The sequence below is a fragment of the Brevundimonas diminuta genome (assembly GCF_050310045.1).
Classification (GTDB): domain Bacteria; phylum Pseudomonadota; class Alphaproteobacteria; order Caulobacterales; family Caulobacteraceae; genus Brevundimonas; species Brevundimonas diminuta_F.
Genome location: NZ_CP190005.1, coordinates 57,369 through 505,872, shown reverse-complemented (window position 1 = coordinate 505,872; position 448,504 = coordinate 57,369). Strand labels below are relative to the sequence as shown.

432 protein-coding genes, 2 tRNA genes, 1 other RNA gene and 1 riboswitch (1 of these 436 running past the window's edge) are annotated in these 448,504 nt (G+C 66.8%); of the genes, 193 read left to right on the top strand and 242 right to left on the bottom strand.

Annotated elements, in window-relative coordinates:
* The first annotated feature begins 182 nt into the window (after window positions 1-182).
* Together ACORJG_RS02420 and ACORJG_RS02415 are read left to right on the top strand one after the other, a co-directional pair.
* Window positions 183-2,276 carry a TonB-dependent receptor domain-containing protein gene (locus tag ACORJG_RS02420; protein ID WP_427791307.1) on the top strand — a complete coding sequence of 698 codons (2,094 nt, stop codon included), beginning with the start codon at window positions 183-185 and terminating at the stop codon, window positions 2,274-2,276.
* Window positions 2,277-2,294: 18 nt separating this feature from the next.
* Window positions 2,295-3,716 (top strand): YncE family protein, encoded by a 1,422-nt coding sequence (locus tag ACORJG_RS02415; RefSeq protein WP_427791305.1) that lies wholly within the window; start codon window positions 2,295-2,297, stop codon window positions 3,714-3,716.
* 50 nt (window positions 3,717-3,766) lie between these two features.
* Here ACORJG_RS02415 and ACORJG_RS02410 read toward each other — a convergent pair whose 3' ends face one another.
* Window positions 3,767-4,690, bottom strand: a complete 924-nt coding sequence (locus ACORJG_RS02410) for a rhodanese-related sulfurtransferase (RefSeq protein ID WP_427792942.1) — start codon at window positions 4,688-4,690, stop codon at window positions 3,767-3,769.
* Between the two features lie 188 nt (window positions 4,691-4,878).
* Between ACORJG_RS02410 and ACORJG_RS02405 the strand changes: the two genes are divergently transcribed.
* Both ACORJG_RS02405 and ACORJG_RS02400 read left to right on the top strand, forming a co-directional pair.
* Complete coding sequence (locus tag ACORJG_RS02405; RefSeq protein WP_427791303.1) at window positions 4,879-6,576, top strand: MFS transporter; 1,698 nt, start codon at window positions 4,879-4,881, stop codon at window positions 6,574-6,576.
* Between the two features lie 151 nt (window positions 6,577-6,727).
* A complete protein-coding gene (locus ACORJG_RS02400; protein ID WP_427792940.1) occupies window positions 6,728-8,008 on the top strand; it encodes a D-amino acid dehydrogenase in 1,281 nt (426 codons plus the stop codon).
* A gap of 24 nt (window positions 8,009-8,032) precedes the next feature.
* Here the strand turns inward: ACORJG_RS02400 and ACORJG_RS02395 are convergent, their stop codons facing one another.
* The 3 genes from ACORJG_RS02395 to ACORJG_RS02385 form a co-directional block, all read right to left on the bottom strand.
* Window positions 8,033-11,407, bottom strand: coding sequence for a hybrid sensor histidine kinase/response regulator (locus tag ACORJG_RS02395; protein ID WP_427791301.1), 3,375 nt, complete (start codon window positions 11,405-11,407; stop codon window positions 8,033-8,035).
* Window positions 11,408-11,695: 288 nt separating this feature from the next.
* Entirely contained in the window at window positions 11,696-13,366 is a 1,671-nt protein-coding gene (locus tag ACORJG_RS02390; protein ID WP_427791299.1) for an MFS transporter, read from the bottom strand.
* 175 nt (window positions 13,367-13,541) lie between these two features.
* The gene (locus tag ACORJG_RS02385; RefSeq protein WP_427791297.1) at window positions 13,542-14,987 is read right to left on the bottom strand and encodes an NAD-dependent succinate-semialdehyde dehydrogenase; all 1,446 of its coding nucleotides are present in this window, start codon (window positions 14,985-14,987) and stop codon (window positions 13,542-13,544) included.
* Window positions 14,988-15,561: 574 nt separating this feature from the next.
* Here ACORJG_RS02385 and ACORJG_RS02380 point away from each other — a divergent pair.
* The 12 genes from ACORJG_RS02380 to ACORJG_RS02325 are packed head-to-tail and all read left to right on the top strand — an operon-like array spanning window position 15,562 to window position 25,287.
* Window positions 15,562-17,571 (top strand): methyl-accepting chemotaxis protein, encoded by a 2,010-nt coding sequence (locus ACORJG_RS02380; RefSeq protein WP_427791295.1) that lies wholly within the window; start codon window positions 15,562-15,564, stop codon window positions 17,569-17,571.
* On the top strand, window positions 17,571-17,852 hold the full coding sequence (locus tag ACORJG_RS02375) for an STAS domain-containing protein (RefSeq protein ID WP_427791293.1): 282 nt from the start codon (window positions 17,571-17,573) through the stop codon (window positions 17,850-17,852). Before ACORJG_RS02380 ends, ACORJG_RS02375 begins: the two co-directional genes overlap by 1 nt.
* Window positions 17,849-18,214, top strand: a complete 366-nt coding sequence (locus ACORJG_RS02370) for a response regulator (RefSeq protein WP_346528800.1) — start codon at window positions 17,849-17,851, stop codon at window positions 18,212-18,214. Before ACORJG_RS02375 ends, ACORJG_RS02370 begins: the two co-directional genes overlap by 4 nt.
* A gap of 24 nt (window positions 18,215-18,238) precedes the next feature.
* On the top strand, window positions 18,239-20,551 hold the full coding sequence (locus ACORJG_RS02365; protein ID WP_427791291.1) for a chemotaxis protein CheA: 2,313 nt from the start codon (window positions 18,239-18,241) through the stop codon (window positions 20,549-20,551).
* Between the two features lie 4 nt (window positions 20,552-20,555).
* Window positions 20,556-21,038 (top strand): chemotaxis protein CheW, encoded by a 483-nt coding sequence (locus tag ACORJG_RS02360; protein WP_427791289.1) that lies wholly within the window; start codon window positions 20,556-20,558, stop codon window positions 21,036-21,038.
* The gene (locus tag ACORJG_RS02355; protein ID WP_427791287.1) at window positions 21,035-21,901 is read left to right on the top strand and encodes a CheR family methyltransferase; all 867 of its coding nucleotides are present in this window, start codon (window positions 21,035-21,037) and stop codon (window positions 21,899-21,901) included. Before ACORJG_RS02360 ends, ACORJG_RS02355 begins: the two co-directional genes overlap by 4 nt.
* Complete coding sequence (locus ACORJG_RS02350) at window positions 21,898-22,935, top strand: protein-glutamate methylesterase/protein-glutamine glutaminase (RefSeq protein WP_427791285.1); 1,038 nt, start codon at window positions 21,898-21,900, stop codon at window positions 22,933-22,935. The genes ACORJG_RS02355 and ACORJG_RS02350 overlap by 4 nt, the downstream gene beginning before the upstream one ends.
* A gap of 8 nt (window positions 22,936-22,943) precedes the next feature.
* Window positions 22,944-23,333, top strand: coding sequence for a response regulator (locus tag ACORJG_RS02345; RefSeq protein WP_427791284.1), 390 nt, complete (start codon window positions 22,944-22,946; stop codon window positions 23,331-23,333).
* Window positions 23,330-23,878: a chemotaxis protein CheD gene (locus ACORJG_RS02340; RefSeq protein ID WP_427791282.1), complete on the top strand. Its 549-nt coding sequence runs from the start codon at window positions 23,330-23,332 to the stop codon at window positions 23,876-23,878. The genes ACORJG_RS02345 and ACORJG_RS02340 overlap by 4 nt, the downstream gene beginning before the upstream one ends.
* Window position 23,879: 1 nt before the next feature.
* Window positions 23,880-24,245, top strand: a complete 366-nt coding sequence (locus tag ACORJG_RS02335; RefSeq protein ID WP_427791280.1) for a hypothetical protein — start codon at window positions 23,880-23,882, stop codon at window positions 24,243-24,245.
* A 2-nt stretch (window positions 24,246-24,247) separates the two neighbouring features.
* Window positions 24,248-24,835 carry a response regulator gene (locus ACORJG_RS02330; protein WP_427791278.1) on the top strand — a complete coding sequence of 196 codons (588 nt, stop codon included), beginning with the start codon at window positions 24,248-24,250 and terminating at the stop codon, window positions 24,833-24,835.
* Window positions 24,832-25,287, top strand: a complete 456-nt coding sequence (locus ACORJG_RS02325; RefSeq protein WP_427791276.1) for a chemotaxis protein CheE — start codon at window positions 24,832-24,834, stop codon at window positions 25,285-25,287. The genes ACORJG_RS02330 and ACORJG_RS02325 overlap by 4 nt, the downstream gene beginning before the upstream one ends.
* Window positions 25,288-25,315: 28 nt before the next feature.
* On the opposite strand, the gene ACORJG_RS02320 is transcribed toward ACORJG_RS02325, so the two are convergent.
* Complete coding sequence (locus ACORJG_RS02320; protein ID WP_427791274.1) at window positions 25,316-25,930, bottom strand: response regulator; 615 nt, start codon at window positions 25,928-25,930, stop codon at window positions 25,316-25,318.
* Window positions 25,931-26,111: 181 nt separating this feature from the next.
* Between ACORJG_RS02320 and ACORJG_RS02315 the strand changes: the two genes are divergently transcribed.
* From ACORJG_RS02315 to ACORJG_RS02305, 3 genes are all read left to right on the top strand, one after another.
* Window positions 26,112-27,482 carry a DcaP family trimeric outer membrane transporter gene (locus ACORJG_RS02315; protein WP_427791273.1) on the top strand — a complete coding sequence of 457 codons (1,371 nt, stop codon included), beginning with the start codon at window positions 26,112-26,114 and terminating at the stop codon, window positions 27,480-27,482.
* A gap of 35 nt (window positions 27,483-27,517) precedes the next feature.
* Window positions 27,518-29,455, top strand: coding sequence for an acetate--CoA ligase (gene acs / locus ACORJG_RS02310; RefSeq protein ID WP_427791271.1), 1,938 nt, complete (start codon window positions 27,518-27,520; stop codon window positions 29,453-29,455).
* 264 nt (window positions 29,456-29,719) lie between these two features.
* Window positions 29,720-30,778 carry a CaiB/BaiF CoA transferase family protein gene (locus tag ACORJG_RS02305; RefSeq protein ID WP_427791269.1) on the top strand — a complete coding sequence of 353 codons (1,059 nt, stop codon included), beginning with the start codon at window positions 29,720-29,722 and terminating at the stop codon, window positions 30,776-30,778.
* Between the two features lie 140 nt (window positions 30,779-30,918).
* Here the strand turns inward: ACORJG_RS02305 and ACORJG_RS02300 are convergent, their stop codons facing one another.
* Entirely contained in the window at window positions 30,919-32,490 is a 1,572-nt protein-coding gene (locus ACORJG_RS02300) for a GNAT family N-acetyltransferase (protein ID WP_427791267.1), read from the bottom strand.
* 192 nt (window positions 32,491-32,682) lie between these two features.
* Between ACORJG_RS02300 and ACORJG_RS02295 the strand changes: the two genes are divergently transcribed.
* The 6 genes from ACORJG_RS02295 (at window position 32,683) to alaS (ending at window position 40,692) form a co-directional block, all read left to right on the top strand.
* On the top strand, window positions 32,683-34,659 hold the full coding sequence (locus ACORJG_RS02295) for an oleate hydratase (RefSeq protein WP_427791265.1): 1,977 nt from the start codon (window positions 32,683-32,685) through the stop codon (window positions 34,657-34,659).
* Between the two features lie 10 nt (window positions 34,660-34,669).
* Window positions 34,670-35,299, top strand: a complete 630-nt coding sequence (locus tag ACORJG_RS02290) for a TetR/AcrR family transcriptional regulator (RefSeq protein WP_427791263.1) — start codon at window positions 34,670-34,672, stop codon at window positions 35,297-35,299.
* A 183-nt stretch (window positions 35,300-35,482) separates the two neighbouring features.
* Entirely contained in the window at window positions 35,483-36,562 is a 1,080-nt protein-coding gene (recA, locus tag ACORJG_RS02285; protein ID WP_427791261.1) for a recombinase RecA, read from the top strand.
* 206 nt (window positions 36,563-36,768) lie between these two features.
* On the top strand, window positions 36,769-37,251 hold the full coding sequence (gene rraA, locus ACORJG_RS02280; protein WP_427791260.1) for a ribonuclease E activity regulator RraA: 483 nt from the start codon (window positions 36,769-36,771) through the stop codon (window positions 37,249-37,251).
* 31 nt (window positions 37,252-37,282) lie between these two features.
* Window positions 37,283-37,951 carry a hypothetical protein gene (locus ACORJG_RS02275; protein WP_427791258.1) on the top strand — a complete coding sequence of 223 codons (669 nt, stop codon included), beginning with the start codon at window positions 37,283-37,285 and terminating at the stop codon, window positions 37,949-37,951.
* A gap of 95 nt (window positions 37,952-38,046) precedes the next feature.
* Window positions 38,047-40,692 (top strand): alanine--tRNA ligase, encoded by a 2,646-nt coding sequence (gene alaS, locus ACORJG_RS02270; protein ID WP_427791256.1) that lies wholly within the window; start codon window positions 38,047-38,049, stop codon window positions 40,690-40,692.
* Between the two features lie 199 nt (window positions 40,693-40,891).
* Here alaS and ACORJG_RS02265 read toward each other — a convergent pair whose 3' ends face one another.
* A complete protein-coding gene (locus ACORJG_RS02265; protein WP_427791254.1) occupies window positions 40,892-41,443 on the bottom strand; it encodes a DUF2939 domain-containing protein in 552 nt (183 codons plus the stop codon).
* 179 nt (window positions 41,444-41,622) lie between these two features.
* Entirely contained in the window at window positions 41,623-42,843 is a 1,221-nt protein-coding gene (locus ACORJG_RS02260; RefSeq protein ID WP_003167160.1) for an NADP-dependent isocitrate dehydrogenase, read from the bottom strand.
* A gap of 188 nt (window positions 42,844-43,031) precedes the next feature.
* Here ACORJG_RS02260 and ACORJG_RS02255 point away from each other — a divergent pair, with 188 nt between their 5' ends.
* Window positions 43,032-44,147: a DUF1176 domain-containing protein gene (locus ACORJG_RS02255; RefSeq protein ID WP_427791252.1), complete on the top strand. Its 1,116-nt coding sequence runs from the start codon at window positions 43,032-43,034 to the stop codon at window positions 44,145-44,147.
* A gap of 78 nt (window positions 44,148-44,225) precedes the next feature.
* Here the strand turns inward: ACORJG_RS02255 and ACORJG_RS02250 are convergent, their stop codons facing one another.
* The 9 genes from ACORJG_RS02250 to ACORJG_RS02210 form a co-directional block, all read right to left on the bottom strand.
* Window positions 44,226-46,022: a DUF885 domain-containing protein gene (locus tag ACORJG_RS02250; protein WP_427791250.1), complete on the bottom strand. Its 1,797-nt coding sequence runs from the start codon at window positions 46,020-46,022 to the stop codon at window positions 44,226-44,228.
* Between the two features lie 92 nt (window positions 46,023-46,114).
* Complete coding sequence (locus ACORJG_RS02245) at window positions 46,115-47,962, bottom strand: DUF885 domain-containing protein (protein ID WP_427791248.1); 1,848 nt, start codon at window positions 47,960-47,962, stop codon at window positions 46,115-46,117.
* A 93-nt stretch (window positions 47,963-48,055) separates the two neighbouring features.
* Entirely contained in the window at window positions 48,056-48,283 is a 228-nt protein-coding gene (locus ACORJG_RS02240) for a hypothetical protein (RefSeq protein ID WP_024354558.1), read from the bottom strand.
* A gap of 5 nt (window positions 48,284-48,288) precedes the next feature.
* Window positions 48,289-49,122, bottom strand: a complete 834-nt coding sequence (gene fghA, locus ACORJG_RS02235) for an S-formylglutathione hydrolase (protein ID WP_427791246.1) — start codon at window positions 49,120-49,122, stop codon at window positions 48,289-48,291.
* An 18-nt stretch (window positions 49,123-49,140) separates the two neighbouring features.
* Window positions 49,141-49,692 (bottom strand): hypothetical protein, encoded by a 552-nt coding sequence (locus ACORJG_RS02230; RefSeq protein WP_427791244.1) that lies wholly within the window; start codon window positions 49,690-49,692, stop codon window positions 49,141-49,143.
* Window positions 49,693-49,703: 11 nt separating this feature from the next.
* Window positions 49,704-50,090 (bottom strand): VOC family protein, encoded by a 387-nt coding sequence (locus tag ACORJG_RS02225; protein ID WP_427791242.1) that lies wholly within the window; start codon window positions 50,088-50,090, stop codon window positions 49,704-49,706.
* Between the two features lie 103 nt (window positions 50,091-50,193).
* Window positions 50,194-50,658 carry a GFA family protein gene (locus ACORJG_RS02220; protein ID WP_427791241.1) on the bottom strand — a complete coding sequence of 155 codons (465 nt, stop codon included), beginning with the start codon at window positions 50,656-50,658 and terminating at the stop codon, window positions 50,194-50,196.
* A gap of 43 nt (window positions 50,659-50,701) precedes the next feature.
* Window positions 50,702-51,070: a hypothetical protein gene (locus ACORJG_RS02215; RefSeq protein WP_427791239.1), complete on the bottom strand. Its 369-nt coding sequence runs from the start codon at window positions 51,068-51,070 to the stop codon at window positions 50,702-50,704.
* 49 nt (window positions 51,071-51,119) lie between these two features.
* Entirely contained in the window at window positions 51,120-52,226 is a 1,107-nt protein-coding gene (locus ACORJG_RS02210) for an S-(hydroxymethyl)glutathione dehydrogenase/class III alcohol dehydrogenase (protein ID WP_427791237.1), read from the bottom strand.
* Between the two features lie 175 nt (window positions 52,227-52,401).
* On the opposite strand from ACORJG_RS02210, the gene ACORJG_RS02205 reads away from it, so the two are divergent.
* Both ACORJG_RS02205 and ACORJG_RS02200 read left to right on the top strand, forming a co-directional pair.
* Window positions 52,402-53,289: a LysR family transcriptional regulator gene (locus ACORJG_RS02205; protein WP_427791235.1), complete on the top strand. Its 888-nt coding sequence runs from the start codon at window positions 52,402-52,404 to the stop codon at window positions 53,287-53,289.
* Complete coding sequence (locus tag ACORJG_RS02200; RefSeq protein WP_427791233.1) at window positions 53,286-54,017, top strand: NAD-dependent deacylase; 732 nt, start codon at window positions 53,286-53,288, stop codon at window positions 54,015-54,017. The genes ACORJG_RS02205 and ACORJG_RS02200 overlap by 4 nt, the downstream gene beginning before the upstream one ends.
* A 97-nt stretch (window positions 54,018-54,114) precedes the next feature.
* Here ACORJG_RS02200 and ACORJG_RS02195 read toward each other — a convergent pair whose 3' ends face one another.
* The 3 genes from ACORJG_RS02195 to ACORJG_RS02185 form a co-directional block, all read right to left on the bottom strand.
* Window positions 54,115-54,438, bottom strand: coding sequence for a YnfA family protein (locus tag ACORJG_RS02195; protein ID WP_427791231.1), 324 nt, complete (start codon window positions 54,436-54,438; stop codon window positions 54,115-54,117).
* A gap of 164 nt (window positions 54,439-54,602) precedes the next feature.
* Window positions 54,603-55,388: an RNA methyltransferase gene (locus ACORJG_RS02190; RefSeq protein WP_427791230.1), complete on the bottom strand. Its 786-nt coding sequence runs from the start codon at window positions 55,386-55,388 to the stop codon at window positions 54,603-54,605.
* Window positions 55,389-55,427: 39 nt separating this feature from the next.
* Entirely contained in the window at window positions 55,428-56,459 is a 1,032-nt protein-coding gene (locus tag ACORJG_RS02185; protein ID WP_427791228.1) for a S1/P1 Nuclease, read from the bottom strand.
* A gap of 394 nt (window positions 56,460-56,853) precedes the next feature.
* Between ACORJG_RS02185 and ACORJG_RS02180 the strand changes: the two genes are divergently transcribed.
* Complete coding sequence (locus ACORJG_RS02180) at window positions 56,854-57,417, top strand: 3D domain-containing protein (RefSeq protein ID WP_427791227.1); 564 nt, start codon at window positions 56,854-56,856, stop codon at window positions 57,415-57,417.
* A 243-nt stretch (window positions 57,418-57,660) separates the two neighbouring features.
* On the opposite strand, the gene ACORJG_RS02175 is transcribed toward ACORJG_RS02180, so the two are convergent.
* Both ACORJG_RS02175 and ACORJG_RS02170 read right to left on the bottom strand, forming a co-directional pair.
* Window positions 57,661-57,981, bottom strand: a complete 321-nt coding sequence (locus ACORJG_RS02175) for an Mpo1-like protein (RefSeq protein WP_427791226.1) — start codon at window positions 57,979-57,981, stop codon at window positions 57,661-57,663.
* A 64-nt stretch (window positions 57,982-58,045) separates the two neighbouring features.
* Complete coding sequence (locus ACORJG_RS02170) at window positions 58,046-60,052, bottom strand: DEAD/DEAH box helicase (protein WP_427791225.1); 2,007 nt, start codon at window positions 60,050-60,052, stop codon at window positions 58,046-58,048.
* Between the two features lie 398 nt (window positions 60,053-60,450).
* Between ACORJG_RS02170 and ACORJG_RS02165 the strand changes: the two genes are divergently transcribed.
* Window positions 60,451-60,804: a DUF1428 domain-containing protein gene (locus ACORJG_RS02165; protein ID WP_427791224.1), complete on the top strand. Its 354-nt coding sequence runs from the start codon at window positions 60,451-60,453 to the stop codon at window positions 60,802-60,804.
* A gap of 65 nt (window positions 60,805-60,869) precedes the next feature.
* On the opposite strand, the gene rpoD is transcribed toward ACORJG_RS02165, so the two are convergent.
* Together rpoD and dnaG are read right to left on the bottom strand one after the other, a co-directional pair.
* Window positions 60,870-62,792 (bottom strand): RNA polymerase sigma factor RpoD, encoded by a 1,923-nt coding sequence (gene rpoD, locus ACORJG_RS02160; protein ID WP_427791222.1) that lies wholly within the window; start codon window positions 62,790-62,792, stop codon window positions 60,870-60,872.
* 75 nt (window positions 62,793-62,867) lie between these two features.
* Window positions 62,868-64,748 (bottom strand): DNA primase, encoded by a 1,881-nt coding sequence (gene dnaG / locus ACORJG_RS02155; protein ID WP_427791220.1) that lies wholly within the window; start codon window positions 64,746-64,748, stop codon window positions 62,868-62,870.
* A gap of 172 nt (window positions 64,749-64,920) precedes the next feature.
* On the opposite strand from dnaG, the gene ACORJG_RS02150 reads away from it, so the two are divergent.
* Complete coding sequence (locus ACORJG_RS02150) at window positions 64,921-66,120, top strand: patatin-like phospholipase family protein (protein WP_427791219.1); 1,200 nt, start codon at window positions 64,921-64,923, stop codon at window positions 66,118-66,120.
* A gap of 198 nt (window positions 66,121-66,318) precedes the next feature.
* Complete coding sequence (locus ACORJG_RS02145) at window positions 66,319-66,582, top strand: hypothetical protein (protein ID WP_427791217.1); 264 nt, start codon at window positions 66,319-66,321, stop codon at window positions 66,580-66,582.
* Window positions 66,583-66,589: 7 nt separating this feature from the next.
* Here the strand turns inward: ACORJG_RS02145 and ACORJG_RS02140 are convergent, their stop codons facing one another.
* The 3 genes from ACORJG_RS02140 to ACORJG_RS02130 form a co-directional block, all read right to left on the bottom strand.
* Window positions 66,590-67,558: a hypothetical protein gene (locus ACORJG_RS02140; RefSeq protein ID WP_427791215.1), complete on the bottom strand. Its 969-nt coding sequence runs from the start codon at window positions 67,556-67,558 to the stop codon at window positions 66,590-66,592.
* Window positions 67,559-68,719, bottom strand: a complete 1,161-nt coding sequence (carA, locus tag ACORJG_RS02135) for a glutamine-hydrolyzing carbamoyl-phosphate synthase small subunit (RefSeq protein WP_427791213.1) — start codon at window positions 68,717-68,719, stop codon at window positions 67,559-67,561. It abuts the gene before it with no gap.
* A 99-nt stretch (window positions 68,720-68,818) separates the two neighbouring features.
* Window positions 68,819-70,126 (bottom strand): amino acid permease, encoded by a 1,308-nt coding sequence (locus tag ACORJG_RS02130; RefSeq protein WP_427791211.1) that lies wholly within the window; start codon window positions 70,124-70,126, stop codon window positions 68,819-68,821.
* 119 nt (window positions 70,127-70,245) lie between these two features.
* On the opposite strand from ACORJG_RS02130, the gene ACORJG_RS02125 reads away from it, so the two are divergent.
* The 8 genes from ACORJG_RS02125 to ACORJG_RS02090 all read left to right on the top strand — a co-directional run bounded on the left by ACORJG_RS02125 (window position 70,246) and on the right by ACORJG_RS02090 (window position 78,573).
* On the top strand, window positions 70,246-70,947 hold the full coding sequence (locus ACORJG_RS02125) for an HAD family hydrolase (protein ID WP_427792938.1): 702 nt from the start codon (window positions 70,246-70,248) through the stop codon (window positions 70,945-70,947).
* A 145-nt stretch (window positions 70,948-71,092) separates the two neighbouring features.
* A complete protein-coding gene (locus ACORJG_RS02120; RefSeq protein WP_003166071.1) occupies window positions 71,093-71,413 on the top strand; it encodes a ribonuclease E inhibitor RraB in 321 nt (106 codons plus the stop codon).
* Between the two features lie 11 nt (window positions 71,414-71,424).
* On the top strand, window positions 71,425-74,724 hold the full coding sequence (gene carB, locus ACORJG_RS02115; protein ID WP_427791209.1) for a carbamoyl-phosphate synthase large subunit: 3,300 nt from the start codon (window positions 71,425-71,427) through the stop codon (window positions 74,722-74,724).
* Window positions 74,725-75,010: 286 nt separating this feature from the next.
* A complete protein-coding gene (locus ACORJG_RS02110; protein WP_427791207.1) occupies window positions 75,011-76,339 on the top strand; it encodes an amidohydrolase in 1,329 nt (442 codons plus the stop codon).
* A 69-nt stretch (window positions 76,340-76,408) separates the two neighbouring features.
* Window positions 76,409-76,615: a cysteine protease gene (locus tag ACORJG_RS02105; protein WP_427791204.1), complete on the top strand. Its 207-nt coding sequence runs from the start codon at window positions 76,409-76,411 to the stop codon at window positions 76,613-76,615.
* A gap of 67 nt (window positions 76,616-76,682) precedes the next feature.
* Window positions 76,683-76,901, top strand: a complete 219-nt coding sequence (locus ACORJG_RS02100) for a hypothetical protein (RefSeq protein WP_427791202.1) — start codon at window positions 76,683-76,685, stop codon at window positions 76,899-76,901.
* 179 nt (window positions 76,902-77,080) lie between these two features.
* On the top strand, window positions 77,081-77,554 hold the full coding sequence (gene greA / locus ACORJG_RS02095) for a transcription elongation factor GreA (protein WP_313416173.1): 474 nt from the start codon (window positions 77,081-77,083) through the stop codon (window positions 77,552-77,554).
* Window positions 77,545-78,573, top strand: coding sequence for a mitochondrial fission ELM1 family protein (locus tag ACORJG_RS02090; RefSeq protein WP_427791200.1), 1,029 nt, complete (start codon window positions 77,545-77,547; stop codon window positions 78,571-78,573). The genes greA and ACORJG_RS02090 overlap by 10 nt, the downstream gene beginning before the upstream one ends.
* A 7-nt stretch (window positions 78,574-78,580) precedes the next feature.
* Here the strand turns inward: ACORJG_RS02090 and ACORJG_RS02085 are convergent, their stop codons facing one another.
* Window positions 78,581-78,787, bottom strand: a complete 207-nt coding sequence (locus ACORJG_RS02085; protein ID WP_427791198.1) for a hypothetical protein — start codon at window positions 78,785-78,787, stop codon at window positions 78,581-78,583.
* A 71-nt stretch (window positions 78,788-78,858) separates the two neighbouring features.
* On the opposite strand from ACORJG_RS02085, the gene trxB reads away from it, so the two are divergent.
* Window positions 78,859-79,878 (top strand): thioredoxin-disulfide reductase, encoded by a 1,020-nt coding sequence (trxB, locus tag ACORJG_RS02080; RefSeq protein WP_427791196.1) that lies wholly within the window; start codon window positions 78,859-78,861, stop codon window positions 79,876-79,878.
* Window positions 79,879-80,021: 143 nt separating this feature from the next.
* Here trxB and ACORJG_RS02075 read toward each other — a convergent pair whose 3' ends face one another.
* From ACORJG_RS02075 to ACORJG_RS02055, 5 genes are all read right to left on the bottom strand, one after another.
* Window positions 80,022-80,807 (bottom strand): polysaccharide pyruvyl transferase family protein, encoded by a 786-nt coding sequence (locus ACORJG_RS02075; RefSeq protein WP_427791194.1) that lies wholly within the window; start codon window positions 80,805-80,807, stop codon window positions 80,022-80,024.
* A gap of 154 nt (window positions 80,808-80,961) precedes the next feature.
* Window positions 80,962-82,167: a cell wall hydrolase gene (locus ACORJG_RS02070; protein ID WP_427791192.1), complete on the bottom strand. Its 1,206-nt coding sequence runs from the start codon at window positions 82,165-82,167 to the stop codon at window positions 80,962-80,964.
* A 116-nt stretch (window positions 82,168-82,283) separates the two neighbouring features.
* Window positions 82,284-82,760 (bottom strand): Dps family protein, encoded by a 477-nt coding sequence (locus tag ACORJG_RS02065; protein WP_427791191.1) that lies wholly within the window; start codon window positions 82,758-82,760, stop codon window positions 82,284-82,286.
* Between the two features lie 229 nt (window positions 82,761-82,989).
* Window positions 82,990-83,352: a DUF6481 family protein gene (locus ACORJG_RS02060; protein WP_138140825.1), complete on the bottom strand. Its 363-nt coding sequence runs from the start codon at window positions 83,350-83,352 to the stop codon at window positions 82,990-82,992.
* A 246-nt stretch (window positions 83,353-83,598) separates the two neighbouring features.
* Window positions 83,599-83,796, bottom strand: coding sequence for a hypothetical protein (locus ACORJG_RS02055; protein ID WP_427791190.1), 198 nt, complete (start codon window positions 83,794-83,796; stop codon window positions 83,599-83,601).
* 425 nt (window positions 83,797-84,221) lie between these two features.
* On the opposite strand from ACORJG_RS02055, the gene ACORJG_RS02050 reads away from it, so the two are divergent.
* Window positions 84,222-85,382 carry a cell wall hydrolase gene (locus tag ACORJG_RS02050; RefSeq protein WP_427791188.1) on the top strand — a complete coding sequence of 387 codons (1,161 nt, stop codon included), beginning with the start codon at window positions 84,222-84,224 and terminating at the stop codon, window positions 85,380-85,382.
* A gap of 7 nt (window positions 85,383-85,389) precedes the next feature.
* Here ACORJG_RS02050 and nadC read toward each other — a convergent pair whose 3' ends face one another.
* The 7 genes from nadC to ACORJG_RS02015 all read right to left on the bottom strand — a co-directional run bounded on the left by nadC (window position 85,390) and on the right by ACORJG_RS02015 (window position 91,329).
* The gene (gene nadC, locus ACORJG_RS02045; RefSeq protein WP_427791186.1) at window positions 85,390-86,262 is read right to left on the bottom strand and encodes a carboxylating nicotinate-nucleotide diphosphorylase; all 873 of its coding nucleotides are present in this window, start codon (window positions 86,260-86,262) and stop codon (window positions 85,390-85,392) included.
* Window positions 86,263-87,831 (bottom strand): L-aspartate oxidase, encoded by a 1,569-nt coding sequence (locus tag ACORJG_RS02040; protein WP_427791184.1) that lies wholly within the window; start codon window positions 87,829-87,831, stop codon window positions 86,263-86,265.
* 4 nt (window positions 87,832-87,835) lie between these two features.
* Window positions 87,836-88,690: a metalloprotease gene (locus ACORJG_RS02035; RefSeq protein WP_427791182.1), complete on the bottom strand. Its 855-nt coding sequence runs from the start codon at window positions 88,688-88,690 to the stop codon at window positions 87,836-87,838.
* A gap of 160 nt (window positions 88,691-88,850) precedes the next feature.
* On the bottom strand, window positions 88,851-89,930 hold the full coding sequence (gene nadA / locus ACORJG_RS02030; RefSeq protein WP_427791180.1) for a quinolinate synthase NadA: 1,080 nt from the start codon (window positions 89,928-89,930) through the stop codon (window positions 88,851-88,853).
* A 107-nt stretch (window positions 89,931-90,037) separates the two neighbouring features.
* Entirely contained in the window at window positions 90,038-90,247 is a 210-nt protein-coding gene (locus ACORJG_RS02025) for a helix-turn-helix transcriptional regulator (RefSeq protein ID WP_427791178.1), read from the bottom strand.
* Window positions 90,240-90,932: a hypothetical protein gene (locus tag ACORJG_RS02020; RefSeq protein ID WP_427791176.1), complete on the bottom strand. Its 693-nt coding sequence runs from the start codon at window positions 90,930-90,932 to the stop codon at window positions 90,240-90,242. The genes ACORJG_RS02025 and ACORJG_RS02020 overlap by 8 nt, the downstream gene beginning before the upstream one ends.
* Before the next feature lie 61 nt (window positions 90,933-90,993).
* Window positions 90,994-91,329 carry a GIY-YIG nuclease family protein gene (locus ACORJG_RS02015; protein ID WP_427791174.1) on the bottom strand — a complete coding sequence of 112 codons (336 nt, stop codon included), beginning with the start codon at window positions 91,327-91,329 and terminating at the stop codon, window positions 90,994-90,996.
* A gap of 174 nt (window positions 91,330-91,503) precedes the next feature.
* On the opposite strand from ACORJG_RS02015, the gene ilvA reads away from it, so the two are divergent.
* The gene (gene ilvA, locus ACORJG_RS02010; RefSeq protein WP_427791172.1) at window positions 91,504-93,021 is read left to right on the top strand and encodes a threonine ammonia-lyase, biosynthetic; all 1,518 of its coding nucleotides are present in this window, start codon (window positions 91,504-91,506) and stop codon (window positions 93,019-93,021) included.
* Here the strand turns inward: ilvA and ACORJG_RS02005 are convergent.
* From ACORJG_RS02005 to ACORJG_RS01985, 5 genes are all read right to left on the bottom strand, one after another.
* A complete protein-coding gene (locus ACORJG_RS02005; RefSeq protein WP_427791171.1) occupies window positions 93,018-93,506 on the bottom strand; it encodes a hypothetical protein in 489 nt (162 codons plus the stop codon). The genes ilvA and ACORJG_RS02005 overlap by 4 nt on opposite strands.
* Window positions 93,507-93,552: 46 nt before the next feature.
* Window positions 93,553-93,801, bottom strand: coding sequence for a hypothetical protein (locus ACORJG_RS02000; protein ID WP_427791170.1), 249 nt, complete (start codon window positions 93,799-93,801; stop codon window positions 93,553-93,555).
* A gap of 98 nt (window positions 93,802-93,899) precedes the next feature.
* A complete protein-coding gene (locus ACORJG_RS01995; RefSeq protein WP_427791169.1) occupies window positions 93,900-94,136 on the bottom strand; it encodes a helix-turn-helix domain-containing protein in 237 nt (78 codons plus the stop codon).
* A gap of 259 nt (window positions 94,137-94,395) precedes the next feature.
* Window positions 94,396-94,959, bottom strand: coding sequence for a methylated-DNA--[protein]-cysteine S-methyltransferase (locus ACORJG_RS01990; RefSeq protein ID WP_427791168.1), 564 nt, complete (start codon window positions 94,957-94,959; stop codon window positions 94,396-94,398).
* Window positions 94,940-96,061 carry a bifunctional transcriptional activator/DNA repair enzyme AdaA gene (locus ACORJG_RS01985; RefSeq protein WP_427791167.1) on the bottom strand — a complete coding sequence of 374 codons (1,122 nt, stop codon included), beginning with the start codon at window positions 96,059-96,061 and terminating at the stop codon, window positions 94,940-94,942. The genes ACORJG_RS01990 and ACORJG_RS01985 overlap by 20 nt, the downstream gene beginning before the upstream one ends.
* Window positions 96,062-96,207: 146 nt before the next feature.
* On the opposite strand from ACORJG_RS01985, the gene ACORJG_RS01980 reads away from it, so the two are divergent.
* The 3 genes from ACORJG_RS01980 to ACORJG_RS01970 all read left to right on the top strand — a co-directional run bounded on the left by ACORJG_RS01980 (window position 96,208) and on the right by ACORJG_RS01970 (window position 99,918).
* Complete coding sequence (locus ACORJG_RS01980; RefSeq protein WP_427791166.1) at window positions 96,208-98,847, top strand: M14 metallopeptidase family protein; 2,640 nt, start codon at window positions 96,208-96,210, stop codon at window positions 98,845-98,847.
* A 187-nt stretch (window positions 98,848-99,034) separates the two neighbouring features.
* A complete protein-coding gene (locus tag ACORJG_RS01975) occupies window positions 99,035-99,244 on the top strand; it encodes a hypothetical protein (RefSeq protein WP_427791164.1) in 210 nt (69 codons plus the stop codon).
* Window positions 99,241-99,918, top strand: coding sequence for a hypothetical protein (locus ACORJG_RS01970; RefSeq protein WP_427791162.1), 678 nt, complete (start codon window positions 99,241-99,243; stop codon window positions 99,916-99,918). Before ACORJG_RS01975 ends, ACORJG_RS01970 begins: the two co-directional genes overlap by 4 nt.
* Here the strand turns inward: ACORJG_RS01970 and ACORJG_RS01965 are convergent.
* The 5 genes from ACORJG_RS01965 to ACORJG_RS01945 all read right to left on the bottom strand — a co-directional run bounded on the left by ACORJG_RS01965 (window position 99,858) and on the right by ACORJG_RS01945 (window position 107,113).
* Entirely contained in the window at window positions 99,858-101,153 is a 1,296-nt protein-coding gene (locus ACORJG_RS01965; RefSeq protein WP_427792936.1) for a dicarboxylate/amino acid:cation symporter, read from the bottom strand. The genes ACORJG_RS01970 and ACORJG_RS01965 overlap by 61 nt on opposite strands.
* Window positions 101,154-101,214: 61 nt before the next feature.
* Window positions 101,215-102,144 (bottom strand): DUF6999 family protein, encoded by a 930-nt coding sequence (locus ACORJG_RS01960; protein ID WP_346531714.1) that lies wholly within the window; start codon window positions 102,142-102,144, stop codon window positions 101,215-101,217.
* Entirely contained in the window at window positions 102,141-102,881 is a 741-nt protein-coding gene (locus ACORJG_RS01955) for an iron-containing redox enzyme family protein (RefSeq protein WP_427791160.1), read from the bottom strand. Before ACORJG_RS01955 ends, ACORJG_RS01960 begins: the two co-directional genes overlap by 4 nt.
* Window positions 102,821-103,957, bottom strand: coding sequence for a beta-ketoacyl-ACP synthase III (locus ACORJG_RS01950; protein ID WP_427791158.1), 1,137 nt, complete (start codon window positions 103,955-103,957; stop codon window positions 102,821-102,823). Before ACORJG_RS01950 ends, ACORJG_RS01955 begins: the two co-directional genes overlap by 61 nt.
* Window positions 103,958-104,077: 120 nt before the next feature.
* Window positions 104,078-107,113 carry a TonB-dependent receptor plug domain-containing protein gene (locus ACORJG_RS01945; protein ID WP_427791157.1) on the bottom strand — a complete coding sequence of 1,012 codons (3,036 nt, stop codon included), beginning with the start codon at window positions 107,111-107,113 and terminating at the stop codon, window positions 104,078-104,080.
* Between the two features lie 385 nt (window positions 107,114-107,498).
* On the opposite strand from ACORJG_RS01945, the gene uvrB reads away from it, so the two are divergent.
* The gene (uvrB, locus tag ACORJG_RS01940) at window positions 107,499-109,820 is read left to right on the top strand and encodes an excinuclease ABC subunit UvrB (RefSeq protein WP_427791156.1); all 2,322 of its coding nucleotides are present in this window, start codon (window positions 107,499-107,501) and stop codon (window positions 109,818-109,820) included.
* Between the two features lie 123 nt (window positions 109,821-109,943).
* A complete protein-coding gene (locus tag ACORJG_RS01935; RefSeq protein ID WP_427791154.1) occupies window positions 109,944-110,270 on the top strand; it encodes a hypothetical protein in 327 nt (108 codons plus the stop codon).
* A 90-nt stretch (window positions 110,271-110,360) separates the two neighbouring features.
* On the opposite strand, the gene ACORJG_RS01930 is transcribed toward ACORJG_RS01935, so the two are convergent.
* The 8 genes from ACORJG_RS01930 to ACORJG_RS01895 all read right to left on the bottom strand — a co-directional run bounded on the left by ACORJG_RS01930 (window position 110,361) and on the right by ACORJG_RS01895 (window position 114,158).
* Window positions 110,361-110,651 carry a GNAT family N-acetyltransferase gene (locus ACORJG_RS01930; RefSeq protein ID WP_427791152.1) on the bottom strand — a complete coding sequence of 97 codons (291 nt, stop codon included), beginning with the start codon at window positions 110,649-110,651 and terminating at the stop codon, window positions 110,361-110,363.
* Window positions 110,652-110,665: 14 nt separating this feature from the next.
* Complete coding sequence (locus ACORJG_RS01925) at window positions 110,666-111,040, bottom strand: serine/threonine protein kinase (protein WP_427791150.1); 375 nt, start codon at window positions 111,038-111,040, stop codon at window positions 110,666-110,668.
* A 58-nt stretch (window positions 111,041-111,098) separates the two neighbouring features.
* Window positions 111,099-111,488, bottom strand: a complete 390-nt coding sequence (gene folB / locus ACORJG_RS01920) for a dihydroneopterin aldolase (RefSeq protein WP_427791149.1) — start codon at window positions 111,486-111,488, stop codon at window positions 111,099-111,101.
* Window positions 111,485-112,021: a 6-pyruvoyl trahydropterin synthase family protein gene (locus ACORJG_RS01915; protein ID WP_427791147.1), complete on the bottom strand. Its 537-nt coding sequence runs from the start codon at window positions 112,019-112,021 to the stop codon at window positions 111,485-111,487. Before ACORJG_RS01915 ends, folB begins: the two co-directional genes overlap by 4 nt.
* A 112-nt stretch (window positions 112,022-112,133) precedes the next feature.
* A complete protein-coding gene (locus ACORJG_RS01910) occupies window positions 112,134-112,913 on the bottom strand; it encodes an SDR family oxidoreductase (RefSeq protein ID WP_427791146.1) in 780 nt (259 codons plus the stop codon).
* Window positions 112,914-113,315, bottom strand: coding sequence for a dihydroneopterin aldolase (locus tag ACORJG_RS01905; RefSeq protein WP_427791144.1), 402 nt, complete (start codon window positions 113,313-113,315; stop codon window positions 112,914-112,916).
* Window positions 113,308-113,439, bottom strand: coding sequence for a hypothetical protein (locus ACORJG_RS01900; RefSeq protein ID WP_427791142.1), 132 nt, complete (start codon window positions 113,437-113,439; stop codon window positions 113,308-113,310). The genes ACORJG_RS01905 and ACORJG_RS01900 overlap by 8 nt, the downstream gene beginning before the upstream one ends.
* A gap of 8 nt (window positions 113,440-113,447) precedes the next feature.
* Window positions 113,448-114,158 (bottom strand): DUF6624 domain-containing protein, encoded by a 711-nt coding sequence (locus ACORJG_RS01895; protein WP_427791141.1) that lies wholly within the window; start codon window positions 114,156-114,158, stop codon window positions 113,448-113,450.
* An 86-nt stretch (window positions 114,159-114,244) separates the two neighbouring features.
* Between ACORJG_RS01895 and ACORJG_RS01890 the strand changes: the two genes are divergently transcribed.
* The 5 genes from ACORJG_RS01890 to pgsA all read left to right on the top strand — a co-directional run bounded on the left by ACORJG_RS01890 (window position 114,245) and on the right by pgsA (window position 118,463).
* Window positions 114,245-114,718 (top strand): NUDIX domain-containing protein, encoded by a 474-nt coding sequence (locus ACORJG_RS01890; RefSeq protein WP_427791139.1) that lies wholly within the window; start codon window positions 114,245-114,247, stop codon window positions 114,716-114,718.
* Window positions 114,719-114,726: 8 nt separating this feature from the next.
* Window positions 114,727-115,173 (top strand): DMT family transporter, encoded by a 447-nt coding sequence (locus tag ACORJG_RS01885; RefSeq protein WP_427791137.1) that lies wholly within the window; start codon window positions 114,727-114,729, stop codon window positions 115,171-115,173.
* Window positions 115,174-115,189: 16 nt separating this feature from the next.
* Window positions 115,190-117,088, top strand: coding sequence for an excinuclease ABC subunit UvrC (gene uvrC, locus ACORJG_RS01880; protein ID WP_427791135.1), 1,899 nt, complete (start codon window positions 115,190-115,192; stop codon window positions 117,086-117,088).
* 54 nt (window positions 117,089-117,142) lie between these two features.
* Window positions 117,143-117,757 carry a carbonic anhydrase gene (locus ACORJG_RS01875; RefSeq protein WP_427791133.1) on the top strand — a complete coding sequence of 205 codons (615 nt, stop codon included), beginning with the start codon at window positions 117,143-117,145 and terminating at the stop codon, window positions 117,755-117,757.
* Window positions 117,758-117,836: 79 nt separating this feature from the next.
* Entirely contained in the window at window positions 117,837-118,463 is a 627-nt protein-coding gene (gene pgsA / locus ACORJG_RS01870; RefSeq protein WP_427791132.1) for a CDP-diacylglycerol--glycerol-3-phosphate 3-phosphatidyltransferase, read from the top strand.
* 32 nt (window positions 118,464-118,495) lie between these two features.
* Here the strand turns inward: pgsA and ACORJG_RS01865 are convergent, their stop codons facing one another.
* The 3 genes from ACORJG_RS01865 to ACORJG_RS01855 form a co-directional block, all read right to left on the bottom strand.
* The gene (locus ACORJG_RS01865; RefSeq protein WP_427791130.1) at window positions 118,496-119,230 is read right to left on the bottom strand and encodes a prephenate dehydrogenase/arogenate dehydrogenase family protein; all 735 of its coding nucleotides are present in this window, start codon (window positions 119,228-119,230) and stop codon (window positions 118,496-118,498) included.
* The gene (locus tag ACORJG_RS01860) at window positions 119,227-120,564 is read right to left on the bottom strand and encodes a dihydroorotase (protein WP_427791129.1); all 1,338 of its coding nucleotides are present in this window, start codon (window positions 120,562-120,564) and stop codon (window positions 119,227-119,229) included. Before ACORJG_RS01860 ends, ACORJG_RS01865 begins: the two co-directional genes overlap by 4 nt.
* 68 nt (window positions 120,565-120,632) lie before the next feature.
* The gene (locus ACORJG_RS01855; RefSeq protein WP_427791127.1) at window positions 120,633-121,589 is read right to left on the bottom strand and encodes a glycosyltransferase family 9 protein; all 957 of its coding nucleotides are present in this window, start codon (window positions 121,587-121,589) and stop codon (window positions 120,633-120,635) included.
* A gap of 525 nt (window positions 121,590-122,114) precedes the next feature.
* On the opposite strand from ACORJG_RS01855, the gene ACORJG_RS01850 reads away from it, so the two are divergent.
* Together ACORJG_RS01850 and ACORJG_RS01845 are read left to right on the top strand one after the other, a co-directional pair.
* The gene (locus ACORJG_RS01850; protein ID WP_427791125.1) at window positions 122,115-123,491 is read left to right on the top strand and encodes an NAD(P)-binding domain-containing protein; all 1,377 of its coding nucleotides are present in this window, start codon (window positions 122,115-122,117) and stop codon (window positions 123,489-123,491) included.
* Window positions 123,492-123,598: 107 nt separating this feature from the next.
* Complete coding sequence (locus ACORJG_RS01845; RefSeq protein WP_427791124.1) at window positions 123,599-124,144, top strand: hypothetical protein; 546 nt, start codon at window positions 123,599-123,601, stop codon at window positions 124,142-124,144.
* Here ACORJG_RS01845 and ACORJG_RS01840 read toward each other — a convergent pair.
* The 3 genes from ACORJG_RS01840 to ACORJG_RS01830 are packed head-to-tail and all read right to left on the bottom strand — an operon-like array spanning window position 124,129 to window position 126,043.
* Window positions 124,129-124,713, bottom strand: coding sequence for a nucleotidyltransferase family protein (locus tag ACORJG_RS01840; RefSeq protein WP_427791123.1), 585 nt, complete (start codon window positions 124,711-124,713; stop codon window positions 124,129-124,131). The two genes, ACORJG_RS01845 and ACORJG_RS01840, sit on opposite strands and share 16 nt — an antisense overlap.
* Before the next feature lie 41 nt (window positions 124,714-124,754).
* Entirely contained in the window at window positions 124,755-125,702 is a 948-nt protein-coding gene (gene thiD, locus ACORJG_RS01835) for a bifunctional hydroxymethylpyrimidine kinase/phosphomethylpyrimidine kinase (RefSeq protein WP_427791121.1), read from the bottom strand.
* Window positions 125,699-126,043: a DMT family transporter gene (locus tag ACORJG_RS01830; RefSeq protein WP_427791119.1), complete on the bottom strand. Its 345-nt coding sequence runs from the start codon at window positions 126,041-126,043 to the stop codon at window positions 125,699-125,701. The genes thiD and ACORJG_RS01830 overlap by 4 nt, the downstream gene beginning before the upstream one ends.
* Window positions 126,044-126,296: 253 nt before the next feature.
* Between ACORJG_RS01830 and ACORJG_RS01825 the strand changes: the two genes are divergently transcribed.
* The gene (locus ACORJG_RS01825; protein WP_427791117.1) at window positions 126,297-126,764 is read left to right on the top strand and encodes an SRPBCC domain-containing protein; all 468 of its coding nucleotides are present in this window, start codon (window positions 126,297-126,299) and stop codon (window positions 126,762-126,764) included.
* On the opposite strand, the gene folP is transcribed toward ACORJG_RS01825, so the two are convergent.
* Window positions 126,761-127,594 carry a dihydropteroate synthase gene (gene folP / locus ACORJG_RS01820; RefSeq protein ID WP_427791116.1) on the bottom strand — a complete coding sequence of 278 codons (834 nt, stop codon included), beginning with the start codon at window positions 127,592-127,594 and terminating at the stop codon, window positions 126,761-126,763. The genes ACORJG_RS01825 and folP overlap by 4 nt on opposite strands.
* Before the next feature lie 258 nt (window positions 127,595-127,852).
* Between folP and ACORJG_RS01815 the strand changes: the two genes are divergently transcribed.
* Window positions 127,853-128,008, top strand: a complete 156-nt coding sequence (locus ACORJG_RS01815) for a hypothetical protein (RefSeq protein ID WP_346528533.1) — start codon at window positions 127,853-127,855, stop codon at window positions 128,006-128,008.
* Between the two features lie 31 nt (window positions 128,009-128,039).
* Window positions 128,040-128,450: a GreA/GreB family elongation factor gene (locus ACORJG_RS01810; RefSeq protein WP_427791114.1), complete on the top strand. Its 411-nt coding sequence runs from the start codon at window positions 128,040-128,042 to the stop codon at window positions 128,448-128,450.
* A 78-nt stretch (window positions 128,451-128,528) separates the two neighbouring features.
* Here ACORJG_RS01810 and ftsH read toward each other — a convergent pair whose 3' ends face one another.
* The 16 genes from ftsH to ACORJG_RS01730 form a co-directional block, all read right to left on the bottom strand.
* Window positions 128,529-130,484: an ATP-dependent zinc metalloprotease FtsH gene (gene ftsH, locus ACORJG_RS01805; protein ID WP_427791113.1), complete on the bottom strand. Its 1,956-nt coding sequence runs from the start codon at window positions 130,482-130,484 to the stop codon at window positions 128,529-128,531.
* 42 nt (window positions 130,485-130,526) lie between these two features.
* Window positions 130,527-131,930 carry a tRNA lysidine(34) synthetase TilS gene (tilS, locus tag ACORJG_RS01800; protein WP_427791111.1) on the bottom strand — a complete coding sequence of 468 codons (1,404 nt, stop codon included), beginning with the start codon at window positions 131,928-131,930 and terminating at the stop codon, window positions 130,527-130,529.
* Window positions 131,930-132,778 (bottom strand): tol-pal system protein, encoded by an 849-nt coding sequence (locus ACORJG_RS01795; protein ID WP_427791109.1) that lies wholly within the window; start codon window positions 132,776-132,778, stop codon window positions 131,930-131,932. The genes tilS and ACORJG_RS01795 overlap by 1 nt, the downstream gene beginning before the upstream one ends.
* Before the next feature lie 157 nt (window positions 132,779-132,935).
* Complete coding sequence (gene pal, locus ACORJG_RS01790) at window positions 132,936-133,493, bottom strand: peptidoglycan-associated lipoprotein Pal (protein WP_427791108.1); 558 nt, start codon at window positions 133,491-133,493, stop codon at window positions 132,936-132,938.
* 152 nt (window positions 133,494-133,645) lie between these two features.
* Window positions 133,646-135,028 carry a Tol-Pal system beta propeller repeat protein TolB gene (gene tolB, locus ACORJG_RS01785; RefSeq protein ID WP_427791106.1) on the bottom strand — a complete coding sequence of 461 codons (1,383 nt, stop codon included), beginning with the start codon at window positions 135,026-135,028 and terminating at the stop codon, window positions 133,646-133,648.
* 124 nt (window positions 135,029-135,152) lie between these two features.
* Window positions 135,153-136,013 (bottom strand): hypothetical protein, encoded by an 861-nt coding sequence (locus tag ACORJG_RS01780; RefSeq protein ID WP_427791105.1) that lies wholly within the window; start codon window positions 136,011-136,013, stop codon window positions 135,153-135,155.
* 6 nt (window positions 136,014-136,019) lie between these two features.
* Window positions 136,020-136,481 carry an ExbD/TolR family protein gene (locus tag ACORJG_RS01775; protein ID WP_427791104.1) on the bottom strand — a complete coding sequence of 154 codons (462 nt, stop codon included), beginning with the start codon at window positions 136,479-136,481 and terminating at the stop codon, window positions 136,020-136,022.
* A 3-nt stretch (window positions 136,482-136,484) separates the two neighbouring features.
* Window positions 136,485-137,237 carry a protein TolQ gene (gene tolQ / locus ACORJG_RS01770; RefSeq protein ID WP_427791102.1) on the bottom strand — a complete coding sequence of 251 codons (753 nt, stop codon included), beginning with the start codon at window positions 137,235-137,237 and terminating at the stop codon, window positions 136,485-136,487.
* 303 nt (window positions 137,238-137,540) lie between these two features.
* Window positions 137,541-137,990, bottom strand: coding sequence for a tol-pal system-associated acyl-CoA thioesterase (gene ybgC / locus ACORJG_RS01765; protein WP_346532970.1), 450 nt, complete (start codon window positions 137,988-137,990; stop codon window positions 137,541-137,543).
* A 2-nt stretch (window positions 137,991-137,992) separates the two neighbouring features.
* Window positions 137,993-138,349: a hypothetical protein gene (locus ACORJG_RS01760; RefSeq protein ID WP_427791100.1), complete on the bottom strand. Its 357-nt coding sequence runs from the start codon at window positions 138,347-138,349 to the stop codon at window positions 137,993-137,995.
* Between the two features lie 268 nt (window positions 138,350-138,617).
* Entirely contained in the window at window positions 138,618-139,649 is a 1,032-nt protein-coding gene (ruvB, locus tag ACORJG_RS01755; protein WP_427791098.1) for a Holliday junction branch migration DNA helicase RuvB, read from the bottom strand.
* Window positions 139,650-139,662: 13 nt separating this feature from the next.
* The gene (gene ruvA / locus ACORJG_RS01750) at window positions 139,663-140,283 is read right to left on the bottom strand and encodes a Holliday junction branch migration protein RuvA (protein ID WP_427791097.1); all 621 of its coding nucleotides are present in this window, start codon (window positions 140,281-140,283) and stop codon (window positions 139,663-139,665) included.
* Window positions 140,280-140,792: a crossover junction endodeoxyribonuclease RuvC gene (gene ruvC / locus ACORJG_RS01745; RefSeq protein ID WP_427791096.1), complete on the bottom strand. Its 513-nt coding sequence runs from the start codon at window positions 140,790-140,792 to the stop codon at window positions 140,280-140,282. The genes ruvA and ruvC overlap by 4 nt, the downstream gene beginning before the upstream one ends.
* Window positions 140,793-140,862: 70 nt before the next feature.
* A complete protein-coding gene (locus tag ACORJG_RS01740; protein ID WP_427791095.1) occupies window positions 140,863-141,585 on the bottom strand; it encodes an MgtC/SapB family protein in 723 nt (240 codons plus the stop codon).
* A gap of 84 nt (window positions 141,586-141,669) precedes the next feature.
* On the bottom strand, window positions 141,670-142,188 hold the full coding sequence (locus ACORJG_RS01735) for a hemerythrin domain-containing protein (protein WP_427791093.1): 519 nt from the start codon (window positions 142,186-142,188) through the stop codon (window positions 141,670-141,672).
* A gap of 119 nt (window positions 142,189-142,307) precedes the next feature.
* The gene (locus ACORJG_RS01730) at window positions 142,308-143,081 is read right to left on the bottom strand and encodes a YebC/PmpR family DNA-binding transcriptional regulator (protein ID WP_427791092.1); all 774 of its coding nucleotides are present in this window, start codon (window positions 143,079-143,081) and stop codon (window positions 142,308-142,310) included.
* A 126-nt stretch (window positions 143,082-143,207) separates the two neighbouring features.
* Between ACORJG_RS01730 and ACORJG_RS01725 the strand changes: the two genes are divergently transcribed.
* Window positions 143,208-143,417: a hypothetical protein gene (locus ACORJG_RS01725; protein ID WP_427791090.1), complete on the top strand. Its 210-nt coding sequence runs from the start codon at window positions 143,208-143,210 to the stop codon at window positions 143,415-143,417.
* A 3-nt stretch (window positions 143,418-143,420) separates the two neighbouring features.
* Here the strand turns inward: ACORJG_RS01725 and ACORJG_RS01720 are convergent, their stop codons facing one another.
* Together ACORJG_RS01720 and ACORJG_RS01715 are read right to left on the bottom strand one after the other, a co-directional pair.
* Window positions 143,421-144,275, bottom strand: coding sequence for a ribokinase (locus tag ACORJG_RS01720; protein ID WP_427791089.1), 855 nt, complete (start codon window positions 144,273-144,275; stop codon window positions 143,421-143,423).
* Window positions 144,272-145,222, bottom strand: coding sequence for a nucleoside hydrolase (locus ACORJG_RS01715; protein WP_427791088.1), 951 nt, complete (start codon window positions 145,220-145,222; stop codon window positions 144,272-144,274). The genes ACORJG_RS01720 and ACORJG_RS01715 overlap by 4 nt, the downstream gene beginning before the upstream one ends.
* 113 nt (window positions 145,223-145,335) lie before the next feature.
* Here ACORJG_RS01715 and ACORJG_RS01710 point away from each other — a divergent pair, with 113 nt between their 5' ends.
* A complete protein-coding gene (locus ACORJG_RS01710; protein ID WP_427791087.1) occupies window positions 145,336-146,007 on the top strand; it encodes a DsbA family oxidoreductase in 672 nt (223 codons plus the stop codon).
* On the opposite strand, the gene ACORJG_RS01705 is transcribed toward ACORJG_RS01710, so the two are convergent.
* On the bottom strand, window positions 146,004-146,828 hold the full coding sequence (locus tag ACORJG_RS01705) for a hypothetical protein (RefSeq protein ID WP_427791086.1): 825 nt from the start codon (window positions 146,826-146,828) through the stop codon (window positions 146,004-146,006). The genes ACORJG_RS01710 and ACORJG_RS01705 overlap by 4 nt on opposite strands.
* Window positions 146,829-147,176: 348 nt before the next feature.
* Between ACORJG_RS01705 and ACORJG_RS01700 the strand changes: the two genes are divergently transcribed.
* Window positions 147,177-148,382, top strand: coding sequence for a reverse transcriptase domain-containing protein (locus ACORJG_RS01700; protein ID WP_427791084.1), 1,206 nt, complete (start codon window positions 147,177-147,179; stop codon window positions 148,380-148,382).
* A 131-nt stretch (window positions 148,383-148,513) separates the two neighbouring features.
* Here ACORJG_RS01700 and thiC read toward each other — a convergent pair whose 3' ends face one another.
* From thiC to ACORJG_RS01670, 6 genes are all read right to left on the bottom strand, one after another.
* The gene (thiC, locus tag ACORJG_RS01695) at window positions 148,514-150,421 is read right to left on the bottom strand and encodes a phosphomethylpyrimidine synthase ThiC (protein ID WP_427791083.1); all 1,908 of its coding nucleotides are present in this window, start codon (window positions 150,419-150,421) and stop codon (window positions 148,514-148,516) included.
* Window positions 150,422-150,491: 70 nt separating this feature from the next.
* A riboswitch (TPP riboswitch) is annotated at window positions 150,492-150,601 on the bottom strand.
* 354 nt (window positions 150,602-150,955) lie between these two features.
* Window positions 150,956-151,675 carry a hypothetical protein gene (locus ACORJG_RS01690; protein ID WP_427791081.1) on the bottom strand — a complete coding sequence of 240 codons (720 nt, stop codon included), beginning with the start codon at window positions 151,673-151,675 and terminating at the stop codon, window positions 150,956-150,958.
* A 177-nt stretch (window positions 151,676-151,852) separates the two neighbouring features.
* Window positions 151,853-155,167, bottom strand: coding sequence for a CHAT domain-containing protein (locus tag ACORJG_RS01685; protein ID WP_427791079.1), 3,315 nt, complete (start codon window positions 155,165-155,167; stop codon window positions 151,853-151,855).
* Entirely contained in the window at window positions 155,080-155,700 is a 621-nt protein-coding gene (locus tag ACORJG_RS01680; protein WP_427791077.1) for a hypothetical protein, read from the bottom strand. Before ACORJG_RS01680 ends, ACORJG_RS01685 begins: the two co-directional genes overlap by 88 nt.
* Before the next feature lie 158 nt (window positions 155,701-155,858).
* Window positions 155,859-157,316 (bottom strand): cytochrome P450, encoded by a 1,458-nt coding sequence (locus tag ACORJG_RS01675; protein WP_427791075.1) that lies wholly within the window; start codon window positions 157,314-157,316, stop codon window positions 155,859-155,861.
* Window positions 157,280-158,314, bottom strand: coding sequence for a hypothetical protein (locus ACORJG_RS01670; protein ID WP_427791073.1), 1,035 nt, complete (start codon window positions 158,312-158,314; stop codon window positions 157,280-157,282). Before ACORJG_RS01670 ends, ACORJG_RS01675 begins: the two co-directional genes overlap by 37 nt.
* Window positions 158,315-158,349: 35 nt before the next feature.
* On the opposite strand from ACORJG_RS01670, the gene ACORJG_RS01665 reads away from it, so the two are divergent.
* From ACORJG_RS01665 to ACORJG_RS01635, 7 genes are all read left to right on the top strand, one after another.
* Window positions 158,350-159,078: a hypothetical protein gene (locus ACORJG_RS01665; protein WP_427791071.1), complete on the top strand. Its 729-nt coding sequence runs from the start codon at window positions 158,350-158,352 to the stop codon at window positions 159,076-159,078.
* Between the two features lie 25 nt (window positions 159,079-159,103).
* Window positions 159,104-160,009, top strand: coding sequence for a hypothetical protein (locus ACORJG_RS01660; RefSeq protein WP_427791069.1), 906 nt, complete (start codon window positions 159,104-159,106; stop codon window positions 160,007-160,009).
* Complete coding sequence (locus tag ACORJG_RS01655) at window positions 160,006-161,163, top strand: hypothetical protein (protein WP_427791068.1); 1,158 nt, start codon at window positions 160,006-160,008, stop codon at window positions 161,161-161,163. The genes ACORJG_RS01660 and ACORJG_RS01655 overlap by 4 nt, the downstream gene beginning before the upstream one ends.
* Window positions 161,160-161,687, top strand: coding sequence for a hypothetical protein (locus ACORJG_RS01650; RefSeq protein ID WP_427791066.1), 528 nt, complete (start codon window positions 161,160-161,162; stop codon window positions 161,685-161,687). The genes ACORJG_RS01655 and ACORJG_RS01650 overlap by 4 nt, the downstream gene beginning before the upstream one ends.
* Window positions 161,688-161,730: 43 nt before the next feature.
* Entirely contained in the window at window positions 161,731-164,178 is a 2,448-nt protein-coding gene (locus ACORJG_RS01645) for an efflux RND transporter permease subunit (protein WP_427791064.1), read from the top strand.
* 76 nt (window positions 164,179-164,254) lie between these two features.
* On the top strand, window positions 164,255-164,950 hold the full coding sequence (locus ACORJG_RS01640) for a response regulator transcription factor (protein ID WP_427791062.1): 696 nt from the start codon (window positions 164,255-164,257) through the stop codon (window positions 164,948-164,950).
* Window positions 164,937-166,322: a sensor histidine kinase gene (locus tag ACORJG_RS01635; protein ID WP_427791060.1), complete on the top strand. Its 1,386-nt coding sequence runs from the start codon at window positions 164,937-164,939 to the stop codon at window positions 166,320-166,322. Before ACORJG_RS01640 ends, ACORJG_RS01635 begins: the two co-directional genes overlap by 14 nt.
* A gap of 165 nt (window positions 166,323-166,487) precedes the next feature.
* On the opposite strand, the gene ACORJG_RS01630 is transcribed toward ACORJG_RS01635, so the two are convergent.
* The 8 genes from ACORJG_RS01630 to ACORJG_RS01595 all read right to left on the bottom strand — a co-directional run bounded on the left by ACORJG_RS01630 (window position 166,488) and on the right by ACORJG_RS01595 (window position 177,886).
* A complete protein-coding gene (locus tag ACORJG_RS01630) occupies window positions 166,488-167,372 on the bottom strand; it encodes a hypothetical protein (RefSeq protein WP_427791058.1) in 885 nt (294 codons plus the stop codon).
* 189 nt (window positions 167,373-167,561) lie between these two features.
* Complete coding sequence (locus tag ACORJG_RS01625) at window positions 167,562-169,205, bottom strand: N-acyl-D-amino-acid deacylase family protein (RefSeq protein ID WP_427791057.1); 1,644 nt, start codon at window positions 169,203-169,205, stop codon at window positions 167,562-167,564.
* Between the two features lie 83 nt (window positions 169,206-169,288).
* Window positions 169,289-170,335, bottom strand: a complete 1,047-nt coding sequence (locus ACORJG_RS01620; protein WP_427791055.1) for a DUF1611 domain-containing protein — start codon at window positions 170,333-170,335, stop codon at window positions 169,289-169,291.
* Between the two features lie 121 nt (window positions 170,336-170,456).
* On the bottom strand, window positions 170,457-172,400 hold the full coding sequence (locus tag ACORJG_RS01615; protein ID WP_427791053.1) for a serine hydrolase domain-containing protein: 1,944 nt from the start codon (window positions 172,398-172,400) through the stop codon (window positions 170,457-170,459).
* A gap of 101 nt (window positions 172,401-172,501) precedes the next feature.
* The gene (locus ACORJG_RS01610; protein ID WP_427791051.1) at window positions 172,502-173,620 is read right to left on the bottom strand and encodes a YkvI family membrane protein; all 1,119 of its coding nucleotides are present in this window, start codon (window positions 173,618-173,620) and stop codon (window positions 172,502-172,504) included.
* Window positions 173,621-173,720: 100 nt separating this feature from the next.
* On the bottom strand, window positions 173,721-174,875 hold the full coding sequence (locus ACORJG_RS01605; RefSeq protein ID WP_427791049.1) for a dipeptidase: 1,155 nt from the start codon (window positions 174,873-174,875) through the stop codon (window positions 173,721-173,723).
* Window positions 174,865-175,887: a dipeptide epimerase gene (locus ACORJG_RS01600; protein ID WP_427791048.1), complete on the bottom strand. Its 1,023-nt coding sequence runs from the start codon at window positions 175,885-175,887 to the stop codon at window positions 174,865-174,867. Before ACORJG_RS01600 ends, ACORJG_RS01605 begins: the two co-directional genes overlap by 11 nt.
* A 22-nt stretch (window positions 175,888-175,909) precedes the next feature.
* Window positions 175,910-177,886 carry a serine hydrolase domain-containing protein gene (locus tag ACORJG_RS01595; protein WP_427791046.1) on the bottom strand — a complete coding sequence of 659 codons (1,977 nt, stop codon included), beginning with the start codon at window positions 177,884-177,886 and terminating at the stop codon, window positions 175,910-175,912.
* A gap of 114 nt (window positions 177,887-178,000) precedes the next feature.
* Here ACORJG_RS01595 and ACORJG_RS01590 point away from each other — a divergent pair, with 114 nt between their 5' ends.
* From ACORJG_RS01590 to ACORJG_RS01570, 5 genes are all read left to right on the top strand, one after another.
* Complete coding sequence (locus ACORJG_RS01590; protein WP_427791044.1) at window positions 178,001-178,702, top strand: helix-turn-helix domain-containing protein; 702 nt, start codon at window positions 178,001-178,003, stop codon at window positions 178,700-178,702.
* A gap of 206 nt (window positions 178,703-178,908) precedes the next feature.
* Window positions 178,909-181,632 (top strand): TonB-dependent receptor domain-containing protein, encoded by a 2,724-nt coding sequence (locus ACORJG_RS01585; RefSeq protein ID WP_427791042.1) that lies wholly within the window; start codon window positions 178,909-178,911, stop codon window positions 181,630-181,632.
* Between the two features lie 260 nt (window positions 181,633-181,892).
* Window positions 181,893-182,435: an exosortase H gene (gene xrtH / locus ACORJG_RS01580; RefSeq protein WP_427791040.1), complete on the top strand. Its 543-nt coding sequence runs from the start codon at window positions 181,893-181,895 to the stop codon at window positions 182,433-182,435.
* Window positions 182,432-182,866 (top strand): hypothetical protein, encoded by a 435-nt coding sequence (locus ACORJG_RS01575; protein ID WP_427791038.1) that lies wholly within the window; start codon window positions 182,432-182,434, stop codon window positions 182,864-182,866. Before xrtH ends, ACORJG_RS01575 begins: the two co-directional genes overlap by 4 nt.
* The gene (locus ACORJG_RS01570) at window positions 182,796-183,044 is read left to right on the top strand and encodes a hypothetical protein (RefSeq protein ID WP_427791036.1); all 249 of its coding nucleotides are present in this window, start codon (window positions 182,796-182,798) and stop codon (window positions 183,042-183,044) included. Before ACORJG_RS01575 ends, ACORJG_RS01570 begins: the two co-directional genes overlap by 71 nt.
* On the opposite strand, the gene rfbB is transcribed toward ACORJG_RS01570, so the two are convergent.
* The 3 genes from rfbB to ACORJG_RS01555 are packed head-to-tail and all read right to left on the bottom strand — an operon-like array spanning window position 183,036 to window position 185,771.
* On the bottom strand, window positions 183,036-184,121 hold the full coding sequence (rfbB, locus tag ACORJG_RS01565; protein ID WP_427791034.1) for a dTDP-glucose 4,6-dehydratase: 1,086 nt from the start codon (window positions 184,119-184,121) through the stop codon (window positions 183,036-183,038). The genes ACORJG_RS01570 and rfbB overlap by 9 nt on opposite strands.
* 52 nt (window positions 184,122-184,173) lie before the next feature.
* Window positions 184,174-184,740, bottom strand: a complete 567-nt coding sequence (gene rfbC, locus ACORJG_RS01560; protein WP_427791032.1) for a dTDP-4-dehydrorhamnose 3,5-epimerase — start codon at window positions 184,738-184,740, stop codon at window positions 184,174-184,176.
* A 17-nt stretch (window positions 184,741-184,757) separates the two neighbouring features.
* A complete protein-coding gene (locus ACORJG_RS01555) occupies window positions 184,758-185,771 on the bottom strand; it encodes a cell wall hydrolase (RefSeq protein ID WP_427791030.1) in 1,014 nt (337 codons plus the stop codon).
* 113 nt (window positions 185,772-185,884) lie between these two features.
* Here ACORJG_RS01555 and ACORJG_RS01550 point away from each other — a divergent pair, with 113 nt between their 5' ends.
* From ACORJG_RS01550 to ACORJG_RS01540, 3 genes are read left to right on the top strand one after another with little or no spacing between them, the layout of a single operon-like run.
* Window positions 185,885-186,502 carry a type II secretion system protein gene (locus tag ACORJG_RS01550; RefSeq protein WP_427791028.1) on the top strand — a complete coding sequence of 206 codons (618 nt, stop codon included), beginning with the start codon at window positions 185,885-185,887 and terminating at the stop codon, window positions 186,500-186,502.
* On the top strand, window positions 186,489-187,532 hold the full coding sequence (locus ACORJG_RS01545) for a hypothetical protein (RefSeq protein WP_427791027.1): 1,044 nt from the start codon (window positions 186,489-186,491) through the stop codon (window positions 187,530-187,532). Before ACORJG_RS01550 ends, ACORJG_RS01545 begins: the two co-directional genes overlap by 14 nt.
* Entirely contained in the window at window positions 187,501-188,583 is a 1,083-nt protein-coding gene (locus ACORJG_RS01540; RefSeq protein ID WP_427791025.1) for a hypothetical protein, read from the top strand. The genes ACORJG_RS01545 and ACORJG_RS01540 overlap by 32 nt, the downstream gene beginning before the upstream one ends.
* Here the strand turns inward: ACORJG_RS01540 and ACORJG_RS01535 are convergent.
* Entirely contained in the window at window positions 188,580-189,071 is a 492-nt protein-coding gene (locus ACORJG_RS01535) for a pilus assembly FimT family protein (RefSeq protein ID WP_427791023.1), read from the bottom strand. The two genes, ACORJG_RS01540 and ACORJG_RS01535, sit on opposite strands and share 4 nt — an antisense overlap.
* Complete coding sequence (gspG, locus tag ACORJG_RS01530) at window positions 189,046-189,570, bottom strand: type II secretion system major pseudopilin GspG (RefSeq protein WP_427791021.1); 525 nt, start codon at window positions 189,568-189,570, stop codon at window positions 189,046-189,048. The genes ACORJG_RS01535 and gspG overlap by 26 nt, the downstream gene beginning before the upstream one ends.
* 122 nt (window positions 189,571-189,692) lie before the next feature.
* Here gspG and ACORJG_RS01525 point away from each other — a divergent pair, with 122 nt between their 5' ends.
* From ACORJG_RS01525 to ACORJG_RS01515, 3 genes are read left to right on the top strand one after another with little or no spacing between them, the layout of a single operon-like run.
* Window positions 189,693-190,349, top strand: coding sequence for a hypothetical protein (locus ACORJG_RS01525; protein WP_427791019.1), 657 nt, complete (start codon window positions 189,693-189,695; stop codon window positions 190,347-190,349).
* Window positions 190,346-190,813, top strand: coding sequence for a hypothetical protein (locus ACORJG_RS01520; protein ID WP_427791018.1), 468 nt, complete (start codon window positions 190,346-190,348; stop codon window positions 190,811-190,813). The genes ACORJG_RS01525 and ACORJG_RS01520 overlap by 4 nt, the downstream gene beginning before the upstream one ends.
* Window positions 190,814-190,830: 17 nt before the next feature.
* Entirely contained in the window at window positions 190,831-193,191 is a 2,361-nt protein-coding gene (locus ACORJG_RS01515; RefSeq protein ID WP_427791017.1) for a secretin N-terminal domain-containing protein, read from the top strand.
* Window positions 193,192-193,195: 4 nt separating this feature from the next.
* Here ACORJG_RS01515 and ACORJG_RS01510 read toward each other — a convergent pair whose 3' ends face one another.
* The 6 genes from ACORJG_RS01510 to ACORJG_RS01485 all read right to left on the bottom strand — a co-directional run bounded on the left by ACORJG_RS01510 (window position 193,196) and on the right by ACORJG_RS01485 (window position 199,836).
* Window positions 193,196-193,621 (bottom strand): PulJ/GspJ family protein, encoded by a 426-nt coding sequence (locus tag ACORJG_RS01510; protein WP_427791016.1) that lies wholly within the window; start codon window positions 193,619-193,621, stop codon window positions 193,196-193,198.
* Window positions 193,621-194,829, bottom strand: a complete 1,209-nt coding sequence (locus tag ACORJG_RS01505; RefSeq protein WP_427791014.1) for a type II secretion system F family protein — start codon at window positions 194,827-194,829, stop codon at window positions 193,621-193,623. Before ACORJG_RS01505 ends, ACORJG_RS01510 begins: the two co-directional genes overlap by 1 nt.
* On the bottom strand, window positions 194,826-195,740 hold the full coding sequence (locus ACORJG_RS01500) for a glycosyltransferase family 2 protein (RefSeq protein WP_427791012.1): 915 nt from the start codon (window positions 195,738-195,740) through the stop codon (window positions 194,826-194,828). The genes ACORJG_RS01505 and ACORJG_RS01500 overlap by 4 nt, the downstream gene beginning before the upstream one ends.
* Window positions 195,737-196,417, bottom strand: a complete 681-nt coding sequence (locus ACORJG_RS01495) for a hypothetical protein (protein WP_427791010.1) — start codon at window positions 196,415-196,417, stop codon at window positions 195,737-195,739. Before ACORJG_RS01495 ends, ACORJG_RS01500 begins: the two co-directional genes overlap by 4 nt.
* Window positions 196,414-198,198: a GspE/PulE family protein gene (locus ACORJG_RS01490; RefSeq protein WP_427791008.1), complete on the bottom strand. Its 1,785-nt coding sequence runs from the start codon at window positions 198,196-198,198 to the stop codon at window positions 196,414-196,416. Before ACORJG_RS01490 ends, ACORJG_RS01495 begins: the two co-directional genes overlap by 4 nt.
* 168 nt (window positions 198,199-198,366) lie before the next feature.
* On the bottom strand, window positions 198,367-199,836 hold the full coding sequence (locus tag ACORJG_RS01485; RefSeq protein ID WP_427791006.1) for a hypothetical protein: 1,470 nt from the start codon (window positions 199,834-199,836) through the stop codon (window positions 198,367-198,369).
* Window positions 199,837-200,269: 433 nt separating this feature from the next.
* Here ACORJG_RS01485 and ACORJG_RS01480 point away from each other — a divergent pair, with 433 nt between their 5' ends.
* Window positions 200,270-201,004, top strand: coding sequence for a sulfotransferase domain-containing protein (locus ACORJG_RS01480; protein ID WP_427791005.1), 735 nt, complete (start codon window positions 200,270-200,272; stop codon window positions 201,002-201,004).
* 25 nt (window positions 201,005-201,029) lie between these two features.
* Here the strand turns inward: ACORJG_RS01480 and rfbA are convergent, their stop codons facing one another.
* From rfbA to ACORJG_RS01465, 3 genes are read right to left on the bottom strand one after another with little or no spacing between them, the layout of a single operon-like run.
* Window positions 201,030-201,908: a glucose-1-phosphate thymidylyltransferase RfbA gene (gene rfbA / locus ACORJG_RS01475; protein WP_427791003.1), complete on the bottom strand. Its 879-nt coding sequence runs from the start codon at window positions 201,906-201,908 to the stop codon at window positions 201,030-201,032.
* Entirely contained in the window at window positions 201,908-202,792 is an 885-nt protein-coding gene (gene rfbD / locus ACORJG_RS01470) for a dTDP-4-dehydrorhamnose reductase (RefSeq protein ID WP_427791002.1), read from the bottom strand. Before rfbD ends, rfbA begins: the two co-directional genes overlap by 1 nt.
* A complete protein-coding gene (locus tag ACORJG_RS01465; RefSeq protein ID WP_427791000.1) occupies window positions 202,792-204,969 on the bottom strand; it encodes a glycosyltransferase in 2,178 nt (725 codons plus the stop codon). Before ACORJG_RS01465 ends, rfbD begins: the two co-directional genes overlap by 1 nt.
* Window positions 204,970-205,521: 552 nt before the next feature.
* On the opposite strand from ACORJG_RS01465, the gene ACORJG_RS01460 reads away from it, so the two are divergent.
* From ACORJG_RS01460 to ACORJG_RS01450, 3 genes are read left to right on the top strand one after another with little or no spacing between them, the layout of a single operon-like run.
* Window positions 205,522-207,324 (top strand): glycosyltransferase, encoded by a 1,803-nt coding sequence (locus ACORJG_RS01460; RefSeq protein ID WP_427790998.1) that lies wholly within the window; start codon window positions 205,522-205,524, stop codon window positions 207,322-207,324.
* Entirely contained in the window at window positions 207,321-208,442 is a 1,122-nt protein-coding gene (locus ACORJG_RS01455) for a glycosyltransferase family 4 protein (protein WP_427790996.1), read from the top strand. Before ACORJG_RS01460 ends, ACORJG_RS01455 begins: the two co-directional genes overlap by 4 nt.
* Window positions 208,442-209,107 (top strand): hypothetical protein, encoded by a 666-nt coding sequence (locus tag ACORJG_RS01450; protein ID WP_427790994.1) that lies wholly within the window; start codon window positions 208,442-208,444, stop codon window positions 209,105-209,107. Before ACORJG_RS01455 ends, ACORJG_RS01450 begins: the two co-directional genes overlap by 1 nt.
* A gap of 94 nt (window positions 209,108-209,201) precedes the next feature.
* On the opposite strand, the gene ACORJG_RS01445 is transcribed toward ACORJG_RS01450, so the two are convergent.
* The gene (locus ACORJG_RS01445) at window positions 209,202-211,388 is read right to left on the bottom strand and encodes an AGE family epimerase/isomerase (protein WP_427790992.1); all 2,187 of its coding nucleotides are present in this window, start codon (window positions 211,386-211,388) and stop codon (window positions 209,202-209,204) included.
* A 151-nt stretch (window positions 211,389-211,539) separates the two neighbouring features.
* Here ACORJG_RS01445 and ACORJG_RS01440 point away from each other — a divergent pair, with 151 nt between their 5' ends.
* The 4 genes from ACORJG_RS01440 to dapD are packed head-to-tail and all read left to right on the top strand — an operon-like array spanning window position 211,540 to window position 214,877.
* On the top strand, window positions 211,540-212,331 hold the full coding sequence (locus ACORJG_RS01440; RefSeq protein ID WP_427790990.1) for a sulfotransferase family protein: 792 nt from the start codon (window positions 211,540-211,542) through the stop codon (window positions 212,329-212,331).
* 58 nt (window positions 212,332-212,389) lie between these two features.
* Window positions 212,390-213,319: an acetylglutamate kinase gene (argB, locus tag ACORJG_RS01435; protein ID WP_427790988.1), complete on the top strand. Its 930-nt coding sequence runs from the start codon at window positions 212,390-212,392 to the stop codon at window positions 213,317-213,319.
* The gene (locus ACORJG_RS01430) at window positions 213,316-214,008 is read left to right on the top strand and encodes a pyrimidine 5'-nucleotidase (protein WP_427790986.1); all 693 of its coding nucleotides are present in this window, start codon (window positions 213,316-213,318) and stop codon (window positions 214,006-214,008) included. The genes argB and ACORJG_RS01430 overlap by 4 nt, the downstream gene beginning before the upstream one ends.
* Complete coding sequence (gene dapD, locus ACORJG_RS01425; protein ID WP_427790985.1) at window positions 214,005-214,877, top strand: 2,3,4,5-tetrahydropyridine-2,6-dicarboxylate N-succinyltransferase; 873 nt, start codon at window positions 214,005-214,007, stop codon at window positions 214,875-214,877. Before ACORJG_RS01430 ends, dapD begins: the two co-directional genes overlap by 4 nt.
* 76 nt (window positions 214,878-214,953) lie before the next feature.
* On the opposite strand, the gene ACORJG_RS01420 is transcribed toward dapD, so the two are convergent.
* Complete coding sequence (locus tag ACORJG_RS01420) at window positions 214,954-216,126, bottom strand: acetyl-CoA C-acetyltransferase (RefSeq protein WP_427790983.1); 1,173 nt, start codon at window positions 216,124-216,126, stop codon at window positions 214,954-214,956.
* 173 nt (window positions 216,127-216,299) lie between these two features.
* Here ACORJG_RS01420 and trhA point away from each other — a divergent pair, with 173 nt between their 5' ends.
* The 3 genes from trhA to ACORJG_RS01405 all read left to right on the top strand — a co-directional run bounded on the left by trhA (window position 216,300) and on the right by ACORJG_RS01405 (window position 218,087).
* Window positions 216,300-216,995 (top strand): PAQR family membrane homeostasis protein TrhA, encoded by a 696-nt coding sequence (trhA, locus tag ACORJG_RS01415; protein WP_427790981.1) that lies wholly within the window; start codon window positions 216,300-216,302, stop codon window positions 216,993-216,995.
* Window positions 216,996-217,132: 137 nt separating this feature from the next.
* Entirely contained in the window at window positions 217,133-217,714 is a 582-nt protein-coding gene (phaR, locus tag ACORJG_RS01410; RefSeq protein ID WP_427792934.1) for a polyhydroxyalkanoate synthesis repressor PhaR, read from the top strand.
* A 7-nt stretch (window positions 217,715-217,721) separates the two neighbouring features.
* Complete coding sequence (locus ACORJG_RS01405; protein WP_427790979.1) at window positions 217,722-218,087, top strand: hypothetical protein; 366 nt, start codon at window positions 217,722-217,724, stop codon at window positions 218,085-218,087.
* 208 nt (window positions 218,088-218,295) lie between these two features.
* Here ACORJG_RS01405 and ACORJG_RS01400 read toward each other — a convergent pair whose 3' ends face one another.
* On the bottom strand, window positions 218,296-219,033 hold the full coding sequence (locus tag ACORJG_RS01400) for a glycosyltransferase family 2 protein (RefSeq protein ID WP_427790977.1): 738 nt from the start codon (window positions 219,031-219,033) through the stop codon (window positions 218,296-218,298).
* A 104-nt stretch (window positions 219,034-219,137) separates the two neighbouring features.
* Between ACORJG_RS01400 and ACORJG_RS01395 the strand changes: the two genes are divergently transcribed.
* Together ACORJG_RS01395 and ACORJG_RS01390 are read left to right on the top strand one after the other, a co-directional pair.
* Window positions 219,138-220,829 (top strand): ArnT family glycosyltransferase, encoded by a 1,692-nt coding sequence (locus ACORJG_RS01395; RefSeq protein WP_427790975.1) that lies wholly within the window; start codon window positions 219,138-219,140, stop codon window positions 220,827-220,829.
* Window positions 220,826-221,749: a hydroxymethylglutaryl-CoA lyase gene (locus ACORJG_RS01390; protein WP_427790974.1), complete on the top strand. Its 924-nt coding sequence runs from the start codon at window positions 220,826-220,828 to the stop codon at window positions 221,747-221,749. The genes ACORJG_RS01395 and ACORJG_RS01390 overlap by 4 nt, the downstream gene beginning before the upstream one ends.
* A 44-nt stretch (window positions 221,750-221,793) precedes the next feature.
* Here the strand turns inward: ACORJG_RS01390 and ACORJG_RS01385 are convergent, their stop codons facing one another.
* The 3 genes from ACORJG_RS01385 to putA all read right to left on the bottom strand — a co-directional run bounded on the left by ACORJG_RS01385 (window position 221,794) and on the right by putA (window position 227,428).
* A complete protein-coding gene (locus ACORJG_RS01385) occupies window positions 221,794-223,020 on the bottom strand; it encodes a hypothetical protein (protein ID WP_427790972.1) in 1,227 nt (408 codons plus the stop codon).
* A 106-nt stretch (window positions 223,021-223,126) separates the two neighbouring features.
* Window positions 223,127-224,131, bottom strand: a complete 1,005-nt coding sequence (locus ACORJG_RS01380; protein WP_427790970.1) for a hypothetical protein — start codon at window positions 224,129-224,131, stop codon at window positions 223,127-223,129.
* A gap of 186 nt (window positions 224,132-224,317) precedes the next feature.
* Window positions 224,318-227,428 (bottom strand): bifunctional proline dehydrogenase/L-glutamate gamma-semialdehyde dehydrogenase PutA, encoded by a 3,111-nt coding sequence (putA, locus tag ACORJG_RS01375; protein WP_427790969.1) that lies wholly within the window; start codon window positions 227,426-227,428, stop codon window positions 224,318-224,320.
* Between the two features lie 265 nt (window positions 227,429-227,693).
* Between putA and ACORJG_RS01370 the strand changes: the two genes are divergently transcribed.
* Window positions 227,694-228,779 (top strand): glycosyltransferase family 4 protein, encoded by a 1,086-nt coding sequence (locus ACORJG_RS01370; RefSeq protein WP_427790967.1) that lies wholly within the window; start codon window positions 227,694-227,696, stop codon window positions 228,777-228,779.
* A gap of 94 nt (window positions 228,780-228,873) precedes the next feature.
* Here the strand turns inward: ACORJG_RS01370 and ACORJG_RS01365 are convergent, their stop codons facing one another.
* From ACORJG_RS01365 to ACORJG_RS01345, 5 genes are all read right to left on the bottom strand, one after another.
* On the bottom strand, window positions 228,874-229,947 hold the full coding sequence (locus ACORJG_RS01365) for a substrate-binding domain-containing protein (RefSeq protein WP_427790965.1): 1,074 nt from the start codon (window positions 229,945-229,947) through the stop codon (window positions 228,874-228,876).
* A gap of 116 nt (window positions 229,948-230,063) precedes the next feature.
* Window positions 230,064-230,876 (bottom strand): phosphonate ABC transporter, permease protein PhnE, encoded by an 813-nt coding sequence (phnE, locus tag ACORJG_RS01360; RefSeq protein WP_427790963.1) that lies wholly within the window; start codon window positions 230,874-230,876, stop codon window positions 230,064-230,066.
* Entirely contained in the window at window positions 230,873-231,892 is a 1,020-nt protein-coding gene (gene phnD / locus ACORJG_RS01355; RefSeq protein ID WP_427790961.1) for a phosphate/phosphite/phosphonate ABC transporter substrate-binding protein, read from the bottom strand. The genes phnE and phnD overlap by 4 nt, the downstream gene beginning before the upstream one ends.
* Window positions 231,889-232,683 carry a phosphonate ABC transporter ATP-binding protein gene (gene phnC, locus ACORJG_RS01350; RefSeq protein WP_427790959.1) on the bottom strand — a complete coding sequence of 265 codons (795 nt, stop codon included), beginning with the start codon at window positions 232,681-232,683 and terminating at the stop codon, window positions 231,889-231,891. Before phnC ends, phnD begins: the two co-directional genes overlap by 4 nt.
* Before the next feature lie 109 nt (window positions 232,684-232,792).
* Entirely contained in the window at window positions 232,793-234,025 is a 1,233-nt protein-coding gene (locus tag ACORJG_RS01345; protein ID WP_427790957.1) for a DUF2254 domain-containing protein, read from the bottom strand.
* Window positions 234,026-234,244: 219 nt separating this feature from the next.
* Between ACORJG_RS01345 and ACORJG_RS01340 the strand changes: the two genes are divergently transcribed.
* The 6 genes from ACORJG_RS01340 (at window position 234,245) to ACORJG_RS01315 (ending at window position 239,530) form a co-directional block, all read left to right on the top strand.
* On the top strand, window positions 234,245-235,507 hold the full coding sequence (locus ACORJG_RS01340) for a type III PLP-dependent enzyme (RefSeq protein WP_427790956.1): 1,263 nt from the start codon (window positions 234,245-234,247) through the stop codon (window positions 235,505-235,507).
* 126 nt (window positions 235,508-235,633) lie between these two features.
* Window positions 235,634-236,686 (top strand): 1,9-bis(guanidino)-5-aza-nonane synthase, encoded by a 1,053-nt coding sequence (locus ACORJG_RS01335; RefSeq protein ID WP_346531912.1) that lies wholly within the window; start codon window positions 235,634-235,636, stop codon window positions 236,684-236,686.
* Window positions 236,687-236,833: 147 nt separating this feature from the next.
* Window positions 236,834-237,154 carry a ribonuclease gene (locus ACORJG_RS01330; RefSeq protein WP_427790954.1) on the top strand — a complete coding sequence of 107 codons (321 nt, stop codon included), beginning with the start codon at window positions 236,834-236,836 and terminating at the stop codon, window positions 237,152-237,154.
* Between the two features lie 71 nt (window positions 237,155-237,225).
* Window positions 237,226-237,732: a hypothetical protein gene (locus tag ACORJG_RS01325; RefSeq protein WP_427790953.1), complete on the top strand. Its 507-nt coding sequence runs from the start codon at window positions 237,226-237,228 to the stop codon at window positions 237,730-237,732.
* A complete protein-coding gene (locus ACORJG_RS01320; protein WP_427790951.1) occupies window positions 237,729-238,559 on the top strand; it encodes a PA-phosphatase in 831 nt (276 codons plus the stop codon). The genes ACORJG_RS01325 and ACORJG_RS01320 overlap by 4 nt, the downstream gene beginning before the upstream one ends.
* Window positions 238,559-239,530: a right-handed parallel beta-helix repeat-containing protein gene (locus ACORJG_RS01315; protein WP_427790950.1), complete on the top strand. Its 972-nt coding sequence runs from the start codon at window positions 238,559-238,561 to the stop codon at window positions 239,528-239,530. Before ACORJG_RS01320 ends, ACORJG_RS01315 begins: the two co-directional genes overlap by 1 nt.
* Here the strand turns inward: ACORJG_RS01315 and ACORJG_RS01310 are convergent.
* Window positions 239,508-239,795: a hypothetical protein gene (locus tag ACORJG_RS01310; protein ID WP_427790948.1), complete on the bottom strand. Its 288-nt coding sequence runs from the start codon at window positions 239,793-239,795 to the stop codon at window positions 239,508-239,510. The genes ACORJG_RS01315 and ACORJG_RS01310 overlap by 23 nt on opposite strands.
* Here ACORJG_RS01310 and ACORJG_RS01305 point away from each other — a divergent pair.
* Together ACORJG_RS01305 and ACORJG_RS01300 are read left to right on the top strand one after the other, a co-directional pair.
* On the top strand, window positions 239,776-242,694 hold the full coding sequence (locus ACORJG_RS01305) for a TonB-dependent receptor domain-containing protein (RefSeq protein WP_427790946.1): 2,919 nt from the start codon (window positions 239,776-239,778) through the stop codon (window positions 242,692-242,694). The genes ACORJG_RS01310 and ACORJG_RS01305 overlap by 20 nt on opposite strands.
* 459 nt (window positions 242,695-243,153) lie before the next feature.
* Entirely contained in the window at window positions 243,154-246,015 is a 2,862-nt protein-coding gene (locus tag ACORJG_RS01300; RefSeq protein ID WP_427790944.1) for a TonB-dependent receptor domain-containing protein, read from the top strand.
* An 88-nt stretch (window positions 246,016-246,103) separates the two neighbouring features.
* Here the strand turns inward: ACORJG_RS01300 and aguB are convergent, their stop codons facing one another.
* The 5 genes from aguB to ACORJG_RS01275 all read right to left on the bottom strand — a co-directional run bounded on the left by aguB (window position 246,104) and on the right by ACORJG_RS01275 (window position 253,377).
* Window positions 246,104-246,970 carry an N-carbamoylputrescine amidase gene (aguB, locus tag ACORJG_RS01295; protein WP_427790942.1) on the bottom strand — a complete coding sequence of 289 codons (867 nt, stop codon included), beginning with the start codon at window positions 246,968-246,970 and terminating at the stop codon, window positions 246,104-246,106.
* Complete coding sequence (locus tag ACORJG_RS01290) at window positions 246,970-247,971, bottom strand: agmatine deiminase family protein (protein WP_427790940.1); 1,002 nt, start codon at window positions 247,969-247,971, stop codon at window positions 246,970-246,972. Before ACORJG_RS01290 ends, aguB begins: the two co-directional genes overlap by 1 nt.
* A 184-nt stretch (window positions 247,972-248,155) precedes the next feature.
* Window positions 248,156-250,612: a TonB-dependent receptor gene (locus ACORJG_RS01285; protein WP_427790938.1), complete on the bottom strand. Its 2,457-nt coding sequence runs from the start codon at window positions 250,610-250,612 to the stop codon at window positions 248,156-248,158.
* Window positions 250,613-250,801: 189 nt separating this feature from the next.
* Window positions 250,802-252,043, bottom strand: coding sequence for a capsule biosynthesis protein (locus ACORJG_RS01280; protein WP_427790937.1), 1,242 nt, complete (start codon window positions 252,041-252,043; stop codon window positions 250,802-250,804).
* 185 nt (window positions 252,044-252,228) lie between these two features.
* The gene (locus ACORJG_RS01275; RefSeq protein ID WP_427790935.1) at window positions 252,229-253,377 is read right to left on the bottom strand and encodes an OmpA family protein; all 1,149 of its coding nucleotides are present in this window, start codon (window positions 253,375-253,377) and stop codon (window positions 252,229-252,231) included.
* Window positions 253,378-253,728: 351 nt separating this feature from the next.
* Between ACORJG_RS01275 and ACORJG_RS01270 the strand changes: the two genes are divergently transcribed.
* Entirely contained in the window at window positions 253,729-254,031 is a 303-nt protein-coding gene (locus ACORJG_RS01270) for a hypothetical protein (protein WP_427790933.1), read from the top strand.
* A gap of 47 nt (window positions 254,032-254,078) precedes the next feature.
* Here the strand turns inward: ACORJG_RS01270 and ACORJG_RS01265 are convergent, their stop codons facing one another.
* Entirely contained in the window at window positions 254,079-254,687 is a 609-nt protein-coding gene (locus ACORJG_RS01265; RefSeq protein WP_427790931.1) for a TlpA family protein disulfide reductase, read from the bottom strand.
* Window positions 254,688-254,715: 28 nt separating this feature from the next.
* On the opposite strand from ACORJG_RS01265, the gene argH reads away from it, so the two are divergent.
* From argH to ACORJG_RS01245, 4 genes are all read left to right on the top strand, one after another.
* A complete protein-coding gene (gene argH, locus ACORJG_RS01260; protein ID WP_427790929.1) occupies window positions 254,716-256,146 on the top strand; it encodes an argininosuccinate lyase in 1,431 nt (476 codons plus the stop codon).
* Window positions 256,143-256,394, top strand: a complete 252-nt coding sequence (gene lptM / locus ACORJG_RS01255; RefSeq protein WP_427790927.1) for an LPS translocon maturation chaperone LptM — start codon at window positions 256,143-256,145, stop codon at window positions 256,392-256,394. The genes argH and lptM overlap by 4 nt, the downstream gene beginning before the upstream one ends.
* Window positions 256,395-256,432: 38 nt before the next feature.
* Entirely contained in the window at window positions 256,433-257,734 is a 1,302-nt protein-coding gene (lysA, locus tag ACORJG_RS01250) for a diaminopimelate decarboxylase (RefSeq protein WP_427790925.1), read from the top strand.
* A 179-nt stretch (window positions 257,735-257,913) separates the two neighbouring features.
* On the top strand, window positions 257,914-258,807 hold the full coding sequence (locus tag ACORJG_RS01245; protein ID WP_427790923.1) for a bifunctional helix-turn-helix transcriptional regulator/GNAT family N-acetyltransferase: 894 nt from the start codon (window positions 257,914-257,916) through the stop codon (window positions 258,805-258,807).
* A 19-nt stretch (window positions 258,808-258,826) separates the two neighbouring features.
* Here the strand turns inward: ACORJG_RS01245 and ACORJG_RS01240 are convergent, their stop codons facing one another.
* Window positions 258,827-259,366 carry a phosphoribosyltransferase gene (locus tag ACORJG_RS01240; RefSeq protein WP_427790921.1) on the bottom strand — a complete coding sequence of 180 codons (540 nt, stop codon included), beginning with the start codon at window positions 259,364-259,366 and terminating at the stop codon, window positions 258,827-258,829.
* Window positions 259,359-260,228 carry a DUF3426 domain-containing protein gene (locus ACORJG_RS01235; RefSeq protein ID WP_427790919.1) on the bottom strand — a complete coding sequence of 290 codons (870 nt, stop codon included), beginning with the start codon at window positions 260,226-260,228 and terminating at the stop codon, window positions 259,359-259,361. Before ACORJG_RS01235 ends, ACORJG_RS01240 begins: the two co-directional genes overlap by 8 nt.
* Window positions 260,229-260,297: 69 nt before the next feature.
* Between ACORJG_RS01235 and ACORJG_RS01230 the strand changes: the two genes are divergently transcribed.
* The 5 genes from ACORJG_RS01230 to ACORJG_RS01210 are packed head-to-tail and all read left to right on the top strand — an operon-like array spanning window position 260,298 to window position 264,161.
* Window positions 260,298-261,041, top strand: a complete 744-nt coding sequence (locus ACORJG_RS01230) for a cell division ATP-binding protein FtsE (RefSeq protein ID WP_427790917.1) — start codon at window positions 260,298-260,300, stop codon at window positions 261,039-261,041.
* Window positions 261,038-261,919, top strand: coding sequence for a cell division protein FtsX (locus tag ACORJG_RS01225; protein WP_427790915.1), 882 nt, complete (start codon window positions 261,038-261,040; stop codon window positions 261,917-261,919). The genes ACORJG_RS01230 and ACORJG_RS01225 overlap by 4 nt, the downstream gene beginning before the upstream one ends.
* Window positions 261,920-261,929: 10 nt before the next feature.
* On the top strand, window positions 261,930-262,607 hold the full coding sequence (locus ACORJG_RS01220; RefSeq protein ID WP_427790913.1) for a YdcF family protein: 678 nt from the start codon (window positions 261,930-261,932) through the stop codon (window positions 262,605-262,607).
* Window positions 262,604-263,317, top strand: coding sequence for a lysophospholipid acyltransferase family protein (locus ACORJG_RS01215; RefSeq protein ID WP_427790911.1), 714 nt, complete (start codon window positions 262,604-262,606; stop codon window positions 263,315-263,317). Before ACORJG_RS01220 ends, ACORJG_RS01215 begins: the two co-directional genes overlap by 4 nt.
* A 52-nt stretch (window positions 263,318-263,369) precedes the next feature.
* The gene (locus ACORJG_RS01210) at window positions 263,370-264,161 is read left to right on the top strand and encodes a MipA/OmpV family protein (RefSeq protein ID WP_427790909.1); all 792 of its coding nucleotides are present in this window, start codon (window positions 263,370-263,372) and stop codon (window positions 264,159-264,161) included.
* 4 nt (window positions 264,162-264,165) lie between these two features.
* On the opposite strand, the gene hisC is transcribed toward ACORJG_RS01210, so the two are convergent.
* The 8 genes from hisC to ACORJG_RS01170 all read right to left on the bottom strand — a co-directional run bounded on the left by hisC (window position 264,166) and on the right by ACORJG_RS01170 (window position 273,095).
* Window positions 264,166-265,281 carry a histidinol-phosphate transaminase gene (gene hisC, locus ACORJG_RS01205; protein WP_427790908.1) on the bottom strand — a complete coding sequence of 372 codons (1,116 nt, stop codon included), beginning with the start codon at window positions 265,279-265,281 and terminating at the stop codon, window positions 264,166-264,168.
* A 32-nt stretch (window positions 265,282-265,313) separates the two neighbouring features.
* Entirely contained in the window at window positions 265,314-266,006 is a 693-nt protein-coding gene (locus tag ACORJG_RS01200; protein ID WP_427790907.1) for a hypothetical protein, read from the bottom strand.
* A 13-nt stretch (window positions 266,007-266,019) separates the two neighbouring features.
* Complete coding sequence (locus ACORJG_RS01195; protein WP_427790906.1) at window positions 266,020-267,078, bottom strand: DUF2125 domain-containing protein; 1,059 nt, start codon at window positions 267,076-267,078, stop codon at window positions 266,020-266,022.
* A 135-nt stretch (window positions 267,079-267,213) separates the two neighbouring features.
* The gene (gene lpdA, locus ACORJG_RS01190; RefSeq protein WP_427790904.1) at window positions 267,214-268,614 is read right to left on the bottom strand and encodes a dihydrolipoyl dehydrogenase; all 1,401 of its coding nucleotides are present in this window, start codon (window positions 268,612-268,614) and stop codon (window positions 267,214-267,216) included.
* Window positions 268,611-269,090 (bottom strand): hypothetical protein, encoded by a 480-nt coding sequence (locus ACORJG_RS01185; protein ID WP_427790902.1) that lies wholly within the window; start codon window positions 269,088-269,090, stop codon window positions 268,611-268,613. Before ACORJG_RS01185 ends, lpdA begins: the two co-directional genes overlap by 4 nt.
* On the bottom strand, window positions 269,090-270,742 hold the full coding sequence (locus ACORJG_RS01180; RefSeq protein WP_427790901.1) for a 2-oxo acid dehydrogenase subunit E2: 1,653 nt from the start codon (window positions 270,740-270,742) through the stop codon (window positions 269,090-269,092). Before ACORJG_RS01180 ends, ACORJG_RS01185 begins: the two co-directional genes overlap by 1 nt.
* Before the next feature lies 1 nt (window position 270,743).
* Window positions 270,744-271,862 (bottom strand): alpha-ketoacid dehydrogenase subunit beta, encoded by a 1,119-nt coding sequence (locus tag ACORJG_RS01175; protein WP_427790899.1) that lies wholly within the window; start codon window positions 271,860-271,862, stop codon window positions 270,744-270,746.
* A 3-nt stretch (window positions 271,863-271,865) separates the two neighbouring features.
* A complete protein-coding gene (locus tag ACORJG_RS01170) occupies window positions 271,866-273,095 on the bottom strand; it encodes a 3-methyl-2-oxobutanoate dehydrogenase (2-methylpropanoyl-transferring) subunit alpha (protein WP_427790897.1) in 1,230 nt (409 codons plus the stop codon).
* 148 nt (window positions 273,096-273,243) lie between these two features.
* Between ACORJG_RS01170 and ACORJG_RS01165 the strand changes: the two genes are divergently transcribed.
* The 4 genes from ACORJG_RS01165 to ybaK all read left to right on the top strand — a co-directional run bounded on the left by ACORJG_RS01165 (window position 273,244) and on the right by ybaK (window position 277,553).
* A complete protein-coding gene (locus ACORJG_RS01165; protein ID WP_427790895.1) occupies window positions 273,244-273,741 on the top strand; it encodes an Lrp/AsnC family transcriptional regulator in 498 nt (165 codons plus the stop codon).
* Window positions 273,742-273,873: 132 nt separating this feature from the next.
* A complete protein-coding gene (locus ACORJG_RS01160; RefSeq protein WP_346532267.1) occupies window positions 273,874-274,047 on the top strand; it encodes a DUF1328 domain-containing protein in 174 nt (57 codons plus the stop codon).
* A gap of 180 nt (window positions 274,048-274,227) precedes the next feature.
* Window positions 274,228-277,077, top strand: a complete 2,850-nt coding sequence (locus ACORJG_RS01155; protein ID WP_427790893.1) for an ATP-dependent DNA helicase — start codon at window positions 274,228-274,230, stop codon at window positions 277,075-277,077.
* A 2-nt stretch (window positions 277,078-277,079) separates the two neighbouring features.
* Window positions 277,080-277,553, top strand: coding sequence for a Cys-tRNA(Pro) deacylase (gene ybaK / locus ACORJG_RS01150; protein WP_427790892.1), 474 nt, complete (start codon window positions 277,080-277,082; stop codon window positions 277,551-277,553).
* A gap of 35 nt (window positions 277,554-277,588) precedes the next feature.
* Here the strand turns inward: ybaK and ACORJG_RS01145 are convergent, their stop codons facing one another.
* The 7 genes from ACORJG_RS01145 to prmC all read right to left on the bottom strand — a co-directional run bounded on the left by ACORJG_RS01145 (window position 277,589) and on the right by prmC (window position 285,586).
* Window positions 277,589-278,557 carry an esterase-like activity of phytase family protein gene (locus ACORJG_RS01145; protein WP_427790890.1) on the bottom strand — a complete coding sequence of 323 codons (969 nt, stop codon included), beginning with the start codon at window positions 278,555-278,557 and terminating at the stop codon, window positions 277,589-277,591.
* Window positions 278,554-280,437 (bottom strand): cobaltochelatase subunit CobT, encoded by a 1,884-nt coding sequence (cobT, locus tag ACORJG_RS01140; RefSeq protein WP_427790888.1) that lies wholly within the window; start codon window positions 280,435-280,437, stop codon window positions 278,554-278,556. Before cobT ends, ACORJG_RS01145 begins: the two co-directional genes overlap by 4 nt.
* A gap of 233 nt (window positions 280,438-280,670) precedes the next feature.
* Window positions 280,671-281,075: a hypothetical protein gene (locus ACORJG_RS01135; protein ID WP_427790886.1), complete on the bottom strand. Its 405-nt coding sequence runs from the start codon at window positions 281,073-281,075 to the stop codon at window positions 280,671-280,673.
* Between the two features lie 71 nt (window positions 281,076-281,146).
* Complete coding sequence (locus tag ACORJG_RS01130) at window positions 281,147-281,896, bottom strand: DUF4893 domain-containing protein (RefSeq protein WP_427790884.1); 750 nt, start codon at window positions 281,894-281,896, stop codon at window positions 281,147-281,149.
* A 102-nt stretch (window positions 281,897-281,998) separates the two neighbouring features.
* Window positions 281,999-283,369, bottom strand: coding sequence for a hybrid sensor histidine kinase/response regulator (locus tag ACORJG_RS01125; RefSeq protein WP_427790882.1), 1,371 nt, complete (start codon window positions 283,367-283,369; stop codon window positions 281,999-282,001).
* A gap of 80 nt (window positions 283,370-283,449) precedes the next feature.
* Entirely contained in the window at window positions 283,450-284,388 is a 939-nt protein-coding gene (locus ACORJG_RS01120) for a DUF4167 domain-containing protein (RefSeq protein ID WP_427790880.1), read from the bottom strand.
* 289 nt (window positions 284,389-284,677) lie between these two features.
* Window positions 284,678-285,586 carry a peptide chain release factor N(5)-glutamine methyltransferase gene (gene prmC, locus ACORJG_RS01115; RefSeq protein ID WP_427790878.1) on the bottom strand — a complete coding sequence of 303 codons (909 nt, stop codon included), beginning with the start codon at window positions 285,584-285,586 and terminating at the stop codon, window positions 284,678-284,680.
* Window positions 285,587-285,667: 81 nt separating this feature from the next.
* Between prmC and ACORJG_RS01110 the strand changes: the two genes are divergently transcribed.
* Window positions 285,668-286,924: a YihY/virulence factor BrkB family protein gene (locus ACORJG_RS01110; protein ID WP_427790876.1), complete on the top strand. Its 1,257-nt coding sequence runs from the start codon at window positions 285,668-285,670 to the stop codon at window positions 286,922-286,924.
* Window positions 286,925-286,940: 16 nt separating this feature from the next.
* On the opposite strand, the gene recR is transcribed toward ACORJG_RS01110, so the two are convergent.
* Window positions 286,941-287,558, bottom strand: a complete 618-nt coding sequence (gene recR / locus ACORJG_RS01105) for a recombination mediator RecR (protein ID WP_427790874.1) — start codon at window positions 287,556-287,558, stop codon at window positions 286,941-286,943.
* A complete protein-coding gene (locus ACORJG_RS01100) occupies window positions 287,558-287,887 on the bottom strand; it encodes a YbaB/EbfC family nucleoid-associated protein (RefSeq protein ID WP_024355094.1) in 330 nt (109 codons plus the stop codon). The genes recR and ACORJG_RS01100 overlap by 1 nt, the downstream gene beginning before the upstream one ends.
* 203 nt (window positions 287,888-288,090) lie before the next feature.
* Here ACORJG_RS01100 and ACORJG_RS01095 point away from each other — a divergent pair, with 203 nt between their 5' ends.
* On the top strand, window positions 288,091-288,675 hold the full coding sequence (locus tag ACORJG_RS01095) for a malonic semialdehyde reductase (RefSeq protein ID WP_427792932.1): 585 nt from the start codon (window positions 288,091-288,093) through the stop codon (window positions 288,673-288,675).
* Between the two features lie 31 nt (window positions 288,676-288,706).
* Here the strand turns inward: ACORJG_RS01095 and nudC are convergent, their stop codons facing one another.
* The gene (gene nudC, locus ACORJG_RS01090; protein WP_427790872.1) at window positions 288,707-289,630 is read right to left on the bottom strand and encodes an NAD(+) diphosphatase; all 924 of its coding nucleotides are present in this window, start codon (window positions 289,628-289,630) and stop codon (window positions 288,707-288,709) included.
* 71 nt (window positions 289,631-289,701) lie between these two features.
* On the opposite strand from nudC, the gene ffs reads away from it, so the two are divergent.
* From ffs to ACORJG_RS01075, 3 genes are all read left to right on the top strand, one after another.
* Window positions 289,702-289,795: signal recognition particle sRNA small type (gene ffs / locus ACORJG_RS01085), an RNA gene on the top strand.
* 206 nt (window positions 289,796-290,001) lie between these two features.
* Window positions 290,002-290,391, top strand: coding sequence for a DUF3597 domain-containing protein (locus tag ACORJG_RS01080; protein WP_427790870.1), 390 nt, complete (start codon window positions 290,002-290,004; stop codon window positions 290,389-290,391).
* Window positions 290,392-290,448: 57 nt separating this feature from the next.
* Window positions 290,449-292,314: a DNA polymerase III subunit gamma/tau gene (locus ACORJG_RS01075; RefSeq protein ID WP_427790868.1), complete on the top strand. Its 1,866-nt coding sequence runs from the start codon at window positions 290,449-290,451 to the stop codon at window positions 292,312-292,314.
* On the opposite strand, the gene ACORJG_RS01070 is transcribed toward ACORJG_RS01075, so the two are convergent.
* Window positions 292,315-293,037 (bottom strand): 3-deoxy-manno-octulosonate cytidylyltransferase, encoded by a 723-nt coding sequence (locus ACORJG_RS01070; RefSeq protein WP_427790866.1) that lies wholly within the window; start codon window positions 293,035-293,037, stop codon window positions 292,315-292,317. It abuts the gene before it with no gap.
* 148 nt (window positions 293,038-293,185) lie between these two features.
* On the opposite strand from ACORJG_RS01070, the gene ACORJG_RS01065 reads away from it, so the two are divergent.
* On the top strand, window positions 293,186-293,854 hold the full coding sequence (locus ACORJG_RS01065; protein WP_427790864.1) for a c-type cytochrome: 669 nt from the start codon (window positions 293,186-293,188) through the stop codon (window positions 293,852-293,854).
* A gap of 165 nt (window positions 293,855-294,019) precedes the next feature.
* On the opposite strand, the gene ACORJG_RS01060 is transcribed toward ACORJG_RS01065, so the two are convergent.
* The gene (locus ACORJG_RS01060; RefSeq protein WP_427790862.1) at window positions 294,020-294,823 is read right to left on the bottom strand and encodes a C40 family peptidase; all 804 of its coding nucleotides are present in this window, start codon (window positions 294,821-294,823) and stop codon (window positions 294,020-294,022) included.
* 80 nt (window positions 294,824-294,903) lie between these two features.
* Window positions 294,904-296,286, bottom strand: a complete 1,383-nt coding sequence (locus ACORJG_RS01055) for a leucyl aminopeptidase family protein (protein WP_427790860.1) — start codon at window positions 296,284-296,286, stop codon at window positions 294,904-294,906.
* A 90-nt stretch (window positions 296,287-296,376) separates the two neighbouring features.
* Here ACORJG_RS01055 and ACORJG_RS01050 point away from each other — a divergent pair, with 90 nt between their 5' ends.
* From ACORJG_RS01050 to arfB, 6 genes are all read left to right on the top strand, one after another.
* Window positions 296,377-297,195, top strand: a complete 819-nt coding sequence (locus ACORJG_RS01050; RefSeq protein ID WP_427790858.1) for a tetratricopeptide repeat protein — start codon at window positions 296,377-296,379, stop codon at window positions 297,193-297,195.
* Window positions 297,196-297,429: 234 nt separating this feature from the next.
* On the top strand, window positions 297,430-297,915 hold the full coding sequence (locus ACORJG_RS01045) for an iron-sulfur cluster assembly scaffold protein (protein ID WP_427790856.1): 486 nt from the start codon (window positions 297,430-297,432) through the stop codon (window positions 297,913-297,915).
* An 80-nt stretch (window positions 297,916-297,995) separates the two neighbouring features.
* A complete protein-coding gene (yidD, locus tag ACORJG_RS01040; protein ID WP_427790854.1) occupies window positions 297,996-298,244 on the top strand; it encodes a membrane protein insertion efficiency factor YidD in 249 nt (82 codons plus the stop codon).
* Window positions 298,241-300,181 (top strand): threonine--tRNA ligase, encoded by a 1,941-nt coding sequence (gene thrS / locus ACORJG_RS01035; protein WP_427790852.1) that lies wholly within the window; start codon window positions 298,241-298,243, stop codon window positions 300,179-300,181. Before yidD ends, thrS begins: the two co-directional genes overlap by 4 nt.
* Window positions 300,182-300,408: 227 nt before the next feature.
* Entirely contained in the window at window positions 300,409-300,867 is a 459-nt protein-coding gene (locus ACORJG_RS01030) for a YaiI/YqxD family protein (protein ID WP_427790850.1), read from the top strand.
* On the top strand, window positions 300,864-301,265 hold the full coding sequence (arfB, locus tag ACORJG_RS01025; RefSeq protein ID WP_427790848.1) for an alternative ribosome rescue aminoacyl-tRNA hydrolase ArfB: 402 nt from the start codon (window positions 300,864-300,866) through the stop codon (window positions 301,263-301,265). The genes ACORJG_RS01030 and arfB overlap by 4 nt, the downstream gene beginning before the upstream one ends.
* 139 nt (window positions 301,266-301,404) lie before the next feature.
* Here arfB and ACORJG_RS01020 read toward each other — a convergent pair whose 3' ends face one another.
* From ACORJG_RS01020 to ACORJG_RS01010, 3 genes are read right to left on the bottom strand one after another with little or no spacing between them, the layout of a single operon-like run.
* Window positions 301,405-301,866: a hypothetical protein gene (locus tag ACORJG_RS01020; RefSeq protein ID WP_427790846.1), complete on the bottom strand. Its 462-nt coding sequence runs from the start codon at window positions 301,864-301,866 to the stop codon at window positions 301,405-301,407.
* A gap of 20 nt (window positions 301,867-301,886) precedes the next feature.
* Window positions 301,887-303,470 carry a 2-polyprenylphenol 6-hydroxylase gene (ubiB, locus tag ACORJG_RS01015; protein WP_427790844.1) on the bottom strand — a complete coding sequence of 528 codons (1,584 nt, stop codon included), beginning with the start codon at window positions 303,468-303,470 and terminating at the stop codon, window positions 301,887-301,889.
* Window positions 303,458-304,243, bottom strand: a complete 786-nt coding sequence (locus ACORJG_RS01010) for a class I SAM-dependent methyltransferase (RefSeq protein ID WP_427790842.1) — start codon at window positions 304,241-304,243, stop codon at window positions 303,458-303,460. Before ACORJG_RS01010 ends, ubiB begins: the two co-directional genes overlap by 13 nt.
* A gap of 124 nt (window positions 304,244-304,367) precedes the next feature.
* On the opposite strand from ACORJG_RS01010, the gene ACORJG_RS01005 reads away from it, so the two are divergent.
* On the top strand, window positions 304,368-304,664 hold the full coding sequence (locus ACORJG_RS01005) for a 4a-hydroxytetrahydrobiopterin dehydratase (protein WP_427790840.1): 297 nt from the start codon (window positions 304,368-304,370) through the stop codon (window positions 304,662-304,664).
* Window positions 304,661-305,455, top strand: coding sequence for an SDR family oxidoreductase (locus ACORJG_RS01000; RefSeq protein WP_427790838.1), 795 nt, complete (start codon window positions 304,661-304,663; stop codon window positions 305,453-305,455). Before ACORJG_RS01005 ends, ACORJG_RS01000 begins: the two co-directional genes overlap by 4 nt.
* A 117-nt stretch (window positions 305,456-305,572) precedes the next feature.
* Here the strand turns inward: ACORJG_RS01000 and ACORJG_RS00995 are convergent, their stop codons facing one another.
* The 5 genes from ACORJG_RS00995 to ACORJG_RS00975 all read right to left on the bottom strand — a co-directional run bounded on the left by ACORJG_RS00995 (window position 305,573) and on the right by ACORJG_RS00975 (window position 310,645).
* Window positions 305,573-306,916 (bottom strand): amidohydrolase family protein, encoded by a 1,344-nt coding sequence (locus ACORJG_RS00995; RefSeq protein ID WP_427790836.1) that lies wholly within the window; start codon window positions 306,914-306,916, stop codon window positions 305,573-305,575.
* A 3-nt stretch (window positions 306,917-306,919) separates the two neighbouring features.
* The gene (locus ACORJG_RS00990) at window positions 306,920-308,416 is read right to left on the bottom strand and encodes an amidohydrolase (RefSeq protein WP_427790834.1); all 1,497 of its coding nucleotides are present in this window, start codon (window positions 308,414-308,416) and stop codon (window positions 306,920-306,922) included.
* A 116-nt stretch (window positions 308,417-308,532) separates the two neighbouring features.
* Window positions 308,533-308,814, bottom strand: coding sequence for a DUF167 domain-containing protein (locus ACORJG_RS00985; RefSeq protein WP_427793088.1), 282 nt, complete (start codon window positions 308,812-308,814; stop codon window positions 308,533-308,535).
* Between the two features lie 137 nt (window positions 308,815-308,951).
* Window positions 308,952-309,881, bottom strand: a complete 930-nt coding sequence (locus ACORJG_RS00980) for an electron transfer flavoprotein subunit alpha/FixB family protein (RefSeq protein WP_427790832.1) — start codon at window positions 309,879-309,881, stop codon at window positions 308,952-308,954.
* Window positions 309,881-310,645 carry an electron transfer flavoprotein subunit beta/FixA family protein gene (locus ACORJG_RS00975; RefSeq protein WP_427790830.1) on the bottom strand — a complete coding sequence of 255 codons (765 nt, stop codon included), beginning with the start codon at window positions 310,643-310,645 and terminating at the stop codon, window positions 309,881-309,883. Before ACORJG_RS00975 ends, ACORJG_RS00980 begins: the two co-directional genes overlap by 1 nt.
* Before the next feature lie 126 nt (window positions 310,646-310,771).
* Between ACORJG_RS00975 and ACORJG_RS00970 the strand changes: the two genes are divergently transcribed.
* A complete protein-coding gene (locus ACORJG_RS00970) occupies window positions 310,772-311,113 on the top strand; it encodes a hypothetical protein (protein WP_427790828.1) in 342 nt (113 codons plus the stop codon).
* A 10-nt stretch (window positions 311,114-311,123) separates the two neighbouring features.
* On the opposite strand, the gene ACORJG_RS00965 is transcribed toward ACORJG_RS00970, so the two are convergent.
* Window positions 311,124-311,696: a cob(I)yrinic acid a,c-diamide adenosyltransferase gene (locus tag ACORJG_RS00965; protein ID WP_427790826.1), complete on the bottom strand. Its 573-nt coding sequence runs from the start codon at window positions 311,694-311,696 to the stop codon at window positions 311,124-311,126.
* Window positions 311,697-311,731: 35 nt separating this feature from the next.
* Window positions 311,732-311,935, bottom strand: a complete 204-nt coding sequence (locus tag ACORJG_RS00960; RefSeq protein ID WP_346530581.1) for a twin transmembrane helix small protein — start codon at window positions 311,933-311,935, stop codon at window positions 311,732-311,734.
* 147 nt (window positions 311,936-312,082) lie between these two features.
* Here ACORJG_RS00960 and ACORJG_RS00955 point away from each other — a divergent pair, with 147 nt between their 5' ends.
* Together ACORJG_RS00955 and ACORJG_RS00950 are read left to right on the top strand one after the other, a co-directional pair.
* Window positions 312,083-314,464 carry a TonB-dependent receptor domain-containing protein gene (locus ACORJG_RS00955; protein WP_427790823.1) on the top strand — a complete coding sequence of 794 codons (2,382 nt, stop codon included), beginning with the start codon at window positions 312,083-312,085 and terminating at the stop codon, window positions 314,462-314,464.
* Between the two features lie 114 nt (window positions 314,465-314,578).
* Entirely contained in the window at window positions 314,579-315,703 is a 1,125-nt protein-coding gene (locus ACORJG_RS00950; protein ID WP_427790821.1) for a hypothetical protein, read from the top strand.
* A gap of 92 nt (window positions 315,704-315,795) precedes the next feature.
* Here the strand turns inward: ACORJG_RS00950 and ahcY are convergent, their stop codons facing one another.
* On the bottom strand, window positions 315,796-317,187 hold the full coding sequence (ahcY, locus tag ACORJG_RS00945) for an adenosylhomocysteinase (RefSeq protein WP_427790819.1): 1,392 nt from the start codon (window positions 317,185-317,187) through the stop codon (window positions 315,796-315,798).
* A gap of 218 nt (window positions 317,188-317,405) precedes the next feature.
* On the opposite strand from ahcY, the gene ACORJG_RS00940 reads away from it, so the two are divergent.
* The 3 genes from ACORJG_RS00940 to ACORJG_RS00930 all read left to right on the top strand — a co-directional run bounded on the left by ACORJG_RS00940 (window position 317,406) and on the right by ACORJG_RS00930 (window position 320,494).
* Window positions 317,406-318,899 carry a methyl-accepting chemotaxis protein gene (locus ACORJG_RS00940; RefSeq protein ID WP_427790817.1) on the top strand — a complete coding sequence of 498 codons (1,494 nt, stop codon included), beginning with the start codon at window positions 317,406-317,408 and terminating at the stop codon, window positions 318,897-318,899.
* A gap of 72 nt (window positions 318,900-318,971) precedes the next feature.
* Window positions 318,972-319,988 (top strand): biotin synthase BioB, encoded by a 1,017-nt coding sequence (gene bioB, locus ACORJG_RS00935; protein WP_427790815.1) that lies wholly within the window; start codon window positions 318,972-318,974, stop codon window positions 319,986-319,988.
* Entirely contained in the window at window positions 319,985-320,494 is a 510-nt protein-coding gene (locus ACORJG_RS00930; RefSeq protein WP_427790813.1) for a GNAT family N-acetyltransferase, read from the top strand. Before bioB ends, ACORJG_RS00930 begins: the two co-directional genes overlap by 4 nt.
* Before the next feature lie 3 nt (window positions 320,495-320,497).
* Here ACORJG_RS00930 and ACORJG_RS00925 read toward each other — a convergent pair whose 3' ends face one another.
* The 11 genes from ACORJG_RS00925 to ACORJG_RS00875 all read right to left on the bottom strand — a co-directional run bounded on the left by ACORJG_RS00925 (window position 320,498) and on the right by ACORJG_RS00875 (window position 328,293).
* Entirely contained in the window at window positions 320,498-320,695 is a 198-nt protein-coding gene (locus tag ACORJG_RS00925) for a hypothetical protein (protein WP_427790811.1), read from the bottom strand.
* 49 nt (window positions 320,696-320,744) lie between these two features.
* Window positions 320,745-321,986 (bottom strand): divergent polysaccharide deacetylase family protein, encoded by a 1,242-nt coding sequence (locus tag ACORJG_RS00920; RefSeq protein WP_427790809.1) that lies wholly within the window; start codon window positions 321,984-321,986, stop codon window positions 320,745-320,747.
* 91 nt (window positions 321,987-322,077) lie between these two features.
* Entirely contained in the window at window positions 322,078-323,499 is a 1,422-nt protein-coding gene (locus ACORJG_RS00915) for a S41 family peptidase (protein ID WP_427790807.1), read from the bottom strand.
* 172 nt (window positions 323,500-323,671) lie between these two features.
* Window positions 323,672-324,742, bottom strand: coding sequence for a murein hydrolase activator EnvC family protein (locus tag ACORJG_RS00910; protein WP_427790805.1), 1,071 nt, complete (start codon window positions 324,740-324,742; stop codon window positions 323,672-323,674).
* Window positions 324,743-324,765: 23 nt separating this feature from the next.
* The gene (rlmH, locus tag ACORJG_RS00905) at window positions 324,766-325,230 is read right to left on the bottom strand and encodes a 23S rRNA (pseudouridine(1915)-N(3))-methyltransferase RlmH (protein ID WP_427790803.1); all 465 of its coding nucleotides are present in this window, start codon (window positions 325,228-325,230) and stop codon (window positions 324,766-324,768) included.
* 4 nt (window positions 325,231-325,234) lie between these two features.
* Window positions 325,235-325,669 (bottom strand): ribosome silencing factor, encoded by a 435-nt coding sequence (gene rsfS, locus ACORJG_RS00900; RefSeq protein ID WP_427790800.1) that lies wholly within the window; start codon window positions 325,667-325,669, stop codon window positions 325,235-325,237.
* 114 nt (window positions 325,670-325,783) lie between these two features.
* Complete coding sequence (locus ACORJG_RS00895) at window positions 325,784-326,470, bottom strand: nicotinate-nucleotide adenylyltransferase (protein WP_427790798.1); 687 nt, start codon at window positions 326,468-326,470, stop codon at window positions 325,784-325,786.
* A 162-nt stretch (window positions 326,471-326,632) separates the two neighbouring features.
* On the bottom strand, window positions 326,633-327,259 hold the full coding sequence (locus ACORJG_RS00890; protein ID WP_427790796.1) for a DUF6655 family protein: 627 nt from the start codon (window positions 327,257-327,259) through the stop codon (window positions 326,633-326,635).
* Complete coding sequence (locus tag ACORJG_RS00885; protein WP_427790794.1) at window positions 327,253-327,693, bottom strand: VOC family protein; 441 nt, start codon at window positions 327,691-327,693, stop codon at window positions 327,253-327,255. Before ACORJG_RS00885 ends, ACORJG_RS00890 begins: the two co-directional genes overlap by 7 nt.
* 13 nt (window positions 327,694-327,706) lie before the next feature.
* A complete protein-coding gene (locus tag ACORJG_RS00880) occupies window positions 327,707-327,946 on the bottom strand; it encodes a zinc-finger domain-containing protein (RefSeq protein WP_427790792.1) in 240 nt (79 codons plus the stop codon).
* Between the two features lie 56 nt (window positions 327,947-328,002).
* Window positions 328,003-328,293, bottom strand: a complete 291-nt coding sequence (locus ACORJG_RS00875; protein WP_427790790.1) for a hypothetical protein — start codon at window positions 328,291-328,293, stop codon at window positions 328,003-328,005.
* Between the two features lie 188 nt (window positions 328,294-328,481).
* Between ACORJG_RS00875 and ACORJG_RS00870 the strand changes: the two genes are divergently transcribed.
* Window positions 328,482-329,456, top strand: a complete 975-nt coding sequence (locus tag ACORJG_RS00870) for an ABC transporter ATP-binding protein (protein ID WP_427790788.1) — start codon at window positions 328,482-328,484, stop codon at window positions 329,454-329,456.
* Between the two features lie 34 nt (window positions 329,457-329,490).
* Here ACORJG_RS00870 and ACORJG_RS00865 read toward each other — a convergent pair whose 3' ends face one another.
* Complete coding sequence (locus tag ACORJG_RS00865; protein ID WP_427790787.1) at window positions 329,491-329,916, bottom strand: Tat pathway signal protein; 426 nt, start codon at window positions 329,914-329,916, stop codon at window positions 329,491-329,493.
* Window positions 329,917-329,994: 78 nt separating this feature from the next.
* On the opposite strand from ACORJG_RS00865, the gene ACORJG_RS00860 reads away from it, so the two are divergent.
* Window positions 329,995-330,471 carry an RNA pyrophosphohydrolase gene (locus ACORJG_RS00860; RefSeq protein WP_427790786.1) on the top strand — a complete coding sequence of 159 codons (477 nt, stop codon included), beginning with the start codon at window positions 329,995-329,997 and terminating at the stop codon, window positions 330,469-330,471.
* A 19-nt stretch (window positions 330,472-330,490) separates the two neighbouring features.
* On the opposite strand, the gene ACORJG_RS00855 is transcribed toward ACORJG_RS00860, so the two are convergent.
* Together ACORJG_RS00855 and hppD are read right to left on the bottom strand one after the other, a co-directional pair.
* Window positions 330,491-330,676, bottom strand: a complete 186-nt coding sequence (locus ACORJG_RS00855; RefSeq protein ID WP_427790784.1) for a hypothetical protein — start codon at window positions 330,674-330,676, stop codon at window positions 330,491-330,493.
* Complete coding sequence (gene hppD, locus ACORJG_RS00850; RefSeq protein ID WP_427790782.1) at window positions 330,677-331,762, bottom strand: 4-hydroxyphenylpyruvate dioxygenase; 1,086 nt, start codon at window positions 331,760-331,762, stop codon at window positions 330,677-330,679.
* Between the two features lie 224 nt (window positions 331,763-331,986).
* Between hppD and ACORJG_RS00845 the strand changes: the two genes are divergently transcribed.
* Genes ACORJG_RS00845 through ACORJG_RS00835 form a run of 3 tightly spaced genes read left to right on the top strand, consistent with a single transcriptional unit; the run spans window position 331,987 to window position 333,766 of the window.
* The gene (locus tag ACORJG_RS00845) at window positions 331,987-332,568 is read left to right on the top strand and encodes a YqaA family protein (RefSeq protein ID WP_427790780.1); all 582 of its coding nucleotides are present in this window, start codon (window positions 331,987-331,989) and stop codon (window positions 332,566-332,568) included.
* Between the two features lie 55 nt (window positions 332,569-332,623).
* Window positions 332,624-333,163: a disulfide bond formation protein B gene (locus tag ACORJG_RS00840; protein WP_427790779.1), complete on the top strand. Its 540-nt coding sequence runs from the start codon at window positions 332,624-332,626 to the stop codon at window positions 333,161-333,163.
* 12 nt (window positions 333,164-333,175) lie between these two features.
* Window positions 333,176-333,766 (top strand): demethoxyubiquinone hydroxylase family protein, encoded by a 591-nt coding sequence (locus ACORJG_RS00835; protein WP_427790777.1) that lies wholly within the window; start codon window positions 333,176-333,178, stop codon window positions 333,764-333,766.
* Between the two features lie 301 nt (window positions 333,767-334,067).
* Here ACORJG_RS00835 and clpB read toward each other — a convergent pair whose 3' ends face one another.
* On the bottom strand, window positions 334,068-336,656 hold the full coding sequence (clpB, locus tag ACORJG_RS00830) for an ATP-dependent chaperone ClpB (protein ID WP_427790775.1): 2,589 nt from the start codon (window positions 336,654-336,656) through the stop codon (window positions 334,068-334,070).
* 154 nt (window positions 336,657-336,810) lie between these two features.
* Between clpB and ACORJG_RS00825 the strand changes: the two genes are divergently transcribed.
* On the top strand, window positions 336,811-338,721 hold the full coding sequence (locus ACORJG_RS00825; protein WP_427790773.1) for a BCCT family transporter: 1,911 nt from the start codon (window positions 336,811-336,813) through the stop codon (window positions 338,719-338,721).
* Window positions 338,722-338,784: 63 nt separating this feature from the next.
* Window positions 338,785-340,437, top strand: coding sequence for a serine hydrolase (locus tag ACORJG_RS00820; RefSeq protein WP_427790771.1), 1,653 nt, complete (start codon window positions 338,785-338,787; stop codon window positions 340,435-340,437).
* 177 nt (window positions 340,438-340,614) lie between these two features.
* Here ACORJG_RS00820 and qatD read toward each other — a convergent pair whose 3' ends face one another.
* On the bottom strand, window positions 340,615-341,196 hold the full coding sequence (qatD, locus tag ACORJG_RS00815) for a Qat anti-phage system TatD family nuclease QatD (protein ID WP_427793086.1): 582 nt from the start codon (window positions 341,194-341,196) through the stop codon (window positions 340,615-340,617).
* Window positions 341,197-341,203: 7 nt separating this feature from the next.
* On the opposite strand from qatD, the gene ACORJG_RS00810 reads away from it, so the two are divergent.
* Entirely contained in the window at window positions 341,204-341,884 is a 681-nt protein-coding gene (locus ACORJG_RS00810; protein ID WP_427790769.1) for a hypothetical protein, read from the top strand.
* 89 nt (window positions 341,885-341,973) lie between these two features.
* On the top strand, window positions 341,974-342,270 hold the full coding sequence (locus ACORJG_RS00805; protein WP_427790768.1) for a DUF3732 domain-containing protein: 297 nt from the start codon (window positions 341,974-341,976) through the stop codon (window positions 342,268-342,270).
* A 273-nt stretch (window positions 342,271-342,543) separates the two neighbouring features.
* Here the strand turns inward: ACORJG_RS00805 and ACORJG_RS00800 are convergent.
* A tRNA-Arg gene (locus tag ACORJG_RS00800) sits at window positions 342,544-342,620 on the bottom strand.
* Between the two features lie 273 nt (window positions 342,621-342,893).
* Here ACORJG_RS00800 and ACORJG_RS00795 point away from each other — a divergent pair.
* The 5 genes from ACORJG_RS00795 to ACORJG_RS00775 all read left to right on the top strand — a co-directional run bounded on the left by ACORJG_RS00795 (window position 342,894) and on the right by ACORJG_RS00775 (window position 348,599).
* On the top strand, window positions 342,894-345,458 hold the full coding sequence (locus tag ACORJG_RS00795; protein WP_427790767.1) for a helicase-related protein: 2,565 nt from the start codon (window positions 342,894-342,896) through the stop codon (window positions 345,456-345,458).
* On the top strand, window positions 345,455-345,760 hold the full coding sequence (locus tag ACORJG_RS00790) for an RNA-binding S4 domain-containing protein (RefSeq protein WP_427790765.1): 306 nt from the start codon (window positions 345,455-345,457) through the stop codon (window positions 345,758-345,760). Before ACORJG_RS00795 ends, ACORJG_RS00790 begins: the two co-directional genes overlap by 4 nt.
* A 130-nt stretch (window positions 345,761-345,890) precedes the next feature.
* The gene (gene fdxA / locus ACORJG_RS00785; RefSeq protein WP_003166185.1) at window positions 345,891-346,232 is read left to right on the top strand and encodes a ferredoxin FdxA; all 342 of its coding nucleotides are present in this window, start codon (window positions 345,891-345,893) and stop codon (window positions 346,230-346,232) included.
* A gap of 306 nt (window positions 346,233-346,538) precedes the next feature.
* Window positions 346,539-347,078, top strand: coding sequence for a CarD family transcriptional regulator (locus ACORJG_RS00780; RefSeq protein WP_343831795.1), 540 nt, complete (start codon window positions 346,539-346,541; stop codon window positions 347,076-347,078).
* A gap of 279 nt (window positions 347,079-347,357) precedes the next feature.
* Window positions 347,358-348,599 carry a benzoate/H(+) symporter BenE family transporter gene (locus tag ACORJG_RS00775; protein WP_427790763.1) on the top strand — a complete coding sequence of 414 codons (1,242 nt, stop codon included), beginning with the start codon at window positions 347,358-347,360 and terminating at the stop codon, window positions 348,597-348,599.
* A gap of 51 nt (window positions 348,600-348,650) precedes the next feature.
* Here the strand turns inward: ACORJG_RS00775 and ACORJG_RS00770 are convergent, their stop codons facing one another.
* The gene (locus tag ACORJG_RS00770) at window positions 348,651-349,136 is read right to left on the bottom strand and encodes a DUF3617 domain-containing protein (RefSeq protein ID WP_427790762.1); all 486 of its coding nucleotides are present in this window, start codon (window positions 349,134-349,136) and stop codon (window positions 348,651-348,653) included.
* A 248-nt stretch (window positions 349,137-349,384) separates the two neighbouring features.
* On the opposite strand from ACORJG_RS00770, the gene rpmB reads away from it, so the two are divergent.
* Window positions 349,385-349,681 (top strand): 50S ribosomal protein L28, encoded by a 297-nt coding sequence (gene rpmB, locus ACORJG_RS00765; RefSeq protein WP_427790761.1) that lies wholly within the window; start codon window positions 349,385-349,387, stop codon window positions 349,679-349,681.
* 294 nt (window positions 349,682-349,975) lie between these two features.
* Entirely contained in the window at window positions 349,976-351,682 is a 1,707-nt protein-coding gene (locus ACORJG_RS00760) for a M1 family metallopeptidase (RefSeq protein ID WP_427790760.1), read from the top strand.
* A 3-nt stretch (window positions 351,683-351,685) separates the two neighbouring features.
* Here ACORJG_RS00760 and hemA read toward each other — a convergent pair whose 3' ends face one another.
* The gene (hemA, locus tag ACORJG_RS00755; protein ID WP_427790759.1) at window positions 351,686-352,933 is read right to left on the bottom strand and encodes a 5-aminolevulinate synthase; all 1,248 of its coding nucleotides are present in this window, start codon (window positions 352,931-352,933) and stop codon (window positions 351,686-351,688) included.
* Between the two features lie 115 nt (window positions 352,934-353,048).
* On the opposite strand from hemA, the gene ACORJG_RS00750 reads away from it, so the two are divergent.
* From ACORJG_RS00750 to ACORJG_RS00735, 4 genes are all read left to right on the top strand, one after another.
* On the top strand, window positions 353,049-354,539 hold the full coding sequence (locus ACORJG_RS00750; protein WP_427790757.1) for a PLP-dependent aminotransferase family protein: 1,491 nt from the start codon (window positions 353,049-353,051) through the stop codon (window positions 354,537-354,539).
* Window positions 354,540-354,655: 116 nt separating this feature from the next.
* Window positions 354,656-355,792, top strand: a complete 1,137-nt coding sequence (gene alr / locus ACORJG_RS00745; protein ID WP_427790755.1) for an alanine racemase — start codon at window positions 354,656-354,658, stop codon at window positions 355,790-355,792.
* Window positions 355,789-356,550 carry a YggS family pyridoxal phosphate-dependent enzyme gene (locus tag ACORJG_RS00740; RefSeq protein ID WP_427790754.1) on the top strand — a complete coding sequence of 254 codons (762 nt, stop codon included), beginning with the start codon at window positions 355,789-355,791 and terminating at the stop codon, window positions 356,548-356,550. The genes alr and ACORJG_RS00740 overlap by 4 nt, the downstream gene beginning before the upstream one ends.
* A 48-nt stretch (window positions 356,551-356,598) precedes the next feature.
* Window positions 356,599-357,756 (top strand): DegT/DnrJ/EryC1/StrS family aminotransferase, encoded by a 1,158-nt coding sequence (locus ACORJG_RS00735; RefSeq protein WP_427790752.1) that lies wholly within the window; start codon window positions 356,599-356,601, stop codon window positions 357,754-357,756.
* A 6-nt stretch (window positions 357,757-357,762) separates the two neighbouring features.
* Here ACORJG_RS00735 and pdxY read toward each other — a convergent pair whose 3' ends face one another.
* The 3 genes from pdxY to ACORJG_RS00720 form a co-directional block, all read right to left on the bottom strand.
* Complete coding sequence (pdxY, locus tag ACORJG_RS00730) at window positions 357,763-358,563, bottom strand: pyridoxal kinase (RefSeq protein ID WP_427790750.1); 801 nt, start codon at window positions 358,561-358,563, stop codon at window positions 357,763-357,765.
* Window positions 358,564-358,580: 17 nt separating this feature from the next.
* The gene (gene glyA / locus ACORJG_RS00725) at window positions 358,581-359,849 is read right to left on the bottom strand and encodes a serine hydroxymethyltransferase (protein ID WP_427790748.1); all 1,269 of its coding nucleotides are present in this window, start codon (window positions 359,847-359,849) and stop codon (window positions 358,581-358,583) included.
* A gap of 121 nt (window positions 359,850-359,970) precedes the next feature.
* Entirely contained in the window at window positions 359,971-360,207 is a 237-nt protein-coding gene (locus ACORJG_RS00720) for a thioredoxin family protein (protein ID WP_427790746.1), read from the bottom strand.
* Window positions 360,208-360,323: 116 nt separating this feature from the next.
* Here ACORJG_RS00720 and ACORJG_RS00715 point away from each other — a divergent pair, with 116 nt between their 5' ends.
* From ACORJG_RS00715 to truA, 7 genes are all read left to right on the top strand, one after another.
* A complete protein-coding gene (locus ACORJG_RS00715) occupies window positions 360,324-361,790 on the top strand; it encodes a PLP-dependent aminotransferase family protein (protein WP_427790744.1) in 1,467 nt (488 codons plus the stop codon).
* Between the two features lie 96 nt (window positions 361,791-361,886).
* Window positions 361,887-362,066: a hypothetical protein gene (locus ACORJG_RS00710; RefSeq protein WP_427790742.1), complete on the top strand. Its 180-nt coding sequence runs from the start codon at window positions 361,887-361,889 to the stop codon at window positions 362,064-362,066.
* A gap of 78 nt (window positions 362,067-362,144) precedes the next feature.
* Complete coding sequence (locus ACORJG_RS00705) at window positions 362,145-362,552, top strand: acyl-CoA thioesterase (protein ID WP_427790741.1); 408 nt, start codon at window positions 362,145-362,147, stop codon at window positions 362,550-362,552.
* 73 nt (window positions 362,553-362,625) lie between these two features.
* A complete protein-coding gene (def, locus tag ACORJG_RS00700; RefSeq protein ID WP_427790739.1) occupies window positions 362,626-363,198 on the top strand; it encodes a peptide deformylase in 573 nt (190 codons plus the stop codon).
* Window positions 363,198-363,428 carry a hypothetical protein gene (locus tag ACORJG_RS00695; protein ID WP_427790737.1) on the top strand — a complete coding sequence of 77 codons (231 nt, stop codon included), beginning with the start codon at window positions 363,198-363,200 and terminating at the stop codon, window positions 363,426-363,428. The genes def and ACORJG_RS00695 overlap by 1 nt, the downstream gene beginning before the upstream one ends.
* Window positions 363,429-363,455: 27 nt before the next feature.
* A complete protein-coding gene (gene fmt / locus ACORJG_RS00690) occupies window positions 363,456-364,430 on the top strand; it encodes a methionyl-tRNA formyltransferase (RefSeq protein ID WP_427790735.1) in 975 nt (324 codons plus the stop codon).
* Window positions 364,430-365,179, top strand: coding sequence for a tRNA pseudouridine(38-40) synthase TruA (gene truA / locus ACORJG_RS00685; protein WP_427790733.1), 750 nt, complete (start codon window positions 364,430-364,432; stop codon window positions 365,177-365,179). Before fmt ends, truA begins: the two co-directional genes overlap by 1 nt.
* Window positions 365,180-365,379: 200 nt before the next feature.
* On the opposite strand, the gene ACORJG_RS00680 is transcribed toward truA, so the two are convergent.
* Window positions 365,380-365,949, bottom strand: a complete 570-nt coding sequence (locus ACORJG_RS00680; RefSeq protein ID WP_427790729.1) for a YidB family protein — start codon at window positions 365,947-365,949, stop codon at window positions 365,380-365,382.
* Entirely contained in the window at window positions 365,891-366,028 is a 138-nt protein-coding gene (locus ACORJG_RS00675) for an entericidin A/B family lipoprotein (protein WP_346532316.1), read from the bottom strand. Before ACORJG_RS00675 ends, ACORJG_RS00680 begins: the two co-directional genes overlap by 59 nt.
* Window positions 366,029-366,124: 96 nt before the next feature.
* Between ACORJG_RS00675 and ACORJG_RS00670 the strand changes: the two genes are divergently transcribed.
* From ACORJG_RS00670 to rplS, 4 genes are all read left to right on the top strand, one after another.
* The gene (locus tag ACORJG_RS00670) at window positions 366,125-367,789 is read left to right on the top strand and encodes a thiamine pyrophosphate-binding protein (protein ID WP_427790727.1); all 1,665 of its coding nucleotides are present in this window, start codon (window positions 366,125-366,127) and stop codon (window positions 367,787-367,789) included.
* A gap of 87 nt (window positions 367,790-367,876) precedes the next feature.
* Entirely contained in the window at window positions 367,877-369,718 is a 1,842-nt protein-coding gene (locus ACORJG_RS00665) for a DUF885 domain-containing protein (protein WP_427790725.1), read from the top strand.
* A 47-nt stretch (window positions 369,719-369,765) separates the two neighbouring features.
* Entirely contained in the window at window positions 369,766-370,476 is a 711-nt protein-coding gene (trmD, locus tag ACORJG_RS00660; protein WP_427790723.1) for a tRNA (guanosine(37)-N1)-methyltransferase TrmD, read from the top strand.
* 16 nt (window positions 370,477-370,492) lie between these two features.
* Window positions 370,493-370,909 carry a 50S ribosomal protein L19 gene (gene rplS, locus ACORJG_RS00655; protein ID WP_427790721.1) on the top strand — a complete coding sequence of 139 codons (417 nt, stop codon included), beginning with the start codon at window positions 370,493-370,495 and terminating at the stop codon, window positions 370,907-370,909.
* Between the two features lie 315 nt (window positions 370,910-371,224).
* On the opposite strand, the gene ACORJG_RS00650 is transcribed toward rplS, so the two are convergent.
* From ACORJG_RS00650 to ACORJG_RS00630, 5 genes are all read right to left on the bottom strand, one after another.
* Window positions 371,225-371,665, bottom strand: coding sequence for a PA2169 family four-helix-bundle protein (locus ACORJG_RS00650; RefSeq protein WP_427790719.1), 441 nt, complete (start codon window positions 371,663-371,665; stop codon window positions 371,225-371,227).
* Window positions 371,666-371,735: 70 nt separating this feature from the next.
* On the bottom strand, window positions 371,736-372,578 hold the full coding sequence (locus ACORJG_RS00645; RefSeq protein WP_427790717.1) for a tryptophan 2,3-dioxygenase: 843 nt from the start codon (window positions 372,576-372,578) through the stop codon (window positions 371,736-371,738).
* 57 nt (window positions 372,579-372,635) lie between these two features.
* Entirely contained in the window at window positions 372,636-373,166 is a 531-nt protein-coding gene (locus ACORJG_RS00640) for a CHAP domain-containing protein (protein ID WP_346532329.1), read from the bottom strand.
* A gap of 32 nt (window positions 373,167-373,198) precedes the next feature.
* Window positions 373,199-374,332 (bottom strand): acyltransferase family protein, encoded by a 1,134-nt coding sequence (locus ACORJG_RS00635; RefSeq protein ID WP_427790716.1) that lies wholly within the window; start codon window positions 374,330-374,332, stop codon window positions 373,199-373,201.
* 81 nt (window positions 374,333-374,413) lie between these two features.
* A complete protein-coding gene (locus ACORJG_RS00630; protein ID WP_427790714.1) occupies window positions 374,414-374,878 on the bottom strand; it encodes a COG3650 family protein in 465 nt (154 codons plus the stop codon).
* A gap of 96 nt (window positions 374,879-374,974) precedes the next feature.
* On the opposite strand from ACORJG_RS00630, the gene ACORJG_RS00625 reads away from it, so the two are divergent.
* Window positions 374,975-376,135 (top strand): DNA cytosine methyltransferase, encoded by a 1,161-nt coding sequence (locus ACORJG_RS00625; protein ID WP_427790713.1) that lies wholly within the window; start codon window positions 374,975-374,977, stop codon window positions 376,133-376,135.
* 4 nt (window positions 376,136-376,139) lie between these two features.
* On the opposite strand, the gene ACORJG_RS00620 is transcribed toward ACORJG_RS00625, so the two are convergent.
* The 4 genes from ACORJG_RS00620 to ACORJG_RS00605 form a co-directional block, all read right to left on the bottom strand.
* Entirely contained in the window at window positions 376,140-376,448 is a 309-nt protein-coding gene (locus tag ACORJG_RS00620) for a hypothetical protein (RefSeq protein ID WP_427790711.1), read from the bottom strand.
* Window positions 376,449-376,456: 8 nt separating this feature from the next.
* A complete protein-coding gene (locus tag ACORJG_RS00615) occupies window positions 376,457-376,816 on the bottom strand; it encodes a YdbL family protein (protein WP_427790709.1) in 360 nt (119 codons plus the stop codon).
* 20 nt (window positions 376,817-376,836) lie between these two features.
* Window positions 376,837-377,052 (bottom strand): YnbE family lipoprotein, encoded by a 216-nt coding sequence (locus ACORJG_RS00610; RefSeq protein WP_427790708.1) that lies wholly within the window; start codon window positions 377,050-377,052, stop codon window positions 376,837-376,839.
* 90 nt (window positions 377,053-377,142) lie between these two features.
* The gene (locus ACORJG_RS00605; RefSeq protein WP_427790706.1) at window positions 377,143-380,373 is read right to left on the bottom strand and encodes an intermembrane phospholipid transport protein YdbH family protein; all 3,231 of its coding nucleotides are present in this window, start codon (window positions 380,371-380,373) and stop codon (window positions 377,143-377,145) included.
* A gap of 331 nt (window positions 380,374-380,704) precedes the next feature.
* On the opposite strand from ACORJG_RS00605, the gene ACORJG_RS00600 reads away from it, so the two are divergent.
* The gene (locus ACORJG_RS00600) at window positions 380,705-382,060 is read left to right on the top strand and encodes a peptidoglycan DD-metalloendopeptidase family protein (protein WP_427790704.1); all 1,356 of its coding nucleotides are present in this window, start codon (window positions 380,705-380,707) and stop codon (window positions 382,058-382,060) included.
* Between the two features lie 22 nt (window positions 382,061-382,082).
* On the opposite strand, the gene ACORJG_RS00595 is transcribed toward ACORJG_RS00600, so the two are convergent.
* The 7 genes from ACORJG_RS00595 to otsB all read right to left on the bottom strand — a co-directional run bounded on the left by ACORJG_RS00595 (window position 382,083) and on the right by otsB (window position 390,209).
* Window positions 382,083-383,741, bottom strand: coding sequence for a TadG family pilus assembly protein (locus tag ACORJG_RS00595; protein ID WP_427790702.1), 1,659 nt, complete (start codon window positions 383,739-383,741; stop codon window positions 382,083-382,085).
* A 1-nt stretch (window position 383,742) separates the two neighbouring features.
* The gene (locus tag ACORJG_RS00590; RefSeq protein WP_427790700.1) at window positions 383,743-384,162 is read right to left on the bottom strand and encodes a TadE/TadG family type IV pilus assembly protein; all 420 of its coding nucleotides are present in this window, start codon (window positions 384,160-384,162) and stop codon (window positions 383,743-383,745) included.
* A gap of 199 nt (window positions 384,163-384,361) precedes the next feature.
* Window positions 384,362-385,654, bottom strand: coding sequence for a hypothetical protein (locus ACORJG_RS00585; RefSeq protein ID WP_427790698.1), 1,293 nt, complete (start codon window positions 385,652-385,654; stop codon window positions 384,362-384,364).
* A complete protein-coding gene (locus ACORJG_RS00580; RefSeq protein WP_427790696.1) occupies window positions 385,651-386,079 on the bottom strand; it encodes an adenylyltransferase/cytidyltransferase family protein in 429 nt (142 codons plus the stop codon). Before ACORJG_RS00580 ends, ACORJG_RS00585 begins: the two co-directional genes overlap by 4 nt.
* Before the next feature lie 181 nt (window positions 386,080-386,260).
* On the bottom strand, window positions 386,261-387,634 hold the full coding sequence (locus ACORJG_RS00575) for an alpha,alpha-trehalose-phosphate synthase (UDP-forming) (protein ID WP_427790694.1): 1,374 nt from the start codon (window positions 387,632-387,634) through the stop codon (window positions 386,261-386,263).
* A complete protein-coding gene (locus ACORJG_RS00570) occupies window positions 387,631-389,415 on the bottom strand; it encodes a glycoside hydrolase family 15 protein (protein ID WP_427790693.1) in 1,785 nt (594 codons plus the stop codon). The genes ACORJG_RS00575 and ACORJG_RS00570 overlap by 4 nt, the downstream gene beginning before the upstream one ends.
* Window positions 389,412-390,209, bottom strand: a complete 798-nt coding sequence (gene otsB / locus ACORJG_RS00565; protein WP_427790691.1) for a trehalose-phosphatase — start codon at window positions 390,207-390,209, stop codon at window positions 389,412-389,414. The genes ACORJG_RS00570 and otsB overlap by 4 nt, the downstream gene beginning before the upstream one ends.
* Before the next feature lie 176 nt (window positions 390,210-390,385).
* On the opposite strand from otsB, the gene ACORJG_RS00560 reads away from it, so the two are divergent.
* From ACORJG_RS00560 to ACORJG_RS00545, 4 genes are read left to right on the top strand one after another with little or no spacing between them, the layout of a single operon-like run.
* A complete protein-coding gene (locus ACORJG_RS00560; RefSeq protein WP_427790689.1) occupies window positions 390,386-391,381 on the top strand; it encodes a KpsF/GutQ family sugar-phosphate isomerase in 996 nt (331 codons plus the stop codon).
* Entirely contained in the window at window positions 391,381-392,661 is a 1,281-nt protein-coding gene (locus ACORJG_RS00555) for a glycosyltransferase family 4 protein (protein ID WP_427790687.1), read from the top strand. The genes ACORJG_RS00560 and ACORJG_RS00555 overlap by 1 nt, the downstream gene beginning before the upstream one ends.
* Before the next feature lie 22 nt (window positions 392,662-392,683).
* Window positions 392,684-393,826, top strand: coding sequence for a polysaccharide biosynthesis/export family protein (locus tag ACORJG_RS00550; protein ID WP_427790685.1), 1,143 nt, complete (start codon window positions 392,684-392,686; stop codon window positions 393,824-393,826).
* Window positions 393,827-393,830: 4 nt separating this feature from the next.
* A complete protein-coding gene (locus ACORJG_RS00545) occupies window positions 393,831-394,337 on the top strand; it encodes a hypothetical protein (protein ID WP_427790683.1) in 507 nt (168 codons plus the stop codon).
* On the opposite strand, the gene ACORJG_RS00540 is transcribed toward ACORJG_RS00545, so the two are convergent.
* The 6 genes from ACORJG_RS00540 to rpmH form a co-directional block, all read right to left on the bottom strand.
* Window positions 394,334-395,329: an LLM class flavin-dependent oxidoreductase gene (locus ACORJG_RS00540; RefSeq protein ID WP_427790681.1), complete on the bottom strand. Its 996-nt coding sequence runs from the start codon at window positions 395,327-395,329 to the stop codon at window positions 394,334-394,336. The two genes, ACORJG_RS00545 and ACORJG_RS00540, sit on opposite strands and share 4 nt — an antisense overlap.
* Window positions 395,330-395,389: 60 nt before the next feature.
* Entirely contained in the window at window positions 395,390-395,887 is a 498-nt protein-coding gene (locus ACORJG_RS00535) for a DUF3617 domain-containing protein (RefSeq protein ID WP_427790679.1), read from the bottom strand.
* An 88-nt stretch (window positions 395,888-395,975) separates the two neighbouring features.
* Window positions 395,976-396,644: a ribosome biogenesis GTP-binding protein YihA/YsxC gene (yihA, locus tag ACORJG_RS00530; RefSeq protein ID WP_427790677.1), complete on the bottom strand. Its 669-nt coding sequence runs from the start codon at window positions 396,642-396,644 to the stop codon at window positions 395,976-395,978.
* Between the two features lie 4 nt (window positions 396,645-396,648).
* Window positions 396,649-398,451: a membrane protein insertase YidC gene (yidC, locus tag ACORJG_RS00525; protein ID WP_427790675.1), complete on the bottom strand. Its 1,803-nt coding sequence runs from the start codon at window positions 398,449-398,451 to the stop codon at window positions 396,649-396,651.
* A 5-nt stretch (window positions 398,452-398,456) separates the two neighbouring features.
* Window positions 398,457-398,885, bottom strand: a complete 429-nt coding sequence (gene rnpA / locus ACORJG_RS00520; RefSeq protein ID WP_427790673.1) for a ribonuclease P protein component — start codon at window positions 398,883-398,885, stop codon at window positions 398,457-398,459.
* 34 nt (window positions 398,886-398,919) lie between these two features.
* On the bottom strand, window positions 398,920-399,054 hold the full coding sequence (rpmH, locus tag ACORJG_RS00515) for a 50S ribosomal protein L34 (RefSeq protein WP_003164000.1): 135 nt from the start codon (window positions 399,052-399,054) through the stop codon (window positions 398,920-398,922).
* A gap of 179 nt (window positions 399,055-399,233) precedes the next feature.
* Between rpmH and ACORJG_RS00510 the strand changes: the two genes are divergently transcribed.
* The 3 genes from ACORJG_RS00510 to ACORJG_RS00500 all read left to right on the top strand — a co-directional run bounded on the left by ACORJG_RS00510 (window position 399,234) and on the right by ACORJG_RS00500 (window position 402,107).
* Window positions 399,234-399,962: a TVP38/TMEM64 family protein gene (locus ACORJG_RS00510; protein WP_427790671.1), complete on the top strand. Its 729-nt coding sequence runs from the start codon at window positions 399,234-399,236 to the stop codon at window positions 399,960-399,962.
* On the top strand, window positions 399,959-401,506 hold the full coding sequence (locus tag ACORJG_RS00505) for a sensor histidine kinase (RefSeq protein ID WP_427790669.1): 1,548 nt from the start codon (window positions 399,959-399,961) through the stop codon (window positions 401,504-401,506). The genes ACORJG_RS00510 and ACORJG_RS00505 overlap by 4 nt, the downstream gene beginning before the upstream one ends.
* Window positions 401,507-401,609: 103 nt before the next feature.
* On the top strand, window positions 401,610-402,107 hold the full coding sequence (locus tag ACORJG_RS00500) for a cell wall hydrolase (RefSeq protein WP_427790667.1): 498 nt from the start codon (window positions 401,610-401,612) through the stop codon (window positions 402,105-402,107).
* A 244-nt stretch (window positions 402,108-402,351) separates the two neighbouring features.
* Here the strand turns inward: ACORJG_RS00500 and ACORJG_RS00495 are convergent, their stop codons facing one another.
* The 3 genes from ACORJG_RS00495 to ACORJG_RS00485 form a co-directional block, all read right to left on the bottom strand.
* On the bottom strand, window positions 402,352-403,365 hold the full coding sequence (locus ACORJG_RS00495; protein WP_427793085.1) for a ribonucleotide-diphosphate reductase subunit beta: 1,014 nt from the start codon (window positions 403,363-403,365) through the stop codon (window positions 402,352-402,354).
* Window positions 403,366-403,567: 202 nt separating this feature from the next.
* Window positions 403,568-404,887 carry an acetyl-CoA hydrolase/transferase family protein gene (locus tag ACORJG_RS00490; RefSeq protein WP_427790665.1) on the bottom strand — a complete coding sequence of 440 codons (1,320 nt, stop codon included), beginning with the start codon at window positions 404,885-404,887 and terminating at the stop codon, window positions 403,568-403,570.
* A 135-nt stretch (window positions 404,888-405,022) separates the two neighbouring features.
* A complete protein-coding gene (locus ACORJG_RS00485; protein ID WP_427790663.1) occupies window positions 405,023-405,760 on the bottom strand; it encodes a phosphatase PAP2 family protein in 738 nt (245 codons plus the stop codon).
* A 274-nt stretch (window positions 405,761-406,034) separates the two neighbouring features.
* Here ACORJG_RS00485 and ACORJG_RS00480 point away from each other — a divergent pair, with 274 nt between their 5' ends.
* Both ACORJG_RS00480 and ACORJG_RS00475 read left to right on the top strand, forming a co-directional pair.
* Window positions 406,035-407,924 carry a ribonucleoside-diphosphate reductase subunit alpha gene (locus ACORJG_RS00480; protein WP_427790661.1) on the top strand — a complete coding sequence of 630 codons (1,890 nt, stop codon included), beginning with the start codon at window positions 406,035-406,037 and terminating at the stop codon, window positions 407,922-407,924.
* A gap of 169 nt (window positions 407,925-408,093) precedes the next feature.
* Window positions 408,094-408,942: a lipid A-modifier LpxR family protein gene (locus ACORJG_RS00475; protein WP_427790660.1), complete on the top strand. Its 849-nt coding sequence runs from the start codon at window positions 408,094-408,096 to the stop codon at window positions 408,940-408,942.
* A gap of 63 nt (window positions 408,943-409,005) precedes the next feature.
* Here the strand turns inward: ACORJG_RS00475 and ACORJG_RS00470 are convergent.
* From ACORJG_RS00470 to prfA, 6 genes are all read right to left on the bottom strand, one after another.
* Window positions 409,006-409,080 (bottom strand) — tRNA-Gly (locus tag ACORJG_RS00470).
* Between the two features lie 95 nt (window positions 409,081-409,175).
* Entirely contained in the window at window positions 409,176-410,123 is a 948-nt protein-coding gene (locus tag ACORJG_RS00465) for a TraB/GumN family protein (RefSeq protein ID WP_427790658.1), read from the bottom strand.
* 37 nt (window positions 410,124-410,160) lie between these two features.
* A complete protein-coding gene (locus ACORJG_RS00460; protein WP_427790656.1) occupies window positions 410,161-410,358 on the bottom strand; it encodes a helix-turn-helix transcriptional regulator in 198 nt (65 codons plus the stop codon).
* Between the two features lie 12 nt (window positions 410,359-410,370).
* Window positions 410,371-410,829, bottom strand: coding sequence for a hypothetical protein (locus tag ACORJG_RS00455; RefSeq protein WP_427790655.1), 459 nt, complete (start codon window positions 410,827-410,829; stop codon window positions 410,371-410,373).
* A gap of 77 nt (window positions 410,830-410,906) precedes the next feature.
* Window positions 410,907-412,127 carry a DNA recombination protein RmuC gene (gene rmuC / locus ACORJG_RS00450; RefSeq protein ID WP_427790654.1) on the bottom strand — a complete coding sequence of 407 codons (1,221 nt, stop codon included), beginning with the start codon at window positions 412,125-412,127 and terminating at the stop codon, window positions 410,907-410,909.
* A 72-nt stretch (window positions 412,128-412,199) separates the two neighbouring features.
* On the bottom strand, window positions 412,200-413,267 hold the full coding sequence (gene prfA, locus ACORJG_RS00445) for a peptide chain release factor 1 (RefSeq protein ID WP_346532486.1): 1,068 nt from the start codon (window positions 413,265-413,267) through the stop codon (window positions 412,200-412,202).
* A gap of 198 nt (window positions 413,268-413,465) precedes the next feature.
* Between prfA and ACORJG_RS00440 the strand changes: the two genes are divergently transcribed.
* Together ACORJG_RS00440 and ACORJG_RS00435 are read left to right on the top strand one after the other, a co-directional pair.
* A complete protein-coding gene (locus ACORJG_RS00440; protein ID WP_427790652.1) occupies window positions 413,466-414,110 on the top strand; it encodes a response regulator in 645 nt (214 codons plus the stop codon).
* An 84-nt stretch (window positions 414,111-414,194) separates the two neighbouring features.
* Entirely contained in the window at window positions 414,195-414,965 is a 771-nt protein-coding gene (locus ACORJG_RS00435) for a sulfite exporter TauE/SafE family protein (RefSeq protein ID WP_346532489.1), read from the top strand.
* A gap of 21 nt (window positions 414,966-414,986) precedes the next feature.
* On the opposite strand, the gene ACORJG_RS00430 is transcribed toward ACORJG_RS00435, so the two are convergent.
* The 6 genes from ACORJG_RS00430 to ACORJG_RS00405 form a co-directional block, all read right to left on the bottom strand.
* Complete coding sequence (locus ACORJG_RS00430) at window positions 414,987-415,583, bottom strand: glutathione S-transferase N-terminal domain-containing protein (RefSeq protein WP_427790650.1); 597 nt, start codon at window positions 415,581-415,583, stop codon at window positions 414,987-414,989.
* A gap of 3 nt (window positions 415,584-415,586) precedes the next feature.
* The gene (locus tag ACORJG_RS00425) at window positions 415,587-415,865 is read right to left on the bottom strand and encodes a putative hemolysin (RefSeq protein ID WP_427790648.1); all 279 of its coding nucleotides are present in this window, start codon (window positions 415,863-415,865) and stop codon (window positions 415,587-415,589) included.
* 21 nt (window positions 415,866-415,886) lie between these two features.
* Window positions 415,887-417,023: a flavodoxin-dependent (E)-4-hydroxy-3-methylbut-2-enyl-diphosphate synthase gene (ispG, locus tag ACORJG_RS00420; protein ID WP_427790647.1), complete on the bottom strand. Its 1,137-nt coding sequence runs from the start codon at window positions 417,021-417,023 to the stop codon at window positions 415,887-415,889.
* A gap of 76 nt (window positions 417,024-417,099) precedes the next feature.
* Complete coding sequence (locus tag ACORJG_RS00415; protein ID WP_427790646.1) at window positions 417,100-418,248, bottom strand: helix-turn-helix domain-containing protein; 1,149 nt, start codon at window positions 418,246-418,248, stop codon at window positions 417,100-417,102.
* Window positions 418,249-418,348: 100 nt separating this feature from the next.
* Window positions 418,349-420,628 (bottom strand): phosphoenolpyruvate--protein phosphotransferase, encoded by a 2,280-nt coding sequence (gene ptsP, locus ACORJG_RS00410; protein WP_427790645.1) that lies wholly within the window; start codon window positions 420,626-420,628, stop codon window positions 418,349-418,351.
* Window positions 420,629-420,690: 62 nt separating this feature from the next.
* Window positions 420,691-421,980, bottom strand: a complete 1,290-nt coding sequence (locus ACORJG_RS00405) for an aspartate kinase (protein WP_427790643.1) — start codon at window positions 421,978-421,980, stop codon at window positions 420,691-420,693.
* 45 nt (window positions 421,981-422,025) lie between these two features.
* Here ACORJG_RS00405 and ubiG point away from each other — a divergent pair, with 45 nt between their 5' ends.
* On the top strand, window positions 422,026-422,871 hold the full coding sequence (gene ubiG, locus ACORJG_RS00400; protein ID WP_427790642.1) for a bifunctional 2-polyprenyl-6-hydroxyphenol methylase/3-demethylubiquinol 3-O-methyltransferase UbiG: 846 nt from the start codon (window positions 422,026-422,028) through the stop codon (window positions 422,869-422,871).
* Window positions 422,868-423,413, top strand: a complete 546-nt coding sequence (locus ACORJG_RS00395) for an AAA family ATPase (RefSeq protein ID WP_427790640.1) — start codon at window positions 422,868-422,870, stop codon at window positions 423,411-423,413. The genes ubiG and ACORJG_RS00395 overlap by 4 nt, the downstream gene beginning before the upstream one ends.
* Here ACORJG_RS00395 and ACORJG_RS00390 read toward each other — a convergent pair.
* The 7 genes from ACORJG_RS00390 to ACORJG_RS00360 are packed head-to-tail and all read right to left on the bottom strand — an operon-like array spanning window position 423,400 to window position 427,582.
* On the bottom strand, window positions 423,400-423,933 hold the full coding sequence (locus tag ACORJG_RS00390) for a GNAT family N-acetyltransferase (RefSeq protein WP_427790638.1): 534 nt from the start codon (window positions 423,931-423,933) through the stop codon (window positions 423,400-423,402). The two genes, ACORJG_RS00395 and ACORJG_RS00390, sit on opposite strands and share 14 nt — an antisense overlap.
* Window positions 423,888-424,355 (bottom strand): DUF6265 family protein, encoded by a 468-nt coding sequence (locus tag ACORJG_RS00385; RefSeq protein ID WP_427790636.1) that lies wholly within the window; start codon window positions 424,353-424,355, stop codon window positions 423,888-423,890. The genes ACORJG_RS00390 and ACORJG_RS00385 overlap by 46 nt, the downstream gene beginning before the upstream one ends.
* 43 nt (window positions 424,356-424,398) lie before the next feature.
* Complete coding sequence (locus ACORJG_RS00380) at window positions 424,399-425,208, bottom strand: AraC family transcriptional regulator (RefSeq protein WP_427790634.1); 810 nt, start codon at window positions 425,206-425,208, stop codon at window positions 424,399-424,401.
* 3 nt (window positions 425,209-425,211) lie between these two features.
* Complete coding sequence (locus tag ACORJG_RS00375; protein ID WP_427790632.1) at window positions 425,212-425,646, bottom strand: DUF1178 family protein; 435 nt, start codon at window positions 425,644-425,646, stop codon at window positions 425,212-425,214.
* Window positions 425,643-426,482: a carbon-nitrogen hydrolase family protein gene (locus ACORJG_RS00370; RefSeq protein ID WP_427790630.1), complete on the bottom strand. Its 840-nt coding sequence runs from the start codon at window positions 426,480-426,482 to the stop codon at window positions 425,643-425,645. The genes ACORJG_RS00375 and ACORJG_RS00370 overlap by 4 nt, the downstream gene beginning before the upstream one ends.
* Window positions 426,483-426,740, bottom strand: a complete 258-nt coding sequence (grxC, locus tag ACORJG_RS00365) for a glutaredoxin 3 (protein ID WP_427790628.1) — start codon at window positions 426,738-426,740, stop codon at window positions 426,483-426,485.
* 35 nt (window positions 426,741-426,775) lie between these two features.
* Window positions 426,776-427,582: a ComF family protein gene (locus ACORJG_RS00360; protein ID WP_427790627.1), complete on the bottom strand. Its 807-nt coding sequence runs from the start codon at window positions 427,580-427,582 to the stop codon at window positions 426,776-426,778.
* On the opposite strand from ACORJG_RS00360, the gene ACORJG_RS00355 reads away from it, so the two are divergent.
* On the top strand, window positions 427,581-428,477 hold the full coding sequence (locus ACORJG_RS00355) for a methyltransferase domain-containing protein (protein WP_427790625.1): 897 nt from the start codon (window positions 427,581-427,583) through the stop codon (window positions 428,475-428,477). The two genes, ACORJG_RS00360 and ACORJG_RS00355, sit on opposite strands and share 2 nt — an antisense overlap.
* A gap of 2 nt (window positions 428,478-428,479) precedes the next feature.
* Here ACORJG_RS00355 and ACORJG_RS00350 read toward each other — a convergent pair whose 3' ends face one another.
* From ACORJG_RS00350 to ACORJG_RS00335, 4 genes are read right to left on the bottom strand one after another with little or no spacing between them, the layout of a single operon-like run.
* The gene (locus ACORJG_RS00350) at window positions 428,480-428,662 is read right to left on the bottom strand and encodes a Flp family type IVb pilin (RefSeq protein WP_427790624.1); all 183 of its coding nucleotides are present in this window, start codon (window positions 428,660-428,662) and stop codon (window positions 428,480-428,482) included.
* A 27-nt stretch (window positions 428,663-428,689) separates the two neighbouring features.
* Window positions 428,690-429,106: a (deoxy)nucleoside triphosphate pyrophosphohydrolase gene (locus tag ACORJG_RS00345; RefSeq protein ID WP_346532520.1), complete on the bottom strand. Its 417-nt coding sequence runs from the start codon at window positions 429,104-429,106 to the stop codon at window positions 428,690-428,692.
* Window positions 429,103-430,491, bottom strand: coding sequence for a bifunctional glutamate N-acetyltransferase/amino-acid acetyltransferase ArgJ (gene argJ, locus ACORJG_RS00340; RefSeq protein WP_427790622.1), 1,389 nt, complete (start codon window positions 430,489-430,491; stop codon window positions 429,103-429,105). Before argJ ends, ACORJG_RS00345 begins: the two co-directional genes overlap by 4 nt.
* A complete protein-coding gene (locus ACORJG_RS00335; protein ID WP_427790621.1) occupies window positions 430,488-431,417 on the bottom strand; it encodes a peptidylprolyl isomerase in 930 nt (309 codons plus the stop codon). The genes argJ and ACORJG_RS00335 overlap by 4 nt, the downstream gene beginning before the upstream one ends.
* Before the next feature lie 279 nt (window positions 431,418-431,696).
* Here ACORJG_RS00335 and secA point away from each other — a divergent pair, with 279 nt between their 5' ends.
* On the top strand, window positions 431,697-434,549 hold the full coding sequence (secA, locus tag ACORJG_RS00330; RefSeq protein WP_427790619.1) for a preprotein translocase subunit SecA: 2,853 nt from the start codon (window positions 431,697-431,699) through the stop codon (window positions 434,547-434,549).
* Window positions 434,550-434,697: 148 nt separating this feature from the next.
* Window positions 434,698-435,864 carry a class V aminotransferase gene (locus ACORJG_RS00325; RefSeq protein WP_427790617.1) on the top strand — a complete coding sequence of 389 codons (1,167 nt, stop codon included), beginning with the start codon at window positions 434,698-434,700 and terminating at the stop codon, window positions 435,862-435,864.
* Window positions 435,865-435,868: 4 nt separating this feature from the next.
* Here ACORJG_RS00325 and ACORJG_RS00320 read toward each other — a convergent pair whose 3' ends face one another.
* The 3 genes from ACORJG_RS00320 to ACORJG_RS00310 are packed head-to-tail and all read right to left on the bottom strand — an operon-like array spanning window position 435,869 to window position 438,102.
* Entirely contained in the window at window positions 435,869-436,663 is a 795-nt protein-coding gene (locus tag ACORJG_RS00320; protein WP_427790616.1) for a hypothetical protein, read from the bottom strand.
* Window positions 436,664-436,711: 48 nt separating this feature from the next.
* Window positions 436,712-437,599, bottom strand: coding sequence for an alpha/beta fold hydrolase (locus ACORJG_RS00315; RefSeq protein ID WP_427790615.1), 888 nt, complete (start codon window positions 437,597-437,599; stop codon window positions 436,712-436,714).
* 5 nt (window positions 437,600-437,604) lie between these two features.
* On the bottom strand, window positions 437,605-438,102 hold the full coding sequence (locus ACORJG_RS00310; RefSeq protein WP_427790613.1) for a Fur family transcriptional regulator: 498 nt from the start codon (window positions 438,100-438,102) through the stop codon (window positions 437,605-437,607).
* A gap of 164 nt (window positions 438,103-438,266) precedes the next feature.
* Between ACORJG_RS00310 and ACORJG_RS00305 the strand changes: the two genes are divergently transcribed.
* Window positions 438,267-439,058, top strand: coding sequence for a SapC family protein (locus tag ACORJG_RS00305; RefSeq protein WP_427790611.1), 792 nt, complete (start codon window positions 438,267-438,269; stop codon window positions 439,056-439,058).
* Between the two features lie 138 nt (window positions 439,059-439,196).
* Here ACORJG_RS00305 and ACORJG_RS00300 read toward each other — a convergent pair whose 3' ends face one another.
* Together ACORJG_RS00300 and ACORJG_RS00295 are read right to left on the bottom strand one after the other, a co-directional pair.
* On the bottom strand, window positions 439,197-439,604 hold the full coding sequence (locus ACORJG_RS00300; RefSeq protein ID WP_427790609.1) for an acyl dehydratase: 408 nt from the start codon (window positions 439,602-439,604) through the stop codon (window positions 439,197-439,199).
* A 17-nt stretch (window positions 439,605-439,621) separates the two neighbouring features.
* Complete coding sequence (locus tag ACORJG_RS00295; RefSeq protein WP_427790607.1) at window positions 439,622-440,644, bottom strand: NADP-dependent oxidoreductase; 1,023 nt, start codon at window positions 440,642-440,644, stop codon at window positions 439,622-439,624.
* A 338-nt stretch (window positions 440,645-440,982) separates the two neighbouring features.
* On the opposite strand from ACORJG_RS00295, the gene ACORJG_RS00290 reads away from it, so the two are divergent.
* Entirely contained in the window at window positions 440,983-441,282 is a 300-nt protein-coding gene (locus ACORJG_RS00290; protein WP_427790605.1) for a hypothetical protein, read from the top strand.
* 54 nt (window positions 441,283-441,336) lie between these two features.
* Here ACORJG_RS00290 and ACORJG_RS00285 read toward each other — a convergent pair whose 3' ends face one another.
* Window positions 441,337-442,125: a response regulator gene (locus tag ACORJG_RS00285; RefSeq protein ID WP_427790604.1), complete on the bottom strand. Its 789-nt coding sequence runs from the start codon at window positions 442,123-442,125 to the stop codon at window positions 441,337-441,339.
* A 197-nt stretch (window positions 442,126-442,322) separates the two neighbouring features.
* On the opposite strand from ACORJG_RS00285, the gene ACORJG_RS00280 reads away from it, so the two are divergent.
* The 7 genes from ACORJG_RS00280 to polA form a co-directional block, all read left to right on the top strand.
* Window positions 442,323-442,529 carry a NepR family anti-sigma factor gene (locus ACORJG_RS00280; protein ID WP_427790602.1) on the top strand — a complete coding sequence of 69 codons (207 nt, stop codon included), beginning with the start codon at window positions 442,323-442,325 and terminating at the stop codon, window positions 442,527-442,529.
* Between the two features lie 5 nt (window positions 442,530-442,534).
* A complete protein-coding gene (locus tag ACORJG_RS00275) occupies window positions 442,535-443,134 on the top strand; it encodes a sigma-70 family RNA polymerase sigma factor (protein WP_427790600.1) in 600 nt (199 codons plus the stop codon).
* Between the two features lie 119 nt (window positions 443,135-443,253).
* Complete coding sequence (locus ACORJG_RS00270) at window positions 443,254-444,933, top strand: sensor histidine kinase (RefSeq protein ID WP_427790598.1); 1,680 nt, start codon at window positions 443,254-443,256, stop codon at window positions 444,931-444,933.
* A 60-nt stretch (window positions 444,934-444,993) separates the two neighbouring features.
* Complete coding sequence (locus ACORJG_RS00265) at window positions 444,994-445,131, top strand: entericidin A/B family lipoprotein (protein WP_427790597.1); 138 nt, start codon at window positions 444,994-444,996, stop codon at window positions 445,129-445,131.
* A gap of 142 nt (window positions 445,132-445,273) precedes the next feature.
* A complete protein-coding gene (gene ald, locus ACORJG_RS00260; RefSeq protein ID WP_427790595.1) occupies window positions 445,274-446,392 on the top strand; it encodes an alanine dehydrogenase in 1,119 nt (372 codons plus the stop codon).
* A 69-nt stretch (window positions 446,393-446,461) separates the two neighbouring features.
* Window positions 446,462-447,517, top strand: a complete 1,056-nt coding sequence (gene obgE / locus ACORJG_RS00255) for a GTPase ObgE (RefSeq protein WP_427790593.1) — start codon at window positions 446,462-446,464, stop codon at window positions 447,515-447,517.
* A 186-nt stretch (window positions 447,518-447,703) separates the two neighbouring features.
* Window positions 447,704-448,504 carry the beginning of a DNA polymerase I gene (gene polA, locus ACORJG_RS00250; RefSeq protein WP_427790591.1) on the top strand. Its footprint extends 2,100 nt past the window's final position, so the window shows 801 of its 2,901 coding nt (coding positions 1-801); its start codon is at window positions 447,704-447,706; its stop codon lies beyond the right edge, outside the window.

The window sequence follows — 448,504 nt, the reverse complement described above, 5'->3', positions numbered from 1 at the left end:
GCGCGGGGCATGGAGCGACGGCCCGTCAACCTCATACCCAAATGCGAATGCGCCTCATGTCGTAATCGGCATTGAGACAGAAATGCGAATGATTATTAGGAGCGGCGTCGCTCGCACGGTCGAGCTTTCCTCCCCACCCGGGCGCCCGTCGCCCGCCTAACCGTACGCCTTTGGGGGCGCAGATGCACATATCGAAACGCAGCATCGGGCTGGGCCTGATGACATCCACCCTCCTCGCCACCTCGCCGGTTCTGGCCGAGACGGTCATGCCCGACGCATCAAACATTGACCCGCAGGCGACGACCGTCAGCGACGTCGTCGTCACCGCATCCGCCACGGGCGTCGATGTGCGTGACGCGCCCGCCTCGGTCAGCGTCATCACCCGCGACGAGATCGAGCGCCAGCCGGTCCAGAGCCTGGGCGAACTGCTGGGCCGCCTGCCCGGCGTCAGCGGCGGCATCAGCCCCACCGGCGCCATGTCGAAGATCAACATCCGCGGCCTGCCGGACAACTACACCCTGATCCTGGTCGACGGCCGCCGCATCGGCAACGCCCGCGACATCAGCTATCGTCCTGACCTGGGCCGCCAGGACCTGAACTGGATCTCGCCCGACATGATCGAGCGTATCGAAGTGGTGCGTGGCCCGATGTCGTCGCTCTACGGTTCCGACGCCATGGGCGGCGTCATCAACATCATCACCCGCAAGATCGCCCCGACGTGGCGCGGTTCGGCCAACACCAGCTATACGTGGGACGAGAACTCCAATCGCGGCGACGCCTATCAGTTCGGCGTCAATGCGGCTGGACCGATCACCGACACCCTGGGTCTGCGCCTGGGCGCCACCTATGCCCGCTCCAACCCTGACGAAGTCGTCATCGGCAGCAACAACGGCACGGCCGGCGTCACCTCCAAAAATCTGAACGGCGTGCTGACCTGGGCGCCCGTCGCCGACCACAGCTTCTCTCTGGAAGGCAGCTACGGTCTCGAAGACCCCATCGCGCCCAGCGCCAAGACCGCCACCGGCGGCGATCAATCCAGCTGGGGCTCCAAGACGGAACGCACCTCTTATCGTCTGGGACATGAAGGCAAATGGTCGTTCGGTGAATCCCGTATCGATATCTATCAGAACGCCTTCACCAACAAGGATCAGGCCTCGGGCGGCGGTACGGCCGAATTCGAGGAACTGATCATCGACGGCCTGTTGAAGTTCGAAAAAAACTTTATCTGGGATCATAAGTTCGCCGTCGGCGCGCAGTATCGCGAAGAAGAACTGACCAACACTGACACGATCGGCACCATTCCGGTCGATTATGAAGGTCATGTAGTCGATGGCGCGACGCTGAAGGGCGACACCGCCGCCCTGTTCGCAGAAGACCAGATCACCCTGCGCGAAAACCTGCTGCTGACCCTGGGCGGCCGTCTCGACAGCCACCACAAATACGGCGAACACTTCAGCCCCCGCGCCTATCTGGTATGGCACCCGGCCGAAACCTGGACGATCCGCGGCGGCATTTCGCAGGGATTCCGCGCACCTTCGCTGAAGGAAAACAGCGCCGGCGCGGCCACCAACTCGCGCGGGAATGGCTGTAACGGTCTTAAAGGTCTGATCGCCAAGGACAAGGACGGCAAAGTCATCCTGGACGCCGACGGCCTGCCCATGACCTACAAGACCGGCGGATGCTGGATGGCGGGCAACCCTGATCTGAGCCCGGAAGAAAGCAACAGCTACGAAATCGGCTTCTCGTACGACACCGACAACTATCGCTTCGGGGCGACCTATTTCTACACGGACTTCAAGAACAAGATCCAATACGCGCCGCTCGGCTACTATGAAGGCCGCTGGTGGACCAAGAACGAAAACGTCGAAAAGGCCCGCACCCAAGGTCTGGAAATCACCGGTCTGGCCAAGCTTCCCTACGACCTGACCCTGCGCGGAAACGCCACGTGGATGATCGAGGCCAAGAACCTCGATACTGGCGCCACCCTGATCACCACGCCTGAATGGTCGGCCTACGCCTCGCTGGACTGGCGTGCGACCGAGCGTCTGGGCATCATGCTCTCGGGCCAGTACACCGGTGAACAACTGGGCGGAGGATCGACGATCACCAACGATCACACTGAGTTCGATCTGACCGCTGCGTTCGACGCGTCGGAATCGGTGACGCTGCGGGCCGGCATCACCAACCTGTTCTCTGAAACCATCACCGGCGCCAACGGCGATGGCTACTACGCTCCCGGCCGCCGCTTCTTCGTTGGCCTGACCACCCGCTTCTGATCCGGAGAAACTGCGATCATGACCATCTTGAGCAAATCCCTTCGCGGCGCCGCCTTCGGTGCCCTTCTGGCGGCCTCGGCTGCTGCGGTTCCGGCGGTCGCTTCGGCCCAGGCCCTGTTCTCGGCGCCTGAGCGCACCCAGGAGGGCCAGGTCAGCTTCGCCGGCGCCGAGCGCGGCAAGCCTGTCGTTCCGGGCAGCGACGTCGTCGCCACCGGCCGCGGCTTCCGTCCGGGCCAGAGCGTCGTCCTGATGTACGGCCAGACCGTCCTGCCGACCGGCGCGATCACGGCCAACGCCGAGGGCGGCTTTGAAACCCGCCTGACGATTCCGGCCGACGCCCAGCCGGGCAACCACCCGATCGTGGCCGTGTCCCAGTCGCCCTACAACGCCGTCCTGGCCAATCTGAAGGTCTCGCCGGACGTGCCGCTGTCGAACCAGTCGGCCTATCGGATCACCAGCGTCCAGCCGACGCGCGGCCTGTATCAGACCGCCTACAGCGCCAAGCGCAACGCCGTCTTCGCCGCCGCCGCCGTCGGCCGTCCGCCGGTGCGTCAGTCGGAACTGCTGCGCCTGAACGCCGACACCCTGGCGGTCGAAGCCCGCATCACCCCCGCCGCCGCGCCGGGCCGCCCGGGCCGTGACGGCCAGATGCAGGACGGCGGCGTCTTCGCCGTCTACGGCGTCGGCGTCGATGACGCCAACGACACCGTCTGGGTGACGAACAGCCGCCAGAACACCGTCGCCGTCTATCGCCAGTCGGACCTGTCGCTGGTGCGTCAGTTCGAGCCGGGCACCGTCAACCACGCCCGCGACGTCGTCATCGATCAGGAACACGGCAAGGCCTACGTCAGCGCCACTTTCCAGCCGGAAGTCGTGGTGTTCGACACCGCCGCCCTGAGCGTCGCCAAGCGTATCAAGATCGACTCGACCGTTCGCGGCGGGACCTTCTCGGCCGCCAGCGTCTCCTATGATCCGGCGGCGCGCCGTCTGTATGTGGCTTCGAACTCGACCAATGAGGTCGCGGTCATCGACGCCGCCAACGACACCGTGCTGAACGTCTTCCCCGTGCCGGGCGCGCGCGCCGTGATCGGCGTTTCGCACGACCCGCAGACCGACCGCATCTTCGCCGTCGGCCAGGGCACCGACAACCTGGTGGTGCTGAACGGTTCGGATGGTTCGGTCGTGGCCGACACGCCGGTCGGCGCCGGCGCCCTGAACGTGGTGTTCGAGCCGAAGTCGCGCCGCGTCTTCATCAGCACCTTCGGCGCAGGCACGGTGCCGGTCACCGACGTCGACGGCCGCATCGTGGCCAACCTGCCGGCCTCGCCGGTCGCCAACCACGTCTCGACCGATGGTCGCGGCAACGTCTATGTCGCGGTCAAGTCCGGCTGGACCACCGACGGCAACGACTCGGTCATGCGCATCCGCCCCGCGCGGTAAGCCAGCCCCCAATGACCGGGAAAGCCCCCGCGCGATGCGCGGGGGCTTTTTTATTGTTTGCTTCCCACGTGCGCCACGCCTCTGGCGCGGGCGATCTCCATCTGCTTCTGCCGTTCGGCGTAGCCTTCCCGCTGAGCCGCGTCGCGTTCGCTCCAGCAGCGGTCGCAGGACACGCCCTCGACATAGTGCGCCGAACGACGGCCCTCGGGGCTGACCGGCATCCGGCAGGCCCGGCACAGGCTGTGGTCGCCCTCGACCAGCCCATGCCCCACGGACACCCGCTCATCGAAGACGAAGCATTCGCCGCGCCACAGGCTTTCCGGCTCGGGCACCGTCTCCAGATATTTCAGGATGCCGCCTTCCAGGTGATGCACGTCGCGCACGCCCTCGGCCTTCAGGAAGGCGGTGGCCTTTTCGCAGCGGATGCCGCCGGTGCAGTACATGGCCACCTTGGGCGGGATCGGACGGTCCAGCAGGGCGCGGCCCTCGGTGCGGAACCAGTCGGCGAACTCGCGGAAGGTGCGGGTGTTGGGCTGGATGGCCCCCTCGAAGGCGCCGATCTCGCCCTCATAGTCGTTACGGGTGTCAATGATGACCGTGTCCGGGTCGGCGATCAGGGCATTCCAGTCCTGAGCCGAGACATAGGTTCCGACGCCCTCGACCGGATCGATGTCGGGCTGGCCCATGGTGACGATCTCGGCCTTCACCCGCACCTTCATGCGGTGGAAAGGCATGGCCGAGGCGGTCGAATATTTCAGCTCCAGCCGGTCGAAGCCCGGCAGGGCCCGCACGCCGTCGATGACGCGGGCGATGTCGGCCTGCGGCCCGGCGATAGTGCCGTTGATCCCCTCATGCGCCACCAGAAGCGTGCCACGCACCTCGGTCCCGCACAGGTCCAGCAGGTGCAGGCGCAGCGCCGCCGGATCGGCCACGGGAGCGAAACGATACAGGGCGGCGACGGTGAAAGGCGTCATGGCGGGAACATCGGATGGGGTCACGGCCTTCCTATAGCCCCCGGCGCCGTCTCCTGCGACGCCAATAATATGGAACCGAGAGTGACCGTGTCATCGCTTGCGTCCGGCGTCGAAGCCGTGTGGATTGGCCAGATGGTCGTTGTCGGTTCCCGTTCGCTCCGTATCGTCCGTGCGAGGACGCGTCCCGCATGAGTTCGACCGACGCCCCTGCATCTACGCCCCTATCTACGCCACCACCCCCGCCCGCACGGGTGTCCGCCCTGGCGCCGTTGCGGCACCCGATCTTCCGGGCGGTCTGGATCACCAGCCTGGTTACCAACTTCGGCGGTCTGATCCAGTCGGTCGGCGCGGCCTGGATGATGACCTCCATCGCCTCGGCGCAGATGGTCGCCCTGGTGCAGGCGTCCGTCACCCTGCCGATCATGCTGCTGTCGCTGGCGGCCGGGGCGCTGGCCGACACGGTGGACCGGCGCAGGATCATGCTGGCGGCCCAGACCTTCATGCTGCTGGTCTCGGCGGGTCTGGCGGCCATGACGTGGATGGGCTGGATCACCCCGTGGGTGCTGCTGACCTTCACCTTCCTGATCGGCTGCGGCACGGCCTTCAACGGCCCGGCGTGGCAGGCGTCGGTCGGCGACATGGTCCCGCGTGAGGATCTGGCCGGGGCCGTGACCCTGAACTCCATGGGCTTCAACATGGCCCGCAGCGTCGGCCCTGCGCTGGGCGGCATGATCGTGGCGGCGGCGGGCGCGGCGGCGGCCTTCGCCGTCAACGCCTTCAGCTATCTGGGCCTGCTGATCGTCCTGTTCCGATGGAAGCCCGAGCGGCCCAAACAGACCCTGCCGCGTGAGCGTCTGTTGCCGGCGATGGCGGGCGGCGTGCGCTATGCCTTTCTGTCGCCGCGCGTGACGGCGGTGCTTCTGCGCGCCGTGGTGTTCGGCGTCGGCGCCAGCGCCATTCAGGCCCTGATGCCCGTGGTCGCGCGTGAGAGCGGCGGCGGCCCGCTGGTGTTCGGCCTGTTGCTGGGATCGTTCGGCGTCGGCGCCGTGGGCGGCGCCCTGTTCGTCGGTCAGCTGCGCGCGAAATATGAGACGGAGACCATCGTCCGCGTCGCCGCACTGGCCTTTGCGGCGGCGGCGCTGGGGCTGGGCTATGCGCCGTGGCTAGTGGTGACGCTTCCGGCCCTGATGATCGCCGGGGCGGGCTGGGTGCTGGTGCTGTCCAGCTTCAACGTCACGGTGCAGATGTCGGTGCCGCGCTGGGTCGTGGCGCGGGCGCTGGCGCTGTATCAGATGGCGGCCTTCGGCGGCATGGCGGGCGGCAGCTGGCTGTGGGGCGGCCTGGCCCAGACCTATGGCGTCGAGACGGCGCTGGCCGTTTCGGCGGGCGTGCTGACGCTGTGCGTGCTGATCGGGCTGAAGGTGCCCCTGCCCTCGACCGCCAATCTGAACATGGACCTGCTGCGTCGCTGGACCGAGCCGCAGACGACACTGGCCATCGAGCCCCGCAGCGGGCCCGTGATCGTCTCCATCGCCTATCGCATCCGCGAAGAGGACATCGACGCCTTCCTGGCCCTGATGGACGAGCGGCGCCGCATCCGCCGCCGCGACGGCGCGCGTCAATGGCGCCTGATGCGCGATCTGGCCGAGCCTGACGTCTGGGTTGAAAAATACCAGACGCCGACGTGGCTGGACTACATCCGGCACAACCAGCGGATCACCCACGCCGACGCCGCCGTCAACGAAGGCATCCGCGCCCTGCACCAGGGGCCGGACAAGCCCGTGGTCCACCGCATGATCGAGCGCACCACCGCGCCTCTGGCCGCCAATCTGCACGGCGACCGTCACTATGGAGAGCCTCTGACCGACCCCACACGGTCTTCATAGGCGGGTTGTCGCGCCTGCCTGATATCATGAGCAAATAATCGACCGCGACCGGCCAGTCACAGAGCGTCCATGCTTGACCGGCGTATACTGCGGCGCACACAAACTGCGACTTGCACAAGGTGCGCAAAATCTGTTCTAGGGAGCCACGCGTCTGGTTCGCGTAAGGTCAAGTCCTATGAAGATCGCAATCCTCGGCGCCGGCGTCATCGGCGTGACCACCGCCCACTACCTGGCCCGTCAGGGGCACGAGGTCACGGTCATCGACCGTCAGAGCGGCCCGGCGCTGGAGACCAGCTTCGCCAATGCGGGCGAGATTTCGCCCGGCTATTCCTCGCCCTGGGCTGCGCCCGGCATTCCCGCCAAGGCTGTAAAGTGGCTGTTCATGCGCCACGCCCCGCTGATCCTGCACCCCCAGATCAACGCCCCGACCGTACGCTGGCTGTTGGCCCTGCTGCGCAACTGCACCTCGGGCCGCTATGCGCTGAACAAGGCGCGCATGGTGCGTCTGGCCGAATACAGCCAGGTGGTTCAGACGGCGCTGAACGAAGAACTCGGCCTTCAGTACGACCACCGCACCCAGGGCACGTTGCAACTGTTCCGCACGCAGAAACAGCTGGACGGCATCTACAAGGACACCGAAGTCCTGCGCGAAGGCGGCGTCCCGTTCGAGGTGCTGGATCAGGACGGCTGCATCCGCGCCGAGCCGGGCCTGAAGGCGACCCGCGACCTGTTCGTCGGCGGTCTGCGCCTGCCGCGCGACGAGACGGGCGACTGCTTCAAATTCACCAACACCCTGGCCGACCATGCCGCCGCCGAACAGGGCGTGACCTTCCAGTACGGCACGACCATTCAGGCCCTGATCGCCGAGGGCGGCCGCATCACCGGGGTCAAGACCGACAAGGGCGTGGTCACGGCCGACGCCTATGTGCTGGCGCTGGGCTCCTACTCGCCGATGATGGTCAAGCCGCTGGGCATGACCCTGCCGGTCTATCCGGTGAAGGGCTATTCGATCACCGCCCCGATCATCGATGAGGCCGCCGCCCCCGTCTCGACCATCATGGACGAGAGCTACAAGGTGGCCATCACCCGTCTGGGCGACCGCATACGCGTCGGCGGCATGGCCGAGATCGCCGGCTTCTCCGACGCCCTGCCCGAGCGCCGCCGCAATACACTGGAGCATTCGGTCGGTTCGCTGTTCCCCGGCTCGGGCGACCTGAAGGCGGCGACCTTCTGGTCCGGCCTGCGCCCCATGACGCCGGACGGTACGCCGGTCATCGGCAGGACAAAGCTGGACAATCTGTTCCTGAACACCGGCCACGGCACGCTGGGCTGGACGATGGCCTGCGGCTCAGCCCGCGTCATCGCCGACATCATCGACGGCCGCACGCCGGACATCGAATCCGCCGACCTGAGCATCGCCCGCTATCGCTGATCCTTCTCCTCTTTCGGGAGGAGGCTAGCTGTGCAGAAAAGCCTTCAGCGCCGCTGGCTTGACCGGTTTCGCCAGCAGGATCGCGCCCGCGGCACCCGCCTTCTCCTTCAGGCCGTCGCGGGTGTCGGCGGTGACCAGCGCGATGCGCCTGACCCCCTGCGCGCGCATCCCGTCGATGGCGGCCAGTCCGTCCGGCTCGTCGTCGCCAAGATGCAGGTCGACCAGCGCCGCGTCGAATGGTCCCGTCGCCGCGCGTGCTTCGGCCACCGAGCGCGCCGTCACGGCCTGTGCGCCCCAGCGGTCAAGCAAGGCGGTCAGGGCGTCGAGGATGGCGGGTTCATTGTCCACGCACAGCACCCGCAGGCCCGCCAGCGGCAGGCGGCGATCATCGACCGCGACCTCCGGCTCAGGCCGGGCCTCCGCGCGGGGAACGACGACGCGGAAGGTCGTGCCGCGCCCGACGTGCGAGGCCAGCGACAGCGGGTGGCCCAGCAGGTCTGACAGCTTCTGGACAATGGCCAGACCAAGGCCTGCGCCCGGCTCGTCCACCGGGGCGCCGGGCAGGCGCACGAACTCGCCGAAGACGGCCTGGCGGTCGGCCTCAGCGATGCCGCGTCCGGTGTCGCTGACTAAAATCTGCACCTGCTCGCCGTCGCGCCGGGCGCCGATCAGAACGCGGCCTTGGTCGGTATAGCGGATGGCGTTGGCGATCAGGTTCTGCAGCATGGAGCGCAGCAGGTCGCGGTCCGAGGCGATCCAAAGGCTGGAAGGCGTCGCCGTCAGCGTCAGCCCTTTGGCGTGGGCCAGAGGGGCGAACTCGCGCGCCAGTTCATCGAACAGGCCGCCCAGCGACAGCGGCGCCACGGCGGGCTGGACCCCGCCCGCCTCCAGCTTGGACAGGTTCAGAAGGGCCGTCAGCAGGCGGTGGGCGCTGTCGATGGCGCGGTCGGCGTTGGTCGCCAGACCGCGCGCGGGCGATCCGGCCAGATCGGCGTCCTCTCTCAGGGCGGCGATGAACAGGCGCGCGGCGTGCAGCGGCTGCAGCAGGTCATGGCTGGCGGCGGCCAGAAAACGGGTCTTGGAGGCGGTGGCGTCCTCGGCCGTGCGGCGGGCCTCCTCCAGCCGTTCGGTGCGGTCGGCGACGCGGGCTTCCAGCCGCTCGTTGGCCTCTTCCAGCTCGCGCGCGGCGCGGCGCAGGGCGGTGATGTCGGTGTAGCTGGTGGCGTAGCCGCCGCCGGGAATGGGCGCCCCGGAGGAACGCAGGATGCGGCCGTCGGGCTGTTCGCGTTCGTGGTCGTGGGGGATGCGGCGGGCCAACGCCTCCAGCCTGCGCTCGACCCAGAAGTCGATCTCATGATCCGGCACGCCCGCCTCGCCGCGCTCGGCGTTCAGGCGATAGACAGCGGCGACGGGCAGGCCGACGTGGACGAAGCCCGTGGGCAGGTCGAACATCTCGACATAGCGGCGGTTCCAGGCGGTCAGGCGCAGGTCTTCGTCGACGACGCTGACGCCCTGATCGATGTTGTCCAGCGTGGTCTGCAGCAGGTCGCGGTTGAACTGGACGGCCTGAGACGCCTCGTCGAGCATCCGCACCACGTCCTCGGGCGCGCGGCCTCCGGCAGCCAGGGCGGCAGCCAGAACGCGGCGGGCGGCGGCGGCGCCGACGGCCCCCGCCAGCATTCGCTCGGCCGCGCGGGCCAGCGTCGCGTCGGCGGGGTCGGCGTCCTTCAGTCTGACATCCGTCTCTCGCGCCCAGGCGGCGAAGGCGCGCTCGGCCCGCTCGTCGCCGATGAAGCGGGCGACCAGAGCGCGCAGGTCGCCGACCGAGGCCCCGGCCGAGCCGCCGCGCCCCTCCATCCAGTCGGGGCCCAGCCGGTCGACGAAGGCGCGGGCTTGCACCCGATCGATCAGGCGCGGCGGCCGCGCGCGCGACACCAGAACGAAGACGCTGAGGTTCAACGACAGGCTGAGGAAGACCCCGGCCGCGAACGGGTCTTCCAGCCCCAGCATGGCGGGGACGTTCAGGCCGAAGTCCGGCGCGAACTGCGGCCCTGCCAGCATGACGGCCCATACCGCCATGCCCGCCGCCAGCCCGGCCAGCGCGCCGCTGGCCCGCCCGCCGCGCCACAGCACCGCTCCGAACAGCGACGGCGCCAGCTGGGCCATGGCGGCGAAGGACACCAGACCGATGGCCGCCAGTCCGCTGGTCCGGTCCATCGCCAGATAATAGAGCCACGCCAATAGCAGCAGGGCGACGATGGCCAGACGGCGAATGTTCAGCAGGGTCCGGGCCATGTCCGGCGGGACGGCGCCGCGCCGTCGTCCTGCACCCATCAGCGGCAGGATCAGGTTGTTGGACACCATGGCTGACAGCGCCACCGCCTCAACGATGACCATGGCGGTGGCGGCCGAAAAGCCGCCGACGAAGACGACGGAGGTCAGCAGGCTGTGGCCCGCGCCGAACGGCAGGGCCAGCACCAACAGATCGGGATTGGCGTGCGGCGTGAACAGTCCGCCCGCCGCCACCAGCGGCAGGACGGCCAGCGTGGTCAGGATCAGATACAGCGGGAAGATCCAGCGCGCGCGGCGCACCTGGGCCGGATCTCCGCCTTCGACGAAGGCGACGTGGAACTGACGCGGCAGGCAGAAGATGGCCAGGGTCGCCACAAGGGTGATGGCCATGAACCGCGCGTCGATATGCGGCCAGCGGCCCAACTGCCCCAGACTGTCGGTTACGGCCTGCCGCGATGGCGAGGCGGCCAGCAGGAAAACCGCGAAGACGGCGACGGCCAGCAGGGCGGCCAGCTTGACGATGGACTCGATGCCGATGGCCTGGATCAGGCCGCGGTTATGCTCGGTCAGGTCGGGCCTTCGCGCGCCGAACAGGATGGCGAACCCGGCCAGCACCGCCGCCATAACCAGAACGGTCAGGCTCTCGGACCCGGCGACGGGGGTGCCCGCCGTGATCATCTCGCCCGCCATCGACAGCGACTTGAGCTGAAGCGCGATGTAGGGGACCGAGCCGAGGATGGCGACGCCCGCCACCGCTGCGCCCAGCGCCGGGCTCTTGCCGTAGCGCGACGAGATGAAGTCGGCCATCGAGCCGACATTCTCGCGCCGGGCGGCCGAGGCGATGCGCCGCCACAGCGGCAGCAGCAGGGTCAGACCCAGGATCGGCCCGGCGTAGATGGGCAGATACTCCCACCCGTCGCGCGCCGCCGTGCCGACAGCGCCGTAATAGGTCCACGACGTGCAGTAGATGGCCAGCGACAGCGCATAGAGCGACGGCCCCAGCATCCCGCGCCGCGCCTTGATCTGCGGCCGCTCGTACCACCAGGCGACGCCGAACAGGGCGGCCATGTAGAAGGCTGTCAGGGCCAGTGTGGCGAGGCTGAACATGGACGTCATCTGGGCCGGGCGCGATCACGCGGGCAAGTGAAAAAGAGGGCGGCCAGGCCGAAGCCGGACCGCCCGCAGGTTGGCGAAATATTAGCGCGTCCGTGCCCCTTCTCCCCTTGTGGGAGAAGGTGGGCGCCGAAGGCGCTCGGATGAGGGGTGGCGGCGCGGCCTCTGAAACGCATCGAAGACAGAACCGCGCCGAACTGGACGCCGAAGCGCAGACACCCCTCATCCGTCTCGCTCCGCGAGCCACCTTCTCCCACAAGGGGAGAAGGAAGCCGTCGCGCCTTAGTCGTGGATGTTCACGTCCTTGCCTTCCTTCACGAAGAGGACGCCGACGATCAGGGTCAGCACCGCGATGGCGATGGGGTACCAGAGGCCGTAGTAGATGTTGCCCGTGGCCGCGACCATGGCGAAGGCCGTGGTCGGCAGGAAGCCGCCGAACCAGCCGTTGCCGATGTGATAGGGCAGAGACATGGAGGTGTAGCGCACCTTGGTCGGGAACATCTCGACCAGGGCGGCGGCGATCGGGCCGTAGACCATGGTCACATACAGCACCAGCAGGAACAGGATGCCGATCACCAGCGGCTTGTTGACCAGGGCGCTGTCGGCCTTGGCCGGGTAGCCGGCTTCGGTCAGGGCGGCGGTCAGGCCGGCGTCCCAGGTCTTTTTCTGGGCGTCGAAGTCGGCCTTGGGCATGGTCTTGCCGTTGAAGCTTTCGACCACGCGGTCGCCGATGCGGACCTGGGTCACGGTTCCGGCGGGGGCGGCTTCATTGACGTAGGTGACGCCCGCCTTGGCCAGATGGGTCTTGGCGATGTCGCAAGAGCTGTTGAAGACGGTCTTGCCGACGGGATCGAACTGGAAGTGGCAGTCGGCCGGATCGGCGATCACCGTCACCGGCGACTCGGCCACGGCGGCGGCCAGACGCGGGTTGGCCGCGCCTGTCAGGGCGTTGAACAGCGGAAAGTAGGTCAGGGCGGCCAGCAGACAGCCCAGCAGGATGATCGGCTTGCGCCCCACCTTGTCCGACAGCCAGCCGAAGAAGACGAAGAAGGGCGTCGCCAGCGCCAGAGCCGCCGCGATCAGGATGTTGGCCAGTGACGGATCGACCTTCAGCGTCTTCTCAAGGAAGAACAGGGCGTAGAACTGGCCCGTGTACCAGACCACGGCCTGACCGGCCGCCAGACCGAACAGGGCGATCAGCACCAGCTTCAGGTTCGGCCACTTCAGGAAGCTGTCCTTCAGAGGCTTGGTCGAACCCTTGCCCTCGGCCTTCATGCGCTTGAACGCCGGGCTTTCCGACAGCTTCAGGCGGATCCACAGGGACACGCCCAGCAGCAGGATCGAGACCAGGAAGGGAATGCGCCAGCCCCATTCGACGAAGGCTTCCTCGCCCACGAAGAAGCGCACGCCCAGGATCACCATCAGGCTGAGCAACAGGCCCACGGTGGCGGTGATCTGGATGAAGGAGGTGTAGAAGCCGCGCTTGCCGTGCGGGGCATGCTCGGCGACGTAGGTGGCGGCGCCGCCGTATTCGCCGCCCAGCGCCAGACCCTGGATCAGGCGCATCAGCACCAGGATGATCGGGGCGGCGATGCCGATGGCGGCGTAGGGCGGAAGCAGGCCGACCACGAAGGTCGAGATGCCCATCAGCAGCATGGTCACCAGGAAGGTGTTCTTGCGCCCCCACAGGTCGCCCATGCGGCCGAAGACGATGGCCCCGAACGGGCGCACCGCAAAACCGGCGGCAAAGGCCATCAGGGCGAAGATGAAGCCGGTGGTCTCGTTCACGCCCGAGAAGAACTGGGCGGAGATGATCGCGGCCAGCGAGCCGTAAAGATAGAAGTCGTACCATTCGATGACGGTGCCGACGGAGGAGGCGAGAATCACCAGCCGGTCGTTCTTGTCGACCGTGTGCTCGCCGCCGTCCGCCGCACCCATGGTGCGGTCGGTCATGGGCAGTTCCCTTCCTGTGCGGCCGCGATGCGCGGCGCGTTTCCCTCGCGCCCGGCGTGCTTTGCGCCGAGCGTCGGAAGGGAGAGTGACAGCAGGAATGAGGATTTGCGGAGAGCGACCTTGGTCGAATGATCCCTTGCGCAGAACGGCCACCCTCTCCCGGCGGGAGAGGGAGTCAGAGGCCCATGCAGAGGTATTTGATCTCCAGATAATCCTCGATGCCGTGGCTGGAGCCTTCGCGGCCCAGACCCGACTGCTTGATGCCGCCGAAGGGCGCGACCTCGGTGGAGATCAGGCCGGTGTTGATGCCGATCATGCCGGTTTCCATCGCTTCGGCCACGCGCCAGACGCGGCTCAGGTCGCGGGCGTAGAAATAGCCCGCCAGCCCGAAGATGGTGTCGTTGGCCAGCGCAACGCCTTCCTCTTCCGTCTCAAAGCGGACGACGCCGGAGACGGGGCCGAAGGTCTCTTCGCGGCACATCTGCATGTCCTGGGTCACGCCTGACAGGACGGTCGGCTGGAAGAAGGTCATGCCGAGATCGTGGCGAACGCCGCCGGTCAGCAGGGTCGCGCCCTTGGCGAGGGCGTCGGCGACGTGTTCCTCGACCTTCTTCACCGCCTTCTCGTCGATCAGGGGACCGATCTGGACGCCGTCGTCCAGGCCGTTTCCGACCTTCAGCGCCTGCGTGGCCTTGGTCAGCTTGGCGACGAATTCGTCATGGACGGCGGCCTGCACATAGAAGCGGTTGGTGCAGACGCAGGTCTGGCCCGCGTTGCGGTATTTGGAGGCGACGGCGCCCGCCACGGCGGCGTCTACATCGGCGTCGTCGAAGACGATGAAGGGCGCGTTGCCGCCCAACTCCAGACTCATCTTCTTGATGGTCTGCGACGACTGCTCCATCAGCAGGCGGCCGATCTCGGTCGAGCCGGTGAAGCTGATCTTGCGCACCGCCTCATTGGACGTCAGTTCGCCGCCGATGGCCGAGGCCGAGCCGGTGACGACGTTGAACAGGCCGGGCGGCAGGCCCGCTTCTTCCGCCAGCACGGCCAACGCCAGTGCCGACAACGGCGTCTGGCTGGCGGGTTTCAGCACCACGGCGCAGCCGGCGGCCAGCGCCGGGCCGACCTTGCGGGTGATCATCGCGGCGGGGAAGTTCCACGGCGTGATGGCTCCCACCACCCCGACCGGCTGGCGCAGGGTCATCAGCCGTTTGGAGGCGTCATGGCTGGGGATGACCTCGCCATAGGTGCGCTTTCCCTCTTCGGCGAACCATTCGATGAAGCTGGCGGCATAGGCGATCTCGCCCTTGGCTTCGGTCAGGCTCTTGCCCTGTTCGCGGGTCAGCAGACGGCCCAGCGCGTCCTGTTCGCTCATCATGAGGTCGAACCAGCGGCGAAGGATACGGGCGCGCTCGCCCGCCGTCTTCGCGGCCCACGGTTTCATCGCGGCCTCGGCGGCGGCGATGGCGCGACGGGTCTCAAGGGCGCCCATGTCGGGAACCGTCGCCAGCACCTCGCCCGTGGCCGGGTTGGTCACGTCGATCGTCCCGCCGCCGTCGCCGTCGATCCAGCGGCCGTCGACAAAGGCCTGATGGCGCAACAGGCGGGCGGGATCGGACATGGCGGCTCCTTCAGAGGATGGGGTCTGCACGCCGCTATAACGCGCGGCGTCGTCCGGGGCTGCGTGGGATCGATTGTTTTCAAACCGCATACGGCCGAGGCGTTTACGTCTCCGGCAATTTACAATTGTTAATGGAGTCAGGTGCAGAAAGGGTGTTCAGAAAAGAGGTTAGAATGCCTTGGTATCCTATCGCCCGGCGCCAGAAAGGCGCTGATGCGCTCCAGCTGCAATTCCGGGACGGCCCTGTCGCTGTCCCGCTCCTGACGTGGTCAGGAAGACGCGGGCGGACGAGGGGCGCGTATTTGGACAGGCGATACGGGTCGGCGCACCGAAACGCCTGCCGTTTTACGGCGCGGCGCCTGAACCTTGACCAGAGCCCCGCAGGCGTTTGCTGGGCGCTGCATCCACCGATTTTGACAACTTAAGATTGAATTTACAGGTCTGAAAGATGCGTTCTGCCGCGTCCGCGACCGTCCCTGGCAATGACCGTCCAGTGCAAATGCTCAGGCCTCTCGGCTTGAGAACTACATTGTTTCTCAAGAAAATCTTCACAGTGCGGAGTTATGTGAAAGTCATGCTGAGCGATCTCAAGATTGAGAAGAAGCTTATGGCGGCCTTCGCGGTCGTGATCTTGGCCATCGCCGCTATGGGCGCGACAGTCTTTCTGCAGATCAATGCTCTGGACGCCGCGCGGCTGGATCGGTCGCGAGCGGGCGAGGTTCAGCGTGAGGCCGAGAATGCGCAATTCTATCTGGCGCGTCAGGAAGCCAGCTATCGCGGTTTCCTGGTGTCGCGCGACCCCTATTACCTCCAGCGCCTGAAAGAGCATCGCCAGAGCTTCGACAAGAGCCTGGATCAGGTCGCCCGGCTGGACCGGGACAGCGCCGCGACGGTGAGCGCTGTCCGCGCCGCCGCCGATCAATGGAACACGCAGGTGGTTCAGCAGGGACAGGCCCTCGTTGCGGATCAGGCCGGCTGGATGAAGGCCATCGCCATGGTCGGCCGTGATGGCGACTCGGATCGCTTCATCGATCCGGCGGAACAGGCCCTTGAGGGGCTGGTCGAGAAGAAGGTTCAGGAAAGCCGTGGCTACGCCGACACCCAGATAGCAGTCGCACGCACCGCACGCATGGTGCTGATCGGCGGCATGATCCTGGCTCTGGCGATGGCCGCCGCCATGGCGATGATGCTGAGCCGCACCCTGGCGCGGCCGCTGACGGCGATGACGGCGGCGATGAAGCGTCTGGCCTCGGGCGACAGCACAACTGCGGTGCCCGCGATCGGCCGCAAGGATGAGATCGGCCAGATGGCCGCCGCCGTGCAGACCTTCAAGGAAGCCGCCCTCGCCAAGGGCGCGCTGGAGGCCGAGGCCGCAGCCCAGCGTCAGGCCGCCGAGGCCGAACGCGCCCGCGCCGAGGCTGAAAAGGTCAAGGCCGCCGAAGAAGATCGCATCGCCATCACGGCCCTGGCCCAGGGACTGGACGCTATGGCGCATGGCGACCTGACCTATCGCATCGATGTCGATTTCGCACCGAAGGCGGCGCAGCTGAAGGCTGACTTCAACGAAGCCATCATCCGGTTGGAGAAGGCGATCGGCGCGGTCACGACCAATGTCGCGGCGATCCGGTCGGGCTCGGGAGAGATCAGTCAGGCGTCCGACGACCTGTCGCGCCGCACGGAACAACAGGCGGCCAGTCTGGAAGAGACGGCGGCGGCTCTGGACCAGATCACCACGACGGTGAACCGCACCGCCGACGGCGCGCGTCAGGCCGCCGATGTGGTGCAGCGGGCGCGCGGCGAGGCCGAGGCGTCCGGCCTGGTGGTGGGCGAGGCCGTGGCCGCCATGACCGCCATCGAACAGTCGTCGAACCAGATCGGCGCCATCATCGGCGTGATCGACGAGATCGCCTTCCAGACCAATCTGCTGGCTCTGAACGCCGGGGTCGAGGCGGCGCGTGCGGGCGACGCCGGGCGCGGTTTCGCCGTCGTGGCGTCGGAAGTCCGGGCGCTGGCCCAGCGTTCGGCCTCGGCGGCCAAGGAGATCAAGGCCCTGATCTCGGCGTCCAGCCGTCAGGTCGAACAGGGCGTCAGCCTGGTCGGTCGTGCAGGCGAGGCCCTGAGCCGCATTGTGGCCGAAGTGGCCGAGATCAATGATCTGGTCTCGGAAATCTCGGCCTCGGCGCAGGAGCAGGCGACCGGCCTGCAACAGGTCAACACCGCCGTGAACCAGATGGATCAGGTCACCCAGCAGAACGCGGCGATGGTCGAGCAATCGACAGCGGCCAGTCATTCCCTGACACAGGAAGCCGATGTGCTGGCGGCGTCGGTGGCGCACTTCAAGACGACCAATGCGGCGACGCCTGTCCGTGCAGCGGTGAAGAAGACGGCGGGCAAGACTGCGGCGCCGGCTCTGGCGCCTGCGGCGACGCAGAAGACGGCGGAGCCCGATATGGCGAACGACCCGGCGCCGATGGTCCGCACGCCGCGTCCCGTCGCCGAGACGGTGGCGGCGCTGCGCACCATGGGACGCGGCGGCGCGGCCCTGAAACCTGAAATCATCGAAGACGGCTGGGAGGAGTTCTGATGACGCAGACGGTCGTTCTGGAGTCTGTTCTGGACCTGCGCGCGGCGGGACCGCTGAAGGCGGATCTGCTGGCGGCGCGCGGAGGCGATGTCGTGCTGGACGGTTCGGCGGTCGAGCGCCTGGGCGGCCTGTGCCTCCAGGTGCTGCTGTCGGCGCTGCGCACATGGCGCGCTGACGGTCATGTTTTGACGTTCGTCAATGTTTCCGAAGCTTTGGCAGGCCAATGGAGCGCATTCGGCGCTTCACCTTCCGACCTTTCCGCACAGGACGCTGCACAATGATCAAGACTGTTCTGACCGTCGACGATTCACGCACCATGCGCGACATGCTGATGCTGGCGCTGAAGGATGCGGGCTATCGTGTCGTTCAGGCCGAGGACGGCGTCCACGGTCTGGAGGTGCTTCAGGCCGAGAATCCCGACATCGTCATCACCGACATCAACATGCCGCGCATGGACGGCTTCGGCTTCATCGAGGGGATGCGGGCCGACCCGGCCTTCAGCGCCGTGCCCGTGCTGGTCCTGACGACGGAGAGCGACGCCGCCAAGAAGCAGCGCGCCCGTGAGGCCGGGGCTACCGGCTGGATCGTCAAACCGTTTGATCCCGTGCGTCTGGTCGACGCTGTGCGCCGCGTGGCGGCTTAAAGGAAAAAGGGGGCGCGTTCGGCTATGAGCGACGATCCGTTCGAGGCGATCAAGGCGACGTTCTTTCAGGAGTGCGAGGAACTGCTCGCCGATCTGGAAAGCAATCTGCTGACGCTTGAGTCCGGCTCGACGGACATTGAGGTCATCAACGCCGTTTTCCGGGCTGTTCATTCGGTCAAGGGCGGCGCCGGGGCCTTCGGGCTGGAAGACCTTGTGCGGTTCGCCCACGTCTTCGAGACGCTGATGGATGAACTGCGCTCGGGCCGCAAACCGTGCGACGAGCCGACGGTGAAGACCCTTCTGCGCGCCGCCGACGTACTGGCCGACCACGTCGCCGCCGCGCGCGGCGCCGGCCCGGCTGTCGACCCGGCTCGCTCGGCCGGTCTGGTGGCCGAACTGGAGATGCTGACCCACGGCGGCGCCGCTCCGGTCGCGACCGCTGAATTGGAAGAAGACGACTTCGGCTTCACCCCGGTGGCCATGGACCTGGGGGCGTTCGAGGCCCCGGCCGGGCTGCCGGACCTGCCTGATCTGCCGCCCTTGCCTGATCTGGCCGCGCTGGCGCCGCTGTCTGATCTGTCGGCGCCGAGCGCATCGCAGGGGTGGAGGGTCGTCTTCCGCCCCCACCCGCGCCTCTACGCCAGCGCCAATGAAACCGGCCTTCTGCTGCGCGAACTGGGCCGACTGGGTCCGACGCGCGTGCAATTGGACGACAGCGGCGTGCCGTTGCTGGACGCGCTGGAGCCGACCGACAGCCATCTGATCTGGACGATCGAACTGGACGGCGACGCCAGCGAGGCCGCGGTGCGCGAGGTCTTCGACTTCGTGGAGATGGACTGCGACCTGAGCGTCACGCCGCTGGGTGATGCGGCGCCGGTCGAGGCCGCGCTCGCCGCCGTGGCGGGCGAGGATGACAGCGACGCTTCGGCCCTAGCCCGCGCGGCGTCGTCGGAACTGGATATCGCCGCCCTGCTGGCCTCGGTCGGCGCCGCGTCGACGGAAGCGCCTGCCCCTGTCGCCGCAGCGCCTGTAAGCGCCCCTGCGCCTGAATCTGCCGCGCCGCCGCAGCCGGTCAAGCCTGGGCCTGCGCCGACCGCTGCGGCGCCTGCCGCTTCGTCGCCCCCAGCCGCCGCGCCCGTGACCATCCGCGTCGATCTGGAGCGCGTGGACCGCCTGATCAATGCGGTCGGCGAACTGGTCATTCAGCAAGCCATGCTGGCCCAGCGCGTGACCGAAAGCGGCTTGGCCCGTTCGTCCGACATCGGCCTGGGTCTGGAAGATCTCGAACTGCTGACGCGCGAGATTCAGGACAGCGTCATGGCCATCCGCGCCCAGCCGGTGAAATCGGTGTTCCAGCGGATGCCGCGCCTGGTGCGCGAGGCGGCCGAGGCCACCGGCAAGAAGGTCAAACTGGTCACCTCGGGCGAGGACACCGAGGTCGACAAGACTGTGATCGAACGCCTGTCCGATCCCATCACCCACATGCTGCGCAACGCCATCGATCACGGACTGGAAAGCCCGGAAGACCGTCTGGCGGCGGGCAAGCCGGCCGAGGGCACGGTGCGCCTGGCGGCCCTGCACCGTTCGGGCCGGATCGTTATCGAGATTTCCGACGACGGCAAGGGCATCAACCGTCCGCGCGTGAAGGGCATCGCCGTCGAGCGCGGCCTGATCGCCGAGGATGCGGTGCTGTCAGACGACGAGATCGACAACCTGATCTTCCTGCCCGGCTTCTCGACCGCGACCGAGGTGTCGGACCTGTCGGGGCGCGGCGTCGGCATGGACGTCGTGCGTCGCTCGATCCAGTCGCTGGGCGGGCGTATCTCCATCAGCTCGATTCCGGGCAAGGGCTCGACCTTCACCCTCAGCCTGCCGCTGACGCTGGCGGTGCTGGACGGCATGGTGGTGGGCACCGCCGAACAGACGCTGGTCGCGCCGCTGGCCGCCATCGTCGAGAGCCTGACGCCGAACGAGGCCGACATCCATTACGTCGGCGGCGTCGACCCCGTGCTGCGCTTCCGCGAAGCCTTCGTGCCGCTGGTGGATGTGGCGCAGGTCATGGGCTTCCGCGACGCCCCGACGCCGCTGAAGGGCGGGGTGGTGATGATCGTGGAGACGGAAAGCCGCCAGCGCGCCGCCCTGTTGGTCGACGCCATTCACGGCCAGCGTCAGGTCGTCATCAAGAGCCTGGAATCCAACTACCGCCACGTCGAGGGCGTAGCCGCAGCCACCATTCTGGGCGACGGCCGCGTGGCCCTGATCCTCGATATCGACGCCCTTGTTACGGCAAAACGCACCCTATCCCCGTCACGTTCCGACCTGCAGATGGCGAGCTGAAACCATGACAACCATTGAGCAAACACTGACCCCAAACGTTACCGGAACCGATCGCGAACTGATCGCCTTCCGCATCGGCGAACAGGAATTCTGCGTCGACATCATGAGCGTGCGCGAGATCCGCGGCTGGACCCCGGCCACGCCGCTGCCGCGCTCGCCCGCCTATATGAAGGGCGTCATCAACCTGCGCGGCGTGGTGCTGCCGATCATTGATCTCGGCGCGCGCTTTGGTCTGGCCACGAACGAGCCGACCGAGCGACACGTCATCATGGTGGCTCATGTCGGCTCGCGCCTTGTCGGCCTGCTGGTCGATGCGGTGTCCGACATCGTGCAACTGTCGGACGCCGCCATCCAGCCGACGCCGGACGTGGCCAGCGAACAGGTGAAGTCCTTCGTCAAGGGCATCTTCGCCGTCGAGGGCGGCCGCATGATCAGCCTGATCGATCTGGATCACGTTCTGCCGGAAAGCGAGGCCGAAGCCGCATGACGACCGTCGCCGGGCGAGAAGCTCTGGTCGAAGGCGAGTTCGTCTTCACGGCCGAGGATTTCCGCCACATCGCCCAGACCCTGCACGCCCACGCAGGCATCGCCCTCAGCGAAGGCAAGGCGGCGCTGGTCTATTCGCGCCTGGCCAAGCGCCTGCGCCTGCTGGGCCTGCGCAGCTTCCGCGACTACTGCGCCCTGATCGACGGGGCGGAGGGCGTGGACGAGCGTCAGGCGATGATGGCGGCCCTGACCACCAACGTCACCCGCTTCTATCGCGAGCCGCACCACTTCGATCACCTGCGCGACAAGGTCATGCCGGAACTGGCCGCGCGGGCGCGGGCGGGTGGACGCGTGCGCCTGTGGTCGGCGGCCTGCTCGAACGGGCAGGAGCCGTATTCAATGGCCCTGACGGTGCTGGACGTCCTGCCTGAGGCGGCGGAACTGGATGTGCGCATCCTGGCCACCGACATCGACCCCAATATGGTCGCTGAGGGCGCGGCTGGCGTTTATTCCGAAGACCTGCTCGCCCCGGTCCCGGCGGCGTCGCGCAGGCATTTCGAGCCGGTTGCGGGCGCACCCGGCCGGTTCAGCGCCGATGCGGCGCTGCGCCGTCTGGTGACGTTCAAGGAGTTGAACCTGATCGGCGACTGGCCGATGCGCGGGCGATTCGACGTCATCTTCTGCCGCAACGTGGTCATCTATTTCGACGACGCCACCCAGGAACGGGTATGGAGCCGCTTCGCCCCGATCATGACGCCCGGCGGCGTTCTCTACATCGGTCATTCCGAGCGGGTGACGGGACCGGCGGCGAAGGTGCTGCAGCCTGCGGGCCTGACCACCTACGTCAAGGAGGGCGGGGCATGAGCGCCGTCTCCGTCCTGGTGGTGGACGACAGCGCCACCATGCGCAGCCTGATCAGCGCCGTCCTGCGCCGCGATCCTGAGATCAATGTGGTCGGCACGGCCGCCGATCCGCTGGAGGCGCGCGCCAAGATCAAGGAACTGAACCCCGACGTCATCACGCTGGATGTCGAGATGCCCAATATGAACGGGCTGGAGTTCCTCGAGAAGATCATGCGGCTGCGGCCCATGCCGGTGGTCATGGTCTCGACCCTGACGCAGGCGGGGACCGACGTGACCCTGACGGCGCTGGAGGTCGGGGCCGTCGACGCCGTGGCCAAGCCCGCGCCGGGCGTGCCCGCCGCCGAGGCCTTCGCCGATCTGGCCGAAAAGGTGAAGGTGGCGGCACGCTCGCGCGTGCGCCCGCTGGAAACACGCACGGTCAAGGGGCATGAGGGCGCCTATCACGCTAATCCCGATCATGTGCTGGCGATCGGGTCGTCGACCGGCGGGGTCGAGGCCCTGCTGACCATTCTGTCGGCCTTCCCTGCCGACTGCCCGGCGACGGTCATCACCCAGCACATGCCCGCCAGCTTCACCCGCAGTTTCGCCGCCCGTCTGAACAAGGCGTCGGCCGCTACGGTCACCGAGGCCGAGGATGGCGCGCCGCTGAAGCCGGGACATATCTATCTGGCGCCGGGCGGCGAGACGCATCTGGCGGTTTCGGGCGCGCGCTGCCGTCTGATCGCCGCCGCCCCGGTCAACGGGCATCGGCCGTCGGTCGATGTGCTGTTCGGTTCGGTCGCCCAACTGGGCCGCCCGATGACGGGCGTCATCCTGACCGGCATGGGCAAGGACGGAGCCAAGGGGCTGCTGGCCATGCGTCAGGCGGGCGCCCGCACCCTGGGCCAGGACGAGGCGTCCTGCGTCGTCTACGGCATGCCGCGCGCCGCCTTTGAACTGGGCGCTGTCGAGCGCCAGCTGCCCCTGTCCCGTATGGCCCCGGCCATTCTTGAAAGCTGCGCCACGCGCGCGGCCGCCTCTTCCTCTGTCGCGTAAGGACGTCCATGCCCGCCGCTTCCGCCATCCGCACCCTTGTCGTCGATGACCAGCTGACGATGCGCTCACTGATCCGCGCCAGTCTGCAACAGATCGGCGTGCGCGAGATCGAAGAGGCGCCCGACGGCGAGGCAGCCCTGCGGTCGCTGCTGGTCCAGCCGGTGCATCTGGTGATTTCGGACTTCAACATGCCGAACCTGGACGGTCTCAGCCTGCTGCGCGCCATCCGGGCGCACCCGCCGATCTCAAAGACCGCCTTCATCATGCTGACCGGCCGGGCCGACCGCGAATTGGTCCAGCGCGCCGTGCAGTTCGGCGTGAACAACTATCTGGTCAAACCCTTCACCACCGCCCAGCTGAAAGAGAAGCTGGAAGCGGTCTTCGGCCCGCTGACGTGACCGGCGCGGCCGCTCAGCAGCCGGTCGAGCGGCGCGTGCACGTGGGGCAGGGCGATCACTATGTGTCGTCCGATCCCGACGTCGTGCTGACGACTGTGCTGGGCAGCTGCGTGGCCCTGTGCCTGCGGGATCCGGCGGCGGGGGTTGGCGGGATGAACCACTTCCTGCTGCCCGAAGGCGCGGGGGCGGACGCTGGGGCCAGCCGCCGGTATGGGGCCTATCTGATGGAAGTGCTCATCAACGACGTGTTGAAGGCGGGCGGTCGGCGCGAGCGGCTGGAGGCCAAGCTGTTCGGCGGGGGGCGTATGTTCGACGCCCTGACCGACATCGGCGCGGCCAACGCCGCCTTCGCCGAGCGTTTCATGGCCGATGAGGGCATCCCCGTCGTCGGCGGCAGTCTGAGAGGCGCCGGAGGGCGTCGACTTCATTATTGGCCGGTAAGCGGCCGGGCGCGGCAACGCGCGGTGACCGATCAGGCGGCCCTGCCGTCCTCGACGCCGCGCACGCCGCCTCTGGCCAGCGCCGGGGATCTGGAGCTGTTCTGATATGGCCGAGACAGACCATCGCGACCTGCTGACCGCCATGGCGGCGGAACTGGCGGACATCCGCGCCGAGATCGAGGCGACGGGCGGGCTGGTGTCCGAAGTCCTGCGCCAACTGCCGCCCGCGACGCGGCTGGGCTATCTGACGCGCAGCCAGACGTTCGACGTCCTGACCCAACGAGTCGAGGCGCTGTCGGGTCTGGCGCGAGCCGTGGCAGAGGATCAGCCGATGGATACCGCCCTGGCCGCCCTGCCGCTGGCTGAGATGGCCGAGCGGATGCAGGAAACGGCTCATCGCGCCCGACGCCCCGCTGTGGATGCGGACGACGACGAACCCGCCCGGGCGGCGGGTGAACTGCACCTGTTCTGACCATGACCGAAGACCGCATCAATCTGGAGCAGTCGACAGTCCTGCTGGTGGACGACACGCCGCAGGCGCTCGACATGCTGGGTTCGATCTTTCAGGGCTTCGGCGTGCGCGAGCAGATCAAATGCCCCTCGGCCGTCGAGGCGGTGAAGGTGCTGCAACAGCGTCCGGTCGACCTGATCGTCATCGACTGCGCCGACCCCGAGATGGACGGCTACGCCTTCACCCGCTGGCTGCGTCGCGAGACGCCCGCGCCCATGCGCCACACGCCGGTGATCCTGCTGACGGGCCATGCCTCTCAGGCCAAGGTGCAGGAGGGGCGCAACTGCGGCGTCAGCTTCGTCATCACCAAGCCCCTGACGCCTGCGGTGCTGCTGAAGCGCATCCTGTGGCTGGGCGCGGATGAGCGTGAGTTCGTCGAGTGTGAAACCTATGTCGGCCCTGATCGGCGGGTGCGCAATTTCGGTCCGCCGGTGGGCATGCCCGGGCGCCGCAAGGGCGACCTGTCGGCCCATGTCGGCCACGCCGTCGAAGAGAATATGGATCAGTCGGACATCGACATGCTGTTGAAGCCGCAGAGGGTGTCGCTGTGACCGAAGGGCCGAAGATCGAAAAGATCACGACGGCTCTGGCCCGGCAGATGGCTCAGCCCGGCGGCCGGACGCTGGTCGATGTCGAGCGCCGCGCGAAGGAGCGGCTGGTCCGTCACAAGGGCGAGGTGATGGCCGAGATCGAGACCGCCATCGCCGCACTGGAAGGGCTGTGCGCGGCGCGGCCGGGTGGTGCGTCTGCCGAGGTCTATCGACTGGCGTCGCGGGTGCTGGATCTGGCGGGGTTCTTCGACACCGGGCCGCTGTTCGACGCGGGCTACAGTCTGGCGGACGTCGCCGACCGCATGGCCGTCGCCGACGCCTGGGACTGGCCGTCGGTCGAGGTTCACGTTCAGGCGCTGCGGCTGATCCTGAACGGCGGCTGCGAGCGCAACCCGGCGACGGACCGGATGCTGGCGGGTCTGAAAGCCGTGGCCGTCAAGAGCCGAAGCTAGCGTCCTTCTCTCCTTGTGAAAGAAGGATTCAGAGGTCCAGCGACTGCGCCAGGATCACCGCCTGGGTCCGGTTCTGGACGCCCAGCTTGCGGAAGACGCTGGTCAGGTGCGCCTTGATGGTGGCCTCGGTGACGCCCAGGTCGAAGGCGATCTGCTTGTTCAGACGCCCGACCTTCAGCCCCTCCAGAATCCGCAGTTGCGACGGCGTCAGGCTGGCGATGCGGGCCTGAAGATCGGCCTCTTCCTCGCCCGCCGCCTCGACCTCCGGCGCCCATGTCTCTCCGTCCAGGATGGCCCGTATGGCCTCGACCATTTCAGGCAGGGCGGCCGATTTGGGGATGAAGCCCGCCGCCCCCAGCGACAGCACGCGGCGGATGGTCGGCGCCTCTTCACTGGCGGAAACGACAGCGACCGGCACCGCTGGATGATCGGCGCGGATCAGGGTCAGGCCCGTCATACCGTCCACGTCCGACAGCTTCAGGTCCAGAAGCAGCAGATCGACCGCACCCTCGGACAGGGCGACCTGCGCCTCGGCCAGACTGGCGCATTCGACGATCTGCGCGCCTTCGGACGCCTTTTCGACGGCCGACTTCAACGCCGCGCGAAACAGGGGGTGGTCGTCGGCGACGACGATGCGATCCATGAGGGTCCTTCCCACGCGCGGTTCTTGTTCGTCGGCCGCGTCGCGACGACACCATGCCGCGCCTCGACTTTGGTCGAAACTAGACGAATGGCTAATGGCCGCAAACCCTGACCAAGCGGAATGCTGGCGTCCTGAAGCCTGCGACAGACAGGCTCGGAACAACGGTCTGGGAGGACCACGCATGGGAAGCTGCCGTTTGTTCGGCGGCGTGGCTGCGGCCGCGTTGCTGCTTGTCCCCGGCGCTGCACTGGCTCAGGACGCCAGCGCCGCGCTGGAAGCCCGTATCGCCCAGCTCGAAGCCGAGCTGAACAGCCTGAAGTCCGAAGTCGCCGCCGCCCGAACGCAGCAGGCCTCGCAAAATCAGGTAATGGCGCAGGACATCGTCCGCCTCGAAGCCCGCCCCGCGCCCCTCCCGGCGCTGGCGCCAACGCCCGTTTCCGACGCCCCACGTGAAGAAGGCTTCCGCATCGGCGACCACACGGTGAAGTTCGGCGGCTTCATCAAGACCGACTTCATGGCGTCGAAATATTCCGGCGGCGACCCGGCCAACGGCGACCCCTTGCGCGACTATCACCTGCCCGGCGCCATCCCTGTCGGCGGCGACAGCGAGGATGTCGCGACCGACTTCAACGCCCGCCAGACCCGCTTCTGGCTGACCACCGACGGCGTGGTCAGCGGCCACAAGATCGGCACGCGGCTGGAGATGGACTTCCAGACCCTGCCCGGATCGGGCGACCAGCGCACGACCAGCGGCTCCAACCCCGCCCTGCGCCGCGCCTTCGTCACCATCGACAACTGGCTGATCGGTCAGGAGTGGACCAACTTCCAGAACACCGCCGTCCTGCCGGAATCGGCGGACTTCGTCGGCGCGGCCGAGGGCACGGTCTTCGCCCGTCAGGCCCAGGTCCGCTATACGCGCGGTCCCTTCTCCATCGCGCTGGAGAACCCTGAGACCACCGTCACCCCCTTCGGCGGCGGCGCCCGCATCATCGCCGACGACAACAGCCTGCCCGACCTGACCGCCCGCTATGGGATCAGCCGTCCGTGGGGCGCGGTGCAACTGTCCGGCCTGCTGCGCCAGCTGAAGTATCAGGACCCGGCGACCAACGTGGATTCCACCGCCACCGGCTGGGGCCTGTCGGCCTCGGCGCTGTTCAAGGTGGGGGCGCAGGACGACATCCGCCTGATGTTGACCGGCGGCGAAGGCATCGGTCGCTATGTCGGGCTGAACTTCTCCAATGACGCTGTGCTGGACGCCTCGGGCGAGCTGGAGGCCATCGGCGTGATCGCAGGCTTCGCCGCCTATCGCCACGTCTGGGCGCCGGGCTGGCGCTCCAGCCTGATCTGGTCCACGCAGAAGGTCGACAACGATGTCGCCCTGACCGGCGCGGCCGCCAACCGCTCGGCCCAGAGCCTTCACGCCAATCTGATCTGGTCGCCGGTTGCGGCCTTTGATGTCGGCGCCGAGGTGATGTTCGCTGATCGCAAACTCGAGTCAGGACTGGACGGCGACATGACCCGTCTGATCCTGTTCGTGAAATACGGCTTCTAAGGCCGAACAAATAAAAGACCCTGGAGGAAAATCGCGTGTCTGATCCGGAAATCTATCCCGTCCCCGCCGAACTGGCCGCCCGCGCCCACATGGACCGCGACGGCTATGAAGCGGCCCGGATTCAGGCGCGTGAGACCCCGGACGCCTTCTGGGCCGAACAGGCCCGGCGTCTCGACTGGATGACCTTCCCGACCAAGATCAAGGACGTCTCCTTCAACAAGGCCGACTTCCGCATCCGCTGGTTCGAGGACGGGGTGCTGAACGTCTCGGTCAACTGCATCGACCGCCACCTGCCCGCCCGCAAGGATGAGGTCGCCATCCTGTGGGAAGGCGACGAACCGACCGACAGCGAAGCCGTTACCTTCGGCCAGCTTCATGAACGCGTCTGCCGCCTGGCGAACGTACTGAAGGCGAACGGCGTCCAGAAGGGCGACCGCGTCACCATCTATCTGCCGATGATCCCCGAAGCGGCCTACGCCATGCTGGCCTGCGCCCGCATCGGCGCGGTGCATTCGGTCATCTTCGGCGGCTTCTCGCCCGACAGCATCGCCGGGCGGATCGAGGACTGCGAATCCACCTTCGTCATCACCGCCGACGAGGGCTGCCGGGCGGGCAAACGCGTCCCGCTAAAGGCCAATGTCGACAAGGCGCTGGAAAAGGTCGCGGGCGTGAAGACCGTCGTCGTCCTGCGCCACACCGGCGCCGACGTGCCCTTCGTCGAGGGCCGCGATCTGGACTGGGAAGTCGAGACGGCCAAGGCCTCGCCCGACTGCGCGCCCGAGCCGATGAAGGCCGAAGACCCGCTGTTCATCCTCTACACCTCCGGCTCGACCGGAAAGCCCAAGGGCGTGCTGCACACCACCGGCGGCTATCTGTTCTGGGCCAGCTATACGCATGAGCTGGTGTTCGATTACCGTCCCGGCGAGGTCTTCTGGTGCACCGCCGACGTGGGCTGGGTCACGGGCCACACCTATGTCGTCTACGGCGCCCTGGCCAATGCGGCGACCAGCCTGATGTTCGAGGGCGTGCCCAACTATCCGACCGTCAGCCGCTTCTGGGAAGTCATAGACAAGCATCAGGTTGAGATCTTCTACACCGCCCCCACGGCCCTGCGCGCCCTGATGCGCGAAGGCGACGCCCCGGTGAAGGCCTCCAGCCGCAAGTCCCTGCGCCTGCTGGGCACCGTCGGCGAGCCGATCAACCCCGAGGCCTGGCGCTGGTATCACGAGGTCGTCGGCGAAGGTCGCCTGCCCATCGTCGACACCTGGTGGCAGACCGAGACGGGCGGCGCCCTGATCTCGCCCCTGCCCGGCGCCACGGACCTGAAGCCGGGCTCGGCGACGAAGCCCCTGCCCGGCGTCGAGCTTGAAATCGTGGATGCCGAGGGCGGCGTGCTGAACGGCGCGACCGAGGGCAATCTGTGCATCACCGACAGCTGGCCGGGCCAGATGCGCACCGTCTATGGCGACGACCAGCGCTTCTTCGAGACCTATTTCTCGACCTATCCGGGCAAGTATTTCACCGGCGACGGCTGCCGCCGCGACGAGGACGGCTACTACTGGATCACCGGGCGGGTCGATGACGTCATCAACGTCTCGGGCCACCGCATGGGCACGGCCGAGGTCGAGAGCGCCCTGGTCCTGCACGATGACGTGGCCGAGGCCGCCGTCGTCGGCTTCCCTCACGACATCAAAGGTCAGGGCATCTACGCCTATGTCACCCTGAACAAGGGGGTCGAGGCCACAGAAGACCTGCGCAAGGCCTTGGTCGCCCAGGTCCGCGAGGAGATCGGCCCCATCGCCGCGCCCGACGTGATCCAGTGGGCGCCGGGCCTGCCCAAGACCCGCTCGGGCAAGATCATGCGGCGCATCCTGCGCAAGATCGCCGAGAACGAACTGGGCGCGCTGGGCGACACTTCGACGCTGGCCGATCCGTCGGTCGTGGATGATCTGGTGAAGAACCGGGCGGCGTAAGTCCCTTCCCGCTCCGCTTCTTCTCTCCGTCATTCTCGGGCTTGTCCCGAGAATCCATAAACGGGCCCTTATGAGAGCGAGGCTCAACGCCATGTCCGGCTGACGTCGAGGTTATGGGTCCCCGGCACAAGGCCGGGGATGACGGAAGAGAGAGTTCCTGCCCGCTTCCACCTCGAAAACAGCTTCCGACAAACTCCCCCCGAAGAGGCGGTCCCGGACAGCGTAAGCTGGACGGGGCCGCCCGCCTCGGCTTCAGTGGCGGACATGAGCGGAACTCTCGACGGCCTGACCATCATCGAAATCGGCGGCATCGGCCCTGCCCCCTTCTGCGGCATGATGCTGGCCGATCATGGGGCTGAGGTGGTGCTGGTCCACCGCCCGGGCGCAGCGCCCGACCTGCGCGATCCCCTGAACCGCAGCCGCGCCTGTCTGGTCGAAGCCGACCTGAAGACGCCGGAGGGCGCCGCGCTGATCCGCGACCTCGCGCTCACCGCCGACGGCCTGATCGAAGGCTTCCGCCCCGGCGTGATGGAGCGTCTCGGCCTCGGCCCCGACACGCTGCTGGCCGACAATCCGCGCCTGGTCTACGGCCGCATGACCGGCTGGGGCCAGGACGGGCCGCTGGCCCCTGCGCCCGGCCACGACATCGACTACATCGCCGTCTCGGGCGCCCTGCACGCCTTCGGCCGGGCGGGCGAGAAGCCGACCCCGCCGATCAACATGGTCGGCGACTTCGGCGGCGGCGGCATGCTGCTGGCCTTCGGCATGGTCGCGGGCCTGCTGAAGGCCCAGCGCACCGGGCGCGGCGACGTCATCGACTGCGCCATGACCGACGGCTCCTCCCTGCTGATGAGCATGATCTGGGGCTTCCGCCAGAACCTGCCCGCGCCCCTGCCGCCCAGTCTGGCGTGGCGCGACGAGCGCGGAGTCAACCTGCTCGACACCGGCGCACCGTTTTACGAGGTCTATGAGACGCAGGACGGCAAATACGTCGCCGTCGGCGCCATCGAACCGGCCTTCTACATCGCGCTGATGCGGCTGACGGGACTGGGGAACGATCCCGACTTCGCCATGCCTTTCGACCCAGACCAATGGCCGAGGCTGAAGGACAAACTGGCCGCCGTCTTCCGCACCCGCACCCGCGACGACTGGTGCAGTGATCCCGACGCCCAAGCCGCCTGCGTGGCCCCCGTCCTGTCCATGACCGAGGCCCCCGACCACCCGCACAACCGGGCGCGCGAGGCCTTCGTCACCGCGCAGGGCGTGGTGCAGCCCGCGCCGGCGCCCCGGTTTCGCGACAGCCCGGCGAAGCGGCCGAAGTAGAAGGCAGGTCACAAATCCCGCTCACCCCGGCGGACGCCGGGGCCCAGTGCTTTGGCCCCAAACGCGCGGCATGAACAACAAGGCCTCGTGCGCGCGCTCTGACTGGATTCCGGCGTCCGCCGGGATGAGCGGAGGTAAGGTCACCCCCCGTCCGTCCACACCGTCTTGTAGAGATCGAACCGGCGGTCGCGCAGGTTCCGCACCGTCCCCTGCGCCTTGGCCCAGGCCAGGTCGGACAGGTCCAGGTCCGCCACCGTCACCGTCTCGACATTCTCGCTGGCCTCGGCCGCCACCCCGTCGCGCGCGAAGGGGAAGTCGCACGGCGTCAGGATGCACGACTGCGCATACTGGATGTCCATGTTCTCGACGTTGGGCAGGTTGCCGACATTGCCCGACAGGACGACGTAGCACTGGTTCTCGATGGCCCGCGCCTGCGAGCAATAGCGCACCCGCAGATACCCCTGCCGGTTGTCGGTGCAGAAGGGCGTGAACAGGATGCGCGCGCCCTCGTCCGCCAGACGCCGCGCCAGTTCGGGGAACTCGGAATCGTAGCAGATCATCACCCCGATCGGCCCGCAGTCGGTCGGGATGGCGTGGACGCGGTCGCCGCCCTTGATGTTCCACCAGTGGCGCTCGTTCGGCGTCGGGTGGATCTTCTCCTGCTCATGCACCGAACCGTCGCGCAGGAAGACATAGGCGACATTCTGGATCTCGCCGTCCTCGGTCCGCGTCGGGTGGGAGCCGCCGATGATGTTGACGTTGTAGCCGACCGCCAGTTCCCGCATCGCCTCGACGAAGCGCGGCGTATAGCGGGTCAGCGCCTCGATCGATTCCGCCGGGGTCAGCTTCTTCGTCTCCAGCGACAGGAGCTGAAGCGTGAACAGCTCAGGGAAGACCACGAAGTCGGCGCGATAGTCCGACACCACGTCGACGAAATATTCGACGTTGTCCATGAACTCGCCGAAGCTCTCGACCTTGCGCATCTGCAACTGGACGGTGGCGACACGCACCGTCTCCTTGACCGCAAAGGCCGCCCCTTTACCCGTCGCCTCGACATAGTAGGGGTTGCGCCAGACCCAGCGCGCCGCATGGCCCAGCGACGCCTTGTCCGATGGCAGATAGTTCAGCAGCACCCCCGCCGGCTCGAACCCCGAACGCTGGTGAAAGGCCATGATCGGGTCCTTCACCTTGCGGTCGCGCACCGCCTCGACATAGGCGTTCGGGTCAGAATAGGCTGAGCGCCTGCGCGCCAGCCCCGGCATCCGTCCGCCGAACACCACGCCCTTCAGGTTCTGCGCCTCGCACAGGTCGCGGCGCGCGTCGTACAGGCGCTGGCCGATGCGCAGGCGCCGCCGCGTCGGGTCGACGCAGACCTCCATCCCATATAGCCAGTCGCCCGCCGGGTCGTGCCGCGCCGCATAGCCGCCGCCGGTGATCTGGTCCCAGCTGTGCGGCCCCATGGCCGACTTTTCGTCGATGCGGAAGCTGGCGGCGTAACCGACGATCTCGCCTTCGAACTCGACCACGAACTGGCCGTCGGGATAGGCGGCGATCTGCCCGCGCAGCATCCCCGGCGTATAGGGCGGCATATCCTTGTAGACCCGCGCCACCAGGGCGTTGATCTCCGTCACATCGTCCATGCGGGCGTTGCGGATGGTCAGGACGGCAGGCTTGGCCGGTTCGGCGGGCGGGGCGGTCTGAAAATCAGTCATGACTCCCTAACGCGCGAGCTTGGCCGTTGGATCACTTAGAGCGGATTCATTGACCTCGCCGTCTTCTGGAAGCGGTGCTGCGGCATAATGAAATATCATATGATATTTGGATGTCGCTTGACATCTCACGTTCGCCGCACCTAGAGTGAACATCGTTCCACATGAGGCCATTCAGGCAGGAAAGGAATCGCCGTGAGTAAAGCCCCCTTCGCCGACAACATCGTGACGCTGGAGCCGCAGCCGGACGCCGCCCGCGAGTACTGGAGCAATACGACGGACAACACCGTCCCTCCGCCCGACATGGTCGGCGCCTATGTGCGCAACAAACCTCTGGCGACCGACGGGATCGAAGAGCGCAAGGCCTATGTGATCGGCAGCGGCATCGCCGGGCTGGCGGCGGCCTTCTATCTGATCCGCGACGGTCGGATGCCGGCCGAAAACATCACGATCATCGAGAGCCTGGACATCGAGGGCGGCTCGCTGGACGGCGCCGGAAACGCGCAGGACGGCTACATCGTCCGCGGCGGCCGCGAGATGAACTGGAACTACGACAACTTCTGGGACATGTTCCAGGACGTGCCCGCGCTGGAACTGCCCGAGGGCTACAGCGTGCTGGACGAATATCGTCTGGTGAACGACGCCGATCCCAACTATTCCAAGGCCCGCCTGATGCACAGGCAGGGCCAGATCAGGGACTTCTCCACCCTCGGCCTGACCAAGCCCCAGCAGTGGGAAACCTTCAAGCTGCTGATGATGCGCAAGGAAGATCTCGATGACGTAACCATCGAGGACTACTTCAGCGAAGGCTTCCTGCAGAGCAATTTCTGGTTCTTCTGGCGCTCCATGTTCGCCTTCGAGAACTGGCACAGCGCGCTGGAAATGAAGCTGTACATGCACCGCTTCCTCGACGCCCTGGACGGTCTGAACGACATGTCCGCCCTGGTCTTCCCGAAATACAACCAGTTCGACAGCTTCGTTAAGCCGCTGATCCGCATGTTGCGCGAACAGGGCGTGAAGGTGCGGTTCAACACCCGCGTCCACGACCTGGACATGACCGAGGAAGACGGCAAGCGCACCGTCGCCGCCATCCGTTGCAGGACGGACGGCAAGGAGGACGTCATACCGGTCGACCCGCGCGACCTCGTCTTCGCCCTGACCGGGTCGATGACCGAAGGCACGGTCTACGGCGACATGGACACGGTTCCAGAACTGGACCGCAGCACGCTGACCCCCGGCGAGGACAGCGACTGGGCCCTGTGGCGCAATCTGGCGAAGAAGTCGCCCATCTTCGGCAAGCCCGAGAAATTCTATGGCGATGTCGACAGGTCGATCTGGGAATCCGCGACCCTGACGTGCAAGGCCTCGCCCCTGGTCGAGAAGCTGAATGAACTGTCCGTCAACGACCCCTATTCCGGCCGCACCGTGACCGGCGGGGTGATCACCTTCACCGACTCCAGCTGGGTGCTGAGCTTCACCGCCAACCGCCAGCCGCACTTCCCCGACCAGCCCAAGGACGTGCTGGTGCTGTGGGTCTACGCCCTGCTGATGGACAAGGACGGCGACTATGTGAAGAAGCCGATGCCCGCCTGCACCGGACGCGAGATCCTGGCCGAGCTCTGCTATCATCTCGGCATCGTCGATCAGCTGGACGAGGTCGTCGCCAACACCAAGGTGCGCACGGCGCTGATGCCCTACATCACCGCCCAGTTCATGCCGCGCGCCGCCGGGGACCGGCCGGAGGTCGTACCCGAGGGCTGCACCAACCTGGCGCTGGTGGGTCAGTTCGTGGAAACGCGCAACGACGTGGTCTTCACGATGGAAAGCTCGGTCCGCACCGCCCGGGTCGCCGTCTACACCCTGCTGGGCCTTCCCAAGCAGGTTCCGGACATCGCGCCGACGCAATACGACCTGCGCACCATGCTGAAGGCGGCCCGCGCCCTCAGCAACAACGAGCCCTTCCCCGGCGAGCGCCTGTTGCATCGCCTGCTGGACAAGACCTATTTCGCCCATATCCTGCCGCCGATCCCCGAGCAGGAAGCCACGCTGAAGGCGAGGTTCGATGACGAACTGACCGGTCTGTTCGGCAAGGGCGCCCAGGCCCTGAAGACGGCGCAGGACTGGTATGACGACCTGAAGGGCAGCCTGCGCGCCAAGCGCGCCAAGGAATAGACGGATAGCCATGACGACCGGGCCGGGAGAGCACAAACGGCGTTCACGCCGCGAAATGCAACAGGACACCCGCGCCCGGTTGCTGGAGGCCGCCTTTCACATCGTCGCCGAAGGCGGCGTGGCGGCGGCCTCGATCCGCGGCGTCTGCGAACGCGCCGGTTTCTCTCAAGGCGCCTTCTATTCCAACTTCGCCTCCAAGGACGAGCTTCTGCTGGCCCTGATGGAGGGATATATGGCCGAGATCATCGCTGTGCTGGACGGCGTCGTCGATCAGCACAGCGACCGTTCGCTGGAGGACAGCCTGCGCGCGATCGCCGGGCGTCTGGCCGAACTGGCCCAGCGGCCTGTCCTGTCGCTTCTGGCCATCGAACTGCACCTGCACGCCCGCCGCGACCCCGGCTTCGCCGAACACTTCGACCGGGTGAAAACCAACTATCACAAGCAGTTCGCCCAGGTAATCGCCAAGCTGATCGACCACCACGGTCTGAAGCCGATCATATCGCCGCTGCAGATGTCCATCGCCATGCACGCCCTGTGGTCCGGCTCCATCGTCCAGGCCACCGTCGAGGACGCCCTGCCGGTGGACGAAGCCATCATCCTGATGTTCCGCACCGCCACCGGATGCAGCAACGCCGCCTGAGGCTGTCCCAGCGCCAGACACACGTCACATCCGGTCGCACCAAAACAAATGTTCTCGTTCAGTTCACGAGAACATCTTGCGAACAGGAACAAACCGTGTCCATAGTCCGTCTCAACAGGGAGCGGGTCCGTGGCGGGTCTCTCCCGAAGTCAGATGGGAATCATGGCAAGGGAGAGAAAACCAATGTCACAGGCGGCACTGAAGCTCGTGGGTAAAGAAGACGGCGAAAAGCAACGCGCTCTGGAAGCGGCGATCGCGCAGATCGATCGCGCCTTCGGCAAGGGCTCGGTCATGAAACTGGGCAAGGCCGGACAGGTGGCCGAGATCGAGAGCGTCTCGACCGGCTCCCTGGGCCTCGACATGGCGCTCGGCATCGGCGGCCTGCCGGTCGGGCGGGTGATCGAGGTGTTCGGTCCCGAATCCTCGGGCAAGACCACCCTGGCCCTGCACACCGTGGCCGAAGTCCAGAAGAAGGGCGGCGTGGCCGCCTTCGTCGACGCCGAACACGCGCTGGACCCCGTCTATGCGCAAAAGCTGGGCGTGAACCTGGACGACCTGCTGGTGTCGCAGCCCGACACGGGCGAACAGGCGCTGGAAATCGTCGACACCCTGGTGCGCTCGGGCGCCGTGGACATCGTGGTGGTCGACTCGGTCGCTGCGCTGACCCCGCGCGCCGAGATCGAGGGTGAGATGGGCGACAGCCTGCCCGGCCTTCAGGCCCGCCTGATGTCGCAGGCCCTGCGCAAGCTGACGGCCTCCATCTCCAAGTCGAAGTGCATCGTCCTGTTCATCAATCAGATCCGTCACAAGATCGGCGTCATGTACGGCTCGCCGGAAACGACGACGGGCGGCAATGCGCTGAAGTTCTACGCCTCGGTGCGTCTGGACATCCGCCGCACCGGCGCGATCAAGAACCGCGACGAGGTGGTCGGCAACACCACCCGCGTCAAGGTGGTCAAGAACAAGGTCGCCCCGCCGTTCCGCGAGGTCATCTTCGACATCATGTACGGCGAAGGCATCTCCAAGATCGGCGAGATCATCGACCTGGGCGTCAAGGCGGGCATCGTCGAGAAATCCGGCTCCTGGTTCTCCTACGACTCGACCCGCATCGGTCAGGGCCGCGAGAACGCCAAGGAGTTCCTCAAGAACAACCCCGACATGGCCGCCTCGATCGAAAAGGCCGTGCGCCAGTCAACCGCCAAGATCGCCGACGACATGCTGGGCGCCCCCGAACCCGACGAGGGTCAGGACCTGGAGGGCTGATCCAGACCTCCGCTCGAGCTTCTCCGTTCGCTGCTGCGCGACCCGCCTACCGACCCCGCGTGGCCGGTCGGACGGAGATCGGCCCGCCCGACCTGCTTCGGGCGGGCCTCTTTTTTTATGCCGGGCTTCCTTCCACTCATTCCGACGGATGTTGAGGCGCACCTCACGAGCAGGCAGAGTTCGGCGCAAAGAAACGGAGCCTCCCCATGACCTTCGCCACCGCCGACCTGTGCGACGCCCACCCTGACACGGTGAAGGTCTGCCAGACCGCCTTCCGCAGCTTCGGCAAGATCGCAGCCTTCCACGGCCCTGTCCGCACACTCAGCGTGCTGGATGACAACGCCCTTGTCCGTCAGACGCTGGAGCGGCCCGGCCACGGCGCGGTTCTGGTGGTCAATGGCGGCGGCTCGCTGAAGCGGGCTCTGGTCGGCGACAATCTGGCCAGGCTGGCCATCGACAACGGGTGGGCCGGGATCGTCGTCCATGGCGCCATCCGGGACAGCGGCGTCATCAACACCATGAACGTCGGCGTCAAAGCCGTGGGAACCATCCCCCTGCGCGCCGACCGCGAGGCCATCGGCGAGATCGACATCCCCACCAGCTTCGGCGGCGTCATCTTCACCCCCGGCGAATGGCTCTATGCGGACGAAGACGGTCTGATCGTCTCGCCGCGTCCTCTACACGACTAAAGCGCAAATCCCTCTCCGGAGCACACCGCTCATGGACGCCGCAGCAACGCTTCTTCATGGCGCCCGAATGAGGTCACGCGCCTTCTCCATATCTCTGGCGGTCTTGCTGACGGCTCTGCCGCTTTCCGGATGCCTGACGCTCGCCGCTGTCCACCAACTCCATGAGCAGCGTGAGTTCGAACGCCGCAACGCCTTCGACGCTAGGGCGCACGATTGGGCCCTAGCGTCCGGCGCGACTGTTATTGGACGACTAGCAGTAACCACCAATTACCAACGCAGAAATGGAGTTATTGAAAATATTCCCACCCAAACACTTCATTGCGCCAATCTCTTAGTCAGATTGATTCCTGACACAACACACATGAGAGACTTGATGGCACGAGAGTACAGCCTCCTAATAAAGACCCAAGGAGATTATCACGACAACTACATAGACACCGCGACAAGATGGTCTTGGCCTGAGCCAGAATCAGCCAATTACATACGTGAGACAACCTGTGGACCAGAGGGAGAGTTCACCTTTCCCGCAACGCCTTCAGGACACTACCTTCTGTTCGCACAAGTTCATCCCACAGCCGATCGAGCGGCTGAAGTTTCATTCGATACAGTTCTAAAGCCTGTGTTCATCGAATCTGGCCACCCCCTTGATGTTCGTATCCTCACTGGGGTCTGGCGCGATGGGATTATTCAGCCGCAGTGAGGCCGCCGCCGGGTGATGCGTTCGGCGCAAAATCCCTATATGACGCCGGTTCCGATATTTCCTCCCGCGCGCCCGAGTTCCAGAGCGATACGCCCATGACCAGCCTGAAGCAGATCCGTTCCACCTTCCTCGACTACTTCGCCGCCGACGGCCACGAGAAGGTGCAGTCGGCTCCGCTCGTGCCGCAGAACGACCCGACCCTGCTGTTCGTCAACGCGGGCATGGTGCCGTTCAAGGACTATTTCACCGGCGCGGCGACCGCGCCCTACAACCGCGCCACCAGCTCGCAGAAATGCGTTCGCGCCGGGGGCAAGCACAACGACCTGGACAACGTCGGCTATACCGCGCGTCACCACACCTTCTTTGAAATGCTCGGCAATTTCTCGTTCGGCGACTATTTCAAGGACCACGCGATCGAGCGCGCCTGGACCCTGCTGACCAAGGAATTCGGCCTCGACCCTGCCCGCCTGCTGGTCACCGTCTATCATACCGACGATCAGGCCTTCGACATCTGGAAAAAGGTGACGGGCTTCGCGGACGAGAAGATCATCCGCATCCCCACCGCCGACAACTTCTGGGCCATGGGCGACAGCGGCCCGTGCGGTCCCTGCACCGAGATCTTCTACGACCACGGCGACCACATCTTCGGCGGCCCTCCCGGTTCGCCGGACGAGGACGGCGACCGCTTCGTCGAGATCTGGAACAATGTCTTCATGCAGTTCGAGAAGGAGAACGACGAGATCGTTCGCGAACTGCCCAAGAAGTCGGTCGACACCGGCATGGGTCTGGAGCGCATCGCCGCCGTGCTGCAGGGTGTCCACTCCAACTATGAAGTCGACCTGTTCCGCAATCTGATCGCGGCCTCCGAAGAGCTGACCCACACCAAGGCCGAGGGCGAGCGCGCCCCGTCGCACCGGGTCATCGCCGACCACCTGCGCTCGACCGCCTTCCTGATCGCCGACGGCGTGACCCCCTCGAACGAGGGTCGGGGCTATGTCCTGCGCCGCATCATGCGCCGCGCCATGCGCCACGCCCACCTGCTGGGCGCCCAGGACCCGCTGATGCACCGTCTGGTGCCGACCCTGGTCGAGGAAATGGGCGAGGCCTATCCCGAACTCGGCCGCGCCCAGGCCTTCATCGAGGACACTCTGAAGCAGGAAGAGATCCGCTTCCGCACCACGCTGGGCCGCGGCATGAACCTGTTCGATCAGGCGACGGCCGACTTCAAGGCGGGCGACATGCTGGACGGCCAGACGGCCTTCACCCTGTACGACACCTACGGCTTCCCGCTTGACCTGACGCAGGACGAGGCCCGCCGTCGCGGCTACAGCGTCAACGTCGACGGCTTCGAATCCGCCATGGCCGAACAGCGCGACCGCTCGCGCGAGCACTGGAAGGGCTCGGGCCAGACGGCCTCGGCCGGCGCCTGGCTGTCCCTGCGCGACCAGCACGGCGGCACGGAATTCACCGGCTATGAGTCCGAGACCGGCGAAGGCAAGGTCATCGCCATCGTCAAGGACGGCGCCGAGGCTGCGTCCGCCGCGACCGGCGAGACGGTCGAGGTGCTGCTGGACAAGACCCCTTTCTACGGCGAAGGCGGCGGCCAGGCGGGCGACAAGGGCGCCTTCGTCTGGAGCGGCGGCGAAGGCCGCGTCCTGGACACCAAGAAGCACGGCGGCGACCTGCACGTTCACACCCTCGAAGTGACCAAGGGCGCGCTGGCCACCGGCGCGATCGTGACCGCCACGGTCGAGGAAGGCTCGCGCCCGACCACCCGCGCCAACCACTCGGCCGCCCACCTGTTCCACGCCGCCGTCAAGAACGTGCTGGGCGCCCACGTCGCCCAGAAGGGCCAGATGGTCGACGCCGAGCGGATGCGCTTCGACTTCAGCCACAACGCCCCGATGACGGACGAGGAAATCGCCCGCGTCGAGGACGAGGTGAACGCGGTCATCCGCCAGAACGTCCCGGTCACGACCGAACTGATGACGCCCGACGCCGCCATCGCGGCGGGCGCCGTGGCCCTGTTCGGCGAGAAGTACGGCGACGAGGTCCGCGTCCTGACCATCGGCCGCGCCCTGTCGGGTCCGGGCGCCTATTCGGTCGAGCTGTGCGGCGGCACCCACGTCTTCCACACCGGCGACATCGCCCTGTTCAAGATCGTGTCCGAAGGCGGCGTGGCCGCCGGCGTGCGCCGCGTCGAGGCCCTGACCGGCGAGGCGGCCCGCCGCTTCCTGCTGGATCAGGCCAATGTCGCCCGCCACCTGGCGCAGGGCTTCAAGATCCAGCCCGCCGAGGTTCCGGCCCGCGTCGAGGGCCTGCAGGCCTCGGTCAAGACGCTGGAGAAGCAGGTCGCCGACCTGAAGAAGCAGCTGGCGCTGGGTGGCGGCGCAGGCGCCAACGCCGCGCCTGAAGAGATCGGAGGGATCAAGCTGATCGCCCGTGTTCTGGACGGCGTCGACGGCAAGGGCCTGCGCGGCGTGGCCGAGGACTTCAAGAAGCAGCTCGGCTCGGGCGTCGTCGCCCTTGTCGGCGTCACCGACGGCAAGGCGGCCATCACCGTCGCCGCGACGCCGGACATGGCGGGTAAGGTCAACGCGGCCGACCTGGCCCGCGACGCCGTCATCGCCATGGGCGGCAAGGGCGCCGGCGGCAAGCCCGACTTCGCCCAGGGCGGCGCCCCTGACGGCTCCAAGGCCGAGGACGGCCTGAACGCCATCCGCAACGCGCTGAAGGGCTGATCGCCCTCCCAGGCGGAAACGATGAAGGGCGGCGCCTCCGATGCGCCGCCCTTTTTCTTTCCTCCCCATGAAATGGGGAGGGGGACCGCGAAGCGGTGGAGGGGCCAAGGCGGGGATCAAGGACGACGGAACCAAGCAGCCCCTCCGTCTCGGCGGCTAGGCCGCCGATCCACCTCCCCATTGCATGGGGAGGAGAAGCCTACTCCGGCGTTCCCAGATCAATCCCCGCCAGCTTCCAGCCGACCAGGTTGCGGCGCTTCATCAGCAGGGAGACCTGCTCGCCGGGCTGGTCGTCGCGGGTCAAGGTGACCGCGAAGGTGTCCAGGTCGCGATAGCCCCAGGACTGGCGCACGCGCTTGTCGTCGGACTTCGGCTCCTGAGGCTCCCGGCGCGTGATCTCGGGTTTGGGCGCCCGGCCCTCCTGCACCATCAGGGCGATCGCCTGCGGGGTGACGAAGGCGTCGACCGCCCCGCCGACGAGAGCGGGCGCCAACAGCATCCCCAGCCCCGACAGGCCGCTGTCGCCGAGGCGCTTGTCCTTGCGCATCTCGACCATCATCCGGGCGTTCAGCTCGTCCTTCAGGCTGGCGCGGAACGCGGGGAAGTCGACCTGGCGCTCCAGCCCCTGCGCGTCCCCGGCCTTGGCCGCCTGCACCAGAGACCGCGCCGCCAGCAGGGGCGAAGCGCCGTAGGCGACCACGAAGACGGCCGCCGCCGCCAGCCCCAGACGAATAATCAGTTTGCGGTTCATCGGCCCTCCCCTGCCTTACGAACGCGACGCGATAACGACGAAACGGCGCCAAAATCCCCAGGCGGATTAGGGACATGGATCGCAGGCGGGTTCAATGCGTGTTTTCACCGGCTCGACCCGCACAACAAAAAAGCCCGCCGGATCGCTCCGGCGGGCCTTGATGTCATTCTGAGCTAAGCTCAGCCGATACCCGGCAGAGCCTTCTTCAGGTTCTCGGACACCTTGTCCAGGAAGCCTTCGGTGGTCAGCCAGGACTGCTGATCGCCGACCAGCAGGGCCAGGTCCTTGGTCATGAAGCCCGACTCGACGGTCTCGACGACCACGCGCTCCAGCGTGTCGGCGAACTCGGCCAGCTGGGCGTTGTCGTCCAGCTTGGCGCGGTGCTTGAAGCCGCGGGTCCAGGCGAAGATCGAGGCGATCGAGTTGGTCGAGGTGGCCTCGCCCTTCTGATGCTGGCGGTAGTGACGGGTCACGGTGCCGTGGGCGGCTTCCGTTTCCATGACCTTGCCGTCCGGCGTCATCAACACCGAGGTCATCAGGCCCAGCGAGCCGAAGCCCTGCGCCACGATGTCCGACTGCACGTCGCCGTCGTAGTTCTTGCACGCCCAGACGAAGCCGCCCGACCACTTGATCGCGGCTGCGACCATGTCGTCGATCAGGCGGTGCTCATAGGTCAGGCCGCGCTTCTTGAATTCCTCGGCGTATTCGGCGTCGAAGACTTCCTGGAAGATGTCCTTGAAGCGGCCGTCATAGGCTTTCAGGATGGTGTTCTTGGTCGACAGATAGACCGGGTAGTTGCGCTGTAGGCCATAGGCGAACGAGGCGTGTGCGAACTCGCGGATCGAGGCGTCCAGGTTGTACATGCCCATGGCGACGCCGGCGCCCGGCGACTTGTAGACTTCGTGCTCGATCACCTGGCCGTCGTCGCCGACGAACTTGATCGACAGGGTGCCGGCGCCCGGCATCAGGAAGTCGGTGGCCTTGTACTGGTCGCCGAAGGCGTGACGGCCGACGACGATCGGCTGGGTCCAGCCCGGCACCAGACGCGGCACGTTCGAGCAGATGATCGGCTCGCGGAAGACCACGCCGCCCAGGATGTTGCGGATGGTGCCGTTCGGCGATTTCCACATCTTCTTCAGGCCGAATTCGGCGACGCGCGCCTCGTCCGGGGTGATGGTGGCGCACTTCACGCCGACGCCGTGCTTCTGGATGGCGTGGGCCGCGTCGATCGTGATCTGATCGTCGGTGGCGTCACGGCTTTCCATGCCGAGGTCGTAGTAGTCGAGTTCGAGATCCAGATACGGGAAGACCAGCTTGTCCTTGATCATCTGCCAGATGATGCGGGTCATTTCGTCGCCGTCGATGTCCACGATGGGATTGGCGACCTTGATCTTGGCCATGCTTACGCCTCTGTCTCTCAATCAGGGAAGGAATTCGTGAAGGGGATATAGCGACCCCCGCGCGCGGGCGCAAAGGGGACGAAAGCCGCACGGCATGAACGTCTTCGTCGGAACGAAACAGGCGTTCGCCCGCTTGGCTTTCACGGCTACGCTTGGCGTCGCCGATCGTACAATGCATGGAACGCCTGATGACGCCTCGCCGCCTGCGGTTCGCCGCCACCGTCGCCCTTCTTCCGCTCGCCCTGATCGCCTGCAAGGGCGGCGATGACGCCACGGCGAAAGAGGCCCCGGCCGCATCAGCTCCTGCGGAAGCCGCCGCGCCTGTCGTCAAGGTCGCCGCCAATCCCGCCAGCGTGACGCGCGAGTTCCGCGACTGGACCGCCACCTGCGACAACACCAACCACTGCGCCGCCTTCGGCCCCGGCGCCAACCAGATGGGCTTCGTCATGGTGTCCCTGGCGCCCGGCCCGGACGCGCGCCCGGTCGTTCACATGGGCGGCTGGGGTCTGGAGGACGGCGAAGGCTCCGTCTACGCCGAGATCGACGGCCATCGTTATGCAGGCGAGAACACCAAGATGGACGAAGAGGGCGACGTCATCGCCTTCGCCCGCCCCTCGGCTCAGTTGATCCATGATCTGGGCAATGGCGCCGCCATGTCGATCCGGCGCGGCGACAAGCAGATGAAGGTCAGCCTGGGCGGGGCCGCCGCCGCCTTCCTGTGGATCGACGAGCGTCAGGGACGGCTGAACACGCCCACCGCCCTGATCCGCCGCGGCGACCGTCCGGCCGCCAGCGTACCTGCGGCGCCCGCTGCGCCGCGCGTGAACATCGCCGCCGCCGTGTCTCAGGACGGCTTGAGGCAGGACGACCTGTCGCCGTCCCTGCTGGCCCACCCCAGGGTGATGGAATGCCTGGCCACATCCCGCAAGGGCGAAAGGTTTGAGCCGAATGTGGTGGTGTCCCGCCTGGCCTCCGACAAGCTGTTGTGGAGCGTGCCGTGCGGCGAGGGCGCCTATAACTTCAACCAGGTCTATTTCATCACCCCGGCGGACGGCACGGCGCCCCAGCCGGTCAACTTTCCCATGGCCACGGGCAGCAACGACGAACTGGTCAACAGCCGCTATGAGCCCAAGACCCGCACCCTGTTCGCCTTCGGGCGCGGGCGCGGCATCGGTGACTGCGGCCGCATGGGAACCTGGGCCTGGACCGGCGAGCGCTTCGCCCTGCTGGACGAAAAATCCATGCCCAGCTGCACCGCTGTTCCGCAGGAGCTGTGGCCGACCACCTGGCGCGCGGCCAGCTAAGCCCTCGGACCTGAACATGAAAACGGCCCGGACGCGCAAACGTCCGGGCCGTCTTTCGTTTCAGGCTTCCGCCGCGCGTCAGGCGCGCATGCGCCCTTCCAGCACCGCCAGCGGTAGGGAGCCGCTGCCCAGCACCTTGTCGTGGAAGGCGCGCAGGTCGAAGCCCGGCTTGGCCTCGGCTTCCTTGCGCAGGCGGGCGATGACCGTGTGGCCGACCTTGTAGGAACAGGCCTGACCCGGCCAGACGCAATAGCGGTTGATCTCGCTGTTAGAGGCGTCCAACGGCTTGGCGCCCGAAGCCGCCATATACTCCACCGCCCGTTCACGGCTCCAGCGCTCGGAGTGCAGGCCGGTGTCGACCACCAGACGCACCGCGCGGAACAGATAGGACATCAGGAAGCCGACACGGCCCAGCGGATCAGTCGCATAGGCGTCCAGATCGTCCGCCGCGACGGCCTCGGCATACAGCGCCCAGCCTTCGTTATAGGCCGAGAAGCCGCCCGCACGGCGCCATTGCGGCAGCTCGCCCGACTCGCGCTGCAGCGCCACCTGCAGGTGGTGGCCCGGCGAGGCCTCGTGATAGGTCAGGGTCGGCAGGGCGAACTTCGGCCAGTTCCCGCTGTCGCGCAGGTTAATGTAATAGGCGCCCGGACGCGAGCCATCCAGCGGCGGCCCCTGATAGTAGCCGCCCGGCGCGCCCGACTGGATCGACACCGGCACGCGACGGATTTCCACGTGGGTCTTGGGCAGGCGGCCGAAGACGGTCGGCAGTTTGGGCTCCAGCGCGGCGACCTGTTCGTTCAGCCACTTCAGCAGCTCTTCCTTGCCCGCGTCGGTGTTGGGGAACAGCTGGGCCGGGTCCTTGTTCAGGGCCTGAACCCGCTCGCCGACCGTGCCCTGGGTCATGCCCTGCGACTTCAGGATGCCGTCGATCTCGGCGGTGATCTCCGCCACCTGCTCGACGCCCATGGCGTGGATTTCCTTGGCCGAAAGCGTGGTCGTCGTGTTCGACTTCAGCCCGGCGGCGTAGAAGGCCTCGCCTTCCGGCAGGCGCCACACGCCCGCGTCATGAACCGCCTTCGGACGGATCGCTTCCAGCGCCTCGATCTGACGGGCCAGCGCCGGCTTGATCTTCTCGTCCACCAGGGCGGCGGCGCGTGCATCATAGCCCGATAGGTTCAGTGCGCCCGCCTTGCGGACCAGCGACTTGATCATGGCCATGTCGGCGGCCGGGGTGTCGCGCAGGGTGCGGATCTGCGGCAGCATCCGGTCGATGATGAAGTCCGGCGCGATGACGCCCTGACCGGCGTCTTCCTTGACCTTGGCCGTCTCGCCGTCCAGCACGCCCGCAAAGGCCTCCAGACGCGACAGGAAGGCGTCGGCGCCCGCCGCATCCTCAATGCGGTGCTGGTTGTCCATGAAATCGGGCATGGAGAAATAGGAACCCGACAGCTGGGTCACGACATAGGGCGACGGGCGGCCCGGACCCGAGCCATAGTCGAAGCGCGCCGTTTCCGCCGAGGTCTCGCGCCCGAAGGCGGCGATGGCGTAGTTCAGCGCCCCGGCCTCGGACAGGCCCTTCTGGTTGAACGCCTTCAGTTCGTCCCAGCGCTTGACCGCCTTTTCGCGATCCTTGCGGATGGCGTCCGGTCCGGCCTCGCTCAGCTTGGCCGACAGGCCCGCGCGGGCGTCCTTGTCCAGACCCAGATTGGTGGCGCGCTCGGGCGACTCATCAATGTCGGCCTCGAACCAGCCGTCCAGCAGGGCGTTCAGGCGCGCATCGGCGTCGCCCCCCGGCGCAGCGCACTGCGCCAGCGCAGGCGCGACCGCAGCGGTGGCCGCGGCGCTCAGCAGAAGATTGCGGCGATTGATCATTGGATACTCCCCCAACAGAGCCGCGCCGCGCCGGGCGTTGCTCTCATCACACTCAATGAAGGACCGGCGCGTCCGGTAAACTCAGCCCGTCGTCAGACCGGCGTCCAGGCGTTCATGGTCCGCTCCAGAACCGTCAGCGGCACGCCGCCCAGGTTCAGGCCCGTGTCATGGAAGCCCTTGATGTCGAAGCGCGGGCCCAGGCGACGCTTGGCGTCTTCACGCAGCCGCGCCCAGGTGGTGTGGCCGACCTTGTAGCTGGACGCCTGCCCCGGCCAGACGCAGTAGCGTTCGATCTCGGTGGCGATGGTGCTTTCCTTGTCGCCCAGCACATCGACCATGTAGCGAATGCCCTGCTCGCGGCTCCAGCGCTTGTGGTGCAGGCCGGAGTCCGCCACCAGACGCGCGGCGCGGAACATCAGCGACTGCAGATAGCCCACCTGTCCGAAGGGGTCGTTCTCATAGACCCCCATCTCATCGGCCAGCTGCTCGGCATACAGGCCCCAGCCTTCCGAATAGGCCGAGAAACCCATGACCTTCATCAGCAGCGGCGTGTCCGACTTTTCCTGCTGCAGGGCGATCTGGTGGTGATGGCCCGGCGTCGCCTCATGATAGGTCAGCGTCGGCAGCATCCATTTCGGCCATTCCGCCGTGTCGCGCAGATTGATGTAATAGGCGCCCGGCCGCGACCCATCCAGGGCCGGCGACTGGTAATAGCCGCCCGGCGCGCCGGCCTCGATGGCCTTGGGCACGCGGCGGATTTCAACCGGCGACTTGGGCAGGCGGCCGAAATAATCGGGCAGACGCGCCTGCATGGCGACCATCTGCACATTCAGCTCCTGCAGCAGTTCTTCCTTGGCCTCATCCGTGTTCGGATAGACGAAGCGCTGATCCTGGCCGATGGCGGCGATGCGCTCCCCCACCGTGCCCTGCGTCATGCCCTGCGCCTTCAACAGGGCGTCGGCGCGGGCCGAGATTTCGGCCACCTGCTCCAGTCCCATCTCATGCACCTCGTCCGGGGTCATGCCCGAGGTGGTGTAGAACTTCAGGCCATAACGGTAATAGGCCTCGCCGTCCGGCAGACGCCAGGCGCCGCCGTCATGGGTCGCGCCGGGCCGCACGGCCTTGAATGCCTCAGCCTGACGCTGGACCGCCGGATAGACTTCACGGGTCAGGATGGCCGCCGCCCGATCGGCCCAGTCGCCCGCAATGCCCTTTTCCGCCGCGCGCCGCGCGATCGAACGGGTCATCACCGAATCCGCGACAGGCGTTCCGGTCAGGGCGTCCATCTGCGTCAGGGTGCGGTCGATGACGAAGTCCGGCGGCACGGCCCCGGCGGCGAACTCGGCCTGCATCCGCGCCCGCTCGTCGTCCAGCCCTCTGGCGAAGTCCGACAGGCGCGACAGATAGGCCTCGGCGTCCTCGGCCGTCTCGATCCGGTGCTGGCTGTCGAGGAAGTCAGGCACCTGCTGATAGGCGCCGCCCAGCTGACTGACGGTATAGGGCGACGGGAAGAAGCCGCCGCCATAGGGGAAACGATACCCCTCCTGCACCGTGTCGCCGAAGAAGGTCAGGGTGTCGTGATAGATCTGATCGGCGGCGCCCAGTTGCGCGCGGTCGATGGCCTTCACCGCCTTCATGCCGTCGTTGAACCGCACCTTGTCCGCGTCGATCTTGGCCTGAGAACGGTCGCTGAGCTTGAAGCGAGCGTTCGCCTTCGGCCCCCGGTCCATGCCCAGCATGGTCAGCATTTCCGGGTCCGACAGCAGCATCTCGTCAGCGATGCGGTCCATCAGGGCGTGGAACTGCGTCGTGGCGGCGTTAGGGGCCGAAGCCTGAGCTCCTCCCTGCGCCCCAACCTGAGCCGTAGCGCGCATCGGGCCGACGGCGGCCAGCGCCCCTCCGGCGGCGACCGACATCAGCAGGCGACGGCGATCCATCATGAGCCTTCCTCCCAAAAAGCATTGATCGGGGATGCTAACGGCACAGTCGCCGCCTGCAAGGCTTGATCGCCTCTCGGAGGAATTTCCGTCGATTTAACGCTTAACGTGCGCCTTGATGCAGTCGCGTACGGCGCGCTTCAGGTCGCCGGGCGCGTTCGGCTCGTCCACGCCCTCAGCGGCGAAGACAGCGCGCATGGCGGCGTCCAGCCCCTTGGGCAGGGCGGCGATCACCTTCTTCTGCCCCTTTTCATGCAGGCAGAAGCCGACCTGATTGCACAGGTCCGCGAACATGGAATCGAAATCGGGGGCGGCGTCGGTCATCACACTCAGGCTTTCAGCCGCTTGGCGTGGAAGGCCACATGGTCGTCCACGAAGCTGGCCATGAAGAAGTAGGAATGGTCATAGCCCGGCTGCATGCGCAGGGTCAGCCCCTGTCCGGCCTTTTGCGCCGCCGTCTTCAACAGTTCCGGCTTCAGCTGATCGGTCAGGAAGGAATCGGCGTCGCCCTGATCCACCAGAATGTCGTCGAATACACCCTTGGCCGCCCCGCCCTCGATCAGCAGCGCCGCGTCATGCTTGACCCACTCCGCCCGGTCCTCGCCCAGATAGGCGCTGAAGGCCTTCTCGCCCCACTGACAGCGCGTCGGCGAGCAGATCGGCGCAAAGGCCGACACCGACCGGAACAGTTCGGGATGACGCAGCGCCAGCGTCAGCGCCCCATGCCCGCCCATCGAATGGCCGAAGATCGAGCGCGTCTTCGTCGTCGGGAACGCCGCGTCGATCAGATCGATCAGTTCGCCCGTGACATAGCTCTCCATACGGAAATGCGGCGCCCACGGCGCCTGCGTCGCATCGACATAGAAGCCTGCGCCCTGCCCCAGATCATAGGCGTCGTCATTGGCGACGCCCTCCCCCCGCGGCGAGGTGTCGGGCGCGACGATGATGGCGCCATGCGCGGCGGCGGCCTTATAGGCCCCGGCCTTGGTGGTGAAGTTGTCCTCGGTGCAGGTCAGACCCGACAGCCAGATCAGGACGGGGAACGGCCCCTCCCCCTCCGGAACAAAGACCGACAGGGTCATGGGCGTGCCCGTCGTCGCGCTGTCGTGTTTCAGATAGCGCAGCGTGCCGCCGTGAACGACGTGGCTCTTGACCGTTTCCATCAGACTAAAAACTCCAGATCAGTCCGGCCAGACCCTGGCCATCAGGGCGTCATCGAGGACGCCGCCGTCTTCAGAGAAATGCGCGTACCAGTCGCGCGGGATCGGGGCGACCGCGCCTTCGGGCTGGGCGCCGCCGCCCCAGGCCTCGAACTGCAGGCCCACCAGAATCGGCGCCTGCCGCACCGACGGCGCCGGAACCGTCCCGGCGGCGTTGGTCAGCGCCTCGACGACCTCCGGCTTCATCGCCGGTTCGCCGGTGACGATCCAGGCTCTGGAGCGCTCGCCCGGCTTGACCATCAGCAGCATCATGCCGGATGCGCCGCCTTGCGTCGGCTGGGCCCTGGCGGCGGCGGCGACCGCCTCATCCACCGCTGTCAGATAGGGCGACAGGTCGGCGATCTCGATCCGCTCCTTCATCACCCGGTCCGGCAGATACAGCACCACCTTCTTGCGGTCCCACGCCTGCGCCCTCTGCTCGGCAGGCGCAGGCGCTTCGCCCGGACTACAGGCGGCGAGCGCCGTAACGGCCAGAACGGCCATGATCGACGCCGTCGCCGCCTTCATCTTCATCGTCTCAATCCTCAGCCCGGCCGGTGAACGGCGCAGATCTTGTTACCCGACGGATCACGCAGATAGGCCAGGTGCATGGGTCCGAAAGGCGTGTTGCGCGGCCCGGCCGGATCCTCGATCGCCGTGCCGCCCGCCGCAACCCCGGCCTCGGCGAAGGCGACGACCGCCTCGGGGCTGCTGGCGAAGAAGCCGATGGTGCCGCCGTTGGCGTGGCAGGCCGCCTCGCCATTGCGCGGCCGGACCACGCCCAGCATTCCGCGCGGCGTCATATACCAGACGCCCGGCATCGGCGCCTCGCTGGGCGTGCCCGGCTGATGGCCCAGCGCGCCCAGAACGGCGTCATAGAATTTGTGCGAGGCCTCGAGGTCATTGGCCCCGACGGTGACGTGCGTAAACATGTTGATCCTCCCAGATCCACCCGGTCATCACGCCGGGCGCGGCAAGCTAAACCGAGTAAGTTTCGTTTGGCAACGAACTTTGCTGCATCTGCTCAGTGCAGCTTCATTCTGGACGCGCGCCCTCGCGGACGTAAGCCCCCATCAATTCGCCGTAAGCCTCGGGCGGTGGGAATTCAGGATAGCCGACCTTGGCCCCCGACTGCACGCCCGGCAGGCGCTCCGCCGTCCAGGTATCGGCATAGGGAACGACCCACGCCCCATCATCAAGCAGGCTGGGCCGCAGGTTGACGAACTGACCCCCGGCGATGCCGCGCGTGAACAGCCAGGTCTTGCACGACGGACAGAAGTGATGCTCCGGCACAGGATTGTGCAGGCCGCCGATCTCCGTCTCGCCCTCGACCGTCAGCCCTTCGCTGGGCAGCATCAGGCTCAGGGAATAGGCGCCGCCCGTCAGCTTCTGACAGGCGCGACAATGGCAGGCCGCCGCAAACACCGGCGCCTGGGCGACCTGAACTTTCACCCGCCCGCAGAGGCAGGCCCCCGTCCACGGCAGTTTCCAGTCACTCATAGGCCAGTCCCTCCCTGTTCTCTTCGACAGTCAGCGCGCACGCTCAGATATCTGGTCGCCAGACAGAGCCGTCGCCACTGACATTATAGAACCCCACGCCGTGCCGCTTGGCGAGGGTGAGCGCCAATTCCTGCGCCACCTCAGCGCGGCTCCAGGCAAAACCCGCATAGATCGCGCTGGGCGCACAGGCGATATCCGCAGAATCGGAAGGCCTGAGCCACGGCCCTGTTCGCGAGGCGTGCGGGCCGTTAAACGCCCAGAATCGCCGCCGCATACCCGCTTCCCAGCGTTGCAGAGCAGGCGAACAGACGGCGGGATCATTGTAGTCCCACGCGCCGTCCCAACGCATGAAGGCTTCGTACCAAGCCTGAAACGCGTCGCGCTCGACCGGAACGGCGGCAGGCTCGAACACCAGAAGATCATAACTCATCGTCGCCCCGCCGCCTCATTTCACCCGTCTCTTAGAAGACGATCACCGAACGAATGCTCTTGCCTTCATGCATCAGGTCGAAGGCCTCGTTGATGCGTTCCAGCGGCAGGGTGTGGGTGATCATCGGATCGATCTCGATCTTGCCGTCCATGTACCAGTCGACGATCTTGGGCGTATCGGTGCGGCCGCGCGCGCCGCCGAAGGCCGAGCCCTTCCAGACGCGGCCGGTGACCAGCTGGAACGGACGGGTGGCGATCTCCTTGCCCGCCTCGGCCACGCCGATGATGACGCTCTCGCCCCAGCCGCGGTGGCAGGCTTCCAGCGCCTGACGCATGACCACGGTGTTGCCGGTGCAGTCGAAGGTGTAGTCGGCGCCGCCCCCGGTCAGCTCGACCAGATGGGCCACCACGTCCGACACGTCCTTGGGATTGACGAAGTGGGTCATGCCGAAGCGACGGCCCCAATCCTCCTTGTCGCCGTTGATGTCGACGCCGATGATCATGTCGGCCCCGACCATCTTCAGCCCCTGAATGACGTTCAGGCCGATGCCGCCCAGACCGAAGACCACGGCGTTGGCGCCCGGCTCGACCTTGGCCGTGTTGACCACCGCGCCCACGCCCGTCGTGACGCCGCAGCCGACGTAGCAGGCCTTGTCGAAGGGCGCGTCCTTGCGGATCTTGGCCACCGCGATCTCGGGCAGGACCGTGTAGTTCGAGAAGGTCGAACAGCCCATATAGTGGTGAAGGGTCTGGCCCTTGTAGGAAAAGCGCGAGGTGCCGTCCGGCATCAGCCCCTTGCCCTGCGTGCCCCGGATCGAGGTGCACAGATTGGTCTTGCGGCTCAGGCACGACTTACACTGGCGGCATTCCGGCGTGTACAGCGGGATGACATGATCGCCGACCTCAAGGCTGGTCACGCCCGGTCCGACCTCGACCACCACGCCCGCGCCCTCATGGCCCAGGATCGAGGGGAAGAGACCCTCGCTGTCCAAACCGTCCAGCGTATAGGCGTCGGTGTGGCACACGCCCGTCGCCTTGATCTCGATCAGCACCTCGCCCGCGCGGGGACCTTCCAGATCGACCTCGACGATCTCGAGCGGACGTTTGGCTTCGAATGCGACGGCGGCGCGGGTTTTCATGATGTTGGTCCTTCGGACGTCCCTATCGCTCGCGACGCGGTCGCTCGCTGCTTCAGGGACTAAGGCGGGAGATTTGACGATTGGCGACCTTACTACGCCCGATGCGGCCGGGTCGAAACGGCGACAACCGCAAAACATTATTGCCGTTTAGCAACAATCCTGATCCAACGTCCCCATGAGCCGCTGGGACGGGATCGACGAATTCACCGCTGTCGCCGAACAGGCCAGCTTCTCGGCCGCCGCCCAGCGCCTGGGCCTGTCGACCTCTGCCGTCAGCCGCGAAATCGCCCGGCTGGAAGACCGGCTGCAAACGCGCCTCCTTCACCGCACCACCCGCCGGGTCGAGCTGACCGACGCGGGCCGCGACTTCCTTTCCCGCTGCCGTCGCCTGATCGACGAACGCGACGAGGCCCTGGCCGCCGTCCAGCCCGACGATCAGGCCCCGCGCGGCCTGCTGCGCATGACCTGTTCGGTCTCCTATGGCGAACGCTTCATCGCCCCCGCCGTCAACGCCTTCGCGAAGTTGAACCCCGAACTGCGCATCGAACTCGACCTCGACAACCGGCTGCGCGATCTGGTCGGCGACGGTTATGATCTGGCGGTGCGGTTCGGCCATCTGACCGACTCCCGGCTGATGGCGCGGCGGCTGGCGTCTCGGCGGCTGATCCTGTGCGCCAGCCCCGACTATCTGGCCCGCCGCGGCGCCCCGCGCGACCTGTCCGAGATCGCCAGCCACGACGGCCTGGTCGGCTCGGCCGAGCAGTGGCGCTTCACCGAGGCGGGGCGCGAAGTGACGCTTCGCCCCACCGGCCGCTGGCGCTGTAACTCCGGCGCGGCCGTGCTGGACGCGGCCCTTCAGGGGCTGGGCCTGTGCCAACTGCCCGACTTCTACGTGGCCGAAGCGCTGGCGTCGGGCGCCCTTGTATCCCTGCTGGACGAAGCCCGCCCGCCCGACGAAGGCGTCTGGGCCGTCCACCCCCACCCTCGCCACGTTCCGCCCAAGGTCCGCGCCATGATCGACTGGCTGCACGACCGCCTGTCCGCACCAAGGAGCCCCGCATGAACCTCGTCATGCTGACCGGCGCCGGCGTCTCGGCCGAAAGCGGCGTGCCGACCTTCCGCGCCTCTGACGGCCTGTGGGAAGGGCATCGCGTCGAGGCCGTCGCCACGCCCGAAGGCTTCGCCGCCGACCCGGCTCTGGTGCAGGATTTCTACAACCAGCGACGCCGCCAGCTGGCGGGCGTCCACCCCAACGCCGCGCACCGGGCGCTGGCCGAACTGGCGGCGCGGTGGACGGGCGACTTCCTGCTGGTGACGCAGAACGTCGACGACCTGCACGACCGGGCGCACGCGGAGACCTCGCCCGCGCCGGGCTTCGAGTTGATCCATATGCACGGCGAGTTGAAGAAGGCGCGCTGCACCGCCTCAGGCACCGTCTGCGACTGGTATGATGATCTGGAGGTCCTGCACGCCTCGCCCCATCACCCGCACGGAACCTTGCGTCCGCACATCGTCTGGTTCGGCGAAATCCCGCTGGAGATGGAGCGGATCGAAGCCGCGCTAGCCCGGTGCGACCTGTTCGTCTCCATCGGCACCTCCGGCGCGGTCTATCCGGCGGCGGGCTTCGTCCAACTGGCGCGCATGGCCGGGGCGCGGACGGTGGAGATCAATCTGGAGCCGACGCAGGGCGCAAGCCTGTTCGACGAGGGCGTCTACGGCCCGGCGACTGAGGCGGTGCCGGGGTTTTTCGGGCGTTGTAAGCCTCTCACTCGCCGTCATTCTCGGGCTTGACCCGAGGATCGAGCGCACCGCGCGCTCACCCTCGCCGACCTCACAAACGGACGACCCGATCCTCGGGTCAAGCCCGAGGATGACGAAGGCGTATGGCCTACTCCCTCGGCCCGAACAGGATGATCGCCGCGCCAATCAGACACACCACGCCGCCGATGACGTCCCAACGGTCCGGCGTCGTCTTCTCGATCAGCGCCATCCACGCCAGCGACGCCACGATATAGACCCCGCCATAGGCCGCGAACGCCCGCCCCGCCGTCTCGGCCGGAACCAGCGTCAGCAGCCTCGCAAAGGCGACCAGACACAGCACGCCCGGCGCCAGCCACCACGGCGAGCGATCCAGCTTCAGCCAGGCCCAGAAGGCGAAGCAGCCGCCGATCTCGGCCAGCGCCGCGAGGGGATAGACGAGGGCGAGTTTCATGCGGCTCCTTCAGAAACGGGCTGCGCGCTCTATCCCCGCTCATCCCGGCGGACGCCGGGACCCAGTGAGAGCACCAGTCTCAAGCATTACCCTTAGCCGCTGCGCTTTGAAGCCAAAGCACTGGATCCCGGCGTCCGCCGGGATGAGCGGATTGAGAAGTAAGCCTACTCCCCCTTCTTCGCCGCCTCGGCCCGCTCGGCCGCCAGCTTGGCCAGCACCCGACCTCGCCCCTTGGCCAGGGCATGGATGGCGCCGCGCATGGTGGCGACCTCCTGTTCAGTGAAGGCGGCGCGGCCCAGCATGACGCGCAGGTTCTGGCTCATCGAGCGCTTCTTCTCAGGCGGGTAGAAGAAGCCGCCGTTGTCCAGTTCCGCCTCCAGATGCTCATACATCCCCAGCAGCAGGTCGTTCGACGCGGGCGGCTCGCCCTCACGGAAGCGCGGAGGCGGGGCGTCCAGGATCAGGGCGCGCCACTCATAGGCGTTGATCGCCACCGCCTGCGCCAGGTTCAGCGAATGGTGCTTCGGGTCGATCGGAATGGTGGTGATCCCGGCGCACAGGGCGATGTCGCCCGTTTCCAGCCCCGCGCGCTCGCCGCCGAACAGCAGCCCCGCCCTCAGCCCCGACGCAGTGTCGTCATACAGGATGCGGGCGCTCTCACGCGGGGTGCGGACCGGCTGGCGCGTCTCGCGCGGGCGGGCGGTGGTGGCGAAGACGGTATGCAGGTCGGCGATGGCCTCGGCCACGCTGTAGAACACCTTCACCCCGTCCAGCACCCAGTCGGCGCCGGACGCCGTGGTCCAGGCGCGTTCCTGAGGCCAGCCGTCGCGCGGGCTGACCAACCGCAGTTCCGACAGGCCGAAATTGGCCATGACGCGAGCGACCGCGCCGATGTTGTCGGCCATCTGGGACTTGTCGAGGATGACGACGGGAGGGGTGAGTTCAGTCATCCGCCTCCCCTACCCCCGCACGCCGCCCGGCGAAAGGCGTCAGTCGTCGCCGACCATCGCGGTCCACGGATCGACGCGGCCCGCCTCCACCTCGGCGACCTTGACGGCGGGCCAGCCGATGCTGCTGTTGGCCGACACGCGCCAGGCGGCCGACACGAAGTCGCGCAGCTCCGACGCCCCGGCCGCCAGACGTTCGTTGACGAAGACCGCGCCGCGCGGGTCCGTGTCCTTGAACGCGCCCGCCTTCTCCATCCGATAGAAGGGGATGACCGTCGCCAGCGTCGCATTCAGGTGCGAGGCCGTGCGGGCGCGCAGGTCGAAGCCCTCGACATTCGGCGGGGCCATCGTCGCCTCAACCGCTTCCAGACTTAGGGTCCGACTGGTGAACGCGCCCTCGAAATCGCCGTGTGTGCGACGCGACCGGGTGAAGCCCTCGGGGTTCGTCTCCCCCGCCCAGCCGTTGAAGTGGATGGTCGTGTGGTGCGGCTGGGCCGCGTCGCCGACGAAGTGGCTCAACACGCCGATGTCGCGCAGGATCAGCTGTTCACGGCGTTCGCGGTCGGCGCGGTACCAGGCCTGTTTGGCCAGATCCGGCTCGCGCGCCTCAGCGGCGCTCAGCACGCGCCAATAGGCGAAGTCGCGCTCCAGGTTCTGCCAGGCGTCCATGATGGCGTAGGGCAGATAACCTGCCTTATCCACATCCAGACCGGCGCGGGTCAGGGCGGCGTCGTATTCCGACTTCAGGCGCGGCAGGTCGGCCATCGTCATGCCGCGCGCGTCCATCACCCGGCCCTGATCGTCCATGTCGACGAAGTGGGCGGTGTCGCGCTCGCGGTCGTGCGGCTGGCCCGCGCCTTTCCAGCGGTCGGGCTCGCGCGAATATTCGCCCACGTCGGCGGCGGCCCCCGCCGTGCGCAGGAAGGACGGCAGATCGCCCGGCAGGTGGCGCATCGCCGCCACGCCGATCACCCGGTGACCCGAGCTGCCCCAGGCCTCGACCTGAACGGCGGGCGCAGCGACCAGCATCAGGGCGGCGGCGGAAATCATCAGGCGTTTGACTTGTCGGTTCATGAGACGGCGCCGTGCGAAATTTCAGAAGGGGAAACGAAGGCTTATCCCATTCCCGCGCCCGCCTCCACCCAGCGATCACGTCAGCCATAACAGCGATCACGCCGCCGTTATCTTTGCGTCATCGCCAGCTTTTCTTGCCAATAAAGTGTTAGCGGGCTCGATCAAGACGTTAACGACGCAGACAGCCCCTCAATTATAGAACTCAAATTCGATCAATACTGATCTCATATAGTCAGGATAGTCTCGACTCAACCTGAGATAGACTGGCCTCATTTGCGCCTTATCCACCGCCGATACCGCACCTGATCTCATTCGCCGCAATTGCGCCGCAATTGATCGTCAGAAACCGCCGGGCCGGAGCGTGTCGGGACCGGTGCTGCATGAAGTTTGATCGATGTTGAGCACGGCCGCCGCGCTTGCCATGTTGTGGACCATGGCCTTCTCCGGTTCCGGAGAGCCTGTCCCTTACGAAACGGCCGTCGCGCGCGACGCCGCCATCGTAGAAACCGCCGCGACGGCCCCTGGTTCCATCGATTCCGCCGAAACGGCGGACCTGTCGGCCGAACAGCTTGAGCTGATGGCCGGCGATCCAGACTGGCGCGCCTCGGCCCGCCTCTATCACGCCGGCGGCGGCGGAGCGACCGGCAACGATTCTCTGGGTTGTCGCCCGATTCCGATGCGCACGGTCGCGGTCGACCCCCGCGTCATCCCGCGCCGCACCAAGCTGTTCATCCGCGAGACGGTCGGCCTGCGCCTCGACAACGGCGAAGTCCACGACGGCTACTGGTACGCCTCTGACACCGGCGGCGCGATCAAGGGCGCCAAGATCGACCTCTACACCGGCCACGGCCGCGCCTCGATGCGCCCCGCCATGAACCTGAACATGAAGACCCTGACCATCGCCGACGCGGGCGATTTCGACGGCTGCCCCCCCGCGTGGGAAACGGCCTCGAACTGAGGCTTTTCAGCCTGACGACAAAAAGGGCGGCCGGATCGAACCGGCCGCCCTTTTTCGTTGCCCACGTCGATCCGGCGCACTCTCACCTGCCGTCATCCTCGGGCTTGACCCGAGGATCGAGCGCCGGGCGCGCTCCACCCTGCCCCAGTCGCACAGGCGGACCACCCGATCCTCGGGTCAAGCCCGAGGATGACGGCGAATTAATAGGAAACGTCTGCGTGAAATCCGAAGCTGCTGACGGCCTCAGAACTTCCGCTTGCCGCTGACCGTCTCGAAGAACAGGCGGAAGTCGCCCATCAGGCTCCACAGCGGATATTTGAAGGTCGCAGGCCGGTTCTTCTCGAAGAAGAAATGCCCCACCCAGGCGAAGCCGTAGCCGACCAGCGGCATGGCCAGCAGCCACGAGGGATTCCACGTCGCCACAAAGGCCACGAAGGCCGCGATCACCAGCCCGGTGCCGACCACATGGATGCGGCGGCACGTCCGGTTGGAGTGCTCATGGATGTAATAGGGGTAGAAGGCCTCGAACGAGGCATACCGCCCTTGGGGTTGCTCGATGCTCATAGCCGCAGCCTGCCCCCGGATCGCGCCGGGGGCAAGTCACGGATCATCGATCAGGGATCAGCGATCAGTCGAAGCGTTTCCCGGCCTTCTTCGGCCCCTTGGCGAAAGGCTTGGCCCCCGCCTTGAAGTCGGGCTTGCCCTTAAAGCCCGCCTTGGGCGTGAAGGGCTTCTTGTCGCCCCTGTCCTTGAAGCCCGGCTTCTTGCTGAAGCCGCCTTCGCCCGGCGCCGCATCAGCGCGGGGCGCATAGGGCTTCTTCTTGAAGGGACGCTCGCCATCGGCGCTGCGGCCCGCATCGCCCTCGGGGCTCCACGGCTTCTTCTTGAACGGCGGGCGGCCCTGGCCGTCCTCGTCGCGACGGAAAGGCTTCTTGGCGAACGGGCGGGCGTCGCCGTCGCGTTCGAAATTACGGTTGCGGGCGCCCTTCATCGAACCCGGCGTCGGCGCCTCGGACGGGGTGATCTTCGCCTCTTCACGGCTCTGGGCGGCGGCGGCGCGGAAGGCGTCGGCGTGGGTCAGGGCGACCTCGAAGCGCGTCTCTTCGGGGAAGGTGCGGATCGAGCCGATCTGCTGCTTGGTTATGCCCCCGATACGGCAGATCAGCGGGATCAGCCATTTGGGATCGGCGTTGCGATTGCGGCCGATGTCCAGACGGAACCAGCTGACCTCGTCCGGCTGCAGGCGGTCGCCCGGCCACGGCGCAGGCGCGTAGTCGTCGCCGCCCGCGGCATCGCGATCGCGGCGCTGCTTGCGTTGCGGGCCTTCGCCCGGATCGGTCAGGTCTTCCGGCGCGGGCAGGTTCTTGCGCAGCAGCACCAGCAGGGCGCGCGCCAGATCGTCCGGCGTGCGCTCCTTGACCAGCTTTTCGACCAGACCGGCGTCCTCGTCGGCGCCTTCCTCGGCGAAGACGGGGGCGGCCAGCAGGCGCTGTTCGTCCTGAGCGCGGATTTCATCGGCGGTCGGCGCGCCGGACCAGACGGCCTCGACCCCGGCCGAACCCAGCAGCATCTCGGCCTTGCGGCGGCGGCTGTGCGGGACCAGCAGGACCGAAATCCCCTTCTTGCCCGCGCGCCCGGTGCGGCCCGAGCGGTGCAGCATGGTCGCCTTGTTGATCGGCAGTTCGGCGTGGATCACCAGCCCCAGATCGGGCAGGTCCAGACCGCGCGCGGCCACGTCGGTGGCGACGCAGACGCGGGCGCGGCGGTCGCGCAGCGCCTGCAGCGCCTCATTGCGCTCGCGCTGGCCCATCTCGCCCGACAGCGACACCGAGGCGAAGCCGCGCTCGACCAGCGCCGCCTGAAGGTGACGCACCGAATCCCGCGTCGAGCAGAAGACCAGCACGCCCGGCGCCTCGAAATAGCGCAGGACGTTGACCACGGCGCGTTCGATCTCGTTCGGCGCGATCCGCATGGCGCGGTATTCGATGTCGTTGTGCGGCTGGCTGCGGTCGACGGTGTCGATGCGCACCGCGTCCTTCTGATAGCGCTTAGCCATGATCGCGATGTCGCGGGCGATGGTGGCCGAGAACAGCAGGGTGCGGCGCTCTTCCGGCGCCTGATCGAGGATGTATTCCAGATCCTCGCGGAAGCCCATGTCCAGCATTTCGTCGGCTTCATCCAGCACGACGACGCGAGCGGCCGACAGGTCCAGCGCCCCGCGGTCGATGTGGTCCTTAAGGCGGCCCGGCGTGCCGACCACGACGTGAGCGCCGTGGTTCAGGGCGCGGGCTTCCTTGCGCGCGTCCATGCCGCCGACACAGGTGACGATCTTGGCGCCCGCCTCGGCGTACAGCCATTCCAGCTCGGCCGCGACCTGCAGCGCCAGTTCGCGCGTCGGGGCGATGGCCAGCATCAGCGGCGTATCCGCCTGGCCGAAACGCTCGTCCTCGCCCAGCAGGGTCGGCGCCGCCGCCAGACCGAAGGCCACCGTCTTGCCCGAACCGGTCTGGGCCGAGACCAGCAGGTCGCCTTCGCCATGGCCTTCCAGCACTGCGGCCTGAACCGGCGTGGGCTCGGCATAGCCCTTGTTCAGCAGGGCGCGGTCAAGCGCGGGATGGATCGCGGGAAAGGGCATGAAGGGCCTGGAAATTCAGATGAGGCGACCGTTAAACGGCCGCGCCCGGCGAGGCGTCGCAGCCTGCCGGGCGTCGGGAAAGGCGCTCCCTATACACGAATAAGGGCCGGGGTGGGGCGAAATCGGCCATTGTTACGCGGAATCGCCGCAAGGCTCTGTCCTGACGGCGCTCTTTCAGCAGATTTCTGAACTCCGCATCGACACTCGCCCCACGCATGACCGGCGACAGCTCAGACGACGAAGGGCGCCTTGGCGGACCTTATCGCCCCGAAAGACGTTGCTGACAGAATTGGGCAGCAGGTCATGCTCAAAAGACAGGCCTTTCGACACCCGCCGCCTCAAGCCGCGCTGAACGGCGCGGGGGACGACAGGAACCAACCTTCTGGAGGAGAACCAAGATGAGCTACATCACCGGCTTCCTGACCCCCGTTAAGACCGAGAACAAGCAGCGCTATATCGAGTCCGCCCGCGTCGCATGGCCGCTGTTCAAAAGCTACGGCGCGCTGGCCCACGTCGAGAACTGGGGCATGGACGTGCCCGACGGCAAGGTCACCAGCTTCCCGATGGCTGTAAAGCTGGAAGAAGGCGAGGTCGTCGTCTTCTCCTGGCTGATCTGGCCCGACAAGACAACCGCCGACGACGCCTGGGCCAGGATGCAGGACGACCCCGCCATGGCGAACATGGACATGCCCTTCGACGGACAGCGCATGATGTGGGGCGGCTTCGAAACCATCTTCAACGAGAAGCAGTAGGCAGCGCCCAAAAGAAAAGGGCGGCTTCTGTCGAAGGAGCCGCCCTTTGATCTTCATCGCCCGGATCAGCTGTCCAGGAAGCTCCGCAACTTCCGCGACCGCGAGGGGTGCTTCAGCTTGCGCAGGGCCTTGGCCTCGATCTGACGGATACGTTCGCGCGTGACCGAGAACTGTTGGCCGACCTCTTCGAGAGTGTGGTCGGTGTTCATGCCGATGCCGAAACGCATCCGCAGGACGCGCTCTTCGCGCGGGGTCAGCGAGGCCAGCACGCGGGTCGTCGTCTCGCGCAGGTTCGACTGGATCGCGGCGTCGATCGGCAGGACGGCGTTCTTGTCCTCGATGAAGTCGCCCAGATGGCTGTCTTCCTCGTCGCCGATGGGGGTCTCCAGGCTGATCGGCTCCTTGGCGATCTTCAGCACCTTGCGGACCTTTTCCAGCGGCATGGCCAGACGCTCGGCCAGCTCTTCCGGGGTCGCTTCACGGCCGATCTCGTGCAGCATCTGACGCTGGGTGCGGACGATCTTGTTGATCGTCTCGATCATGTGCACCGGGATGCGGATGGTGCGGGCCTGATCGGCGATCGAGCGGGTGATCGCCTGACGGATCCACCAGGTGGCGTAGGTCGAGAACTTGTAGCCGCGGCGGTACTCGAACTTGTCGACCGCCTTCATCAGACCGATGTTGCCTTCCTGGATCAGGTCCAGGAACTGCAGGCCGCGGTTGGTGTATTTCTTGGCGATGGAGATGACCAGGCGCAGGTTGGCCTCGACCATTTCCTTCTTGGCCTGACGGGCCTCGCGCTCGCCCTTCTGAACCATCTGGACGATGCGGCGATAGTCGTCGATCGGCACGCCCGCCTCGGTGGCGACAGCGGCGATCTGGGTGCGGATCGTGTTGATCTGGGCGGTTTCGTTCTCGCTGAACTTGGTCCAGCGGACGCCCATTTCCTTGATGCGCTCTGCCCAGGTCGGGTCCATTTCAGACCCGAAATAGGCCTTCAGGAACTCAGGGCGCGAAATGCCGTAGCCGTCGGCCAGACGCAACAGGCGGCCTTCCTGACCGATCAGACGCTTGTTGATGGCGTACAACTGGTCGACCAGCGCCTCGATCCGGGCGTTGTTCAGCTTCATCGTCTTCAGGCGATCCGAGATCGCCTTCGACAGGGCCTCATAGGTCTTCTGATCCTTGGCGGTCAGGACTTCGCCCTTCAGGCGCGCCTCGACCAGCTTGTCCTGCAATTTGCGGAACTCGCCGAAGTCCGAGGCGATGGCGTCCAGCACCTCCATGACGCCGTCGCGCAGCTCCGCTTCCAGCGCCGAGATCGACATGGCGCCGCCGTCGTCGAAGTCCTCGTCGTCGTCTTCTTCGCCGTCGCCGTCCGGTTCGCCGGTCGGCTGGGCCGGAGCGGGCTGGTTATGCGGCAGGGAGGCCGGGTTCAGGATGCCGTAGGTGGCGTCCAGGTCGATCACTTCACGCAGCAGAATGCGGTTGTTGGCCAGTTCGTCGCGCCACACCATGATGGCCTCGAACGTCAGGGCGCTTTCGCACAGGCCCGAGATCATGGCGTCACGGCCCGCCTCGATGCGCTTGGCGATGGCGATTTCGCCCTCGCGGCTCAGCAGCTCAACCGTGCCCATTTCGCGCAGATACATCCGCACAGGGTCGTCGGTGCGGTCATAGGCGGCCTTGGCGGGCGCTTCGGCGACTGCGGTCGATTCGGCGGCGGCCACGTCGGTGCCGGTCGCCTCGGCGGCGTCCTCTTCGGCTTCGACGACGTTGACGCCCATCTCCGACAGCATGGCCAGGATGTCTTCGATCTGGTCCGGCGTGACTTCTTCGGACGGCAGGACCTTGTTCAGCTCCTCCATCGTCACATAGCCGCGCGTCTTCGCCTGGCGGATGAATTTCTTCACCCCGGCGTCGGTGAGATCGAGCAGGGGCCCGTCAGCGTTGGTTTCGGCGTCCTGCGTCTCGGTCTGCGCGCTCATTCAGTCTGTCTCCACGGCCGGCGGGGGGTGATCAGTCCCCTGCGGCGAAAATACAACGCCCGACAACTTCGTTCACTACGAAGAAGCCGAGTCTTCCCAAATCGTTCCGGTCTTGATGGCCCGTCGCAACGCATCGCGCTCGGCCTTCACCAGAGCGAAAGCCGAGGTGTCGAAAGCCTTGTGGGCCTCCGACTTTGCTGAAGCGAGCGCCTCGTCCAACGCCGCTGCGCGGGTCAGAGCGTCGAACGCCTGCGACCACCGGATCCTCGCCTCGCCGAGGGGCTTGTCTGTAGCCAGGAATGGCGCGCCGGACTTCGCCGCCGCCTTCTCGACCTCGCGCAACATGGCGTCATGACCCGATTGGGCCAGATGGCGGCGCAGGGCGGCGGAGTCAAGGGTTCGGCCTGAGAAACGCAGCCGCACCATCTCCTGCGCCAGCCCATCCAGCGCCGGATCGCCGAAGCCGTAACGCGCCACCGCTTCCATGTGATCGTCCAGTCGTTCCGGGTCGTCCAGCGCCCCGTGGGCCAGAGCCGCGGCGATCGGCTCGACCGATCGGAACAGGGCCTTCATGGCCTGTGCGCCCTCCACCGTCTGCCCCTGCAACGGCGGCGGACCGCGCCAGCGCCCGCCCGGCCCCTGCCGTCCGCCCTGCTGGGGCGGCCGCTGTTGTTGCTGACGCGGGAACAGGGCGTCGAAGCGATCGAACAGGTCGCGACGATACTGTTCGGCCAGATCCTTGTCCTGCACGGCGTTGGCCGCCTGACGCAGCCGTCCCTTCAGCCCCGCCTTGCGCTCGGGCGTATCCAGCGGCTCGGCCTCGACCTCGCGGCGGAACAGCACCTCGGCGAAGGGCCGCGTCGTCGCCATCGCCTGACGCAGCGCCGGCGCCCCGCGATCGCGCAGGATGTCGTCCGGGTCCTGCCCGCCCTCCAGCAGAGCAAACCGGAACGACTTGCCCGGCTTCAGCAGCGGCAGCGCCCGTTCGATCGACCGATAGGCGGCGCGCAGGCCCGCCGCGTCCCCGTCGAAACTCAGCACCGGTTCGGACGAGACGCGCCACAGCCGCTCCATCTGTTCTTCGGTCAGGGCCGTGCCCATCGGCGCGACCGCAGGCAGGCCCGCCCGATGGCAGGCGATGACGTCCATATAGCCTTCGACGACGATGATCCCCTGCTCGCCCCGGCTCTCGGCTCCCAGAATGCGGCGCGCCTCGGGCAGTCCGTAGAGAGTCGCCCCCTTGTGAAACAGCGCCGTCTCCGGCCCGTTCAGATATTTGGCCCGGTCGTCCGGGTTCATCGCCCGGCCGCCGAAGCTGACGATGCGCCCGCGCGCATCCAGGATCGGGAACATCAGCCGGTCGCGGAAGCGGTCATAGGGTTGCCCCCCGCCCTCCGGCGCGATCAGCAGCCCGGCCTCGACAAGATCGCCCGGCCGCGCCCCGCGCTGGACCAGCGCCTGCTTCAGTCCCTCGCGGTCGTTGGGCGCATAGCCGAGGCCGAAGCGCTCCCACTGGTCCTCGGGCAGGCCGCGCTTTTCCAGGTATTCGCGCGCCGCCTTGCCGACGCTGCGGCGCAGATTGGCGGCGAACCACTTCTGGGCCAGGTCCATCCAGTCGGCCAGACCCTGACGCTTCTGCTCACGCTCGGCCGCCTGAGGGTCTTCGGCGGGCAATTGCATCCCCGCCTCGCCCGCCAGTCGGCTGACGGCCTCGACGAAGCTGAGCCGCTCTGTCTCCTGCAGGAAGCTGATGACGTCGCCATGCTTGCCCGAACTGAAGTCGTGGAAGAAGCCTTTGTCGTCATTGACGAAGAAGCTGGGCGACTTCTCCTTTGAAAAGGGGCTCAGACCGACGAACTCACGTCCCTGACGCTTGAGCTTCACCGTCCGCCCGATGATGTCGGACGGCCGAAGGCGGGCCTTCAGCTCCTCGATGAACCGTTCGTCAAATCGCACATCCGACCTATGCCGTCCGATAGCGGGCAAAGGCCAGCCCTGCGCTCGCCGCCTTCGGGACGGCGCCCGTCCAAATGCGCTGCTGGGGATAAGTCCGTGGACAACCGCTGACTTCCTTCTGTCGCACGTCTGGGCTTTAAGTCGGATCAGCCTAGCCGGAGCCGTTGAGACCATGCGCCATCTTCGCCTGCTGATCCTGATGCTGCTGCCCGCTGTCTTCCTGACGCTGGGCGCCTGCCAGACCATTCCGCGCCCGGCTTTTGACGCCGCCGATCTGGCCGCCGCCAGCCCGCCGTGGCGCTATGACTTCCGCACCGAAAACGAGCGCACCCGTTTCGTGCGCGAGACGATCAACGCCCAGAACGCCGCCCGCGACGGTCATTTCGATATCCTGGCCCTGTCCGGCGGCGGCGCGAACGGCGCCTATGGGGCGGGCGTCATGGTCGGCTGGAGCCAGGCCGGAACCCGGCCCGACTTCGAGGTCGTCACCGGCGTGTCGACCGGCGCCCTGATCGCGCCCTTCGTCTTTGCGGGCCAGCGCTTCGATCCGGCGCTGGAGCACGCCTATACCGGCGGCCAGACCGATGAACTGCTGAAGACGCGCGGCCTCTACGCCCTGATGCTGCCCGGCGTGTTCAAGCCCGAGCCGTTGACCAATCTGGTGCTGAACAACATCTCGCCCGAACTGCTGGCGGCCATCGCCGAAGAGCACCGCAAGGGTCGCCGCCTCTATGTCTCGACCACCAGTCTGGACACCCAGACCCAGGTCGTCTGGGACATGGGCGCCATCGCCCAGCGCAACGACGACGCCTCGCGCCTGCTGTTCGTCAATGTGCTGATCGCCTCGGCCAGCATCCCCGGCGCCTTCCCGCCCGTCCTGCTGGACGTCGAGCATCAGGGCCGCCGCATTCAGGAATTGCACGTCGATGGCGGCACGGTATCCAGCTTCCTGGTCGTGCCACAGGCCCTGCTGCTCGACACGCCGGAAAACCGCCCGCTGGGCAACGCCCGCGTCTGGATCGTCGTCAACGGCAAGTGGGATCCCCGCTTCGAGGTCGCCCGCATCTCGGCCGTCAGCATCGCCACGCGCAGTTTCGACACCATGATGAAGGCCCTGCAGCGCGCCGACCTGACCGCCATCACCCAGTTCGCGCACCGCCACAACATGAGCCTGTCGGTCGCCGCCATCCCCGACGACGCCGAGGCCAATACCCTGGACTTCACCCAGGCCCACATGACCGAACTGTTCCAGACCGGCGAGAACGAAGCCAGGGCCGGACGCGCCTTCGACCAGCGCGTCGAGCCGTCTCAGGGCCGCTCCAACCGCCGCCGCCCGGCCGAACCCACGTCCTCCGACGCGCCCAAAAGTTAATCCGCCATTAACCATATTGGCGACAATGCGACGATAACCATCTGATTGAGAACAATATTTTCGCGTAACAGCGGAACTGTCCACAAGACTTGTGGATTGATTCAAGGCCTCTGAAGCAGGGGTTGTGTTCCTGACGGCGTCGCCGCGGACTGCGTGCGGCGCCGGTCGCAGACGGGCGTCGCCCGGATTGGTTTTGTCATGTTCATCGCCATCGCCCGCCCGGCGGTGGAGCCCAAAGGCCTCGACGCCGTCGCCGTCCCCGGCTCTCCCGCTATTCCCCTGTCACAGCCGCGCGCGCTGCACGCCCGCCTGCTGAACAACGCCGCCCTGCGTCGCCGACGCGGCCTGTTGCGGCGTCAGGAGAACCGCAGCGAAGACGCCGACTACTGGCTGCACGCCGCCTTCGCCGCCATCGGCAAGGCCGCAGAGCTGCGCCGCACGCAGGCCGTCCCGCTTCCCTGACGCCGCCTCAGCGCAACTCGGGCAGACGCCGCGCCAGCGAGTCCTTCAACTTGCGCCCGCGCTCGGACAGGCTCTTGCCGCGACAACGCTCGCGCGTCTCAAGGTCGGGCGCCCAGCGGTCGTGCATGGCGGCCATCAGGGCCGGATGGCGATCGTACTGATGCACGATGGCGCTGATCCCGCCGTCTGGATTGACGACCTTTCCGTCCTTCAAAGACAGGCTGTCGCCGGGCGTCATGCCGATGGTGGCGATCCGGCCGTAGTTGGCCTTGGCCTCGCCCTCGACCAGTCCCAGATGCAGGGCGATGTTGCACGCGGCCTGATCGGCGCCGAACGCGCCGCCGATCTCTGAACGCGGAATAGCCGCCAGCATCAGCAGGGTGCGGCAGAAGCGGATCATGCACTCGCGCGGCCCCATGACGGTGCCGACACAGACGCACGGCTTGTCCGCCAGGGCGCGGGCCACGTCCTCGCCGCCGACGCCGCGCAGATATTTCATATTGAAGGCGTGGCCCTTCAACCCGCCATCGTATTCGATGAAATACTCAGGCCCCTGCGGCGGCGGATCGAAAGGCTGCGCCTGAAACACCACATCGCGCACATCTGTCATCAGCACATGGCGCGCCCAGGGGCGCTGGCTCATCAGCACATCGAAGGCGGCGAAGCGCTGCATCACCGGATGCGGTCGCCAGGCACCGGCGCAGGCGATCGCCGGGGGGACGCTGTCCACCCCATGCTCGGCCAGGAAGGCCAGAAGTTCCGGCTGCTGATCCGTCACCAGCACGACCGGCCCGGCGTAAACCGCCCGCAGCGACCGGACGAAGATCGCCACGTCCGCCGCCTCATAGCCGGTGGCGTATCCCAGAATCAGGTCCTGCTCGACCGCCGCCGCAAGGGTCGGAGGGGCCTCCCTCTCGCCCGCGATCGCGGCGGCGACCCAACCCAGATAGGCCGATTTCGCCGCCGGTGAAGCCATTTACGCCCTCATGGAATCCACGAAACGCTGGAACAGATAGAGGCTGTCGGTCGGACCCGACGAGGCTTCCGGGTGATGCTGCACGCTGAACACGGGCTTGTCCTTCAGCGCGATGCCGCAGTTGGTGCCGTCGAACAGCGACACATGTGTTTCAACCACGCCTTCGGGCAGGCTGTCTCGGTCGACGGCGAACTCGTGGTTCATCGAGACGATCTCGACCTTGTCCGTGGTCAGGTCCTTGACCGGGTGGTTGGCGCCGTGGTGCCCCTGTTCCATCTTCAGCGTCCTGGCGCCCAGGGCGATGGCCAGCATCTGGTGACCCAGGCAGATGCCCATCAGGGGCTTGCCGCTGTCCAGCAGCTTTTTGATCTCAGGCACGGCGTATTGGCCGGTCGCGGCCGGATCGCCCGGACCGTTCGACAGGACGACGCCGTCCGGATTGCGCGCCAGAATCTCTTCCGCCGTGGTCGAGGCGGGCACCACCGTGATCTTCACCCCGGTCGAGGCCAGGGCGCGCAGGATGTTGCGCTTGACGCCATAGTCGACGACCACGACCGAACGGTCGCCGCTTTCTGCCTGAACATAGCCGTTGGGCCAGTCCCAGGCGCCCTCGGTCCACTCAAAGGCCTGGGTGGTCGAGGCGTCCTTGGCCAGGTCCAGACCGACCAGACCCTTCCAGTCGCGCGCCTGGGCCGTCAGGGCCTCCAGGTCGAACCGGCCCTCAGGGTCGTGGGCGATGACGGCGTGCGGGGCGCCTTTCTCACGGATCAGCTGGGTCAGGGCGCGGGTATCCACCCCCGCCAGACCGATGACGCCGCGCGACTTCATCCAGCCGTCCAGATCGCCGGTGGCGCGCCAGTTGGCCGGTTCGGTCGGCCCATCGCGCAGGATGACGCCGCGGGCGGCGCGCTCAGGCGCCTCGCCGATCTGTTCGACGTCTTCCAGGTTCACGCCGACGTTGCCGATGTGCGGGAAGGTGAAGGCCAGGATCTGGCTCATGTACGAAGGGTCGGTCAGGATTTCCTGATAGCCCGACATGGCGGTGTTGAAGACCACCTCGCCGACGGCCGAGCCGGTCGCCCCGACGCCGATCCCCGACATGACCGTTCCATCTGCGAGCACGAGGACGCCGGTGGCGCCGGACAGAATGTGAGTCGTCATGGCGCAGGGCTCCTAACAGTGAATACGGGCGGACAAACGGCGGGGTCGCTAAAGAGATGCAGGGGCCATGTCAACACGGCCTTGGGACTATGCCGTTCGCTAGACGCTCTGAACACGGGGCTGTCGCCTGCGAACCCACAGCCAGGCCAGGCTGGTGACGGCGAAGAAACCGACGCTGGGCCAGATATAGCCCCCCGCCGCCGCCGCCACGGCGAAGGCCGAGAACATCGCCCCGCCGCACGCCAGCATCCGCCAGCCCAGCTTGCGCGTCAGCTTCCACAGCGTCACCGAACACAGGGCGTACAGGCACAGCGTCAGCACCGAGGTCACGCCGATCAGCACGCCGAACTGCTGGCCCAGCGTCGGCTGGACGCTGGCGATCACCATGGCGCTCATGATGACGCCGTTGATCAGGGGATTGGACAGGGGCGTCCTGCCCTTCTGCGCCCCGCCGAACCAGCGCGGCAGCCACCCGGCCTCGGCCGAAGCGCGCGCCGTCTCGCCGCCCATCATGGTCCAGCCCGCGATAGTGCCGGTCGCCTTGATGACGGCGCAGGCCGCCACGAGGCCCGCTACCGAAGCCCCCATTACCCGCGCCACCAGATCGGCGTAGGGGCTGGTCGAATGGGCCAGGACATCGGCCGGGATGACCCCGAACACCGCCACGCTGGCCGCCACATAGACGACGAAGGCCAGCAGCACTCCGCCCAGCGAGGCGCGGCCCACGTCGGTCGCCGGGTTCTTGACCTGACTGGAAAGGGCGGCGGCGCTCTCAACACCAAGGAAGGCCCAGAAGATGACGGCCAGCGACGCCGGAACCGTCTTCGTCAGCGGCTCGCCCGCCGGGCTCCACGAGGCGGCGAAGGTCTCGCCGCTGAAGGCGATGACGCCGGCGATGATGGCCAGGCCGATCGGGATCAGCCCCAGCACCAGGGTGATCGCCCCGAACCGCGCCGCCGTCTTCGACCCCGCCGCATAGGCCGCCGTCGTCAGCCAGATCAGCGCCAGATTGCTGAGCGCCCCCCACATCGGCTCCTTCAGCGCCGGGAAGAAGAAGGCCAGATAGCCGGTCCCCGCCACCGCCACGGCGACGTTGCCGGTCAGGCAGGCGGCCCAATAGGCCAGCCCCGTCTGATAGCCCAGAAACCGCCCCAGACCGCGCCGGGCGAAGTCCGACAGACCGTCGGCCTCCGGCTGCATCCGCCCCAGACCGCCAAACACCAGCGCCAGGGTCACGGCGCCGACGCCGCAGACGATCCAGCCGATGATGCTGCTGCTGCCGGTCGGCGCCAGGGTGGCGGGCAGCAGATAGACGCCCGATCCGATCATGTTCCCGGCCACCACCAGGGCGGCCAGGCCCCAACCGATGCGGTGCGAGGGTTCAGGCAGGATGTCGACTTGGCTCATGCCCGCCGCATAGACCGAAATGTCGCAGCCGTCGCCCTCAAGATTCATCGTGCGGCTGCGCCGGGATGAGCGGGCGGATGAACCATGCTAAGGCCCGCCGGAAGTTCTGGAGTTCGCCCATGCCCGTCACCACGGTCGGCCTCGATGCCGACGACACCCTCTGGCACAATGAGACCATCTTCCGCCTCAGCCAGAAGCGCTTCTCCGAACTTCTGGCCGACCATGCCGAAGAACCGGTGATGATGGATCGTCTGGCGCAGGTCGAGCGCCGCAACCTGCGCCTCTACGGCTATGGGGTGAAGGGCTTCACCCTGTCGATGCTGGAGACGGCGATGGAGCTGTGCGACGGCTCGGCCCCGCCCCACATCGTGCGCGAGATCCTGGCCGCCGGGCGCGAGATGCTGACCCACCCGGTCGAGACCCTGCCCGGCGTCGACGAAACGCTGGCCGAACTGGCCGAGAACTACCGGCTGGTTCTCGTCACCAAGGGCGACCTGATGGACCAGGAGCGCAAGCTGGCGGCCTCGGGGCTGGGCGAACTGTTCGCCGCCGTCGAGATCGTGTCGGAAAAGGACCGCTCGACCTATGACCGCGTCTTCGCCCGCCACGGCTCGGGCGCGGCCGAGGCGGTGATGGCCGGCAATTCCATGAAGTCCGACGTCCTGCCCGCCATCGAGGCCGGTGCCTGGGCGGCGCACATTCCCTATCACATCACCTGGGCGCACGAACTGGCCGACGCCCCCGAAGGCGAGCCCCGCTACGTCAGCCTCAGCCGCATCGGCGAACTGCCCGACTGGATCGCCGCGATCGACGATCAATAAGTGACGGCGGGGCGGGCTCCCCAAGAAATCGCGCCCGCCCCATTCTGGCCCTTGCTCACCGGCCCCTCCCTCTCTAAACGGGCCGCTTAACCGACAACCCGAACGGATCGGCCGCGAGCGCGCTCGCGCCCGTCCGTCTGCGCGCGTGGAGACCGCCGCCCTGACCAGCCACGAAGAAAAGGACGCCATGGTGCGCGCCGCGCTCGCAGAGCAGGGCGACAGCGGGATCACCCCGCGCCATACGCTGTTCTACTTCTACGGCGAGGAAGAGGCGCACGGCGACCTGTGCGAGGTGGCCCGCCGTGCGGGCTTCCTGACGCGGGGCCAGGGCGACATGACCGTCCTGGAGACCACCATGCCGGTCGACGAGGCGTCGTTTTCGCCTGTGTCGGCCATGATGCAAACCTGGGCCGCGGCCTTCCAGCTCGACTACGACGGCTGGGAGTGCGCGGTCGTGACGAACTGAGACGAACGCCGATGCCCAAGCGCACAGACATCAAGTCCATCCTGATCATCGGCGCCGGTCCGATCGTCATCGGCCAGGCGTGTGAGTTCGACTATTCCGGCGTTCAGGCCTGCAAGGCGCTGAAGGCCGAGGGCTACCGGGTCATCCTGGTCAACTCGAACCCCGCCACCATCATGACCGACCCGGAGGTGGCCGACGCCACCTATATCGAGCCGATCACGCCCGAGATGGTCGAGAAGATCATCGCCAAGGAGAAGCCGGACGCCCTGCTGCCCACCATGGGCGGCCAGACGGCGTTGAACACGGCGCTGGCCCTGAACGCTTCGGGCGCCCTGGCCCGTCACGGCGTCGAGATGATCGGCGCCAAGGCCGAGGTCATCGACAAGGCCGAGGACCGTCAGAAGTTCCGCGACGCGATGGACAAACTGGGTCTGGAATCGCCCCGCTCGCGCGCCATCCACCACATTGAAGAAGCCGACGACGCCCTGGCCTTCGTCGGCCTGCCCGCCATCATCCGCCCGTCGTTCACGCTCGCGGGCACCGGCGGCGGCATCGCCTACAACGTCGAGGAATTCCACGAGATCGTGGAGCGCGGTCTGGACCTGTCGCCGACCACTGAAGTGCTGATCGAAGAGTCGGTGCTGGGCTGGAAGGAATATGAGATGGAGGTCGTCCGCGATCATGCGGACAACTGCATCATCATCTGCTCGATCGAGAACATCGACCCGATGGGCGTCCACACCGGCGACAGCATCACCGTCGCCCCGGCCATGACCCTGACGGACAAGGAATATCAGATGATGCGCGCGGCCTCGATCGCCGTGCTGCGCGAGATCGGCGTCGAGACGGGCGGCTCGAACGTCCAGTTCGCGGTCAACCCCAAGGACGGCCGTCTGGTCGTCATCGAGATGAACCCGCGCGTGTCGCGCTCCTCGGCGCTGGCGTCCAAGGCCACCGGCTTCCCGATCGCCAAGATCGCCGCCAAGCTGGCCGTCGGCTATACGCTGGACGAGCTGAAGAACGACATCACCATGGTGACCCCGGCCAGCTTCGAACCGGCCATCGACTATGTCGTCACCAAGATCCCGCGCTTCGCCTTCGAGAAATATCCGGGCTCCGAGCCGTCGCTGACCACGGCGATGAAGTCGGTCGGCGAGGTCATGGCCATCGGCCGCACCTTCCAGGAATCCATGCAGAAGGCCCTGCGCGGGCTGGAAACGGGCCTGAACGGCTTCGACGACATCGAGATCGACGGCGTGGCCGGGGCCGAAGACGACGCCGCGATCAAGGCCGCCGTCATCCGCGCGCTGGGCCTGCCGACACCGGACCGCATCCGCGTCATCGCCCAGGCCTTCCGCCACGGCCTGACGGTCGAGGAAGTGCAGGCCGCCTGCGCCTATGAGCCGTGGTTCCTGCGCCAGATCGCCGACCTGATCCGCACCGAAGGCCACGTCCGCGTTCAGGGCCTGCCCACGGACGCCACCGACTTCCGCAAGCTGAAGGCCAAGGGCTTCTCGGACGCCCGTCTGGGCGCCCTGACCGGCAAGACCGAGGGCGAGGTCCGCAAGGCCCGCCGCGCGCTTGACGTGCGCCCGGTGTTCAAGCGCATCGACACCTGCGCCGCCGAGTTCGCCTCGGCCACCGCCTATATGTATTCGACCTATGAGACCGGCGCGCTCGGCCAGGTCCCGGCCTGCGAGGCCGAGGTGTCGGACCGCAGGAAGGCCGTCATCCTGGGCGGCGGTCCGAACCGCATCGGTCAGGGCATCGAGTTCGACTACTGCTGCTGCCACGCGGCCTTCGCCTTCGACGACATCGACGTCGAGAGCATCATGGTCAACTGCAACCCCGAGACGGTCTCGACCGACTACGACACCTCCGACCGCCTGTATTTCGAGCCGCTGACGGCCGAGGACGTGCTGGAGCTGATCGACGTCGAACGCTCCAAGGGCGAGCTGCTGGGCGTCGTCGTCCAGTTCGGCGGCCAGACTCCTCTGAAGCTGGCCCATGCGCTTCAGGAAGACGGCGTGCCGATCCTGGGCACCAGCGTCGACAGCATCGATCTGGCCGAGGACCGCGAACGCTTCCAGCAGATGCTTCAGGCCATCGGCCTGCAACAGCCGCCCAACGCCCTGGCCCGCTCGGCCGAGGAAGCCGCGATCAAGGCCGAGGAGGTCGGCTATCCGGTCGTCCTGCGCCCCTCCTATGTGCTGGGCGGCCGCGGCATGATGATCGTCCACGACCGCGAAGGTCTGGACCGCTACGTCGGCGAGGCCATGCGCGTTTCGGGCGACGATCCCGTCCTGATCGACCACTATCTGAACCGCGCCACCGAGGTGGACGTCGACGCCCTGTGCGACGACGAGACCGTCTTCGTCGCCGGCGTGCTGGAGCACATCGAGGAAGCCGGCGTCCACTCGGGCGACAGCGCCTGCTCCATGCCGCCCTTCTCCTTGCGCCCGGAAACGGTGGCCGAGTTGAAGCGCCAGACCACCGCCATGGCCAAGGCCCTGAAGGTGCGCGGCCTGATGAACGTGCAGTTCGCCATCGAAGAGCCGCACAGCGAAAACCCGCGCATCTTCGTGCTGGAAGTGAACCCGCGCGCCAGCCGCACGGCGCCCTTCGTCGCCAAGACCATCGGCCAGCCCGTCGCCGCCATCGCCGCCAAGGTCATGGCCGGGGTTCCGCTGTCGTCCTTCGGTCTGGTCGACAAGGAACTGGACCACATCGCGGTCAAGGAAGCCGTCTTCCCGTTCGCCCGCTTCGCCGGGGTCGACACCATCCTGGGCCCGGAAATGCGCTCGACCGGCGAGGTCATGGGCCTTGACTGGAAACGTGAGGGCGAGGCCGATCTGGCCCCCGCCTTCGCCCGCGCCTTCGCCAAGTCCCAGACCGGCGGCGGCACCATCCTGCCGACCGAAGGCACGGCCTTCGTCTCGGTGCGCGACGCCGACAAGCCCTTCATCGTCGAGGCGGTGAAGACCCTGCTGGCGCAGGGCTTCGCCGTCATCGCCACCGGCGGCACCCACGCCTATCTGACCGAACAGGGCCTTGAGGTCGGTCTGGTCAAGAAGGTGCTGGAAGGCCGTCCGAACATCGTCGACGCCATGAAGAACGGCGAGGTCCAGTTGGTCTTCAACACCACGGACGGCAAGCAGGCCCTGGCCGACAGCTTCTCGATCCGCCGCACGGCGCTGATGATGAAGATCCCCTACTACACCACGGCGTCCGGCTCGCTCGCCGCCGCGCAAGGCATCGCCGCCGTCCGCCACGGCGAACTGGATGTCCGCCCGATCCAGTCCTACAACTGAGATCAGGCTCCGACCTGAAGAAAAGCCCCCGACGATCGCTCGTCGGGGGCTTTTTTCTTTTCCTCCCCATTTCATGGGGAGGGGGACCGCGAAGCGGTGGAGGGGTCGCTTCACACGCTTCGCCCTGCCGCCCCTCCGTCTGCCGCCCTCTGCCTTCCGCCGTCACCCTCGGGCTTGACCCGAGGATGACGGCATAGAGCGCATGCGCAGAGCAATGGGCCCTTCCCCGGTTGCCCCCTCCCAGCCAGCGGCTAAGGTCGCGCCTGACACAGGAGGGGACATCACCATGAAGAAGACCACGCTCACCGCCATTCTGGCCGCGGTTCTGGCCGCCGGTTCCGCGCCCGCCATCGCCCAGAACGCCAACGACGCCGCTGCGCTGAAGGCTGCGGTCAAGGCGGACTACGACGCCAACCTCGGCGCCTTGTTCGACCATTTCCACCGCAATCCCGAACTGTCGGGTCTCGAAGTCCAGACCTCGGCCCGCATGGCGCAGGAGCTGCGCGCCCTGGGCTATGACGTCACCACCGGCGTCGGCGGCACCGGCGTGGTCGCCGTCCTGCGCAACGGCGCCGGGCCGACGGTCATGATCCGCGCCGACATGGACGGCCTGCCGGTCGAGGAGCAGTCGGGTCTGGCCAACGCCTCCACCGCCCGTCAGGTCGACAGCGACGGCGTTGAAAAGCCCGTCATGCACGCCTGCGGCCACGATGTGCACATCACCGCCCTGATCGGCACGGCGCGTCAGATGCAGGCGCGCAAGGCCAACTGGTCCGGCACGCTGGTCCTCGTCGCCCAGCCGGCTGAGGAGCGTATCTTCGGCGCCCGCGCCATGGTGCAGGACGGCCTCTATTCGCGCTTCCCCAAGCCGGATTACGCCCTGGCCTTCCACGTCTCGTCCGACACGCCGACGGGCCGCATCGGCGTGCCGCTGGGCATCACCTCGTCCAGCGCGGACAGCGTGGACATCGCCGTCCACGGCGTCGCCACCCACGGCGCCTCGCCGCACATGGGGGTCGACCCTATCTTCGTCGCCTCGCACATCGTGGTGGCGCTGCAGTCCCTGCGCAGCCGCGAGATCAGCCCGCTGGAAGGCGCCGTGGTCACGGTCGGCGCCATCAAGGGCGGCATCAAGCACAACATCATCTCGGACCGCGTGGACATGCAGTTGACCGTCCGGGCCGACAGCCCCGAGGCGCGCGCCAAGCTGCTGGACGGCATCGACCGCATCTCGGCCAACACCGCCCGCGCCCTGGGCGTGCCCGAGGACAAGCTGCCGACCGTGGTGCGCTCGCCGCTGGAGAACACCCCGCCCACCATCAACGACGCCGAGACGGCCGCCCGCGTCCGCGAGGCCCTGACCGCCGGCCTGGGCGAGGGCGTGCTGATCGACAGCCCGCGCACCGGCATGGGCGCCGAGGACTTCGCCGAGTTCGTCACGCCTGAGCTTGGCGTGAAGGGCGTCTACTTCCGCGTCGGCGGCACTCCGGCCGATCAGGTCAAGGACGCGCCGGGCCACCACTCGGGCCTGTTCCGCATCACGCCCGAGCCTGCCGTGACCCTGGGCGTTGAAGGTTCTGTGCTGGCCGCGGAGGCCCTGATGCCGAAACGATAACCGCCGTTGAACCGGGCGGCGTCCTGCCCGTTCAGGAGAGGACATCCCCTTCCTACGGAGACGCCGCCCATGTTTCTGCCCAGCCTGCCTGCCCTTGTCGGCAGCTTCCTGTTGTCCCGCAAGGGCCGCACCGTCATCGGCCGCCACGCGGGCAAGATCGCCCTGGCCGCCCTTGCGTGGCAGCTGTGGAAGAACCGCCCCGGCGCCGGTGAAGACGCGCCTGCGGTCAAGGCCGCCCCCTCCTCGCGCCGTCGTTCACGCAGACCGGCCCGCTGAATTCGCCGAGGCCCACGCCGCCGCTTCCATCAGGAAACCCGGCGGAGGCTGAGGCGTTAACGTTTTCATGCGCCTGTCCGTTGTCCAAGTGATTGCGGCCCTGTTTGCGGCCGTGTGTTTCGTCATCGCCTTCATCGCAGCAGGGGCTGCGGTGATATCAGGGCTGTTCATGCTGATGGCGCTGGCCTGCCTGGGCTTTATCGCCTTCAGCGCCCTGCGGCGGGCCTTCGGACGGGATCGTCTGCGCAGGAGCCAGCCCTCCTCCGCTCCACCGCCGATTCCCTGAACGACAGCCATCCGGCCGACTGCGCGCTTGGGCTGCGCCACGTGACATTGTTTCGCTGTCTTGAGTTTGGGCGGCGGGCGCCCTACCTTCCTTGGCCGGTCACGCAACGCCCCCGTGGCCGCAGCGGTACCGGAACGTCTCTCACCTGTCTTCGGGCGTAGCAAGAAACTCACGACACAATGGAAAAAGTGCCGATGACGGCCGAGGGATATCGCTCCCTCGACGATCAACTCAAGCAATTGAAATCGGTGGAACGACCCAGCGTGATCGCCGCCATCGCGGAAGCCCGCGAACATGGCGATCTGTCTGAAAACGCCGAATACCACGCCGCCAAGGAGCGACAGGGCTGGATCGAAGGCTCGATCGCCGAGATCGAGGACAAGCTGTCCCGCGCCCAGGTGATCGACGTGTCCAAACTGTCCGGCGATCAGGTCAAGTTCGGGGCCACCGTCACCTTCGTCGACGAGGACACCGAGGAAGAAGGCGTCTATCAGATAGTCGGCGAACACGAAGCCGACGTGAAGCAGGGCAAGATCTCCATCGCCTCGCCGATCGCCCGCGCCCTGATCTCGAAGGAGGTCGGCGACGTGGTCGAGGTCAACACGCCCGGCGGCGTGAAGGCCTATGAGATCCTCAAGGTCGAGTGGAAGTAACCGCTTCCGACATCGAGGCTGAAGGCAGGGCGCGCGGCACAGCCGCGCGCCCTCTTTCCATCTGGGTCGTGTCCGACGGCCGCACCGGCATCCAGAATCAGGCTTTGGGTCTGGCCGAGGCCGTCGCCCGCCTGACCCCCGCCGACATCGCCATAAAGACGGTCCGCTGGCGCCCCGCCTTCGACCGCTGGCCCTCAGGCCTGAAGACCCCCGCCATGCTGGCGCCGGGGTCGTTCGATCCTCGCACGGTCGCCGAATGGCCCGACCTGTGGATCGCCACCGGCCGCGCCAGCCTGCCCCTGTCGGCGCGCGTGCGTGACTGGAGCGGCGGCAGGACCTTCGTGGTCCAGACCCAGGACCCGCGCTGGCGCAACGGCCGCTACGACCTGATCGTCGCCCCCGCCCATGACGACCTCAGCGGCCCCAACGTCCTGTCGATCACCGGCAGCCCCCATCGCATCACCCGCCAGAAACTGGCCGAGGCCGCGCCCGCCTTCGCAGCGCGCATCGCCACCCTGCCCCATCCGCGCGTGGCGGTGATGGTGGGTGGAGCCTCCGCCGCCTTCGACCTGCCGCCCGCCCACGCGGCGGATCTGGCCGAGCGGATCGCCGAGGCCGTCGCCGCCGCGAACGGCGCCCTGCTGCTGACCTTCTCGCGCCGCACACCGCAGGCGGCCAGGGCGGTGATGACCGAACGCCTGTCGGCCCTGCCCGGCTGGATCTGGGACGGTGCGGGCGACAACCCCCTGTTCGCCATGCTGGACGGCGCCGACCACATCCTCGTCACCGAGGACAGCGCCAACATGGCCGCCGAAGCCGCCTCGACCGGCAAGCCCGTCCACATCCTGCCGATGGTCGCGAAAAAGGCGCCGGGCAAGTTCGCCCGCCTGCACGCCGACCTTCAGGCCCGCGGCGCCGCCCGCCCCTTCGACGGCGCCCTGACGCCTTGGACCTATGAGCCGCTGAACGAGACGGAACGCGCCGCCCGCGCCGTTCTGACAGCGATATCGAAGCGCTGAGGACCGCTCAAACCTTCGGCGCCTCGCCGTCATCATCCTTGCCGTCACGCCTGGCGCCGCTCAGGCCCATCAGGCCCACGCCCAGACCCGAGCCGATGGCCACGCCCAGCGCCAGCCACATCGCCAGATTATCGGTGGCCGCGCCGATCCCGGCGCCGATCGCCAGTCCAGCGCCCATGCCGACCGGCATCCACGCCACCTTGTTTCCGTTCATTATTCTCTCCGCTTGCGGTAATGACGCGATCCTAACATCGCGCTTTGCGGAATCAGCGCCTAAATAGGCCCATGACCCAAGCCAACGCCCAAGCTCGCACCGTCCGCGTCGCCATCATCGGTTCCGGCCCCGCCGGCTGGACCGCCGCCATCTACGCCGCCCGCGCCTCGCTGAACCCGGTGATCATCGCCGGCCTGCAACCCGGCGGCCAGCTGACCATCACCACGGACGTCGAGAACTATCCCGGCTTCGCCGAGACCATTCAGGGCCCCTGGCTGATGCAGCAGATGCAGGCCCAGGCCGAGCATGTCGGCACAGAGGTCATCCACGACATCGTCACCAAGGCCGACCTGTCCCAGCGCCCCTTCCGCCTGACGCTGGACTCAGGGACTGAGCTGCTGGCCGAAACCGTCATCATCTCGACCGGCGCCCAGGCCAAATGGCTGGGACTGGACTCCGAGGCCGCCTATCAGGGCTTCGGCGTCTCGGCCTGCGCCACCTGCGACGGCTTCTTCTATCGCGGCAAGCAGGTCATCGTGGTCGGCGGCGGCAACACCGCCGTCGAGGAAGCCCTGTTCCTGACCAACTTCGCCGAGACCGTCACCGTGGTTCACCGCCGCGACGAGTTCCGCGCCGAGAAGATCCTTCAGGACCGCCTGTTCGCCCATCCCAAGGTCCGCGTGATCTGGGACTCGGCGGTCAAGGAGATCGTCGGCGTCGTCGACGGCGTGGCCCGCAACGTCACGGGCGTGCGCCTGAAGAACGTCAAGTCCGGCGACATCAGTGAAATCCCCGCCGACGGCGTCTTCATCGCCATCGGCCACGCCCCCTCGTCCGAACTGTTCGCCGGTCAGCTCGAGATCAAGTCCGGCGGCTATCTGGTCGTCAAACCCGGCACGGCCGCCACCGCCATCGAAGGCGTCTGGGCCGCCGGCGACGTCACCGACGACGTCTACCGCCAGGCCGTCACGGCGGCGGGCATGGGCTGCATGGCCGCCCTGGAAGCCGCCCGCTTTCTCGCCGAAGAAGACCACAAGGCCGCCCACCGCCCCATCAGCCACCAGGAAGCCGAGAAAATCGGCGCCTGGTAAAGCCCGGGAGGCGCCTCAGAGCGCCTCCCCCTTGGCCCTTTCGGAACTGGCGTCACACTATGCTTCAGAGCATCGGATCATTGCTAAATGAAACGTCCTGACCTGCACGAAACAGATCAGGACATCGTCAAACAGGATACCGCTTAAATGGTCACAGGCCCCCAGCCGAACGGACATGCCCCCTTCAGCGCATCCAGATCATACTTCAACTGACGATCATCGAACTTGAAGTCACGCATCAGCGTCTTTGCCGTCAGGCCCGGCCGGGCCATATCATAAACCTGTGGCGGCCTGTTCTTGTCGACACTGGCAAAATAATCCCAGTACTTGAACTCTCGACCATTAGGCGTGCCCGAGGCGAGCCAGGCGCTGGGAATGCCATAGGCGTCAGCAATAATCAGTCCATGCAGAGAAGAAGTAATGATCTTCTTACACGAAAGAATCTCATCAAGAGTTTCTTCTATAGCGCCAGTCTTCAGGTATATTTTCTTGATACCCTCGCCATCAAGCGCCTTGTTCCACTTATCCTCGGACCAGCGGAGGACGACCCCGACCTCATGCGTCTGCTTGACTTCCGGCCGGTAGAACTCAGGAGTCAGTAGCGCCGGATCGCCATAAATTCTCGGACACCGAATGCCCGCATTGTCCAGCTTGCTCCGTGTCAAAGGGCCGCGCACCGCAAGATAGGTCGCGCTATCGCAAATCGGCTCATCCGGATCAAAACCGAACGACCCCGTTCCCCACACAACCGAAAGGGGCTTCGCCATACCTATCACAGAGCCGATGGCGACATAGTTCGGCTGTGATCCGCCGACCTCAACAACCTCGTGCCCCGATATGTTTCGCACAAGCCATGGCGACAACAAGTCACCGAAATTCGGAGCATTGTTCCACCATTGCAGTGGAACTTTTCCATTGAGCAAAAACATACAAACTTTCTCACGAAGAACCAGCAGTCTGCACCTCAGGCAAGTCTGCTAAACAATATTTTGAGCGAATCAGATCTTTTAGAGTGCGCCGTCGCGCTTGACCATACGCTGGACAGTTCGTCTTCTCAGCAACACGCCAAAGCAGCACCGCCCTTTATGGCTTGCCGACCTCTTCGACGGCCATCGGGGTAACGCCTGAAAGCGGCCGGGCCGTCACGGTGACATTGGGGGCGGCGCCGGTTTCGAAGGCTTTCAGGCGGGCGTTGATGGCAGCGATCTCGTCCTTGCCCGCCTGACGGCGGCCGCCCAGGCTGGCGATGCCGACGACGCGGGTCTGGCCGTCAATCTCGACCGTGCGCAGCGTGTTCGGCGTCGCACCGGCAAGGGCCGCTTCAACGCTGTCGGTTTCCAGCGCCGGAAGGTCTGTGGGCTCCATGATGCGGGCGCGGGCGAAGCGCGCCTCGTCTATGCCCGGCTCGCGACCCGCATATGTCTGGGCGAAGGCCGCCGTTTCTCCGGCCGCGCCCTTCCAGCGATAGAAGATATGCGCCCCGACCTGGGTGATCTTGGTCAGGGTCGGCGCCCACCACGGGTGGACGTAATCGGCGTGATAATGGGTAGCCGTGCCCACGCGCGTCGCCACATGGCCGTTCAGGGCGCGCGCCGCGACGCGCTCCGCCCGGTCCCAGGCCCAGCGCACCGGCGCCCGTCCCAGCGAGCCGTCGCAGGTGAAGCTGAACTGGCAGCCCGTGGTCCGCTCGGCGCCCTGATAGACGACGCCGCAGACGCTGGCCGGATAGTTGGGATCGCGCACCCGGTTCAGCACGACCTGGGCCACGCCCTCCTGCCCCTCTGTCGGCTCCAGCGCCGCCTCATAATAGACGGCCTGCGTCAGGCAACGCAGGGCGCGCTGGCGCGAGGCGTCGTCCGCCGGGCGGAACAGGAAGGGTTGCGCAGGCCGCAGGACGCCCGGCGCATCGGGCATGGCCGCATTCAACTGTTGCGCCGCCAGACCGACCGCGCCCTGATCCAGACTGGGTTTGCCGCCCAGGGTCAGGCTCTCCCAGCCCGGCGTCAGACCGTAAAGTTCAGGCAGGCCCAGCGCCGGATCATGGCGTCGCGCAATCGCCAACTGGCCCGCGTCCAGCCGCGCCATCACCGCCGCCATGCCCTGTGCGCCCAGATCGCCGCCCGTCGCGCGGGCCAGGGCCTCGGCCGTGCGGTCGACATCGGGGCGCGGGCTGGAGCTGGCGGACATCGCCACCCCCATCGCCGCCAGAGTCAGGGCCATGGCGGCGGGCGCTGCGCCCATGGCCCGGCGTCCCGTCGTCTTCAGCAGTGTCAGGCGGCTGGCGTTCATTCCGCGTCCGTATAGCGGCGCGCGGCGGCGCCGGAAATCACTGATCTTGATGACCGCTCAATCCGGCGCTTTTCAGACGCGAAGATTACCGTTCCGTGAGGCGGAACCGGCAGCGCCTATCGCTCGCCCAGACTGGAGCGCAGCATCCAGGCGGCCTTTTCGTGCGCCGTCAGGCGTTCGGTCATCAGATCGACCGTGGCCTCGTCGCCCGCCTCGTCAGCAGCGTCCAGCGCGGCGCGCGCGGTCGCCAGCACGACGCCGTTGTCCTTGATCAGTTCCTTGAGCATTTCAGACGAATCCTTCTCGGGATCGCCATCCTTGATCGAGGTCAGATTGGCGAAGGCCGAGGCGCTCTGCGGCGCCAGTTCGCCCAGGGCGCGGATGCGTTCGGCGATGTCGTCCAGCGCGGCCCAGACCTCGCGATACTGCTCTTCCAGCAGATTATGCAGGCTGAAGAACTCCGGCCCGCGCACGTTCCAGTGGTAGCCGTGCGTCTTCAGATAAAGGGCATAGCTGTCGGCCAGAACCTTGGACAGTTCGCGTGCAACCGCTTCGCGTTCCTTGGATTTGAGGCCGGTGTCGATGGCGTTCATGACGGCTCCTGTTTGCAGTGCTGTTGTGGTCAGCCTTGCACTTAGGTCGCCGGACGCTCGTTCCAAGGGGCAGGCGGCGACCCGTCGCATGACTGTTCGCCTCAGTAACGCTGTAGCCGCCCTAGTGTTGCGATACGGCGGCGATGCAAACAAAAAGGCCGCACAGCCATCTCCGTGCAGCCCTTCGTCTGAACCTGACTGAGGCTCCCTGACAGGAGCAGGCCAGTGCTTAACGCTGGCGCGCCTTGCGCGCGGCGTAGCGGGCGTCGCGGGCCGCCTTCTGCTCTTCCTTGGTCAGTTGCTTGCGCTCCTTGCGGGCGGCGCGCTTGGCGGCGTCGACCTCTTCCTGAGCGGCCATTTCGGCAGCCAGACGGGCGGCGTCCTTCTCGGCCTTCTCGCGGCGGATCTCGGCCTTGGCCAGTTCGTGCTGCTGGCGGATCGCCTCCTTCTCGGCGGCGCGCTTTTCGGCGAGTTTCTCGAACTCGGGATCCTGAACCGTCGGCTTCGGCTTGAACCGGGCCAGCAGGGCTTGTTTGGCGTCTTTCTGGGCGGACAGGCGGTCGTTGAAGCCGGTGTTCTTGAGGTCGCGCATGCTGAGAGGCGGGTGTCCTTGATAGGGAATGAAAATAACGAAAAGGGCCGATCGCCAGAGCGACGGCCGCAAACCGGAGCGCAGGACGCGTTCCAACACGCTCGGCCCGGCGGGAGGGCAAAGCCGAATTTCGCGCCGAAATCAAGCTCCACAGCCTGATTTCATGGGTTTTGACGCCGTTCAGCGTCGTTTCGTCCCGGATCAGCCCATACAGGACAGGCTGGACCGGGACGCCGCGAGTCTGGATCAGTCCGGTTTCTGCGCGTGGCCGACCGCCGCGCCGGCCGCGCCGCCGACGGCTGCGCCCACCGGCCCGCCGACCACGGCCCCGGCCACGGCGCCGGTGGCGGCCTTCTGCTCAACGGTATGGCCGCAGCCCGTCAGGGCCATGGCTCCAGCCCCGGCCAACGCCATGCAGGCCAGACGGAAAGGAATGCGGGTCATCGGGTCAACTCCTTGAAATAGCAGAGCTTGCAACGCGGGAATCATCAGCCGGTTCCCATCTATGGCATGACTCTGGCCGCCAAGATGTCACACCCCCTCAAATAGCTTATTCGCGTCAAGGCCGCCGCGAGCGTAATCTTCGATCAGCATACGAATACAGTTACTACAAGAACATCTATGGCGTATTTTCGTTACGATCGAACGACACTTAAACAACGACTAAACGCGCTTTTCCATATGCTCTAAAAATTATGTTTCTGGCGAATCAGTCACAATGAGGCCATAAACAGATGGATAAAGGCCCGCCTTCGAGGGCCGGCGTCAGTCGGCGTTCACCCGAACCCGCTCAAGCGCGACGCGTCCTTGTCGCCGGGGTTCGGATCTACGGGGGCGGCATCCTCGCCCTGTTGTACAGGACTACGCCTTTGTCTTTCTCCTCGCAGACGCGTGCGCTGATGCACGCCGCCCGCTCATTCCGCCTGCGCCCCACGACGGCAGCGGCGGCGTTCGGCGGCGTCGTCGGTCTCGCAGTCGGAGGGGCCTATCTGGGCGGCCTGGCCGCCCAGGCCTCGACCGTGCGCAATCAGGCCGAGCGCCTGCAGGGCGCAGGCGCGGGGGGTTATACTCAGGAAGCGCTGGCCGATGCGGCCGGCGGCCTGGACGCCAGCGCCCTGGCCATCGCCCACCGCCATGATCCCTATTCCGTCGCCGGTTCGGCCCAGCGTGATCGCCAGGCAGAGCTGCTGACCGCCCGTCTGGAACAGCTTCAGGGCAAGGACGGCCTGCGCCGCGAGGGCGCCGCAGCGACCCGCGTCTCCGCCGCCCGCCCCTTCCGTCTCGACGGCGCGCTGGACCAGTCACGCGACCTGGAATGCCTGACTCAGGCCGTCTATTATGAAGCGCGCGGCGAAGGTCGCGACGGCATGAAGGCCGTGGCCCAGGTGGTGCTGAACCGCGCCCGCCACCCCGCCTTCCCCAAGACCGTCTGCAGCGTCGTCTATCAGGGCGCCAACCGCGGCTCTGGCTGCCAGTTCAGCTTCACCTGCAACGGCGCCATGCGCGGCGCCGTCAACCGCGCCGCCTGGAACCGCGCCCGCGAAGTGGCGACCAAGGCCCTGTCCGGTCAGGTGTTCGGCGCCGTCGGCAACGCCACCCACTTCCACACCACGTCCGTTTCACCGTCGTGGCGCAACAATCTGGTGCGCGTGAACCAGGTCGGCGACCACCTCTTCTACCGCTTCGGCGGCCGCACCGGCGCCAGCCAGGCCTTCGCCTATAATCCGCGTCCGTCAGGCCCGGCCGAAACCGCGCCGCGTCTTGTGCAGGCCAGCCTTGATCCGTCGGAGGCCGCCCGCAACCTTACCGGCGCCGTGGCCTATAGCGCCGTGCTGGCGCGCGAAGCTGCTTCCGCCAGCGACAAGACCACAACGACGCCTCAAGACGCTGCAACGACGCCGGCTGCCGCCCGCGCCGCACAGGCCGCGCCTGTCGCCGCCACGCAGCGCACCACCGCCACGCAGCCCGCGACAGTCAAGACCGCCGCTGCGGCTCCGGCCGCTTCGATCATCGTCGCCGCCGAGGCCTGACCCCGCGTCAGGCCTCGTCCAGCCCGATATCGAGCTGCGGAACCGAGTGGGTCAGGGCGCCCACTGAAATGACGTCGACGCCCGTGGCGGCGATGCCTGCGACCGTGTTCAGATTCACGCCCCCTGACGCCTCCAGCACCACCGGCACAGCGGCCGCGCGCACGCGCCGCACCGCCTCGGCCATGTCGGCGAGGCTGAAGTTGTCCAGCATGATGACGTCAGGCCGCTCGACCAGCACCTCGTCCAGCTGATCCAGACCGTCGACCTCGACCTCGACCTTCATCAGGTGGGGCGCGAAAGCCTTGGCGCGTCGCACCGCCTCGCCCGCCCCGCCGCAGACGGCGACGTGGTTGTCCTTGATCAGGATGGCGTCATCCAGCCCGAAGCGATGGTTCAGCCCGCCGCCGCAGGCGACCGCATGCTTCTCCAGCGCCCGTAGCCCCGGCGTGGTCTTGCGGGTGTCGGCGATGCGCGCATGGGTCCCCGCGACCGCCTGCACATAGGTGCGCGTCAGGGTGGCGATGCCGCACATCCGGCCCAGCAGGTTCAGCGCCATCCGCTCGGCCGCCAGCAGGGCGCGGGCGTTGGCCTCGACCGCCACCAGCACGGTTCCGGCCTCGAACGTCTCGCCGTCAGCAACCTTAATCGTCACCGTCGCCTGCGGATCCAGCGCGTGGACCGCGATCCGCACCACCGCCCCGCCCGCCATCACCCCGGCCTGACGCGCGCAGAAGACAGCGCTGAAGCGGGCGTCCTCGGGGATGCAGGCCTGCGCCGTCACATCGCCCGTACGGCCCAGATCCTCGGCCAGCGCCATGCGCACCACGGGCTCGATCAGCAGGTCCGGCAGGGTTCGTGTCACGGATACGTCCTTCGTCATTCAGATCACGGCCGCCAGAACGGCGAGCGTCGCCGCCTCGGCCTCTTCGTCGCGTACAGGCGCCGTTGCTGCGCGCATCCGCGTGTGCTCGGCCCTCGGCAGGCTGTCGGGGAAGTCGCGGCGATAGTGGCCGCCCCGGCTCTCGCGCCGGTTCAGCGCCCCCTCGGCGACCAGCCGCGCCGCCGTCAGACACGCCGCCGTCGGATGCGCCTTCGCCAGGTCGTCGATCAGGGCCAGCAGCGCCGTCAGCCCCGCCTCGTCCCGCACCACGCCCGCATGGCGCGTCATGGCCGCGCGCAAGGTCGCCAGCGCCTCGGGCGGCAGATCCGTCATCGCCTGCACAGCCGCCAGCGGCCGTCGCTCGGGCTGGACCTCGCCCGCCGCCGCCCGACCCGCGCGCCGCCCGAAGGCGCCCGCTTCCAGCAGGGAGTTGGACGCCAGCCGGTTGGCCCCATGCACCCCCGTCGCCGCGCACTCGCCGATGGCGAACAGGCCGGGGACCGAGGTGCGCCCCTCATCATCCGCGACGATCCCGCCCATGTGATAGTGGGCCGCCGCCGCCACCTGAATCGGGCTGACGCGCGGGTCCAACCCGGCCCTCATGCAGGCGGCGAAGACCGCCGGAAACTCATGCGGAAAGGCTTCGCCCACCGCCTTCGTCGCATCGAGGAAGGCGCCGCGCCCCTCGTTGCGCGCCGCGTGCACCGCCCGCGCCACGATGTCCCTCGGCGCCAGATCGGCGTCGGGATGATCGCCCAGCAGGAAGACGCCATCTCCATCGACCAGCCGCGCCCCCTCGCCACGCAGGGCCTCGGTCGCCAGCGGCGCCGGGTCCAGCCCCACATCGATCGCCGTCGGGTGGAACTGCACGAACTCGGGGTCCAGAATCTCAGCCCCCGCATGATACGCCAACGCCAGCCCCTCGCCGCGCAAGGCCGATGGATTGGTCGTCGCCTCGAACAGGCCGCCGATCCCCCCGGTGGCCAGCACCACGGCAGGCGCGAACACTTCGTCCAACCGGCCGCCGCGCCGCTCGATCACGGCGCCGCGCACCCGGCCGTCCACGTCGTGGATCAGGCCGCGCAGCCGCCCGTCTTCCCAGATTTCAATGACCTTCGTCGCCCGCGCGGCGGCGACCACGGCCGACAGTATGGCCCGCCCCGCGCCGTCGCCGCCCACCCGCGCCACGCGCGGCAGGCTGTGCGCCGCCTCCAGACTGACGGAAAATCCGCCGTCGTCATCGCGGTCGAAGGGCGCGCCCAGCGCCGCCAGCCACTCGACCGTCTCACGCCCGCGCGTCGTCAGGGCGCGCGCCGCTTCAGCCTCGACCAGACCGGCGCCTGCGCCTTCAGTGTCCTTGGCGTGCAGGGCCGCGCTGTCCTGCGGCGACAGGGCCGCCGCCATCCCGCCCTGCGCCCACGCCGAAGAGCAGGCGCTCAACAGCGGCTCAGGCGTCACCACCAGCACCTTGCTCTCCGGGCCGAGCGCCCCGGCCGCCTCCAGCGCCGCCGACAGGCCCGCCAGCCCGCCGCCGATGATCACAGGCCCTTCATGCCGGATGCGCGCCATTCGCCTAGCGGCCTCCCACACCGAAGAAGCGCAGACCCATCTCGAACGCTGGCTCGACCGCCCCGCCCGTCAGCGGCAGCAGGGCGCCGATCGCCGCCGCCGCGCAGACCACGGCCGTCAACAGGTAGAGGGCCAGGCTGCGTCTCGTCTCAGGCCAGCTCAGCTGTCCCCACGCCGCGCGCCAGACGCCGCGCTTCAGATGGCCGAACACCGCCAGTCCCAGAAAGATCGCGAGGATCAACCGTCCCGTCGACAGTCCCCACCACACGGCCAGACCGCCGACGACCAGCAGTGCGACCTGCTCCAGCCGCGGATGCACCCGCGTCAGCACCGGCCCCAGCGCCTTGGACCCGTCCAGCGGCGGCGCAGGCAGCAGGTTCAGCAGATTGATCATGGCGATGAAGAAGGCGCCCATCAGCCATTCCTGCGACTTCATCGCCAGACCCACCGCCACGAAGGGGATCATGGCCAGCAGGCCGAACGCCGGTCCCGCCAGCGACACCAGCACCCCGTGCCACTCGCTCTTCGGCGCGCGCTGGCCCTTCGCCAGCCCGCCCAGGAAGGGGATGATGTAGATGCGCGCCGGGCCCATGCCGACGCGGTTCATCGCCAGCACATGGCCGTACTCATGCACGAACAGGCCGAACAGAACGGCGCCCGCCACGACCCAGCTGCCGGTCAGGAACCACAGAAACCCCGCCATCAGCAGGGTCGAGACCACCGCCCAGACCGGGTGCTGCCCCTTGTCCTCGCGCGGCGTTTCATGGCGGGCGCTGTAGCGCGGCGTCTCGCGCGCAGGCGTTTGCACAGGCGCAGGCGTCGAACCGTCGCGCGCGCCCCACGGCCCCTCGGCGCTCATCCTTCTCCCCTCGGGGGAGAAGGTGGACGGCGGAGCCGGACGGATGAGGGGGACGCCAGCCCCACCCTCGACGTCTCACCCGGATCCGACAGCCCCCTCATCCGAGGCGCTGCGCGCCCCACCTTCTCCCCCGAGGGGAGAAGGATTGCGGACAGGGCCATCAGATCAGCTCCACATCGACATGATGCCGCGCCTTGACCAGATCATAGCGTGCAGGCTTCGACGGCGGCGGCAGGTCGATCATCCGCTGCACCGCCAGGGCCGCCCTCTCCAGCATCTCTTCCGACACCGTCACCTCGAACTGCATGTGCAGCAGGCAGTCGCGGATGTTCTCCAGCGTGATGCGCTTCATGTGCGGGCACAGGTTGCACGGGCCGACGAACTCCACCTCGGGCACGTCGCCCTTGATGTTCGAGGCCATCGAGCATTCGGTGATCAGCACCACCCGCTTCGGCCGACGCTGCTCGACATATTCGGTCATGGCGGCGGTCGAACCGGCGAAGTCGGCGGCGCGCAGGATCTCTTCAGGGCATTCAGGGTGGGCCAGCACCTCGGCGTCCGGCCAGGCGTCGCGCATGTCGGCGATGTCCTGCGTGGTGAAGCGCTTGTGCACCTCGCAGTGGCCCGCCCAGGCGATGATGCCCACCGTCGTCTGGGCCGCGACGTTGCGCGCCAGATATTCGTCGGGGATCAGGATGACCTTGTCGACGCCCCATTCCTTGGCCGCCCATTCGACGACCTGAACGGCGTTGGCGCTGGTGCAGCAGATATCGGTTTCGGCCTTCACATCTGCCGTGGTGTTCACATAGGTGACGACCGGCAGGCCCGGATGCCGCTCCTTGATCAGTCGCACGTCCGCCCCCGTGATCGAGGACGCCAGCGAACAGCCCGCGCGCAGGTCGGGGATCAGCACCGTCTTGTCCGGCGACAGGATCTTGGACGTCTCGGCCATGAAGTGAACGCCCGCCTGAACGATCACCTTGGCCTTGGAATTGGCGGCCTCCTTGGCCAGCCCCAGGCTGTCGCCGACATAGTCGCCCACGCCGTGGAAAATCTCGGGCGTCATATAGTTGTGGGCCAGGATGACCGCGTCGCGCTCGCGCTTCAGCCGGTTGATCTCGCTGATCAGCCGGGCCTGTTCGGGCCATTCCAGCGGCGTGACGTGGTCCTTGACCTTGTCCCACACCGGGGCGGTTTCTTCCGCCAATTCCTGCGACAGACCGAAAGCGCCGTCCGCCATCATCCCTACTCCCTCAACGACCGTCTGCGCGGTCCCGACTTATGCTCAAAGTTAGCATAAGCAGGCGCAATGTAGGCTGTTCCGCACACGGCGCAAGGGAAATCGGCTCAGTCTTCCAGGGTGAACAGGGCGTCCAGCGACACGCCCAGCGCCTGCGCCAGCGTCAGAGCCACCAGCACCGACGGGGTGAAGACCTCATTCTCCACCGTATTCACCGTCTTGCGTGACAGTCCGGCGCGGTCGGCCAGTTCCTGCTGCGTCAAGCCCGCCGCCGTGCGCACGGCCTTCAGCTTCACGACCAGACGCGGATCAGCCACCGGCAGCCCGCCGATCCAGCTGCCAGTAACGCAGCCCCGCCGCCGAGGCGGTGACGAACATCAGCCCCGGCAGGGCAGCCACCGCCGCCTGCGGCTTCCAAAGGCCGAGGGCGAAGACGACCAACATCCCCGCCAGCGCCACGCCTAGGGCTGCGTTCAGCGCCGAGCGACGGAAGGACAGGGTCAGTTCGTCCTCCAGCAGCCGCTTCATCTTCTTGTCGCCACGAATATCGAAACCCGTGACCATCGACAGCAATACGCCGGAAACCATTGGCGACAGTGCAGCCATTTTCCAATCGCCCCAATCCCCCTGCCCTCCGGCGATGGCCCAGGCGGACTTCGTGCCCAGATAAACAACAATGAGCGACGTCAACGGCATGATCGCCATCGACACGGCGCGCTTTTTCTGAACGCTATCGCGATAGCCCCCTTTGGCGCGCTCCACCCGGATGGTGTCGGAATCCGGTCCATTGTGCATTCCGAGCACCATGGAAGCGACGACCGCACAAAGTCCGAGCAAGGCCAGGATAGCCCCGGCGTTCACTGCGTGCCCCTCACCACGATTGGCCAGCACAACGCCGCACACAGCCGCCGTCAGACCCATACCCCCCAGCGCCGCGATCATTCGCAGCCGCCTTACCCGCCGCCGCTCGTTCGCCTTCGCCCGCTTCAGGTCGTCGTCCATCGGCGCCTCCCGTGATACCTAGAGGTTACATATCACCTACAGGTTACATCGCAAGCGCGATCTACAGCGCCTCCGCCCCCAGCCGGGCCGTCCACAGCGCCGCACGCTTCTTCAGCTCGTCCTTGCGGGCCATGTCCGACAGGTCCGGCGACAGGCGGTCCAGTTGTTCGAAGCGAAAGCTGTCGGGGCCGTGCGCCTTCCATTCCGCCTGCAGGGAGGCGAACGGACTGCCGCCGGTCTTCAGCGAGAACCACAGGCTGTTCTGCTGGGTGTCGATGTGGCGACTCTGGCCCACCCAGCTGCGGCCGGTGGCGGAACAGATGACGGCGAACACCCCGGCGATGACGGGGCGCTCCTTATAGGCGGCGACCAGCGCCTTTCGTTCGGTTGGATGCATGAGAGGAACTCCATATTTACCCGGATGATATAAGCGTTTATTTTATCCGGGTAAATACATTCACTCCACGGCGTCATGATGCACCGCAACAGGCAATCTGTTGCTCTTCACGCGAGATATGACCTAGACGGGAGGTCATTCGACCCCACGCTTCCGCCGCTTATCGAGATAATCGTGCAAGACACCGTCCGCCGCATCCTGACCGCGCGCGTCTATGACGTGGCTGAGGAGACTCCGCTCGACCCGCTGAAGCGGCTGTCGGCGCGGATCGGGCGGCCTGCCCTGCTAAAGCGTGAGGACCTGCAGCCGGTCTTTTCGTTCAAGATCAGGGGCGCCTACAACAGGATCGCGGCCCTCAGTCAGGCCGAACTGGCGCGCGGCGTCATCTGCGCCTCGGCGGGTAATCACGCGCAGGGGGTGGCGCTGGCTGCGGCGAAGCGCGGGGCGGCCGCGACCATCGTCATGCCGACCACCACGCCCGGCATCAAGGTGGCGGCGGTTCGGGGGCTGGGCGGCCAGGTCGTGCTGCACGGCGAAAGCTTCGACGACGCCTACGCCCACGCACGCACGCTGGAGAAGGAAACCGGCGCCACCTTCGTTCACCCCTTCGACGACCCAGACGTCATCGCCGGGCAGGGCACGGTCGGGCTGGAGATCCTGCGCCAGCACCCCGATCCGATCGACGCCGTCTTCATCCCCATCGGCGGCGGCGGGCTGGCGGCGGGGGTGGCGGCCATCATCCGCTTCCTGCGGCCCGAGACGCGGCTGATCGGCGTCGAGCCCGCCGAGGCGCCGACGATGAAGAGCGCCATCGACGCCGGGCGCGTGGTCGATCTGGATCAGGTCGGCCTGTTCGCCGACGGGGTGGCGGTGCGCCGTGCGGGCGACGAGACCTTCCGCCTGTGCCGCGACCTGCTGGACGAGATCGTGCTGGTGGACACCGACGCCGTCTGCGCCGCGGTGAAGGACATCTTCGACGACGTGCGCGCCGTGGCCGAGCCGTCGGGCGCTGTGGCGCTGGCGGGACTCAAGGCGTGGACCGCGCGCAATCCGGGATCAGGCGCGCTGGTCGCCATCAACTCGGGCGCCAACGTCAACTTCGACCGTCTGCGCCACGTCGCCGAGCGGGCCGAGATCGGCGAGGGCGCCGAAGCCCTGTTCGCCGTCTCCATGCCGGATCGACGTGACGACTATCATCGATTCCTGCAAAGCCTCGACGGCCGGTCGATCACGGAATTCAACTACCGCTGGTCCGGCGACGGCGCGGCCCAGATCTTCGTCGGCGTGGCCCTGCGCGACGGCGCCGCCGAGCGCGAAAGCCTCATCAGCCGCCTGACCGCCGACGGCTATCGTGTCGTCGACATGAGCGACAATGAGACGGCCAAGCTGCACGTCCGCCACATGGTCGGCGGGCGCACCATCGGCCTGCCGCACGAGCGGCTGCTGCGCTTTGAGTTCCCCGAGCGGCCGGGCGCCTTCCTGCGCTTCCTCAACAGCCTTCAGCCTGCCTGGGCGCTGACCCTGTTCCATTATCGCAATCACGGCGACGATGCGGGCCGGGTGCTGGCGGGCGTCAGCGTCCCGCCAGATCAACAGGCGGCGCTGACCTCAGCGCTGGACGCGCTGGGCTATCCTTACGTCGACGAGACGAACAACCCGGCCTGCCGCCTGTTCCTGGACGGCGCCGCCTAGCCTCCCGGCCGAGCGAAACAGCGCCAGACGAACAGGACTGCGATCACCACAAGGGTCGCGAACGCCACCGCCCCGTGCGACATCTCCAGAAACCCGGTCTGCCACGGGTGCTCGGCGCGCGTGGCGGCGTCGAACGTCCACCATGTATCCGGGCCCCTGACGCTGGCGCCTCGGCGGATCATCTCGCCGCCGAGGCGCTCCGCCATGAACGGCCTCACGACAGCGTTCAGCCCGACCGCGATCGCCAGCGGGATCACATACCAGAGGGAATCAATCAGGGCCTTGCCCCGCGGCGTCGTCATGGCCGGAAGCAGAGAAGCCCCGCTGGCCGATGTCAACGCCGCCACGCGGGTCTTACGCCCGGCTGATTGTCTCCGGGACATCTTCATCAACGCGGCGGCCGAATCCGTGCCGGTCTTACCCGCCAGCCATTCCGACAGGCTTATACTGGTCATCGCCACCTGCGGCGTCGACGACGGCCCCATGCAGCCGTTTCATCATCCAGCCAAGGTCCACCACCAGAAGGCATAGTCAGTTAGGTTCTGACGACAGGTAAGAGCGCACTGTTCGCACGGCCTCAACATCAAGGCCATCGCACCGCCCGCCGATCTCAATGTTCGCAAGCGCAAGATCGAGCAGTAATGCCGCCTCACGATTCGTGGCGGGCGTATGCTGAAGAAGTTTTTCTTCCAATACATCCCGCGCGTCTTCGATCTGATTCTCAACCAGCGGCCTGGAGAGTTCTTGAAAGCCACTCTCAAAATCTGTTTCGGGCGTCATATCTCCCCCCTTCGAGGCGACAGTCGCAGACGATATGCTGCGAAAGCTGTCGTCACAGGGAGGCTCTACCGAAAAGCGAGTCCTGTCCAGTACCGTTGTTACACTTTAGGCGACTGACCAAACTCGGTAAAGAACACGCAAACAGACACCCCCATCGCCCGCGCCATCAGCCACAGCATCTCGGCCGTAGCGCGATGCGTCCCTGCCTCTATGCGCTCAATCTGATCAGTGCTTGTGTCGAGTAGCGCGGCAAGTTGAGCCACATCAAGGCCAGCACCCTTACGCGCCAATTTTACATTTTGACCGATTTGGACGTTAATCGATAGCGAATCCAAAGTGATGCTCCCCCATATCTCGAATTTCGCTAGTTATCCCCCATAAGGCGGAGGCGCTACTTTTAATAAATCGAGAATTGGGGGCGCTTTAGATCAGAAACAATGACCTTCATCAATTCAGATTTTGGAGTCGAATTATTAATTATCGACATTGACGCGTTTCAATTAGTTCAAAGGGCATTTTTAGAGTGCGAGGCCAACGAAACAGCATGATCCGGCTCCAGACTCCCTAAATGAGCGCCCGAATGAATATCCGACATTAGTCCAGCGCGAACGCCCCCTGCCGGGGTCTATCCTCAGGACCGTTCCGTGACGCTTCGTGCGCTAGCAGCCAGCGCTTGCGCTCCAGCCCGCCCGCATAGCCGGTCAGGGTTCCATTGGCGCCGACGACCCGGTGACAGGGCACGATGACGCCGATCGGATTGGCCCCGTTGGCCAGCCCCACGGCGCGCACGGCGGCGGGCTTGCCGATGGCCTGCGCCAGTTGGCCATAGCTCCACGTCCGCCCCGCCGGAATGGTCCGCAGCGCCGCCCAGACCGCGCGCTGGAAATCCGTGCCGCCGGTCTTCACCGCGACGTTGTCCAGCGCTGTCAGGTCACCATCGAAATAGGCGGAGATGGCATTCCGCACCGCTTCGGGCGCCCGCCCCGGCGCCAGCCGCACCTCGCCATAGTGGCGGGCCAGCAGCTTCATCATCCGCGCCTCATAGTCGGTGAAGTCGAAGGCGCGCACGGCGCCGTCGGCGTCCGTCACCAGCAGCACCTCCCCCACCGGCGTGGCGATACGATCCAGCGTAAAGGCTTCAGGCTGCGTCTTTTTCATTGTCGCTCTCCATGATTTGCGCGCCGTCGATCCCCGCTTCGCGCAGGTGCAGCACGCCATAGGCCCGCCAGGGCCGCCATTGCTCGGCCCGCCCCGCCAGCCGCTCGTCCTCAAGCCGGTCGCTGGCCATGTCTTCCGCCTCATCCAGCCAGTCGCCCGGCAGACGCAGACCCGGCCGCGCCTTCACCAGCGGCGCCAGCAAGGAATCTGCCGACAGGTCGCGCCGGATCGCCTCGGGATCAGCCGACAGATCGAACAGCCGCCGCACCCGCGCCAGCACCCCCGGCAGGGCCTTCAGATCATCCAGCGCCGCCGTGACCGCCAGCCGGTCGTCCGTCTCGAACCAGGCCGAGACCTCGCCCGTCGTCCCATCCGTCGCCGGGGCCAGAACGCGGCGCCAGACGACGCCGTCGACCGTCTCGCCGCTCGCCTTCAGTGCGGCCAGCATGGCCTCGACCTCATAGGGCGGGCGATAGGGCAGGCTCAGCCTGACCCCGCCATCCCACGGCCGTTCGGCACGCGCCCGCAGCGCCGACGGCGGCCGTCCATACAGGGCCTGAAACGTCTCATTGAAACGGCGCACGCTGCCGAAGCCGGACGCCATCGCCACCTCGGCCATCGGCAGGTCGGTCTGGTGGATCAGGGCCTTGGCCAGCAGGACGCGGCGCGTCTGGGCCACGCTGACCGGGGCGGCGCCCAGATGCTGGCGGAACAGACGGCGCAGATGCCGCTCGCCCACCCCCAGCCGCGCTGCCAGGGCGTCGACGTCGCCCCCATGCTCAGAGTGGCTATCGAGCGCGCCCGCCTCGATCAGATTCAGCGCCCGACTGACGGTGTTGGAGGTGCCGCGCCATGCGCCCATATCAGGCGCCGTCTCGGGCCGACAGCGCAGGCAGGCGCGAAAGCCCGCCTCTTCGGCCGCCGCCGCGCTGGCGACGAACCGCATATTCTCGCGCCTGGGCGTCCGCGCCGGACAGACCGGGCGGCAGTAGATCCCGGTGGACTTCACGCAGGTGAAGAAGCGCCCGTCGAAGCGCGGGTCGCGCGTCAGAACCGCCCGATAACAGGCCTCCTGATCCAGCATGTCGCGGGCGTTTTCCATCCCCGCACCCTGCGCCCTCGACGCCACCTTGTCTCGCGGTTTTCGGACATGACGGCGCCGCACGATGATCCTGCGGTTTTGCCGTCGCCGCTTCCTTCGAGTCGCCTGCACGGCTAAGGTCTTCGGTCTGTAGGGGGAGTAATCTTATGTCATATCGTCGTCGCGCCGCCTGTTCCCTGCTGGCGCTCAGCCTGGCCATGGCCGCCGCTGCGCCCGCACTGGCGCAACAGAACCCGCCCGAGCTTCTGGCCGTCGTCGGCCACGAGAATGGCGAGCGCATCACTCGCTCGGCCGATGTACGCCGCTATTTCGAGGCGCTGCGGACCGCCAATCCCGACCGCATGGTCATGGGCGACTACGCCCAGACGTGGGAAAGCCGCCCCCTGTTCTGGGCCGCCGTCGGCTCGCCGCGCAACATCGCCCGGCTGGACGCCATCAAGGCCGCGACCAACGCCCTGGCCGATCCGCGCCGGACCAGCCCCGAGCAGGCCCGCGCCCTGATCAACGACACGCCCGCCATCGTCTGGATGGCCTATTCGGTCCACGGCAATGAGATCAGCCCCGCCGACGCCGCCATCATGGCCGCACGCCGCCTGACCGACGGCCTCGACGCCGAGGCTCAGGGCTGGCTGGAAAATGTCGTGGTCGTCTTCGTCCCGACCCAGAACCCCGACGGGCGCGAGCGCTTCATCAACAGCTTCGAGGCGGGTCTGGGCGCCCAGCCCAACGGCGACCCCCTGTCGGCCGAGCGGGCCGAGCCGTGGCCGTCGGGCCGCTACAACCACAATCTGTTCGACCTGAACCGCGACTGGTTCATCCAGTCCCAGCCGGAGACTCAAGGCCACTCGGCCCTGATCCGCGAATGGCGGCCGCAGGTGGTGGTCGATTCCCACGAGATGGGCACCGATTCCAGCTTCTTCTTCCCGCCCGAAGCCCAGCCGCTGAACCCGTGGATCTATCCGGCCATTCTGGAGGCGCGCGAGCGGTTCGGCCGCAACAACGCCGCCCGTTTCGATCAGGCCGGGCTGGACTATTTCACGCGTGAGACCTTCGACGCCTTCTATCCCGGCTATGGCGACGGCTGGCCCGCCTATTTCGGCGCCGTATCCATGACCTATGAGCAGGGGTCGTCGCGCGGTCTGCTGGCGCGCCGGTCGTCGGGCGAGATGCTGACCTACGCCGACACGGTCAAGGGCCACCTGACCGCTACCCTGTCGACCATCGAGACCGCCGCCCGCGACCGCGAAAAGCTGCTCAGCGACTTCTACGCCTTCCACCGCGACGGGATTTCGGGCGGACGCGGCGCCTATGTCCTGTCGCGTTCCGCCGCCGCCGACCCGGCTGCGGCCGATAAGCTGGCGGGCCTGCTGGTCCGCTCGGGGCTGGAAGTCGGACGCGCGACCGCCTCCTTCTCCGCCTGCGGCCAGAACTATCAGGCGGGCGATTACATCGTGAACCTGTCCCAGCCCCAGCGCCGCATGGCCGAGACCCTGCTGGCCAAGGACGTGCCGCTGGACCCGAAATTCCTCGCCGAGCAGGAAGCCCGCCGCGCGCGCGGTCTGGGCGATGAGATCTATGATCTGACCGGCTGGTCCCTGCCCCTGCTGTTCAATGTGCCCAGCCAGCGCTGCACCGGCGCCCCCTCGGTCCAGACGGCCGCCGTCGGGCCCGAGCTGATCCGCCCGGCCGCCGTGGCTCAGGGCGATGCGACCTATGGCTACGCCATCCATCCGGGCACGGCGGGGATGCGCTTCCTGACCGCCGCCCTGACGGACAAGCTGCCGGTCCGCTCGATCGAGGCGCCCTTCACCCTGGACGGCAACGCCTATCCCGCGGGCTCCTTCATCGTGCCGCGCGCCGGTTCGCCGGAAGATCTGGACGAGCGGGTCCGCCGTCTGGCCGCCGGCAGCGGCGCGCGCGTCACCCCTCTGGCCACCTCATGGGTCTCCAGCGGGCCCAGCATCGGCTCGGACCGCGCCTCCGTCATCACTGGTCCGCGCGTCGCCATGGCCTGGGACGATCCGACCGAACCGGAATCGGCAGGCTCGATCCGTCATGTGCTGGAGCGTGAATACGGCTGGCCGGTCACGGCCGTCCGCACCCGTCGTCTGGCCAGCGCCGACCTGTCCCGCTACCAGGTGCTGATCCTGCCGTCGGGCCGCGACTATGAACAGGCGCTGGGCGCGCGCGGCGTCGCCAACCTGCGCGCCTGGGTCCAGTCGGGCGGCGTCCTGATCGGCGTCGGCGGCGCCAGCCGTCTGCTGACCGACCCCGACGCGGGCCTGCTGGACAGCCGCCGCGAAGGCGCCGTCTCCGCCGACGGCGACGACAAGAAGGACAAGAAGGGCGGCGGCAGCGAGATCGCCACCGACGCCGAATACCTGGCCATGACCGGCCACCACGGCGGAGCCCCCGACCCCGTCGCGGGCGTTCTGGCCAGCGCCGTGGTCGACAATGAACACTGGCTGGGCGCGGGCGTCGCTCCGACCCTCAGCGTCATGGTGCGCGGCTCGGACATCTATGCGCCGCTGGCCCGCGATCAGGGGACCAACGTGGTGCGTCTGGCCGGACCGGATCAGGTGCTGGCGTCCGGCCAGCTGTGGGCCGAGAACCGTCGCCAGCTGGCCTACAAGCCCGTCGCCATGGCGTCCGAAGTCGGGCGCGGACAGGTCGTCGCCTTCACCCAGGACGTGACCATGCGCGCCTTCCTGGAAGGGCTGAAGCCGCTGTTCCTCAACGCCGTCTTCCGCGGCCCGGCCCACACCTCGGGCGCGAAGGGGAACTGACCGACCTCGTCCCGCCCTGCTGGACGATCGACTGAATAAGGGGTTGCGGGCCGCCGGGTCCACAGCCCCTTTTTCACATACTCTGCTGAGGCCATGACCCCTGCGGCAAAAGAATTCAGGGCGAAATTTTGACAGCCGCCGCCGCACAGGCTTTGCTGCGCCCGAACCGCAGGGGAGCTGACCACGGATGACCGTCGAACCGCCGCGCCCGCCCGCTGATGACGGCGAGTGGACCCTGCTTCAAAGCCGGATCGACCGCAGCTTCTGGCAATGGGACCGACGGCCTGAAAAGGGCGCTCCGATCCTGAGCCGTTTCGTCATCCTGCGTCCGCCCGAACGTCTCGACTACGATACCTTCGACGAGGCGGAATCCATGTTCGAGGCCATGGAAGAGTGAGCCCCATCCGACCTTCATCCGCCCGCGCGATCGCCTCTGTACTTGGCGCCCCTGTTCTGAGCGCCCTTCTGCTGGGCGCCTGCGTCTCGAACACCGGCGGCCTGCCGTCGCAGTGGCGCGCGCCGGGTCCGCCCATAATCACCGCCCCGCCGGGCGAATGCCCGAATCTTGCCGGCGTCTGGCGCGCGGAAGGCCATGACGCGACGAGCGAGGCCCGCCCCGCCGACCTGCAACAGGTGCTGGGCCTGCAACTGGGCCTGACCGAACTCCTCGGCTCAGATGGCGGACAGGGCGGCGATGTGACCTTCGCGCGCGACGGCGACGGCTGGCGGATCAACAGCCCCCACGGCGAAGCGCGGGTCGCCATCGAAGGTCAGCCCGTCTTGCTGGACCGCAACTGGTCTTCGCACGGATCACGCATCGCCGGATGCGCCGACGGCCGCCTGTGGATCGGTTTCAGCAGCGTGCGCCCCCAGTATGAAAGCATGACGCAGACCCGCGCTCTGGGCGTCTTCTCTACCGCGCCGGACGGCGGCCTTCAGATCGAGATCCGCACCGAGCGCCGCCACTATGGCCTGCTGCCCTCGCCCTCGGTCCAGCGCCTGACCGCCCGCTACAGCTTCGCCACGGCGGCGTCCGACGCCTCGCCGGCATCATCCGCTTCGCCGCCCTGAACGATGCGGACCACGGCCAGATTGGCCGTGACATTGCCCAGGGTGCGGAAGATGTCGGGCACGACCTCGACCGCCAGCAACAGCGGCAGCAGCTCCAGCGGCACCCCCATGGCGATGCAGATCGGGGCGATGGAGGCGAAGAAGCTGGCCTGACCCGGCAGGCCCACCGTGCCGATCGAGATCAACACCGCCGTCAGCATGGCCGCCAGCAGCTGTCCTGCCGAAGGCTGCAGCCCGAACAAATGTGCGCAGTAGATGGCCACCCCCAGATTGGCGACCGGACTGGTGATGCGGAACACCGCCACCGCCAGCGGTAGGACCAGGCCCGCCGTGGCCCGCCTGACGCCCAGTTCATCGACCGCCCGCTCGACCATGACCGGCAGGCTGGCCAGCGACGACTGGGTGGAAAAGGCCACCACCTGCGCCGGGGCCGCCGCCCGCGCGAACCGGCCCAGGCTCACCCGACCGAAGATGACGGCCAGCGGATAGAAGATCAGGCCGATGCCGATACAGGCGATGGAGATCAGCGCCACATAGTGCAGCAGCACCCCCGCCGCGCTGGCCCCCGCCGTCAGCCCCACGCCGATCGACAGGGCGAAGACGCCCAGCGGCGCCGCCTTCAGCACCCAGCGGACGATGACGATCATCGTCTCGCCGACCGCCTCGAAGAAGGTGATCAGCGGAACACGCAGCCGCTCGGGCAGGCCCGAGGCCGCAAAGCCGAAGAAGACCGCGAACACCACCATGCCCAGAATGGCGTCCTCGGCCGCCGCGCGGATCGGGTTGGCGGGCGCGATGGTCTTGACGAACTCGCTGAACGGCGCGCCCGCGCCGACGCCCTCGGCGCCCTCCGGCTTGATGGCCAGCAGCAGGCGCGCGCCCTCCGGGTCGATGGGCCACAGGGCGTGCAGGCCATAGGCCGCCGCCACCGCATAAATCGTCGCAAAGACGATCAGCCCTCCGAACCACGACACCGCCTTCAGCGCCAGCCGCCCGGTCCGCGCCGCATCGGCGATGGAGGCGATGCCCGTCACCAGCAGGCTGAACACAAGCGGGATGATCGTCATCCGCAGCGCATTCAGCCACAGCTGGCCCAGCGCCTGAATGAAGTCCGCCGTGACATGGCCGCCCGGCAGCCCCCACGCCTGCGCCGCCGCCCCGGCCAGCAGACCCAGCACAAGCGACAGCAGCACCATCGTGCTGAGGGAGGTCAGAAAGGAGCGCGCCGATTTCATACCGGCCACGCTAGCAGCCGCCGCGCCGCGCGCCAGCGGAAATCAGCGCACGCTTCACGCCCTACTTCGGCGCGCCCGAGTTGGCCGGGTCCAGCGGCAGGCCCGCCGCCTGACGCGCCTTCATCACCCGCAGCCAGCCGTGCATGGCCTCTGAATCCAGCCCGTGCATCATCAGCCGATAGCCCGCCTGAAGCGTCGACAGCGCCACCAGCGGATGGCCGTTCTTGACGAAGGCCATGTGGTAGCTCGTGCCCAGAATGCGGGCGATATAGATGGCCATCACCTCATCCAGCTGCAGCGAACTGGACGCCCGCACGAAGTCGTCTCTCGGCAGCATCAGGGCGTAGATCGGGGTGTAGAACTCCACCGCCGTCTGCACGTCGACGAAGTTGTGCCACTTGCGCGGAAACTCTTCAAACGGAGGGAATTCGTCCGAGATCATGGAGAAGTCGATCCGCTCGGGCGGCATCAGCTCGCGCCCCTCGGCGCGCAGGGCGGCGTTCATCTCGATGACGAAGTTGAAGATGTTCAGGTCGTGCTGAAGGAACAGATCCGGCTCGATGTCCTTCAGCCGCGTCGGCGTCAGAGGCCACTTCGTCACCTTGTCGCCCACGCCCGCATTCTCGCGCACGAAGGCGGTCAGCTCTGAGCCGACGTGGAAGTGGCGCAGGATCACCCGATTGCCCTCGGGCGTCACAAAGGTCCGCAGGCCCCAGTGGATGGTCTTGTGCAGCAGGCCGTTCAGGTTCGGGTATTTCGGCGAAATGACCCGCAGCACCTTCACCAGACAGAAGAACAGGAACACCAGCGGCCGCGCCACCGGAAACAGCCAGCGCCGCGACCGCGACCGCGCGCCCAGCAACAGGTCGCGCTTGGCTCCGTCGTCGATCGGCAGGCTGTGGTCCAGATACAGCGCCATCCACGGATCGGGATCCTTGGGATCGAACCGCGCGGGGTCGAACGGATCCTCCCCCGGCTTGTAGTATCTCACGCCGCGATCTCCTCGATCTGCAGGGCGTAGAGGCGGGCCGTGACTTTGGCGGTCGTGACGATGCGTTCGGCGATGAAGGGATCGGGCAGGACCATGCCCAGCATCTCCTCGAACTCCTTCATGTGCTCGGCGTCGTTGTCGCCGTGATACAGCAGGAAGCGCACCGCCTCGTCGGGCAGTTCCAGCCGCTCCTGCACCTTCAGACCCCACGGCCGCGCCTTGATCGAGCCCAGCCCCTCGATGATGAACATGGCGCCCAGCAGGCCGAAGGGATCGGGCTTGGACGCCTCATGGAACATCCAGGCCGACAGGGCCTCGGACCCCACGTTCTTCGGCGCCGACTGAATGTCTTCCAGCGCCCCGCCCGAGGCTGTGAAGTCGGCCTCCAGCAGGCGGAAGTCCCGATGCTCCGTCACCGCATGGCGCATCAGGGTCGAGCGCAGCTCCAGATGGTCCTCGCCGATGTTCGACGCCGCCCGGCTCATCCACAGCGCCCCGTCCTTCACCTGCTGGCGCAGGTTGATCAGGAAGGCGTGGTAGTCGGCGACCTCGAACCGCCCCCGCGTCAGCTTGCGGATCAGCGGGGTCGCCTCCAGACGCTGCTCGAAATCGGCGAAGACCACTGCCAGCTTCCGCAGGCAATCGGCCACCGCCGCCTCGGCCAGTTGTTCCGCCATCACACAATCTCCAGCATCATGAAGCCGATCATCGCCCGCCCGCTCTCGGGCACGATGCACAGCACCCTGTCTCCGCGCTTTCCGCGCCCCGACTTCAGGAAGGCGTCCAGCATGACCCAGATCGAGGCCGAGCCGACATTGCCGCTGTCCGGCAGCGTCGTGAACCACTTCTCTTCCGGGATCATCGCGGCGGTGCTTTTCAGCAGGCCGACGATCTCCTGACGCAGCGACCGCGCGGAGTAATGGCACAGCAGATGGTCGACCTGATCCGGCACGATCCGCCCGGCGTCCACCTTCTCCAGCCAGACACCGATCCAGGCGCGAATGACGATCTTCAGCAGCTCGAAGTCCTGCAACAGGGCCACCGCCCCCGCCGCATGGGCCGCCGCTGGTCCGGCGTGGCTCCAGGCGCTGGTCATGTCGGCGCGCGCCTCGGGCGTCGATCCGGCCCACATGCAGGGATCGAAACGCCCGGCCAGGGAGGTCATGTCGATCCATTCGACCTTCAGGCTCAGGCCCTCGGGTTTCGGCCTCGGCTCCATCACCACGGCGCCCGCCCCGTCCGACAGGGTGAAGCGCAGGAAGTCCGCCTCGATCCGCGCCCGGCCCTTCTCGTCCACCAGCGCCGTGCCCTCATAGAAATGAGGGCGGAACCAGCGCGAGGAGAACTCGCCCGCACAGGCAGCGGCCACGTTCGCCTCGCCCGCACGCACGCTCAGCCACGCCCCCTTGGCCGCCATCAGGGCGCTGGCGCAGACCGACTGATAGCTGAAGGCCTCCAGCGGCCCCGCGCCCAGTTCGGCCTGAACCGCGCTGGCGTGGCCGGGCACCAGATAGTCGCCCTGCGTCGCCGCCGCGCCCAGATGCTGCAGATCGCCGAGACTCAACCCCGCCCCATCCAGCGCCGTCCGCACCGCCTCGGCGCACATGGAGGCGTTGGAATGCAGCGGCTGCCCCTCCGGCGTCAGGGCGTAATGCCGCCCCTCGATCCCGTTCCAGCACAGGGCGCGTCGCCCGACGGCGGACGGCCGCCCGCCGATGCGGCCGATGAAGTCCTCCATCCGGTCATTGCCGATCCGCTCTCCGGGCAGGACAGCGCCGGTTCCGGTGATGAAGACGTCACGAAGCATACTCATATCGCCGAACCTTGGCGGCGGCGAGCGGCGCGCACAAGCCGGAAACGTCGGCCCTGAACGCAGAAAAGGCGGCGAACCGAAGCCCGCCGCCCTCTCCTCAACCTGAAATCAGGTCAGACCTTAGAAGGACTTCGTGAGGTTCACGAAGGCCGTCCGGCCCAAGTAGTCGTAACCCGAGTACAGCGGAGCGTTGCCGACCCGGTTGTAGTAGCCCGACGAGATCGTGGGCGGATCTTCGTTGAACAGGTTGCGGATACCCGCCGTCACCGTCCAGCCGTCAGTGGAGTATTGCACCGACGCATTGTGAAGCCAGTAGTCCGGCACATCGAAGTCATACATCGACAGGCCCGGTTCAGGGTCCGACGGACTCACGCCCAGATAGGCATAGCTGTCCATGCCCTGGATCCACTCGACGCCGTAACGAACGCGCCACTTGTCCCACGCGTAGGAGATGTCAGCCGTCCCGGTGAACTCCGGATTGTTGATCTGACCCTTGTAGTCTTCCAGCGGATCTTCAGCGAACAGCTTGTTCGAGATTTCCGTGTACTGGGTGACCGCCAGATTGAACAACAGCGAGCCGGGTCCGACGTCGTTACGGTAACGCAGGGTGTAATCCAGACCCTTCACGATATCCGTGGCCAGGTTCACATAGCCGTCCTGAACGGTCAGCTTGCCCGTCGCCAGATCGCGATCGACCAGCGAGCAGAAGCCGACGTTGGCCGCGAAGTCTTCCGGACGCGAGTCATAGCAGCGCGTCAGGATGTTGCGGCCGCCATACTGGGCGACGCCGTTTTCGACCTCGATCTCATAATAGTCGACGGCGAAGGCCAGATCGCCCCAGCCTTGCGGCAGGGTCGGTTGCAACACGGCGCCGATGGTCATGTTGGTCGAGGTTTCGGCCTTCAGACCAGCTTCGGAACCGCCCAGGGTGACGACTTCCACGCTCTGCAGATTGTAGTGCGTATCCGGCAGCCCCTCAGAGGCGCAGTTGGCCACACGGTTCGGGTTCACGTTCGGCTTGCCGTAATCGTTACAGCTATCGATCGTGTTGGACAGGTAACCGGTCGTCGCGCCCACGAACTGCTCGAACAGGGCCGGGGCCCGGTAGGAAGTGCCGTAGGTGCCGCGCAGCGTCAGCATCTCGATCGGACGATAGACCAGGCCGACCTTATAGGTCGTGTCGTCGCCATAGGAATCATAGTCCGTGTAACGGAACGAGGCGCTCAGCGTCAGTTCCTTGGCGAACGGCTGATCACGCAGCAACGGGGCTTCGATTTCGCCGAAGACTTCCCACACCGAGTCCGTGCCCCGCGTGATGGCGGCGCTGGAATAGTTGTAGGTGTTGTTGTTCTGCGAATCGAGGCCCGGCGTGTCGTCGATTTCCGACTTGCGCCACTCGGCCCCGAAGAAGCCCATCACCTTGCCGGCCGGCAGGTCGAACAGCGGGCCGTCGATGCCCAGGCTGACGATCTTCTCTTCAAACTCGGTGATGCCCTTGACCGGGCGGAAGACGTAGTCGACCCATTCCTTGGGCAGTTGACCGCCGATGACCTGGCTGCTCAGCGCCGGAGCCGCGACGCAGCCCGGGTTGGAGGCCAGTTCACGGCACTGGAAGCCGCCAGCGCCATTCGGAACGACATCCAGGCTTTCGCGCAGACGGTCCGTCAGAAACTGCTCGCTGATATAGGCCGAACGCGACTTCGAATAGCTGGCCGACAGGTCGTACCGCCATTCAGGGATCAAGAAGTCGCCCTTGATGCCGATGACGTTGCGGTTGAACGTCTGCTCCTGCGAAGAGCGATCATTGCCGAAACCGATGAAGGCGCGAACGCCGACGTCGGCGCCCTTGGTCAATCCTTGGGCGCCCTGGTCGGGCAGGACCGTGCTGAAGTCGAGGCTTGACGGCAGCAGCGGGCTGCCCTTGGTGTAATCGAGCGCCAGTTGACGATAGCCGGTCTGCGAGGATTCACGCTTGTTGATCAGGACTTCGCCGTACAGTTCGGCATTGCCGAGTGCGTTCAGCTGATAACCGCCTTCACCATAGATGGTGGTGATTTCGACCGGCGAAATCAGCGACTCGTTCAACATGCGATCATCAAAGGTGTCGCGGACGTTCAGATCATTGTCGCCGCCGCCGACGCCTTCAAAGCCGATGACGCCGCTGTTGACGCCCGCGTTAGGGCGCCAGCGATCAAAGGTGTCGCCGACCGAACCGGCCGCGCCGACGCCCTTGACGCCGACGAAGGTGCGACGGCCGTATTTGTCCCTGTCTCCTTCCACACCGATCGCGACGGTATTGATCGAAGACCCGTTCGAACCGGTGTCCGTGATCGGATAGCATTTGGACTTGCCCGTCAGGGGGTCGATGTAATCCAGAGTGCCTCCCGTCGCGCGATCGATATAGCCGTCGGTCTGACAACGCGTGAACTCACGGTCGCGCAGGGTCAGTTCCTTACGCTCATAACGCTCGATCGAGCCCGACGCCCGCCAGCGGTCGCCACGGGCGCCCGCCGTCAGAGAGAAGCGGGTGGAGCCCCCGTTGCCGTTGGCTTCCAGCGGCTCGTTGCGCTGCGCCTCAAAGGTCAACCCCTCGAAATTCTTGCGGGTCTGGATGTTGACCACGCCCGCCACAGCATCCGAGCCATACACCGACGAAGCGCCGTCGCGTAGCACTTCCACCCGGTCGATCATGGCGGTCGGCAGGACGTTCAGGTCAGCCGAACCGACCGAGCCGCGCGAACCGGCCGGCGAAACGCGGCGACCGTTCAGCAGCACCAGAGTCCGGCTCGGCCCCATGCCGCGCAGGCCGATGGTGTTGGCGCCCGGACCGCCGTCCGTGACGTAGCCGCCGAAGGAGTTATTCACCTGCTCCGAACCGCCGGTGATGGCCGTGCTCTGCAGCGCTTCCGTGGTCGAGGCGAAGCCCTGCAGGGTCGCTTCCTGACGCGTTACAACCTGAGTGGGAGACGGGGCGTTGTAATTGTCGCGACGAATGCGCGAACCGACGACGACGATTTCGTCAACCTGCGTCGCCTGTTGGTCTGTATTCGATCCGCTTTGGGCGAACGCTGCGCCCGGAACAAGCATGGACAACGACACAGCAGCAATTCCCGCCACCATGGTCGTGCCAAGCAGGTAGTCTTTACGAGTGCTCACAATGCACCTCCGTACCTGAACAATTATTACTGAACATCACGCCATTCTCTTAGAGAGACGCGAATACCAATGTTCGACTTACGATTCTTGGTTGGTTCATGGCTATGGCCGCGATTTCATAGCATCAATCAATTTCTTTCAAAAAATCATTGTTATGGCAATTTGTGAGGCAATTTTGACGCAAAAACGCCGACTTCCTCCCGATATTTTATTCTTTTCGGGTAAAATCTGATAATTTATGGCTAAATAGTGTTTGAGGAAGCTCGCAAATGAAGATCCTTCATTTTGTGCCCAGCGCCCCTCGCAACCTCAAGTAGACATGCCGTCCCTGCCGCCTTCGCATCCCGCCCCGCTCTGGCGCGAGACGCGGCGGCGCATTACCTTGATGTTCATGGCTCGTTCCCCCTCGAAGTCGGCTAAGCCCGTCCACACGCCCAACCCCGGCCTCAGCGAGGCGCCCGTCGCCTTCGACCACGGTCGGGCCCCCGCCTTTGCGCCGGTGAACGGCCCGCGCCTGACGCCGGAGGAGGCGCCCGCCGCCCCCGCCGACTGGGTCCCCCACCGTCCTGATCGGCCGACCAATAAAAAGCGCGTCCCCTTCCGGCTGGAGACCCGCTACCAGCCCGCCGGGGACCAGCCCGCCGCCATCACCGAACTGGTGGCCCAGGCGGCCGAGGGTGATCGCGAACAGGTGCTGCTGGGCGTAACCGGCTCGGGCAAGACCTTCACCATGGCCAAGGTGATCGAACAGACCCAGCGCCCGGCCCTGATCCTGGCCCACAACAAGACGCTGGCGGCCCAGCTCTATTCCGAGTTCAAGGCCTTCTTCCCCGACAATGCGGTCGAATATTTCGTCAGCTACTACGACTACTATCAGCCCGAGGCCTACGTCCCGCGCACCGACACCTACATCGAGAAGGACTCGTCGATTAACGAGCAGATCGACCGGATGCGCCACGCCGCCACCCGCGCGATTCTGGAGCGGGACGACGTCATCGTCGTCGCCTCGGTCAGCTGCATCTACGGCATCGGCTCGGTCGAGACCTACACCGCCATGACCTTCAACCTGAAGGTCGGCGACCAGATCGACGAGGCCAAGCTGCGCGCCGACCTCATCGCCCTGCAGTACAAGCGCAACGACGTCCATTTCGAGCGCGGCATGTTCCGCAAGCGCGGCGACACGCTGGAGATCTTCCCCGTCCACCTCGAGGACCGCGCCTGGCGCATCAGCCTGTTCGGCGACGAGATCGAGGCCATCGACGAGTTCGATCCCCTGACCGGCAAGAAGACCAATGCGCTGGACGAAGTCACCGTCTACGCCGCCAGCCACTACGTCACCCCGCGCCCGACGCTCAATCAGGCCGTCAACGGCATCAAGGCCGAGCTGAAGGAGACGCTCGACTGGATGATCGAGAACGGCAAGCTGCTGGAGGCTCAGCGGCTGGAACAGCGCACCCGCTTCGATCTGGAGATGATGGAGGCCACCGGCTCCTGCGCCGGCATCGAGAACTACAGCCGCTGGCTGACCGGCCGCGCGCCGGGCGAGCCGCCGCCGACCTTCTTCGAATACATCCCCGACAACGCCCTGCTGTTCGTGGACGAGAGCCACGTCACCGTGGGCCAGATCGGCGCCATGTTCCGCGGCGACTACCGCCGCAAGTCGACCCTGGCCGAGTACGGCTTCCGCCTGCCGTCGGCCATCGACAACCGCCCGCTGAAGTTCGAGGAATGGGACGCCATGCGGCCCCAGACCGTCTTCGTCTCGGCCACCCCCGGCGCCTGGGAGCTGGACAAGACCGGCGGCGTCTTCACCGAACAGGTCATCCGCCCCACCGGCCTGATCGATCCCCCGGTCGAGATCCGCCCCGTCTCCGGCGCGACCCGCAACCAGGTCGACGACGTCATCGACGAGGTGAAGGCCACCGCCCGCGCGGGCTACCGCTCTCTGGTCACCACCCTGACCAAGAAGATGGCCGAGGACCTGACCGAATACATGCACGAGCAAGGGGTGCGCGTCCGCTACATGCACTCCGACGTCGACACCCTGGAGCGCATCGAAATCCTGCGCGACCTGCGCCTCGGCTCATTCGACGTTCTGATCGGCATCAACCTGCTGCGCGAAGGCCTCGACATCCCCGAGTGCGGCCTGGTCGCCATCCTCGACGCGGACAAGGAGGGCTTCCTGCGCTCGGAAACCTCCCTGATCCAGACCATCGGCCGCGCCGCCCGCAACGTGGACGGCCGCGTCATCCTCTACGCCGACCGCATGACCGGCTCGATGGAGCGCGCCATCGCCGAGACCGACCGCCGTCGCGAGAAGCAGCAGGCCTACAACCTCGAACACGGCATCACGCCCGAGACGGTCAAACGCGACATCAAGGAGATTCTCGACAGCCCCTATGAGTCCCGCGACCTGGACCGCCTGACCCGCCCCGGCGTCGCCGAGGAGGCCAGGCCCTTCGTCGGCTCCAACTTCCAGGCCGCTCTGAAGGATCTGGAAGGCCGCATGCGCGAGGCCGCCGCCAACCTCGAGTTCGAGGAAGCCGCCCGCCTGCGTGACGAGATCAAGAAGATGAAGCTTCTCGACCTCGAATTCGCCAACGAAGCGCTGACGGGCGCAGGCGAGGAGGTCGACAAGTCAGCCCCCAAACGCTGGCGCAAGGAGGCAGCGGCCGAAAAGGCGGAGGCGTTCAGGAAGGGCCGGTAGGACACCTGGACGCTCATTCCATGAGGCTTGCAGGCAACATGGGCGCGTACGCAAAAGCTTGACTGCAAAAAGGGATGCGACCTTGCGGCGAAAATGCGGCATGGTGGATTCAGGAGAGACTCGATGACCAAGTCCAGCAACGATACCGACGCCCGCGCCGCCCTGCGCCTTGTCTCCTCGCCGGAAGCCGAGGTCTATGACCTGATGCGCGCGCCTGAAACCACGGCCGAACGCGTCAAGCGCCTGCAGGCCGAAGCCCGCGCCCTGGCCATCGAACAGGTCGAGGCGCTTGAGGTCGCCCTGTGCAAGGCCGCCGACATGGCCCGCGAAATCGCCGACGGCGGCGACGCCTATCCGGTCGGCGCCCGCGAACTGGCCGCCCGCCTCGTCGCCGACCTGCCCTCCAAGGCCGAGACGATGAAGGCCATCGTGGCCAAGAGTCACGCTTGATTTAAGGACGCTATCGCTCGCCGCGCGGCGGCTCGCTGCCTTAGCGCGCGCGAAGCAGCCATAAGGGCGGAGCCTTCTGACCGCGGCCTGCTAGGAACCGAGTACGTCTTCGTACTCGGGATGCCGCTTCAGCCACGCCACGGCATAGCTGCAATGCGGGATCAGCGTCAGCTTTTCAGCCCGCGCATATTCGGCCAGAGCCTGCATGAAACGCCCGGCGGCGCCCGTGCCGCGCAGGGCCGGGTGCGCCTCGACGTGCAGGATGACGCGGGACTGGCCGCGCACCGCATATTCGGCCCAGACGGGGTGCTCTGCGCCGTCTTCTGCTGCGAACATCTGTTGAAAACGTCGGTCGGCGGCGAGGTCCTTGAACTCCGTCATGTCCGTCTCTCCGTTCAGTAAAACAGCCGGCGCGGATCGGTGATGGCCCGACCTTCCAGCAGGGCCTTCAGCCCCAGCGCCCCGCGCACGATGGTCCAGATCACCATGACGAACAGGACGAAGACGCCCACATTCACCACAACCAGAAGGGCGCCGATGATGATGGCCAGCAGCGCCCCGATCAGCGTGCGCTTCTGAAACTCGAAGTGGCTGCGCAACAGCGGATCAACCGGGGCCGCACGCCCCAACACGCGCAACAGGCCGATCAGGGCCGCCGCGCCGAACGTCGGCGCCGCCAGAAGAATCAGGGCGTATCCGGCGTAAAGGCCGGTCAGGTCGGCCGAAGCCGCCTCGGCGCCGGTTCTGCTGTAATCGCCGGATTGAGCCATCGGAACCTCTTGTCAGAACGAAGATGATGGCGGCAGGCAGGCCTGCGCGCAACCGGCCTCAGCGCGAATAGGCGACTTCGCAGGCGGCGGCCGCCGCATCAGGAATGGCGCCGGGTTTTTCGACCCGCACCACGACGCTAAGCACGCGCGGGTCGCTCAGACAGGCGACGGCGGTGCGCTCGGCGAAGGTCTCGATCAGGGCGATATGCGGACCTGCCGCCAGTTCGCGCACGATGCGGGCGACGCCGTCATAGTCCAGCGTATCGGCCAGCCGTTCGACCGGCGCGGCGCCCAGATCCAGATCAACGTCCACCACCAGCGGCTGCAGCCTGCCATGCTCATGGTCGTAAAAGCCGATGGAGGCCTCGACCTTCAGGGCGCGCACCATGACCTTCAGGCCCAGACGGCGCGGCTCGATGGACGGCAGGGGGGTGACGACGGCGCTCAAGACCAGGTCTCCGGCGGCAGAAGATCATTGATGCTGAAGTCGGCCCGGTCGCACCAGCCGCCCAGGTCCCAGCCCCGCTCCGCCGCCGTCAGGCCGCGCGCCAGGACGGTGTTGGTCGGCGTCTCCTCGATGGCCAGTTCGGCCAGCCGGAAGGGCAGGTCTTCGGCCGCGACGATGGCCTCCAGCTTGCGCCACAGGGCGATGACCAGCGCCTCGGTCGTCGGGTCGCCGTCCACCGTCAGCACCTGGTTCAGGCGGTGCGGCTCATGCTGCTGAAACCAGCCCAGCAGGGGGTCGGCGCGGTTCAGCTGGAAGGCGTGGTCCAGACTGCGGTCGACAAAACCGTGCCAGCGCGTCTTCAACCGCTCGAACGAAGCGGCGTGGTTGGCGGCGCCGAAGGCGATCTCGGCCGTCGGCTCCAGCGTCACCGTCACGAACTCATTGTGGCCGTGCGGCACGGCGCACCTCGACCCCGCATCGGCGATCAGCCGGTGCGCCATCGAAAAGCGGCGAGTGAAACGGACAGCGGGCATGGGCTCTAAAGGATCAACGGCGTCGGCCGCCGCATATAGGGGCCGCCAAGGGTTCGCGCATCAACACCCGCACGATGGCGAAGTAAAGACGACGGGCCCTGAAAGGCGGGCTTCAGGCCTTCAGTCCCGGATCGAAGGCCACGTCGCGGCCGCGCCGGATCAGGCTCTCGCCGCCGTCCAGAGTGATGACCTGCCCGGTCAGAGCCGGCGCCGACAGGATGAAGCGCACAGCTCCCAGCACATCGCCCAGACCCGCGCCGCGTCCCAGCGGCGTATCGCGCCATGCGGCCTCATATTCCGCGTCTGTCTGATCGCCGCTGCGCAGGATCAGGCCCGGCGCCACCCCGTTCAGCCGCACGCGCGGCGCCAGCGCCAGCGCCAGCGTGGGCGTCAGACCGGCCAGCCCGACCTTGCCTGCCGTATAGGCGAAGAAGTCCGGATTCGGCGTGTCAATCTTGTGGTCCAGAATATTGACGACGCAGCCCTGTCCGTCCGCCCGTTCGACGGCGGCGGCGAAGTCGCGGATCAGAAAGACCGGCGCCGTCAGATTGGCGTCCACATGATCCCGCCACGACGCCTCGGTCAGGCTCTGCAGGGTGTCATAGCGAAACAGGGAGGCGTTGTTGATCAGGGCGTCGATCCGCCCGAACCGCGCGACCACCGTCGGAATCAGACCCTCGCGCTGCGCCGGGATCGCCAGATCGGCGGCGAAGGTCTCAGCCTGCCCGCCCGCATCGACAATGGCCTGCGCTAGAGCCTGCGCCTCGTCCGCGCCGCCGCGATGATGGATGGCGACGCGCCAGCCGTCAGCCGCCAGTCCGCGCGCCAGCGCCGCGCCCACACGCCGCGCCGCGCCGGTGATCAGGACCACACGTTCGGCGGCCATGTTCATTCAGTCCGGCCTTCTGCGGAAGATTTCGACGCCCGCGCCCGCCGCCTCGGCGAAGATATGGGGCTTTTCGACCCGCACGCGGCAGGCCTCGACCGCAGGCAGGGCGAAGCAGGCGGCGATGACCTCTTCGACCAGCGTCTCCAGCAGGTCGACGTGCGGCCGCCCGGCCCAGTTGCGGATATGGTCGCGCACGGCGTCATAATCGATGAAGTCGCCGTGGCGCAGCGGCCATCCGGCGAACATCTCGACATTGACCAGCAGGCGCGTGGGGCGCTCGGGATGGCGCTCCCACGGATGCAGGCCGACGCTGACGTCGACCGTCACATCCTTCAGAACGACGCGGACGTGGTCCCCGGCGGTGCGCCAGTCGAACCCGCCCGCATCGGGCGCTCGATCAGTCAACCCGGCCGAACTCGAAATAGTTGAAGGCGGCGACGACGGCGATGAAGGCGAAGATGGTGGCGATGGCCAGCATGATGGGTCTCCTGTTCCGCCCCCGAATAGGGACAAGCGCGCCCCTGTTCAAGCCATAGCTCAGTCGTTGACGACCATGCCGGGCGGAGGCGGCGACAAGGTTTGCGGACAGTGCGGCTGACTTTCGAAGTGTGCACGGTAGACCGAGAAAGGCATAGGAAAGGCCATCTCCTCGCGACGCATCTCCAAGTCCTCGACACTCTCAATCGGATAGGGCCGCCATTTGCCGTTGTCGCACCGGAACTGCGTCCCATAGCGCTGGGGCCGTCCCTCGGATGTCGCCAAGCGATCAAACATCATGGCGTAGCTCTGGCCGTCTATCTCGCCCCTCGCGACCAGCGGTTCCAATACGGGAAGGAAACGCCTCCACAGATCCTCATCGGAGTGCTGAATGATGTGAAAAGCGGCCGCAGAGGCTTTGCCCCCATAGCGACTTTTCAGGAACCAGCCCTCCGGCGGCGTCATCGCCAGAAGCGCCTGCTGATTTTCCTGATCGACAGCTTCAATCGGCGCGCCTGCCGCCCGAACCGCCGCCATACGTTCGGAGTCCGGTATGCGCGAAAAATCCAGACGGGTAATGACTTGTCGTCCCGCCTGGTCCAACTCGCCCATCCGCTCCAGGCGCGCCCGGTCGTCAGACGCTTCTCCAAGTCCGGCATGACGCGCGCGCACCTCTTCAATCGCTGTCGTCACGGGCGCGATGATCGCCTGCGTCTCAGGCGAGAGCGTCTGAAGCTGAAGTCCCAACATGAGCGTTACGAACAACACCATCGTCTTCCTCCCCACATCTGTTCTGCTCGCAAGAGCCTAGCATAAGCCATGGTGCGCCTTCCTATCCGCCATGCCATGCTTGCTTCATGACCACCTGGCGCACCCGCATCGAACCCTTCACCCGTCCGCTGTTCTTCATCGTGTCGCGGATGAGCCGGGGGATGACGCTGGGCGTGCGTGGCGCGGCGGTCGACGGTGAAGGTCGGGTACTGCTGGTCAAACACACCTATCTGGAGGGCTGGTGGCTGCCCGGCGGCGGGGTGGACCGGGGCGAGACGACGCAGGCCGCCGTCATCCGCGAACTGCGCGAAGAGGCCGGGCTGATCGCCAGAGGCGAGCCGCGCCTTTTGTCGGTCCACTCCAACGAACGTTTCTTTCCGGGGGATCATGTGCTGGTTTTCCGCATCGACGCCTTCGACATGGCCGAACGGACCAGTCACGGCGAGATCGCCGAGATCGGCTGGTTCCACCCGGACGCCCTGCCTGAAGACACGACCCGCGCCACCCGCGACCGACTGGCCGAAATCTTCGGCGGCGTCGCGCCCGATCCGAACTGGTGAGACAACCGATGCAGTTACCCGTCCTCGCCCTGCTGGCCATGATTATCGGCGGCGCCGCCACCGCCCTGCAGGGACCGACCAATGCGCGGCTGGCCACCGCGGTGGGCTCGCCGGTCAATGCGGCGTTCGTCTCCTTCTTCGTCGGGACGGTGGCGCTGGGCGTGCTGGCGATGGCGTTACAGACGCGGCCGGACGTGCAGGCGATGAAGACCTTGCCTGCCTGGGCCTGGATGGGCGGGCTTTACGGCTGCGTCTTCGTGGTGGCGGCCGCCTGGGGCGTGCCCAGGATCGGCGTGGCGCTGACCATCACCCTGATGGTGGCGGGCCAGCTGGCGCTGAGCCTGATCCTCGACCATTTCGGCGTCATGGGCGTGCCGCAGCAGCCGGTCAGCCTGACCCGCATCGCCGGCGTGCTGCTGGTGATCGGCGGGGTGCTTCTGGTCCGGCGCGGCTGAGCCTATATCCCGCCTGATGACCGACCCGACGCCCGACATCCCGGAGACGCCCGACTCGCAGGCGAACGCCCTTCCGCTTCAGGCCGCCGAACTGATCGCGGACGAGGCCCGGCGTGCGCCCGACAAGCCCGGCGTCTATCGGATGTACGGCGAGGACGGCGCCTGCCTCTATGTCGGCAAGGCCAAGTCGCTGAAGAAGCGGGTTGTCCAGTACGCGCAAGGGCGTTTCCACACCCAGCGCATCGGCCTGATGGTGTCGCTGACCCGCTCGATGGAGCTGGTGGTCACCGCCTCCGAGACCGAGGCCCTGCTGCTCGAATCCAACTTCATCAAGAAGCTGAAGCCGCGCTTCAACGTGGTGCTGAGGGACGACAAATCCTTCGCCGAACTGATGATCCGTCGCGACCACCGCGCACCCCAGGTCAGGAAGCATCGCGGCGCCCATACGATTCCCGGCGACTATTTCGGCCCCTTCGCTTCGACATGGGCGGTCAACCACACGCTGAACACGCTGCAGAAGGCCTTCCTGCTGAGGTCCTGTTCGGACAGCGTCTATGAGACGCGCACCCGCCCCTGCATGCTGCATCAGATCAAGCGATGCTCGGCGCCCTGCACCGGCCTGATCTCGCTTGAGGACTACGGCGAACTGGTCACTGAGGCCGAACAGTTCCTGCGCGGGAAGTCGCGCGCCGTCATCGGCCGCCTGTCGCAGGAGATGCAGAAAGCGTCGGACGATCTGGACTTCGAGACCGCCGCCCGGGTGCGCGACCGGATTCGCGCCCTGTCGGCCATTTCGATGGAGAACAGCGTCAACGCCGAGGGCGTGGCCGAGGCCGACGTCTTCGCCCTGCACGCCGAGGGCGGTCAGGCCTGCGTCCAGGTCTTCTTCTATCGCGCGGGCCAGAACTGGGGCGGGCGCGCCTATTTCCCCCGCGTGGACAAGACCGACAGCGACCCGGAAATCCTCGCCGCCTTTCTGGGCCAGTTCTATGAGGACAAGCCGGTCCCGCGCCTGATCCTGTCCAACGTCCGCCCGCACGAACTGGAGTTGCTGGAGGAAGCCTTCAGCATGAAGGCCGGACACCGGGTCGAGATCGCCCGCCCCCAGCGCGGCGGCAAGGCCAGTCTGGTCGATCACGCCCTGACCAACGCCCGCGAGGCGCTAGGCCGCAAGCTGGCCGAGAACTCGGCCCAGTCGAAGATTCTGGACGAGGTGTGCGAGGCCTTCAGTCTGGACGCCCGGCCCGAGCGGATCGAGGTCTATGACAACGCCCACATCCAGGGGACCAACGCCGTCGGCGGCATGATCGTCGCCGGCCCCGAAGGCTTCCGCAAGAACCAGTACCGCAAGTTCAACATCAAGGGCGAAGACCTGACGCCCGGCGACGACTACGGCATGATGCGCGAGGTCATGCGCCGCCGCTTCGGCCGACTGGTCAAGGACGAGGAGGCCGGCGAGGCGGTCGAACGGCCGGACCTGCTGCTGATCGACGGCGGGGCGGGCCAACTGGCCGAGGTGCTGGCCGTCATGGCCGATCTGGGCGTCGACGACATCGCCGTGGTCGGCGTGGCCAAGGGGCCGGACCGCGATGCGGGCAAGGAGCATTTCTTCATGCCCGGCAAGCCGCCCTTCATGCTGCCGCTGAAGAGCCCCGCCCTCTACTACATCCAGCGGCTGCGGGACGAGGCGCACCGCTTCGCCAACGGCGCCCACGCCAAGCGCCGATCCATGGACATCAAGAAGAACCCGCTGGACGAGATCGAGGGCGTCGGGCCGGGGCGCAAGAAGGCCCTGCTGCACGCCTTCGGCTCGGCCAAGGGGGTCAGCCGGGCCTCGGTCGCCGATCTGGTCAAGGTGGACGGCGTCAGTCAGGCCCTGGCCGAGCGCATCCACGGCTTCTTTCACAAGTCATGAGAGACGTAGATTCCGGGTTGAGCGACCAAGCGTCGCGGGTCTAGGAAGCGCTTCATGACCGACGAACTGACCAAGGGCTATCACCGCTTCCGCCAGAATCGGTGGCCGTCCGAACACGCGGAATATGAGGCTCTGGCCGCCAACGGGCAGAAGCCGCACACCCTGGTCGTGGCCTGTTCCGACAGCCGGGCCGACCCGGCCCTGATCTTCGACACGGCGCCGGGCGAGCTGTTCGTGGTGCGCAACGTCGCCAATCTGGTCCCGCCCTATGAGCCGGACGGCAAGCTGCACGGCGTCTCGGCGGCGCTGGAGTTCGGCGTCAATGTGCTGAAGGTCAAGCGCGTCGTCGTCATGGGCCACGCCTCGTGCGGCGGGGTGAACGCCATGCTGAACGGCGCGCCCGCCAACTGTCAGGACTTCGTCGCCCCCTGGGTTGAACAGGCCGCCCCCAGCGTGCGCCGCGCGGTCGAGGCTGTATCCGCCGAACAGGTCGAGTGCGCCGCCGAGGAGGCCGTCGTGCGCCTGTCGCTGGACAATCTGCGCACCTTCCCCTGGATCGCGGAAAAGGAGGCGGCGGGCGAACTGAAGCTCAGCGGCCTGCATTTCGGCATCGCCCTGGGCATCCTGTCCAAGCTGACGGGGCCGGGACGGTTCGAGCGGCTGGACTGAGGACGCCCTCGCCGCTCAGCCCGCCCTCGCCTCTGGCCGCGAACCGTGGCACACCCGGCGTGTTGCAACGGAAGACGTCATGGCCCCTGCCTACAAAGCCATCCCCAACATCCTGACCAGCCTGCGGCTGGCGGCCGGGATCGTCATGTTCCTGCTGCTGGCGGGCGCGACCAGCGGCTTCCCCTTCGTCTCGGCCTGGCTGAGCCCTGACGACCAGTTCGCCATGTATCGGACGGGGTTCTGGATCTTCGTCATCGCCGCCTCGACGGACTGGATCGACGGCTACCTGGCCCGCCGCTGGAAGGCCGAGACGCGCTGGGGCGCCATTCTGGACCCGATCGCCGACAAGATTCTGGTCACCGGCGCCGTGCTGGGCGTGCTGACGAGCGGCTCGGTGCAGCAGATCATCATTCCGTGCGGCCTGATCCTGTTCCGCGAATTCGCCGTCTCGGCCCTGCGCGAGACGATGGCCGGCCGTATCACCCTGCCCGTCACCCTGGCGGCCAAGTGGAAGACGACGCTGCAGATGGTCGCCTTGGGCTGCCAGCTGTTCGCCCGCAACTGGGACGGATGGGGCCTGCCGTTCGACTATCTGCCGCACTTCCAGCTGTTCTCGGACGCCCTGATCTGGATGGCCGCCATCGTGACCCTGTGGACGGGCTGGCAGTATTTCAGCGCCGCCCGCAGACAGATGCAGGATCTGTAGCCCTCTTCCACGCCGGGGCGGGAACCGAAGGCTCAGTCGTCCAGTTCCGCCCGCGCCTGTTCGGCCAGGTCGAAGAAGCGGCGGCGCACCTCGGCGGCGAAAGGGTTGTCGTGTTCGATGGCGCGGAACACCGCCGCGCTGTCATGGCGGACCATGTCGACGCCCTGCATGACGCGCTCGAAACTGGTCGTGGTCATGCGCGTGGGCAGCGGCTCCATCGCCAGCAGGACCTTGGCGATCAGATGGGTCAGGCCCTGAACCGTCGCCGCCTCGCGGTCGTGATCCTCTGGGCTGACGACGAAGACCTTCAGTCCCAGCGCCCTGCGGCAGAAGGCGGCCGTGCGCCACGCCGCCCTGTCGCCGCGCACCGGACAGACGGCGATCCTCAGCCCCGCAATGCCGTCCTTGCCGCTTTGAGGGCCGAACAGAGGGTGGGTGCCGACGATCTGAACGCCCTGCGGCAGGCCCTCCAGCATGACCTGCGCCGGCTTCACCTTCACCGAGCCGACATCCAGGATCAGGGCGTCCGGCGCCAGATGATGCGCGATCGCCGCGACCGTTTCCGTCAAGGCGCCGACCGGAACCGCCAGCACCACCACCGGACACGCCGCCGCCTCTTCCAGCGTGGTCATCCGCGCCAGACCTGCGCCGTCGTTGACCGCCGGATCGTGGGCGAGGATGTCGAACCACGGCGACAGATGCTTCGCCGTCAGCCGCCCGAAGGCGCCGAAGCCGATCAGGCCGAGTCGGGGTTTGCGACTGCTCACCCCGCCAGCGTCTCCTGGAACCGCACCGGGCGGCCATGCGCCTGACCGATCAGTTCGCCGTCTTTCATCACCACGCGGCCGCGCACAATGGTGGCGACCGGCCAGCCCGTCGCCTCGAAACCGTCGAAGGGGGTCCAGCCGCAGCGCGTGGCCTGCTGGTCGTGCGTGATGGTCTTCTTCGCCTTCAGGTCGACGATGGTCAGGTCGGCGTCATAGCTGACCGCCATGCGGCCCTTGTTGGCCGTCCCGAACACCCGCTGCGCCCCGCCCGAGGTCAGGTCGATGAAGCGCTCCAGCGACAGGCGGCCCTCGGCCACATGGGTCAGCATCAGCGGCACAAGGGTCTGCACCCCCGGCATCCCCGACGGCGAGGCCGGATAGGGCTTGGACTTTTCTTCCTTCGTGTGCGGCGCGTGGTCCGAGCCCAGCACATCGGCCACGCCCTGCTGCATGCCCCACAACCACAGGGCGTCGACGTGCTCCTGCGAGCGGATCGGCGGGTTCATCTGGGCGTAGGCGCCGAGGCGCTGATAGGCTTCCGGCGCGACCAGCGTCAGGTGCTGGGGCGTGATCTCGACGGTGGCGACGTCCTTGTGGAAGCGCAGGAACTCCATCTCATCGCGCGTCGTGACGTGCAGGACGTGGATGCGGGCGCCGGTCTCCTTGGCCAGCCCGACCAGACGGCGCGTGGACATGATGGCGCTTTCGGCGTCGCGGACTTCCGGGTGGCTGGTCCAGTCGCCGGTGCGGGCCAGGTTGCGGCGCTCGACCAGGCGGTATTCGTCTTCCGAGTGGAAGGTGGCGCGGCGGCGCACGTTCGACAGAACCTTCCTCACCCCCTCGTCGTCGGCGATCAGCAGGTCGCCGGTCGAGGCGCCCATGAAGACCTTGACCCCGCAGCAGCCCGGCAGGCGCTCCAGTTCGGCCAGATGATCGGCGTTCTCATGCGTGCCGCCGATGTAGAAGGCGTGGTCCGTCCACATCCGGTCGCGCGCCCGCGCCAGCTTGTCCTCCAGCGTGGTCGGATCGGTCGTGTTGGGGTTGGTGTTCGGCATCTCGAACACGGCGACGACGCCGCCGAGAGCCGCCGCGCGGCTGCCGGTCTCGAGATCTTCCTTCCACTCCAGCCCCGGCTCGCGGAAGTGGACCTGGGTGTCGATGACGCCGGGCAGGACGGTCAGGCCGGTCGCGTCGAACACCTCTCCGGCCGAGGCCTGTGACAGGTCGCCGATGAAGGCGATGCGGCCGTCGATGACGCCGACGTCAGCCTTGCCGCGTCCGGCGTGGTTGGCCACCTCGCCGCCCCGAACGATCAGGTCATAGGTCTGGGTCATCGCGCGCATCTCCTGAAACTCCGGCGCTTATGCGCGCCGAAGGCACAGGGGCGCAACCCGAGGGACGTTCAGGCCGTCCGTTCGGCCAGCAGCTTCTTCGCCGCCTTCAGCACCCGCTCATAGGGCAGGTCCATCATATGCTGGATGTGCTGGTTCAGGCGCGGGTCCAGTTCGCGGAACTCATCGAGCGTGCGCGGGCCGCGAACGGCGACGCCGGTCCACGGGCGCTTCAGCGTCTCGTCCGAGGGGCCGAACACCGCCACCGCCGGAACGCCCGCCGCCACGGCCAACTGGGTCCACAGGGAATCGCCGCCCAGATAGAGGTCCGCCCGCGACAGGGCCGCCGCCGTCTGCAGCCGCGTCAGCCGCCCCTGCAGTTCGATCACCCGGTCGCGCTTTACCGCAGAGCGGATGGTGCGGGCCGCATCGCGATCCGCCTCCTCGCCCACGATCATCAGACGCCCGCCCGCCAGCGGCCCGCCCTCGCCCAGCAGAGAGATGGCGATCTTGGCGTAGCGGTCGGCAGGCCAGCGCTTGCCGATCCAGTCGGCGCCCGGCCCGATGGCCAGGATCGGCCCTTCACCCGCCGGGATCAGGGCGTCGGCGGCTTCCTGAGTGTCCCGCTCGATGAACAGTTTCGGCGCCGGGATCTCGTCCAGTTGCAGGGTCCGCGCCGCCTGTTCGACCAGATGCACGCCCGGCAGGGTCTTGCCCCGGACCGCGCGGCGCTGACGTCGCAGCTTGCCCGACAGGGTCGAGCCGCGCATGTCGACCACCAGTCCCCAGTTGGTCTCGCGCACCTGGTTCCACAGGGCGATCCAGTCCCAGCGCCCGTCGCGATCCAGCGTGATCAGCCGCTGAAGACGCGGCAGGTCGGCGAACAGCGGCGCGCTGGCCGGCGAACCGACCACGGTAAAGGTCGCCTGCGGGATGGCCTCGACCAGTTGAGCCAGCGCCCCTGACGACAGGACCGCCTCCTCGGCGTCCGCCTCGGCGATGTAGAGGATCGGAAAGCGACCATGCATGGAGTGAGTCTAACTGGATTCTCTTCGGAATTCAGCGGGAATGCAGGACAGCGCCAGCCGTTCCACACCGATCGCCCCCGCCTGTTCGCCGCCATTCCCCGCCCCTGATTCAAGCGGCGCCTCTCCACCCCGTCAAACGCCCTGACAGCGGGAAGAAACGGCTTTTCAGACGCGCCCTGAAATTGTGTTTCCGGGAACGAAATTTGCGGTAACAGCAACATTGCTTCATAATCGTCGGATTGAAATGACAATATGAGAGCGACTTGGCGAATATTTCTGCATATTCGTTACAAAGCAATTTGTTCTGATGTTGTTATTTAATTCAAGAATTAGAGAGATAATCATTCAAATTTTAAGCATGAACTCTAAGATATTAAGACGATTTATATTTTCGCGCGCCGATTCCCTTAGCCTCACTCCATATATTGGGAGTGCTGGCGGTCCGGCCCTTCGTTTGTCCCGTGTGATTTGCGGCCGCAGCGCCGCCCTGCGCCGGGGCGTCTGACCCATCAGCCCAGAGTGAATATGCCCAAGCAAAAACGTATCGCCATCATCGGCGCCGGCCCCTCGGGACTGGCCCTGCTCCGCGCCTTCCAGTCGGCCCGCGACAAGGGAGAGGACATCCCCCAGATCGTCTGTTTCGAGAAGCAGAAGGACTGGGGCGGCATGTGGAACTACACTTGGCGCACAGGCCTCGATGAGAACGGCGAACCGGTGCACGGCAGCATGTACCGCTATCTGTGGTCGAACGGCCCCAAGGAATGCCTTGAATTCGCCGACTACACCTTCGACGAGCACTTCGATAAGACGATCTCATCCTATCCGCCGCGCGAAGTCCTGTGGGACTATATCCAGGGCCGGGTGAAGAAGGCGAACATCCGCCAGTACATCCGGTTCAACACCGCCGTGAAGGACGTGGTCTTCGACAAGGCGTCGGGGCAGTTCACTGTGACGGCCAAGGACTATTCCGCCGGTCGCCGCACCACCCAGACGTTCGACCACGTCATCGTCGCCACCGGCCACTTCTCAACGCCGAACGCGCCGTCCTATCCGGGCTTCGACCTGTTCCCCGGCCGCATTCTGCACGCCCACGATTTCCGTGACGCGGCCGAGTTCAAGGGCAAGGACGTGCTGCTGATCGGCTCCAGCTATTCGGCCGAGGACATCGGCTCGCAGTGCTACAAATACGGCGCGAAGTCGGTCACCACCAGCTATCGGAGCCAGCCGATGGGCTATGACTGGCCCAAGGGCTGGGAGGAGAAACCCTGCCTGACGCGCGTGGATGGCAAGACCGCCCATTTCAGCGACGGCACGCGTCGCGACGTCGACGCCATCATCCTGTGCACCGGCTACAAGCACCACTTCCCCTTCCTGCCGGACGATCTGCGCCTGAAGACCAGCAACCGCCTGTGGCCGCTGAACCTGTATGAGGGCGTGGCCTTCACGCCGAACCCCAAGCTGTTCTACCTGGGGATGCAGGACCTCTGGTACAGCTTCAACATGTTCGACGCCCAGGCCTGGCTGACGCGCGACATCATCATGGGCCGCATCCAGCTGCCCTCGCGCGCCGATATGGAGGCCGACAACGACCACTGGCGCGAGAAGGAAGTCTCCATCCGCACCGATGCCGAGGCGTTTGAATATCAGGGCGAATACATCAAGCGCCTGATCGCCCAGACCGACTATCCGGATCTCGATGTCGACAACATCAACCGGATCTTCCTGCAGTGGAAGAAGGACAAGAAGGCCGACATCATGGGCTATCGCGACAAATGCTATCGGTCGGTCCTGACCGGCACGCTGGCGGCGCGCCACCATGTGCCGTGGATGAAGGCGTTCGACGACTCTCTCGAGGCCTATCTGCGCCTGCCCTCGACCCGCACCCAGGCCGCGCGCGCCTGATGCACGGCCCCTCCCTCCGGCCGTGCGGGTCGGAGGGAGGGGCGCCCCTGACGCCGCACCTCGTCAAAGCGCGCGCATTTGCGCCCCGGCTGCGCTAGACGGCGGCCATGTCCCTGCCCCTTCTTCCCGATCGGACCTGCGGCGGCTGCGTCGAGTGCTGCCGCGTGATCCCGCTGGACCTGCCCGAACTGGCCAAGCCGACGGGCGAGTTGTGCAGCTACTGCGTCGATGGCGCAGGGTGTTCCGTGCATGAAATCCGGCCGCAGACCTGTCGCGTCTGGTTCTGCCTGTGGCGGGCGGTCGAACTGTCCGAAGACTGGCGCCCCGACCGCAGCGGCGTGATCGTGCGCCCCGACGGGGTCGGGGACGGGATCATCACCCTCTATGTCCTGCGCCGTTCGGACTTTCTGGTCGGGATGGAGTTCTTCATCACCGTGGCGGGCTGGATCGCCGAAGGCATCGAGGTCGCGCTCAGCGTGCCCGGCCCGGTCGGAACCTATCCGGCGCGCGCCATCGTCACCGACTGGCTGCGCCCGGCCGTCGAAGAGGGCGACGCCGAAGACTTCACCGCGCGCGTTTTCGCCTCATTAGACCGGCTGGCGACGCATGACTTCCAGCCGGACGGGATCACGGCGCGCTACGCCGTGGCCTGATCGTCCTCGACCACGGTCAGCTCGGGCCAGCGGCCGCGTGCGTTGGCGATGACCCGGTCCCAGCCGCCGGCGCGTGGACGCGTCGGATTGGGCCGAATGACCATGTCGAACACATCCTCAAGCCCGAAGGGGGCGACGACGCTGAGGCTGTCGTCCGTCTCCAGCCGCACGCCGACGGCGAAGGCCGGGGCGACGAACCGACCCGGCGCTTCGTCCGTGCAGGTCAGGGGATCATAGGGCTCGCCGAACCGCTCGCCGAACCACAGATGGACCCGCGCCTGATTGCGCACCTCGACCTGATCGCGCAGCGGCGGCTCAAAGGCGGCGGCGACGCGCTTGATGACGACATCCTCGGCGTCCCATGAGGTATCGGCGTCAAAATAGCCGATGTCGTAGTCCTTGATCCCATAGCCGACTGGGCGGCCCGTCTGGACGTTCCACACCGCCTGATAGACCGCGCCTGAAAACAGCCGCCAGTCCGGCAGATCAAGGCTGCGGATCACGGTCAGCACATGCATCAGTCCCGCATCGGCGCGAATGATGTCGGTCAGGCGATTTTCGAGAGTCATGCGGCCCCTGAGAGCGCGATTCCAGCGCCCCGCCAAGCCGCCTATCGGCGCACCGGCCATGCATGGTCGAGCGGGCCGTGCCCCTGGCCAAGGCCCGGCGCCCGACGGATAGCCTCGGCGACATAGGCCCAGCCTTCCGCGACCGCGATCGGCAGGGGCAGGCCCTTCGCTATGCCCGCCGCGCAGGCGCTGGCCAGGGTGCAGCCGGTGCCGTGGGTATGGCGCGACACGACCCGCTCGCTCTCCAGCACGGTCTCACCGTCAGCCGTCAGCAGAAGGTCGATGACCATCTCGCCCGGCACATGGCCGCCCTTCATCAGGACAGCCTGCGCGCCCATCTTCAGCAGCGCCTCGCCCGCACGGCGCTGGCCGTCCAGATCGGCGACCTCCAGTCCGGTCAGGGCCTCGGCCTCGGGCGCGTTGGGCGTCAGCAGGAAGGCGCGCGGGATCATCAGGCGGCGCACCGCCTCCACCGCCGTCTCGGCCAGCAGGGGCGAACCGCCCTTGGCGATCATGACCGGGTCGACCACGGCCGGAATCCCGGCTGCATAATCGATCAGCCCGGCCACCGTCTCGACCACCTCGACCGAGCCCAGCATTCCGGTCTTCAGGGCGTCCGCGCCGATATCATCCAGCACCACCGTCGCCTGCGCCTCGATCACATCCAGCGGCACGGCGTGGACACCATGAACCCCCAGCGTGTTCTGGATGGTGATGGCCGTGATGGCCGTGGCGGCGAACCCGCCCAGCATGGTCACCGCCTTGATGTCCGCCTGAATACCTGCGCCGCCGCCGGAGTCGGACCCGGCCAGGATCAGCACACGGCCTTTTTTAGCGTCCCTATCGCCGCCCGCGCGGCGGTCGGCTGCTTCAGGGACATCATTGCCATCCCTATCGCCGTCCGCGCGGCGGTCGGCTGCTTCAGGGACATCATTGCCATCCCTATCGCCGTCCGCGCGGCGGTCGGCTGCTTCAGGGATTGGGTTCATGCCGAAACTCCGGAAAACAGCTTCAGTCCGACGATGCCGGAAACAATCAACAGGATGCAGACAGCCCTCACCGCCGTCGCTGGTTCTCCATAGACGGCCACGCCGATCACCGCCGCGCCGACGGCCCCGATGCCGGTCCAGATGGCGTAGGCCGTGCCCACCGGCAGGCGCTGCGTCGCGGCCCACAGCCCGACCATGCTGGCCGCCAGCGCCACCGCGACGGCCAGTGAAATCAGCGGCCGCTGCACGCCGACATATTTGACGCCTGACGCCCAGCCGACCTCAAAAAGGCCCGCAACGACAAGCACCAGCCAGGGATTCAGGGACAAGAGCCAGGACATGGCGGCTGAATGGCCGATGGGGGTGTTTGAGACAAGACCCGTTCGTCATGCCTCGGACGCACAGACAAGCGGATTTTACAGGACAGGATTACAATAGATTACAAATAAAAAAACGCAGGTTTTTCGGATTTTTGATTAAAAAATAACGTTCATTATTGAGCGGAACGAATTTTGTGCGGTTTTATTTCCATCTGTGAAACAATTCTGAGAAGATAAGCGTTGCCGCCTCGCTTCCCTTTGGAGATGGGACTGAATGCTGACGCCGCTGGTTCACACTGGAACACTGGTTCATCGCCCTGTTGATGAAGTTTATCAGGCCTTTACTGAACCAGGCGTGACATCCTGGTTCTGGTTCACTCATGGCGATCGCCGTTTATCGCCCGGCGCAAAAGTCACCTGGACCTGGGGAATGTACGGCGTGTCGACCCAGGTCGCGGTCAAGGACATTCAGGTCAATCGACGCATCCTGATCGACTGGAACCTCGAAGATCAACCGACCGAAGTTGAATGGCGCTTTGAAGAACGCGGCAAGTCGACCTGGGTCGAAATCTTCAATCGCGGCTTCCCGGCGACCGACGAAGGGGTAAAGGCCGCTCTGAACGCCATGGAAGGTTTCACCCTGGTTCTCGCTGGCGCCAAGATGTGGCTGGAGCGAGCGATCGAACCGACCTTCGTCGCCGACCGCTTTCCCGACAAGGTATTGCCGGGCTGGAAGCGTTAGACGGCGCCGTCCAGCGCCGTCACAGCCGCCTGCAGCTTCAACGCCTGAACCGTCTCGCGCACGTCGTGAACCCGCACCATGCGGGCGCCGCGACGTGCGCCCTCCAGCGCCAGCGCAATAGAGCCGCCGATGCGGTCGCCAGACTGCATCGCCGTCTCATCCACCCCTTGTATCAACCGTTTGCGGCTGGCGGCGTAGAGAACCGGAAAGCCCAGATCGGCCAACTCGCCCAACCGCGCCGTCAGGGTCAGATTATGCGCCGTGGTCTTGGCGAAGCCTATGCCGGGGTCCAGCCAGATCCTGTCGCGCGCCACGCCCGCCGCCATCGCCGCTTCGGCCCGTGCGTTCAGGAAGGCGGCGACCTCGGCTGTGACATCGTCATAACGCGGGTCGTCCTGCATGGTCTTGGGCGCGCCCTTCATATGCATCAGCACCACCTCGCAGCCCAGTTCGGCGGCGGTCGACAGGCTGTCGGGCGCATGACGCAACGCCGTCACGTCATTCCACATCGTCGCCCCCGCTGCGACGGCGGCGCGGGCCACGGCGGGCTTCATGGTGTCGATGCTGACCGGCCCGTCCCAGCGCGCGCGGATGGCGGCGATCACCGGCGCCGTGCGGGCGATTTCCTCCGCCTCATCGACAGGATCGGAACCGGGGCGCGTGCTTTCGCCGCCGACGTCCAACACATCGGCGCCCTGTGCGACCAACGCCATGGCGTGGGCCAGCGCCGTCTCGGTCGAAACATGTCGCCCGCCGTCGGAAAAGCTGTCCGGCGTGACATTGACGATGCCCATGACGCGCGGCCGGTTCACAAGGGATTGATGGGTCATGCGACATCGACTCCTGAGCGGGCGGTTTGACTTTCATCGCGCCGGGGTCCAGCCTCTAAACGCAATGAAACGCTTCGTCAGCCAGGCTCGACGCCTCACCCACGCGGGACGCCGCGTCGAAGGCATTTAACCCGTAGCGGTTCGCCGTGCGCCCTGCGCCGGGCGCCCGCTACGGGTCCCGGTTGTATAAGCTTCCCGTTTTCCCTCTTCATTCTGCAGGACCGCGTCGGCCACGGGCCGTTCGCGAAGGTTTGCATCATGACACGCCGATCAGACACCCCAGACGACGGTCGCGCCGGCGAGGCGCCGCGCAGCGCCGACATCATTCCTTTTCGTCGGCCCGCCGCGCCCGAGGCGCCGCTGGAACAGACCGACCCCGAACATCCCGACGACGACGGCCCCTCGGCCGCCTGACGTCGCCCGATTTTTTCAGAGAGTTTTACTCATGACCACCCCCCGCAAGGGCGCCCTGCCCGCCATCACGCTTCGCAGCGACGACTTCGACGCCCTGGACCGCCTGGTCGGCGACCTGCCCGGCACGGGTCCGGCCGGACTGCTGCAACAGGAACTGGACCGCGCCAAGGTGTGCGAGCCCAAGGCCATGCCCAAAAATATCGTCACCCTGAACCGCTGGCTTCAATACGCCGACGACCACAGCCCCGACGTGCGCCGCGTCCAATTGGTCCTGCCCAAGGACGCCGACATCGACGCCGGGCGCGTCTCCATCCTGTCCTATGTCGGGGCGGGGCTGATCGGCCTGAAGGAAGGCCAGTCGATCAACTGGCCCGACACCTCCGGCGCCGCGCGCAAGCTGACGCTGGTCAAGGTCGAGGACGCTGAGGCCGCCGCGAGCTGAACCGCGTCCGTTCCGGACAAAAAGAAGGGGCGCGTCCGGCGGACGCGCCCCTTTTCATATCGGCCTGTCAGCCTCGCCCTAAACGCTGGGCGCGGGCTGGGCGGCGGGTTCGGCCTGCGGCGTCGCCTCGTCCTCCGGCGTGGCCGGAACCGACAGCGATGGGCCGACGACGGTGTCGTTCTCCTGGTCGCGCCTGGGCGGCTGGTCGTTTTCGAGCAAGTCCCGGATTTCGTCGCCCGACAGGGTTTCGTATTCCAGCAGGGCCTGAGACAGCTTCTCGTGATCGGCCGCCTTGTCGGTCAGGATGCGGCGCGCCTCTTCCCAGCCTTCGGTGACGATGCGGCGCACCTCTTCGTCGATGATGCGGGCCGTCTCTTCCGAGACGTTCTGGCTGCGCGACACCGAATGGCCCAGGAAGACCTCCTCCTGGTTCTCGCCATAGGCCACCGTGCCCAGCTTCTCGGAGAAGCCCCAGCGCGTGACCATGGCCCGCGCCAGCTTGGTCGCCTGTTCGATGTCCGAACTGGCGCCCGAGGTGATGCTCTCCGGCCCGAAGATCAGCTCCTCGGCGACCCGGCCGCCCGCCATGATGGCGATACGGTCGATCATCTGCTGGAACTTCATCGAATAGCGGTCGCCTTCCGGCAGCTGCATCACCATGCCCAGCGCACGGCCGCGCGGGACGATGGTCGCCTTGTGCACCGGGTCGGCCATCTTGACGTTGATGGCGACGATGGCGTGACCGGCCTCGTGATAGGCGGTCAGGCGGCGCTCTTCCTCGTTCATGGCCATGGACTTCCGCTCGGAGCCCATCATGACCTTGTCCTTGGCGTCCTCGAAGTCGCGGTGCGTGACCATGCGACGGTCCTTGCGGGCCGCCATCAGGGCCGCTTCGTTCACCAGATTGGCCAGATCCGCGCCCGAGAAGCCCGGCGTGCCGCGCGCCAGCGTCTTCACATTCACATCGGCGGCCAGCGGCACGTCCTTCATGTGCACGCGCAGGATGCGCTCGCGGCCCGAGACGTCAGGGTTGGGCACCACGACCTGACGGTCGAAGCGGCCCGGACGCAGCAGGGCCGGGTCCAGCACGTCCGGACGGTTGGTCGCGGCGATCAGGATGATGTTCTCGGACGCCTCGAAGCCGTCCATCTCGACCAGCAGCTGGTTCAGCGTCTGCTCGCGCTCGTCGTTGCCGCCGCCGAGACCCGCGCCCCGGTGACGACCGACGGCGTCGATTTCATCGATGAAGATGATGCACGGCGCGTTCTTCTTGGCCTGCTCGAACATGTCGCGCACGCGGCTGGCGCCGACGCCGACGAACATCTCGACGAAGTCCGAACCCGAGATCGAGAAGAAGGGCACGCCCGCCTCGCCCGCCACCGCGCGCGCCAGCAGGGTTTTACCCGTCCCCGGAGGGCCGACCAGCAGGGCGCCCTTGGGGATCTTGCCGCCCAGACGCTGGAACTTGGCCGGGTCCTTCAGGAAGTCGACGACCTCCTGCAGTTCGTCCTTGGCCTCATCGACGCCGGCGACGTCGTCAAAGGTCTTGCGGCCCTTGTGCTCGGTCAGCAGCTTGGCCTTGGACTTGCCGAAGCCCATGGCGCCTTTGGCCCCGCCCTGCATCCGGTTCATGATGAAGAACCAGAAGGCGATGATCAGCGCCACCGGCAGCAACAGGCCCAGCAGGCCCGACCACCACGGCTGACGGGTGCTCTTGGTCTCGACCTCGACGCCGGACTTGCGGATCTGCTCGACCAGCTCGGCGTTCGGCACCGGCGTCACGGCGGTGAATTTGCTGTCGTTCTTGAAGACGCCCGTGATCGTCTCGCCGCGCGCGACGATCGACTTGATCTCCTGACGCTCCACAGCGGTCATCAGTTGCGAATAGGTGATGGGGTCAGGGCGGCCGCCCGCGGCGGCTGCGCCCTTGGCGCCCGGCATGGCGGGGGCGCCGCCGTTCTGGCTGATCGCGGCGTAGACCGTCACCAGTCCCAGAAGGATGACGCCCCAGATGGCGAAATTGCGCAGGTTCATTCGGTCCTCGGTTCCTCGACAGGGCCGTGCCCGGCCCGTCGATCAGCAGTCTTTCCCTGAAAATAGGTCAGACGGCGGCGTTTCGCCATGAAGGGTTTGAAAGAGTCCGTCTTCCTGCGTCGTTTCGCCCCCGAAAGCCGCCAGAGCGAGCGCGAGACGGCGCAGACCCAGCGCCCGCACCTGGGCCGCGCGCCAGGCCGGGACGGGACGCCCCTCGTAGCCGATCAGCACCGGCGCGGCGGCCCGCGCAGCGGGCGGCAAGGACGCCAGCGCCGCCCGATCCCGATCCGACAACTGCGCCAGCCGTCCAGCCGCCGCCTCGACCCGTAACCCCGACTGCTCCGTCACGATCTCGAACCGCCCGTCCCAGACGGCGGGCCGCCCCGGCGTCAGGACCAGAGAGGCGGGCGAACGGCGTTTCCACTCGCCCGGCTCGCGCATCGCCTGAACGCAGGCGCCGGACGCCTCGACGCGGGCGCCGCACAGGACGGCGACGAAGTCCTCTCTCCCCGCCAGCCGCACCTGAAGGGCCGCCAGCCGGTCCCCGCGCGGCGGCGTCGCGCCTCCGCCCGCACACAACAGAACAGCGGCGAGCGTCGACGCAGGCAGGTCGCGCGACAGAGGCAGAACGCCTGCCCAAGCCTGACCGCTGCCTTCCCCCCTTCCCCCTCGATGGGGGAAGGGTCGTGGATGGGGGTCAGCACGCGACGTCTGGGAATGAGGCTCAAGAGATGGAACCGTCCGCGTCTCTTGCGCCCGAGCGGAAACCTCAGCGACCCCCCCCCCATCCAACCCTCCCCCATCCGCCAACGGGAGGGCTTGCGTCGCCAAAGCCGCCCGCGCCCGGCCTCGCCCATAGCGCAGGTCGCCGTTGGCCGGGTCCTCCAACCACGACAGCCCGCGCGCGCACAGGTGATCCCGCAGCGTCTCGCGCCGCTCCTCCAGCACCGGGCGCAGCAGCAGCAGCCCGCGCCCTTCCGGCCAGACGGGCGACGGCGACGCCTCGCGCAGGCGGCCCAGAGTGGCGCCGTCCGCCCGCATCCACTCGCCCTCTGCGACGTCATCGGCGGTGTGGCCGGTCAGGATGACGCGCGCGCCGCCCTCCCTCGCCGCTTCGGCCAGCAGGGCGTGACGGGCCGCCCGCGCCCGCGCCGGAACGCCGGGTCCGCCGCGCGCGCCCTGCCACGCCAGCCCCCGCCAGTCGGCGCCCGCGGCGCGCGCGGCTTCGGCGGCGAAACGGGTCCAGTCCGCACTGTCAGGGTTGAGATTGTGGTCGACGGTCAGGGCCAGCAGCCGCCGCCCCCTCGCCTTGGCCCATGCCGCGGCGAGGTCCAGCAGAGCGAGAGAGTCGCCTCCGCCCGACAGGGCCAGGGCGACCGGTTCGGGTCCGGCGTGGTTCAGGCGCGCGTCCAGCCGGGCGAACACCCGGCTGGTCAGATCGCCCATCAGCTGCAGCTGGCGCGCGTCCGCAGCTGGGTCGCGCGGGTCTTCTGCGCCGCCGTGGCCGCCTCGGCGTAGCGGCGGCCGAACTCGGTCAGGGCGCCGCAGGCCTGGGTCGCGCGATCGGTGGCGCGCAGGGCCTCGGCCAGCTTCAGCGTGGTTTCGGGCGCCCACGGCGTGCGCGGCCAGCCGTTCAGGGCGGCGGCGTAGGCCTGAACCGCCGCTGCATTGTCGCGCGCGGCGACGTGCAGATCGCCCAGACGGCTGTTGGCTTCGCGCGCCTGCGGCGTGTTCGGCCAGGTGACGATGACGGTTTCCAGCGCGCGACCGCCACGCACGGCGTCCTCGCCCGCCAGACGCATGGCGGCCTGAAGATCCTGCGCGGCATCGCCCGTGGGCGAGTTGGCGACGATCGGGCCGTTCAGTTCGGCGGCGGCCTCAGCCGCCTTTTCGGCGCGCTCCACACGGCCTTCCAGATCGCGCAGGCGGCGGCTGAGCTGGGAATTATCGCGCGTGGCTTCGTCCAGCTGGAACGTCAGGCGCTCGCTGTCGGCGTTCATGCGCTGGAAGGTCTGCTCCACATCGCCCAGACGACGCTCCAGGATCGACACCTGCCCCTGCAGGGCTACGACCTCGGGGTCCAGCTCGACCAGAACCGGTTCTCCGGCGGCGTTGCGCTGGGTCAGGGCGCGCTCCAGACGGCGGACGTTGCGGTCCAGCTGGTCCAGGCGGCGCTTGTCCCACTGGATCGGCTCCATCGGCTGGACCTGGGCGACGACGGCGCCCCCGATCAACGTCAGGCCGATCGCCGTCAGGACGGCGGGTTTCGTGAGGCGGAATGGCGTCTTCAGCATGGCTCTGTCGTCCCACCGATTTGCGGCGACGGCAAGGCCCCGTGCGCCGACTTCATGCGCTGGCCGCCCGCGAAACGCGAACCGCACCAGCCTCCAAAGCAAAGAGGCGCCGACCGGGGTCGACGCCTCTCGCCAGTTTCACAAACCGTCGCGCGGTTTAGCGCGGGGCGCCCGACACGATGGCGGTGCGGCCGTTACGGTTCTGGGCCCAGGCTGACTCGTTCGAGCCTTCAGCGATCGGGCGTTCCTTGCCGAAGCTGATGGTGTCGATGCGGGCGGCGGCGACGCCGCGGCTGATCAGATAGGAGCGCACGGCCTCGGCGCGGCGGGCGCCCAGGGCCAGGTTGTACTCGCGGGTGCCGCGTTCGTCGGCATTGCCTTCGATGCGGACCGTGACCTGCGGATAGCGGGCCAGCCAGGCGGCCTGGGCGTCCAGACGCGGTTGGGCCTCAGCACGCACCGAATAGGAATCCAGGTCGAAATAGATGCGGTCGCCGACGTTGACGACGAAATCCTGTTCCGAACCCGGTGCGGCGGCGCCGACGTTGCCGCCGTTCACGGGGCCGGTCGGGGCGGTCGGATACTGCGGGCCGGTGACCGGCGGCGGCGCCGTTTCAGTCGGGACGGCCGGCTCGACTTTGGGCTTGGTGCAGGCGGCCAGCGAGGCCACGGCGACGCCGACGGCGGCGAGCCGGATCAGGGTGGAGGTATTCATGGTCAGTCTCCTTCTCATTCGGTTCGAGGCCGACGCCTCTAGCTTGGCTGTATTCGACGGCTGCTACAGCGCCCGGCAGCTTTACGCCAGCGGTGATAACGCACAGTTTATGGCAATGGCTCCGCTAATGAAGCCGATGCCGGAAATCTCCGTTACGCCGGGCAGGAATCCGGTCCCTGGCCGATGCCCAGATTGACCGGCGGCGCATCCAGCAGACCCGACCACGCCGGGTCCGAACCGCGCCCGTCATAGCCCGCCTGAGACACCACCCGGCCCGACAGATCGACGGTCCACAGACGGGTGTCGCCGCCGGGGCTCTGACGCGCGAAGGCGATGTAGCGGCCGTTCGGCGCCCACGAGGGGCCTTCCTCGAAATAGGAGGACGACAGGATGCGCTCGCCCGTGCCGTCGGACTTCATCACGCCGATGTGGAAGCGGCCGCCCTGCTGTTTGGTGAAGGCGATCAGGTCGCCGCGCGGGCTCCAGGCCGGGGCGGTGTAGATGCCGCCGCCGCGGCTGATCGGGCGCTGGCCCGAACCGTCCGCCCGCATGGTGTAGAGGCGCGCCGAACCCGAGCGGTCCGAGGTGAAGACGATCTGCGACCCGTCCGGGCTGAACGAGGGCGAGGTGTCGATGCCCGGATCGGTCGTCAGGCGCGACAGCTGGCGGCTGCGCAGGTTCATCACATAGACGTCGGTATTGCCGTGGCGGATGATGGAGAAGGCCATCTTCGACCCGTCGTTCGAGAAACGCGGCGCCAGCACCTGCCCGTCGAACTCGCCCAGGCTTTCGCGGCGGCCGGTCGACAGATTGTAGAGGTAGATGCGGCTGTAATCCTTGCCCAGCGCCACATAGGTCACTTCGTCGGGGTTCGAGGCCGAGAAGCGCGGCGACATGATCACCTCGTCGCCCTGAGTCAGGAAGACGGGATTGTAGCCGTCCTGATCGACGATGGTCAGGCGCGACAGCTTGTTCAGCTGGCTGCCGCTTTCGGACACGAACAGGACGCGCGAATCGAAGAAGCCCGCCTCGCCCGTCAGGCGCTGATAGACCACGTCCGAAATCTTGTGCGCGATCCGGCGCCACTGCTCGGACGTGGCGGTGAACTGGTAGGAGACCAGCTGGCACTGGCGATAGGGATCATACAGGCGGAAGCCCACGTCGATCCGGCCGTCGGGGCGCTGGGTCACGCCGCCATACAGCAGCGCCTGCGCGCCGATGGAGGTCCACTGCGGAAAGTTCGGCGCATTGGCCAGCGTCAGCCCCGTCTCGACGAAGCTGGCCGGGTTCAGCGGATCGAAGAAGCCCGAACGCTTCAGGTTGCCGCTGATGACGCCCGAGATCTGCGGTCCATTCACGCCGGTGAAGGGCACGACGGCGATCTGCAACGGGCGCAGCACCCCTTCATCGACCACCACGTCCTGCATCGGCGGCGCGGGCGGCGTCAGCGACTGGGCCTGCGCCGATCCCCCCAGCGCCAGAGGCGCGGTCAACGCAAGCGCGGCGGCCGAGGCGAGAAAGCGGTTCAGGCGCATGGGTCATTCCTTCGCAGATCGTTGCACGTTCGGGGTCGATCGCCATCCATAACACCGGCGCGATCGACAATCGCCAGCTTCACAAGGATTTGGGCGACTTTGGGGTGATAGACGGCTCGCGCCCCTAACGGTTCCCGCATTGACGTTTGGTTTCAAAGCGGAAGGGCACTTCCTGCGCCTGGAATCCATCCGGCACGGTGAAGGGCGAGGTCGCCCGCAACGCGCGCTGCATGGCGTCGGACGCCGCCCGCCACGTCGCATCGTTCTGCACGTCCTGAAGACGGGGCGTGCCGATGATCTGGCCGTCTGCGCTCAGGCGCACGGTCACGCGGATCACCAGATCATCCATGCCCGGCATATCGCAGTTGATGATCCAGTTCGGCGTCACCTGTGCCCCCAGGGCCGCCAGCTGCGGGCCGGTGGCGCGCGACGCGGCGCCCGCGCCCTGTTGCCCTGCTGCGGGGCGGCCGGGATTCTGCGTCTGGCGCGGCGGCCCGGCCAGGGCGTCGAGGTCCAGCCCCGGCGCCGGACGCTGCGGGCGCGGCGGCGTCGGCGTCGCGGGCGCCTTCTTCTCGGGCGGCGTGGGTGAAGGACGCGGCGGCGTCGGGGTCGGCGTCGGCGCCTTCTTCTCAGGCGGCGTCGGCGTGGGACGCGGCGGAGGCGTCGGCGTCGGTGTGGGTGTCGGGGCCTTCTTCTCGGGCGGCGTCGGGGTCGGGCGCGGCGGAGGCGGCGTCGGTTCGGGCTCCGGCGGGGTCGGTTCGGGCGGCGTCTCGACCGGCGCCGTCTCGCCGTCGTCGGGCGAAGGCTCTTCCTGCGGATTGTCGGCAGGCGCGGCCGCGATCTCGATGTCCGAGACGATCGACACCGGGACCGAATTCACCAGCGGCTTCAACTCGTCCTTCGACGACCATGAAACGAAGGCGAGCGCCACCACCCCCGCGTGCAGGGCGATGGAGCCGAGGATGGCGGGACTGGGGCGGCGCAAGGTCCGTCAGCCCTCCGTCGGCTCGTCGGCGGCGGTGTCGGTGATCAGGTTCAGCTTGGTGAAGCCCGAGGCCGACAGGCGCGCCATCACGCGCGCCACGGCCTGATAGGGGGCGCGGCCGTCGGCGCGGATGAAGATGGCCTTGTCGCGCGCCTTCTCACCACCCTCTTCGGCCACGCGCAGGGCCAGCTGTTCCCAGCGGACCTCGCCCTCGCCGATGTAGATGGCGCCGTTCTGGTCGATGCTGACCGTGACCGGCTTGTCGGTCGTCTCGACCGCGCTGGCCTCGGTCTTGGGCAGTTCCAGCGGCACCCCGACCGTCAGCAGCGGCGCCGAGATCATGAAGATGATCAGCAGCACCAGCATGACGTCCACCAGGGGCGTGACGTTGATCTCGCTCAGCGGCCGCTTGCGCGCGCGGCGTCGGCCGCGACCGCCGCTCGAGCCTCCTGCACCACCCATGGCCATGGATCAGGCGCCCCGGCGCAGGTTCAGGTCGGCCGACGGCGGAGGCGGCGGCGGCGGCGTCGAGGGCGCGCCCAGACGACGGGCGATGGCCGATTGCAGATCGTCCGCAAAGGCTTCCAGACGCCCGGTGAACTTGCCCGCCGACACGGAGAAGGCGTTAAAGGCGATATAGGCCGGGATGGCCGCCGCCAGACCGATGGCCGTGGCGAACAGGGCCTCGGCGATGGCCGGGGCCACGGTCGTCAGATTGGTGTTGCCCGCCGCCGCAATGCTGTCAAATGCGTTCATGATGCCCCACACCGTGCCGAACAGGCCGATGAAGGGCGAGGCGGTGGCGACCACCGACAGCACGCCCAGACCGTTCTCGATCTTCTGGCTCTCGCGGGCGATGACGGAATCCAGGGCGCGGTCGATGCGGGCGATCAACATCGACCCCTGCGTATCGGTCATGGCGCCGCGCGCGCGCGCCTCACGCCAGTCCTGCAGCGTCAGCACCAGCATGCGCGGCAGGGGATCGACGGGCTGCGGCCCGGCCTGAGCTGCGACTTCTTCCAGCGAGCGTCCGCTCTCGACCTGCTGTTCGAACTCGGTCGCGCGGGCGTTCATGCGCGAGAAGCGCACCGCCTTGTCGATGATGATGGTCCACGACCAGACCGAGGCCGCAGCCAGGCCGATCATCACCGTCTTGACCACCCAGTCGGCGGTCATGAACAGCTCGATGGGATTCAGCAGGGAGGCGTCGACAGGCGGTGTCATGCGTGGTCCTTGGCGAAGGGTCCGGTTATTCCGCCAGTTGCACCGGGCGGACGTGGCGGTTTCATGGCGGCGGGTCTAAACGGCGTCGCACGCCGCGTCATCAGGCGAACAGGTGACAACCTCGTTATTGAAGAAACAAGCGCTCCACCTCTCCCTCCCCTTCATGGGGAGGGTGGCTGAGGCGAAGCTGAAGCCGGGTGGGGGCGGCGAGGCTATTCAGGCGCCGAGGTTAGGATCACCTGGCCCGCCCCACCCGGTCGCTTCGCGACCACCCTCCCCGGGACGGGGAGGGAGAATTTTCGCCTATTCTTCTCCCGACAGCCAGGGCGTGACCAGTTCGACCAGCCGCTTTGTCGGGCGGCGCGGGCGTCCGTCCAGATGGATGCACACCGCCACGACATCAGCCCGGCACAGGACATCGCCGTCCCGCTCGACCGTCTGGCGGATGATCAGGCGCGGCCCTTTGATCGTCTCATAGCGGGTGCGCACCACCAGGGCGTCGTCGATGCGGGCGGGCTTCAGATATTTGAGCGCCAGATCGGCCACGACGAAGGCCATCGGCTCGTCCTGCTCCAGCAGATCGGCGTGCCCGACGCCCGCCAGCCGCAGGAAGTCCGAACGCCCCCGCTCGAAATAGCGGACATAGTTGGCGTGGTAGACGAGGCCGGTGAAGTCCGTGTCCTCGTAATAGACCCGCACGGGCAACAGGTGATCGCGGCCGTCGAAACGGCCTGAACTGGGTTGGTCGGTCATGGTCAGCTCTTGCCGGAGGCGGCGGCGGGCGCAGGGGCGTCGAAGCCCGGACAATAGCGCGATTTCAGCGTCGTGAACTCGCCGGTCAGCGGATCGTGGCTCATCAGGATGCGGTTGGGGCGCGAGACGAAGGCGACGGCCCCCTTCTGCCCCTTCAGACCGGCATAGCCGCAGGCGGCGCGACCGCGACCGGCCTCAAGGTGACGCACCTCGGCCTGCGGGCCCATCTGCTCGCGGACCTGCTTCAGCACCCGCTCGGCGGGCGTCGTCTGACCCGGCCCGAAGCGCGCGCCCTGCGTCAGGGCGTAGAGGCTGAAACCGCCCAGCATCACGACCGCCGCGCCGAGCGCGACGATCATCCGGTCCGTCCTGCGGGAATGGGCCAAAACCGCCTCCTTCTGGAAGGTTCGAGGATGACCGGCTTCGCCGCCGAGGTGAAGGCTCTAACCGAGAAAGAATCGCACCTCTCCCTCCCCGTCCCGGGGAGGGTGGCTGAGCCTGCAGGGCGAAGCCGGGTGGGGGCGGCAGGGCTATTCAGGCGCTGAGGGCCAATCACCAAGCCCTCCCCACCCGGTCTTCGCTTTGCTTCGACCACCCTCCCCGGGACGGGGAGGGAGAAGCAGCATCCTATTTGCCGAACAGGTCCGGCGCGACGGCGGGCGGCGCCTGTGGCGTCTCCAGCCCCAGATGCTCATAGGCTCGGGCGCAGGCCATGCGGCCGCGCGGCGTGCGCTGGATGAAGCCCTGTTGCAGCAGATAGGGCTCGATCACGTCCTCGACCGCGTCGCGCGCCTCGGCGATGGCGGCGGCCAGCGTATCCATGCCGACCGGCCCGCCGCCGTAATTCTCGATCAGGGCCTTGAGGAAGCGGCGGTCCAGACTGTCCAGCCCGGCCTCGTCCACCTCCAGCCGCGCCAGCGCCCGCGCAGCGGCCAGCCGGTCGATGGGGCCGCCCTCAGCGTCCGCGAAGTCCCGCACCCGCCGCAGCAGGCGCCCGGCGATACGCGGCGTGCCGCGCGCCCGGCGGGCGATCTCCATCGCCCCGTCCTCGGTGATGGCCGCGCCCATCTTGCGCGCCGCGCCCCGGATCACGGATGTCAGCTCTTCGGGCGTATAGAACTCCAGCCGCAACGGAATGCCGAAGCGGTCCCTCAGCGGCGTGGCCAGCAGGCCCGCCCGCGTCGTCGCCCCGACCAGAGTGAAGGGCGCCAAGTCGATGCGCACGCTGCGCGCCGACGGCCCCTCGCCGATGATCAGGTCCAGCACATGATCCTCCATCGCCGGATAGAGGATTTCCTCCACCAGCGGGGCCATGCGGTGGATCTCATCGATGAACAGGACATCGCGCGGTTCGAGGTTGGTCAGGATGGCCGCCAGATCGCCCGCCTTGGCCAGAATGGGGCCGGAGGTGGCGCGAAAGCCCACGCCCAGTTCGCGCGCCACGATCTGCGCCAGCGTCGTCTTGCCCAGACCCGGAGGGCCGAACAGCAGGACGTGGTCCAGCGCCTCGGACCGCGCGCGCGCGGCGTCGATGAAGACCTTCAGATTGCCCTTGGCCGCCGACTGGCCCACGAACTCGGACAGGGTCTGGGGCCGCAGGGCGCGGTCGTGCTGCTCGCCGGGCGCCGGGGCGGGCGAGATGATGCGGTCGTCGGTCATGCGGCGGCCCTCATCATCCCAGTTCCTGCAGGGCCGTGCGGATGACCAGCGGCAGTTCGGCGTCCTCGCCCAGCTTCGTCAGGGCGTGATCGACGGCGCGGCGGGCGTTGACCTCGGCGATGCCCAGACCCAGCAGGGCGGCGACCGCCTCGCCCGTCACGCTGGCCGGGGGCGCGATGACGGCGGCCTCCGCGTGGACGCCCGGCGCGCTGGGTGCGAAGACGCCGTCGCTCAGGCTCTTGCCCTTCAGTTCAGTGACGATGCGCAGCGCCAGCTTCGGCCCCACGCCGTTGGCGCGGCCGACCGCCGCCTTGTCCTCGCGCGCGACGGCGGCGGCCAGTTCGGCGGGCGGCAGGATATCCAGCACCCCCAACGCCGCCTTCGGCCCCACGCCCTGAATGGTCTGGAGCAGGGTGAAGACCTTGCGCTCATCGCGGGTCAGGAAGCCGTAGAGGCGCGGCCCCTGATCCTGGCTCCACTGGCTATGGATAAACAGGGTCGTCTCGTCGCCCGGCGCCGGCAGGCGACCCAGCGTCCGCGCCCCGCAGGCAGCGACATAGCCCACCCCGCCGCAGTCGATCAGGCACTCCGCCTCGCCGACCTCGGCCAGAACCCCCCGCAGACGACCGATCATGCCGCCCCTCTTACTGCTATTGTCTTGAACCGCCGATGATGGGCGTGGGTGACCGCCACAGCCAGCGCATCGGCGGCGTCGGCCTTCACATCGCCCGAGGCAGGCAGCAGCCGCTTCACCATGAAGGCGATCTGGCTCTTGTCCGCCTGCCCTGCGCCCACCACCGCCTTCTTGATCAGGGTCGGGGCGTATTCGGCGACGCTGAGACCCGCCCGCGCCGGGGCCAGCATGACCGCGGCCCGCGCATGACCCAGCTTCAACGTCGAGGCCGGATTGACGTTGACGAAAACCTCTTCGATCGCCGCCTCGTCGCAACCATAGGCGGCGCAGACCTCGCCCACCTGCTCCAGCAGATGCAGCAGCCGCTCGGAGAAAGGCGCCTTCTCATCGGGCGCGACGACGCCGTGCGCGATCCAGCGCAGGCGGCTGCCCTCGCTTTCGATGACGCCCCAGCCGGTGCGGCGCAGGCCGGGGTCCAGCCCCAGGATCCGAGTCGTTTCGTTCGCCATCCGTTCCTATTGCCCCAAAGAGGGTTAGCGAACAATGACCGGGCGCTCAGCCATCCACTCAATCACCGGCTCAATCGTCTCTGGGCATGACGGAATAGCCCGCCAGACCCGCCTGTTGGGACAGGATGCGGGACAGGGCGTCGACCTTCAGCGGCATGGGGCCGCGCGCCTTGACGTGCTGTTCGTGGATCTGGCCGTCGGGGCTGACCACATGGCCGATGCGGGTCGGCTTCAAGCCGTTGTCGGCCAGAAGGGCGCGCAGGACGGCTTCCTGCGGCGCCGCACCGCGCGTCCAGCGCAGGGTGACGTCCAGCACCCCGACGTGCGGCAGGCGCGCGTCCAGAACGCGCAGAATGGCCAGCACAAGCAGGGTCGCCCCCGCCGCGATCAGGGCCAGCTTCCACAGGCCGACGCCGAACATCACCCCGATGGCTGATGTCGTCCACAGCGACGCCGCCGTGGTCAGGCCGTGGACGGAAAACCGCTCGCGGAAGATCACCCCGGCGCACAGGAAGCCGATGCCGGTCAGTATGCCGTGCGCCATCCGCGTCGGGTCGATCACCAACCGCTGATCCGGCAGGGCGACGAAGGCCCAGCTGGCCTGATGCATGGCCGCCAGCATCAGCACGCACGAGGTCATGCAGACCAGGATATGGGTGCGGAACCCGGCCGGGTGGCCGTGATAGGTGCGCTCGATCCCGATCAGACCGCCCGCCAGCATGGCCGAGGCCACCGGCGCCATCAGGCTGAGATCACCCGCGCCCCAGTGCGTCACGCCCCAATCGATCGCCATCGCCGCCTCACCCCGTCATCATCCCGCCAGGGTGGACCCCGGCAGGGCGGCGGGCAAGGCTCAGCCGACGGCGCGCCTCACCCCTCAGCCGTGTTTCTCGACATAGGCTTCGGGGTCCTTGTTCACCGGCTTCACCCCCGTGATGTGGCGCGCCTGAAAGGCGGCGAAGCGAACGCCCAGGTCGTGCCGCGTCTTCATATCGGCGTTGAGGCGGAAGTCGGTCAGGCCCTGACGCTCTTCCTCGCCCATATGTTTGGAGTTGACGACATTGGCCTCGCCCACGGCCTTGAACCAGGCCTTGCTGCCGACCTTGTGTCTGGCCACGGCCTTGACCGCATCGCGCAGCTTGTTGTGGTCCTCGATGGCGTCTTCGGTCTCGCCCTCGACGGTGCCGTCCTCGGCGTCGTTGGCGCCTTCGCCCAGCTTCAGAAGCTCGGGATAGAAATGCTGTTCCTCGGCCTCGGCATGGGCGTCTAGAAAGGCCGAGAGCCGCCCCCAGATCGCTTCAAGCGCCTCGACGTCCTTCCCGTCGATCTGCTCGATCAGGGCAAACAGACGGCGTTGCTCGGCGTGGTCGTCGAGGATGAGCTGGGTGATGTCCATGAAAGCGCGCTCCCTTGCAGTAAGGCTTGAGCTGCTTACAAGTCTCCGGTCATGGTTCCGGTTCCTGATGCCCCGGCTCCGCGCTGCACGGCGAAGCCGGGATCAGGTCATGGGGTGAATCAGCCCGCGTATTTGGCCGCGTCTTCGTCGGAAATATTCTCGTTGGAATAGACCTGCTGCACGTCGTCCTCGGCGTCCAGCGCGTCCAGCAGCTTGAACAGGGTGCCGACGGCATCGCCCGACAGATCGATTTCCGACTGCGGCTTCCAGACGATGGCGGTCGACTTGGGGTCGCCCAGCACCTTGGACATGGCCTCGGCCACCTCGTTCAGGTCCTCGAAGGCGGTCCAGATGGTGTGGCCCGGCGCGTCCTCATAGATGTCCGGCTTGACCAGATCGCTCTCGACGTCCTGTGCGCCCGCCTCGATGGCGGCCTCCATGACGGCGTCTTCCGTGCCCGCTTCGGCCGGATAGTCGATCTTGCCGACGCGATCCCACATGAAGGTGACCGAGCCCGATTCGCCCAAGGCGCCGCCGTTCTTGGCGAAGGCCGAGCGCACGCCCGAGGCGGCGCGGTTGCGGTTGTCGGTCAGGACTTCGACGATGATCTGGACGCCGCCGGGGCCGCGGCCCTCATAGCGGATTTCCTCCATCGCATCGACTTCGCCGCCCGAGGCCTTCTTGATGGCGCGCTCGATGTTTTCCTTCGGCATCGATTCGGCCTTGGCGTTGTTCACCGCCAGACGCAGCCGGGGGTTCATCGCCGGGTCGGGCATGCCCGATTTGGCCGCCACGGTGATTTCCCGCGACAGGCGTGAAAACAGCTTGGAGCGCACGGCATCGGCGCGCCCCTTGCGGTGCATGATGTTCTTAAATTTGGAATGGCCGGCCATGGAGTCGCTCGCCCGAAATCGAATATGCTGAGGTGCGCCCTTTACTGGATGGCGCCTCCTCTGTCACGAGAGGGGAACCGCCCGAACGCGCCGGGGATTATGCGCAGGCAAGAATTGGAGACGCCTATGGCCGCCGCCGACGACACCTATCTGGACGACGCCTATGACGAGGGCATCGATCACGCCAATGCCGGCGAGATCGTCCAGTGGTACGCAAAGCGCCCGGTGACGGTGTCTACCGCCGCTGCGACCAGCTCGCTTGTCGGCGCCTTCGCCCTTGGGGTGCTGTCCACCATCGGCGCCTTGGCCGTCATGCGTCTGTACGACCGCGACTAAGCCTTATTGTCCGCCCTGAGCCATCAGGGCCTCGACCTCGGCGCGGTCGCCCAGCGACGGCTGCGCCCCCGGCCGGGTCGCCGCCAGCGCCCCGGCCGCACAGGCGAAACGCAAGGCCGCATCCGGCGCCATGCCCTCCAGCAGCGCCAGCGTGATCGCCCCGACGAAGGCGTCGCCCGCCCCCACCGCGTCCACGGCCTCGATACGCGGCGGCGTCGCCCACGCCATTTCAACGCCGCGCCGATACATGGCCGCGCCGCGCGCGCCCTTGGTCACGACCACCAGTCCGCCGCCGACGTGCAGGGCGTCGCCGTAGAAGGCGGCCTCCGTCTCATTGACCACCAGCAGGTCAGCGCGGCGCAGCAGGGCCTCCGACACCGGCGCGGCGGGCGCCAGATTGACGCAGACGAAGTCCGTCGCCCGGCCCACCGCCGCCTCCACCGTCTCGATCGGCAGCTCCAGCTGGGCGATCAGCGGCGTCTCGATCCGGGCGGGCAACTGTTCCGGCGTGACGAAGTGGTTGGCCCCGGCGGCCACGGTGATCTGGTTCTCGCCCGTCGGATCGACAGTGATCAGAGCCACGCCGGTCGGGGCGGCGAGGTCCGTCTCCACCCCCGACAGGTCGACGCCGTGCGCCAGCATCAGGGCCACCGCCGCGCCCGACATCTCGTCGTCGCCGACCCGGCCGATCAGCGAGACTTCGGCGCCCAGCCTGCGCGCGGCCAGCGCCTGATTGGCGCCCTTGCCGCCGGGATGGCGCGACAGGATCGCCCCCGTCACCGTCTCGCCCGGCGCAGGCAGGGACGGCGCCGCCGCCACAATATCCAGATTGATCGAGCCGACGACGGTGATCCTCATGCGCCTTCTCCCTCTTCTTTGGCTCCCAGCATCTCGGTAATCAGTGCGAAGATCCCGGCCGCGTCGGCCTTCGTCGCCCAGAAATGGTTCGCCCCGGCCGCCTCGACGCGGAACTCGACCGCCGTGTGGCCTCGGGTCAGGTCGCTGTCCGTCTCCACCGCGATGCGGCAAGGCGCCAGCGCGAACAGCTCCGGCTTCAGTAGCCAGGCCACAGTGCAGGGGTCGTGCAGCGGCCCCGCATCCCAGCCGACCACCTGCCGCTCCACCCGCTGGGAGAACCGCAGCATGGCCGCCGCCGTGCGGGCCGAGGCCGTGGACAGGGCCTCGATCGCTGCGATCCTACCTTCCGTCGCCCGCACCTGATGAGTGGCGTCCAGCCCCATGACGATCATGCGGCAGCCCGAAGCGAAGACCTCGGCCGCCGCGTCCGGGTCGGCCCAGATGTTGAACTCGGCCGAGGCGGTGATGTTGCCGCCTTCCGAGCGCGCCCCGCCCATGACCACGACCGGCCCCACATGGGCCGCCAGCGCCGGTTCGGCCCGCATGGCCAGCGCCAGATTGGTCATCGGCCCCATGACGGCCAGCGCCACCGCCCCCGCAGGCCGCGCCATCACCAGCCGCACAAGCGCCTCGGCCGCCGTTCCCTCGGCCACAGGCGCGTCAGGCTCGAACGGCGTCAGGTCGCCCAGCCCCTCGGCCCCGTGGAACTCGCCCGCCCCGGCCGGGTCGCGGCGCAGGGGGCGGTCGGCGCCCGCGAACACCGGCACGTCCTCGCGCCCGGCGATCTGGCGCAGGATGCGGGCGTTACGCGCGGTCTTTTCGGCGCTGACGTTGCCCCCGACCGTGGTCACGGCCAGCAGGTCGAGGTCAGCAGAGGCGAAGGCGGTCAGCAGCCCCGTGGCGTCATCCACGCCGGGGTCGCAATCAATGATCAGGCTCTGTTTCACCGATCCGGTGTGCCGGTTGGCAGGCCGTGAATCAATGCCCGGCGCGCCTTGCCTCCTTCCGCCGCGCGCCCATATGCTTCGTCACACACGCTGTTCCAGAAAGCCCCGCCGCCATGACCGACGCCGCCCCGCTCAAGCCGCTGAAGATCGACTTCGTCTCCGACGTCATGTGCCCCTGGTGCGCCGTGGGGCTGGGCGGGCTGGAGCAGGCGCTGGAGCGTCTGGAGGGCGAAGGGATCGCCGCCGACATCGCCTTCCAGCCGTTCGAGCTGAACCCCGACATCGCCCCCGAGGGCGAGAACATGGGCGAGCACCTGGCCCGCAAATACGGCTCCACCCCCGAACAGTCGGCCGCCAACCGCGCCGCCATCACCGCCCGCGCCGCCGAGGTCGGGGTCGAGATGAACTTCCGCGACGACAGCCGCATGTGGAACACCTTCGACGCCCACCGCCTGCTGCACTGGGCCGGTCTGACCGCGCCGGACAAGCAGGCGGCGCTGAAGCACGCCCTGTTCGGCGCCCACTTCACGCAGGGCCGCAACGTCTCGGACGCGGGCGTCCTGACCGAGGCGGCCGAGGCCGCCGGGCTGGACCGCGCCGAGGCCGCCGAGGTGCTGGCGTCCGGCCGCTATATGCAGGAGGTCCGCAACAGTCAGGCCCTGTGGCGCGCGCGGGGCATCACCTCCGTTCCCGCCGTGGTGGTGGAGGACAAATATCTGATCTCCGGCGGCCAGCCGACGGAAGTCTTCGTCAACGCCCTGCGCGAGATCGCGGGCAAGGCTTAGTTTCCTTCTCCCTCAAGGGGAGAAGGATCGGGAAAAACAGAGTCCAATTCGTCTGAATCGTCTGAAATCACCGCCTCGCCTTCCGGCGCGAGGCGGGCGCTGAGGGCGACGATGCGTGCTTCGACGGCGCGACGGCCCGCGTGGTCGTCGGGGGCCAGACGGGCGACGGCGGCGACCGCCTTCATGTCGGCTTCCAGCGTATCGAGCGGGTCGGGCCGGGGCGCAGGCGGCGGGTTTTCCGGCTCGGCGGCGGCCAGCAGGGCCGGATCGCTCAGCGCGCGCCAGGTGCGCAGCCACGACGCCGCCTCGGCCGCCCGGCCCCGCCGCACCGCCCGGTTCAGCCGCATCAGGGCCTGAGCCGCCATCGCCGCCAGATCGGGGGCCTCCGCCGCCGCATCCTCGACCGGATCGTCGTCGTCGTGCCAGGGATCGGGCCAAGCGCTTGAGTCCTCCGCGTCACAGCGGCGCCAGCCCTCGCGCGCGGCGCGGGACCGCAGCGTCCCCAGCTTCAGCCCATAGCGGTCGCAGACGGCCTCGGCCGTATCCCCGGCGAGATAGTCACGCCGCGCCGCCGCCCAGACCGCGTCCGGGTGCACGCGATAGCCGTCCCGCGGCGCCGGGTCTTCGTAGTAGTGGCTGCGCCCGGCGTCAGCTGCCTCGGCCCGCTCGGCGGTCGAGGGCCGCACATGGTCGGGAATGTAGGTGGCAGCGCCGTACTCGTCCTGCTCCCACCGGCCGGAGGCGATGATGCGCGGCGCCTCCTCATGCCAGTCCTTTTCCGGCCAATCCTTCTCCCGCCCGCCCGAAGCCTGATCGTCCATCGCGCCGCCTCCTGCCTGAAAGGCGGAGGATGGCGGACGGGTGCGTCAGGATCGGACGGGTGATCGCGGAGGAACAGGCTTGTCAGAGGGCTTGAAGGGTCCTTGACGGAGAAATCGCCATAGTCTTGACACCCACTGTAGCGCTTCCCATTTCAGGACTGGTCCGAAGCGAGTTCCTGCCGAGGCCCCTTGTCACCTTCGATTGCGTCGCTTGTCGCGTGCGAGAGCACTGTGGCGGGAGGCGCGAACGTCGTCACGGATACCTCGTCGCCCCGCGCGTCAGGTTCCGGGTCGATCTGCAACCCAGCGAGCCCCTAAGGTGCTATCTGAGCCTTAGGGGGGAGTGCAATGGGCGGTCGACGGCTACCGAATTCACTGAGTGAGTCTTCACTTAAGGCTGTCTGGAATGACAGTCGGGACAGTCGCGTCTCTAGAGCGGGCGCACCTGGCGTTGATGGTGTCTCGGCCTCAGATTTTTCTAGGCGATTGGCACCAAATCTCCATCAAACAAGAGAGGCTCTGCGAAAGGGGCACTTCTCGTTCAGCCCTCTCCGAGTTTGCACTGTCCCCAAGAAGAACGGGGCAAAGAGGATCATTGCGGTCCCCACGATTCGTGATCGTCTCGTTCAGCGAGCGATCTGCCTTCACCTTGAGAATGACAAACGCTTCCCCAAAACGCCTTCAGTTGCCTATGGGTTCGTAAAAGGTCGATCGCTTGCGGACGCGCATCGCAAGGCTCTAGAATATAGAAGATTATCGCCTTGGGTGCTTCAAACGGACATTGTCAGCTTTTTCGATCAGATTGATCGGGCCGATGTTCTGAAAGCAATAAAAAGAAGCGTAAGATCTAAAATAATCGCTGATCTTATTGTCAAAACGGCCAACACTGAACTCGACTACTCTGATCCTCTGACGAGCATTTTGACGAAAACCGCTGGAATCAAAAAAGGTCGAGGGCTCCGGCAGGGTATGCCCTTATCTCCGGTGCTCTCAAATGTGGTTATGAGGGATGTTGACCAAGGCATTGATAGGGCAAAACTCAAAGCCATAAGGTATGCAGATGACATCGCTGTTTTCTGCGATTCTCAGGAAGAGTGCGAAGCTGCGTTGGAACTGATCAAAGGCTTGCTCAAACCTTTGGGCTTGAAAATTCCGCCTCTCGATAACTCAGGAAAAACGACAATCACTCCAGCACGGAAGGCGTGCGAGGTGCTCGGAGTTGAGCTTCGCTTCGTCGGAGAGCGTTATGAGATGTATGCGCCTCGAACTCGACTGAGCGCCATAGAAGCAAATTTCGACGAAATCGCTACCGCTGAATATTGCATTGAGAACAAGCTAAATCTGGCCCGCATGCTTGCGCATTTTGATGCGGTAGCGCGAGGTCACAAACATTCTGTCGAAGGTCTAGGTAATGCTGACGATTTTCGAGCGCGGGTCGATGCTCTGCATCGAAAAGCAGTCGCCAACCTGCTCAAATCACTGGTGGGAGAAAAGGCATTTGCCGAACTCACCGATCAAAAATTGGCAGTCCTAGGCGTAAACGCTTTTCCTTGAACTGCTGAGCACTGGCTTCCGGGTCGATGGGGGACTTCATTGTCAGCGCCCCTACGCGAGCATCGGACGCGAGGTTAGCTTGAAGCCGCCTCGCGTCCATAGTCCTACTTTCGGCGTGACCGGGGCGCTGGCTACACCTTCACCTCAATCTCCCCGCCCCCGGCCCTGAACTTGGCGCTCATCTCGGCCATGCCCGCCTCGGCGTCCGTCAGGCTGGCGCCCGCGTCGTTCTGGGCCTTGGCGGCGTCGCGAATGTCCTGGCTGATCTTCATGCTGCAGAACTTGGGGCCGCACATGGAGCAGAAGTGGGCGGTCTTGTGCGCCTCCTTCGGCAGGGTCTCGTCGTGGAATTTGCGGGCGGTCTCGGGGTCCAGGGAGAGGTTGAACTGGTCCTCCCAGCGGAACTCGAAGCGGGCTCTGGAGAGGGCGTCGTCGTGGGCGCGGGCGCCGGGGTGGCCCTTGGCCAGGTCGGCGGCGTGGGCGGCGATCTTGTAGGTGATGACGCCGTCCTTGACGTCCTGACGGTCGGGCAGGCCCAGGTGCTCCTTGGGCGTGACGTAGCAGAGCATGGCCGTACCGAACCAGCCGATCATGGCTGCGCCGATGGCTGATGTGATGTGGTCATAGCCGGGGGCGATGTCGGTGGTCAGGGGCCCGAGCGTATAGAAGGGCGCCTCGTGGCAGTGCTTGAGCTGCTCGTCCATGTTGGCCTTGATCTTGTGCATCGGCACGTGGCCGGGGCCTTCGATCATGACCTGACAGCCCTTGGCCCAGGCGATCTTGGTCAGTTCGCCGAGGGTGCGCAGCTCGGCGAACTGGGCCTCGTCATTGGCGTCGGCGATGGAGCCGGGGCGCAGGCCGTCGCCCAGCGAGAAGGAGACATCATAGGCGCGCATGATGTCGCAGATGTCCTCGAAATGCTCGTAGAGGAAGCTCTCCTTGTGGTGGGACAGGCACCACTTGGCCATGATGGAGCCGCCGCGCGAGACGATGCCGGTCACGCGCTTGGCCGTCAGCGGCACGAAGGGCAGGCGCACGCCCGCGTGGATGGTGAAATAGTCCACGCCCTGTTCGGCCTGTTCGATCAGGGTGTCGCGGAAGACTTCCCACGTCAGGTCCTCGGCTATGCCGTTCACCTTCTCCAGCGCCTGATAGATGGGCACGGTGCCGATGGGGACGGACGAGTTCCTGATGATCCAGTCGCGGATGTTGTGGATGTTGCGACCCGTCGACAGGTCCATGACGTTGTCGGCGCCCCAGCGGGTGGCCCAGACCAGCTTGTCGACCTCGTCATCGACGCTGGACAGGACGGCCGAGTTGCCGATGTTGGCGTTGATCTTCACCAGGAAGTTGCGGCCGATAATCATCGGCTCGACTTCGGGGTGGTTGATGTTGTGCGGGATGATGGCGCGGCCGCGGGCGATCTCCTGACGCACGAACTCGGGGGTGACGAAGTCGGGGATGGCGGCGCCGAAGTCTTCGCCGTCGCGGATGCAGGGGGCGGTCTGTTCGCGGCGCAAGTTCTCGCGGATGGCGACGTATTCCATCTCGGGCGTGATGATCCCGGCCCTGGCGTATTCGTACTGGGTGACGGGGCGGCCCTCGACGCCCTTGAACACGCGGTGGTTGGAGACGTCGAAGCGGGGGGCGAGGTGGCGGCCAGCGGCGTGGCCGTTGTCCTCGGGCTTGACCTCGCGCGGGTTCAGGACGGGGGCGATGTCGCCGCGATCCAGCTGCCACGACGACTTCACGCGCGGCAGGCCCTTCTTGATGTCGATGGTCACAGACGGGTCGGTGTAGGGGCCGGACGAGTCATACATCGTCACCGGCGGCTCGTTGGCCGAAGGGTGGACGGCGACCTCGCGGAAGGGGACGCGGATGTCGGGGAAGAGCTCGCCCGCGACATAGACCTTCTGGCTGCCCGTGCGGGGGCCGGTAGGGATCGTGCCGTGCTCTGCGGCGACTTCCTTGCGGGCGTCGGCCAGGGCGACGTCGACCTGCGGCTCGTGCGGCTGTTCGTTGGGAACGTGGATATTCATTTGGCGGCCTCCTGCGAGAAGAGGGACCGCCGGCGCGGTTTGAGAGCCTTCGGGCGCCGGACTTCGGGCGTCGAAAGCGGTGAACTCGTCCCTTCGCCGGCATGACCCGGATCAGGTTCGACGGGTCAGAGGAGAAACCTCAATCTCAGCCGCTCGATTGCGACCCCCCGGAGAACGCCGCGACCCTAGCGGCTTTCCCCTGCGGGTCAAGCGGGCGGCGCGCCAGGGTCAGCGCCCGATTAAGCCTGCCGCGCTTTCGAGGATCCGCCCCTCGCTCTGCGTGGAGAAAGTTCCCAGGGACATGTGACCAGCCCCTCGCCCAAACAGCGGGCGTCGCCCTTTTTCCCGACAGATCCCTCGCATCCTTCGCGGCCGAGCTGTCCGGCATCACATCAGCTTGAACCGGGCGTTCGCGTCTTCAAGCGTCCTCAGTCGCCTAACCGGCCCCGCGACGCCGACACGCCTGCGCCGTTGTCACATCCGCGAACCCCGGCGGATTAACGCGCGCAGACTACGGAAACGTCTAATAATCTTCTAATCTTCAGCGGAAAGAAATTTTTCCAGACACCCGTGCGGCCACGCCGCGCGTGTCATACCCCATTCTTCCGTGCATATATTAGTTCCTCTCGTTTCATTTTCTTCAGTTGCAATCTCTGCATCATTGGCAACATCTATCAATGATAGGTCAATCGCTCTTTTTGTTTTGAAATTTATCTTTTGCAAAAGATCATACGAAGGAAGGAATTCGATTTCCGATCTTGAAGCAAAGATGTTCTTCATTCCAATTGACATTGATATGGAGTTTGCCGACCATACGCGGTCTATTGTATAATAAAGATTGCTCCCCTTCCCAAGAAGAGACTTCTGAACTACTGCATAATGGTAACCATTATCGCCGAATTGAAAAATTCTTACGATAGCCCAATTATCAGAAATAGCTCTGCATTCATCAGAATCATTTCTTGATGAAGAAAATCTGAATACACAGAATTCGATTCTATTTCCTCCGCCCTCTGAAAAATACCATAGTGCAGATTTTGGATCAAAATCCATAACACGACAGTTTTCAGTTGATCCTGCTGATGTTTCCGGCCAGTGCGGAACAGCTATGCCATCAGAAGCGCTATGCAAGGGCTTTTCACTGTAATAGCACCCCGAATTCTGGACCCCGAACAGGATTGAAAAAGCAATCAATTGAATGAACCGGACTGCTCGCTGTGTCGAAAGCAGTCTGATGGCCTTGAATGAAATCACGAATCCCTCCGGTCCCGACCAAAGAGATGCTGGGAATAAAGCGTTCAGCCTGAAGCAGGCGCTGCCGCTGTCCCGGCATCCCGATGCCTGAAGCATCGGGATGCCGGTCCGCACAGTCACCAAACAAAGTCCGTCAGACGATGAAGCAGGACAGGAATGCGCCTTCGCCGTCCGGCGTCACCGGCCGTCGCCGATCACGGAAAACACCGCCCAGTGGCGGGGATGCGCCAACCCGGGGGAGGACTCGTCCGCCAGCAGGGCCAGCGCAGCCTGCTGGAGCGCTTTCGCCTGACCGAAAGGCGCGCCGACCGTCGCTATGGTCAGGCGGCCGGCGACATCGTCGCGAAGCGGAGCATGAGAAAGCAGTATCCCTCTGGCTCCGCTGGCGAAAAACGCCCGCGCCAGACCCGCATAGGCATCGCCCGTCCCGTCCAGACTGACGGTGTTGCAGGCCGAGAGCACGACCCAATCTGTCTGGAACAGGAAATTGCGCGCTATGTCCGAAGCGGTCAGCAGCGCGCCTTCGATATCCGTTTGCGAGGCTTCGGGATAAAGAAGCAGGCCATGCTCCCCAGCGCCTGTCTCTCCGGGCGCGAGCCCATGCGTGGCGAAAGCCACCACCCGGCGATTGACCGGCCCCATAGCCAGCAATGCTGATCGCGTAGCGGACGCCCCCGTCAGCAGCGTCGCGGGGCCGCCCACGGCCTTCGCCATCGCTCTCAGTTCCTCTTCCGCCCCGGGCAGGTCAGGCATCAGCCCCCCGTTGGGCGCCCCTATGCCCAGGAACCCCGCAGAGACAGGATTGCGACGATCCCTCAGCTTTACGATCAGCCCCGGCTCCGGAATCATCGCAATCGCATGGCGTTTGAGCCACCACGCCGTGCGCCTCAGGTCGGCCGGGTCGCTGTCATTCCCCGCAGGAGGCTCCGTCACCAGGGCGCCGAGCGGAAAGGAAAGCAGCGGCCCGTGGGTGGAGATGATCAGACGCGCCTTGTCCGAAATGAGTTCCTGGTCCGGCCCGAAAAGCGCTTTCCAGACCTCATGGGCGCGTGACCGGTCCAGATCGGCGAACCTGGCTTCCAGCCCGCGATATCCCGAAGTCTCTCCGCCCCGGAAGCGGCCCCCGCCTGCCTGCCCTGCATCGTCGCACTGAAGTATGCGTGAAGCGTCAATCGCAATGCGCAAGGCCTGTATATCGTGACAAATCTGCTGTGCATCAAGCTCCACCCGCCGCCAGCTTGAACGGGCGGAAGTCAGGGTCAATATATGCACGGCCGCATCTGTGATGACCGCTGTAATGACTGCTTCGTCATCTTCCAGAACACCCGACAGTCGAGCAGATGTGATGGCGGTGCTGATGTCCAGGGTCGAGAATCTCTCGGATGTCAGCGACAGTCGGGCTGCGGCCGCGGCGTATTCAGCTTCAGCGGCGCTTCGCGATCGATAGGCTTTTTCCCGGCTGTCGATACTCGCCCGATCATCGCCCAGCAGTCGCGCCCACAGGTCGTCCGCCGCCCTGAGTTCCTGACGCGCCGCTTCGAGACGCTGCACCGCCTGCGTGCTCTCGCCTGGCTGCACGGCCTGGTCCAGTGACGCCGTTAAGCTCAGGGCAAGCGCGCTTTCGCTGGCCAGACGCCTCTGCACGACGGAGAACGCCGTCTCCGCAAGGGCTTCGGCCTGGTCCGGATCCGACTGCCGAAGCCGCCACAGGGCTTCCAGTTCAAGTTCGGCCACGGCCGCCCGCAATTCAGCCCATGTCAGCGCGCCTGCCTGGTTGACGGACACCAGAGGCCTCTGAGTCGCCAGCCATGCCGGCAAGAGGTCCGAAGCCTCACGCAACAGATCAAGCGCCGCCGCGGGCTGATCGTCCTGGATCAACAACCTGGCCGTCGCAGCAAGCGGAAACGCCAGATCCGGGTCGACCGGCAGATAGCGCAGACGCGCCTCCTCGAGGGCGGCCGTCTGCACGGTCAGAGCCTCTTCACGCCGGCCCAGCCCGATCAGCGCAGCCGCCTGGGCCGCACGCGCATTGCGCAGATCCGCAGTCGGCCCCAGCAGGGTCAGGCCCTGTGATGATGCGGCAAGCGCTTCCTCCCAACGTGATTGCCGGGCCAACGCGGCTGATAATCTGACGTATATCGTCCCCAGGCCGGAGGATGCGACATCCTCTTCGCCAGAAGCCCGGGCGAGTGCGTCGCGCAACTCGGCTTCGGCCTCGGCGGCGCGACCCGCCTGCACCAGGGCGTTGGCACGGTTGCCGAGAATGCGCAGGGTCACGGCGTTCAGGGGGCCGGCGCGCCCTGCATAGATGGCATGCGCGCGCCCGAAGGCCTGCGCGGCGGCTTCATCCGCCCCCCGCGACTTCAGGACCAGCGCCAGATTGTTCAGCGCCTGCCCTACGATCGGATGGTCCGGGCCCTGCTTCTCTTCCGCCAGGCTGATGGAGCGGGCATAGGCCTGTTCAGCCTCCAGATGCCGCCCCAGACGGGTAAGAACGACGCCGTTCATGAAGTCCATTGTCCCTGCGGAACAGAAAGGCGCGTCAACAGAACGGCATTCTTCAGCGACGATACTCAGATATTTCTCGGCATCTTCCGGCCTGTCGGCCGAAATCGCCACATTGATCAGGTTCTGGTAAGCCGTCAGCCGCAGACTGGAGCCAAGCGGCGTATTGACGCGCATCATCTCAACGACTTCGAGCATGACAGGCCAGGCGTCCTCCGCCTGACCACGCATGAAGAGAACGCCGCCAAGACCGCCCAGGGACGACAGGACTTCTGTCGGCGTGGCTGTCTCAATGGCCCGACGTTCAGCCAGGCTCTGCGCATAGAGGCGCTCGGCGTCATCCAGCCGTCCCGTCGCATGGGCCTCCATCGCCAACAGATTGATGAGGCCGGCGTGAAGACGCCGACGGGCGTCGTCCGCCCTCCAATCCACATCACGCGAAAGCGCGCTTCTGGCCGAAACACCCACCTGGGCGTAATGGCCGCTCGCCATATGCATACGGCCGCAGAATTCCTCTGCCTGCGCCAGTTCATAAGGCGCCTTCAGGATGTCCAGCGCCTGCTGTGCGGATTGCAGCGCCTCGGCGTGGCGCCCCAGATCGGATTCGATCTCCGCCACCCTCATCCAGAGCCGCCCGCGCGCCTCGTCGTCCGCCGTCCCGCCCGCCCGGGCCAGAAGGTCGGCGCGCTCCGCCTCGCGCGGATCTGCGGCTGTCGCACCCGCCAGGTCCGCCTGCGCCACGACCTGCATGCCCGTCCGTGCGCCGGTCTGGTCTGCAGATTCAGCCGCACAGACCTCTGTCGCTCCGGCCGCCAATGCCATGAACGCGATCATGAGCAGACCGTGAGCAGGAGCCCGTACGGCTCGAACGGAGGACGAAATCCTGACTTTCAAGCCTTTCAATTGACCAGTATCTCCACGGTGGAAGCTTGGTCGCCGCTCGAGCGGACAGCGATCACGGTCTCGCCGGCCGACGCCGGCTTCCATCGACACAGCGCCTTGCCGTCGCGGCCTCCAAGATTGCAGACACGCCGTCCTTCAGGGTCGTCCACGGTCACGATAATGGGGGTTTCCGGCGTCGAACGGACATAGAGATAGGCGTTTTCATCGACCCGGAACCGGGCCGACGAACGCCATGTTTCGCCCGCCGCAACACGGTAGGCTCCTCTTGACGGGCCCCCTTCCCGGCCACGGACGGGCGGCCCCGGATCCGACAGAAGACGGCCCGCCAGATGACCGGGAGGGAGGTCGCGCGCCAGTCTCTCCCTGCGGTCTGCGACATCCAGAACTGCAGGCGCTCCGTTCAGGTAAAAGGTCCGGCGTTCAGCCTGCTCCAGCGCATTGACGGCAAGGGCCTCCAGCACAGGATCATGAGCATGTTGCGCTGCCACGGCCAGACTGTCGGCCACCGCCACCCATTCCGGGCCTGACAGGTCGAAATCCGGAGCGATCCGTTTCGCGCCCGGCTCACACGACACAGCAACAAGCGCCGCGAGAACTGAAACAAGATCCAACGCCATTTCCATCGCATTCCAGGGGCTAATCACGCTTGTGGCTTTTCAGCCCGAACACCTTAGTCCGATTTCCAGAACCAAGAACAGCGGTATGTCATCGTTCATGACGTCCGACAGGACGCCCCCTAGAGGCACCACCACAAGAGGCTGAAACAAAAGAGCATTCAGGGACGACACGTCGCGCTGGCCGCCTGAATGCCGCCCTTGCCGGCCGCCATGTCGTGCGTCGTGCGCGGCCTGGGCGAAGAAGACGCATCCTCGAATCTGATCTGGACGGGTCTGTCGGGCCTCAGGATAAAGCTGCCGCGCGGCGCGAATCCGCTCATTGAAAATGACCGACCGGAAGCGACAATGCTCAACAGACCCGCAATTACGATCTGCTCCGAGATGTTGGCCCCCATGCACCTTCTCTGGCCGAAACCGAACGGGAGATAGGTCAGCGGAGAGAAGGCGTCTGAAAGGAAACGCCCGGCGTCAAAATGCAGGGGGGCAGACCAAAGCAACGGATGCCTGTGTATGATCCAGGGTGAGATCATGACCACGTCGCGTTTCCTTGCGCCGAGAACGTCATCGTCGTCGCGCGCCTGCCTGAGCAGAAACGGAAAGGCGGGATAGAGGCGCATGACCTCACGGACGAAACTTCGCGCATTCCGGGCCCTGAACAGGCCAGGCGTCGTCCGGCCGCCCTCGGTCCACTCACGTGCTTCAGGCTCCAGGGCGCGCAGAAGATCAGGGCGGTCAGCAAGCGCCTTGAGGCTCCACAACAAGGTCAGACCTGCTGTCTTGTAGCCGGAAAAAAGCGCCAGAACCGTCGCAGCCGCTTCACGGCGTCCGCTGGCCGCCGCCAGACGCCGCAATTCGCCGCTCTGCCCGGCAAGCATGTCCAGAAGGGCTTCGTCATGAGCGACGACCCGGCGACGCAGCCGGTCGCATCCCCGCGACATCCACAGCGGCCAACCCGCCGCGGCCCGCAGTCGAAGCTGCTCCAGATGACGCACCCTCTCGTCGAACAACGCTCCCAGCGACCCGACCGCATCTGCGGGATCGCTGTCGAACAGCAGTTCGGCCAGCATGATCAGAACAGCACGGGACAGGTCCGCTTCGAGATCATCGCTGCCGTGGGCTGACAGCCGCCCCAGCCTGTCCGCGGCCAACGCGCCCAGACGGGGTTCCGGGACGCGCGGAAAGAAGCCGGCGACTCGACGCCGCAACGCCAGAGCGTCAGGACCATCGGCCAGCACGAGGCTGCCGCCAAGGACCGGCTCAAGCTGTCTCTTCTGAAAATCAGAAAGGCCCCACGGAGAATCACGGTCCATCAGGACACGGGAAACCGTCCCGGGCGACGTGGCGACCAGCAGCCTGCGGCCCGCCGTTTCCAGCAAAAGATCATGGCGCCCATAGACGGCGTCAGGCCAGGCCGTCAGCGTGTCGCGTCTCAGGTCCCTCCAGAATGCCCCGCCCGACAGCCGTAGCGGCCGGGCGTCGAATGGCCGGACAACGCCACGGCGCGGCGCTTCATCGATATCGCTCACGCGAGTCGTCACCCCTGTTTCAGCAGCGACCCGTCGACTCCCCACGCCATCGGCTAGACTGCGATCGCCAGGCCTTCGGGACCGGCGCATCCGCGGGCGGTCACCGACCCCAGGCTTCTTCCATCCGATGAAGCGACAGCGTTGGTGCTGGAGCGACAGGTCATGGAGGTCGGAACGCTGGCCAGTCGCGTCTCACCGCTTCCGCCCCATTCCGGCGATTGGGCGGTCGACGGCCGCAGTTGCTGCGTCTGCACATAGCCTACGGCCACACCGCCCTGCCCCACCAGCGACCAGCCCTGGCTGCCCGGCACATGCCCCATCAGAAGCAGCGGCGATCCTGCGGGCAGGGTTGTCAGCGTTCCGCCCGCGTTTGTCGGCTGGCTGCGAACGGCTGCCCGCACGCTGGTCTCATGATTTTGTCCGACCGCAGACAGACGGCCAGGGCTATCGACCTGCGGCGCGAAGGCCAGGGTGACAGGCAACTCCATCTGTTCGGTCGCTTCAGCCGCCGTCGTTCGCGCGCAGATGTTTCCTTCAGGCAGGGCCAGGGTTCGCGGCCGGCCGTCCAGAATCGTCTGGTGAGCCTCGGCCAACAACCTGCGCTGGCTGTTCTCCGTCAACTGCCTGGATATCTCCGTGCCCAGCAGAACGCCGGTGTTGGCCAGGGCGACGCGGCACAAGGCGCCGCCTGAACCCCCGTCAGCACACACCCGTTCGCCCACGAGGGTCGTGATCGTGGTTGTGACGACAGGAGCATTGTCACGCAGGAAATCCGCTGACTTGCTCAAGAAGCGCGAAAATCCTCCGCCCGACTGCGCTCTTTCAGGTCTCGATCGTCCGCCATCCTGGGAATCAGACAGCGAGGCGAAGACGATATTACAGTCCACCTGGGCGCTCGAATGCGTAGAAGACAGAACAATTGCGGCAACGGACGCCGCGCCGACGAAATAACGCAAAGATCGACCACGAATCACGATCCTGTTTCTGAAAAATTTCATCAGCTTACTGCTTTCGTTTGTTTTAATCAGATAATCGGTCGGGGATATTTCTTTCCAAGTATCGAACCAGGTCGCGTGAAAGCCAAACAAACAAGTTTCGTCAGATTATGGATGAGAGGCAGAGAATGATAACTTCACGACAACTGCCCTCTACAGGGGCTCCATCGCCTGAACGTCGCCGTCTGATCGGCCTGGCGGCCGTATGCGCTGCGGCTCTCGTCTCCGCTCCGCCCGTCGTCGCCAGGGACGCCGAGACCGGCGCGCTCCACGACTTTCTGCTGACCCTGCTGCAATCGCCTGACGGACGGGTCCGGGTCGAAAAGGCGCGCCTCGCCTATGACGCGGCCCGGGCCTCGGCGAACCGCCGCACGCCGCCAGTCAGCGATCTGCTGGTGTCGATCGCCGCAGCAGGCGTGATCGCGCGTGCGGCTCCAGTCACCGACCCCGCAGGCAAGGCCATGGCGCTTGGCGCAAAGAGCCAGGTGGCGGCCGCCAGACGGGCGGCGCCGCAGCTGGCGTGGGTTCACGCTGCGGACGGCCTTTGGCACCTGGGCGTGGTCAGCAAGGCAGGCCCTCTGGGCGCCGGGATCTTAGGCGCTTCCGCCCGCACCGGTTTCGCCGCCATCGACCGCGCCCTCCTGCTGGACGGCGACGACCCCTTCATCGCCCTGAGCGCTGCAGCCGTGCTGACCTCGCTTGACCCCGTTCGATACGGCGCCCGCGCAACCGTCCTGGCCGGGCGTGCGGACACCTCCTCGGCGCCCCCGCCCGTTCGCAACACGGCGGCAGGCCTTCGCCTGGCGCTTCAGGGCCCGCCCTCGGCGGCCAGGGCCTTCGCCTCCGAAATCATCTGAATCCGACACGCGACAGGAGCCGCCCATGTCCAGTATCAAGATGCTCGCCCTGCCCGCTGCGGCCCTGCTGCTTCTGACAGCCGCAGGGCCGGGACAGACGCAGTCGCCGGGGCCGGTGCTGATGCGAAGCGCTGACCGCGCCTTGACCGCACACGCCATCGGTCCGCGGTGCGACACCCGGGTTCAGGTATCCGTCTCGGGACGGGACGTCAGCTTCTTCCAGGGCGCCGCGCCGCAGGTGCTGACGCTCATCCAGGGTCTGCGTTCAGCCCTGTCGCTTGAATGCCCGCAGATGCAACGTCTTGTGGTGCGCGGCTCGGTGACGGGGGCGCCCATATACTCCGCCATCGCCGAGGCTGCACAGAGATGGAACATCCTGGTGATGCCCGCCAGCCATCTGGACGCCGCCGCAGCAGCCCCCCTGCAACAGGGATATGCAGGCCCCACGGCGCGCGACATGCTCAAGCGTTCCGGGCGCTTCGTGCCCGCGACGGAAATTCTGCGTCAGTCCGCAACGCCGGTGATCTGCTACGCCCCGAGCGCCAATGGCGAAGTCTGCGAATCCGCCGTCCGCTTCACGAATATCAGCGCGACTTCAGCCAACGCCGTATTGCGCTCTCCGCTGGAGGCCAAGGGAGCAGAGGCCGTCGTCACCTCACGCGCCGTCATCAGGGACGGACTGCTGTGCAACAACAACACCGATGTCCGGATCGAGGTTCGCGGCGGCACGCTCAGTGCGGAAGCCCGTCAGGAGCTGGCCGGACTTTTCCGCGAGCGCTTCGAGAGCGCCGGCGAGGTCTGCTCCGGCTTCTCGACGCGCGCGGGGGGCGATCTTCAGGCGACAGCGTTCAATGCGCGCGGAGAACAACTGCAGCAACCGACCGAGATCCGGGCCATGGCGCGCGATCCCCAGTTGCGGCCGCGCGCATGAGTTCGCTCATCCGTCCGGGCGGCGTTCTGTGCCTGATGCTGGCGATCCCGGCCCTGTGGGGGTCTCCCGTCGCCGCCCAATCCCGCCTCGGCGCCGAGCGTCGTCAGGCCGAAGCCGAGGCCGCACAATGGGTGGCGATCGTAGAGCAGCAGTCATGCCCTAGCTTCGGCGTCGGTCCCAGGATCCAGGGCTTTGAAACCCCGGGTTCCATCAACGCCATCATCAATGAAGAGTGGGCCTACGCCAGCCGGGTGCTGGACGGAGCGCCACGCTTCATCAAAGAGCTGGCGGCCAATCCGGCCTTCAGGAACCGTCAGGCCGATCAACGCGACATGATCGCGACCCAGGCCGCCTATGCCCGCGCCTCGGTCGCCAAATGGACGCTGGCCAGCTGGGCGCGGATGGCGCAGGAAAACCCTGAGCTTCCCCCCTCTTCCAACAGCGCGGGCCCCGTCGCGCCGTTCCGATCCGCGCCCGCAAGTCTCAACCGGCTGATCGCCACTGCGCAGTCGGCGAATATGCAGACGGGCGATCTTTCCCGCATCGCCGTCAAGATGCAGACCTGCCTGACCTCGATCGACCGGGATCTTGTCGCCTTCAACGCAGCGTCCATAAGGGCCGCCATCCACGGAGCAGGGTCGACTGCCGCCCTGGACCGGCTGGCGCGGCAGTTTGAACTGGAAACCGTGGCCTCCCGGTCCGGCTCCGAAGAAGCCCGGAACCTGCTGCACGCGCTCAGGACGCGAACGGCCGAACTGCAGGCGAGCGAACTGCGGACGCGACAGCAGCAGGACGCGGCCTCGCGTGAGCGCGCCCGGCGCGCCCAGGCCGAGGCCGAGCGTGCGAACGCCCCGCTCCTGGCGAACGCGCAGGCCTTCATCAGCGCCTTGCGTCGTGGCGACACCAATGACGCCGTCCGCTACCTGGACGACAGGGTGGCGTTCGAATCGCCGCTGGAAAATGGGTACGGCAAGGAAAACGTCACCGCCCTCATCCGTCGGGCAAGCGGCGGCCAGGGTTCCATCAACGCTCCCTACCTCAGCGAACGCGGCATCATCGCCGAGGCGCAGACCCGCTACGGCCGGGCCGTTGTGTCGTTCGCCTTCGCCAGTGACGGCCGCATCAACTTCATCAGAGCAAGGAGCGGGATGTGAGACCCTCGCAGTATCTCGCGATGACCTGGGCCCTGACGCTGGCTTTCTCAGCCTCGACAGGCCCGGCCGCCGCCCAGACCAGGGCCCAGGTGCCGGGCGTTTCCGCCTGGGTCGCCAAGGCGGCGATCATCGAAGAACACACTACGGATCCGGACCTGATCTTCGCCCTGAAATCCGGCGATTTCGACAGAGTGACCCAACTGGGCCTGGCCGGTTCGCCTTTCGGATTGATAGGCACATCGCGGCAGCGCCACTACGTACGGGCCCATATGGCGACCATCCGTTACCTGTGCCGGGACGTGAACGCCCTGGCGCCCTACCACGTCTTTGAAGGCAGCGTGGTCCGGTTCTCCGGACGGCCTGACCGCGAGACAGGCCAGTTCCGCTACTGGATCGACAAGGGCGACGCCAATGCCGACAGCGGCGTGCTGGACGCCCTGTTCATATACAAGGAATTGGGGTGCCCCGCCCTGATGGACTATGCGGTGAATATCTCGCGCTACATCCAGTGGAACTGGAAGTGATGCGCAGCGCGTCCCTGTATAGCCGTGGCGCAGCGCTGCGCCCATGAGCCTTCATACGCCATCGGCCGAGCCGAAGGACTGGGCCTCTGTCGTCGCCGGGCAGGCGGCTGAATTCCTCGTCCAGCGCAATATAGCGTGCATGGTCGCTGGGCTGATGATCCTCCTCATCTGTCTTGGAGGTCTCGGCCGCATCAGTCTGGTGACCGACTACAGGAACTTCTTCACCCCCAATTCACCGGATCTGGTCGAGGCGGAGTGGTTCGCCAAACGACTGTCGGATGGCGCGGACACCTTGGTCGTCATTTACGAGCCGGCCAGCGGCGATGTCTTTGAAAGCGTGTCGAGCCTTCAGCTTGCCCGCGTCGCCGAGGCGATCCGGTCCATGCCGGGCGTCATCCAGTCCCGCTCGCTGCTTGATCAGACAAAGCTGGTGCGCATATCCGACGCCCCTGCCGAGGTTTCATTTCAGGAACGACACCGCGTGACGCCGCTGTTGTTTCCTTCAGGCCTGCTCGGGCCGGAAGCCCTGGAGACGCTGAAGGGAGACGCCCTCTCCACCCCGGTGCTGGCGTCGCGACACGTGGCGCGCGACGGTTCATCCGCCGCCATTACGCTGACAGTCGATCTGGCGGACGAATCCGTCGCAAGAAGCCGCCAGATCGCACAATTGACCGATGCGATCCGGGAACTCGAGCAGGACATAAAGGGGCTGGTTCCGGGCGATCGCTTGAGAATGGTCGGATCGATCCTGTTCGACCGGGCCTCGCTGGATGTGCTCAACGCCAACGCCCGCGTGCTGATGCCGGTGATGCTGGGCGTTTTCGTCCTGATGTTCATGTTTCTTTTCAGCGGCGTCTCACGCGCGCTGATGATGCTGTTCCTGATTGCATGTTCGATGGGCGCGGGGATGGGGCTGGCGGGTTACGCCGGGCTCAACCTGACGGTGCTGACCTTCTCGGGGATGATGGTCGTGGCCATCCTCGCTGTCGCCGACGCCCTGCACATCTTCTCTTCCCACGCCGTAATCCTGAAAGAAACGCCCGACCAGAGGCAGGCCCTGGTCAAGTCCCTGCGTCTGAACTTCTGGCCCATACTGGCGACCAGCGTCACCAATGCAGCAGGCTATTCCGTCCTGTCGTTCTCACCGTCGCCGGCGGTTCTGGACATGGGCGTCGTAGTCTTCTGCGGCATCCTGGCGGCATGGGTGTTCACGCTGACCTTCGTGCCCTTTCTGATCCTGCGGTTCCCTGTGCACAAGACACGGGGCATCAACTTCCTGTCTCCGCTGCTTGTCGCGACCGGGCGGCTTTCGATTCGTCACAAGAAGCTGTTTTTGGCGATCACGGCGGCAGCGACCTGCGCCTGTTCGCTGGGACTGCTGAAAATCGAGACGCGCGACTCCATGACGACATGGTTCGGGCCCGACACGGAGTTCCGTCAGGGGCTGGAGCTTCTGTCTTCCCAATATTACAGCATGCAGAGTTTTTCTCTGGCGGTAGAGGCGCTCCCTTCGGATTTCGAAGCCGGAGCCCGCCCCGCTGCAGACTCGCCGCTGGCAGCGATCAACCTGGGTCTGGACGAAAAGCTGGACAGCATTCCCGGCCTTCAGTCCTGGCTGACCCCTGCGCGGGCCCTGCGGGCGTTTGAAACCCGCCTGAAAGACGCGCCCTCATCGGGTTTCTCTATCGATTACGCCACCTTGCAGCAGGGCGGAGCAAGCGTCCGCCCCCTGACCGCCGCCGCATTGGCAGACGCAGGCCTGATCAGCCCTGCGATCATAGGTCAGTCGATCTACGCCTTTCGGCATGCCGACAGCAGCAACGCCTCCAACGCCGAACTTGTCCGAGCCGCCGAAAGCGCCCTGGCCGCCGCACGGGAGGCCTATCCCGGCAGGGATGTCCGGGTCGGCGGAATCGGCCTGACCTTCGCGCAGCTGGGGCAGGAAAACCTGCACAGCATGCTGATGGGGACAGTGGTCAGTTTCATCATGATCTCGGCCATGTTCCTTCCCGCTTTCGGCTCGCTGAGGCTGACGCTGATCGCTTTGATCCCGAACCTTGCGCCCATGGTCATGGTGTTCGGGCTGTGGGGCTGGTTCGTCGGCGAGATGAACCTGGCGGCGATCACAGCCGTCAGCGTGGCCCTGGGTCTGATTGTCGATGACACGCTTCACATCATCATGAAGCTCAATCTGGAGATGAAGCTCGGTCACTGCGCCGAGGAGGCTGTTCTGGAAGCTCTGAGACTGGGCGCCCCGGGCCTGGTCAGCACCACGCTGATCGTCGCAACCGGCTTCTTTCTGCTGGGGCTTTCCGACTTCTCGCTGACCGGTCAGAAGGCCATGCTGGTATGCATCACCTCCCTGGTGGCCATGGCCGTAGAAGTTCTCATCCTGCCGGCGCTCATCAGCGTGATCATACCGCGCAAGGTTCATCCGACTCTCGCGCGCGACACGGTGGTCATTCCCCCCGACCCGCTGATCCTGAAATGATGCGCCCCACCGTATTCATGACCGGCGTTCCATGCTCAAGCTTCAATCCTGAAGAATGGGAGGTTCAAGCTTTTCCATGAAGGTTCTTTTCCTGGAGGACGACGACGCCTGGGCGGCCATGGTCGAACTCGCCGTCGATCGCGCCGGCGGAACCACGCAGCGCTGCACCGCCATTGATCAACTGCTGGCCGCCGCCGACGACAGGTGGGATGTCATCGTCCTGGACCGCATGATCGAGGGCGACTCGCGCGAAGGCCTGGACGCCCTGGCCGCCATACGCCAGCGAGGCATGGAAACCCCCGTGCTGATGCTGACCCATCTTGGCGGAGGCGACCAGGTCGCGGGAAGCCTGACCATGGGGGCGGACGACTATCTGACCAAGCCTTTCGACGCCGTCGAGCTGGTCGCCAGACTCCGCAACCTCATGCGACGGGGCGGGGGCTGGGCTTCACCGCAGGTCATGAAGTACGCCAAACTGGAACTGCGTCCGCTTCTGCGTATCGCCCATTGGGACAATAGGGAGATACGCCTCAGCCGACAGACGTTCGACATATTACGCCTGTTGATGGAGAATCAGGGCCAGGTGGTGTCGCGTCAGGCGCTCTGGTCGGAAGTCTGGAGCGAATGGTCGCCTGACCCTAGGGTGACGGTGCTGGAAGCCGCCCTCTATCGCCTGCGTGAAGACCTGCGGCGCGCTGGAACGCCGCCGCTGATCCATACGGTCCGACGGGTCGGCTATATGCTGGAAATACGCGCCAATGAGGCTTCCTGACGCCCTGACGCGCCCCTTCTGGCCCCCCGCCGCCGCCGCGGTCATGGCGATCGCCAGCATCCTCTATCTGGGCGTCACCCTGCATCTGGTCCAGGCGGAAACTGAGGTGCATGCCCGCGCAAGGGTGGAAGCCGATCTGCGGGCCATTCAGGCCCTGGACGGATTCTTTCCGGTCGTATCGGTCATTGAAATGCTTGAGCGCCGAACGCAGGATCGGCGGACGGGCGAATACTACATGGTCCTTCAACCTGACGGCGATGTGGCGACAGGCAATCTGTTGCAGTGGCCCCGGCAGCAGGCTGATGCAGACGGCTGGGTGCGGCTGACATCCAGAGAGACCGGCGAGGGGCCCGCCATCGCCCGCATCGGTCATCTGGACAGCGCTTTTCCGATACTGACCGGACGCAGCCTGAACGGCCCCGGGGTTCATCCCACCGTCAACATGGCGCTGTTCGCCGTCCTGGCGGCCTGCCTGGTCGTTCTCATGATCGCCGCCTCGCACCTGGCCGCCCGCCGCTGGCGGCGACGCATCACCGACGTCAACGCCGTGTTCGAGGCCATCGAAACCGACCAGATGCACCGGCGCGCGCCTGTCAGCGATGCAGGAGACGAACTGGACGCCCTCTCCGGCCACGTCAACCGCGCCCTGGACCGCATAGACTCCGTCCTGGCCAGCCAGAGGGCTCTGGCCGACCATCTGGCCCACGAACTGAAAAAGCCGCTGGCCCGGGCCCGCCTGGCGCTGGATCGTCCGGATGAGCCGCGCGAAGACGCGCTGGATGACGCCCGGTCAGAAATCGACCAGGCCGTACAGGTGTTCGACACCGTCCTGATGCTGGCCCGACTGCGCGCCTCCTCGGAAGCGTCACATGATCCACAGGACCTGCTGGCGATGGCTGAGGCCGTGACGGAACTGTTCAAAGACGCGGCGGAAATGAAAGGGGTGTCCCTGAATGCAGCGATCCTCGCCGATGGCTCCCCCGGCGCGGTCCTGGGCTCGCGCGAGGAATTGCGGCTTCTGCTGGTCAACCTCGTCGACAACGCGATCAAGTTCACGCCGCCGGGCGGCCACATCAGGATATGGTCGGGCGTGCGCGACGGACAGGCGCGGCTGGTCGTCACGGATACCGGTCCCGGTCTGGCGGCCTTTCCTGGCGCGGGCGTGGACCGCCCTTTCGTGCGTGGCGCCTCACCGGATACGCCCGGCGCGGGTTTGGGTCTGGCCCTGGTCGCCGTGGTCGCCGCGCATCATGCCGCCGGCGTTCACTGGTCTGAACGGCAGGGCGGAGGCGCGCGGATCGAGGTCGTATTCCCGACTTCGCGCAGCCGTCCCGCAGCCGCTGGGGCGGCAGGCGGCCCCCGGCCTGACTGAGATATCCTTCAAGCTCCGGAACAAAGCGATCCCGGATCGCCTCTACTTCAGGCACGAGGGAGATACGACGGAACCCTGGCCCAGGGAGGTCCGGCGTCCCCGGCAAAACAGAAACGGCGGCCCGCAAAGGGCCGCCGTCATCCTCAGTCCGGTCCGTCGTACCGTTCAGCGGCGCACACGCCCCTGCAGGTCCTGTATGCGGCGATCGAGGTAGGCCCGCTCATCCGCCGAAGCGGCATAGCGGCCATAGGCCGCTTCCAGGCGCACCAGGTCGCCCAACTCCACACGGATGTCCGCAGCGTCAGCGCGGGTGACTGCGCCGCTGCGCTCGGCTGCGGCAAGAGCGGTTTCCAGTTCGGTCAGGCGCGCCCGAGGCGTCGCCGGGACCGTCGGCGTCGTCGGGACCGGGCCGTCGCCCAGACGGGCGTCCAGCGCATCCAGACGCGTATCCAGATCGGCGCGCTCGGCGGGGCTGATCGAACCGTCCGCCAGATAGCGGGCTTCAAGCTGGATCAGAGCCTGGTAATCCGTCCTGAGCTGGGTCGCCTGGGTGCGGGTGATGCGGCGCGCACTGACGGCCGCGTTGACGCGGTTTTCAAAATCGGCCCGCCCCTGGGCGACGGCGTTGACCTCGCCATAGCCGGGCGCGCCCGAGTCCAGCGTCCGGATCAGGGCGGAGTAACGGGCGTTCAGATCCGCGCGCTCGTCCGCTGAAAAGCGGCCATCTGCGGCGTACTGGCCCTCAAGGCGGACAAGGCCGTCATAGTCGGCGCGCAACTTCGCAGCCGCCGCGCCGGAAATTGCGCCGGAGCGGGCGCTGGCGTCGACACGGGTGTTGAACTGCGACTGGCCGTCGCGCAGCGGACGCTCCGCACGCAACCAGGCCTGATCCATGGCGGACAGGCCAAGCCGATCGCCGAACAGCGTCCCGACGATGGCGCCAAGACGGTCCTGGTTGGTCGGGTTGGCGGTCTGGGCCTGAACGGCCCCGGCGCCGAGCGCCAGAAGGGCCGTTGCGGCCACGGGCAAGAATCTGGCGGCCTTGTTCATGGACGATGTCTCCGACGATCTGCGATATGCGGAACGAACGGCGGGCGGCCCCATTGGTTGCGCCTGTCTGCCGCCAGCCATCCATTCTTTACAGGTTTTCAACCTTGGGCGGGCGGCGGCGTATCGCTACATTGACGAAGCAGCGCCTGACGGCCGATGAAGCCGCCAGACAGCCATCCCGGAAAGCCGTCAGGCGCCCGGCATCACGCACTGATGGCGCAGGACCGATCCGGCGCGCGCGCCGCTGTGGGCGCCGTCGGCCAGGGTGACGACGCCGTTGACGATGACCGTCTCGATGCCGGTCGGCACGTCGGTCGGATTGTCCCAGCCCGCCACGTCGTCCAGCGTGTCCAGATCGAAGACGACGATGTCGGCGCGCATGCCCTCACGGATCAGGCCCCGATCGCTGAGGCCCATCCGCTGGGCGGGCCAGCCGGTCATCTTGCGCACGGCTTCTTCCAGCGACAGCACGGGGCGGCGCTTCACATATTCAGCGATGATCCGCGGGAAAGTGCCGTAGGCGCGAGGGTGCGGCAGGCCCAGGGCGTCCATCTCGCCCAGGCGCTCTGACGCCGCGGCGTCGCTGCCGATGCTGACCCAGGGCTGTTGCAGGGCCGTCTCGATATCCGGCTCGCTCATCATGAAGTAGAGGGCGACCGAACGGTTCGGCAGGCCTTCCAGCAGAATATCCCACGCCGCGTCCGCCGGGTGGCGGTTCAGGGCCGCGCCGATCTCGGCCAGGCTCTTGCCGTGATAGGGGGCGTATTTCTCGCTGAAGCCATTGGCCAGCCGGACATTGCCGAACCCGCCCGAGGCGTGAACCAGATTGGACCAGCCCGGCATGGAGCCCGCCTCGACCTCGGCCTTCATCCGCTCGCGCAGGGCCGGATCACGCAGACGCTCCAGCCCCTTTTCAATGCCGTCGGCCCAGACCCAGCTGGGAGCGATGATCTCAAGACCCGTGCCGCCCGCCGTATAGGGATAGAGGTCCGCCGCCACGTCGACGCCGCGCGCCCGCGCCGCATTGATGGTCGCAAGGGCCTGCGGCATCAGCTGGCCCCAGCCCGGCGCATAGGCGGCCTTCAGGTGGAAGATCTCGACCTTGGCGCCGCTTTTCTCGCCGATCTCGATGGCTTCCTCGACAGCCTGGACCAGGTCGCCGCTCTCGTCGCGCATATGGGTGGCGTAGAAGCCGCCGCACTGGGCCGAAACGCCGGCCAGCGTCACCAGATCGGAGGTGCTCTGGAAGCTGCTGGGCGGATAGATCAGGGCGCTGGTCAGGCCGAAGACGCCCGCCTGCATCGCCGTGCGGACTTCGTTCTTCATCTCGTTCAGCTGGGCCTCGGTGGGCGAACCCGCGCCGTCGCCCATCACCTTCACCCGCGCCTGGGTCGATGAATAATAGGAGCCGAAATTGATCGAAATGCCCTGCTGCTCCAGTTGCTGGAAATAGCCGGGGATGTCGGCGGCCGGAACGGGGGTGCCGCCCTCGCCCGCGATCACCGTGGTGACGCCCTGACGCAGCTTGTTCTCGGCAGCCCCGTTCTTGAGCAGGACACGGCCGGACTGGTCCATCATGTCGATGAAGCCCGGCGAGACATAGCGGCCGGTGGCGTCCACTTCGCGCGCGCCGCTGCCCGTAACCTGCCCGACACTGACCACGCGGCCGTCCTTGACCGCCACATCGGCATGGACCCACGGATTGCCCGCCCCGTCGAGCACGCGACCATTGCGGATGACGATGTCATACTCGGGCGCAGAGGCGTAGGCCGACGATGCGCCTGCGCACAGGAGCAAGGCGACCGCACCATAAAGAACCGCCAGTTTCTTCATCTTCATCCTCCCTTGGCCGGCGGGTCGCCGACGCAGCACTCTTGTTTACTGATCGTTCCGGGCCGGACCCGGCCCGCGCGTCCTCATGACAGGCAGGCGTCCACAAGGCGATCGAACAGTTCGCCTCCACGCACCGGGTCGGCGACCGGAAGGCCCAGACGCTCGGACTCGCTCTTCATCAGGGCGATGGCCGAGGCCTCGTCCATGTGCGCCGTGTTGAAGGACACGCCCGCGCAGCGGATGTTCGGATTCGTGCGGCGGCCCATCAGCAGGTTCAGCTCGATCGTCTCTTCGATGGTCGGCAGGGCGTAATCGGGATTGCCCAGAACGTGCGGACGGCCCGGTTCATGGCACACCACGATGACGTCCGGCTGGCTGCCGTGCAGCAGGCCCAGCGACACCGCCGCATAGGAGGGGTGCGACAGCGAACCCTGCCCCTCGATCACGTCCCAGTGGCCGGGCGCGGCCTCGGGGCTGATCATTTCGGCGGCGCCCGCCTCGAAATCCGAGATGACGGCGTCCATCGGCACGCCGCCGCCCGCGATCATGATGCCCGTCTGACCGGTAGCGCGGAAATTCGTGTCGACTCCGCGCGCCGAAAACGCGCGTGCGATGGCAAGCGCCGTATACTTCTTGCCCAGGGCGCAGTCCGTTCCGACTGTCAGCAGGCGATAGCCCGAGCGCTTCTTGCCGGTGGCGATCTTCAACCCGCGCGGCGGATCGCGCACGTCGATCAGACGACGGCCCAGACGGCGGGCAGCATCAGCCAGTTCGGGGATTTCGTGCAGACGCATATGCATGCCGCTGACGATATCCAGCCCAGCCTCCAGCGCCTCGATCAGCGCCGGGATCCAGGTCGACGAGATGATGCCGCCGCCGTTCGCCACGCCGATCAGCAGGGCGCCCGCGCCCTGAGCCTTGGCCTCGGCCGGCGTCATGACCGTCAGGCCTGCGCTGACCGTTCCGGCGCTGAGGGCGTATTCGCCGACGCACTTTTCAGGCGCCCAGTCGCGCAGGCCGAAGGCCGTCTTGGCGAAGCCCGGCTCGGTCGTGTCCGCCAGAAACAGCAGATAGGGCTGCGGCAGGCTCAGCGAACCAGCACTGACGTCGAGGGGGGTCTGAATGTTCACGGGACTACACCTGAAAGAACCAAATCTCGACCGATCATGAGCGCCGATAAGCGTCCGCGCAATCCCAATTGGGATATAATTTTCTGATCAGAGAAAAGAACCTTTCCGAACCGCCCCATGCTCAGAAGGCCGTGCCGAAACCGATCAGGTGGAAGACGACAGCGATCCACAGCAACACCACGGCGCTCGCCGCAACCACCACGCTCCACAGCCGCCCCAGCACTGCGCGCGGGCCGGTCCACGTCAGCCAGACATTCCACAGCGCCGTCGCCAGCAGGGCGATCAGGATCAGGGGGGTGGCGATCTGAAGGGCGATCAGGACACCATCCAGCTCTCCGTTCAGGCGGGCGAAACTGGACACCAGGGCGCTGACGAACGCCATCCAGCCCACCATCAGCCCCGCGCCCAGCAGCGACAGCAGCCGCGTCAGGCGATAGGCCGTCCGGCGCGCGCCGGTGCGTTCCAGCCGCGCGCCGTAGCGACGACGCACCAGAGCCATGAAGGGCCAGGACGCCGCCGTCAGAACCAGCACGCCCATGCTCGCCAGGAAGGCGGGCGCCAGCCAGGCGGTCGAACTGTACCAGGGCGCCCGGTCGAACAGCATATAGGGCGATGAGGAATCGATGCCGATGCGGACGACCTTGCCGTCCTTGACCTCGGCCGCCAGACGCATCTTGCCGCCGACCTCGCGCCAGACGAAGGGCTCGATCTCGACCCATTCGCGGTTCCCGCCGCCCAGGGTCTGCGCCGCCTTGAAGACGAGGCCGCCCTGGGCGTTCAGGCTGACCTTGTACTGGCCGGCCATCTCCATCGCCTTGAGGAAGCTGTTCTCCAGCCTGCGCGTCTTGTTGTAGGTCCCGACCATCATGCGGGCGTGCTCGCGCGCGGTCGCCTCATCGACGCGGCCGTCCTGTTCGGCGCCGGGGAAGTAGCGGTCGGCGAAGGCCTCGAACAGGTGGGTGCGGATCGCGGCGGACAGCTTGTCCGTGCCCGCTGCGTTCATCGACATATAGATGCCGGTCTTCTCGTCCGGCAGAATCCACAGTTGGCTGTGGAACTGGACGCTGTCGCCCGCGTGCGACAGCACCCGCCGACCGTTCGTATTCTGCTCATAAAAGCCCAGCGCCATGCCGTTCAGCGGCGGCATCAGGCGCGTGATGCTGGTCTGCATCAGCTGCGACGTGGCCGGGTTCATCAGGACGCCGCCCTGATCGAGGTGGGCCAGCATGAAGCGCCCCATATCCGCGCCGGACGCCGTCATGCCGCCAGCGGGCGCAAAGGCGCTCAGTTCCGGACGCCCCACAGCGCCTGATCCGCGCTGATAACCGCTGGCCAGCAGAGGCTCCAGCCGCGCGGGCAGCTTCTGGTCCATTGTTGAATGCGTCATGCCCGCCGGGGCGTAGATGTGGCGCGCGACATAGGTGTTGTAAGGCTCGCCCGAGACGCGCTCGACCACATAACCCGCCAGCGCCGTGCCATAGTTCGAATAGGCGGGCGTGGTCCCCGCCGCATAGATGCGATCGGGGATTTGGCGCTTCATCGCCTCGCCCAGCGTCGGCATGTCCTTCTGATCATAGCTGTTCAGACCGCGCTGAACCTCATCGAAGCCCGCCGTATGGGTCATCAGGTTGCGCATGGTGATCGGCTTGCCGTCACGCGGCGGAATACGGAAATCCAGATAGGTGTTGATGTCCGCGTCCAGATCGATCCTGCCCTGCTGGACCATCTGCATGACGGCGGTCCATGTCATCAGCTTGGACACGGACGCCTGTTTGAACAGGGTCGTTTCGGGGTCCACCGGGCGCCGCCCGGCCATGTCGGAATAGCCGAAACCGCGTTGGGTCAGCACCTGCCCGTCGCGCACGACGACCACCACCGCGCCCGCCGCATCACCGCGCCGCAGAGCGTAGGGCATGAAGCCGTCCAGCCATGCGTCGACATCCGCCTTGGTCATGGCGTGACCCGCCGGGGGCGCCACGGCCGCAGGCGCCGCCGCAACCGGGCGCGCCTGGTCCTGCGCCGGGGCGGAGACAGCCGACAGCGCCAGCGCGCTCAACGCCAGCACGCCTGCCGTCCTCATCCTTTTGAAAACCTGCATCCCCGTTCCCCGTCCTGCATCCCGCCGGGACGCGCTCAACATCTTCAAAACACGAACATCCGCGCGGCTCATTTACGCATCACCCGCCACAGGCCCAGCGTCATCAACGGCAGGACGAAGATCGCCAGCATGATGTAGCCGAAGGCGCCGTAGCCCGAGGCGATCAGGTCGATCAGCCCGACCTTGGCCGCCAGGAAGATGGCGCCGATCAGGAAGACGCCGGAAATGCCGCCGCGCAGCACGGCCGGGAACGGCGTATCGCGTCGCGCCGCCCAGGCGCCCGACACCCGCTCATTGATCGCGTGAAGGAAGCCCACGCCGCTTTCCAGCAGGGCCGCAAAGATCATCAGCTGGAACAGCGCCCGGAAGATCGGCAGGTTCAGTTGGGCCAGCATGAAGTCCGACGGCAGCTTCTCGGCGCCGATGCCCGGATAGAAGGCCATCATGCAGACGAAGAACAACAGGGCCGGCGCCATGGCCAGAGGTCCGGCGATCAGGCCTGCAACCACCGCATCGCGGCGGCTGGTCATGTGCCGCACGACCGGCAGGATCACCACCGCGCCGATGACATTATAGCTGGCGTAGCTGAGACCGCTCAGCGCCCAGTTCGCGCCCGTCTTCACTGGCTCGACCGCCGGGCCGGTGAAGGTGGCGGCGATCTGATCGCCGAACCCTGCCAGACACAGAACCAGGAAGATCGCGTAGACGGCGTAGAGCAGGAAGGAGACGTATTTGAACAGAGCCTCCACCACCGCATTGCCGAAGGCGGCGAACCCCACCACCCCGACGATCAGCAGCAGGGTGCCCACCAAGGGCGGCCAGCCGAACATGGAAACGCCGATCTCGCCCGCCGCCGCGCCGAACACAGCCAGCACCAGAACGATGAAGACGAAATAGGCGATCTCGAACACCACCCAGCCGCGTCCCAGCAGGGCGCGGAAGAAGCTGCGGTAATCGCCCGCTCCGGTCATGCGGGCGAAGACGAAGGTCATGGCGCAGACGACGCTCCAGACCAGCATGGCCACAAGGATGCCGCCCAGACCGCCCCACGGGCCGCCCGGCATGAAGAACTCGACCAGTTCGCGGCCGGTGGCGTAACCGCCGCCGATCACTGCCGCTTTGAAGGCGAGCCCAGGCAGGATGAGACGCTGGAACCAGCCGGCCGTCGCCGACGCAGCGCCGCTCATAGCGCCCCTCCGCAGACCATCGGCAAGGGCGTCGCAGCAGCGCCTCTCAGGCGCCTCCAGATCGACTGTGTCATGTGGTTCTTACCCGTCACTGGGGGCGTCAGCCGATGATTTCGGCCAGCAGTCGCCGGAAGTTGCCGCCCAGAACCGCGCGGATGTTGTCGTCGGAATAGCGGCGGCGGATCAGTTCCTCGGTCAGGTCATAGACCTTGCGCGGATGGTCGAAACCGTCGGTGTCGATCTTGTCACGGAAGGCGTAGGTGGATTTGTAGCCCGCCTTCAACGCCTCATATTGATCGGCTGGCATGTCGTCATAGCCGTTCAGGTCGGCGTCGGAGCCGATGCCGACATGCTCGATCCCCGTCAGCCGGACCACATGATCGATATGGTCCGCGACATGGGCCACCCCGACCGGCTCGCGGTCGCGGACGAACATCCGCACCCCGGTTATGCCCATGACCCCGCCCCTGGCCGCCATGGCGCGGATGGCTTCGTCGGTCTTGACGCGCGGATGGTCGACCAGGGCGCGACAGTTGCTGTGGGTGATGGCGACAGGCCGGGTCGAATGGGCGATGGCGTCCAGCGTCGTGCGGTCGCCGCAGTGCGAGACGTCGATCATCATGCCGACCGCATTCATGGCCTCCATGATCTGCAGGCCGTAATCGGTCAGACCGCCGTCCACGCGCTCGGTGCTGCCCGAGCCCAGCCGGTTCTGGCTGTTATAGGTCAGTTGCGAACAGCGCTGGCCCAGCTGATGGAACAGCTTCACATCCGCCACGGTGCGGAAATGGTCCGAGTTCTGCACGCCCATGATGACCGCGCATTTGCCGTCCGCCTTGGCCCGGTCCAGATCCGCCGCCCGATCGACCAGCGAGAAGACATGGGCGTTGCGCCCGGCGAATCCCTGCCACGCCGCGAAATAGGCCAGCGCCGTTTCATAGGCGTTCGGATCGCCGAAGCCGACGGCCTGGTGAAAGCCGGTGATGCCCGAGGCGCGGAAGTCCGCCTCGTCTTGCGCGCTCAACGGACCGGCGAAATATTCCGGCCTGAAATCCAGCTTCAGCGGCGCCAGCATATCGATGACCATCGCGCCCTGCACCAGATCGACGGCGCGGCGTGAATAGGTCGTCGTCCCGCCATCCAAGGCATAGGCGCCGGTGCTGATCATCGGCGCGCCGCCGAAGACGGCGGCGGCCGCCGCCCCCTTCAGCAGACCACGCCGGTCAGGGGCAGGCCCCTGCGCCCTACCCGACATGGTTAGGGCCGCCCCAGCCGGTGTCGCAGTGGATGTAGCCGTCGATATACTGGACCGAAGGCGTCTCGTCCTGAGCCAGGAAGACCGGACCGTCCAGATCGACGATGTCGCACAACTGGCCGACCAGGAAGGCCGGTGCGGTCGCCAGGCTGGAGCCCATCATATTGCCGACCATGACGCCCAGACCGCGCGACTTGGCTTCGCGGGCGATGGCCAGCGCCTCGGTCAGGCCGCCGCACTTGTCCAGCTTGATGTTGACCGTGTCGAAGCGCCCGACCAGACCCTGCACGTCCGCCAGGCACAGGGCGCTTTCGTCCGCCGCCAGCGGGATGGGCGAACGGAAGCCGTCCAGATCCGCCTCACGCCCGCGCTTCAGCGGCTGCTCCAGCAGTTGCACGTCCGCCGCCAGCAGACCTTCGATCAGAGGCGGCAGTTCGTCGATGCCGAAACCCTGATTGGCGTCGACGCCGATCCAGACGTCCGGACGTGCGGCGCGCACGGCGTCGACCCGCGCCAGATCCAGCGCCAGTTCTCCGGTCAGCTTGATCTTGATCGCGCGAGCCTGACGATATTCGCCCGACGCCTGCTCGGCCATCGCGGCCGGGTCGCCTGCGCCCAGCGTCAGGGTGGTCAGCAGAGGCTTGGGCGCGCCAACGCCCGCCGCCTTCCAGGCCGGAAGACCGGTGCGCGCGGCCTCCAGATCCCACAGCGCCGCATCAAGCGCGTTGCGCGCGCCGCAGTGGGGCAACAGGGTCTGCAGGGCCTGACGATCCGCCCCGGCCTCGATCGCCTCCTTCACGCTGGCCACGGCGGCCAGCATGGCGGGCACGTCGTCGCCCAGATAATAGGCGCCGTTGCCTTCGCCCCGGCCCTGATGCACGCCGTCGTCCAGCGTCACCACGATCCGCGCCGTGTGGGTGAACTCATAGCCCGAGATGCGGAAGGGGCGCTTCAGCAGCAGGTTGTCCTCTTTGACGGACAGGCGAACGCGACCCGGAATGCTTCCAGCCATTACGATAAACTCCAGATACTCTTCAGTAATTCAGGCTGAAGGCGAACAGGTGATAGTTGAAGGCGATCATCAGGATGACGGCGCCGGCGGCCAGCATGACCACGCTCCAGACACGGCTTCCCCAGCCCCGTCCTTCGCGCCAGACCAGCACGGCGTTCCACACGGCGGCGGCCGCAAAGCCGACGAAGCCGATGACGCTGCCGACCTGAAGCAGGCGCACCACGCCGTCCGCGCCGCCGTTGATCATGCCCATCTTCGACAGCATGGACGGCAGTAGCACCGACCAGCCCAGCAGGGTGGCCAGCGACACCCACGACAGTCCCCGCACGAGGCGATAGGCCGTGCGCGCCTGTCCCTGTTGCTTCATCGGCGCGCCATAGCGTTTGCGCGCGATGGCGGCGACGGGCCATGACAGGGCGGCGATGGTCAGCACGCCCATCGCCGACAGGAACAACGGGAACATCAGGCCGCGCGTCAGATACCAGGGCGCAGGCACGAAGACGGCATAGGGGCTGTTGTTGAAGCCGAGTTGCGTGACCTTGCCATTCTCGACCACGGCGCTCATACGCGCCTTGCTCAGCTGGTCCTGCCAGACATAGGGCTCGACCTCGACAAGTTGCATCGGCGCGCCGCCCAGCGTCTTGGCCGCAGCGATAACGGGGCGGCCCTTGGCGTCCACCTTCACCTCGAACTGCTCGAGCATGTAGAGGAAGCGCAGGAAGCTGGAATCCGCCCGGCGCGACGGCAGATAATAGCCCTTGATCTCCTGCGCGTGGGCGCGGGCCGTCGCCGCGTCCAGCGGCTTGGGCGGCTGGGCTTCAGACGGGAAGTAACGGTCGGCGAAGCCTTCAAACAGGCCCGTCTGCACGGCGCCCGCGCTGCCGCCTGCACCCGCCGCGTTCAGAGACACGAAGATGCCGACGCCGTCGTCGATGAACAGCCACAGGTTCGACTTGAACACCCGCGTGGCGCCGCCGTGCGCCACGACCTTATGGCCGTTGACGTCTTCCTGATAGAAGCCCAGCGCCATGCCGTTCAGCCCCGGGAAGGCGCGCGTGATGGTCCGGTGCATCGCCCGCTTGGTGTCCGGCTGCAGCAGGGCGCCGCCCTCTTCATCCAGATGGGCGATCATGAATCGGGCCATGTCGTCGGCCGTCGTGGCCATGCTGCCCGCCGAAGCCAGACCGACATATTCATAGTTGGCCGCGGGCGCCGAGGCGCGCGGATAGCCCTTCGACATATGCGGCGCCAGCGCAGGCGGCAGCGGCTGACGGAAGGTGCTCTTCGTCATGCCGATCGGCGCATAGACGTTGCGCTCGATATAGTCCTCGAACGGCATGCCAGAGACGCGCTGGACGATGTAGCCCGCCAGCGAGGTCGCATAGTTGGAATAGGCCGGGGTCGTTCCGGGCGCGAAGATGCGGTGCGGAACCCAGGCCTTCAGCGCTTCTTCCGTGGTCGGCAGACCCTCGCCATGGGTGCGGATCAGACCCCGGACGGACTCTTCCATGCCCGAGCGGTGCGTCATGATGTTGCGCAACGTCAGCGGCTTGCCGTCCGGCGCCGGAATCTGGAAGTCGAGGTATTCGTTGACGTCGCGGTCCAGGTCCAGCCTGCCCTGCTCGACCAGCTGCATCACCGCCGTCCACACGAACAGCTTGGAGATGGACCCGGGCCGGAACAGCGTCGTGTTCGGGTCCACCCGCGCGCCCGTTTTCACATCGGAAACGCCATAGCCGCGCAGCAGCAGCACCTGACCGTCCTTGACCACCGCCACGGTCGCGCCCGGAATATCGCCGCGCCGCAGGGCGTAAGGCATGTAGCCGTCCAGCCAGGCCTCCAGGTCCGCCCGGTCCAGAACCGGTTGCGCAGGAGTCGCAGCAGCCACTGGGGCAGATGGCGTCGTCGCCACAGGAGGCGGGTTGTGGCCTTGAGCGCCCGCCATCGAGGCAGACGCAAGCAACAGCGCCGCCGACAGGAAGATCCTGCGTAATTTCATCGTTTCCTCCCCGTGACGTCTGTCGCGTCGCTCCCCGCGCGCGTTTCGCGTCATTCTTGCAAAGCCGCCTTCAACCGATAAAATCAGTCAACAGCACACTCTGGGCAGGATTACGTGATCCTGATCGGAAAATTGTCAACCCATGTTTTCATGGGCGGCGGAAAGACAGACACGGCGATGTCCTCGAATACGACGCACCCCACCCTTGGCGGAATCATGCGGGCCATTCGTGCGAAAAACGACTGGACGCTCAAGGAGATGAGCCAGCATTCCGGCATTCCGGTATCGACCCTGTCCAAGGTCGAACATGACCGGTTGACCCTGACCTACGACAAGCTTCTGCAACTCAGCCAAAGGCTGGGGATGCCGATGTCCGAACTGTTTTCAGAAGGAAAAGCCGCCGACCCAGTCGCCGTCACCGCCCGCCGCAGCCTGGGCAGTTTCGACAATGCGATCCGGGTCGAGACAGACAACTACGTCTACCATTACCTTTGCCCGGAACTGCGTAAAAAGCGCATGATTCCTATCGTCACTCACATACGCGCCAAATCTGTTAAAGATTTCGGGAAGCTGATCCGTCACGCCGGCGAAGAATACATCTATGTTCTTGAAGGCGCTATTGAAGTTCACACCGAGTTTTACGATCCAGTTACGCTTGAGAAAGATCAGTCCATCTATCTCGACTCACAGATGGGGCACGCTTTTGTTGTCGCAGACGGTTACGAGAAGGCCATCGTCCTGGCCCTATGCTCCAGCGCCGACGAAGAGCTTTTCAACGAGATGATGGCTCTACGCGGTAATGAAGCTGCGTCTTGAACTGAAAGCGCCCCGCCTGGAAGCGCTTCAGCCGCTCTGAAATAGGGACAGTCCGCCACGGCTTAGGCTAAATTAGGCTCAATTTGAAATATCGGTCCTGATTGGGACATTTTTTGCTGGACTTTTTCTGTCCAGCCTCCAAGCCTCTCCTCCAAGCGGCCCGCCCCCATGCGGCGCTGCACCAAAAACACATCGGGGGAGTGAAGATGAAAACGACAGGACCCATTCGGGCGAAATCAACATGGCCGGCGACCACCGCCCTGCTGGCGGGGCTTTGCGCGCCCGGTCTGGTCATGGCGCAGGACGTCGTCTCCAGAAACAACAACGCGGACACGAGCGAACCGACCACCGTCAATGAGATCGTCGTCACCGGCTCGCGCATCGACCGCGCAGGCTTCAGCGCCCCGACTCCAACCACCGTCATCGGCGAAACGGAATTACGTATCGGCGCGCGCGGCAACATCGCCGAGGTGCTGAACGACCTGCCGTCGATCCGGCCGACGACCACGCCGACCACCACCACGGGCAACACCACGTCCGGCACCTTCACGGTCGACCTGCGCGGCCTGGGCGCCAACCGCACCCTGACCCTGCTGAACGGTCGTCGCTTCTCCGGCAGCAGCGACCTGAACAGCGTGCCGATGAACCTGGTCAAACGCGCCGAAGTCGTCACCGGCGGCGCCTCGGCCGCCTGGGGCTCGGGCGCCGTGGCGGGTGTGGTCAACATCATCCTGGACGATGAGTTCAGCGGCGGCGAACTGAGCGCCACCACCGGCATCTCGTCACGCGGCGACGGCGAACGCCACCGCATCAACGGCGCCTATGGGGCCGACTTCAACAACGGCCGCGGCCACTACATGGTCTCCGCCGAATATGTGAAGGATCATGGCGCCTTCGGCCGCGAGACGCGCAAGCGCCCCAGCCTGGACACCAGCGCCATCGCCAATCCGGACGGCTCGCTGACCCTGGTCAACGGCCTGAAAGCCAGGAACTATATGCCCGGCGGCATGATCACCAGCGGCGCCCTGGCGGGCCAGGTGTTCAATCCCGACGGCAGCCTGCGCCCCTATGACGGCATCGGCGCGCGCAACCAACTGGACCATCTGGCGGTTTCCGCCCCCTTTGAGCGCTACAATCTGTTCGGCCGCGCCACCTACGCCCTGACCGAGCGGGCGACGGTCTGGTTCGACGCCAGCTATTCGATGACCCAGGGGGACTATCCCATGTTCCCCGAAGCCATCCCCGGCAGCGCGGGCGCGGGCCTGTTGATCAAGGCCGACAACGCCTTCCTGTCGCAGGACATCCGCAACCAGCTGCTGGCGGCGGGCGAGACCGGGTTCCGCATGGGCCGTCTTCTGGCCGATGTAGGCGAGCGCGGCTATCTGGGCATCGACTATGAGCGTGAAGTTTACGAAGGCTCGATCGGCATCGACGGCAGCTTCGACGCCATGGGCAAGCCGTGGCGCTACAGCGCCTATTACACCCACGGCGAGGTGAAGAACCCGAACGCCATTCATAACGAGCGTATTGCGGCCAACTTCAACCGCGCCATCGACGCGGTCGACAACGGCAGCGGTCAGATCGTCTGCCGCGACGCCCTGACCAATCCGAACAGCGCCTGTCGTCCGCTGAACCTGTTCGGCGTCGGCAACATGTCGGATGAGGCCATCGCCTATGCCTTCGCCTCGGGGTCGGGCCAGACGGGCGGCAAGCTGGATGCGGCGGGTTTCAGCCTGCGCGGCGACCCCTTCTCGACCTGGGCCGGCCCCGTGTCCGTGGCCCTGGGCGCCGAGGCCCACCGCCAGAGCCTGTATACGCGCAACACCGACCCCTACTCACAGGTCGGCGCTCTCAGCCCGCTGAACTACGCCACGCTGGACGGCCGCTATGACGTGAAGGAGGGCTTCGTCGAGATCGCCGTGCCCCTGCTGAACGCGCAGAACGCGACGCTGGATGTCAACGGCGCCGCCCGCTACAGCGACTACAGCACCACCGGCGGCATCTGGTCGTGGAAGATGGGCGCCACCAGCCGGGTCTTCGATGATCTGCTGCTGCGCGTCGTCTCGTCTCGCGATATCCGCGCGCCCAATATCAGCGAGCTGTTCTCGACGCGGACGACCTATCTGTCGACCATTTCCGATCCGTTCCAGAACGGCCAGACCTATCAGGTGAACCTGTATGCCGGGGGCAACCCGGATCTGGGACCGGAAATCGCCGACACCTTCTCGGTCGGCCTGACCTATACGCCGCGCTTCCTGCCGGGCTTCAGCTCGTCGCTGGACTTCTACAAGATCGAGATCGACGACGTCATCGGCACCATCGGCGCTCAGGAAATCCTGAACCAGTGCCGCGCCGGCAACGCTTCGCTGTGCGCCGCCGTCCAGCGCGATCCGCCTGCGCCGGGGCAGACCGTCGGCCAGGTCAACACCATCTATTCGACCGCCCTGAACTTCCAGACCTTCGACATCCAGGGTGTCGACATGGAGTTCGCCTATCGGGTGCAGCCGCAGGCCATCAACGGCACCCTGCAGTTCCGCGCCCTGGCCAGCTATGTCGAAAAGCTGACCTTCGACGCGGGCACGGGCCCGGCCGACCGCGTCGGCAACGTCGGCGACAATCTGTCCTTCGCCACGCCGCAATGGCGCGGAACGGGCAGCGTCTCCTATCTGAGCGATGAACTGAACGTCGACCTGCGCATGCGCTATGTCGACGGCGGCGACTTCAACCGCTTCATGAACATCACCAACAACAAGGTCAGCAGCCGCACCTATGTCGACCTGGGCGTAGAGATGAAGGTGGACGAGCGCATCAGCGTCACCGCCAACGTCAACAACCTGTTCGACCGCCAGCCGCCCTTCGTCCTGCAGGGCACCGCCCTGTACGATTCCATGGGCCGCTACTTCCAGGTGGGCGCCAAGGCCCGCTTCTAAACCCGCCCTTCGTAAACGCCTCTCTCCTCAGGGCGCGCCCGCTGTGATCAGCAGGCGCGCCTCTTTTTTGCAGGGCATGGCCCGCCCTGAAATAACGATGTCACAATTTGCGGGTTTTGACATTCACCGTTAGCCAGTCGACGGTTATCGGGAGCGCGCCGTGAACGGACGATGGAGCCGGGCGACCCGGGAAACGGCAGGCAAGATGACAGCGCATGTCCGAATCGTTGACGCCACCCTGCCCCCGGAGGCGCCGCCTCATGTCGGCTGACCGGGTTCTTTCCGCCCTCAAAAGTCCGACCGGCCAGTTTCTGGGCTTGATGGCGCTTCTGATCCTGGCGTTTTTCTGGGTCCTGGCTACACCCTGGGCGACGGCGGGTTTCGTACAGCCCTTCACCCGGATGCTGGTCGACATATCGGCCGCCGTCATCGCGCCATTCGACAGCCGCATCCTGGCCGATGGCGACATCCTGCGCTTCAGCGACGGGACCGGAGCTGTTCAAGTGCTGGCCGGATGCAACGCCGTCGAGGTGTGCGCCCTGCTGGTCGCAGCGATGCTGGCTTATCCAACCACAATGATACGCTCCCTCATCGGGGCCGCGATCGCCGTCATCGCCCTGCAGAGCGTCAACCTCCTGCGAATTATCAGCCTGCTTTACCTGTCGCGCGGCGAGCCCTCGCTGTTTGAGTTCTTCCATCATTATGTCTGGGACGCGATGATAGGGCTGGAGGGGCTGATGCTGTTTTTCGGATGGGCGCATCTGCAGAACCGCCAGGGCGCGCAAAAGGAAAAGGCAGAATGAGCGTCGCCCGGTCCGCCCGCCGCCGCTTCGTCCTGTGGAGCGCCGCTGTGCTGATTGCCGTCCTGCCCCTGTGGTGGCTGTGGGGCGCAGATCTGGTGCTTGGACTGGCGCAGCCCCTGGCCAGCTTGACATTCCGGCTGACCGGCCTGCCCGGCGCCATCGACAGCAGCGCCGCCGGCTGGCGAATCGCCACGGGACTGCCCCTGGCCAGCGGCGAGGGCCTGTTCGTCCTCGACATGGGACGCGGCAGCCTGCGGCGGCCGTTGCTGGGCTTTCCCCTGTTCCTCGCCTTCATCTGCGCGCCTCCGCGCAGCACACATCCGTGGCGCGCCATCCTGATCGGCGGCGCAGTCCTGACCCTTGTGTTTCTTCTGGGGCGAGATCGCCACGGCGCTGAACCCGTCACTGGCGCCGGGCAGGGATCTGCCTGACGTCGCCCTGACGGCCCCGCCCCTGCATCCGGCCGTCACGCAACTCGTCCTGCTGGGCCGCTATGCCGGCATATCGATCGCGCCCCTGCTGGCGGCCGTCCTGGCCTGGGCCGCGGTCAATCCGCAAGGCGTGGCCGCGATGGCGCCGTCGCCCCAGACGCCGCAGACGTCATCCTGAGCCGCGAACGGGATCTCGGACCTGTCCCGCGCTTCCCGCCAGCCCGCGGCGTTGCAGGCTGTCGGCGATCAGCGGCGACCACCACGCTTCATTTGCAAGGTACCAGGCCACGGTTCGGACCATGCCGCTGTCAACATCGCCTTGCGGACGCCACCCCAGTTCGCGCCGGATCAGACCGGCGTCCACGGCATAACGACGGTCATGGCCGGGACGGTCCTCCACCTGGCGCACGGCTGACGCATGAGGCCGCCCGTCCGCGCGCGGCCGCAACTGGTCCAGCGCAGTGCAGACCAGTCCGGCGATCTGCAGATTGGTGCGTTCGGCGTCGCCGCCTACACAATAGGTTCGACCCGGCGGCGCCGCTTCAAGCATGAGCGCAAGCGCCCTGGCGTGATCCTCGACGAACAGCCAGTCCCGCACATTCAGGCCGTCGCCGTAAATCGGCAGATCCTGCCCCGACAGGGCGCGCAGGATCAGCGTCGGGATCAGCTTCTCAGGAAACTGCCGCGGCCCGTAGTTATTCGAGCAATTGCTGATGACCACCGGCAGGCCGAAGGTATGCCCCCAAGCGCGCACCAGATGATCCGACGCCGCCTTGGAGGCTGAATAGGGCGAGCGGGGATCATAGGGCGTGGCCTCGTCAAAGCGTCCCAGCGGCCCCAAAGAGCCGAACACCTCATCTGTCGAAACATGCAGGAAACGGAAAGCGTCCCGTCGCGCTTCATCCAGACCGCGCCACCAGACCAGGGCCTGATCGAGCAGAACCCGGGTTCCGTCGACATTGGTGCGGATGAAGACGGCCGGTCCATCGATCGAGCGATCGACATGCGTCTCGGCCGCCAGATGGGCGACGCGGTCCGGGCGGAACCCGTGGAAAGCCCTCGCCATGGCTCCCGCATCGCAGATGTCAGCCTTCAGGAAGCGGAAACCGGGATGGTCCGCAACCTCATCCAGCGACGCCTCAACCCCGGCGTAGGTCAGGCTGTCGACGACCAGAACCTGATCGCCCCGTCCCAGCAGTTCGCGCACCAGAGCCGAGCCGATGAAGCCGGCGCCGCCGGTCAGCAATGTCCGCACAGGCGCCTCCCTTAATCCTGCGCCCGTTGAAGACCCCTGCAACATCGCGCCGTCAAGGCCTGACCGACGCCAGGTCCACGACCGACAGGGTCGATGCGTCTTCGCCCATGAAGGGCGATTCCAGATCCTTCAGCCGGGGCCAGACCCGGTCCCGGTCCGCCAGAACCGCCTCGCCTGGCGTGACAGGCCAAGGGATAGCCAGGTCCGGATCGTCCCAGGCCAGACCCGCTTCGTGGTCGGGGGCATAGGGCGCCGAGACCTTGTAGGCCACCTCCGTCCCCGGCTGCAGGGTGACGAAGCCGTGGGCGAAGGACGGCGGCACGAAAAGCTGATCCCCGCTGTCGGCGGTCAACTCCACGGCATGGAATCGGCCGAAATCGGGGGAGCCGACGCGCAGGTCGACCGCCACGTCCAGGATGGCCCCGCGCAGACAGCGCACCAGCTTGGCCTGGGCATGGGGCGGGTGCTGGAAGTGCAGGCCGCGCACCACGCCCCTGGCTTCGGAACGGGAGTGATTGTCCTGGACGAAGTCGCAGTCGATTCCGGCGGCGGCGAACCGCGCTCGCGACCAGGTTTCCGAGAACCAGCCGCGATCATCCCCATACCGCGGGGTCCGCAACAGTATGACCTGCCCGCTCACGACCCGACCGGGCCGGATGCGACGTCGGTCGCAGCGGGATCATACGCCCGGGCCGCCACAAGGGCGTAGGCGCGATCCAGCGCCTCATTACGCACGAACAGCAGACGCGGCGCAGGCGGCGCGGCCTCACGCTCGCGGGCGCCCGGCGTGGCGCCGCCGTTCAGAGGCGCGCCATAGAAGATATGGGCGCCGATCTGGCGAACGCGCTCCAGTCGCCGCCCCCAGGACGGGCGGACATAGTTAGCGTGATAGTTGACCGAATTTTTCGGCAGCAGACTGGCGGAACGCCCTTCATACACCTCGCGCGCGATGCGCTCGGCCCGGGCCCATGCGACCGCATTGACCGCACGCCGTCCGATCGAACCGTCACAGGTGAAGGTGAACTGGCAGGTGCGGCTGTTGCGCTGGTAGACCACCTCGCAGACGTCCTGGGGGTAGGCGTGATGACGCGAACGATTCAGCACCACCTCGGCCACCGCCGCCTGACCGGACTCGCTCTCGTTGCGGGCCTCATAATAGATCGCCTGGGTCAGACACTCGAGATCATTGTCGGGGATGCGCGGCGGCGTTTTGAGGTCCAGGACCGGAGCGACATAGCCGCCGGCCCCGCGTCGTGCGGATGTCGCAGCCGACAGGTTCAACGGCGGCGGCGTGAAGGAGGCGGCAGGTTCGGACTTCGGCGCCGCCGCTTCGGCAGCAGCGGATGGACGGCGAGTCCCGGCGCGGCCGGGCGGGCGCGCCAACGGCGCAGAATCGGTCAGCCGTCCCCCCTTGCCTTCCCTGACCATGGCCTGCAGACGGACATTGAGCCGGGCGCGGCGTTCGACGTCGCTTTCCATGACCGGCGCGGCGGCTGCGGCGGGGACATAGGCAGGGATCGGCCTGACAGCGCCGGGCTGGGCCTGCGCCTGACCGGACAGAACATTGGCGAACGGGATATGACCGGACAGTCCCGCCCAGGCGGCGATCCCCAATCCTCCTGCCATCAGCACTGGAGCGATCCCGCGCATTCTTCCCCCAAACACAAGGCCCCCTGCATATCAGCCGTCATCGTCGACGCCAAGCCGAAGCGACGGTTTGCGAGATTGGCAGCCGCGCCCCAAAGCCCTATCAAGAAGCCGTCATGAAGACCGCGCGCCGTTCCGGCTTTTCCCTGATTGAAGCCCTGGTCGTCCTGGCGATCGGCGGGATGGCGTTGGCCGTCATCTTTTCGATCGGGATCAAGGCGGGCGACACCGGCTTCTCGCTGGGCCGGCGCGCCATGTCGGTCGCCGACGCCGATGTCGCAATCAGCGACCTGCGCAGCATCATCCGCAGCGTCAGCGTCCGCCCGCCGGCCTCGATGATGGAAGGAGTCGATCGCCCCATCCTGGCCGCGCCCGACCGCCTGGAAGCCGATGTGGTGATGGAGCGCGCGACCGGTTGCGCGCCCCAGGGCTGGGCCGGACGGCTGACGCTGAGCCTGAGCGCCGGCGGTGAACCGGCGCTGATGTGCCAGGCAGGCGATCGCACGGTCACCCTGATGACCTTGCCCGGAGGCGCCGGGGCCGCCCTGTCCTATTCAGAGAACGGCCAGGAATGGGGACCGACGTTTGAAACGCCCAACGCCCTGGCCACAGGCACGGAAGGCATGCGCAGCCGCCAGTTTTTCGTGCGCCTGAAGGCAGGGTCGGTCGATGTGATCGAGACGGCCTCAAGCGGATTGCCGGGCCGTTGGGCGAGGCCCGATGTCGACTTCTGATTCCACCGCTCGGCGCGGCTTCGCCCTGCCCGCCGTCCTGGCGGTGACAGGCGTGGTGACCCTGATCTTCCTGGTCGCCATCACGGCCCTGGCCAGTCTCACAGCGGAGGCGGCCTCGGCACGGGCCCGCGTCCGCTTCCTGCAGCGCGCCATGACGGCCGAGGCCGCCCTGGCCTTCATGGCCGCGACGGAACCCACACGCGCCTATGGCTTCGGCATCAATGATGTTCGGGGCTCCATGGACTTCGACTATGAGGGCGAGCCAACCGGCGCCTCTGGCGTGCCGGTCGAAAAGATCATCGCCGACAGCCGTCGCTATCTGATGGACATCGACGGCCCGCTGGTGCTGCGGCTTCAGGACCAGGCGGGAATGATCAACACCGCCCAGCTTTTCGGCCAGGAGCATGAGCGCTTTCTGGAGGCTGCGGGCGTCGAGCCCAGCGAGCGTCAGGCGCTGATCGCCCGCTATCAGGACTATATCGACCATGACGACCTGAGACAGCCGAACGGCGCCGAGCGCGCCGACTACGACACCGGCGGACCGGCGAACCGGCGCCTGATCCGGCCGACCGAGTGGCTGTCCGTTCTGGGCGCGCGTCAGGCGGCGGACGCCAAGGCATGGCGGCGGCTGCGGCCGCACCTGGCCGCCGATCCGACAGCCTCGTCGCTCAACATGAACACGGCTAGTCCTGTCACACTGGCCGTCTGGTTCGGCCTGACCGAAAACCAGTCCGAAGCCCTCATCCGAGCGCGCGAGCAACACTCTCTCACGTCCCTGATCGATGCCGGAAATATCGCCGGAGCATCGCTCTATGATGATTTCGAACGCCTCTACACCTACCCCTCGGGCGTCACGATCCTGATGCTGCATGACACCCGTTCCGCCTGGACCTACCGGGCGCGCCTGACCCTGACCCCGACCGGTCTTGAGCAACCGCTCTGGATCGACCAGACTGAACTTACAGAGGCCCCCCGCCGGGCCGTGGCCGACACATCCGATGCAATTCGATTTCCTTACGCCCCGCGTTGAACGGCTCAGCGCCGATGGCGCGGTCGACGTCGTCCATCCCGGCGGACGTCTGGGCCGATGGCTGCGTCGCCCTGTCCTGCTTCTGGCGCGCGACCTGTGCGCCTTCAGCCTTTTCGCGACGGCCGCCCTGCCGCGACGCAGACGTCGTCAGGCCGCCGCCCTGCACGCCCGCCTCGGCGCGCCCTATCTCCGGGCCGGTTCGACGCTGACAAAGGCCGGCGACGACTTCGGCGTCTGGTGGTGGGACGCGGACCGCGTCGAGACGCTGATGGCCGCGATCGAAGGTCCGACCCGCCCCCTGGTCCGCCCTGAAACCCTGACCCAGCCGCGCGGCGAAGGCTGGCGCATCGTACGACTGAAAAGCGGCTATGAAGCCCAGTTGTGGATCGACCGGGCCCTGATCGCCTCGGCCTGGCGACGGGAACGTCACGACGTCGCCGCATGGTCGGCGTTCGTGCGTCTGCAACGCGCAGGAATCCCCGCGCCCGACACGCCGCCAGCGCCGTCCGACCTGCCCCTGTCCTTCGACAATGGCGAAGCCTTCGCCCTGGCCCCCGTCGAAATGACCCGCGAACAGATGGCGTGGGCGGCGGGCGGAACGGGCGCCTTCGCCGCCCTGTGCCTGGCCGCCTTCCTGGCGGGACAGGGCCATGAACTGGCCGGCGATACCGCCCGCGTCGAGGCCGAAACGGCCGAAATACGCGCCGCCACCCCGCGCGCGGCCGCCGTCCTGAACCTGGACGCCAGCCAGAAGAAGCTGGTCGCCTATCGCCAGATCGAGGAACGGACCAGTCCTGTAAGCGCCGCAGGGGCCGCCATCGGCGTGCTGGCCCTGCACGAACTGACGCCGACGGCGCTGGACGCCGGGACGGAGACCCTGAGCTTCACCATCGGATATGACGCCCTGGACAAGATCGCCGGCCTGATCGCGGACCTGGAAGGTTCGGGCTATTTCCATGATGTCCAGCCGCGCACGGACGCTTCGTCCGGGACACTGGTGGTGGAAATGAAGGTCCGGGAGGCCGCCCCGCCTCTCAGCCCGGACCCTTAGGCGGGGCCGCCCGATCCGACGCGCGTCGCCGCAGTCTGGTAGCGGATGAAGCGGCAGGCGCCGTCATCCGTCTTCAGGGTCATGACGACCCGGTCCTGGTGCAGCAGGTTAGCGCTGACGCTGGAGCAGCCGCCGCCCTCGGCGATGTCCAGAGCGGGGGCCAGAGTATAGCGCCATGACGTCCGCAGTTCGAGCACGCGGTCGCCCTCGACCGGAGTCATGGACGGATCGATGACGCGGACAGGCTCCCCGGTGCGGTTGGCCTCACGTCGCAGGTCGGACACCTGACGCTGGAATTCGAAGAAGACCGCATGAGCCGTCGTCTGGTCCAGCATCCGCGAGGTCGAAGGCATGATGATGGCGGCGCTGAGCGCGAAAATCGCCAGCACCACCAGGATTTCCATCAGGCTGTAGCCGTTGCGCCGCGCCCGCAGCGGCAACCGCGCGCCCGGCGAAGCAGGATCAGCGCGGCTGATCGGACGAGACATCGGCGTTGACGCCCTCCCCGCCTTCCTGACCGTCCGCGCCATAGCTGATGACGCGCGCGCGCGCATCGCCCGCGGCGCCCGGCGTCGTCGCCGCAGGCGCGATATAGATGTAGGGGCGTCCCCAGGGATCCGACGGCAGATCCTTGTCCAGATAGGGGCCGGACCAGCCCGGCGCCTGTTCAGGATTGGCCTGCATCAGCAGGGCCAGGCCTTCCTGCTCGGTCGGCAGGCGCCCGATGTCGATGCGCATGGTTTCAAGCGCCGCTTCCAGCGAACGGATCTGCAGGCGCGCCGTCTGGGTCTTGGACTTGTCCAGTTGCGTGAACAGACGCGGCCCCACCACGGCGGCGATCAGGGCGATGATGGCCAGGACCACCAGAATTTCGAGCATGGAATAGCCGGCGCGGGCGCGGCGTCGGTCAGAACGGCGTTCCGACTGTCGCGACGGGGCAACGGCGCTCGAAAAACGGCGATGGATTCGGTTCAGACTGGGAAGCATCGATCGACCACTCTGGATTTCTTAGCTGTTATGGACGCTTAGCGATTGCTATAGCTCAGCGGACATGAGGGGTCGATGCGAATTGCGGCCTGGTCGCGTCGCAGCACGATACGGAACAAGTCTTGCAAGGCTTCATCGCTGACATGGTCGCCTCGACGCGCGCGTCGGTCGAAACGCTGAAAGCACGCCTGCGTCGCACGACCGCGCGGGAGCGTATCCTGCTGGCCCTGCTGGCCCTGAGCGCCGCATTCTATGCCCCCGTCGCCGCCCTGGAAGCCCGCAGCGCCCGCGCCGAGGCCTATGTCGACGCCCTTGGCGAACAGTCCGCCGCACGGCTGACCGCCAACGCCGCCCGCCGGATCGCCGAAGGCGCCGCCGACCGCATGGCCCTGGACGACATGAACGCCTGGGGCTTCGAGGCCGCCAATCCCGCCATCGCCCAGGTCCTGATCGAACAGCGACTGTTGCAGGCGGCCCACGCCGTCGAACTGCCCGATCCGCGCATCACGACCAACGCCAAGGTGGAGGACATTGGGCCAACGCAGTGGCTGGAAGTCGAGGTGCAGGCCGGCCTGCGCTGGGGCCCGACCTTCGCCTTCCTGGATAAGCTGGGCGAATGGCCGGAAGGGTTTCGCGTGGTCGGCTTCCGCTATGAACTGACCCCGCCGCGCCCCCAGGCCCGCGACGCCGAGCCGCCATGGACCAGCGGAAAACTGTGGCTTCGCCTGGCCTTTCCCGTGCGTCTGGACGCCGCGCCCCCGGCGGAGAAGACGTCATGAGGCCGCTGTTCTGGCTGGCGCCGCCGCTGATCCTGATCCTCTGCTTCCTGAGCGGAACCACCTGGCCCGGTCGTCCCGAAGAGCCCCCCTCGGTCGTGCGCGGACACGCCGCCCGCAGCGGCGCCGTCATGCGCCCCGGCGAGAACGCCGTGGCGGCCGTGGCCTTTCTGAAAACCCTGCGGTCAGACCCGCCGCCGCCGCCGCCGCCCCCCCCTCCGCCTCCGCCGCCCCCTCCGCCGCCGCCGCCGGATGTGGCGGAGACTTTCCGCGCCGCCCTGCGCGGTGTCGAGCGCGACGCCGCCACAGGCCAGCGCCGCGCACTGGTCACGACGGACGGCGGCGGCGTCGGCGCCCTGGCCGAAGGCGCGCCTTTCGGCGACGGCTGGCGCATCAAACAAGTCACGGCTGACGCCGTCACCCTGGCCAAGGGACGCGAAACGCGCGTCGTCCGGGTGTTCGGTTGAGTATCGAGGAGAACGGCATGTCGAACCTGACCGCGGATCGTCCCGCCTTTCCGCACCCGGCGTCCTGCAGACGTCCGCGCGCGGCCCTGCGCGCCGCAGCCGCAGCCGCCCCCTTCGTCCTGCTGGCCGGTTGCGCCGCCTTTCCGGAGTTCGAGGCCGTGGTCGACCGGCCGGCCGCGCGAACGCAGTCCGACGACCTGGACGGACAGATCAGCGGTCCGCCCGCCGGCGAAGGCCGCGCCCGCGTCCAGAGCGCCACCCTGACGATTCCCGGTCCGCCGCCTCCGCCTGCTGCGGCGCGCAAGCCCGCCACGCCCGAGCAGATCGCCACCCTGCTGTCGGACGATCCGGTCGACGCCAACCTGTCGCCCCAGCCCATTCCCCAGTTCGCCGCCGCCGTCTTCGGCGGCGTGCTGAAGGTTCCCTTCACCCTCTCTTCCGATGTCGCCTCGCGCACAGAGGTCGTGGCGGGAGGCAGCGGCGGCGCCATCAGCAAGCGCGCCCTGTTCAGCCTGACCCAGCAGGCGCTGAAACAGTATGGCGTCGACGTCTATATCGACGGCGGGTTCGTCACCATCGGCGCCACGCCCGAGACCTCGACGGGCGCCGACATCAACCGGAGCCGCGCAGCCCCTTCGGCCAGCGGGCGGGTGGTGCAGTTCTTCAGCGTGCAGACCATTGAGGTCAATGCTCTGCAAAGCCTGCTGCAGGACGTCTATCCCAATCTGCGCGGTGCGCGGATCACCCCGGACCCCCTGACCAACAGCCTGATCATCTCCGGCTCGGGTCGTGAAGTCGCCCAGGTCGTGCGGGCCTTGCGCGAACTGGATCAGCCGCGTTTCGCCGGGACAGAGGTGCTGCGGGTCGAGCCCTCCTTCTGGAATACGGACCAGTTGGCGACCTCGCTGGAGCAGACGCTGACAACGGAGGGCTATGTGGTTTCGCGTCAGGCCCTGGCCGGACGCGCCATCGTCATCCTGTCCTTCCCGGCGGCGAACCAGATCCTCATCTTCGCGCGCGACCGCGAAGTGCTGGACCGCGCCCGCTACTGGGTCGAGACGCTTGATCAGCCCGCCGCCCTCGGAGACAAGGCCTCGACCTTCGTCTACCAGGTCAAGAATACGGACGCCGCCTCCCTGGGCCAACTGGCCATGGGCCAAAGCCCGGCCATGGCGCAGGCCCAGGCGCCTGTAGGCGTACCCGGCGCCCCGCCTGCGACCGAGAACAATCGGCCACAGAACAATGCTGCAGGCGGCGTTCAGGGACAGGGCGCAGGGCCCGGCGCACAGGGGCAGTTCATGAACGGTCGGGTCCTGACCGACCCCATCGGCAACCGCATCATCTTCACCGGCACCGCCAATGAATTCGCCCAGTTGCGCAACCTTCTGAACACGCTGGACACCCCGGCGCCTCAGGTGGTGATCGAGGTCATGATCGCGGAGGTGACGCTGACAGACAAAACCGCGCTCGGCGTCAATCTTTTCGGAACGGAAAGTCACGGCGACGGCATCCTGACCGGCTCAACCGAAAGCATGACGCTGGGCGGAGGACTCGTCGTCTCCTTCAAGGGGCCGGACTTCCGCGCCAGCCTGGCGGCTGAAGCATCAAACAACCGCGTCAATATTCTGCAAAGGCCCCAGTTGGTGGCGCGAAGCGGCGGAACAGCGCGTTTCCAGGTCGGCCAGGATGTACCGATCATCACCTCACAGCGCGCGGTCAACACGCAGACAGGCAATAACAACGGCACGGACGTGCTGCAAAGCGTGCAGTATCGCCAGACCGGGGTGATCCTCGATCTACAGCCCGTCGTCTATGGCGACCGGGTCGACATCACCATCAGCCAGGAAATCTCTGAAGTCGGCGAATCCGCCAGTTCCGCCATCGCCAGCCCACCGATCCTGAACCGCAGCCTCACGACACAGATTTCGATCACTGACGGCTGGACCGGCGTTCTGGGCGGACTGATCAGCAACAACTACTCCAAAACCAATACTGGCGTGCCTTTCGTAAAGGACATCCCCCTGATCGGCTCAGCTTTCCAGACCAACAAGGTCAGCGGCGTGCGAACCGAACTCGTCATGCTGATCACCCCCCACGTCATTCGCGGCGATGAAGACATGGCGGACATGGCGGATGCCTTCTCCAGCGACATCAACGCCGCCTTCCGCACAGGCCGAGGCTGGTCCTATACGCTGACGCCCTTCTCCATCGGCCACGGCGTGCGCGGCGTCGGCTTTGATCTGCCCGCGCCCAACCGGGCTTCTGAACGACGCCGAGCTTCGGACGCAACACAACGTTCCGCGCCGGTCGATCAGCCAACCGCCGCCAACGAGACTGCGCCTGCAGAAGCGGATGAAGCCCTCTCGGGCGAGGACTGAAACTTCAGCCCTGCATATCCACGCGCCGCCATCCCACGCGGTCGAACACCAGGGGAGCAGGCGACCGCCCACGGCGCCGCTCTACGCCTACGGTGACGCGATATAGCTGGACCTCATAGCTGCCGTCACCCGCCGGGAAGCCTGCGTTGATGCGCGGCGCGGTTTTAGGCTCCGCTTCCCAGACGATGACGTCGCCATCGGGCAGTTCGATCCGGCCATGCGGCTGGGCCATGGGGTTCAACTGGCGCGTCAGGGCCAGGGCGTTTTCCTGTGAAGCGACCTGCTCGATCGCCTCGGATGCCCTCTGCTGGCTGCGCGCCATCTGAATCTGCAGCTCAAAGATGGCCATCAGCGTCATGGAAGCGATGGCCAACGCCACCAGCGCCTCGATCAGGCTGAACCCTCCCCGGGCCGCCGTCGCCGCGCGCATCAGACGACGCCTTCGTAAACGCTCGACAGGGCCAGAACCAGCGACAGGGCCACAAAGCCGACCACGATGGAGATGACGGCGATGGCCATCGGCTCCAGAAGCGAGGTCATTCGCTTCATCCTGTCGCGCAGACGCGCTTCATAGTTGTCAGCCATGAAGCCGAACATGGCGCCGATGGCCCCAGACTTCTGTCCGGCCCGCAACAGGCTGAGATCCATCGCCTCAAGGCCGGTGTGCGCGCCAAGGGACGCGTCCAGCGTCAGACCTGCGCGCAGGTCGCTGTCCAGCAGGTCCAGCCCCTGACGGAACGGCCCGATCGGCACCGCCGCCCGCGCCAGCGCCGCCGCCGACAACAGCGGCACGCCGTTGTTCAGGGCGAAGGCCGTCAGCCGCGCCCATGACGCAATCTCGCGTGAACGGATCACCGGGCCGACGACCGGCAGTCCGTGGGCGACGGTATAGGCGCGTTCACGGATCGCCTGGTTGGAGACGATCAAAAAGATGGCCGCAATCAGGACTGACGCTGCGACGCCCACCAGACCGAGATTGGCGTTTGCGAACTCGCCCGTCTCCAGCACCCAGCGCGACATGGCGGGAACATTCTCGCGGTCCTCGCCGATCATGGCGCCGAAACGCGGCACCACCTGCGTGAAGATGAAGCCGATCGCCGCCACGCCGGCGAAGCACAGAAAGGCCGGATAGGTCATGGCGTTGGCGAAGTCGCGCTGCAGGCGATCCTCATAGGCCATCTGTTCGGCGGCCTCCTTCAGCACCTCGGCGATGCGGCCCGACGCCTCGCCGACGCGGGCCATGGCGTAGACATAGTCGGGAAAACCGGGGGCATGCTCCTCCAGCGCATCGCCAAAGGATTCCCCACGCCTCAAGGCCGCGATCGCGGCCTGAAACTGGCGGCGACCCTTGCGCGCCTGCATGCCCTGCGCGACCGTATCCAGCGCTTCCAGCAGGGAGACGCCGGCCTCCAGCATCAGCGCCATCTGCCGAAGCACCAGCACCCGCTCACCCGCCTTCAGTCCGCGCTCGCGCCCTTCGGCCTTGGGCGCGGCGGCGGGACGTATGCGCACGACCGTCAGGCCGTCCGCCGCCAGACGCCGCATGGCCAGAGCCTCATCGGCGGCCCCGATCATGCCCTTGACCATCCGCCCGTCCCGACCAGCGGCCTCATACTGAAACGTCAGTTGATCCGTCATTGATCTGAAGGCGGAAAGAAGAGACGCCGGACAGCCGGGTGCGTAATTCGCCCGATCAGAACCGGTTGGGGCTGACTGCGCTGATAGGGGTGACCGCGAATGGCTGCGTACTCCTCGGCATACACATCGCCCAGCGTCCGATTTTCGCTCAGAACCGTGCGGCGGATGCCGCCAGCCTGGGTGGTGGCGCCATAGTGAAGCTGGTGGAAGGTTCCTTCCCCGATAAGCATCACCAGAGGCGCATCCTTCTCTTCGACTGCGCGCTCGAAAAAGTCATAGTTGGCGAAGCCGCCGCCCAGAGCCTCGAACCGCTCTTCAAACCCGCCCAGGGCTTCGAACCGACCGCGATCCATCACGAAGAAGGTGGTTTCCGGCGGCGCGACGAAGGCGCCTTCCCGATAGCTTTCGCCCAGCGCGCAGATCTCGAAAAGACGATAGCCATCGGCAGGCCAGCCTACGCCCTCCAGCAGACGATCCTCTACCTCGCGATCATAGCCCTCCGTCACCGACACCTGCTGCACCTTGGGGCCAAGATGGAAGCCCAGAGTCGAGATGAAGGCGCGCGGATGCACGCGGCGGGCCTCGAGGGCCGAGCGGATCACACCCGGCGTCGCCATGCGCGCGCCGTCGATCACAACCCCGATCAGGTCGCCCGTGGCCAGCGCTGCGGCGCGATTGATCGCCCGGCACGGCGACACGCCGCCGTCGTCGACCCGGACGACCGTGACGTCCGCATCCGGTGGAAACCAGTCGCGCCGGACGGGCTCAGCCGAACCATTGTCAGCGACGATGACCTGTACATCGGCCAGACTCACGCCCTGCTGATAGGGAGGCAGGAAAGAGCGAACCGTGCGCGGCAGCTCACGTGCCATGTCGAAGCCGACAATGACGATCGACACCAACGGCTTCATGCCGCGACCTCCTGCAGCCTTGCCCACAGATCAGACACAGAAGACGGCGCGTCTTCCGCCGTCTTCTGGTGATTGAGCTCCGCCTCGCGGAAAGGCATCGGTCGATCCGCACTCAGGCCCAGACGCCCGGCCGCCAAGCGGACCCGCCCTTCATAATCAGGCGCATCATAGTCGATGACGTCGAACGCCGCCGCGTCCCACCAGCGCAACAGAGCGCGATTATAACCCGCCCAGATCGCCACGCCCCGCTCAAGCGGGAAACCATTGCGCGCGGCCAGCGAGCCCGCAGCCGCAAGGGGGTGGCGGATCGAGCCGATCAGACGCAGGTCTGGCAAGACTTCGAACCAACCGTCCAGCAGAACCGTCGCGCGGGGGTCCTTGAACCCCCAGGGCTGCGACAGAGCGTCATAGTCAGCCAGCACCGCCTTCAACTCAGCCTTTTCGTCCGGCGTCCAGGCGACAGGTTCAGCCGGAGGATTGTCCCAGGCGGCCCCTACACGCGCCAGCACCGCGTCATGCACAGGCCAGAAACGGGGATTCTCACGGTTGCCCTTCTTGTTGTGCGGCGCTGCGGTGACGACCTCGCCCAGACTCAGGCCCAGGTCCTCAAGGCACCCCGCCAGACAGGAGGTGCCCGAACGATGCATGCCGATCACGGCCACGGGCGATGGATTCATTGGCCGCTCCCGGCGATGCGATAGACTTCAGACAGGGCAGTCTGGCCTCGACGAGCCTTCAGGAAGGCGTCGTCGGCGAAGCTGAGGAAGCCTTCGCTGCGGGCGGCGGCGGTCAGTTGGTCTTCATCAGCCGAGGCGCGCATGCCCGTAATGATGGCAGGGGACATGGGCGCCAGTTCATAGACGCCCAGACGGCCGCGAAAACCGCTCTGGCCGCACTTTGCGCACCCGACAGGCTCCATCCAGCGGGGATCGTCGGCGGCGGTCAGCGTGTGCAGGTGCGCCGGCAGCGCCTGCTCGTGGAGGGCGGCCTCGGCGGGCGTCGATGGGCGTGCGCAGTCCTCGCACAGACGCCGGATCAGACGCTGGCCCGCCACGCCGCGCATGACATCGGCCAGAAGATAGTCCTCAATACCCAGGTCGAGCAGGCGCGGAATGGCCGCCAGGGCGGTGTTGGTGTGGACGGTCGAGATGACCATATGTCCGGTCAGGGCGGCCTGGACGGCGATGCGCGCCGTCTCGGGGTCACGGATTTCGCCGATCATGATGACGTCCGGGTCCTGACGCAGGATGGAGCGCAGGCCCGCGGCGAATGTCAGGCCGATCTCGGAACGGACCCGCACCTGGATCACGCCGGGAAGGTCCAGTTCGACAGGATCCTCGACCGTGATGATCTTGCGCTCGCCGTCGTTCAGGTGGGTCAACAGGCGATAGATGGTGGTGGTCTTGCCCGACCCTGTCGGACCCGTGATCAGGAAGACCCCGTTGGGGTGTTCGGCCAGGCGCAGGAAACCGGCTTCCTGAGCCGCGCTGACGCCCAGTTCGGACAGTTGCGGCAGGCGGCTGGTCTTGCCCAGCAGACGCAGAACGATGGATTCGCCCCACGAACACGGCAGTGTCGAAACGCGCAGGTCGACCTCCTGGCCCGAAACACGGATCGACTGGCGGCCGTCCTGCGGCAGGCGGCGCTCGCCGATGTCCATGCCGCTGAGCAGTTTGATGCGCGAGCAGACGGCGTCGAAGTTTGAGCGCGGAGCGCTGCGGGCCGTGGTCAGCACCCCGTCGATGCGCATCCGCACCAGGAACCGGTCCTCATAGGGTTCAACGTGGACGTCCGAAGCGCGGCGGGTCAGCGCTTCCGCAAAGACGGCGTTGACGAAGTCGATGACCGGCGCTTCCTGCGCCAGTTCACGCAGACGGGCGGCGTCAGCGCCCGCACCGCCGAGCGCAACGTCCAGCGCCGGGGCGTGATCGCGGCTCAGGTCCTCGGTCAGGGCCTCGATCAGGGAGCGCTGGGCCAGGAAGAAGGCGACGGGTTCGGCGGTCGCCTGCGACGTCCGGGATTGTGCGATGCGCTCGGCCAGCGCCGGGTCCAGCGGCTGGACGGCAGCGCACAGGAGGCGTGTCTCGCCGCCGTCTTCTTCGGGAGACGTCTCGCGCCAGGCGACGGCCTCATGCTCGGCCCACCAGGCCAGAGGCGAACCGATTTCGTCCAGGAATGCAGATATGAGGTCAGGCGCCGGCGCGGCCTCTGGCGCCAGAACGGGCAGGTCCAGCTGTTCGGACAGGACATCCAGAAGCTGGGCTTCGGACAGGGCGCCGAGGCGCACCAGATTCAGACCGATCAGGCCGCCGTTCTGGGTCTGTAGAGACAGGGCGTTGGCGACATCGGCGGGACGGACCAGGCCGCGCGCGACCAACAGTTCGCCCAGACGCTGACGGCCCGGCGACGAGGCCGGAACGACGCCGGCGCGATCAAGGTTCACGGTAGGAGCGTTCACGGTCACCTGTCCGCTGTAGCGAGGGAAGCGAACAAGGTCCACCGGACAGAACCATCAAAAGACAGCGACCCGTGAAATCGCGTCCAGCGCCGCATGCACGCCTCTTCAGACAAAAGAAAAGGGAGGGCGCAAGGCCCTCCCTTCCCCAGTTCAGACGACTGTCTGGACTTAGTTGGCAGCCAGCGACTGCTCGAAGGTCTGGTTGCTGTCCTTGCGCGTCGAGCGCATCTTGGCGACCAGGCCGGTTTGGTCCTGGTTGATGGTGATGCGGAAGTCGCCGCGCGTGAACTGGCCGAAGTGGGTCACCAGTTGATCGCTCCTGATCTGCAGATCGCCGCCAGCCGGAACCGAGCCGAGCACCAGCGGAGCAGCCGTGCTGGTGAAGGTCTGAGGCTGACCATTCACCACCTTGGTGCCGCTGATCATGCGCACCGTCACCGGAGCAGAATCGGCGCCGTTGCTGTTGCTGACGCGGATCACGCTATCCGCGAGGCCGGTGCCCGAAACCCAAGGCGCCGTGAAGTTGGTGCCTTCCAGAACGATCGTACCGGCAGCAACCGTCGAAGCTGCAGGCGCCGTGTACGTCGATGTGGTCTTGGGCGCCCAGGTCACCGTGTAATCGCCGGCAGCGAACTCTTCATCACCAGCAGCATTGGTGATGGTCAGATCGGTGGTGCCGGCAGCAAAGGCTTGGCTCTGCGCAGGATCCAGAGAGAAGACCGCAGTGTTGGCAGCCGGAGCCGGAGTGGTCACCGCCGTACCAAGACCGAACGACACCTTGATCGCATCACTGATACGCGGGCCCTTGACAGTCAGAGTGCCGCCATCCAGCGCGGTAAGAGCAAAGTCAGCACCCTTAAGGTCAGCATTATATTCGCCGATAACGTTGGCGCCGGAAACCTTGAAGTCCGTCGCCAGCGTACCCGAAGTCGCACCCGGGTTGCCAACCGAACCCACCAGGACATAGTCATCCGTCGCAGGCGAGACAGCCAGCTTGGCCTCAAGGGTCTCAGCCTTGACCGACAGCGGGGCGAAGAAGGATTGATACTTGGCGGCCACGATGGCCGAAGAATCGTCCACCAGAACGTTCGTTCCGCCGATGACGGCCGTCACGGTGCTGGAGACAGTGATCGGCGCCTGGGCGGACTGCTCGACATTGGCGACCAGTTCAAAGGCTTCAGCGGTATCCCCGGCGGAAACCGATACAAGGTAGGTCACCACGCCGTTCTGATTGCTGACCAGAGTCGCAGCATTGGCAGCCGCCCAACCGCTAGCGTCTTTCACGTTAAGAGCCAGCCCGGTGCTCTTGACGACCGCACCGCCGATCGTGAAGGCGACAAGATAATCACGCGACGCGCTGCCGGAGCCGACAACGATCGGCGTATCCAGTTCGACCTGCGTGTGCATCCAGCCGCTGTTCGGGGTTGCAGAGCTGACCTTCAGCTCGGAGACCATCAGATAAGACGAGGCCGGAGTTCCCGTAACCGCGCCAGCAAACTTATCGTTGGCGGCAGCAGGAGTCGCGCCCGGCGTACCAGCACTGGCGGCGAAATAGCCCGAAATGTCGCCAGCGTTGGCGGCGCCCGCGAAGGCCAGGGCGGCGACCGAAGCGGCCGCAAGGAAAAGCTTCTTAGTCATGTGGATTTTCATCCCCCAGAGAGAAAGATTGATGTGGACGAGCCAACGAATGAACGCCTTTCGGCCACAGTTCACATCCCTGAGGAATATGGCTGCGCCCACGGCAAGCGTCGTTCTACAACAGTCAGATTTCGACGGTCAAGACGATAAAAAACGAAACCAACGTTCATCAGTGCGATAAATTTTCGTATTTTATAGGGATTTAAGAACGAATCAAAAGGAATGGCCAGAGACAGCATCTGCGAAAAAGCGCCCGCGCCCAGCATCTTGACAGTAAAGCTTGCGCCGAATAACGATCGATGAAATCTGATATTTTAAATAAGTATTGACGTTTTTTGACATATTTCAGTCATTCGATGATCGTTGGCCCTATCCGTGAGGATATGAAGCCTTTAAAAGGCGCGCCCGATTTCAGCCAGGCCGGGAGGGCGCAGTGGCTTATGTCCAATTCCTGATCGCGGGAGTTCAGAAATGCGGCACATCCGCCCTGGACGCCTATCTGCGCCAACACCCTGAAATCGAAATGGCCGCCCCCAAGGAAACCCATTTCTTCGACCGCGAATCAGGCGTGAACTGGCGCAGTCCCGACTACGACCTGCTGCATGGACATTATCGGCACGATGAACGGCTTCATGGAGAGGCCACGCCCGTCACCCTGTACTGGACGCCCGCCCATTATCGCGTGCTGACATATAACCCCGACATGAAATTCATCCTGCTCTTCCGCGATCCTGCCGAACGGGCATGGTCGCACTGGAAGATGATCCGGAGCCGGGGCCAGGACAGCCTGCCTTTTTCCCGAGCCGTACGCGAAGGGCGGATGCGAGCGCTGGATCAGGACGGGCCGATGGGGCTGTCCCGCCTGCACAGCTATGTCGAACGCGGTTTTTACGCCCGGCAGATCGAGGAACTATCCAAGCTTTTTGCCCACAGGCAGATGCTTTTCCTGGATCAGGGCGAATTGGATACAAGGCCCGATAACGCCCTGGCGAAGGTGACGGACTTTCTGGGCGTCTCACGAATGGCGCCTGTGACGCCTGAACGGGTCAATGTCTCGGCAGCCGACCATGAGGAGGCGTTTTCCACGGAAGACAGGCTGTATCTGAAAGAGCTGTACAGGACGGATCAGGACAGATTCGAACGCATGACCGGTCTGCGCCTGGGCTGATCTGTCGCCCGGGCGACAGCCCTGATCACCCCTGATCCAGTACCCCGCGCAGATACCGTCCGTAATCGGCGCTTCCGTAATCTTCCGCCAGGCGGGCCAGCTGAACCGCGTCGATCCAGCCCATGCGCCAGGCGACTTCTTCGGGGCAGGCGATCTTGAAACCCTGGCGCTGTTCCAGGGTGCGGACGAAAGCGGCCGCGTCGTGCAGGCTGTCGGGCGTGCCCGTGTCCAGCCAGGCGAAGCCCCGGCCTAGGCGCTCTACCTCCAGAAGGCCCTGTTCGAGATAGACGCGGTTCAGGTCGGTGATCTCAAGCTCGCCGCGCGCGGACGGGCGCAGCGCCGCCGCGATTTCGGACGCGCGGCCGTCATAGAAGTAGAGACCGGTCACCGCCCAGGACGAGCGGGGGCGCAGGGGCTTTTCCTCAATCGACAGAGCGCGGCCCTCCGCGTCCATCTCGACCACGCCGTAACGCGCGGGATCGGCGACATGATAGGCGAAGATCCGGGCGCCTGCGCCCGACGCCAGGGGGGCGGCGGCCCGGGCGAACACCCGGCCCGCGCCCTCGCCATGGAAGATGTTGTCGCCCAGGATCAGGGCCGAAGGGCCGCCGTCGACGAAACCGGCGCCGAGGCGGTAGGCGTCGGCCAGACCGCGCGGCTCGTCCTGGACGGCGAAAGTCAGGCTGAGGCCCCACTGGCCGCCATCGCCGAGTTGCGTCTGAAACGCGGCCTGGTCCCGCGGGGTGGTGATGATCAGGATCTCGCGGATTCCCGCCAGCATCAGAGTCGTCAGCGGGTAGTAGACCAGCGGCTTGTCATAGACCGGCATCAGCTGCTTGGAGACAGCCGTGGTCATGGGATGCAGGCGAGAGCCGGTCCCTCCGGCCAGGATGATGCCCTTCATCAGCGCGGCTCTCCTTGCAGCCAGGCCTCGACCAGATCCGGAACGGCGGCGCGCCAGTCATGGAGGGTCAGGCCGAAATCAGACACGATGCGACGACTGTCCAGACGGGAATCCGCCGGGCGCGGCGCCGGGACCGGCCAGTCTCCGGAAGCGATGCCGGTCAGGGGCGGCCGGGCGACGCCGGCGCGCGCGCTCCACTCGGCCGTCAGGGCGTCGGCCAATTCGAGCCAGGTCGCATCCTCCGCTCCGGCGTAATGATACAGCCGCGCCGGGGCGGGAAGCCGCCCGGAGCCGCTCAGGTCGCGCAGGGCCCGGGCCAGGTCATCCGCCAGGGTGGGGCGGCCATGCTGGTCCATGACGACCCTGAGCGGTTCGGCCGCCCGCGCGCGCGACAGGATCGCGCCGACAAAGCCGTCGGCGGACAACAGCCATGACGTCCGCACGACCAGGCCGCGCACGCCCGATTCCAGAACCGCAGCCTCTCCGGCCAGCTTGCTGCGGCCATAGGCGGACAGGGGGGCGGTCGGGTCGCCCTCCCTATAGGGGGCGCCCTTGCGACCATCGAATACATAGTCCGTCGACAGGTGGATCAGGGCGGCATCCCAACGCAGCGCGGCGGCGGCGATCAGGCGGGGCGCGCGACCGTTGACGGCCAGGGCCTGACCAGGGGCCGCCTCGGCGGCGTCCACAGCCGTCCACGCCGCCGCATTGATCACCACCGCAGGCCGCAGGCGGGCGAAGGCGTCTTCAAGCGAAGCGGCGTCCGTGATGTCCAGTCCGGTTCGCCCCAGACCCGTGACGAGCCGCCCCGCCTCCCTGAAAGCGGCGAGCGTCGCGCGGCCGACCTGGCCGTCGGCGCCGAGGATGAGGACAGGTCCCTGCATCAACCCGCCCAGGGCGGCGGCGGGCGAAGTCTGGAAAAGGGTCGCGACAACCGGTCGAAATGCGGGTTGAAGCCGGGGTCGCGGCTGAACCGTTCGCCCCAGCGGCTCCACAGGAGACGCGAGGCTTCGCCAGCCCGGGCCTGCTGCGCGTCATCGAGGTTGAAACCCCGGGACCTGGACTCCAGGTGATACAGCGTCGCCCAGGGGTCATAGAGGACCTTCAGGCCATGAGCCTGGGCGCGCATGCACAGGTCGACGTCGTTGCCCTCGACCGGGAAGCTGGCGGAATCAAAACCGCCCAGGGTGCGGAAGACATCCGCCCTGACGGCGATGCAGGCTCCCGTAACGGCCACACAGGCATGCAGCAGGGCGTTGCGGCCCAGATAGCCCGCGTCGGCGCCGCTGTCTCCCACGCCGTCATGGATCAGGAAGGAGTAAACCTCTTCGCGTGCGACGAAGCCGGCATGCTGAATCGTGCCGTCCTCATACAGAAGGCGGCAGCCGACGACGCCGACATCGGGACGCTGGGCCTGGCTGACCAGTTCATCCAGCCAGTCGCGTGTCCGCACCACCGTATCGTTGTTGAGGAAGACCAGGACATCCGCCTCTGTCGCATCCGCAGCGAGATTGTTCATCAGCGCCCAGTTGAACTCGCCCTCATACGGCAGAATTCGCGCCTGGCCGGAAATCTCCAGCCCCTTCAGATAGGCGCGGGTTTCCGGCGCCTCGCTCTGATGGTCGATGATCAGCAATTCAGAGGATGTGACATTGGCCGTCCGGGTCGCCAGAATGCTGTCGATACATGGCTGCAGAAGATCGAGCGCATCACGGGTCGCGATGATGATGCAGGCCCTGACCGGCTCCGCACGACGCCGCACCCGCACGGCGCCGGGCGCCCGGGCGCCCAGTTCGTCTTCATACGGAAGAACCTCAGCCCCTTCGGCCCGGACGTGCGCCTCTACCGCCCGTCGCCAGCTGGACGCATCCACCGCCTGATGCCAACGGGTCAGCAGCACCCGACCCACGTGGTCGATGTCGCCGCCCGCCGCGCTGAGACGCAGCATCAGTTCAGCAACGAAGTCCTCTCCCGCTGCTTCATCAAGGCCATGCTCGCGCAGGACCGCCGTGCGGAACGCCGCGCACCCCCCGACATAGGGCGTCTGCAGAAGCAGGTCCCGGTCGAAGCCCGGCTTGAGACGGGGATCCGTGCGACGACGCAGGTCAGGATCCTTTTCCTGCTCCCCTTCCAGAAAGCGGTCTTCATCAAAATAGACGGCCTGGACCCGCGCGCTGCGATCCATGCGCGCGTTGATGCGGCGCAGGGCGCCCGGCGCCAGTTCATCTCCGGCCCGGAGCAGCAGACAGACATCGCCGCGCTCGCCGACCTGCTCCACGGCTGTCGTCAGCCGCCTGACCGCCGAAGTTTCCGCCACGACATGAACGGAAACGCCTGTCAGCCCCTGCCATGCGCAACGATTGCGCAGATCCCCTGCCAGAGCGGCCTGCTCCTCACTGACGACGAGGGCCACAGACAGGCTTTCCGGCGTCACGGTCTGGGCCAGCAGGCTGCGCAGCGTCTCGTCCAGTTCACGCCCTGAGGCGCCCCATGCGTCAACCACCGCCAGGCTGCGCAGAGACGACAGCGGCGCATCCAGCCCCGTATCCCGCCAACTCGCCGCATAGGCTTCATAATTCGACAGAGGCTGGGCCAGCCCTGCCTCCACCCATGGCATGCGCGCCTCCAACCGCATGACCAGGGTGCGGATTTCCGCCAGTTCCCTGGCTGCGGCCGCCATGCCGTCAAGCGCCAGTTCGTCGCGCGGCAGCACGGCGCGCCCGATGACGACGCCGTCTACGCGCAGTTCGACTTCCAGCGACTGACCCCGGCCCTTCGGCGCGGGCAGGGTTTTCAGGGCGAAGCCGGCCAGCCCTTCTCCGCCGAAGCGCGCCTGTATATCCCTGCGGAAATGCCCCGTCCCGGCGGAGCCGCAAAACACGCCGTCCGCCCAGGCTTCAACCAGCACATGACTGTCCGGCTGACCGGGCCTGACCGCCCAGCCGCGAATGGTCTGGCCGTCGACCTCCTCGACAGCTCCGTCGACAGCCGCCCAGGCTTCAAGGGCTTTCAGATTCTCAGGAAAAGGAACGACTTTCTGGAATTCCCTGTCCCGGAACAAAAGCCAGTACAGACAGGTCCACGACGGCGCCTGTTCAACCTCCGCCTTCCCGGCGTCCGAAAGCGGGAAACACGATGCAGCCCACGTACACAGTTCGCGTGAAGGCGCGCTGTCTTCATCGCCCCAGGGCCGGCTGTTCCGCGCGTTAGCGTTCTCCACGGGGGCCATGAATTCCTGCGACGTGAAGAACGTCCGGATCAGTCGTTCCCATCCCCAGGTCTGCATTTCGTCAACGGTCGCTTCCGACTCCGGCTCACGCCGCAAAGCCAGACGATACAAACGCCGAACATCTTCGTGGTCCCACTCCCGAACCCCCGCTTCCGTCTTACTACCACCCGACATTAAACGCCGCCCCCTTACCAATCACACGTATCTAAACCGGAGAAAGTCATTCGTCGATCTTGATCGGGTATTTCATAAAACGGGATTTTTTATTCTTGTTCACAGACCGTTGATACAATCGTCATCGGAGGGGTTGACGATGGCGGCAGGACTTGGTCTGCCGCTTGCTGGGTCGGCTGACCGCATTTCCACACGTCTCGGGAGCCATTGATGAGTGACAAGATACCGATGCCCCAGGGCATCGCCCGCAGCCTGGCGGGGCTGAGCGCGCCCCTCACCGGCCGCCGTCGCTCGACCCAGGAACTGAAGCGCCAGGCGGAAAAGGCCCGCACTCGACAGGACTGGCCGATGGATGTGGTCTATCGTCGGCAGATCTGTGAGATGGAGCCGGCCAAACCCGGCGTGTGGATCCAGTACGGCCATGCCCTGAAGGAAGCCGGATTTCACGCCCGGGCCGCCGAGGCCTATGGCAGGGCGCGGGAACTGGACGCCGGCAACGCCGAGGCCGCTCTGCAACTGGGCCACCTCGCCAAGATCCGCGGCGACTTCGACACTGCTGCGCGCGAGTTCGAGACTGCGCTGTCCCTGGGGCACCCCGCAGCCGACGACATCGCCCTGCAGTTGAAGCTGTTCCGCCGGGTCGACAACTCCATCATCTTCCGCGGCGCCAATCCCAAGGCGCCTAAGGCCCCGCTGCGCGTCTTCCTTTCGGTGCCGGGCGGCCAGGTCAATGAAGGCGACAAGGAAGCAGCCTCGGCAGGAATGGGCGCCGCCGACTATTCCTACTCCTTCGCCATGCGCGGCTTCATCCAGGCCTTCGAGGAGATGGAGGTCGATTACACGGTGATCGACAAACCCGAGTATATCTCGGACATCCGCGAACGGTCGGGCGCTGAAATCAACATCCACCTGGGTTTCTATCCGCCCGAACGGATGCGGGTGCTGAAAGGCGCCTACAACATCAACTGCTTCGCCTGGGAATTCGACCGGCTGCGCCTGCCGACCGAGGCTTTCAGCCACCACGCCTTCGCCGACCAGGCCCGGATGCTGGATGTCGCGGACGAGTTGTGGGTCACGTCCCAGCACGCCACCGACGCCGTCGCCGGCCAGATCACCAAACCCGCCACACGCGTTCCGTCGCCCGTGCTGTCGAACCTGAGCCGCCGTCCCCGTTCGCACCGCCCGGACCTGCGCGAACTGGAGCGTATCGGCCGCGATCTGGCCGGCATCAACTGGGAGCCGCTGAGCATACTGCCGCGCCTTCAGCCCATGCTGGACCAGACCGCGCTCAACAAGGCCGCCTCCCTGCCCGCCATTCTGTCTTCGCTCGACGGGGAAGAGCGGCCCGAAATCTTCCTGAGCGTCTTCAACGTTCATGACTACCGCAAGCAGATCGAACCCATGCTCACCGGGTTCATGCGCTTCCTGGAGCAGCACCCGAATGCGCTGCTGCTGCTGAAGATGACGACGCCGCATCGCGCCAAGCGTCTGGCCAACCGCATCCTGATGGAAGAGCAGGTTTCGGACGCCGGACGCCTGATCCCGCCCATGGTCAGCGACCGCATCTGGCTGACCGACTCCGTGCTGACCCGTAATGAGCTTAACCGGCTGTATGATGCGGCGACCTATTATGTCTGCACCTCCTACGCCGAGGGGCAGAACCTGCCGCTGATCGAGGCCATGGGCCGGGGGGTCGTGCCCGTGACGGTCGATCACACCGCCATGAGGGACTATATCTCGGAGAATGACGCCGTCGTCATTCCGTCCGAGCCGCGCCCGCTGGATATCCGCCTGACCGCCCGTTACCGGATGTTCGGCACCGACACCAACTACGTCACCGCCGAAGACGTCTGCGCCTCGCTGGAGCGGGCGGTGACCCTGGACGAACCCGACTATGCTCACAGGTCGTCCGCGGCGTTCGAAGAAGTACGCAACCAGTTCGGCCTCGCTCCCTTCGCCGAGCGGTTCTGGGACACGGTTGAGCAGTTGAAGGCCCAGGGAGGCCAGGCATGACGCGTAAGGCAGTCCTCGATGTCGGCGCCCTGTTCGAGGAGCACTGGACCGGCATTCCCAACGTCGTGGCCGCCCTTGTGCGCCACGCCCTGGAAGACAAGGACATCGACTGGGTCTTCACCCACGAAACCGTGCCCCTGCCCCGTGACCTGATAGTGAAATTCCTGCGTCAGCGTTCCGGCGCAGGCGGGCTGGACGCCCTGTCGCAACTGGTCTGGGACGTGGCGCCGATCCCGCAGGCCCAGGCGGCCGAAATGGTCGCTGTTTTTCCGAACATCAAGCCGGTGCGCCGCTACTTCGGCAAGGAAGCGGCCATCATCCACGATCTCAGCCCGGTCGTGACGCCGCAGTTCCACAATGCCGAGAACATCTTTCACTTCGCCAACCGTATCCGTTCGGACGTAGAGACGTCCGACCACCTGTTCTGCGTCTCACGCGCGACCCTGACCGATGTCGGGGCCTACTTCGCCAAGCCCGGCGCAGAGATGTCCGTCATCCGCCTGGGTTGTGAATTCGAGCCGAACGAGCTCAGTGCAGGCGCCCTGCAACTGCGTCCGGAACTGTCGGTCGAACCTTATGTCGTCGTCATCGGCACCCTTGAGCCGCGCAAGAACGGCAGCCTGATCTTCGACTATCTGATGACAGATCCGGGCTTCGCCTCGCGGTTCAAGGTCGTCTTCGTGGGTCGCGACGGCTGGCTGGATGAGAAGAAGCGCCTGATGCAGCGCCTGAACGGCGCAGGCGTCGCCGCCGACCGCATCCTTTTCACCGGGTTCATCTCCAACGAGGAACGTACGGCGTTGATGCTGAACAGCGCCTTCTGCATCTACCCGTCCTTTTTTGAAGGCTTCGGCCTGCCGGTGCTGGAAGCCGGCGCCTTGGGCAAGGTCACCGTCTGCTCGAACAGTTCCAGCATGCCGGAAGTCCTGCCTGAACAATGCGTCTTCTTTGACCCGACCGAACCCTTTGAATTCGCCCAGGCCCTGCGCACCGCTGAACTGCGGGCTGTACAGACACGGTCGGCCGGGCAGTCGGTATCAGACCTGCTGCAACGCACCGCCCCGCACGGCTGGGCCCGTTGCTATGCGGAAATCGCGCGCTGGGTGAAGGAACAGTGATGAGCGCCTCGCATTACGCCAACGCCCCCGTGGCGGTGTCCGAAGTCCTGGTCGAGGGCGCACGCGTCTTCGGCTACGCTGCGCCCCAATCGGGCGGCCCCTGCCTGCTGCGTCTTTCGGCCAATGACACGCCCATCAGCTTCGCCGTCGCGGCCGGCTATTCGGCGGCGGCGGCCAAGGAAGGTCTGCGCAGCGGCTGGTGCGGCTTTGAACTGCACGGCCTGCGTTCGGCCATCGCCCTGGGCGAACGGGTCGAGATCGCCTGCGCCGTCTCGGGCCGCATCCTGAAGTCGATGACCCTGGATGCCGATGACATGCCGCCCGCGCCCGGCGCCACCCGCTCGCTGGGCGTGGAAGAACTGCTGGCCGAAGTCCGCCAGCCGCGGTGTTGCCCGGAGTTGGCGCAACTTGTGCCTTTCGCCGTCAATCACCTCCGGCGTCACGGCGATCAGTCGTTTCGCGACATGGCCTATCTGACCCTTCTGGGGCGTTGGCCCGACAACGCCGCACCCCGTCCCGACAGCAAGATCGCCGAAGAAGAAAAACGCGTCGCGACCTATCTTTCCGGCATAACCGCAAGCAAGGAATTCGCCGAGAAATGGGGCACGCAACTGCCGGGTCCCTATCATCCCGATTTCCGCTTCGACACGACCGGTCTGCTTTAAACCGGGAATCCCGTCGCCAGGCGGCTGAAACCATGACGCCCGGCCGAAAGGCCGGGCTTTCCGTCATCATGTGCCGCTGACGCCTGACCATCCCTCAGGCCAGCGGCTTGCCCAGATCCGCCAAAGCCATGTCCAGACGCCGTGCGCTGGCCTGCAACTGTCCGAACGCGCCGACGATGTGGTAGAAGGAACTGGCTGGGGCCGCCTCATTGATGAAGCCCTTGCGTCCCAGCCGTTTGTCGCGCCACGCGCCGTTCGGCGTCAGATAAAGCCACAGGGCGCGCTGCGCATCGGCTGCATCCGCCAGATAGCGCCGACGTTCGCCGTCCCTTGCGCTTTCAGCCAGGATCAGGGCCGCCTTCATCCATTCGGTCTGGGGCCAGAGGCGGGCGCGTTCTCCGCGCGGACGGCCGTCGACGTTTATGGCGTCCAGAGCCAGCCGGCTGTCGGTGACGCCCTTGACGCCGAATTCATAAAGACGTCGCGCATGGACCATCAGCCCGGCGTCATCGCGCAGCCTGGCGTGACGGGCCAGCAGCCAAGCCCACTCGAACTGGTGGCCCGGCTCGACCAGCCGCCCGTCCTCGGATGAGGCCGGCGCCCATGCTTCATCGAAGAATTCACGCAGGAAGCCGCCCTCGGCATCAATGAAGCGCGTATGCGCCATGCGCACCACCTCATCGGCCATGACGCCCCATCCGGCATCGCCCCCGCCCTCTTCCCAGGCCAGGCAGGCTTCGAGCAGGTGCATGTGAGCGTTCGCCTGATAGGGTTGCTCTCCCTCTTCACGCCATCCGCCCTGGGGGAGACGCGCAGCCTGCAGGCTTTCGCGAATTCGCAGGGCCGGCGCTTCGACGTCGGGCGCCAGGCCGCGCGCCGATTGCAGCGCCAGCAGCACGAACGCCTGGTCATAAAGCATGGCGGTGTCGTCCAGCGGCGCGCCGTCCGCCGTCAACAAGGTGCGGCACAGCCCGTCGGGGCGCAGATATTCGGCCTGAAGACATTCAGCGCCCAGCCGCACCGCACGCCGCCATGGCCCGCCCCATCCCAGACGTCCCGCTTCGGCATAGGACCAGATCTGACGCGCCTGGACCCTGGCGCGACGGGCGACCTTCATGACATGGCCGTCCAGGCTGAGCGCCTCGGCGAAACGGCCGTCCTCGTCCTGCCCCAGTGTGGACCACAGCGGCAGGGCCGACTGCCGCAGCCAGTCGGCGAAACGCCGCCCGCCCGCTTCAAGTGCTTCAGGTTCGGCCTTCCGGAAATCCAGGTGCTGAGGAAAGGCGGTCCGCACGCGCTCCACCACGCTCTTCACATCCTGTGCGCGGTTAAGGTCGCAGACCAGGATCGCATCATCCTCGGCTACAATGGCCAGGTTGCTGACTCCCAGAACGCCGACCAGCACCCCTTCCGGCGCCCGCACGAGACAGCCTTCGGAATCCTCAAAGATATGGGATCCGAATTCCCCTTCGCCCGTCTCGGCGATGGCGTCCCAGGCGCCCAGGTCCGACCAGGCGAAATCCACCGCCAGGACGGAGGCGCGCTGCGTCTTCTCCATTACGGCGTAGTCTATGGATATTTTCGGCGCATCCCTGAAGGCGTCGCCCAGCACCTGCACATGGCCGGGAGGGAGGTCGTCCAGCGAACGTCGGGCTGCATCGGCGACGCCGGGCGCACGGGCGTCCAGTTCCTCAACCAGGGTGGCGGCCGAGACGATGAAGTTGCCGCTGTTCCAGAGATAGCCGTCGCGGATGAACTCGGCCGCGCTCTCACGGTCCGGCTTCTCGCGGAAGGCCTTCACGGGCGCCAGCCCCGGCCCTTCGGGGTTGATGTATCCATAGGCGGTCGAAGGCGAAGCCGGTTTCACCCCCAGGGTGACGATCCGACCCTGAGCAGCGGCCGACGCCGCGTTGCGCACGGCCTCGCGGAACGCTTCATGGTCGGGCACATGGTGGTCCGAGGCGACAAAGACGTTCACCGCGCCGGGATCCTGCATCAGCGTCCAGGCCGCCGCGGCGGCCATGGCGGCGGCCGAATCACGCGCTTCAGGCTCCAGCAGGATATGGGTCCGGTCCTGCAGCCCGAGCTGCTCAAGCTGTTCGATAACCCATTCACGATGCCGGGTTCCGGCGACAACGACCATCACGCCGTCGCCGACGAGCGGCGCCACCCGCATGGCGGTTTCCTGAAACAGCGAGCGATTGCCTGCCAGCGGGATGAATTGTTTGGGCCTTGAAGGACGCGACGCAGGCCAGAGTCGGGTGCCGGAGCCCCCACACATGATCACGGGATAAAGATTCATCATGTCCTGTTAGTTCGTAAGGCCCCGAATGCGAAGGCTAGGACAGGCTGACGCGAACCGCTAGTGACAGTCTTCAGACAAACAACGTTGGCCGGCAATGACTCGAAGAACGGCGATTATCGTCCTTGGCATGCACCGCAGCGGCACGTCCTCCGTCGCCGGCGCCCTGACGCTTGCCGGTGCGGCGGCGCCCCGGCATCTGATGCCCGCCGCCGAAGACAATCCGCGCGGTTTCTGGGAGAGCAGCGCCGTCGCCGACTTCAATGACCGCCTTCTGGCCCGCGAAGGATCGAACTGGCACGATTGGCGCGCCTTTTCGACCGCGGCGGCTGAAGGCGACGGCCAGCTGCGCGCCGAAGCCGCCGATCTGCTGCGTCAGGAGTTCGGGGACGCCCCGACCATTGCGCTGAAAGATCCCCGCATCTGCCGCCTCTTCCTCTTCTGGCGACGTGCGCTGACCGAAGCCGGATACGCCCCCGTGGTGGTCAGCCCCTTCCGGCCGCCGTCAGAGGTCGCGGCCTCCCTGGTGTCGCGCAACACCATGGGGCGCAGCCATGCCCTGCGCCTGTGGATGCGTCATGTCCTGGACGCGGAGCGCGCGTCGCGCGGCCTGCCGCGACGCTTCATCATGTGGCCTGACTTCCTGAACAACTGGCGGCACGACTTCGCCGCGATCAGCCGCCTGTGCGTCCCGCCCCTCGATCTTGATGGACGCGCTTCGGCCGAAATAGACGCCTTCCTGTCCAGCGACCTGCACCGCCAGTCGGACGCCTCGCCCGTTCCGGCGGCCGTCGCGCTCGTCCATGACAGGCTGGTCCAGTTGTCCCGTCACGGCGACCATGCGGACCTGCACAGGTCGATGGATGATCTTCGCACTGCCTTTAACCAGGCCTGCGTCCTGTTTGAGGATGCGCCGCGCTGAATCCCGATACGCCTTTCATCGTGACTCACGCCGCCTTCGCCGCTATCGAGCGCGCACGATGATAGAGACAGACCGGCAATCCGAGGAACGCGGCTGGGAAACGGCGAAGACGCTCGCCGAGGCCCTGCCCTATATCCAGGTTTATGACCGCGAGACCGTGGTCATAAAATACGGCGGCCACGCCATGGGCGAGAGCGCCGTGGCGAAGCAGTTCGCTGCGGACGTGGTGCTGCTGAAACTGATGGGCGTGAATCCTGTGGTCGTCCACGGCGGCGGCCCGCAGATCAGCGCCATGCTGGACAAGGCGGGCGTGAAATCGAGCTTCGTCGACGGCCTGCGCGTGACGGACAGGGACACCATGACGGTGGCCGAAATGGTCCTGTCCGGCGCCGTCAATAAAGAGATCGCCCACTGGATCACCGTCGCCGGCAAGGAAGCCGACGTGCGCGGCGTCGGCCTGTCGGGCAAGGACGCCGGCCTGCTGACGGTCGAGAAGACGCGCCGCACCAAGCGCGACCCCGACAGCATGATCGAACATGAGGTCGATCTGGGCTTCGTCGGCGAACCGACCAAGGTCGATCCCAAGCTGATCAAGGGCCTGATCGCCTCGGAGACCGAGGACTGGGTGCCGGTCATCGCCCCCATCGGCGTGGCCGAGGATGGCCAGACCTATAACGTCAACGCTGACACCGTGGCTGGCGCCGTGGCGGGCGCCCTGCACGCCAAGCGGATGCTGCTGCTGACTGACGTGCCGGGGGTCAAGGGCGCCGACGGCGAGATCATCCGCCAGATGACGCTGGACGAGGCGCAAGGGCTGATCGACACAGGCGTCGCCACCGGCGGCATGATTCCCAAGCTGGAGACGGCCATGGCCGCTGTCCGCGCGGGCGTCGAAGCCGTGGTCATCCTGGACGGGCGCCGTCCGCACGCCATGCTGGTCGAACTGTTCACCGAGCACGGCGCCGGCACACTGGTCAAAAGGAAGTGACGGGTCCGGCGTCGTCCACGGCGCCTGCGGCCGACCTGACGCATGTGCGGTCGTGGGTGTTCGATCTGGACAACACCCTCTACCCCGCCGAGAACCGCTTCATGGGTTTGGTCGAGACGCGCATCAATCAGTATGTGGTGCGCACATCCGGCCTGCCGTCCGACGAAGCCCTGTCGATGCAGAAGACCTTCCTGCACGACTACGGCACCTCTCTGGCCGGTCTGATGGAGCATTATCAGATCGACCCGCATCATTTTCTGGCCGAGGTGCATGACGTGCCGTTGGACGTGCTGGCGCCCGATCCCGACCTGCACGCGGCGCTGAAGCGGCTGAAGGGCCCGCGCCTGGTCTTCACCAACGGCTCGACCGGCCACGCCGAACGGGTGATGCAGCGGCTGGAGTTGACCGATCTGTTCGACGGCGTCTTCGCGCTGGAGGACGCCGACCTGATTCCCAAGCCGGACCCGCGCACCTTTGCGAAGATGCTGGCGCGGTTCGATGTCGACCCGACCACCGCCTGCTTCTTCGAGGACACGCCCAAGAATCTGGCGCCCGCGCGCGATCTGGGCATGACCACCGTTCTGATCGGTCCCAAGGCCTTCGCCGCCGAGGGCGATCATATCCAACACCGGGCCGCCTCCCTGGCCCCCTTCCTGGCCGCCGCCAGACTTGACGGAGACCCGCAATGACCGACCTGACCCACCTCGCATCCGTGATCGAAGCCGCCTGGGAAGCCCGCGCCGACGTTTCGTCCGCCACGCGCGGCGAGGTGCGCGACGCCGTCGACACCGCCCTGGCCCTGCTTGACTCCGGCCAGGCGCGCGTCGCCTCACGCGGGGATGACGGCGTGTGGACGACGCATCAGTGGCTGAAGAAGGCGGTGCTGCTGTCCTTCCGCCTGAACGACAACATCATCATGCGCGCCGACGGCCACGTCCCGGCCACGCCGCTGTCGGCCGATCAACCGGCGGGCGTCGGCCCCTTCTGGGACAAGGTGCCCAACAAGTTCGGCGACTGGACCGCCGCCGACTATCAGGCCGCAGGCTTCCGCTCGGTGCCGGGCGCCGTCGTCCGTCGCGGCGCCTATGTCGGCAGGAACGTGGTGCTGATGCCGTCCTTCGTGAACATCGGCGCCTATGTCGATGAAGGTTCGATGGTCGACGCCTGGGCCACGGTCGGTTCGTGCGCCCAGATCGGCAAGAACGTCCACCTGTCGGGCGGCGCCGGCATCGGCGGCGTGCTGGAGCCGCTGCAGGCCAACCCGACCATCATCGAAGACGGCTGCTTCATCGGCGCCCGCGCCGAAGTGGCCGAGGGCGTCATCGTTCGCGAGGGCGCGGTGCTGGCCATGGGCGTCTATCTGTCGGCCTCGACCAAGATCGTCGACCGGGCGACGGGCGAGATCTTCCGCGGCGAGGTCCCGGCCTATTCGGTCGTGGTGCCGGGCGCCCTGCCCGACCCGAACGGCGGCCCGAGCCTGTATTGCGCCGTCATCGTCAAGCGCGTCGACGCCCAGACACGCGCCAAGACCGGCGTGAACGAACTGCTGCGCGACTGACGGCACGACGCCTTCGTCAATAAAAAGGCCGACGAGTGATCGCCGGCCTTTGTCATTTCAACCTGAGGCGACGCGCTTAGCGCTCGACGCACATCGCCACGCCCATGCCGCCGCCGATGCACAGGGTCGCCAGACCCTTCTTGGCGCCCGAGCGCTTCATCTCGTGCAGCAGGGTGGTCAGGACGCGGGCGCCCGAGGCGCCGACCGGGTGGCCGATGGCGATGGCGCCGCCGTTGACGTTGACCTTGGCCGGGTCGAGGCCCAGCTCCTTGACCACGCACAGCGACTGGGCGGCGAAGGCTTCGTTCGACTCGATCAGATCGAGATCAGCGACGGTCCAGCCCGCCTTCTCCAGCGCCTTCTTCGAGGCCGGGATCGGGCCGGCGCCCATGATGGCCGGGTCGACGCCCGCCGTGGCCCACGATGCGATGCGGGCCAGCGGCTCAAGGCCGCGCGCCCTGGCTTCATCGGCGCTCATCAGCACCAGCGCAGCGGCGCCGTCGTTGATGCCCGAGGCGTTGGCCGCCGTCACCGTGCCGTCCTTGAGGAAGGCGGGCTTCAGCTTCTCCATCGCCTCGAGGGTCGCGCCGTGGCGGATGTATTCGTCCTGATCCACGACCACGTCGCCCTTGCGGGTCGAGATGGTGACGGGAACGATTTCGTCGGCGAACCTGCCCGCCTTCTGTGCGGCTTCGGCCTTGTTCTGCGAGGCGACGGCGAAGGCGTCCTGAGACGCGCGGTCGATCGACCACTTGGCGGCGATGTTCTCGGCCGTCTGGCCCATGTGATAGCCGTGGAAGGCGTCGATCAGGCCGTCCTGCAGCATGCTGTCCTTGAGGCCCAGTTCGCCCATCTTCTGGCCGTTGCGCAACTGGGCCGTATGCGGCGACTGGCTCATGCTTTCCTGACCGCCGGCGACGACGATCTTCGCATCACCCTGAACGATCTGCTGATAGGCCAGGGCCACGGCGCGAAGGCCAGAGCCGCACAGCTGGTTGATGCTCCAGGCCGGTGTCTCATTGGCCAGACCGGCGCCGATAGCGGCCTGACGCGCCGGACCCTGCCCGGCGCCCGCCTGCAGCACCTGGCCCAGGATCACCTCGTCGACATCGGCAGGCGCGACGCCCGCGCGTTCCAGCGCCGCCTTGATGGCGACCTCGCCCAGCTTGGACGCCGGAAGGGTCGAAAGCGCGCCGAGGAAAGAGCCGACCGGCGTGCGGGCGGCGGAGACGATGACGACTTCGGTCATTTATTCACTCCCTGGAGAAATCTTTGCGGCGTTTGTGCCGCATTCGCAGGCGCACGTCACCTGTTGCGTTGCAGCAATCAGCAGAACGTCATCGCCGCGCCGCAGCATGATGGGGGCAAGGCGAAGGAACGATGCGCGCGGCCACGCTTTCAAAAGGGGAAGGAGACGTGATCGTGCTGAAACTCATCGCCCACCGGATCTGCACCCCGGATGATCTGGACATGATCGAACACTATCAGACGCGGGCCGAGCGCCTGGCCGATCTGTGGGTGCACGTCGTGGGTCTGGCGCTGGCGGCGGCGGGCGGCGTGGTGCTGGCGGTGCTGGCCAGCGTTTATGCGGGCGTGGGCGCGGCGGTTTCGACGGCGATCTACGCCCTGTGTCTGGTGGCCATGCTGACGGCCTCGACCGTCTACAACCTGACCCATCCGTGCGCGGCGCGGCCGGTGCTGCGGCGGCTGGATGAGGCGGCGATCTTCCTGATGATCGCGGGCAGCTACACCCCCTTCACCGCCGTCAGGTTCGAGGGCGCATGGTCCGTGGGCTTCACCCTGGCAGTGTGGACCATGGCCATCGTCGGGGCGGGCGTGAAGATGCTGGCGCCGCGCCTGTCTGACGCCTTCTGGAGCGTGATCTATGTCCTGTTCGGCTGGGTGGCGGTGTTCGCGCTGAAGCCGATGATCGAGACGGTGCATCCGCTGGCGCTGGGCCTGCTGGTCGCCGGCGGGTTGATTTACACGGCGGGCGTCTTCGTCTTCATCAGCCAGAAGGTGAGGTTCCGCCGCGCCATCTGGCACGGCTTCGTCGTCACCGGGGCGGGCGTCCACTGGGCCGCCATACTGATCGGCGTCGTGCTGGTGAACGCCTGACCCTCCACACCTGACAGACGCTGCGTCAAAGACGGGACTCGCCTTCGCGCGCGCAATGCGGGATGCTTGGGCGTTGCAACATCGCGAGAACAAGCGTGACCGACAAGAAATCCGAGGGCGGAAAAACCCGTGACGGCATGGTCGTCATCAAGAAGTATGCGAACCGGCGGCTCTATAACACCGCCACCAGCGCCTATGTGACGCTGGACGATCTGGCGCGCATGGTGCGCGACGGCGTGGAATTCGTCGTCTATGACGCCAAGACCAATGACGATCTGACGCGCCAGATCCTGACCCAGATCATCTTCGAGGAGGAAAGCCGGGGCGAGGCCCTGCTGCCGGTGCAGTTCCTGCGCCAGCTGATCGGCTTCTACGGCAACTCCATGCAGAGCGTGCTGCCGTCGTATCTGGAGATGTCGCTGGACAGCTTCACCCGCCAGCAGGAGCAGTTGCGCGGCCAGTTCACGCGCGCCTTCGCCGCCGCGCCCGGCGGCAATCTGATGGAAGAGGCCGTGCGTCAGAACATGGCCATGTTCGAGCGCGCCATGCGCATGTTCCCCGGCTTCGCCCACGCCCGCCCGGAAGGCGATGCAGACGAAGCGCCCGCCGCCGAGACCAAGGCTGAACCGGCCAGGGAAGGCGCGGCGCTGGACGAGATGCGCCGTCAGATGGACGAGATGCGGGCCCAGATCGACCGCCTCGCCCAGTCCAAGGGCTGAGGCCGCCGTGACGGACGAGATCCGTCCCATCGGCGCCGCGGGTCCGCTGAACGACCCCGTCGTTGACGACCGCCGCGAGGGCGACCGCCGCCGTCGCGAACGCCGTCGCGCGCGCGCCGTTGTTCCGACCGAAGATGAGACGACGCAGGAGGCGGCCGATCCTGCCGCCTCCCCGGCAAAGCCTGCCCTCACCCCGCCTCCGCCGCCCGCGGCCTTCGCCGCCCAGGTGCTGGGCCAGTCGGGGCAGAAGCGCGGTCTGAAAGGCGGCGTTCCTGTGCTGGACGCCGCGCGCACCACCTATCTGGGCCGGGAATATTCGGGGCGGCACGATCGGCGTCCGTCGCCGGGGCGATCACGCAAGACCGAGATCTGACGGCGACTGGCGCCTGATTTGCGAGGACGCAGGCTCAACCGTCTTCGGATCGCGCCATGCCTGCCGTTTTCAGCCTTACCGCCCGCCTGTTCGACGTGACCGTGGTGGCCGTGATTTTTCTGGCGTTCAGCTAGGGCCCCCTGCCCCCCCGCCCCCTGCGCTGGATCCTCGGGTCAAGCCCGAGGATGACGGCGTAGAGGTAGCGTTCTTAGAACTCGCTGATATTCCCCGGACGGCGCGAGCGGGACTTCAGCCACATCACGCCCAGCAGGTCCGAAAAGGACGCCCGCAGCCGTCCCCAGTTGGTGTATTTCGACCGGCCCGTCTCGCGGTGGCGGTGATCGACGTCGAGGTAGCGGTTCTCATACCCCTCGCGGATCATCAGGGCGGGCAGGTAGCGATGGATGTGATCGAAGTAGGGCAGCCGCAGGAAGACGTCGCGGCGGAAGGCCTTCAGGCCGCAGCCCGTGTCGTCGGCGTCGTCGCCCAGCAGCTTCTTGCGGATGCGGTTGGCCCACAAAGACGCCTGACGCTTGGCGTTGGTGTCCTGACGCCTGGCGCGCACGCCGCCGATCAGGGCGACGCTGGGCGGGGCGGCCAGCAGGGCGTCGACCAGACGCGGCGCATCAGCGGGCGGATTCTGGCCGTCGCCGTCCAGCGTCACCACGATCGGCGCCCGCGCGGCCAGAACGCCGGTGCGAACGGCCCGGCTCTGCCCCGCATTGGTTCCGTGCGACAGCACCCGCAGGGCGGGCAGTTCGGCCATCGCCGCCTGAAGCTCGGCCAGGGTCGTGTCACGGCTGGCGTCGTTGACGAAGATCATCTCATAGGACCGTCCGGCGAAGGCCTCGGCGATTTCGCGCGCCAGAGGCACGGCGGCGCCGGATTCATCATGCACGGGCACGACGACGGAAATATCGGGCAAGGAAGCGGAGCGGTCGTTCATCGGCCCTCCTTAGCGCAGGCCGCGCCTCGGCGAAACGGCGTGTCCACAGTCGATGAAGAAGGTGAAGCTTCCGGGCGCCGCACCGGGCGTGATACGACTGCGCCATGAACCGCCCGAACCTGGATCGCTACATCGCCGGCTGGCGCGGCCCCGTCCTTGCGGCCCTGCTGGCCCTGATCGCGGGCCTGCCCGGCCTGCTGCTCCTGCCGCCGCTGGACCGGGACGAGAGCCGTTTCGCCCAGGCGACCGCCCAGATGCTGGAGGGCGGGGACTATGTCGACATCCGCTTCCAGGACGAGCCGCGCTGGAAGAAGCCCATCGGCATCTACTGGATGCAGGCCGCCGCCGTGGCCGCGACCTCGGACGTCGAGGACCGCAATATCCAGCCCTATCGCCTGCCGTCGCTGCTGGGCGCCATGCTGGCGGCCTGGGCCGTGGCCTGGGCGGGCGCGGCCCTGTTCGGCAACAGGGCGGGCTTTCTGGCGGGCGCCATGCTGGGGGCGACCTTTCTGCTGTCGACTGAGGCGGGCATCGCCAAGACCGACGCCATGCTGGCGGGCCTGACCACCCTGTCGATGGCGGCGCTGGCGCGCATCTATATGTCCACGCGGGCGGGCGAGAAGGCCGACCGGCTGCACAAGCTGCTGTTCTGGACCGGCATAGGCCTGTCCATCCTGATCAAGGGGCCGATCGGTCTGCTGGTCGTGGCCCTGACCATCATCGCCCTGTCGATCTGGGACCGGAACATCAAGTGGCTGGGCCAGCTGGGTTGGGGCTGGGGGCTGCCGCTGGTCGCCCTGCTGGTCGGGCCGTGGGCCATCGCCATCACCATCGCCACCGACGGCGGCTTCTGGCGTGAAGCCATCGGTGGCGATCTGGCGCCCAAGATCGCGGGCGCGCACGAAAGCCACGGCGGCTTCCCCGGCATGTATGTGCTGCTGTCGCCGCTGCTGCTGTTCCCCGTCACCCTGATGCTGCCCGCCGCCCTGTCGACCGGATGGCGTCGGCGGGCGGAACCGGCGGTGCGCTTCGCCGTCTGCTGGCTGATCCCGGCCTGGCTGATGTTCGAACTGGCGCCGACCAAGCTGTGGCACTACACCCTGCCGACCTTCGGGGCGATCGCCCTGCTGGCCGCCGCCGCCCTGACCCAGCCGATCGGCAAGATCTCGCGCGTTTCCGGCGCCCTGCTGGGACTGTTCGCGGCGATCATGATCTGCCTGATCACCGTCTACGGCCTGACCGAGTTCGGCCGCTCGACCGCCCAGACCTGGGCCACCGTCACCATCGTCTTCGCCGTCATGGCGGCCGCCGTGGGCGGCTTCCTGCTGGTCAACCGCGCGGCCATCACCGGGATGCTGATCGCCATCGTCTTCGGAATTCTGGCCCACGCAGGGCTGGCCGGGACCATCCGCCAGCTGCGCCCGCTGTCGATCGCGCCGCGGCTGGTCCAGACGCTGGAGTCGGCCGAGCTGAGCCCCGCCCAGGGCCGCTATCCGGGGCCGGTCGCCATCACCGGCTTCCACGAGCCCAGCTTCGTCTTCCTGACCGGCAAGGACACCCAGCTGACCGACGGGGCGGGCGCCGCCCGCGCTCTGGCCCAGGGACGCCCTGCCATTGTCGAACGCCATGACGATGAAGCCTTCCGCCGCGCCCTGGCCGATCTGGGCGCTGCCGGACGCGCGGTCGGCGTCGTCACCGGCCACAACTATTCCTCGGGCGACGACGTGCGCCTGACCGTCTATGCCCCCGCAGGTGCAGGCGAGCGAAGCATGAACCAGGAGAGCACGCGCCGATGAGCCGCTTCATCCAGATCGTCGAAGTCGGGCCGCGCGACGGCCTTCAGAACGAAAAGACAGTGCTGGAGCCCGCCGTCCGCGCCGAGTTCGTCCAGCGGCTGGAAACGGCCGGGGCGAAGCGCATCGAGGCGGTCAGCTTCGTCCATCCCAAATACGTGCCTCAGATGGCGGGCGCCGAAGAGGTCATGGCCGCCCTGCCCCGCACGGAGGGCCGCAGCCGCATCGGCCTGGTTCTGAACGGCAAAGGCTATGACCGCGCCCTGGGCACGGCGGTGGACGAGGTCAACGTCGCCATGTCCGCCACCGACGGCTTCGGCCTCAAGAACCAGGGCCTCAGCGTCGAACAACAGGTGCAGATGCTGTCCGACATCGTCGCGGGCCGCGCCAATGCGGACGGCGCGCCGGGCGCCTCGCCAAAACTGTCGGCCACCCTGTCCTGCGTCTGGGGCTGTCCCTTCGACGGCGAAGTCTCGGTTGAACAGGTCAGCGATCTGGTCGCCCGCATCGCCGCGCTGGGCGTCGACGAAATCGCCCTGGCCGACACCATCGGCGTCGGCGATCCGTGGAGCGTGACGAAAAAGGTCGAGGCCGCCCGCAAGGCCGCCCCCGACGCCACCCTGCGCCTGCATTTCCACGACACCCGCAACACCGGCCTGGCTAACGCCTACGCAGGCGTCGAGGCGGGCGTCGACATTCTGGACGCGTCAGTCGGCGGCATCGGAGGATGCCCGTTCGCGCCCGGCGCCACCGGCAATATCGCCACCGAGGATCTGGTCTACATGCTGGAGCGCGCGGGCTTCACCACAGGCTATGATCTGGACAGGCTGATCGACACGGCGCGCTGGATCGGCGCCCAGATCGGCAAGCCCAACCCCAGCGCGCTCAGCCGTGCAGGCGGATGGCCGAAGTCGACGGCCTGACAGTCAGCGACAGCACCAGGCCTGCCGATTAGACATGCTGGCGTTCAACGCATTCGGGACGACGGGCGGGCAGCCGTTCCCAACCATCCGGCTGACCAACGCTTCACCCAATTCAGCGGACCGGTCACTCCGACTTTAATCCCGACCATCTGCCTGCGATATGTCTTGAGCGTCCGTCGATAGCGCAGGCATTCAGGATCGCCCGACATCGCCCGTTCGACGGCTGCGACAGCGTCGAGATACGCGCCGCTCTCCCACAACACAGCGCCTTCCCATGCATGAATGTGCGCCATCTGAGGCCAGGCCTCGACGACCTGTCTGGCGAACGGCAGGGCCTCAGCCGGACGCTGCGCCGCCCGCAAAACATTGACGTAGTGGATCAGATAGATGGGCTCGTTTTTCGCCAGTTTGACAACCCGTTCCATCTCACAGACGGCCTGGTCATGCTGACCGGCGCCGGATAATATCTGCGCCAGAGCGACACCCGCTAATGGGTTACTTGGCGCCATCTCAACCGACAGACGCCCCAGGGAAAGCGCCACAGAGGACCTGTGAGCAGGCTGGGCCTGAGCAAGATTCGAGATGTAGACGCTGCTTTTACGTCGCTGTTCGCGCGCCTGGCGCGTGAAGGTCGCCGCGTTGATGTCACCGGACAGGGTCTGCAGAACCAGCGGTTTAAGCAGGCCGATCTCGCTCAAAAAAGTCGTCGCCGGATGAGACACATAGGGAAGGCGTATCGACGAAATTTTAATGTCTTTTCGGATAAGGGCGACCTGTCGACCGTCATCGACCTGCGGATCAAACACCACCACCGGGCTCACTGCGCAATGCAGTTTGCCGTCGATCTCCGGCAGCCATTGAATGCGTCTGCCATCCTGCAGCCAGCGCTTTTCAAACGGAGCCTTGCGCGGATCGACCGAGTATTGCGGCGAAATCGCCAGAACAGCATGAGCCCCCGCCGCATCCGCAAACCGCAGAGCCGCATATCCGCCCATGCTCGAACCATAGGTCATGACCCGTTCAGCGCCCGCCACGGCTTGGCGCACGGCGGCCATGGCGGCGATCATTTCCGGATACTGATACCAGTCATCCCCGACGCCCATCACATGCACAGCAGAGATGCCGTTATTACGCAGGAATTCTTCTCCGAAGCCCGGGCGATCAAAACCATGGCCGATGCCATAGTTATCAAAAGTCACCACCCAGCGACGTGTATCCGAGGTCGGCACGCTTCGGACAACAACATTATCGCTTCGAAAAAGCTCAAGCATACGGTCTCCTGGACCGTTTTTAAAACAACACAGCGCTCAGAGCATACTGAAATCGCAACACACCGTCATCTAGGCCCCGCGCGGCCGCCATCTGCGACAGGGACGGCTATTGCCCGCGCTGGACGATGAAGCCGATTGAAGTGGCCGCAAAACCGCTCAGAGCCACCTTCAGGTGCGGCTGCTCCTTGTAAGGCGCGATATCGTAGTAGCGATCCAGAGGTTCCGCCCCCGGATTCCAGTCGATCGGGGCGACGAAATGACCTTGTGCGCGCAGGCGCTCAGCCAGGGCCTCCAGATCACGGCGCCGGAACAGCACCGTTTCCATGTGATCCACGGTCTCAAGGTTCGACAGGACATTGAACTCAGTCGTATGAATCGCCCAACCGCCCGGCTTCAGGCACTGAACGGATCGCTCGATAAAAGTCAGCCCCTTGTCGATGGATCCCAGGTGCTCCAGAGCGCAAGCCGACCAACAGAAATCATACCCCGTCAGATCATCTGGAACCGCGTTCATATCGCACGCGCGAAACTCAACATTGCGGTCAAACAGGTCATCGGGACAGATGGCGGGCTTACGCAGCGCTTCCTTGCCGGCCGCGTGCTGGTTGGTTTGGGTCCAACCCAGACTGACGGCGCCTTCCAGCATCAGATCGGTCGCCATCACCTTGACGCCCTGTGAGGCGAAGAATGCCGAAAGCGGTTCAGTGCCCACGCCAAAACCCAACCCCTTGCGACCGGTCGTGACGACGCCGCGTTCCCACAGGGCCTGCGCGATAAAAACGAACTCCCAAAGCTTGCGATGATAACGCAAGGACTCGCCGAGTCGTTGGGTCCAGTACGAAAAATAAGGCTGACGAAAACTGTCCTGCCGACACATGGCGGCGGCGTCGAACACCTTTTGCCCCGGCTCGCCGCTGATGAGTGGCGGCTGGCCCAGCCACTGGTCTCTCGACGGCAATGACAGGGCGTCCAGCATCAGCAGATTTTCACGCTTCTGCTCAATGACCAGCTTCAGCAGACGGTCCACCTTGCGTTCCAGCTGGGTCGTCCGGCCCGGAAGCCGATTAATCTGCCGGAAAAACTGGCCAACCCGCTTTACGACTTCAGTCACACTGGCGATCCCATGTCAGCATCTTGCGAGCCCTGGACGAATGCACGTGCCTAGCAGCACGAGCAGACAGAAGAAAGCACCGATCAGCCAGACGCATGACACCATTCAGAAGGCTGAATCGATAACAAACGTCGAGGTCGCAGAAGCGTTGCAGCGCGCTGTCCCACAGAGCGCTGCAACGTGGTGTCACAGGTTCAGCAGCGCCGGGTCGCCGCCTTGAGCTGCGATGTTGATGCTGATGGCCTTTTCGGCGGCGTAGCGGATCAGGCTGTTGGGGCCGCCGGCCTTGGGGCCGGTGCCGGACAGGCCTTCGCCGCCGAAGGGCTGGACGCCGACCACCGCGCCGATGATCGAGCGGTTGACGTAGACGTTGCCCGCCGGGACCAACTCCATCACTTCCTTGGCGAAGGCGTCGATGCGGCTGTGGACGCCCAGCGTCAGGCCGAAGCCGCGCGCGGCCAGCTTGCCGGCGACCTTTTCCAGATCCTTCGGCTCATAACGGTAGACGTGCAGGATCGGGCCGAAGACTTCACGCTCCAGGAAGTCCGGGGTCGGGATCTCGGCGATGGTCGGGGCGAACAGGTCGCCCTTATCAGCGCCGGCCGGCAGTTCGGCGCGGGCGATGATCTTGGCTTCCTTGGACAGGCGTTCGACGTGGGCTTCCAGATTGGCGCGGCTTTCGGCGTCGATCACCGGGCCGATGTCAGTCCTGGCGTCGGTCGGGTCGCCTAGCACCTGGGCGGCCAGCGCGCCCTTCAGGCCCTCGATCAGGGCGTCGGCCGAATCCTTGGGCGCATAGAGGACGCGCAGGGCCGAGCAACGCTGACCGGCCGAGCCGAAGGCCGACAGGATGACGTCGTCGATGATCTGTTCCTTCAGCGCCGTGGTGTCGACGAACATGCCGTTCAGGCCGCCCGTCTCGGCGATGAAAGGGATGATGGCGCCGGGGCGCGCGGCCAGGCCGCGGTTGATCGCCGAGGCGGTGTCGGTGCCGCCGGTGAAGGCCACGCCGTCGATGCCCGGATGGTTGGTCAGGGCCACGCCGACCGTCTCGCCGCGACCGGGGACCAGGGCCAGCAGGTTCGGGTTCAGACCGGCCTTGTAGTAGAGGCGCACGGCTTCGGCGGCGATCAGCGGCGTCTGCTCGGCGGGCTTGGCCACAACGGCGTTGCCGGCGGCGAGCGCGGCGGCGATCTGGCCGGTGAAGATGGCCAGCGGGAAGTTCCACGGGCTGATGCAGGCGAAAACGCCGCGGCCGTGCAGGACCAGTTCATTGGTCTCGCCGGTCGGGCCCTTCAGGGTTTGGCGGCCGCCGAAGTCGCGCTCGGCCAGCAGGGCGTAGTAGCGGCAGAAGTCGGCGGCTTCGCGCACCTCGGCCACGCCGTCGTTCAGCGTCTTGCCCGCTTCACGCGACAGCAGGGCGACCAGACGGTCCAGATCGGCCTCCAGGGCGTCGGCCATGGCGCGCAGCACCGGGGCGCGGCCCGCGCCGCCCAGACGGTCCCAGGCAACCTGGGCCTCGGCGGCGGCGTTGATGGCGGCGTCGACGTCCTCGGTCGAGGCTTCGGAGACGTGGCCCAGAACCTGCGAACGGTCATAGGGGTTGGTGACGTCCTGTGCGTTCACTCCGGCGCGCAGCTTGCCGCCGATGATCGGGCCGGCGGTCAGCTTCTCGCTGTCGACGCGTTCCAGAGCGGCCGCATGGCGCTCGCGGTCGGAAGCCTGCGAATAGTCGCGGCCGAGGGAGTTCTGGCGGTCACCGTAGATGTTCATGGGTACAGGGATCTTCGGATGGCGGTCAGGCTGGGCCTCGACCGAGGTGATGGGATCGGCGGCCACGTCGGCCGCAGGCACGCGCTCGTCCAGCAGGGCGTGGACGAAGGAGGAGTTGGCGCCGTTCTCAAGCAGGCGGCGCACCAGGTAGGGCAGCAGTTCTTCGTGGCCGCCGACGGGGGCGTAGGCGCGCACGACGACATCGCCCCACTCGACCTTGGCGCCGTCATAGAGGGCCTCGCCCATGCCGTGCAGGCGCTGGAACTCGATGGTCACGCCGCGATCGGCGGCCATGCGGTGCACGGCGGCCAGGGTGTGGGCGTTGTGGGTGGCGAACTGCGAGAAGATGTAGGGCGAGGCCTCGATCAGCGCCTTGGCGCAGACCAGATAGTTCAGGTCGGTCGCGGGCTTGGTCGTGAAGACCGGATAGTCGGTGCGGCCGTTGACCTGGGCCAGCTTGATCTCAGTGTCCCAATAGGCGCCCTTGACCAGGCGCACCATCAGGCGACGGCCCGAGGACCTGGCCAGTTCGGCCAGCTTGGCCACCGTCTCGGTGGTGCGCTTCTGATAGGCCTGAACGGCGAGGCCCAGACCCTGCCAGTCGCCCAGCGCCGGTTCGCGCGCCAGCCGCTCAAGCAGCTTCAGCGACAGGGCCAGACGGTCGGCCTCTTCGGCGTCGATCGTGTAGTTGATGTCGTATTTGGCGGCGATCAGCGCCAGACGCAGGATGCGGGGATACAGCTCTTCCCAGACCCGGTCCTCCTGCACCGCCTGATAGCGCGGCGACAGAGCCGACAGCTTGACCGAGACGCCGTGGCCGCGCTCGGGGCCTTCGCCCTTGGCGGTTTTGCCCACGGCCTCGATGGCGTCGGCGTAGATCTTCTCATAGCGCTCGGCGTCGGCGGCGGTGCGGGCGCCCTCGCCCAGCATGTCGAAGCTGCACAGCCAGTTTTCGCGGTCCGAACGCTTCAGCGCGGCGTCGATGGTGCGGCCGACGACGAACTGCTCGCCCATGATCTTCACGGCGGTGGCGACGGCCTGGCGGATGACCGGCTCGCCCAGACGCCCGACCAGACGCTTGAGGAAGTTCGGCAGGTCGCTGCGCGCCTCATCGTCGACGTCGACCAGCTTGCCGGTCAGCATCAGGCCCCAGGTCGAGGCGTTGACGAACAGGCTGTCGGACTGGCCCATATGGCTGGCCCAGTCGGCCGAGCCGATCTTCTCGGCGATCAGACGGTCGCGGGTGTCGGCGTCCGGCGTACGCAGCAGGGCTTCGGCCAGGCACATCAGGGCCAGACCTTCGCGGGTGCCCAGGCTGAACTCCTGCAGGAAGCTTTCGACCACGCCCTGACGCTTCTGGCTCTTGCGCGCGCTTTCAACCAGGCCGATGGCGTCGTTCAGAACCGCCGCGCGACCGTCAGGCGTCAGGGGTTCGGCGGCCAGCAGTTCGGCCACCACCTCACGTTCGTCCCGGTACTTGTTCCGGTCCAGCTCATCCCAATGGCGAAGATCGGTCGGCGTCATGAAATCCATCCTGTGAATTTCTGCATATATGGCGAGAATGACCGAATGTGCAGCGCATCATTGCCGCAGGGCGCGTATAAAATTCAAGAAAAAGCAAAATCTTCTGTCATTTCCCGCACAGAGAAATGAGGTTCGGCTCAAGACGCCGTTCGCGAAGAGGTGAACCCCGTTCAGGCGGCGCTTTATCATGCCGTCTCGCCTTCGTCATGCGGAACGTCTAGAAGGGCCTGCTCGACGAAACGGCTCAAAGGCCCACTCGATTTCAATGCGCATCGTTCTGGTCACCGACGCCTGGGAGCCTCAGGTCAACGGCGTCGTCCGCACCCTGACCCGCACCGTGGCTGAATGCCGCGCCATGGGTCATGAGGTCGAGGTCATAGAACCCAGCCAGTTCAAGACCATCCCCTGCCCGACCTATCCCGAGATCCGCCTGGCGCTGGGCGCCGAGGAAGAAATCCGCGAACGCCTGCGCGCCTTTGAACCCGAAGCCGTCCACATCGCCACCGAGGGACCGCTGGGCATCGCCACGCGCCGCATCTGCGTAGAGTGGAAGCTGCCGTTCACGACCAGCTATCATACCAAATTCCCGGAATACGTATCTGCACGATTCCCGATCCCGGTTCAGGTCGGCTACGCCTATATGAAGTGGTTCCACAAGCCGTCGGGACGGCTGATGGTCGCCACCCCGACCCTGCGCGACGAACTGGTCGAGCATGGCTTCAAGAACGTCTCGCCGTGGACACGCGGCGTCGACACCGATCTGTTCCGTCCCGATCTGGAGCCGATCTACAAGGAAATGGGCGCCGAGAACTGGCCCCGCCCCTTCTTCCTGAACGTCGGCCGCGTGGCGGTCGAAAAGAACATCGAGACCTTCCTGGAACTGGACCTGCCCGGCACCAAGATCATCGTCGGCGACGGCCCGGCCCGCGCCGAACTGGAAGAGAAATATCCGGACGCGAAATTCCTCGGCGCCAAGTTCGGCGAGGATCTGGCGCGCTGCTTCGCCGACGCCGACGTCTTCGTCTTCCCCAGCTGGACCGACACCTTCGGCCTGGTGATCCTGGAGGCCATGGGCACGGGCACACCGGTCGCCGCCTATCCGGCGCACGGCCCGATCGACATCATCCCAGGCTCGGGCGCGGGCTTCATCGACGACGACCTGAAGACCGCCTGCATGAAATGCCTGGAACTGGATCGCAAGGACGTCCGCGCCTACGCCGAGAAGTTCAGCTGGCGGGCCTCGGCCGAGCAGTTCATCGAGAACCTGCAACCCTATCCCGAACCCGCGCGCGGTCGTTTCTGGCGCCGCCTGCGGCGCGTGACCCGACTGCGGCGCCGCGTCGCGGCCTGAAACCTCAGCAGAGGCGCTCGCGGCCAGGACAGCGGCCAACAAAAAAACGCCCCGGATATCGTCCGGGGCGTTTCGCGTTTCAGACCTGCTGCGATCAGTTCGGGCGGCCCATCGAGGTCATGGCCGAGGCCTTGGCGCGTTCCGCCGCCAGTTCTTCGGCGGGCAGAGGCACCAGACCGCGATCCTGCAGATAGCCGCCGCGACCGGCGGCGCCGTCCGAGATGAACTCCTGCACGAACTGTTCAAGACCCGGCGTCACGCCGATGTGGGCCTTCTTGACGTAGATGTAGAGGCTGCGGGCCAACGGGTAGGAGCCGTCGGCGATGCTGGCGACCGAGGGGGCCACGCCGTCGATCGTCTCGGCCTTCACCGTGTCCATGTTCTGCTCCAGGAAGGAGAAACCGAACACGCCGATCGAACCGGGGGTGCGGCTCAGGGTCTGGACGATGGCGTTGTCGTTCTCGCCCGCGTCGATCCAGGCGCCGTCTTCACGCAGGGTGTGGGCGACGGTCTCGAAACGGGTCTTGTCCTGCTTTTCAATGGCGGCGACAGCCGGGATCAGCTTGGCGCCCGGCGCCATGCCCAGTTCCAGGAAGGCGTCGCGCGTGCCCGAGGTCGGCGGCGGGCCGTAGACCTGGATCCGGGTGGTCGGCAGAGCCTTGTTGACGTCGTTCCACGTCTTGGCTGCATTGGGGCCGAGCTGACCATCGGCGCCCGGCGTTTCCTTGGCCAGGGCCTCATAGAGGTCGTTCAGTTCCAGGTTGAAGCTGGCGCCGGTGCGGGCGGTGGCGACGACGATGCCGTCATAGCCGATCTTGATCTCGACGATGTCGGTGACGCCGTTGGCGACGCAGCGATCGAACTCGCTCTGCTTCATCGGGCGCGAAGCGTTGGCGATGTCCGGGGTCGAGGGGCCGACGCCGGCGCAGAAGGCCTGAATGCCGCCGCCGGTGCCGAGCGCTTCAACGCGGGGCGCCGAACCGCCGCCGTTGCGGGCGAAGGTTTCGGCCACGCGGGTCGAGAAGGGGAAGACGGTCGAGGAACCGGCTGACCAGATGCCCGTGCGAGCCTTCTGCGAACCGGGGGCGGCGCCGCCCTCATTGTTTCCGCAGGCCGCAAGGGCCAGCAGGGCGGCCGCGCAGGCCGTGAACTTCAGTGTGCGGATCATGGCCGGACCTTCTCCAAGTCGTCAGTGTGCGACGCTTAAAGCAGGAGATTGTGACGGTCCGGCCAGACCTTTGTGACAGTCAGTGGAAACCTGTCCGCAGCCTTATGACGCCGCCGTCAGAGCAGGCGCCGGCGCATGACCTGCGACAGGGTGTCGATCAGGGTCACGGCGATGACCACGATGATGACGATGGCGGACACGGCCTTGAAGTTGAAGGCGTTCATGCTGTCGAACAGCACCTGACCGATGCCGCCCGCCCCGATCAGGCCCAGCACGGTGGCCGAGCGGCTGTTCGATTCGAAACGGTAAAGGGCGAAGGAGGTCCACAGCGGCGCCACCTGCGGGATCACGCCCCAGACGATCTCGTGCAGCTTGGAGGCGCCGGTGGCGCGCACGCCTTCGACCGGCCCCTTGTCGATCGACTCGACCGCTTCGGAGAACAGCTTGGCCAGCACGCCCGCCGTGTTCAGGGCGATGGCCAGAACCCCTGCCAGCGGGCCGAGGCCCACGGCGGTGACGAACAGCAGGCCGATCACCAGATCCGGCACCGAACGCAGCAGGTTCATCACCCAGCGCACCGGCGTCACGACCCAGACGGGCGCCATGTTGCGGGCGGCCGCCAGACCCAGCGGAATGCCGACCAGCACGGCCAGGAAGGTGCCCCACAGGGCGATCTGGACCGTCTCCCACATCTTGGCGACGAACAGCTTCCAGTCGGAGAAGTCCGGCCGCAGCAGGTCCTGGACGAACAGCCGGGTGCTCTCATTACCCGAGAACAGGCGCGAGACATTGCCCAGATCGACCGCATCGATGCTGTACAGCAGGACCACAGCGATCCCGCCCCACACCAGCATGTCCAGCGCCCAGGACAGGGCGGACTTGCGCGGCGCGGACGGAACCGTCGAGGCCGTAAGCGGCGCCGAGGTCAAGGTTGAACCTCACGCAGGCTGCGCAGGCGCTGGATTTCAGCGGCCGCAGCGGCGGCGCCGGCCTTGTCGCCCTTGGCCTCGGCCTCGGCGCGCTTCTGGTCGGCGATCATTTCGCGGATCGGGTTCAGATAGGAATCATCGGCCGGAGCGAAGCGGGAATATTCCAGATTCGCCAGCACCTTGCGCTGACGCTCGGCCTCGGCGCCCTCGCCCTGGCCATAGGTCAGGAAGAAGCCGCGGATCTTTTCCTTGATCGCCGGGTCCAGATCCTGACGCACGACGATGCCGCTCTCGGGCACGGGCGGCGAGGTCCAGATCTCCTCGATCTGATCGGCCAGCTGGGCGTTCTCGCGGCGCATGAAGATCAGGTTGACGCTGTTGGAGGTGGCCACGTCGATGACGCCGGTGGCGACGCCGAAGGCGTTGGCCTGATGGTTGGCCGAACGCACCGTCTTGAAGCACTGGGCGGGAGCGATACCGCGCTCATTGAACAGGAAGGTCATGGGCGCCAGCGTGCCCGAGGTCGACTGAGCGTCGCCGATGCCGAAGTTGTAGACCTTGCCGCAGGCCAGCACCTTGTCCAGCGTGATGCCCGAGCCCTTTTTGACGATCAGGGTCGACTGATAGGAATCCAGCCCTTCGCGGTTGACGGTGCGGGCGATGACCTCGGCGTTGGCGCGGTCGATGGCCTCGACCTCGGGCTTGGCCGAGAACCAGCCGACCTGGGTGTGGTTGCCGCGCATGGCCTCGACCAGCACGGTGTAGTTCGAGCCGAAATAGGGCTTCACCGGCACGCCGATGGCCTTGGACATATCGTCCAGCAGCGGCTGCCACAGCGGCCCGGCCGAGGCCTGGCCTTCCGCCGACAGGATGGAGAAGGTGATTTCCGACGGCGCGGCGCCCGGCGCCTTTTCGTCGCCCTTGCCGCAGGCGGCCAAGCCGAGGGTCAGGCCAAGGCTCAGCGTCGCGGCGACGGCGGCGCCCAGCATCCGGCGGGTCAGTTTGGAATGGGTCATGCCTTGGCTTCCCAGAACGCGTCCTCGTATTCGGGACCGTAGATTTCGATCAGGCGCTTGGTGTCCAGCCCCGTGGACGGGCCGTCGTAGACCACCTTGCCCTTCTGCAGGGCGACGACGCGGTCGCAGTAGCGGATGGCGTAGTCCACCTGGTGCAGGGTGACGATGACGCCCATGCCGTCGCGCTTGTTCAGCTCGACCAGCAGCTCCATCACCTTGCGGGCCGACACCGGATCCAGCGAGGCGACAGGTTCGTCGGCCAGAATGGCCTTGGCGCCCTGGACGATGGCGCGGGCGATGGCGCCGCGCTGCTGTTGGCCGCCCGACAGGGTGTTGGCGCGCTGGGCGGCGTAATCGGACACGCCGACGCGGTGCAGGGCCGCCATGGCCTTGTCCTTGTCCGCCGCCGGCCAGACGCCGAACAGGCCGCGCCACGACGGCAGACGGCCAAGCGCGCCCAGCATGACGTTGGAGAACAGGCTAAGACGCCCCACCAGATTGAACTGCTGGAAGATCATGCCCAGACGGCTGCGGGCGAGGCGCACGGCGCCCGTGACGCGGCCGTTCTGCTGAACCACATCGCCGAAGACGGAGATGCTTCCGCCCGGATCGATCGGGTGCAGGCCGGTGATCGAGCGCAGCAGGGTGGACTTGCCCGAACCGGACGGACCGATCAGGGCGACCATTTCACCGGCGCCGACCTCGACGGACACGCCGTCGAGCGCCTTTCTGGCCCCGTAGGTCTTCGAGACGTCGCGTACGGACGCGACGGCGGCTGTTGAAGAACTCATGAACCCATGGATGAGGTTGCGACAAAGGGGGCGCCGCATGACGCGAGACGAGCGCAAGGGCAAGTCTTAATGGCATGTCTGCGTCGATTTCGTCCAGTGCGGCGCGACCTCACACCCGAGTGTCGTCTTCGAAGGCGGCCCGTTCGACGGGGTCATCCAGCTTTCTCAGCGCCGCCTCGCGCGCCCACTGCGCCGTGTGCAGCGCCGCCCGGCCCAGGTCGCCGTCGCGCTGCGACAGCACCGCCAGCGTCTTCTGCATCTTGATCGCCACCGACACGTCCGACGAGCCGTAGCGGATGATGGGGGCGTAAAGATCCTCGACCATGTCACGCGCCGACACCGTGGGCGCGAACAGGCGGCTGCAGCTTCCATTGTCGCCCTCGGCCCCCTGACAGGTCAGGGCCCAGTCATCCAGCAGGCGCGCACCCGCGCCGATGACCTGAATGGCCGTGCCGGCGTCATTGATGCCCGGCGACAGCGCCTTGGCCGCAATCTCGCCCAGCACGATCAGCCCATAGCGGGGATCCTGATCGAAGGTGCGGTCCGCATCTAGAATGAAGGCGCCGCGCCACGCCGCCAGCTCCTCTTCGTCAGGACGGTCCCCGGACAGCCGGGCCAGGGGCTGGCCGCGCATCATGAAGGCGCCGGGGCGCACCAGAACCTCGACCTGCCGGTCCTGCGCCTCGGCCAGGGACTGCAACAGGCGCACGTCGATGTTCTGGACATGGCCCGCCACCTCGCTGCCGATCTCGACGCCGTCGGCGACGTGGCCTTCGGCGCCGCCCAGCCGGGGCGAACGGGCATAGGCCTGCATGGCGGCGGAGGTGCGCGCCTCGACCTGGGCGATGGTGTGCCCCAGACGCGCCAGACTGGTCAGACGGCTGACCCAGGCCAGCAGGCGGAAGGCGACCAGCGCCACCACGCCCAAACTCAGTATAAAGAGGATCGCCCGACCGCCCGGCCCGTAATATTCGGCGTTGATCGCCGTCACCCCGACCACGGAATAGAGGAAGGCGCCGACGAAGGTGGCCAGCGACTTCTGGGTGCTTTCATCGCCGGTCACCAGCGCCGCCGCGCGCGGCGTCGCCGAGGAAGAGACGCTGGTGTAGGCCGTCACCATCGCGCCCAGCGAAAAAGTCGCCACCGCCAGCAGGCTGGACGCCAGAATGGTCAGCACGGCCTCGACCGACGAGCCGCCCAGCCGGTCCGACAGGGCTTCGGGCACATAGGGTGCGCCGACTGCAGCCAGCAAGGCCGCCAGCACGCCGAAAAGCGCATAGAGGCTGGCGCGCCACCACAGCTGGCGCGACGCCTTTTGAATCAGAAACAGCCAACGGTTCATGCAGAGCCTCCCATTGCCGCCCAACGCATCGCCTTCATGCTGGTTGCCCGGACGCCTGCTGCGGCGTCACGTCGCCGCGCAGCGTGTCCCTGCCGCAATTTTTCCACTTTACATGACAGCCCAATGACCCCATATCGCGCGTTCCGGCGGACCCCGTAGGTCCTACTTGCGCCGCTAACGCCGGGTCTGGGTTTAACAATCATCAGGGGGTTACGTGAGTTGCACACGTACCAGCTTCCCCTGGACCTGGTCCGTCAGCGGTCCCCGGAGCGTCCGGTCGCACTCGTGCGCCCTCGCTCCGTTGCCGTAGCGGCGCAATGGTTCCAGGATAATCTAAAAGCCGACGTCTTCTACGCAGTGAAGGCGAACCCTTCGCGCTGGATCATCGAGATTCTGGTCGAACAGGGCGTCAACGCCTTCGACGTTGCGTCCCTGGCCGAGATCGAACTGGTTCGGTCGGTCAGCCCTGACGCACGTCTGGCCTTCATGCACCCGGTCAAGAGCCGCGGCGCCATCCGTGCGGCCTATGCCGATCATGGCGTGCGCACCTTCGTGCTCGACAGCCATGACGAACTGAACAAGATCCTCGAGGCTACCGGCCACGCCGAGGACCTGAACCTGATCGTCCGCATGGGCGTGTCGGCCGACGGCGCCGCCTATTCGCTGTCGGGCAAGTTCGGCGTCACTCCGGATCAGGCCCCCGCCCTGCTGCTGGCGACGCGCCATGCGGTCAAGGACGGCCTGATGGGCGTGTCGTTCCACGTCGGTTCGCAGTGCATGCGCCCCTCGGCCTATGAGGCGGCGATGACCCAGGTCGGCCGCGCCATCAAGAAGGCGGGCGTCTTCGTCGACATCGTCGATGTCGGCGGCGGCTTCCCTTCGGTCTATCCGGGCATGGTCCCGCCGGACCTGAGCGAATACGCCGACGCCATCCATCGCGGCTTCAACGAGATGCCGGTGTCGGAAACGACCGAGCTGTGGTGCGAACCCGGCCGGGCGCTGGTGGCGGAATCGTCGTCGGTGCTGTGCCGCGTGGACCTGCGCAAGGGCGACGCCCTTTATCTGAACGACGGGTCGTACGGCTCGCTGTTCGACGCCACCCACTCGCGCTGGCCCTTCCCGACCAAGCTGGTCCGGGACGGCGAGTCGTCGTCGGAGCTGAAGCCCTTCCGCTTCTATGGTCCGACCTGCGACAGCATCGACCACATGCCGGGTCCGTTCTGGCTGCCCGCCGACGTCCAGGAAGGCGACTTCATCGAGATCGGCATGCTGGGTGCCTATGGCGTGGCCATGACCACCGGCTTCAACGGCTATGGCGAACACGAGATCGCCGTGGTCGAGGACGCCCCCATGGGTTCGATGTACGGCCTGGCGCCGCGCTCCATCCCGACCGTACGCACCACGGCCGAGGAGAACGCCCGCAAGGTCGTCCGCCTGTCGCGTCCCAAGGGCAAGGCGGGCCAGCGCAGGCGCAGGCGCTGATCCATCGCATCACGCCTTGAACTGAAAAATGTCTCAAGGCTTTGATACAAGCAGCGGCCCGTCGCTCCGTCCGGGCCGCTGTTCCTTATTGACGACGGGCGCTCAAACCAAAGGGAAACCCGAGAGATGAACGCACCGGTTCGTTCCAACGCCAAGGCGGAGCTGTTGGCCACCACTGTCGAGCATATCGACATCACCAGCTTCGACGCGCGCCCGATCATCGATTCCATGCGCAAGATGTCCTTCAGCTCGCGCGACACCGCCCGCGCGGCCGACATCTTCAACATGGCCCTGGAAGACGAGGCCTGCTCGCCGTGGCTGATCCTGGCCGGTTCGACCTCGGCCGGCGGCTGCATGGACGTCTACCGCGACATGGTAAAGTTCGGCATGGTCGACGCCGTGGTCGCCACCGGCGCCTCGATCGTCGACATGGATTTCTTCGAGGCCCTTGGCTACAAACACTATCAGGCCGCCGGCGAGGTGGACGATAACATCCTGCGCTCGCACTACATCGACCGCATCTACGACACCTACATCGACGAAGAAGAACTGCAGGCCTGCGACAATGCGATCTATGAGATCGCCAGCCGCCTGGAGCCGCGCGGCTATTCCTCGCGCGAGTTCATCTGGGAAATGGGCAAGTGGCTGTCGGAAGGCAACGCCAAGAAGCCCGGCTCGCTGATCCAGACCGCCTATGAAGAAGGCGCGCCGATCTTCTGCCCGGCCTTCGTCGACTCCTCGGCCGGTTTCGGCCTGGTCAAGCACCAGAAGGAGCGCATGGCCGAGGGCAAGCCCTATATGATGATCGACGCGGTCGCGGACTTCCGTGAACTGACCGACATCAAGATCGCGGCGGGCGTCACGGGTCTGTTCATGGTCGGCGGCGGCGTGCCGAAGAACTTCGCCCAGGACACCGTCGTCTGCGCCGAGATCCTCGGCGTCGAGGCCGACATGCACCGCTACGCCGTGCAGATCACGGTCGCCGACGTGCGCGACGGCGCCTGCTCGTCCTCGACGCTGCAGGAAGCCGCCTCGTGGGGCAAGGTCCAGACCACCTACGAACAGATGGTCTACGCCGAAGCCACGACCGTCGTGCCGCTGATCGGTTCGGACGCCTATCACCGCGAAACGTGGAAGAAGCGCCAGCCGCGCCGCTGGAACAAGCTGTTCGTCAAATAAGAACGGCCTGATCGGGAAGCTTCGCCTTCCCGACGCCATGGCGATGACGAGGGCCGATGGAGCGATCCGTCGGCCCTTTTCCTTTGGGCGCAGTCCGGAACTTCCCCGCGCGCGGTCCGCTTCTTCTGTGAGACACAGGAGATCGCCATGACCGACCAGACACCGGAAAACACCGACGCCCGTGAAGCCGCCGACATGGGTGAGAAGCCCGATCGGGGCCATGTTGAAGATGCCCTGAAAACAGCCCTTGAGGGCACGGATTCCGGCTCTGACACCCGCGCGGGCTCCTTGCGGGGCGGATCGGCCTCGGGCTCTGAAATCGACCCGGACCAGGATGCGATCAACGCCGATCTGGCGCGACAGGGCCGCGAAATGGCCGAGGAACGAACGCGCCCCGCCGGGGGGCCCGAACAGGCGCGCAAATCCGCCGGCCAGCCCGGCGACGATGTCGACGCCCCAACCGGTTGAACCGCCTTGCTGCCGCCGCACGGATAGGCCACGGTGAAATTAACCGTGCAGGTATTAAGGACGTAGGCTGAATGAAGCGTATCGTGGCAACCGTAGTCTTGGCGTTCAGCGTCGGCCTGACGGCGTGCAATGAGCGCGGTCAGGCCGGGCCTGAAGCCGAATCGGCGCCCGCCGCCCCGACCGACGCATCCGGCGACGTCGGCGCGGCATCCTATGACGCCTCGAATCATGCCGCCGCGACCGACGCGGCGCCTGTCGCCATCAAGGGCGCGCCCGGCTTCGCCGTCATCTATCCGGGCGGGCAAGCTGACGGACAGGCGCTGACCGCCGCCGGCCCGGACGGCCCCGGCGGCATCATCACCTTCACGACCGACGCCACCCCCGATGCGGTGATCGACTTCTATCGCCAGCGCGCCGAGCGCGCCGGTCTGGCCCCCGTGATGGCCATGAATCAGGGCGAAGCGCGCGCCTACGGCGCCTCCGCCCGATCTGAGAAAGGCCCCGGCCTTCAGGTTGTGGCCGCCCCGGGCGAAGGCGGCGTGACCTCGGTGCAACTGACCTGGAACGGCGGCGCATGAGCGCACGTCCGGCGACGGCCGCCCGCCTGCTGCTGATGACAGCGACGGCTGTGCTGCTGACGGCCTGCGCCGGAACGCCCGCCGCCCTGCGGCCTCAGGCCGAACGCCCGGCGCCTGCGCCGGACGGCTATCTGGAGGCGTCGGTTCTGGAACAGTTGGCCGCCGCCCTGCCGCCGCCTCCTGCGCCCGGCTCCGCCGCCGATCTTGAAGACAAGGCGCAGTCCGCACGCATGACGGCGCTGGAGAATACGGACCGCTGGCTTCTGGCCACCGCCCATGCCGAACTGCGCGCGCCGCTGGCGCTTCAACACTTCAACTGTCCGCTGGGCGTGCAGATGGACGCCGCGGCGACGCCTGAACTGACCCGCCTGATGCAGCGGCTGTTCCATGACGCGGACACGGCGGCCGAGGCGGTCAAGGCGCGCGCCTTTCGCGCCCGCCCGGTCGGCGACGATCCCGCGCGTCAGGCCTGCCAGCGCGTCAGCGAGGCCGGGCGCCGCAGCGCCTCCTATCCGTCGGGCAGTTCGACGGTCGCTGTCGTCTATGGCGAAGCCTTGGCCGCCCTTGATCCTGAGAACGCTGCCGACATCCGCCGCATGGCCCATGAAATGGGGCAAAGCCGCGTGATCTGCGCCATGCACTATCCCCGCGATGTCGCCGCGGGCGAAGATCTCGGCCGCGCGGTCTACGCCGCCGCCGCACAACGGCCGGCGTTCGCCGTCGATCTGGCCGCCGCCCGCGCCGAGCTTACGGCCCTGCGCGCACGCGGCGGAACCGCACCGGGCTGCGCCGCCGAGGCCCGCGCCCTGGCGACGCCCCTGCCCTGATGCCGGGCCTGCTGGCGGGACTGCTCCTGACCGGCGCCCTGCAGACATGGTCGCTGCCTGCCGCCCGCCCGTGCTCGCCCTCCGAACTGGCGGAACTGACGACGGATACGGGTACGCCCTATCATCTGACCTGCCGCGCCCTGCTGGCGTCGGATCAGGCCGTCGTCCGCCCCATAGTCATCGAAGGCGCCGAGGCCTCAGGCGCAGGTCTGGACTGTGCGGGCGGTTCAGTGGGACGCCCCGGCGCCGCCGTCTCCACCCGCTCGCCCAGCATCGCCATCTGGTCCCGCCGTACCAGCGCCGACCGTTGGAGCCGCCCAACCGATATCCGCATCACGCGCTGCCTGATCCACGGCTCTGTCCGCGTGTGGGGCATGGGTGCGGACGGAAGCTATGACGATCTGCGGGCTTCATCGCGCACGGCCGATCATACCCGGACCGCCCAAGCGGCCGCCCCCAGCCATATCACACTGGACGAGGTGGCGATCCGCGGCACAGGCTCCATCCCGCTCTACGTCGGCCCCGGGGTCACAGGCCTGAGCCTGACGCGCTCGACGCTGGAAGGCCGCAGCGTCGCCACCGCCCTCTATCTGGACGCCGAAAGCGCGGATAATCGCATCGAGGACAACCTGTTCCGCACAGGGACGCAGCGCGAGATGATCGCTATCGATGGTTCTGCGCGAAACCGCATAACAGGCAATCGGTTCGAGCTGGGCGGGCGCCCCGGCGTCTTCCTCTATCGCAACTGCGGCGAGCGCGGCGTCATCCGCCACCAGACGCCCTCATTCAACACCATAACCAACAATGTCTTCACGGGTGCGAATCCCCTGCGCCCCCGTCTCGTCGTTGAAAATGCACGGCAGGGACGCCGGTCCTACTGCGACGACGATCGTGGCTATCCATGGGGCAGCAGCATTGATGATAAAGATGGAGGTTCATCGAACATAGTTAGCATAAAATCCAGAAAATGAGCGAATTTTTTGCCATCATTTCCGGATAATCTTCTGTCTGTGGTAATTTTTTCCGAATTGTGCCATTTTTGACGCATTTCTGACTTGCTTGCACACGCGCCCGCCTTAAACGTCCGGACGGCAGGCCAAACGGCCCTGTTTTTTGTGGCGAGCCGCGTTTGCGACCTTCCTGTACGGGCCGGAACGCGCGCTTGTTTTGTTCCAGGAGAGGGTCTCTTTTGACAAAGAGAATTGTGCGCGAGTCCTTGCTCGCATCGACCATCATCGGGGGCGCCGCCCTCAGCTTCATGGCCGCGACCCCGGCCTTCGCCCAATCGACCGGCGAAGAAGTTTCCGAAGTCAGCGCCATCGTCGTCACCGGCTCGCGCATCCGTCAACCGGGTTATGAGGCCTCCAGCCCCATCACCTCGATGAGCTCTGAATCGATCGCGATGTCGCAGCCGGTGGCTGTTGAAGAGCTGGTCAAGGACCTGCCGGCCGCCGTGCCGGCCGTCGGTTCGGCCACCAACAACGGCTCGGGCGGCGGCGCGACCATCAACCTGCGCGGCCTGGGCACCAACCGCACGCTGGTCCTGATCAACGGCCGCCGCGTGGTACCGTTCAACCTCGAAGGCGTCGTCGACACCAACACCATCCCGCTGGCCCTGGTCGAGCGCGTTGACACCGTCACGGGCGGCGCCTCGGCTGTGTACGGCGCTGACGCCGTCGCCGGCGTGGTCAACTTCATCCTGAAGAACAACTTCGAAGGCGTTGAGGTCAACTCTTCGTACGGCTTCTCGGGTGAAGACGACGCCGTACGCCGCAAGTTCGACGTCACCCTGGGCGGCAACTTCGCCGATGACCGAGGCAACGCCGTCGTCAGCTTCGGCTACACCAAGACCGACCCGCTGTACCAGGTCCGCCGTCCGTGGGGCGAAGTCGCGCTATCCTCGACGACCGGCAAGCCCCTGGGCTCGGGCACCTCGGTTCCCGGCCGTTTCGACCTGACTCCCGTCAAGGGCGGCGTCGCCCTGCCGTCGGGCGCCGAACTGGACCCCACCACGGGCGCCCTGATCGGTTCGAATCACCCGAACTACAACTCGGCTGGCTACAACTACAACCCGTACAACCTGTACCAAACGCCGCTGAGCCGCTACCAGATCAACGGTCTGGGCAGCTTCAAGATCAACTCGGCCGCTGAAGTCTACAGCCACCTGACCTATGTTCAGAGCGATGTCTCGCTGGACAACGCTTCCAGCGGCACCTTCGGCAACACCTACAAGGTGCCGATCGGCAACCCGTTCATCCCGGACGCCATGCGCCAGCAATTCTGCGGCGCCCTGCTGATCGACCCGACCAAGTGCGTGGCCGGAGCCGCAGGCGACACCATGATGGACCTGACCATCAACCGTCGCTTCACCGAAATGGGCACCCGCCCGGTCGACATCGAGAACAAGACGGTCCAACTGCTGGCCGGCGTTCGCGGCGACATCAACGCCGACTGGAACTATGACGCCTACATCTCGCACGGCGAAACCGAGCAGTTGCTGACGCGCCGTAACTGGGGCTCGCTGTCCAAGCTGCGCAACGCCCTGAACACGGTCTCTGCGACCGAGTGCATGGTGCCCGGCGCCACTACGGCTGTCGCAGGTTGCGTGCCGATCAATGTCTTCGGTCCCGAAGGCACGATCACCAAGGAAATGATCGACTACATCAACCTGTCGTCGATGAGCAAAACCACGATCAAGCAGGACGTGGCTTCTGGCTCGATCTCTGGCGTCCTGCCGGAACACCTGAGCAGCCCCTGGAGCGATCGTCAGGTCGCCGTCGCCTTCGGCGCCGAATGGCGTCGTTCCAGCGCAGGCACGCGCGGTGATGCGGCTTCGCAGGCCAACGGCGAAATCCTGGGCACCGGCGCGCCGGTTCCTGATCGCAACGGCCAGTTCGAAATGCGTGAAGCCTTCGCCGAAGTGGCTGTGCCGCTGATCGAGAACCTGCCGTTCATCCACAGCATGAACCTGGAAGGCGGCTATCGTCAGACCGAGTTCAAGGCCGCCGGACACAAGTCGCAATACGGCAGCTACAAGCTGGGCGGCGACTGGTCGCCGATCGAAGACGTCCGCGTCCGCGTCATGTACCAGCGCGCAACCCGCGCGCCGAACATCGGCGAACTGTTCAACCCGCAGGTCACCGGCCTGGGCAACCGCGCCATTGATCCGTGCCAGTTGGACCTGATCAACGCCGCCGACGCCAACACCGCCGGTACGCTCAGCAACCTGTGCCGTCTGACCGGCGTGCCGGAAGGCGCCATCGGCTATGTGGCCAAGCCCAACTCGGGCCAGGTCAACCAGCAGACGGGCGGCAACCCGAACCTGGGTCCGGAAGAAGCCGACACCTGGACCATCGGCGCCGTCTGGCAACCGGCCTTCGTGCCGAGCCTGCGCCTGAGCCTCGACTACTATGACATCAAGATCGACAAGACGATCAACAGCCCCAGCCTGGATGATGTCATCAACGGCTGCTACGACAAGGCTCTGAACCCGACCCTGGCGTTCAACGACAGCTGTAAGGCGATCCAGCGCAGCACCGCCAACGGCTCGCTGAACGGCGTCGACGCCAAGGGCGTGATCCGTCCGCTGACCAACGCCGGCAACGAGCGCGTGTCGGGCTTTGACATCGCCGCAAACTACCGTGTTGAACTGGCCGACTTCGGCTGGGACATCGGTCGTGTCGACCTGAGCGTCAACGGCAGCATCCTCACCAAGCACGAGACCCAGTCCAACCCGGCGTCCACGCTGCGTGACTGCGTCGGCTACTACTCGGTGTCGTGCGGCGAGCCCAAGGTCAAGCAACGCTGGAACAGCCGCGCGACCTGGACGATGGGCGACTACTCGGCCTCGCTGATGTGGCGTCACCTGTCGGACGTCGAAGTCGAGCCGGGCAACACCAAGTGGTTCCCGGACTACGCCCAGATCGGCAGCTACGACTACTTCGACCTGAGCGGCCGCTGGGACATCACCCAGACGGTCCGCCTGACGGCGACGATCAACAACCTGTTCGACAAGTCGCCGCCGATCGTCGGTTCGCAGATCGGCACCACGGCTGCGAACAACGGGAACACCTTCCCGCAGACGTACGACACGATTGGTCGCTACTTCACCTTCGGCGCCACGCTGAAGTTCTGATAGCGTTCAACGCGTAAAATGAGAGAGGCGGAAGACCCCGGTCTTCCGCCTTTTTCTTATTCTTGGTGCGGCCTTCTGGAAAGCGCCGTCATCTCGCCAGCGCACCGCGCCTTCACACAGCAGCGTCCGCCTCTAATTCAAAAAGTTCCCAGTTCGTATCAATGTGACAATTACGGCGCAAATTGCCTTAAAAAGGTAAAAAAGGGGCTAAATTACAGCGAAACGCCTTTATCGCGCCTTGTTTGAAGGTCGGCGATCAATCAATGCTCGCATCAGGTGAAGGCATCATTCTTCGCATAGTTTCCACGCGGCCTCAGGCGCCCCGCGTGATGTTACGTCTTTTGGATTGCGCCTGAAACGGAGGGGGAACTCTTGAAAAAGAGCACCATACGCGAGTCCTTACTCGCATCGACCATAATCGGGGGCACAGCCCTTAGCATTCTTGCTACTTCGCCAGCCATGGCCCAGACCGATACTCAAGACGTGTCGGAAGTCGCTTCGATCGTTGTAACAGGCTCGCGCATTCGACAACCCGGTTATGAAGCGGCCAGCCCGATCTCGTCCGTCGGCGCTGAGGAAATCGCTCTTGAACAACCGGTTGCAGTTGAGGAACTGGTCAAAGACCTGCCCGCAGCCGTGCCGGCTGTCGGTTCGGCCACCAACAATGGCTCGGGCGGCGGCGCGACCATCAACCTGCGTGGCCTTGGCACCAACCGGACCCTCGTCCTGATCAATGGACGCCGTGTCGTACCCTTCAACCTGGCTGGCGTCGTCGACACCAACACTATTCCGGTGGCCTTGGTCGAGCGCATTGACGTCGTCTCGGGCGGAGCCTCGGCTGTTTACGGCGCTGACGCAGTCGCCGGCGTCGTCAACTTTATCCTGAAGGACAGCTTCGAGGGCGTAGAATTCGCCTCGTCGTACGGGATGTCGGAAGAGAACGACGCCATCCGCCGCAAGGTTGATCTGACGATTGGCGGCAACTTCGCCGATGACCGAGGCAACGCCGTTGTCAGCTTCGGCTACACGAAGACTGATCCGCTGTACCAAGACCAACGTCCATGGGGTCTGGTGGCCCGTTCGTCAAATACCGGCGCTCCTCTGGGTTCGGGCACTTCGGTCCCCGGGCGCTTCGGCGTGACGCCCGTTGCTGGCGGCACTCCCCTGCCGTCAGGCGCTGAGATCAACCCGGCGACTGGCGCCCTGATCGGTTCAGGCGACCCAGGCTACAATTCAGCCGGCTACAACTACAACCCATTCAACCTTTATCAGACGCCGCTCAGCCGCTATCAGATCAACGCACTGGGATCCTACAAGATCAGTCCGGCGGCCGAGGTTTACAGCCACCTGACCTACGTCAAGAGCGACGTGTCATTGGACAACGCTCCGACAGGGACGTTCGGTAACACCTACAGTGTGCCGATCGGCAACCCGTTGATCCCTGAGCCGATGCGCCAACAGTTATGCGCCGCTCGCGGAATACCGGCCGCCAGTTGCGTACCGGGCGCGGCCGGGTCGACCATCGTCCCACTGACCATCAACCGTCGCTTCACCGAGATGGGCAGCCGTCCGGTGGACTACGAGAATAAAACCGTTCAATTGCTCGCTGGCATCCGCGGCGATATCGGCGCCAACTGGAACTACGATGTCTACGCCTCGCACGGCGAGACAGAACAGTTGGTGACCCGTCGTGACTGGGGTTCGCTGTCCAAACTGCGCAACGCGCTGAACACGACGTCGGCCACCGAGTGTATCGCTCCGGGCACCACCACCGCGATCGCGGGCTGTGTGCCGATCAACGTCTTCGGCGCCGAAGGCTCAATCACCCAAGCGATGATCGACTACATCAACCTGGCCTCGATCAATAAGACCACGATCGAACAGGACGTCGTGTCGGGCTCGATATCAGGCATCCTGCCTGATCAACTGAGCAGCCCCTGGGCTGAGCGCCCGATCGCGACCGCCTTCGGCCTGGAATGGCGTCGCTCCAGTGCGGCCACCCGTGCTGACGCTCCGTCACAGATCAATGGCGAAGTGCTGGGCACCGGCGCGCCGGTTCCGGATCGCCAAGGCGAATTCGAGATGCGCGAAGCCTTCGCTGAACTGTCGATCCCGCTGGTTGAAAACCTGCCGTTCGTCCATAGCCTGAATCTGGAAGCGGGCTACCGCTACACCGAGTTTGAAGCCTCGGGCAGCAAGACGGACTACGGCAGCTACAAGATCGGCGGCGACTGGTCTCCGATCGAGGACATCCGCGTCCGCGCCATGTTCCAGCGCGCTACCCGAGCCCCGAATATCGGCGAGTTGTTCAACCCGCAAGTCACCGGCTTGGCCAACCTAGCCGTCGACCCCTGCCAAGGGACGAGCATCAACTCGGGTCAGGCCAACACAGCCGGCACACTCAGCAACCTGTGCCGTCTGACCGGTGTCCCGAGCGGAGCCATCGGCTTCGTTGCACCGCCGAACTCCGGTCAGGTCAACGTCTTGACCGGCGGCAACCCGAACCTGGGTCCGGAAGAAGCCGACACCTGGACCATCGGCGCCGTCTGGCAACCGGCCTTCGTGCCGAGCCTGCGCCTGAGCCTCGACTACTATGACATCAAGATCGACAAGACCGTCAGCAGCAACAGCGTCAACGACGTTATCCAAGGCTGCTACAGCACGACGCTGAATTCCGGTTTGACGTTCAATGAGTTCTGCCAGTTGATTGGCCGTAATACGGCCAACGGCACGCTTAACGGCGTTGAGTCACCTGGCGTAGCCCTGCTGCTATCCAACTTGGGTAACGAGAGGGTTTCAGGCTTTGATCTGGCCGCCAACTACCGTGTCGAACTGGCTGATTATGGATTCGAAAATGCAGGTCGTGTTGATCTGAGCATTAACGGAAACATAGTCACCAAGAATGAAAGCCAGGCCACTCCCAGTTCCATCAATCGCGATTGCGTGGGCTACTATTCTACTTCCTGTGGCGAACCACGCTTGAAGCAACGCTGGACCACCCGGGCCACATGGTCCTTGGGCGATTACGCTGCCTCTCTGCAATGGCGTCATTTGGCAGGCACCGATGTCGAACCTGGCACAGGAAATTGGTATGCCCCCTATGCTTCAATCGGCGCTTACAATTACTTTGACCTAACGGCTCGCTGGGACATCACCGATTCAGTTCGTTTTACCGCTACGGTGAACAATCTGCTCGATGAATCGCCTCCGGAAGTCGGTTCGAACATTGGGACAACCGCCTCAAATAACGGCAATACATTCCCTCAAACCTATGATGCTATCGGCCGCTACTACACCTTCGGCTTGCGCCTGAAGTTCTGATAGCGTTCAACGCGTAGAATAAGAGAGGCGGAAGACCCCGGTCTTCCGCCTCTTTTTTTGTCTGACGATGCGCCTGCTTAAAGGCCAGTCAGGCCGGACGGCCTGTCGCCAATGCGCCATACAAATCCGTACGGCGATCACGGAAGAAGCCCCAGGCCGCACGGTGGCGATCCAGGAAGTCCAGGTCGAAGGTGTGCACCAGCACGCCCTCTTCGCGGTCCAGGCTCTCGACCAGGTCGCCGCGATGGTCGGCGATGAAGGAGTGGCCGTAGTAGGTCTGGCCCGTCTCCGTCACCTGCTCATGGCCGATGCGGTTGGCGCCGACGACCGGCACGACGTTGGACACGGCGTGCCCCTGCATGGCCCGGCGCCAAGGCGCGGCGGTGTCCAGCGTATCGTCATGCGGCTCGGTGCCGATGGCGGTCGGGTAAAGCAGAACCTCGGCGCCCTGCAGCATCATGGCCCGCGCCGTTTCCGGGTACCACTGGTCCCAGCAGATGCCGACGCCGATGCGGCCGAAGCGCGTGTCCCAGACCTTGAAGCCGGTGTCGCCGGGGCGGAAATAGTACTTCTCCTGATAGCCGGGGCCGTCGGGGATATGGCTCTTGCGATAGACGCCCATCAGCTCGCCGTCGGCATCGATCATCACCAGGCTGTTGAAGTAGTGCGGCCCCTCGCGCTCGAAGATCGAGACGGGCAGGACCACGCCCAGTTCCCTGGCCACCGGCTGAAGCTGGGTGACGGCCGGATGCTCGCGCCACGGATACGCGGCGCCGAACCACTTCTCCTCCTGCGAGACGCAGAAGTACGGTCCCTGAAACAGTTCCGGCGCCAGGATGACCTGGGCGCCCCTGCCCGCCGCCTCGCGGATGAAGCCGATGGTCTTGTCGATGTTCGCCTGCATGTCCTCGCCATAGGCGGTCTGGATGGCGGCGACGGTGATCTGACGGGCCATTATGCGGGCTCCTGCTGGCTGATGCAGTGGAACGAGCCGCCGCCCGACAGGATGGCGGTCGACGGCAGGGGGATGATCTCGCGATCGGTGAAGACAGTGGCCAGAGCCTCGCAGGCCATGCGCGCGGCCATGTCGTTGCCATAGGTGGGCACGACGACGGCGCCGTCCGCGATCAGGAAGTTCATGTGGCTGGCCGGAACCGGGCGCTCGTCCTCGTCCAGGATCATGCCGGGCGAAGGAATGCGCAGCACCTTGATCGGGCGACCGACGGCGTCGGTCATGGCGGCCAGGGCCTGCGCCGTCTCATCATAGACCTCGGCGTTGGGATCCTTGGAGCCAAAGCCGATCGGGCAGGCCACAACGCCCGGCGCGACGAAGCGGGCCAGGTTGTCGACGTGGCCGTCGGTGTGGTCGTTCAGCAGGCCATCGCCCAGCCACAGCACTTTCTTGGCGCCCAGAGCCTGAGCAAAGGCGGCCTCGGCCGCATCCTGCGTCCACCCCTTGTTGCGGTTGCGGTTCAGCACGCACTGGCGCGTGGTCAGCACCGTACCCTCGCCGTCGTGATCGACGGCGCCGCCCTCCAGAATGAAGTCATGACGGGTCAGAGCCACCCCCGACTGCTCGCCGATCTGACCGGCGACCTCGTCGTCATGCGGCAGGTCGTATTTGCCGCCCCAGCCGTTGAAGACGAAAGCCTGAGCCGAAGCCGAACCAGCGCCGAAGATCGGTCCGGTGTCACGCAGCCAGATGTCGCCGAAACGCCCGGCCACAACGGTCACGCCCGCCACATCAGCAAAGCGCGCCTGAGCATCGGCCAGCGCCTCGTCGTTGCCGACCATGAGCTTGACCTGCTCGCGCCCCGGCCCGGCCAGGGCGCGCACCAGCGCCTCGACCTCGTCCTGAGCCGGTTCGAGGTTGTCCTCCCATAGATCGGCGTGGCTGGGCCACCCGACCCACATCGCGCGATGCGGCGTCCATTCAGCAGGAACAGGCAGGGTCATGGGCGAAGTCATGGGGCGAAAACGTCCACATAAAAGGGATGAAGCACGAAGGAGGCGAGATAGGCCCTGACGGCCCGGGGTTCAATGGCGGCCGGGCGGAGGTCGCCCTGCGTTAAAAGAAGAAAGGGCGGCCCGTCGCCGGACCGCCCTTCCCTGTCTTCATGCCGGTGATCCCAGCTACGCCTTAGAAGGCGTAGGTCAGGGTCGCCTGCAGAGTGCGCGGCGCGCCTTGCGAGGCATACAGCGACTTGGTCGAGTTGATGCCGGTGCCCAGCGAGCCGTAGTACTTCTCGTCGAACAGGTTAATCACCCGCAGGGCGATGCTCGAGTTCTTGTAACCGAAGTAACCCAGATCAAAGCGCGCATCGGCGTTGACCGTGACGTAGCTCGGCACGGCCAGATCGTTCTCGTCGGTCAGCCAGCGCTCACCGACATATTTGGCTTGTGCGCCGACCTGCAGCGGGCCGGTTTCATAGTTGGCGCGCAGACCGAAGGTCCAGTCCGGCACTTCCACCAGCGTCTTGCCGCCGACCTGGATCAGGGTCGAGCCGTCATAGTAGTCCTGCTTGATCTCGCTGTCAGTGTACGAAGCCGACGCATAGATCGACAGACCCTCCATCGGCGAGAAGCCGATTTGCGAGTCGAAGCCGTACAGGTCCACATCGCCGACGTTACGGTCGAAATAGGCGTCCAGCTCACGGTCATAGGTCGACAGGATGCGATCCTGGAACTTGGTGTACCAGACGTTGGCCGAGGCGATCAGCGTGCCGATCTGATAGCGGTAGCCGAAATCCCAGGTCTTCGACATTTCAGGACGCGCGATCGGCGAGGTGATATCGCCCGAGTCGTTGAAATAGACCGTGTAGAGGTTGTCCGTGCGCGGCAGCGTCAGAGATTCGGCGTACGAACCATAAACGCTGTGCGGTCCAGAAATGTTCCAGGTCACGTTGATGTTCGGCAGAACATCGTCGAACTTCACTTCACGGCTATAGGGCTTGATGTAATCCTTGCCAGCGATGACAACCGTACCGTTGGCATTGGTCGCCGTCGGCGTTTCAGTGGTGCAGCGCACGTTGCTATTCTTATACTGAGAGTAGCAGTTCTGGTTCATCTCGCGCTTGAAGAACGGCGCGCGCACGCCAATGTTGACCCGCACAGCATCGTCGAAGAAGCGGCCACGATATTCCAGAGCGAACTGGTTCAGGATCGCATACGACAGGCGGTCACGGGTACGCAGGGCGTAGCCATCCAGGTTGTAGATGCGATTGTCTTCATCACGCAGACCAGCGAACGGGTCCATGAAGCGCGGCTCAGACGGGTTCGAGAAATCGATCTTGCCATAGAGGCCAGTCTGACGGTGACGGGCGTGATCCAGTGTATAGGCCGCACGCAGTGAGTGGTTGTCAGCCAAATTCCAGATCAGCGAAGTATTGATGCCGTATCTCTGAGTATGGGTATTGTTCGTCGCATGCAGACGAACGCGGTCCAGCGTATCGCCATCGCCGTTCAGGTCGACCCCGCCGGTCTTCTTCGTACCCAGCAGCAGGGCGTCATTCTCATTCAGCAAAGTCTGCCCCGAACCACCGGTGGCCAGAGTGTACTGGAACGATGGATCGAAGGTGAAGATCAGACCTTCACGCAGGGTAAAACGCGACTGGGCACGCAGGTTGCCCGTATCCGACGGATTTTGGCGCAAGGCCCAGTAGTTGCTGCCATTCGTATCATCGTCACGCTTGCCGTTGACAAAGGTCGGCGCCTTGTAGGTCGGGTCGTAGTCGACATTCCAGCCAAACGGCGAGGTATCAGCCGTCGTTCCCAGCGAACCATCTGGGTTCTTGAACAGGTTCGGGCCGTTGTAGTTGTTGTTGCGGTTGCGGTTCCAGTGACCGGCCAGCGAGACGAAGTCGCCATTGTCGCGGATCGGCTGATAAACCTTGAAGTTGTACTGGATCTTGCCCAGGTCGCCCTGGCCCTTGAACTTGTCGTACGACTGGTCCGAATAGGAGAACCAGGCCGACGTGCCCCAGGGGCCGACTTCACCGGTGTTCACCAGCGCCATGACGCGCTTGAAGTTGAAGTCGCCCAGCGAGCCCTTGACCCAGCCCCCGAACTCGGACGTCGGGTTGATCGAGTTGACGTTGATGGTGCCGCCCGTGGCCGACGCCGTCGGGGAGTCGGCGTCGGTGGTGCCCGTGTTGACCGACGCCATGCCGATCAGTTCCGAGTCCAGTTGCTGGTTGGTGTAGAGCGAGTAGTTACCCGAGTCGTTCATCGGCATGCCGTCGAACGTCTGCGAGATGCGCGCGCCGTCGAAGCCGTGCAGACGGATGTTGCCGCCCGATGAACCATAGGGGTCGTTGTTGGTGAAGTTCATGCCCGGAACAAGGTTCAGGATCTCATTGATCGTCTGACCCGAGGCCTGCGTATCGATAAACTCCTGAGTGATGGTCGAGCGCGACTTGCCGACGGTTTCCGCCACCATGGCGCCGTCGATCGTGCGCGGACCGCGACGGCCCGTAACAACAACCTGATCGACTTCGACTGCGGCAGTGCCGGTCGACTGGGCCGAGGCGGTTTCGGCGACGAAGAGGCTGCTCATCAGGGCGGTGGTCGCCCAGAAAAGCTGTTTGCGAAGGGTCATCTGTCAGTATCCCAGTGATGCGGCGGATCGCCATGCAAACGGGCTGAAGAAGACCCGTTGATCCATTGCGGATTAAGGTCGCTCTGGGAAACTGGGGCGACATTCAGATGACAGAACGATGACACACGGGCAGGGTGGCTTAGGCGCCACACCAAGGCCGAACTTCATCAAACGACGATATGTGGAAACCTAAAGCCTTGTTGAGAAGGCATCCGCGATCCTTCCTGCGGTCGCCGGCATCGCACGCGGCTCATGGTAATTGCCGTTGATCTGGGTGCGGTTGATCACATAGGCGCGGAAGGCGGCGAACAGCTTGCTGTCCGCAGGCTGGGGCGATCGCCAGAAATCGCCCAGAGACTGCTGATCGGTCAGGCCTTCAAAATCGAAAAACGCCTGGCCCAGCACCTTTACCGGAGTGCCGAAACCCAGGGCTGACAGCGCCGCGCTGGAGTTGTTCACGACCATGCCTTCAGACGCACGGCAAAGCTGGGCCAGATTGCCCCCGTCGATGAAATCCACACGCCCTTTGAGCCCCCGCGCCTCGGCCATGAGGCGAGTCTCACGGCCCAGATTGATCAGGCCCGGGTCGAGGGGATGGTTCTTCACGACCAGGCGCGTGCCGGCCGGCGCACCGGCGGCGAAACTGTCCATGACATGAGCCAAGAAGGACAGATTGTCGTGAATGTCGGAATAGCGCAGCAATTGCGCATCGCCATCACGTTGCAGGCAGGCGATAAAGAAGGGTCCCCTGGAGCGCAGACGATCTGCATCATGCGTCTCGCCGGAGCGCATGCCCAGGCCAAGATACCGGCGCACGTGCCCCAGGCACTGACGCCAGGGCGACGCGGCATAATGATGGCGATACCGTGGGAACAACAGCCAACCCAGCGGCTGAACCGCATGATAAAGGCTGATGTTGATGACATGATGCGGGAGGATCCGTCCCACCGGTCGCGATACCGGCAACTCAGGCGGGGGCGGCGGATAGCCGGCTCCACAACGTGGCAAGGCGCTGGATCCGTTGACCCCGTTCCGCTCCAGGGTGACCCAGTCGGGCCGGAAGTAACCATTTTCGAGAACCCAGACGCGCGCGTTTAATCTGCGCGCCTGGCTGAGCACGCCCTGATTATAGGGCCCGCCTTCGCCGAAAACGATGATGTCGGTAAATTCTTCAGCCAGCGCCGCGAGGCGGCCGGGCCACTGTTCAGGCCGACCACGGAAAAAAACGCGGCCGGACAATCCCCAGTTCAACACATCGCCTGCGTTGAACAACATGCGCCGTACATCGGCTCCACGCGCCTCCAGGGCGCGCCCCAGCACCCGGCCGAACGGCCCGAAGGGCGCAGACACGATCAGAAAGCGGCGACCTGTCAGATCAACCGCAGCATTAAGATCTGTATCTGCCTGGTCGGGATCAAAGGGCGCGAGCAAACGCTGTTTTCTTTCGAGAGCGGCCCCCTATTAATAGTCGGGCCGCATTCTGTGCAAGACGCGACGGGAACTGGCGATCAACCAGCCTCCCGAAAACAAGGCCGCCGAACTCAGGCGTGGGTCCGGCGGCCTCTCGTTTCGAACCTCGAAGGCTTCGGAGACCGGTCACCCGGCCTCCTAGCGCCTTAGAAGTTGATGTCGACGGTAGCGCGACGGTTCAGCGGCTCACGCACGCCGTCAGCCGTCGGCTTGGCCAGGTCGGTCTTGCCCTTGCCGTCCAGCGAGATCACGCCGCCGTTGACGCCTTGAGCGACCAGGGCGTCAGCCACGGTGCGCGCACGGCGGTTCGACAGGCCCAGGTTGTAGGCCTGCGAACCCATGGTGTCGGTGTGACCGACGACCAGGATACGGGTCGGAGCGCCCGACTTGGCGTAGTTGGCGGCTTGCGACACCACCGAGCGGGCTTCCGCCGTCAGATCCGAACGGTCGAAGTCGAAGTAGACCACGAACTGACGCGCAGCCGGCTTGGCCGGAGGCGGCGGAGGCGGCGGCGGAGGCGGCGGGGGCGGGGGAGGCGGGGGCGGCGGCGGCGGCGGGGGCGGCGGCGGGGCCACCGGCTCGGCGCCGAACGCATAGCGCAGACCCAGCGTCACGGTGTGCGACTGGTCGTAGTCGCCCGACAGCGAACCGAAGACCGGGCCGGCCGACTGCGTCGTGTCGAAGGACATGTCGCCCGTCAGGTAACGGTAGGTCAGGTCGATGTTGGCGCGGTCGCCGACGGCCCAGGCCAGACCGGCGATCGCCTGAGCGGCGAACTTGGTCGAGGTGTCGTCAGCCGTGAAGGTGACGCCCGGGTTCTGACGCAGACGGCCCGTGGTGTCGGTCTTGACGCGGTTCACACCGACGCCCAGGCCCACGAACGGACGGATGGTCCATTCCGGCGAACCGAAGTCATAGATGACGTTGCCCATCAGGGTCGTCGCCGTGATGTCGCCTTCCGGCGAATGGCACGGGCCGGTGGCCGGGGTCAGGTTGCACAGGCCGTTCGGACCCGAGACAGCGCGGACCTTGCCGATGTCGCCCGAGCGGTAACCGCCTTCGAGCTCAACACGCCAGTTCGGGTTGAAGCGATAGCCCAGACGCGCAAAAGCCGCCCAGCCGTCGTTCACTTCCCAGTTCCAGTGGTGACCGGTCGCCGAAGCTTCCGTGTTGATATCATCGATCATGTGGTAGCCGGCGTCGATCGCGCCGTACCAGCCATCGGGCTCCGCCGAAGCAGCACCGGCTGCGAACAGCCCGGCTACAGCGACACTGGCCAGAAGTTTCAGCTTCATGGTGTCCTCACACTCTTAGTTGATCCGAATGCCCATGCGATACCGCGAGGCGCTCGAAAACCGAACGGTATTGCATTGCAGCGGTTCCACATTTGGCTCCTGAATGTGTCCACTGTGGCGCCGTTTCAACACATATTTCGACTTTGCGCCGAATTCCAGCGCTCAGCCCTGTAGCAAACCGTAAAAACCGGCCGCAACACACGCTACAAAACAGGGTCGCGGCCGCATCGCAACCCATGATTGCTCATATATTGTAAACAGCAGTTGGCACAACGCTACGTCGGTCGAGGCAACCGGCCTGACCAGCCAGCGTTAGGTTCGCGTCAACACATCTCACAGGGGCTTTCACCCATGCGTATTCGTATCCTGACCATCGCCGCCGCCTCGGTTCTGGCGCTCGCCGCCGCCTGCACCCAGGCTGAGCAGAACAAGGCCGAGGCCGACGCACAGGCTGCAGGAGACAAGGCTGCGGATGTCGCCGCCCAGACCGGCGAAGTCGTCGAATCCGGCGCCATGAAAGCGGCTCAGGCGGTTGAGGAAGGCGCGGGCAAGGTCGCCGACAAGCTCGAAGATAAACAGGCTGAGGCCGCCGCCGCGGGCCGCCCCGGCGCTGTCGATCCGGCGACCGACCAGCGCGTCCCGGCCAAGAACTGACCTCGCGCTTCTCCCTCCCCGTTCCGGGGAGGGAGAAGGTCTGCGCTCTATTTCTCCGCCAGCAGGTGGTCGATCAGGGCCTTGGCCTCGGCGCTGGCCCAGTCGGCCTCGCCGGTCAGGACGGCGCGGACGCGGCCCTGGCGATCCAGCAGAATTGTCTGGGGCATGGCGCCCTTGCCCGGAAACTCGAAGGCCAGCTGGAACTTCGGGTCGATGTAGAAGTCCAGCGGCGCGTTCTCGGCGATGAAGGCCCGCGCCTCATCCGCCGTCTTCTCGACATCCATGCTGACGGTGACGACGGCGAAGTCATCGCGCGCCTTATAATGGTCGGCCAGCGCCGCCAGGGTGGGCATCTCGATCTTGCAGGGCGCGCACCAGGTGGCCCACAGATTCACCACCGTCACCTTGCCCGCGAAATCAGCCAGGCGGACGTCGCCGCCCTCGGCGTTCTTGAACACATAGTCGGACACGGCCTGAAATTCGTCCTGGGAGGCCGGCGTCTGCAGCGCCGACAACGACCCCTTGGCGAAGGCCGCCAGTTGCGGATCAACCGCCTCGGCCGCAGGCGGCGCGGACTCTTTGCCTCCGCCCTTGTGATTGACGTATAGCAACGCCGCGCCCACGCCGATCACACCGATCACGGCGAACGTCGCCATGCCCGCCCAAGTCCGTCCAGAGCCGCTCATGTCTGATACGCCTTCCAAACCAAAGTCTGCCACGCCCTCTCAAGGAGGATTCGAGGGGCAGTCTCTATGGGGCGGGCGCTTCAGCGCCAAGCCCGCCGACATCATGCAGGCCATCAACGTCTCCATCGGCGTCGACAAACGCCTGTGGGCGCAGGACCTGGCCGGATCGCGGGCCCATTGTCGCATGTTGGAGAAGCAGGGGATCATCGCCGCCGCCGACGCCGAGGCCATTCTGGGTGGACTGGACGTCATCGAGGGCGAGATCCGTGACGGCTCCTTCCCCTTCCGCGACGCCTATGAAGACATCCATATGAACGTCGAGGCCCGCCTGTCGGAGTTGATCGGCGAGCCGTCGGGGCGTCTGCACACGGCGCGCAGCCGCAACGATCAGGTGGCGACGGACTTCCGCTTGTGGGTGCGCGACGCCTGCGACCGCACTGTGGCGCAACTGAAGGATCTGCAGGCCGCCCTGCTGGACCGCGCCGAGCAGCACGCAGGCGACCTGATGCCGGGTTTCACTCACCTGCAGACGGCCCAGCCGGTGACCTTCGGCCACCACCTGATGGCCTATGTCGAGATGTTCGGCCGCGACGCGGGCCGTTTCTCCGACGCCCGCACGCGCATGAATGAAAACCCGCTGGGCGCCGCAGCGCTGGCCGGTTCGCCCTTCCCCATCGACCGCCACATGACGGCGCAGGCCCTGGGCTTCGACCGCCCGATGGCGAACAGCCTCGACGCCGTGTCGGACCGCGACTTCGCGCTGGAAAGCCTGGCCGCCGCCTCGATCGCGGCGGGCCACCTGTCGCGTCTGGCCGAGGAGATCGTGGTGTGGATGACGCCGATGTTCGGCTTCGCCACCCTGCCCGACGACCTGACCACCGGCTCGTCCATCATGCCGCAGAAGCGCAACCCCGACGCGGCCGAGCTGGTGCGGGCCAAGACGGGCCGCATCAACGGCGCCCTGATCGCCTTGACCACGGTGATGAAGGGCCTGCCGCTGGCCTATTCCAAGGACATGCAGGAGGACAAGCCGCCGGTGTTCGAGGCCTTCGACGCACTGGACCTGGCGCTGACGGCCATGACCGCCATGGTCGCCGTGATCCGCCCCAATACCGAAAAGATGGCCGCCGCAGCCGGTGCGGGCTTCTCGACCGCCACCGATCTGGCCGACTGGCTGGTGCGCGAACTGAACCTGCCCTTCCGCCAGGCGCACCACGTCACCGGCGCCGCCGTGAAGCGGGCCGAGGCGCTGGGGCTGGGTCTGGGCGAATTGCCGCTGACGGAATTGCAGGCGCTGGATGGCCGGATCACCGAAGGGGTGTATGAAGTGCTGACGCCCGAAGCCTCCTGCGCCAGCCGCCAGAGCTTCGGCGGCACGGCGCCGGAGCAGGTCCGCGCGCGCATCGCCGACTGGAGAAGCCGCCTGTGACGAAGACGTCTGTGAAGAAGACACTGATCCTCGCGGGCGCCGCCGCCCTGATGCTGTCGGCCTGCGGGCGCATGGCGGACCTCGAGCCGCCGCAGGGCGCCACGCCGAAAAAGCAGACGGAACGCGCCATCCGCGACAAGTCAGCCGACCATCTGCCCGAACCGGCGATGCAGAACCTGCCGCCGCGCCAGATGCCCATCGACAACGGCTCGTCCGACCCGTTCGGCAAGCCGCCCCCGATGGGTTGAGCCACGCCTCTTACACCTCCTGACTGGACTCCCCGCCGGTGCATTATTTCGATCTGAAGGACGGCGTTCTGCACGCCGAGGGCGTCTCGCTGGAGACTCTGGCGCAAGAGGCGGGCACGCCGACCTACGCCTATTCCGCCGCGACGCTGCGCCGCCACTACGGCCTGCTGCGCGAGGCGTGCGACGCGCACAAGGGCGCGCTGGGCGACGCCCTGATCGCTTTCGCGGTCAAGGCCAACTCCAACCTGTCGGTGCTGGCGACGTTGGCAAAGCTCGGTTGCGGCGCGGACACCGTGTCCGAGGGCGAAATCCGCCGCGCTCTGGCCGTCGGCATTCCGGGCGAACGCATCATCTTCTCGGGCGTGGGCAAAACCGACGCCGAACTGGCCTTCGCCATCGAACAGGGCGTGCGTCAGATCAATGTCGAGTCCTCTGCCGAACTGGACCGGCTGATCGCGGTCTCATCGTCCCTCAAGCAGGTCGCGACCGCGTCGCGACCGATAGGGACGCCAAACATAGCCATCCGCGTCAATCCGAAGATCGGCGCGGGCGGCCACGCCAAGATCACCACCGGCGGCGCAGGCGACAAGTTCGGCGTGCCGGTCGAGGAGGCGATGGCCCTTTACGCCCGCGCCTCCGCCTCGCCTCACGTCACGCCCGTGGGGCTGGCCTGCCACATCGGCAGCCAGATCACCGACCTCAGCCCGCTGGAGGCCGCCTTCCGGGTGCTGCGCCAGATGACGGAAGAGCTGCGCGCCCAGGGACACAGCGTCACCCGCCTCGACCTCGGCGGCGGTCTGGGCGTGCCCTATTACGGCGAGGCGGCGACGCCGTCTCCGGCCGAATACGTGGCCATGGCCGCGCGCGTGCTGGACGGCCTGAACGTCGAGGCCGCCTTCGAACCCGGCCGCCTGATGGCCGCCAACGCAGGCGTGCTGTTGAGCCGCGTCATTCAGGTCAATGAACGCACCGATGGCCGCCGCTTCCTGGTGCTGGACGCGGCGATGAACGACCTGATGCGCCCGGCCCTCTATGACGCCTTCCACGACCTGAAGCCCGTCCGTCCGGTTGCGGGCGCGGCCCTGCCTCACGACGTGGTCGGCCCTGTCTGTGAGACCGGCGACACCTTCGCCCGCGACCGCGATCTGCCGCCGCTGAAAGCGGGCGATCTGGTGGTCTTCATGAGCGCCGGCGCCTATGGCGCGGTGATGAGCAGCGAATACAACACCCGCCCGCTGGCCGCTGAAGTTCTGGTCGACGGCGATCGCCACGCCGTCATCCGCCCGCGCCCCACCTATGACGAGATGTTCGCCCGCGAGCCTGTCGCCGACTGGCTTTAAAACCCTCAGCCTCACCAGAAAGCTCGACGCCCCTGCTTCATGACCTGGTGTATCTCCAAGACGTGATCGATTTCGCTCGAAAGACCGCTCCGCTAACGGCAGAGCGGTCTTTTTTCGACCCCGGCCTTGCATCGCCCCCACAATTGCCTGACTAAAGTCAGATAGATTTGGACCCGAAGATGCCCGACTCCATCGCCCGTATCCGCCGTTTTCAGCGCGCCGTCACAACAGAGGTGGGGGCGCTGGATGAGTCCTTCCTGGGGCGAGGCCGCCCGATGGGCGTCGCGCGGGTATTGAACGCGATCGGCGGCGGAAAGACAGAGGTCAGAGAGATTCGACGTTATCTCGGGCTGGATTCCGGGTTGATGAGCCGCCTGCTGCGCACGCTGGAAGCCGAACGCCTGATCGAAATTGATGCGGATGCGACCGACAACCGTCGGCGCCGGGTTCGTCTGACCGCCGAAGGCGCGCAGGAATACGCGGCCTATGAGGCGCTCGCCGACGCACAGGCCAGGGCGATGCTGGACAGGCACGCCTCGCCGCATCGCCTGCTGGAGGCTATGGACCTGATCGCCTCCACCCTGGGCAGGGACCAGATCACCCTTCATGAAGTCGCACCGCAGGATGCAAATGCTCAGGCGTGCATGAAAGCCTATTACGCCGAACTCTCGCAGCGGCTGGATCGGGGCTTTGACGTCGCCCTGTCCAAGGACCCGGACGCGCGGGACATGATCCGGCCGCGCGGCGCCTTTCTGGTCGCCATGTCGGACGGGATGGCGATCGGCTGCGCAGGGCTGAAGGGCACCGACCTGGGCTATGCAGAGATCAAGCGGTTGTGGGTCTCGCCGAAAGCGCGGGGGCTGGGGCTGGCGCTAAGGCTCATGGACGAACTGGAACGGATCGCGGGCGAACTGGGCATCGGTCTGCTGCGGCTGGACACCAACAGCGCGTTGAAGGAGGCCGTCGCCCTCTATGCCAATACAGGCTGGCAGGAGATTACGCGCTTCAACGACGACCCCTACCCGGATCGTTTTTTCGAGAAGAAGACGCCCGCTGCGCCGGAGCCGCTCTGAACCCCGGCCCCCACGACCCTTAGTCCAGCGCGCAGATGTCCGGCAGGCCGCGCATGCCGCCCGCGTGATCCAGGCCATAGCCGACGAGGAAGCGGTTCGGCGCCTCCCAGCCGACGAAGTCCGGCTCCGGCGCGCGGGGCTTGGGCCAGGGCTTGCGGGCGAAGACGCAGGTCAGCACCTCGGCGGCGCCCGCCTCGCGGGTGATACGCACGGCCTCGGCCAGCGACAGGCCGGTGTCGAACACATCGTCCAGTATCAGCACCTTCTTGCCGGTCAGCGGGCGCTGATAGGGGGCGCGCACCTCGATCCTGCCCCGGCTTGTCTGTTCATCGCCATAGGACGCCAGCCACAGGGCGTCGAAGCGAACGTTGCGCCCTTCACGCGACAGGGCGCGGGTCAGGTCGGCGGCGAACCACAGCCCGCCGGTCAGCAGGACAGCAGCCACCGTCTCATCATCCACATGCGGGGCGATGCGGCGCGCCAGATCGGTCACCATAGCCTCGATCTCGGCCTGAGACAGGAGAACCGTGGGGGCGGAGGTTGCTTGGGTGTCAGCCATGCCCCGGCGATACCGCCTCTGCGGGACCGCTGTCGAGAGCCGAGGCGGTCGGTCGAAGCTCAAGCGCGCTGATCCGGCGCAGTCCGCCATCCTCACGCACCGCGCTGTCGGGCGAGGACTTGGCCTGCGCCGGGGCCTTTGAAGCGCCCTTGGCGGCAGGCGGCGGCGCTTCGGTCAGCAGATAGTCGACGTCCAGCCCGGCCACGCGACCCTGCGGATCGGGAATCACAACGGCGAAGCCCTGAACCTGCCCCGGCAGTATGGGCGGCCCGTCCAGCCGCAGGATGCGACGGGTCACTTCGGCGCCCTTGGCGTCCTTGAGGACGATGACCAACGGCGGCGGGACGACTTCGATGTCGCGGATATTGCGCAGCGCGCCCGACACCAGGGTGCGGCCCGGATCATAGGGCGCCGTGCGGCCCCTCAAGGCCTCAACCTGCAGGCCGACCGTGTTCACCTTCAGCCCCAGCGCCTTATAGACGCCCGCCGTCGCGGGGACGGCGCGCGCGATCTCTTCGCGGAACAGGACGGCAGCGGCCAACAGGCCCAGCACCACAGCCGCCGCAGCCGCCCACGCCGCGCCCGCGGCCGCCGCCTGACGCACGCGGCGCTTGCGCTCGGCCTTGGCGCGGAAGGCGCGCGGCAGCTCCGGCGCCGGGGTTTCGGCGAAGGTGTCGTAGTGCGGCGCGGGCTCGGCATCCGCTGCCGGATCGGCCTGCGGCTCAAGCTCCAGAGGGACGTCTTCAAGGGTCGCGCGCCAGTCATGGCCGCACGCCTTGCAACGCACGCGGCGGCCGTTCGGACCGATCGCCTCGTCGGAAACGAAATAGCTAGTGGCGCAGGCGGGGCAGGTCAGTATCATGTCAGCTGACTGCGAGGCTCATCGCCCCCTCCTGTCGCGGCGCAACGCCCCGGTCCAATACGAAACTCGATGCCCGATCCGATCCGCCGCACCGCCGAGCCAGACCCCGCGCCTGACGCCGTCCGCCTCTGGGGCGTAGGCTTCGGCTATGCGGACCGGCCCGCCGTGCTGCGGGATGTTAACCTTACACTGCCAAACGGCTCTTTCCACTTCCTTACCGGACCGTCCGGCGCGGGCAAGTCCTCGCTGCTGCGGCTGCTGACGCTGGCGGCGAGGCCGCAGGCGGGGCGAATCAGTCTGTTCGGTCAGGACGTGACCCGACTGCCCCGGCGCGAGATTCCGGCGCTTCGCCGTCGCATGGGGGTGATCTTTCAGGATTTCCGCCTGCTGGACCATCTGTCGGCCTTCGACAATGCGGCCCTGCCGCTGCGTCTGGCGGGCGAGCGTCCCGGCGATTACGCCGCCGATGTGCAGGAGATGCTGCGCTGGGTCGGTCTGGGCGCGCGGCTGGACGCCCTGCCGCCCACCCTGTCCGGCGGCGAGAAACAGCGGCTGGCCATCGCCCGCGCCGTGGTCGCGCGGCCGCGCCTGATTCTGGCGGACGAACCGACCGGCAGCGTCGACCGGCCGATGGGCGAGAAGCTGATGCGTCTGTTCCAGTCGCTGAACAAACTGGGCGCCACGGTCCTGATCGCCAGCCACGACGAGGCTCTGGCCGAGCGCAGCGGCGCAGCGGTGCTGCGGCTGGAAGGCGGGCGGCTGGATCAGGTCGCGCCGGCCTTCGCTCACGCCGAGCCGGAGGATCCGGCATGATCGGCCGCTTCCGCGGTTCCCAGCCCGAACTCCTGCCGCGCGAAGCAGGGGGCGAGCGCTGGCTGATCGTCGTCATCGCCGTGCTGTGTTTTCTGGCCTCGATCGCCGCCGTCGGCGCCCTGGCCGCCGATCGCGCCGCGCACGGCTGGGCGCGGCAGTTGCGGGCCGAGGCGACCGTTCAGGTGCGCCCGCGCGTCGATGAGACCGGCCCCGCCGCCGCCGCCCGCGCCGCCGAGACGCTGGCGGGCGTCAGCGGCGTCGCCGAGGCTCAGGCGATGGACCGCAAGGCCGCCGAGGCCCTGTTGCGCCCGTGGGTCGGCGAGGCGGCCCTGCCCGACCTGCCCCTGCCCTATCTGGTCATCGTCCATCTGGACCCGAAGACGCCCGCCAGCGCCCCCAGTCTCAGCCGCGCCCTGGCCGAGGCCGGTCTGGACGCCTCCGTCGACGACCACAGCCTGTGGCGCGGCGAGGTCGAGCGTTCGGCCGGCCTGATCACCGCCCTGGCCGGCGCGGCCTTCCTGCTGATCGCGGCGGCGACGGCGGCAGCCATCGCCTACGCCACCCGCGCGGGCATGGCGGCCCAGGCGGCGGTGATCGAGACGCTGAGCCTGAACGGCGCCTCTGACGGAGCGATCGCCTCCCTGTTCCAGCAGCGGTTCGGCGTTCTGGCGGCGACGGCGGGCGCGGCGGGGGCGGGGCTGGCCGCGCTGATGTTGGCGGCGTTGCGCTTGATCGGGGGCGAGGGCGGGCTGACCCCGGCCCTGCCGCTGGCCTTTGGCGACCTGCTGGCGCTGATCGCCTGCCCCTTGCTGGCGGGGGCGGTCGCGGTGCTGGCTGCGCGCCTGACGGCGCTGGCGAAGCTGGGCGGGCGTCGCTAGTTAGTTAAGCATGAAGTTCCTGACGCTGATCGCCGTGGTGGCGCTGATGTGGCTGACGGGCCTGTTCGTCTTCGCCGAGCGGGTGCGCGGCCTGACGCCTGCACCCGACCCGGCCCGGGCTGACGCCATCGTCGCCCTGACCGGGCCGTCGGCCGAGCGCGTCAACGCCGCCGTGCGTTTGCTGGAGCAGGGCAAGGGCGACCGCCTGCTGATCTCGGGCGTCAACCGCGAGGTGCGCCGTCAGGAACTGCGCGCCCTGACGCCGGGGTCCAAGAAGCTGTTCAACTGCTGCGTCGATCTGGGTTTCGAGGCCGAGAACACCGTCGGCAACGCCCAGGAGATCGCCGCCTGGGCCCGGTCGCGAGGCTATGACGACCTGATCGTCGTCACCTCGGACTATCATATGCCGCGCAGCCTGCTGGAGATTCGCGGCGCTGCGCCGGGCGTGCGGCTGACGCCCTATGCCGTATCGACCCCGTCGCTGGATACGCCCGGCTGGTGGCGCGCCACCGAGACGGCCCGCCGCATGACGCTGGAATATATGAAATACCTGGCCGTGCTGGGCCGCGAGGGGATGCACCGCCTGACCGGCCGCCATCCTGAGCGCCCCGGCCCTGTCTCTCCTGACGAAAATACCGCCCCGGACGCCCCCGGCGCGGTCTCAGAACCCCGCAAGGCCGCCGCATGACGACCGTCCGCTCCCTGATCTTCACCCTGTGGCTGTATCTGTCGATGCCGCTGTTCGCCATCGTCCTGTCCCCGGCCCTGCTGATGCCGCACAGGGCGGCGATGGGGGTCATCAAGCTGTGGTCGCGCTTCGTCCTGTTCGGCCTGCGCTGGATCGCCGGAGTCAGGGTCGAGGTGCGCGGGCTGGAGCATCGTCCGACGGGTCCGGCCCTGATCGCCGCCAAGCATCAGGGGATGCTGGACGTGGTGGCGCCCTTCGCCTTTCTGGACGACCCCTGCTTCGTCCTGAAAAAGGAGCTGATGCCTCTGCCCTTCTTCGGCTGGTTCGCCTGGAAGACGAAGATGATCGCCGTCGACCGCGCCGCCCACGCCAGGGCGCTGAAAGACATGGTGCGCCAGACCCGCGCCCGTCTGGCCGACGACCGCCAGATCCTGATCTTCCCCGAGGGCACACGCACCACGCCGGGTGAACCGGCCGACTACAAGCCCGGCGTGGCCGCCATCTATCGCGATGTGGACGCGCCCTGCTGGCCGGTCGCCACCAACTCGGGCGTCCACTGGCCCGCGCACGGCTTCAAACGTTATCCGGGCACGGTCGTTTTCGAATTCCTGCCGCCCATTCCCGCCGGGCTGAAGCGGGCGGAGTTCATGAAGCAGCTGGAAAGCCGGATCGAAGGCGCCTCGACCGCCTTGTTGCCGCCCAAAACCTAGTCTTTGGAGAGCGGCTGCCCTATATCATCAGCTGTTGACCTGGGACCCGCTCATGATTTCCTCTTCCGCCCTGCGCCTGGCGCTGCTGACCGTCGCCCTGACCGGAGCGCCCGCTGTGGCCCTGGCCCAGTCCCAGCCCTTCGTGCCGATCGAGAAGCCGCAGACCTGGAAGGTCGACATCGGCGGCGGCTTCGTGCGCGGTTTCAGCGTGTCGGGCGACAAGGCCGAGGACTTCAACTTCACCGCCTGGGGCTCGGCCTCATATAAAGACATCGTCTACGCCAACGGTCTGGACGGACTGGGCTGGAACGCGATCAAGCGCGATGATTTCCATGCGGGCGTGCAGCTGCGCCCGCGCTTCGCCGCAGGCGACATCGACGGCATGGACCGTCCCGGATACGGCGCCGACGCCGCGCTCTACGTCTTCAAGCGCCTGCCGGGAAACATCGTGGTGGGCGGCCGCTTCCAGCATGACGCCACCGGCGACGACGCCGGGTTTGAATATTACGGCACGGTCAGCCACCAGCGGGTGACGCCCATCGGCATGTTGCAGGCCATGGCCTATCTGCGCGGCGGCAGCGATGACCGGGTCCAGCGCTATTACGGCGTCACCGCACAGGAAGCCGCCAACACCGGCTATGCCGCCTTCACGCCCTCGGGTGGACTGTCGGCGGCGGGCGCGGCCGCCCTGCTGGCCGTGCCGATCGGCGACCGCTTCGGGGTGGGCGCCTTCTTCAACTATGAACAGCGACTGGGCGACATCAAGGACAGCCCGCTGATCAAGGACGACCATGTCTGGCGCGCAGGCGTCATCGGCGTGGTGCGCTTCAACAGCGGCGACTGAAGCATCAGCCGGCCGCGAACTCGCTCAGGGCGTCGATGACGGCGCGATTCTGATCCTCGGTCCCGACCGTCACCCGCAGGCAGTCCGGCAGACCGTAGCTGGCCACGCCGCGGACGATGATCCCCTTTGACTGCAGATAGTCCTGCGCCGCCGAAGCCGGGCGCTTCGCATCCGGGAAGCGGATCAGGATGAAGTTGCCAGAGGCCGGGAAGACCTCGAACCCGAAGCCCTTGACGGCCTGGATCAGGCGCGGCCGCCACTCGGCCACCAGATCGCGCGAGGCCTTCTGGTGCGCCTCGTCGCCCAGCGCCGCGATGGCCGCCTCGATGCCCGGCAGGGAGACGTTGAACGGCAGGCGGATGCGGTCGATGGCCTGCTCCACCGCCAGCGGCGCATAGCCGAAGCCGACCCGCAGGCCTCCCAGACCATGCAGCTTGGAGAAGGTTCGGGTGACGACGATGTTGGGCGCCGTACGCGCCAGATCGAAGGCGCTTTCCCAGTCCGGCTCGGTGACGAACTCGGCATAGGCTTCGTCGATCACCAGAATGGCGTGGGCAGGCAGGCCCGCGTGCAGGCGGCGGATCTCCTCGCCCGTGGCGAAGCTGCCGGTCGGATTGGCCGGGTTCGACAGATAGACCAGCTTGGTCCGCTCATCGACCAGGGCCAGCATGGCGTCGACATCGGCGCGGTAGTCCGGCTCTGCCGCCAGCCGGACCTCGGCCTGACAGGCGCGGGCGGAAATCTGATAGGCGACGAAGGCGTACTGGCTGGTGACGATATTGTCCCCGGCCTCCAGATAGGTCTGGTTCAGCAGGGCGAAGACCTCGTCCGAGCCGTTGCCGAAGATCAGCCGCTCCGGCTCCAGCCCATGCGTTTCAGCCACGGCGGCGCGCAGGCGGTCGGCCCGGCCGTCGGGATAGAGGTGGATTGAAGCGACGGCGGCGGCGAAAGCCTCGCGCGCCTTTTCGCCTGCACCCAGCGCGTTTTCGTTGGAGGACAGCTTGATCGGCTTGGCCACACCCGCGATGGCGCTCTTGCCGCCGACATAGGGGGCGATGTCCAACACGCCGCGCTTGGGTTGAGGCGCGCCGTCAGACGGCGCCTGTTTCGCTTCGGTCATGCGCGCGTCATCCCCTGCCGGTCGCAATAATATCAGAAGACGGGAGCGGCGCCGATGACGCCGGTCAGGCCGCCGGGTGCGCCGTCCAGCCTGATGTCTTCCGCCTGCACATAGCCTGTCAGGACGAACAGCTTCAACCCGCCTCCGCCCGACAGGAATTCAGCCGCCAGACCGGCCTGCGACAGGGCCTCGACGATGCGGGCGTCCGGCCATGGGCTGTCGGTGACCCAGAAGGTGCGGTCGTCGCCCGTCGGCCCCGGCGTCTCGGTCGACACCATCAGGGCGCGCGGCGCTCCGGCCGCGTCATCCGGCAGGGCCGCGATCACCTTCAGCATGGGCAGGGCCAGCAGCCGCCCCCACCACGGCCGCGCCGACAGATCGATCAGGGCGCGCGTCTTCTGCGCCGCCCCGTCGCGCACGGCGATCAGGGCCTGATCCGCCTCGACCACCGGCCGCGCCGCCAGACCCCAGCGGTCGGCCGCCAGCACCTGAGACAGCGCCCCGCAGGCGATCAGGGGGCGTCCGTCGGCCGCCTCCAGCCGCCCAAGCACGGCGCGCACCGCCGCTTTTTCCGACAGGCTCATTCCGGACAGAACAGCGCGCAGAGCGATGGCGTCGCCGTCCACCGAACCACGCGCCCCCGCCGCCAGCCGCGCGCGCGCGGCCTCGGCTACGGCTCGCTCCAGCGTCAGACGCGCTTCGTCGGCGGGCGGCTCGATCAGCATGACAGGGGCAGCATCAGAACAGCTGCGGCGCGGGCGCCAGGGCGAACGGTCCCAGATAGGTGCGCCCGCCGCGGAACAGGATGGCCAGCTCCACGCCCTGACCTTCGTCGCCGGTTCCGCCCTGCGGCGTGGCGGCGGCGGCCTTGGCGGCGGCGGCGCGATCCAGCGCCCCGCCCTGCTGGGCGCCCGCCAGACCGACAATGGCCGCCAGCGGCTTCTCGGCGCGCACGAAGACCTCGCCTTCCAACTGGCCCTTGCCGTCCGCCGACAGGGCGTCGCTGGAAACGAAGGCCTTGCTCTCGCCCGCCTGAAGTTGACCCTTCACATTGATGAAGCGGCCGCCCGCCGCCGTCCATGCGGTCAGCAGCCCCCTGGCGTCCGCGCCCTTGCGCAGGGCCGAGGCCTTTTCGATCACCGCCTCGATCTGGGCGTTCAGCATCCCCGACTGGGCGAAACCCTCGACCGGGCCGTTTGCGCGGCCCTCGCCGTCGACCAGACGGAACAGCACGTCGACGTCATCGGTCGGCGTGTCCGAGCCGACCAGATGCGGCCGCATATAAAACTGCACCAGAGCCGCCTGTTTCAGCGGGAAGGGCTCGGCGTCCGGCAGGGCGGTGAAGACGGGCTTCTCCAGCTCCAGCACGACATTGGGCCAGCGCTGCGTCAGGCCGTGCAGGCTCATGCGGATGCCCTCGGCGCGGATGGCGGTCTTGCCCTTTTCGCCACGCGTGACGGTCAGGCCGTCCGGCGCCGCCAGCACCCAACGCGTCGGATTATAGGCGTTGGCCTGCGCCACCATCTCAGGCGCCTCGACGGCGTGGCCGGACGGCGCAATCACATCCAGATGTTTGATCGTCACCCGCGCGTGCATCGGCCAGCCGGTCGTCGAGACGCCGCCGTGTTTGATGGTCCAGCCGCTCTGCTGCAGCCCGGCGATCTTGCCCTCCAGCCGCTGTTCGATCTGTTGGGTCAGGACGAACCACCAGCCGGTCCACGCCGCCAGGGCGACGGCGACGATGGCGAAGGGGATGATCAGGCCCTTACGGCTGTGATGCGGTGCGGCGTCGGTCATGAAAACTCCGGGTTCGCGCCCCTATAGCGCATGGACCGGGGCGAGCGAATGGCGTCCGTCTGACCCTGCGCTAGAACTCCCTAGAGGATCAAAAACGGCCTTGGTTCTTCTTTCTTTGAAGAGAAGGAATGACCATCAGATGTGGATCGCGTGCCCCAGAGCGCGCAGGGACGCCTCGTGGAAGGCTTCGCCCAGCGTGGGGTGGACGTGGATGGTTCCGGCCACGTCTTCCAGCACAGCGCCCATCTCCAGCATCTGGGCGAAGCTGTTGGACAGCTCCGAGACGTGCTGGCCGACGGCCTGAACGCCCAGCAGGCGGTGGTCCGTCTTCGAGGCGATGACGCGGACGAAGCCGCCGTCCTCGCCCGCTTCGATGGCCAGGGCGCGGCCGATGGCGGCGAAGGGGAAGATGGCCTGGATCACGTCGTCGCGACCCTTCACATCATCAAGGCCGAGGCCCGCCGAGACGATCTCCGGCTCGGTGAAGCAGACGGCGGCGATGGTGGTCGGATCGAACACGCGGTTGTGCCCGGCGATGATCTCGGCCACGACTTCGCCCTGGGCCGAGCCCTTGTGCGCCAGCATGGGCTCGCCGGTCAGGTCGCCGATGGCCCAGACGTTCTTCATCGAGGTGGCGCAGCGATTGTCGATCTTCACGAACGGGCCGTTCATGGCCACGCCCATGTTCTCGAGGCCCCAACCCTTCGTCCGGGCGCGGCGGCCGACGGTGACCAGCACCTTGTCGGCGTCCAGCTGCATCGGGGCGTCGTCCTTGTCGGTGACGTTCAGCTTGCCGTCTCCGAAGCCGCCCGCGCGAGCGCCGAGCAGCAGCTGGACCCCATGCCTCTCCAGCCATTTGGCGACCGGATCGGTCAGGGCCTTGTCGTAGAGCGGCAGAATGCGCTCGGCCATCTCGACGATAGCCACTTCGGCGCCCAGCTTGCGGAAGGCGATGCCCAGCTCCAGGCCGATGTAGCCGCCGCCGACGACGACCAGCTTCTTGGGCACTTCCGGCAGGCTCAGGGCCTCGGTGGACGAGATCACGTCGCCGCCGAAGGGCAGGAAGGGCAGTTCGACCGGCTCCGATCCCGTGGCCAGGATGACGTGCTCGGCGGTGATGCGGATGTCGCCGTCGTCGGTCTTCACCGTGCAGGTCTTGGCGTCCGAGAAGTCGGCCCAGCCCTTGATGACCTTGACCTTGGCCTTCTTCAGCAGGGCGGCGACGCCGGCGTTCAGCTTCTTGACCACCCCGTCCTTCCACTCGACCGTCTTCGACAGGTCGATGGCCGGGGTCGAGGCGGTGATGCCCAGCGTGCCGTCGCCGGACGCGGCCTTGGCCACCGTCTCAAACTTGCCCGCCGCGTGGATGATGGCCTTGGACGGGATGCAGCCGACATTCAGGCAGGTGCCGCCGAGACCGGGCGAGGCGTCCACCAGCACAGTCTCCAGCCCCAGCTGGCCGCAACGGATGCCTGCGACATAGCCGCCGGTCCCGGCGCCGATGATCAGGACTTTGGTCTTGAGGGTCTGGGTCATGCAATTTCACCGTCGGAGGGGCGAGGGGGAGGCGGTAAACGTAGTCTAGCAGTCCAAATCACGTCCATGATGGCGAATACGTTTTCAATAACTTTGAAAGGAACCTGCTTGTAAGTCCCTCTTTTCATGTACCGATTGCTGTAATCTGAGTGATTTTCGTTCAAGAATTTCACAACAAGATCTATATCATTCATATGATGCAGACCATTTTCGTATGTTAGATCAAGAAGCGAATTGAGGTTGTGAGCTATTTTCGGACTTTTCAGCTCCTTGTCGTGGCCCATGTCTATGAGCCACGACTTTAAATATAGCTCCATAGCGAAGCCTAGAAGCAGGCTAACGCTCATGTTTGTAGCAACCTCGATACTTCCTTTGCATTCGGGATGAGATGTTATCAGCTTTGCCGATCTGACAAAGCTTTTGCCAGTTAGATAGTGGTTTTGAGCGTCGGTGAAGTGTCGTTCAGACGCCACCATCAGTTCATCCAGAGCGTGGCCGGGTTCTCCAGCAGGGTCTTGATCTTCTGTACGAAGACCGCCGCATCGTGGCCGTCGACGATGCGGTGATCGAAGCTGGAGGACAGGTTCATCATCTTGCGAACGACCATCTGGCCGTTCCGCACCACGACGCGCTCCTCGATCTTGTTCGGACCGACGATGGCGACTTCGGGGTGGTTGATGATGGGCGTGTGCACCACGCCGCCGAGCGTGCCCAGCGAGGTGATGGTGATGGTCGAGCCGGACAGTTCCTCGCGCTTGGCGCTGCCGTCCTTGGCGGCGCCCGAGACGCGGGCGATCTCTTCGGCCGTGTCATAGGCGTCGCGCGCCTCGGCGTGGCGGACGACCGGGACCATCAGGCCGTTCGGCGTCTGGGCGGCGATGCCCAGATGGACGGCGTTGTGCTGGGTCAGCACGCCCGCCTCGTCGTCATAGGTGGCGTTGATGTTCGGCTGATCCTTCAGCGCCACGATGATGGCGCGGGCGATGAAGGGCAGGACGTTCAGCTTCGGCTTGCCCGTGCCCTTGTTCTGGGCGTTCAGGTGGGCGCGCAGCTCTTCCAACGCCGTCATGTCGATCTCTTCCACATAGGTGATGTGGGGGATGCGACGGACGCTCTCGGCCATCTTCTCCGCAATCTTGCGACGCAGGCCGATGATGCGGACTTCGTTGGTTCCCTCGGCCTTGGCGTAGAGCGAACCGCCCGAGGCCGTGGCCGGGGCGAACGTGCCGCCGCGAGCGACGAAGGCGTCCAGATCGGCGTGCTCGATGCGGCCTGCGGGGCCGCTGCCCGGCACGAAGACCAGGTCGATCCCCAGATCACGCGCGCGGTTGCGCACGGCGGGGGAGGCCAGCGGGCGCTCGCCCGGCTGGCGGCCGGTCAGGGCCGGAACGGGCTTGGCCTCGGCCTTGGGCGCAGCCGCAGGCTTGGCGGCCGGTGCGGCGACAGGAGCCGACGCGGCCTTCTCGGCCTTGGCGGCGGGCGCCGGAGCGGCGGCGGGAGCCTCGGCGACATTGCCATTGCCCTCGACCTTGAAGCTGACCAGCGGGCCGCCGACGGCGATCTGCTGACCGGCTTCGCCGTGCAGGGCGACGACGACGCCGGAGACCGGGCTGGTCAGTTCGACCGTCGCCTTGTCGGTCATGACCTCGGCCAGGATCTGGTCTTCCTGAACCGTGTCGCCGACCTTGACGTGCCAGCCGACCAGCTCGGCCTCGGCCGTGCCTTCGCCCACGTCGGGCAGTTTGAAGACGTGGTTCGCGGCGCCGCCCGGCGCAGGGGAAACGGGAGCGGTTTCAGCTTTCGGCGCTTCGACGGCGACCGGAGCGGGCTCAGGGGCAGCGGCGACGGGCGTGGCGGCCGGTTCGTCGGCGGCGGCGTTTCCTTCGCCCTCGACCTCGAACTCGGCCAGCGGGCCGCGCACGGCCATCATCTGACCGGGCTCGCCGTGCAGGGCGGTGACGACGCCCGCGACCGGGCTGGTCAGCTCGACCGTGGCCTTGTCGGTCATGACGTCGGCGACGATCTGATCCTCGGCGACCGTATCGCCGATCTTGACGTGCCAGGCGACGAGCTCGGCTTCGGCGGTGCCTTCACCCACGTCAGGCAGCTTGAATACGTAACGACCCATCTTAGCGACCCATCCCTGATGTTTGGCCGGTCATGACGGCTTTCAGCGCGTCGGCGACCCGCTGCGGTCCGGGGAAATATTCCCATTCAAAGGCGTGCGGATAGGGCGTGTCCCAGCCGGTCACGCGCGCCACCGGCGCCTCCAGGTGATAGAAGCAGCGCTCCTGAACCAGCGCGCTCAGTTCGCCGCCGAAGCCCGAAGTTTTCGGCGCCTCATGCACGATGACGCAGCGGCCGGTCTTCTTGACCGAGGCCTCGATGGCTTCGATGTCCAGCGGCACGAGCGTCCGCAGGTCGATGACCTCGGCGTCCACGCCCGCATGTTCAGCGCCCGCCAGCGCGACCCAGACCATGGTGCCATAGGCCAGGATGGTGACGTCGGAGCCTTCCTTCATCACGCGGGCCTTGCCGATCGGCTCGACGTATTTGCCGGTCGGAACCTGGGCCAGTTCCTGCGCCTTCCACGGGCTGACCGGCTTTTCGTGCCAGCCGTCGAAGGGGCCGTTGTACAGGCGCTTGGGCTCGAAGAAGATGACCGGATCGTCGTCCTCGATCGCCGCCAGCAACAGGCCCTTGGCGTCATAGGGGTTGGACGGGATCACCACCTTCAGACCGGCGATGTGGGTGAACAGGCTTTCCGGCGACTGGCTGTGCGTCTGGCCGCCGAAGATGCCGCCGCCGTAGGGGCTGCGGATCACCATCGAGGAGGTGAACTGACCGCCCGAGCGATAGCGCATCTTGGCCGCTTCGGAGACGATCTGGTCGTAGGCCGGATAGATGTAGTCGGCGAACTGGATTTCGACGACCGGGCGCAGGCCATAGGCGGCCATGCCGATGGCGGTGCCGACGATGCCGGTTTCCGAGATCGGGGCGTCGAAGCTGCGGTTCAGGCCGTGCTTCTTCTGCAGGTGGTCGGTGACGCGGAAGACGCCGCCGAAATAGCCCGCGTCCTCGCCATAGGAGACGACGGTCGGGTCTTCGGCCATCTTGACGTCCAGGGCCGAGTTCAGGGCCTGGATCATGTTCATCGGCGCAATGGCGGGAGCGTCCGGGGCGACCGACGCCGGGGCGTCCTTCTGGTCGACCATGTCGGCTTCAATCTTGTCGTTGATCTCGGCCATTACTCAGACTCCTACTTCGCGGCGCTGTTCGACCAGACGCCAGTCCTCGGTCGCATAGACCTCCTCGAACATGGTCTTCACGCTGGGGCGCGACTGGCCCAGCGTGCCGACAGCCTCGGATTCCTTGGCCGCGGCGCGGACCTTTTCGACCGCTTCCTTCTCGGCCTCTTCCTGCTGTGCGTCCGACCATTCGCCGAGCATGATCAGGTGCTGCTTCAGGCGGGCGATGGGATCGCCCAGCGGCCACTTCTCGTGTTCGTCGCCGGGGCGGTAGCGGCTGGGGTCGTCCGAGGTCGAGTGCGGGGCGCCGCGATAGGTGAACAGTTCGATGATCGTCGCGCCCTGATTGGTGCGGGCGCGCTCTTCGGCCCACTGGGTCGCGGCCCAGACGGCCAGGAAGTCGTTGCCGTCGACGCGCAGGGCGGGCAGGCCGTAGCCGATGCCCTTGGACGCGAAGGTGGTCTCAAGCCCGCCGGCGATGCCCTGGAACGAGCTGATGGCCCACTGGTTGTTGACGATGTTCAGGATGACCGGCGCGCGATAGACGGCGGCGAAGGTCAGGGCCGAGTGGAAGTCGCTCTCGGCCGTCGAGCCGTCGCCGATCCAGGTGATGGCGATCTTGTCGTCGCCGCGGATGGCTGAGGCCATGCCCCAGCCCACGGCCTGAACATACTGGGTGCCCAGATTGCCCGAGATGGTGAAGAAGCCGTAGTCCTTGGCCGAATACATGATCGGCAGCTGGCGGCCCTTGATGGGGTCTTCGGCGTTCGAATAGATCTGGTTCATCATGGTCGCGAGCGGATAGTCGCGCGCGATCAGAAGGCCCTGCTGGCGATAGGTGGGGAAGCCCATGTCCTCACGGCTCAGGATCATGCCCTGGGCGACCGCGATGGCCTCTTCGCCGGTGCACTTCATATAGAAGCTGGTCTTGCCCTGACGGTGGGCGCGGTGCATCCGGTCGTCGAAGGCGCGCGTCAGGATCATGGCCTTCAGGCCGCGACGCAGGGTCTCGGGGTCCAGCTTGGGATCCCACGGACCTACGGCCCGGCCTTCATCGTCCAGCACGCGGATCAGGCGGAAGGCGTGATCGCGCATTTCGGCAGGCGCCGCGCTGACTTCCGGACGGTCGACCGCACCGGGAGCGTCCAGTTTCAGATGGCTGAAATCAGGCGTGTCGCCCGGCCGACCCGAAGGTTCCGGCACGCGCAGCGACAGCGTCGGGGTATTCTTCATCAATGCCTCCCGTCCGGTTGAACCGGCCGCGTTTCCTTATGGATGAGGGCATAGCATGGCGTATGATTGTTGGCTCTCCTAAAAATACCCTTGCCAAATGCCATTTTGGGGTATTTTATTGCGTGTAAAGCTATTTTGGAGAAAGCCTTTGGCCGACGACCTCGATCCCATCGACGCGCGCATCCTCGACATTCTGCAACAGGACGCGGGCCTGTCCGTCGCCGAGGTCGCCGATCGCGTCGGACTTTCCGCATCGCCATGCTGGCGACGGATCAAGAGACTGGAGGATAGCGGCCTGATACGCAAGCGCGTCACTCTTTTGGACGCAGCGCTTCTGGGTCTGGACTTTGAAGTCTACGCCATCGTCAAGCTGAGCCTGCCGACCCGCGACAACCTGCAGATCTTCGAAGAAGCCGTCGAAGGCTGGCCCGAAGTGGTGCAGTGCGCCACCATAACCGGCCGCGAGGATTATGTCCTGCGCATCATCACCACCGACATGCACGCCTTCGATCAGTTCCTGCGCGACAAGCTGCTGACGCTGGGCATCGTCTCCAACTGCGAAAGCCATATTGTCACGCGCGGCGTGAAGAATGTAACGACCCTGCCGCTGGGCATCATCACCCCGCACGTCAGTCAGGGCGCATAACAGGACGGAGCGCGCAAAAGGCGGCGCCCAGGAGGCGGCGGTCACGTGATGGGGATCGCCGCCCTTTCGAATTCGAGGAACCAGTGTTTCGTGCGGGTCGTTGGCCATGCATAGAAAAATGGAGGTTCCGACATGCTGAAATGGGCGCTCATCTTCGCCGTCATCGCCATTGTGGCTGGCCTGCTGGGGTTCGGCGGGATCGCGGGAGCAGCGGCGGGCATCGCCAAATTCCTGGCCATCCTGGCGCTGATCGTTTTCGTGATCTTCCTGGTGCTGGGCGTGACCGTGGCCAAGAAGGTCACCTGAGGCGCTCAAACGACGGGACGTGAAGCCTGCCTCGCCTGCGCGAGGATCGCGGCGGGGCTGGGAACAGTCCCGCCGAAGTCTTGTCCGGAACCGGCCCGGATCCCCCTGTAAGGCCGGTGCAACGCCCGTTGCGCCCATGTTCCCGTTCCGTTTCGTCACCTTCGACGCTATCTAACGCCGGTGACTGTCGAATCCGCCGAGATCAGCACCGCGTCGACCCTGACGTTCGACCTGCCGCCCGCGCTGGCCACGCCGCCGGGGGCCGGGGCCGTCTGCGACGATCAGGGCGCGCGAAAGATCGGACGCGGCGCCGCCGAGGGCCTGTTCACCGGCGGCGACGTCATCGTCGCCCACGCCGGGCTGACGGCGCGGCGGCTGGGTCTGGCGCCGCCGCCGCGTTCGGCCGAGATGCTGGACGCGCTGGAGCTGTTCGCCTTCGTGCGCCCGGCCCGGTTCTGCGCCCCCTCGGCCACCGGACTGGCGCTGGCTCTTGGACGCGAGGAGCCGAGGGGCGCCGAGGCCCAGGCCGCCGCCCTGCGCGCCGCCGCCGCCGACCTGCTGGCCGAACTGGCCGCGCCCGCCTATCCGGGGCGGGAGGAGGCCTATACGCTGGCCCTGACGCTGGAGCGGGCGGGCTGGGGCTGGGCGTCGCGGGTGCTTCAGGCCCTGCGCGCCGGGCCGTTGCGGGACCGCCAGCAGCGCGGCTCGGGCCTCGACGTCTGGGCGCGGCTTCAGGAATGGGAGGACGAGGCGCCGCGCGGCGAGGCCGGGTCCGCCCCTGTCGATTCCGAGAGCGCCCGCATCCGTCTGGACAAGCTGCTTCAGGCCTCGGGTCTGGACGAAACGCGGCCAGCCCAGTCCGACTATGCGGCCGAGGCCGCATACGCCTTCTCGCCCCGCAATGAAGAGGGCCGCCCGCGCGTCCTGCTGGCCGAGGCGGGGACCGGCACCGGCAAGACCCTGGGCTATCTGGCGCCCGCCAGCCTGTGGGCTGAACGCAACGCCGGGGCGGCGTGGATCTCGACCTACACCCGCGCCCTGCAACGCCAGATCGACCGCGAGAGTCGCGCCCTGTGGCCCGACGAGGCCGAGCGCCGCCGCAAGACCGTGGTGCGCAAGGGGCGTGAAAACTACCTGTGCCTGCTGAACCTTCAGGACATGGTGCAGGCGGCGCAGCTGGGGAACGGCGACCTGATCGGCATGGCGCTGGCCGCGCGCTGGGCCGCCCATACCCGCGACGGCGACATGACCGGAGGCGACTATCCCGGCTGGCTGCCCGGCCTCTATGCGACCGCGCCCATGCATCAGGCGGGACCGGCCAATCTGGTCGACCGGCGCGGCGAGTGCGTCCACGCCGCCTGTCCCCACTATCGCCTGTGCTTCGTGGAAAAGACCATCCGCGCCAGCCGCCGGGCCGATCTGGTGGTGGCCAATCATGCGCTGGTGATGACCCAGGCCGCCTTCGACGGCGCCCGCACCGCACGCGGCCTGAAGCAGGACGGCGAGACGGCGGCGTTGAAGCGCATCGTCTTCGACGAGGGCCACCATCTGTTCGACGCCGCCGACAGCGCCTTCTCCGCCTGTTTGTCGGGGCAGGAGGCGGCCGAGCTGCGCCGCTGGATCCGCGGGCCCGAGGGGCGCGGCCGTCGCGGACGCGGGCTGGAGCAACGGCTGGGCGATCTGACCGCCGATAACGAAGCCGCCTCCAAGGCGCTGAAGGACGCGCTGCAGGCCGCCGCCCAACTGCCCGGCGAGGGGGTGTCGGGCCGTATCGCCCCGGCGTCGGGCGAGGTGAACCCCATCGGGCCGATCGAGCGGTTTCTGGTCGCGGCGCTGGAGCAGCTGCGGGCCCGCGCGGCCGAGACCGGCGGCGGCGAGTTCGGGCTGGAGTGCGCCCTGCGCCCTGTCACCGAGCCGGTGCTGGAGGCCGCGCGCGAAGCCGCCCGCGCCATCGCCGCCGTCGAGGCGCCGCTACTGGCCCTGTCGCGCCATCTCGAAGACATCCTGGACGAGGAGGCGGCCGAGTTGGACGGCGCCGCCCGCGCCCGTATCGAGGGCTCGCTGCGCGGGCTGGACCGGCGCGCGCGCATGACCCTGCCCGGCTGGCGCTCCATGCTGGCGGCGCTGGAGGAAGGCGGCGACGAACCCGATCCGGATTACGTGGACTGGCTGTCGGCCGAGGCCGCCTTCGGCCGCATCCACGACGTGGCCCTGCGTCGTCACTGGATCGACCCGACCGTGCCGCTGGAGGCCGCTGTGGTCATGCCCTCGCACGGGGTGCTGGTGACCAGCGCCACCCTGACCGACCCGGCGGCCGAAGACCCGTTTGATCTCGCCCGTCTGCGCACCGGCGCCGCACGCCTGATTGAACCGGCGCGGACGCTGAAGGTCGACAGCCCCTTCGACTATGCGACCAACAGCCGGGTCATCGTCGTCAATGATCTGGTCAAGGACGACCCGCGCCAGATCGCGGCGGCCATGCGCGAACTGTTTCTGGCGGCGGGCGGCGGGGGGCTGGGACTGTTCACCGCCATCCGGCGGCTGAAGGCGGTCTATGAGCGGCTGGGGCCGGAACTGGCGCGGGCGGGCCTGCCGCTCTACGCCCAGCACGTCGATCCGCTGGAGGTCGGGGCGCTGGTCGACGTCTTCCGGGCCGAGCGCGACAGCTGTCTGCTGGGCACCGATGCCGTCAGGGACGGCGTGGACGTGCCGGGGCGCAGCTTGCGCGTTCTGGCTTTCGACCGCGTGCCGTGGCCGCGACCGGACCTGCTGCACAAGGCGCGGCGCGAGCGGTTCGGCACGGGCTCGGGCGGGCGCTCGTGGGACGACGCTCTGGCGCGAGGGCGGATTGCTCAGGCGTTCGGCCGCCTGATCCGTCGGGCCGACGACCAGGGCGTCTTCGTCATGCTGGACGCCGCCTGCCCCACCCGCCTGTTCGCCGCCCTGCCGCCGGGGACGGAGGTGCTGCGTCTGGGTCTGGCCGAGACGGTGGAGTTGACCAAGGGCTTCCTGTCGGAGCAGACCGACTGACCATGTCCAGAACCACCCCCGCCACCGTCGCCCTGACCAAGGCCGGCGTCGCCTTTGAACTGCGTCCCTATGACTATGATCCCGATGCAGCGCGCGTGGGGTTGCAGGCGGCCGAGGCGCTGGGGGTCGCCCCCGAACAGCTGTTCAAGACGCTGATGACGCTGGTGGACGCCAAGCCGGTCTGCGTCATCCTGCCGTCCGACTGCGAGGTCAGCATGAAGAAGCTGGCCGCCGCCGCCGGGGGCAAATCGGCCCAGATGATGAAGCCCACCGACGCCGAGCGCCTGACCGGCTTCAAGGTCGGCGGCGTCAGCCCCTTCGGCCAGCGGAAAGCCGTCCCGACCTTCATCGACGAGACGGCGATCCTGTTCGACCGGGTGCTGATCAACGGCGGCCAGCGCGGCCTGTTGCTGGAACTGGCGCCGGATGAGGCCGCGCGGGCCTGCGCGGCGACATGGGCGGATGTGACGGCGTAGACCCGACCTCGCCCTCCTTCTCAACATCAGAAGGATCAGCGGACGTCAAAGGCCAGCATCAATGTCTTCTGCACCGGATTGGCGTTGTCGTCGGACAGGATATAGAGGCGGACGCCCTCACCGCGCGGCTCGGCGGCGATCCCCTCGAAATTATCGGTCAGCCCCGGCAGTTTCAGCTCAACCAGCACCGGCCCCAGCGCGCCGTCCGCATCCATCCGGCGCACACGCGCACGAAGGTCGAAGGGCGGGCGCCACAGACGCTGCACCGCGAACCAGCCTTCACCTCCGGGATCGCGATCCAATCCCGTCAACCGCCATCCGTCAGCGGGCGGCGTCGGCCCGACCACAGTGCGACAGCCCTTTGGCGAACAGTCCCACACGCCGCCGCCCTCGCCGCCGACACGCCAGCCGTCGGGCGCGATCGCCAGCGCCTCCATGCCTTCGTTCAACGGGAAGTCAGCCGCCGGATGCGGCCGTGGCTCCGGCCGGGCGCTCAGGGCGTCCAGCGGGCCGTAACTCCAGATGCGATGTTCGCGCTCAAAGCTGACCAGAACCTCGCCGCTCTCGATCAGGGCCAGCCCCTCGGCGTCGCCCATGCGCTTGTCGGCGATCGGTTCGCCGTCGCTCAGCGTCAGCCGTCGCACCTGCAGATCAAGCAGTCCGGTCAGCTTTCCGTCTGCATCCAGCTCCAACTGACCGCGCACCAGGTCGCCGTAATCCGACACCGCGATGAAGCCGCCGTCGCCCGTCAGCTTCAGATCGGACAGTCCATGCAGGCTGGAAACCGGGGCCGCGATCAACTGCACCCCGCCCGCGTAACGCACCCCCTTCGCCAGTCGGGCGCCGCCCGGCAGGCCCAGCCCGACCTGCCGGGTAGAGCCGCCCGCAGGCGTCCAGCCGTCGGCCGTCGCCTCGGGCGTCCAGGGATGAGACGAAACCGCCGCCCCGGCGCAGGCCGCCAGAACAAGCGAGATTAGGGCCGCGACATAGAGACGGCGGTTCACGCCGCGCGCTTTTGCGTCGCCCGCCCGCCCTTGCTGCCGACGGACTTCGGTTCAGCCTCGAACAGTTCGGCCAGCTTCTCGGTCATGGCGCCCGCCAACTGCTCCACATTAACGATGGTCAGGGCGCGGCGATACCAGCGGGTCACGTCGTGGCCGATGCCGATGGCCAGCAGTTCGACCGGGCTGCGCGTCTCGATCTTCTCGATCACCTGACGCAGATGCTTGTCCAGATAGAGGGCCGCGTTGGCCGACTGGGTGGAATCATCGACCGGCGAACCGTCCGAGATGACCATCAGAATCTGTCGCGCCTCGGGCCGGGCCAGCAGGCGGTCGTGCGCCCATTCCAGCGCCTCGCCGTCGATGTTTTCCTTCAGCAGGCCTTCGCGCATCATCAGGCCCAGGTTCTTCTTGGCCCGGCGCCACGGCGCGTCGGCGCCTTTATAGATGATGTGGCGCAGGTCGTTCAGACGGCCGGGGTTGGCGGGCTTGCCGGCGCTGATCCACGCCTCGCGCGACTGGCCGCCCTTCCAGGCGCGGGTGGTGAAGCCCAGGATCTCGACCTTGACGCCGCATCGCTCCAGCGTCCGCGCCAGAATGTCGGCGCAGACCGCCGCCACCATGATCGGCCGCCCGCGCATCGAGCCGGAGTTGTCGATCAGCAGGGTCACGACCGTGTCGCGGAACGGGCTTTCGCTCTCCATCTTGAACGACAGGGGGCTGGTCGGGTCGGTGATGACGCGGGTCAGGCGCGCCGTGTCCAGCATCCCTTCCTCAAGGTCGAACATCCAGCTGCGGTTCTGCTGGGCCAGCAGGCGCCGCTGCAGCTTGTTGGCCAGGCGCGAAACCACGCTGCCCAGCGTCGACAGCTGGGCGTCCAGCAGGGCGCGCAGCCGGTCCAGCTCCATCGGGTCGCACAGTTCGGCGGCTTCGATGACCTCGTCATAGGCTGTGGTGAAGGCGCGGTAGAACTCTACCACCCGGCCATCATCCTGGGTCTGCTTATGGTTGGGGCGATCGCCTTCGCTCAGTTCAGGCGCGTCTTCGCTGCCTTCGCCGTCCGTCTCGCCGGGCGTGCCGTCGGGGCGGGCGTCGCGGTCCTGATCGGCGGACTGATCGTCGGCCGAACCGTCGAGCGAGTCGCCGCCCTCGCCGCCGTCCTGCTCTTCCTGCTCTTCCGGCTCAGCCTGATCCTGATCGGGCTTGTCGGCGTCGTCTTCGCCTTCTTCTTCCGGGGAATCGCCGCCGTCGGCGTCGCCGGGGTCCAGATCCAGCGCGCGCAGCAGATCCTTCATCCGCGCTCCGAAGGCCGCCTGATCGTCGCCTGACGCCGCCAGCGCATCCAGCGCCTCGCCCGCCTTCACCTCCAGCTCCGCACGGACCCGGTCCAGCATGGTCCTGGCGCCGTCGGGGGCGGGCTCGCCCGTCATCCGCTCGCGCAGCAACAGGGCCGCCGCCTCGGCCACCGGCACCTGGGCCGCCTCGGCGCGCAGGGCGCCTGATTTCTCCAGCCGGGTGATGAGGGCGGATTCGAGATTGCGCCGCACCCCGGCCAGTTCACGCGCGCCGACAGCCTCGACACGCGCCTGCTCGACGGCGTCGAACACCTCGGCGGCATTCATGTCGACTGGACGCAGCCGCGCATCCAGCGCCGGGTCGTGGTTGGCCAGACGCAGCGCCAGCCGGTCCGCCTGACCGCGCAGGGTCGCGCTTTCCGGCGCCGCAGGATCGCGCGGCGGATGCGGCAGGGACAGGACGCCGTTCGACAGGCGCGGACCATCCGAACCAAAGCGCACCTCCAGCTCGGCCTGTTCGGCCAGCGCCCGCGCGGCGTGCGACAGGGCGCGTTTGAATGTCTCTACGGGTGTATCTGTAGCGGCCATGGGTCACACATAGCCCATGCCGCGCCGGGGGGAAGAGGGCGAAGCGCCCTAGGTTCGCGAATCCACACGGCGCAGATGTTGAATCCCCTGCTGCCTCCATACAGCGGCAGACCAGGCTCGATCTTCGACCAGACCCCCGTCGTCCAGCCAGTAAACCTCCCCATTCAAGGCCTCCTTCCAGAAGCCTTGAATCAGAACCTCGAAATCACGCCATGCCTGATTGTGCGCCGATCCTAGCGCGCAGGCGAGCGTTGGCCTGCTTCCAGGATGGGCATTCCGGCTTCGGTGGGGATGTAGATGGTCTGGCGGCCGTCCTTGCCCGCCGTCTCCTGCAGCATATTGATGTAGGACCAGCGCAGATAAGCCTCGGGGCCGCCCAGCGCCTCGGACATGATACGGTTGGCTTCATTGGCGCCCTTGGCGCGTTCGATCTCGGCGGCAGCGGTCAGCTTGGCCGAGTCCAGGGCGGCCTGAGCCTCCAGCACGCGGATGCGGCGATTCTGCACCGCCTCCTCATAGGCGGCGCGCCCGGCCATCTGCTTGGAATAGACGTTGTAGGTCGGGAAGCCGATCAGCACGGCCGCCAGGACGACGGCGATGGCGACGATGGATCCAAGGGTCAGGCCGACGCCGCGCATGGCGAGCTCCACGAGAAGGCAAAGAGAGACGCACAGGGTGGCGGTGCGCCCCCCGCCCGGTCAAGCGGCGATCAGCGCGCCGCCGACGCCGGGACCAGTTCCAGCAGGTCCAGATTGGATTCCGCCACAGGCCAGGGGATGACCAGACGCCAGCGCCGGTCGCCGATCCGTTCCAGCACGCCGACCATGTCGCGTTCGGGGCGCTGGCCATAGCTGCGCGCCGACGGCTCGGACGCCAGAGCCATGGAGCCGAGGAAGATCATCTCGCGATCATTCTCGGGGAAGAGCAGGCCCGCCGGGCGCTGGGAGCCGGTCTGCTTGACCAGTTTCAGCCCGCGCGAAGTCTGTTCGATGCGGCAGGCGAACCAGCCATAGACCACATAGCCCAGCCCCCCTTCGTCCCCCTGAGATCCCAGTTTGACGGTTCGGCAGCGATAGGCCCCGGGCGCAGGCGACACGTCGGCACGGGCGGCGTCCGGATCGATCAGGGCGCCGAGCCCCGCCAGATCACCTGAGCCCGGCTGGCGTCGGGCCTGTTCCAGCGCCAGGCTCCAGGCGGCGGCGCGCCGCTGATAGCGGTCGCGGTCAGCAGCGGTGATGACCCCGCGCCAGTCGTCCAGCACGACGCCGACCGGCGCAGCGGGAGCGGCCGGAACCGCCATCGACGGCGGGGGCGGGGGCGGCGGAGGGGGGGGCGGCGTCGTGGCGCACGCGGCCAGAGAGGCCGACGCCAGGGCCAGGCCGACAAGGGCGACGGACCTGGCCTTGAGGAAACGGGGCTGGCGGGCGGGCCGGAAGGATCGGTTCGGCATACGCGGCATATCGGTCTTCTCACGCGACGGGGGGTCGACGGCCCCGTTTCCCCTAGGAAGCCGCCATCAGACCGCGCGTCAACCCCGCGTGTCGTTACGATGACCGCCGCGTCAGGCGCGGGCCGCCGATTCCTGTGTCTGCATCGCCGCTGGCCCCGACGGAAGAGCGAGCAGGCGCGACAGCCCGGCCGCCAGATCAGACAGCCGCACCGGCTTGGTCAGATATTCAGCGAAGCCCGCCGTCCGGGCAGCGGTCAGCTCGCCCGGCTCGATCGCCGCCGACAGGGCCATGACCGGCAGGTCACGCGCCGAGGTCTCGGCTTCCAGCAGGGCCATGGCCGCCAGGCCCTGACCGCCCTGAAGGTCCAGATCCAGAATAATGGCGTCCGGCCGAAGATCGCGGGCCATGGCGGCGCCGTCCTGACCGCTGGACGCGACATGGAGCCGCGTCTGGCCCAGTCCATGCAGCAGATGACGCATCAGGGCCACCGCAGCCGGATCATCGGCGATATAGAGCAGGACCGCCTCGGGCGGGCGAGGCAGCGGCAGGGCGGCGATATCCGTTCGCTCCGGTTCGACACGTGTCAGCGCAGGCAGACGCAGGGTGAAGGCGGCGCCTTCGCCCTCACGGCTCTCCACCACAAGCTCGCCCCCCATCGCCGTGACCAGACGCCGTGCAGCGGCCAGACCGACGCCGGCTCCGTCTGTGACCGACACGGCCCGGTCACGCCGTGCGAAAGGATCGAACAGGGTCTGCATCCGCTCTGCCGACAGGCCCGGCCCCATGTCGCGCACGGTGATCCAGACGGCGTCCGCCACACGACGTCCTTCGATGCGGACGGTGTCGCCCGGTCCGCTGTGCCGCACCGCGTTGTCGATCAGGGCGGACAGCACCTGATCCAGCGCATGGGCGTCCGCACGGACCGTCAGGCCCGACTGGTGCGGCGACGGACACAGGGTCACCCCCGATCCCGCAGCCTGATCGGCGCGCGACTGGCAGATGCGCCGGGCGATCAACAATGGGTCCAGCCGCTCACGCGTCAGGGAGGCAGGGCCGGACGCCCCGGCGAAGGTCGTCATCCCCTCGATCAGGGTGTGCAGACGCGCGGCGCCGTGACTGATCTGTTCGGCGGCCTGTTCCTGACGATGGGTGAGCGGCTCATGAACCGCATTGATCCGCAGCAGGTCAGCATAGCCCATGACCGTTTCAAGCGGGCCGCGCATTTCGCGGCTGACGGCGCTCAAAAGAGCGGCGTGGGTGCGACGACCGGCGGCCTCAAGCGCCTGGCTGCGCATCAGGCGAGCCTCGCAATCGGCCAGCGCTTCTTCCAGCTCGCCGATACGGCGCCGGGCGGCGGTCGCCTGACCATCATGCAGCCGTTGCATCGCAAGGATGCGCCGATGGACCCCGAGCGTCAGCCTCAGCCCTGCGATGCCGCTGGCCAGACCCAGGGCGATCGCCAGTAGAACGAATTGCATCATGCGTCCTCCCGTCGAAGCGAGAGTGACGCATGAATGGTTGTATTAAAGTGAACAAACCCGCACGGGTTGTGTAATGCAGCCTATTCGTCGTCGACCGGCGCGTCTGCCTTGCGACGGGTGCGACGGACGCGCGGCGCGGCGGCCTCTTCGTCGGCGGCGCCGTCATCGATGGCTGTCGGCCGTGTCAGGAAGCCCGGCAGGGCGGCTGCATCTTCACTGGCGACCGCATCCCTGGCGCCCTCATCCTTGACGGCGCGGGGGCGACGCGGCGCGCGCGGGGCCTTGGCGACCGGGGCGTCGACATCAGCCGTCTCGACAGCGACAGGCGCTTCATCCGGGCGCTCATCGGCCACACTCTCAGGAGCGACGTCGGCGGGGTGATCCCCCGCAGCAGCCTCATCGTGAAGCCCGGCGTCCTCATCAGAATGGGCGTCCGATTCGCCGTTCTCGAAGCGGCGGTTGCGTTCCTCGCGGCGGCGCTCCCAACGTTCGCGGCGGGATTCGCGGCGCGAGCCTTCGCGGCTGTCGCCCTCTGCGTTTTCACGAGGTTCGCGGGGTTCACGCGGCTCGCGGGGTTCACGTGGCTCACGGTCGCGGTTGGCTTCGCGTTCGGCGCGTTCGGCCTGACGGCGGGCGTCGTCCTCAAGACGGCGTTCCTCGGCCTGCTGGGCGGCGATGATGGCGGCGGCCTGTGCGCCCGACTCGTCTTCAAAGTCGATGTCGAAGCCCTGCCCGGCCAGTTCGCGCTGGGCGATCTCGCTGACCGAGCGCTGCGGCTGGAGCGCGCGCAGGACGCGGAAATAGTGCTCTGCGTGCTGGGTGTAGTTCTCGGCCAGAACGCGGTCGCCTGCGGCCGCGGCGTCGCGCGCCAGCTGCATATAGCGTTCATAGACGGTCTGGGCGTTGCCCCGGACCTTGATGTTCTCAGGACCTTGCGAGTCCCACGAACGGTTCGGATTGGTCGCGTTGGCGTTATTGCCGCCGCCGGGCTTACGGTTGCGTCCGCGTTGACGCTTCATGCCCTTGAAATCTCTCATCGGAGCTTACCGTGCTGGTGCGGGCCGCCGTCAAAGAAGACGGGCGGGACCCTGTTCGTCGTTCCGTTCGGTCGGGGCCTATCCCCGGTGCGAGCTGTTCGGAAAAACCGTGCGTTCCCCGTGGTCCGCCGCGTCCGTCTGAGGGGCGCGACCGTCACTGGCCCAGACGCGCTTAAGCGAGCAAACCGGCCCGAAAAGGATGCGTTTGGATGGGAACAACACGGACTTAGCGCGCGAAGAGATGCTTTCCAAGGGTTTTTATCGTCGCGCCTTACTGAACCGGGCCTTCGACTTCAGGGATCGGGCCGACGCGCGGGTCCGGACCGTTGGTGACGACGCGGTCGCGATCCGCCAGATCCTTGACCACCTTGACGTCGGCGAAGCCCGCCGCCTCGAACAGGGCCTTGACCGCCGCGCCCTGATCCCAGCCGATTTCGACGGCGAAGACGCCGCCGGGACGCAGGATGCGGGCGATCTCGGGCGCCAGGTCGCGATAGGGCTGCAGCCCGTCCGGGCCGCCGTCCAGCGCCAGGTGCGGATCATGCTCGCGCACCTCGGGGTCCAGACCGGCGATGTCTGCGGTCGGGATATAGGGCGGATTGGACACCACCAGATCGAAGCTGTCGTCGGCGAAGCCCGCCGCCCAGTCGGTACGCATGAAGGTGCAGCGATTGTTCAGGTCCAGATTGGCCGCGTTCTCGCGCGCCACGGCGATGGCCTCGGTCGAGATGTCGGTGCCCACGCCGCGCGCCCCGCGCCGCTCGGCCAGCGCCGCCAGCAGGATGGCGCCCGACCCCGTGCCCAGGTCCGCCATGTCGAACGCCGCATAGGGCGGGAAGGCGCGGACGATGACGTCCACAACCGTCTCGGTGTCCGGGCGCGGGCTGAGGACGTCAGGAGTGACGTTCAGCATGATCTTCCAGAAGCCTTTGCGACCCAGAATGCGCGACACCGGCTCGCGGCGCAGGCGACGATCCACCATGGCGTCCAGCGCCAGGGTTTGCTCAGGCGTGAGCGCGCGGTAGGGATCGTTCAGGATGTCGACACGGCCCGCGCCGGTCGCCGCCTCCAGCATCAGGCGGGCGTCGATGGAGGGGCTGTCGATCCCGGCGGCCTTCAGGCGCGCCTGGGCGCCTTTCCAGGCGGTCAGCAGGGTCGGTTGAGTGTTTTGATCGGACATTCCGGGTGATTGGGGTCTGTAAAGCATGATTTCAAGACGGAACGGCCTGACAGCGGAGCCGTTGAGGGGCGAATGGGGATCATGACGCCAAAACAGCGCCGCGCCCAAGGGCGCTTGTCCACTCGCCGCAAGCCGTCGGCCGCGCCAGACGGCGCCCGGCGCGGCCTGTTCAGCTATCTGGCCGCCGCGGCGGGCGGGCTGGCGACCGGCGCGACGGCGGCGCACCTGCTCTATACTCAGGGGCATCGCCTCGGCCTGGACCTGAGACGCAGGATTCCGGCCCCGGCCGACCCTGCGCCCGAGGACTATGACGCCCAGGAACCCGGCCGCGGCCGTCTGGCGCGTCACCCGCTGGATATCCCGCACAAGGGATGGGTCGATATCCTGTGGCGCACCGGAATGGGCTATTTTCGCGATCGCGTCGGCTTCATCGCGGGGGGCGTGACCTTCTTCCTGCTGCTGGCGCTGTTTCCGACGCTGGGTGCCTTCGTCACCATCTACGGCCTGTTCGCCGATCCGGCCGACGCCTGGGGGCAACTCAGCTTCCTCTATGAGGTGCTGCCGTCCAACGTGGCTCAGTTCCTTGGAACCGAGATGACGCGGCTGGCGGGCAATTCCACCGGCCAGTTGACCTTCACCCTGGTCTGGACGCTGCTGCTGTCCCTGTGGGCGGCCAATGGGGGGATCAAGACCCTCTTCTACGGGCTGAACCTGGCCTATCATGAGGTCGAGCGGCGCAATATCGTCGTCTACAATCTGGTCTGCATGGGCTTCACCATATCCGCCTTGCTGGCCGTTCTGCTGAGTTCGGCGCTGGTCGTCGGCGTGCCCGTGGTGCTGGCGGTGTTCGGTCTGCAGGACGAGTGGGCGCATCTGGCGCCGCTGCGCTGGCCCCTGTTGTTCTTCGGCTATGTCGGCGCACTGGCCCTGATCTATCGGCTGGGCCCGAGCCGGGCGCGGGCGCGCTGGCGCTGGCTGACGCCGGGGGCGGTGTTCGCGGCCAGCGTCAGCCTGCTGATCTCCTTCCTGTTCAGCTGGTTTCTGACCACCTTCGTGCGCACCGATTCCTATGGTCCGCTGGCGGCGGCGATGGGCTTCCTGCTGTGGACGTGGATTTCGCTGCAGGTGATTCTGATGGGCGCCCGACTGAACGCCGAGATCGAGCATCAGACCGCGCTGGACACCACCGTCGGCGCCCCGCTGCCGATCGGCCAACGCGGCGCCGTCATGGCCGATTCGGTCGGCGCCCGGCGCGGCAATCCCGCCGCCCTGGCCGTCACGATGAAATACGCCGGAGCGCTGGGCGACCGCGTGATGGGGCGGCGTTCAGGCCGTTAAGGGCTCGAAACGCCCCTCAGGCCGGGCGGCGCGCGCGCAGGGCCTGAATGATGGTGCCGTCGTCCAGCCAGTCCAGCTCGCCGCCGACGGGCACGCCGCGCGCCAGCGAGGTGACCTGCACCCCCGCCGCCGACAGGCGCTCGGCCAGATAGTGGGCGGTCGTCTGGCCGTCGACGGTGGCAGGCAGGGCCAGGACGACCTCCCTCGCCTCTCCGCCCCCCATCTCGCCGCCTTTGACCCGGCCGATCAGTTCAGCGATGCGAAGTTGTTCAGGGCCGACGCCATCCAGCGCCGACAGCAGGCCGCCCAGCACGTGATACTTGCCGCGAAAAGCGCCGGAACGTTCCATAGCCCACAGGGCGCCCGCCTCTTCGACCACGCAGATCAGGGTGTTGTCACGCACCTGGTCCGAACAGACGGAGCAGGGATCGCGCGTATCGGGCGAGCCGCAGACCGAGCAGTTGACGACCTTGTCCGCCGTCTCGGCCAACGAAGCCGCCAGCGGGACCAGCAGTTGCTCGCGCCGTTTCAACAGGGCCAGAGCCGCGCGCCGGGCCGAGCGCGGGCCCATGCCCGGCAGCTTGGCCAGCAGGCTGATGAGCCGTTCGATTTCCGGCCCGGCGGAGGCGGCCATCAGAAGAGTTTCGGCATTCCGGGGATGTTCATCCCGGCCATCGGCCCGGCGGCCTCGCGCATCAGGGCGTTGTTGACCTCGTCCAGCTTGCGCTTGGCGTCGGCGTGGGCGGCGACGATCAGGTCGGCCAGGATCTCGCCCTCGCCGGGGGCCATCAGGCTGTCGTCGATCTTCACCGAGGTGATCTCGCCGGGGCCTTTCAGGGCGATGGTCACAAGGCCGCCGCCCGAGGTGCCCTCGGCGGTGGATTCGGCCATTTTCGCCTGGGCGTCCTGCAGTTTCTGCTGCATCGCCTGGGCCTGTTGCATCAGGGCGTTGAGGTCTTTCATAGCCCCTAGATAGGGCGAAGCGCCGCCCGGCTCCAGACCCCGGCGAAGAAAGCTCTGCCTACCGGCCCGCGCAAAATCGTCACAAGAAAAGTGGCGGAACCTCTTGACGGCGCCGCAACGCAAACCTAATTAGCCACACTTGAAGTTACTAATCAGTTTCTGGAGAAGCCCTGATGGCTTTCGACACCCTTCCCGCCCGCGACATGCCGGTCTCCGATCCGGTGCTGGCCCAATTATTCACCGAGGCGCGCACGCGCAACGGCTGGAGCGACCGGCCCGTGTCCGAAGACCTGATCCGCAAGCTGTATGATCTGACCAAGTTCGGCCCGACGGCGGTCAACATGACCCCGGCGCGGTTCGTCTTCGTCACCTCGCCCGAGGCCAAGGCCCGGCTGTCGACGCACATGGCCGAAGGCAACCGCGCCAAGACCCTGGCCGCGCCGGTCAACCTGATCATCGCCCAGGACATCGACTTCCACGAGACCCTGCCCAAGCTGTTCCCGCACGCGCCGGGCGCCCGCGACTGGTTCCCGGAAGAGGCGGGCCGCCGCGAGGCCGCCTTCCGCAACGCCTCGCTGCAGGGCGGCTATCTGACCATCGCCGCGCGCGCCCTGGGTCTGGACGTGGGTCCGATGTCGGGCTTCGACGCCGCAGGGGTGAAGGCCGAGTTCTTCCCCGACAGCCATGTCGAGCCGAACTTCATCATAAACCTGGGCTACGGCACGGACGAGAACCTGTTCCCCCGCTCGCCCCGCCTCGACTTCGAGGAAGCGGCCCAGATCCTGTAAGCTGGTCAGCCCTCGGGATTGCCCCGAGGGCCTAGTCCTCGCCCCGCGCCCAGGTCTCGAGCAGCCGCCGCGCGATGGCGTAGGGCGGCGGGGCGTGGATGGTCGGGTGGGTTTCGTCCAGCACGGCGCGCGCTTCGCTGCGTGTCAGCCAGGCGACGGCCTCAAGCTCGGTCTGGTCGGGGGCGGCTTCGTTGGCGGTGACCTCGGCGATCAGGCCGATCATCAGCTGGGCGGGGAAGGGCCACGGCTGGCTGGAGTGATAGGCGACATCCGACACCGTCAGCCCCGCTTCCTCCATCACCTCGCGGGCGCAGGCCTCTTCGATCGCCTCGCCCGGCTCCATGAAACCAGCCAGCGCCGACATCCGGCCTTCGGGCCAGGCGGCCTGACGGCCCAGCAGGCAGACCGGTTCGGCGCCGCCCTTATAGACCGGCAGCATGATGACCACCGGGTCGACGCGCGGGAAATGCTCGGTCCCGCAGGCGGGGCAGACGCGCTTCCAACCGCCGGACGCCTGATCCGTCGCCTTGCCGCAGGCGGCGCAGAAACCGTGACGGCGGCGCCAGTCGAACAGGCTCTTGGCCGTAGCGGCGATCCCGGCGTCGGCCTCGGGCAGGACGACCGCCGCCTCGCGCATCTCGACGAAACGACCCAGACCTCCGGCCGGTCCGCTGGTCGGGTCGATGGAGCCCTCGAACTCGGCGGCGAAGACCGGCGCGCCCTTCCACAGACCCAGAAAGACGTCGCGGTCGCGCGCCAGATCGCGCGCATGTCCCAGCGAAAGCCAGACCAGCCGCTCGGCCCCCTCATGGGTTTCGATCAGCGGGCGACCCTCCCACAGGATCATGGCCAGGGCTTCGGGATTGGCTTCCTGCTCGGCCAGCCATGCGGCGTCGTTGCGAAGGTCGCCGGAGCGGTCGAGCGGATTGCCGGAAAAGGCGTTGCGATAGGGCATGACGCTTCATAGCCTTGAGAACGCGCGCAGGGGAGGGCTTGATTCCCGCGCCATCCGCCTTCATATCCCCTCTCGGAGATCGCGGGCGAAGGCTTCGCCAACCTGGTCAGGGCCGGAAGGCAGCAGCCACAACGAATTCCCCTTCGGGTCGCGGTCTCCACCTTTCCTGATTTTTTAGTGCGCTATAGTCGATCACGCGGTGATCGACTGCTTGAGCGCGTTTATGCGCTTTTATTTGCGCGCTATCGCTCGGCTCGCGGAGCCTCGCTGCTTGAGCGCGCTCTCCTCCTGCATCTCCGTCGTGCAAGCTTCACGGAACCGAGCCGCGCCTCATTCGCTGAAAGGGCTTCATCCCTTTCAGGAGCAGGCGAATGAGCATTCTCGGCAAAATTCTCGGCGGCGTCTTCAGGAAGAAGGAGGCGACGCCCGCGGCCCCCGCGCCCGAGGCGGCGGCTCCGACTCTGGCGCCTGCGCCCACAGCCGCCGCCGTCGCGCCCCAGCCCGCGCCCGAGGTCGATGTCGCCGGCATCCTCGACTTCATGAACGAGCAGCGCGCGCAGAAGCTGAACTGGCGCACCTCCATCGTCGACCTGATGAAGCTGGTCGGCATGGAATCCTCGCTGGCCGAGCGCAAGGAGCTGGCCGACGAACTGGGCTACACCGGCGACAAGTCGGACAGCGCCAGCATGAATATCTGGCTTCACAAGCAGGTGATCCAGAAGATCCGCGACAACGGCGGCCAACTGCCCACCGATCTCTGAACCTCTCTGCGGCGCGAGGGGGTGCGCGACAGCCCCCCTTCGCGCTAAGACAGGGCCATGAGCGACGCCGATCACAGTCTCGATGGTCCTCCGTGGGAGGAAGACGCGCCCGAAGTCGAGGAGCGCGACCCCAACACCGACGACATGTTCGGCGCGCCTGCGCCTGTCGCTGCGGCCGAACCTGCACCTGAAGCGAAGGCGGAACCCGCGCCTGCGCCCGCTCCCAAGGCGTTCGAAGCGCCGCCCGCCGAGGGCGAGGCCTACACCGTCCTGGCTCGCAAATACCGGCCGCGCGCGTTCGAGGACCTGATCGGGCAGGAGGCGATGGTCCGCACCCTGACCAACGCCTTCGCCACCGGACGGATCGCCCACGCCTTCATGCTGACCGGGGTGCGGGGCGTCGGCAAGACGACGACGGCGCGCCTGCTGGCCCGTGCGCTCAACAACGAAACCGACACGATCGACAAGCCGTCCCTGGCCCTGACCCCCACAGGGCGGCACGACGCCGCCATCATGGCGGGCCAGCACATGGACGTGATGGAGATGGACGCCGCCTCGCACACCGGCGTCAACGACATCCGCGACATCCTGGAAAGCGTCCGCTACGCGCCGGTCGAGGCCCGCTATAAGGTCTATGTGCTGGACGAGGTCCACATGCTGTCGACGCAGGCGTTCAACGCCCTGCTGAAGACGCTGGAGGAGCCGCCGCCCCACGCCAAATTCATCTTCGCCACCACCGAGATCCGCAAGGTGCCGGTGACGATCCTGAGCCGGTGCCAGCGCTTTGACCTGCGCCGGGTCGAGCCGGAGATTCTGGTCGACCATCTGGGCCGCGTCGCCGAGCGCGAAGGCATGAAGATCGAGCAAGAGGCGTTGGCCCTGATCTCGCGCGCGGCCGAAGGGTCCGTACGTGACGGCCTGTCGCTGCTGGATCAGGCGCTGGTTCAGGCCGAGCGTGGCGCGGTGGTCGAGACGGCCACGGTGCGCGACATGCTGGGTCTGGCCGACCGCACCCAGACCATCGCCCTGTTCGAGCAGACGATGGCGGGCAAGACGGCCGAGGCGCTGACGACCTTCCGCACCCTATATGGCTACGGCGCCGATCCGGTGCAGGTGGCCAACGACCTGCTGGAGCACTGCCACGCGGCCTCGGTCGCCAAGATGCTGGGACCGAACGCCACCCGCCTGCCCGGCGATCAGGCGCAGAATCTGGCGGCGCTGGGCGCAGCCATTTCGGCCGGAACCCTGTCGCGGACGTGGCAGATGCTGCTGAAGGCGCTGGACGAGGTGCGGCGCGCCCCCAATCCGGCCGATGCGGTGGAGATGGCCATCGTTCGGCTGGCCTACGCCGCCGACCTGCCCGGCCCTGAAGAGGCGCTGAAGGCGATCCAGTCGGGCGGCGTCCCCGGCGGCGGCGCGGGCGGTCCTGGCGGAGGCGGCTCAGGGGGTGGAGGCGGCGGCGCCTCGGCCATGCTGGCGGCGCGGCCGATGGCGGCGCCCGCCCTGCCCGATCCACAGAGCTTCGAGGCTGTGGTCGCCCTGATCGGCGAGAAGCGCGAGATCACCCTGCAGATGGACGTGGAGCGCTACGTCCGCGTCGTCAGCTTCCGTCCGGGCGCCATCACCTATGAACCGGCCGAGGGCTCGCCCCACGATCTGGCGCGGCGTCTGGCCGGGCGGCTCAAGGAGTGGACCGGCCGCACCTGGCTGATCGCCGCCAATGGCCAGGGCGGCGGCGAGACCCTGATCGAGGTCGAGAAGAAGGCCCGCGCCGCCCGCCGCGCGGCGGTCGAGGCGGACCCCTTCGTGGTGTCGATCATGCAGGCCTTCCCCGGCGCCGAAATCAGGGAAATCGTCACCCTGGCCCCGGCTGTCGAAATGCCCGCCATCCCCGACGACAGCGAGGCGGGCGACGACGACTGATCAGACCAGCGCCCGCGCCGCCTCCAGATCAGCCGGATTGTCCACTGACAGGGGCGCCTCGTTGATCACCGAGGCCCAGATCTGCAGACCCGTCTCAAGGGCGCGCAGCTGCTCCAGCTTTTCGCGCTTTTCCAGCGGCGATTGCGGGGCGGCGCAGAAACGCTCCAGCGCCGCGCGACGATAGCCGTAGACGCCGACGTGGCGCCACACAGGGCCGTCGCCATAAAGGGTCGAGCGGGTGAAATAGAGAGCGCGGCCGCTCATCTCGCCTTCCGGCAGGGCCAGCACCGCCTTGACCACATCGGGATTGGTCCGGTCGGACACATCGGCCTCGGCCGCGACCAGGGTGGCGATGTCGCAGGCTGATTCGCGCGCCAACAGCCCGGCGCACGCCTTGGCCAGATCCGGAGAGGCGAAGGGCATGTCGCCCTGAATGTTGATGATCAGCTCATGCTCTCCCGCCGGATCGACCGCCTGCGCCGCCGCCAGGATGCGGTCCGAGCCGCTGGGCAGGTCAGGATCGGTCAGCACCGCCTCCCCGCCTGCCGCCTGAATCGCATCGACAATTTCAGCGTCTCCAGCCGCCACCGCGACGCGGAAACCGGACAGGGAAGCCTGTTCCCAGGCGCGCACGATCATCGGCTTTCCGCCGATTTCGGCCAGCGGTTTCCCGGGCAAACGGGTCGCGGCCATGCGAGCGGGTATCATTATCAGGGGCTTCATGATCGCCAGTCGCCTTGAAATCGCCCGGAAACGTCCGGGCAGGTTGCGAAGGTCGCGCTAGCGTGTAAGAGACGCCCACGCAAGAATACGCCTGAGCGCCGCTTTGCGGACGGGGGGCTCATCTAGAGACGGGATGCGACGACGCGGTATGAGCGGCGATCTGAAGTGGAACAAGATTATGGGCGCGTGCCTGGGCACCGCCTTTGCGATCCTGGTGGTCCAGCAGGTTTCGGGCTTTGTCTATCAGACCAAGCAACCCGAGAAGATGGGCTACTTCGTCGACGCGCCTGACGAATCGGCCTCCGCGGCTGAAGAAGTCCTGCCGATCGATTGGGGCACCGTTCTGCCGACTGCTGATCTGGCCGCCGGCGAATCCGCCTTTGCGCGCTGCCAGGCCTGCCACACGATTAACTCGGGCGGGCCTGACGGCATCGGTCCGAACCTGTTCGCCGTGGTCGGCGGCCCGGCCATGCACCGTGCAGGCTTCGCCTATTCGGACGCCATGGGCAAACACAAGGCCGAAGCGCCGAACTGGACCTATGACGAACTGGATCACTTCATCAACGCGCCGGGCCGCTATGTGCCGGGCACCAAGATGTCCTTCGCCGGCATCCGCGATGAGAAGACCCGCATCAACCTGATCGCCTGGCTGCGTTCGCAAGGCTCGGGCGGCTACGCCATCCCAGCGCCGGATCCCGCCCGCCAGCCGGGCGCTGCCACGGCTGAAGGCGATGCCGAAGCCCCGGCTGCTGAAGGCGCCGAAGCTGCCGATGCCCCCGCCGCCGAAGCGCCGGCCGAGGCCGCAGCCGCCGCCTGACGACGGCGACAGCCTGAAAAGACAGATGACGGAAAGGCGGCCTTCGGGTCGCCTTTCTTCGTTCTGAAGCTTCGTATCTGGAAGCGCGCCACGACGTGGCGGAGAGGTTACGCGATGAAGCCGGCGCGACCTTGCGTCCCGTCGGCCGACGCCGTCGCGCAAAGATCAGACGCGGCGGAAAATCGCGGAGGCGAAGCCGTCTGCGGTCAGGCGGGCCTCGACCTCGGCCAGAGTCTCGATGACGACGCCGCTGCGCGCGCCCGTAGAATGGATCACCTGATCGGCGTCGACCATCATGGCCGAGTGGCCGGTCCAGTCGCCCAGGGCCTGCGACAGCCACAGAACCAGATCGCCGCGACGGGCCTCATCACGCGACACGGCCCGGCCCAGTCGGGCCTGATCGTCGGCGCGGCGCGGGCCGGGCAGACCACATGCCAGAAGCGCCTGCTGCACCAGACCGGAACAATCCGTTTCACGCGAAGAGCGGGCGCCCAGGGCGTGCGGGCGGCCCAGCAACCGCTCGGCGACCGCGACCGGATCGCGCTCGAAATCGCCGACGCACTGCAGATCAGCTTCGTCCAGCCCGTCCTGAGACACATCGGCCAGCAGAGCATTCAGCGGCAGGTCGGCGTCCACCGAGGCGACACGGTGCGTCGCCAGCGGCGCGCCGGGCGCCAGAGCCTCCAGCGTCACCCAGCCGACCACGCCGTCGCGCCGCGCCCGGCCCCATGCGCGATCCTGACGACGCTCCAGAATATCGAAGACCTCGCCGAACAGCAGCTGGTCGATGCGCAGCCCGTCATCCGAGACGATGTCGGCGACCGGCAGACGGCAATGGGCGGGGTCGGTCGGGCGGTAGGCCTCGGCCCGCATCAGACCTTCCAGCGCCTGTTCGGCCAGCACCACGCGATCCCCGTCCCGAAGGATCAGGGGCGCGCCGGGCGGCAGCAGGGCCAGAACATCAGTCAAGCGGCGGTCTCTGGACGGCTTCGACAATTCGAACAGCCGACCCTAGGCGCCGATCCCGAAGGGGGCGTTAACAGCCTTGGCTATTTTGCGAATTTGTCGCTGAGATAGCGGAAGCAGGCGCGCAGGCCTTGCGCCTCGCCGCCCTCGGGCCGGCCGGGCCGGGCGCGCGGGTTCCAGGCGAAGACGTCCATGTGCGCCCAGCTGCCGGTCGTCGGCGCGAACGTCTGCAGGAACAGGGCCGCCGTCACCGACCCGGCCTGGGCCCAGGCGGCGGAATCGTTGCGCAAATCCGCGATCTCGCTGTCCAGCGAGGCGCGATAGCCCGCCCACAAAGGCATGCGCCACAGGGGGTCGCCCACGGCGCGGCCTGCGCTCAAGACACCCTCGGCCAGAGCGTCGTCATCGGTGTAGAGCGGCGGCAGCTCCGGCCCCAGCGCAATACGCGCCGCGCCGGTCAGGGTGGCGAAGTCCAGCGTCAGGTCCGGCTCGTGCTCGCCTGCCCGCGTCAGGATATCGGCCAGGATCAGACGGCCCTCGGCGTCGGTGTTGCCGATCTCTATGGTCAGGCCCTTGCGGCTGTTCAGAATATCGCCGGGCCGGAAGGCGTCGGCCGACACCGCGTTCTCGACCGCCGCGACCAGCACCACCAGCCGCACCGGCAGACCGGCCTGCATGATCAGGCGGCCCAGCGACAGCGCGTGGGCTGCGCCGCCCATGTCCTTCTTCATGTTGCGCATCCCGGCGGCGCCCTTCAGGTCCAGACCGCCGGTGTCGAACACCACCCCCTTGCCGACCAGAGCCACCAGCGGCAGATCCGCCCGATCCATATTCCAGCCGAGCTCCAGCACCCGCGGCGCCCGGTGCGGAGCGGCGGCGCGGCCGACGGCGTGGACGGCCGGATAATTGTCTTCCAGCAAGGCCTCGCCGGTCGTGACGGTCAGGCTCGCGTCCGCGCCCTCGGCGATCTCGCGCGCGATGGTTTCGAGCTGCAGCGGCCCCATGTCGGCGGCGGGGGTGTCGACCATCTCGCGCGTCAGGGCGCAGGCGGCGGCGATGTTCAGCGTCGCCGTCAGGTCGAGGCCGTCCGGCGCGACCAGACGCGCGCGACCGCGCTCCGGCCGTGCCTTGTAACGGTCGAACAGATAGCCCCCCAGCGCAAAAGCCAGAGCCGCCGAATGCGCCGCCTCGCCCTCGACGCCCTCCAGCCGCCAATCGCCCGCAGGCAGGCGCGTCGGCAGGCCGCGCGCCGTCATGGGGTCGAACGCCCCGCCTGCCCCAAACAGGGCCAACTCCGGCGCGCCGTCAGCACCCGGGACGACCAGCAGCTGGCCCGCCTTGCCGGTGAAGCCGTTGGCCTCGGCCCAAGCGGCGATACGTCCCTCCAGCGCCGCGCCCGCCTTGACGATGCGGACCGGGCGCGCGGTCTCAGAAGCGGCGATCAGCAGTTCGGACTGAGGGGACATGGAGGCGACCTTTCCGACGCTTAACGCCGATTAACCAAACCTTGACGCGTCGGCGCGACCATAAGGGCAGAACCGCCACGGACCCCTTCCATGTCGCGCAACCCCGCCCTCGCCGCAACCGTCAGCCTGACGCTTCTGGCCCTCGCCGCCCCGGCCCTGAGCCAGACCGCGCCGCGCGGGCCTGCCGACGCCGCGACGCGCGCGGGCTATGACCGGTCCGACGCCCTCAGCCGCTCGGTCTTCTGGACCCGGGAGCAGCAGCTCAATCCGATGGACCCGGTCGCCGGGGTCAAGCTGGCGCAGGCCCTGCGCGAACTGGGCCAGTTCGATCAGGCGGCCGAGACGGCGCAGGGCGTGCTGGTCGCCCAGCCCGCCAATGTCGAGGCCATGCTGGAGGTCGGACGCGCCCACATCGCGCGCGGTCAGGCCTTCTACGGCATAGCGGCGCTGGAGCAGGCCAAGGCGGCGGCGCCGCGCGACTGGCGCCCCCTGTCGCTGCTGGGCGTGGCCTATCAGCAGGTGCGCCGCCCAGACGACGCCCGCGCTGCATGGAACGAGGCCCTGCGCCTGTCGCCCGACAACGCCGACGTCCTGACCAACGCCGCCATCGCCCGCATCGGCGAGGGCGACGCGCCCTCCGCCGAAATCCTGCTGCGCCGCGCGGCGGCCCAGCCGGGCGCCGGGCTGCAGGTGCGCCAGAACCTGGCCCTGGCGCTGGGCCTGCAGGGCAAGACCGCCGAGGCCGAGGCCATCCTGCGCCGCGACCTGCCGCCCGAGGCCGCCGACCAGAACCTGCGCTGGCTGGCCGAACGGATGCAGCCGGGGCAGCCGCCCTCTCCTGCCGTCGCCCCCGCCCTCACTGAAGCATCGCCGACCGCGCGGACGTGGTCGTCGTTGCAGGGCGGATGAAAGAAGCGTGCGACTTCTCCCTCCCCGTCCCGGGGAGGGTGGTCGGAGCGAAGCGGAGACCGGGTGGGGAGGGCTTGGTGACCCTAACCTCAACGTGATCCCGGCCTCAGTGTCTGAATAGCCTTGCCGCCCCCACCCGTCTTCGGCCTACGGCCTCAGCCACCCTCCCCGGGACGGGGAGGGAGAGGCGTCGGCGCTCTTCACCTTCCGCCCGTGAAGGCCTATCTTCATCCCGTGATCGACGACCTCTACAGCGCGCGCATCCTGTCGCTGGCGGCCAACCTGCCGCATAGCGGGCGCCTGCCTGCGCCCGAAGGCTCGGCCGAGCGGGTCGCCAAGCTGTGCGGGTCCAAGGCCATCGTCGATGTGACGCTGGACGCCGATGGCCGCGTCAGCGGCTTCGCCCAGACGGTCAAGGCCTGCGCCCTGGGTCAGGCGGCGGCGGGCGTGGTCGGCGAAAACGTCCTCGGCGCTTCGGTTCAGGAGATCGAGGCCGCGCGCGACGCCCTGTCGGCCATGCTGAAATCCGGCGGCGAAGGCCCTGAGGGCCGCTTCGAAGCCCTGCGCGTGCTGAAGCAGGTCGCCGACTATCCCGCCCGCCACGCCTCGACCATGGTGGCGCTGGAAGCGACGCTGGACGCCGTCAAGCAGGCCCAAGAGAATCGGGCATTGGAAAAACACCAAAGCGATACGCGAACTCGCCTCGCCGGCGCGGCCTGAGCGGCGCGTCGGTTGATCCCCCTGCTGTGAAGAGGGATAAGCGCGACGAACCCGAAACAGAGCCCCCGGCGAAGGGACAGATGTCTCTCTACGAACGCAGCGTCCGCGCGGCCCATCGGGGCTATAAGCTGACGCTGTCCCCCCTGATCGGCCAGCAGTGCCGGTTCATGCCGACCTGTTCGGATTACGGGCGCGACGCCCTGATCCGACACGGTCCGGTCAAAGGGGGATGGCTCACCGTGCGGCGCCTCTGTAAATGCCATCCCTTCGGCGGTTCGGGCTATGATCCCGTTCCGCCCGCCAAGACCGAAAAAGAACGACCGTCATGATCGAACTGAAATTCCCCGACGGCGCCGTGCGTCAGTATCCGGCCGGCTCGACGGGCCGCGATGTGGCCGCCGCCATCTCGCCCTCGCTGGCCAAGAAGGCGGCCCTGGTCGTCTGGAACGGCGAGCAGCGTGACCTGGACCGCGTCATCGACGGGAACGGCGACTTCCGCCTGCTGATGCGCGACGATCCCGAGGCGCTGGAGACCATCCGCCACGACGCCGCCCACGTGCTGGCCCAGGCGGTGCAGGAACTGTTCCCCGGCACGCAGGTGACGATCGGCCCGGCCATCGAGGACGGCTTCTATTACGACTTCGCGCGCGACGAGCCCTTCTCGACCGACGACTTCCCGAAGATCGAGAAGAAGATGGCCGAGATCGTCGACCGGGGCGCCCCGCTGGAGCGTCAGGTCTGGAACCGCGACGACGCCATCGCCCACTTCGAGACGCTCGGCGAAACCTATAAGGCCGAACTGATCCGCGACCTGCCCGAGACGGAAACGATCACCGTCTACAAACAGGGCGAATGGGCCGACCTGTGCCGCGGGCCGCACTTCCCGACGACCAGGTTCGTGGGCAAGGCCTTCAAGCTGACCAAGCTGGCGGGCGCCTATTGGCGCGGCGATTCCAACCGCGCCCAGCTGCAGCGCATCTACGGCACGGCCTGGGCGAGCAAGGAAGACCTGGACGCCTATCTGCTGCGCATCGAAGAGGCCGAGAAGCGCGACCACCGCAAGCTGGGCCGCGGCATGGAGCTCTTCCACATGCAGGAAGAGGGCCGGGGCATGGTCTTCTGGCACCCCAAGGGCTGGGTGCTGTGGCGCGTGCTGGAGGCCTATATGCGCCGCCGTCTGGACGCCGCCGGATATGTCGAGGTCAAGACGCCGCAGGTGCTGGACCGCAAGTTCTGGGAAGCCTCGGGCCACTGGGACAAGTACCGCGCCAATATGTTCGTCTGTGAGACGGTCGAGGGCGAGACGCTCAGCCTCAAGCCGATGAACTGCCCCGGTCACGTGCAGATCTTCGATCAGGGTCAGCGATCCTATCGCGAACTGCCGCTGCGCATGGCCGAGTTCGGCGCCTGTCACCGCTATGAACCGTCAGGCTCGCTGCACGGCCTGATGCGGGTGCGCGGCTTTACGCAGGACGACGCCCACATCTTCTGCCGCGAGGACCAGATCGTCGAGGAGACGGCCGAGTTCATCAAGCTGGCCTATTCGGTCCACGCCGACCTCGGCATGGAGACCAAATACATCAGCCTGGGCACCCGCCCCGAGCTGCGCGCCGGCACCGAGGAGTTCTGGGACAAGGCCGAGGCCCAGATGCTGGAAGCCGCCCGCGCCGCCGGAACCGAGCCGGTCGTCACCGAGGGCGACGGCGCCTTCTACGCGCCCAAGCTGGACTTCATCGTCAAGGACGCCATCGGCCGCGAATGGACCTGCGGCACGATCCAGCTGGACTATGTCCTGCCCGAGCGTCTGGATGCGACCTACATCGCCGAGGACGGCCAGAAGCACCGCCCGGTCATGCTGCACCGCGCGATCCTGGGCTCGTTCGAGCGCTTCATCGGCATCATGATCGAGAACTACGCCGGGGCCTTCCCGCTGTGGCTGGCGCCGACGCAGGCGGTGGTGGCGACCATCACCTCGGACGCCGACGGTTACGCCGAGGAAGTTCTGGCCAAGTTCCGGGCGGCGGGTCTGCGCACCGAGATCGACCTGCGCAACGAGAAGATCAACTACAAGATCCGCGAGCACTCGGTCGCCAAGGTGCCCGCCATCGCCGTGGTCGGCCGCAAGGAGGCCGAGGAAGGCAAGGTCGCCATCCGCCGCTTCGGCTCTCAGGCCCAGACCATCGTCACGGTCGAGGAAGCCATCGCCATGCTGACGGACGAGGCCCTGGCGCCGGACCTGAAGCGCATCCGCGACGGCGTGGCGTAAGACGAAGCGCGCGCCTCTCCTCCCCACAACGTGGGGAGGGGGACCGCGTAGCGGTGGAGGGGGCGACGCCAGCATTGACCGTCGAGACGCCCCCTCCGTCACGTCGCCTTCGGCGCCGCGCCACCTCCCCATTGCATGGGGAGGAGAAGGTTGTGGCGGGTCGAGTAGGCAGCGACCCAGCATCAAGCGGCCTTCTCGCCGCGCGTTCCGCGGGCCATAAGCCTGTCATGGCTACCACCCTCTACATCGACGCCGATGCCTGCCCCGTGAAGGAGGAGGTGTACCGCGTGGCGCGCCGCTGCGGCCTGAAGGTCTTCGTGGTGTCCAACGCCTGGATCAACACCCCGCGCGAGCCGCTGATCGAACAGGTCGTCGTCGACGCCGGGCCGGACGTAGCCGACGACTGGATCGCCGAGCGCGCCAAGCGCGGCGACATCATCATCACCGCCGACATTCCGCTGGCCGACCGGGTGCTGAAATCGGGCGCACAGGCGCTGAAGTCGAACGGCCAGCCGTTCACGGCGGACTCCATCGGGTCAGCTTTGGCCGGGCGGATGATCGGCGAACATCTGCGCTCCATGGGCGTGCCGACCAGCGGGCCGCCGCCCTTCTCGGTCGCCGACCGCTCGCGCTTTCTGCAGGCGCTGGACGCGGCTGTGGTGCGGGCGCGCAGAGAGGCGTCATGAGCCGCATTCCTGAAGACGAACTGGAGTTCCGCTTCTTCCGCGCGGGCGGACCGGGCGGGCAGAACGTCAACAAGGTCTCGACCGCCGTGCAGATGCGGTTCGACGTCAGGAACTCGCCCAGCCTGACCGAGCCGGTGAAGGCGCGGCTGATGAAGCTGGCGGGCAGCCGCCTGACGCTGGACGGGGTGATCGTCATCAGCGCCGTTCGCTTCCGCACGCAGGAGCGCAACAAGGCAGACGCCGTCGAACGGCTGGAGGCCATGGTGGCCGAGGCCTCGATCAAGCCGGTCTACCGCGTGCCGACCCGGCCGACGCGGGCGTCCAAGGAGCGGCGTCTACAAGCCAAGTCCAGCCGTTCGACGATCAAAAGCGGACGGGGCAAGCCGTCGCTGGATTAGCCTTCGTCCCTCGCCGTCATCCTCGGGCTTGACTCGAGGACCCAGCCATCCACGCTCGACCTTGGACAACAGGAACGCGTCCCTGCCCTCGATCCTCGGGTCAAGCCCGAGGATGACGGCGGCCATGAAGGCGCCGCCTTCAGTCCTGAGCCGGACGGAACAGCAGGGCCGCGATCTGGTCCTCGGCGTCGAAACCGATCACCCAGTCGGTGGCCTGTTTGTCGAACACCACGCGGAAGATATCGGCGCCGTTCTGTTGGCCGCGATGCTCGACGGTCTTGATCGCGCCGAACTGCTGGATCAGGGGGATCATCTCGCCCGACTTGGCGCGAACCTGGGCGGCCAGCCCTGTCGTGAAATCCGTATAGTCGATGTTCCCGCTCTGGAAGGCGGCGATGACGACGCGCAGCGCCTCTTCAGAACGGGCGATGTCCGGCGCGGTCGTCGAAACAGGCGGCCCGGCCTTCTGACGATCGGCTGGTGCTTCCGCTCCGAAACTGTCGGGCAGGGTGGCCGCAGCCTGCGCCAGAACAGGCGTCGCGACCTGAGCGGCCAGCAGGGTCGCGCCCATCAGGGCGGCGGTCAGCGAAAGGGTCTTCATGCGCAGGCTCCGAAGAAACGTCAGGCGACGATCATCGGCCAAAGCGTCAGCACCAAGGCGGCTGTCGACACACATACGGCGACGGTGACGGCGGCGACCACCCAGGGCCGCGTTCCGGCCTTGTCGATCACCAACGTCTGAGACTGCGGCGGGTTCTGCGCCAGTCGCGACAGGGCCTTGAGCGTCGCCACCGCCTCTTCCACCGTTTCCTTCACCTGAGCCGTCGGTCCCAGTTCGCGCTTGATCCAGCGTTCGACCACCGGCTTGGCCGCGTCCCACAGGTCGTGGTCGGGGTTGAGACGGCGCGCCACCCCCTCAACCGAGACCATGGTCTTCTGCAGCAGCACCAGTTCAGGGCGCAGATGCATGTCGAACAGGGCGGTGATCTCGAACAGCTGGCCCAGCAGACGACCCATCGACACCTGGCTGGCCTGACGCCCCACCACCGGCTCGCCCACGGCGCGCAGAGCCTGCGCGAAAGTGTCGACCGAATGATGCGGCGGCACGTATCCGGCCTCGAAGTGAACGCGGCTGATGCGCTCATAGTCGCGGCTGATGAAGCCCCACAGGATCTCCGCCAGATAGCGCCGCTCGGACGGCCCCAGTCGTCCGACGATGCCGAAGTCGATGGCCGTCAGTTGAGCAGGCGCATCGGCGAACAGATTGCCTTCGTGCAGGTCGGCGTGGAAGACGCCGTGATCCAGCGCCTGAACCAGAAAGGCGCGCACCACCTTGTCGGCCAGGGCGTCCTTGTCGAGGCCCGGCAGATCGACCAGCGCAGGGTCCGTCATCGGTAGCCCCGGCGCCCATTCCAGCGTCAGCACCCGCTTGCCCACCCCGTCCCAGACGACGGCGGGGGCGGTCATATAGCCGTCCTTGGCCATGACTTCGGCCAGTTCGGAGGCGGCCGCCGCCTCCAGCCGCATGTCCAGTTCCAGCTGCAGCGACTGGGCGATGATCTCGACGAAGGCGCGCGGCTCAAGCCGACGCGCAGGCTCGACGAAGCGGTCGACCAGCCTGGCGCCCAGACGCATGGCGTCCAGCCCCTGGGCCACGCGGCGCTCGACGCCGGGGCGCAGCACCTTGACCGCCACCTTGCGCCCGTCGGCCAGCCAGGCGGGGTGCGCCTGCGCCAGGGAAGCGGCGCCCATCGGCTGAGCCAGGTCGATGAACAGGCTGTCGGCCGGGCGGCCCAGCGACCGCTCGATCTCGCGCCTAGCCTCTTCCATCGGGAAGGGCGGCAGCTTGTCCTTCAGACGGCCCAGGTCCTGGGCGAACTGCAGGCCGAAGATGTCAGCGCGGGTGGCCAGCACCTGGCCCAGCTTGATGGCGACCGGCCCCAGATGCTCGAACGCCTGACCGACGCGCTGGCCCGGCCGTCCGGCGCGATATCTGCGGCTGGCGAACATCTGGACAAAACGAGCGAACGGGCGCCCCCACGCAGGCAGCAGGGGATTGGCTTCGCGCGGGATCAAGGCGTCGTGGCGCGCCAGCACCCAGCCCCAGCGCACCATGCGAAAAGCCGCGCCGACCGGATGGCGAACCGGCTGGGCCTGAGGCGTCGGCGGCGGCGCGTTGAAGGTCAACCGGCTCAGATCGCCCACCCGTGGTGGATGGCGGCGATGCCGCCCGACAGATTGGTGACGCTGACGCGGCTGAAGCCCGCCTCCTCGATCATCCGCTTGAAGGTCTGTTGGTCGGGGAAGCGGCGAATGCTCTCGACCAGATACTGATAGGAATCGCGGTCCTTGGCGACCAGCTGGCCGATGCGCGGAATGGCGTGGAAGGACCAGGCGTCATAAGCCTTCCTCAGCGCGCCGGTCGTGGGCCGCGAAAACTCCAGACAGATGAACCGCCCGCCCGGCTTCAGCGCGCGACGCGCCTCACGCAGGGCGCCGGCCACGTCCGACACATTGCGGATGCCGAAGCTGATCGAATAGGCGTCCAGACAGGCGTCCGGGAACGGCAGGTTCATGGCGTCGCCGACGCCCCAGGCCATCTCGGGCTCGCCGCCCTTGGCCACGCCGTTCAGGATCATCTCGGCGTTGTAGTCCATGACGATGACGGTGGCGTCCTCGCCGCCGCGCCGATCCTGCGCCGCGCGGGCCATCCTGGAATAGCGGCGCGCCATGTCGCCGGTGCCCCCGGCCATGTCCAGCACCACCTCGCCGGGACGGACGTTGAGCTTGGCCGCCGTCGCATCCTTCCAGATGCGGTGGACGCCCGCGCTCATCAGGTCGTTCATCAGGTCATAGTTGGACGCGACGGAATCGAACACGCCGCGAACCATCTGCACCTTTTCCTTCGCGTCCACGTCGCGGAAGCCGAAGGAGGAAGTCTTGCCGGAAGCGTTTGGGGAGGGATCGGCCTGGGTCATGGGTGCGGGTTTAACGCCTCCCGCCGCCGCCGTCATCCGGGGAAGCGTCGCATCGGACGTTGCGTCATGGCTTGTCGCATCACAAGGCGCGCGATACGCCTGAAGAAAATCCAAGGAGACGCCCATGACCGCCGCCCTCGACGTGACCGAAGTTCTGGCGGGCCTGCCCGATTGGCGCCGCGCTGACGATCCGCGCCCGGCCATCGCGCGGACGCTCCGCTTCGCCGATTTCAACGCCGCCTTCGGCTTCATGACGCGCGTCGCCCTGCTGGCGGACAAGGTCGATCACCATCCTGAGTGGTCCAATGTCTACAACCGCGTCGAGGTGCTGCTGACCACCCATGACGCGGGCGGGGTGACCGAGCGCGACGCGGCGATGGCCCGCTTCATCGACGAAGCCGTCAAGGGGCTGGTCGAGTGAGCGCCGCCCGCACCGGCCGCGTCGCGGGCAAGGCGGCCCTGATCACCGGCGCCGCCGGAGGTCTGGGTCAGGCGATGGCGCGGATGCTGGTCCGCGAGGGCGCGAAAGTCGCGCTCAGCGACCTGGACCTGAACGGCGCGCAGACGCTGGCCGAGGCGATCAACGCCGATCATCCCGGCATGGCCTTCGCCTATCAGCACGACGTCACGCGTGAGGACGACTGGGTCCGCGTGGTTGCGGCGGCGGTTCAGGATATGGGCGGGCTCAACATTCTGGTGAACAACGCCGGGATCGGCGGCGAACTTCTGTGGGCTGAGCAGGATACGCTGGAGAACTGGCGCCGGGTTCAGGCGATCAATCTGGAATCGGTCATGCTGGGCTGCAAGCACGCCATGGCGCCGCTGCGGGCGTCGGGCGCGGGGTCGATCGTCAACATCTCATCGATCGCGGGACTGGCGGCGGCGCCGGGCATGGGCGCCTATAACGCCACCAAGGCGGCGGTCTGGCTCTACACCAAGACGGTGGCGCTGGAGGCGGCCAAGGCGGGCTGGAACGTGCGCGTCAACTCGGTGCATCCGGTCTTCATCAAGACGCCGATCCTCGATCCCTTCATCGCCATGGCGGGCGGCGACGAGACGAACGCCCACGAAAAGCTGGCCCGCGGCATTCCGTTGAAGCGCATCGGCGAGCCGAATGATGTGGCCTGGTGCGTGCTGTATCTGGCCTCAGATGAATCGAAGTTCGTGACCGGCGCCGAGTTCAAGATCGACGGCGGACTGACAGCGCAGTAGAGGGCGCGGGCTATCCCGCTCATCCCGGCGGACGCCGGGATGAGCGGAAGTCGGGAGCAATGAAAAAGGGCGCTGCGGTCTCCCGCAGCGCCCTTTCCGTCTTCAGGTCTTGAAGTCTCAGCGGCCGTAGGCGGGCGGCATCGCCCCTTCGCCGCTGTTGCGATAGCGGTCGCGCAGCAGCAGGTTGCGGGCCTGCAGCGGCTGCTCCACCCCGTCGATCAGCACCGCCGACGGCTGGCTCAGCGGCTCCAGCGGATCGCCGGACCAGACCACGACGTCGCCCGCCGCCCCGGCCTTCAGTTCGCCGAACTGACCGTCGAAGCCGAAGATGCGAGCCGGGTTGACCGTGATCGCCTGAATGGCCGCCGCGAACGGCAGGCCGTGCGAGACGGCGTTGCCCGCGTTGTAGCGGATGTCGCGCGCACGGTGGGCCGAGCCTTCATTGCCCTTCATGGCGATGACCACGCCGGCCGCATTCAGGGCCGCCGCATTCTGCATCCGCGCCGCCCGCATCTCGAAGTTCGAGGGCAGATTGGTGATCGGGTGCAGCAGGACCGGCACGTTGGCCGCCGCGATCTCATTGGCCACCAACCAGCCTTCGGCGGCGCCGTCCAGGATGACCTTGACGCCTTCCTCGCGCGACAGACGCAGAACCTGCTGGATGTCCGAGGCGCGGTTGACGGTGACGATCAGCGGCATCCGCCCTTCGGCCACCGGGATCAGGGCCTCCAGATCAGCGCGCGACAGGGACAGGGCGCGCAGGTCGGCCCGGTCATAGGCCGCCTTGTTGCGGGCATAGGTCCGCACCTCGGCCAGGGTTTCCTTGAACAGGACGAACTCGGCGCCGCGGGCCCCGCCCGCGACCGCTGCGCCCGCCTCGCCGAAGGGGGCGGTCATGGCGACCTTGGACTTCACCAGAATGTCGCTTCCGCCCAGCTTGATGACGGCCGCCTGACCTGCGAACAGGCCCGGCGTCTGATAGCCTCCGTCGCCCGCGCCCGCGAAATCGGAGTCGTCATGGCTGTGGCCCGCGCGCGACCCGGCGTGACGCGGGGTGACGACGGCGCGGGTGACGCCGCCCAGACGCGCCACCGGCAGGGTGAAGGACCACGGGTCCAGCCCATAGGACAGGTCGAACGCCGCTGTCAGCGTATTGGCGCTGTTCGACAGGTCGTTGGATCCGCGCACCGAGCCGACCTCGGTGCCGCCCAGACCGGAATCCACGGCGACGAAGCCGGGGGTCACGACCTTGCCGCGCGCGTCGATGACGCGCATTCCGGCCGGAGCCGCGCCGGTTCCGACCGAGACGACCTTGCCGTTACGGATGACGACGGTGCCGTTCTCGACCACTGAGGTTCCGGTCAGAACCTGGCCGCCGGTGATGGCGACGTCCTGCGCCAGAGCGGGAGCGGCCAGGGCGAGCGATGCAACTGCGCCCGCGAGGAGAGTTTTGATAAGCATGGTTCAGCGGGCTCCCTGAGCGACGCCGGCGGCGGACAGGCCGAAGCCGGGCTGGCCCAGTTCGAAATCGGACACGGGCTGGAAGGCGGGGTTCAGACGGTCGAACGCCAGTCCGCCGTCGATGAAGACCTGATCGGCGCGGGCGTAGATCGAGAAGGGATCGTGGCTCCAGATCACCAAATCGGCGCGCTTGCCGTTCTCCAGAGAGCCGGTTTCCTTGTCGATGCCGATGGCCTTGGCCGCGTTCAGCGTGATCCAGCCGATGGCGTGCTCTTCGGAAATGGTCAGGCCCGCCCGGCGACCGGCCGACAGGGCGGCGGCGGCTTCCTGGTTCAGGCGCTGGATCAGCATGTCGTCGTCCGAGTGGATGACGGCGCACGATCCTTCGGCCGCGTCGGTCAGGGCGGCGTTTTCCTCGATGCCGTCCAGAGCCTCCATCTTGAAGCCCCACCAGCCGGTCCACATGGCGGCGCAGACGCCTTCACGCGCCAGCATCGGCGCGATCTTATAGGCCTCGACCGCGTGGTGGAAGGTGGTGACCTTGTAGCCGAACTCCTTGGCCACATCGAGCATCACGGCCATTTCGTCGGCGCGATAGCAGTGGTTCTGGACCAGAATCGACCCGTCCAGCACGCCCGCCAGCGTCTCAAGCTGCAGGTTGCGGGTCGGGGGCGTCCCCTGACCGTCCTCGCGCCACTTGTCCCACTTGGCCTTGTAGTCGCGCGCGGCGATGAAGCCGGCGCGATAGCCCGCCACATTGCCCATGCCGGTGGCCGGCGACTGGTTGCGCGAGCCGTAGACGCGCGATGGGTTCTCGCCGCAGGCCATCTTCAGGCCATAGGGGGCGCCCGGGAACTTCATGCCCTGCATCGTCACCGAGGGGACGTTGCGCAGGGTCACGCCGCGCCCGCCGAACAGATTGGCCGAGCCGGGCAGAATCTGGATGGTCGTCACCCCGCCCGCGCGGGCGGTGTTGAAGCCGGGGTCCTGAGGCCAGATCGAGTGTTCGGACCAGACCTGGGCGGTGTTGGGATTGGTGGCTTCGTTGCCGTCGCTCATCCCCTGCACCGCCGGCGAGGGATAGACGCCCAGGTGGCTGTGGATGTCGATGACGCCCGGCGTCACGAAGCGGCCGCGCGCGTCGACCACCTGGTGCCCCGCCGGAACCGGCGTGTTCGCTCCACCGACCGCAGCGATGCGGCCGTCGGTGACGACGACGACGCCGCCCTCGATCTTCTGACCTGCGCCGGTCAGCACCGTGGCGCCGACAATGGCCATGTTCTGGCGCGGCAGGCCGCGATAGGTCGACGGATAGGGATCCTGATTGGCCCAGCCGTCCAGACCCGGCGCCATCGTCCGGTCCTTCGAGGACGACGAAGCAGACGCGGTCTGCGTCTTCGGCGCGGCTTCGCCGGTCGTGGCGCAGGCCGAAAGACTGAGCGCGCCGAGCGCGCAGGTGAGAACAGCGAGGCTTGGCCCCCGCAGACGACTGAACAACATGGGCGAGCCCCCTCGCGCCCGCAAACGGCGGGCAGAAAATATTGGCTATACAATCGCCAGTTTCTGTCAGGGTAAAGCTCTAAAATCCCCTGCTCGCGCCAAAGTCAGCGAAGACGTCAGCCGCCCGGCAGTCGCGCCCGCACTTCGGCGTCGTCCAGACCATCGACCTCGATCATCTTCAGCCGCGACTGGCCGCCGCGCGCCAGGGTCACATCGCGCTTGGGCACGCCCAGCGCCTTGGCCAGAAAGGCGGTCAGCGCGGCGTTGGCCTCGCCTTCCACCGGCTGGGCGCGGACGCGGACCTTCAGCACAGGACGGCCGTCCGGATCGACATCCCAGCCGTCGATGCGGTCGGCCGAGGCGCGCGGAGTCAGCTTGATGGCGAGGCGGACGGTCATGGCCACGTGTTTGGCCCATTCAAGCAAGAGGGCCAAGTCACCCCGTCGCCTTGATGGGGAGAGCTTCGGCGCACAAAAGAAAACGCGCCGGACGGTTTCCCATCCGGCGCGCTTCATATCCAGCGTGAGAACTGACCTTAGCCGAGAGCGGCCATCAGCTCCGGCACGGCGGTCTTGTAGTCGGCGACCAGACCATAGTCGGCGACCTGGAAGATCGGGGCGTCGGCGTCCTTGTTGATCGCAACGATCACCTTGGAGTCCTTCATCCCGGCCAGGTGCTGGATGGCGCCCGAAATGCCGATGGCGATGTAGAGCTGCGGCGCCACGACCTTGCCGGTCTGGCCGACCTGATAGTCGTTGGGCGCATAGCCCGCATCGACCGCCGCGCGCGAGGCGCCGACAGCGGCGCCCAGTTTGTCGGCCAGGGGGTCCATGACGGCGGCGAACTCTTCGGCCGAACCCAGGGCGCGGCCGCCCGAGACGACGATCTTGGCGGCGCCCAGTTCCGGGCGGTCCGACTTGACCAGTTCTTCCGACACGAAGGCGGTCTTGGGCGCTTCGCCGGCGGCGACGCTCTCGACCGGGGCCGAACCGCCTTCAGCGGCGGCGGCGAAGGCCGTCGGGCGCACGGTGATGACCTTCTTGGCGTCGGCCGACTGGACCGTCTCCAGCGCATTGCCCGCATAGATAGGGCGCACGAAGGTATCGGCCGAGACGACTTCGACGATGTCCGAGATCGGCGCCGTGTCCAGCTTGGCGGCGATGCGCGGGGCGAAGTTCTTACCGTCGGTGTTGGCCGGGGTCAGGATGGCGTCGTAGTTGCCGGCTAGCGGCAGGACCGTGGCCTCGACGGCCTCGGCCAGACCGTGGGCGACGGCGTCGCCTTCGGCCAGCAGCACCTTGCGAACGCCCGAGATCTTGGCGGCGGCGTCAGCCACGCCCTTGGCGTCCTTGCCCAGAACCAGAACGTCCACGTCCGACGACAGGGCCAGAGCCGCCGTCACGGTCTTGTGGGTGGTGTCGCGAACGGCCGAGCCGTCGTGGTCGGCGATGACGAGAACGGCCATTACAGAACCCCTGCGTCTTTGAGCTTGGAAACCAGTTCGGCCGCATCGGCGACCTTGACGCCCGCCGAACGCTTCGGCGGCTCCGTCACCTTCAGCACCTTGAGGCGGTCCGCCGTATCGACGCCGTAGTCGGCGACCGACTTCATGGCGATCTCCTTCTTCTTGGCCTTCATGATGTTCGGCAGCGACGCATAGCGCGGCGTGTTCAGGCGCAGGTCGACCGACACCACAGCAGGCAGTTCGGCCGAGACGGTCTGCAGACCGCCGTCGACTTCACGCGTGACGACAGCCTTGCCCCCTTCGATCGCCAGCTTGCCGGCGAAGGTGGCCTGCGGCCAGTCCAGCAGGGCGGCCAGCATCTGACCCACGGCGTTGTTGTCGCCATCGATCGACTGCTTGCCCAGCAGCACCAGGTCAGGCTTCTCCTCGTCCACCACGGCCTTCAGCACCTTGGCGACGGCCAGAGGCTCCAGATCCGCATCCGACTGGACCAGGACGCCGCGGTCGGCGCCCATGGCCAGGGCCGTGCGCAGGGTTTCCTGAGCCTGGGTCACGCCGATGGAGACGACGACGATCTCGGTCGCCGTGCCTGCGGCATGGTGTTCCTTGCCTTCCTTCAGGCGCACGGCCTCTTCGACGGCGATTTCGTCGAAGGGGTTCATGCTCATCTTGACGTTGGCGAGGTCGACGCCGGTCTGATCCGCCTTGACGCGCGCCTTGACGTTGGAGTCGATCACCCGTTTCACCGGGACGAGTACCTTCATGAGCCTATCCACTTGGTCATCGGAAAAGTCGGTGCAGGGATTGGACCGATGAGGCCGACCTGTCAACGTAACGCTACGTGAACTGCACCCGTGTCGTGGGCGCTTTTTTGATCTATGAGGATGCGCATGAACCGCTTCCTGACCATCCGCCGCCTCAGCTTCATCTTCTTCGGACTGTTCGCCGTGGTCCTGGCGGGCGTGTTCGCCTTCCAGCGTTTCTGGGTCGATCCGGGCGATCGCTGCACGGCCAAGGGCTATTGGTACGACATGGAGACGCGCATCTGCGCCCAGCCCATCTACATCCCCGACATCACCGGCCGCCCCGAGGGCATGTCGCGCGCCGACGCCTCGGCTGAAGCCAACCGCGACCTTGTGAAGCTGGAAGACCAGATCGCCGCCGACAAGCGCGCCCGCGCCGCCGCCACCGAGGCCGAGCGCGCCCGCGTGAAAGCGCTGCAGGGACGCTAGGTCTTCAGTCTCAGCGCGTGGCGCCGGGACGCCACAGTACGTCGCCCGCACCATTGGCGTTGGCGCGGCGCGCGGCGCAGAACAGCAGGTCCGACAGGCGGTTCAGATAGCGGACCGCATCGGGGTTCACCTGCTCGCCCGATTCCACCAGCCGCACCGCGTCGCGCTCGGCCCGGCGGCAGACGGTGCGCGCCAGATGCAGGTGCGCCGACAAAGGCGAGCCCCCCGACAGGATGAAGCTGTCCAGCGGCTTCAGGCTTTCATTCATCCAGTCGATTTCGTTTTCCAGCCGCTCGACCTGAGAGGCGATGATGCGCAGCGCCTCCCATTTCGGGGCGGGGTCCAACGGCGTGGCCAGATCGGCGCCGAGGTCGAACAACTCATTCTGGATGCGGCCCAGCATGGCGTCGATGCGGTCGTTCTGGCCGCTGTTCAGGCGCGCCACGCCGATGACGGCGTTCAGTTCGTCCACCGCGCCATAGGCCTCGACCCGATGATCCGTCTTGGACACCGGCGCGCCCGAGGCCAGACGGGTTTTCCCGGCGTCGCCGGTGCGGGTGTAGATCTTGTTCAGCGTCACCATGGCGCGCCCTCCCCTTTAGTGAATCCTGCGGCCGATCAACCTGCGTGCGTGCGCTTCAGCCACATGCCGACCATCAGCAGCAGCACCGCCACCGCCTGAAGAATGATGCGCAGCCGCATCAGCTTGTTCGAGCGGACGCGCGCCTCCGGCCCTTCGCGATTCAGGTTGTAGAGGCCGAAGCCCAGGGTCACGGCCACGGCCGCTACGGCGATCAGGATCAGGATGTCGATGATGTCCATGAGCGCTGTCTTAGGCCCGTCGCCCCGCAGGCGCCAGACAAGACCGAAGCATGGCGTAATTGCGACTTAATCGCACACCCCTATTGCCGCACGTCCAAGAATGATGTTGAGAAGCGCTCGCAAAATAACTACGGAATCATAATCCTTATGCCGTCCTCGCATTTTCGTCGCACGTCGCTGCTTGCCGGCGTCAGCCTGACCGCCGCCATGATGGCCGGCGCCGCGTCCGCCGAAACCGCCGACGTCCTGATCGATCAGGCGAACGCCAGCCGCGTGGCCGACGTCGTCGTCACCGCTTCGGGTTTCGAGCAGAAGATCGTGGAGGCGCCCGCCAGCATCAGCGTCATCAGCGCCGAGGAACTGCAGCAGCGGCCCTATATGACGCTGATCGACGCTGTGCGTGATCTGGAAGGCGTCGACGTGGGCGAGACCTCGGACAAGACCGGCCAGCGCACCATCAGCATCCGCGGCATGGGCCCGGAATACACGCTGATCCTGATCAACGGACGGCGCCAGAACAACCACGGCGACATCTATCCGAACGCGTTCGGCGGCAATCAATTCAACCACATCCCGCCGCTGGATTCGATCAAGCGGATCGAGGTCATCCGCGGCCCGGCCTCGACCCTCTACGGCGCAGACGCCCTGGGCGGGGTCATCAACATCATCACCCATCCGGTCACCGACGCCTGGCGCGGATCGGCCACGGCGGGCCGCAGCTTCCAGTCGGACGACAGTTTCGGCGACGACATCACCTTCGACTTCGCCGCCAGCGGTCCGCTGATCCGCGACGTGCTGGGCCTGTCGGTGCGCGGCGCCGTCTATGAGCGCCTGGCCTCGACCCCGGAATACGACAGCGTCGTCGACCCAGCCGGGGTGCACCACGTGCGAGCGCTGGGCTTCGGCGGCGGCGGCAAGACCGTCGACAACACCAACTATTCCGCCGGCCTGACGCTGGACTGGAAGATCGACGAGCGGCAGTCGCTGAGCTTTGACTACGACATCTCGCGCCAGACCTACGACAACCGCCCGACCTATGACGTTGAGACCGGCGCGGTCGGCTATCCGCTGGGCACGGTCGACAGCATCGACACCATCTGGCGCGCCTCACGCGGCGTGGTGCAGCCCCGCGTCGGCTATACCGACGAGCAGGAGTTCAACCGCAACCAGTTCGCCCTGACCCATAACGGCGACTGGGGCTGGGGCCGCAGCTTCGTCTCGCTGGCCTATGTCGAAACCAGCAATGACGGCCGCACCCTGCCCTTCTCTGTGGCCGAGCGGCTGCTGCTGCAGACCATGTTCAGCGGCACGGGCGCCTATGCCGGGATGAGCGAACAGGCCCGCCGCGACGCCGCCGCCAAGGCCTTCCTGCCCCGTCCCAAGCGTGATCTGGAAAGCAATCAGTTCACCCTCGACGTCAAGTTCGACATCCCGGTCGAAGATCTGGCCGGACGCCACCACTTCGTCATCGGCGGCCAGGTGATCGACGGCGAACTGAAGGACGGCGTCTTCGGTCTGGAAGCCAGCGCCGAGGGCCGCTCCGCCGTCTCCAAACAGCAGCAGTATTCGATCTTCGTCGAGGACAACTGGACGCCGGTCGAACGGCTGACGGTCACGGGAGGCATACGCTATGACGACCACAAGACCTTCGGCGGACACGTCAGCCCGCGCATCTACGCCGTCTATGACGTAGCCCCGTCATGGGTGATCAAGGGCGGCGTCAGCACCGGCTATAAGACGCCCAAGACCACGGACCTGTATGACGGCATCACCGGCTTCGGCGGGCAGGGCACCAGCCCCTGGACCGGCAACCCGGACCTGAAGCCCGAAACCAGCACCAACTATGAAATCGCGACCTACTGGACGTCGGACGCGGGCCACAGCTTCAACGTCACCTATTTCCAGAACGACTTCAAAGACAAGATCTCGTCGGCGCCCGTCACCGCGACCTGCGCCGAGACGGGCGGAGTGCGCCCCTGCGCCAATCTGGGCGCCTATTGGGAAATTCTGGGCGTCGGCGGCCTGAGCCAGCCGATCAACGTCGACGAGGCCCGCATCAAGGGCTGGGAAGTCGCGGGCCGCTATCAGATCCTGGAGGCCCTGTCGCTGCGGGCCAACTACACCAACACCGACAGCGAACAGCTGACCGGCGCCAACAAGGGCCTGCCCCTGACCAATCTGGCCAAGCACATGGCCAACGCCACGCTGGACTGGCGCATCACCGACCGCCTGAACACCCAGCTGACGATGGAGGCCCGTTCGGACCGCTATCGCGGCGTCAACACGGTCACGCGCGAACACCTCTATTACAAGAGCTATGAGGTGCTGCACCTGGGCGCCCAATATCGGGTGAATGACCACATCACGATCAACGCCCGGATCAACAACCTGCTGGATCAGGACTTCACCAGCTATCAGACCAGCTTCGCCGACAACGGCGACGGCACATGGACCCCGTCGTTCCAGGACGATTACAACAACAAGGACAAGGCCCGCAGCTACTGGATCAGCATCAACGCGCGCTTCTGATCCCCTTCCTCCTTCCTCCCCGACTGACCGGGCCGCGTCTTTCGGGACGCGGCCCGTTTTTTTGCCCCCTGTAACTAAAGCGGTTGGTCATCTTTGACGGGCAGGGTGGGCGCCATGACTGATCGCGCCATCCGCAACCTCGAACACCTGCGTCGCTCCGCCTCGACCGCGCGCGTGCTGAATCTGCTCAAGGTCTATGACGAGCATCGGGACAGCGAGGACTGGGCCGAGCGGCCCATGTTCCGCAATCCCGCGCTGAACCGCTGCCTGATCATCAAGCACCGGCTGCGGCGCAATGAGACGGACGCCTTTCCGGGCCGCCGTCAGGTGGCGACCAAGATCGTGGTGCCGATCGACAGCACCGATCTGAAGACCGGCGGCCGCTTCATCTTCGTCAACCAGATCGGCTTCGAGCGCGCCATGCAGGAGGCGTTCGGCGTCGACGGCGAACACCCCGACCTGAAGACGCTGCGGCTGATGGACCAACTGCCGTCGCTGGACCCCTTCCTGCTGCGCGAACAGTTGCGGCGCGGCGGCGTCGACCCTGCGCCCTGCTATTTCGCCCTCAGCGAGGCGGATCTGGAGCGGATGCTGGCCTTCGTCCAGAGCGAGATCGAGCCGCTGGTCACTCTCAGCGTCGGCGACAGCGTGGTGGCCGCGGGCTCCACCGCCCGCATGGCCGCCAAGATCCTGTCCAACGCGCCCGGAGATCGGCTGGAGGCCCTGCGCCTGACGCTGAAGCTGGAGCCCGAGCAGTATCAGGAGGGCGTCTTCTGCTGGAAAGGCTTCCTCTATTACAAATGGGCGCTCAGCAGCCTGATGGCCGACATCGTCCATGTCGCCGATGAAGTCGGCACGATCCGTCCCGCCGGTCCCAGCGATCAGGCGGCCAAGGATTACATCGCGCGCGGACGCGGCGTGCTGCGCGGCCGCATCATGAAGACCTGTGAAGAGGTCAGCCGCACCCTGCGCTATTACGACGACGCCTATGCTGGCCTGACGCGCGAAGGCAATCCGGTGGCCTTCCGTGACTTCCTGCTGGAAGCGCCCGCCATGTTCGCCCGCCTGGGCGACCAGCTCGGCGCGGTACAACACATCGTCAGCTTCTGGCGCTTCCGCTTCAGTCCCAAGGCGCCGCCCGTCGGCGTGGACGAGCTGATCGACATCTTCATGGACTTCGAGACCGGCCTGATGGGGCGGGCCGCAGACGCCTTTGATCCACGCGACATGGCGGCGTAAGACGCCCGCCCCTCCCATTGCATGGGGAGGAAAAAGAAAACCCCGCGCCGGCGACGGGGCGGGGTTCTGTATTTTCAGACCTTTAGCAGGTCTTAGTAGCGGTAGTGTTCCGGCTTGAACGGGCCTTCGACCGGCACATTGATGTAGTCGGCCTGTTCCTGGTTCAGCGTCGTCAGCTTGGCGCCCAGCTTGGCCAGGTGCAGGAAGGCGACCTTCTCGTCCAGGTGCTTGGGCAGGGTGTAGACCTTGTTGTCGTAGGCCTTGGCGTTGGTCCACAGCTCGATCTGGGCCAGGGTCTGGTTGGTGAAGGACGCCGACATCACGAAGGACGGGTGGCCCGTGGCGTTGCCCAGGTTCACCAGACGGCCTTCCGACAGCAGGATGATCTTCTTGCCGTCCGGGAATTCGATGTGGTGGACCTGATCCTTGATCTTGTCCCATTTGAAGTTCTTCAGGCCCGCGACCTGAATTTCCGAGTCGAAGTGACCGATGTTGCAGACGATGGCGTTGTTGCGCATGGCGCGCATGTGCTCGACGCGGATGACGTCCTTGTTGCCCGTGGTGGTGACGAAGATGTCCGCCTTGTCGGCGACGTCTTCCAGGGTCTGGACCTCATAGCCTTCCATCGCGGCCTGCAGGGCGCAGATCGGGTCGATTTCGGTGACGATCACGCGGGCGCCGCCGTTGCGCAAGCTGGCCGCCGAGCCCTTGCCCACGTCGCCGTAGCCGCAAACCACCGCCACCTTGCCCGACAGCATGACGTCGGTGCCGCGACGGATGGCGTCGACCAGCGATTCACGGCAGCCGTACAGGTTGTCGAACTTCGACTTGGTGACGCTGTCGTTGACGTTGATGGCGGGGAAGGGCAGTTCGCCGCGCTCGGCCATCTGATACAGGCGGTGGACGCCCGTGGTCGTCTCTTCCGACACGCCCCCGATGGCGTCGCGGATGGCCGAGTAGAAGCCCGGCTTTTCCTTCAGATAGCGCTTCATCACCGAGAAGAGGGCTTCCTCTTCCTCATTCTGCGGGTTGTTCAGGACGGATGCGTCCTTCTCGGCCTTCGAACCCAGCACGCACAGCAGGGTGGCGTCGCCGCCGTCGTCGAGGATCAGGTTCGGATAGCCGCCGTCGGCCCATTCGAAAATCTTGTGGGCGTATTCCCAGTACTCAACCAGATTCTCACCCTTGAAGGCGAAGACCGGCGTGCCCGACGCGGCGATGGCGGCGGCGGCGTGGTCCTGAGTCGAGAAGATGTTGCACGAAGCCCAGCGCACTTCGGCGCCCAGGGCTTCCAGCGTCTGGATCAGCACCGCCGTCTGGATGGTCATGTGCAGGCTGCCGGCGATGCGGGCGCCCTTCAGCGGCTGAGAGGCGCCGTATTCCGCGCGCAGCGCCATCAGGCCCGGCATCTCGGTTTCGGCGATGGCGATTTCCTTGTTGCCGAAGTCGGCCAGGGAGATGTCGCGGACGATGTAGTCGGTCATGCTGAAATGTCTTTCGGCCACTATCGGGTGATCGTCGCCGCTATAGCGCGGCGCGGCGACCGGAGCAATCAAGGCATAAGGATATCTTTATATGTGGGACGTTTCGTTCCGCTCGCCCGTTAAGGGAATCTACGCAATCGAAGCGTAACGGGAAGAATACCCACTTTCGAACAAGGGTTATCGGCCCCTTCCCCCGCCGCTGAAACGAGTACTGCGCCATGGCTTCCCACGAAATCGACCGTCGCATGAACTTCATGGGCCTGGGTCAGCCGACGGCCGGATACAGCGCCATATCCCCCCTGCTGCGTCAGGCCGTGCCCCTGGCGCTGGCCGCCTTCTACGACAAGGTGCGCGCCGAGCCTGAGACGCGCCGCTTCTTCCAGAACGAAGGCCATATCACCGCCGCCAGCAACGCCCAGCAGCGCCACTGGGACGCCATCATCGACGGGCGCGCCGATGAAAACTACGCCGCCTCGGTGCGGACCATCGGCCATGTCCACGCCCGCATCGGCCTGGAGCCGCGCTGGTACATCGGCGGCTACAGCGTCATCCTGGCGCATCTGACCCGCACCATCGTCGAGCGGCCCAAGAAGCTGTTCGCCAACCGCCGCGCGCACGACCGCGTCACCGCAGAGGCCCTGGCCGAACTGAACCAGCGGGTCATGCTGGACATGGACCTAGCCATTTCCATCTATCTGGACGCCCTGCAGGAAGAACGCGACCGGGTGCAGGCCGAACAGGCCGCCGCCGAAGCCCGTCAGGCCGAGGTCGTCCGCGCCCTGGGCGCCGCCCTGCACAGTCTGGCGGACAACGACCTGTCGGTAACGCTGCCGGACGTCTTCCCCGAGGAATACCGCTCACTGCAGAACGACTTCCACGCTGCGACCCGCGCCCTGCGCACCGCCGTCCGCGCCGTGGCCGACAGCGTCGAGAGCCTGAGCGCCGGGTCCAGCCAGCTGGCCATCGCCTCGGAAGACCTGGCCACCCGCACCGAGCGTCAGGCCGCCAACCTGGAACGCACCGTCAATGAGGCCGACGCCATCGCCCGTCAGGTCGCATCGACCGCCGACGGCGCGCGCCAGACCGCCGAGGCCCTGGCCGCCGCCCGCGCCGAGGTTGAGGACACCGCTCAGGTGGTCGGCGACGCCGTCTCGGCCATCCACGCCATCGCCGAATCCTCGACCGGGATCGCCAGCTTCACCAGCCTGATCGACGAAATCGCCTTCCAGACCAATCTGCTGGCGCTGAACGCCGGGGTCGAGGCCGCCCGCGCGGGCGACGCCGGGCGCGGCTTTGCCGTGGTGGCCCAGGAAGTGCGTGCCCTGGCCCAGCGCTCGTCCGAGGCCTCCGGCGAGATCCGCACCCTGATCTCCACCTCCTCGGCCCAGGTCGCGCGCGGCGTCGATCTGGTCGAGCGCACCGGCGCGGCGCTGGAGCGTATCGGCGCCAAGGTCTCGGCCGTCGACGTGCTGGCGGGCGGCATCGCCGGCTCGGCTCAGGAGCAGTCCGACGGCTTGGCCCGTGTCCGCCGCGCCATGGGCGAGATGGACGAGATCACCCAGCAGAACGCCGCCATGACCGAGGAAGCCACCGCCGCCGCCCGCCAACTGGCCAATGAGGCGGTCAGCCTGAACCAGCAGGTCGGCCGCTTCCATCTGGACCGCCCGGTCGCCCCCGGCGCCGCACCCTCGGAACCGCGGCTGGTCGCCTAACCCGGTTCGCCTCTTCGCCCTTGGAGCGGCGGCGTCAGGTTGTTACAGCAGCGCCTCGCCCTGGAGGACCCAATGGCTGACGACGCTTCGATCCGACCCGCCCGCGACTATTCGATCCCTCGCCACGACTGGACGCTGGAGGAGGTCGAAGCCCTGTTCGCCCGCCCCTTCATGGAGCTGGTGTTCGAGGCGGCGACGGTGCACCGCCGCACCTTCGACCCGAACGAGGTGCAGAAGTCGCAACTGCTGTCGATCAAGACCGGCGGCTGCGCCGAAAACTGCGGCTACTGCTCCCAGTCGGCCAGCTTCAAGACCGGGCTGAAGGCCGAGAAGCTGATGGAGCCGACCGCCGTCATCGCCGAGGCCATGGCGGCCAAGGCGGGCGGGGCCAGCCGCTTCTGCATGGGCGCCGCCTGGCGCGAGCTGAAGGACCGCGACACGCCCAAGCTGGCGGCCATGATCTCGGGCGTGAAGGCGCTGGGTCTGGAGACCTGCGCCACCCTGGGGATGCTGAACGCCGACCAGGCGAAACAGCTGAAGGACGCGGGCCTCGACTACTACAACCACAACCTCGACACCGGGCCTGAGTATTACGCCGAGGTGGTGACGACCCGCTCCTATCAGGACCGGCTGGAGACGCTGCAGCATGTCCGCGACGCGGGCATGAACACCTGCTGCGGCGGCATCGTCGGCATGGGCGAGAAACGCCGCGATCGCGCGGGCCTGCTGCATGCGCTCGCCACCCTGCCCATCCATCCCGACAGTCTGCCGGTCAACGCCCTGGTCCCCGTCGGCGGCACCCCGCTGGGCGAGCGGGTGCTGAAGGAAGGCGAGATCGACCCGATCGAATTCGTTCGCACAGTCGCCGTCGCCCGTCTGGTCTGCCCCAGGTCGATGGTGCGCCTGTCGGCCGGTCGCGAGGGCATGACGCCGGAGATGCAGGCCCTGTGCTTCCTGGCCGGCGCCAACTCCATCTTCGTCGGCGGCAAGCTGCTGACCACGCCGAACCCGGAAGAGGACGACGACGCCAAACTGTTCGCCCTGCTGGACCTGAAGCCCATGCCCGCCAAGGGCTGCGACGCCCATTGATCCGGGTCCGCCCGACACGCGAGGCGGACATCGGGCGTCTTGACGCGGTGGAGCGGTCGTCAGCGACGCTGTTCCGCACCCTGCCTGATCTGGCCTGGCTGGCGGAGGACCGCACGGCCGGGCCTGAAGCCCATGCGCTCGCCGTCGCGCAGGGCCTGTCGTGGGTCGCCGTCGACGCAGAGGATCAGCCCGTCGGTTTCCTGATCGCCGCCGTAGAAGATGACGCGGACCTGCACGTTCTTGAACTGTCCGTCGCGGCCGACCATCAGGGACGCGGCGCGGGACGAGCGCTGATGCAGACGGCCCGGCACGTGGCCAAGAGCCGCGCTCTAAAGGCCCTGACCCTGACGACATTCAGAAGCGTCGCGTGGAACGCCCCCTTCTACGCCCGCCTCGGCTATGTCGAACTGACCGCAGAAGCGGCGCCCGCCTATCTGCGCGAGGCATTGGCCGCCCAGAGCAGACACGGACTGACCGACCGCGTCGCCATGCGGCTTAAGCTCTGACGCCTATTTGGCCATCCAGGGACGGGCGGCGCCGCTCTTGATACGAGCCGCCTGCTCACGCTGGAAGCGCCCGCCCAGCGGCGGCTTGGGCCGTGCATCAATCGCCGCCTTCTTGAGCCGCAGCGCCCGCTGAACCGGGGTTTCGCCGGGAACAGCGTCTGCGGGAACGGGGGCGCGGGCGTGATCGTCGTCAATGCTCATGCCGATGCTTCTAGCACGCCGGGACGATATCCCCGCACGCTATGAAAGCTTAGCGCCCCGGTCGCCGGGTCATCGCCGAAGCGGGCGCCAGTTGCAGGCCGCGCGCCTCCAGACCCGCCGTCCAGCGGGCGGCAGCCTCGACGGTGACGGGATAGGAGAAGCCGGTTCCCAGCGCCGCGCCATTGGTCTTGGCGGCGGCCTCCAGCGCGTTGAACTGGCGCAGGATGGCGGCGGGGGTCTGTTCTTCGTCGATGACGCGGTCGGCGCTGGCGCGGGCGAAGGCGCCGGGACGCCGACGCATGGATCCGTCGTCGAGGAAGGCCAGACCGCGCTGGCGCAGATGGGTCATCAGGGCCGTCACCCCCTCGTCCGAGGTCGCGAACCGGTCGCCCAGATAGTTGGTCACGCCGAAATAGCCGGTGGCGCGCGCCAGCAGCCAGTCCAGCTTGACCGCCACATCGTCGGCGCCGCCGCTCGACAGCAGGGTATAGGGGCCGGGATCGTTGTCGGGATAGCCGGTCGGCTCCATCGGCAGTTCGATCATCACCTCATGGCCGTGAGTGCGGGCCATGTCGATCCAGGTCTGAAGACCCTCGGCGTAGGGCACGAAAGACAGGGTCACCTCGGCGGGCAGGCGCTCGATCGCCGCGCGGGTGGTGGCGCTGTTCAGGCCCAGCCCGCCGACCACCAGAGACACCATCGGCTTGCCGTTCGAACGGAAGGGCCGGGCGTAGGCCTGCGCTGGAACGCGGCCGTCGGCGGCGATGCGCGGCAGAGGGCCGTTGGGGCCGGGCTGGAACAGGCCCGCAATCGGCGCCTTGGGCAGGGGGTTGGACGGCGCACGCACCGGGGCGCTGAAGCCCTGCCCCGAGGCCACGCTGGCGCCGTCAGGCAGGGTGATCAGGGCTTCGCCCGCCATGCCTGCGCCCTCATCGCCCATCAGGGCCGGGTCGATGGGGCCGAGGTCCTGATAGATGTCCAGACCGCTGAAGCCGAAGGCCTCGGCGCCGGTCGGGGCGATATCGGCGGCGCTGGGGCGTTCCAGCACGGCGCTGGCCGTGGGCGCGCCCGCGCGCGGGTCGCCCAGCACGGCGACGAACAGGGCGGCGGCGGCGATGACGAAGGCCCCGGCCGCGCCCGCCGCGACGGGCGGCTTCTTCAGGGCTTTCAGAACCGGATCCATGGCGAGGCGCGACCGGGGCTCCGGCGGCGCGCCTGCGGCGGCGGCGAGGGCGGACTGGCGCTTGGCGAACATGGTCAGGGCGTCGGCTCGGGCTTGCAGGCGCCGCACAGGCGCGGCGCCCCTCAGCCTCAGTTAACCCCTGCGCCGGTTAAGAAAGCCTAACGGCGCGTTCACCACGTTTGCGGGACGCGCCGCTGGATCAGTTCTTCTTCGGCTCGTCCGGCTTGATCGTGACGGTCGGCGTGTCCGACTTGTCCGCCTTATCCGACTTGTCAGCCGTCGTTTCGGCCTTTTCCTGACCCGGCTCGGTGATGACGATGCCTTCAGGCGCGGCGGCCAGCTTGCTCAGGTCGCCGCCGGCGCGCAGCACGTCCAGCGCCCGCTCCAGCTGATAGTCCTTGTCCTTGGCGTAATCGGCGCCCGGCGCTTCACGCGGGGTGTGCGGTCCCTTGCGCTCGGCCCCGATAGAGGAGTCCAGCGCCGTCGAATAGGCCGCCTCGGAATAGATGAAGCTGGAGCGCGAGACGATGCGCGCCTCGGCCTCGGAACGGGCGACCTCCAGGTCCGGCTCGATGCCGATCTTCTGGATCGAGCGGCCCGACGGGGTGTAGTAGCGCGCCGTGGTGATCGACAGGGCGCCGTCGCGGCCGCCGCGCAGCGGGATCACCGTCTGCACCGACCCCTTGCCGAAGCTGGTCAGGCCGACGACCGTCGCCCGCTCCTGATCCTTCAGGGCGCCCGCCACGATTTCCGACGCCGAGGCCGAGCCGTAGTTGATCAGCACCACGATGGGCAGGCCGCCGGTCAGGTCGCCCGGCTTGGCGGCGTAGCGTTCGATGTCCTCGGGCTTGCGCCCGCGCTGGCTGACGATTTCGCCGCGCTCCAGGAAGGCGTCGGAGACGTCGATAGCCGCCGTCAGCAGGCCGCCGCCGTTGTTGCGCAGGTCCAGAACATAGCCCTTAAGGCCCGGCTTCTCGCGCTTCAGCCGCTCGATCGTTTCGGTCAGTTCGCGGCCGGTGTTCTCGTTGAAGGTCGAGATGCGTAAGTAGCCGAAGTCGCCTTCCAGACGGCCGGTGACGGATTCGATCTTGATGACCTCGCGGGTCAGCACGATCTCTCGCGGCTCCTCGCCATCGCGCAGGAAGGTGATGGTGACGCTGGTCCCCGTGGCGCCGCGCAGCTTGTCCGACACTTCGGACACCGTCAGCCCGGCCGCGTTCTGGCCATTGACGGCGCTGATGACATCCCCCGCCTGAACGCCCGCGCGGCCCGCCGGACTTTCGTCCATCGGCGAGATGACCTTCACCAGCCCGCCCTCGGAGGTGATGGTCAAGCCGACGCCGGAGTATTCGCCTGAAGTCCGCTCGCGCAGGTCGTCGAACCCCTTGGCAGGCAGATAGTTGGAATGCGGATCAAGCGCCGTCATCATGCCCTGCAGGGCGGCCTCGATCAGCTTCTTGTTGTCGACGGGGACGACATAGGCCTGTTCGACGATGCCCAGCACGTCGCCGAACATCTCGAGCATACGGAACGTCTCGTTGCGCGGGGTCTGGCTGGCCACAGCCGCCGCCGATCCGCCCAGCGCCAGGGCGGCGGCGCCTACGAGAAGCAGTTTACGCATTCGGTCTCTTTCCATCGGATCCGCTCTCGGCTCCGGTCGTCCAGGGCGGCGCGGACGCCGCAAACGGCGCACACGACAGTTGGCCCGATACAAACAGCGTCCGCGCCGATTTGAAAGGAATTTCGCGCAGTTGGGCGCACGGCGGATCTGCGCCCGCCCTCAAGTCGCGCCCCTAGCGCAACCAGGGCGCCGGATCGATGGGGCGTTCCTGACGCCGCAGCTCGAAATAGGCCTCTCCGTCCTCGCCGGTGCGGCCCAGGGTCTGGCCGTCCGCCACGCGCTGCCCCGTCTCGACCTCCAGCCGGTCAAGCCCGGCGATCACGGCGCGCCAGCCGGGTCCGAGATCAAGGATCACCACCTCGCCCCACTCTTTCAGCGGCCCGGCGTAGGCGACGCGGCCCGCCGCCGGGGCGCCGACCGCCTCATGGCTGGAGCGCCAGCTCCACCCGGCCGAGCGACCGCCGAAACGCTGGGACGGCGTGCCCGCAATGGGCGGCGTCAGGCGGCTGCGGCCCGCAGGCAGGCGGGCGGCGGGGGCTTCTTCAGGCGCTTCAGCGATCTGCGGCGTCTGGCCGCCCAGTTCGCGGATACGGGCTTCCAGCGCCTTGGTGGCCCGCTCGGCCCGCGCCGCCTCGGCCCGCAGGACCGCGCGCAGGGCGGTCTTGCGCGCGGTCAGCCCCTCGATTTCGGCGCGGCGGTCGTTCTGGGCGCTTTCGACGGTGAACAGTCGCTCACTGGACAGGGCCGCCAGACGGCGGATGCGCGCGATCTCCGCCTGGCGTTCAACCAGAGTCGTCGCCCGGTCCTGCAGGTCCGGCGTGATGGCGCGGATCAGGATGGAGGCGCGCACCGTGTCCACCGCCTGATCGGCCGGGATCAGCAGGGGCGGCGGCGGCTTGCGGCTCATCATCTGCAGCGCCGACAACAGCCGTCCCTGCGCGGCGCGCTCGCGCGACAGGGCGGCGACCAGAGACGCCTCGCGGTCGGCCAATTCCTTCAGACGGGCGCGCTGGGCCTCCATCTGCACGTCGTCTTCAGCCTCGGCGCGGCGCAGTTCGCGCAACTGGCGGTCAAGATCGACGATCTCCTCGGCGGCGGCGGCGGCCTCGGCGCGCAGACGGCGGGCGCGCGCCGTTTCATCGCGATACTCGGCCTGAAGCCGGGTCAGTTCGGCGTTCGACTGGGCCGCGCGCTGGCTGGCCGCAGGCCCGGCAAGGGCCAGCAGCAGGCAGGAAGACGTCAAGAGAAGAAGGGGTCCGCGCCGCATCAGTCGCGATGATAGGGCGAACCGGCCAGAATGGTCACGGCCCGATAGATCTGCTCGGCCAGCATGGCGCGCGCCAGGGCGTGGGGCCAGGTCTGAGGCCCGAAGGCCAGGGTCGAACGGGCTGCGCGGCGTACGCTCTCGTCCAGACCGTCGGCGCCGCCGATGATGAAGACCAGCCGCCGTTCCCCCTGATCGCGCAGGGCGGCCACGTGGTCGGCGAAGGCGCGCGACGAATAGGTCCGGCCCCGCTCGTCGCAGGCGATCAGGTGCGCCCCCTCGGCGGCTGCCAGCAACAGCTCGGCCTCCGGCGCCTTGCCGGGCTTCTTCGGCTCAAGGTCGATGAGTTCGAGCGGGCCAAGGCCCAACGCCCGCCCTGAAAGGGTGGCGCGCCGGGCATAGTCGTCGGCCAGGGTCGCCTCTGGACCGCGGCCCGGCTTGCCGATGGCCGCGATCGCCAGCCTCATGCGGTCAACCCCGAACGGGGCCGCCGCGGTGGGCGCTGTCGACCGCCCAGATCTTCTCGATGTTGTAGAAGGTGCGCACTTCCGGGCGGAACAGGTGGACGATGACGTCGCCTGCATCCAGCAGCACCCAGTCGCAGTGCGGCAGCCCCTCGACCTTCACCTTGCCCAGCCCCTGCTCCTTGAACAGGCGCAGCAGGTGGTCGGCGATGGCGCCGACGTGGCGGTGCGAACGACCCGAAGCCACGATCATGGCGTCGGTCATCGGGCTCTTGCCGCGCAGGTCGATCAGGACGATGTCCTGAGCCTTGTCTTCGTCGAGTTTGGCGAGAATGGCCTGCTCCAGCGCGGTCGCGCCGACCGGCAGGGGCTGGCGCTCTTCGCTACTGGGGCCGTCCTCGGCCTGACCATCTTCGGAATGGACGGAATCCATCAGGTCCATTTCGTGCGCCGCGTTCGAAACGGCGTCTTGCGCATCGTGCGCGGTCGAGGGGGTCAGCGGAGGGCTCCAAGGCGATTTACTAAAACTCCAGTCTAGCACGCCCGGCGCAAAACGTCACCCGACCTGCGACGACTCATCGCCCCGCGTCGTGCGGGACGCCCGGATGGCGGTCGATGAACGGTGATTCAGCGGCGCCGACAGATAGGTCCAGGCCGGCGCCTCGAGGCTGGGCAGCAGGCCCGCCTGAGCCATCGGCACGCGATAGCGGGCGAAGCGCGCGGCGGCCGGGGCCGTGCGGCTGTCCAGCAGACTGCCGGGCCGGGCGATGACCGCCACCGGCATCAGCCGCATGATGTCGGTCCAGCCCCGCCAGCGGTGAAAGCCGGCCAGATTGTCCGACCCCATCAGCCAGACGAACTGCACGCCAGGATGGCGCGCGACGATGGCGCGCAGGGTGTCGACGGTCCAGCGCGTGCCCGCCCGCGTCTCGAAGTCGGAAACGATCATGGCCGGGCCGACGCGGGCGGCCGCCGCGCGGGCCGAGGCCATGCGCTCAGACAGGGGGGCCATGTCGCGGCTGGATTTCAGCGGGTTCTGCGGCGAGACCAGCCAGACCACGCGGTCCAGGCCCAGCCGCTGCATGGCGGTGGCCGCCACGTGAGCGTGGCCGTCGTGGGCCGGATTGAACGAGCCGCCGAACAGGCCGACCTTCATCCCCGGCGCCAGATCAAGACCGTCGCGCAGGGCGCCTCGGCGAAGACCGGAGCCTTTCGGCGCGGGACCGGCGTGGAAGAAGGACAAGGGCGTCTCTTGCGGCGGCGGCGAACAGATGAGCGCGGCCGGAACGCCTTATGCTCACCTGCGCCCTAACACGGTCAGACGCGGCTGTCTCGCTCCGCGAACGGAGCGAGCGCCGAAGCAGAGACCTGAGTTCATCCAAACGGCGCCGCAAGCGGCGCGGCGCTAGAATTCCTTCCAGCTGGATCCGGGATCGCGGGCGCCCGGCTGGGCCAGTTGCTGGCCCCAGGTCAGCATCATGAAGGCCTTGTGGCTGCGGATCTTGTACTGGCCGATCATCGGCGTGACGGCGCCCAGCGGCATCCCGGTGCGCGCGTCGTAGAGGAAGCCCGAAAACTCGGCCACGCCCATGCGATCGCGGTTCGAATAGAGCGACAGCTCCGGCAGGGAGACGACGTTCAGGCTCTCATTGATCGGCACCCGCATGTCGGGAATGCCCACCACCCGGCGCAGTTGGTCCAGCGACAGCGCCCCGGCGCGCACCTCGAAGATGGCGTCGGCCTCGCCCCGCTCGCGCACGATGGCGTAGCCCGCTTCCGACAGGGCCGCGCGGATGGCGCTCAGCGCATAGCGGGCGTTCTCGGCCTGGAAATAGGTCTCGTCGACGAAGACGCGCGCGCCCTGCGGAATCGGCAGGGTCAGGCCCTCGACCGCGCGGTCGGCGGCGCGGTTGACCAACAGCATGTCGGTGGCCGTCCGCGCCGGATTGGTCTCGGTGACCATGGCGCACCCGGCCAGCACCGTCAGCACGGCCAGCGGCGCGATCAGACGCGCGGCGCGGGCCCCTACCATGCGCCCACGTTCGGCATGGAGGCCCAGGGCTCGGCCGGCGCCAGACGCTCGCCCGCCTGCAGCAGTTCGATGGAGATGCCGTCCGGCGAACGGACGAAGGCCATGTGGCCGTCGCGCGGCGGGCGGTTGATGACCACCCCGCCGTCCATCAGCCGCCGGCAGGCGGCGTAGATGTCGTCGACCTGAAACGCCAGATGGCCGAAGTTGCGGCCGCCGTCATAATCCTGATCGTCCCAGTTGAAGGTCAGCTCGACCTCAGGCGATTTCTCAGCCTCGGCGCGGGCCTTGTCGGCGGGCGCAGCCAGATAGACCAGGGTGAAGCGCCCGGCTTCATGCTCGGACCGACGCGTCTCCTCCAGACCCAGCAGGTCGCAGTAGAAACGCATCGAGGCGTCCAGATCCTTCACCCGGACCATCGTATGCAGATAGCGCATGGCGCGACCGGCCTCAGTGCGCCTCGGGCGGGCGGGCCGCCGGATCGAGGTATTCGCTCTCGGGGTGCGGATGATCCGACAGCACGAAGCGGCGGTCGCAATAGGTGCACTCGATGAAGCTTTCCTCGCCCATCTCCAGATAGACGAGCGGGTGGCCCAGAGCCCCGCCGCCGCCATCACAGGCGACGCGCTTGGTCGAGACCACGACTTCTTCGGGCGGAGGAATGATGGCTTCGAGATGGCGGGGAGGCATGATCCGGTCCGGTCTGGAAAGGCTTTCGCCGTTCCTAGGCGGACCAGACCGTCAGGTCAAACGTCCGTCGCCGCCAGTTTGCGCCCCATCACCCGGTCGAACAGGGCCTTGCGCTTCTTGAACAGCGTCAGCCCCAGGCACCCCGCCCCGACCCACAGGCCGCTCTCGCCGATCACGGCCGCCGCCGCCGCGATGACCGCCGCCTGCGTCATGGGCAGATAGTCCAGCTTGCCCGCCAGAAGGGCGAGCGTGAAACCGGCGTATCCGATGACGCAGAACCCCATGGCGATGAAGCCGATCAAGCGGGTGCGGGTCATGGTTTTGCGGGGGGCGATTGCGGTGGTCATGGCGCGTCCTCATCCAAGGTAGATTGTCTTTCTGACAAGGAAGCTAGACACAACGATCAGTCGCGTCAAGCATCATTTACATATCGTCTCGCAGCCTTGTCTCCCTCCAAACAGCAGCGCCTTGGCGAACGGTCCCGCGCGCCCTACCTATGCCGTCCAAACACCCTGCCCGAGTTGAAGTCCACACCATGACCCAAGCCCCCGCCCTGCCCGTCAACGCCATCGAGGTCAGGGGGCTGAAGAAGACCTACAAGGGCTCGCGCAAGTCGCCGCCGAAAACGGCCCTGCGCGGGGTCGATCTGACGGTGCCGCGCGGCTCGATGTTCGGCCTGCTGGGCCCGAACGGCGCAGGCAAGTCGACCCTGATCAACATCATCGCCGGCGTGGTGAACAAGTCCGAGGGCACGGTCCGCATCTGGGACCGCGACATCGACCATGAGGCGCGCGACGCCCGATCCGCGCTGGGCGTGGTGCCGCAGGAAATCGTCGCCGACGTCTTCTTCACCCCGCGCGAGGCGCTGGAGGTGCAGGCCGGTTTCTATGGCGTGCCCGCCAATGAGCGCCGCTCTGACGAACTGCTGGCGGCGCTGGGCCTGTCGGACAAGGCCAACGCCTATGTCCGCGCCCTGTCCGGCGGCATGAAGCGGCGCCTGATGGTGGCCAAGGCTCTGGTCCACAATCCGCCCGTGCTGATCCTGGACGAGCCGACGGCGGGCGTGGACGTCGAACTGCGCCGCCAGCTGTGGGAGTACGTCCGCAAGATCAACGAAGAGGGCGTGACGGTGATCCTGACCACCCACTACCTCGAAGAGGCGCAGGCGCTGTGCGACACCATCGCCATCATCAACCGGGGCGAGGTCGTGGCCTGCGAACCGACGCAGCAACTCTTGAAGCGTCTGGACACGCGCAACGTCGTGGTGACGCCCGAGACGGCGCCCGAGACTCTTCCCACCCTGAACGGCTTCGCCGTCGCCCCGCGCGCCAACGGCGCCTTCGTCGTCACCTATCGAACGGGCGAATCCAGCGTCGAGCAGGTGCTGGCCGCCGTGCGCGCGGCGGGCGTGACCATCAAGGACATCGCCACCGAAGACCCGGACCTGGAAGACGTCTTCCTGGCCATGACCTACGGCGACACGAGCCGCCCTGATCCGACGCAGGACTGAAAAGCGCGGATGTCGCCATGAGCGCCGCGTCGTCTCAGGCCACCATCACCGTGCCCAGCAGCAGCCTGGCCCCCGGCTTGCCCAGAATGGCGTCCGTCGCGTGCTGCAAGGCGACGACCAGCCATTCGACGTTAGGCGGCGCATCCGGCAGCAACCGCTCCGCAGCGATGCGGACAATCTCATTATAGGCGGCGCTGAGACGCGGCTGGGACAGTTGCGCCCGCTCCATCAGGGCGCCGTCGGCGATATCAAGGCCCGTTTCCACCGTCATCACGCCGCGCCGTCCGTCGCGACGCAGGACCGTCGCCGTGGCCGTGGGCAGGGAAAGATAGCCGCCCTTGCCGCCCCCGCTCTTTTCGGGAGAAGCGTGCGCCGCGCTCGCCAGTGCGAGGCCGCCCAGAGTCAGGCCGGTGAAAGTCAGGCCGGTGAAAGTCAGGCCGATCAGATGACGTCTGTCCATGACGCCACCCTAAACGCGCTCCCTTTCCCGGACGTTGACGCCTAGCCCCCGAGAGTGCGGGGGCGTATGCGAGAAGGCATGAACGCTGTCGATCTGTCCCTCTATCGCCCCAACGTCGGGGTCGTCCTGTTCAACTCCGCCGGCCAGGTCTGGTTCGGCCGCCGCGCCGACACGCCCGAGCCGTGGAACTGGCAATTCCCGCAAGGCGGCGTCGACGACGGCGAAGACCTGGAAGCCGCCGCCCGCCGCGAACTGCATGAAGAGACGGGCGTGCGTTCCATCGCCCTGTTGGGCCGCACGACCGAGTGGATTCCCTATGACTTCCCCGAGGGCCTGCCGAGCCCCAAGAGCTGGAAGGGACTGAAGGGCCAGCGTCAGCAATGGTTCGCCTTCCGCCTCACCGGGAGCGAGGCCGAGATCGACCTGAACGCCCACGGCGAACCCGAGTTCGACGCCTGGCGCTGGGGGCGGCTGGAAGAAGCGCCCGGCCTGATCGTGCCCTTCAAACGGCCGGTCTATGAACAGGTCGTGCAGGCGTTCTCACACCTGAGCTAAGACGCCAGCGCAGTCTCGGTTATGATTTGTGGTGCAGGCGTCGCCACAGGCGGTGGGCCAGCATGGGGGCGAAGCCGCAGACCAGGGCGGCGATCAGGACCATCCAGAACCCGCCCCCCAGCCAGTACTCGCCCGCCAGCGCCCCGGCCCCGCCCGCCAGAAGCGGGCCGAGCCAGGGCAGCCAGTGCGGTGGCCGAAACCGCATTCAGGCGTCGACCTTGATGACGCCGCGACGGATCTGGTCCAGCTCGATCGAATCGAACAGGGCCTGGAAGTTGCCGTTGCCGAAGCCTTCATTGCCCTTGCGCTGGATGATCTCGAAGAAGATCGGGCCGAACGTGTCTTGCGTGAAGATCTGCAGCAGCAGGCCTTCTTCGTCCGAACCGTCGATCAGGATACGGTTCTTGCGCATCCGCTCCACGTCCTCGCCGTGGCCCGGCAGGCGTTTGTCGATCAGTTCGAAATAGGTCTCGATGGTGTCCTGGAATTCGACGCCGCGTTCGCGCATCGCCTCGACCGTCTCGAAGATGTTCTCGGTCGTCAGGGCGATGTGCTGGATGCCCTCGCCATTGTAGCGGCGGATGAATTCCTCAATCTGGGAATTCTCGTCCTGGCTCTCGTTCAGCGGGATGCGGATGGCGCGGTCGGGCGCGATCATGGCCTGGGAGAACAGGCCGGTCGCCTTGCCCTTGATGTCGAAATACTTCTGCTCCTCGAAGTTGAACACCGAGTTGTAGAAGCCCGACCAGGTGCGCATCTCGCCGCGACGGACGTTGTGGGTCAGGTGGTCCAGGATCTCCAGACCCACGGAGTTCTTGCGCTCGGCCTCTTCCCAGCCCTCGATCTCGTCCCAGGCGTCATAGAGGGAGCCGTTCTCGCCATACTGGTCGATGACATAGAGCAGGCTGCCGCCGATGCCCTGCAGCACATAGGGGTAGTCGCCGCCCAAGGCGCCGCCGTCCATGCCCTCGGCCTTGCGGGCGCCGCGCGCCAGCGCGCCTTCATAGGCGGCCTTGGCGTCGGCGACGCGGAAGGCCATGCCGTTGGCCGAGGGGCCGTGATCCCTGGCGAAGTCCGCCGCCTGTCCCGCGGGCGTGCGGTGGACCAGCATGGTGATGTCGCCCTGCTTCAAGCGGACCACGCCGTTGGCCGGGTTCACATGGGTCGGGGTGAAGCCCATCAGCTCCAGACGCGAAATCATCGCTTCGGGCTCGGGACCGGTGAATTCGACGAACTCGAAGCCGTCGACGCCCAGCGGGTTTTCCTGGTCGAGTTTGGCGGCGTCCTGCATGACGCGTCTCCTCTCTCTTATGGTTTGATGCGGCTCAGGCCGATATGGCGCGGCCGCTGATTGGGGCGGAACCTACTGGCGGTGCGGTATCGGGCGCAAGGCGGGTGTGGACTGAAACGGCACACGTTCCGGTGTCGCAGGCGATCGTTCGCCTCTCGCCCCCGTTCGCGCGGCCTGCTATCGGCGAAAAGACGAGAGGCGGGGGCCTCAATCGGGACGCCTGAATGCTTCGCAAGCTTTATGACTGGGTCTTCTCCCTGGCCCGCCACCGCCACGCGACCCGGTCGCTGGCCGTCGTCTCCTTCGCCGAGAGCTCCTTCTTCCCGATTCCGCCGGACGTCATGCTGGCGCCCATGATGCTGGCCAAGCCCGAACGCGCCTATGTCTACGCCCTGATCTGCACTGTGGCGTCGGTGCTGGGCGGCCTGCTGGGCTATGCGATCGGTTATTTTCTAGAGCCGCTGGGCCTGCAGATGCTGGCCTGGATGGGCAAGGCGGACACCTTTGAAACATCCAAGGCCCTGTTCCAGCAGCACGGCGCCTGGGTGATCCTGATCAAGGGGCTGACGCCGATCCCCTTCAAGCTGATCACCATCGCCTCGGGCATCTTTCAGTTCAATCTGGCGCTGTTCATCGCCCTGTGCGTCGTCACGCGCGGCGCCCGCTTCTTCCTGGTGGCCTTCGTGCTCAAGCGCTGGGGGCCGCCCATGCTGGCCATCGTCGAGAAGCGGCTGGCCCTGTTCACGGTGCTGTTCCTGGTGTTGGTGGTCGGCGCCTTCTTTGCGGTCAAGCTGGTAGGTCACTGATCGACGCCGGTCTCTGCCCGGTTTATGAGAGACGCCTTGTTCCTGTGAGGCGCAGATGAGCGCGATCTACAAATTGCTGACCCGCTGGTGGACAGCCTTCGCCCTGGGGGCGTCGCTGGCCATGCTGGGCGCCGCCCATGCGTTCGAGCGGTTCGGCGCAATGCCGCCCTGCAACCTGTGCCTGAAGCAGCGCGAGGTCTATTGGGCCGCCGTCGCCATCGCGGGCGCCGCGACTTTCTGGGCCCTGTTCAGCCGATCCAGCCGGGGCACGCCGCGTATCGCCGCCTTCCTGCTGGCGGCTGTCTTCACGACCGGGGCGATCACGGCGGGCTATCACGCCGGGGGCGAGCTGCGCTGGTGGGACCTTCCCGCCACCTGCATGGCGGCGCCGGCGGTCAGCATCGATCTGTCGGCGCTGACGGCCCTGCTGGACGGCACGGGCGGGACCGAGGGGTTCGTCTCCTGCGGCGACATTCCGTGGAGCTTCGCGGGCCTGTCGATGGCGGGCTGGAACTTTGTGATTTCTGCGGCGCTGGCTATCTTCAGCCTGCTGGCGGCGAAACGTCCCAAGGACGCCCGCGCGCCGAGAAGCTAGGATAGAGGCGTCATGACCGAAGCAGCCGAAGCCGTCTCCGAAGCCCGCCGCATTCCCCTGCCTCGCCCCGGCGTGGGGCAGGAAAAGGCCCGCATGGCCGAAATCCTGCGCGTCGATCACGCGGGCGAGTTCGCCGCCGTCCACATCTATCGCGCCCAGCGCGCCGTGCTGGAAGGCCGCAAGGGCAAGGACGTCATCGCCGCCGATTTGACCGAGATGGAGGGGCATGAGGCCGTCCATCTCGCTCGGTTCGAGGCTCTGCTGAACGAGAACCGGGTGCGCCCTACGGCGATGATTCCGCTGTGGAAGCTGGCGGCCACGGCGCTGGGCGCGGGCACGGCCCTGATCTCGGAAAAGGCGGCCCACGCCTGCACCGAGGCGGTCGAAAGCGTGATCGAGAAACACTATGCCGACCAGATCGAGGAAATCCGCGACCGCGACCCCGAACTGGCCGCCGAACTGACCAAGTTCCGCGAAGAGGAACTGACCCACCACGACCACGCCATCGAGCACGGGAGCCGCGAGGCGCCCGCCTACCGCCTGCTGTCCAGCGTCATCAAGGTCGGCTGCAAGGCCGCCATCAAGATCAGCGAACGCATCTGAGGCCGCTCCCCGCATGGAATGTCGTGTCACTATCTAAAAGATAGATATTTTACGCATCACCCAACTACTCCGGCTAACAGCCCGCCCGACCTTCTGCATCCAGACGCCAGTCCAGAGACCCGTTCGGCCGCTGGTTCCGAAAATCGGCCCCGACTTGGACGCCCCGCCCGCCTCGCCGGACATATGCGGGGATATGGCGGACGGGCGCCGCCATATCCTCCCGGTTGCGTTACCCACTGTCCGGCCATGGCGCGCGGCGCCGTTTCACCACATGGGTGGCGGCGCATGTGTTCACGACAGATCAGTGAACCCGCGCCTTGCCGATTTCCAGACCGTCTGGACCAGCAGAAACAGCAACCACGCTGCCGTCCTCGATCTCTCCAGCCAGCAGCTTCTTCGCCATCGGGTCGACCAGTTCCTTCTGGATGACCCGCTTCAGCGGGCGGGCGCCGTAGACGGGGTCGTAGCCCTTGTCGGCGAGCCAGGTCAGGGCGCTGTCGTCCAGAGCGAGCGTCAGGCGGCGGTCGGCCATCAGCTTCTCCAGACGCGCCAGCTGGATGCGGACGATGCCGCCCATCTGTTCGCGGCCGAGGCGGTGGAACAGGATGATCTCGTCGATGCGGTTCAGGAACTCGGGCCGGAAGTGGGCGCGGACCTGCTCCATGACCAGGGGACGAACCGCCTCGACATCCTCGCCTTCCGCCTGGTCGGCCAGATACTGGCTGCCCAGGTTGGAGGTCATGATGATCAGGGTGTTCTTGAAGTCGATGGTCCTTCCTTGCCCGTCGGTCAGACGGCCATCGTCCAGCACCTGAAGCAGCACGTTGAAGACATCGGGGTGGGCCTTCTCGACCTCATCGAACAGGACGACCTGATAGGGGCGGCGACGCACGGCCTCGGTCAGGGCGCCGCCCTCGTCATAACCGACATAGCCCGGAGGAGCGCCGATCAGGCGGCTTACGGAGTGCTTCTCCATATATTCTGACATGTCGATGCGGGTGATGGCGTTGTCGTCGTCGAACAAATAGCCGGCCAGCGCCTTGGTCAGCTCGGTCTTGCCCACGCCCGTGGGGCCGAGGAAGAGGAAGCTGCCCAGCGGCTTGTTGGGATCATTGAGCCCGGCGCGGGCGCGGCGCACGGCGTCGGACACGGCTTCCAGCGCCTCGTCCTGACCGACCACGCGGCGGCCCAGTTCATCCTCCATCTTGAGCAGCTTCTCGCGCTCGCCTTCCAGCATCTTGTCGACGGGCACGCCGGTCCAGCGGCTGACCACGGCGGCGATCTGCTCGGCGTCGACGACTTCAGGCGTGAGAGGGCCTTCGGCCGGTTTCTCAGCGGCTTCGGCATCGGCCAGCTGGCGCTCCAGCTGCGGGATCTGACCATAGGCGATCTCAGAGGCGCGGCCGAGGTCGCCGGCGCGCTGGGCGGCGGCCAGTTCGGCGCGCAGGCGATCCAGCGTTTCGCGCAGCTGTGCGCCCTGCCCTACCTTGTCCTTTTCCGACTTCCAGCGAGCGGTCATGTCGTCGGACTGGCCTTCGAGGTCGGCGATCTCGTCCTCAAGCTTCTCCAGACGCTGCTGCGAGGCGCTGTCGCTTTCCTTCTTCAGGGCCTCGCGCTCGATTTTCAGCTGGACCAGACGGCGGTCGATTTCGTCGAGCGCCTCGGGCTTGGAATCGACAGCCATGCGCACGCGGCTGGCCGCCTCGTCGATCAGGTCGATGGCCTTGTCGGGCAGGAAGCGGTCGGTGATGTAGCGGTTCGACAGGGTGGCCGCCGCGACGATGGCGCTGTCGCTGATCCGCACCCCGTGGTGGACCTCATACTTCTCCTTGAGGCCGCGCAGGATGGAGACGGTGTCCTCCACGGTCGGTTCGGAGACGAAGACCGGCTGGAAGCGACGAGCCAGAGCCGCGTCCTTCTCGACGTGCTTGCGGTACTCATCCAGCGTGGTGGCGCCGACGCAGTGCAGCTCGCCGCGCGCCAGCGCAGGCTTGAGCAGGTTGGAAGCGTCCATCGCCCCGTCGCCCTTACCCGCGCCGACCAGAGTGTGCATTTCGTCGATGAAGAGGACGATCTGACCCTCGGCGGCGGCGACCTCGTTCAGCACGGCCTTCAGCCGCTCCTCGAACTCGCCGCGGTATTTCGCGCCCGCGATCAGCGCGCCCATGTCGAGCGACAGGACCTTCTTGTCCTTGAGGCTTTCGGGCACGTCGCCGTTGACGATGCGCAGGGCCAGACCCTCGACGATGGCGGTCTTGCCGACACCGGGTTCCCCGATCAGCACGGGGTTGTTCTTGGTGCGGCGGGCCAGCACCTGAATGGTGCGGCGGATTTCCTCGTCGCGGCCGATGATGGGGTCGACCTTGCCGTCGCGGGCGGCCTCGGTCAGGTCGCGGGCATAGCGTTTCAGGGCGTCGAAGCTGTCCTCGGCGCCCGCGCTGTCGGCGGTCTTGCCCTTGCGGATTTCGGCCACGGCGTCGTCCAGCTTTTTAGCCGTAACGCCGGCGGATTTCAGCGCCTCGGCGGCGGCGCCGCCTTCCCTGGCGATGGCCGCCAGCAGTCGCTCCGTCGTGACGAAGGCGTCACCCGCCTTTTTCGCGGCGTCCTCAGCAGCGCTGAACACGCGGGCGGTGTCGCCGTCCAGATAGAGTTGGCCTGAGCCGCCCTCGACCTGGGGCCGCTTCTTCAGCAGCCCCTCGGTGACGAGTTCAACGGCGGACGGGTCGCCGCCTGCCTGATCGATCAGTTTGCGGGCCAGACCGTCGCGCTCCTCCAGCAGCACCTTGAGCAGGTGTTCGGGCGCGAACTGCTGGTGGCGGCGAGCCAAAGCAAGCGACTGGGCGGACTGGACGGCCTGTTTGGCGCGGTCGGAATAGAGGTCGAGATTCATGTCGTTCGTTTTCCCCTCGGGAGGCGGATTTGAACTCAATGCGCCCTTATCAAAAGCGACGCCTTGAGCTGTCGCAAAAGAGGTGGGTGTGGCCGTGACGACACGCAAGGGCTTTGAGCGGGAACCTTAAGCGTCGCCGTGCGGTTAGGACCCCATGCTGACCACCAAAATGAACCCCCGTGTCTTCTGGGGAGCAAGCGCCATCGCGGGCGGGCTGTTGCTGCTCGCCCTGTTGGCGCCCGCCACGTCCGGCCTGCTGTTCGGACGCGCCCAGGCCTGGGTGATCGACACCTTCGGCTGGTTCTATGTGGCTTCCGTCGCGGGGTTCCTGCTGTTCGTGGCCGTGCTGGCCATAGGGCCGACGGGGCGGCTGAAGCTGGGGCCGGACGACGCCGAGCCGGACTTCCCCTATGTGTCATGGCTGGCGATGCTGTTCGCGGCAGGCATGGGCATCGGCTTGATGTATTTCGCTGTCGCCGAGCCGGTACAGCACTACATCGCCCCGCCCGAGGCCCCGCCCGGCACCATAAACGCCGCGCGCGAAGCCATGGTCATCACCTATACCCACTGGGGCGTTCACGCCTGGGCCATCTACGCCGTGGTGGGTCTCAGCCTGGCCTATTTCGCGCACCGTAAGGGCCTGCCCCTGACCATGCGGTCCAGCCTCTATCCGTTGTTGGGCAAGCGGGTGAACGGCTGGCTGGGCGACGCAGTCGATATCTTCGCCATCTGCGGCACCCTGTTCGGCATCGCCACCTCCCTGGGTCTGGGCGTGGCGCAGATGAACTCGGGCCTGCACTATGTCTTCGGCCTGCCCAGCAATGTGGTCATGCAGGTGGCCCTGATCGCCGTGGTCATGGGCGTGGCGACCCTGTCGGTGCTGTCAGGCGTGGACAAGGGCGTGCGGCGGTTGTCAGAACTGAACCTGGTGCTGGCCGTCTGCCTGATGCTGTTCGTGCTGATCGCGGGGCCGACGCTGTTCCTGCTGCGGGCCTATGTGCAGAATTTCGGCCTCTATCTGGATCATTTCTTCGTCCGCACCTTCACCCTCTACGCCTATGAGCCGCGGGCGTGGATGGCGGACTGGACGCTGTTCTACTGGGCCTGGTGGATCGCCTGGTCGCCGTTCGTCGGCATGTTCATCGCCCGCATCTCGCGCGGGCGCACCGTGCGTGAGTTCCTGATCGGCGTGCTGCTGGTGCCGTCGGGCTTCACCTTCCTGTGGATGACCGTCTTCGGCAATACGGCCATGAGTTTCGACATGGCGCAGGCGGCGGGCGCCATCTCCGACGCCGTGCAGGCGGACCTGTCCACCGCCCTGTTCCGGTTCCTGGAGTATCTGCCGGGGACAGCCATCACCTCGACCCTGGCCATCGCCCTGGTGGCGGTCTTCTTCGTCACCTCGGCGGATTCCGGCTCGCTGGTCATCGACACCCTGGCCTCGGGCGGGGCCGAGGAAACGCCGCGCTGGCAGCGTATCTACTGGTGCGTGCTGCAGGGTCTGGCGGCGGCCCTGCTGCTGCTGGCGGGGGGTCTGGGCGCGCTGCAGGCGGCGACGCTGGTGGCGGCCCTGCCGTTCGCGGTCATCATGATCCTGGCCTGTTTCGGTCTGGCCCGTCAGATGGGCGCCGACCTGAGAGGCGAGGCCGTCGAGACCGAGGCCGCCCCCCTGCGCGAACAGTTGAAGCGCATCCTGGCCCCCGCCAGCCGTCGCGACATCGACCGCCAGATCGCCCGCCACGGCGCTCCGGCGCTGGAAGAGGTGCGCGCCGCCGTCGCCGCCGAGGGCCTGGAGAACAGCGAGGTCCATGCCGACGACAACGGCGTCTGGCTGCGTGTCGAGCACGCCAATGGACGTGACTTCCTCTATCGCCTCGGCGCCCGCTCGCGGCCCCGTCCGGCCCTGACCGCGCTCGAGGCGCCCGAGAGCCGCCGCGCGCTGGAATGGCGTCTCAGCGCCGTCACCGGCGACGGCGCCCGCCCGCGCGACGTGACCGGCTTCACCCGCGCCCAGATCGTGGCCGACGTGCTGGAGCATCTGCAAAGGTGGCGACTGGCGGCATAAGGCGGCTTGGCCCGGCGGACGGGCGGCGTTAGCGTCGCCGTCCAGTCTTCGGGAGCCTCGCCCATGTCCATCCGCCTGTCGCGCCGCGCCGCGCTGATCTCTTCCGCCGTCGCAGCGTCCGGCGCCGCCCTGCCCGGTCTGGCGCTGGCCCAGACCAGCCCGGACACGCGCACCGACGCCGAGATCGCCGCCGCCGCCGACGCCTGGGTGCAGCGCTGCATGGCCGCCTGGCCGGATCAGCCCGCTGTCTCCCTGGCCCTGGTGCGCGACGGAAAGACGGTGCTGGCCAAGGGCTATGGCGTACGCCGTCAGGGCAAGAATGAGCCTGCCGACGAACACACCCTGTTCGCCATCGCGTCGAACTCCAAGAACGTCACGGCCGCCTGCCTGGCCATCCTCGTCGACGAGGGCAAGGTGAAGTGGGATGAACCGATCCGCACCTATCTGCCCGGCTTCACCCTGTCGGACCCGATGGTGGGCGAGCGCATCACCGTGCGCGACACCCTCAGCCACCGCGCCGGATTCGGTCTGGGCGCGGGCGACCTGCTGTTCTGGCCCAACAGCGACCGGACGCGGGCGCAGGTGCTGGCCCAGGCCGCCTTCGTGCCGATCGAGGGCGGCTTCCGCGAAGGCTACAACTACTGCAACCTGATGTTCGTGGTCGCGGGCGCCGTGGTCGAAAAGGTGTCGGGCCTGTCATGGGAGGACTTCGTCCAGAGCCGCATCTTCGACCGCGTGGGCATGAACGAGAGCGTGCCGCTGGCCCGTCTGGCCGATCCGGCGAAGTCCGCCCTGCCCCACGCCCGCGTCGGCCCGCCCCTGCGCCTTCAGGGGCCGATGACGCAGATCGCCGCATCCATCGCCGAGGTCTGGAACTGGGATTCGGCGGCGGCGGCGGGCGGCATCTGCGCCAGCGCGACAGACTGGGCCAAGTGGATCGCCGTGCGCCTGAACGACGGCAAACTGGCCGACGGCTCACGCCTGTTCTCTGAAGCCGCCGCGCGCGAAATGCTGAAGCCGAACATCATCGCCTCCTCGTCCAACGGCCCGACGGCGGAACTGCCCAACCGCGCCGTGGCCTCGACCTACGCCATGGGGCTGCAGGTGCAGGACTATCGCGGCGAGCGGCTGGTGACCCACGGCGGCGGCTCGCCGGGCGGCATTTCCTCGACCGTCATGATCCCGGGCCGCAAGATCGGCTTCTCCGTCTTCACCAACGCCGAAGAGAGCTTCCTGCTGCGCGCCCTGCGCTCGGGCCTGTCCGACATCGTCATGAACAAGGTCGACGTCGACTGGATCGCCGATTCCCGCCGCATCGAGGCCGAAGGAACCGCCAAATCGCTGAAGGCCGCCGCCGAAATCGACGCCAAGCAGGCGGCGGGCGCAGCGCCCTCCCTGCCGTTGGAGGCCTATGCCGGAACCTGGCGCGACCCCTGGTATGGCGACATCGTCATCGAGCCGAAGACCGAGGGCCGCGGCCGCAACCGCAAGTCCGGCCTGTGGTTGCGCTTCACCCACACCCCGGCGCTGCAGGGCTGGCTGGAGCCCTATGACGGCGAAACCTTCCGCACCCGCTTCCCCGACAAACGCGAGGAAGACGCCTTCGTGACGTTCAACATCGCCACGGCCAAACCCGCCACCGCGACCTTGAAAGGCGTCTCGCCCGACATCGACTTCAGCTACGACTATCAGGACCTGCGGCTGACGCGAATCTAGTTCCAAACAGCGTCCGAAAAACTACGCTAAATATTGTTTTTCAAGGGGATGTCGAGACAAGTTAAAACCTGCGCAAAACAAGCTAAGGCCTGCGCAGGTCGTTGGCGGCCACTCATGGCTCAAAGCGGCGGTTCTGCAGGTCTGCTTTAGGTGATTGAGACGTAATAATCTCGAGTGCTAGGCCGAAGCGGCAAGGCGGCGAAGATTATCCCTCAATTGTACCCGAACATCCTCGACGGGCCGACACCAGACTTTCGCGAGTCCAGTAATAGCCAAGCTGGCATCCCAAGGCATGAGACGTTCACCATCGACAATGGCAAAGGGGCCGTCCGTCTCCGTCAAAACTCGATCGACCGGCATGGCGGCGATCAACTTTTGTCCCCGCTCTGACGCCAACATTGCTGGCCCGACGCTAAACCAAGCTCGCGAGGTTACTGCCCGTCTAAGTTCGGTCTCGCTTCCGGAAAACCAATGAAAAACTGGCAAACCAGCCTTTGGATAGGCCTCCAAAGCGTCTAGAACGGCCGTCGCGGCTCGACGGCTGTGAAGGGATAGGATGCGGCCTCCAGCGCGCTCGCAGTCCCGCAGGAGTTCGCCAAAGACTGCCTTCTGTTCAGTCCAAAACGGCCGACATTCCGATGAGCCGTCCAAACCAACCTCTCCGACATAGGCGGTGCGGGGAAGTAAGGCGGCAAACAAGCCCGTTTCTCCACGGCGAATGTGCGCCAACTGCGGGTGCAGGCCCAAGCCGGTTCGGATACGGGATTTGCCCTTCGCCAGAGCTTCGGTGCCGTCGAAAGCCGAGGGTGTTGTCTTCCTCGACCTGAAGAAGCAAGCCTTGGATTATCTCCGTTATCTGTTGGTCGAGCGGGATCTTGTCTTCCCGCCAGCTTTTCTTCGCAGGTGTACGATCGTCGTGATCGACTATGTCGAACCGCAGCCTCTCGGGGGCGGCGCGCTTGGAGCCGCGCTGGTTCCTGTAAGAATACGCGGCGGGTTCAACGTCGGCATGGAGAAATATGTAGGTCCAGAACCCGCCGACACTTACGCTGAAGCGCTCCCCGGCATGGGTGCTGCCGCTGGTCTTGCAGCCGAGACGGGCCAGTTCCGTGAGGATGCAAGACAGGACTCGCAACCGACGCTGCTGCACGGGCGTAGAAAATTTAGAACCTCCGTAGGTGGAAAAGAAATAGGTGGAGTTGGAGGCAGGTTTTCGCTCTGCGTCCTGCTTGAGAAGCCGGGCGACGATGGGGTGCGGCGTCGTCAGCGCGGCGGGCGCCTTGACGGATTTGACGGCGGCGCGGATTTCGACCTGGACCTGCGCAAGATCCCGGAAGACTGGTCGCTCCGGAAGCGCGGCAACATTCTCTCTATCCGATTGATCGACTTCTCGACCTTTGGGGACGTCCTCATAAGCCGGAAAGTAATTCGCCAGTGCGAACGGTAGCGGAGGGAGCGGCTCCACCTTTACCGGCTTCCAGCTTGGCCGCGTAGTCCGGCTTCTGCAGCTGTCGACTGCATCCCTTGCAGGCCCCCGTGCCGGGCCTGCTTGTGCTGGATCAGGTGAGCCGTCCTTACTTCCCCACCAGCGGTGACGAAGACGAAGCCGAAATCTCCGGGAAGGCCGAGGACGAGGATGTGCGGGCCATGCGCCAGCATATCGACTTCCTCTTCACCGAGACCGCCCGGCGGGCGGGCCTGCAGGTGCTTCTGATCGAGCACGCTTTCTTCGCCGACGATTCCCGCTACGTCGCGGCAACGCGGGAACGCTGGACCCGGGCATCCGGAAAGGCGCTCATCCCGCTCGACTGGCCCATTCGCGCCGATGTTTGACTTCGTACTCAACGGCGAACGTAGAAAAGGGCAGCAGCGCCGATGAGCCCCACGTCCGGTTTCCGGGCAGCCGAGCAATGTCCGCTCCTGGCGCATTCCAGTCGATCGCGTTGCGATCGCCAAGTTAAGACTGTCGCGCCCGGCAGACCCGAGACGCGGCTTCATCGCGCTGTTTTTAAAGGAAATTTTTATAACGCCAGGACAGTCTTAGCTGGTCTAGGACAGTCTTAGCTTGGAAACAGGACAGTCTTAAGTTGTCCCGACACAGGGTAATGGCGACCCCGGGAGGACTCCAACCTCCGACCTCGGCTTTAGGAAAGCCTTGCTCTATGCAGCTGAGCTACGGGGCCACAAGCGCCTGCCTAAAGGAGGTTTTCGCCGCAGGGAAGGCCCTGCGGCGATTCTGCTGGTCCAGCGTGATCCGGGAGCCTTTCGCCTTGTGGTTAACAGGCATTAAGCTACAATCCCTAGTATGGAACAAAGCCTGAATCGGCGAGTGTCGCCGATTCGGTCATGATTCGTTTCGCCCGTGTTCCAGCGCTCGGTAAGATTCTGCTTACCCTTTCCTCCTGATCGCTGCGCCGCTTGTGGAAACGAGCGGGGTTCGCCACCTTGGGCCGGTCATGAGCGACCGTTCCGCAGGCATGGCTCCGTCGCGCGTCACGGCGATCCTGGGGCCCACAAACACCGGCAAGACCCATCTGGCGGTCGAGCGGATGCTGGGTCATGGCTCGGGCATGATCGGCCTGCCGCTGCGCCTGCTGGCGCGCGAGATTTATGAGCGGATCGTCAAACGGCGCGGGGCGGCCTCAGTCGCCCTGATCACCGGCGAGGAGAAGATCGTCCCGGCGCGCCCCGCCTTCTTCGTCTGCACGGTCGAGGCCATGCCGCTGGAGCGGTCGGTCGATTTTCTGGCGGTGGACGAAATCCAGCTGGTCGCCGATCCCGAACGGGGCCACGTCTTCACGCAAAGGCTGCTGCACGCGCGCGGCCGGTTCGAGACCATGTTCCTGGGCGCCGGGACGATGGCGCCGTTGATGCGGTCGCTGGTTCCGGACGCGGAGATCGTCACCCGCGACCGGCTGTCGACGCTGAGTTACTCCGGATCGAAGAAGCTGACCCGCCTGCCTCGCCGCAGCGCCGTGGTCGCCTTCTCGACCGCGCAGGTCTACGCCATCGCCGAACTGCTGCGCCGTCAGAGGGGCGGGGCGGCCGTGGTCATGGGGTCGCTTTCGCCCCGCACCCGCAACGCCCAGGTCGAGCTGTTCCAGTCGGGCGAGGTCGATTTCCTGGTCGCCACCGACGCCATCGGCATGGGGCTGAACATGGACGTGGACCATGTGGCCTTCGCCGGTTTGAGGAAGTTCGACGGGCGGCGCACGCGCTGGCTGCACGCCGCCGAAATCGGCCAGATCGCCGGGCGGGCGGGGCGACACCTGCGCGACGGCACCTTCGGCGTCACCGGAGAAGCGGAAGAACTGGACGAGGATCTGGTCGAACAGGTGGTCGAGCATCGCTTCGATCCGGTCGAGGCGGCCGAGTGGCGCAGCGGACGGCTGGACTTCGACACCCTGCCCGACCTGCTGCGGTCGCTGACGGTCACGCCGGAGCGGCACGGGCTGCGGCTGACGGCGCAGGCGCTGGACGAGACCCTGCTGCGGCGCTTTGCGGTCGATGAGGACGTCCGGAAGATCGCTCGCTCGCGCGGCGCCCTGATGCGTTTGTGGGAGGCGTGCCAGTTGCCCGACTTCCAGAAGACGACGCTGGATGAACACGCCCGCCTGTCGAAGGAGATCTTCACCGCCCTGACCAGCCATGGCCCTCACGGGAGGGGCGGCCGCCTGACCGAGGACTGGGTGGCGCCGCGCTTCAACGATCTGGACCGCGACGACGGGCAGATCGACCAGCTGTCGGCGCGGCTGTCGGGGGTGCGGACGCTGAGCTACATCGCCAACCGGCCCGACTGGATGGCGGGAGCGCAGGAGTGGCGCGACCGGACCAAGGCGCTGGAGGAACGGCTTAGCGACGTGTTGCACGAGCGGCTGACGGCGCGGTTCGTCGACCGGCGCACGGCGGCGCTGATGCGGGCGCTGAACGTGCGGTCGGACGTGTTGGCGGGCGTGGCCGAGGACGGCGAGGTCACGGTCGAGGGCGAGGTCGTCGGCCATCTGGACGGCGTCTGCTTCACCGTCGATGCAGGCGGATCGGCGTTGGCCGACCGGGCGCTGCGGCAGGCGGCGACGCGCGCCGTGGGACCGGAGGTGGCGCGACGGCTGGGGCGGCTGGCGGCCGATGACGACGCAGCCTTCTCCGTCATGCCCGACGGCGGGGTGCTGTGGAACGGGGCGCTGACCGGGCGCATCACCAACGATGACCCCTTCTCGCCGCGCGTGCGGCTGCTGGGCGAACTGGGGCCGGTCCCGGCGCGGGAGCGGGCCGAGCGGCGCATGGAGGCCTGGCTGGCGGCCGAGGCCGGGCGGGCGCTGAAGCCGCTGAAGCGACTGCGCCATGCGATCGAGAGCGGCGCCCTGACCGGCCTGCCGCGCGGGCTGGCGTTTCGACTGATCGAGGCGGGCGGCCTGATCCCCCGGCGCGAGGTCGAGCGCGATCTGGCGGCTTTGAGCCAGCATGAACGGCGCACGCTGAAAACCTTCGCCATCCGGGTCGGCGCGCATTCGGTATGGCTGCCCGGCGTGATGAAGCCGCGGGGCGCGGCGCTGGCGCAGGCCTTCCTGCCGCGCGAGGCGACAAAGGGACTGGCGGGTGAGGGCCTGCTGGCCCTGCCCGAGCCGCCGCCGTCAGCGCGCGCCCTGTCGGCGTTCGGACGACGCGCCGTCGACCGTTGGACCGCCCCGGTGGAGGCGTTGGAAACCTTTGCGGAGGCCCAGCGCGCGGCGGGCAAGGCGCCGCTGTCGGATGAAGCGCTGAACGGTCTGGACTGGACGGCGGAGCAGGCGAAGGCGATCCACGCCGCCCTGCGCACCCCGCGCGCCGAGCAGGCGCCGCGAACCGGCAGGCCGACGCCGCCGCCCAAGGATTCGCCCTTCGCCGCCCTGGCGCAGTTGACCCAGCTGCCGCGGCCCGCGCCCTCCGACAAGACCGCACGCAGGCCCCGGCGGCGGCGGGCCACGGCGGGCAAGACTGCCGCCCAGACTGCCGCCCAGACCGCCGCCAAGACCCCCGAATGAGCGTCGAGAGCTGCCGGATCGACGTCTGGCTGTGGCGGGCGCGCTTTGCAAAGACGCGCAGTCTGGCGGCCGTCATGGTCGAGAAGGGCGCCGTGCGCCTGACGCACAACGGCGCCCAGACGCGCCTCGACAAGCCCAGCCGCAGCGTCCACCCCGGCGACGAGGTGCTGTTTGTCCAGAACGGCCGCGTGACCGCCGTGCGCGTGCTGGGTCTGGGCGAGCGGCGCGGCGCGGCGCAGCAAGCGCGCCTGCTCTATGAAGCCTCGCACCCGCCCGCGCAGGATGACAGGCCCACCCCCTAGCCGTCCCTGAAAACCCGTGCGGAAACGCCACAGGGCGATCACGCCTTGTCCGCGTCGGTTGACAGTCAGGCCCGGCGGGGCCATTTGCCCGCCCTCGACTTCCTTGCTGCCACAGGCCCGCCCGAACGCCATGACCTACATCGTCACCGACGCCTGCGTGAAATGTAAGTTCATGGACTGTGTCGAGGTGTGTCCGGTCGACTGCTTCTATGAGGGCGAGAACTTCCTGGTCATCGCGCCCGACGAATGCATCGACTGCGGCGTGTGCGAGCCGGAATGCCCCGTCGACGCCATCGTCCCCGACACCGAGGACGAGCCGGACGGCAAATGGCTGCAGGTCAACGCCGAATACGCCAAGGTCTGGCCGAACATCACGGTCAAGGGCGTGCCCCCCGCGGATCGCGAACAGTACGAACGCGAGACCGGCAAGTTCGAGAAGTATTTCAGCCCGAAGCCCGGCAAGGGCTCCTAAGAAATCGCCACATTACAGTCACAATGTGCCGGTCGTCGCCGACCGCCCTGTGGATGTTTTGAGATTTCCTGATTTTATGATAGGTTCCTCCCTATTCGAGACGGGCGGTTCCGCAGTTATGCGCGCCGCCCGCATTTGCGACAGAACCCCGCCGCAAGACGGGGTCGGCCAGAGGTTCGGTGATCCGTTTTCGCGTCTGACAGTGCGATCTTCCGCTCAACCGACGGGCCCAAGGCCCGGCGGCGGGGCGGTTTTCACTGTTTGCGCGGCGGCGAAGCCCCTCTTCTGGTCCGGGAAAGGAACGACATGACGAGCAAGACCGGTCTGGAATTCAAGGTTGGCGATGCGGTGGTCTATCCCGCCCACGGCGTCGGCAAGGTCGCCGCAATCGAGACTCAGGAAGTCGCCGGCATGGCGCTTGAGGTCTACGTCGTGACCTTCGAACACGAAAAAATGACCCTGCGCGTCCCGACCAAAAAGGCCAAGACCGCCGGCCTGCGCACCCTGGCCGCCGACGACACCGTGTCCAAGGCCCTGACCACCCTGAAGGGCCGCGCCCGCGTCAAGCGCACCATGTGGTCGCGTCGCGCGCAGGAGTATGAAGCCAAGATCAACTCGGGCGACCTGATCTCCATCGCCGAAGTGGTCCGCGACCTGCACCGCGCCGACACCCAGCCGGAACAGTCCTATTCCGAGCGCCAGCTCTATGAATCGGCTCTGGACCGCATGGCCCGCGAAGTCGCCGCCGCCAACAAGATCGACAAGGACGCCGCCATGGCCCTGCTGGGCAAGTCGCTCAGCGCCAAGAAGCCCGTCCCCTCGGCCGCCGAGGCCGAAGCCGCCTGATCGTCAGGCGCGATGGCGAACCGACAAAAGGCCCGGCGGCGACGCCGGGCCTTTTTCATGGGATTTACCCGGCTCATCGACGTGGAGAACGTTAAGGCTCACCGCGTGAAGCCAAAGCCCTGGGCCCCGGCGCCCGCCGGGATGAGCGGAAGAGGCTAGGAGCGACCCGGACGGCTGGCGAAACAGAATGGTCTGCTCAACTACGCCTGAATGGACAGGTTGAACCGGCCATTGATCCTCTAGGAGCGCGCGCATCGTCGTTCGCAGAGGCCTCGCCCCATGTCCATACCCGCCCCCTCTCCATCCCTGCGATGGAGCGACCTGCTGCATCCGGTCGTCGCCGGTCTGATCTCGGTCATCGTCAACTATGGCGGCACCTTCATCCTGGTGTTCCAGGCGGCAAAGGTCGCGGGTCTCAGCCCTGAACTGACCGCCTCATGGGTCTGGTCGATCTCCATCGGCGTGGGGACGACGGGGCTGTGGCTGAGCTGGCGCTACAAGGCGCCGATCATCACCGCATGGTCCACGCCCGCGGCGGCCTTTCTGGTCACGGCGCTGGCTGCTGCGTCCTATGCAGAGGCGATCGGCGCCTATCTGATTTCAGCGGCGGCCTTTGTGATTCTGGGGCTGTCGGGCGGGTTCGACCGGGTGATCCGCCTGATCCCGCCCTCCATCGCCGCCGCCCTGCTGGCGGGCATCCTGCTGCCGTTCGGGGTGCAGGCCTTCGGCGGCGTGGGCGTCGACCCCGTGCTGGCGGGCCTGCTGATCCTGACCTACGTCGTGCTCAAGCGGTTTACCGCGCGCTATGCGGTGGTGGGCATACTGGTGCTGGGGCTGGGCTTCCTGCTGACGCAGGGACGGGTCGACCTGTCGGGGCTGAATCTGAAGCTGGCGGCGCCGGTCTTCACCATGCCCGCCTTCTCGTTCAAGGCGCTGCTGAGCCTCGCCATCCCGATGTTCCTGATCACCCTGACAGGCCAGTATATGCCGGGGATGCTGGTGCTGCGGAACGACGGTTATCAGGTCAGCGCCAGTCCTCTGGTGACGGTGACGGGGCTGGGGTCGCTGCTGATGGCGCCCTTCGGCTCGCACGCCTTCAATGTGGCCGCCATCACCGCCGCCATCTGCACCGGCAAGGAGGCGCATGAAGACCCGACAAAGCGCTGGATCGCGGGCGTGGCGGCGGGGGTGTTCTACATTCTGGTCGGGGTGTTCGGGGTGACGCTGGCGGCGATCTTCATGGCCCTGCCCGCCGTCTTCATCACCACACTGGCGGGGCTGGCCCTGCTGGGGGCTATCGGCGGCAGTCTGGCGGGTGCGCTGAGCGAGCCGTCATCGCGCGAGGCCGCCCTGATCACCTTTCTGGCGGCGGCGGCCAATATCCAGCTGTTCGGGATCGGCGGGGCCTTCTGGGGGCTGGTGATCGGCCTGATCGCCTATGCGGCGCTGAACGGCGGCTTCATCACACGCGCCAGAGGTCTGTTGTCCGGCCGCCGCGCGCCGGAACATCCGGTCAGCTGAGACAAAAAGAGGCCGGGACATCCATCCCGGCCTCTGTGCTTTTTGCGCGGATCAGAAATATTCCGCCCCGGCGGGGCACTGGGCGGCCAGGCGGCGCGCCGTAATGCTGGCCGGGATGTAGGGCGTGCCGCGCGCCAGCTGGGCGCCGCCGTTGAAGCGGAAGGCCTGCTCCTCATAGGTGCCGTTCAGGCGCACATTGATACGGCGGCCCTTGCGGTCCTGACAGCTGCCTTCAAAGCGGGCCTTGCCGTCACCGACCTGCCGGGTCGGATAGGTGCATTGCCATTTACGTGTCGACAGGCCGCCGAAGAAGCGGTTGATCTCGCTGGGGCGCACGCACTTCTGCTCAGTGTCGCGCGAGCCCATGACGCTGGTGGTGTATTCCCAGTAGCCGGGCAGAACCTCGGACTGGGCGGCCGATTGGGCCTGGGGCGCTGACGCGGGCGCGGCCAGCAGTGCGGCCCCGGCGACCACCGGAGCGGCGACGGCCATCAGGCGGGCGAAGGGGATCAAGGTCTTCATCGATTTGCCGTTCATGGGACTCATCATGGGTCTGCCTTATATAGTCATGGCTTGAACGACTGCTGAACGAAGGCGATCCCCTCCCTTCACATATAGACTCCTGGCCTTCACAATGACTCTGTCGCCGGACGACGACTCCAGTCTTGACGCGCGGCGAGTCCTTCCTCTATACGGCCCCCTCTCGCGCGGGCCCTTATCGTTCGCTGCGTCCCTGTTTCATGCGTCCGCACCGGTATGGCGGATGTGACCTTGAGGATCTTAAGATGTCGCGTCGCTGCGAACTCACCGGTATCGGCCCCATGGTCGGCAATCACGTGAGCCACTCCAACATCAAGACCAAGCGCCGTTTCCTGCCGTCGCTGAAGACGGTCAAGGTGCAATCGGACGCTCTGGGCCAAACCTTCTCGCTGCGTATCTCGAACGCCGCCCTGCGCACCCTCGACTTCAAGGGCGGCCTGGACGCCTTCATCGTCAAGGCCCGCGACGAGCAGCTGTCGATCGCCGCCCTGCGCATCAAGCGTCAGGTCCGCGCCAAGCTGGCCGAGCAAACCGCCGCCTGATCGGCGTCGACTGACGGATTTTGAAGAGGCCGGTGGAAACACCGGCCTTTTTCTTTTTGGCCCTATGCTCACCGCCGTCATCCTCGGGCTTGACCCGAGGATCGGGCCGTCCGCCTGCAAGACATTGGCAAGGATGAGCGCGCCGCTTCCCTCGATCCTCGGGTCAAGCCCGAGGATGACGGCGGGTGGGTGAAACGACAGTCGATGATGAAGGAAAGGGCGAGCGCCAGACAAGGGCTTGCCGCGCGGCGCGCCCCCGCTACGCTCGCGGCCCGTGTTGCCGGAGTTCCTGTCTTGCGTCTTGTCGCCGCCCTTTGCCTGACCACGGCGCTGCTGTCGTCGCCCATTCTGACATCAAGGGCTTTGGCGCAGGAGACGCCGCGCGAAACCACCGCCTTCACCCTGTCCAGCGGCACGCCGCGCACGGCGGAGCAGTTGGCCCTGCGCTTCGACAAGGCGGACCTGTCGTTCAGGCTGCTGCCTGAGACGCAATCGCTGGAAGGCGTCGCGGTCCTCGACTTCACCGCCACCGCGCCGACGGCGGCGGTCGTGGTCGAGCTGGATGCGGTCTTCGCCATCGCCGCCGTCACCGTGGACGGGCAGGCGGTCGCCGACTGGTCCAACCCCGAGGGGCGGTTGACCATTCCCCTGCCCCGCCCGCTGTCCGCGGGTGAGATCGTCTCGGTCCGCATCGCCTATGCGGGTCGCCCGCATCAGGCCCAGCGCGCGCCCTGGGACGGCGGCTTCGTCTGGACCACGACGCCCGACGGCCAGCCATGGATCGCCAGCGCGGTTCAGGGCGAGGGCTGCGACCTGTTCTGGCCCTGCATCGACCATCCGCAGGGCGAGCCGGAGCAGGTGGACCTGCACATCACCGTCCCCTCAAGCCTCAGCGCCCCTGCCAACGGCCGCTTTCTGGGCAAGGCTGACAACGGCGACGGCACGACCACCTGGAACTGGACCGCGCGCCAGCCCGACACCTACGCCATCAGCCTGAACGTCGGCCCCTATGTCGAGATGGCCGCCGATTATCACAGCCGGTTCGGCAATGTGATTCCGTTGCGTTTCTGGCGACTAGCATCGGCCGACCCGGCCAAGGCGCAGGCGCTGTTCGACGAGTTCCCGCAGATGCTCGACTTCTATGAGGCAAGCATCGGCCCCTTCCCCTTCGGCGACGAGAAGATGGGCGTGGTCGAGACCCCGCACCTGGGCATGGAGCACCAGACCATCAACGCCTACGGCAACGGCTACCGGCTGGACGGCAAGGGCTATGACTGGCTGCTGCACCATGAGCTGGCGCACGAATGGTTCGGCAACCAGATGACCAACGCCGACTGGGACGACATGTGGCTGCACGAGGGGTTCGGCAGCTATATGCAGCCCCTCTACGCCCGCTGGCTGAACGGCGAGCGGGCCATGCAGGCCGAGCTTCAGACCATGCGGCTGACGCTGGCCAACCGCTTCCCGGTCGTGTCCGGCCAGCCGCAGGACGCGGCCACCGTCTATGACGACAAAACCGGCCCGGCGCTGGACCTCTATTACAAGGGGGCGCTGATCGCCCACACCCTGCGCCTGCACATCGGCGACGACGCCTTCTATGAGAGCCTGCGTCGCCTGGTCTATGGCCGCCCCGATCCGCGGCCGGGGAACTTCCAGCCGCGCTACGCCACGACGCCGGATTATGTGGCCATCGTCAATGAGGTGACGGGGCGCGACATGGGCTGGTTCTTCGACGCCTATCTCTATCAGGCTGCCCTGCCCGATCTGGTCATGACGCGGCAGGGCGAACAGGTGACGATGGAGTGGAAGACCGGAAACGGCCGCCCCTTCCCCCTGCCGGTCGAGGTCGAGGTGGACGGCGCCGTGCGCGCCCTGCCCATGACCGACGGCCGCGCGACGTTCGAGGCGCCGCAGAACGCGCACATCCTGCTGGACCCCGGCTCAAAGGTGCTGAGACGGCTGGAGTATCTGGAGCGGTGGAAAGCCTCGAGCGCCGACTGAGGCTCAGGCCGGTTCCAGCGTCCGCAAGGCATCAGCCGAAAACCGGCGCCAGTCGGCATTGTCGGCCCAGACGGCGGCCAGAGCCTGCAGCAGGTGATCCTCGTCGTCGTCGCTGTGCAGCGGCGTCGGCGTGACGCGCAGCCGCTCGGTTCCGCGCGGCACGGTGGGGAAGTTGACCGGTTGGATGTAGACGCCGTGCTCATCCATCAGGGCGTCCGTCACCGCCCGCGCCGTGGCCGCATCGCCGATCATCACCGGCAGGATATGGCTGGGGCTGGGCAGGACCGGCAGCCCCAACCGCTGCATCCCCGCCTTGATCGAGGCGGCGCGCGCCGCCAGCGCCCGGCGCGGCGCGCCGTCGGCCTTCAGATGCTGTAAAGCCGCCCGCACCCCGGCCACCACCGAAGGCGGCAGGGCCGTGCTGAAGATGAAGCCCGGCGCGTGGCTGCGGACGAAATCGACCGCCGCCGCATCGCCGGCCACATAGCCGCCCATGGCGCCGAACCCCTTGCTGAGGGTGCCCTGGATCATGCTGATGCGGTGCGACTGGCCGTCGCGTTCGGCCACGCCCGCGCCGCGCGCGCCATACAGGCCCACGGCGTGCACCTCGTCCAGATAGGTGAAGGCGCCGTGCTTTTCGGCCACGTCGCAGATGGCGGCGATGGGGGCGAAGTCGCCGTCCATCGAATAGCAGCTCTCGAAACAGACCAGCTTGGGCCGATAGCGGCAGACCCCGCTCATCAGCCGATCCAGATCGCGCCAGTCATTGTGGGCGAAGATATGCTTCTCCACGCCCGAGCGGCGCATCCCCTCGATCATGGAGGCATGGTTCAGGGCGTCGGAAAAGATCACAGCGCCGGGCAGGCGCGAGGCCAGCGTCGACAGCGCCGCGTCATTGGCCGCATAGCCCGATGTGAACAGCAGCGCCGCCTCCTTGCCGTGCAGATCAGCCAGATCCCGCTCCAGCAGGACATGTTCGTGGCTGGTGCCCGAGATGTTGCGCGTGCCGCCCGCGCCCGCGCCATAGGTGCGGATCGCGCCTTGAGCCGCCTCGACCACCTCGGGGTGGACGCCCATCGACAGGTAGTCGTTCGAGCACCAGATGGTGATGGTCCGCCCGCGCCGGTGATCGCGCGCATAGGGGGTGTCGGGGGCCAGCCGCTCCAGATCGGCGAAGACACGATAGCGGCCCTCCTGCTTCAGATCGTCCAGATCGCGGCTGAAGAAGTCGGCGAAGTCGAAAGCGCCCATGACATCACATCCCATCACAGGTCGGGCGGCGACATTGCCAACCCGCCGGGGGCGTGACACCTAACGCTGGATTGGCCGGATCATTCCAGCCACTTTGGAAAGAAGTTGCAGACCATTGCTGAAGCGCGCCCAGCTGGAATCCGTTCAGGCCTTCATGGACCATCCGGCCCAGTCCGGCCTGCCCCTGCACGCCCGCATCCAGCGCGCCGTACGCCAGTTGATCGTCGAGCGGTCGCTGAAGGCGGGACGGCCCCTGCCCTCGTCGCGGACGCTGGCCCGGTCGCTGGGCGTGTCGCGCGATACGGTCGAAACGGCCTATGCCCAGCTTCATGCCGAAGGCTTCATCGAGCGGCGCGTCGGCAGCGGCAGCTTCGTCTGCGAACTGACCGAACTGGGCCTGAAGCGCGGGGTGCTGCGTCCGGCGGGCCGCCGTCCCGTCCTGCAACCGGCGGCGGCGCCGAGCCTGAGCAAACGCGGGCAGGCGATGGCCGACAGCGGGGGTCTGCGCGACCCTTACGCCCCGCTGGCCTTCTCGCCCGGCGTGCCGGAGACGCGGCTGTTTCCCTTCGCCCAGTGGGACCGGCTGCATCGTCAGACCCTGCGCGAGGAAGGCGCCGCCGCCCTGCACCACGGCGATCCCCAGGGCCATCCGCGCCTGCGCCGCGCCATCGCCGGTTATGTGAATCTGGAACGTGGGGCGCGGGCCGATCCCGACCAGATCCTGATCCTGACCAGTTCCCAGCAGGCCCTGTCCCTGTGCGCGCGGGTGCTGGCCGATCCCGGCGACGGCGTCTTCATCGAAGACCCGGCCTATCAGGGCGCCGCCAAGGCGCTGGACGCGGCGGGGCTGAAGCGCCTGCCCGTGGCGGTCGACGCGCAGGGGCTGCGGACCGACGACCTGCTGGCCCGACGCGAGGACGGACGGGCGGTCTTCGTCACCCCCTCGCACCAGTTTCCGACCGGCCGCACCCTGTCGCTGGACCGGCGGCTGGCGCTGATACAATGGGCGGCCGAGCATGACGCCTGGATTCTGGAAGACGATTACGACAGCGAGTTCCACTACGCCGGGCGGCCGACCGCCTGCGTCCAGGGCTTGGACCCGCACGACCGGACCCTCTATCTGGGCACCTTCACCAAGTCCCTGTTTCCGGGGCTGAGGCTGGCCTATCTGATCCTGCCGCGCCCGCTGGTCGAGCCGATGGTGGCAGCGCGCAGCCTGATGGACGGCTTCACCGCCTCGGTGGCCCAACTGACGCTGGCCCGATTCATCGAGGACGGCCGGTTCGGCGCCTATGTCCGCACCATGCGCGGCGTCTATGCGGAACGGCTGGACGCGCTGGAGACGGCGGTGAGGGGGCGCCTGCCCCACGTCGTCACGCCCGACCGGCCCGCCGGAGGGCTGCAGATGCCCTGCTTCCTGAAGGACGGCTTCGACGAGGCCGAGACGGTGCGCGCGGCCCGGCGAGTCGGCGTTCACCTGACCGGCCTGACGCCCCTGCACGACGCAGGCGCGGGCCGTCCCGGCTGGCTGATGGGCTTCGCCGCCTCGACCCCGGCCGAGATCGACGCCGCCGTCGATCGGCTGGCGAAGCTGTTCCCCGCGTGATCGACGCTTACAAAGCGGTCTGACGATCTGCGCCGACGTGGCGGGGAATGGCCGGGACACAGGGGTCTAGGGTGCGGAGGTCGGCGGTCAGCCGACGCCGTGAAAGCTTCTATCCCTTGCCTGCCCTCGCCCTGTTCCCGACCGACCAGCGGGGCCGCCGATCCGACCACGGCGGCGGCCGGATTCGCGTGTCCCTCGGCGCCGTCGCCGCCAACTATCGCGCCATGTGCGATCTGGTCGCGCCCGCCGCCTGCGCCGCCGTGGTCAAGGCCGACGCCTATGGTCTGGGCGCGGCTCGCATCGCGCCCGCCCTCTATGACGCCGGATGCCGCGCCTTCTTCATCGCCCATCTGTTCGAGGCGGTGGATCTGCGCCGCGTCCTGCCCGCCGACGCCGAACTGTTCGTGCTGAACGGTCTGGCGCCCGGCGCCGAGTACGCAGCCCTCGCCGCCGGGGCGATCCCGGTGCTGAACAGCTTTGAACAGATGGAGGGCTGGGCGCGTCTGGGCCGGGCCGTCGGGCGGCCGCTGGCGGCGGCGATACAGTTCGACACCGGCATGTCGCGGCTGGGCCTGCCGCCCGAGGACGCCGCCTTCGCCTTCGCCCCTGATGGCCCGATCCGCTGGATCGAGCCGCGCCTGATCCTCAGCCATCTGGCCGTCGCCGACACGCCCGGCCACGCGGGCAATGCGCGCCAGCGTCAGGCCTTCGAGCGCATTCTGGCCCACGCGCCGCCCGGCGTTCCGCGCTCGCTGGCCAACTCGGCCGGGTGCTGGCTGGGGCCTGACTACCACTATGACCTATGCCGGATCGGTGCGGCCCTGTTCGCCCTAGACGCCTCGCCCTCGGCCAAGGCCATGCAGCCGGTGGTCGAGGTGACGGGCCGCGTCATCCAGACCCGCGCCGTACCTGCAGGCGCGGGCGTCGGCTACGGCTGGGCGGTCACGGCGCCGAAGGACATGCGTCTGGCGACCATCGGCGTGGGCTATGCTGACGGCTGGCCGCGCCAGTTGTCGGCCACCGGCGCCGCTGCATTCGAGGGGCGCTTGCTGCCCTTCGTCGGGCGCATCTCGATGGACAGTCTGGTCGTGGATATCAGCGCCCTGTCCCCCGATGCGCTGAAGGCGGGCGATCAGGTGGAACTTCTGAGCCCCAACCGCACGCCGGAACAGCTGGCGCTGAACGGCGCGACCATCGACTATGAAGTCATTGCGCGGCTGGGCCGCCGCCTGTGTCGGGAGTATGTTTCGTGACCCTTTCGCCTGAAAACCTCGAACGATTCGGGCCTGACCCGCGCGAACGGTTCGCCGCCAATCTGGCGCTGGTTCATCGCCGCATCGCCGCCGCCTGCGAACAGGTCGGGCGGCCGATCGACAGCGTGCGCCTGTTGCCGATCACCAAGACGGTTCCGGCCGAGATTCTGCGTCTGGCCTGGGCCGCGGGCGTCACCGACTTCGGCGAGAACAAGCTGCAGGAGGCCCGCGACAAGGCCGAGGCCATGGCCGATCTGTCGATGCGCTGGCACGTCGTCGGCCACCTGCAGTCGAACAAGGTCAAATACCTGACCCGTCTGGCGGACGAGTTCCATGCGCTGGACAGCCTCAAGCTGGCCGAGGTCTTGAACAAGCGGCTGGAGACCGACGGCCGCGACATGAAGGTCTATGTTCAGGTCAACACCTCGGGCGAACAGAGCAAGTTCGGTCTGCATCCCGACGATGCGCTGGACTTCATCGAACGGCTGGAGGCCTTTCCCCGGCTGAAGCCGCAGGGGCTGATGACGCTGGCGGTGTTCAGCGACGATCCCGACCGGGTGCGGCCCTGCTTCACCCTGCTGCGGTCCCTGCGCGACAAAGCCGAACGCATCGATGCGCGCATCACCGGCCTGTCGATGGGCATGACCGGCGACTACGAACTGGCCGTGCGCGAAGGCGCGACCGTGGTGCGGGTCGGACAGGCCATCTTCGGCCCGCGTCCGACGCCGAACGCCCACTACTGGCCCGGTCTGGCCTGAGAGCCGACTGGGCCTGACCAACCTCCCCCTCCCCGGAGTAACCGACGCGTGACGATTCCCTTCATCGATCTTCTCAGCCAGCGCCGCCGCATCGGCCCGGCCATCGACGCCGCCTTGATGGAGGTCGCGGCCAGCGGCCAGTACATCATGGGTCCGGCGGTCGGCGCCTTTGAACAGGCCCTGTGCGATTTCGGCCAGGCGCCCCACGCCCTGTCATGCTCCAACGGGACGGATGCGCTGGTGCTGTTGATGATGGCGTGGGACGTGGGGCCGGGAGACGCCGCCTTCTGCCCCGCCTTCACCTTCGCCGCCACGGCCGAGGTGGTCGCGCTGGCGGGCGCCACGCCGGTCTTCATCGACATCCGTCCCGACACCTGGACGATGGACCCCGATCACCTGCGCGCCGCCGTCGAGGCTGTCGAGCGCGAGGGCGTGCTGAAGCCCCGCGCCGTCATCGCCGTGGACCTGTTCGGCCAGCCCGCCGACTATCCCGCCCTGTCGCAGATCACCCAGAAGCACGGGCTGAAGCTGATCGCGGATTCGGCGCAAGGGTTCGGCTGCACCCTGAACGGCCAGCACCCGATCCATTGGGCCGACGCCACGACGCTGAGCTTCTTTCCGGCCAAGCCGCTGGGCGCCTATGGCGACGGCGGGGCGGTGCTGGTGAAGGAGGCGGCGCTGATGGATCACCTCGTTTCCCTGCGTGTTCACGGTCAGGCGACGGCGGCGGATGCGGCGGCCCAAGACTTCACCCATGACCCCAAATATCTGAACCCGCGTCTGGGCATGAACGGACGGCTGGACACCTTGCAGGCCGTCGTCCTGCTGGAGAAGCTGAAAATCTTCCCGGACGAGATCGCGCGCCGCAACCGCATCGCCGAACGCTATGTGCAGGGGCTGGCCGATCATGTGGCGGCGACGCCGGTGGTCATTCCCGGCGGCCGCTCGGTCTGGGCCCAGTTCACCGTCGAGCACGACGACCGCGACGCCCTGGCCGCCCATCTGAAGGCCGAAGGCGTGCCGACCGCCGTCTATTATCCGATCCCCCTGCACCGCCAGCCCGCCTATCGCCAGCACCCGGTCGGCCCCGGCGGTCTGGCCGTGACCGAGGCCAGGGCCGAGCGGGTCATCAGCCTGCCGATGAGCGCCTATCTGGACGAGGCCGTGCAGGACCGGGTGATCGCCGCCGTCGCCGGCTTCGGCTGAGGGCTTTCAGCCCTCGCTCAGACACATCTCGAAGGCGCCCGCCGCCTGGGTCCGCTGCAGAACGGTCTGGACCCCGGCGGTGGCGCGGGCGGCGGCCTCGGCCAATCCCTCGCCGCGCATCAGCCAGCCGGTCAGGTAGGCAGTGAACAGATCGCCGGTGCCGCTGGGCCGGATCGGGATGCGGGGGATGGAGGTGCGATGGGCGACGCCGCCCTCGACCGCCACCGTCTCGACCTCGCCCGGCGCGGTGTCGGTCAGCACGCAGCCCGTCACCACCGTCCGCCCCGTGCCGCGCGCGTTCAGGATGCGCGTCGCCTCGATCACGCCCTCGACCGTATCGGGCCGTTCGCCGACCAGTCGGCCCAGCTCGAACTGGTTGGGGGTGATGATGTCGGCCATTGGGGTCAGTTCGTCGCGGAACTGTTCGATCAGGCCATCGGCGACGAAGACGCCCAGATCATCGTCGCCGATCACCGGGTCGCAGATGTGCAGCAGGGCCGGGTTCTTCGCCTTCCAGCGCCGCAAGAAGCCCGCCGTCGCCGCCGCATTGGCGGCCGAGCCCATATAGCCCGTCACCACCGCCCCGGATGTCATCGGCAGGTCGCGCTCCTCGACCCCCAGCAGCAGGTCGGCGACCAGTTCCGTCTCCAGAATCCGGCCGCGCATGGTGGGATAGTGCGGGTGATTGGACAAAAGAGTGGTCGGCACCGCCGCCACCTCCAGCCCCATGGCCTGCATCGGCTGGACCGCTGCACTGTTGCCGACGTGGCCGTAGACGACCTGACTTTGAATCGAGATGACCCGCACGCGCGTTCGGAACCTCCTTAAGCGGGCGTCAGCGCCGGTCCGGCGATCGGATAGGCCCGCGTCAGTTCTCTTCCCTGCGCCTTCACCGCCGCGCTGTCGAGATCACCGTCGCGCAGGCCCTTGAGGATGGTCAGGATCATGCCGCCGACCGTGCAGAACGCCTCGGCGTCTAACCCGCGCGAGGTCGAGGACGGCGAGCCCAGCCGCAGCCCCGACGTCACCATCGGCGAAGCCGTGTCATAGGGGACCGCGTTCTTGTTGGCGATCAGGCCGTGATCCTCCAGCGCCTCGACCGCCGCCTTGCCGGTCAGGCCGAAGGGGCGCAGGTCGACCAGCACCAGATGGCAGTCGGTTCCGCCCGAGACGAGGCGCAGGCCTCCGTCCGCCAGCGTCTGGCCCAGCACGCGGGCGTTCTCGATCACCGCCTTTGAATAGGTCACAAAATCAGGCTGAAGCGCCTCATGAAAGGCCGCCGCCTTGCCCGCGATGACGTGCATCAGCGGCCCGCCCTGCGTGCCGGGGAAGACCGCCTTGTCGATGCGTCGCGCCAACTCGGGATCGTTGCACAGGATCAGGCCGCCGCGCGGGCCGCGCAGGGTCTTGTGCGTAGTCGAGGTGGTGACATGGGCGTGCGGCGTCGGATTGGGATAGAGGCCCGCCGCGATCAGCCCGGCGTAGTGGGCCACATCGGCCACCAGCCAGGCGCCGACCTTATCCGCGATCTGGCGCATCCGGGCGAAGTCGATGCGACGCGGATAGGCCGAGCCGCCCGCATAAATCAGGCGGGGGCGGTCCTGAAGGACGCGCTGCTCCATGTCGTCATAGTCGATCAGGTCGTCGTCCTCGCGTACCCGATAGGCGCTGACTTCGAACCACTGGCCCGACAGGCTGACCGGCGAGCCGTGCGTCAGGTGTCCGCCGCAGGCCAGATCCAGCCCCATGATGCGGTCGCCCGGCTTGATCAGGGCGAACAGCACGGCCAGGTTGGCGTTGACGCCCGAGTGCGGCTGGACGTTGGCGTAGGCCGTGTCGAACAGGGTGCAGGCGCGCTCGATGGCCAGCTTCTCGGCGATGTCGACCGCCTCGCACCCGCCGTAATAGCGACGGCCCGGATAGCCCTCGGCGTATTTGTTGGTCAGGACCGAGCCCTGCGCCTGACGCACGGCGGCGCTGACGATGTTTTCGGACGCGATCAGCTCGATGCTGTCCTGCTGGCGCTGGCGCTCCAGCATCAGGGCTTGGGCCAGTTGCGGGTCCAGAGCCCGCGTCGCCAGGTCGGAAGTCATACTGTCTCCGTCAGATAAAAAAGCGGCGGGTCGGCCGGTGAGGTGGAGGGTCGCCGACCCGCCGAGCGGCCGGGCTTCGGGGGACTGAAAACCCGGCCGGATCGCGTTGGCCCAAGACCGATCAGCGCAGGGCCGACAGGTCCGCGCCGTGATTGATGTGGTAGACGGCGCCGTCGATGACGAAGGCCGGAACGGACTTCACGCCCGCCGCCTCAGCCTCGGACAGGCGCTGCGGCGTCTCGCCCAGATGCACCACTTCGACCTGATAGGCCGCCGGGTTCAACGCGCCTGCGAACCGCTGCTCGGCGTCGACGCAGACGGTGCAGCCTGCATGATAGAAAACCGCTTTTCCGGCCATGATCCTGTCCCTTACTGAACAGACCAGCACAGTTGCTGTCTGGATTAGCGCGTGAGATACCCGCCGATACGGCCTACCGATAAGAGCCGCTTTCACGAAATCAGACAGGCCGGATCATGGGGCGCAGCGCCATCGTCATTGAACTGATCGAAGACCCGGCGCGGCCGCTGTTCATCAATCTGGCCTCATCGGTGATCCGCGAGATCGAGCGTGGGCGGCTGAAGCCCGGCGACCGCCTGCCCGGCACCCGCGCCCTGGCCCAAACTCTGGGCGTCCATCGCAACACCGTCGACGCCGCCTATCAGGAACTGGTGTTGCAGGGCTGGCTGACGGCCGAGGCGTCGCGCGGCACCTTCGTCGCCCGCGACCTGCCCGATCCAGCCACGCAGAAGTGGGGCGTGCGAAAAGCCGCTCCGCCCGCAGCCTCGGTCTTGCCGCTGACCCGGCCTGCGCCGCCGCCGATGCAGTTCACCGACGGGTCGCCCGATGCGCGCCTGATGCCGGTGCTGGAGCTGGCGCGGGCCTTCCGGCGCTCCATAACCGGGGCGGAACTTCGGTTGCTGCCCGGATACGGCGATCCGCGCGGGGCGCCGTCGCTGCGGACGGCGCTGGCCCGCTATCTGTCAGCCGAGCGCGGCCTGACGGTCGGCGCCGACGACATACTGGTCACGCGCGGCAGCCAGATGGCCCTGTTTCTGGCCGCCGCCGTCCTGAACCCCGGCGACGCCATCGCCGTCGAGGACCCCGGCTATCCGCTGGCGTGGAAGGCGTTTCGCGCCGCAGGCGCCCGCGTGGTGGGCGCCCCCGTCGATGCGCAGGGTCTGGATGTCGAACGGCTGGAGGCCCTGCTGGCGCGCGACCCGACGATCCGCGCCGTCTATGTCACGCCCCACCATCAGTTTCCGACCACGGTGACGCTGGGCGCCGGGCGGCGTCTGCGGCTGCTGGAGCTGGCGCGTCGCCATGGCCTGATCCTGATCGAGGACGACTATGACCACGAATACCGTTTCGAGGGACGCCCGGTCCTGCCGCTGGCCGCCCGCGCCCTGAGCCAGAGAGGCGGTCAGGACCGCATCATCCATATCGGCTCGGTGTCCAAGCTGCTGTCGCCGGTGATCCGCGTCGGCTATGCGACGGGCGCGCCGGACCTGATCCAGACCATGACCGCGCGACGGGAGGCCATCGACCGTCAGGGCGACCTGCCGCTGGAGCGGGCGCTGGCCCGGCTGATCGACGACGGCGACCTGGGCCGTCACGCCCGCAAGGCGCGCAGGATCTATGAACAGCGCCGCGACCTGCTGTGCGTCGAGATCGCCGCCCGACTGGGCGACGCCGTCGCCTTCGACAAACCGGCGGGCGGGCTGGCGCTGTGGCTGCGCGTGAACCCGGACATCAACGCCGCCGTCTGGGCCGCCGAGGCAGGGCGGCAGGGCTTGATCCTGACCCACGGCGGGCAGCTTCAGCTTGAGCCGGGCGCGAGGGGAACCCCAGCCGCCAACGCCTTCCGCATCGGCTTCGCCAGTCTGGACGAGACGGAACTGGTGCGCGCCGTCGATCGGCTGAAGGCGGCGCAACCGGCCTGATCGATCAAGCCGAACCGGACCTTTTGAACCAGCCGGACGATCGCCATCCTCCGGCCTGATCGCGGCCTTCGCCGCATGGGTCTGAAAGGGTTCATCATGATGCAGGACGCCGGCCGCAAGACCGCCCCGCCTCGGTCACGCCGTCTGTTCGAGGGCGAGGACACGCCTGAAGGCGGCGCCTCGCGGCGCACCGCCCTGATCCAGATCTTCGTCCTGCCGCTGTCGGTCATGGTCGCGGCCGCCGTCATCGCCATTGTCGCCGCCTGCTCGGCCTGAGGCGCGGGACGACGGCTTGCGTCCCTACGGCTCAGAGCGCATGAACCGGCCCTGACGAAGCCGTTCGAGAGGTCATCCGTGTCCGACGCCGACAAACCCGCCGCCCTGCTGCCTGAAGGCCAGCCGGTCGGCCGCGTCATCGCCATGCCCGCCGACACCAATCCCGAGGGCGATATCTTCGGCGGCTGGCTGCTGGCCCAGATGGACCTGGCCGGGGCGACCCCGGCGTTCGAGCGCGCGGGCGGCCGCTGCGCCACCGTCGCCCTGGACGGCATGGTCTTTCACCAGCCGGTGTCGGTCGGCGACGAAGTGTCCACCTACGCCAAGGTTATCCGCGTCGGCCGCACCTCGATCCGCGTCCATGTCGAGGCGTGGAAACGCGCGCGCGGTCAGGCCGAGGCCCTGTCGGTGCGCGTGACCGAAGGCGTCTTCACCTATGTGGCCATCGATCAGGACCGCAAGCCGCGTGAAGTGCCGCCTGCCTGACGGCGCCTGAGAAGTCCGAGCGCTGGAGTCGGTAATTCTTGACGTTCGGGGGCGGCGGCCCTACCTCCCCCGCATGGCCATTCGTCGTATCCTGACTATCGATAACGCCGCCGACCTGGCGATCCTGAAGACCGTCGCCGCACCCGTCGAGGGCGGCGTCAGCGACGCCGTGCGCGTCCTGATGGATGACATGCTGGAGACGATGTACGACGCGCCGGGCATCGGCCTGGCCGCGCCGCAGATCGGCGAGCTGAGCCGCGTGGTCGTCATGGATCTGGGCGACAAGCCGGTCGAGGGCGCATCTGACGAGCCACAGACCGAGGAAGAGGCGCTGGAGCGCCGCAACCCGCGCTTCTTCGTCAACCCCGAAATCTTGTGGTCGTCCGAGGAGATGTTCTCCTACGAAGAGGGCTGCCTGTCGGTGCCGACCTATTACGACGCCGTCGAGCGCCCGGCCCGCGTGCGCGTCCGCTACATGAACTATCAGGGCGAGACGATCGAGGAAGAAATCGAGGGCCTCTACGCCGTCTGCTTCCAGCACGAACTGGATCACCTGAACGGCGTCCTGTTCATCGACCACCTGTCGCGCCTGCGTCGCGACCGCGCGGTCGCCAAGGTCAAGAAACACGCGAGGATGGCCGCCTGATGTCCCGCAAGACCCGGATTATCGATCCCAAAATCGTCAATAGAGGGGGCCGTCGCCGCCTGACCCGCAATGAAAAGGTCGGCGTCGCCAGCGTCGCGACCCTGCTGGCCGTCGCCGCTGTCGGCGTGGTGGCGGGCCTGATCGTCGATCGCCTGCTCGATTTCGACGACGCGCTGGACGCGGGCGGCGAGTGGGACGAGGGCGGCGGCGTCTATACCCGCTGGATGTAATCGGCCTCACGGTCTAAAGGCCTGCCCATGCGCCTAGCCTTCATGGGAACCCCCGACTTCGCCGTGCCGTCGCTGGCCGAGCTGATCGCCTCGGGGCACGAGATCGTCGCCGTCTATTCACAACCGCCGCGCCCCAAGGGCCGGGGCCAGAAGCTGACGCCGTCGCCTGTCCACGCCTTCGCCGAGGCCATGGGCCTGCCGGTCTTCACACCCGACAGCATGAAGGCGGCCGAAGCCATCGAAGTCTTCAAGAGCCTGGATCTCGACGCCGCCTGCGTCGTCGCCTACGGCCAGATCCTGAAGCCCGAGGTGCTGGAAGCGCCGCGTCTGGGCTGCTTCAACCTGCACGGATCGCTGCTGCCGCGCTGGCGCGGCGCCGCCCCGATCCAGCGCGCCATCATGGCCGGGGACCGCCAGACCGGCGTCCAGATCATGCGCATGAGCGAAGGCCTGGACGAAGGCGCCATCATCCTGTCGGAACTGATGGACATCCACGCCGACGATACGGCCGCCTCTCTGGGCGACCGCATGGCTCATGTCGGCGCCGCCCTGTGGCCGCGCGCGCTGGCCGCCATCGAACGCGGCGGCTTCACCGAGACGCAGCAGACGGGCGAGCCGACCTACGCCAAGAAGATCACCACGGCCGAAGCCCGCATCGACTGGACCCGCCCGGCCGCCGAGGTGGACGCCCACATCCGCGGCCTGTCGCCCTTCCCCGGCGCCTGGTTCGAGGTCGAGGCCGACGGCGAGCCGGTGCGCATCAAGGCGCTGATGTCGGTGCTGGCCGACGGGCAAGGCGCGCCCGGTCAGGTGCTGGACGACGCGCTGACCATCGCCTGCGGAACCGGCGCCGTGCGCCTGACCCGCGTGCAGCGCCCCGGCAAGGCGGCTCAGGCCGCCGACGAAATGCTGCGGGGCTTCGCGGTTCCAGCAGGTGTGGTTCTGGCCGGGCCGCGTCGGGTCGAGAAGGCGGAGCCTTCTGATCGCGGCCCCCAAGGATAATGCCCCGCTATCGTTTTACCGTCGAGTATGACGGCTCTGCCTACAATGGCTTTCAGGCCCAGACCCACCAGCCGACGGTGCAGGGCGCGATCGAGACGGCCATCACCGCCTTCAGCGGCGAGCGTGTGCGTATTGCCGCCGCCGGGCGAACCGACACGGGCGTCCACGCAACAGGCCAGACCTGCCATGTCGATCTGGAGCGCGACTGGCCCGCGCAGACGGTGATGAACGCCCTGAACGCCCATCTGGTGAAGGAGGCGGTGGCGGTGCTGGACTGCACGCCGGTCAGCGACGACTGGCACGCCCGCTTCACCGCCAACGGGCGCAAGTACCTGTATCGCATCCTGAACCGGCCGGGCCGCCCGGCGCTGGACCGGGGCCGGGTCTGGCACGTCAGGAAGCCGCTGGACGCCGAGGCCATGCACGCGGCGGCGCAGGCCCTGATCGGTCTGCACGACTTCACCACCTTCCGCGACGCCGCCTGTCAGGCGGCCAGTCCGATGAGGACGCTGGACGTCGCCCGCGTCTCCCGCGTCGGCGAAGAGGTGCATCTGGTGTTCGAGGCGCGCAGCTTCCTGCATCGCCAGGTGCGCTCGATGGCGGGCAGCATCGCCGAAGTGGGGCTGGGCCGCTGGAGCCCCGCCGATCTGGCCGATGCGCTGGCGGCGAAAGATCGCGCCCGCTGTGGAACAGTGGCGCCGTCAGACGGGCTTTATCTGACGGGCGTCACCTATGAGACGGAGGCCTGAGGGCCCCTCTCGTCGCTCGCTCCTCACCCGCCGTCATCCTCGGGCTTGACCCGAGGATCGAGCCGTCGGCTCTGCAGCGGCATGTAGAGGCCCCGCAACTGTCGCCCTAGCCGGCCACCGTCGAGCGGGCGGAAAGTCCGATCCTCGGGTCAAGCCCGAGGATGACGGAGAGAAAAAAGGCAGCTTTTGGCGTCTCGCCTTTACCGCTTGAACAGACCGCCCAGCGCGCCGCCGAGGCCGCCCGGCAGGTTGTTCAGCAGGCCGCCGACCAGATCATCAGCGCCTTCGGCCGAACCGTTGGGCGTCAGGCGGTCGATGACCTGCGGCAACAAAGCGGCCAGGGTGACGCTGGCCTGCTCAGGCGAAACGCCCAGCTTCTTGGCGAAGTCGGCGATCGGGCCGGAGCCCAGCACGGCGGCGATCTGTTCGGCGCTGATCGCAGAGTTTCCGCCCTTGCCGACCCACGAGGCCGCAACGTCGCCCAGACCGTTCTGGCCGAACTTCTCGGTCAGGCCCGCCACGCCGCCCTGGCTTTTCAGCAGGTCGGCCACGCCCCCGGCGGCGCCGTCGCCGATGCCGCCCAGGATATTGTCCAGAAGTCCCATGCTCATTCCTCCGATTGAAGCGTCAGCATAACGGAAGTCTTTGGCGGTTTTGCCGCCGAAACGTAAAACAAGGCGACCGGCGGCGCCCGACCAGCAGGACTCGGCGTCAGTTCTTGGCGCGTTCCGAGGTCGAGGCCACGGCCTGACCGACGGCGGAGACGTCACGGCCCACCCCGGCGACGGTGTTGCAGGCGGCGGTGGTCAGGGCGGCGGCGATGACGCCAAGGACGATAAGCTTGCGCATGAGAGAATCCCCGAAGATAGAATTGGCGCTTCAACGTGAAGCTTGGCCATAAGGTTGCATGGCCAAACGAACCTCTACTCTGCTAACGGCGAACATATGACGCAAGCTTCCGGAACCGCCGCCCGCCGTTTGGTCGAGACCCTGGTGATGAACGGGGTCGACAAGGTCTTCTGCGTACCGGGCGAAAGCTATCTGGCCGTGCTGGACGCCCTGGCCGATGTGCGCGACCAGATCGAGGTCATCGTCTGCCGCCATGAAGCGGGCGCCGCCAACATGGCCGAGGCCTATGGCAAGCTGACCGGCCGCCCCGGCGTCTGCATGGTCACGCGCGGGCCGGGCGCGACCCACGCCAGCATCGGCGTGCATACGGCGCATCAGGATTCGACGCCGATGATCCTGTTCGTCGGCCAGATCGCCCTGACCGACCGGGGCCGCGGCGCCTTTCAGGAAGTCGACTATCGCGAGGTCTTCGGCGGCCTGGCCAAATGGGCGACCGAGATCGAAAGCCCCCAGCGCACCGTCGAAGTGGTCGAGCGCGCCTTCGCCACGGCGCAGCAGGGCCGCATGGGTCCGGTCGTCGTCGCCCTGCCCGAAGACATCCTGCACGCTGACGGCGGCCCGACGCCGGTTCGCCCCGTCGTCCCGGCCAGGGCCGCGCTGGACCCGGCCTTCGTCAAACAGGTGCGCGAACGTCTGAGCCGCGCCGAACGCCCCATGCTGATCCTGGGCGGCTCAGGCTGGAGCGATGAGGCGACCGATGCGATCTCAGGCTGGGCCGAACGGCTGGGCCTGCCCGTCGCCCTGTCCTTCCGCCGCAAGGATCTGATCCGCAACGACCACCCCGCCTATGCAGGCGACCTCGGCCTGGGGCCCAACCCGAAGCTGGTCGCGCGGGTCAAGGACGCCGACCTGCTGGTCGTGATCGGCGCGCGCATGGGCGAGAACCCGACGCAGGGCTACACCCTGCTGGACCGGACGAAGACGGCGCAGACCCTGATCCACATCCATCCCGGCCCCGAAGAACTGGGCCGCGTCTGGGCGCCCGCCCTGTCGGCGGCGGCGGACAATTCGCTGGCGGCGCTGGCCCTGTCGGCCATTGAGCCGGGCCGGACATGGAGCGATCAGGGCGCCGCGGCCCATGCCGACTTCCTGGCCTTCTCCTCGCCCATCGAGGTCCAGAGCGCAGTCAACATGAGCGAGGTCATCGCCCATCTGGCCGACGCCCTGCCACAGGACGCCATCATCACCAACGGCGCGGGCAACTTCGCCGCCTGGCTGCACCGCTTCCACCGCCATCAGGCGCGTCGCACCCAGCTGGCCCCGACCTCGGGCGCCATGGGCTATGGCTATCCGGCGGCGCTGGGGGCCAAGGCGGTCCAGCCCTCGCGCGAGGTCGTCTGCATCGCCGGCGACGGCGACTTCATGATGAGCGCCAATGAGATGGCGACCGCCGCTCAATACGGCCTCGGCGTCATCGTGGTGGTCGTGGACAATGGAACCTTCGGCACCATCCGGATGCACCAGGAGCGGGAATATCCGACCCGCGTCATCGCCACCGAGTTGAAGAACCCCGACTTCGTGAAGTTCGCCGAGGCCTTCGGCGCCTTCGCCGTGCGATGCGAGACGACCGGCGACTTCCCGGCGGCGCTGGCGGCCGCGCGCGAGGCGGCGGCGGGCGGGCGCCCTGCACTGGTCCACCTGATCACCGACGCCGAACAGATCGCGCCCGGCCGCACGATCACCGACCTGCGCGGCGGCTGACGACGTAATCATCCGGATTTCGCGGCTTGCCTACGGCTGCGCTTCGGGGAAAGGTGCGCCCTCATTGTACCGAGGGGGTTCCTGCTCATGCGTCGTCTTCTGATTTCGTCCGCCGCCGTCCTGGCGCTCTGCGCCGCTGCGCCCGCCGTCATGGCCGAAGGCGCCGCGCCTGCCGCCGTCGCCGCCCCGGCCCAGAGCGAAGACGCCCGGCTCAACACCTTCTTTGAAGAGGCCTTCGAGGCGCGCATGGCCCTCAGCCCACAGCGCATGACCTCGCTGGGCCGCAAGACCGATCAGGACAAGCTGGACGACGTCTCCGACGCCGCCGCTGAACGCGCGCTGGCCCTGCAGGAAGCCCAGCTGGCCCAGATGAAGGCCCAGTTCGACCCCTCGAAGCTGAGCGCCCAGAGCCGCATGTCCTGGCGTCTGTTCGAACACGGCGTCGAGCAGACCCGCCTGTCGAACCAGTGGCGCGACTGGGGCTTCCAGTTCGCCGCCAACGGCAACCCGACGACCAGCCTGCCGGTCTTCATGATCAACAACCACCGCATCGGCAGCGTCGCCGACGCCGACGCCTACGTCGCCCGCCTGAACGCGGCCGAGCGCTATATGGGTCAGGTCGCCGACACCCTGAAGGCGCGCGCCGACAAGGGCGTCGTCTCGCCCCGCTTCGTCTTTGAACCCTCGATCGAGAACACCCGGTCGGTGATCGAAGGCGCCCCGTTCGACGGCGGCGCGGACAACCCGGTCTGGGCCGACTTCCAGACCAAGGTCGGCGCCCTGAACGCCGATCAGGCGACCAAGGACCGCCTGCTGGCCTCGGCCCGCGCCGCCCTGACCGGCCCCTACAAGCGCGGCTTTGAAACCGTACTGTCGGCCCTGGGCCAGGTGCAGACCAAGGCCGACAGCGACGGCGGCGTCTGGCGCCTGCCCAACGGCGAAGCCTATTACAACGCCAAGCTTCAGCTCTCGACGACCACCGACCTGACCGCCGACCAGATCCACCAGATCGGCCTGGACGAAGTCGCCCGCATCCAGCGCGAGATGGAGGTGGTCAAGGCGCGCATCGGCTTCACTGGCACGCTGCAGGAGTTCTTCCACGTCCTGAAGACGGATCCGCAATTCCAGTATCCGAACACGCCCGAGGGCAAGGAAGCCTATCTGACCGACGCCCGCGCCTTTGTGGCCCAGGTCATGGAGATCGCCCCGCAGTGGTTCTCGGACCTGCCGAAGGCGGCGCTGGAAGTACGCGCGGTCGAGCCGTTCCGTGAGGCGACCGCCTCCATCGCCTTCTACAACTCACCGTCGGCCGACGGGACACGTCCTGGCATCTATTACGTCAACCTGTCCGACATGACCCAGGTGCTGAAGCCTCAGATCGAGGGCATCAGCTATCACGAGGGCGCGCCGGGCCACCACTTCCAGATCGCCTATGCTCAGGAGATCGACGGCCTGCCCAGCTTCCGCCGGTTCGGCGGCTACGGCGCCTATGCCGAGGGCTGGGGCCTGTACGCCGAGCGTCTGGGCAAGGAGATGGGCTTCTATCAGGACCCCTATTCCGACTTCGGCCGCCTCTCGACCGAGCTGTGGCGCGCCGTGCGTCTGGTGACCGACACCGGCCTGCACGCCAAGCGCTGGAGCCGCGAGCAGGCGATGGACTACTTCCGCCACAACTCCCTGCTGTCCGAGCGCGACATCCAGAAGGAAGTCGAGCGCTACATCACCAACCCCGGCCAGGCCACCAGCTACAAGATCGGCGAGCTGAAGATCGAGGAACTGCGTGAAAAGGCCCGCCAGACCCTGGGCGACCGCTTCGACATCAAGGACTTCCACGCCGTGGTCCTCGGCAACGGCTCGGTGCCGCTGGACGTGCTGGAAGATCAGGTGAACGCCTGGCTGGCCGCCGGCGGCGGCAAGCCTGCCGCCTGAGACTGCTGAGGCTCGCGTTTGCGGCGGTAGAGCGGTAAAGGGCCGCCATGCCCTTTACCGCCACCGTCCTGACCATGTTCCCCGAGGCCTTTCCCGGACCGCTGGGGGTGTCGCTGATCGGCGCCGCCTGGCGCGAGAAGGGGCTGTGGGACCTGCAGACGCTGGACATTCGCGCGTTTTCCGAAGATAAGCGCGGCTTCCTGGACGACACCCCTGCGGGTGGTGGTCCCGGTCAGGTGCTGAAAGCGGACGTGGTGGCCAGGGCTCTCGACAGCCTGGAAGGCCCATCCCGGCCGCTTTTGTACATGAGCGCACGCGGCAGGCCCCTGACGCAGGCGCGGGTTACGGAATGGGCCAAGGCCGACGGCATCGTCGTCCTGTGCGGCCGTTTCGAGGGGGTGGACCAGCGGGTGCTCGACGCCCGCGGGTTCGAGGAGGTCTCCGTCGGGGACGCGGTGCTCGCCGGCGGCGAGGCGGCGGCCATGGTGGCGATCGAGGCGTGCGTCCGGTTGGTTCCGGGGGTTCTGGGTGCGGCGGAAAGCCTGTCCACCGAGAGCTTCGAGGACGACCTGCTTGAGCATCCGCAGTACACGCGACCGCGAACGTTCGAGGGCCACGACATCCCGGAAGTCCTGTTGTCAGGCGATCACAAGAAGATCGCCAGATGGCGTCAGGAGCAAAGGGAAACGACCACGCGGGAGCGGCGCCCTGATCTCTGGGAGCGGCATCTCGCCAACTTACAGCTAAAGAGCAAATAAGCTCCGGAGAAACACTATGAACATCGTCCAGCAACTCGCTGCCGAAGAAAAAGCCCGCCTGCTCGAAGGCAAGACCATCCCCGACTTCCAGCCCGGCGACACCCTGCGTGTCCACGTGCGCATTAAGGAAGGCGAGCGCGAACGTATTCAGGCGTTCGAAGGCGTCTGCATCGCCCGTGACGGCGGCGGCATCAACGAGACCTTCACGGTCCGCAAGATTTCGTTCGGTGAAGGCGTGGAGCGTCGCTTCCCGATCCTGTCGCCGAACGTCGACTCCATCGAAGTGAAGCGTCGCGGCGTCGTTCGTCGCGCCAAGCTGTACTACCTGCGCGACCGCCGCGGTAAGTCGGCCCGGATCGCCGAGCGCCAGACGGCCCGCAAGGTCGCCGTCCCGGCTGCCGGCACGGCCGAGAAGGCTGGCGACGAGGCCTGATTTCAGGCTTCGGCTCCGCGCTGAAGATCAAAAGCCCCGGCGGAAAAGCCGGGGCTTTTTTAGTGCTGATCTTTGAGGGCGCTAACGCGCGCCGCGCGGCGACTCGCTATTTGTGCGCGTCCCTCTCCCTCACCGTCCCGGGGAGGGTGGCTGAGCCCGGCAGGGCGAGGCCGGGTGGGGGCGGCAAGGCTATTCAGACGCCGAGGCCAGAACCCCATCGCTGCAAGGATCACGTCGAGGCAAGGATCACCAAGCCTTCCCCACCCGGTCGCTGCGCGACCACCCTCCCCGGGACGGGGAGGGAGAAAGAGCGGTTCAGGTCTGCTTCAGGCCCCTCAACTGCTCATGTCCCTGCTGCACTTCGCCATAGGCGCGGCGGATCGTCTCGCGCGTCGTGGCCGACAGGGCTTCGTCCGCCAACGCGCGGTCGAACCGAGCTTTCAACTGCGCCTCGCCCCGCTCCACCGTCTCCATGACCGAGGCGTCATTGCGCAACAGGGCGTTCTTCACGTCCATGAAGGCGCGCTGGGCCTTTGACAGGATGGAGCCGTCCTCGTCCGGCGAGCCGCCGCGTTCGCGCACCGCCGCCTTGAAATCCTCAGCCAGACGGCGCCGTTCAACCGCCCGCGTGTCAAACCAGCCGCGCCAGGCGCCGTCGACCGCCTCGACAGCCGCCTGATGATAGCCGTCGGCGCTGTCGATCAGTCCCTCGACCAGACCGTTGAGGACCTTGATGTCGTGACTGTTGCCGCTCATCGGAAACCTCCGTTGCCGTTCGCACAGGTGAACCCCTGCCAGCAGCGAAGGTTGCCGATGACACCCCGCTCTACAGCTTGGTGCGGAGCGACCAGAGTTCGGGGAAGCAGCGCCGCTTCAGCGTCTCGACCAGATAGCCGACGCCATCGGTGCCGCCCGTGCCCTGGCGACGGCCGATGATGCGCTCGACCGTCACGACGTGCTTGTGCCGCCAGGTCAGCAGGGCGTCGTCCAGATCAACCAGCTTCTCGGCCAGTTGATACAGGGGCCACCAGCGCTCGGTGTCGCGATAGACCTCGAGCCAGGCGGCCTCGACGCCTTCATCAGCTTCATAGGACTGGCTGACGTCGCGGTTCAGCACCGCCTCCGGCACCGGCAGGCCCGCGCGGGCCAGCTGACGCAGGGCGTCGTCATAGAGGCTGGGCGATTCCAGCGCGGCCTTGAGCGCCGCATGGGCGTCAGGGCGTTCGGCATGGAAGCGCAGGAAGCGTGGATCCTTCAGACCCAGCATCGTCTCCAGACGGCGGAACTGATCGCTCTGGAAGCCCGAACTCGCGCCAAGATCGCCCCGGAACTTCAGGTAGTCGGCGGGCGTCATGGTGGCCAGGATGTCCCAGCTCTGGGTCATCACCGACTGGATGCGGCTGACGCGGGCCAGGCTCTTATAGGCGGGAACCAGATCCCCCGCGCGCACCAGCGTCTGCGCCAGCGCCACCTCGTGCAGGATCTGCTTGAGCCACAGTTCCTTGGTCTGGTGGATGATGACGAACAGCATTTCATCATGCTGGTCCGAGCGCGGATTCTGGGCGGACAGAAGCTGATCCAGCGCCAGATAACCGGCATAGGTCACGCCCTGCGGCTCGTGCTTGGCGGTCTCTATTGAGCGCCCGCGAATGTCGTTGTCTTGGGTCATACGCCAGCTATCGCCCGATCAGCCGGACGGGGCCAGACCCTTTTTGTCGCGTGACGCCTAGTTGGCGGCGCGGTCTTCAGCAGCGGCGCTGGCGGCCATCTGGCGACCGTTGGCGAAGGCTTCGCGCGCGCCGTTATAGATGAAGCCGTAGGTCGGATAGACGGTGGTGCCCAGATCGTTGATCGGGTTGTACCAGACCTTCACCCGACTCCAGTCGCCAGCGGGCGAGACGTCGACGACGGTGACGTTTTCCTCAACCTTGCCGCGGCTGCCGCCCCAGTTGGCGTGGGTGACGCGGATCACGCGGTCGGTCAGGACGTCGGAAACGACGGCGACGTGGCCCGCGCTCATCCGGCCGTGAGGCTGGAACACCAGGACCGAGCCGGTTTCAGGCGCGTCGCCGGTGCGGAACTTGCTGACGGCCTGACGCCACCAGGTCCAGGCGTCGCCGAAAATCTGAATCCCGGAGAACATCCGCGCGAAGGTCACGCACTGCCAGTAGGGATCGCCGGCCTGAGCCGGGGTCGTGGTGAAGGCGAAAAAGCCTAGGCTTGCCGCAAGGGCGGCGGCTGTGAGCCGTTTCATCATCTGGCGTGCTCCCGACTGAACGCGGACAAGCTTTAGACGATAGGATCAGAATGTTGAAGAACTGTTTCCGACTGTTTCCCCTGTCGATCCACAGATGATCGACGCTTCCGCGCCCATCCGCGCAGGAAACTGCGGGCGGGCCGTTCGATCAGCCGATGAATAATCGCAGCGGCGACAATCAGTCCGGCGATGATGGCCAGCCACAATATCAACGGAAGCTGCTTGTCTTCGGCCCCGGTCAGACGCGCGGCGACATTGACGGCCAGAATCTGCCACGGGGCGCACAGCATATAGACCGCATAGCTGATCTCTCCCAGATAGACGGCAGGCGCCGAGCCCAGAACCGCCGCCCTGTCTGACGGGATGCTGGCCAGCGCCAGGATCAGCAGCCCCCCCGCCAGGACGATGACGCCGTCCCAGCTCATCAGCAGGGCGCTGAGGATCATGACGGTCGCCGCCGCCGCAGCCAGCAGCCCCGCGCGCGGCAGGGGCGCCCGGCGATAGACCAGATAGAGGGCGCAGCCATAGGCGAAGCAGGGCACGATTCGCAGCGCGCCCCATTTGAACGTCGCCTCAGTCAGCCGATAGCCCGCCACACGCTCGAACCCGACATAGAGGGCGGCCAGAAACAGGGCCGCCGCCCCCGTCGCCAACCACGGCCGGTTCCGCATTCGCCACGCCACGGCGGCGAAGACGGGAAAGGTCAGATAGGCGAACCACTCGGCCGAGATCGACCACGACGGGTGGTTCCAGCCCGCCTCGCTGGCAAAGCCCCAGGCGTGGACCATTAGCAGGTTGGGCAGCAGGGTCTTCCAGCTGAGAATGCCGGAATCGATCGTCATCCCCGCCGCTGTCGCCGCCAGCCCCAGCGCCATGACGCCGAACAGGGTGAACAGATGCAGCGGATAGACCCGCGCGATCCGCGCCCAGAGGAAGCCTCTGTAGCCGAAGCGCTTCTCGCCGAACGCCTGCAGATAGACGTGGCTGAGGATGAAGCCCGACAGGACGAAGAACAGCTCGACGCCCAGATACCCCTTGGCCGCCAGCGCAGGCATCCCGCCCGCCGCCAGATTGGGCCACATCAGATAAACCACGACCCACAGGGCCGCGAGAAACCTGAGCGAGGTCAGGGGACGGATGTCGATCGGCGTCGCAAAGGGCGTCATGGGATCATCCTGGCCGGTGAACCGACCGGGGACAGCCCGGCCGCACGACATCGTTCAGTGCAAGCCGGGCGCCATCCAGATTTATTCGACGCGGCCGCTTTCGCCCGCGCGCTCTATGGCGGCCGTGGCGGCGGCGCAGCCGGTCAGGGTCTCGCCGCCGATCTCGACCTTGGCGGTCAGGGGATAGGTGCGGTCGCTCATGCCATCCGAACAGTCGGTGGCCGTCAGGGTGATGGCCAGATCGTTCCCTGCCTCAGTCTTGGCCGCCCAGCTGGCCAGATTGCCCTGAAGCGTCGGGCCGGGATTGGCGGCCTTCTGCTCAGCCCGGTCGAGGCCGGAATAAATCAGGCCGTCGGACTTGATCTCAACCGTCCAGAAGGGCTCGTTGCCCAGCACCCGCACCGGCTGGTCCAGATCGACGCCCGCCAGGGCGCGCGGCTCAGCCTTGGCGGCGTCCGGCGCCTTTTCCGTAGGCTGGGAACAGGCGGCCAAGGTCAGAGACATCGCCAGAGACAGGGCAGCGGCGGACAGGATGGCGACGCGCATGGGCGGTCCTTTCTAGAGTTCGCAGGCAAGGTCACGGTTTGCCGCCACGCCGTCAAGACAGGCGCCAAAGCCGCGCGCCTGAGTTACAGTCGCCGCATGACGATTCGCCCCGCCCCAGCCGTAGACTCGGACGCCGCCTTCACGGCCTGCGAGTTCTTTGCGGGCGGCGGACTGGCGGGTCTGGGCCTGCATCTGGACGGCGCCGGATTCCGCACCGTTCTGGCCAATGACATCGACGCGGCCAAGGCGCGCGCCTTTCGCGCCAACCACCCCGATACGCCGCTGATCCACGGCGACGTCTGGACCGTGACGCCCGATCAGATCCCCGGCGCGCCGGACCTGTGCTGGGCCTCGTCGCCGTGTCAGGACGTCAGTCTGGCGGGCGCGCGCGGCGGGCTGAAGGCCCAACGCTCGGGCGCCTTCTGGGGCTTCTGGCGGCTGATGCAGGGGCTGGACGCCGAGGGCCGCGCCCCGCGCATCATCGTGCTGGAGAACGTCGTCGGCCTGCTGACCTCGGGCGAGGGTCAGGACTTCGCCGCCGTCTGCGGCGCCATGGCCGAGGCGGGCTATACGGTCGGCGCGCTGGAGATCGACGCCGGACTGTGGCTGCCCCAGTCGCGGCCGCGCCTGTTCATCGTCGCCATGCGCGATGTCGATGGCCCGCGCCTGAGCGCGCCCGCCCTGCCCTTCCACTCGCCGCGCCTGATCGCCGCTCACACGCGCCTGCCCGAAATGGTCAAGGCGAACTGGGCGTGGTGGCGGCTGGAAACGCCGCCGCACCGCAACCTCGATCTGGGCGCGGTTCTGGAGGACGGCGTCCCCGACTTTGACGAGGCGCAGACCCGGACCCTGCTGGCCATGCTGTCGCCGCTGCACCGGGCGCGGCTGGAGGCGATTCAGGCCTCGGGCGAGCGGCGCGTCGGTGCGGCCTTCCGCCGGGTGCGGGTCAAGGACGGGCAGAAGCTGCAACGGCTGGAAGTGCGTTTCGACGGACTGGCGGGCTGTCTGCGCACGCCGTCGGGCGGGTCGTCGCGCCAGTATGTCGTCATCGTCGAGGGCGGCCGCGTCGCCCTGCGCCGGATGACCGGACGCGAGGCGGCGCGGCTGATGGGCGTGAGCGAGGATTGGCGCCTGCCCTCAAGCGAGAGCGCGGCGCTGAAGCTGATGGGCGACGCCGTAGCCGTGCCGGTGGTGGCGGCGCTGACGCGCGGCCTGTTCCTGCCCGCCCTGACCGGCGGCGTCGAGGCGGCGGCCTGAACGTTCAATAATAGAGGTCTTCGTCCTTGCGGTCCTCGGCGCTCTCGATGCCCGGATCGAAGCGATTGTCGACCTGATCGTCCCAGCCGTCGCGGTCAGAGCGGAAGGCCAGCGCCATCAGGCCCCACGCCAGACCGACCGTGCCCAGCACGCCCAGCCCCATGGCGATCCAGCCATGCAACGTCATCTCCCCGCCGCCGATCAGACGCCAATAGGCCGCCAGCCCAAGCGTGCTGACGGCCGAAATGCAGACGGCGAGGATTAACGACCGCAGAAGCCGGAACAGGCGCCCGCCTCTGGAGGTCGTCTTCATGGGTCAGCCTAGCGCTGGACCCACTGGCCCTGGGCGTTCTTGTACCACTGGCCCGAGCTGATGCGCGGCAGCAGTTGCGTCTCGAACATCCGGGCCCCGGCCACCTCGGCCGAGGTGCCGGCCTCAGAGGCGCTGCGGGCATAGGCCTGACGGCGACCGGCGTTGGTCGCGCTGATGGCGGCCTGGGTGTCGCTGTCGACCGAAGTGCGCACGCCGACATAGCCGTCGGCCTGCTCACCGGCGGTTCCGGCGGCCTTGGCCTGATCCACCAGGGCCTTCTGCGAGGCGGTCTGGGCCACGGCGGCGCCGGCGGCGACGCCCAGTGCAGCCACAGCGGCCACGGCGACGAAGAGTTTGCGGTAAGTCATATCTAAAGCCCCCTTTCGTATCAGAACAGGTTGGGGTTTTCGCGGAGCAGGTTCTGCAGTTCCTGATCCAGCTTGATGCGGATATCGGCGTCCAGCTTGGCGTAGATCTGCAACGGCTCGCTGAACTTGATGTTCACCGTGGGCGCGCAGGCCACCAGGCTGACGGCAGAAAGGCTGGCGGCGGCGAGGCCGAAGATGGCGGCGAAATGCCGCTTGCTGATCTCAGGCCTTTTCATGTGGGCCAATCTCCAAAGGCGACGCGGGAAGGTCATGACGATCTAACGCCATGACGGGTGAATGGGTTCTGAACAAAGCGGGGCCTTGCATCAAGGCGTTTCATCCGTCGTCAGCACGGGCGTCTCGCCCCGACGTGCATACTCCAGCAGGTCGGACACGATCTGGTTGGCGTTCCAGCTGGTGTCCAGCGTCAGGTCGATGGGCGTGTCGGACGGCAGGTTCAGCTTCTTGTTCAGGAAGTCGCGGCGGATCAGCTCCATGAAGGTCAGCCGCAGCTCCTCGCGCTGGGGCGGATCATGGCGCCCGTTGATGCGGAACCGGACGCCCAGACGGCCGCCGTCCAGACTGTTCACTTCGGCGGTCAGGTCGCTGATCGCCAGATCCTGCATCGCCTGATAGGCCAGATCCTGCATGGTGTTGGGCGGCACATTGGGATCGCCGCCGCCGCCCGCGGCCAGGTCATCGAAGACCTCGGGCTGGATCGACAGGCGCCCCGGACGCACCCCGTTCAGCACCCCGCCGACAATGCGCCAGCCGGCCTTGGGATCATAGGTGAAGGGCAGGCGACCTGACACAACGGCGTCTAACTCGGCCTTGTCCTGAAGATTGGCGCTCTTGAGCAGTTCATTCAGCTGAACGCCCTCTACCACGACAACGCCGCCCCAGCCTTCACCCGGCGTCAGCGGCAGGGACAACGGCTCGATGCTGATGCGGCCGCCCGCCGCCTTGATCTCGCCGCCGCCGATGGTCAGGGCCTTTTCGTCCAGACCGAACGACAGCCGCACGTCGGTCAGCGGCGTCACCGTCTGCACCTGGTCGACCGTCAGCGTCTGGTCCGGCGCGGTGATGACCGGCGTCAGGCTGGTGAACTCGACCCGCCCCTTCAGGCCCTGCACCTTGCCCGCCGGGCTGGTGAAGTCGAGGTCCGGCACATTGAGAACGCCGGAGCTGGTCAGAGTTCCGGCGGTCCAGTCGAAGCGCCCCTCGAACCCGGCCGATCCCTCAACCGGCGACTTCACATAGTCGGCCACAAGCGGGCTGAGATCGTCCGGCTGAAGCCCATGCTCGGTAAAGGCCAGGTTCGGCGCCGAAATGACCGCGCCGCCCGCCTCGACGCGGCCGTCATGGCGCACATCGACCCGGCCGATGGCGTGGCCCAGCCGCGACAGGTCGAAGCCCGCCGTCCAGATCTCGTCCGCCAGCGTTGCTTCGCCCGCCGCCTGAACCGGCAGGAAGCGGGCGGGATCGGCGGCATCCGTCACCATCGCCTTGTCCACGCCGATGCGCATTCCCAGCCCCTTGGCCGCGCCATCCAGCGTCAGCGCGCCCTCGGCGCCGGACAGGGCGATCTCGAACGACGGCGCGGTCGTCGCCACGTCCAGCAGACGCGCCTGCGCCCGCCAGACGCCGCCCTGACTGGCGAACAGGGGCGCCGACGTCGGACAGATCTTGCCGGACAGGGCCTCGAAAGCATTCTCGCCCAGATCCAGCTGCGCGACGCTCAACGGAATACAGCTGTTCGCCACATAGGTCAGACGCCCGCCGTTCGAGGCCAGTTCGCCGTCGGTGCTGAAGGCGATGTTCCGCGCCGGACCGAAATCGAGCGCCGCCCGACCTTTCAGCCGCGCCGCAAAACCGCCGGACGTCAGCCGCCAGTCGATCCCCTCGAGCCGAGCGTCCGGCAGGCCGCCGCCGCGCGTGGCGATCAAGGTCGCTGCGCCTCCTCCGGGTCCGCCATTCGAGGCGAACAGGGGCCTGCCGTGCGCCTGCAGCCGCAGCTCGCCGCCATTGGCGGGGCGCACGGTGATCGGCTGAGGCAGGGTCAGCTCAAGCCCGGCGTTGTGGCTGACAAAGCGCACGCGCGGCGCGTTCAGGGCGAAGTCGCTCAGGCTGCGTTTCAGCGCCGCCATTTCCGGCAGATCATCGGCGACCGGCGCGCCCAGAGCCGTCAACGCCACATGATCGGCGCGCAGGCCGCCCTGCGCCTCGATCCGCGTCACCCCGTCGCGCACCACATCAAGGTCCACAGCCCCGCGCGCGCCGCGCAGGCTGAGATCGGGGGTGCGCAGCGCGCCCGCCTGTAGCGTCAGCGGCGCCTGAATTTCAAAGGCCGCATCATGGCCGCCTGCGCGCAGCATGGCCGTTTCAACGCGCACGCCGTTCAGCCGCGTCTCGCCCGACCGGCCTGCGCCCACGCTCATCTTCACCGGCCCGGTCAGGCGCCAGCGCGCCTCATCCGCCTCGCTCCCGCCGGTCACGGTCAGGGCGGCGTTCGGCAGGGACAGGTTCAGCGCCCGCGCCTCCATGTCCGCGCTCGACAGACGATCCGCCGTAACGCCTGCGCGAGTCTGACCCGACAGGGTGAAACGGTTCAGCCAGCCCTCGACCCGCCCGTCAAAGCCAAGGTCCGCGGCCAGCGCCTGAACCGTCCCGCCCGCTGCATCGCCCCCAACCCGATCCGCCGTAAACCGCCCCGTCAGAGCCACCGCGCCGTCGCTGCGCTGCGCCTTGGCGTCAGGATAGGGCAAGGCGCCCTTCAGGTGCAGCGCGACGCCTTCGCCCCGGCCCGGCGCAGCGGCGACGCTGTCCGCCGTCATGTTGAGTTCGACCGCCACCCGGTCGCCGGTCGTCGTCGCCTCAACCGTTCCGCCCAGAGCGCGCGCCTCGACGTCCCCGCTCTTCAACGCGGCGGCGGGCATCCGGGCTGACAGGCGCAACAGTCGCCCGTCGTCCAGCCGCGCATCGGCCGACAAGCGCAGAGGGCCGTATTCCGTGTCCAGTCGCGCCTGACCCTTTTCGATGATGATCAGCGGCGCGCGGGAATCCGGCTTGGGCGGCCTGCCGGTGAATTCCTCGATCAGAGGGTCGAGGCTGCCCAGCGACAGCTTCCCCTCCTTCCATGAGGCGCGCACGACCGGCCGAACCATGCGGACGCGGCTGGGCGTTACGCCCAGCCCCGCCTTCGACCACGGCATCCCCACGGCGTAGTCGACCTCGACCCGCTCAACCTTGAAGTCGGGGTCTTTTGGATCGCCGATAGAGACCTTGCCGACGAAACCGTTCAGCTCCAGCCGCTCGATCTCGACATCGGCGTCAACGCCCTTGCGGTCCAGCCACCCGACCAGCAGTTCGCGCGCCGCCGCCCGCCGGTTCAGATACAGCGTCGCCGCCAGCGCCAGCAGCACCGCCAACAGGATCAGCAGCACCCGCGCCGTCAGCCACAGCCGCGATCGCCGCCTGCCCCCGCCCCTGCCGGACGGCGCGCCATGAGAAGCTGGGGCTCCGTCAGGAGCGTCCGAAGAAGAAAGGTCGTCGGTCAAGGGCGCGGGAGGGTTCAACTGCACAGAGGATGGCACAACGCCACATAATGCCTGAAGACAACAGTCGTTGCAGAACAGACACTGTAACGTGGCGTCTGCGCCACTATCAATCCGCCACGTCAGGAAGAAGGCGAAGGCTCAGCAATAACTCTCGTTATACAGGAAATTACTCAACGCCGCCGCTACGCCGTTAACCAATCGTAACATAGTATCTTCCCAAGATGGGACAGGCGGGCTATATGGCTCGCTTCGCGTCCGTTGGGGGGACCTGCAGACGCGTCGAGATTCGACTGTTTTGGCGCGGAATGCGTCGCCGACTTGCCGGGGAATCATGGCTCAGTTCGATCCTCGCCGCCAGCCTGTACGGCTAGCGCCGCACCTGCTTACAACCTGCGCCGCCCTGGGCATCGCCCTGCTCGCCGGTCGTGGCTATGAACAGGTGAAGGCCGAGGAAGTTCCGATGCTCAGCGCGGAACAGATCGAATCCCTTGAGGCGCAGGCCTACGCCGCCGCCGCCGCCCCCGCCGGCATGACCACGCCGGAAGCCATTCCCGTCCAGATCCGTCGCGGCGAAACCTTTGAACAGGCCGTGCGCCGCACCGGCATCGGCGCCGATGAGGCCAAGGCCGTGGCCGACACCGTCGCCAGCGCCTTCGACCTGAAAGACATGCGCGCGGGTCTGCGTTTCGAGACCGCCGTGTCCAAACCGCGCGGCGGCATGGGCGACGCCCGTCTGATCGGCCTGACCATGCGCACCGGCCCGGCCAGCCAGCTGACTGTCTCGCGCAGCTTCGACGGCGCCCTGCGCCTGCGCTCGCTGGACGAAAAGATCACCGAGGAAACCGTCGTCGCCAACGACAAGGTGCAACGCTCGCTGTCGGCCAGCGCCCGCGAACTGGGCGCCACCTCCGCCGTGGTGCGTCGCGCCAGCCAATTGTTCGCGCACAAGTTCGACATGCAGCGCGACGTGAAGGCCTCTGACGAATTCACCCTGGTCTTCGACCGCACCGTGACGGAATCGGGCCGCACCGTCGAAACCGGCGAACTGCTCTATGCCGAGCTGAAGGGTCACGCCTTCTATCGCTTCCAGCCTGCGGGCTCGAAATCAGCCCAGTATTTCGACGCCACCGGCAAGAATACGCGCACCGCCATGATGCGCACCCCGTTGCAGAATTTCCGCCGCGTCAGTTCCAACTTCGGCGTCCGCACCCACCCCATTTCCGGCTATCGCAAGATGCACCAGGGCATGGACTTCGCCGCCACCACCGGCACGCCCGTCGTGGCGCCCGCCGACGGCGTGGTGGTCGAGGCCCGTCGCTGGGGCGGCTATGGCAACTGGCTGCGCATCCGCCACGCTAATGGTCTGGAAAGCGGTTACGGCCACCTGTCGCGCTATGGCTCGGGCATCCGCGCGGGTCAGCGCGTGTCGCAAGGTCAGGTCGTCGCCTATGTCGGCTCGACCGGCGCCTCGACCGGGCCGCACCTGCATTATGAGATCTGGCGCAACGGTCAGCGGATCAATCCGTCGGGCATCAAGACGCAGGAAGGCACCGTCCTGGCGGGCGCCGATCTGGCCGCCTTCCGCGCCGAAAAGGCCCGCATCGACCGCATCATCGCCGCCGGCGGCCAGCGCCGCCCGGGCGAGGTGCAGAACGCCGCCAACGGTCTGCGCCCCGCCGAGGGCTGATCGCCCTGGGTTTCGCCGGAGATCAGCCCACCAGCTGCGGAACCTCGCCCTGATTCGGGCAACGGACGCCGTGAACCCACACGTCCGCCTCGCCCAGCCGAATGCCCAGCAGTTCCAGCAGCGGCTGAACCACGGCGTCCAGCACCGGCCCCAACGGCGTCAGGACGGCCGCCAGCGGCGCGGTGACCAGATGCAAGGGTATGCCCAGCGCCGTCAGTTTCAGATCGCGCAACAGGGTCACGATCAGGCCGTTCACAAACCCCTTAGAGCGCACGCTCTTGGGCGTGGTTGAGCCGATTTCCGAGCCGCTGAACCGCAGTTCGCTCCAGTCCAGATCCGCAATCTGGATGTCGGCGCTGCCTTCAATCGTAATGAGCAGGATACGCACAAGGGTCGCCGGTTTGACCTTCAGTTCCGACCTGAAGTCACGCAGCTTCTTCTTGTCGACCTCGCCCAGCCGGACGCGCGCCACGCCTGAGCGCGCCTCGACCCTGACGCGCGGCGCCCCCTCGCACTGAATGTCCTTCAGACGCGCTTCAGCGCTGGCGGCTTCGATGAGGATCGGAACTTTAACCTCGGCCAGCAGATTCAGCAGCGGTCCAACCAGCGGTACTTTATCCAGCGCCGTCGCCTCCAGATAAAGCCGGGTCTGAACGGTGCGAATGATCAGGTCGCCCGATCCCGTCACCGTCAGCCAGGGCGAACGGTTCGGCCGCTCTCCGATCGCCAGCATGATCTCCAGATCGGCCAGGCCCGTACGCGCGCCGACATCCAGCGCCAGCTGACGGTCCTGATTGGCGGTCTGCAGGGTGGCCATCAGCAGATCCATCGCGGAAACCTGAGCGTCCAGACCGCGCCTCAACCCCTGCCGCGCATCGGCGTCGACCCCGATCAACTGGTCCAGTTTCAGCACCGCATTGGCCGGCAGGCGGGTCAGCTTGCCCAACACGCTCTTCGCATCCGATCCGGCCACGGCCTCCAGCGCCTTCAACACCTGACCCGTGCGGGCCTCATGCGCCAGCAGGGCGTCATAGTCGCCCGCATTGACCCCCACCTCCGCCGCCAGCGCATCTGAAAACTGCAACAGATTGATCCGCGCATCCGCCAGCGAACGATAGTCCATCGCCGTCAGCGATACCTGACTGCCCAGCAGACTGGACAGCAGGGCGTTGGCCAGCCCCCCGTCCACGCCCGCCAGCCGCGAGCCGATGGAGAACATGGCGGCGGGCGGATCGGCCGGAACCGCCGCCGTGGCGGAACGGGACACCGTCACGCTGTCGCGCCCGACGATCCAGCGCGCGAAATACAGCGGCGCAGGCGCTGTCAGCGTCACACGGGCGGCGTTGGCGTGAGCGCCCTGCGTAGGTCCAAAACGCTGGGCAGGCTTCAGCCGCTTGTCAGGGGTATAGGTCCCCACCTGCACCTGCGTCCCGGCCAGGTCCGACAGATTGGCCCCGGCGATATCACGCGCGGCCGCCTCTGTGCGCGACAGGGGCTGCGTCAGCGTCTGCGCCGCCGCCAGCGCCGACAGATCCGCCGCGCCCTGCACCTCGCGCCCCTTCAGCACCATCGAACCCAGATCAACGGCGAAGGCCGCCGTGACACAGATCAGGGCGCCGGCCACAGCCGCCATGATGGCGACGCCGCCGTGATCGTCGGTCAGTCTGTTGAAAATGCGCATTTCAGCCCTCCCCCACACGGATGATGGCTGAGCGCCGGATGGTTTCGGGCGGCGCAATCGTAAGGGGCGACAGCGCCATCAAGGGATGTCGCCTGGCGTCGTAGGCGACCTCGATCCGAAACGTCCCGGCCTGACCCCGCACCGTCACGACGGCGTCTGTCGGGCGCAGTCCCAGATCGCCCAACTGCGTGGCGACCACCGACCGGGCCAGTTGCTCACGTTCGAGCGGATCCAGCCCGGCGACCGCCGCGCGCGCGCCTTCCGAAACGGCCGCCTGAACGGAATGGGCCATCCAGAACCAACCGCCGTACACGATCATTCCGACCAGCAGCAGGATGAACATCGGCCCGACCAGGGCGAATTCTATCGCCGCCGTTCCCCGCCGATCAGCACCTTTACCAGAGTTCGCACTTTTCATCATCGCGCCTCCTGACGCGACGATATTGCGAAAAACAATCTAAAGGTGTGTGTAGGCGTTTGGTGAAAATCGCTGCGCCCCGTACAGGCGCCTTGAAGCGGCAGAGAACGCGAAAGCCGGACCAACTCCTTGCGCCCGCTGTTGGTCAGAGGGTGACCCACAGCGACATGAAGTCATCCATGCCGCAGAAACCTTCTGCAGCCTATTTGGCGACTTTCAGCGCATCTCCAGCCATAGGTTCAAGCTTGAGTTCCGGCAGGTTGAAGTTGCCAGCCTCCCAACGCTTCCTGCCTTCCGCACTCTGGGCGAACGTATTGTAGAGGCCGAGAGTCTTTGCAGGGCGCGGCGCATTGTTCGTCAGCCAGTTGCGCGCATGGGTCAAGGCTGCGGGATAGTCAGGCTGACGCCCCAGCACCTCCCGGTAGGCGGCGTCGACAACCTTGATCGCCAGAAGACCGGGCGACATGCTGGCGAGTTCGCGCTTTTCCTTCCACAGGGCCGCCGCCACATGGGCGATCATCGCAGCCGTGCGCTCTCCATGATCTCCCGCCGCGTCAGGCAGCATGCCCGGCGGAGCCCAGAACGGCAGAGCCGCTTCCGGACCGGGATATTTACCTTCCAGCGCTTCATGGAGACGTTCAAGATCCAGAACATGCGCCTCAGGCAGGGCAAAGCCTGTATGCTCTATATAGCCGAAACGCTCGTGCTGCCGATTAAAAAACTCGGGAGCGAGATCACAGTTCGACCCATAAAAGCGGCGATCCACAAACATGAAGGTCTGTTTGTTCAACAGCGCCGCTTCCAGCGTCATGGATGAAAAATCGCCGTAAATCCGGGCGGCCTGCGACACGAGGGCCGCTGCAGCGTCAGGATCGGAAACCACAATTCTTGCGCGCGCCAATTTCGTCTTGGCCGCCTGTTTCCATATGGACGGATGGACCAGATAGACAACACCTTCACGGTCCGGCAGCCGCCGTAGCGTAGAGAAGTTCACCCCCCACGAAAGAATGACCAGGTCACGCTGCTCACCGGGCGCTCCGCCCCAGGCTTGATGGTCTGGCCAAGGCCGACGCGTTCGGACTGAAAGATCGTCAATACGCGGATAGGCGACATGCGAGAATTTGTCCGCATAACGCGGGTGCATTCTTGCTAGTCGTTCGGCCCACATCCGCGTCGGAGAAATATAGCAATCATACTCAAGAAAGCGCGGATTATAGGTATAGCCCTTGAAAGGCGCGACCCCATGCTCAAGGCCGATCGAAATGAAGGGGCGGCCACCCCTTATAAACTGTGCAAAATCATAGGCCGAAAGCGAAGAAAAAACGGCAACTGGACACTCAGCCACAGAAAATTCCGCCATCCCCTCACATATATGGTCAAAAGAGACAGACACTACCCCGGAAAAATATTTCGATAGAGAATCCTGTACAGGAGAGAGACAATACTTGTCTTTCTGCTCTGCTGAAAAAAGATACGCTTTTACTGAATTCATCATGAATGCAAAAGAATCCCGTCGTCCGAAAAATTAGCCGCCTCATCTGAAAAGAACTTCTTGATCATCGTCGTAGAAACACCATTGGTACGGTTAAGATAAATTACATTACAATGATCTTTAAGATGATCGAACTTTCCTCTCCAGTCACTCCCCATAACAAAGGAATGGACAGACCATTGAACTATGTCTTCGACTTTTTGATCCCAGGAATTTTCAGGTATTACAACGTCGACACAGCCAAGTCCCGCGACAATTTCAGCTCGCGATGAATAAGGTATGACCGTATTCTTGCCTTTCACCGCATTAAAATCATCAGTGGAAACAGCAACAATCAGTCGATCACCGAGGGATCTCGCTCTTTCCAGGAGTCTGAGATGACCAACGTGAAAAAGGTCAAAGGTTCCGTAGGTTATTATAGTCTTCACGGAAGCCCCCCAATCTAGAATAGTATTATCGGCAAAACACCTCCGGGGACCTCAATCCCCAAATTTCACTCGTAACATCGCGTCCCTTCATTCCGCCATCTGAACATCTTTTGGAGCGACAAAATGACGCATGCGTTGACGTGCCGCGCGCACCAGTGAGCGTCTGTCCGAACCGGAGCGATCAGGCTTCCAGCAACCCCCGAACGAAATCATCGCGCCAGCGGGCGACATCGGTATCCTGAACGACCTGCATCAGGGCCTGCCATTTGCGGATGCGCTCGGCCAGGGGCATGGTCAGGGCCTTCTGGATGGCGTCTGACAGTTCCTCACGACTGAAGGGGTTGACCAGCAGGGCCTCCTTCATCTGTTCGGCCGCGCCCGCAAAACGCGACAGGATCAGGACGCCGGGGTTTTCCGGATCCTGGGCCGCGACATATTCCTTGGCCACCAGATTCATGCCGTCGCGCAGGGGCGTGACCAGACCGACGCGGGCGGCGCGATAGATGCCCGCCAGTTGGTCGCGACGGAACGTGCGGTTCAGATAGCGGACCGGCTGCCAGTCCATGTCGGCGTAGGCGCCGTTGACCCGTCCGGCCAGAGCCTCCAGCCGCACGCGCATGTCCTGATAGGTATCCACATCGTCGCGCGAGATCGGCGTGACCTGCAACAGGAAGACCTGACCGCGTTGGTCCGGATTATCCTCGAGAAACTGTTCATAGCCCAGCAGGCGCTGCTCCAGCCCTTTGGAGTAATCCAGCCGGTCGACGCCGACGATCATGGAGCGGAAAGCCGCCGAAGCCGCCATCCGGTCATAGGTCCGTTGCCCCAGAGGTGAATCGCGCGCCGCCAGGAAGCCGTCCGCGTCGATGCCGATGGGGAAGACGCCCGCCTTCACGCTGCGGCCGAAGGCTTCGATGCGGCCGTCGTCCAGCACCCTGCCCTGCGCCTCGACCTCGACATAGCGCTGAAACAGGCCCAGCCATTCGCGCGTCTGGAAGCCCAGCAGGTCGAAGTCGAACATCGACTCCACCAGCCGCCGATGATGCGGCAGCGTCACCAGCAACTGACGTGCAGGCCAGGGCGTGTGCAGGAAGAAGCCGATGCGGTTCTTCACGCCCAGACGGCGCAGGTCCCGCGCCATCGGGATCATGTGATAGTCGTGGATCCAGATGACGTCGTCGGGCTGCAATAACGGCTGCAACACCTCGGCGAAGCGGCGATTGGTGCGCTCATAGCCCTCGCCATAGGACCGCTCATAGGCCGTCAGGTCGATACGGTGATGGAACAGCGGCCACAGCGTCTTATTGGCGTAGCCGTTGTAGTATTCGTCGACGTCCTGGGGCTCCAGATCGACGGTGGCGACGGTGACGCCCGCACGGTCCTCGGTCTTCAGCTCGCCGGTGAAATGCTCGACCGTCTCGCCGGACCAGCCGAACCACAGGCCCTCATATTTACGCAGCGCCGCCGACAGGGCCATGGCCAGGCCGCCGGCCGAGCCCGCCGCCGGGTCTTTCGGCGCCGAGACGCGGTTGGAGACGACAATCAGGCGGCTCATCGGGCTTCCGTCCACGAACGACTGAGCAGGACCGCGCAGTTGATGATGCCCACCAGCGAATAGGTCTGGGGGTAGTTGCCCCACAGTTCGCCGTCCTGGATCGCGATGTCCTCGCTGAGCAGACCGGCATGGGTGCGGCGGCTGAGCATCTCTTCAAAGATCACCCGCGCCTCTTCGGTGCGGCCGTTCAGGTGCAGGGCTTCGATGTACCAGAAGGTACAGAAGTTGAAGGCCGTCTCCGGCTCGCCGAAGTCATCGGCATGGGCGTAGCGGAACAGATAGGGCCCCCGCTTCAGGTCGCTCTCGATGGCCTCGAAGGTCTTCACCTGACGCGGGTCGCGGGCGTCGAGGAAGCCCAGATCGGTCAGTTGCAGCAGGGAGGCGTCCAATTCCGTGCCGCCGAAGCTGGCGGCGAAGCGGCCCTCGTCCGGCAGATAGGCCTCGGCCTCGATACGCTCGCGGATAAGGCGCGCCCGGTCCCGCCACAGGGCGCAGCGGTCGTCCAGCCCCAGATGATGCGCCGCCCGCGCCAGCCGGTCGCAGGCCGCCCAGCACATGACCGAGGAATAGGTATGCACCCGCGCGATGGTGCGGAACTCCCACAGGCCCGCGTCAACCTGATCGTGCATGGCGAAGGCGCGCTCGCCCACCGTCTCCAGCGCGCGGAAGTCCTCGATCGTGCCGGGTCGCAGCAGGCGGTGATCGAAGAAGGCCTGAACCAGCGGCAGGACGATCTGGCCATAGACGTCGTGCTGAAGGTGCTCATGCGCCTGATTGCCGACGCGCACGGGCTTCATGCCGCGATAGCCTTCGACGCTGTCGACGATGCGCTCGACGATGGCGGGCTCCAGCCCCACGCCATAGACCGGCTGCACATGGCCGCCCGCCGCGTCGTCGACCAGATTGCGCAGATAGCCGAGATAGCTCTCGAGGATATCCACCGCGCCCAGCCGGTTCAGCGCCCGCACCGTATAATAGGCGTCGCGGATCCAGCAGTAGCGATAATCCCAGTTGCGCCCGCTCTCGGGGAATTCGGGCACGGAGGTCGTCATGGCGGCGACGATGGCGCCCGTCTCTTCATAGACGCACAGCTTCAGGGCGATGGCGGCGCGGATCACCGCCTCCTGCCAGTCCAGCGGCAGGTATAGAGTGCGGGTCCAGTGCTTCCAGTGGATGATCGTCTGATCCAGCGCCGCATTAACGCCCGCCAGCACCGACTGGTCATAGCCTTCGTCCGGGCCGAGGAAGAAGGCCATCTCCTCTTCCAGCCGAAAGGTGCGCTCATTCAGCACATGGCTGACCGGGCAGTTGGTGGTCAGGCGCAGGGTCACGTCGCTGCACAGATAGCGGATGTGGTTGGAGCCGGAGGTCCGGTCCGCCCGACGCGCGCCCCAGTCCGCCGAGGGGCGCAGACGCACGGTGATGCGCGGCGTCCCCGCCAGCGGCCGCAGCACCCGCGTGAAGGCCACCGGGCGATAGATGCGGCCGTGCTTCAGATGACGCGGGCAGAAGTCGAGAATCTCGACCGCTGCGCCGTCCGCCGCCGTCAGCACGGTGCGCAGGACCGCCGTATTGCGGACATAGGCCTGCTCGACCTCGACCTGCCCTTCCAGTTCGACCGACCAGAAGCCATGTTCAGGCGCGACGCCGTCCATCAGGGCGGAAAAGACCGGGTCGCCGTCGATGCGCGGCGCGCAGGCCCAGACAAAGCGCCCCTTCCGGTCGACGAGGGCGCTGACAGAACAGTTGCCGATGGGCGCAAGGTTCAGATTGGGCGTCATGCCTGCGCCTCCGCGATTCGCGCTGCGTTCGCGCTGACGGTGCCGAGCCAGTTCAGCACCGCCTCCACATCGTCGAGACGATATCGCGCCGCTGTCGGCCGCCCCGGTCCGACCAGAACGCCGAAGCCGCCGAGGGCCTCGGCCGCACGAAAGCCTGCCTCATCGGTCAGATCGTCGCCGACCATGATGGGCATGGCCCCGGCGAAGGGCGCCTCTGTCATAAAAGCCGCGACCGCCGCGCCCTTGTCTGCGCCCGGCGTCTTGAGCTCCAGCACCATCGAGCCGGGTTGAAGCGTCAGGCCGGTCTCATCAGCCAGAGCCGTCGCCAGGCTCAGGGCCGCCCCGGCCTCATCCGGCGCCTGACGGAAATGCAGACCCGCCGACAGGCCCTTGTCCTCGACCAGAACGCCGGGGCGATAGCGGGCGAAATCCTGAAAAGCGGCCAGAGCCGTGCGCACCGAAGGCGAAGGCTCACGCGCGCTCAAAGCCCCGTCGGCGGCGCGCCGCTCAAGCCCATGCACGCCCGACGCGGCGCGCGCCGCCCCGTCCACGATGCGGTCGATCTCGGCCAGGGTGCGGCCGCTGACCACGGCGACACGCCCCTTCAGCGCCTGCTGCAGGCGTATCAGGGTCTGAGTGCGGCGCGGGTCCGGCCCCACGGCCTCGGGCGTCGACGCCAGCGGCGCCAGCACCCCGTCCAGATCAAGAAACAGCGCTGCGTCTTCGAGACGAAGCGGCGGCACGGGCGGCAAGGCGAACGGTACGGGGGGTGCAAACCCCTGTGCAAAAGACATGCGTGTCAGAAATCTTTCTGTGTTTGGAACTTATGGCAACGCATGACGCGCCTAATGGTTGTCGCTATTCATCAAGCGTTCACCCACGACGGCGCCATTGTGCCGAACTCTCGAATGAGGCATTTGCCACTGCGCTACGAAGAGCCGCAGAAGCGGCCCCGGCGCCTGGAGCCGTCATGACTGCTTTCTCCGTCCCGTCCTCTGCTGAACAACTGGCCGCCATGTCTGATCGGGCGCGCGAAGTCGTGCGCCTGAACATAGAGGCGCTTGAGGCGCTGGAGCGGTCGCTGGATTCCTCCATCGCTCGCGCCGCCGACGTCATCCTGTCGCGCCCCGGCTATGTGGTGGTGACCGGCATGGGCAAATCCGGCCACATCGGCGGAAAGATCGCCGCCACCCTGGCCTCGACCGGGACAAACTCCTTCTTCGTCCACCCGGCGGAAATGAGTCACGGCGATCTGGGGATGCTGCGCCCGGACACCACCCTGCTGGCCCTGTCCAACTCGGGCGAAAGCCGCGAACTGCGCGACCCGCTGATCTTCTGTGCGCGCAACAATATTCCCGTCATCGGCCTGACCCAGCGGCCGCAGAGCTTCCTGGGCCGTCACTCCGACGTCTGCCTGACCATGCCCAAGGTGGCCGAGGCCTGCCCCAACGGTCTGGCGCCGACGACCTCGACCCTGATGTCGCTGGCCATGGGCGACGCCCTGGCCATGGTGCTCATGGACCGCCGCGGCTTCACGCGGGAGGATTTCGGCCTGCACCACCCCGGCGGATCGCTGGGCATGAGCCTGCAGACTGTTCGAGAATGGATGGGCGACAACGCCGCCGCCCCGGCCAGCGTGCCTCTGGACGCCGATTTCAGAACCGTCGTCTCGGCCATCACCGAGGGACGAAAGGGCGCCGTCGCCGTGCTGGCGCCCGATGGCGCATTGGCCGGAATGATCACCGACGGCGACGTGCGCCGCGCCTTCACCAACGATATCACGGCCCTGCACGCCGAAGACATCATGAGCCGCAGCCCGATCACGGTCGAGCCGGACGCCCGGATGAGCGATGTGGTCGACCTGCTGTCCGCCAACAAGATCAGCAACCTGTTCGTCATCGATGACCGCCGTCCCGTCGCCATCATCCACATCGCCGAACTGATGCAGGCGGGCTATGTGTCCTGATGGCTGAAGACATTCTGTTCGACGCCAGCCGGCTGCTCAGCCGCACTGAGCGCAGCGCCCCGACGGGCGTAGATCGGGTTTGCCTAGCCTATGCAGAGTGGCTGATCGAACACCCTGTCTATCGCATGGTGCCGGTGCGGGCGCGCCACGACCAGTTGGCCCGCATCGACAATGGCTGGTTCCGCGACCGGCTTGCCGAGCTTCGGTCGCGCTGGCGCGGGCCAGGCGTGGTCAATGAACTGGGCCCCGACGCCCAGCGACTGTTCGCCGCCCTGCGCGCGTCCGACAACGGCGCCTCCGTCATCGGTCACGCCCCCGAGGAAGAGCCGCCGCCCAAACGCATCAAGCAACGCGTCTGGAAGCAGTATTTCCGCACCCGCAGCGTCAAGGCGCCGCCGCCGGCCCGCGCCTATCTGAACGTCGGCCACACCAGCCTGAACACGCCAGATATCCTGACGGCGCTGAGCGCCGGAAATATCGAACGGGTGGTGATGATCCACGACCTGATCCCGATCACCCATCCTGAGTTCTGTCGTCCCGGCGACCGCGCCAAGCATGAACACCGGGTCGTCAATGTGCTGCGCCACGCATCGCGCGTCATCGTCAACTCCCAGCACACCGCCGATGAACTGCTGACCTTTGCAGGACGGTCGGGGCTGTCGGCGCCGCCCGTCGATGTCGCCCATCTGGGTCTGGAGCGGACGCTGAACGGTCCGGTCGAGGTCGGCGCGGCCCACCCCTATTTCATCCACGTCGGCACCATCGAGGCCCGCAAGAACCTGGCCTTCCTGCTGACGGTCTGGCGACGCCTGCACGAGAAGATGGGCGCCGCCGCACCGCGCCTGGTGCTGGTCGGCCGCTACGGCTGGGAAAACGAGGCGGTGCTGGACCTGTTGCAACGTTCGCCCAACCTTCAGGGCCTGGTGCATCAGGCCGAGAACCTGCCCGACTGCGCCCTGTCGGCCCTGATGCGCGGCGCCCGCGCCGTGGTCGCGCCGTCATCGACGGAAGGATTCGACCTGCCTGCCGTAGAAGCCAGCGCCATGGGCGTTCCCCTGATCGCATCGGACATCGCCGCCCACCGAGAACTGGTGCCTCACGCCCGCCTGATTGATCCGCTGGACGGTCTGGGCTGGCTGGCGGCTCTGGAAGAATGGACGCTGACAGCCCCTGTCGCGCCGGCCTATTCCGCCCCGACCTGGGAGCGTCATTTCCAGGTCATCGAACAACAGGTGCTGCCGCCCTCTGGCGGTGCGTCCGCCCTGCGGGTAAGCATCTGATCAAACTGCTTACAGAGCCGTCATGACCAGAACCGCCGCCAGCCTGATGATCGTCGCCCTGCTCGCGGGCTGCTCCACCCTGCCGCGTGACGGGCCGTCCGGGCGCCGCGTGGTCGAAGGCGCCAGCTCGCCCGAGCGCGCAGGCGACTACGCCATCGTCAATCTGGACTTTGAACTGAGTGAACGCCTGAAGGCCGCGCCGCCCCCGTCGTTCAGCAGCCTGGCCCTGGCGTCGAGCGAGGCGCCGACCGATGTGATCGGCGTGGGCGACACCCTGGCCGTCAGCATCTTCGAGCCCGGCGGCGGCCTGTTCGGCGGCGGCTCTTCCATGTCCGCATCCGCCGGCCAGCAGACCCTGCCTCCGCTTGTCGTCAACCGCGATGGTCAGGTGCCGGTGCCGTTCGCGGGTAATGTGTCGGTTCAGGGCCTGACGCCTGCACAGGCCTCGGCCGCCGTGCGCCGCGCCCTGATCGGCAAGGTCGCCAATCCGCAGGTCATCGTCACCGTGGCGGGCAACACCTCCAACGCCGTGACCGTGCTGGGCGAGGTCCGCAACCCCGGCCGCCAGCCTCTGTCGGCCAACCATGACCGCATTCTGGACGTCCTGGCCGCTGCGGGCGGGTCCAGCCGCTCCATCTACGACGTCAATGTGCAGATCCAGCGCGAGGGCCGCACCTACGTCGCGCCCATGTCGATCGTCACGACCGAGTTCAACGAGAACGTCCGCCTGCAGCGCGGCGATCAGGTGAACCTGGTCTACAAGCCCCGCCGCTTCAGCTCCTTCGGCGCCTTCAACGCCGTGGCCCGCAGCGAACTGCCGCCCGGACCGCTGACCCTGGCCGAGGCGCTCAGCGGCGTCGGCGGTCTGGACTCCAATCTGGCCGACGCCAAGTCGGTGCTGGTCTTCCGCTTCGAGCGACCTGAGACCGCCCAGCTTCTGGGCATCCAGCAGGCCCCCACCGCGCGCGGCGTGCCGGTCGTCTATCGACTGAACCTGTATGAAGGCGAGGGCTTCTTCATCGCCAGCAACTTCCAGATCGAGCCGGACGACATCATCTACGCCCCGCGCGCCGGGGCCGCCGAGATGCGCAAATTCTTCGAATTCGTGCAGAGCATGACCCGCGTCGTCTACGACGTGTCCGTCACCAGCACGCTGAACCGCTAAAGCGATGCTCCCGGGTCGTTTCGGCCGCCGCCGCGACGTCCCGGCCCTGCCCGAGCAGGCGCCGCCTGACGCGCCCGAGGGCATTGACGACCTTCTGGCTGAACTCGCGGCCATGGAGGCGGCGGCGCGTCAGGTCTATGCACGTCATGGCCTGCCGGATCAGCCCGGCCATTATCGCCGCACAGGCGAAGACGCCATGTGGGAGAAGATCGCCGACCGCCTGAGCCCGGCCGAAAAATGGGCGCTCATGGAGGCGGCGCCCACTCAGTCTGGCTGGCGTTTTTCTTCTCTGGAAGGAATAGGCGCGCATTCGGATATTGTTGAGGTGCGTCGCGCCGCCGCCCTGCTCGACGCCTGCCGAGGTCTGCGCCAGCGGTTGAGCGGAGACGCGCCCATCTCGCCCCAGGACCTGATCGACGCCATCCGGCTGGGCGCCGCATGGCGAAGGCTGTCGGGCCATGAGTCGGATGAACCCATGGCCCTGCTTCTGCCGGGCGAGGAGGACCTCTAGGCGGACGCCTGGCCAACCGCCCCGGCCAGCAGTTCGATCGAGCGTATGCGCGCGGTCGGGTCCCAGATCTGACTGGTCAGCATCAGTTCGTCGGCCCCTGTGCGTGCGACGAAGGCCTCCATCGCCGCCCGGGCCGTTTCCGGCGCGCCCACAGCCGAGCAGGAAAGCGCCGCGTCGATCATGCCGCGCGCCGCCCCATCCAGCCGCTCATAATAACCTTCGACCGGCGGCGGCAGCTTTCCGGGGCGGCCGCTTCTCAGGTTGACGAAGGCCTGCTGGACCGAGGTGAACAGCAGGCGCGCCGCCTCGTCCGTCTCGGCCACAAAGACGTTGTAGCCCAGCATGGCGTAGGGCTTTTCCAGATGCGGCGACGGCCGGAAGGTCTGGCGATAGATATCGAGCGCCCGCATCATCTCGCCCGGCGCGAAATGGCTGGCGAAGGCGTAGGGCAGACCCAGATGGGCCGCCAGTTGGGCGCCATAGGTGGACGATCCCAGAATCCAGATCGGGACATCCTGCCCCTCGCCCGGATTGGCGATGATACGCTGGCCGTCCTGCGCCGGGGCGAACCACTGCATCAGTTCCATCACATCCTGCGGGAAGGCGTCGTGGTCCCCCTGAAGCGTGCGGCGCAGGGCGCGCGCCGTCGCCTGATCCGAGCCGGGCGCCCGGCCCAGCCCCAGATCAATGCGGCCGGGGTGCAGCGCGTTCAGGGTGCCGAACTGTTCGGCGATGACCAGAGGGGCGTGGTTGGGGAGCATGACGCCGCCCGCGCCGACGCGGATGGTTTTCGTGGCCGCCGCAACCGCGCCGATGACGACCGAGGTCGCTGCACTGGCGATGCCTGCCATGTTGTGATGCTCGGCCAGCCAGTAGCGGCTGTAGCCCAGCCGTTCGGCGTGGCGGGCCAGATCAATGGTGTTTGCGAGCGCCTGCCCTACATCGGAGCCTTCCGGCACGGGGGCGAGGTCGAGAATGGACAGTGGGATCATCCAACCGATATGGGGCCGCTTTTCAGCGACGCCATACCGATCGGAAAGATCAGGCCGCGATCAAGCGGCGGGGCAGTCGCCGATACGCTCGGCCGTCATGGTGATCTTGGTCTGGGCCATCTGCGGCGTCGGCGCCGGGTCCATCTTGGTCGTGACCTCGGTGACGTAGCGGCTGTTGAAGTCGCCCGTGACGCGGATGGTGGAGTCCGTCTTCATATTGCCCGGCAGGGTGCAGGCCGAGGTCGCCACCATGGCGTCGCCCTGGCGCGTGAACGGCTGGGTCGTGCAGTCGGCGCCCGCTTGTTGGGCGTCGGCGGGGGCCTCGAGCTTGGCCTCCTTAATGCAGACTTCCTGCGGAGGAACCGCAGCGCCGCCCGGCATGCCTTCCATGGCGGTGGACACGCGCCACAGGCCCGGCTTGGGCCCTTCCAGCGTCGCGGCTGCGGACGGGGCGCCCGCGCCTTCACCGGCGGGCTTTTCAGCCTTGTTGTTGTTCCCGCAGGCCGACAGACCCAGCAGGCAGGCGACGGCTACGCCGCCGATGATCGCTGAACGCATGAAGCGCTCCCCTCTCGTTAAAAAAACCGAAGAGATAACGTCGCAGCCGCCGGGCGGTTCACGCTTCTGTGAAATTCAGTTGTAAATCTCAGTCAAGGATCACGCCGGTCGTGCGCATGATCTCGGCGCGCAGTTCGGGCAGGCCGAAGCCTTTTTCCGAGGACGTCACCGCCACGTGCGGATAGGCGGCCGGACGTTTGGCGATGGCCTTCAGCGTCGCCGCCTGAACCTTTTCGGCCTCGCCCTTCTTCAGCTTGTCGGCCTTGGTCAGGACGATCTGATAGGAGACGGCCGACAGGTCCAGCGCGTCCAGCGCCTCATCGTCCACCTTCTTCAGGCCGTGGCGACTGTCGATCAGCAGATAGACGCGCTTCAGCGTCACCCGGCCGCGCAGATAGTCGCGACCCAGGTCCTGGAACTTCTTCACCGTCGTTTTCGACGCCTTGGCCCAGCCGTAGCCGGGCAGGTCGACCAGACGCATCCGACCGTCCAGATCGAAGAAGTTCACCTCGCGCGTGCGGCCCGGCTCGTTCGAGGCGCGGGCCAGCTTGTGCATACCGACCAGCCCGTTGATCAGGCTGGACTTGCCGACGTTGGAGCGCCCGGCGAAGGCGATCTCGGGCAGGTCCGGCGTCGGCAGTTGCTCGATCTTGGCGCAGCCCATGATGAAGGTCGCGGGGCGCGCGAACAGGATGCGCGCCGCCTCGATCTCGGGCTCGGCGTATTCGCCGACCTTGGGCTCGTCAGAAGCGTCCAAACGATCAGGCCTTCTTGAAGCGGGCGAGGAAGCTGTCGATCGGGTTTTCCGCGCCGAAGCGATGCATGATCACATACTGCTGGATGATCGACAGAATATTGTTCCACGCCCAGTAGATCAGCAGGCCCGCCGCGAACGGCGCCATGATGAAGGTGAAGACGATCGGCATCAGCTGGAAGATCTGACGCTGCATCGGGTCCTGCGCGGGCGGGTTCATCGCCATCTGCAGCCACATGGTGAAGCCATAGACCAGCGGCAGAACGCCCAGGTGCAGCGGGCCGTTCAGGATGCCGCCCAGCACCGGCAGGGTCGCCGGATCCCACGGCACGGCGCCGAACAGGGTCCAGATCGTCGACGGGTCACGCGCCGACAGGTCGCGGATCCAGCCGAAGAAGGGCGCGTGACGCATTTCGATGGTCACGAACAGCACCTTGTACAGGGCGTAGAAGACCGGGATCTGCACCACCATCGGCAGGCAGCCCGCCAGCGGATTGATCTTCTCCCGCTGATACAGGGCCATCATCTCCTGCTGCTGCTTCTGCGGGTCGGAGCCGTGCTTCTGCTTGATCTCCTCCATCTTGGGCTGGAGGGTCCGCATGCGCGACAGGCTCTCATAGGACTTGTTGGCCAGCGGGAAGAGGATCAGCTTGACCACCACCGTCAGCGCCAGGATGGCCAGGCCGAAGTTGCCCAGAACGCCGTAGAAGAACTCCACCACGGTGAAGATCGGACGCGTCAGGAACCAGAACATGCCCCAGTCGATGGCGTAGACGAAACGCGGCAGGTTCAGCGCCTCCTCATAGCCCTTCAGCACCTCGGCGCGCTTGGCGCCGGCGAACAGACGCTGGGTCTCTTCGATCTGGCGGCCCGGCTGGATGGTGTGGGTGGCGCCCAGCATGGCGGCTTCGTGGATGTTCAGCCCTTCGGCGTCGCGCACCGAGAAGCGGCCTTCGACAGCCTCGTTCTGGGTCGGGATCAGGGCCGCCAGCCAGTATTTGTCGGTGATGCCCATCCAGCCGCCGGTCGAGCTCTTCTCGATGCGCGGCTTCTTGGCCCAGTCCTTGTACTTCACCTGTTCTGTGGTGAATTTGCCGTTCTCGCCGAAGGCGCCGATGGCGCCTTCGTGCAGGATCATCTGCTTGCCCAGATCAACCGGCACGCCCTGACGCTCGACGCGGCCATAAGGGGCGATGGAGATCGCCTGCGTCCCCAGGTTGGCGACCGTGTCCTTGACCGTGAACATATATTGCTCGTCGATCGAGACGACGCGGGTGAAGCGCAGACCCGAGCCGTTGTCCCACGTCAGTTCGATCGGGGTCGAGGGCGTCAGCGTCTCGCCCTTGGTCAGACGCCAGACCGTGTTGGGACCGGGCACGCCGCCAGCGACGTTCGGGCCGCTCCAGCCGAACTGGGCGAAATAGGCGTGCTCCATCCCCTGCGGGCGGAACAGCTCGACCGGCGGCGAATTCTTGTCCAGCGTCTCGCGGTAGCGGGTCAGATACAGGTCGTCGATGCGCGCGCCCTGTAGCGACAGCGAGCCCTTCAGCGTCGGCGTCTGGATCGGCACGCGGGCGACGGCGCCCAGGGCCTGGCCGCGGTCCTTGATGAAGGCGCCCGGCGCGGCCGACGACGAGGTCAGCCCGGCGTCAGGCGAGGCCTCGCGCGCCTTCTGCTGCTCGGCGGCGACGATCTGCGCCTGACGGCGGCTCTCAGCCTGCGGGCGCATCACCATGAAGTAATAGACGCCCATGATCAGGGCCGCGCACACGAAGAAGATGATGGTGTTGCGCGAATTCTCGTTCTGCATCGGGATCAGCGGTCCTGGTCGGCGGGGCGCGGGTCGGAAGGGACGCGGGCGGTCGAAACAGCCCGGTCTCCCATATCGGGAGCCGCGCGTGGGGTTGCGAGCCTTGTAAGGGCCGATTTCACATCGTCAAGCAAACGGTCCCAGTCGCGGTCCGCCGTGCCCATGCGGGCGATGAACACATAGTCGCAGCCGGGGCGGCCGTGCAGGGGCGTCAAAAGGCGCGCAGCCTCGCGCAGACGGCGCTTGGCGCGGTTGCGCACGACGGCGCCGCCGATCTTGCGGGTGGCGGTGAATCCAAGGCGAACCGCAGGATCTCCGTCAGCGCGATCCAGCTGCTGGATCACCACGGCGCCGCGAGCCTGGGAAACGCCTTTGGCGGCCGCCAGAAACTGGGGCCGCCTCAACAGGCGATCGATTTTCATCAGATCGGTCATGCGCCCCGCCCTGAAGGGAAATGGGCGCGTGACGTCAGGCCGTCAGGCGCTTACGGCCTTTGGCGCGGCGACGCGCAACAATCTTTTGACCGTTCTTGGTGGCCATCCGCGAACGGAAGCCGTGACGGCGCTTGCGCACGAGTCGCGACGGCTGATAGGTCCGCTTCACGGTCGGCTCCGGGTTACTGGGGTTGGCGACAGACACAAGCGTCAGCCGCGAGAGAGGCGGGCGTATAAGCGGCGACAGGATGAGAGTCAACGCCACAGCCGCTTTTCCGTGCAGTCGACAGGCGCGCGCGACAGCGCGAAATCCGCTAGGGATACAGAAGAAAGAGGACGGAGCGCGGTTTGAACCGGGTCAAAAGATTTCTGCCCCTGGCCGTGCTGTTGGTCGCCGTCGCCGTGATCTTCGGCATGGGCTGGAATCGCTATCTGTCGCTGGACACCCTGCGCGAGCATGGCGCGGCGCTGGAGACGGTGGTGGCCCGGCATTATCTGCTGATGCTGTTCGCCCTGATGCTGCTGTTCGCCGTGCTGACGGCCAGCGTGGTGCCGGGCGTGGTCTTCATCACCGTGACGGCGGGCTATCTGTTCGGGCCGTGGGTCGGCGGCGTCGCCACCGCCTTCGCCGCCACGGTCGGCGCGCTGGCCGTCTATTATGTAGGACGCACGGCGCTGGGCGATTCCCTGCGACGCCGCGCCGCCGCCGATACAGGCCTGCTCAATCGCGTCTGCGCCGGGGTGGACCGGAACACCTTCTGGTATGTGCTGGTCGCGCGGCTGGTCGTCACCGTGCCGTTTCACATGATCAATGTGGCGGCGGGCGTGATGGCGGCGCCGCTGAGGCCCTATATGATCGCCACCTTCATCGGCCTGTTGCCCGCCCACATCATCTATTGCTGGATCGGGGACAGCCTGCACGGCGTTCTGGTCACGGACCCGAATCCGGACATCCGCAGCCTGTTCGCCGAATTCTTCTGGCCCCTGATGGGAGTCGCCTTCCTCTCCATGCTCCTGCCCCTGCTGCTCAAGCTGGCCCAGAAGCTGCGCGCCCGCCCCCGCATGGAGGCGTCATGACGGAACGCGAGGCCCTTTCCACGCCCCTGCCGCCGCTGGCCCCGGTCGACGACAGCCGCCTGCCGGTCGGATCAAGCGCGCAGCGCCCCCTGCAGCGGCTTCAGCCTCTCCGCGCGCGCTTCGGCGCCCTGCGACGGCGGCTGAAGCTGCGCGCGCCGGACGGCCTGTCCAGTCGGCTGCTGCTGCTGACGGTCGCCTTCACCCTGGCGGTGGCCGCCATCATCATCGTGCCCAGCGCCGCCTCGTTCCAGGAGCGGTGGCTGATGGACCGGCTGCAGGGCGCCGAACTGGCCTCGGTCGGGGTCGAGGCCCTGCCCTATTCCGCCGTCGAGGATTCCACCGCCGAACAGTTGTTGAGCATCGGCGGGGTGCAGTCGGTCGTCATCGGCGAACAGGGGGTGCGGCGCCTGCTGCTTCAGGCGCCCAACCTGCCGCGCGCGCCCGAACTGATCGACCTGCGCCAGCGCAGCGTCGGCGCCCGTCTGCTGGACCCGTGGAAGACCCTGTTCGGCCATCCCGACCGCTCGCTGCGGGTGCAGGCGGCGCCGCGCTATCGATCCGGCGATCTGGTCGAGATCCTGGCCCCGGCCCAGCCGCTGAAGAAGGAGCTGGCCAGCTTCCTGGTCAACAGCCTGACCATGTCGCTGCTGATCGCGGCGGTGGCGGGCGGCCTGCTGTACGCCGCCCTGGCCCTGCTGGTGCTGCAGCCGCTGCGGCGGGTCACCCGCTCGATCGAACGCTTCGCCGCCAACCCTGAAAGCCCGGCCGAGACGCCGTCGGACCGTCACGACGAAATCGGCCGGGTCGAGCGCGAACTGGCCCGGATGCAGGAAGAAGTGCGCCAGTCCCTGCGTTCACGCGCGCGACTGGCGGCACTGGGCGAGGCGGTGGCCAAGATCAACCACGACCTGCGAAACATGCTGACCTCGGCCCAGATGGCGTCCGAACGGCTGTCGAGTTCGTCCGACCCGTTGGTGGCGACCGCCCTGCCCCGGCTGGAGCGGGCGCTGGACCGGGCCTCGACCCTGGCGCGCAACGTCCTGGCCTATGGCCGCACCGAAGAGCCCGCCCCCGAGCGCCAGAAGATGCTGCTGGCCCGCGCCGTGGCCGCCGCCGCCGAGGATGCGGGGCTGGAGCCGGATGGCGTGCGGCTGGTGCGCGACCTGCCTGCCCGCTTCACCGTCAACGCCGACCCGGATCAGCTTCACCGCATTCTGGTCAATCTGATGCGCAACGCCCGTCAGGCCATCGAGGCGGCGCCCGGAGGCGGTGATAAGGGCGGTGATAAGAGCAAGGGCGCCATCACCGTCAGCGCCGAAATCCGCGACGGCATGGCCGCCGTCACCGTGCGCGACGACGGTCCCGGCATTCCGCCGCGACTGGCCGACCGCCTGTTCGAGCCTTTCGTCAGCGGCGGCGGCGCGGACGGCACCGGACTGGGCCTGACCATTTCGCGCGAACTGGCCGCCAACCACGGCGGCGCCCTTGTGCTGGCGGACACAGGCCCGCAGGGGACGCGCTTCGAGCTTCTGCTGCCGCTCTGATACCCGTGCGCAGCCTTCCGTCTGGCCGGACGTTCTTTCCTTTGAAAGCCGAAAGCCTCAGGTTGGCGGCCTTTCGCGTCCTCGCCCTGCAAGGAGAGCCTTCATGCTCCTGTTTTCCACCCTGCGGCCCTTGCCCCTGCGCCCTGCCCGTCTAGCGGCCTTGATGCTGCCCGCCCTGTTGCTGGCCGCCCCGGTTCACGCCCAGGATCAGACAGCCGCCCAGAAAGACCCCGTCGCCGAAATGCTGCGCGCGAAGGGCGAACGTTACCATCGCGCGCCCGACACGGCTCAGGACCCCGACGAACTGCGCCAGACCCAGGCCCTGAACGCCGAGATCGTGGCCCAGAACGATCTGGCCGAGAACGAGGACCGCGCCAATCAGGCCGCACAGGTCGAGGCCCAGCGCCGTTGGCAGGCCGAGGTCGATCAGGCGCAGACCGAGGCCCGCATCGCCCGCGAACGGCATGAGGCCGACCTGCGCGCCGCCGATGAAGCGCGCGCCCGCTATGACCGCGACATGGCCGACTGGCGCGCCACCGCCGCCGCCTGTCAGCGCGGCGACACGGCCCGCTGCTACGCGGGTCGTCAGAAGCCGAACTGAGGCCTGTTTCCAAGGGCAGATGTCGTAGCGGCGCCTTCTCCTATCCCGCTCAGCGAGTGAGCCAGGTAAAGGCTTAGCCGCCAAGCCGCGCGCTTTGAAGCCAAAGCACTGAGTCCCGGCGTCCGCCGGGATGAGCAGAATGCAAATGTCTGCACTCACGCTCAGGGCGTAGTGATCCAAAAGAAAAAGGGCGCTCCGACATCGCATCGGAGCGCCCCTTTTTCATGTCAGCGCGGCGGCCGGATCAGGCCCCGGTCGGCTCGGTGCGGCGCTTCATCATGTTGTCGAAGCTGTCCCAGACGCCGTCGGCGCCGTGCCACGACCCTTGCGTCGCCGCCTTGGAGTATTCGGTAGCGCGGGCCTCGAAGAAGTTGGCGTGCTCCACGCCCGACAGCAGCGACTGCAGCCACGGCAGCGGATTCTCGGTCACGCCGTAGACTTCAGGCAGGTTCAGCTGGCGCAGGCGCCAGTCGGCGATGAAGCGGATGTAGGCCTTGATGTCGTCCGGCGTCATGCCGTTCACCGGGCCCATTTCGAAGGCCAGGTCGATGAACTTGTCCTCCATCTCGATCACCGTCTTGCAGCAGTCGACGATGTCGTCGGCCACAGCCTTGGTGACGGCGCCCGTCTCCTTGTTGAAGGCGTGGTACAGCTTGATGATGCCCTCGCAGTGCAGGCTTTCATCGCGCACCGACCAGGACACGATCTGGCCCATGCCCTTCATCTTGGACTGGCGCGGGAAGTTCATCAGCATGGCGAAGCTGGCGAACAGCTGCAGCCCTTCCGAGAAGCCCCCGAACATGGCCAGGGTCCGACAGATGTCGGCGTCGCTGTCGACCCCGAACTGACCCATGTAGTCGTGCTTGTCCTTCATGGCCTCGTATTCCATGAAGGCGCCGAACTCGCTGTCCGGCATCCCGATCGTCTCGAGCAGCAGGGCGTAGGCCGCGATATGGATCGTCTCCATATTGGCGAAGGCGGCCAGCATCATCTTCACTTCGGTCGGTTTGAACACCCGGCCGTAGCGCTCCATGTAGTTGTCCTGAACCTCGATGTCCGCCTGGGTGAAGAAGCGGAAGATCTGGGTCAGCAGGTTGCGCTCGCCGTCGTTCAGATTGGCGGCCCAGTCCTTGACGTCCTCGCCCATCGGGACTTCCTCGGGCATCCAGTGGACCTGCTGCTGCTTCTTCCACATGTCGAAGGCCCACGGGTAGCGGAAGGGCTTGTAGGCGGCCGAAGGGGTCAGCAGGCCGGGCATGTCGGGACGAATGATCGTGGCGGGAGCGTTCATCGAAAAAGACCTGATGCGAATCCGGAAAAGATGCGCGCCACCATGCGTCCGCCCGCCGCGCGGAACAAGGGAAGTTGCGTACATCTAGCGATCACTTTTCGCCGCACCGCTAGATGTAGTGTCCTCATGACAGAAAACCGGGGAGCAATATGGGGATGGTTTCGCCGCCCTAGACCAGGCCCATCGCCCTCGCCTCACGCTCCAGCCCTTCGCGGAACTCGGGCGCGGCCAGGCCGATCAGGGCGCGGGCGCGGGCGTCGTCGCTCAGTCCCTTCAGATTGACCGCCCCATGCTCGGTGACGACGTACTGGATGTCGTTGCGCGGGGTCGTGACCGGACCGTCCAGCCGCGCCACGATGCGCGAGGCCGCGCCTTTCGCCGCCGTGGAGTGGCAGGCGATGATCGATTTTCCGCCTTCGGACGCCGCCGCGCCGCGCACGAAGTCCAGCTGGCCGCCCGCCGCCGTATACTGCCGCCCGTTCAGATATTCCGAGCAGCAGGCGCCGAACAGATCGACCTGCAAGGTGGCGTTGACCGAGATCATCTTCGCATTGCGGGCGATGACGGCCGGGTCGTTCACATAGTCTACCGGCCGCGCCTCGAAAGCCGGATTCTCGTGCAGGAACTCATAGGTCGAGCGGTTCCCCATCGAGAAGGTGAAGACCGTCTTGCCCGGATGGAGGGTCTTGCGCGCATTGGTCGCCACGCCCGCCTGCATCAGCTCGACCAGGCCCGGGGTCAGCATCTCGGTGTGAATGCCCAGATCGCGATGGTCGTGCAGGGCCGCGCACACCGCGTCCGGCAGGGCGCCGATGCCCATCTGCAGGGTCGAGCCGTCCTCGACCATGCCGGCGATCAGTGCGCCGATGGCCACGTCCTGCGGCTGCTGCGGCGCCTTGCCCGCCTCCAGCAGGGGCGCCGAATGCTCGACCACCGCCGCGACCTGAGAGACGTGGATACGGCAGTCGCCGAAGACGCGCGGCATGTGCGGATTAACCTCAAGGATCAGTCGCTGCGCCGTCTTCGACACCGCCAGGGCGTAGTCGGTGTTGGTCCCCAGGCTGAAATACCCCTCGGCGTCCATCGGCGAGACGGTCGCCAGCAGGGTATCGACGCCGATCTCATGCGTCAGCACGCGCGGCGTCTGCTGAAAGCCGGTCGGCACGAACCAGACGGCGCGACGGCCTTCCTCGCGCCCGCGCGCCTCCAGTTTCCGCTCGATGGCGCCGTGGAACAGGCTGTAGGGGCGGATGCGGTCGGTCAGTTCGTAGCGCATCACCGTCTCGCCCGCGATGGCGGTGGACAGCAGATAATACAGGTTGATGTCGCCCACCTGCCGCGCCTCGGCCCGATCGGCCAGAGCCTTCAGCAGGGCCGGAGGCTGGCCGACGCCCAGCGCCATGGCGACCTTCGCACCCGATGGAATCAGGGCGGCCGCCGCTTCCGGCGTCGTCAGGCGTTCGGCGTAAAGGGCGGCGAAGTCTGTCATGGGCGTCTCCTGAAACGTCTTCCTCGGGCGTCCGTCGCTGGCGCGGCGACGGCTTCTGTCGGCCACTATCTGACACCTGCGCGCCATCGCGGCGCTAGACCTTCGTCTAAGATCCGGGGTCTAAGAGGGCGGCGTCTAGGGCGCGTCCTGAAACGGGGCGTCATGCAGCCGCTGGCGCCGCTCGACGGCATAGGCGGCCAGCCACAGAACCATCGACCACGCCGCCCCCACGCTCCAGCCCGCAAAGACGTCCGAGGCCCAGTGCGCCGCCAGATAGATGCGCGTCACCCCGATCAACAGGGCGATGACGACCGCGCACCCCAGGATGTAGGCCTTCAATCGTCTCCGTGGAAAAGCCCGGGTCAGCATCACCCCCAGCGTCAGATAGAAGACCGTCGACAGCAGGGTGTGGCCTGAAGGGAAGCTGGCGTTCATCGTCTCGACCGCCTGATAGATGTCGGGCGGGCGCGGGCGGTCGAACAGGATCTTCAACCCCTGACTGATGGCCACCCCGCCCGCCAGACCGACCGCCAGCATCAGGGCCGACAGACGCTTTCTCATGATCAGCAGAAACCCCACCGCCATGATGGCGAACAGGGCCAGCACCGACAGGCCGCCCAGAGAGGTCAGGTCGGCCGCCCCTTCATGCAGCCACCACGGCCCCCACGGCCGCCCCGGATCATCGGCATAGGGCCGCACCGCCGCCAGCACGGCCCGGTCAAAGACCTGATTGTCGGCGTCATGCACCCCGTCGGCCAGTTCGACGAAGACCAGAACCCCCAGCGTCGCCACCAGCAGGGCCGCCACGGCGGCGATTTCAGTGCGCGCCACACGAAGCGCGCGGGTCAGGAAGGCGGTGGGGTGCGGAGCCATGGGGCGCTAACGGCCAAGCTGAGGGGTCGTTCCCTTTTCTGATCCTGCTGAAAAACGACGACTGTTCGGTAAAAAATGTGATCCCCTCAATTCCTGAGTCATTTCCACAGGGTGAGGCAAGCCGCCCACCGATTCGTGACAAAAGCCGCCGTCAAGAGCTTTACCTGCGGTTAGGGATATGCACCCATATATCTAGCCGAGCGCTGGCGATGAGCCACTAGATGTAGTGTCTCAAACCGGTACGGCCTTCTATTCGATTTTGCTCGGGACAGGGATGAAAATGGCTGGCGGCGAAGCTTTGCAGACGACGGAATTCTCTACGGTTTCCCCGGCTCCGGTCGAGATCAAGCCGGAGCTGACGGTGGTCGACGGCCTGAAGCTGGACCGCTCGCGCGACGCCCTGCTGACCGAGTTCGGCAAGAAGACGCTGGAAGACCGCTATCTGCTGGCCGGCGAAAGCTATCAGGACATGTTCGCCCGCGTCGCCACGGCCTACGCCGACGATGCGGATCACGCCCAGCGCGTCTATGACTATATGTCGAAGCTGTGGTTCATGCCCGCCACGCCGGTCCTGTCGAACGGCGGCGCCGATCGCGGCCTGCCGATCTCCTGCTTCCTGAACGCGGTCAACGACAGCCTGGACGGCATCCAGAACGTCTGGAACGAGAACGTTTCCCTCGCCTCCAACGGCGGCGGCATCGGCACCTACTGGGGCGGCGTCCGCTCCATCGGCGAGAAGGTCAAGGGCGCGGGCCAGACCTCGGGCATCATCCCCTTCATCCGCGTGATGGATTCGCTGACCCTGGCGATTTCGCAAGGCTCGCTGCGTCGCGGCTCGGCCGCTGTCTATCTGGACGTCCACCACCCGGAAATCGAAGAGTTCCTCGAAATCCGCAAGCCGTCGGGCGACTTCAACCGCCGCTCGCTGAACCTGCACCACGGCATCAACATCACCGACGCCTTCATGGAGGCGGTCCGCGACGGCAAGCCGTTCGACCTGATTTCGCCCAAGAACGGCGAGGTCCGCAAAACCGTCGACGCCCGCAACCTGTGGACCAAGATCCTGGAAATCCGGATGCAGACGGGCGAGCCCTATCTGATCTTCTCGGACACGGTGAACCGGCAGATGCCGCAGCACCAGAAGGATCTGGGCCTGTCGGTCAAGCAGTCCAACCTGTGCTCGGAAATCATGCTGCACACGGGCCTGGATCATAAGGGCGTCGAGCGCACCGCCGTCTGCTGCCTGTCGTCGGTCAACGCCGAGACCTTCCTGGAGTGGCGCGAAGAGCCCCGCTTCATCGAGGACATCATGCGCTTCCTCGACAATGTGCTCGAGGACTTCATCACCCGCGCCCCGTCGTCCATGGCCGCCGCCGTCTATTCGGCCCAGCGCGAGCGTTCGGTGGGTCTGGGCCTGATGGGCTTCCACTCCTTCCTGCAGTCGCAGGGCGTGGCCTTTGAATCGGCCATGGCCAAGAGCTGGAACATGCGCCTGTTCAAGCACCTGCGCCGCGAGGCCGACAAGGCCAGCCGCACCCTGGCCGAAGAGAAGGGCCCCTGCCCCGACGCCGCCGATCGCGGCGTGATGGAGCGGTTCAGCCACAAGCTGGCCATCGCCCCGACCGCCTCGATCTCGATCATCTGCGGCGGGACGTCGGCGGGCATCGAGCCGATCCCGGCCAACATCTACACCCACAAGACCCTGTCGGGCTCCTTTGCGGTCAAGAACCCCTATCTGCAGGACCTGCTGGCCGAAAAGGGCATCGACACCGAAGCCGTCTGGTCCTCCATCCTTGAACATGAAGGCTCGGTCCAACACCTGGACGCCCTGAGCGACGACGAGAAGGCCGTCTACAAGACCGCCTTCGAACTGGATCAGCGCTGGATCATCGAACTGGCGGCCGACCGCACCGGCGACATCTGCCAGGCGCAGTCGCTGAACCTGTTCATCCCCGGCGACGTCAACAAGTGGGACCTGCACATGCTGCACTGGTCGGCGTGGGAGCGCGGCCTGAAGTCGCTGTATTATCTGCGCTCCAAGTCGGTGCAGCGCGCCGCCTTCGCCGGCGCCGAGGACAAGAAGGAAGAAGAGATCGATCCGAACCAGCCGGACCTCTTCTCCATCACCCGCACCGACTATGATGAGTGTCTGGCCTGCCAGTAAGGCCGCGGTCGATCTGCATCGCAATCGCCTGCTGAAACCGCCCGGGGAACCCTCTTCGGGCGGCTTCGTTCGTTTATAAGGATTGTGGCGCAAAAGAGTCCGTTGCGGTTCCTCCGCCTTCGTGCAGAGTGGAGGGGCTGACGGGTCGGGAGGATCGTTGATGCGACGCATGGCGTGGGCAGGATGGATGATCGCGGCGGCAGCCCCGACGACTGCCCTCGCCATGCCGCAGGCCGTCGCCTTCCATGAAGCCGCAGCGCCGGGCGGCGAGGCCGTTCGTTTCGAGGACGCATCCGCCCGGCTCGACAGCCGCCTGCCCTTCTCCGCCGAACCCGACGCCGCCTTCGGCGCCCCGGTGGAATTCACCGACGCCGCTCGACTGAACATCGACCAGGCCCAGATACGTCAGGAGGCATGGTTCGCCCGCGAGGGCTTCACCGACCGCCTGCGCGTGGTGTCGACAGGCGAACTGCGCCGAGCCGACGGCTCGCCCCTGCCGCCGCGCGCGATGGACCCCGTGGCCTTCAGCGGCGAGACCTATGACGTCACCTATACGCGCGGCTGGACGGCGGCGCGCGGCCGCACGCCCTCGGGCCTCGAGGTGTTGCTGACGCCGCACGCGGGATTCGGCGTCGGCAGCGACGGCCCCTCGGCCGAAGCGGGCGCCACCCTGCGTATCGGCGAGAATCTGGACCGGCTGGCGCCCAACGGCGACGATGCCTTCGGCGAGCGCGCTCGCTGGTATCTTTACGCCGCCGGGTCCAAACGCGCCGTCGGCTACAATTTCGCACGCACGCGCGACGGCGAGTTCGCCGGATCCGGCGTAACCCAGGACGCGGGCGCCTACCTCGGCGACGCCTCTGTCGGCGTGGCCTATCGCCGGGGCGCACTGCAAAGCTCCTTCGGCGTGGTCTACCGTGAGATCGAGGCCAAGGGCCTGCGCGGCTATCAGGGCATCCGCACCGACGTCGCCGAAGGCATGGTCGCCTTCCAGTTGACCATCCGCCCTCAGCATTAGGGCTGAACGGGCAGCGCGAGGAAACCCAGCGCCATCGGCCGGGCCATAAATCATTGAAAATATTGGAGCGGGTAGCGAGAATCGAACTCGCGACATTCAGCTTGGGAAGCTGACGTTCTACCTCTGAACTATACCCGCATCGCCGAAGCGAGCGGCGAAGATATAGGGCGCGGAGCAAAAGGAAAGGCCCGGCGGACCGGGCATTCCGATTTTTTCAGGCCAGGAACCAAAGGTCAGTCGCGGACTTCCTCGACCGTGACTCCGCGCGCGGCCAGCATGGCCTGAACGCTGTCGGCGCCCGCAAGGTGCCCGGCGCCGACCGAAATGAAGGCGGTGCCCGAGCCTTCCAGCATCTTCATGATCTGATTGGTCCAGTCGGCGTTGCGGCGGGTCAACATGACCTCATACATTTCCGGCGACTGCGCCTTCATCTCCTGTCCGATCAGGGCGTCCAGGGCGTCCACATCGCCGGTCGACCATGCGCCGACCATCCGGCCCAGCACCACCGGCGCCTGATCGAACTCCTTCAGGCCCGAGCGCAGCATGGCCAGCTGGGCCTCTTCCGACATGTCGGCGATGAAGCCGATCTGTTGCGGCATGGTCTCGAAACCCTTGATCGGCTTTCCGGTCGCGGCGGCGCGGGCGTGCAGCACCTGATCCCCGCCGTTCTGTGGCAGGTAACCAGCCTTGGTGATGCTGGCCATCGCCAGTTGCAGGGCGGCGAACCACGGGCGTAGCGGGTCCAGTTGCGCCGCGGTGGCGCCGATCAAGCGGGCGGCGGCCTCGAGGTCCGTCTGTTCCTCTGACGTCAGCAGGCTGGACAGGGGACGGTCGGGCGACACGCCCTTGGCCTGAATGATCGGCACGGCCCCAGCCGCGTCGTTGATGTCGGCGATCTCGAACCAGTATTCATCGGCGCTGGCGAACGCCTGATCCACCTTGGCGCGGCCCCACGGCGTTTCGGGCTTCAGCACATGGACGGTGCCGAACAGATAGAGGGTCGAATCCTCATCCTTCACCACCCACAGGCGCGGGCCGGACCCTGCGGGCGCAGCGACCACGGCGGCCGGATCGACGGCGGCGGGCGCGCTCTGAGCGAGGGCGGGCGTGGTCGTGGCCAGAAGCACGGCGGCGAGGGCGGCGGCGGAGACGGCGGCGCGACTCAAAAAGCGATGGATCATTTCAGGCTCCTGAACGGTGCGAAATGACGGAGGGCCGTCAGCCCTCTTCGTCAATGAAGATGGATTCGATCGGCATCTGGAACAGGCGCGCGATCTTGAACGCCAGCGGCAGGGAGGGATCGTAACGGCCGGTCTCCAGCGCGTTCACCGTCTGGCGTGAGACGCCCAGTTCCTGCGCCAGATGCGCCTGGCTCCAGTCGCGCTCGGCGCGCAATACCTTGAGGCGGTTTTTCATGATGAAGGCCCCCTATCGGTGCGACCACCACCACCATGCCCAGGCGATCAGATAGCCTGTGAGCATAAGCAGCAGCATACCGAACGCGCCGCTGGCGGCATAGGCGGCGGGGTCCGTGCGCCCCGCATACCAGGCTGGAATCTGAAGCGCTTTCGCTTGGGGAAGAGACGCCATGATTACAAGAACGCCTCCAACGGCCATACCGGCGCTGCCGCCCCAATACCACGCCCACTTGTGCGCTTCCTGAGCCGCCTCATCGATCGACCGCATCCATTGAAAGCCGATCCACAAAGCCGCGCCCATAACGGCGATGGCGAAGGGCGCCAAGATCCAGATCGCAGGGCCGTCACCCGTCAAGCGGCCTGCCGCTCCGAGATAGCCGACCACCATGCCTGCCGTTAACGCCAAAGCGAACATGACCAGAACGGCCACAATGGACTTCAAAATAAGCTTGCGCTTGGCGACGGCCACTGGCCCCTCCCGAAACTGACAAGGGAGTTTTACAGAGACGCCGCCATAAGTGTCAAGCGACTTTGTCTCTTTGATGGTTAGTCGGTCGTCGGCCCGTTCAACAGCTCCGGGCGGCTGAGGGCGCGGGGGGATTGTTCGACCGCGTTCAGTTCGGGCAGTTCCTTGCCTTCGTGGTCGACCTTCAGATCCTCGAAGCGGCGGGCCGAGACCATGACCTGGCTCTCCAGCGAACCGACGAACTGGTTGTATCGACCGACCGCCGCGTCCAGCGCCTTGCCGACCGAGGCGGCGTGGCCGCCCATGACCGACAGGCGCTTGTAAAGCTCCTTGCCCAGTTTCGCGACGTCCTCGGCGTTCTTGGCCTGCTCCTCGGCGCGCCAGCCGTAGGCGACGGCCTTGCACAGGGCGAACAGGGTGGTCGGGGTGACGATGACCACGCGCGAGGCCATGGCCGTGGTCATCAGGTCCGGCTCGTGGTCCAGCGCAGCGGCCAGGAAGGCGTCGCCCGGCACGAACATGGCGACGAAGTCGGGGCTGGGCTTGAACTGGTCCTGATAGGCCTTGGACGACAGCTGACGCACATGGGTCTTCATGCTGGCGGCGGTGCGCAGGGACATGGCGCGGGCCTGATCCTCTTCATCCCCGTCCGCCTCGTCGGCGAAGGCGAGTGAGACCTTGGCGTCGATGACGAACATGCCGCCGCCGGGCAGTTTGACGATGAAGTCCGGGCGCTGCTGACGACCTTCATCCGTGGCCGAGGAGTTCTGTTCCTCGAAGTCGAAGCGGCCCGCCATTCCGGCGGCCTCCAGCACATTGCGGCAGGTCTGCTCGCCCCAGCGGCCACGACGGCCGGTGTTGCCCTTCAGCGCCTCGGTCAGACGGCGCGCCTCGTCGCGGGTAGCGGTCGAGGCGGCCATCAGCAGGCTGAGCTGTTCCTTCAGCCCGCCCGTCTCATCGGCGCGCTGCTTTTCCAGCGCCGTGACGTGCTGCTGGAATTTGGCGAGAGTTTCAGAGACGGGTTTGAGCTGGGCCTCCATCCGCTCACGCGCGACGCGGTCCTGGGCCTGAAAGGTCTCGGTGGCGCGGGCGACGAGTTTGGACGCCACCGCCTCGGCCGATTGCGAGGCCTGCGCCTTGAGGAACTCCGCCATGGTGTCCCGGCTTTCTTCAAGCAGCAACAGCTTGGCGTCGGCGGCGTCCAGCGCGCCCCGCGCCTTTTGCCAGCCCATATAGGCCCACAGAAAACCGCCCGCGGCGACCGCCACAAAGGCCAACAGGATGATTTCCAGCATGTTCATGCTCCGTTCCTAGCGGGAGTCGGAGGCAGGTTAAAGCCGCGCGGCGTCAGGTGCGGACGCGTCCGCGCGCCCTCAGCCCAGTTCGGCTTCCAGATCGGCGAGGCGGGCGGCCTGATCCTCGGCGATCAGGGCGTCCAGCATGGGCGCCAGGTCGCCTTCCAGAATCTGCGGCAGGCTGTGCAGGGTCAGGCCGATGCGGTGATCCGTCACCCGCCCCTGCGGGAAGTTGTAGGTGCGGATGCGCTCTGACCGATCGCCCGAGCCGACCTGCGACTTGCGTGCGTCGGAACGGGCGGCGTCCTTGGCCTGACGCTGCATGTCATACAGGCGGATGCGCAGGTTCTTCATCGCCTTGTCGCGGTTCACGTGCTGCGACTTTTCCGAGGAGGTGGCGACGATGCCGGTGGGCAGGTGGGTGATGCGCACCGCCGAGTCGGTCTTGTTGACGTGCTGACCGCCTGCGCCGGACGAACGGTAGGTGTCGATGCGGATATCCTTGTCGAGAATTTCGATCTCGACGTCCTCGACCTCGGGCAGGACGGCGACCGTAGCCGCCGAGGTGTGGATGCGGCCGCCCGCCTCGGTCGTGGGCACGCGCTGGACGCGGTGGACGCCGCTCTCGAACTTCAGACGGCCGAAGACGCCTTCGCCGCTGACGGTGGCGATGATTTCCTTGAAGCCGCCCGCGTCGCCCTCGGTCGCGCTGTCGATCTCGACCCGCCAGCCGCGCGTGGAGGCATAGCGCGAATACATGCGGAACAGGTCGCCCGCGAACAGGGCCGCCTCGTCCCCGCCCGTGCCCGCGCGCACTTCCAGCACGGCCGAGGCGTTTTCATCGGCGTCGCGCGGCGCCAGCAACAGGGCGACCTCGCGCTCAAGCTCCGGCAGGCGCTCTGTCAGGGCGTCCAGTTCATCGGCGGCCAGAGCGGCCATCTCCGGATCGGCGGCCATGGCTTTGAGGTCGTCAGCCTCGGCGCGGGCGCGGGCCAGGGCCTGAACTGCATCGGCCACCGGCTTCAGCTCGGCATGCTCTTTCGACAGGCGCACGATCTCGGCGCCGTCCGTGGCGGCGCCCATCCGGGCCTCCACCTGATGGAAGCGGTCGAGCACCTGATCGAGCCGGGCCTGGGGCAGTCGCAAAGGCTTGTCCTCACCGAGAAAAACAAGCGCGGAGCCTTACCCGCGCCACGGCGCCATGTCGATAAAAACGCCTCTACACGCGCTCATGGAGTGATTGTGAAAAGCCGTCACAAGCCCGTCAGGCCGGTTTCGCTACCGCAGCAAACCCCCTAGCTCCACTCCGGTTTTATTGGGCTGAAACGAAAACGGAGACAGGGCATGATTCAGGAAAAGCCCCCCGAAGGCGTGAAAGACGGCATGAGATCAGCGCCAAAAGGCGGCATCGTCCCCGCCGCCGACGTGCTGCGTCTATGCGCCCTTTACGACGGCCTGCTGGAGCCGGGCGCCCCCTCGCCGGGGGCGGAAGCCGAAACCGAGCTGAAAGCGCTGGCCAAGATTTTCGATCTGGACGCCGAACGTCCGGCGGCCGAACTGTGGCCCTTCGTGCGGACGGTTCTGGTGCGTCAGGCGCCGCCGCCGCAAGAAGCGTCGCCCGCGGACAGCGTCGATCCCCTCACCGTCCTGCTGGTCGAGGACGACGCCGAAGCCGCCGCGGACCTAACCGAGGCGCTGGACGCCGCCGGGCACCGCGTCGTAGGCCCCTTCCACAGCGCCGAGGCGGCTGAGGCGGCGACCGCTCTGCACGCCATCGATCTGGCCCTTCTGGACATCAATCTGTCGGGCGAAGCGACCGGCGTCGATCTGGCCCGCAGCCTGAAATCGCGCTGGGGCGTGCCGGTGATCTTCCTGTCCGGCGATGTGACCGCCGCGGCCCAGAACGCCGAACTGGCCGCCGCCATGGTCATCAAGCCCTATCGCGGGCGCGATGTGCTGGACGCCATCGCCCGACTGGAAAGCGTCTGACCGGACGCCGTCAGGCCATTGCCACGCGCGCCCGGACCTGCGCCTGATGCCGGGAACAAGATACACAGACTGCTGAGGAACTGAATGGACACCTTCTTCCTGTTCCTGCTGGTCGGCATATTGGCGCAATCGGTCGATGGCGCCCTGGGCATGGCCTATGGGGTGATTTCGTCCTCGGTGCTGCTGGCGCTGGGGGTGCCGCCCGCGACGGCCTCGGCCAGCGTCCACGCCGCCGAGGTCTTCACCACCGCCGCCTCGGCCGGCAGCCATATCTGGCACAGGAATGTCGAGTGGCGACTGCTGCTGCCGCTGGCGATCGCGGGGGTGATCGGCGGGATGCTGGGCGCCTATGTGCTGACAGGACTGGAGGCGTCGACGATCAAGCCCTTCGTCGTCGCCTATCTGGCGCTGGTGGGCGTCTGGATCCTGTGGCGGGCCGGGCATGACATCCGGCCGCGCCGCCTGCCCGCCTGGGTGACCGGGCCGCTGGGGCTGGTCGGCGGCTTTCTGGACGCCATAGGCGGCGGCGGATGGGGTCCGACCGTCACCTCGTCGATGGTCGGCGCAGGCCAGGAGCCGCGCCGGGCGATCGGTACGGTGAACACGGCCGAGTTCTTCCTGACGGTCGCCATCTCGGCCACCTTCGTCTGGGCGCTGGTCTCGGGCCACTGGAAGGAGGCCGGGGCGTTGCAGAACCACGCCGCCGCCGTGGCCGGTCTGGTGGTCGGCGGTCTGATCGCCGCCCCCTTCGCCGGGCTGATCGTCAAGAAGGCGCCGCGCAAGGTGCTGACCTATGCCGTCGGCGGCCTTCTGATCGTGCTGGCCCTGTTTCAGGGCGCCCAGCTGCTGTTCTAGGCGCCGCCTGAACCGCTTCGCCTAGAAGGGGAAGGTTTCGATGAAGCTGGGGCGCTGCTCCAGCTTCGCCTGCAGGGCGACCAGATTAGGACGGCCGGTTTTCCAGTCATAGTCCGGGTGGCGGAAGCCGATCCATGTGACAGCGATCCCGGCCGTCAGCACGCCCATGTCCAACCGATCGGCATCCGGCGCCGCAGCCTCCAGCGCATCGAGGGCGCGGCCCAGATTGACAGTCCAGCGCTCCATCCACGACGGCGAGCGCTCCTGCTCCGGGCGGCGCTTCTCCAGCACCAGTTTTACGCCCATCTCCAGCGCCGCATTGGCCAATGTCTCCAGACGTTTGACCCGCAGACGCTCCGCCCCTTCTGCCGGAAGCAGCCGCGCGCCCGCGCCAAGCGCATCGAGATACTCGGCGATCACCGGGCTGTCCGTCAGCGGCAGGCCGTCCTCGGCAATCAGGGTCGGCACCTGAACGATGGGGTTGGTCGACAGCAGTTCGGGCGCATTGCCGTAAGGGTCGGCGACGACTTCCTCGATACGATCCGCCACCCCTCTTTCACGCGCGACGATGCGCGCCTTGCGGACAAAAGGCGAAGGAGTGGTGATGTAGAGTTTCATGGTTCAGCCGTCTTCATACAGCGGGGATGATGCCGCCTTGGGGACCACGCACCGCTTGTCGCGGAACAGGGCCGATTCCTCACACTGGCGTCCGTCTTCAAAGACGCAGACGCCGTATTCATCGCCGCCAATGTTGCGGCGGATCTCAGACTTTCCGCCCTCGCTTCGACAATGGACGGAGGCCGGATTGGCCATGCCGACAGCAGGCGACGCCGCTTCAGGCGCGGGCGCGCACGCAGCAACAGCCAACAGTAGGGTGGCGGCCAGAATCTGTTTCATCATGCCCCTCCCCCTGTCTGTCGATTACTCAGCCGCCGCGCGGGCTGCATCCAGTTCAGCAGCCTTTTCTTCGACCTGGGCGACGATCTCGTCGATCATGCCGTCGTTGGCCTGTTTGTGGGCGATCTTGCCGTTCAGATAGACCATGCCCGCACCCTTGCCGCCACCGGTGAAACCGACATCGGTGTAAAGCGCCTCGCCCGGCCCGTTGACCACGCAGCCGATGATCGACAGCGACATGGCCGTCGAGATGTGAGCCAGCCGCTCTTCCAGAATCCCCACCGTCTCGATGACGTTGAAGCCCTGACGCGCGCAGGACGGGCAGGCGATGATGTTCACCCCCCGGTGACGCAGGCCCAGCGACTTCAGGATGTCGAAGCCGACCTTGATTTCTTCCACCGGATCAGCGGCCAGCGAGACGCGGATGGTGTCGCCGATGCCCGACCACAGCATATTGCCCATGCCGATAGCCGATTTGATGGTGCCGGTACGCAGCGGCCCCGCCTCGGTCACGCCCAGGTGCAGGGGGCAGTCGATGGCGTCGGCCAGTTGCTGATAGGCGGCGACCGTCAGGAAGGGGTCGGACGCCTTCACCGAAATCTTGAACTCGTGGAAGTCCAGATCCTGAAGGATCCGGGCGTGGTTCAGCGCGCTCTCCACCATCGCATCGGGACAGGGCTCGCCGTATTTCTCCAGCAACTCCTTCTCAAGTGACCCGGCGTTGACGCCGATCCGCATGGAGCAGCCATGGTCGCGGGCGGCCTGAACGACCTCCTTGACCCGGTCGATCGAGCCGATGTTGCCAGGGTTGATGCGCAGGCAGGCGGCGCCCGCCTCGGCCGCCTCGATCCCCCGGCGATAGTGGAAGTGGATGTCGGCCACCAGCGGCACGCGGGCCTCGCGCGCAATGGTCCGGAAGGCCGCCGTCGAGTCTTCATCCGGGCAGGAGACGCGGACGATGTCGGCCCCGGCCTCCTCTAGCTGGCGGATCTGCTCCAGCGTCGCCGCCGCATCGGACGTCGGCGTATTGGTCATCGACTGGACGCTGATCGGCGCGCCGCCGCCGACAGGAACCTTGCCCACCATGATCTGGCGGCTGGTGCGGCGCTCGATGTGGCGCCAGGGACGGATGTGGCCGAGGGCTGAACTATGGTCGCTCATGACAGGCGGAACATAGGCCAAGAAGAGCGGCAAAACCACGACAGGCGGCGAAAGATCGCGTCCTCGACGGTGGAAATCAGGTCGCAGGCGTCGCCGGGGTCGCCGCAGACGCAGGCTGATAGGGCTGCGGGCCGGGCGAAGCCGCAGATGCAGCCGTGGACGGGGCGGCGGCCTGCGCTGCGCTCTGGGCGGCTCTGGCCCGGGCGGCCTGTGCAGCAGCGGCGCGGGCCTCGGACTCGCGCTCGGCGGCGCGGGCGCGGTTGTTCAGCGTTCCCAGCGGTGACAGCGGCGCGGACAGGACGCCGCCATGCTCGCCGTTCAGATAGATGTCGAAGGCCGCCGGATCGGGCGTGTCGATCGTGGCCGACAGGTCTGGCGGCGCCCGCCAGGCCTCGCCCGCCGCCAGTTGCCGGGCGAAATAGATACGGCCGTCGCCCTGACGGATCACCAGAATGGCGGGCTTGCGCGCCTGAAGCGTGACCAGCGACGTCGTGGCCGAGGCGCCGTAGATGGCCCCGCGCGGGTTGAAGGCGGCCTGCACCGGCGGGGCGGCCTGAACCGGCGCATTGGGATCATCCGGGTCCGCGCCCGTCAGCTCAGCCTCCAGCCCCGGCGTGATGTACATGGCGGGCGTGGTCTGATCCGGCGGCGCGGCCATGGGCGCCCCCAGATAGATGGCCTGCTCGCGCTGGCGATCCGCCTGCACCGCCCAGTCTTCCGGCAGGGCGACCAGATCTGAAGGGTGCGGCTGCTCGATACGATTCAGATGCTGGAAGACATTCCAGCCGATCACCACAGCCAGAAAAACGCCGATGACGCCCAGAATCTTGGGCGAGTTCTGGCGCACCTGCTGCAGAGATACACCTGTCGGCGGCTGCAACGGCACGGCGGCGTCGGGGTATTCCTGCTTGAACCGCTCGACGGCGCTGAGTTCGTCCAAACCCAACGTCGCAGCATAGACGCGCACATAACCCATCGAGAAAATGCGCGATGGCAGAACCGCGTAGTCCCCCTGCTCCAGCGCGGTCAGAAAGCGCGGATGCACCCGCGTCTTGGTCGACAGTTCGGCCATGGACAGGCCCGACGCCAGCCGCGCAGCACGCAGTTCAGCGCCCAGAGAGCCGTCAGAAGGCTCATCCGGCTCCGCCGATGGCGGCGTCTGCAGCGTCTGATCCGGCGTCGCCTCGGCGTCGAAGTCGAAGGCGGCCTGCCGATCCTTGTCCATAAGGCCGGGATTCCGTCACGCAAAGGGCTTCGATACGCCCGTCACCCCCGCTTAAACGAGGCGCGCAGTCCGGGCAACGCGTGAAAGGGGCGGCGTCCGCTCAGGCGATGACATTCAGCTTGCGCGCCAGCGACTCGATCTCGCCGCGCACCGACCCGGCCGATGAGCCCAGCAGGACGTTCATGCCCCGCCGCGCCGCGTTCAGATCGGCCGACAGCACCATCCGCTTGACCGGCCCCACGCCGCCCGCCGGCACCGACAAGCGGTTATAGCCCAGCGTAATCAGGGCGAAGGCCTCCAGCGGGCGCCCCGCCAGTTCGCCGCACACAGACACCGGCGTGGCGCTGTCGGCGCATTTCTGCTGGATCTCGGCCAGGGCGCGCAGGAAGGGCGGCGACAGGGCGTCATAGCGTTCGGATACGCGCGGGTTCGTCCGGTCGGCGGCGAACATATACTGCATCAGGTCATTGGTGCCGATCGACACGAAGTCGGTCAGCGGCAACAACGCATCCAGATGCCACAGCAGGCTGGGGCATTCGATCATGGCCCCGACCCGCAGCAGGGACGGCAGAGGGCGGCCCCGGCGCCGCGCCCAGTCGCACTCGACATCGACCAGTTCACGCGCGGCGCGGAACTCGTCCACCGTGGCGATCATCGGGAACATGACGCGCAGTTCGCGCCCGGCGGCGGCGGTCAGCAGGGCGCGGATCTGCATCCGCAGCAGGGCCGGGCGATCCAGTCCCATGCGGATGGCGCGACGGCCCAGCGCCGGGTTCTCTTCGCGCTCATTGTCCAGATAGGGCAGCACCTTGTCGCCGCCGATATCCAGGGTGCGGAAGGTGACGGGGCGATCGCCAGCCGCATCCATCACCAGTTTGTAGAGCGCCGTCTGAGAGTCCAGTCGCGGCAGTTCGTCCGAGACCATGAACTGGAACTCGGTGCGGAACAGGCCGATGCCCTCGGCCCCGGTCGCGCTCATATTCTCCAGATCCACCGCCAGACCGGCGTTGGTCAGCAGCATGATCCGCTTGCCGTCCTTGGTGACGGCGGGAATGTCGCGCAACTGGTCGAACTCGGCCCGGCGCTGTTCGCGCACGGCCATGCGGCTTTCCACCGCCGCCAGCATGTCGGCGCGGGGCCGCAGATAGGCCTCGCCCGTCTCGCCGTCGACGATGACCTGATCGCCTTCGGTCAGGCGGTCGCGCAGGCCCTGCAGACGACCGACGCACGGAATCTGCAGCGCGCGCGCCACGATGGCGGCGTGGGCGGCGGCCGAGCCTTCTTCCAGCAGCAGGCCGCGCAGCTTGTCGCGCGGATACTCCAGCAGATCGGCCGGACCCAGATTCTTGGCCACCAGAATGGCGTCGTCGGGCAGGTCGCGCTGTCCCGGCTGGTTCCCCGCCATCAGCCGCAGCAGGCGGTTGGCCAGATCCTCGAAGTCGTGCAACCGCTCGCGGATATAGGGGTCACGGGCATTGGCGAAGCGGGCGCGATGCTCGTTGCGGACGCGGTCCACGGCGGCCTCGGCGGTCAGGCCCGAACGCACCGCCTCTTCCAGCGACCGGTTCCAGCCCCGGTCGTCGGCGAACATCCGATAGGTCTCCAGCACCTCATAGGGGGTGCCGCCCAGCTTGCCCTGACTGCCTTCCAGCAGGGCGTCGATGCTGGTGCGCAGCCGCTCCAGCGCCTCCTTGAGCCGGACCTCTTCCGCCGCCGGATCATCGGCCAGCAGATGTTCGGGCGCGATCGGCGCCTCGTGCAGCACGGCGCGACCGAACGACAACCCTTCCGCAAACTTCTGCCCCTTCAGCCGCTCGGGCCGGTGGGGCGCCACCTCGACGTCGCGCAACTCCTCCAGCGCCAGCAGCTCGCCCGAAGCCACCGTCTCGGCCAGAACCATGGCGATGGTCTGGATGTCCTCGATCTCTTCCTCGTCATAGCGACGGGCGGCGCGGTTCTGGACGACCAGAACGCCGATGGCCCGGCCGCCGCGCAGCAGGGGCGCGCCGAGGAAGGCGTGATAGGGATCTTCGCCCGTCTCGGGCCGGTAGGAGAAGCTGGGGTGCGACTGGGCGTCCGACAGGCTGATAGGCTCGGCCGTGCGGGCCACCTCGCCGACCAGCCCCTCGCCGGGACGCAGGCGGGTGTTGTGGACGGCCTCGGGGTTCAGGCCCTCGGTGGCGAACAGTTCGAGCTCGCCCGAGGCCCGGCGCAGATAGATGGAGCAGACCTCGGCCACCATGGAGCGGGCGATGATCCGCACCACCATGTTCAGCCGGTCCTGGGCGGGAACGGCGCCGTCGGCCCCGGCCAGAGCCTCGCGGATCTGGCGCAACAGAAGGCGGGGCCCTCTCGCCGTCACTGCCACGCCCTTGACCATGCTCTCTCCAGCCTTGCCGCCCCCTGGTTTCAGCTTCCAGATAGGGCGGCGGTTCCGTTATCCTAGTCTTCCGCGTCCAGACCGTAGGCCGCGTGCAGCGCACGAACCGCCAGTTCGGCGTAATCCGAATCGATCAGCACGCTGATCTTGATTTCCGAGGTCGAGATGGCCTGGAACTTCACGCCCTTGTCGGCCAGGGCGCGGAACATGGTCTGGGCCACGCCCGCGTGGCTTCTCATGCCCACGCCGATCACCGAGACCTTGGCCACGTCGTCGTCGACGCGGATTTCCTCAAAGCCGATATCGGCCTTGGCCGCGCTCATCAGATCTGCGGCGCGGCGCGCGTCGCGGCGGCCGGTCGTGAAGGTCAGGTTGACCGCGCCCTCGGTGCGGGCCTGGCTCTGCACGATCATGTCGACATTGACCTCGGCCTCGGCCAGGCGGGTGAAGACATCGGCCGGAGCATCCGTCCGGTCCGACAGGCCAAGCAGCGTGATCCGGGCTTCGTCCCGGCTCATGGTCACGCCGGAAACGATGCGCTTTTCCACGATCTCATCCTCGTCGCAAATCAGGGTGCCGGCGTGTTGCGGCAGAATTCCGTTTTCATCCGGCTCGATAAAGCTGGACAGGACGCGCACCGGCACGCGCTTGTGCATGGCCAGCTCGACCGAGCGGGTCTGAAGCACCTTGGCGCCCAGCGACGCCATCTCCAGCATTTCTTCGTAGGACACCTTCTCCAGACGCCGGGCGCGGCTCTGGATGCGCGGGTCGGTCGTATAGACGCCGTCCACGTCGGTATAGATGTCGCACGGCGCGCCCAGCGCCGCCGCCACCGCCACCGCCGAGGTGTCCGAGCCGCCCCGGCCCAGGGTGGTGATCCGCCCGCCGCGCGTCACGCCCTGAAAGCCCGGCACGATGGCGATCTCGCCGGCGTCCAGCGCAGCGCCCAGAGCCTCGCCGTCAACGCTCTCGATCCGGGCGCGGCCGTGGGCGTCGTCGGTCAGGATCGGAATCTGCCAGCCCATCCAGCTGCGCGCCTTGAAGCCCATGTTGCGCAGGGTCAGGGCCAGCAGGCCCGACGTGACCTGTTCGCCCGAGGCGACCACCACGTCGTATTCGTCGTCCGTCAGGGGGCCGTCGCCATACAGGCCCGGCGCCGGGGCGCCCGCGCCATCGGTCCAGGCCACCAATTCGTTGGTCTTGCCCGCCATGGCCGAAACGACCACGGCCACGCCCTTGCCTCTGGAAGCCTCGGCGGCGACGATGCGCGCCGCACGACGGATGCGTTCCAGGTCGGCCATGGACGTGCCGCCGAACTTCATCACCAACCGGTTCGTATCGGCCCGCGTCATCCCTGCGCCTGATCCCCCTGCTTGCATGGCGGGCGAAGGCGGTCCATGCCTCAACCCATGCCCGCTTCTAACGACAGCCTTGATCCGCGCAAACCCCAAAGCGAAGAGGGTTTTTCACCCTTTGCTACCGATCGTGCCGAAGGGCCCAGCATCGACCCGGCCGATGTGGCGCGCTTTTCGGCCCAGGCGGCCGAGTGGTGGGACCCCAAAGGCCCCTTCGCCCCCCTGCACCGCTTCAATCCGGCGCGGCTGAAATTCGTGCGCGACCGGGCGGCCAAGCACTTTAATCGCGACGTGAAGGCTCGCGCGCCCTTCAGCGGCCTCAGCCTGATCGACATCGGCTGCGGCGGCGGCCTGATCGCCGAGCCGATGCGGCGCATGGGCTTTGAGGTCACGGCCATCGACGCCTCGTCCGAGAACATCGGCACCGCCCGCGCCCACGCCGATCAGGTCGGGCTGGACATCGCCTATCGCGCCGCCACGGTCGAACAGATGGTCGAAGCCATGAATCAGGGAACTGGCGCCGGGCCGTTCGATGTCGTGCTGACGATGGAGGTCATCGAACACGTCGCCGATCCGGAGGCCTTCATCCGCGCCTGCTCGAAGCTGATCAAACCGGGCGGCCTGATGATCGTCGCCACCCTGAACCGCACGCTGAAGGGCCTGCTGCTGGGCAAGGTCGCGGCGGAATATGTGCTGCGCTGGGTGCCGGCGGGCACCCACGACTGGCGCCAGTTCCTCAAGCCCGACGAACTGCGCGCCATGCTGAACGGAGAGCCCCTGACCGTCACCGGCCCCTATGGACTGGCCTATGACCCGCTGAACGACCGCTGGAGCGAGGGCGACGACGTGGGCATCAACTATATGATGATGGCGACCCGCGACGCATGATCGGCCCTCACCGCATCGTCCTGACCGGCGGTCCCGGCTCAGGCAAGACGACGCTGCTGGAGGCGCTGGCGGCGGCGGGCCATGCGACCTCGCCCGAGGCCGGACGCGCCATCATCCGGCGCCAGCAGGCGATCGAAGGCGAGGCCCTGCCGTGGAAGGATCGCGCCCTGTTCGCCGAACTGATGCTGGACCGCGAGCTTGAGGCCCATGCCCGCACGGAAGGCGCCGACGGGCCGGTCTTCTTTGATCGCGGCGTGCCGGACGTGGTCGGATACCTGACCCTGTGCGGCCTGCCGGTCCCGGCCCATATGGAGCGGGCGGCGCGAGACATCCGCTATGACCGGCGCGTCTTCATCGCCCCGGTCTGGCCCGAGATCTTCGGGCAGGACGCCGAGCGCAAGCAGGATCTGGACGAGGCCCGCCGCACCTTCGACGCCATGGCCGAGACCTATCCGCGCTTCGGCTATGAACTGATCGAACTGCCCAAGGCGCCCGTGTCGGAACGCCTCGACTTCGTGCTGAAGACGCTTACAGCGGCCTGACCATATAGCGGGCGTCGTCGCCATAGCTGGCCAGCTTCTCGGCCATGCCCGGCGGGTTCTGGATCTCGAAACCGTTGCGCGCCCAGAAGGCTGAGGCGTCGTTGACGGCCACCAGCGCCACCGACGGCCAGCCTGCGTCCTTCGCCTCCTGCGCCACACGCTCGACCACCGGCCGGGTGAAGCCGCCGCCGCGCGTGTCGGGGTGCAGGGCCAGATCGTGCAGATAGACCACCTCGGCGTCGACCGGAATCGCGTCGATCAGCACGTTCAGCGCCGGGGCGGCGTTCAGTTTCCACGGATAGGCGACCAGATAGCCCATGATAGTCCCGTCATCCGCCGCCAGGACGAAACAGCCCTGCGGATAGAGGTCCAGACGATTGGCGAAACAGGCGCGTTCTTCGGGATGATCGGGAAAGGACACATGGGCCACAGCCACCACGCCGTCGAGGTCGCCCGGCGTCATGGCGCGCCAGTTCAGTGAGGACAGCGGGCGTTCAGCTCCGCTCTGTTGAATCGCCATTGCACGCTCCGGTTCTCGTCGTCATCCGCCCCTTCGATCTGGGCGGTCAGTATTTCCCCCGTGCGCTCATAGATGATGCGGTGCGGAAAGTCGTTGTCGGGATTGGCGAAAACCGCCCGCTGCGGGCCGCTGTCGATCAGGCGGAAGGGTGTTGCGGGCGCGCCATCGGGCTGGGCGAAATAGGCCAGACTGCCGTCTTTCAGAGGGGCGATGCGCGCGCTTTCGAAGCCGCTGCGGCCATTGCGCACAGTCACCGAGTGGCCGACGATCAGCCCCGCGCGCGGGTCGCTCCAGGTCTCGGACGCCTCGCGCCCGCCGGAACAGTCCAGCCAGTAGCCCGCCAGCCATGACAGGTCGGACGCAGGCGACGCGGGCGCGGCGGTCTGCAACAGGGCGGCGGCCAGCAGGCTGGAAACGGACATGGATTCTTCCCTCCTCAAGGACGGAAGGAAGATTACGCCGCCCTTACGGCATAGGCTTGTAGGATTGCGACGCCAGCCGCCGCGCCAGCTCCATCTGTTCGCGCGCCCACCCGGTGGCCGTGCAGCCCAGGAAACGGCGGAAGTCACGCGCCATCTGCGGCTGGTCGAAATAGCCCGCGGCCAGACCGGCCTCCAGCCATGAGGCGGCGTCGGCCTCATGCCCCATCGCATGATCGAAGATGCGGCGGAAACGGAAGACGGAGCGCAGGGTGCGCGGGGCCACGCCGACGCGGTCGCGGAAACGGCGTTGCAGGGCGCGGCGCTCGGCCGAGTTGAGGGACGGCCCCTCCAGATCATCCTCGGCGGCGGCGACCTGGGCGCGGACGGCGGGATCGATGCGCCAGTCGCCGGCCCGGCGCTGCCCCTCCAGCCAGGCGCCCAGGGCGGCGGCCTGCCCTGCCGGATCGCCCAGCGGGGCCGTGAAACCGTCCAGCCGGGCCACGAGGTCCAGCCGTTGGTCCGTCGCCTCGACCAAGGGGCGGCCGAGAAACGCCCGCGCGCCGTCCGGCTCGAACTTGGCGGCGACGATCTCGACCGGCCCCACCGGACGAATGGCCATGGGCCGGGTCATCTGACCGGCGAAGATCACCGGCGGCTGAAGGCGGAAGACGCCGTCGGCGTCCTGCTCCTCATAGGGCGCGGCCAGATCGACGATCAGTTCGGGACAGCCGTCCGGGGCGATGCGCTGCACCTCACCGCTGGGCGCGAACGCGGCATAGGTCCACAATTGCCGCACGAAGGGACGCAAGGTTTCAGGCGGAACGAACGCTTCATATCGCTCCTGCGCCGACACCCTTCAATTCGCCTTCTTCGGGTCCGGCGGCAGGCTGGGCAGGGGCGCGCAGGGCACGCCGTCGTCGCGCAGCTTCTTCACCTCGGCGGGCGTGGCCTCGCCGTAGATTTCGCGTTTTTCGCTGCGACCTTCGTGGATGTCGCGCGCCTCGCGGGCGAAGGCGTCGCCGACGTAGTCGAAATTCTGCTCGACATGGTCGCGCACCTCGCGGGCGGCCTGCATCATCATCGACTGCATCTGTTTCATGGCGTCGGGCGGGGGCGCTGTCTTCTTCGTGCCCGAGACGGCCGGGGCCATCACCTGCTTCCTGACCGTCTTCGAGCCGCAGAAGGGGCATTCGACCAGCCCCCGCGCGGCCTGATCGTCATAGTCGGAGGATGAGCCGAACCACGCCTCGAAGCCGTGGTCCAGATCACAGGAGAGGGCGTAGCGGATCATTGCGGCGGGCCGAACGGCCGCCCGTTCCGCAGCGACGGAACCGAGGCGCGGGCCTTGTCGACTGCGCTCAGGTCCAGAGCGGCGTGCAGGACGCAGGGTTCGTCGTGATCCGCCTTGGCGATGATCTCGCCCCACGGCCCGATGACCAGAGAGCGGCCCCAGGTCTGGCGGCCGTCCTCATGGGTTCCACCCTGTGCGGGCGCCAGAACAAAGGCGCCCGTTTCGATGGCCCGGGCGCGCAACAGCGTCTCCCAGTGCGCCTCGCCCGTCAGGCGGGTGAAGGCGGCGGAACCGGCGATCATCACAGCGCCCGCCTGCGCCAGCGCGCGGTGCAGATGGGGAAAGCGCACATCATAGCAGATGGTCAGCCCTAGCCGTCCCCACGGCGTATCGGCGACCACCGCCCGATCGCCCGGCCGAACCGAGGCGCTCTCGCGATAGGTCTCGCCGTTCGGCAGATCGACGTCGAAGACGTGCAGCTTGTCATAGCGGGCCGTGATCGCCCCGGCCGGGTCGATCAGCAGGGCGCGGTTGGCGGCGCGTCCGTCCGCGTCCTGTTCCGCGCGCACGATGGCCGAACCGATCAACAGCCAGACGCCCAGTTCCGCAGCCAGCGCCCGCAGGCCCGCGATCGCCGGATCGGCGCCTTCATCCCACAGCGCCTCGTCCCGAAGGCCGCGACGCTGTTCCAGAAAATTGGTCCCTTCCGGCGTCAGGATGAATTGAGCCCCCTCGGCCGCCGCCTGACGGATCAGGGGCTCGACATGGGCCAGCCCTGCGGCCGCCGTGGCCGGCGTCCTCGTCTGGATCAGGGCGATGGGAAGGGTCCCGGACACTTAAGCCGCCAGCAGGGCGTCAAGCTCGCCACGACGATCCAGAGCATGGATGTCGTCCGAACCGCCCACGTGCTTTCCGTTGATGAATATCTGCGGGAAGGTGGCCGCGCCGCCCGAACGCTCGACCATCTCGGCCTTCTTCACCGGATCGTTCGAGGCGACGATGTCCGTATAGGTCGCGCCCTTGCGGTCCAGCAGTGCCAGGGCGCGGATGCAGTAGGGGCAGCCGGGCTTGGTGTAGATGACGACTTCGGCCAAGGGAGACTCCTGAAGGCGAATGGGAAGGTTCCCCCTCACTTAAGCGGTTCGCGCGCATTTTTCACCCTCGCGATGACGGCCAGGTCCACGGCGCGCGCTCCGGCCTCCATCAGCGCCCGCGCGCAGGCCTCGGCGGTGGCGCCCGTGGTCAGCACGTCGTCGATCAGAAGCAGGCGCCGACCCTTGATCCGCCGCCGCCCCGCCTCGGTCACGGCGAAGGCCGCCTTCACGTTCAGGCGGCGCCCGCGCGCGGACTTGCCGCCCTGACTGGCGGTCTGCAGAGGGCGGATCAGGGCGTCCGGCAGATAGTCGAGCCGCGCCGCACGGGCCAGCGGCCGGGCGATCTCGGCGGCCTGATTGAAACGGCGCGACAGCAGGCGACCTCGGTGTAGCGGCACGGGAACCACGGCGTCCGCCGTCTCGATCAGGTGCGCCGCCGCGCGGCTGATCCAGCGCGCGAACAGGGGGGCGAACTGCTGTTGGTCGCCGTGCTTGAACTTCAGGATGACGCCGCGCGACGCCTCATCGTAGACACAGGCCGCCCGCGCTCGCTCGAAAGCATAGGGGCCGGCCGTGCAGGCCGCGCACCGATCCGCCGCGAAGTCGCCGCCGTCATATTCAAACGCCGCGCCGCAGCCGTCGCAGACCGGCGCCTCCAGAAAGGCCACCCGGCGCCAGGCGTCGGGCGACAGGCCCGCAGAGGCCGAGGCCTCGCGGCTGTCGTGGGCCAACGGCGGCAGCAGAATATCCAGCAGGCCCCGGCCCGCATCGCGCGCGCCGGATGCTAAAGGCGAGCTCACGCCTTTCAATCGACCTCGCCAGCCCCCATCCTGAACCGACATGAGCGCCCCCTCTCCCTCCTCCGGTCCCCCGATCATCTTCGACGTCGCCCGACGCGCCGCGCGCCTGAGCCGCGCGGCGCGGCATTTCCCCGACGCCGACTTCCTGCACCTGCGCGCCGCCGACAATGCGGTGAACAGTCTGGAGGTGATCCTGCGCGAGTTTCAGACGCCCGTCGACCTGTCGCCGCACCCCGGCGTCTTCGCCCGCGCCCTGGCCGACAGCCCGGCGCGCGAACGGGTGGCGCAGGTGCGCGCCGTCGGCTCGACGGCCGAGCGCGCCGCGCCGGGCGCCGGACCGCTGGGGCTGGAGGACGGATCGGCCGATCTGATCGTCAACCTGCTGGGCCTGCACTGGGCCAACGACCTGCCGGGCGCCCTGAGCCAGATCCGGTGGGCGCTGAAGCCTGACGGCCTGTTCGTCGCCAGCCTGTTCGGGGCGGCGACGCTGAAGGAGTTGCGCGGCGTGCTGACCGAAGCGGAGCTGGAGGTCAACGGCGGGGCGCAGGCGCGCGTCTCGCCCTTCGCTGACGGCTTCGACGGAGCGGCCCTGCTGCAACGGGCCGGGTTCGCCCTGCCGGTGACGGACGTGGATCGGGTGACGGTGCGCTATGGCGATCCCTTCGCCCTGATGCGCGACCTGCGGGCGATGGGCGAGACCAATGTGCTGGCCGGGCCTATCCGGCCGCTGAGCCGCGCCGTGCTGGCCCGCGCGGCCCAGCTCTATGCCGAGCGTCACGCCGAGGCGGACGGGCGCATCCCCGCCACCTTCGAGATGGTGCACCTGGCCGGATGGGCGCCGCACGACAGCCAGCAGAAGCCCGCCAGGCGCGGCTCGGCCAAGACGCGTCTGGCCGATGCGCTGGGCGTCAGGGAGCAAACCGGCGAGGAAGGCTGAGATCAGGCCCCGCCGATCGCCGCGCTGATCGTCGTCGAAATATAGGTGTACATGGCGTTCGATTCTGCGGCGAACGCCGTCACCGCCACGACGATGACCAGAAAGATCAGGGCGCAGATCAGGCCGTATTCAATGGCCGTGGCGCCGCCCTCGTCGCGATGGAACCGGCAGATGAAACCCTTCACGCCCGGCCCTCCCCTGTCGTCGGCCCGTCAGAGCAGATCGCGCAACCAGGCGATCAGCGGTTCGTCGGCCGGAGGCATGGGATAGGCCGACAGCTTGTCCGGCTTCACCCAGGCCAGACCCGCGTGCTCGCGCGCCTCGACCACGCCGGACCAGCGCCGGCACAGGTAGAGTGGCATCAACAGATGAAAGGATTCGTAAGCGTGACTGGTAAACACGAAGGGCGCCAGGCAGGCCTCCTTCACGTCGATGCCCAGTTCTTCCTTCAGCTCGCGGATCAGGGCGGCCTCGGGCCGCTCGCCCGGCTCGACCTTGCCGCCGGGGAATTCCCACAGGCCCGCCAGCTGCTTGCCCTCGGGCCGTTTGGCGATCAACACGCGGCCGTCCGGGTCGATCAGGACGGCGGCGACGACCAGGACGGTGGGAACAGCAGGCGTCTCGCTCACGAGCGGTAGTCCCCGTTGATCTCGATGTAGCGCTTGGTCAGATCACAGGTCCACACCATGGCCGAGGCCCGGCCCGAGGCGACATGGACGGTGATGTCGATCTCGGGGTTCTTCATATAGGCGCTCATGACCGCCTCGTCGTAGGTCGGCGAGGGGGCGCCGTCGACGGCGGCGACGTGCGGGCCGAAGCGGATGGCCAGACGGTCGCGGTCGACCGCCTCTTCGGTCTTGCCCACAGCCATGACGATGCGACCCCAGTTGGCGTCCTCGCCCGCGATGGCGGTCTTCACCAGCGGGCTGTCGGCGATCGACTTGGCCAGCTTGCGCGCCGAGGCGGGCGAGGCGGCGCCCTCGACCGTCACCTTGACGAACTTGGTCGCGCCCTCGCCGTCCTTCACCAGCTGGTGGGCCAGGTCGAGCATGACGCCATCCAGCGCCGCCGAGAACTCCTTCAGGCGGCGGTCGCCCACGCGGCCGATGCGCGGCGCGCCGGACGCGCCCGTGGCGAACAGCAAGGCCGTGTCATTGGTCGAGGTGTCGCCGTCCACCGTCACCGAGTTGAAGGTGGTGCGGACGTGCAGGTTCAGCAGGGCCTTCAGCACCGGCGGGGCGATGTCGGCGTCAGTGACGATGAAGGCCAGCATGGTCGCCATGTCCGGCGCGATCATGCCCGAGCCCTTGGCGATGCCAGCGATGCGGACCCTGACGCCCTCGATCTCGCACTCGGCGTAGGCGCCCTTGGGGAAGGTGTCCGTGGTCATGATGCCCAGACCGGCCTGCGCCCAGTTGTCGGCCTTCAGACCGGCTTCAACCTCGGACAGGCGGGCGGTGATCTTCTTGTCATCCAGCACCACGCCGATGACGCCGGTCGAGGCCAGCATGACGTCGCGCTGGCGGCAGTCGAAGCGTTTGGCGATTTCAGAGGCCGTGCGGCGCGCGGCGTCGGCCCCCGCCTTGCCGGTGAAGGCGTTGGCGCAACCGGCGTTGACGACCAGAGCCTTAACCCCCTCGCCGCCCTTGTCGGCGTCCAGCTGACGCTTGCACCAGTCAACCGGCGCCGAGCCGACCTTGTGCCGGGTGAAGACGCCCGCGCAGGACGCGCCCTGCGGAAAGCGGAACACCACCAGATCGTCGCGCTCATGCTTGTAGAAGCCCACGCGCGCCGTCGCGATCTCGACCCCGCCGATCGCCGGAATGACCGGGAAGGGCACGGCCAGCGGCGAGATCATCAGGCCCGGCTTGCCCGGCGCCGCATCCGTCTTCGACGCAGGCGCCGCCGACTGGGTCGCGCGCTTCAGCGCCGAAGCCAGCGGGTCCAGCGCCTTCTCAATAGCGGTTTCGATCTTCTTGCCGGTCGAGGCGGGCTTGGAGGGCGGCTGGCTCATGAGGCTTTTCCGGCGGGGGGAGGAGCGGAGGGTTGTGGCGTGGTCTTCGGGGCGGCGGCGGGCGACGGCGCCTTGGCGTCGTCCAGACTGACCTCGACCTTCGCCTTGCCGCGCAATTGTTCAAGCAGTTGGCGCACGCCCTCATAGGTCAGGTAGCGCACGATCTGCGGCCGGGCCTGATCCAGCGTCGGCGGCGTCTCGACGCGGCGGTCCTCGATCTTCAGCACGGCCCAGCCGGATCCGGTCTCGACCGGGCCGACGACCTGACCCGGCGCCTTGCCCTGCAGGGCGGCGGCATAGGGCGCGGGCAGGACATCCAGCGTCGAATAGCCGAGGTCGCCGCCGGAATAGCGGGTGGCGTCGTCGATGGAGCGCTGAACGGCCACGGCTTCAAACGCCGCGCCCTGCCCCAGCACGCCCAGAACGGCGTCGGCCTGCTCCCTGGTCGGCGACAGGATCAGGCGAACCCGCACCTCTTCGGTCGCGCGGGCCAGCCGCTGTTGTTCGTTATAGAGGCGTTCGACCGCCTGTTCAGATACGGCGCCGGACACCACCTTCTCGACCAGCATGTCGCCCAGAATGCGCTCGCGCACGGCGTCCAGACGGCGCTGGGCGGCAGGGCTGGAATCCAGTCCCCGGCGCGACGCCTCGGCGGCCAGCAGCTTCTGGTCGATGACTTCATCCATGACCCGACGGAACAGTTCGGACGAGGCGTCCAGCGTATCGTCTTCGCCGATCAGCCCCTGCGCCACCGCCTCGCGGCGCACGTCAGAGGCCCAGACGGCGCGGTCGTTGACCCTGGCCACAACGCGGTCGTTCTTTTCGGGGGCCGCTTCATCGCCCCCCCGCCCGCAGGCGGAAACGCCCAGCGCCAGCCCGACGACGGCGACCAGAAACAGGCTGTGGAGGGGACGCCGCGCTCGCATCGGACGCTCCGGGCAAGGGTCTGTGGACAGGCCGCCGGAACGACCGTTCGCGCCTGAAACGCTGCGGCATAAAAAAGCCCTCGCGTTGACAGGGGTAAGGCCGGTGCTTAAGTCCCGCCTGCGCCCAAGTCGAGGGGTTTTCGATCGTCTGCGCGGCCCTTCGCGCGCCCTCATCAGCAGGGAAGGCCCGGGGCCGGGGCGATCGCGGCCTTATCGACCGGGCGGAAACCTGTCTTTCTCAGAGCCTTCAGCCGCTCGACCGCCTGACCCGGATCGCCCATGCTCGGCTTCGCCAAGAAACTTCTCGGTTCCTCCAACGACCGCAAGGTCAAGGCCTTCATGGCCCAGGTCCAGAAGATCAACGCCCTGGAACCCAAGTTCGAGGCCTTCTCGGACGACGAACTGCGCATGATGACGCAGACCTTCCGCGACCGCATCGAAGCGGGCGAGAGTCTGGACAAGCTGCAGAATGAGGCCTTCGCCGTGGTGCGCGAAGCCTCCAAGCGCGTGCTGGGCCAGCGTCAGTACGACGTGCAGATGGCCGGCGGCATGATCCTGCATGAAGGCGGCATCGCCGAAATGCGCACCGGCGAGGGCAAGACCCTGGTGGCCGTGGCCCCGGTCTATCTGAACGCCCTGGCGGGCAAGGGCGTCCACGTGGTCACCGTCAACGACTATCTGGCCCGCCGCGATGCGGAACAGATGGGCAAGGTCTACCGCTTCCTGGGCCTTGAGGTCGGCGTCATCGTCAACGGCCTGTCGCAGGGCCAGCGCCAGATGGCCTACAACGCCGACATCACCTACGGCACCAACAACGAATTCGGCTTCGACTACCTGCGCGACAACCTGGTCTACGACCGTCGCGAGATGGTGCAGCGCGGCCACCACTTCGCCATCGTGGACGAGGTCGACTCCATCCTGATCGACGAGGCGCGCACGCCGCTGATCATCTCGGGCCCGACCGAGGACCGTTCGGACCTCTACAAGGTGCTGGACGCCCTGGTGAAGGAACTGATCAAGGACAAGGCCACCTACGACCTCGACGAAAAGCAGCGCCAGGCCCTGCTGACCGAGCTGGGTTCGGAGCGGATGGAGCAGATGCTCCAGGACGCCGGCCACTTCGCCGAGGATACTGTCGACCTGTATGACCCGGCCAACGTCAGCCTGGTCCACCACACCAATCAGGCCCTGCGCGCCAACACCCTGTATACCCGCGACAAGGACTACATCATCAAGGACGGCGAGATCGTCCTGATCGATGAATACACCGGCCGCATGATGACGGGCCGCCGCCTGTCCGAAGGTCTTCACCAGGCCATCGAGGCCAAGGAAGACGTCAAGATCATGCCCGAGAACCAGACCCTGGCCTCGGTGACCATCCAGAACTATTTCCGCCTCTACGAAAAGCTGTCCGGCATGACCGGCACGGCCGCCACCGAGGCCCAGGAATTCCTCGACATCTACAAGATGGACGTCCTGGAAGTGCCGACCAACCGTCCGATCCAGCGCAAGGATTACGACGACGAGGTCTATCGCACCTTCAAGGAAAAGAACGCCGCCATCGCCGCCCAGATCGCGGAATGCCACGTTCGCGGCCAGCCGATCCTGGTCGGCACCGTCTCGATCGAGAACTCCGAAGAACTGTCCGAGGTCCTGAAGACCTACAGCTACAAGGTCGAGCGTTCGCGCACCCTCAAGCCCGAATATGTGGGCCGCGAGAAGGAAGCGCAGAAGGTCGGCGACGCCGCCTATGACATCGACTACGCCACCGGCCGCGGCATTCCGCACAACGTCCTGAACGCACGCCAGCACGAACAGGAAGCCTATATCGTCGCCGACGCCGGTCTGCCGGGCGCGGTGACCATCGCCACCAACATGGCCGGTCGCGGCACCGACATTCAGCTGGGCGGCAACCTGGAGATGCGCATCCAGCGCTGGACCCAGGAACAGCGCAACATGGCCGTCGAGGTCACGCCCGAAGACCTGGCCGCCAAGGAAACCGAGTTCAAGGCCGAGATCGCCGCCGCCCGCGAACAGGCCATGGCCGCCGGCGGCCTGTTCGTCCTGGGCACCGAGCGCCACGAAAGCCGCCGGATCGACAACCAGCTGCGCGGCCGGACCGGCCGTCAGGGCGACCCCGGCACCTCGAAATTCTACCTGTCGTGCGAAGACGACCTGCTGCGCATTTTCGCCGGCGACCGTCTGGACTCGATCATGAAGTCCTTCGGCGTGGCCGAGGGCGAGGCCATCAGCCACCCCTGGCTGAACCGCGCCGTCGAGACCGCCCAGAAGCGCGTCGAAGCCCGCAACTACGACATGCGCAAGAACGTGCTGAAGTACGACGACGTCGTAAACGACCAGCGCAAGGCCGTGTTCGAACAGCGTCAGGAGTTCATGGACTCCGAGGACCTGTCGGAACTGGTCGGCGACTTCCGCAACGATGCGATCAACGATCTGGTCGAACGCTATATGCCGCCCAAGGCCTATGCCGAGCAGTGGGACATCGACGGTCTGGACGAGAAGGTGAAGTCCACCCTCGGCCTCGAACTGCCGCTGCATGACTGGGCGGCCGAGGAAGGCGTCTCCAACGAGGAGATCGAGGAACGCATCGTCGCCGCCGCCGACGCCCGCGCCGCCGAGCGGCTGGAACTGATCGGCGCCGCCCAGACGCGCGGCCTCGAAAAGCAGTTCATGCTGCAGATGATCGACATGCAGTGGCGCGAGCATCTGGTCCACCTGGACCACCTGCGCGGCGTCATCGGCCTGCGCGGTTACGGCCAGCGCGACCCGCTGAACGAATACAAGACCGAAGCCTTCAACCTGTTCGAGACGCTGCTGCACGACCTGCGCCACAACGTCACCCGCTGGCTGATGACGGTCGAGTTCCAGTTCCAGGCGCCGCCGCCGATGGAAATGCCCGAGTTCCAGGAAATCCACCTGAATCCCGGCACCGGCGAAAACGAGATGCTGAACCCGATGGCACAGAACCCGGAAGGCATGCTGACCGGCGACGACCGCGCCAAGCTGCCGGTCGAGGCCCTGCCCGTCGGCTGGGAACGCACCAGCCGCAACGGCGACTGCCCCTGCGGCTCGGGCCGCAAGTTCAAGCACTGCCATGGCAGTCTTATTTAAGGCGCGCTGACGCGCGCGGCGCTACGCTCGCGACGCGGTCGCTCGCTGCTTGAGCGCCGATGCACTTTAGATGAGGCGGGTTCGCGAAAGCGGCCCGCCTTTTTCTTTGGCCGGTGACGCCGCCCGCGGCGCGGGTTAGCGTGCCGTCATGAACTACAAGCCCCTGTTCTCGCGCGCGCTGGGCCTCGATCCGGAACGCCTGCATTTCGCCGCTCACAGCCACCACCTGTGGCCTGACGCCAGCTTCGACGGGCAGGTCCAGGCCTGGGCCGAGGCCAACCGTTTCGCCGACCGCAAATGGGATCTGGTGTTCGGCGACGTCATTCCCGAAGCGCAAGGCCACGTCGCCCGCGAACTGAACCTGCCCTCGTCCGACAGCCTGATCTTTGCGCCCAATACGCATGAGATCCTGCTGCGCATCGTCTCGGCGGTCGACAAGGCGGGGCCCGTGCGCATCCTGGCCACGGACGGGGAGTTCCACTCGTTCCGCCGCCAGTCGGAGCGCTGGGAAGAGGCCGGTCAGGCCGTCGTCACCCGTGTTCCGCTGGCCCCGTTCGAGACCTTCGCAGATCGCTTCATCGCGGCGGCCGGGGCGGGCGGACATGATCTGATCTTCGTCAGCCAGGTCTTCTTCCGCACCGGCGGCCTGTTCGAGCGCATCGCCGAACTGGCGGCGCTGGCCGATCCGGCCGGGCCGTGGGTGGTCGTCGACGGCTACCACGGCTTCATGGCGACGCCGACCGACCTGTCGGCCGTGGCGGATCGGGTCTTCTATCTGGCGGGCGGCTATAAATACGCCATGGCGGGCGAAGGCGCCTGCTTCCTGCACGCCCCGCCCGGCTTCGGCCCGCGCCCGGTCGTGACCGGCTGGTTCGCCGAGTTCGGCCATCTGGAAGGCCCGCCCGGCGGCGTGCAATACCGCACCGACGGCGGCCGGTTCTGGGGCGCCACCTTCGACGCCAGCGCTCTTTACCGCTTCAACGCCGTGCGCCGGATGCTGGATCAGCACGGCCTGACCACGGCGATGATCGCCGACCACGCGCGCGGCCTTCAGGCCTGGTTCCAGACGGCGATCCGCTCGAACGATGCGGGGGCTCTCGCGCAGGCCGACATCCTGAACCCGGTCGAAGGAGCGGCGCCGCGCGCCCGCTTCCTGGCCCTGCGCCACGCCGAGGCTCCGCGCTGGAAGGCGGCGCTTCAGGACATGAACGTCATCGCCGACGTCCGCGACGACGTGATCCGCTTCGGCTTCAGCCTGTATCAGAGCGAGGACGACGTGGAGAAGCTAATCCACGCCTGCGCCCGGCTGGACTGAGGCCTCAGAAAAACAGGCTGTCGGCGTCGCGCCGCGCCTCTGGCGGATCGGTGCGCCGGGGCGATGAAGGTCGCGCGCCCGGCGCGCGTGCAGGCGCAGTCGCCGTCTTCGCCTGCGTCCCCCCGGCAGGGGCCGGATCGCCCGGCAGGGATGACGGCGGCGAGGGCCGCGTTGATGACGCAGGCGCCTTGGCCGGTTCCGCCTTCTGCAGCGGCTGTTGTTCCGGCGGGCCGAGACGGGGATAGGCGCTGCCGCCCTGCCCGGCCTGACGCCCCGCTGACGGCGGCGTCTTCAGGTCCTGCGCCTCCTGCGTTTCCGGCTCCGCCTGCGGCCGGGCCAGCAGCAGCCGCGCCTGCGCCCGCGCGCGCGGATGGTCGCAACGGCACAGCATCAGGCCCTCATCCCCCCGCCAGATCAACAGCGGACGACGCGGCGGCTCGGCCCAGCGCCCGGCCAGACGCTCGATCTCGCGGACCAGTTCAGCATCATCGGACGGCGCCGGCCGCAATTCGCGGCCCTGAGCCTCGAGTTCCGGCGCGACGCTCGCCAGCCACTCCGCGCCAACCCCGGCAGGATCATGCACATAGATCGGATCAAGGCCGAAGGCCGCCGGTCCCGCCGCCGTCTCCAACCGCGCTTCAAAACCCTCGGGCGCCGCAAGACGCTGAGGCTCATGCCGCGCCACGGCCAGCCACCAGGCGGCCAGCGCCACGCCTAGCATCAACAGGCCCAGGACGGCACCGATCAGCGTCCCCAGCAGGATGCGCGGCAGTTGAGGGAAAACAGCGTGCGACGTCATCGTCCGTCAGGACTAGCACCGAACCGGCCTGCGGCAAGCCCTGACGAATCAGACCGCCAGATCGAACAGAGCGTCGCGCGTGATCTCGGCATGGGTCATGGGGAACAGGTGGCCGCCGCCCGCCACCGTCTCGACCTGCAAGGTCGCATGACGTGATGAGGGCCGCACGGCGCACAGACTGCCCGTCTCGCCCTTCAGAACCCGCACCGCGCCCGGATAACGGGCCAGCGCCCGCCACGGATCATGCGCCTGGGCGGCGTAGTTGGACGCCTCCCACGCCGGGGCGCAGGTCAGTTCCAGACCCTTGTCCGTCTCGGTCAGACCATCGGCCAGATAATCGGCCAGCATCATGTCGGACCAGCCCTTGAAGGCGCCGCGTCCGCGATAGGCGGCCAGCGCCTGTTCGCGGCTGTCGAACACCGCGCGGCGTTTCAGCGTCTGCGACACGATAGGAAAGCCGCGTGACAGGCGGCTCGCCAGCGGCAGGTTCAGCGCCATCACCATGGGGCGCGGCCAGATGACCGGGTCCAGCAGCAGCAGGCGCGACACCCGATCCGGCCGCTCGGCGGCCGCCAGCAGGCCGCTGGTCCCGCCGATGGAATGACCGGCCAGAGCCACGGGCGGGCCGCCGATCGCCTGCAACAGGGCGATCAGGTCGTCGCGATGATCCTTCCAGCTGCGATGGCCCTGGGGCGCGGCGGGCAGACGCGTCGCGCCGTGGCCGCGCAGGTCCGGCGCCCAGATGCGCAGGGCGCTGGACAGGGGCTGCAGCAGGGTGCGGTAGGTGCGGGCGTTGAAGCCGTTGGCGTGGACGAAGACCAGATCGACCGGCCGTTCAGAATCACCGAAGTCGAGAACCGCCATCTCGCCCCCGCCCCAGCGGTTGTCGATGGGAACGCTGATCCGGCGCGGCGCCGTCAGGGCCAAGGCGTCCATCGGCTTCAGGCCGCCACGCGACAGGCGGGACAGCGGCCGTGCCCTTCTATGGTGGTGCGTTCGATGGCGTAGCCGGCCCCGGCCGCGGCGCGGGCGAAGGCGTCGCCGCCCTGAACCGCCACCTCTTCGGCAGCGCCGCAGCAGTCGCAGATCAGGAAGGCGGCCGCGTGCCCCTGATCTTCGCCCAGGGCGTCGGCGGTGCAGGCCACATAGGCGCTGATGGAGGCGATGCGGTGCGCCAGACCCCGGCGCTCCAGAAAGTCCAGCGCGCGATAGACGGTCGGCGGCTTGGCGGCCTGTCCGTCCAGCCCATAGCGGGCGATCAGATCATAGGCCTTCACCGGCTCGCCCGCCGTCAGCAGCAGTTCCAGCACCCGGCGACGCGGGGCCGTCATGCGCTCGCCGTCGACGGCGCAGCGCGCCTCGACCGCCGTCAGGGCGCGTTCCACTTCGGCGGCGTTCGGTCCGCCGTGGACGTGTTCGTGATCGCAAGCGAGACCCATGGCCTACAGCTAGGAGTTCAGGACGACGGCTGCAACCACAACCATCGTCGCACCCGTGCGCGGGCCGAAGCCGCCTGTCCTCATTCGGGAAACACCGACGTTTGCGGAGGCTCCGACCATGGGCTAGAAGAACCGACCTTTCTGTTCAGAAGACCCGATCATTCATGACCGACGCGACCCAAGCGAACAGCCCCCTGTCGGGCAATGTCCTGTTCTATTCCCAGCCCGAGCCGCTGTCGGCCGAGGCCCACGGCAAGCTGGGCGTGACCCCGGCTGACAAGCCCTACGCCTTCGTGGCCCAGACCAACGTCGTGCCGCTGACGGTGACGGAGTTCGCCCCGGCGGCTCTCAGCTATCCGATCATCTTCGTCGGCGACGCCAAGCAGCCGGTCGCGGCCATGGGCCTGAACGCCGGTGAGAACCTGTTCATCGAAGACGGCGACTTCCGCCCCGACGCCTATATCCCCGCCTATGTGCGCCGCTATCCGTTCGTCTTCGCCAATGACGACGAGCAGAAGCGTCTGGTCCTGTGCATCGACCGCGCCGCGCCCTTCGTGGTCGAAGGCGGCGAGACCCCCCTGTTCGAAAACGGCCAGCCCAGCGGCTACGTCAACTTCGGCATGGAGTTCTGCAACAATTTCGAACAGGAGCGCGTGCGCACCGAGTCCTTCGTGGCCCTGCTGAAGGAACTGGACCTGTTTGAAGTGCGCGAAGCCAACTACACCCCGCGCAACGCCGACGGCTCGGCCGGAACGCCCCAGAAGATCGCCGAATACTTCGCCATCTCGGAAGACAAGCTGAAAGCCCTGCCGGCCGAGAAGCTGGTCGAACTGCGCGACAACGGCGCCCTGGGCCAGATCTACGCCCATCTGGTGTCGCTGCTGGGCTGGGACCGCCTGATCGCCGTGGCCCTGACCCGCGCCGCCAAGCAGCAGCCTGTCGCCGCCAACGCCTGATCTTTTTTAGAAGCCTATCGCGCAGTCGCGCTGCTTGAGGCTGTTCAGAAGGCCTATCGCGCAGTCGCGCTGCTTGAGGCCGCTGGAAAACCAAAAGATCAAACGCCCCGTCAGGAAACTGGCGGGGCGTTTTCCATGTCAGCGACGCGCGATCAGGGCGCGGGTCAGGCAGGAGAAGACCAGCCGCCCTGCCTCGTCCAGCAGGTCCTGCTGGGCGATGACCACGCCCTTTTCATCGCCGACCGGATCCTTGCCCATGATGGTCAGGCGCCCGCGCAACAGTTCGCCCGCCGGGGGGCTGCGCAGGAAGCGCAGGCCGTCGACCGCCAGGATCTTCGAGCCCGCCCAGCTCGCGGAGCGATCGGCCGCCAGACGGCTCCACAGCGCATAGACCATGCCCTCGGGCGCGCCATAGGCCGTGTCCCATCCCGGCAGAAAACGTTCGGCGAACAGCTCCAGCGCCGCCGCATCGACGGCGCAGGCGCCCAGGTTGATGACCTGGCCGATTTCAAGATCCTCGAAATGGACGTGCAGCGGCTCGGTCATAGGCGGTCTTCCCTCCGTCAGGCCGCCGGTTCCTCCGACACCCGAACCATCAGCTTGCCGTCATGGTCGCCGGTGAACAAGCGGTTCAGCGATCCGACCGCCCCTTCCAGTCCGTCATCGACATGGACCTTCCACTGGATCTTCCCGTCAGCCAGCCACGGCCCCATCTCGGCGACCATCTCCCTGGCGCGATGGGCGTAGTCGAGGACCAGGAAGCCCTGCACGTCCAGACGGTGGGTAATCAGGCGCGAGAAGTTAGGCGAAGGCGGCATCCGCGTGGCGTTATAGGCCGAGATCAGGCCGCAGACGGCCATGCGCCCGTGCACCTTCAGCCGGTTCCAGACCGCGATCATGATGTCGCCGCCGACGTTCTCGAAATTGAGGTCGATCCCGTCCGGGGCCAGACGGTCCAGGGCGTCGCCGACGTCCTCGTTCTTGTAGTCGACGGCGCCGTCGAAGCCGAGGTCTTCGGTCAGCCAGCGGCATTTCTCGGCGCCGCCCGCGATGCCGATGACGCGGCAGCCGCGCTGCTTGGCCACCTGACCGGCGATGGAGCCGACCGCCCCCGCCGCCGCCGAGACGACCAGGGTCTCGCCCGCCTTGGCCTTCAACACGTCGGTGACCCCGAAATAGGCCGTCATGCCGGTCATCCCCAGCACCGAAAGATTGGCGGTCAACGGCAGGCCCGGCGCGCGGTGAACCGGCCGCAGCCCCGCCTCGGGCACAACGGCGTAGTCGGCCCAGGCGCCCGACAGCGGCGTGACCAGATCGCCTTCCTTGAACCGTTCGCCGCGCGACTGTTCGACCACGCCCAGCGTCAGACCGCGCATCACGTCGCCCAGCCCCACAGGCGGCAGATAGCCTTCGGAGTCATTCATCCAGGTGCGGTTGGTCGGGTCGATCGACAGATAGACGGTGCGGACCAGCACCTCGCCGTCCTTCAGATCGGGCACGAGGCTCTCGACCAGTTCCAGATCGCCGTCCTGAATCAGACCGCGCGGGCGCTGGCGCAGGATCCATTGTCTGTTGCGCAGGCTCATCTTCCATCTCCCACAGAGCGTTTTCTTTCGGAACCCATAGTGGCGCCCCGCGTCGCGAAGTCGAGAGAGCGCGCCCCGATGAACGGATCACAAAAAAGAAGGCGGACCCCATTCGGGATCCGCCAAGGTGTCGCATCATCGAGAATGAGGCGAGGGCGAAGACCGGCGAACCGATCCGGGGGAAACAGCCCTCGACACGGGGGTAACGACATGAGGCGGCGCCGGTTCCCTGACGCCTTGATGCATCGCTCCGCGCCCGATTTCCCGGAACGACGCATCTGCCGCCACGTTGGTTTCACAGGTTCCAGATCGTGCCAGATCGTGAAGGAGGCGAGCCCATGACTCATCAAGACCCGCATTCCCATCCCGCCGACCCCGAACATGAGCCCCATCCCATCCCCGCTCAGGACGCCCGCCAGGGACGCAACGGCCGACGCCTGCTGACCGTTCTGATCGTTTCCCTGGCCGCCGCAGCCCTGCTGCTGCTGGGTTGGTGGGCCATGAACAACAACAATCTGCAAAAGACCGCCGACGCCAACAGCGCCACGCCGCACCCTGTCGAGGTCGCGCCCGCCGATGGCGCCATGCCCGCCGCTCCGGACGCTACGCCGCCCCCTGTGCAAACTGATCGCCCATAAAAAAGGGCTCCGTCAGCAACGGAGCCCTTTCATATCCGGATCAGACCTATGAGGTCAGGCGGCCTGTTTGCGCGAGGGATGGAAGAACAGGGCCTGGCTGATCGCCGCCTTCACCGTCTCCGGCTGGAAGGGCTTGGTGATCAGGAAGGTCGGCTCGGGCCGTTCGCCCGTCAGCAGGCGCTCGGGGAAGGCGGTGATGAAGATCACCGGCACGTCGAACTGCTTGAGAATGTCCTTGACCGCGTCGATGCCCGACGATCCGTCAGCCAGTTGAATATCAGCCAGAACCAGGCCGGGCTTGTTCTGGGCGACAGCCTCGATGGCTTCATCATGAGTGGTGGCGGTGCCGGTGACGCTGTGGCCCAGTTCCTTCACCAGACTTTCGATGTCGGCCGAGATGATGGCCTCGTCTTCGATGATCAGGACGTCAGTGGCCAGTTCAGCGTCGATGTCGGACTGTGCCTCGGCGATCAGACGTTCGACCGTGCGCGGGTCCACGGCCAGGATCTGCGCCGCCTCGGACGGAGTGAAGCCTTCCAGCGCCGTCAGCAGGAAAGCCTGACGCGAACGCGGCGAAATCCGCATCAGACGATGTGCGGCGTCGTCCCCCTCGGCAGCGACGGCTCCCTCAAGCTGAGCGCCCGTGGCCGACCAGATGGCGTGGAAGACATGATAAAGGGCCACGCGCGGCGTCATGTCGGTCGGCAGTTGGCGCTCGCCCGCCGCCAGGGCCTCAAGGGCCACACGCACATAGTTGTCGCCCGTCGTCTGGTCGCCGGTCAGCGCCCGGGCGTAGCGACGGACATAAGGCAGATGCGGCGCAAGCCTGGCCAGAAGGCTCATATTGTTTCTTTCCCCGACGGTCACGACGCCGCACCTTAAGCGGCGCTACAAGGGGCAACAACGTATCAAATGCATCACGGTTCCGACCGCAAAGCCAGCTTGAGCATAAAAAGGCCAGACGCTAGGAACCCTATCGGAGAGGCGGCGTTTCCGCTTCAACAGGCGTATCAACTGGCTTGGCGGCAGCCGTACATTCCATGATCAACACCAAGGACACCCCCGTTCACCCCGACGGTTCGCCGTCGCGAGACGCGGGACTGGACGAGGTCCAACTGCGTCAGCAGGCCATCGGCGTAAAGCTGCGCCATATGTTCGATGAAGTCGTCAATGAACCCGTGCCGGACGAATTTCTGGACATCCTGCGACGCGCCGATGCAGCGTCGTCGACCAGGGAAGGCCAGTGACCAGGATGTCGCCCGCCCCCCGGCCTCCGTCAGCGGATGACGGCGCTTTCAAGGCCGAACTGGTCACGCTTATCCCGCATCTGCGCGCGTTCGCCCGCACCCTGACCGGCGATCCGACCTCGGCCGACGACCTGGCGCAGGAAGCCATGATGAAGGCGTGGGACGCCCGCGCCAGCTATCAGATGGGCACGAACATGAAGGCCTGGACCTTCATGATCCTGCGCAATCAGTTCTATTCGGAAAAGCGCCGTTCATGGCGCCAGACCCAGCTGGATCAGGAAGCCGCCGAACGCACGCTGATCGCCGTCGACGATCCTGAGGCGCCGGTCGCCCTGGATGAACTGCGTCAGGCCCTTCGCACCCTGCCCGAGGAACAGAGGGAAGCCCTGATCCTGGTCGGCGCCGGCGGCTTCGCCTATGAAGAAGCCGCTGAAATCTGCCAGTGCGCCGTCGGCACGGTGAAGAGCCGGGTCTCTCGCGCCCGCAAGGCGCTGCAGGCCACGCTGGAACGCGGCGGCTATGAACGCGACGGCAAGTCCGCAAGCGACGCCATGCGGTCCATCCTGGCCGACGCGGACAGGCTGAGCGGCGCCGGGCGAGGGTAGTCGTGCTGCGGGGCGGCCGTTTCCTGCGCCGGTCCTGGAATCGCTTCTGGAGTCGGTTTTCGGGGCGCAGGACCGGGCGCCCCCGTCTACAGGGCATACGCTTTCGTCTGGGCGTCGGCATGGCCGTCGCCCTGCTGCCCATTCTGCTGCTGGCCGCGATCCAGACCGAAGCAGGTTTCCGTCGTCAGGCCGCCAGCCAGCGCACCGACCTGCAGTTGGCGGCCGACCGCAGCGCCGTAGACGCCAAGACCAGCATCGACAGCGCCAGGGTGCTGTTGCTGGCTCTCGCGCCGGAAACCGTCGGCTATTACTGCGAACCGCGCCTGGCGCTTCTGGTCGAACAGCTGGACAATATTGCAGGTCTAGCGCGCTTTGATGAGACCGGCGCAGCCGTATGCGCCTCGCCTACCGTCAAGCCGGTGAGCGCCGACAAGGTCCGTCAGAGAGACTGGTTTCAGCGCCTGAAACGTGGCGAAAAAATCGTCATGCAATGGACCGCCCTGGATCCCAGCGCTCTGATCGTCGCCGTACGCTCGGAGCGGCCCATGGGCGCCTTCCAGGGCGGCGTCGCCGCTGTTCTGCCCGCCTCGGCCCTGCAGCCCAATATTCATGACCCGGCGCTGCCGCCCGGATCACAAGCTGCGCTTGTCGACGAAACGGGCCATGTCCTCATCGCTACCGATCCCGACGCCTTCATTCTGAGCGACGCTGACGCCGTGGCCGGCTGGGTTTCCAAGGCGGCCAACGGCGACAGCCGCATGTTTGAGGCCCGCGACGCCGATGGAACGCTGCGCGTCTATGCGGGAGCGCCGCTGTCCGGACGCGATGTCTTCATCCTGCTGTCGGCGCCCGCGCCAGGCCTCTTGTCCTGGGCGCGCCTCAACCCGTTCGGCACCCTGCTGCTGCCGCTGGGCGCCTGGCTGGCCACCTTTGCGGCGGTCATGCTGCTGTCGGAGCGGATGCTGGTGCGCTGGCTGGTCTATCTGGAGCGGGTGGCCGCCATCTATGCGCGCGGCCGGTTCTCGGTGCGCCCGGTGCAGGCCGAACACGCCCCGACTGAAATCCGCGTGCTGGCGCGGACCCTCGGCTCGCTGGGCGACACCATCACCCGTCGCGACAAGGCCCTGATGGAGGCCCTGGACGAGAAGGACGCGCTGATGCGCGAGATCCACCACCGGGTGAAGAACAACCTGCAGATCATCTCGTCCCTGCTGTCGATGCAGCAACGGGCGGTCAGCGATCCGGCCGCCCATGCGGCGCTGGGCGACACGCGCCAGAGGATCGCGGCGCTGGCCCTGATCTATCGCATTCTCTACCAGAGCGAGCCGGTGCGGGAGGCCGATGCCGAAACCTTCCTGCGCGAACTGGTAGGGCAACTTATCGCCGACGCGTCCATACGCGGCCCCCTGGTCACAACCTCCATCGAGGCCGACCCTCTCATCATCGACCCGGACAAGCTGGCGCCGCTCGCCCTATGGGTGGTCGAGGCCGTGTCCAACGCCCAGAAGCACGCCTTCGTCGGTCGGGGCGGCGATCTTCAGGTCCGCTTCCGCGTCTGCGGCGACACCAGCGTTCTGGAGGTGCAGGACGACGGCCCCGGCTTTACCGACGCTGCGCCGCCCGGGGTAGGCCGCACCCTGATGGTCGCCTTCGCCAAACAACTTCGAGGGGAAGCCGCCATCATCCCTGCGCCCGGCGGCGGCTCGATCGCACGCCTGACATTCGCCACGCCGAAGGCCCACGGCGCGGCGAAGGTGCGCGAAGTCGCAGCCTTTCAGGTCAGTGGAACCCGACCTTGAGCATGGCGTTCTGAAATCCAGTGGGCCGCCCCCCAAAGGCCCATGTCTCAGGAGCATTCCATGCGCAAACTCATCATCCTGGCCGTTGCTGCGGCCGCCCTGTCCACCGCCGCCTGCAACACCATCCAGGGTGTGGGCAAGGACACCCAGGCCGCCGGCCAGGCTGTCGAAGGCGCCGCCCGCGACGCCAAGAACTAAGTTCCGCATACAGGCCCCTTCAGGTCAGGTGGGACCCCGCGCGACGGCGACGTCCGCGGGGTTTTATTTTTCTCTGGCGCAGTCAGGACAGCTTGTTTAGCGTCCGCCCGCCCCACGCCGGGGTCAGGACACTGAAAGAAAAATGCGCGTCGGCTCCCCCCGAGAAACCAAGACCAATGAACACCGCGTCGGCCTGACGCCGGCCGCCGCCGGCGAATATGTCGCCCACGGCCATTCCGTCCTGATCGAGACGGGCGCCGGGCTGGGCGCAGGCTTCACCGACGCCGACTACATCAAGGCGGGCGCGCGCATCGCCCCCGACGCGGCCGCCGTCTTCGCCGACAGCGACATGATCGTGAAGGTCAAGGAGCTTCAGCCCGCCGAGTTCGCCCTGCTGAAGCCCGAACACATCCTTTTCACCTATCTGCACCTGGCGCCCGATCCCGAACAGACCAAGGCCCTGCTGGCCTCGGGCTGCGCCGCCGTCGCCTATGAGACGGTGACCGACCGCAACGGCGGCCTGCCGCTGCTGGCGCCCATGTCCGAAGTGGCGGGGCGCATCGGCGTCTTCTCGGCGGCCGAGACCCTGCTGAAGCACAAGGGCGGCATGGGCCTGCTGTTCTGCGGCGTGCCGGGCGTGGCGCCCGCGCGGGTGCTGGTGCTGGGCGGCGGCGTCGTAGGGCTGAACGCCGCGCGCATGGCCGTGGGTCTGGGCGCCGAGGTGGTGGTGCTGGAACGCTCGATCCCCCGGATGCGCCACATCGACGAAGTGACCGGCGGGCGCGTCATCACCCGCTATTCCTCGCTGCACGCCATTGAGGAAGAACTGCCGAAGGCCGATGTGGTGATCGGCGCCGTCCTGACCCCGGGTGCCGAGGCCCCGACCCTGGTGCGCCGTGACCAGCTGGCGTCGATGAAGAAGGACAGCGTCCTGATCGACGTCGCCATCGACCAGGGCGGCTGTTTCGAGACCTCGCGCCCGACCACCCACGATGATCCGACCTATGTGGTCGACGGCGTCATCCACTACTGCGTCGGCAATATGCCGGGCGCCGTGCCGCGCACCAGTTCCGAGGCCCTGAACAACGCCACCCTGCCCTATGGTCTGGCGCTGGCCGACCGGGGGCTGGAGGCCCTGCGCGCCGATCCGCATCTGGCCCACGGCCTGAATGTGCTGAAGGGCCAGATCACCCACCCCGCCGTCGGCAAGGCGCTGGACATGGCGTGGAGCGACCCCTTCGGCGTCTGGGCGAACAACTGAAGACACGGCTGGAAAGCGGCGGAAATCGCCCGCCTGTAATTCGCCGCGCTTCTGGGCCATAAGGTGCCCATGAAGTTCCTCGACCAGGCCAAGATCTATATTCGCTCCGGCAACGGCGGCGCGGGCTCCGTCTCGTTCCGCCGCGAAAAGTTCATTCCCAACGGCGGACCCGACGGCGGCGACGGCGGCAAGGGCGGCGACGTCTGGGTCGAGGCCGCCGACGGGCTGAACACCCTGATCGACTTCCGCTATCAGCAGCACTTCAAGGCCCAGACCGGTCACCACGGTCAGGGCCGCCAGATGCACGGCGCCAAGGGCGAGGATGTGGTCCTGCGCGTTCCCGTCGGCACCCAGGTGCTGGACGAGGACAAGGAGACGGTGCTCGTCGATCTGGATGAGCCGGGCATGAAGGTGAAGCTGCTGTCCGGCGGCAACGGCGGCTGGGGCAACACCCGCTTCAAGGGGCCGGTCAATCAGGCGCCGCGCCACGCCAACCCCGGCCAGGACGGTCAGGAGCGCTGGATCTGGCTGCGGCTGAAGCTGATCGCCGACATCGGTCTGGCGGGCCTGCCCAATGCGGGCAAGTCGACCTTCCTGTCGGCCGTCTCGGCGGCGCGGCCCAAGGTGGCGGACTATCCCTTCACCACCCTGACGCCCAACCTCGGCATGGTGGACCTGAGCCCGTCGGAACGCTTCGTCATCGCCGACATCCCCGGCCTGATCGAAGGCGCCAGCGAGGGCGCAGGCCTCGGCACCCGCTTCCTGGGCCACGTCGAGCGTTCGGCCAGTCTGATCCACCTGATCGACGGCACGCAGGACGATGTGGTCGAGGCCTATCGCATCATCCGCGGCGAGCTGGAGGCCTATGGCGAGGGTCTGGGCGACAAGACCGAGATTCTGGCCCTGAACAAGATCGACGCCCTGACGCCTGAAGTGCGCGAGGAAAAAGCGGCGGCGCTGGAAGCGGTCGCGGGCCGCCGTCCCATGCTGGTGTCCGGCGTCTCGGGCGAAGGCGTGACCGACCTGCTGCGCGCCGCCTGGGCCGAGGTCAAGCTGACCCGCGGCGAAGTCACCGACGAGGGCGAGGACGTCATCCCCGAAACGCCGGGCGGCTGGCAGCCGTAAGGGGCTGAGGTTCTCCTCCCCATGCAAATGGGGAGGTGGCGCGGACGCGCAGCGTCCGTGACGGAGGGGCCGGTTGGTTCCGCTGGCGTAAAGCCCCTCCACCACTTCGTGGTCCCCCTCCCCATTGCATGGGGAGGAAAGCGAAGCGCGGATGACGCCGCGCCTTCCGCCCCCTATGTTCGCGCCATGACCGACGCGACCGCCGAATCCGAAATCCCCGCCCGCCCTCTGACTCAGGACGGGCCGCCCCTGCGGCTGTGGATGATCGACGCCTCGGCCTACATCTTCCGCGCCTATCACGCCCTGCCGCCGCTGACCCGCAAGTCGGACGGCCTGCCCGTGGGCGCGGTGCAGGGCTACTGCAACATGTTGTGGAAGCTGCTGAAGGACATGAAGGGCGAGGATGGTCCGACGCACCTGGTCGCCGTCTTCGATCACTCAGAGAAGACCTTCCGCAACGCGCTCTACGATCAATACAAGGCCCACCGTCCCCCGGCGCCCGAAGATCTGGTGCCGCAGTTCCCGCTGGTGCGCGAGGCGACCAAGGCCTTCGGCGTCCACTGCGTCGAGATGGCCGGCTATGAGGCCGACGACCTGATCGCCACCTACGCCTGTCAGGCGCGCGACGCGGGCGGCGAGGCGGTGATCGTCAGCTCCGACAAGGATCTGATGCAGCTGATCGGCGACGGCGTGGTCATGTACGACCCGATGAAGGACCGCCGCCTTGAAGAAGAGGCCGTGTTCGAGAAGTTCGGCGTCACGCCCGACAAGGTCGTCGAGGTTCAGGCCCTGATCGGCGACAGCGTCGACAACGTCCCCGGCGCCCCCGGCATCGGCCCCAAGACGGCGGCCCAGCTGATCCATGAATACGGCGACCTCGACACGCTTCTGGCCCGCGCGGGCGAGATCAAACAGCCCAAGCGCCGCGAGACGCTGATCAATTTCGCCGACCAGATCCGCCTGTCGCGCGAACTGGTGAAGCTGGAC

Excerpts from the sequence above, each read along its gene's own strand:
- ACORJG_RS02420 (WP_427791307.1), top strand. The coding sequence starts at position 183 with ATGCACATATCGAAACGCAGCATCGGGCTGGGCCTGATGACATCCACC.
- ACORJG_RS02415 (WP_427791305.1), top strand. The coding sequence starts at position 2,295 with ATGACCATCTTGAGCAAATCCCTTCGCGGCGCCGCCTTCGGTGCCCTT.
- ACORJG_RS02410 (WP_427792942.1), bottom strand. The coding sequence starts at position 4,690 with ATGACGCCTTTCACCGTCGCCGCCCTGTATCGTTTCGCTCCCGTGGCC.
- ACORJG_RS02405 (WP_427791303.1), top strand. The coding sequence starts at position 4,879 with ATGAGTTCGACCGACGCCCCTGCATCTACGCCCCTATCTACGCCACCA.
- ACORJG_RS02395 (WP_427791301.1), bottom strand. The coding sequence starts at position 11,407 with ATGTTCAGCCTCGCCACACTGGCCCTGACAGCCTTCTACATGGCCGCC.
- ACORJG_RS02390 (WP_427791299.1), bottom strand. The coding sequence starts at position 13,366 with ATGACCGACCGCACCATGGGTGCGGCGGACGGCGGCGAGCACACGGTC.
- ACORJG_RS02385 (WP_427791297.1), bottom strand. The coding sequence starts at position 14,987 with ATGTCCGATCCCGCCCGCCTGTTGCGCCATCAGGCCTTTGTCGACGGC.
- ACORJG_RS02380 (WP_427791295.1), top strand. The coding sequence starts at position 15,562 with ATGCTGAGCGATCTCAAGATTGAGAAGAAGCTTATGGCGGCCTTCGCG.
- ACORJG_RS02375 (WP_427791293.1), top strand. The coding sequence starts at position 17,571 with ATGACGCAGACGGTCGTTCTGGAGTCTGTTCTGGACCTGCGCGCGGCG.
- ACORJG_RS02370 (WP_346528800.1), top strand. The coding sequence starts at position 17,849 with ATGATCAAGACTGTTCTGACCGTCGACGATTCACGCACCATGCGCGAC.
- ACORJG_RS02365 (WP_427791291.1), top strand. The coding sequence starts at position 18,239 with ATGAGCGACGATCCGTTCGAGGCGATCAAGGCGACGTTCTTTCAGGAG.
- ACORJG_RS02360 (WP_427791289.1), top strand. The coding sequence starts at position 20,556 with ATGACAACCATTGAGCAAACACTGACCCCAAACGTTACCGGAACCGAT.
- ACORJG_RS02355 (WP_427791287.1), top strand. The coding sequence starts at position 21,035 with ATGACGACCGTCGCCGGGCGAGAAGCTCTGGTCGAAGGCGAGTTCGTC.
- ACORJG_RS02350 (WP_427791285.1), top strand. The coding sequence starts at position 21,898 with ATGAGCGCCGTCTCCGTCCTGGTGGTGGACGACAGCGCCACCATGCGC.
- ACORJG_RS02345 (WP_427791284.1), top strand. The coding sequence starts at position 22,944 with ATGCCCGCCGCTTCCGCCATCCGCACCCTTGTCGTCGATGACCAGCTG.
- ACORJG_RS02335 (WP_427791280.1), top strand. The coding sequence starts at position 23,880 with ATGGCCGAGACAGACCATCGCGACCTGCTGACCGCCATGGCGGCGGAA.
- ACORJG_RS02330 (WP_427791278.1), top strand. The coding sequence starts at position 24,248 with ATGACCGAAGACCGCATCAATCTGGAGCAGTCGACAGTCCTGCTGGTG.
- ACORJG_RS02320 (WP_427791274.1), bottom strand. The coding sequence starts at position 25,930 with ATGGATCGCATCGTCGTCGCCGACGACCACCCCCTGTTTCGCGCGGCG.
- ACORJG_RS02315 (WP_427791273.1), top strand. The coding sequence starts at position 26,112 with ATGGGAAGCTGCCGTTTGTTCGGCGGCGTGGCTGCGGCCGCGTTGCTG.
- ACORJG_RS02305 (WP_427791269.1), top strand. The coding sequence starts at position 29,720 with ATGAGCGGAACTCTCGACGGCCTGACCATCATCGAAATCGGCGGCATC.
- ACORJG_RS02300 (WP_427791267.1), bottom strand. The coding sequence starts at position 32,490 with ATGACTGATTTTCAGACCGCCCCGCCCGCCGAACCGGCCAAGCCTGCC.
- ACORJG_RS02290 (WP_427791263.1), top strand. The coding sequence starts at position 34,670 with ATGACGACCGGGCCGGGAGAGCACAAACGGCGTTCACGCCGCGAAATG.
- recA (WP_427791261.1), top strand. The coding sequence starts at position 35,483 with ATGTCACAGGCGGCACTGAAGCTCGTGGGTAAAGAAGACGGCGAAAAG.
- rraA (WP_427791260.1), top strand. The coding sequence starts at position 36,769 with ATGACCTTCGCCACCGCCGACCTGTGCGACGCCCACCCTGACACGGTG.
- ACORJG_RS02275 (WP_427791258.1), top strand. The coding sequence starts at position 37,283 with ATGGACGCCGCAGCAACGCTTCTTCATGGCGCCCGAATGAGGTCACGC.
- alaS (WP_427791256.1), top strand. The coding sequence starts at position 38,047 with ATGACCAGCCTGAAGCAGATCCGTTCCACCTTCCTCGACTACTTCGCC.
- ACORJG_RS02265 (WP_427791254.1), bottom strand. The coding sequence starts at position 41,443 with ATGAACCGCAAACTGATTATTCGTCTGGGGCTGGCGGCGGCGGCCGTC.
- ACORJG_RS02260 (WP_003167160.1), bottom strand. The coding sequence starts at position 42,843 with ATGGCCAAGATCAAGGTCGCCAATCCCATCGTGGACATCGACGGCGAC.
- ACORJG_RS02255 (WP_427791252.1), top strand. The coding sequence starts at position 43,032 with ATGACGCCTCGCCGCCTGCGGTTCGCCGCCACCGTCGCCCTTCTTCCG.
- ACORJG_RS02250 (WP_427791250.1), bottom strand. The coding sequence starts at position 46,022 with ATGATCAATCGCCGCAATCTTCTGCTGAGCGCCGCGGCCACCGCTGCG.
- ACORJG_RS02245 (WP_427791248.1), bottom strand. The coding sequence starts at position 47,962 with ATGATGGATCGCCGTCGCCTGCTGATGTCGGTCGCCGCCGGAGGGGCG.
- ACORJG_RS02240 (WP_024354558.1), bottom strand. The coding sequence starts at position 48,283 with ATGACCGACGCCGCCCCCGATTTCGATTCCATGTTCGCGGACCTGTGC.
- fghA (WP_427791246.1), bottom strand. The coding sequence starts at position 49,122 with ATGGAAACGGTCAAGAGCCACGTCGTTCACGGCGGCACGCTGCGCTAT.
- ACORJG_RS02230 (WP_427791244.1), bottom strand. The coding sequence starts at position 49,692 with ATGAAGATGAAGGCGGCGACGGCGTCGATCATGGCCGTTCTGGCCGTT.
- ACORJG_RS02225 (WP_427791242.1), bottom strand. The coding sequence starts at position 50,090 with ATGTTTACGCACGTCACCGTCGGGGCCAATGACCTCGAGGCCTCGCAC.
- ACORJG_RS02220 (WP_427791241.1), bottom strand. The coding sequence starts at position 50,658 with ATGAGTGACTGGAAACTGCCGTGGACGGGGGCCTGCCTCTGCGGGCGG.
- ACORJG_RS02210 (WP_427791237.1), bottom strand. The coding sequence starts at position 52,226 with ATGAAAACCCGCGCCGCCGTCGCATTCGAAGCCAAACGTCCGCTCGAG.
- ACORJG_RS02205 (WP_427791235.1), top strand. The coding sequence starts at position 52,402 with ATGAGCCGCTGGGACGGGATCGACGAATTCACCGCTGTCGCCGAACAG.
- ACORJG_RS02200 (WP_427791233.1), top strand. The coding sequence starts at position 53,286 with ATGAACCTCGTCATGCTGACCGGCGCCGGCGTCTCGGCCGAAAGCGGC.
- ACORJG_RS02195 (WP_427791231.1), bottom strand. The coding sequence starts at position 54,438 with ATGAAACTCGCCCTCGTCTATCCCCTCGCGGCGCTGGCCGAGATCGGC.
- ACORJG_RS02190 (WP_427791230.1), bottom strand. The coding sequence starts at position 55,388 with ATGACTGAACTCACCCCTCCCGTCGTCATCCTCGACAAGTCCCAGATG.
- ACORJG_RS02185 (WP_427791228.1), bottom strand. The coding sequence starts at position 56,459 with ATGAACCGACAAGTCAAACGCCTGATGATTTCCGCCGCCGCCCTGATG.
- ACORJG_RS02180 (WP_427791227.1), top strand. The coding sequence starts at position 56,854 with ATGTTGAGCACGGCCGCCGCGCTTGCCATGTTGTGGACCATGGCCTTC.
- ACORJG_RS02175 (WP_427791226.1), bottom strand. The coding sequence starts at position 57,981 with ATGAGCATCGAGCAACCCCAAGGGCGGTATGCCTCGTTCGAGGCCTTC.
- ACORJG_RS02170 (WP_427791225.1), bottom strand. The coding sequence starts at position 60,052 with ATGCCCTTTCCCGCGATCCATCCCGCGCTTGACCGCGCCCTGCTGAAC.
- ACORJG_RS02165 (WP_427791224.1), top strand. The coding sequence starts at position 60,451 with ATGAGCTACATCACCGGCTTCCTGACCCCCGTTAAGACCGAGAACAAG.
- rpoD (WP_427791222.1), bottom strand. The coding sequence starts at position 62,792 with ATGAGCGCGCAGACCGAGACGCAGGACGCCGAAACCAACGCTGACGGG.
- ACORJG_RS02150 (WP_427791219.1), top strand. The coding sequence starts at position 64,921 with ATGCGCCATCTTCGCCTGCTGATCCTGATGCTGCTGCCCGCTGTCTTC.
- ACORJG_RS02145 (WP_427791217.1), top strand. The coding sequence starts at position 66,319 with ATGTTCATCGCCATCGCCCGCCCGGCGGTGGAGCCCAAAGGCCTCGAC.
- ACORJG_RS02140 (WP_427791215.1), bottom strand. The coding sequence starts at position 67,558 with ATGGCTTCACCGGCGGCGAAATCGGCCTATCTGGGTTGGGTCGCCGCC.
- carA (WP_427791213.1), bottom strand. The coding sequence starts at position 68,719 with ATGACGACTCACATTCTGTCCGGCGCCACCGGCGTCCTCGTGCTCGCA.
- ACORJG_RS02130 (WP_427791211.1), bottom strand. The coding sequence starts at position 70,126 with ATGAGCCAAGTCGACATCCTGCCTGAACCCTCGCACCGCATCGGTTGG.
- ACORJG_RS02125 (WP_427792938.1), top strand. The coding sequence starts at position 70,246 with ATGCCCGTCACCACGGTCGGCCTCGATGCCGACGACACCCTCTGGCAC.
- carB (WP_427791209.1), top strand. The coding sequence starts at position 71,425 with ATGCCCAAGCGCACAGACATCAAGTCCATCCTGATCATCGGCGCCGGT.
- ACORJG_RS02110 (WP_427791207.1), top strand. The coding sequence starts at position 75,011 with ATGAAGAAGACCACGCTCACCGCCATTCTGGCCGCGGTTCTGGCCGCC.
- ACORJG_RS02105 (WP_427791204.1), top strand. The coding sequence starts at position 76,409 with ATGTTTCTGCCCAGCCTGCCTGCCCTTGTCGGCAGCTTCCTGTTGTCC.
- ACORJG_RS02100 (WP_427791202.1), top strand. The coding sequence starts at position 76,683 with ATGCGCCTGTCCGTTGTCCAAGTGATTGCGGCCCTGTTTGCGGCCGTG.
- greA (WP_313416173.1), top strand. The coding sequence starts at position 77,081 with ATGGAAAAAGTGCCGATGACGGCCGAGGGATATCGCTCCCTCGACGAT.
- ACORJG_RS02085 (WP_427791198.1), bottom strand. The coding sequence starts at position 78,787 with ATGAACGGAAACAAGGTGGCGTGGATGCCGGTCGGCATGGGCGCTGGA.
- trxB (WP_427791196.1), top strand. The coding sequence starts at position 78,859 with ATGACCCAAGCCAACGCCCAAGCTCGCACCGTCCGCGTCGCCATCATC.
- ACORJG_RS02075 (WP_427791194.1), bottom strand. The coding sequence starts at position 80,807 with ATGTTTTTGCTCAATGGAAAAGTTCCACTGCAATGGTGGAACAATGCT.
- ACORJG_RS02070 (WP_427791192.1), bottom strand. The coding sequence starts at position 82,167 with ATGAACGCCAGCCGCCTGACACTGCTGAAGACGACGGGACGCCGGGCC.
- ACORJG_RS02065 (WP_427791191.1), bottom strand. The coding sequence starts at position 82,760 with ATGAACGCCATCGACACCGGCCTCAAATCCAAGGAACGCGAAGCGGTT.
- ACORJG_RS02060 (WP_138140825.1), bottom strand. The coding sequence starts at position 83,352 with ATGCGCGACCTCAAGAACACCGGCTTCAACGACCGCCTGTCCGCCCAG.
- ACORJG_RS02055 (WP_427791190.1), bottom strand. The coding sequence starts at position 83,796 with ATGACCCGCATTCCTTTCCGTCTGGCCTGCATGGCGTTGGCCGGGGCT.
- nadC (WP_427791186.1), bottom strand. The coding sequence starts at position 86,262 with ATGACGAAGGACGTATCCGTGACACGAACCCTGCCGGACCTGCTGATC.
- ACORJG_RS02040 (WP_427791184.1), bottom strand. The coding sequence starts at position 87,831 with ATGGCGCGCATCCGGCATGAAGGGCCTGTGATCATCGGCGGCGGGCTG.
- ACORJG_RS02035 (WP_427791182.1), bottom strand. The coding sequence starts at position 88,690 with ATGAGCGCCGAGGGGCCGTGGGGCGCGCGCGACGGTTCGACGCCTGCG.
- nadA (WP_427791180.1), bottom strand. The coding sequence starts at position 89,930 with ATGGCGGACGGCGCTTTCGGTCTGTCGCAGGAATTGGCGGAAGAAACC.
- ACORJG_RS02020 (WP_427791176.1), bottom strand. The coding sequence starts at position 90,932 with ATGGACGACGACCTGAAGCGGGCGAAGGCGAACGAGCGGCGGCGGGTA.
- ACORJG_RS02015 (WP_427791174.1), bottom strand. The coding sequence starts at position 91,329 with ATGCATCCAACCGAACGAAAGGCGCTGGTCGCCGCCTATAAGGAGCGC.
- ACORJG_RS02005 (WP_427791171.1), bottom strand. The coding sequence starts at position 93,506 with ATGGGGCCGTCGTCGACGCCGCAGGTGGCGATGACCAGTATAAGCCTG.
- ACORJG_RS02000 (WP_427791170.1), bottom strand. The coding sequence starts at position 93,801 with ATGACGCCCGAAACAGATTTTGAGAGTGGCTTTCAAGAACTCTCCAGG.
- ACORJG_RS01990 (WP_427791168.1), bottom strand. The coding sequence starts at position 94,959 with ATGAAAAAGACGCAGCCTGAAGCCTTTACGCTGGATCGTATCGCCACG.
- ACORJG_RS01985 (WP_427791167.1), bottom strand. The coding sequence starts at position 96,061 with ATGGAAAACGCCCGCGACATGCTGGATCAGGAGGCCTGTTATCGGGCG.
- ACORJG_RS01980 (WP_427791166.1), top strand. The coding sequence starts at position 96,208 with ATGTCATATCGTCGTCGCGCCGCCTGTTCCCTGCTGGCGCTCAGCCTG.
- ACORJG_RS01975 (WP_427791164.1), top strand. The coding sequence starts at position 99,035 with ATGACCGTCGAACCGCCGCGCCCGCCCGCTGATGACGGCGAGTGGACC.
- ACORJG_RS01965 (WP_427792936.1), bottom strand. The coding sequence starts at position 101,153 with ATGAAATCGGCGCGCTCCTTTCTGACCTCCCTCAGCACGATGGTGCTG.
- ACORJG_RS01950 (WP_427791158.1), bottom strand. The coding sequence starts at position 103,957 with ATGAGTATGCTTCGTGACGTCTTCATCACCGGAACCGGCGCTGTCCTG.
- uvrB (WP_427791156.1), top strand. The coding sequence starts at position 107,499 with ATGTTCATGGCTCGTTCCCCCTCGAAGTCGGCTAAGCCCGTCCACACG.
- ACORJG_RS01935 (WP_427791154.1), top strand. The coding sequence starts at position 109,944 with ATGACCAAGTCCAGCAACGATACCGACGCCCGCGCCGCCCTGCGCCTT.
- ACORJG_RS01930 (WP_427791152.1), bottom strand. The coding sequence starts at position 110,651 with ATGACGGAGTTCAAGGACCTCGCCGCCGACCGACGTTTTCAACAGATG.
- ACORJG_RS01925 (WP_427791150.1), bottom strand. The coding sequence starts at position 111,040 with ATGGCTCAATCCGGCGATTACAGCAGAACCGGCGCCGAGGCGGCTTCG.
- ACORJG_RS01915 (WP_427791147.1), bottom strand. The coding sequence starts at position 112,021 with ATGCCCGCTGTCCGTTTCACTCGCCGCTTTTCGATGGCGCACCGGCTG.
- ACORJG_RS01910 (WP_427791146.1), bottom strand. The coding sequence starts at position 112,913 with ATGAACATGGCCGCCGAACGTGTGGTCCTGATCACCGGCGCGGCGCGG.
- ACORJG_RS01895 (WP_427791141.1), bottom strand. The coding sequence starts at position 114,158 with ATGGTGTTGTTCGTAACGCTCATGTTGGGACTTCAGCTTCAGACGCTC.
- ACORJG_RS01890 (WP_427791139.1), top strand. The coding sequence starts at position 114,245 with ATGACCACCTGGCGCACCCGCATCGAACCCTTCACCCGTCCGCTGTTC.
- ACORJG_RS01885 (WP_427791137.1), top strand. The coding sequence starts at position 114,727 with ATGCAGTTACCCGTCCTCGCCCTGCTGGCCATGATTATCGGCGGCGCC.
- uvrC (WP_427791135.1), top strand. The coding sequence starts at position 115,190 with ATGACCGACCCGACGCCCGACATCCCGGAGACGCCCGACTCGCAGGCG.
- ACORJG_RS01875 (WP_427791133.1), top strand. The coding sequence starts at position 117,143 with ATGACCGACGAACTGACCAAGGGCTATCACCGCTTCCGCCAGAATCGG.
- pgsA (WP_427791132.1), top strand. The coding sequence starts at position 117,837 with ATGGCCCCTGCCTACAAAGCCATCCCCAACATCCTGACCAGCCTGCGG.
- ACORJG_RS01860 (WP_427791129.1), bottom strand. The coding sequence starts at position 120,564 with ATGACCCAGACCTATGACCTGATCGTTCGGGGCGGCGAGGTGGCCAAC.
- ACORJG_RS01855 (WP_427791127.1), bottom strand. The coding sequence starts at position 121,589 with ATGCATGGTCGCTTTCCGATCCTCTACATCGCCGAGGCGGACGCCGAG.
- ACORJG_RS01850 (WP_427791125.1), top strand. The coding sequence starts at position 122,115 with ATGCCCAAGCAAAAACGTATCGCCATCATCGGCGCCGGCCCCTCGGGA.
- ACORJG_RS01845 (WP_427791124.1), top strand. The coding sequence starts at position 123,599 with ATGTCCCTGCCCCTTCTTCCCGATCGGACCTGCGGCGGCTGCGTCGAG.
- ACORJG_RS01840 (WP_427791123.1), bottom strand. The coding sequence starts at position 124,713 with ATGACTCTCGAAAATCGCCTGACCGACATCATTCGCGCCGATGCGGGA.
- thiD (WP_427791121.1), bottom strand. The coding sequence starts at position 125,702 with ATGAACCCAATCCCTGAAGCAGCCGACCGCCGCGCGGACGGCGATAGG.
- ACORJG_RS01830 (WP_427791119.1), bottom strand. The coding sequence starts at position 126,043 with ATGTCCTGGCTCTTGTCCCTGAATCCCTGGCTGGTGCTTGTCGTTGCG.
- ACORJG_RS01825 (WP_427791117.1), top strand. The coding sequence starts at position 126,297 with ATGCTGACGCCGCTGGTTCACACTGGAACACTGGTTCATCGCCCTGTT.
- folP (WP_427791116.1), bottom strand. The coding sequence starts at position 127,594 with ATGACCCATCAATCCCTTGTGAACCGGCCGCGCGTCATGGGCATCGTC.
- ACORJG_RS01815 (WP_346528533.1), top strand. The coding sequence starts at position 127,853 with ATGACACGCCGATCAGACACCCCAGACGACGGTCGCGCCGGCGAGGCG.
- ACORJG_RS01810 (WP_427791114.1), top strand. The coding sequence starts at position 128,040 with ATGACCACCCCCCGCAAGGGCGCCCTGCCCGCCATCACGCTTCGCAGC.
- ftsH (WP_427791113.1), bottom strand. The coding sequence starts at position 130,484 with ATGAACCTGCGCAATTTCGCCATCTGGGGCGTCATCCTTCTGGGACTG.
- tilS (WP_427791111.1), bottom strand. The coding sequence starts at position 131,930 with ATGGGCGATCTGACCAGCCGGGTGTTCGCCCGGCTGGACGCGCGCCTG.
- ACORJG_RS01795 (WP_427791109.1), bottom strand. The coding sequence starts at position 132,778 with ATGCTGAAGACGCCATTCCGCCTCACGAAACCCGCCGTCCTGACGGCG.
- pal (WP_427791108.1), bottom strand. The coding sequence starts at position 133,493 with ATGAATACCTCCACCCTGATCCGGCTCGCCGCCGTCGGCGTCGCCGTG.
- tolB (WP_427791106.1), bottom strand. The coding sequence starts at position 135,028 with ATGCGCCTGAACCGCTTTCTCGCCTCGGCCGCCGCGCTTGCGTTGACC.
- ACORJG_RS01775 (WP_427791104.1), bottom strand. The coding sequence starts at position 136,481 with ATGGCCATGGGTGGTGCAGGAGGCTCGAGCGGCGGTCGCGGCCGACGC.
- tolQ (WP_427791102.1), bottom strand. The coding sequence starts at position 137,237 with ATGACACCGCCTGTCGACGCCTCCCTGCTGAATCCCATCGAGCTGTTC.
- ybgC (WP_346532970.1), bottom strand. The coding sequence starts at position 137,990 with ATGACCGACCAACCCAGTTCAGGCCGTTTCGACGGCCGCGATCACCTG.
- ACORJG_RS01760 (WP_427791100.1), bottom strand. The coding sequence starts at position 138,349 with ATGATCGTCGCGCTCGGCGCGGCGGTCGTGATGCTGGGCGGTTTCAGC.
- ruvB (WP_427791098.1), bottom strand. The coding sequence starts at position 139,649 with ATGACCGACGACCGCATCATCTCGCCCGCCCCGGCGCCCGGCGAGCAG.
- ruvA (WP_427791097.1), bottom strand. The coding sequence starts at position 140,283 with ATGATCGGTCGTCTGCGGGGGGTTCTGGCCGAGGTCGGCGAGGCGGAG.
- ruvC (WP_427791096.1), bottom strand. The coding sequence starts at position 140,792 with ATGGCGAACGAAACGACTCGGATCCTGGGGCTGGACCCCGGCCTGCGC.
- ACORJG_RS01740 (WP_427791095.1), bottom strand. The coding sequence starts at position 141,585 with ATGGCGATCGATTGGGGCGTGACGCACTGGGGCGCGGGTGATCTCAGC.
- ACORJG_RS01735 (WP_427791093.1), bottom strand. The coding sequence starts at position 142,188 with ATGGACATCACCCAGCTCATCCTCGACGACCACGCCGAGCAACGCCGT.
- ACORJG_RS01730 (WP_427791092.1), bottom strand. The coding sequence starts at position 143,081 with ATGGCCGGCCATTCCAAATTTAAGAACATCATGCACCGCAAGGGGCGC.
- ACORJG_RS01725 (WP_427791090.1), top strand. The coding sequence starts at position 143,208 with ATGGCCGCCGCCGACGACACCTATCTGGACGACGCCTATGACGAGGGC.
- ACORJG_RS01720 (WP_427791089.1), bottom strand. The coding sequence starts at position 144,275 with ATGAGGATCACCGTCGTCGGCTCGATCAATCTGGATATTGTGGCGGCG.
- ACORJG_RS01710 (WP_427791087.1), top strand. The coding sequence starts at position 145,336 with ATGACCGACGCCGCCCCGCTCAAGCCGCTGAAGATCGACTTCGTCTCC.
- ACORJG_RS01705 (WP_427791086.1), bottom strand. The coding sequence starts at position 146,828 with ATGGACGATCAGGCTTCGGGCGGGCGGGAGAAGGATTGGCCGGAAAAG.
- ACORJG_RS01700 (WP_427791084.1), top strand. The coding sequence starts at position 147,177 with ATGGGCGGTCGACGGCTACCGAATTCACTGAGTGAGTCTTCACTTAAG.
- thiC (WP_427791083.1), bottom strand. The coding sequence starts at position 150,421 with ATGAATATCCACGTTCCCAACGAACAGCCGCACGAGCCGCAGGTCGAC.
- ACORJG_RS01685 (WP_427791079.1), bottom strand. The coding sequence starts at position 155,167 with ATGGAAGCCGGCGTCGGCCGGCGAGACCGTGATCGCTGTCCGCTCGAG.
- ACORJG_RS01680 (WP_427791077.1), bottom strand. The coding sequence starts at position 155,700 with ATGGCGTTGGATCTTGTTTCAGTTCTCGCGGCGCTTGTTGCTGTGTCG.
- ACORJG_RS01675 (WP_427791075.1), bottom strand. The coding sequence starts at position 157,316 with ATGCGCCGGTCCCGAAGGCCTGGCGATCGCAGTCTAGCCGATGGCGTG.
- ACORJG_RS01665 (WP_427791071.1), top strand. The coding sequence starts at position 158,350 with ATGATAACTTCACGACAACTGCCCTCTACAGGGGCTCCATCGCCTGAA.
- ACORJG_RS01660 (WP_427791069.1), top strand. The coding sequence starts at position 159,104 with ATGTCCAGTATCAAGATGCTCGCCCTGCCCGCTGCGGCCCTGCTGCTT.
- ACORJG_RS01655 (WP_427791068.1), top strand. The coding sequence starts at position 160,006 with ATGAGTTCGCTCATCCGTCCGGGCGGCGTTCTGTGCCTGATGCTGGCG.
- ACORJG_RS01645 (WP_427791064.1), top strand. The coding sequence starts at position 161,731 with ATGAGCCTTCATACGCCATCGGCCGAGCCGAAGGACTGGGCCTCTGTC.
- ACORJG_RS01640 (WP_427791062.1), top strand. The coding sequence starts at position 164,255 with ATGAAGGTTCTTTTCCTGGAGGACGACGACGCCTGGGCGGCCATGGTC.
- ACORJG_RS01635 (WP_427791060.1), top strand. The coding sequence starts at position 164,937 with ATGAGGCTTCCTGACGCCCTGACGCGCCCCTTCTGGCCCCCCGCCGCC.
- ACORJG_RS01630 (WP_427791058.1), bottom strand. The coding sequence starts at position 167,372 with ATGAACAAGGCCGCCAGATTCTTGCCCGTGGCCGCAACGGCCCTTCTG.
- ACORJG_RS01625 (WP_427791057.1), bottom strand. The coding sequence starts at position 169,205 with ATGAAGAAACTGGCGGTTCTTTATGGTGCGGTCGCCTTGCTCCTGTGC.
- ACORJG_RS01610 (WP_427791051.1), bottom strand. The coding sequence starts at position 173,620 with ATGAGCGGCGCTGCGTCGGCGACGGCCGGCTGGTTCCAGCGTCTCATC.
- ACORJG_RS01605 (WP_427791049.1), bottom strand. The coding sequence starts at position 174,875 with ATGTCGGGTAGGGCGCAGGGGCCTGCCCCTGACCGGCGTGGTCTGCTG.
- ACORJG_RS01600 (WP_427791048.1), bottom strand. The coding sequence starts at position 175,887 with ATGGCTGGAAGCATTCCGGGTCGCGTTCGCCTGTCCGTCAAAGAGGAC.
- ACORJG_RS01595 (WP_427791046.1), bottom strand. The coding sequence starts at position 177,886 with ATGAAATTACGCAGGATCTTCCTGTCGGCGGCGCTGTTGCTTGCGTCT.
- ACORJG_RS01585 (WP_427791042.1), top strand. The coding sequence starts at position 178,909 with ATGAAAACGACAGGACCCATTCGGGCGAAATCAACATGGCCGGCGACC.
- xrtH (WP_427791040.1), top strand. The coding sequence starts at position 181,893 with ATGTCGGCTGACCGGGTTCTTTCCGCCCTCAAAAGTCCGACCGGCCAG.
- ACORJG_RS01575 (WP_427791038.1), top strand. The coding sequence starts at position 182,432 with ATGAGCGTCGCCCGGTCCGCCCGCCGCCGCTTCGTCCTGTGGAGCGCC.
- ACORJG_RS01555 (WP_427791030.1), bottom strand. The coding sequence starts at position 185,771 with ATGCGCGGGATCGCTCCAGTGCTGATGGCAGGAGGATTGGGGATCGCC.
- ACORJG_RS01550 (WP_427791028.1), top strand. The coding sequence starts at position 185,885 with ATGAAGACCGCGCGCCGTTCCGGCTTTTCCCTGATTGAAGCCCTGGTC.
- ACORJG_RS01545 (WP_427791027.1), top strand. The coding sequence starts at position 186,489 with ATGTCGACTTCTGATTCCACCGCTCGGCGCGGCTTCGCCCTGCCCGCC.
- ACORJG_RS01540 (WP_427791025.1), top strand. The coding sequence starts at position 187,501 with ATGCAATTCGATTTCCTTACGCCCCGCGTTGAACGGCTCAGCGCCGAT.
- ACORJG_RS01535 (WP_427791023.1), bottom strand. The coding sequence starts at position 189,071 with ATGTCTCGTCCGATCAGCCGCGCTGATCCTGCTTCGCCGGGCGCGCGG.
- gspG (WP_427791021.1), bottom strand. The coding sequence starts at position 189,570 with ATGCTTCCCAGTCTGAACCGAATCCATCGCCGTTTTTCGAGCGCCGTT.
- ACORJG_RS01520 (WP_427791018.1), top strand. The coding sequence starts at position 190,346 with ATGAGGCCGCTGTTCTGGCTGGCGCCGCCGCTGATCCTGATCCTCTGC.
- ACORJG_RS01515 (WP_427791017.1), top strand. The coding sequence starts at position 190,831 with ATGTCGAACCTGACCGCGGATCGTCCCGCCTTTCCGCACCCGGCGTCC.
- ACORJG_RS01510 (WP_427791016.1), bottom strand. The coding sequence starts at position 193,621 with ATGCGCGCGGCGACGGCGGCCCGGGGAGGGTTCAGCCTGATCGAGGCG.
- ACORJG_RS01505 (WP_427791014.1), bottom strand. The coding sequence starts at position 194,829 with ATGACGGATCAACTGACGTTTCAGTATGAGGCCGCTGGTCGGGACGGG.
- ACORJG_RS01500 (WP_427791012.1), bottom strand. The coding sequence starts at position 195,740 with ATGAAGCCGTTGGTGTCGATCGTCATTGTCGGCTTCGACATGGCACGT.
- ACORJG_RS01495 (WP_427791010.1), bottom strand. The coding sequence starts at position 196,417 with ATGAATCCATCGCCCGTGGCCGTGATCGGCATGCATCGTTCGGGCACC.
- ACORJG_RS01485 (WP_427791006.1), bottom strand. The coding sequence starts at position 199,836 with ATGACTAAGAAGCTTTTCCTTGCGGCCGCTTCGGTCGCCGCCCTGGCC.
- rfbA (WP_427791003.1), bottom strand. The coding sequence starts at position 201,908 with ATGAAGGGCATCATCCTGGCCGGAGGGACCGGCTCTCGCCTGCATCCC.
- rfbD (WP_427791002.1), bottom strand. The coding sequence starts at position 202,792 with ATGCAGGGACCTGTCCTCATCCTCGGCGCCGACGGCCAGGTCGGCCGC.
- ACORJG_RS01460 (WP_427790998.1), top strand. The coding sequence starts at position 205,522 with ATGAGTGACAAGATACCGATGCCCCAGGGCATCGCCCGCAGCCTGGCG.
- ACORJG_RS01455 (WP_427790996.1), top strand. The coding sequence starts at position 207,321 with ATGACGCGTAAGGCAGTCCTCGATGTCGGCGCCCTGTTCGAGGAGCAC.
- ACORJG_RS01450 (WP_427790994.1), top strand. The coding sequence starts at position 208,442 with ATGAGCGCCTCGCATTACGCCAACGCCCCCGTGGCGGTGTCCGAAGTC.
- ACORJG_RS01445 (WP_427790992.1), bottom strand. The coding sequence starts at position 211,388 with ATGTGTGGGGGCTCCGGCACCCGACTCTGGCCTGCGTCGCGTCCTTCA.
- ACORJG_RS01440 (WP_427790990.1), top strand. The coding sequence starts at position 211,540 with ATGCACCGCAGCGGCACGTCCTCCGTCGCCGGCGCCCTGACGCTTGCC.
- argB (WP_427790988.1), top strand. The coding sequence starts at position 212,390 with ATGATAGAGACAGACCGGCAATCCGAGGAACGCGGCTGGGAAACGGCG.
- dapD (WP_427790985.1), top strand. The coding sequence starts at position 214,005 with ATGACCGACCTGACCCACCTCGCATCCGTGATCGAAGCCGCCTGGGAA.
- ACORJG_RS01420 (WP_427790983.1), bottom strand. The coding sequence starts at position 216,126 with ATGACCGAAGTCGTCATCGTCTCCGCCGCCCGCACGCCGGTCGGCTCT.
- phaR (WP_427792934.1), top strand. The coding sequence starts at position 217,133 with ATGGTCGTCATCAAGAAGTATGCGAACCGGCGGCTCTATAACACCGCC.
- ACORJG_RS01400 (WP_427790977.1), bottom strand. The coding sequence starts at position 219,033 with ATGAACGACCGCTCCGCTTCCTTGCCCGATATTTCCGTCGTCGTGCCC.
- ACORJG_RS01395 (WP_427790975.1), top strand. The coding sequence starts at position 219,138 with ATGAACCGCCCGAACCTGGATCGCTACATCGCCGGCTGGCGCGGCCCC.
- ACORJG_RS01390 (WP_427790974.1), top strand. The coding sequence starts at position 220,826 with ATGAGCCGCTTCATCCAGATCGTCGAAGTCGGGCCGCGCGACGGCCTT.
- ACORJG_RS01385 (WP_427790972.1), bottom strand. The coding sequence starts at position 223,020 with ATGCTTGAGCTTTTTCGAAGCGATAATGTTGTTGTCCGAAGCGTGCCG.
- putA (WP_427790969.1), bottom strand. The coding sequence starts at position 227,428 with ATGACGCCGACCGATCTTCGCCATTGGGATGAGCTGGACCGGAACAAG.
- ACORJG_RS01370 (WP_427790967.1), top strand. The coding sequence starts at position 227,694 with ATGCGCATCGTTCTGGTCACCGACGCCTGGGAGCCTCAGGTCAACGGC.
- ACORJG_RS01365 (WP_427790965.1), bottom strand. The coding sequence starts at position 229,947 with ATGATCCGCACACTGAAGTTCACGGCCTGCGCGGCCGCCCTGCTGGCC.
- phnD (WP_427790961.1), bottom strand. The coding sequence starts at position 231,892 with ATGACCCATTCCAAACTGACCCGCCGGATGCTGGGCGCCGCCGTCGCC.
- phnC (WP_427790959.1), bottom strand. The coding sequence starts at position 232,683 with ATGAGTTCTTCAACAGCCGCCGTCGCGTCCGTACGCGACGTCTCGAAG.
- ACORJG_RS01345 (WP_427790957.1), bottom strand. The coding sequence starts at position 234,025 with ATGAACCGTTGGCTGTTTCTGATTCAAAAGGCGTCGCGCCAGCTGTGG.
- ACORJG_RS01335 (WP_346531912.1), top strand. The coding sequence starts at position 235,634 with ATGAACGCACCGGTTCGTTCCAACGCCAAGGCGGAGCTGTTGGCCACC.
- ACORJG_RS01330 (WP_427790954.1), top strand. The coding sequence starts at position 236,834 with ATGACCGACCAGACACCGGAAAACACCGACGCCCGTGAAGCCGCCGAC.
- ACORJG_RS01325 (WP_427790953.1), top strand. The coding sequence starts at position 237,226 with ATGAAGCGTATCGTGGCAACCGTAGTCTTGGCGTTCAGCGTCGGCCTG.
- ACORJG_RS01320 (WP_427790951.1), top strand. The coding sequence starts at position 237,729 with ATGAGCGCACGTCCGGCGACGGCCGCCCGCCTGCTGCTGATGACAGCG.
- ACORJG_RS01315 (WP_427790950.1), top strand. The coding sequence starts at position 238,559 with ATGCCGGGCCTGCTGGCGGGACTGCTCCTGACCGGCGCCCTGCAGACA.
- ACORJG_RS01310 (WP_427790948.1), bottom strand. The coding sequence starts at position 239,795 with ATGATGGTCGATGCGAGCAAGGACTCGCGCACAATTCTCTTTGTCAAA.
- ACORJG_RS01300 (WP_427790944.1), top strand. The coding sequence starts at position 243,154 with ATGGCCCAGACCGATACTCAAGACGTGTCGGAAGTCGCTTCGATCGTT.
- aguB (WP_427790942.1), bottom strand. The coding sequence starts at position 246,970 with ATGGCCCGTCAGATCACCGTCGCCGCCATCCAGACCGCCTATGGCGAG.
- ACORJG_RS01290 (WP_427790940.1), bottom strand. The coding sequence starts at position 247,971 with ATGACCCTGCCTGTTCCTGCTGAATGGACGCCGCATCGCGCGATGTGG.
- ACORJG_RS01285 (WP_427790938.1), bottom strand. The coding sequence starts at position 250,612 with ATGACCCTTCGCAAACAGCTTTTCTGGGCGACCACCGCCCTGATGAGC.
- ACORJG_RS01275 (WP_427790935.1), bottom strand. The coding sequence starts at position 253,377 with ATGAAGCTGAAACTTCTGGCCAGTGTCGCTGTAGCCGGGCTGTTCGCA.
- ACORJG_RS01270 (WP_427790933.1), top strand. The coding sequence starts at position 253,729 with ATGCGTATTCGTATCCTGACCATCGCCGCCGCCTCGGTTCTGGCGCTC.
- ACORJG_RS01265 (WP_427790931.1), bottom strand. The coding sequence starts at position 254,687 with ATGGCGACGTTCGCCGTGATCGGTGTGATCGGCGTGGGCGCGGCGTTG.
- argH (WP_427790929.1), top strand. The coding sequence starts at position 254,716 with ATGTCTGATACGCCTTCCAAACCAAAGTCTGCCACGCCCTCTCAAGGA.
- ACORJG_RS01245 (WP_427790923.1), top strand. The coding sequence starts at position 257,914 with ATGCCCGACTCCATCGCCCGTATCCGCCGTTTTCAGCGCGCCGTCACA.
- ACORJG_RS01240 (WP_427790921.1), bottom strand. The coding sequence starts at position 259,366 with ATGGCTGACACCCAAGCAACCTCCGCCCCCACGGTTCTCCTGTCTCAG.
- ACORJG_RS01235 (WP_427790919.1), bottom strand. The coding sequence starts at position 260,228 with ATGATACTGACCTGCCCCGCCTGCGCCACTAGCTATTTCGTTTCCGAC.
- ACORJG_RS01230 (WP_427790917.1), top strand. The coding sequence starts at position 260,298 with ATGCCCGATCCGATCCGCCGCACCGCCGAGCCAGACCCCGCGCCTGAC.
- ACORJG_RS01225 (WP_427790915.1), top strand. The coding sequence starts at position 261,038 with ATGATCGGCCGCTTCCGCGGTTCCCAGCCCGAACTCCTGCCGCGCGAA.
- ACORJG_RS01220 (WP_427790913.1), top strand. The coding sequence starts at position 261,930 with ATGAAGTTCCTGACGCTGATCGCCGTGGTGGCGCTGATGTGGCTGACG.
- ACORJG_RS01215 (WP_427790911.1), top strand. The coding sequence starts at position 262,604 with ATGACGACCGTCCGCTCCCTGATCTTCACCCTGTGGCTGTATCTGTCG.
- ACORJG_RS01210 (WP_427790909.1), top strand. The coding sequence starts at position 263,370 with ATGATTTCCTCTTCCGCCCTGCGCCTGGCGCTGCTGACCGTCGCCCTG.
- hisC (WP_427790908.1), bottom strand. The coding sequence starts at position 265,281 with ATGACCGAAGCGAAACAGGCGCCGTCTGACGGCGCGCCTCAACCCAAG.
- ACORJG_RS01200 (WP_427790907.1), bottom strand. The coding sequence starts at position 266,006 with ATGCTGATCGAGCCGCCCGCCGACGAAGCGCGTCTGACGCTGGAGCGA.
- ACORJG_RS01195 (WP_427790906.1), bottom strand. The coding sequence starts at position 267,078 with ATGACCGACGCCGCACCGCATCACAGCCGTAAGGGCCTGATCATCCCC.
- lpdA (WP_427790904.1), bottom strand. The coding sequence starts at position 268,614 with ATGACCCAGACCCTCAAGACCAAAGTCCTGATCATCGGCGCCGGGACC.
- ACORJG_RS01185 (WP_427790902.1), bottom strand. The coding sequence starts at position 269,090 with ATGGTGGCGTCTGAACGACACTTCACCGACGCTCAAAACCACTATCTA.
- ACORJG_RS01180 (WP_427790901.1), bottom strand. The coding sequence starts at position 270,742 with ATGGGTCGTTACGTATTCAAGCTGCCTGACGTGGGTGAAGGCACCGCC.
- ACORJG_RS01175 (WP_427790899.1), bottom strand. The coding sequence starts at position 271,862 with ATGGCCGAGATCAACGACAAGATTGAAGCCGACATGGTCGACCAGAAG.
- ACORJG_RS01170 (WP_427790897.1), bottom strand. The coding sequence starts at position 273,095 with ATGAAGAATACCCCGACGCTGTCGCTGCGCGTGCCGGAACCTTCGGGT.
- ACORJG_RS01160 (WP_346532267.1), top strand. The coding sequence starts at position 273,874 with ATGCTGAAATGGGCGCTCATCTTCGCCGTCATCGCCATTGTGGCTGGC.
- ybaK (WP_427790892.1), top strand. The coding sequence starts at position 277,080 with ATGTCCAGAACCACCCCCGCCACCGTCGCCCTGACCAAGGCCGGCGTC.
- cobT (WP_427790888.1), bottom strand. The coding sequence starts at position 280,437 with ATGGCCGCTACAGATACACCCGTAGAGACATTCAAACGCGCCCTGTCG.
- ACORJG_RS01135 (WP_427790886.1), bottom strand. The coding sequence starts at position 281,075 with ATGCGCGGCGTCGGCCTGACCCTTGGATCCATCGTCGCCATCGCCGTC.
- ACORJG_RS01130 (WP_427790884.1), bottom strand. The coding sequence starts at position 281,896 with ATGCCGCGTATGCCGAACCGATCCTTCCGGCCCGCCCGCCAGCCCCGT.
- ACORJG_RS01125 (WP_427790882.1), bottom strand. The coding sequence starts at position 283,369 with ATGATGCAATTCGTTCTACTGGCGATCGCCCTGGGTCTGGCCAGCGGC.
- ACORJG_RS01120 (WP_427790880.1), bottom strand. The coding sequence starts at position 284,388 with ATGAAGCGTCAACGCGGACGCAACCGTAAGCCCGGCGGCGGCAATAAC.
- prmC (WP_427790878.1), bottom strand. The coding sequence starts at position 285,586 with ATGTCCGATCAAAACACTCAACCGACCCTGCTGACCGCCTGGAAAGGC.
- ACORJG_RS01110 (WP_427790876.1), top strand. The coding sequence starts at position 285,668 with ATGACGCCAAAACAGCGCCGCGCCCAAGGGCGCTTGTCCACTCGCCGC.
- recR (WP_427790874.1), bottom strand. The coding sequence starts at position 287,558 with ATGGCCGCCTCCGCCGGGCCGGAAATCGAACGGCTCATCAGCCTGCTG.
- ACORJG_RS01100 (WP_024355094.1), bottom strand. The coding sequence starts at position 287,887 with ATGAAAGACCTCAACGCCCTGATGCAACAGGCCCAGGCGATGCAGCAG.
- ACORJG_RS01095 (WP_427792932.1), top strand. The coding sequence starts at position 288,091 with ATGCCGGTCTCCGATCCGGTGCTGGCCCAATTATTCACCGAGGCGCGC.
- nudC (WP_427790872.1), bottom strand. The coding sequence starts at position 289,630 with ATGCCCTATCGCAACGCCTTTTCCGGCAATCCGCTCGACCGCTCCGGC.
- ACORJG_RS01080 (WP_427790870.1), top strand. The coding sequence starts at position 290,002 with ATGAGCATTCTCGGCAAAATTCTCGGCGGCGTCTTCAGGAAGAAGGAG.
- ACORJG_RS01075 (WP_427790868.1), top strand. The coding sequence starts at position 290,449 with ATGAGCGACGCCGATCACAGTCTCGATGGTCCTCCGTGGGAGGAAGAC.
- ACORJG_RS01070 (WP_427790866.1), bottom strand. The coding sequence starts at position 293,037 with ATGAAGCCCCTGATAATGATACCCGCTCGCATGGCCGCGACCCGTTTG.
- ACORJG_RS01065 (WP_427790864.1), top strand. The coding sequence starts at position 293,186 with ATGAGCGGCGATCTGAAGTGGAACAAGATTATGGGCGCGTGCCTGGGC.
- ACORJG_RS01055 (WP_427790860.1), bottom strand. The coding sequence starts at position 296,286 with ATGTCCCCTCAGTCCGAACTGCTGATCGCCGCTTCTGAGACCGCGCGC.
- ACORJG_RS01050 (WP_427790858.1), top strand. The coding sequence starts at position 296,377 with ATGTCGCGCAACCCCGCCCTCGCCGCAACCGTCAGCCTGACGCTTCTG.
- yidD (WP_427790854.1), top strand. The coding sequence starts at position 297,996 with ATGTCTCTCTACGAACGCAGCGTCCGCGCGGCCCATCGGGGCTATAAG.
- thrS (WP_427790852.1), top strand. The coding sequence starts at position 298,241 with ATGATCGAACTGAAATTCCCCGACGGCGCCGTGCGTCAGTATCCGGCC.
- ACORJG_RS01030 (WP_427790850.1), top strand. The coding sequence starts at position 300,409 with ATGGCTACCACCCTCTACATCGACGCCGATGCCTGCCCCGTGAAGGAG.
- arfB (WP_427790848.1), top strand. The coding sequence starts at position 300,864 with ATGAGCCGCATTCCTGAAGACGAACTGGAGTTCCGCTTCTTCCGCGCG.
- ACORJG_RS01020 (WP_427790846.1), bottom strand. The coding sequence starts at position 301,866 with ATGAAGACCCTTTCGCTGACCGCCGCCCTGATGGGCGCGACCCTGCTG.
- ACORJG_RS01010 (WP_427790842.1), bottom strand. The coding sequence starts at position 304,243 with ATGACCCAGGCCGATCCCTCCCCAAACGCTTCCGGCAAGACTTCCTCC.
- ACORJG_RS01005 (WP_427790840.1), top strand. The coding sequence starts at position 304,368 with ATGACCGCCGCCCTCGACGTGACCGAAGTTCTGGCGGGCCTGCCCGAT.
- ACORJG_RS00995 (WP_427790836.1), bottom strand. The coding sequence starts at position 306,916 with ATGCTTATCAAAACTCTCCTCGCGGGCGCAGTTGCATCGCTCGCCCTG.
- ACORJG_RS00990 (WP_427790834.1), bottom strand. The coding sequence starts at position 308,416 with ATGTTGTTCAGTCGTCTGCGGGGGCCAAGCCTCGCTGTTCTCACCTGC.
- ACORJG_RS00985 (WP_427793088.1), bottom strand. The coding sequence starts at position 308,814 with ATGACCGTCCGCCTCGCCATCAAGCTGACTCCGCGCGCCTCGGCCGAC.
- ACORJG_RS00980 (WP_427790832.1), bottom strand. The coding sequence starts at position 309,881 with ATGGCCGTTCTCGTCATCGCCGACCACGACGGCTCGGCCGTTCGCGAC.
- ACORJG_RS00975 (WP_427790830.1), bottom strand. The coding sequence starts at position 310,645 with ATGAAGGTACTCGTCCCGGTGAAACGGGTGATCGACTCCAACGTCAAG.
- ACORJG_RS00970 (WP_427790828.1), top strand. The coding sequence starts at position 310,772 with ATGAACCGCTTCCTGACCATCCGCCGCCTCAGCTTCATCTTCTTCGGA.
- ACORJG_RS00965 (WP_427790826.1), bottom strand. The coding sequence starts at position 311,696 with ATGGTGACGCTGAACAAGATCTACACCCGCACCGGCGACGCCGGGAAA.
- ACORJG_RS00960 (WP_346530581.1), bottom strand. The coding sequence starts at position 311,935 with ATGGACATCATCGACATCCTGATCCTGATCGCCGTAGCGGCCGTGGCC.
- ACORJG_RS00955 (WP_427790823.1), top strand. The coding sequence starts at position 312,083 with ATGCCGTCCTCGCATTTTCGTCGCACGTCGCTGCTTGCCGGCGTCAGC.
- ACORJG_RS00950 (WP_427790821.1), top strand. The coding sequence starts at position 314,579 with ATGACTGATCGCGCCATCCGCAACCTCGAACACCTGCGTCGCTCCGCC.
- ahcY (WP_427790819.1), bottom strand. The coding sequence starts at position 317,187 with ATGACCGACTACATCGTCCGCGACATCTCCCTGGCCGACTTCGGCAAC.
- ACORJG_RS00940 (WP_427790817.1), top strand. The coding sequence starts at position 317,406 with ATGGCTTCCCACGAAATCGACCGTCGCATGAACTTCATGGGCCTGGGT.
- bioB (WP_427790815.1), top strand. The coding sequence starts at position 318,972 with ATGGCTGACGACGCTTCGATCCGACCCGCCCGCGACTATTCGATCCCT.
- ACORJG_RS00925 (WP_427790811.1), bottom strand. The coding sequence starts at position 320,695 with ATGAGCATTGACGACGATCACGCCCGCGCCCCCGTTCCCGCAGACGCT.
- ACORJG_RS00915 (WP_427790807.1), bottom strand. The coding sequence starts at position 323,499 with ATGCGTAAACTGCTTCTCGTAGGCGCCGCCGCCCTGGCGCTGGGCGGA.
- rlmH (WP_427790803.1), bottom strand. The coding sequence starts at position 325,230 with ATGAGGCTGGCGATCGCGGCCATCGGCAAGCCGGGCCGCGGTCCAGAG.
- rsfS (WP_427790800.1), bottom strand. The coding sequence starts at position 325,669 with ATGGACCTGATGGATTCCGTCCATTCCGAAGATGGTCAGGCCGAGGAC.
- ACORJG_RS00890 (WP_427790796.1), bottom strand. The coding sequence starts at position 327,259 with ATGGTAGGGGCCCGCGCCGCGCGTCTGATCGCGCCGCTGGCCGTGCTG.
- ACORJG_RS00885 (WP_427790794.1), bottom strand. The coding sequence starts at position 327,693 with ATGCGCTATCTGCATACGATGGTCCGGGTGAAGGATCTGGACGCCTCG.
- ACORJG_RS00880 (WP_427790792.1), bottom strand. The coding sequence starts at position 327,946 with ATGCCTCCCCGCCATCTCGAAGCCATCATTCCTCCGCCCGAAGAAGTC.
- ACORJG_RS00875 (WP_427790790.1), bottom strand. The coding sequence starts at position 328,293 with ATGACCACCGCAATCGCCCCCCGCAAAACCATGACCCGCACCCGCTTG.
- ACORJG_RS00870 (WP_427790788.1), top strand. The coding sequence starts at position 328,482 with ATGACCCAAGCCCCCGCCCTGCCCGTCAACGCCATCGAGGTCAGGGGG.
- ACORJG_RS00865 (WP_427790787.1), bottom strand. The coding sequence starts at position 329,916 with ATGGACAGACGTCATCTGATCGGCCTGACTTTCACCGGCCTGACTTTC.
- ACORJG_RS00860 (WP_427790786.1), top strand. The coding sequence starts at position 329,995 with ATGAACGCTGTCGATCTGTCCCTCTATCGCCCCAACGTCGGGGTCGTC.
- ACORJG_RS00855 (WP_427790784.1), bottom strand. The coding sequence starts at position 330,676 with ATGCGGTTTCGGCCACCGCACTGGCTGCCCTGGCTCGGCCCGCTTCTG.
- hppD (WP_427790782.1), bottom strand. The coding sequence starts at position 331,762 with ATGCAGGACGCCGCCAAACTCGACCAGGAAAACCCGCTGGGCGTCGAC.
- ACORJG_RS00845 (WP_427790780.1), top strand. The coding sequence starts at position 331,987 with ATGCTTCGCAAGCTTTATGACTGGGTCTTCTCCCTGGCCCGCCACCGC.
- ACORJG_RS00840 (WP_427790779.1), top strand. The coding sequence starts at position 332,624 with ATGAGCGCGATCTACAAATTGCTGACCCGCTGGTGGACAGCCTTCGCC.
- ACORJG_RS00835 (WP_427790777.1), top strand. The coding sequence starts at position 333,176 with ATGACCGAAGCAGCCGAAGCCGTCTCCGAAGCCCGCCGCATTCCCCTG.
- clpB (WP_427790775.1), bottom strand. The coding sequence starts at position 336,656 with ATGAATCTCGACCTCTATTCCGACCGCGCCAAACAGGCCGTCCAGTCC.
- ACORJG_RS00825 (WP_427790773.1), top strand. The coding sequence starts at position 336,811 with ATGCTGACCACCAAAATGAACCCCCGTGTCTTCTGGGGAGCAAGCGCC.
- ACORJG_RS00820 (WP_427790771.1), top strand. The coding sequence starts at position 338,785 with ATGTCCATCCGCCTGTCGCGCCGCGCCGCGCTGATCTCTTCCGCCGTC.
- ACORJG_RS00795 (WP_427790767.1), top strand. The coding sequence starts at position 342,894 with ATGAGCGACCGTTCCGCAGGCATGGCTCCGTCGCGCGTCACGGCGATC.
- ACORJG_RS00790 (WP_427790765.1), top strand. The coding sequence starts at position 345,455 with ATGAGCGTCGAGAGCTGCCGGATCGACGTCTGGCTGTGGCGGGCGCGC.
- fdxA (WP_003166185.1), top strand. The coding sequence starts at position 345,891 with ATGACCTACATCGTCACCGACGCCTGCGTGAAATGTAAGTTCATGGAC.
- ACORJG_RS00780 (WP_343831795.1), top strand. The coding sequence starts at position 346,539 with ATGACGAGCAAGACCGGTCTGGAATTCAAGGTTGGCGATGCGGTGGTC.
- ACORJG_RS00775 (WP_427790763.1), top strand. The coding sequence starts at position 347,358 with ATGTCCATACCCGCCCCCTCTCCATCCCTGCGATGGAGCGACCTGCTG.
- ACORJG_RS00770 (WP_427790762.1), bottom strand. The coding sequence starts at position 349,136 with ATGAACGGCAAATCGATGAAGACCTTGATCCCCTTCGCCCGCCTGATG.
- rpmB (WP_427790761.1), top strand. The coding sequence starts at position 349,385 with ATGTCGCGTCGCTGCGAACTCACCGGTATCGGCCCCATGGTCGGCAAT.
- hemA (WP_427790759.1), bottom strand. The coding sequence starts at position 352,933 with ATGGGCGCTTTCGACTTCGCCGACTTCTTCAGCCGCGATCTGGACGAT.
- glyA (WP_427790748.1), bottom strand. The coding sequence starts at position 359,849 with ATGACTTCCGACCTGGCGACGCGGGCTCTGGACCCGCAACTGGCCCAA.
- ACORJG_RS00720 (WP_427790746.1), bottom strand. The coding sequence starts at position 360,207 with ATGGCCGGAAAAGCGGTTTTCTATCATGCAGGCTGCACCGTCTGCGTC.
- ACORJG_RS00715 (WP_427790744.1), top strand. The coding sequence starts at position 360,324 with ATGGGGCGCAGCGCCATCGTCATTGAACTGATCGAAGACCCGGCGCGG.
- ACORJG_RS00710 (WP_427790742.1), top strand. The coding sequence starts at position 361,887 with ATGATGCAGGACGCCGGCCGCAAGACCGCCCCGCCTCGGTCACGCCGT.
- def (WP_427790739.1), top strand. The coding sequence starts at position 362,626 with ATGGCCATTCGTCGTATCCTGACTATCGATAACGCCGCCGACCTGGCG.
- ACORJG_RS00695 (WP_427790737.1), top strand. The coding sequence starts at position 363,198 with ATGTCCCGCAAGACCCGGATTATCGATCCCAAAATCGTCAATAGAGGG.
- fmt (WP_427790735.1), top strand. The coding sequence starts at position 363,456 with ATGCGCCTAGCCTTCATGGGAACCCCCGACTTCGCCGTGCCGTCGCTG.
- truA (WP_427790733.1), top strand. The coding sequence starts at position 364,430 with ATGCCCCGCTATCGTTTTACCGTCGAGTATGACGGCTCTGCCTACAAT.
- ACORJG_RS00675 (WP_346532316.1), bottom strand. The coding sequence starts at position 366,028 with ATGCGCAAGCTTATCGTCCTTGGCGTCATCGCCGCCGCCCTGACCACC.
- ACORJG_RS00670 (WP_427790727.1), top strand. The coding sequence starts at position 366,125 with ATGACGCAAGCTTCCGGAACCGCCGCCCGCCGTTTGGTCGAGACCCTG.
- ACORJG_RS00665 (WP_427790725.1), top strand. The coding sequence starts at position 367,877 with ATGCGTCGTCTTCTGATTTCGTCCGCCGCCGTCCTGGCGCTCTGCGCC.
- trmD (WP_427790723.1), top strand. The coding sequence starts at position 369,766 with ATGCCCTTTACCGCCACCGTCCTGACCATGTTCCCCGAGGCCTTTCCC.
- rplS (WP_427790721.1), top strand. The coding sequence starts at position 370,493 with ATGAACATCGTCCAGCAACTCGCTGCCGAAGAAAAAGCCCGCCTGCTC.
- ACORJG_RS00650 (WP_427790719.1), bottom strand. The coding sequence starts at position 371,665 with ATGAGCGGCAACAGTCACGACATCAAGGTCCTCAACGGTCTGGTCGAG.
- ACORJG_RS00645 (WP_427790717.1), bottom strand. The coding sequence starts at position 372,578 with ATGACCCAAGACAACGACATTCGCGGGCGCTCAATAGAGACCGCCAAG.
- ACORJG_RS00640 (WP_346532329.1), bottom strand. The coding sequence starts at position 373,166 with ATGATGAAACGGCTCACAGCCGCCGCCCTTGCGGCAAGCCTAGGCTTT.
- ACORJG_RS00635 (WP_427790716.1), bottom strand. The coding sequence starts at position 374,332 with ATGACGCCCTTTGCGACGCCGATCGACATCCGTCCCCTGACCTCGCTC.
- ACORJG_RS00630 (WP_427790714.1), bottom strand. The coding sequence starts at position 374,878 with ATGCGCGTCGCCATCCTGTCCGCCGCTGCCCTGTCTCTGGCGATGTCT.
- ACORJG_RS00625 (WP_427790713.1), top strand. The coding sequence starts at position 374,975 with ATGACGATTCGCCCCGCCCCAGCCGTAGACTCGGACGCCGCCTTCACG.
- ACORJG_RS00620 (WP_427790711.1), bottom strand. The coding sequence starts at position 376,448 with ATGAAGACGACCTCCAGAGGCGGGCGCCTGTTCCGGCTTCTGCGGTCG.
- ACORJG_RS00615 (WP_427790709.1), bottom strand. The coding sequence starts at position 376,816 with ATGACTTACCGCAAACTCTTCGTCGCCGTGGCCGCTGTGGCTGCACTG.
- ACORJG_RS00610 (WP_427790708.1), bottom strand. The coding sequence starts at position 377,052 with ATGAAAAGGCCTGAGATCAGCAAGCGGCATTTCGCCGCCATCTTCGGC.
- ACORJG_RS00600 (WP_427790704.1), top strand. The coding sequence starts at position 380,705 with ATGGCTCAGTTCGATCCTCGCCGCCAGCCTGTACGGCTAGCGCCGCAC.
- ACORJG_RS00595 (WP_427790702.1), bottom strand. The coding sequence starts at position 383,741 with ATGCGCATTTTCAACAGACTGACCGACGATCACGGCGGCGTCGCCATC.
- ACORJG_RS00590 (WP_427790700.1), bottom strand. The coding sequence starts at position 384,162 with ATGATGAAAAGTGCGAACTCTGGTAAAGGTGCTGATCGGCGGGGAACG.
- ACORJG_RS00585 (WP_427790698.1), bottom strand. The coding sequence starts at position 385,654 with ATGATGAATTCAGTAAAAGCGTATCTTTTTTCAGCAGAGCAGAAAGAC.
- ACORJG_RS00575 (WP_427790694.1), bottom strand. The coding sequence starts at position 387,634 with ATGAGCCGCCTGATTGTCGTCTCCAACCGCGTCTCGGCGCCGAAAGAC.
- ACORJG_RS00570 (WP_427790693.1), bottom strand. The coding sequence starts at position 389,415 with ATGACGCCCAATCTGAACCTTGCGCCCATCGGCAACTGTTCTGTCAGC.
- otsB (WP_427790691.1), bottom strand. The coding sequence starts at position 390,209 with ATGTCTTTTGCACAGGGGTTTGCACCCCCCGTACCGTTCGCCTTGCCG.
- ACORJG_RS00560 (WP_427790689.1), top strand. The coding sequence starts at position 390,386 with ATGACTGCTTTCTCCGTCCCGTCCTCTGCTGAACAACTGGCCGCCATG.
- ACORJG_RS00555 (WP_427790687.1), top strand. The coding sequence starts at position 391,381 with ATGGCTGAAGACATTCTGTTCGACGCCAGCCGGCTGCTCAGCCGCACT.
- ACORJG_RS00550 (WP_427790685.1), top strand. The coding sequence starts at position 392,684 with ATGACCAGAACCGCCGCCAGCCTGATGATCGTCGCCCTGCTCGCGGGC.
- ACORJG_RS00545 (WP_427790683.1), top strand. The coding sequence starts at position 393,831 with ATGCTCCCGGGTCGTTTCGGCCGCCGCCGCGACGTCCCGGCCCTGCCC.
- ACORJG_RS00540 (WP_427790681.1), bottom strand. The coding sequence starts at position 395,329 with ATGATCCCACTGTCCATTCTCGACCTCGCCCCCGTGCCGGAAGGCTCC.
- ACORJG_RS00535 (WP_427790679.1), bottom strand. The coding sequence starts at position 395,887 with ATGCGTTCAGCGATCATCGGCGGCGTAGCCGTCGCCTGCCTGCTGGGT.
- yidC (WP_427790675.1), bottom strand. The coding sequence starts at position 398,451 with ATGCAGAACGAGAATTCGCGCAACACCATCATCTTCTTCGTGTGCGCG.
- rnpA (WP_427790673.1), bottom strand. The coding sequence starts at position 398,885 with ATGACCGATCTGATGAAAATCGATCGCCTGTTGAGGCGGCCCCAGTTT.
- ACORJG_RS00505 (WP_427790669.1), top strand. The coding sequence starts at position 399,959 with ATGACGGAACGCGAGGCCCTTTCCACGCCCCTGCCGCCGCTGGCCCCG.
- ACORJG_RS00500 (WP_427790667.1), top strand. The coding sequence starts at position 401,610 with ATGCTCCTGTTTTCCACCCTGCGGCCCTTGCCCCTGCGCCCTGCCCGT.
- ACORJG_RS00495 (WP_427793085.1), bottom strand. The coding sequence starts at position 403,365 with ATGCCCGGCCTGCTGACCCCTTCGGCCGCCTACAAGCCCTTCCGCTAC.
- ACORJG_RS00490 (WP_427790665.1), bottom strand. The coding sequence starts at position 404,887 with ATGACAGACTTCGCCGCCCTTTACGCCGAACGCCTGACGACGCCGGAA.
- ACORJG_RS00485 (WP_427790663.1), bottom strand. The coding sequence starts at position 405,760 with ATGGCTCCGCACCCCACCGCCTTCCTGACCCGCGCGCTTCGTGTGGCG.
- ACORJG_RS00480 (WP_427790661.1), top strand. The coding sequence starts at position 406,035 with ATGAAAATGGCTGGCGGCGAAGCTTTGCAGACGACGGAATTCTCTACG.
- ACORJG_RS00475 (WP_427790660.1), top strand. The coding sequence starts at position 408,094 with ATGGCGTGGGCAGGATGGATGATCGCGGCGGCAGCCCCGACGACTGCC.
- ACORJG_RS00465 (WP_427790658.1), bottom strand. The coding sequence starts at position 410,123 with ATGATCCATCGCTTTTTGAGTCGCGCCGCCGTCTCCGCCGCCGCCCTC.
- ACORJG_RS00460 (WP_427790656.1), bottom strand. The coding sequence starts at position 410,358 with ATGAAAAACCGCCTCAAGGTATTGCGCGCCGAGCGCGACTGGAGCCAG.
- rmuC (WP_427790654.1), bottom strand. The coding sequence starts at position 412,127 with ATGAACATGCTGGAAATCATCCTGTTGGCCTTTGTGGCGGTCGCCGCG.
- ACORJG_RS00440 (WP_427790652.1), top strand. The coding sequence starts at position 413,466 with ATGATTCAGGAAAAGCCCCCCGAAGGCGTGAAAGACGGCATGAGATCA.
- ACORJG_RS00435 (WP_346532489.1), top strand. The coding sequence starts at position 414,195 with ATGGACACCTTCTTCCTGTTCCTGCTGGTCGGCATATTGGCGCAATCG.
- ACORJG_RS00430 (WP_427790650.1), bottom strand. The coding sequence starts at position 415,583 with ATGAAACTCTACATCACCACTCCTTCGCCTTTTGTCCGCAAGGCGCGC.
- ACORJG_RS00425 (WP_427790648.1), bottom strand. The coding sequence starts at position 415,865 with ATGATGAAACAGATTCTGGCCGCCACCCTACTGTTGGCTGTTGCTGCG.
- ispG (WP_427790647.1), bottom strand. The coding sequence starts at position 417,023 with ATGAGCGACCATAGTTCAGCCCTCGGCCACATCCGTCCCTGGCGCCAC.
- ACORJG_RS00415 (WP_427790646.1), bottom strand. The coding sequence starts at position 418,248 with ATGGACAAGGATCGGCAGGCCGCCTTCGACTTCGACGCCGAGGCGACG.
- ptsP (WP_427790645.1), bottom strand. The coding sequence starts at position 420,628 with ATGGTCAAGGGCGTGGCAGTGACGGCGAGAGGGCCCCGCCTTCTGTTG.
- ACORJG_RS00405 (WP_427790643.1), bottom strand. The coding sequence starts at position 421,980 with ATGACGCGGGCCGATACGAACCGGTTGGTGATGAAGTTCGGCGGCACG.
- ubiG (WP_427790642.1), top strand. The coding sequence starts at position 422,026 with ATGCCTCAACCCATGCCCGCTTCTAACGACAGCCTTGATCCGCGCAAA.
- ACORJG_RS00395 (WP_427790640.1), top strand. The coding sequence starts at position 422,868 with ATGATCGGCCCTCACCGCATCGTCCTGACCGGCGGTCCCGGCTCAGGC.
- ACORJG_RS00390 (WP_427790638.1), bottom strand. The coding sequence starts at position 423,933 with ATGGCGATTCAACAGAGCGGAGCTGAACGCCCGCTGTCCTCACTGAAC.
- ACORJG_RS00385 (WP_427790636.1), bottom strand. The coding sequence starts at position 424,355 with ATGTCCGTTTCCAGCCTGCTGGCCGCCGCCCTGTTGCAGACCGCCGCG.
- ACORJG_RS00375 (WP_427790632.1), bottom strand. The coding sequence starts at position 425,646 with ATGATCCGCTACGCCCTCTCCTGTGATCTGGACCACGGCTTCGAGGCG.
- ACORJG_RS00355 (WP_427790625.1), top strand. The coding sequence starts at position 427,581 with ATGAGCGCCCCCTCTCCCTCCTCCGGTCCCCCGATCATCTTCGACGTC.
- ACORJG_RS00360 (WP_427790627.1), bottom strand. The coding sequence starts at position 427,582 with ATGTCGGTTCAGGATGGGGGCTGGCGAGGTCGATTGAAAGGCGTGAGC.
- argJ (WP_427790622.1), bottom strand. The coding sequence starts at position 430,491 with ATGAGCCAGCCGCCCTCCAAGCCCGCCTCGACCGGCAAGAAGATCGAA.
- ACORJG_RS00335 (WP_427790621.1), bottom strand. The coding sequence starts at position 431,417 with ATGCGAGCGCGGCGTCCCCTCCACAGCCTGTTTCTGGTCGCCGTCGTC.
- secA (WP_427790619.1), top strand. The coding sequence starts at position 431,697 with ATGCTCGGCTTCGCCAAGAAACTTCTCGGTTCCTCCAACGACCGCAAG.
- ACORJG_RS00325 (WP_427790617.1), top strand. The coding sequence starts at position 434,698 with ATGAACTACAAGCCCCTGTTCTCGCGCGCGCTGGGCCTCGATCCGGAA.
- ACORJG_RS00320 (WP_427790616.1), bottom strand. The coding sequence starts at position 436,663 with ATGACGTCGCACGCTGTTTTCCCTCAACTGCCGCGCATCCTGCTGGGG.
- ACORJG_RS00315 (WP_427790615.1), bottom strand. The coding sequence starts at position 437,599 with ATGGACGCCTTGGCCCTGACGGCGCCGCGCCGGATCAGCGTTCCCATC.
- ACORJG_RS00310 (WP_427790613.1), bottom strand. The coding sequence starts at position 438,102 with ATGGGTCTCGCTTGCGATCACGAACACGTCCACGGCGGACCGAACGCC.
- ACORJG_RS00305 (WP_427790611.1), top strand. The coding sequence starts at position 438,267 with ATGACCGACGCGACCCAAGCGAACAGCCCCCTGTCGGGCAATGTCCTG.
- ACORJG_RS00300 (WP_427790609.1), bottom strand. The coding sequence starts at position 439,604 with ATGACCGAGCCGCTGCACGTCCATTTCGAGGATCTTGAAATCGGCCAG.
- ACORJG_RS00295 (WP_427790607.1), bottom strand. The coding sequence starts at position 440,644 with ATGAGCCTGCGCAACAGACAATGGATCCTGCGCCAGCGCCCGCGCGGT.
- ACORJG_RS00290 (WP_427790605.1), top strand. The coding sequence starts at position 440,983 with ATGACTCATCAAGACCCGCATTCCCATCCCGCCGACCCCGAACATGAG.
- ACORJG_RS00285 (WP_427790604.1), bottom strand. The coding sequence starts at position 442,125 with ATGAGCCTTCTGGCCAGGCTTGCGCCGCATCTGCCTTATGTCCGTCGC.
- ACORJG_RS00280 (WP_427790602.1), top strand. The coding sequence starts at position 442,323 with ATGATCAACACCAAGGACACCCCCGTTCACCCCGACGGTTCGCCGTCG.
- ACORJG_RS00275 (WP_427790600.1), top strand. The coding sequence starts at position 442,535 with ATGTCGCCCGCCCCCCGGCCTCCGTCAGCGGATGACGGCGCTTTCAAG.
- ACORJG_RS00270 (WP_427790598.1), top strand. The coding sequence starts at position 443,254 with ATGGCCGTCGCCCTGCTGCCCATTCTGCTGCTGGCCGCGATCCAGACC.
- ACORJG_RS00265 (WP_427790597.1), top strand. The coding sequence starts at position 444,994 with ATGCGCAAACTCATCATCCTGGCCGTTGCTGCGGCCGCCCTGTCCACC.
- ald (WP_427790595.1), top strand. The coding sequence starts at position 445,274 with ATGCGCGTCGGCTCCCCCCGAGAAACCAAGACCAATGAACACCGCGTC.
- obgE (WP_427790593.1), top strand. The coding sequence starts at position 446,462 with ATGAAGTTCCTCGACCAGGCCAAGATCTATATTCGCTCCGGCAACGGC.